The organism is Pseudanabaena sp. PCC 6802 (genome assembly GCF_000332175.1).
Lineage (GTDB): Bacteria > Cyanobacteriota > Cyanobacteriia > Pseudanabaenales > Pseudanabaenaceae > PCC-6802.
The window spans coordinates 2,509,061-2,970,433 of the sequence record NZ_KB235914.1; the positions used below are offsets into that span (position 1 = coordinate 2,509,061).

At 47.4% G+C, this 461,373-nt stretch carries 450 protein-coding genes, 4 tRNA genes, 10 pseudogenes and 3 riboswitches (1 of these 467 running past the window's edge); of the genes and pseudogenes, 277 read left to right on the forward strand and 187 right to left on the reverse strand.

Annotated elements, in window-relative coordinates; genetic code table 11:
- The 12 genes and pseudogenes from PSE6802_RS31245 to PSE6802_RS0117140 all read left to right on the forward strand — a co-directional run.
- Positions 1-999, forward strand: partial view of a calcium-binding protein gene (locus PSE6802_RS31245; protein ID WP_083901715.1) — the final stretch only. It extends 1,368 nt beyond the left edge of the window; 999 of the gene's 2,367 nt are visible here — the last part of the coding sequence; its start codon lies beyond the left edge, outside the window; the stop codon is at positions 997-999.
- Between the two features lie 48 nt (positions 1,000-1,047).
- Positions 1,048-2,349, forward strand: coding sequence for an NF041680 family putative transposase (locus PSE6802_RS0117085; RefSeq protein ID WP_019498766.1), 1,302 nt, complete (start codon positions 1,048-1,050; stop codon positions 2,347-2,349).
- Positions 2,350-2,561: 212 nt separating this feature from the next.
- Positions 2,562-2,804: pseudogene (locus PSE6802_RS35885) on the forward strand (hypothetical protein); the annotation flags it as partial.
- Positions 2,805-2,984: 180 nt separating this feature from the next.
- Positions 2,985-5,921 carry a beta strand repeat-containing protein gene (locus PSE6802_RS0117095; protein ID WP_019501262.1) on the forward strand — a complete coding sequence of 979 codons (2,937 nt, stop codon included), beginning with the start codon at positions 2,985-2,987 and terminating at the stop codon, positions 5,919-5,921.
- A gap of 953 nt (positions 5,922-6,874) precedes the next feature.
- On the forward strand, positions 6,875-8,713 hold the full coding sequence (locus PSE6802_RS0117100; RefSeq protein WP_019501263.1) for an alpha-amylase family glycosyl hydrolase: 1,839 nt from the start codon (positions 6,875-6,877) through the stop codon (positions 8,711-8,713).
- 286 nt (positions 8,714-8,999) lie between these two features.
- On the forward strand, positions 9,000-13,178 hold the full coding sequence (locus tag PSE6802_RS0117110) for a PQQ-binding-like beta-propeller repeat protein (protein WP_019501265.1): 4,179 nt from the start codon (positions 9,000-9,002) through the stop codon (positions 13,176-13,178).
- A 189-nt stretch (positions 13,179-13,367) separates the two neighbouring features.
- Positions 13,368-14,180 (forward strand): C1 family peptidase, encoded by an 813-nt coding sequence (locus PSE6802_RS0117115; RefSeq protein ID WP_019501266.1) that lies wholly within the window; start codon positions 13,368-13,370, stop codon positions 14,178-14,180.
- A gap of 853 nt (positions 14,181-15,033) precedes the next feature.
- Positions 15,034-15,357: a protease inhibitor I42 family protein gene (locus PSE6802_RS0117120; RefSeq protein WP_019501267.1), complete on the forward strand. Its 324-nt coding sequence runs from the start codon at positions 15,034-15,036 to the stop codon at positions 15,355-15,357.
- Between the two features lie 63 nt (positions 15,358-15,420).
- Positions 15,421-15,987, forward strand: coding sequence for a hypothetical protein (locus PSE6802_RS34120; RefSeq protein ID WP_019501268.1), 567 nt, complete (start codon positions 15,421-15,423; stop codon positions 15,985-15,987).
- Positions 15,988-16,030: 43 nt separating this feature from the next.
- The gene (locus PSE6802_RS34125; RefSeq protein ID WP_019501269.1) at positions 16,031-16,261 is read left to right on the forward strand and encodes an FMN-binding protein; all 231 of its coding nucleotides are present in this window, start codon (positions 16,031-16,033) and stop codon (positions 16,259-16,261) included.
- 15 nt (positions 16,262-16,276) lie between these two features.
- Positions 16,277-17,359, forward strand: a complete 1,083-nt coding sequence (locus tag PSE6802_RS0117135) for an FAD:protein FMN transferase (RefSeq protein WP_019501270.1) — start codon at positions 16,277-16,279, stop codon at positions 17,357-17,359.
- A gap of 57 nt (positions 17,360-17,416) precedes the next feature.
- The gene (locus PSE6802_RS0117140) at positions 17,417-18,904 is read left to right on the forward strand and encodes a hypothetical protein (protein WP_019501271.1); all 1,488 of its coding nucleotides are present in this window, start codon (positions 17,417-17,419) and stop codon (positions 18,902-18,904) included.
- Positions 18,905-18,936: 32 nt separating this feature from the next.
- On the opposite strand, the gene PSE6802_RS0117145 is transcribed toward PSE6802_RS0117140, so the two are convergent.
- Positions 18,937-19,009 (reverse strand) — tRNA-His (locus PSE6802_RS0117145).
- 139 nt (positions 19,010-19,148) lie between these two features.
- Between PSE6802_RS0117145 and PSE6802_RS0117150 the strand changes: the two genes are divergently transcribed.
- Positions 19,149-19,529, forward strand: coding sequence for a response regulator transcription factor (locus PSE6802_RS0117150; protein WP_019501272.1), 381 nt, complete (start codon positions 19,149-19,151; stop codon positions 19,527-19,529).
- 39 nt (positions 19,530-19,568) lie between these two features.
- On the opposite strand, the gene PSE6802_RS0117155 is transcribed toward PSE6802_RS0117150, so the two are convergent.
- The gene (locus tag PSE6802_RS0117155; RefSeq protein WP_019501273.1) at positions 19,569-20,429 is read right to left on the reverse strand and encodes a phosphate/phosphite/phosphonate ABC transporter substrate-binding protein; all 861 of its coding nucleotides are present in this window, start codon (positions 20,427-20,429) and stop codon (positions 19,569-19,571) included.
- A 236-nt stretch (positions 20,430-20,665) separates the two neighbouring features.
- Between PSE6802_RS0117155 and PSE6802_RS0117160 the strand changes: the two genes are divergently transcribed.
- Positions 20,666-21,319 carry a class I SAM-dependent methyltransferase gene (locus PSE6802_RS0117160; RefSeq protein ID WP_019501274.1) on the forward strand — a complete coding sequence of 218 codons (654 nt, stop codon included), beginning with the start codon at positions 20,666-20,668 and terminating at the stop codon, positions 21,317-21,319.
- A 3-nt stretch (positions 21,320-21,322) separates the two neighbouring features.
- Here the strand turns inward: PSE6802_RS0117160 and PSE6802_RS0117165 are convergent, their stop codons facing one another.
- The 5 genes from PSE6802_RS0117165 to PSE6802_RS0117185 all read right to left on the reverse strand — a co-directional run bounded on the left by PSE6802_RS0117165 (position 21,323) and on the right by PSE6802_RS0117185 (position 26,753).
- A complete protein-coding gene (locus PSE6802_RS0117165; RefSeq protein WP_019501275.1) occupies positions 21,323-22,099 on the reverse strand; it encodes a DUF4058 family protein in 777 nt (258 codons plus the stop codon).
- A 342-nt stretch (positions 22,100-22,441) separates the two neighbouring features.
- Positions 22,442-22,532, reverse strand: a riboswitch (cyclic di-GMP riboswitch).
- Positions 22,533-22,643: 111 nt separating this feature from the next.
- Positions 22,644-24,563 (reverse strand): CHASE2 domain-containing protein, encoded by a 1,920-nt coding sequence (locus PSE6802_RS0117170; protein ID WP_156815570.1) that lies wholly within the window; start codon positions 24,561-24,563, stop codon positions 22,644-22,646.
- A gap of 16 nt (positions 24,564-24,579) precedes the next feature.
- Positions 24,580-24,837 (reverse strand): hypothetical protein, encoded by a 258-nt coding sequence (locus tag PSE6802_RS0117175; protein WP_019501277.1) that lies wholly within the window; start codon positions 24,835-24,837, stop codon positions 24,580-24,582.
- Between the two features lie 92 nt (positions 24,838-24,929).
- Positions 24,930-25,316, reverse strand: a complete 387-nt coding sequence (ebsA, locus tag PSE6802_RS0117180; protein ID WP_019501278.1) for a type IV pilus biogenesis protein EbsA — start codon at positions 25,314-25,316, stop codon at positions 24,930-24,932.
- A gap of 111 nt (positions 25,317-25,427) precedes the next feature.
- Entirely contained in the window at positions 25,428-26,753 is a 1,326-nt protein-coding gene (locus tag PSE6802_RS0117185) for an ABC transporter substrate-binding protein (RefSeq protein ID WP_019501279.1), read from the reverse strand.
- Between the two features lie 211 nt (positions 26,754-26,964).
- On the opposite strand from PSE6802_RS0117185, the gene PSE6802_RS0117190 reads away from it, so the two are divergent.
- The 3 genes from PSE6802_RS0117190 to PSE6802_RS0117200 all read left to right on the forward strand — a co-directional run bounded on the left by PSE6802_RS0117190 (position 26,965) and on the right by PSE6802_RS0117200 (position 30,497).
- Positions 26,965-27,702 carry a ribonuclease III family protein gene (locus PSE6802_RS0117190; RefSeq protein ID WP_019501280.1) on the forward strand — a complete coding sequence of 246 codons (738 nt, stop codon included), beginning with the start codon at positions 26,965-26,967 and terminating at the stop codon, positions 27,700-27,702.
- 291 nt (positions 27,703-27,993) lie between these two features.
- Positions 27,994-29,547 (forward strand): cellulose synthase family protein, encoded by a 1,554-nt coding sequence (locus tag PSE6802_RS0117195; protein WP_019501281.1) that lies wholly within the window; start codon positions 27,994-27,996, stop codon positions 29,545-29,547.
- Positions 29,548-29,564: 17 nt separating this feature from the next.
- Positions 29,565-30,497, forward strand: coding sequence for a glycosyltransferase family 2 protein (locus tag PSE6802_RS0117200; RefSeq protein ID WP_019501282.1), 933 nt, complete (start codon positions 29,565-29,567; stop codon positions 30,495-30,497).
- A gap of 103 nt (positions 30,498-30,600) precedes the next feature.
- Here PSE6802_RS0117200 and PSE6802_RS0117205 read toward each other — a convergent pair whose 3' ends face one another.
- Entirely contained in the window at positions 30,601-31,266 is a 666-nt protein-coding gene (locus tag PSE6802_RS0117205) for a hypothetical protein (protein WP_019501283.1), read from the reverse strand.
- 111 nt (positions 31,267-31,377) lie between these two features.
- Between PSE6802_RS0117205 and PSE6802_RS0117210 the strand changes: the two genes are divergently transcribed.
- The 13 genes from PSE6802_RS0117210 (at position 31,378) to PSE6802_RS0117275 (ending at position 42,733) form a co-directional block, all read left to right on the forward strand.
- Positions 31,378-31,451, forward strand: a tRNA-Pro gene (locus PSE6802_RS0117210).
- 164 nt (positions 31,452-31,615) lie between these two features.
- Positions 31,616-32,728, forward strand: coding sequence for a tyrosine-type recombinase/integrase (locus PSE6802_RS0117215; protein WP_019501284.1), 1,113 nt, complete (start codon positions 31,616-31,618; stop codon positions 32,726-32,728).
- A gap of 5 nt (positions 32,729-32,733) precedes the next feature.
- Positions 32,734-33,003: a hypothetical protein gene (locus tag PSE6802_RS0117220; protein WP_019501285.1), complete on the forward strand. Its 270-nt coding sequence runs from the start codon at positions 32,734-32,736 to the stop codon at positions 33,001-33,003.
- A gap of 159 nt (positions 33,004-33,162) precedes the next feature.
- Complete coding sequence (locus PSE6802_RS0117225) at positions 33,163-33,555, forward strand: ArsR/SmtB family transcription factor (protein ID WP_026103367.1); 393 nt, start codon at positions 33,163-33,165, stop codon at positions 33,553-33,555.
- An 87-nt stretch (positions 33,556-33,642) separates the two neighbouring features.
- Complete coding sequence (locus tag PSE6802_RS0117230) at positions 33,643-35,628, forward strand: heavy metal translocating P-type ATPase (protein WP_019501287.1); 1,986 nt, start codon at positions 33,643-33,645, stop codon at positions 35,626-35,628.
- Between the two features lie 124 nt (positions 35,629-35,752).
- On the forward strand, positions 35,753-36,016 hold the full coding sequence (locus PSE6802_RS0117235) for a TFIIB-type zinc ribbon-containing protein (protein WP_026103368.1): 264 nt from the start codon (positions 35,753-35,755) through the stop codon (positions 36,014-36,016).
- 57 nt (positions 36,017-36,073) lie between these two features.
- The gene (locus tag PSE6802_RS32080; RefSeq protein ID WP_225902681.1) at positions 36,074-36,439 is read left to right on the forward strand and encodes a TFIIB-type zinc ribbon-containing protein; all 366 of its coding nucleotides are present in this window, start codon (positions 36,074-36,076) and stop codon (positions 36,437-36,439) included.
- A gap of 97 nt (positions 36,440-36,536) precedes the next feature.
- Positions 36,537-37,439 (forward strand): cation diffusion facilitator family transporter, encoded by a 903-nt coding sequence (locus PSE6802_RS0117250; protein WP_019501291.1) that lies wholly within the window; start codon positions 36,537-36,539, stop codon positions 37,437-37,439.
- Positions 37,440-37,483: 44 nt separating this feature from the next.
- The gene (locus tag PSE6802_RS0117255) at positions 37,484-38,179 is read left to right on the forward strand and encodes a cation diffusion facilitator family transporter (protein ID WP_019501292.1); all 696 of its coding nucleotides are present in this window, start codon (positions 37,484-37,486) and stop codon (positions 38,177-38,179) included.
- 132 nt (positions 38,180-38,311) lie between these two features.
- A complete protein-coding gene (locus tag PSE6802_RS0117260; RefSeq protein ID WP_019501293.1) occupies positions 38,312-39,304 on the forward strand; it encodes a vitamin K epoxide reductase family protein in 993 nt (330 codons plus the stop codon).
- Positions 39,305-39,502: 198 nt separating this feature from the next.
- Positions 39,503-40,234 (forward strand): M23 family metallopeptidase, encoded by a 732-nt coding sequence (locus tag PSE6802_RS0117265; protein ID WP_019501294.1) that lies wholly within the window; start codon positions 39,503-39,505, stop codon positions 40,232-40,234.
- Positions 40,235-40,257: 23 nt separating this feature from the next.
- Positions 40,258-41,322, forward strand: coding sequence for a DMT family transporter (locus PSE6802_RS0117270; RefSeq protein ID WP_019501295.1), 1,065 nt, complete (start codon positions 40,258-40,260; stop codon positions 41,320-41,322).
- Positions 41,323-41,419: 97 nt separating this feature from the next.
- Positions 41,420-42,733, forward strand: coding sequence for an Nramp family divalent metal transporter (locus tag PSE6802_RS0117275; protein ID WP_019501296.1), 1,314 nt, complete (start codon positions 41,420-41,422; stop codon positions 42,731-42,733).
- 17 nt (positions 42,734-42,750) lie between these two features.
- Here PSE6802_RS0117275 and PSE6802_RS0117280 read toward each other — a convergent pair whose 3' ends face one another.
- Both PSE6802_RS0117280 and PSE6802_RS0117290 read right to left on the reverse strand, forming a co-directional pair.
- On the reverse strand, positions 42,751-43,452 hold the full coding sequence (locus tag PSE6802_RS0117280; RefSeq protein ID WP_019501297.1) for a hypothetical protein: 702 nt from the start codon (positions 43,450-43,452) through the stop codon (positions 42,751-42,753).
- 142 nt (positions 43,453-43,594) lie between these two features.
- Positions 43,595-44,509, reverse strand: coding sequence for a hypothetical protein (locus PSE6802_RS0117290; RefSeq protein ID WP_019501299.1), 915 nt, complete (start codon positions 44,507-44,509; stop codon positions 43,595-43,597).
- A 98-nt stretch (positions 44,510-44,607) separates the two neighbouring features.
- Between PSE6802_RS0117290 and PSE6802_RS29415 the strand changes: the two genes are divergently transcribed.
- The 3 genes from PSE6802_RS29415 (at position 44,608) to PSE6802_RS0117305 (ending at position 46,706) form a co-directional block, all read left to right on the forward strand.
- Positions 44,608-45,303 (forward strand): TetR/AcrR family transcriptional regulator, encoded by a 696-nt coding sequence (locus PSE6802_RS29415; RefSeq protein ID WP_019501300.1) that lies wholly within the window; start codon positions 44,608-44,610, stop codon positions 45,301-45,303.
- 141 nt (positions 45,304-45,444) lie between these two features.
- Positions 45,445-46,059 (forward strand): class I SAM-dependent methyltransferase, encoded by a 615-nt coding sequence (locus PSE6802_RS0117300; protein ID WP_019501301.1) that lies wholly within the window; start codon positions 45,445-45,447, stop codon positions 46,057-46,059.
- Between the two features lie 14 nt (positions 46,060-46,073).
- The gene (locus PSE6802_RS0117305) at positions 46,074-46,706 is read left to right on the forward strand and encodes a class I SAM-dependent methyltransferase (protein WP_019501302.1); all 633 of its coding nucleotides are present in this window, start codon (positions 46,074-46,076) and stop codon (positions 46,704-46,706) included.
- Between the two features lie 16 nt (positions 46,707-46,722).
- On the opposite strand, the gene PSE6802_RS0117310 is transcribed toward PSE6802_RS0117305, so the two are convergent.
- The 21 genes from PSE6802_RS0117310 to PSE6802_RS0117405 form a co-directional block, all read right to left on the reverse strand.
- A complete protein-coding gene (locus PSE6802_RS0117310) occupies positions 46,723-47,940 on the reverse strand; it encodes an MFS transporter (protein WP_019501303.1) in 1,218 nt (405 codons plus the stop codon).
- A 92-nt stretch (positions 47,941-48,032) separates the two neighbouring features.
- Entirely contained in the window at positions 48,033-48,185 is a 153-nt protein-coding gene (locus tag PSE6802_RS33580; protein ID WP_156815572.1) for a hypothetical protein, read from the reverse strand.
- A gap of 55 nt (positions 48,186-48,240) precedes the next feature.
- Complete coding sequence (locus PSE6802_RS0117320) at positions 48,241-49,458, reverse strand: FAD-dependent oxidoreductase (protein ID WP_019501305.1); 1,218 nt, start codon at positions 49,456-49,458, stop codon at positions 48,241-48,243.
- A gap of 45 nt (positions 49,459-49,503) precedes the next feature.
- Positions 49,504-51,042, reverse strand: coding sequence for a phytoene desaturase family protein (locus tag PSE6802_RS0117325; RefSeq protein ID WP_019501306.1), 1,539 nt, complete (start codon positions 51,040-51,042; stop codon positions 49,504-49,506).
- Positions 51,043-51,173: 131 nt separating this feature from the next.
- A complete protein-coding gene (locus tag PSE6802_RS32085) occupies positions 51,174-51,515 on the reverse strand; it encodes a four-helix bundle copper-binding protein (protein ID WP_071592304.1) in 342 nt (113 codons plus the stop codon).
- Between the two features lie 395 nt (positions 51,516-51,910).
- Positions 51,911-52,549: a DUF3105 domain-containing protein gene (locus PSE6802_RS0117330; protein ID WP_156815573.1), complete on the reverse strand. Its 639-nt coding sequence runs from the start codon at positions 52,547-52,549 to the stop codon at positions 51,911-51,913.
- Positions 52,550-52,553: 4 nt separating this feature from the next.
- The gene (locus PSE6802_RS0117335) at positions 52,554-52,985 is read right to left on the reverse strand and encodes a heavy metal-responsive transcriptional regulator (protein ID WP_019501308.1); all 432 of its coding nucleotides are present in this window, start codon (positions 52,983-52,985) and stop codon (positions 52,554-52,556) included.
- A gap of 63 nt (positions 52,986-53,048) precedes the next feature.
- On the reverse strand, positions 53,049-53,744 hold the full coding sequence (locus PSE6802_RS0117340; RefSeq protein ID WP_019501309.1) for a DevA family ABC transporter ATP-binding protein: 696 nt from the start codon (positions 53,742-53,744) through the stop codon (positions 53,049-53,051).
- Between the two features lie 4 nt (positions 53,745-53,748).
- Positions 53,749-54,918 carry an ABC transporter permease DevC gene (gene devC, locus PSE6802_RS0117345; RefSeq protein WP_019501310.1) on the reverse strand — a complete coding sequence of 390 codons (1,170 nt, stop codon included), beginning with the start codon at positions 54,916-54,918 and terminating at the stop codon, positions 53,749-53,751.
- The gene (locus tag PSE6802_RS0117350; RefSeq protein WP_019501311.1) at positions 54,915-56,123 is read right to left on the reverse strand and encodes an ABC exporter membrane fusion protein; all 1,209 of its coding nucleotides are present in this window, start codon (positions 56,121-56,123) and stop codon (positions 54,915-54,917) included. Before PSE6802_RS0117350 ends, devC (PSE6802_RS0117345) begins: the two co-directional genes overlap by 4 nt.
- Before the next feature lie 391 nt (positions 56,124-56,514).
- Positions 56,515-57,699 (reverse strand): HhoA/HhoB/HtrA family serine endopeptidase, encoded by a 1,185-nt coding sequence (locus PSE6802_RS0117355; RefSeq protein ID WP_019501312.1) that lies wholly within the window; start codon positions 57,697-57,699, stop codon positions 56,515-56,517.
- Positions 57,700-57,841: 142 nt separating this feature from the next.
- Entirely contained in the window at positions 57,842-59,080 is a 1,239-nt protein-coding gene (locus PSE6802_RS0117360) for a hypothetical protein (RefSeq protein ID WP_019501313.1), read from the reverse strand.
- A gap of 69 nt (positions 59,081-59,149) precedes the next feature.
- Positions 59,150-59,689, reverse strand: coding sequence for a universal stress protein (locus tag PSE6802_RS0117365; protein WP_019501314.1), 540 nt, complete (start codon positions 59,687-59,689; stop codon positions 59,150-59,152).
- Positions 59,671-60,201, reverse strand: coding sequence for a hypothetical protein (locus PSE6802_RS29420; protein WP_019501315.1), 531 nt, complete (start codon positions 60,199-60,201; stop codon positions 59,671-59,673). Before PSE6802_RS29420 ends, PSE6802_RS0117365 begins: the two co-directional genes overlap by 19 nt.
- Positions 60,202-60,256: 55 nt before the next feature.
- The gene (locus PSE6802_RS0117375; protein ID WP_019501316.1) at positions 60,257-60,757 is read right to left on the reverse strand and encodes a DUF1269 domain-containing protein; all 501 of its coding nucleotides are present in this window, start codon (positions 60,755-60,757) and stop codon (positions 60,257-60,259) included.
- 57 nt (positions 60,758-60,814) lie between these two features.
- On the reverse strand, positions 60,815-61,495 hold the full coding sequence (locus tag PSE6802_RS0117380) for a methyltransferase family protein (RefSeq protein WP_019501317.1): 681 nt from the start codon (positions 61,493-61,495) through the stop codon (positions 60,815-60,817).
- A gap of 57 nt (positions 61,496-61,552) precedes the next feature.
- Complete coding sequence (locus tag PSE6802_RS29425) at positions 61,553-61,810, reverse strand: DUF2933 domain-containing protein (protein ID WP_019501318.1); 258 nt, start codon at positions 61,808-61,810, stop codon at positions 61,553-61,555.
- A gap of 22 nt (positions 61,811-61,832) precedes the next feature.
- Positions 61,833-63,692, reverse strand: coding sequence for an alpha-glucan family phosphorylase (glgP, locus tag PSE6802_RS0117390; RefSeq protein ID WP_019501319.1), 1,860 nt, complete (start codon positions 63,690-63,692; stop codon positions 61,833-61,835).
- A gap of 41 nt (positions 63,693-63,733) precedes the next feature.
- Entirely contained in the window at positions 63,734-65,914 is a 2,181-nt protein-coding gene (locus PSE6802_RS0117395; RefSeq protein ID WP_263970371.1) for a heavy metal translocating P-type ATPase, read from the reverse strand.
- A gap of 6 nt (positions 65,915-65,920) precedes the next feature.
- Positions 65,921-66,100, reverse strand: a complete 180-nt coding sequence (locus tag PSE6802_RS35415) for a YHS domain-containing protein (protein ID WP_019501321.1) — start codon at positions 66,098-66,100, stop codon at positions 65,921-65,923.
- Positions 66,101-66,265: 165 nt separating this feature from the next.
- Positions 66,266-66,649 carry a DUF302 domain-containing protein gene (locus PSE6802_RS0117405; RefSeq protein ID WP_019501322.1) on the reverse strand — a complete coding sequence of 128 codons (384 nt, stop codon included), beginning with the start codon at positions 66,647-66,649 and terminating at the stop codon, positions 66,266-66,268.
- A gap of 165 nt (positions 66,650-66,814) precedes the next feature.
- Between PSE6802_RS0117405 and PSE6802_RS0117410 the strand changes: the two genes are divergently transcribed.
- The 4 genes from PSE6802_RS0117410 (at position 66,815) to PSE6802_RS0117425 (ending at position 69,636) form a co-directional block, all read left to right on the forward strand.
- A complete protein-coding gene (locus tag PSE6802_RS0117410; protein WP_051050634.1) occupies positions 66,815-67,501 on the forward strand; it encodes a DUF305 domain-containing protein in 687 nt (228 codons plus the stop codon).
- A 12-nt stretch (positions 67,502-67,513) separates the two neighbouring features.
- The gene (locus tag PSE6802_RS0117415) at positions 67,514-67,702 is read left to right on the forward strand and encodes a hypothetical protein (RefSeq protein ID WP_019501324.1); all 189 of its coding nucleotides are present in this window, start codon (positions 67,514-67,516) and stop codon (positions 67,700-67,702) included.
- 14 nt (positions 67,703-67,716) lie between these two features.
- On the forward strand, positions 67,717-68,199 hold the full coding sequence (locus PSE6802_RS0117420; RefSeq protein WP_019501325.1) for a hypothetical protein: 483 nt from the start codon (positions 67,717-67,719) through the stop codon (positions 68,197-68,199).
- Between the two features lie 99 nt (positions 68,200-68,298).
- A complete protein-coding gene (locus tag PSE6802_RS0117425) occupies positions 68,299-69,636 on the forward strand; it encodes a hypothetical protein (RefSeq protein WP_019501326.1) in 1,338 nt (445 codons plus the stop codon).
- 34 nt (positions 69,637-69,670) lie between these two features.
- On the opposite strand, the gene PSE6802_RS32090 is transcribed toward PSE6802_RS0117425, so the two are convergent.
- On the reverse strand, positions 69,671-69,802 hold the full coding sequence (locus PSE6802_RS32090) for a DUF2256 domain-containing protein (protein ID WP_071592352.1): 132 nt from the start codon (positions 69,800-69,802) through the stop codon (positions 69,671-69,673).
- A 211-nt stretch (positions 69,803-70,013) separates the two neighbouring features.
- Between PSE6802_RS32090 and PSE6802_RS0117430 the strand changes: the two genes are divergently transcribed.
- From PSE6802_RS0117430 to PSE6802_RS0117440, 3 genes are all read left to right on the forward strand, one after another.
- On the forward strand, positions 70,014-70,919 hold the full coding sequence (locus PSE6802_RS0117430; RefSeq protein ID WP_019501327.1) for a hypothetical protein: 906 nt from the start codon (positions 70,014-70,016) through the stop codon (positions 70,917-70,919).
- 20 nt (positions 70,920-70,939) lie between these two features.
- On the forward strand, positions 70,940-72,373 hold the full coding sequence (locus PSE6802_RS0117435) for a TolC family protein (protein ID WP_156815574.1): 1,434 nt from the start codon (positions 70,940-70,942) through the stop codon (positions 72,371-72,373).
- Between the two features lie 106 nt (positions 72,374-72,479).
- Positions 72,480-72,953 carry a DUF2808 domain-containing protein gene (locus tag PSE6802_RS0117440; RefSeq protein ID WP_019501329.1) on the forward strand — a complete coding sequence of 158 codons (474 nt, stop codon included), beginning with the start codon at positions 72,480-72,482 and terminating at the stop codon, positions 72,951-72,953.
- Between the two features lie 3 nt (positions 72,954-72,956).
- Here PSE6802_RS0117440 and PSE6802_RS0117445 read toward each other — a convergent pair whose 3' ends face one another.
- Positions 72,957-73,820 carry an Rpn family recombination-promoting nuclease/putative transposase gene (locus tag PSE6802_RS0117445; protein WP_019501330.1) on the reverse strand — a complete coding sequence of 288 codons (864 nt, stop codon included), beginning with the start codon at positions 73,818-73,820 and terminating at the stop codon, positions 72,957-72,959.
- A gap of 167 nt (positions 73,821-73,987) precedes the next feature.
- Between PSE6802_RS0117445 and PSE6802_RS0117450 the strand changes: the two genes are divergently transcribed.
- From PSE6802_RS0117450 to PSE6802_RS0117510, 12 genes are all read left to right on the forward strand, one after another.
- A complete protein-coding gene (locus PSE6802_RS0117450) occupies positions 73,988-75,619 on the forward strand; it encodes an efflux RND transporter periplasmic adaptor subunit (RefSeq protein ID WP_019501331.1) in 1,632 nt (543 codons plus the stop codon).
- Positions 75,620-75,630: 11 nt separating this feature from the next.
- Positions 75,631-78,756, forward strand: a complete 3,126-nt coding sequence (locus tag PSE6802_RS0117455) for an efflux RND transporter permease subunit (protein ID WP_019501332.1) — start codon at positions 75,631-75,633, stop codon at positions 78,754-78,756.
- Between the two features lie 33 nt (positions 78,757-78,789).
- Positions 78,790-79,311 carry a copper resistance CopC family protein gene (locus PSE6802_RS0117460; protein ID WP_019501333.1) on the forward strand — a complete coding sequence of 174 codons (522 nt, stop codon included), beginning with the start codon at positions 78,790-78,792 and terminating at the stop codon, positions 79,309-79,311.
- 185 nt (positions 79,312-79,496) lie between these two features.
- Entirely contained in the window at positions 79,497-79,940 is a 444-nt protein-coding gene (locus tag PSE6802_RS0117470; protein WP_019501335.1) for a hypothetical protein, read from the forward strand.
- A gap of 63 nt (positions 79,941-80,003) precedes the next feature.
- Entirely contained in the window at positions 80,004-80,699 is a 696-nt protein-coding gene (gene rppA / locus PSE6802_RS0117475; RefSeq protein WP_019501336.1) for a two-component system response regulator RppA, read from the forward strand.
- The gene (gene rppB / locus PSE6802_RS0117480) at positions 80,696-82,057 is read left to right on the forward strand and encodes a two-component system sensor histidine kinase RppB (RefSeq protein ID WP_019501337.1); all 1,362 of its coding nucleotides are present in this window, start codon (positions 80,696-80,698) and stop codon (positions 82,055-82,057) included. The genes rppA and rppB overlap by 4 nt, the downstream gene beginning before the upstream one ends.
- Before the next feature lie 129 nt (positions 82,058-82,186).
- Positions 82,187-82,462, forward strand: coding sequence for a helix-turn-helix domain-containing protein (locus tag PSE6802_RS0117485; protein ID WP_019501338.1), 276 nt, complete (start codon positions 82,187-82,189; stop codon positions 82,460-82,462).
- A gap of 110 nt (positions 82,463-82,572) precedes the next feature.
- The gene (locus PSE6802_RS31255) at positions 82,573-83,262 is read left to right on the forward strand and encodes an HU family DNA-binding protein (protein ID WP_019501339.1); all 690 of its coding nucleotides are present in this window, start codon (positions 82,573-82,575) and stop codon (positions 83,260-83,262) included.
- A complete protein-coding gene (locus PSE6802_RS0117495; protein ID WP_019501340.1) occupies positions 83,262-83,627 on the forward strand; it encodes a hypothetical protein in 366 nt (121 codons plus the stop codon). The genes PSE6802_RS31255 and PSE6802_RS0117495 overlap by 1 nt, the downstream gene beginning before the upstream one ends.
- Before the next feature lie 12 nt (positions 83,628-83,639).
- On the forward strand, positions 83,640-83,828 hold the full coding sequence (locus PSE6802_RS0117500) for a hypothetical protein (RefSeq protein WP_019501341.1): 189 nt from the start codon (positions 83,640-83,642) through the stop codon (positions 83,826-83,828).
- Positions 83,829-84,013: 185 nt separating this feature from the next.
- Positions 84,014-84,727, forward strand: coding sequence for a C39 family peptidase (locus PSE6802_RS29435; protein ID WP_225902682.1), 714 nt, complete (start codon positions 84,014-84,016; stop codon positions 84,725-84,727).
- A gap of 22 nt (positions 84,728-84,749) precedes the next feature.
- Positions 84,750-85,223, forward strand: coding sequence for a hypothetical protein (locus tag PSE6802_RS0117510; protein ID WP_019501343.1), 474 nt, complete (start codon positions 84,750-84,752; stop codon positions 85,221-85,223).
- Between the two features lie 68 nt (positions 85,224-85,291).
- Here PSE6802_RS0117510 and PSE6802_RS35420 read toward each other — a convergent pair whose 3' ends face one another.
- Both PSE6802_RS35420 and PSE6802_RS0117515 read right to left on the reverse strand, forming a co-directional pair.
- Positions 85,292-85,420, reverse strand: coding sequence for a hypothetical protein (locus tag PSE6802_RS35420; RefSeq protein ID WP_263970376.1), 129 nt, complete (start codon positions 85,418-85,420; stop codon positions 85,292-85,294).
- 347 nt (positions 85,421-85,767) lie between these two features.
- Positions 85,768-86,208, reverse strand: coding sequence for a hypothetical protein (locus tag PSE6802_RS0117515; RefSeq protein WP_019501344.1), 441 nt, complete (start codon positions 86,206-86,208; stop codon positions 85,768-85,770).
- Positions 86,209-86,393: 185 nt separating this feature from the next.
- Between PSE6802_RS0117515 and PSE6802_RS0117520 the strand changes: the two genes are divergently transcribed.
- The 4 genes from PSE6802_RS0117520 (at position 86,394) to PSE6802_RS0117535 (ending at position 88,837) form a co-directional block, all read left to right on the forward strand.
- A complete protein-coding gene (locus tag PSE6802_RS0117520; RefSeq protein WP_019501345.1) occupies positions 86,394-86,816 on the forward strand; it encodes a hypothetical protein in 423 nt (140 codons plus the stop codon).
- Between the two features lie 76 nt (positions 86,817-86,892).
- Positions 86,893-87,186 carry a hypothetical protein gene (locus PSE6802_RS0117525; RefSeq protein ID WP_019501346.1) on the forward strand — a complete coding sequence of 98 codons (294 nt, stop codon included), beginning with the start codon at positions 86,893-86,895 and terminating at the stop codon, positions 87,184-87,186.
- Positions 87,187-87,268: 82 nt separating this feature from the next.
- Complete coding sequence (locus PSE6802_RS0117530) at positions 87,269-87,820, forward strand: hypothetical protein (protein WP_019501347.1); 552 nt, start codon at positions 87,269-87,271, stop codon at positions 87,818-87,820.
- Positions 87,821-87,907: 87 nt separating this feature from the next.
- Entirely contained in the window at positions 87,908-88,837 is a 930-nt protein-coding gene (locus PSE6802_RS0117535) for a DUF932 domain-containing protein (RefSeq protein WP_019501348.1), read from the forward strand.
- 209 nt (positions 88,838-89,046) lie between these two features.
- Here PSE6802_RS0117535 and PSE6802_RS0117540 read toward each other — a convergent pair whose 3' ends face one another.
- Positions 89,047-89,469 carry a LexA family protein gene (locus PSE6802_RS0117540; RefSeq protein ID WP_071592305.1) on the reverse strand — a complete coding sequence of 141 codons (423 nt, stop codon included), beginning with the start codon at positions 89,467-89,469 and terminating at the stop codon, positions 89,047-89,049.
- Between the two features lie 323 nt (positions 89,470-89,792).
- Entirely contained in the window at positions 89,793-90,209 is a 417-nt protein-coding gene (locus PSE6802_RS0117545) for a helix-turn-helix domain-containing protein (protein ID WP_019501351.1), read from the reverse strand.
- A gap of 51 nt (positions 90,210-90,260) precedes the next feature.
- Here PSE6802_RS0117545 and PSE6802_RS33590 point away from each other — a divergent pair, with 51 nt between their 5' ends.
- From PSE6802_RS33590 to PSE6802_RS0117575, 6 genes are read left to right on the forward strand one after another with little or no spacing between them, the layout of a single operon-like run.
- A complete protein-coding gene (locus tag PSE6802_RS33590; protein WP_156815576.1) occupies positions 90,261-90,464 on the forward strand; it encodes a hypothetical protein in 204 nt (67 codons plus the stop codon).
- A complete protein-coding gene (locus PSE6802_RS0117555; protein WP_019501353.1) occupies positions 90,461-90,895 on the forward strand; it encodes a hypothetical protein in 435 nt (144 codons plus the stop codon). The genes PSE6802_RS33590 and PSE6802_RS0117555 overlap by 4 nt, the downstream gene beginning before the upstream one ends.
- A gap of 44 nt (positions 90,896-90,939) precedes the next feature.
- Positions 90,940-91,830, forward strand: coding sequence for a hypothetical protein (locus PSE6802_RS31260; RefSeq protein WP_019501354.1), 891 nt, complete (start codon positions 90,940-90,942; stop codon positions 91,828-91,830).
- Between the two features lie 2 nt (positions 91,831-91,832).
- A complete protein-coding gene (locus PSE6802_RS0117565; protein WP_019501355.1) occupies positions 91,833-92,288 on the forward strand; it encodes a hypothetical protein in 456 nt (151 codons plus the stop codon).
- The gene (locus tag PSE6802_RS0117570; protein ID WP_019501356.1) at positions 92,288-93,034 is read left to right on the forward strand and encodes a DNA cytosine methyltransferase; all 747 of its coding nucleotides are present in this window, start codon (positions 92,288-92,290) and stop codon (positions 93,032-93,034) included. The genes PSE6802_RS0117565 and PSE6802_RS0117570 overlap by 1 nt, the downstream gene beginning before the upstream one ends.
- Positions 93,035-93,039: 5 nt before the next feature.
- Complete coding sequence (locus PSE6802_RS0117575; RefSeq protein ID WP_019501357.1) at positions 93,040-93,351, forward strand: hypothetical protein; 312 nt, start codon at positions 93,040-93,042, stop codon at positions 93,349-93,351.
- 164 nt (positions 93,352-93,515) lie between these two features.
- On the opposite strand, the gene PSE6802_RS0117580 is transcribed toward PSE6802_RS0117575, so the two are convergent.
- From PSE6802_RS0117580 to PSE6802_RS34280, 6 genes are all read right to left on the reverse strand, one after another.
- Positions 93,516-93,761, reverse strand: coding sequence for a hypothetical protein (locus PSE6802_RS0117580; RefSeq protein WP_019501358.1), 246 nt, complete (start codon positions 93,759-93,761; stop codon positions 93,516-93,518).
- 16 nt (positions 93,762-93,777) lie between these two features.
- Positions 93,778-93,924: a hypothetical protein gene (locus PSE6802_RS33595; protein ID WP_019501359.1), complete on the reverse strand. Its 147-nt coding sequence runs from the start codon at positions 93,922-93,924 to the stop codon at positions 93,778-93,780.
- Complete coding sequence (locus PSE6802_RS0117590) at positions 93,921-94,376, reverse strand: hypothetical protein (protein WP_019501360.1); 456 nt, start codon at positions 94,374-94,376, stop codon at positions 93,921-93,923. Before PSE6802_RS0117590 ends, PSE6802_RS33595 begins: the two co-directional genes overlap by 4 nt.
- Positions 94,376-94,627, reverse strand: a complete 252-nt coding sequence (locus PSE6802_RS34890; protein ID WP_019501361.1) for a hypothetical protein — start codon at positions 94,625-94,627, stop codon at positions 94,376-94,378. The genes PSE6802_RS0117590 and PSE6802_RS34890 overlap by 1 nt, the downstream gene beginning before the upstream one ends.
- 116 nt (positions 94,628-94,743) lie before the next feature.
- Positions 94,744-95,082, reverse strand: a complete 339-nt coding sequence (locus tag PSE6802_RS0117600; RefSeq protein WP_019501362.1) for a hypothetical protein — start codon at positions 95,080-95,082, stop codon at positions 94,744-94,746.
- On the reverse strand, positions 95,079-95,249 hold the full coding sequence (locus PSE6802_RS34280) for a hypothetical protein (RefSeq protein ID WP_193372415.1): 171 nt from the start codon (positions 95,247-95,249) through the stop codon (positions 95,079-95,081). The genes PSE6802_RS0117600 and PSE6802_RS34280 overlap by 4 nt, the downstream gene beginning before the upstream one ends.
- Before the next feature lie 91 nt (positions 95,250-95,340).
- On the opposite strand from PSE6802_RS34280, the gene PSE6802_RS0117610 reads away from it, so the two are divergent.
- The 6 genes from PSE6802_RS0117610 to PSE6802_RS29445 all read left to right on the forward strand — a co-directional run bounded on the left by PSE6802_RS0117610 (position 95,341) and on the right by PSE6802_RS29445 (position 98,041).
- The gene (locus PSE6802_RS0117610) at positions 95,341-95,787 is read left to right on the forward strand and encodes a helix-turn-helix domain-containing protein (RefSeq protein WP_019501364.1); all 447 of its coding nucleotides are present in this window, start codon (positions 95,341-95,343) and stop codon (positions 95,785-95,787) included.
- Entirely contained in the window at positions 95,747-96,070 is a 324-nt protein-coding gene (locus PSE6802_RS0117615) for a hypothetical protein (protein ID WP_019501365.1), read from the forward strand. The genes PSE6802_RS0117610 and PSE6802_RS0117615 overlap by 41 nt, the downstream gene beginning before the upstream one ends.
- 53 nt (positions 96,071-96,123) lie before the next feature.
- On the forward strand, positions 96,124-96,549 hold the full coding sequence (locus PSE6802_RS0117620; RefSeq protein WP_026103373.1) for a LexA family protein: 426 nt from the start codon (positions 96,124-96,126) through the stop codon (positions 96,547-96,549).
- 156 nt (positions 96,550-96,705) lie between these two features.
- Complete coding sequence (locus PSE6802_RS0117625) at positions 96,706-97,545, forward strand: IS5 family transposase (RefSeq protein ID WP_019498088.1); 840 nt, start codon at positions 96,706-96,708, stop codon at positions 97,543-97,545.
- 59 nt (positions 97,546-97,604) lie between these two features.
- Positions 97,605-97,793: a type II toxin-antitoxin system HicA family toxin gene (locus PSE6802_RS32095; RefSeq protein ID WP_071592353.1), complete on the forward strand. Its 189-nt coding sequence runs from the start codon at positions 97,605-97,607 to the stop codon at positions 97,791-97,793.
- On the forward strand, positions 97,790-98,041 hold the full coding sequence (locus PSE6802_RS29445) for a type II toxin-antitoxin system HicB family antitoxin (protein WP_019501368.1): 252 nt from the start codon (positions 97,790-97,792) through the stop codon (positions 98,039-98,041). The genes PSE6802_RS32095 and PSE6802_RS29445 overlap by 4 nt, the downstream gene beginning before the upstream one ends.
- Positions 98,042-98,052: 11 nt before the next feature.
- On the opposite strand, the gene PSE6802_RS0117635 is transcribed toward PSE6802_RS29445, so the two are convergent.
- Complete coding sequence (locus tag PSE6802_RS0117635; RefSeq protein ID WP_019501369.1) at positions 98,053-98,301, reverse strand: hypothetical protein; 249 nt, start codon at positions 98,299-98,301, stop codon at positions 98,053-98,055.
- Here PSE6802_RS0117635 and PSE6802_RS29450 point away from each other — a divergent pair.
- Positions 98,267-98,952 (forward strand): annotated as a pseudogene (locus PSE6802_RS29450) (group II intron maturase-specific domain-containing protein); the annotation flags it as partial. The gene PSE6802_RS0117635 and the pseudogene PSE6802_RS29450 sit on opposite strands and share 35 nt — an antisense overlap.
- Positions 98,953-99,067: 115 nt before the next feature.
- Here the strand turns inward: PSE6802_RS29450 and PSE6802_RS35890 are convergent.
- The gene (locus PSE6802_RS35890; RefSeq protein WP_019501371.1) at positions 99,068-99,292 is read right to left on the reverse strand and encodes a helix-turn-helix domain-containing protein; all 225 of its coding nucleotides are present in this window, start codon (positions 99,290-99,292) and stop codon (positions 99,068-99,070) included.
- Between the two features lie 89 nt (positions 99,293-99,381).
- Here PSE6802_RS35890 and PSE6802_RS0117650 point away from each other — a divergent pair, with 89 nt between their 5' ends.
- Positions 99,382-100,575, forward strand: a complete 1,194-nt coding sequence (locus tag PSE6802_RS0117650) for a DNA cytosine methyltransferase (RefSeq protein ID WP_019501372.1) — start codon at positions 99,382-99,384, stop codon at positions 100,573-100,575.
- Here PSE6802_RS0117650 and PSE6802_RS0117655 read toward each other — a convergent pair.
- The 3 genes from PSE6802_RS0117655 to PSE6802_RS0117665 form a co-directional block, all read right to left on the reverse strand.
- Entirely contained in the window at positions 100,535-101,062 is a 528-nt protein-coding gene (locus PSE6802_RS0117655) for a hypothetical protein (RefSeq protein ID WP_156815577.1), read from the reverse strand. The genes PSE6802_RS0117650 and PSE6802_RS0117655 overlap by 41 nt on opposite strands.
- 340 nt (positions 101,063-101,402) lie before the next feature.
- A protein-coding gene (locus tag PSE6802_RS29455) for an IS5 family transposase (protein ID WP_156815411.1) occupies positions 101,403-102,241 on the reverse strand; the annotation gives its coding sequence in 2 pieces (ribosomal slippage) (positions 101,403-101,893 and positions 101,893-102,241; 840 coding nt in all).
- 315 nt (positions 102,242-102,556) lie between these two features.
- Positions 102,557-103,627 (reverse strand): IS110 family RNA-guided transposase, encoded by a 1,071-nt coding sequence (locus PSE6802_RS0117665; RefSeq protein ID WP_019501374.1) that lies wholly within the window; start codon positions 103,625-103,627, stop codon positions 102,557-102,559.
- Positions 103,628-103,893: 266 nt separating this feature from the next.
- On the opposite strand from PSE6802_RS0117665, the gene PSE6802_RS0117670 reads away from it, so the two are divergent.
- Positions 103,894-104,685, forward strand: coding sequence for an IS5 family transposase (locus tag PSE6802_RS0117670; RefSeq protein WP_019498649.1), 792 nt, complete (start codon positions 103,894-103,896; stop codon positions 104,683-104,685).
- 423 nt (positions 104,686-105,108) lie between these two features.
- Positions 105,109-106,419 (forward strand): group II intron reverse transcriptase/maturase, encoded by a 1,311-nt coding sequence (gene ltrA / locus PSE6802_RS0117675; RefSeq protein WP_019501375.1) that lies wholly within the window; start codon positions 105,109-105,111, stop codon positions 106,417-106,419.
- A gap of 134 nt (positions 106,420-106,553) precedes the next feature.
- On the opposite strand, the gene PSE6802_RS0117680 is transcribed toward ltrA, so the two are convergent.
- Positions 106,554-107,204 (reverse strand): DUF7003 family protein, encoded by a 651-nt coding sequence (locus PSE6802_RS0117680; RefSeq protein ID WP_019501376.1) that lies wholly within the window; start codon positions 107,202-107,204, stop codon positions 106,554-106,556.
- Between the two features lie 450 nt (positions 107,205-107,654).
- On the opposite strand from PSE6802_RS0117680, the gene PSE6802_RS29460 reads away from it, so the two are divergent.
- On the forward strand, positions 107,655-108,110 hold the full coding sequence (locus tag PSE6802_RS29460; RefSeq protein ID WP_019501377.1) for a transposase: 456 nt from the start codon (positions 107,655-107,657) through the stop codon (positions 108,108-108,110).
- 137 nt (positions 108,111-108,247) lie between these two features.
- Positions 108,248-109,465, forward strand: coding sequence for a chromate transporter (locus PSE6802_RS0117690; protein WP_019501378.1), 1,218 nt, complete (start codon positions 108,248-108,250; stop codon positions 109,463-109,465).
- Here the strand turns inward: PSE6802_RS0117690 and PSE6802_RS0117695 are convergent.
- From PSE6802_RS0117695 to PSE6802_RS29465, 6 genes are all read right to left on the reverse strand, one after another.
- Complete coding sequence (locus PSE6802_RS0117695) at positions 109,458-110,432, reverse strand: homogentisate phytyltransferase (RefSeq protein ID WP_019501379.1); 975 nt, start codon at positions 110,430-110,432, stop codon at positions 109,458-109,460. The two genes, PSE6802_RS0117690 and PSE6802_RS0117695, sit on opposite strands and share 8 nt — an antisense overlap.
- A gap of 45 nt (positions 110,433-110,477) precedes the next feature.
- Positions 110,478-110,900: a type II toxin-antitoxin system VapC family toxin gene (locus tag PSE6802_RS0117700; RefSeq protein WP_019501380.1), complete on the reverse strand. Its 423-nt coding sequence runs from the start codon at positions 110,898-110,900 to the stop codon at positions 110,478-110,480.
- Complete coding sequence (locus PSE6802_RS0117705; protein WP_019501381.1) at positions 110,897-111,187, reverse strand: type II toxin-antitoxin system Phd/YefM family antitoxin; 291 nt, start codon at positions 111,185-111,187, stop codon at positions 110,897-110,899. The genes PSE6802_RS0117700 and PSE6802_RS0117705 overlap by 4 nt, the downstream gene beginning before the upstream one ends.
- A 52-nt stretch (positions 111,188-111,239) precedes the next feature.
- Entirely contained in the window at positions 111,240-112,295 is a 1,056-nt protein-coding gene (gene mnmA, locus PSE6802_RS0117710; RefSeq protein ID WP_019501382.1) for a tRNA 2-thiouridine(34) synthase MnmA, read from the reverse strand.
- 155 nt (positions 112,296-112,450) lie between these two features.
- Positions 112,451-112,804: a type II toxin-antitoxin system PemK/MazF family toxin gene (locus tag PSE6802_RS0117715; protein WP_019501383.1), complete on the reverse strand. Its 354-nt coding sequence runs from the start codon at positions 112,802-112,804 to the stop codon at positions 112,451-112,453.
- A complete protein-coding gene (locus tag PSE6802_RS29465) occupies positions 112,797-113,081 on the reverse strand; it encodes a hypothetical protein (RefSeq protein WP_019501384.1) in 285 nt (94 codons plus the stop codon). The genes PSE6802_RS0117715 and PSE6802_RS29465 overlap by 8 nt, the downstream gene beginning before the upstream one ends.
- A gap of 12 nt (positions 113,082-113,093) precedes the next feature.
- On the opposite strand from PSE6802_RS29465, the gene PSE6802_RS0117725 reads away from it, so the two are divergent.
- Complete coding sequence (locus tag PSE6802_RS0117725) at positions 113,094-113,822, forward strand: C40 family peptidase (protein ID WP_019501385.1); 729 nt, start codon at positions 113,094-113,096, stop codon at positions 113,820-113,822.
- Here the strand turns inward: PSE6802_RS0117725 and sixA are convergent.
- From sixA to PSE6802_RS0117745, 4 genes are read right to left on the reverse strand one after another with little or no spacing between them, the layout of a single operon-like run.
- Positions 113,797-114,294: a phosphohistidine phosphatase SixA gene (sixA, locus tag PSE6802_RS0117730; RefSeq protein ID WP_019501386.1), complete on the reverse strand. Its 498-nt coding sequence runs from the start codon at positions 114,292-114,294 to the stop codon at positions 113,797-113,799. The two genes, PSE6802_RS0117725 and sixA, sit on opposite strands and share 26 nt — an antisense overlap.
- A 10-nt stretch (positions 114,295-114,304) precedes the next feature.
- A complete protein-coding gene (locus tag PSE6802_RS0117735; protein WP_019501387.1) occupies positions 114,305-114,634 on the reverse strand; it encodes a translation initiation factor in 330 nt (109 codons plus the stop codon).
- Positions 114,627-115,574, reverse strand: a complete 948-nt coding sequence (locus tag PSE6802_RS33600) for an NAD(P)H-dependent glycerol-3-phosphate dehydrogenase (protein ID WP_019501388.1) — start codon at positions 115,572-115,574, stop codon at positions 114,627-114,629. The genes PSE6802_RS0117735 and PSE6802_RS33600 overlap by 8 nt, the downstream gene beginning before the upstream one ends.
- A 12-nt stretch (positions 115,575-115,586) precedes the next feature.
- Positions 115,587-117,539 carry an FAD-dependent oxidoreductase gene (locus PSE6802_RS0117745; RefSeq protein ID WP_019501389.1) on the reverse strand — a complete coding sequence of 651 codons (1,953 nt, stop codon included), beginning with the start codon at positions 117,537-117,539 and terminating at the stop codon, positions 115,587-115,589.
- Between the two features lie 310 nt (positions 117,540-117,849).
- Here PSE6802_RS0117745 and PSE6802_RS0117755 point away from each other — a divergent pair, with 310 nt between their 5' ends.
- Positions 117,850-119,076 (forward strand): RNA-guided endonuclease InsQ/TnpB family protein, encoded by a 1,227-nt coding sequence (locus tag PSE6802_RS0117755; protein WP_019501391.1) that lies wholly within the window; start codon positions 117,850-117,852, stop codon positions 119,074-119,076.
- Between the two features lie 11 nt (positions 119,077-119,087).
- Here the strand turns inward: PSE6802_RS0117755 and PSE6802_RS0117760 are convergent, their stop codons facing one another.
- The 6 genes from PSE6802_RS0117760 to PSE6802_RS0117785 form a co-directional block, all read right to left on the reverse strand.
- Positions 119,088-119,870, reverse strand: a complete 783-nt coding sequence (locus tag PSE6802_RS0117760; RefSeq protein WP_026103378.1) for a TatD family hydrolase — start codon at positions 119,868-119,870, stop codon at positions 119,088-119,090.
- 101 nt (positions 119,871-119,971) lie between these two features.
- Positions 119,972-120,190 carry a type II toxin-antitoxin system HicB family antitoxin gene (locus PSE6802_RS0117765; RefSeq protein ID WP_019501393.1) on the reverse strand — a complete coding sequence of 73 codons (219 nt, stop codon included), beginning with the start codon at positions 120,188-120,190 and terminating at the stop codon, positions 119,972-119,974.
- On the reverse strand, positions 120,187-120,411 hold the full coding sequence (locus tag PSE6802_RS0117770) for a type II toxin-antitoxin system HicA family toxin (RefSeq protein ID WP_026103379.1): 225 nt from the start codon (positions 120,409-120,411) through the stop codon (positions 120,187-120,189). The genes PSE6802_RS0117765 and PSE6802_RS0117770 overlap by 4 nt, the downstream gene beginning before the upstream one ends.
- 80 nt (positions 120,412-120,491) lie before the next feature.
- On the reverse strand, positions 120,492-120,893 hold the full coding sequence (locus PSE6802_RS0117775) for an AbrB family transcriptional regulator (RefSeq protein ID WP_019501395.1): 402 nt from the start codon (positions 120,891-120,893) through the stop codon (positions 120,492-120,494).
- 86 nt (positions 120,894-120,979) lie between these two features.
- Entirely contained in the window at positions 120,980-122,089 is a 1,110-nt protein-coding gene (locus PSE6802_RS0117780; RefSeq protein ID WP_019501396.1) for a TonB C-terminal domain-containing protein, read from the reverse strand.
- Positions 122,090-122,177: 88 nt separating this feature from the next.
- Positions 122,178-122,603, reverse strand: coding sequence for an ExbD/TolR family protein (locus tag PSE6802_RS0117785; RefSeq protein WP_036946485.1), 426 nt, complete (start codon positions 122,601-122,603; stop codon positions 122,178-122,180).
- A 101-nt stretch (positions 122,604-122,704) separates the two neighbouring features.
- Between PSE6802_RS0117785 and PSE6802_RS0117790 the strand changes: the two genes are divergently transcribed.
- The 3 genes from PSE6802_RS0117790 to PSE6802_RS0117800 all read left to right on the forward strand — a co-directional run bounded on the left by PSE6802_RS0117790 (position 122,705) and on the right by PSE6802_RS0117800 (position 132,351).
- Positions 122,705-125,881, forward strand: a complete 3,177-nt coding sequence (locus tag PSE6802_RS0117790; RefSeq protein ID WP_019501398.1) for a PAS domain-containing protein — start codon at positions 122,705-122,707, stop codon at positions 125,879-125,881.
- A 183-nt stretch (positions 125,882-126,064) separates the two neighbouring features.
- Positions 126,065-131,233: a PAS domain S-box protein gene (locus PSE6802_RS31265; RefSeq protein ID WP_019501399.1), complete on the forward strand. Its 5,169-nt coding sequence runs from the start codon at positions 126,065-126,067 to the stop codon at positions 131,231-131,233.
- Entirely contained in the window at positions 131,230-132,351 is a 1,122-nt protein-coding gene (locus PSE6802_RS0117800) for a hybrid sensor histidine kinase/response regulator (RefSeq protein WP_019501400.1), read from the forward strand. Before PSE6802_RS31265 ends, PSE6802_RS0117800 begins: the two co-directional genes overlap by 4 nt.
- A 115-nt stretch (positions 132,352-132,466) precedes the next feature.
- Here the strand turns inward: PSE6802_RS0117800 and PSE6802_RS29475 are convergent, their stop codons facing one another.
- Positions 132,467-133,753: a GAF domain-containing protein gene (locus tag PSE6802_RS29475; protein WP_019501401.1), complete on the reverse strand. Its 1,287-nt coding sequence runs from the start codon at positions 133,751-133,753 to the stop codon at positions 132,467-132,469.
- A 286-nt stretch (positions 133,754-134,039) separates the two neighbouring features.
- Between PSE6802_RS29475 and PSE6802_RS31270 the strand changes: the two genes are divergently transcribed.
- The 11 genes from PSE6802_RS31270 to PSE6802_RS0117865 all read left to right on the forward strand — a co-directional run bounded on the left by PSE6802_RS31270 (position 134,040) and on the right by PSE6802_RS0117865 (position 153,846).
- Complete coding sequence (locus PSE6802_RS31270; RefSeq protein WP_019501402.1) at positions 134,040-136,379, forward strand: FkbM family methyltransferase; 2,340 nt, start codon at positions 134,040-134,042, stop codon at positions 136,377-136,379.
- 49 nt (positions 136,380-136,428) lie between these two features.
- Positions 136,429-139,035 (forward strand): tetratricopeptide repeat protein, encoded by a 2,607-nt coding sequence (locus PSE6802_RS32710; RefSeq protein WP_019501403.1) that lies wholly within the window; start codon positions 136,429-136,431, stop codon positions 139,033-139,035.
- Between the two features lie 5 nt (positions 139,036-139,040).
- The gene (locus PSE6802_RS29490; RefSeq protein WP_019501404.1) at positions 139,041-139,646 is read left to right on the forward strand and encodes an acyltransferase; all 606 of its coding nucleotides are present in this window, start codon (positions 139,041-139,043) and stop codon (positions 139,644-139,646) included.
- Between the two features lie 86 nt (positions 139,647-139,732).
- Positions 139,733-140,947: a DegT/DnrJ/EryC1/StrS family aminotransferase gene (locus PSE6802_RS0117825; RefSeq protein WP_019501405.1), complete on the forward strand. Its 1,215-nt coding sequence runs from the start codon at positions 139,733-139,735 to the stop codon at positions 140,945-140,947.
- An 11-nt stretch (positions 140,948-140,958) separates the two neighbouring features.
- Positions 140,959-143,607: a tetratricopeptide repeat protein gene (locus PSE6802_RS29495; RefSeq protein ID WP_019501406.1), complete on the forward strand. Its 2,649-nt coding sequence runs from the start codon at positions 140,959-140,961 to the stop codon at positions 143,605-143,607.
- Between the two features lie 8 nt (positions 143,608-143,615).
- A complete protein-coding gene (locus tag PSE6802_RS29500) occupies positions 143,616-146,090 on the forward strand; it encodes an O-linked N-acetylglucosamine transferase, SPINDLY family protein (RefSeq protein WP_019501407.1) in 2,475 nt (824 codons plus the stop codon).
- 17 nt (positions 146,091-146,107) lie between these two features.
- Complete coding sequence (locus PSE6802_RS31280; protein ID WP_019501408.1) at positions 146,108-147,610, forward strand: tetratricopeptide repeat protein; 1,503 nt, start codon at positions 146,108-146,110, stop codon at positions 147,608-147,610.
- A 197-nt stretch (positions 147,611-147,807) separates the two neighbouring features.
- Positions 147,808-148,362: a type IV pilin-like G/H family protein gene (locus tag PSE6802_RS0117845; RefSeq protein WP_019501409.1), complete on the forward strand. Its 555-nt coding sequence runs from the start codon at positions 147,808-147,810 to the stop codon at positions 148,360-148,362.
- Positions 148,363-148,660: 298 nt separating this feature from the next.
- Positions 148,661-150,925, forward strand: a complete 2,265-nt coding sequence (locus PSE6802_RS0117855; RefSeq protein WP_019501411.1) for an O-linked N-acetylglucosamine transferase, SPINDLY family protein — start codon at positions 148,661-148,663, stop codon at positions 150,923-150,925.
- Between the two features lie 2 nt (positions 150,926-150,927).
- Positions 150,928-153,183, forward strand: a complete 2,256-nt coding sequence (locus tag PSE6802_RS29510; RefSeq protein WP_019501412.1) for an O-linked N-acetylglucosamine transferase, SPINDLY family protein — start codon at positions 150,928-150,930, stop codon at positions 153,181-153,183.
- Positions 153,184-153,318: 135 nt separating this feature from the next.
- Entirely contained in the window at positions 153,319-153,846 is a 528-nt protein-coding gene (locus tag PSE6802_RS0117865) for a class I SAM-dependent methyltransferase (RefSeq protein ID WP_019501413.1), read from the forward strand.
- Positions 153,847-153,922: 76 nt separating this feature from the next.
- Here the strand turns inward: PSE6802_RS0117865 and PSE6802_RS34285 are convergent, their stop codons facing one another.
- Positions 153,923-154,615: a hypothetical protein gene (locus tag PSE6802_RS34285; protein WP_193372417.1), complete on the reverse strand. Its 693-nt coding sequence runs from the start codon at positions 154,613-154,615 to the stop codon at positions 153,923-153,925.
- Between the two features lie 105 nt (positions 154,616-154,720).
- Here PSE6802_RS34285 and PSE6802_RS0117875 point away from each other — a divergent pair, with 105 nt between their 5' ends.
- A complete protein-coding gene (locus tag PSE6802_RS0117875) occupies positions 154,721-155,512 on the forward strand; it encodes an IS5 family transposase (protein WP_019498649.1) in 792 nt (263 codons plus the stop codon).
- On the opposite strand, the gene PSE6802_RS0117880 is transcribed toward PSE6802_RS0117875, so the two are convergent.
- The 3 genes from PSE6802_RS0117880 to PSE6802_RS0117890 are packed head-to-tail and all read right to left on the reverse strand — an operon-like array spanning position 155,509 to position 158,870.
- On the reverse strand, positions 155,509-156,339 hold the full coding sequence (locus tag PSE6802_RS0117880; RefSeq protein ID WP_019501415.1) for a hypothetical protein: 831 nt from the start codon (positions 156,337-156,339) through the stop codon (positions 155,509-155,511). The genes PSE6802_RS0117875 and PSE6802_RS0117880 overlap by 4 nt on opposite strands.
- Before the next feature lie 48 nt (positions 156,340-156,387).
- Positions 156,388-157,974 (reverse strand): FkbM family methyltransferase, encoded by a 1,587-nt coding sequence (locus PSE6802_RS0117885; RefSeq protein WP_019501416.1) that lies wholly within the window; start codon positions 157,972-157,974, stop codon positions 156,388-156,390.
- A gap of 59 nt (positions 157,975-158,033) precedes the next feature.
- Complete coding sequence (locus PSE6802_RS0117890; RefSeq protein WP_019501417.1) at positions 158,034-158,870, reverse strand: isopenicillin N synthase family dioxygenase; 837 nt, start codon at positions 158,868-158,870, stop codon at positions 158,034-158,036.
- Positions 158,871-158,952: 82 nt separating this feature from the next.
- Between PSE6802_RS0117890 and PSE6802_RS0117895 the strand changes: the two genes are divergently transcribed.
- From PSE6802_RS0117895 to PSE6802_RS0117920, 6 genes are all read left to right on the forward strand, one after another.
- Positions 158,953-159,966, forward strand: coding sequence for a type I glyceraldehyde-3-phosphate dehydrogenase (locus PSE6802_RS0117895; protein WP_026103380.1), 1,014 nt, complete (start codon positions 158,953-158,955; stop codon positions 159,964-159,966).
- A 298-nt stretch (positions 159,967-160,264) separates the two neighbouring features.
- Positions 160,265-162,493, forward strand: coding sequence for a SpoIIE family protein phosphatase (locus PSE6802_RS0117900; RefSeq protein ID WP_019501419.1), 2,229 nt, complete (start codon positions 160,265-160,267; stop codon positions 162,491-162,493).
- A gap of 31 nt (positions 162,494-162,524) precedes the next feature.
- Entirely contained in the window at positions 162,525-163,100 is a 576-nt protein-coding gene (locus PSE6802_RS0117905) for a slr1658 family protein (RefSeq protein WP_019501420.1), read from the forward strand.
- A 117-nt stretch (positions 163,101-163,217) separates the two neighbouring features.
- Entirely contained in the window at positions 163,218-163,559 is a 342-nt protein-coding gene (locus PSE6802_RS0117910) for a slr1659 superfamily regulator (protein ID WP_019501421.1), read from the forward strand.
- Positions 163,560-163,574: 15 nt separating this feature from the next.
- Positions 163,575-164,591: a diguanylate cyclase gene (locus tag PSE6802_RS0117915; protein ID WP_019501422.1), complete on the forward strand. Its 1,017-nt coding sequence runs from the start codon at positions 163,575-163,577 to the stop codon at positions 164,589-164,591.
- A gap of 126 nt (positions 164,592-164,717) precedes the next feature.
- On the forward strand, positions 164,718-166,112 hold the full coding sequence (locus tag PSE6802_RS0117920) for a TldD/PmbA family protein (protein WP_019501423.1): 1,395 nt from the start codon (positions 164,718-164,720) through the stop codon (positions 166,110-166,112).
- A gap of 102 nt (positions 166,113-166,214) precedes the next feature.
- Here the strand turns inward: PSE6802_RS0117920 and PSE6802_RS0117925 are convergent, their stop codons facing one another.
- Positions 166,215-168,245 (reverse strand): ribonuclease catalytic domain-containing protein, encoded by a 2,031-nt coding sequence (locus tag PSE6802_RS0117925; RefSeq protein ID WP_019501424.1) that lies wholly within the window; start codon positions 168,243-168,245, stop codon positions 166,215-166,217.
- A gap of 153 nt (positions 168,246-168,398) precedes the next feature.
- Here PSE6802_RS0117925 and PSE6802_RS0117930 point away from each other — a divergent pair, with 153 nt between their 5' ends.
- From PSE6802_RS0117930 to PSE6802_RS29515, 5 genes are all read left to right on the forward strand, one after another.
- Positions 168,399-169,292, forward strand: a complete 894-nt coding sequence (locus tag PSE6802_RS0117930) for a class II fructose-bisphosphate aldolase (protein WP_019501425.1) — start codon at positions 168,399-168,401, stop codon at positions 169,290-169,292.
- A 158-nt stretch (positions 169,293-169,450) separates the two neighbouring features.
- The gene (locus tag PSE6802_RS0117935) at positions 169,451-169,825 is read left to right on the forward strand and encodes a DUF1257 domain-containing protein (protein ID WP_019501426.1); all 375 of its coding nucleotides are present in this window, start codon (positions 169,451-169,453) and stop codon (positions 169,823-169,825) included.
- On the forward strand, positions 169,822-170,019 hold the full coding sequence (locus PSE6802_RS32110; RefSeq protein ID WP_071592306.1) for a hypothetical protein: 198 nt from the start codon (positions 169,822-169,824) through the stop codon (positions 170,017-170,019). The genes PSE6802_RS0117935 and PSE6802_RS32110 overlap by 4 nt, the downstream gene beginning before the upstream one ends.
- Positions 170,020-170,382: 363 nt before the next feature.
- Positions 170,383-171,132 (forward strand): triose-phosphate isomerase, encoded by a 750-nt coding sequence (gene tpiA, locus PSE6802_RS0117945; protein ID WP_019501428.1) that lies wholly within the window; start codon positions 170,383-170,385, stop codon positions 171,130-171,132.
- A gap of 345 nt (positions 171,133-171,477) precedes the next feature.
- Positions 171,478-172,554: a hypothetical protein gene (locus tag PSE6802_RS29515; RefSeq protein WP_019501429.1), complete on the forward strand. Its 1,077-nt coding sequence runs from the start codon at positions 171,478-171,480 to the stop codon at positions 172,552-172,554.
- 189 nt (positions 172,555-172,743) lie between these two features.
- On the opposite strand, the gene dxr is transcribed toward PSE6802_RS29515, so the two are convergent.
- The 7 genes from dxr to PSE6802_RS32715 form a co-directional block, all read right to left on the reverse strand.
- Positions 172,744-173,907, reverse strand: coding sequence for a 1-deoxy-D-xylulose-5-phosphate reductoisomerase (gene dxr, locus PSE6802_RS0117955; RefSeq protein ID WP_019501430.1), 1,164 nt, complete (start codon positions 173,905-173,907; stop codon positions 172,744-172,746).
- 104 nt (positions 173,908-174,011) lie between these two features.
- The gene (locus tag PSE6802_RS0117960; protein ID WP_019501431.1) at positions 174,012-175,550 is read right to left on the reverse strand and encodes an after-VIT domain-containing protein; all 1,539 of its coding nucleotides are present in this window, start codon (positions 175,548-175,550) and stop codon (positions 174,012-174,014) included.
- Positions 175,551-175,568: 18 nt separating this feature from the next.
- A complete protein-coding gene (locus PSE6802_RS0117965) occupies positions 175,569-176,123 on the reverse strand; it encodes a DUF3038 domain-containing protein (protein ID WP_019501432.1) in 555 nt (184 codons plus the stop codon).
- Between the two features lie 130 nt (positions 176,124-176,253).
- Entirely contained in the window at positions 176,254-177,159 is a 906-nt protein-coding gene (gene lipA, locus PSE6802_RS0117970) for a lipoyl synthase (protein ID WP_263970410.1), read from the reverse strand.
- Positions 177,160-177,184: 25 nt separating this feature from the next.
- Positions 177,185-177,958 (reverse strand): MBL fold metallo-hydrolase, encoded by a 774-nt coding sequence (locus PSE6802_RS0117975; protein ID WP_019501434.1) that lies wholly within the window; start codon positions 177,956-177,958, stop codon positions 177,185-177,187.
- A gap of 100 nt (positions 177,959-178,058) precedes the next feature.
- The gene (locus PSE6802_RS0117980) at positions 178,059-178,679 is read right to left on the reverse strand and encodes an anthranilate synthase component II (RefSeq protein WP_019501435.1); all 621 of its coding nucleotides are present in this window, start codon (positions 178,677-178,679) and stop codon (positions 178,059-178,061) included.
- Between the two features lie 294 nt (positions 178,680-178,973).
- Positions 178,974-179,321: a hypothetical protein gene (locus PSE6802_RS32715; RefSeq protein ID WP_019501436.1), complete on the reverse strand. Its 348-nt coding sequence runs from the start codon at positions 179,319-179,321 to the stop codon at positions 178,974-178,976.
- Between the two features lie 331 nt (positions 179,322-179,652).
- On the opposite strand from PSE6802_RS32715, the gene PSE6802_RS0117990 reads away from it, so the two are divergent.
- Entirely contained in the window at positions 179,653-180,546 is an 894-nt protein-coding gene (locus PSE6802_RS0117990) for a LysR family transcriptional regulator (protein WP_019501437.1), read from the forward strand.
- Between the two features lie 16 nt (positions 180,547-180,562).
- Here PSE6802_RS0117990 and PSE6802_RS0117995 read toward each other — a convergent pair whose 3' ends face one another.
- Positions 180,563-183,172, reverse strand: a complete 2,610-nt coding sequence (locus PSE6802_RS0117995; RefSeq protein WP_019501438.1) for a VIT domain-containing protein — start codon at positions 183,170-183,172, stop codon at positions 180,563-180,565.
- 176 nt (positions 183,173-183,348) lie between these two features.
- Between PSE6802_RS0117995 and PSE6802_RS0118000 the strand changes: the two genes are divergently transcribed.
- The 4 genes from PSE6802_RS0118000 (at position 183,349) to PSE6802_RS0118015 (ending at position 187,527) form a co-directional block, all read left to right on the forward strand.
- The gene (locus PSE6802_RS0118000) at positions 183,349-184,059 is read left to right on the forward strand and encodes a gamma-glutamyl-gamma-aminobutyrate hydrolase family protein (RefSeq protein ID WP_026103384.1); all 711 of its coding nucleotides are present in this window, start codon (positions 183,349-183,351) and stop codon (positions 184,057-184,059) included.
- Between the two features lie 73 nt (positions 184,060-184,132).
- The gene (locus PSE6802_RS0118005) at positions 184,133-184,699 is read left to right on the forward strand and encodes a zinc ribbon domain-containing protein (protein WP_019501441.1); all 567 of its coding nucleotides are present in this window, start codon (positions 184,133-184,135) and stop codon (positions 184,697-184,699) included.
- A gap of 93 nt (positions 184,700-184,792) precedes the next feature.
- Positions 184,793-186,301, forward strand: a complete 1,509-nt coding sequence (locus tag PSE6802_RS29520) for a tetratricopeptide repeat protein (RefSeq protein WP_019501442.1) — start codon at positions 184,793-184,795, stop codon at positions 186,299-186,301.
- Entirely contained in the window at positions 186,298-187,527 is a 1,230-nt protein-coding gene (locus PSE6802_RS0118015; RefSeq protein WP_019501443.1) for an ATP-binding protein, read from the forward strand. Before PSE6802_RS29520 ends, PSE6802_RS0118015 begins: the two co-directional genes overlap by 4 nt.
- Before the next feature lie 208 nt (positions 187,528-187,735).
- Here the strand turns inward: PSE6802_RS0118015 and PSE6802_RS0118020 are convergent, their stop codons facing one another.
- Entirely contained in the window at positions 187,736-190,459 is a 2,724-nt protein-coding gene (locus PSE6802_RS0118020; RefSeq protein WP_026103385.1) for an MGH1-like glycoside hydrolase domain-containing protein, read from the reverse strand.
- Positions 190,460-191,129: 670 nt separating this feature from the next.
- Here PSE6802_RS0118020 and PSE6802_RS35895 point away from each other — a divergent pair.
- From PSE6802_RS35895 to PSE6802_RS0118040, 4 genes and pseudogenes are all read left to right on the forward strand, one after another.
- Positions 191,130-191,300, forward strand: a pseudogene (locus tag PSE6802_RS35895) (amidohydrolase family protein); the annotation flags it as partial.
- Positions 191,301-191,498: 198 nt separating this feature from the next.
- Positions 191,499-191,762 carry a hypothetical protein gene (locus PSE6802_RS32725; protein ID WP_019501446.1) on the forward strand — a complete coding sequence of 88 codons (264 nt, stop codon included), beginning with the start codon at positions 191,499-191,501 and terminating at the stop codon, positions 191,760-191,762.
- Positions 191,734-191,841 (forward strand): hypothetical protein, encoded by a 108-nt coding sequence (locus PSE6802_RS35900; protein ID WP_412973444.1) that lies wholly within the window; start codon positions 191,734-191,736, stop codon positions 191,839-191,841. Before PSE6802_RS32725 ends, PSE6802_RS35900 begins: the two co-directional genes overlap by 29 nt.
- Before the next feature lie 32 nt (positions 191,842-191,873).
- Positions 191,874-193,256, forward strand: a complete 1,383-nt coding sequence (locus PSE6802_RS0118040; RefSeq protein WP_019501447.1) for a metal-dependent hydrolase family protein — start codon at positions 191,874-191,876, stop codon at positions 193,254-193,256.
- Between the two features lie 158 nt (positions 193,257-193,414).
- On the opposite strand, the gene PSE6802_RS0118045 is transcribed toward PSE6802_RS0118040, so the two are convergent.
- Entirely contained in the window at positions 193,415-193,603 is a 189-nt protein-coding gene (locus tag PSE6802_RS0118045; protein WP_019501448.1) for a hypothetical protein, read from the reverse strand.
- On the opposite strand from PSE6802_RS0118045, the gene PSE6802_RS0118050 reads away from it, so the two are divergent.
- Together PSE6802_RS0118050 and PSE6802_RS0118055 are read left to right on the forward strand one after the other, a co-directional pair.
- Complete coding sequence (locus PSE6802_RS0118050; protein ID WP_019501449.1) at positions 193,603-194,013, forward strand: DUF2541 family protein; 411 nt, start codon at positions 193,603-193,605, stop codon at positions 194,011-194,013. The genes PSE6802_RS0118045 and PSE6802_RS0118050 overlap by 1 nt on opposite strands.
- Positions 194,014-194,056: 43 nt before the next feature.
- Positions 194,057-194,962 (forward strand): transglutaminase family protein, encoded by a 906-nt coding sequence (locus PSE6802_RS0118055; RefSeq protein ID WP_019501450.1) that lies wholly within the window; start codon positions 194,057-194,059, stop codon positions 194,960-194,962.
- A gap of 219 nt (positions 194,963-195,181) precedes the next feature.
- On the opposite strand, the gene PSE6802_RS0118060 is transcribed toward PSE6802_RS0118055, so the two are convergent.
- Complete coding sequence (locus tag PSE6802_RS0118060) at positions 195,182-196,084, reverse strand: YihY/virulence factor BrkB family protein (protein WP_019501451.1); 903 nt, start codon at positions 196,082-196,084, stop codon at positions 195,182-195,184.
- 195 nt (positions 196,085-196,279) lie between these two features.
- Between PSE6802_RS0118060 and PSE6802_RS0118065 the strand changes: the two genes are divergently transcribed.
- From PSE6802_RS0118065 to PSE6802_RS0118075, 3 genes are all read left to right on the forward strand, one after another.
- Entirely contained in the window at positions 196,280-200,053 is a 3,774-nt protein-coding gene (locus tag PSE6802_RS0118065) for a hypothetical protein (protein WP_019501452.1), read from the forward strand.
- Positions 200,054-200,132: 79 nt separating this feature from the next.
- Positions 200,133-201,206: an AI-2E family transporter gene (locus tag PSE6802_RS0118070; protein ID WP_026103386.1), complete on the forward strand. Its 1,074-nt coding sequence runs from the start codon at positions 200,133-200,135 to the stop codon at positions 201,204-201,206.
- 337 nt (positions 201,207-201,543) lie between these two features.
- On the forward strand, positions 201,544-202,038 hold the full coding sequence (locus PSE6802_RS0118075) for a DUF1269 domain-containing protein (protein ID WP_019501454.1): 495 nt from the start codon (positions 201,544-201,546) through the stop codon (positions 202,036-202,038).
- Positions 202,039-202,092: 54 nt separating this feature from the next.
- Here PSE6802_RS0118075 and glsA read toward each other — a convergent pair whose 3' ends face one another.
- Positions 202,093-203,070: a glutaminase A gene (gene glsA / locus PSE6802_RS0118080; RefSeq protein ID WP_019501455.1), complete on the reverse strand. Its 978-nt coding sequence runs from the start codon at positions 203,068-203,070 to the stop codon at positions 202,093-202,095.
- Positions 203,071-203,348: 278 nt separating this feature from the next.
- A complete protein-coding gene (locus PSE6802_RS0118085) occupies positions 203,349-205,181 on the reverse strand; it encodes an SLC13 family permease (protein ID WP_019501456.1) in 1,833 nt (610 codons plus the stop codon).
- Positions 205,182-205,288: 107 nt separating this feature from the next.
- Here PSE6802_RS0118085 and PSE6802_RS0118090 point away from each other — a divergent pair, with 107 nt between their 5' ends.
- The 6 genes from PSE6802_RS0118090 (at position 205,289) to PSE6802_RS0118120 (ending at position 210,552) form a co-directional block, all read left to right on the forward strand.
- Complete coding sequence (locus PSE6802_RS0118090; RefSeq protein ID WP_019501457.1) at positions 205,289-205,549, forward strand: hypothetical protein; 261 nt, start codon at positions 205,289-205,291, stop codon at positions 205,547-205,549.
- 221 nt (positions 205,550-205,770) lie between these two features.
- Positions 205,771-206,193 carry a YidH family protein gene (locus PSE6802_RS0118095; RefSeq protein ID WP_019501458.1) on the forward strand — a complete coding sequence of 141 codons (423 nt, stop codon included), beginning with the start codon at positions 205,771-205,773 and terminating at the stop codon, positions 206,191-206,193.
- A 34-nt stretch (positions 206,194-206,227) separates the two neighbouring features.
- Positions 206,228-206,620 (forward strand): DUF1622 domain-containing protein, encoded by a 393-nt coding sequence (locus tag PSE6802_RS0118100; RefSeq protein ID WP_019501459.1) that lies wholly within the window; start codon positions 206,228-206,230, stop codon positions 206,618-206,620.
- A 294-nt stretch (positions 206,621-206,914) separates the two neighbouring features.
- Entirely contained in the window at positions 206,915-208,417 is a 1,503-nt protein-coding gene (locus PSE6802_RS0118105; RefSeq protein WP_019501460.1) for an arylsulfatase, read from the forward strand.
- A gap of 21 nt (positions 208,418-208,438) precedes the next feature.
- Positions 208,439-209,359 (forward strand): HAD family hydrolase, encoded by a 921-nt coding sequence (locus PSE6802_RS0118110; RefSeq protein ID WP_019501461.1) that lies wholly within the window; start codon positions 208,439-208,441, stop codon positions 209,357-209,359.
- A 117-nt stretch (positions 209,360-209,476) separates the two neighbouring features.
- A protein-coding gene (locus PSE6802_RS0118120) for an ISKra4 family transposase (protein ID WP_156815358.1) occupies positions 209,477-210,552 on the forward strand; the annotation gives its coding sequence in 2 pieces (ribosomal slippage) (positions 209,477-209,632 and positions 209,635-210,552; 1,074 coding nt in all).
- Positions 210,553-210,652: 100 nt separating this feature from the next.
- On the opposite strand, the gene PSE6802_RS0118125 is transcribed toward PSE6802_RS0118120, so the two are convergent.
- Positions 210,653-211,429 (reverse strand): bestrophin-like domain, encoded by a 777-nt coding sequence (locus PSE6802_RS0118125; RefSeq protein ID WP_019501462.1) that lies wholly within the window; start codon positions 211,427-211,429, stop codon positions 210,653-210,655.
- A gap of 138 nt (positions 211,430-211,567) precedes the next feature.
- Between PSE6802_RS0118125 and PSE6802_RS29525 the strand changes: the two genes are divergently transcribed.
- The 13 genes from PSE6802_RS29525 (at position 211,568) to PSE6802_RS0118190 (ending at position 227,500) form a co-directional block, all read left to right on the forward strand.
- Positions 211,568-212,992, forward strand: coding sequence for a DUF1214 domain-containing protein (locus PSE6802_RS29525; RefSeq protein ID WP_019501463.1), 1,425 nt, complete (start codon positions 211,568-211,570; stop codon positions 212,990-212,992).
- An 89-nt stretch (positions 212,993-213,081) separates the two neighbouring features.
- Positions 213,082-214,074, forward strand: coding sequence for a DUF1214 domain-containing protein (locus PSE6802_RS0118135; RefSeq protein ID WP_019501464.1), 993 nt, complete (start codon positions 213,082-213,084; stop codon positions 214,072-214,074).
- Positions 214,075-214,110: 36 nt separating this feature from the next.
- The gene (locus PSE6802_RS0118140) at positions 214,111-215,121 is read left to right on the forward strand and encodes a formylglycine-generating enzyme family protein (RefSeq protein WP_019501465.1); all 1,011 of its coding nucleotides are present in this window, start codon (positions 214,111-214,113) and stop codon (positions 215,119-215,121) included.
- Between the two features lie 317 nt (positions 215,122-215,438).
- A complete protein-coding gene (locus PSE6802_RS0118145) occupies positions 215,439-216,776 on the forward strand; it encodes a DUF1254 domain-containing protein (protein ID WP_026103387.1) in 1,338 nt (445 codons plus the stop codon).
- Positions 216,777-216,961: 185 nt separating this feature from the next.
- A complete protein-coding gene (locus PSE6802_RS0118150) occupies positions 216,962-217,630 on the forward strand; it encodes a DUF1345 domain-containing protein (RefSeq protein ID WP_019501467.1) in 669 nt (222 codons plus the stop codon).
- 92 nt (positions 217,631-217,722) lie between these two features.
- Complete coding sequence (locus tag PSE6802_RS0118155) at positions 217,723-218,403, forward strand: hypothetical protein (protein WP_019501468.1); 681 nt, start codon at positions 217,723-217,725, stop codon at positions 218,401-218,403.
- A gap of 334 nt (positions 218,404-218,737) precedes the next feature.
- Positions 218,738-219,169 (forward strand): hypothetical protein, encoded by a 432-nt coding sequence (locus tag PSE6802_RS0118160; RefSeq protein ID WP_019501469.1) that lies wholly within the window; start codon positions 218,738-218,740, stop codon positions 219,167-219,169.
- A gap of 245 nt (positions 219,170-219,414) precedes the next feature.
- Positions 219,415-221,016 (forward strand): alpha/beta hydrolase, encoded by a 1,602-nt coding sequence (locus PSE6802_RS0118165; RefSeq protein WP_193372418.1) that lies wholly within the window; start codon positions 219,415-219,417, stop codon positions 221,014-221,016.
- A gap of 56 nt (positions 221,017-221,072) precedes the next feature.
- On the forward strand, positions 221,073-222,383 hold the full coding sequence (locus tag PSE6802_RS34490) for a hypothetical protein (RefSeq protein ID WP_019501471.1): 1,311 nt from the start codon (positions 221,073-221,075) through the stop codon (positions 222,381-222,383).
- 94 nt (positions 222,384-222,477) lie between these two features.
- Positions 222,478-223,806, forward strand: a complete 1,329-nt coding sequence (locus PSE6802_RS0118175) for an outer membrane protein (RefSeq protein ID WP_019501472.1) — start codon at positions 222,478-222,480, stop codon at positions 223,804-223,806.
- Positions 223,807-223,976: 170 nt separating this feature from the next.
- The gene (locus PSE6802_RS0118180; protein WP_036946523.1) at positions 223,977-224,753 is read left to right on the forward strand and encodes a DUF2092 domain-containing protein; all 777 of its coding nucleotides are present in this window, start codon (positions 223,977-223,979) and stop codon (positions 224,751-224,753) included.
- Positions 224,754-224,781: 28 nt separating this feature from the next.
- Positions 224,782-225,528: a DUF6515 family protein gene (locus PSE6802_RS0118185; protein ID WP_019501474.1), complete on the forward strand. Its 747-nt coding sequence runs from the start codon at positions 224,782-224,784 to the stop codon at positions 225,526-225,528.
- Positions 225,529-225,661: 133 nt separating this feature from the next.
- The gene (locus PSE6802_RS0118190) at positions 225,662-227,500 is read left to right on the forward strand and encodes a mechanosensitive ion channel family protein (protein ID WP_019501475.1); all 1,839 of its coding nucleotides are present in this window, start codon (positions 225,662-225,664) and stop codon (positions 227,498-227,500) included.
- Here the strand turns inward: PSE6802_RS0118190 and PSE6802_RS0118195 are convergent.
- A complete protein-coding gene (locus PSE6802_RS0118195) occupies positions 227,497-227,952 on the reverse strand; it encodes a hypothetical protein (RefSeq protein ID WP_019501476.1) in 456 nt (151 codons plus the stop codon). The two genes, PSE6802_RS0118190 and PSE6802_RS0118195, sit on opposite strands and share 4 nt — an antisense overlap.
- Before the next feature lie 231 nt (positions 227,953-228,183).
- On the opposite strand from PSE6802_RS0118195, the gene PSE6802_RS0118200 reads away from it, so the two are divergent.
- A complete protein-coding gene (locus PSE6802_RS0118200) occupies positions 228,184-229,845 on the forward strand; it encodes a mechanosensitive ion channel family protein (RefSeq protein ID WP_019501477.1) in 1,662 nt (553 codons plus the stop codon).
- Between the two features lie 22 nt (positions 229,846-229,867).
- Here PSE6802_RS0118200 and PSE6802_RS29530 read toward each other — a convergent pair whose 3' ends face one another.
- The 4 genes from PSE6802_RS29530 to PSE6802_RS0118220 form a co-directional block, all read right to left on the reverse strand.
- Positions 229,868-231,781 carry an alginate export family protein gene (locus PSE6802_RS29530; protein ID WP_019501478.1) on the reverse strand — a complete coding sequence of 638 codons (1,914 nt, stop codon included), beginning with the start codon at positions 231,779-231,781 and terminating at the stop codon, positions 229,868-229,870.
- Positions 231,782-232,020: 239 nt separating this feature from the next.
- Complete coding sequence (locus PSE6802_RS0118210; protein ID WP_019501479.1) at positions 232,021-233,127, reverse strand: SDR family NAD(P)-dependent oxidoreductase; 1,107 nt, start codon at positions 233,125-233,127, stop codon at positions 232,021-232,023.
- Positions 233,128-233,339: 212 nt separating this feature from the next.
- Positions 233,340-234,128, reverse strand: coding sequence for a hypothetical protein (locus PSE6802_RS0118215; protein ID WP_019501480.1), 789 nt, complete (start codon positions 234,126-234,128; stop codon positions 233,340-233,342).
- A gap of 256 nt (positions 234,129-234,384) precedes the next feature.
- The gene (locus PSE6802_RS0118220) at positions 234,385-235,686 is read right to left on the reverse strand and encodes an NF041680 family putative transposase (protein WP_019498766.1); all 1,302 of its coding nucleotides are present in this window, start codon (positions 235,684-235,686) and stop codon (positions 234,385-234,387) included.
- Between the two features lie 369 nt (positions 235,687-236,055).
- Between PSE6802_RS0118220 and queC the strand changes: the two genes are divergently transcribed.
- From queC to PSE6802_RS0118240, 4 genes are all read left to right on the forward strand, one after another.
- Entirely contained in the window at positions 236,056-236,757 is a 702-nt protein-coding gene (gene queC / locus PSE6802_RS0118225) for a 7-cyano-7-deazaguanine synthase QueC (protein ID WP_019501481.1), read from the forward strand.
- 70 nt (positions 236,758-236,827) lie between these two features.
- Positions 236,828-237,739, forward strand: a complete 912-nt coding sequence (locus tag PSE6802_RS0118230) for a branched-chain amino acid ABC transporter permease (RefSeq protein ID WP_019501482.1) — start codon at positions 236,828-236,830, stop codon at positions 237,737-237,739.
- 110 nt (positions 237,740-237,849) lie between these two features.
- Positions 237,850-238,368, forward strand: coding sequence for a hypothetical protein (locus PSE6802_RS0118235; protein ID WP_019501483.1), 519 nt, complete (start codon positions 237,850-237,852; stop codon positions 238,366-238,368).
- Positions 238,369-238,376: 8 nt separating this feature from the next.
- Complete coding sequence (locus PSE6802_RS0118240) at positions 238,377-239,702, forward strand: PhoH family protein (RefSeq protein ID WP_019501484.1); 1,326 nt, start codon at positions 238,377-238,379, stop codon at positions 239,700-239,702.
- Here the strand turns inward: PSE6802_RS0118240 and PSE6802_RS0118245 are convergent.
- The 3 genes from PSE6802_RS0118245 to PSE6802_RS29535 form a co-directional block, all read right to left on the reverse strand.
- Positions 239,699-240,463: an LOG family protein gene (locus PSE6802_RS0118245; protein ID WP_019501485.1), complete on the reverse strand. Its 765-nt coding sequence runs from the start codon at positions 240,461-240,463 to the stop codon at positions 239,699-239,701. The genes PSE6802_RS0118240 and PSE6802_RS0118245 overlap by 4 nt on opposite strands.
- A 151-nt stretch (positions 240,464-240,614) precedes the next feature.
- Positions 240,615-240,968 carry an ArsR/SmtB family transcription factor gene (locus PSE6802_RS0118250; RefSeq protein ID WP_026103392.1) on the reverse strand — a complete coding sequence of 118 codons (354 nt, stop codon included), beginning with the start codon at positions 240,966-240,968 and terminating at the stop codon, positions 240,615-240,617.
- Between the two features lie 165 nt (positions 240,969-241,133).
- The gene (locus PSE6802_RS29535) at positions 241,134-242,069 is read right to left on the reverse strand and encodes a tetratricopeptide repeat protein (protein ID WP_156815579.1); all 936 of its coding nucleotides are present in this window, start codon (positions 242,067-242,069) and stop codon (positions 241,134-241,136) included.
- A 228-nt stretch (positions 242,070-242,297) separates the two neighbouring features.
- Here PSE6802_RS29535 and PSE6802_RS0118260 point away from each other — a divergent pair, with 228 nt between their 5' ends.
- The 9 genes from PSE6802_RS0118260 (at position 242,298) to PSE6802_RS0118300 (ending at position 254,553) form a co-directional block, all read left to right on the forward strand.
- Positions 242,298-242,786, forward strand: a complete 489-nt coding sequence (locus tag PSE6802_RS0118260; protein WP_019501488.1) for a cupin domain-containing protein — start codon at positions 242,298-242,300, stop codon at positions 242,784-242,786.
- 284 nt (positions 242,787-243,070) lie between these two features.
- On the forward strand, positions 243,071-244,243 hold the full coding sequence (locus PSE6802_RS0118265; RefSeq protein WP_019501489.1) for an HlyD family efflux transporter periplasmic adaptor subunit: 1,173 nt from the start codon (positions 243,071-243,073) through the stop codon (positions 244,241-244,243).
- Positions 244,240-245,376: an ABC transporter permease DevC gene (devC, locus tag PSE6802_RS0118270; protein ID WP_019501490.1), complete on the forward strand. Its 1,137-nt coding sequence runs from the start codon at positions 244,240-244,242 to the stop codon at positions 245,374-245,376. The genes PSE6802_RS0118265 and devC (PSE6802_RS0118270) overlap by 4 nt, the downstream gene beginning before the upstream one ends.
- Before the next feature lie 2 nt (positions 245,377-245,378).
- Complete coding sequence (devC, locus tag PSE6802_RS0118275; RefSeq protein WP_019501491.1) at positions 245,379-246,545, forward strand: ABC transporter permease DevC; 1,167 nt, start codon at positions 245,379-245,381, stop codon at positions 246,543-246,545.
- 17 nt (positions 246,546-246,562) lie between these two features.
- A complete protein-coding gene (locus PSE6802_RS0118280) occupies positions 246,563-247,342 on the forward strand; it encodes a DevA family ABC transporter ATP-binding protein (protein WP_225902738.1) in 780 nt (259 codons plus the stop codon).
- Positions 247,343-247,347: 5 nt separating this feature from the next.
- Positions 247,348-247,842, forward strand: a complete 495-nt coding sequence (locus PSE6802_RS0118285) for a T3SS (YopN, CesT) and YbjN peptide-binding chaperone 1 (RefSeq protein WP_019501493.1) — start codon at positions 247,348-247,350, stop codon at positions 247,840-247,842.
- 1,299 nt (positions 247,843-249,141) lie between these two features.
- The gene (locus tag PSE6802_RS0118290; RefSeq protein WP_019501494.1) at positions 249,142-253,167 is read left to right on the forward strand and encodes a M4 family metallopeptidase; all 4,026 of its coding nucleotides are present in this window, start codon (positions 249,142-249,144) and stop codon (positions 253,165-253,167) included.
- A gap of 277 nt (positions 253,168-253,444) precedes the next feature.
- Complete coding sequence (locus tag PSE6802_RS0118295; protein WP_019501495.1) at positions 253,445-253,666, forward strand: hypothetical protein; 222 nt, start codon at positions 253,445-253,447, stop codon at positions 253,664-253,666.
- A gap of 272 nt (positions 253,667-253,938) precedes the next feature.
- On the forward strand, positions 253,939-254,553 hold the full coding sequence (locus PSE6802_RS0118300; protein ID WP_019501496.1) for a hypothetical protein: 615 nt from the start codon (positions 253,939-253,941) through the stop codon (positions 254,551-254,553).
- A gap of 79 nt (positions 254,554-254,632) precedes the next feature.
- Here PSE6802_RS0118300 and PSE6802_RS33610 read toward each other — a convergent pair whose 3' ends face one another.
- A complete protein-coding gene (locus PSE6802_RS33610; RefSeq protein ID WP_156815580.1) occupies positions 254,633-254,779 on the reverse strand; it encodes a hypothetical protein in 147 nt (48 codons plus the stop codon).
- 273 nt (positions 254,780-255,052) lie between these two features.
- Here PSE6802_RS33610 and PSE6802_RS29540 point away from each other — a divergent pair.
- Positions 255,053-255,661 (forward strand): annotated as a pseudogene (locus PSE6802_RS29540) (transposase family protein); the annotation flags it as partial.
- Here PSE6802_RS29540 and PSE6802_RS0118315 read toward each other — a convergent pair.
- Positions 255,661-256,736, reverse strand: a protein-coding gene (locus PSE6802_RS0118315; RefSeq protein ID WP_156815358.1) for an ISKra4 family transposase whose coding sequence is annotated in 2 segments (ribosomal slippage) — positions 255,661-256,578 and positions 256,581-256,736 — 1,074 coding nt in all. Because the reading frame shifts where the segments join, the coding sequence is not laid out codon by codon here. The pseudogene PSE6802_RS29540 and the gene PSE6802_RS0118315 overlap by 1 nt on opposite strands.
- 136 nt (positions 256,737-256,872) lie before the next feature.
- On the opposite strand from PSE6802_RS0118315, the pseudogene PSE6802_RS32130 reads away from it, so the two are divergent.
- From PSE6802_RS32130 to PSE6802_RS0118340, 5 genes and pseudogenes are all read left to right on the forward strand, one after another.
- Positions 256,873-257,097, forward strand: a pseudogene (locus tag PSE6802_RS32130) (transposase family protein); the annotation flags it as partial.
- A 15-nt stretch (positions 257,098-257,112) separates the two neighbouring features.
- Positions 257,113-257,907, forward strand: coding sequence for a DUF2278 family protein (locus PSE6802_RS0118325; protein ID WP_019501499.1), 795 nt, complete (start codon positions 257,113-257,115; stop codon positions 257,905-257,907).
- Positions 257,908-257,941: 34 nt separating this feature from the next.
- Positions 257,942-258,136 (forward strand): hypothetical protein, encoded by a 195-nt coding sequence (locus tag PSE6802_RS0118330; protein ID WP_156815581.1) that lies wholly within the window; start codon positions 257,942-257,944, stop codon positions 258,134-258,136.
- A gap of 75 nt (positions 258,137-258,211) precedes the next feature.
- Positions 258,212-259,087 (forward strand): isoaspartyl peptidase/L-asparaginase, encoded by an 876-nt coding sequence (locus PSE6802_RS0118335; protein ID WP_019501501.1) that lies wholly within the window; start codon positions 258,212-258,214, stop codon positions 259,085-259,087.
- A gap of 129 nt (positions 259,088-259,216) precedes the next feature.
- Positions 259,217-260,227 carry an NAD(P)/FAD-dependent oxidoreductase gene (locus PSE6802_RS0118340; RefSeq protein ID WP_019501502.1) on the forward strand — a complete coding sequence of 337 codons (1,011 nt, stop codon included), beginning with the start codon at positions 259,217-259,219 and terminating at the stop codon, positions 260,225-260,227.
- Here PSE6802_RS0118340 and PSE6802_RS31290 read toward each other — a convergent pair.
- Positions 260,222-262,033, reverse strand: a complete 1,812-nt coding sequence (locus PSE6802_RS31290; protein ID WP_019501503.1) for a tetratricopeptide repeat protein — start codon at positions 262,031-262,033, stop codon at positions 260,222-260,224. The two genes, PSE6802_RS0118340 and PSE6802_RS31290, sit on opposite strands and share 6 nt — an antisense overlap.
- 152 nt (positions 262,034-262,185) lie before the next feature.
- On the opposite strand from PSE6802_RS31290, the gene PSE6802_RS31295 reads away from it, so the two are divergent.
- The gene (locus PSE6802_RS31295; protein ID WP_019501504.1) at positions 262,186-263,181 is read left to right on the forward strand and encodes a type IV pilin-like G/H family protein; all 996 of its coding nucleotides are present in this window, start codon (positions 262,186-262,188) and stop codon (positions 263,179-263,181) included.
- A gap of 93 nt (positions 263,182-263,274) precedes the next feature.
- On the opposite strand, the gene PSE6802_RS0118360 is transcribed toward PSE6802_RS31295, so the two are convergent.
- Both PSE6802_RS0118360 and PSE6802_RS0118365 read right to left on the reverse strand, forming a co-directional pair.
- A complete protein-coding gene (locus tag PSE6802_RS0118360) occupies positions 263,275-263,781 on the reverse strand; it encodes an outer membrane beta-barrel protein (protein ID WP_019501505.1) in 507 nt (168 codons plus the stop codon).
- A 96-nt stretch (positions 263,782-263,877) separates the two neighbouring features.
- Entirely contained in the window at positions 263,878-264,153 is a 276-nt protein-coding gene (locus tag PSE6802_RS0118365; RefSeq protein WP_019501506.1) for a hypothetical protein, read from the reverse strand.
- A gap of 297 nt (positions 264,154-264,450) precedes the next feature.
- Here PSE6802_RS0118365 and PSE6802_RS29560 point away from each other — a divergent pair, with 297 nt between their 5' ends.
- The 10 genes from PSE6802_RS29560 (at position 264,451) to PSE6802_RS0118415 (ending at position 276,405) form a co-directional block, all read left to right on the forward strand.
- Positions 264,451-265,164 (forward strand): S-layer homology domain-containing protein, encoded by a 714-nt coding sequence (locus PSE6802_RS29560; RefSeq protein ID WP_019501507.1) that lies wholly within the window; start codon positions 264,451-264,453, stop codon positions 265,162-265,164.
- A 225-nt stretch (positions 265,165-265,389) separates the two neighbouring features.
- Positions 265,390-266,184, forward strand: coding sequence for a tryptophan synthase subunit alpha (trpA, locus tag PSE6802_RS0118375; RefSeq protein ID WP_019501508.1), 795 nt, complete (start codon positions 265,390-265,392; stop codon positions 266,182-266,184).
- A gap of 13 nt (positions 266,185-266,197) precedes the next feature.
- Positions 266,198-267,418: a hypothetical protein gene (locus PSE6802_RS0118380; RefSeq protein ID WP_019501509.1), complete on the forward strand. Its 1,221-nt coding sequence runs from the start codon at positions 266,198-266,200 to the stop codon at positions 267,416-267,418.
- Between the two features lie 4 nt (positions 267,419-267,422).
- Positions 267,423-268,577, forward strand: a complete 1,155-nt coding sequence (locus tag PSE6802_RS0118385) for a GNAT family N-acetyltransferase (RefSeq protein WP_019501510.1) — start codon at positions 267,423-267,425, stop codon at positions 268,575-268,577.
- 316 nt (positions 268,578-268,893) lie between these two features.
- On the forward strand, positions 268,894-271,494 hold the full coding sequence (locus PSE6802_RS31300; protein WP_019501511.1) for a serine/threonine-protein kinase: 2,601 nt from the start codon (positions 268,894-268,896) through the stop codon (positions 271,492-271,494).
- 26 nt (positions 271,495-271,520) lie between these two features.
- Positions 271,521-271,709, forward strand: a complete 189-nt coding sequence (locus tag PSE6802_RS33615) for a tetratricopeptide repeat protein (protein WP_156815582.1) — start codon at positions 271,521-271,523, stop codon at positions 271,707-271,709.
- A gap of 109 nt (positions 271,710-271,818) precedes the next feature.
- Positions 271,819-274,485 (forward strand): cyanophycin synthetase, encoded by a 2,667-nt coding sequence (cphA, locus tag PSE6802_RS0118400; protein ID WP_019501513.1) that lies wholly within the window; start codon positions 271,819-271,821, stop codon positions 274,483-274,485.
- Between the two features lie 419 nt (positions 274,486-274,904).
- Complete coding sequence (gene apcA / locus PSE6802_RS0118405; protein WP_019501514.1) at positions 274,905-275,390, forward strand: allophycocyanin subunit alpha; 486 nt, start codon at positions 274,905-274,907, stop codon at positions 275,388-275,390.
- Positions 275,391-275,496: 106 nt separating this feature from the next.
- On the forward strand, positions 275,497-275,979 hold the full coding sequence (gene apcB, locus PSE6802_RS0118410) for an allophycocyanin subunit beta (RefSeq protein ID WP_019501515.1): 483 nt from the start codon (positions 275,497-275,499) through the stop codon (positions 275,977-275,979).
- 222 nt (positions 275,980-276,201) lie between these two features.
- Positions 276,202-276,405: a phycobilisome linker polypeptide gene (locus PSE6802_RS0118415; protein ID WP_019501516.1), complete on the forward strand. Its 204-nt coding sequence runs from the start codon at positions 276,202-276,204 to the stop codon at positions 276,403-276,405.
- A gap of 232 nt (positions 276,406-276,637) precedes the next feature.
- Here PSE6802_RS0118415 and PSE6802_RS0118420 read toward each other — a convergent pair whose 3' ends face one another.
- From PSE6802_RS0118420 to PSE6802_RS29570, 3 genes are all read right to left on the reverse strand, one after another.
- Positions 276,638-277,120 carry a DUF4079 domain-containing protein gene (locus PSE6802_RS0118420; protein WP_019501517.1) on the reverse strand — a complete coding sequence of 161 codons (483 nt, stop codon included), beginning with the start codon at positions 277,118-277,120 and terminating at the stop codon, positions 276,638-276,640.
- Positions 277,121-277,216: 96 nt separating this feature from the next.
- Complete coding sequence (locus PSE6802_RS0118425; protein WP_036946561.1) at positions 277,217-278,035, reverse strand: pentapeptide repeat-containing protein; 819 nt, start codon at positions 278,033-278,035, stop codon at positions 277,217-277,219.
- Between the two features lie 95 nt (positions 278,036-278,130).
- Positions 278,131-279,492 (reverse strand): S-layer homology domain-containing protein, encoded by a 1,362-nt coding sequence (locus PSE6802_RS29570; RefSeq protein ID WP_019501519.1) that lies wholly within the window; start codon positions 279,490-279,492, stop codon positions 278,131-278,133.
- A 58-nt stretch (positions 279,493-279,550) separates the two neighbouring features.
- Here PSE6802_RS29570 and PSE6802_RS0118435 point away from each other — a divergent pair.
- A tRNA-Tyr gene (locus PSE6802_RS0118435) sits at positions 279,551-279,632 on the forward strand.
- Positions 279,633-279,732: 100 nt separating this feature from the next.
- Here PSE6802_RS0118435 and ispE read toward each other — a convergent pair.
- Both ispE and pipX read right to left on the reverse strand, forming a co-directional pair.
- Positions 279,733-280,644, reverse strand: coding sequence for a 4-(cytidine 5'-diphospho)-2-C-methyl-D-erythritol kinase (gene ispE / locus PSE6802_RS0118440; protein ID WP_019501520.1), 912 nt, complete (start codon positions 280,642-280,644; stop codon positions 279,733-279,735).
- Positions 280,641-280,907, reverse strand: coding sequence for a transcriptional coactivator PipX (pipX, locus tag PSE6802_RS0118445; RefSeq protein ID WP_019501521.1), 267 nt, complete (start codon positions 280,905-280,907; stop codon positions 280,641-280,643). The genes ispE and pipX overlap by 4 nt, the downstream gene beginning before the upstream one ends.
- A 351-nt stretch (positions 280,908-281,258) precedes the next feature.
- On the opposite strand from pipX, the gene sppA reads away from it, so the two are divergent.
- The 3 genes from sppA to PSE6802_RS33620 are packed head-to-tail and all read left to right on the forward strand — an operon-like array spanning position 281,259 to position 282,899.
- A complete protein-coding gene (sppA, locus tag PSE6802_RS0118450) occupies positions 281,259-282,053 on the forward strand; it encodes a signal peptide peptidase SppA (RefSeq protein ID WP_019501522.1) in 795 nt (264 codons plus the stop codon).
- Positions 282,025-282,612, forward strand: a complete 588-nt coding sequence (locus PSE6802_RS0118455; protein ID WP_225902683.1) for a shikimate kinase — start codon at positions 282,025-282,027, stop codon at positions 282,610-282,612. The genes sppA and PSE6802_RS0118455 overlap by 29 nt, the downstream gene beginning before the upstream one ends.
- Positions 282,613-282,635: 23 nt before the next feature.
- On the forward strand, positions 282,636-282,899 hold the full coding sequence (locus tag PSE6802_RS33620; RefSeq protein WP_156815583.1) for a hypothetical protein: 264 nt from the start codon (positions 282,636-282,638) through the stop codon (positions 282,897-282,899).
- Between the two features lie 109 nt (positions 282,900-283,008).
- On the opposite strand, the pseudogene PSE6802_RS33625 reads toward PSE6802_RS33620, so the two are convergent.
- The 5 genes and pseudogenes from PSE6802_RS33625 to PSE6802_RS0118480 all read right to left on the reverse strand — a co-directional run bounded on the left by PSE6802_RS33625 (position 283,009) and on the right by PSE6802_RS0118480 (position 285,381).
- Positions 283,009-283,405 (reverse strand): annotated as a pseudogene (locus PSE6802_RS33625) (toxin-antitoxin system TumE family protein).
- Complete coding sequence (locus PSE6802_RS0118465; RefSeq protein WP_019501524.1) at positions 283,395-283,682, reverse strand: hypothetical protein; 288 nt, start codon at positions 283,680-283,682, stop codon at positions 283,395-283,397. The pseudogene PSE6802_RS33625 and the gene PSE6802_RS0118465 overlap by 11 nt, the downstream one beginning before the upstream one ends.
- A complete protein-coding gene (locus PSE6802_RS34290) occupies positions 283,679-284,002 on the reverse strand; it encodes a hypothetical protein (protein WP_193372419.1) in 324 nt (107 codons plus the stop codon). Before PSE6802_RS34290 ends, PSE6802_RS0118465 begins: the two co-directional genes overlap by 4 nt.
- Positions 284,003-284,098: 96 nt before the next feature.
- Positions 284,099-284,221 carry a hypothetical protein gene (locus PSE6802_RS35430; RefSeq protein WP_019501526.1) on the reverse strand — a complete coding sequence of 41 codons (123 nt, stop codon included), beginning with the start codon at positions 284,219-284,221 and terminating at the stop codon, positions 284,099-284,101.
- Positions 284,222-284,298: 77 nt separating this feature from the next.
- The gene (locus tag PSE6802_RS0118480; protein WP_019501527.1) at positions 284,299-285,381 is read right to left on the reverse strand and encodes an IS630 family transposase; all 1,083 of its coding nucleotides are present in this window, start codon (positions 285,379-285,381) and stop codon (positions 284,299-284,301) included.
- 33 nt (positions 285,382-285,414) lie between these two features.
- Here PSE6802_RS0118480 and PSE6802_RS33630 point away from each other — a divergent pair, with 33 nt between their 5' ends.
- Genes PSE6802_RS33630 through PSE6802_RS0118490 form a run of 3 tightly spaced genes read left to right on the forward strand, consistent with a single transcriptional unit; the run spans position 285,415 to position 286,289 of the window.
- Positions 285,415-285,669: a hypothetical protein gene (locus tag PSE6802_RS33630; protein WP_156815584.1), complete on the forward strand. Its 255-nt coding sequence runs from the start codon at positions 285,415-285,417 to the stop codon at positions 285,667-285,669.
- 59 nt (positions 285,670-285,728) lie between these two features.
- On the forward strand, positions 285,729-286,082 hold the full coding sequence (locus PSE6802_RS0118485; protein WP_019501528.1) for a DUF4359 domain-containing protein: 354 nt from the start codon (positions 285,729-285,731) through the stop codon (positions 286,080-286,082).
- 18 nt (positions 286,083-286,100) lie between these two features.
- The gene (locus PSE6802_RS0118490) at positions 286,101-286,289 is read left to right on the forward strand and encodes a hypothetical protein (RefSeq protein WP_019501529.1); all 189 of its coding nucleotides are present in this window, start codon (positions 286,101-286,103) and stop codon (positions 286,287-286,289) included.
- On the opposite strand, the gene PSE6802_RS0118495 is transcribed toward PSE6802_RS0118490, so the two are convergent.
- The 4 genes from PSE6802_RS0118495 to PSE6802_RS0118510 all read right to left on the reverse strand — a co-directional run bounded on the left by PSE6802_RS0118495 (position 286,290) and on the right by PSE6802_RS0118510 (position 290,355).
- Positions 286,290-287,534, reverse strand: coding sequence for a glycoside hydrolase family 10-like protein (locus PSE6802_RS0118495; protein WP_026103395.1), 1,245 nt, complete (start codon positions 287,532-287,534; stop codon positions 286,290-286,292).
- 14 nt (positions 287,535-287,548) lie between these two features.
- Positions 287,549-287,926 carry a TfoX/Sxy family protein gene (locus PSE6802_RS0118500; protein WP_019501531.1) on the reverse strand — a complete coding sequence of 126 codons (378 nt, stop codon included), beginning with the start codon at positions 287,924-287,926 and terminating at the stop codon, positions 287,549-287,551.
- Between the two features lie 128 nt (positions 287,927-288,054).
- Entirely contained in the window at positions 288,055-288,678 is a 624-nt protein-coding gene (locus tag PSE6802_RS0118505) for a LexA family protein (protein ID WP_019501532.1), read from the reverse strand.
- Between the two features lie 375 nt (positions 288,679-289,053).
- The gene (locus PSE6802_RS0118510) at positions 289,054-290,355 is read right to left on the reverse strand and encodes an NF041680 family putative transposase (protein ID WP_019498766.1); all 1,302 of its coding nucleotides are present in this window, start codon (positions 290,353-290,355) and stop codon (positions 289,054-289,056) included.
- A 1,370-nt stretch (positions 290,356-291,725) separates the two neighbouring features.
- On the opposite strand from PSE6802_RS0118510, the gene PSE6802_RS0118515 reads away from it, so the two are divergent.
- Both PSE6802_RS0118515 and PSE6802_RS0118520 read left to right on the forward strand, forming a co-directional pair.
- The gene (locus PSE6802_RS0118515) at positions 291,726-292,721 is read left to right on the forward strand and encodes a phosphotransferase (protein ID WP_019501533.1); all 996 of its coding nucleotides are present in this window, start codon (positions 291,726-291,728) and stop codon (positions 292,719-292,721) included.
- A 36-nt stretch (positions 292,722-292,757) separates the two neighbouring features.
- Entirely contained in the window at positions 292,758-293,045 is a 288-nt protein-coding gene (locus PSE6802_RS0118520) for a DUF7734 family protein (protein WP_019501534.1), read from the forward strand.
- 28 nt (positions 293,046-293,073) lie between these two features.
- On the opposite strand, the gene PSE6802_RS0118525 is transcribed toward PSE6802_RS0118520, so the two are convergent.
- A complete protein-coding gene (locus tag PSE6802_RS0118525) occupies positions 293,074-293,502 on the reverse strand; it encodes an NUDIX hydrolase (protein ID WP_019501535.1) in 429 nt (142 codons plus the stop codon).
- Between the two features lie 231 nt (positions 293,503-293,733).
- Here PSE6802_RS0118525 and PSE6802_RS0118530 point away from each other — a divergent pair, with 231 nt between their 5' ends.
- The 6 genes from PSE6802_RS0118530 to PSE6802_RS35435 all read left to right on the forward strand — a co-directional run bounded on the left by PSE6802_RS0118530 (position 293,734) and on the right by PSE6802_RS35435 (position 301,251).
- The gene (locus PSE6802_RS0118530; RefSeq protein ID WP_019501536.1) at positions 293,734-294,729 is read left to right on the forward strand and encodes a zinc-dependent alcohol dehydrogenase family protein; all 996 of its coding nucleotides are present in this window, start codon (positions 293,734-293,736) and stop codon (positions 294,727-294,729) included.
- Between the two features lie 4 nt (positions 294,730-294,733).
- Positions 294,734-295,324 (forward strand): DUF3611 family protein, encoded by a 591-nt coding sequence (locus tag PSE6802_RS0118535; protein WP_019501537.1) that lies wholly within the window; start codon positions 294,734-294,736, stop codon positions 295,322-295,324.
- Positions 295,325-295,352: 28 nt separating this feature from the next.
- Entirely contained in the window at positions 295,353-298,151 is a 2,799-nt protein-coding gene (locus PSE6802_RS0118540; protein ID WP_019501538.1) for a UPF0182 family membrane protein, read from the forward strand.
- 193 nt (positions 298,152-298,344) lie between these two features.
- Positions 298,345-299,370: a DNA cytosine methyltransferase gene (locus PSE6802_RS0118545; protein WP_019501539.1), complete on the forward strand. Its 1,026-nt coding sequence runs from the start codon at positions 298,345-298,347 to the stop codon at positions 299,368-299,370.
- On the forward strand, positions 299,367-301,103 hold the full coding sequence (locus PSE6802_RS0118550) for an ATP-dependent nuclease (protein WP_019501540.1): 1,737 nt from the start codon (positions 299,367-299,369) through the stop codon (positions 301,101-301,103). The genes PSE6802_RS0118545 and PSE6802_RS0118550 overlap by 4 nt, the downstream gene beginning before the upstream one ends.
- Before the next feature lie 25 nt (positions 301,104-301,128).
- Positions 301,129-301,251 carry a hypothetical protein gene (locus PSE6802_RS35435; RefSeq protein ID WP_263970381.1) on the forward strand — a complete coding sequence of 41 codons (123 nt, stop codon included), beginning with the start codon at positions 301,129-301,131 and terminating at the stop codon, positions 301,249-301,251.
- Here PSE6802_RS35435 and PSE6802_RS33635 read toward each other — a convergent pair.
- Positions 301,248-301,385 carry a hypothetical protein gene (locus tag PSE6802_RS33635; RefSeq protein ID WP_019501541.1) on the reverse strand — a complete coding sequence of 46 codons (138 nt, stop codon included), beginning with the start codon at positions 301,383-301,385 and terminating at the stop codon, positions 301,248-301,250. The two genes, PSE6802_RS35435 and PSE6802_RS33635, sit on opposite strands and share 4 nt — an antisense overlap.
- 156 nt (positions 301,386-301,541) lie before the next feature.
- On the opposite strand from PSE6802_RS33635, the gene PSE6802_RS0118560 reads away from it, so the two are divergent.
- Positions 301,542-301,871 carry a type II toxin-antitoxin system RelE/ParE family toxin gene (locus tag PSE6802_RS0118560; RefSeq protein WP_019501542.1) on the forward strand — a complete coding sequence of 110 codons (330 nt, stop codon included), beginning with the start codon at positions 301,542-301,544 and terminating at the stop codon, positions 301,869-301,871.
- A gap of 2 nt (positions 301,872-301,873) precedes the next feature.
- Entirely contained in the window at positions 301,874-302,200 is a 327-nt protein-coding gene (locus PSE6802_RS0118565) for a helix-turn-helix domain-containing protein (protein WP_019501543.1), read from the forward strand.
- Positions 302,201-302,247: 47 nt separating this feature from the next.
- Here PSE6802_RS0118565 and PSE6802_RS33640 read toward each other — a convergent pair whose 3' ends face one another.
- Complete coding sequence (locus PSE6802_RS33640) at positions 302,248-302,400, reverse strand: hypothetical protein (protein WP_019501544.1); 153 nt, start codon at positions 302,398-302,400, stop codon at positions 302,248-302,250.
- A gap of 112 nt (positions 302,401-302,512) precedes the next feature.
- On the opposite strand from PSE6802_RS33640, the gene PSE6802_RS0118575 reads away from it, so the two are divergent.
- Both PSE6802_RS0118575 and PSE6802_RS0118580 read left to right on the forward strand, forming a co-directional pair.
- Positions 302,513-303,172: a hypothetical protein gene (locus PSE6802_RS0118575; protein WP_019501545.1), complete on the forward strand. Its 660-nt coding sequence runs from the start codon at positions 302,513-302,515 to the stop codon at positions 303,170-303,172.
- A 214-nt stretch (positions 303,173-303,386) separates the two neighbouring features.
- Positions 303,387-304,187 carry an STM4015 family protein gene (locus PSE6802_RS0118580; protein ID WP_019501546.1) on the forward strand — a complete coding sequence of 267 codons (801 nt, stop codon included), beginning with the start codon at positions 303,387-303,389 and terminating at the stop codon, positions 304,185-304,187.
- On the opposite strand, the gene PSE6802_RS0118585 is transcribed toward PSE6802_RS0118580, so the two are convergent.
- Positions 304,184-304,975, reverse strand: a complete 792-nt coding sequence (locus PSE6802_RS0118585; RefSeq protein ID WP_019498649.1) for an IS5 family transposase — start codon at positions 304,973-304,975, stop codon at positions 304,184-304,186. The two genes, PSE6802_RS0118580 and PSE6802_RS0118585, sit on opposite strands and share 4 nt — an antisense overlap.
- 145 nt (positions 304,976-305,120) lie before the next feature.
- Between PSE6802_RS0118585 and PSE6802_RS0118590 the strand changes: the two genes are divergently transcribed.
- Genes PSE6802_RS0118590 through PSE6802_RS0118600 form a run of 3 tightly spaced genes read left to right on the forward strand, consistent with a single transcriptional unit; the run spans position 305,121 to position 308,568 of the window.
- A complete protein-coding gene (locus tag PSE6802_RS0118590; RefSeq protein WP_202950711.1) occupies positions 305,121-306,362 on the forward strand; it encodes an STM4014 family protein in 1,242 nt (413 codons plus the stop codon).
- Complete coding sequence (locus PSE6802_RS0118595) at positions 306,353-307,213, forward strand: STM4013/SEN3800 family hydrolase (RefSeq protein WP_019501548.1); 861 nt, start codon at positions 306,353-306,355, stop codon at positions 307,211-307,213. The genes PSE6802_RS0118590 and PSE6802_RS0118595 overlap by 10 nt, the downstream gene beginning before the upstream one ends.
- Entirely contained in the window at positions 307,210-308,568 is a 1,359-nt protein-coding gene (locus tag PSE6802_RS0118600) for an STM4012 family radical SAM protein (protein ID WP_019501549.1), read from the forward strand. The genes PSE6802_RS0118595 and PSE6802_RS0118600 overlap by 4 nt, the downstream gene beginning before the upstream one ends.
- Before the next feature lie 116 nt (positions 308,569-308,684).
- Here PSE6802_RS0118600 and PSE6802_RS0118605 read toward each other — a convergent pair whose 3' ends face one another.
- Complete coding sequence (locus PSE6802_RS0118605; protein WP_019498766.1) at positions 308,685-309,986, reverse strand: NF041680 family putative transposase; 1,302 nt, start codon at positions 309,984-309,986, stop codon at positions 308,685-308,687.
- Positions 309,987-310,141: 155 nt separating this feature from the next.
- On the opposite strand from PSE6802_RS0118605, the pseudogene PSE6802_RS35905 reads away from it, so the two are divergent.
- A pseudogene (locus tag PSE6802_RS35905) lies at positions 310,142-310,927 on the forward strand (STM4011 family radical SAM protein); the annotation flags it as partial.
- Here PSE6802_RS35905 and PSE6802_RS34910 read toward each other — a convergent pair.
- The 6 genes and pseudogenes from PSE6802_RS34910 to PSE6802_RS29590 all read right to left on the reverse strand — a co-directional run.
- Positions 310,907-311,371, reverse strand: a pseudogene (locus PSE6802_RS34910) (IS1 family transposase); the annotation flags it as partial. The pseudogenes PSE6802_RS35905 and PSE6802_RS34910 sit on opposite strands and share 21 nt — an antisense overlap.
- Before the next feature lie 231 nt (positions 311,372-311,602).
- Positions 311,603-312,286 (reverse strand): response regulator transcription factor, encoded by a 684-nt coding sequence (locus tag PSE6802_RS0118620; protein ID WP_019501552.1) that lies wholly within the window; start codon positions 312,284-312,286, stop codon positions 311,603-311,605.
- Entirely contained in the window at positions 312,283-313,359 is a 1,077-nt protein-coding gene (locus tag PSE6802_RS0118625) for an ATP-binding response regulator (RefSeq protein WP_019501553.1), read from the reverse strand. The genes PSE6802_RS0118620 and PSE6802_RS0118625 overlap by 4 nt, the downstream gene beginning before the upstream one ends.
- A gap of 70 nt (positions 313,360-313,429) precedes the next feature.
- Complete coding sequence (locus PSE6802_RS33645; RefSeq protein ID WP_019501554.1) at positions 313,430-313,591, reverse strand: hypothetical protein; 162 nt, start codon at positions 313,589-313,591, stop codon at positions 313,430-313,432.
- A complete protein-coding gene (locus PSE6802_RS0118635) occupies positions 313,588-313,911 on the reverse strand; it encodes a DUF4278 domain-containing protein (RefSeq protein ID WP_019501555.1) in 324 nt (107 codons plus the stop codon). Before PSE6802_RS0118635 ends, PSE6802_RS33645 begins: the two co-directional genes overlap by 4 nt.
- Positions 313,912-314,312: 401 nt before the next feature.
- A complete protein-coding gene (locus PSE6802_RS29590; RefSeq protein WP_156815585.1) occupies positions 314,313-314,543 on the reverse strand; it encodes a hypothetical protein in 231 nt (76 codons plus the stop codon).
- Between the two features lie 422 nt (positions 314,544-314,965).
- Here PSE6802_RS29590 and PSE6802_RS0118645 point away from each other — a divergent pair, with 422 nt between their 5' ends.
- From PSE6802_RS0118645 to PSE6802_RS0118655, 3 genes are all read left to right on the forward strand, one after another.
- Complete coding sequence (locus PSE6802_RS0118645) at positions 314,966-316,006, forward strand: cytochrome-c peroxidase (protein ID WP_019501557.1); 1,041 nt, start codon at positions 314,966-314,968, stop codon at positions 316,004-316,006.
- Positions 316,003-319,518, forward strand: a complete 3,516-nt coding sequence (locus PSE6802_RS31310; protein ID WP_019501558.1) for a DAHL domain-containing protein — start codon at positions 316,003-316,005, stop codon at positions 319,516-319,518. Before PSE6802_RS0118645 ends, PSE6802_RS31310 begins: the two co-directional genes overlap by 4 nt.
- Positions 319,519-319,738: 220 nt before the next feature.
- Positions 319,739-321,721, forward strand: coding sequence for an ABC-F family ATP-binding cassette domain-containing protein (locus PSE6802_RS0118655; protein ID WP_019501559.1), 1,983 nt, complete (start codon positions 319,739-319,741; stop codon positions 321,719-321,721).
- Positions 321,722-321,783: 62 nt separating this feature from the next.
- On the opposite strand, the gene PSE6802_RS0118660 is transcribed toward PSE6802_RS0118655, so the two are convergent.
- Both PSE6802_RS0118660 and PSE6802_RS31315 read right to left on the reverse strand, forming a co-directional pair.
- Positions 321,784-322,575 carry an IS5 family transposase gene (locus tag PSE6802_RS0118660; protein WP_019498649.1) on the reverse strand — a complete coding sequence of 264 codons (792 nt, stop codon included), beginning with the start codon at positions 322,573-322,575 and terminating at the stop codon, positions 321,784-321,786.
- A gap of 219 nt (positions 322,576-322,794) precedes the next feature.
- Complete coding sequence (locus PSE6802_RS31315; protein WP_019501560.1) at positions 322,795-325,260, reverse strand: beta strand repeat-containing protein; 2,466 nt, start codon at positions 325,258-325,260, stop codon at positions 322,795-322,797.
- A gap of 205 nt (positions 325,261-325,465) precedes the next feature.
- Between PSE6802_RS31315 and PSE6802_RS31320 the strand changes: the two genes are divergently transcribed.
- From PSE6802_RS31320 to PSE6802_RS29625, 7 genes are all read left to right on the forward strand, one after another.
- On the forward strand, positions 325,466-325,984 hold the full coding sequence (locus tag PSE6802_RS31320; RefSeq protein WP_019501561.1) for a hypothetical protein: 519 nt from the start codon (positions 325,466-325,468) through the stop codon (positions 325,982-325,984).
- Between the two features lie 106 nt (positions 325,985-326,090).
- A complete protein-coding gene (gene cobU / locus PSE6802_RS0118675) occupies positions 326,091-326,636 on the forward strand; it encodes a bifunctional adenosylcobinamide kinase/adenosylcobinamide-phosphate guanylyltransferase (protein ID WP_019501562.1) in 546 nt (181 codons plus the stop codon).
- Between the two features lie 14 nt (positions 326,637-326,650).
- The gene (locus PSE6802_RS31325) at positions 326,651-327,145 is read left to right on the forward strand and encodes a GNAT family N-acetyltransferase (protein ID WP_019501563.1); all 495 of its coding nucleotides are present in this window, start codon (positions 326,651-326,653) and stop codon (positions 327,143-327,145) included.
- A gap of 234 nt (positions 327,146-327,379) precedes the next feature.
- Positions 327,380-327,565: an IS1 family transposase gene (locus tag PSE6802_RS35910; protein WP_412973445.1), complete on the forward strand. Its 186-nt coding sequence runs from the start codon at positions 327,380-327,382 to the stop codon at positions 327,563-327,565.
- 319 nt (positions 327,566-327,884) lie between these two features.
- A complete protein-coding gene (locus tag PSE6802_RS0118690; protein WP_026103398.1) occupies positions 327,885-329,375 on the forward strand; it encodes a phosphoglucomutase/phosphomannomutase family protein in 1,491 nt (496 codons plus the stop codon).
- 756 nt (positions 329,376-330,131) lie between these two features.
- Complete coding sequence (locus tag PSE6802_RS0118695) at positions 330,132-331,433, forward strand: NF041680 family putative transposase (protein ID WP_019498766.1); 1,302 nt, start codon at positions 330,132-330,134, stop codon at positions 331,431-331,433.
- A 224-nt stretch (positions 331,434-331,657) separates the two neighbouring features.
- On the forward strand, positions 331,658-333,709 hold the full coding sequence (locus PSE6802_RS29625; RefSeq protein WP_019501566.1) for an NACHT domain-containing protein: 2,052 nt from the start codon (positions 331,658-331,660) through the stop codon (positions 333,707-333,709).
- 101 nt (positions 333,710-333,810) lie between these two features.
- Here PSE6802_RS29625 and tnpA read toward each other — a convergent pair.
- The 3 genes and pseudogenes from tnpA to PSE6802_RS0118720 form a co-directional block, all read right to left on the reverse strand.
- Positions 333,811-334,221 (reverse strand): annotated as a pseudogene (gene tnpA, locus PSE6802_RS34920) (IS200/IS605 family transposase).
- A 192-nt stretch (positions 334,222-334,413) separates the two neighbouring features.
- Complete coding sequence (locus PSE6802_RS0118710) at positions 334,414-335,682, reverse strand: plasmid pRiA4b ORF-3 family protein (protein ID WP_019501568.1); 1,269 nt, start codon at positions 335,680-335,682, stop codon at positions 334,414-334,416.
- A 221-nt stretch (positions 335,683-335,903) separates the two neighbouring features.
- Positions 335,904-336,095, reverse strand: a complete 192-nt coding sequence (locus tag PSE6802_RS0118720) for a hypothetical protein (RefSeq protein WP_019501570.1) — start codon at positions 336,093-336,095, stop codon at positions 335,904-335,906.
- 93 nt (positions 336,096-336,188) lie between these two features.
- On the opposite strand from PSE6802_RS0118720, the gene PSE6802_RS0118725 reads away from it, so the two are divergent.
- Positions 336,189-336,776, forward strand: coding sequence for a Uma2 family endonuclease (locus PSE6802_RS0118725; RefSeq protein ID WP_019501571.1), 588 nt, complete (start codon positions 336,189-336,191; stop codon positions 336,774-336,776).
- A 146-nt stretch (positions 336,777-336,922) separates the two neighbouring features.
- Positions 336,923-338,119 carry a GNAT family N-acetyltransferase gene (locus PSE6802_RS0118730; RefSeq protein ID WP_019501572.1) on the forward strand — a complete coding sequence of 399 codons (1,197 nt, stop codon included), beginning with the start codon at positions 336,923-336,925 and terminating at the stop codon, positions 338,117-338,119.
- An 86-nt stretch (positions 338,120-338,205) separates the two neighbouring features.
- Here the strand turns inward: PSE6802_RS0118730 and PSE6802_RS0118735 are convergent, their stop codons facing one another.
- Positions 338,206-338,982, reverse strand: a complete 777-nt coding sequence (locus PSE6802_RS0118735; protein WP_019501573.1) for a photosystem II S4 domain protein — start codon at positions 338,980-338,982, stop codon at positions 338,206-338,208.
- A 73-nt stretch (positions 338,983-339,055) separates the two neighbouring features.
- Positions 339,056-339,748, reverse strand: coding sequence for a Uma2 family endonuclease (locus PSE6802_RS0118740; protein WP_019501574.1), 693 nt, complete (start codon positions 339,746-339,748; stop codon positions 339,056-339,058).
- A 190-nt stretch (positions 339,749-339,938) separates the two neighbouring features.
- Here PSE6802_RS0118740 and PSE6802_RS29635 point away from each other — a divergent pair, with 190 nt between their 5' ends.
- On the forward strand, positions 339,939-340,343 hold the full coding sequence (locus tag PSE6802_RS29635) for a hypothetical protein (protein ID WP_019501575.1): 405 nt from the start codon (positions 339,939-339,941) through the stop codon (positions 340,341-340,343).
- A gap of 204 nt (positions 340,344-340,547) precedes the next feature.
- Positions 340,548-340,823: a hypothetical protein gene (locus PSE6802_RS0118750; protein WP_019501576.1), complete on the forward strand. Its 276-nt coding sequence runs from the start codon at positions 340,548-340,550 to the stop codon at positions 340,821-340,823.
- A gap of 105 nt (positions 340,824-340,928) precedes the next feature.
- Here PSE6802_RS0118750 and PSE6802_RS0118755 read toward each other — a convergent pair whose 3' ends face one another.
- Together PSE6802_RS0118755 and PSE6802_RS0118765 are read right to left on the reverse strand one after the other, a co-directional pair.
- A complete protein-coding gene (locus PSE6802_RS0118755; protein WP_036945660.1) occupies positions 340,929-341,789 on the reverse strand; it encodes a thiazole synthase in 861 nt (286 codons plus the stop codon).
- A 208-nt stretch (positions 341,790-341,997) separates the two neighbouring features.
- Positions 341,998-342,495 carry a GNAT family N-acetyltransferase gene (locus PSE6802_RS0118765; protein ID WP_019501579.1) on the reverse strand — a complete coding sequence of 166 codons (498 nt, stop codon included), beginning with the start codon at positions 342,493-342,495 and terminating at the stop codon, positions 341,998-342,000.
- A 180-nt stretch (positions 342,496-342,675) separates the two neighbouring features.
- Here PSE6802_RS0118765 and PSE6802_RS0118770 point away from each other — a divergent pair, with 180 nt between their 5' ends.
- Positions 342,676-344,199 (forward strand): YcjF family protein, encoded by a 1,524-nt coding sequence (locus PSE6802_RS0118770; RefSeq protein WP_019501580.1) that lies wholly within the window; start codon positions 342,676-342,678, stop codon positions 344,197-344,199.
- Positions 344,200-344,418: 219 nt separating this feature from the next.
- Positions 344,419-345,900 carry a class I SAM-dependent methyltransferase gene (locus PSE6802_RS29640; RefSeq protein WP_019501581.1) on the forward strand — a complete coding sequence of 494 codons (1,482 nt, stop codon included), beginning with the start codon at positions 344,419-344,421 and terminating at the stop codon, positions 345,898-345,900.
- A gap of 18 nt (positions 345,901-345,918) precedes the next feature.
- Here the strand turns inward: PSE6802_RS29640 and PSE6802_RS0118780 are convergent, their stop codons facing one another.
- The 3 genes from PSE6802_RS0118780 to PSE6802_RS0118790 all read right to left on the reverse strand — a co-directional run bounded on the left by PSE6802_RS0118780 (position 345,919) and on the right by PSE6802_RS0118790 (position 351,305).
- Complete coding sequence (locus PSE6802_RS0118780) at positions 345,919-346,128, reverse strand: DUF4278 domain-containing protein (protein ID WP_019501582.1); 210 nt, start codon at positions 346,126-346,128, stop codon at positions 345,919-345,921.
- A 410-nt stretch (positions 346,129-346,538) separates the two neighbouring features.
- Positions 346,539-349,814 carry an alpha-mannosidase gene (locus tag PSE6802_RS0118785; RefSeq protein WP_019501583.1) on the reverse strand — a complete coding sequence of 1,092 codons (3,276 nt, stop codon included), beginning with the start codon at positions 349,812-349,814 and terminating at the stop codon, positions 346,539-346,541.
- Between the two features lie 147 nt (positions 349,815-349,961).
- The gene (locus PSE6802_RS0118790; protein ID WP_019501584.1) at positions 349,962-351,305 is read right to left on the reverse strand and encodes an ArsB/NhaD family transporter; all 1,344 of its coding nucleotides are present in this window, start codon (positions 351,303-351,305) and stop codon (positions 349,962-349,964) included.
- Positions 351,306-351,559: 254 nt separating this feature from the next.
- Here PSE6802_RS0118790 and PSE6802_RS0118795 point away from each other — a divergent pair, with 254 nt between their 5' ends.
- The gene (locus tag PSE6802_RS0118795) at positions 351,560-352,237 is read left to right on the forward strand and encodes an NnrU family protein (RefSeq protein WP_019501585.1); all 678 of its coding nucleotides are present in this window, start codon (positions 351,560-351,562) and stop codon (positions 352,235-352,237) included.
- Here PSE6802_RS0118795 and PSE6802_RS29645 read toward each other — a convergent pair.
- From PSE6802_RS29645 to PSE6802_RS29650, 3 genes are all read right to left on the reverse strand, one after another.
- Complete coding sequence (locus PSE6802_RS29645) at positions 352,217-352,873, reverse strand: DciA family protein (protein WP_019501586.1); 657 nt, start codon at positions 352,871-352,873, stop codon at positions 352,217-352,219. The two genes, PSE6802_RS0118795 and PSE6802_RS29645, sit on opposite strands and share 21 nt — an antisense overlap.
- A gap of 199 nt (positions 352,874-353,072) precedes the next feature.
- Positions 353,073-353,408 (reverse strand): XisI protein, encoded by a 336-nt coding sequence (locus PSE6802_RS0118805; protein WP_019501587.1) that lies wholly within the window; start codon positions 353,406-353,408, stop codon positions 353,073-353,075.
- 55 nt (positions 353,409-353,463) lie between these two features.
- Positions 353,464-353,661: an element excision factor XisH family protein gene (locus PSE6802_RS29650; RefSeq protein ID WP_019501588.1), complete on the reverse strand. Its 198-nt coding sequence runs from the start codon at positions 353,659-353,661 to the stop codon at positions 353,464-353,466.
- A gap of 191 nt (positions 353,662-353,852) precedes the next feature.
- On the opposite strand from PSE6802_RS29650, the gene PSE6802_RS29655 reads away from it, so the two are divergent.
- Entirely contained in the window at positions 353,853-355,130 is a 1,278-nt protein-coding gene (locus tag PSE6802_RS29655; RefSeq protein WP_019501589.1) for a GIY-YIG nuclease family protein, read from the forward strand.
- Between the two features lie 39 nt (positions 355,131-355,169).
- Here the strand turns inward: PSE6802_RS29655 and PSE6802_RS0118820 are convergent, their stop codons facing one another.
- Positions 355,170-356,348 carry an LL-diaminopimelate aminotransferase gene (locus tag PSE6802_RS0118820; protein ID WP_019501590.1) on the reverse strand — a complete coding sequence of 393 codons (1,179 nt, stop codon included), beginning with the start codon at positions 356,346-356,348 and terminating at the stop codon, positions 355,170-355,172.
- A gap of 74 nt (positions 356,349-356,422) precedes the next feature.
- On the opposite strand from PSE6802_RS0118820, the gene PSE6802_RS0118825 reads away from it, so the two are divergent.
- The 4 genes from PSE6802_RS0118825 (at position 356,423) to PSE6802_RS0118840 (ending at position 359,925) form a co-directional block, all read left to right on the forward strand.
- Positions 356,423-356,632, forward strand: coding sequence for a hypothetical protein (locus PSE6802_RS0118825; protein ID WP_019501591.1), 210 nt, complete (start codon positions 356,423-356,425; stop codon positions 356,630-356,632).
- A gap of 182 nt (positions 356,633-356,814) precedes the next feature.
- Positions 356,815-357,168, forward strand: coding sequence for a HesB/IscA family protein (locus PSE6802_RS0118830; protein WP_019501592.1), 354 nt, complete (start codon positions 356,815-356,817; stop codon positions 357,166-357,168).
- A 30-nt stretch (positions 357,169-357,198) separates the two neighbouring features.
- On the forward strand, positions 357,199-358,830 hold the full coding sequence (locus tag PSE6802_RS0118835; protein ID WP_019501593.1) for an ABC transporter substrate-binding protein: 1,632 nt from the start codon (positions 357,199-357,201) through the stop codon (positions 358,828-358,830).
- Positions 358,831-358,839: 9 nt separating this feature from the next.
- Positions 358,840-359,925, forward strand: a complete 1,086-nt coding sequence (locus tag PSE6802_RS0118840) for a hybrid sensor histidine kinase/response regulator (RefSeq protein WP_019501594.1) — start codon at positions 358,840-358,842, stop codon at positions 359,923-359,925.
- 22 nt (positions 359,926-359,947) lie between these two features.
- Here PSE6802_RS0118840 and PSE6802_RS0118845 read toward each other — a convergent pair whose 3' ends face one another.
- The gene (locus PSE6802_RS0118845; RefSeq protein ID WP_019501595.1) at positions 359,948-360,298 is read right to left on the reverse strand and encodes an STAS domain-containing protein; all 351 of its coding nucleotides are present in this window, start codon (positions 360,296-360,298) and stop codon (positions 359,948-359,950) included.
- 122 nt (positions 360,299-360,420) lie between these two features.
- Here PSE6802_RS0118845 and PSE6802_RS34135 point away from each other — a divergent pair, with 122 nt between their 5' ends.
- Positions 360,421-360,561 carry a hypothetical protein gene (locus PSE6802_RS34135; RefSeq protein WP_019501596.1) on the forward strand — a complete coding sequence of 47 codons (141 nt, stop codon included), beginning with the start codon at positions 360,421-360,423 and terminating at the stop codon, positions 360,559-360,561.
- A 386-nt stretch (positions 360,562-360,947) separates the two neighbouring features.
- On the opposite strand, the gene PSE6802_RS0118855 is transcribed toward PSE6802_RS34135, so the two are convergent.
- The 3 genes from PSE6802_RS0118855 to gvpN form a co-directional block, all read right to left on the reverse strand.
- The gene (locus PSE6802_RS0118855) at positions 360,948-361,529 is read right to left on the reverse strand and encodes a phycobiliprotein lyase (RefSeq protein WP_019501597.1); all 582 of its coding nucleotides are present in this window, start codon (positions 361,527-361,529) and stop codon (positions 360,948-360,950) included.
- Positions 361,530-361,797: 268 nt separating this feature from the next.
- On the reverse strand, positions 361,798-362,130 hold the full coding sequence (locus PSE6802_RS0118860) for a gas vesicle protein (RefSeq protein WP_019501598.1): 333 nt from the start codon (positions 362,128-362,130) through the stop codon (positions 361,798-361,800).
- A gap of 7 nt (positions 362,131-362,137) precedes the next feature.
- Entirely contained in the window at positions 362,138-363,016 is an 879-nt protein-coding gene (gene gvpN / locus PSE6802_RS0118865) for a gas vesicle protein GvpN (RefSeq protein ID WP_019501599.1), read from the reverse strand.
- On the opposite strand from gvpN, the gene PSE6802_RS33655 reads away from it, so the two are divergent.
- Positions 363,010-363,165: a hypothetical protein gene (locus tag PSE6802_RS33655; RefSeq protein WP_156815587.1), complete on the forward strand. Its 156-nt coding sequence runs from the start codon at positions 363,010-363,012 to the stop codon at positions 363,163-363,165. The genes gvpN and PSE6802_RS33655 overlap by 7 nt on opposite strands.
- On the opposite strand, the gene PSE6802_RS0118870 is transcribed toward PSE6802_RS33655, so the two are convergent.
- The 7 genes from PSE6802_RS0118870 to plsX all read right to left on the reverse strand — a co-directional run bounded on the left by PSE6802_RS0118870 (position 363,142) and on the right by plsX (position 369,362).
- Positions 363,142-364,128, reverse strand: coding sequence for a hypothetical protein (locus tag PSE6802_RS0118870; RefSeq protein WP_019501600.1), 987 nt, complete (start codon positions 364,126-364,128; stop codon positions 363,142-363,144). The genes PSE6802_RS33655 and PSE6802_RS0118870 overlap by 24 nt on opposite strands.
- Before the next feature lie 192 nt (positions 364,129-364,320).
- Entirely contained in the window at positions 364,321-364,539 is a 219-nt protein-coding gene (gene gvpA / locus PSE6802_RS0118875) for a gas vesicle structural protein GvpA (RefSeq protein WP_019501601.1), read from the reverse strand.
- A 228-nt stretch (positions 364,540-364,767) separates the two neighbouring features.
- The gene (gene gvpA / locus PSE6802_RS0118880; protein WP_019501601.1) at positions 364,768-364,986 is read right to left on the reverse strand and encodes a gas vesicle structural protein GvpA; all 219 of its coding nucleotides are present in this window, start codon (positions 364,984-364,986) and stop codon (positions 364,768-364,770) included.
- Positions 364,987-365,449: 463 nt separating this feature from the next.
- Positions 365,450-366,706 (reverse strand): beta-ketoacyl-ACP synthase II, encoded by a 1,257-nt coding sequence (gene fabF, locus PSE6802_RS0118885; protein WP_019501602.1) that lies wholly within the window; start codon positions 366,704-366,706, stop codon positions 365,450-365,452.
- 103 nt (positions 366,707-366,809) lie between these two features.
- The gene (acpP, locus tag PSE6802_RS0118890; protein ID WP_019501603.1) at positions 366,810-367,049 is read right to left on the reverse strand and encodes an acyl carrier protein; all 240 of its coding nucleotides are present in this window, start codon (positions 367,047-367,049) and stop codon (positions 366,810-366,812) included.
- Between the two features lie 231 nt (positions 367,050-367,280).
- On the reverse strand, positions 367,281-368,234 hold the full coding sequence (locus tag PSE6802_RS0118895) for a beta-ketoacyl-ACP synthase III (protein WP_019501604.1): 954 nt from the start codon (positions 368,232-368,234) through the stop codon (positions 367,281-367,283).
- A gap of 66 nt (positions 368,235-368,300) precedes the next feature.
- The gene (gene plsX, locus PSE6802_RS0118900; protein WP_019501605.1) at positions 368,301-369,362 is read right to left on the reverse strand and encodes a phosphate acyltransferase PlsX; all 1,062 of its coding nucleotides are present in this window, start codon (positions 369,360-369,362) and stop codon (positions 368,301-368,303) included.
- A gap of 228 nt (positions 369,363-369,590) precedes the next feature.
- Here plsX and PSE6802_RS0118905 point away from each other — a divergent pair, with 228 nt between their 5' ends.
- Both PSE6802_RS0118905 and PSE6802_RS0118910 read left to right on the forward strand, forming a co-directional pair.
- Positions 369,591-369,908, forward strand: coding sequence for a DUF6679 family protein (locus PSE6802_RS0118905; protein WP_019501606.1), 318 nt, complete (start codon positions 369,591-369,593; stop codon positions 369,906-369,908).
- Positions 369,909-369,936: 28 nt separating this feature from the next.
- Positions 369,937-371,670 (forward strand): Rqc2 family fibronectin-binding protein, encoded by a 1,734-nt coding sequence (locus PSE6802_RS0118910; protein ID WP_019501607.1) that lies wholly within the window; start codon positions 369,937-369,939, stop codon positions 371,668-371,670.
- A 225-nt stretch (positions 371,671-371,895) separates the two neighbouring features.
- On the opposite strand, the gene PSE6802_RS0118915 is transcribed toward PSE6802_RS0118910, so the two are convergent.
- Positions 371,896-372,150 carry a hypothetical protein gene (locus PSE6802_RS0118915; protein ID WP_225902685.1) on the reverse strand — a complete coding sequence of 85 codons (255 nt, stop codon included), beginning with the start codon at positions 372,148-372,150 and terminating at the stop codon, positions 371,896-371,898.
- 133 nt (positions 372,151-372,283) lie between these two features.
- Between PSE6802_RS0118915 and PSE6802_RS0118920 the strand changes: the two genes are divergently transcribed.
- The 3 genes from PSE6802_RS0118920 to PSE6802_RS0118930 are packed head-to-tail and all read left to right on the forward strand — an operon-like array spanning position 372,284 to position 373,956.
- Complete coding sequence (locus tag PSE6802_RS0118920) at positions 372,284-372,559, forward strand: hypothetical protein (RefSeq protein ID WP_019501609.1); 276 nt, start codon at positions 372,284-372,286, stop codon at positions 372,557-372,559.
- Complete coding sequence (locus PSE6802_RS0118925) at positions 372,559-373,443, forward strand: aKG-HExxH-type peptide beta-hydroxylase (protein ID WP_019501610.1); 885 nt, start codon at positions 372,559-372,561, stop codon at positions 373,441-373,443. The genes PSE6802_RS0118920 and PSE6802_RS0118925 overlap by 1 nt, the downstream gene beginning before the upstream one ends.
- Before the next feature lie 30 nt (positions 373,444-373,473).
- Positions 373,474-373,956: a GrpB family protein gene (locus PSE6802_RS0118930; RefSeq protein WP_019501611.1), complete on the forward strand. Its 483-nt coding sequence runs from the start codon at positions 373,474-373,476 to the stop codon at positions 373,954-373,956.
- 79 nt (positions 373,957-374,035) lie between these two features.
- On the opposite strand, the gene PSE6802_RS0118935 is transcribed toward PSE6802_RS0118930, so the two are convergent.
- The 3 genes from PSE6802_RS0118935 to PSE6802_RS0118945 form a co-directional block, all read right to left on the reverse strand.
- Positions 374,036-374,359 (reverse strand): type II toxin-antitoxin system PemK/MazF family toxin, encoded by a 324-nt coding sequence (locus PSE6802_RS0118935; RefSeq protein WP_019501612.1) that lies wholly within the window; start codon positions 374,357-374,359, stop codon positions 374,036-374,038.
- A complete protein-coding gene (locus tag PSE6802_RS0118940) occupies positions 374,356-374,577 on the reverse strand; it encodes a hypothetical protein (protein WP_019501613.1) in 222 nt (73 codons plus the stop codon). The genes PSE6802_RS0118935 and PSE6802_RS0118940 overlap by 4 nt, the downstream gene beginning before the upstream one ends.
- A 324-nt stretch (positions 374,578-374,901) precedes the next feature.
- Positions 374,902-376,161, reverse strand: coding sequence for an RNA-guided endonuclease InsQ/TnpB family protein (locus tag PSE6802_RS0118945; protein ID WP_019501614.1), 1,260 nt, complete (start codon positions 376,159-376,161; stop codon positions 374,902-374,904).
- Positions 376,162-376,189: 28 nt separating this feature from the next.
- On the opposite strand from PSE6802_RS0118945, the gene PSE6802_RS32145 reads away from it, so the two are divergent.
- Entirely contained in the window at positions 376,190-376,318 is a 129-nt protein-coding gene (locus tag PSE6802_RS32145; protein WP_071592309.1) for a ribbon-helix-helix domain-containing protein, read from the forward strand.
- A 285-nt stretch (positions 376,319-376,603) separates the two neighbouring features.
- Here the strand turns inward: PSE6802_RS32145 and rimI are convergent, their stop codons facing one another.
- Together rimI and PSE6802_RS0118955 are read right to left on the reverse strand one after the other, a co-directional pair.
- Positions 376,604-377,131 carry a ribosomal protein S18-alanine N-acetyltransferase gene (rimI, locus tag PSE6802_RS0118950; protein ID WP_019501615.1) on the reverse strand — a complete coding sequence of 176 codons (528 nt, stop codon included), beginning with the start codon at positions 377,129-377,131 and terminating at the stop codon, positions 376,604-376,606.
- A gap of 7 nt (positions 377,132-377,138) precedes the next feature.
- Positions 377,139-377,591 carry a universal stress protein gene (locus PSE6802_RS0118955; RefSeq protein WP_019501616.1) on the reverse strand — a complete coding sequence of 151 codons (453 nt, stop codon included), beginning with the start codon at positions 377,589-377,591 and terminating at the stop codon, positions 377,139-377,141.
- Between the two features lie 538 nt (positions 377,592-378,129).
- Here PSE6802_RS0118955 and PSE6802_RS0118960 point away from each other — a divergent pair.
- From PSE6802_RS0118960 to PSE6802_RS31330, 5 genes and pseudogenes are all read left to right on the forward strand, one after another.
- The gene (locus PSE6802_RS0118960) at positions 378,130-379,134 is read left to right on the forward strand and encodes a cysteine synthase A (RefSeq protein WP_019501617.1); all 1,005 of its coding nucleotides are present in this window, start codon (positions 378,130-378,132) and stop codon (positions 379,132-379,134) included.
- Between the two features lie 99 nt (positions 379,135-379,233).
- A complete protein-coding gene (locus tag PSE6802_RS0118965) occupies positions 379,234-380,073 on the forward strand; it encodes a Uma2 family endonuclease (RefSeq protein WP_019501618.1) in 840 nt (279 codons plus the stop codon).
- A gap of 200 nt (positions 380,074-380,273) precedes the next feature.
- Positions 380,274-380,321, forward strand: a pseudogene (locus tag PSE6802_RS35915) (hypothetical protein); the annotation flags it as partial.
- Between the two features lie 96 nt (positions 380,322-380,417).
- Entirely contained in the window at positions 380,418-382,223 is a 1,806-nt protein-coding gene (locus PSE6802_RS0118970; RefSeq protein ID WP_019501619.1) for a cation:proton antiporter, read from the forward strand.
- Between the two features lie 505 nt (positions 382,224-382,728).
- A complete protein-coding gene (locus tag PSE6802_RS31330; RefSeq protein ID WP_083901722.1) occupies positions 382,729-384,942 on the forward strand; it encodes a serine/threonine-protein kinase in 2,214 nt (737 codons plus the stop codon).
- Positions 384,943-384,984: 42 nt separating this feature from the next.
- Here PSE6802_RS31330 and PSE6802_RS0118985 read toward each other — a convergent pair whose 3' ends face one another.
- The 3 genes from PSE6802_RS0118985 to PSE6802_RS0118995 all read right to left on the reverse strand — a co-directional run bounded on the left by PSE6802_RS0118985 (position 384,985) and on the right by PSE6802_RS0118995 (position 387,503).
- Complete coding sequence (locus PSE6802_RS0118985) at positions 384,985-385,653, reverse strand: response regulator transcription factor (RefSeq protein WP_019501622.1); 669 nt, start codon at positions 385,651-385,653, stop codon at positions 384,985-384,987.
- The gene (locus PSE6802_RS29665) at positions 385,638-386,438 is read right to left on the reverse strand and encodes a S1C family serine protease (RefSeq protein WP_019501623.1); all 801 of its coding nucleotides are present in this window, start codon (positions 386,436-386,438) and stop codon (positions 385,638-385,640) included. The genes PSE6802_RS0118985 and PSE6802_RS29665 overlap by 16 nt, the downstream gene beginning before the upstream one ends.
- Positions 386,439-386,564: 126 nt before the next feature.
- The gene (locus tag PSE6802_RS0118995) at positions 386,565-387,503 is read right to left on the reverse strand and encodes a S1C family serine protease (RefSeq protein ID WP_036946608.1); all 939 of its coding nucleotides are present in this window, start codon (positions 387,501-387,503) and stop codon (positions 386,565-386,567) included.
- A 357-nt stretch (positions 387,504-387,860) separates the two neighbouring features.
- Between PSE6802_RS0118995 and PSE6802_RS0119000 the strand changes: the two genes are divergently transcribed.
- The 4 genes from PSE6802_RS0119000 to PSE6802_RS34505 all read left to right on the forward strand — a co-directional run bounded on the left by PSE6802_RS0119000 (position 387,861) and on the right by PSE6802_RS34505 (position 389,592).
- Complete coding sequence (locus PSE6802_RS0119000; protein WP_019501625.1) at positions 387,861-388,193, forward strand: hypothetical protein; 333 nt, start codon at positions 387,861-387,863, stop codon at positions 388,191-388,193.
- Between the two features lie 55 nt (positions 388,194-388,248).
- Positions 388,249-388,320 (forward strand) — tRNA-Lys (locus tag PSE6802_RS0119005).
- Between the two features lie 153 nt (positions 388,321-388,473).
- Positions 388,474-388,836, forward strand: a complete 363-nt coding sequence (locus PSE6802_RS34500) for a hypothetical protein (RefSeq protein WP_019501626.1) — start codon at positions 388,474-388,476, stop codon at positions 388,834-388,836.
- Between the two features lie 54 nt (positions 388,837-388,890).
- Positions 388,891-389,592 (forward strand): site-specific integrase, encoded by a 702-nt coding sequence (locus tag PSE6802_RS34505; RefSeq protein ID WP_225902686.1) that lies wholly within the window; start codon positions 388,891-388,893, stop codon positions 389,590-389,592.
- Here PSE6802_RS34505 and PSE6802_RS29675 read toward each other — a convergent pair.
- From PSE6802_RS29675 to PSE6802_RS0119030, 4 genes are all read right to left on the reverse strand, one after another.
- Positions 389,589-389,834, reverse strand: a complete 246-nt coding sequence (locus PSE6802_RS29675) for a hypothetical protein (protein ID WP_019501628.1) — start codon at positions 389,832-389,834, stop codon at positions 389,589-389,591. The two genes, PSE6802_RS34505 and PSE6802_RS29675, sit on opposite strands and share 4 nt — an antisense overlap.
- A 10-nt stretch (positions 389,835-389,844) precedes the next feature.
- Positions 389,845-390,438, reverse strand: coding sequence for a hypothetical protein (locus tag PSE6802_RS0119020; protein ID WP_019501629.1), 594 nt, complete (start codon positions 390,436-390,438; stop codon positions 389,845-389,847).
- Positions 390,439-390,468: 30 nt separating this feature from the next.
- Positions 390,469-390,642, reverse strand: a complete 174-nt coding sequence (locus PSE6802_RS35920) for a KGK domain-containing protein (protein WP_156815588.1) — start codon at positions 390,640-390,642, stop codon at positions 390,469-390,471.
- Positions 390,643-390,726: 84 nt separating this feature from the next.
- On the reverse strand, positions 390,727-391,065 hold the full coding sequence (locus tag PSE6802_RS0119030) for a helix-turn-helix domain-containing protein (protein ID WP_019501631.1): 339 nt from the start codon (positions 391,063-391,065) through the stop codon (positions 390,727-390,729).
- A gap of 128 nt (positions 391,066-391,193) precedes the next feature.
- On the opposite strand from PSE6802_RS0119030, the gene PSE6802_RS33665 reads away from it, so the two are divergent.
- The 8 genes from PSE6802_RS33665 (at position 391,194) to PSE6802_RS29685 (ending at position 396,067) form a co-directional block, all read left to right on the forward strand.
- Positions 391,194-391,370 carry a ribbon-helix-helix domain-containing protein gene (locus PSE6802_RS33665; protein ID WP_019501632.1) on the forward strand — a complete coding sequence of 59 codons (177 nt, stop codon included), beginning with the start codon at positions 391,194-391,196 and terminating at the stop codon, positions 391,368-391,370.
- Positions 391,367-391,654: a hypothetical protein gene (locus tag PSE6802_RS0119040; protein WP_019501633.1), complete on the forward strand. Its 288-nt coding sequence runs from the start codon at positions 391,367-391,369 to the stop codon at positions 391,652-391,654. The genes PSE6802_RS33665 and PSE6802_RS0119040 overlap by 4 nt, the downstream gene beginning before the upstream one ends.
- On the forward strand, positions 391,655-391,984 hold the full coding sequence (locus tag PSE6802_RS0119045; RefSeq protein ID WP_019501634.1) for a hypothetical protein: 330 nt from the start codon (positions 391,655-391,657) through the stop codon (positions 391,982-391,984).
- On the forward strand, positions 391,975-392,283 hold the full coding sequence (locus PSE6802_RS29680) for an HNH endonuclease signature motif containing protein (RefSeq protein WP_036945666.1): 309 nt from the start codon (positions 391,975-391,977) through the stop codon (positions 392,281-392,283). Before PSE6802_RS0119045 ends, PSE6802_RS29680 begins: the two co-directional genes overlap by 10 nt.
- A gap of 306 nt (positions 392,284-392,589) precedes the next feature.
- A complete protein-coding gene (locus PSE6802_RS0119055; protein WP_019501636.1) occupies positions 392,590-392,790 on the forward strand; it encodes a hypothetical protein in 201 nt (66 codons plus the stop codon).
- Between the two features lie 64 nt (positions 392,791-392,854).
- On the forward strand, positions 392,855-393,199 hold the full coding sequence (locus tag PSE6802_RS0119060) for a helix-turn-helix transcriptional regulator (protein WP_019501637.1): 345 nt from the start codon (positions 392,855-392,857) through the stop codon (positions 393,197-393,199).
- Between the two features lie 2 nt (positions 393,200-393,201).
- Positions 393,202-395,868: a DUF3854 domain-containing protein gene (locus tag PSE6802_RS0119065; RefSeq protein ID WP_019501638.1), complete on the forward strand. Its 2,667-nt coding sequence runs from the start codon at positions 393,202-393,204 to the stop codon at positions 395,866-395,868.
- On the forward strand, positions 395,861-396,067 hold the full coding sequence (locus PSE6802_RS29685; RefSeq protein ID WP_019501639.1) for a hypothetical protein: 207 nt from the start codon (positions 395,861-395,863) through the stop codon (positions 396,065-396,067). Before PSE6802_RS0119065 ends, PSE6802_RS29685 begins: the two co-directional genes overlap by 8 nt.
- 75 nt (positions 396,068-396,142) lie before the next feature.
- Here the strand turns inward: PSE6802_RS29685 and PSE6802_RS29690 are convergent, their stop codons facing one another.
- The 6 genes from PSE6802_RS29690 to PSE6802_RS0119100 are packed head-to-tail and all read right to left on the reverse strand — an operon-like array spanning position 396,143 to position 399,097.
- Positions 396,143-396,649: a L,D-transpeptidase family protein gene (locus PSE6802_RS29690; protein ID WP_019501640.1), complete on the reverse strand. Its 507-nt coding sequence runs from the start codon at positions 396,647-396,649 to the stop codon at positions 396,143-396,145.
- Between the two features lie 4 nt (positions 396,650-396,653).
- The gene (locus PSE6802_RS0119080; RefSeq protein ID WP_019501641.1) at positions 396,654-397,211 is read right to left on the reverse strand and encodes a hypothetical protein; all 558 of its coding nucleotides are present in this window, start codon (positions 397,209-397,211) and stop codon (positions 396,654-396,656) included.
- Entirely contained in the window at positions 397,211-397,843 is a 633-nt protein-coding gene (locus tag PSE6802_RS32760) for a hypothetical protein (RefSeq protein WP_156815589.1), read from the reverse strand. Before PSE6802_RS32760 ends, PSE6802_RS0119080 begins: the two co-directional genes overlap by 1 nt.
- On the reverse strand, positions 397,792-398,082 hold the full coding sequence (locus PSE6802_RS0119090; protein ID WP_019501643.1) for a hypothetical protein: 291 nt from the start codon (positions 398,080-398,082) through the stop codon (positions 397,792-397,794). The genes PSE6802_RS32760 and PSE6802_RS0119090 overlap by 52 nt, the downstream gene beginning before the upstream one ends.
- Before the next feature lie 4 nt (positions 398,083-398,086).
- The gene (locus PSE6802_RS0119095; RefSeq protein ID WP_019501644.1) at positions 398,087-398,692 is read right to left on the reverse strand and encodes a hypothetical protein; all 606 of its coding nucleotides are present in this window, start codon (positions 398,690-398,692) and stop codon (positions 398,087-398,089) included.
- Between the two features lie 45 nt (positions 398,693-398,737).
- Positions 398,738-399,097 (reverse strand): hypothetical protein, encoded by a 360-nt coding sequence (locus PSE6802_RS0119100; RefSeq protein WP_019501645.1) that lies wholly within the window; start codon positions 399,095-399,097, stop codon positions 398,738-398,740.
- 526 nt (positions 399,098-399,623) lie between these two features.
- Between PSE6802_RS0119100 and PSE6802_RS0119110 the strand changes: the two genes are divergently transcribed.
- From PSE6802_RS0119110 to PSE6802_RS0119130, 5 genes are read left to right on the forward strand one after another with little or no spacing between them, the layout of a single operon-like run.
- The gene (locus PSE6802_RS0119110; RefSeq protein ID WP_019501646.1) at positions 399,624-400,430 is read left to right on the forward strand and encodes a hypothetical protein; all 807 of its coding nucleotides are present in this window, start codon (positions 399,624-399,626) and stop codon (positions 400,428-400,430) included.
- A 5-nt stretch (positions 400,431-400,435) separates the two neighbouring features.
- Positions 400,436-400,606, forward strand: coding sequence for a hypothetical protein (locus tag PSE6802_RS33670; RefSeq protein WP_019501647.1), 171 nt, complete (start codon positions 400,436-400,438; stop codon positions 400,604-400,606).
- 2 nt (positions 400,607-400,608) lie between these two features.
- Positions 400,609-402,621 carry a hypothetical protein gene (locus PSE6802_RS0119120; RefSeq protein WP_019501648.1) on the forward strand — a complete coding sequence of 671 codons (2,013 nt, stop codon included), beginning with the start codon at positions 400,609-400,611 and terminating at the stop codon, positions 402,619-402,621.
- A gap of 4 nt (positions 402,622-402,625) precedes the next feature.
- Positions 402,626-404,101: a hypothetical protein gene (locus PSE6802_RS0119125; protein ID WP_156815590.1), complete on the forward strand. Its 1,476-nt coding sequence runs from the start codon at positions 402,626-402,628 to the stop codon at positions 404,099-404,101.
- 51 nt (positions 404,102-404,152) lie between these two features.
- Positions 404,153-405,220 carry a hypothetical protein gene (locus PSE6802_RS0119130; protein ID WP_019501650.1) on the forward strand — a complete coding sequence of 356 codons (1,068 nt, stop codon included), beginning with the start codon at positions 404,153-404,155 and terminating at the stop codon, positions 405,218-405,220.
- 311 nt (positions 405,221-405,531) lie between these two features.
- On the opposite strand, the gene PSE6802_RS0119135 is transcribed toward PSE6802_RS0119130, so the two are convergent.
- The 3 genes from PSE6802_RS0119135 to PSE6802_RS0119150 all read right to left on the reverse strand — a co-directional run bounded on the left by PSE6802_RS0119135 (position 405,532) and on the right by PSE6802_RS0119150 (position 410,054).
- Complete coding sequence (locus tag PSE6802_RS0119135) at positions 405,532-407,040, reverse strand: hydroxysqualene dehydroxylase (protein ID WP_019501651.1); 1,509 nt, start codon at positions 407,038-407,040, stop codon at positions 405,532-405,534.
- A 22-nt stretch (positions 407,041-407,062) separates the two neighbouring features.
- On the reverse strand, positions 407,063-407,701 hold the full coding sequence (locus tag PSE6802_RS0119140; RefSeq protein WP_019501652.1) for a sulfite exporter TauE/SafE family protein: 639 nt from the start codon (positions 407,699-407,701) through the stop codon (positions 407,063-407,065).
- 340 nt (positions 407,702-408,041) lie between these two features.
- Complete coding sequence (locus PSE6802_RS0119150; protein WP_019501654.1) at positions 408,042-410,054, reverse strand: NAD(P)H-quinone oxidoreductase subunit 5; 2,013 nt, start codon at positions 410,052-410,054, stop codon at positions 408,042-408,044.
- A gap of 173 nt (positions 410,055-410,227) precedes the next feature.
- Here PSE6802_RS0119150 and PSE6802_RS0119155 point away from each other — a divergent pair, with 173 nt between their 5' ends.
- Positions 410,228-411,169: an aldo/keto reductase gene (locus tag PSE6802_RS0119155; RefSeq protein WP_019501655.1), complete on the forward strand. Its 942-nt coding sequence runs from the start codon at positions 410,228-410,230 to the stop codon at positions 411,167-411,169.
- A gap of 200 nt (positions 411,170-411,369) precedes the next feature.
- The gene (locus tag PSE6802_RS29695; RefSeq protein WP_019501656.1) at positions 411,370-412,314 is read left to right on the forward strand and encodes a pentapeptide repeat-containing protein; all 945 of its coding nucleotides are present in this window, start codon (positions 411,370-411,372) and stop codon (positions 412,312-412,314) included.
- Positions 412,315-412,463: 149 nt separating this feature from the next.
- On the opposite strand, the gene PSE6802_RS0119165 is transcribed toward PSE6802_RS29695, so the two are convergent.
- From PSE6802_RS0119165 to PSE6802_RS29705, 4 genes are all read right to left on the reverse strand, one after another.
- Complete coding sequence (locus tag PSE6802_RS0119165; protein WP_019501657.1) at positions 412,464-412,841, reverse strand: DUF1818 family protein; 378 nt, start codon at positions 412,839-412,841, stop codon at positions 412,464-412,466.
- A 5-nt stretch (positions 412,842-412,846) separates the two neighbouring features.
- Entirely contained in the window at positions 412,847-414,127 is a 1,281-nt protein-coding gene (locus PSE6802_RS0119170; RefSeq protein WP_019501658.1) for a M16 family metallopeptidase, read from the reverse strand.
- Between the two features lie 227 nt (positions 414,128-414,354).
- Positions 414,355-416,853 (reverse strand): WD40 repeat domain-containing protein, encoded by a 2,499-nt coding sequence (locus PSE6802_RS29700; RefSeq protein WP_019501659.1) that lies wholly within the window; start codon positions 416,851-416,853, stop codon positions 414,355-414,357.
- 96 nt (positions 416,854-416,949) lie between these two features.
- The gene (locus PSE6802_RS29705) at positions 416,950-418,080 is read right to left on the reverse strand and encodes an NB-ARC domain-containing protein (RefSeq protein ID WP_019501660.1); all 1,131 of its coding nucleotides are present in this window, start codon (positions 418,078-418,080) and stop codon (positions 416,950-416,952) included.
- Between the two features lie 563 nt (positions 418,081-418,643).
- On the opposite strand from PSE6802_RS29705, the gene PSE6802_RS0119180 reads away from it, so the two are divergent.
- Positions 418,644-419,237, forward strand: a complete 594-nt coding sequence (locus PSE6802_RS0119180; protein ID WP_019501661.1) for a glycoside hydrolase family 19 protein — start codon at positions 418,644-418,646, stop codon at positions 419,235-419,237.
- 60 nt (positions 419,238-419,297) lie between these two features.
- On the opposite strand, the gene PSE6802_RS0119185 is transcribed toward PSE6802_RS0119180, so the two are convergent.
- The gene (locus PSE6802_RS0119185) at positions 419,298-419,780 is read right to left on the reverse strand and encodes a hypothetical protein (RefSeq protein WP_156815591.1); all 483 of its coding nucleotides are present in this window, start codon (positions 419,778-419,780) and stop codon (positions 419,298-419,300) included.
- 142 nt (positions 419,781-419,922) lie between these two features.
- On the opposite strand from PSE6802_RS0119185, the gene PSE6802_RS0119190 reads away from it, so the two are divergent.
- From PSE6802_RS0119190 to PSE6802_RS0119265, 15 genes are all read left to right on the forward strand, one after another.
- The gene (locus PSE6802_RS0119190; protein WP_019501663.1) at positions 419,923-420,663 is read left to right on the forward strand and encodes a WD40/YVTN/BNR-like repeat-containing protein; all 741 of its coding nucleotides are present in this window, start codon (positions 419,923-419,925) and stop codon (positions 420,661-420,663) included.
- A 111-nt stretch (positions 420,664-420,774) separates the two neighbouring features.
- A complete protein-coding gene (locus tag PSE6802_RS0119195) occupies positions 420,775-421,218 on the forward strand; it encodes a D-Ala-D-Ala carboxypeptidase family metallohydrolase (RefSeq protein ID WP_019501664.1) in 444 nt (147 codons plus the stop codon).
- Between the two features lie 37 nt (positions 421,219-421,255).
- A complete protein-coding gene (locus PSE6802_RS0119200) occupies positions 421,256-422,041 on the forward strand; it encodes a DUF1906 domain-containing protein (protein ID WP_019501665.1) in 786 nt (261 codons plus the stop codon).
- 149 nt (positions 422,042-422,190) lie between these two features.
- Positions 422,191-423,006 (forward strand): hypothetical protein, encoded by an 816-nt coding sequence (locus PSE6802_RS0119205; protein ID WP_019501666.1) that lies wholly within the window; start codon positions 422,191-422,193, stop codon positions 423,004-423,006.
- Positions 423,007-423,105: 99 nt separating this feature from the next.
- Positions 423,106-423,351 carry a hypothetical protein gene (locus PSE6802_RS29710; RefSeq protein ID WP_036945668.1) on the forward strand — a complete coding sequence of 82 codons (246 nt, stop codon included), beginning with the start codon at positions 423,106-423,108 and terminating at the stop codon, positions 423,349-423,351.
- Positions 423,352-423,419: 68 nt separating this feature from the next.
- On the forward strand, positions 423,420-426,776 hold the full coding sequence (locus PSE6802_RS0119215) for a P-loop NTPase fold protein (protein ID WP_019501668.1): 3,357 nt from the start codon (positions 423,420-423,422) through the stop codon (positions 426,774-426,776).
- Positions 426,742-427,041, forward strand: a complete 300-nt coding sequence (locus PSE6802_RS0119220; protein WP_019501669.1) for a hypothetical protein — start codon at positions 426,742-426,744, stop codon at positions 427,039-427,041. The genes PSE6802_RS0119215 and PSE6802_RS0119220 overlap by 35 nt, the downstream gene beginning before the upstream one ends.
- A 51-nt stretch (positions 427,042-427,092) precedes the next feature.
- Positions 427,093-428,004: a hypothetical protein gene (locus tag PSE6802_RS0119225; RefSeq protein ID WP_019501670.1), complete on the forward strand. Its 912-nt coding sequence runs from the start codon at positions 427,093-427,095 to the stop codon at positions 428,002-428,004.
- A gap of 18 nt (positions 428,005-428,022) precedes the next feature.
- Complete coding sequence (locus tag PSE6802_RS0119230; protein WP_019501671.1) at positions 428,023-428,415, forward strand: hypothetical protein; 393 nt, start codon at positions 428,023-428,025, stop codon at positions 428,413-428,415.
- Positions 428,416-428,686: 271 nt separating this feature from the next.
- Complete coding sequence (locus PSE6802_RS0119240) at positions 428,687-429,646, forward strand: hypothetical protein (protein ID WP_019501673.1); 960 nt, start codon at positions 428,687-428,689, stop codon at positions 429,644-429,646.
- 73 nt (positions 429,647-429,719) lie between these two features.
- Positions 429,720-430,475, forward strand: a complete 756-nt coding sequence (locus PSE6802_RS0119245; protein ID WP_156815592.1) for an alpha/beta fold hydrolase — start codon at positions 429,720-429,722, stop codon at positions 430,473-430,475.
- A 24-nt stretch (positions 430,476-430,499) separates the two neighbouring features.
- On the forward strand, positions 430,500-430,904 hold the full coding sequence (locus PSE6802_RS0119250) for a DUF6841 family protein (RefSeq protein ID WP_019501675.1): 405 nt from the start codon (positions 430,500-430,502) through the stop codon (positions 430,902-430,904).
- 152 nt (positions 430,905-431,056) lie between these two features.
- Positions 431,057-431,326: a type II toxin-antitoxin system ParD family antitoxin gene (locus tag PSE6802_RS0119255; protein WP_019501676.1), complete on the forward strand. Its 270-nt coding sequence runs from the start codon at positions 431,057-431,059 to the stop codon at positions 431,324-431,326.
- The gene (locus tag PSE6802_RS0119260) at positions 431,323-431,634 is read left to right on the forward strand and encodes a type II toxin-antitoxin system RelE/ParE family toxin (RefSeq protein WP_026103409.1); all 312 of its coding nucleotides are present in this window, start codon (positions 431,323-431,325) and stop codon (positions 431,632-431,634) included. The genes PSE6802_RS0119255 and PSE6802_RS0119260 overlap by 4 nt, the downstream gene beginning before the upstream one ends.
- 216 nt (positions 431,635-431,850) lie before the next feature.
- Positions 431,851-434,385 carry a U32 family peptidase gene (locus PSE6802_RS0119265; RefSeq protein WP_019501678.1) on the forward strand — a complete coding sequence of 845 codons (2,535 nt, stop codon included), beginning with the start codon at positions 431,851-431,853 and terminating at the stop codon, positions 434,383-434,385.
- 2 nt (positions 434,386-434,387) lie between these two features.
- Here the strand turns inward: PSE6802_RS0119265 and uca are convergent, their stop codons facing one another.
- The 3 genes from uca to PSE6802_RS0119280 form a co-directional block, all read right to left on the reverse strand.
- The gene (gene uca / locus PSE6802_RS0119270) at positions 434,388-438,020 is read right to left on the reverse strand and encodes an urea carboxylase (RefSeq protein ID WP_019501679.1); all 3,633 of its coding nucleotides are present in this window, start codon (positions 438,018-438,020) and stop codon (positions 434,388-434,390) included.
- Positions 438,021-438,057: 37 nt separating this feature from the next.
- Positions 438,058-438,696: an urea amidolyase associated protein UAAP2 gene (locus PSE6802_RS0119275; protein WP_019501680.1), complete on the reverse strand. Its 639-nt coding sequence runs from the start codon at positions 438,694-438,696 to the stop codon at positions 438,058-438,060.
- Positions 438,697-438,882: 186 nt separating this feature from the next.
- A complete protein-coding gene (locus PSE6802_RS0119280; RefSeq protein ID WP_026103410.1) occupies positions 438,883-439,641 on the reverse strand; it encodes an urea amidolyase associated protein UAAP1 in 759 nt (252 codons plus the stop codon).
- Between the two features lie 83 nt (positions 439,642-439,724).
- Positions 439,725-439,895, reverse strand: a riboswitch (guanidine-I (ykkC/yxkD leader).
- A 290-nt stretch (positions 439,896-440,185) separates the two neighbouring features.
- A riboswitch (guanidine-I (ykkC/yxkD leader) is annotated at positions 440,186-440,326 on the forward strand.
- A gap of 92 nt (positions 440,327-440,418) precedes the next feature.
- Here PSE6802_RS0119280 and PSE6802_RS0119285 point away from each other — a divergent pair.
- From PSE6802_RS0119285 to PSE6802_RS0119295, 3 genes are read left to right on the forward strand one after another with little or no spacing between them, the layout of a single operon-like run.
- Positions 440,419-441,462: an ABC transporter substrate-binding protein gene (locus PSE6802_RS0119285; protein ID WP_026103411.1), complete on the forward strand. Its 1,044-nt coding sequence runs from the start codon at positions 440,419-440,421 to the stop codon at positions 441,460-441,462.
- Between the two features lie 26 nt (positions 441,463-441,488).
- Positions 441,489-442,340: an ABC transporter permease gene (locus tag PSE6802_RS0119290; RefSeq protein ID WP_019501683.1), complete on the forward strand. Its 852-nt coding sequence runs from the start codon at positions 441,489-441,491 to the stop codon at positions 442,338-442,340.
- A 58-nt stretch (positions 442,341-442,398) separates the two neighbouring features.
- Positions 442,399-443,172 (forward strand): ABC transporter ATP-binding protein, encoded by a 774-nt coding sequence (locus PSE6802_RS0119295; protein ID WP_019501684.1) that lies wholly within the window; start codon positions 442,399-442,401, stop codon positions 443,170-443,172.
- A gap of 226 nt (positions 443,173-443,398) precedes the next feature.
- On the opposite strand, the gene PSE6802_RS0119300 is transcribed toward PSE6802_RS0119295, so the two are convergent.
- Together PSE6802_RS0119300 and PSE6802_RS0119305 are read right to left on the reverse strand one after the other, a co-directional pair.
- Positions 443,399-443,857, reverse strand: coding sequence for a hypothetical protein (locus PSE6802_RS0119300; RefSeq protein ID WP_019501685.1), 459 nt, complete (start codon positions 443,855-443,857; stop codon positions 443,399-443,401).
- Positions 443,858-444,071: 214 nt separating this feature from the next.
- Complete coding sequence (locus tag PSE6802_RS0119305) at positions 444,072-444,512, reverse strand: SufE family protein (RefSeq protein WP_019501686.1); 441 nt, start codon at positions 444,510-444,512, stop codon at positions 444,072-444,074.
- Positions 444,513-444,669: 157 nt separating this feature from the next.
- Here PSE6802_RS0119305 and rpmI point away from each other — a divergent pair, with 157 nt between their 5' ends.
- The 3 genes from rpmI (at position 444,670) to PSE6802_RS0119320 (ending at position 446,156) form a co-directional block, all read left to right on the forward strand.
- Positions 444,670-444,867, forward strand: coding sequence for a 50S ribosomal protein L35 (rpmI, locus tag PSE6802_RS0119310; RefSeq protein WP_026103412.1), 198 nt, complete (start codon positions 444,670-444,672; stop codon positions 444,865-444,867).
- A 50-nt stretch (positions 444,868-444,917) separates the two neighbouring features.
- A complete protein-coding gene (gene rplT, locus PSE6802_RS0119315) occupies positions 444,918-445,271 on the forward strand; it encodes a 50S ribosomal protein L20 (protein WP_019501687.1) in 354 nt (117 codons plus the stop codon).
- An 81-nt stretch (positions 445,272-445,352) separates the two neighbouring features.
- Positions 445,353-446,156, forward strand: coding sequence for a transporter substrate-binding domain-containing protein (locus PSE6802_RS0119320; RefSeq protein WP_019501688.1), 804 nt, complete (start codon positions 445,353-445,355; stop codon positions 446,154-446,156).
- Here PSE6802_RS0119320 and PSE6802_RS0119325 read toward each other — a convergent pair.
- The gene (locus PSE6802_RS0119325) at positions 446,138-446,581 is read right to left on the reverse strand and encodes a hypothetical protein (RefSeq protein WP_026103413.1); all 444 of its coding nucleotides are present in this window, start codon (positions 446,579-446,581) and stop codon (positions 446,138-446,140) included. The two genes, PSE6802_RS0119320 and PSE6802_RS0119325, sit on opposite strands and share 19 nt — an antisense overlap.
- 598 nt (positions 446,582-447,179) lie before the next feature.
- Here PSE6802_RS0119325 and PSE6802_RS0119330 point away from each other — a divergent pair.
- The 4 genes from PSE6802_RS0119330 (at position 447,180) to PSE6802_RS0119350 (ending at position 450,417) form a co-directional block, all read left to right on the forward strand.
- On the forward strand, positions 447,180-447,530 hold the full coding sequence (locus PSE6802_RS0119330; protein ID WP_026103414.1) for a late competence development ComFB family protein: 351 nt from the start codon (positions 447,180-447,182) through the stop codon (positions 447,528-447,530).
- Between the two features lie 61 nt (positions 447,531-447,591).
- Positions 447,592-448,035, forward strand: a complete 444-nt coding sequence (locus PSE6802_RS0119335) for a thiol-disulfide oxidoreductase DCC family protein (protein WP_019501691.1) — start codon at positions 447,592-447,594, stop codon at positions 448,033-448,035.
- Positions 448,036-448,602: 567 nt separating this feature from the next.
- Positions 448,603-448,995: a hypothetical protein gene (locus PSE6802_RS0119340; protein ID WP_019501692.1), complete on the forward strand. Its 393-nt coding sequence runs from the start codon at positions 448,603-448,605 to the stop codon at positions 448,993-448,995.
- A gap of 441 nt (positions 448,996-449,436) precedes the next feature.
- Positions 449,437-450,417: an aspartate carbamoyltransferase catalytic subunit gene (locus tag PSE6802_RS0119350; protein ID WP_019501694.1), complete on the forward strand. Its 981-nt coding sequence runs from the start codon at positions 449,437-449,439 to the stop codon at positions 450,415-450,417.
- 60 nt (positions 450,418-450,477) lie between these two features.
- Here PSE6802_RS0119350 and trpS read toward each other — a convergent pair whose 3' ends face one another.
- The gene (trpS, locus tag PSE6802_RS0119355) at positions 450,478-451,491 is read right to left on the reverse strand and encodes a tryptophan--tRNA ligase (protein WP_019501695.1); all 1,014 of its coding nucleotides are present in this window, start codon (positions 451,489-451,491) and stop codon (positions 450,478-450,480) included.
- A gap of 203 nt (positions 451,492-451,694) precedes the next feature.
- Here trpS and PSE6802_RS0119360 point away from each other — a divergent pair, with 203 nt between their 5' ends.
- The 5 genes from PSE6802_RS0119360 to PSE6802_RS31340 all read left to right on the forward strand — a co-directional run bounded on the left by PSE6802_RS0119360 (position 451,695) and on the right by PSE6802_RS31340 (position 454,103).
- Positions 451,695-452,069: a ferredoxin-thioredoxin reductase catalytic domain-containing protein gene (locus PSE6802_RS0119360; RefSeq protein ID WP_193372420.1), complete on the forward strand. Its 375-nt coding sequence runs from the start codon at positions 451,695-451,697 to the stop codon at positions 452,067-452,069.
- Positions 452,070-452,084: 15 nt separating this feature from the next.
- On the forward strand, positions 452,085-452,732 hold the full coding sequence (gene hisH, locus PSE6802_RS0119365) for an imidazole glycerol phosphate synthase subunit HisH (RefSeq protein ID WP_019501697.1): 648 nt from the start codon (positions 452,085-452,087) through the stop codon (positions 452,730-452,732).
- Positions 452,733-452,766: 34 nt separating this feature from the next.
- A complete protein-coding gene (locus PSE6802_RS0119370) occupies positions 452,767-453,285 on the forward strand; it encodes a DUF2808 domain-containing protein (protein WP_156815593.1) in 519 nt (172 codons plus the stop codon).
- 99 nt (positions 453,286-453,384) lie between these two features.
- Positions 453,385-453,483 (forward strand): photosystem I reaction center subunit XII, encoded by a 99-nt coding sequence (locus tag PSE6802_RS32155; RefSeq protein WP_071592310.1) that lies wholly within the window; start codon positions 453,385-453,387, stop codon positions 453,481-453,483.
- Between the two features lie 44 nt (positions 453,484-453,527).
- The gene (locus tag PSE6802_RS31340; protein WP_019501699.1) at positions 453,528-454,103 is read left to right on the forward strand and encodes a slr1601 family putative cell division protein; all 576 of its coding nucleotides are present in this window, start codon (positions 453,528-453,530) and stop codon (positions 454,101-454,103) included.
- 333 nt (positions 454,104-454,436) lie between these two features.
- Here the strand turns inward: PSE6802_RS31340 and PSE6802_RS0119380 are convergent, their stop codons facing one another.
- From PSE6802_RS0119380 to PSE6802_RS0119390, 3 genes are all read right to left on the reverse strand, one after another.
- Positions 454,437-456,179: an EAL domain-containing response regulator gene (locus PSE6802_RS0119380; protein ID WP_019501700.1), complete on the reverse strand. Its 1,743-nt coding sequence runs from the start codon at positions 456,177-456,179 to the stop codon at positions 454,437-454,439.
- Between the two features lie 430 nt (positions 456,180-456,609).
- Entirely contained in the window at positions 456,610-457,272 is a 663-nt protein-coding gene (gene deoC, locus PSE6802_RS0119385) for a deoxyribose-phosphate aldolase (protein WP_019501701.1), read from the reverse strand.
- Positions 457,273-457,286: 14 nt separating this feature from the next.
- The gene (locus tag PSE6802_RS0119390) at positions 457,287-457,982 is read right to left on the reverse strand and encodes a response regulator (protein ID WP_026103416.1); all 696 of its coding nucleotides are present in this window, start codon (positions 457,980-457,982) and stop codon (positions 457,287-457,289) included.
- A gap of 257 nt (positions 457,983-458,239) precedes the next feature.
- Between PSE6802_RS0119390 and PSE6802_RS0119395 the strand changes: the two genes are divergently transcribed.
- The 3 genes from PSE6802_RS0119395 (at position 458,240) to PSE6802_RS0119405 (ending at position 461,332) form a co-directional block, all read left to right on the forward strand.
- Positions 458,240-459,691 (forward strand): bifunctional orotidine-5'-phosphate decarboxylase/orotate phosphoribosyltransferase, encoded by a 1,452-nt coding sequence (locus PSE6802_RS0119395; RefSeq protein ID WP_019501703.1) that lies wholly within the window; start codon positions 458,240-458,242, stop codon positions 459,689-459,691.
- 135 nt (positions 459,692-459,826) lie between these two features.
- Positions 459,827-460,702: a Cif family virulence factor gene (locus PSE6802_RS0119400; protein ID WP_019501704.1), complete on the forward strand. Its 876-nt coding sequence runs from the start codon at positions 459,827-459,829 to the stop codon at positions 460,700-460,702.
- A gap of 3 nt (positions 460,703-460,705) precedes the next feature.
- Complete coding sequence (locus PSE6802_RS0119405) at positions 460,706-461,332, forward strand: DUF6714 family protein (RefSeq protein WP_202950713.1); 627 nt, start codon at positions 460,706-460,708, stop codon at positions 461,330-461,332.
- Positions 461,333-461,373 lie beyond the last annotated feature (41 nt).

Genomic DNA, 461,373 nt, shown 5'->3' on the forward strand with positions numbered 1-461,373 from the left:
GGCGGATCGGGCAATAACACCCTCAATGGCGGTGCTGGTGGCGATGCGATCGCTGTATCTGGTTCGGGTACGGTGTTCGGTGGCGATGGCAACGATACTTTCATCTTCTATGGCCCATTCACAGGCATTATCGATGGAGGTGGCGGTAGCGACAGCATCTTTATTGCACCTACTTACCCTGGAGACATTATTTTCCCAGGAGCGCCAGGAACGCCAGGAGCGATCTCGGGCATTGAAACGATTGCTGTCCAATCTAGCAGCGGCAACGACTACCTGATCGGAGGCGATGGCAATGACTCTTTGGACGGACAGGGCGGTAACGATACCCTGGACAGTAAGGGTGGCAACGATACCTTGCTCGGCGGTACTGGCAATGATGTCCTCAAGCCTGGCTTGGGAACAGACACCGTTGATGGTGGTGCTGGCGACGATTTGCTGGTGGTGGACTACGCCAGTCTCAGTACCGACGTATCTTCGTCTCACAACAACGGTTCCGGCAGCATCAGCACTACCGACAATCGGGTTGACTATGCCAACATCGAACGGTTGAGCCTGACAACTGGCAGCGGTAACGACGTGCTGGCAGGCACCAGCGGCAACGACACCCTCATTGCTGGCAATGGTAATGATTCGCTATTCGGTGGTGTGGGTAACGACAGCCTCGATGGTGGAGATGGTAACGATACGCTAGTCGGGGCTAACCCCACCAGTACCAACCCTGGTTTGGCTGAAATCGATACCCTGGCAGGCGGTGCGGGTAGCGATCTCTTTATCCTCGGCGATTCGACCTGGCAAGCCTACGACGATCGCAATGCGGCAACGAATGGCACGAACGACTACGCGATTATTACTGGTTTCAATTCCAGCGATGGCGATACCATTCAACTCCAAGGTCCCAAGAGCAAATACCTTTTGGAAACATCTGGTTCCGACACGCGGCTGTTAATTCTGGAGTTTAGACTAAAAAGTGGTAAAAAGCAGCCAGCCATTGCAGACTGACCGCTTGATGATGGAAGCTGAAAAGACTATAAAATCAACAGCTTCATCATGATTAGTTTGGATAAACTTGAGCAATTTCGCAAGTACACGTACGAAATTATAGGGAACGGGAGAGATGCGCTGTTCGACTTGATGGATGCGGTACTGACGAGTCGGAGTGTTTCATCGTTTGTGGAACTTTCGTTAAGCCCATTATTTCGGAGGGAGTGGTCGAGTATCTATGAAGCACTGCAAGATAGTCATCCTCCACGTGAAGACTTGATGAAGCAATACATACAGCAAATGCCGGCAGCAGAGGTGACGATATTGGCGGGCGACCATACAGCCTGGTCGCGTCCCTATGCGGTGACATTACAAGAACGCACCTACGAACATCAACCTCAACCGGGAGTAGGAAGCAAACCTGTTACGGTGGGGCAAGGATACAGCACAATTGCCTGGATTCCAGAGTCAGAAGGGAGTTTTGCCTTACCGTTGCGGCATGAGCGGATCACCAGTTTCGAGAACCCGATTCAGAAAGCCGCTAGTCAGTTACGCTTGGTTTGTGCGGAAATTCCTGGGACTGTGCTTTTCCTGGGGGATGGCGAGTATGGGTGCGCACCATTTTTGCAGCAAACAGCAGACATCCCGTGTATCAAGCTGCTCAGGCTACGCCCCAACCGGGTTCTGTATCATGCCCCAAAGGATTACGAGGGGCATGGGCGACCCCATAAGCATGGAGAGAAATTTAGCCTCAAAGACTCTGACACTTGGTCTATTCCCCAAGCAGACATCACAATTGCAGAGCCTAAACTGGGACGATTGCAAATTCGTCGATGGCCAAACCTGCACTTAAAGCAAGCCGCAGACCATCCCTTTACACTCATTCTGGTCGAACGTCTTGATATGCCTGAATCGAAACCCCTGTGGTTGATTTGGGTCGCTAAAGACGAGCCAATCTTGAGTGAGGTATGGCAAAAATATCTGCGCAGATTTGCCATTGAGCATTGGTATCGCTTGGTGCGTCAACGTCTCCATTGGACAATCCCTCAGCTTTCTACCCCTGCTCAGATGGAGACTTGGTCGGACTTGATGCCTTTACTTACTTGGCAATTGTGGCTCGCTCGTGAACTTGTCCAAGACTCTCCTCTGCCTTGGCAGAAACCGATGACTAAATTGTCTCCTGGTCGAGTTGCAAATGCTTTTGCTTTAGTTTTGGTCAGGATTGGCTCTCCTTCCCCTGACCCTAAACCTCGCGGTAAGTCTCCAGGTTGGCCTCTTGGGAAAAAACGAACCCAACGGATTCGTTATCCTACTGTCAAAAAACGCTATGCCAAGCCCCTCAAAAAAGCTTCCGCTGCAACTGCTTAGCTCAACTTCTTCCCTTTTATCCTCTCTCTCGCTAGTTTCTATCTAGCGAGATGCTTCTTGTTGCCTTTTAGTCTAAACTCCAGTTAATTGACAAACCGGGTAGCGAACCGGACGAGCTAATTGCTGTAATTCAGGGCGTTACGGGCTTAGATATTAACTCTAGTAACTTTGCATTCATAACTCCTCCCAACACTCCTCCTACTGTCTCCAACATCTCCAAATCCGGCAACGAAGATACCGCGATCGCCTTCAGTGCCTCGGACTTCACTGGCGCATTCAGCGATATCGATGGCAACAGTCTCACCAAGATTCAAATTACCAGCCTGCCCAGCACTGGTACGCTGCAACTGAGCGGCACGGGCGTTACTCTCAACCAGGAAATCGACGCGGCACAACTGGGGAATCTGGTCTTCGCGCCGAATGTCAACTTCAATGGCAGCGTCGGTTTTGGCTGGAATGGATTTGACGGCACTGCCTATGCCAGCACCCCAGCCAGCGTCAATCTCACTGTCAACTCGGTTAACGACGCACCAACAGGAGCGGACAAGACTATCGACGCGACCCAAAACAGCCCTTACACCTTCACCGCAGCCGACTTCGGTTTCAGCGATCCTAACGACACGCCACCTAACAGTTTGTCAGCGGTTACGATTACCACCACGGTAGCGGGGCTGACCTACAACGGCAACCCAGTTGCCGATGGGACGAGCATATCAGTAACCGACATTCAAAACAGCCTACTGAGATTCGTCTCAGCCACTACAGGAACGCCTTCCTTCACATTCCAAGTGCAGGACGATGGCGGCACGGCCAATGGCGGCGTAGATCTAGATTCTACTCCCAATACCCTAACGTTGAACGTGACGGCGGCAGCCAACAATCCGCCCACAGTCAGCAACATCACCAAATCTGGCGATGAAGATACCAACATCACTTTCAGCGCCTCGGACTTCACTGGTGCATTCAGCGATATCGATGGCAACAGCCTGAGTAAAATTCAAATTACCAGCCTGCCCAGCAATGGCACGCTCAAACTCAGTAGCACGGACGTTAGCCTCAACCAGGAAATCGACGCGGCACAACTGGGGAACCTGGTCTTCATACCGAATGCCAACTTCAATGGCAGCGTCAGCTTTGGTTGGAATGGGTTTGACGGCACTGCCTATGCTAGCACCCCAGCCAGTGTCAATCTCACTGTCAACTCGGTTAACGATCCTGCCACCATCAGCGGCACGGCAACGGCAGCGGTGACGGAAGATACCAACGTCGGTGCGAATGGCAAACTCAACGCCAGTGGCTCGCTCGCAGTCAACGATGTGGATACGGGTGAGAACAAGTTCGACACTAATGTCACATCTACCGCAGGTAACCTCGGTAGCTTGAGCATTACTGAGAATGGAGCCTTCAGCTACAGCGTTGACAACAGTGCGGTGCAGTATTTGGATGCCGGTCAAACCAAAACCGATACCTTCACTGTAAAATCCTTTGACGGCACAGCCAGTCAAGACATTACTATTGCGATTGCAGGTGTCAACGACCCTGCCACCATCAGCGGTACGGCAACGGCAGCAGTGACGGAAGATACTAACGTCGATACGAATGGCAAACTCAACGCCAGTGGCTCGCTCGCAGTCAACGATGTGGATACGGGTGAGAACAAGTTCGACACTAATGTCACATCTACCGCAGGTAACCTCGGTAGCTTGAGCATTACTGAGAATGGAGCCTTCAGCTACAGCGTTGACAACAGTGCCGTGCAATATCTGGATGCCGGTCAGACTAAAACCGATACCTTTACTGTAAAATCTTTCGACGGTACGGCCAGTCAAGACATTACTGTCACCATTACAGGTCAAAACGATGTAGCAGCCGTTGCCGAGATAAACATCACCGATGGCGGCTTCGGCGGTACGACTGACAACATTGTTGATGGCGATACTACACCAGGTACTGCAGATGGCACAGACTACGGCACCACCACGGTCGGTACTGCCCTCACGCGCACGTTTACGATTGAAAATACCGGCACCGCCGAACTTACCCTGGGCGCGCCCTCGCTGCCAAATGGCTTCAGTATCGTCGGCACTTTCCCGACCAGCGTAGCAGCAGGAAGCAATGCCACGTTCACCGTGCGGCTGAATGCAACTACAGCAGGCACCTACTCTGGCGACATTAGCTTCAGCAATAACGACAGCAACGAAAATCCATACAACTTCGCGATCGCCGGAACGGTCAACGCCGCACCTCCTGGAGTAATTAATGGTACTGATGCTAGCGAAACTTTAACCGGCAATAGTTTGGCAAATATTATCAACGGCTTCGGCGGCAATGACTTCCTTGATGGCCGGAGTAACAACGACAGCCTCAACGGCGGTGAAGGTAACGATACCCTCGACGGCGGGTCTGGTATAGACGTTCTCGATGGCGGTAATGGTGGAGACACTTACCTGTGGTTTGCAGGTGATGGTCGCGACACCTACAAAGACAGCGGTACCAGCGGTACGGACAAAATCATTGTCAGCAATACCACCGCCTTCAACGGCCTGCCATCGCAGTTCGATCGCGCCACCTCCGGCATCGATCGCATCGAAAGCGACCTGGGAGCCTTCAACATTCGAGGCGACAATGTTGCCGCAGATACCTGGGACTTTACAGGCATAACCTTGATTAATGCCACCATTCAGGGGCGCGGTGGAGATGACCGTATCGTCGGCTCTAACGGCGCTGAAACCATCCAGGGCGGCAGCGGCAATGACTCCCTTAGCGGCAATGCTGGCAACGACCTTCTCGACGGTGGAGACGGCAACGACAGTCTCAATGGCGGCGACGGTAACGATACCCTCGATGGTGGTGCTGGCATAGACGTTCTCGATGGCGGTAATGGTGGAGACACCTACCTGTGGTTTGCAGGCGATGGCCGCGATGCCTACAAGGACAGCGGTAGCAGCGGTACCGACAGAATTGTCGCGAGCGATACGGCTAACTTTGATGGCTTGCAGTCACTATTTAGTAAAGCCACATCCGGCATCGATCGCATCGAAAGTATCACAGGCAGCGACTTCAATATTCGAGGCGACAATGTTGCTGCCGATATCTGGGACTTTACGAATGTGACTCTTGTCGGCGCTACGATTCTCGGTCGCGGTGGAGACGACATCATCACCGGCACCAGCAGTGCGGACAGCATTCAAGGCGGTGATGGTAACGATAGCCTGGTCGGTTCTGGAGGTAGCGATAACCTCAGCGGTGGTAACGGTGCGGACAGCGTCAATGGAGGCGCAGGCAACGATACCTTAGATGGAGGCACGGGCAACGACACCTTCATTTTCGGCGGTGCTTTTGGGACCGATACAATTCTCAACTTCCAAAGTGGAAGCGATCGGATCGATCTCTCTGCTGTCTCCCTAGTCAGTTCCAGTCTAGATACCAATAATGACAACCTCATTAACAGCAGCGATGCGGTTGCCAGCCTGGTTGGGGGCAATCTACAACTCAACCTTACTGGTTTTGGTGGAGGTCGAATCCAATTTGCAGGTCTGACGCAAATCAACGTGGCAGACATCACCTTCTAGGATCGAAATATCTATCCATAATTTTGCAACGCTGTCCTGGGTTTTACCCTTGGCAGCGTTGTAATGCGATCTTGGTATTAGTAACGCACCAATTCAGTATTGCTTTGGCAGGCTTCGTTCTGGTTCCATTTGCTTGAAATTCGCGACATCGCTGGAGATCGCCTTTTTACACTCTTAAAATCCTATAGCTTGCTTTGACAGAATCGCATCGCCAAAGATTTAATTTTTATGTCACAAATTCCTCACAAATTCCTCACAAAATTATGTATATGTCGTAAAGATTGAGCGATCGCCTAATTGAGATAACAGTTGCCATCTCGATCGCAAAGCCTAGACAGCAGGAGTTCGGGCGCTTTGCTGTTAAATTATCTCTGTAAGATGCAAATCTTTGTTGAGATAGGTATCGAAGTTTATCAAATTGGAAATATTCGTGGCTAAAATAAAGATTCGACATATAATGAGAATTGGGTTAGAAATACTTATAACCCTTGAAAACGATACCTTGTTAGAAGCACTTTATAAATAACGAATTTATTCTACATTTTCAGCAGAGGGAGGTGAGGGGCGCAAGTGGTAGAGCAAATTTCAGCATATATAGAAGATATAAATACAAACTTTAACCCAAGTCGATTTTAAAAATTCTTTAGAAAATACATAGGTTCCCTTGAATGTGCGATAAGCTGTGAGGAGTGCTTCGCGGGAGAGAGGACGCTGAGAAGCCACGTTTGACGAAGAGTGTATTTCTAAAATGAAGACAACTCAGTTTACCGAGAACTCGCCAGTTGGGTGCGGTGACGATCGCTCTGGAGAGGGTGGGGCTACTCAAAGATCGGTTTTAATCACTAGAAAATCCCGGATTTAACGCTTGGTCGCATTCTTCTCAGGATAGAGAGGAAGGGGAAAATGCGTTGTGTTGTTTCGCCATCTATAAGTCATCTTAAAAGAGATTTGTTATGTCTTTAACACATTTGTCAGAGATTGATTTCTTAGTTCTAACCAATTCACCTACCTATTTCCCTTCTCCGATCGCCTGGGAAGATGAGGTATTCTATTTCCTGATGCTCGATCGCTTCTCGGATGGTCGCGAAAATGGCTATCGGGACAATCAGGGCAACCTGGTTACCACGGGGATCTCGCCATTGTACAGCCCAGCAGATCGGGAGAACGCGATTAAAACCGACGAGGATGCCCGGAAGTGGCGGGAAGCAGGCACGCGATACGTTGGCGGCAACCTGAAAGGGTTGACCCAAAAGCTGGGATACCTGAAGCGGTTAGGTGTTACTGCTCTCTGGGTCAGCCCAATTTTGAAGCAAGTGCATTTTCAGCAGACATATCACGGCTACGGTATCCAGAACTTTCTGGAAGTGGAACCTCACTTTGGTACGGGGGATGACCTGAAAGAACTGGTGCGGATGGCGCATGAGAACGACATCTATGTAATTCTGGATATTATCTTGAATCATAGCGGAAATGTGTTTTCCTATGCGGGCGATCGCGATCGTCCGTGGACTGGCGGGACGTACCCAGTTGAGGGCTTTAACGACAAACAGGGCAATCCCACCATCCCCTTCGTCAAAGCCGATCCCCAACACCTGCCGGATATCGCTGGGGCAGTGTGGCCTGCCGAATTCCAAGATCCTGATGCCTTTACGCGCAAGGGCTACATCAGAAATTGGGACTACGACCCCGAATTTCGCGAGGGAGACTTCGGCGATCTGAAGGATATTCACCACGGCTACGGTTCTCCCGATGACTATCAAGTTTCTGATGCCCTGCGCCATTTGTGTGAAGCCTATAAATACTGGATCGCCTACGCAGACATTGATGGCTTCCGCATCGATACCGTGAAGCACATGGACATTGGTGCCACCCGCTACTTTGCCTCCGCGATCCGCGAGTTCACGCAAAGCATCGGCAAGGAGAATTTCTTCCTGTTGGGTGAGATTACGGGAGGACGTGTCCGGGCTTACGACACACTGGAACTGACGGGACTGAGTGCGGCGCTGGGCATTGATGATATCCCGGACAAGCTGGAATATCTGGTCAAGGGATACCGCAATCCAAACGATTACTTCAGCCTGTTCCGCAACTCGGAGTTGGTCAACAAAGGCTCCCACATCTGGTTCCGCAATAAAGTGGTTACATCATTTGACGATCATGACCAAGTACGTAAAGGCAGTTATAAAGCTCGCTTCTGTGCCGATGCTGGTGCGTCGAAAGTGGTGCTGAATGTGCTGGCTTTGAATGCGATGACGCTGGGCATTCCCTGTATCTACTACGGCAGCGAACAATGTTTTGATGGGCAAGGAGGGAGCGATCGCTATATCCGAGAAGCCATGTTCGGCAGTGAATTTGGGGCTTTTCGGACGCGAGGCGTGCATTTCTTCAATGAAGACAATTTAGTTTATCAGGAACTCGCCAAAATTCTGGAGATTCGCCAGAAAAACATCGTCTTGCGGCGCGGTCGCCAATACCTGCGCCCGATTTCAGGGCGCGATGATGGAGTCCGCTTCAGCTTGCCGGAGATGGTGGGAGGACAAATTCGCTTTGTAGTGCCCTGGTCGCGGATTTTTAACGGCAAGGAGGTGCTGCTGGCGATTAACACGGATTACGACCAGCCCAGAACGGCCTGGGTGACGATCGATAACGACCTGCACCAGTCGGGAGATATGTTGAAGTGCATTTACTCGACGGATGCATCGCAGATCGCTCAGGTGGTGACGGTAGAAGCGCGGAATGGGAAAGCGGCGTTGATTAACGTTCCTGCCGCAGGTTTTGTAATTTTTGAGTGAGGTAATTTGCAATGTATGAATTAATGCGATACACCCTGATGCACAAACTACTACCACAGCAACTCTTGTCAGGAGGAACTGCCTTTATTGTTGCTAACGCATTTTATCAATTTCACAGTTTCGGACTGGAATGTATAGCTTTTCTGGCTACATGGTACGTCTTCGATTTTATTGTGCAGAAATTGTTTGTTGCGTTGGGTTGGATTCGGTCTAGGTCGCGATAATTTGTCAATTTGTCAGTTTTACATTCAATAACATTATTTAGCGCCAATTTTGGAGAAAAGTCATGACTGAAGGAAGTCGTCCTCCTGGTGGAGACAATAATATTAACGAACAATCTGAAGTTCCTCAACAGGGGAAAGAACCGGAAGGGGGACCATTTGCCCGAGAACTAGCATTTTTAGAAGAGCGTTTTGCCACCCTTGAACCTAAACCTCTGGAGGGGAGTATTGTCGAACCCAGACCACCTGTTTCTTCTCCTGAAGAAGAGCTCGACAGGCTTCGTGCAAGCAGCACATTACCGGCAGACTTTCGCCGCAATTTAGTGGAACAATATCGTCAGCGTCAGCGACAGAAACTGGCAGCAGAAGGCATATCTACAGGTGAAGAAGGTGAAGGGCGGGCAGACACTGAAGAACCAGTGGAAGAAGAACCTGAGCCGCCACCCCCAACTCCACCCGCGCCACCACCTGCCAATAACTGGATTCCCATTGGACCGTCCGTTTTGCGACAAGGTCAGGGCGGTGTCAAGCCAGCTACCAGTGGACGGACACCAGCGATCGCTGTGGCTCCCGGTGGCACACGCATTTATATTGGTGCAGCAAATGGAGGAGTGTGGTACTCGGAGGATACAGGACAGACATGGCGTTCCTTAATGGATGCCTTTGACCTCAACCCCACCCAAACTGCGTCAGATTCACTTGCCTGTGGTGCGATTGCCTTAGTTCCTGGTACTACCTCCAGCCAGGATCGTCTCTATGTAGGATCTGGTGAGGGGGCAGGAGGCGCTTACTTTGGAGTTGGACCACTAATTTCAACTGATGGTGGTATCAACTGGAGCACTGAATCAGCCAACCCCGACCTTGCTGGCAGTGCTTTTTATGCCCTGGCAGTCGACCCAGGAGATGCGGAGCGGGTTATAGCAGCCACGCGTAGGGGTGTCTATCGACGTGAACCAAATAGCAGTGGTGGCGTTCACTGGATGCGAAAAACTCTTCCTAGTGCAGGATCTACTTGGGCAACTAGTGTCGTAGTCGCTCGCAGCGGTGGCATAACCACTTTCTATACAGCAGTGTGGTATGGACCAGTCTATTCATCTACTGATGGGGATACCTGGAACAGCGTAGGAAGTAGCTTTCCCACTGCAAACGTGGGACGTATTGGTCTGGCAGTTCAACCGAATAACCCTAACGTTTTGTATGCTTTGATTGAAAATTCAAGCGATCGTTCTATTTTGGGTGTTTGGCGACTGGATATAAGTGACAACACCTGGAGACAAATCAGTGGATACCCAACCGATCTTTTTGGAACGGCTGCGATCGGCTTTCAAGGATCGTATGACTTAGCAATTGCTGTCGACCCTAACAATGCAAATCGTCTCTACCTTGGTGGTTCTACTAAACAGTCAAGTGGTGAATGGTCAGGTTCTCTCTATCGGAGTGTCGTAACCAGCAGTGGGTCGGGTGCAAGTCTAACCTATAGCATGTCCAATACCTACATCGGTGGCTCGGTGCACGCTGACATCCACACCCTTGTCTTTGCTCCAGGTGACTCCGATAAGCTCTGGGTTGGCTGCGATGGAGGGGTCTTTTACTCTACTACCCCCACAACAGGCACAGGAAACATCTTTACTTCGTGCAATACCGGACTGGCTACACTCACTATGGAACATCTAGATCAGCATCCCACTGAAGATGCAGTGGTCTTTTGCGGTTCCCAAGACAATGGTGGCGAACGCTTTACTGGCGAAGAAGTCTGGCTGCACTCAGTTTGGGGCGATAGTGGCTTTTTTGTGGTCAACTGGAACGCACCATACAAAATATTGAGTACTTATGTCCGTTCATCAATTAACCGCTCCATTGATGGAGGTACACGTTATAACTACAACGAAGTGGGTGTGACACTAGCAAGTGGAGAAACTGTTCTTTTCTACGCGCCAATTGCAGGTACACCGCACAATCCGAGCAATCCCAGTGAGGCTGACATTGTTGCATTTGGGTCGATTCGTCCCTGGATCAGTACAACTTTCGGGGGCGGTTGGCAGTCTATCCCCAACAACACTCTGGCAGGTGATAGCCTAAATGAAAGGATTCGCTCTTTAGCATTTGCTTCTGCTACTAAACTTTATGCTGGCACCATGAGCGGTGGGGTCTATCGTTTTGAACAAAGTGGCGGAACCTGGACGCGCACTCAAATTAATACGCTAGGGGGAACTAGTTCCTTGCCTCTGACTGTCCCCGTGACCGATATTGCCATCGATCTAGCGGATGCCACAGGCAACTCCATCTACATCACCTTTGGTGGTATCGGTGACTACCGCCATGTTTGGCATTTTGATGGCACTCAGTGGCAGCAGCGTAGTGGTCCTGCTGCGGGCAATCCCAATAGCCTTCTGGCCGTGCAAGCCAATGCAATTGTGGTCGATCCAGCCAACACCAGCCATATCTATGTGGGTGCAGATATTGGCATCTGGCGTTCCACCGATGGAGGGGCAAACTGGTCAACCTTTTCAGAAGGCTTACCCGATGCAGCCGTCATCGATATGAAATTACACGCCGATCGCCGTCTGTTACGGGCATCCACCCACGGTCGTGGCGTTTTTGAACGCACATTAGATGCGTTGCCCAAGCTAGGGATAGAACTTTATGTACGGGATACTCAACTCGACCAAGGTCGTTTTCCAACTGTGAATTACCTGCCCGATCCAACCCAACAGGGAGAAGTCGTTCGCTTCTGGCGGGGGCCTGACATTAAATTGGATACACCAGATGCATCGGGACAGTATCAGTTTCCCCTAACGGGAACCATTGATCTCTTGCAATTTGTTGACACGCTCACAGATGACTTCCAAAATGTGGCAACTCACGCCACAGCAACGATTACTACTCGCGTCTATGTTCAGGTTCACAACCGTGGTGTGATACCCGCAGATAACGTGAGAGTCATGTTGTTGATCGCCAATGCTTCAGCGGGATTGCCTGCTTTGCCTGCCAATTATTGGGTTGATGTCCAAAATGGCACCGCGATCGATACAGCTGATTGGAAAACCGTTGGCATCACAACCCTCAATGGTGTCCGCGTAGGCTTTCCCAAGATTGCTGCATTCAATTTAACGTCTGACAAGCTTCCACCCCCTGCAAGTTTGGCGGGCAACCACCACCACTGTGTGCTGGCACTCGTTCACCATGTGGACGATCCTTATACTTCTATAGAAACCCATACGGATACAAACAGTCGGCTAGAGCGCAAGGCAGCACACAAGAATTTGACGGTGGTGGAATTTGTAGGTACGCTGCCCACACCCCCTCCTATCATTGTTCCAGTCCGCATTCACAATGCCTATCTCAACAAAGAGCTAACTACCAACTTAACGATCGATCTAAAGGGCTTTCCCGGTCGCTTGCGGCTGTTTATACCACCTTTGAGAACAGCGGGACGTTTAGCGGACCTAGTACAAGGGATGCGCGTGGAGTCCACCATTCCACCCTTTCCTAACGAGCCAGTTTATCAATCTCTAGAAGAGACTAAAGTTACGCCCTGGCAATCTTTCCAGCGAGCCATCACCACTTGGCTCAGAGTGCTGTCTGGACAGTCTATTTCAACTCCAATCTCAGACTTTCAGAGCTGGGCAACACTGCAAAGTAAAGTTCTGACCTCTAACCTGGCTAGTCAACATGCCTATAATCCACTTTGGGTGGAACAACGACTAGAGGATATCCGCCAAGCCATTGGATCGGGTGTGATGTTGACGGCAACAGACAGACAACAGATAGCTTTACATCGAATTGTGATGGAGCCAAATAGCTATCATACTATCTTTCTGGCTATCGATCGCCCAGAGGACACGGAAGTTGGTCAATTTTTTGAGCTTGATATCCTGCAAATAGATGAGCGGCGGGAAGAAATTCTCGGTGGGCTAACCACCCGAGTAGCCCTAGTTCCCGATCCTGAGCCAGAACTCTACACCCTCAAACTGTCGAGCCGCCGCTGCTGGGCGGGAGGGACTGTGATTCAAGCCCAGTTTTTCAATCTCGACGGTCAACTGATGACCCCAAATGACGGCGTAACCGTGAGACTAATGCTTAGGAACGCATCCAACCCAGTTAGGAGGTTGGAGGATATGCGTTATGACATGGCTTCGCGTTCATTCAGATATTACCTATGTAAAAGAACCAAAACAGAAGAAAAAATTGGTGCAATCGCTTTTGTCAATAGTTCAAAAGTTGCAGAGGCTCAACTGAGCTAACTATTTTCCCTTGCCTACGAAATTTAGCGATTCGCTTCTTTAAATGGTCAAGATCGAAACGCCAGAATCAAACAGGAGGTGAGATTCCATTGAGCTACTCAACTTGATAAAGACGTAATTTCACTTTTGGAATATCCATTCCACGAAGTAGGAGATCTAAGTTTTCTTGATTAAACAGGAGTTAAAAAAATGACACGCACAAACAAACGCTATGGATGGGTTCCCGACCTGCCCGATCATCGAGATCTGCTTTATGCCGCACCGATTACAGCACTGAGAGCTTTACCAGCCAGGGTAGATCTTCGTCCCAATTGTCCTCATATTTACGATCAAGAACAGTTGGGCAGTTGCACCGCTAATGCCATTGCTGGAGCGCTTGAGTTCGATCAAATGAAGCAGAAATTGACGGATATTTTTACCCCTTCCCGCCTGTTTATCTACTACAACGAACGGGTCATGGAAGGGACTGTCAACGAAGATAGTGGTGCGATGATCCGTGATGGCATTAAAAGCGTGGCCAAACAAGGTGCCTGTCCAGAAGAGCCAACCAAGCAGCATCCAGGACCGGACGGGATCTGGCCCTACGATCCTGATTATGAAATTAATTTTCTTAAAAAACCTACTCCGCAATGCTACAACGTTGCGAAAAAACACCAGGCAATTCTCTACAGCAGGCTAGTGCGAAACCTCAATCAGATGAAGGGATGTCTGGCATCCGGCTATCCCTTTGTCTTTGGGTTCAGTGTTTACGAGAGCTTTGAAAGTCAGGAGGTAGCCAATACGGGTATCGTCCCCATGCCGTCTTCCAACGAACAATTATTGGGTGGGCATGCAGTGCTGGCGGTTGGCTATGATGACGAGCAACGCAGATTCATTGTCCGCAACTCTTGGAATACAACCTGGGGCATACAAGGCTACTTTACCATGCCCTACGCTTATCTATTAGACGAGAACCTGGCTGATGATTTCTGGATGATTCGTCGAGTTGAGGATGAAACTTAAGTATACTCAACTTGGTTTTAATCAACTTTAAGATCCGTTCAAGTTATTTTGAATAACTATCTAATACCAATTCTTCAAAATTGAACTACAGATCGATCTATGTACGGGCGAACGGCTGTTCGCCCCTCCAGCAATCTGTAATTTCACTTTAGGGAATTGGTGTAAGTCAGTGAGTAAGGCGAAATTGGAGGATACTTCAGACATGAATTGGCTGCTTGCTTTCCTGAACTCAAGTTTAGGAGTCGTGTTGACCACATCTAGCTTGGGTGCTATCGGACTGTTCACATAGCAGAGATAGGACTGGATTTTCAAAGAGCGATATCTTCGAGACAACGCGGACTCTAGACATCTCGCTGGGGCATGTGAGGCTCGAGACAGTGCGGACAAAGCGTATGAGGCAGGGCTTGCGGTTTGCGGAAGCCTGAGAGCGTGGAATGCGAAAGTCATGGGACAGATCGAAGGTTCTCCATGCATAACTGGCCGCTCCCGGCGGCCAAAAGTGAGACGCGCCTGAGCGGCATGACTTGAGAGTGCAACAAATTGACCTATTGCATTTCCTCAATTTATGCTAGACTCCCAAACATCAGTTTGCCTCAGGGATCCGATTAAACGCGACTGCTTCATGGGAAGTAGGAGTGAGTAAGACCATCTGACCTGCTTCCCATCTCTCATTTCTAACTCTAAACTCTAAAATTCTATGTTTCAACGCAAATCTACTGTCACGGATTTAAGTGATTTCAACCTCACTACTGTGTGGTGGTTAGCTTTGGTTCTGGGGGTGCTGCTCATCTGCCTTATAACAAACCCAGCCAATGCATGTGATAGCGGCTATTCATCAGGAAAGAATTCAGGTATGTCTGAAATTGTAATTTTAGGCAACGATCTCGGAAAAATATTTGAAGCCCGTGTAGGTGATTTAATTGCGATCCGTCTCGCAGAAAACCCCACCACTGGCTACTGTTGGGAAATCGGTAGCATTGACGATCGGTTTGTCGAGTTTCAAGGTTCGGACTACTCAAAGACACCCGAAACAGGCATAGGTGGTGGTGGGACGCGGACATTCCATTTTAGAGCAAAGTCCGGTGGAACGGAACAGATTCAATTCAAGCTGCGACGTTCGTGGGAACCGGAAAATAGAGCCATCAAACACTATACCGTCAATATTCGGATTCAGTAAGATGTTGTTATGACTGATATGATGTTAAATAAAAGATGACCTGATTAATATTTGAGGTTCTAAATGCCAACCATTAATCAAGCTAACGGTTTATTGGCTGAGTTCGCCATATTTCCAGTAGACCTTGACAGCCAAGCCAGTCTAGTAGAACAGGCAATTCAGAATATCGAATCTACGCTCAAGCATAAGGCAGGATTTGCCTCCGGCTCGGTTCTTCGCAGCCGCGACGGTTTGCGCGTTACCAGCTACGTACAGTGGAGCGATCGCACCTTCTATAAAGCCACTCAACCATTCACAGATTTTCCGATTCCAGACGTTCATCTATTTGAAATCTTCGCTGCCAAACCTCAAGGTGGCGAGCTGCATCTTTCATCAAATAATGACGAATCCGGAATATTTGCAAGCGCTCTCCCACACAGTTCAGTTCGCCTGGATCGAGCTAATTATCTTAGTTGCAGTTGTGATTTTGTCTGTATTCAAGCCCTGGGGGGGGCGCAGGCGATTGCTCCAGATAAATCGCAAAGTCTCGCTCGCCATTGGAGGTGTACTGGCAGCGATCGTGGTGTTATATCTATTCAACCAGAATGTCGCCTTGCAAGCTTATCGCCAGCGCCCGGTCTCGCCCATTAATCTAACCTCTGTTGCCGATGGAACATACCGGGGAGAGGAGACCGTGGGCGGCTTTACTTACGTTGTAGAAGTAACGGTGACTCAACAAAAAATTACTCGCATCAATATTCTTCGCAATCGCCCTGATGTCTATCCAAAATTGGCAGCAGGGATAACTAAAAAAGTGATAAACGCTCAAAAGATCGACATCGACGCTGTTACAGGAGCGACTACTACGAGTAAAGCATTACTACTCGCCATTGAAAATGCGCTACGCCAAGGCACCAAATCGTGAAAGGAGGAAATCAAGATGAAAGCAATCGCGCGCCGCAAAGTTTTGTTCGTGGCAACGGGAATCCTGCCATTGCTGACAGGGCATTGGTTGATATCTCAGTCTGAGACTAACTCGGATACGACATCATCGATGCCATCGTTACAGTCAGCGGGACTAAAACTGATGCGGGATACCTCCTATGCCCTGGGAACAAACATCTCTGTGACTGTCGTGCATGAGGACGATCGAGTTGCCAAAGCCGCTATCTCATCTGCATTAAGCGAAGTTCATTTAATTGATCGATTAATGAGTATCTATCGCCCTGATAGTCAGGTCAGTCAACTGAATCGCTCTGGCTCGCTGGATGCCCCCCATCCTTACTCGATCGAGGTATTAGCTCAGACCCAGATGTTCTCAAGACTGAGCGAAGGTGCATTTGACATAACCGTGCAACCGCTTTGGCAAGTCTACGCTCGCGCCCAAGAGAAAGGGCAATTGCCAAACTCGGAAGCGATCGCTCTGGCGCAACAAAAAGTTAATTGGCGCGATCTCGACATTTCTGCAAAGCGAATTCGATTTACTAAACCTGGGATGGCAATTACGCTCAATGGAATTGCGCAGGGATTTGCTGCCGATCGCGTCCTGGCAGTGCTGAAGGGCTATGGGATCGAGAATGCCCTCTTTGATACGGGTGAAATCGGCTGTTGGGGACAGAAGCCATCCGAACAACCCTGGACGGTTGGCGTTCAAAATCCCCGCGATCCCAATGCTTGCATAGGTTCGATTCAACCTCAAAATTGCTTTGTGGCGACTTCAGGTGATTATGCCAGTACTTTCAGCCAGGATTATCAGCACCATCATATTTTCGACCCGACTACTGGAGAATCGCCCAGAGAGCTATCTAGCGTTACAGTCCTGGCACCAACAGGGATAGAGGCAGATGGGCTATCCACAGCCATCCTCGTGCTAGGTGTAGAGAAGGGACTGGCGCTCGCCAAACGCATCCGAGGTGTAGAGGCGATCGCGACCTGCAAAGACAACCGCATACTGGCAACAGAAAACTTCCCTTTGATGGCGGGAAAATATCAGCAGCAGAGTACTAAATCTTTCTTAACATAGACCTAGAGCGTTATCCTATAGATTAAACTGAGAGTGAATTGAGAGAGGTAATATCCTATGACAACGATCGCACTGCCAACTAATCTACCTAATTTTGAAGGGATAAGTGCTAGATTACCTAATATTTGTGGATGGGAAACGGCGATCGCCTCAGTGACAAACCATTCAGATCCCGTATTTTTGCCGATCTCAAATATCAACTTAGAAGGGATTACCGCTGGATTCGCCTGCGCCCTCCACATGCACCAACCCACTATTCCCGCAGGGGCTAATGGCGATCTGATTAGCAATCTCCAATATATGTTCGAACATCCTCACGATGGAGACAACCATAATGCTGGCGTATTCGCCTGGTGCTACAGCCGCATGGGGGACTTTATTCCTGAACTGGTGAGTCAAGGTTGCAACCCTCGGATGATGCTGGACTATTCCGGCAATCTCCTGTGGGGATTGCAGCAAATGGGAAGAGAAGATATTCTCAACAATCTTCGGCGCATCACCTGCGATCCGCAGTATCAGACCTATGTGGAGTGGCTGGGCACGATGTGGAGTCATGCCGTCATTCCCTCTACTCCCATTCCCGACATCAAGCTCCACATCCAGGCATGGCAGCATCACTTTGCCGCCCTGTTTGGCTACGATGCCCTGCGGCGCGTGCGCGGATTTTCGCCGCCAGAGATGCATTTGCCCAACCATCCCGATACTCTATTTGAATATATTAAAGCTCTGAAAGAGTGCGGTTATCAGTGGTTGATGGTACAGGAGCATGCGATTGAGTGCTTGGATGGATCTGGCATACCGCACGATCGCAAATATATCCCCAATCGTCTCGTGGCGCGCAATTCCCAAGGCGAGATCGCTAGTATCACGGTATTGATTAAAACTCAGGGTTCTGATACGAAGCTGGTAGCGCAGATGCAACCTTACCATGAGGCAAAAGGAAGAGGGAAACAGCTAATTGGGAAGATTGCAGTTCCTTCTCTAGTGACGCAGATTGCTGATGGCGAGAATGGTGGCGTGATGATGAATGAATTCCCGCGCGACTTTCCGATCGCCTGGCAGGAAATTCGCGATCGCGGCGCTGGTGTAGTGGGATTAAATGGCACGGAATATCTGGAGCTAATCGAGGCGGCTGGCGTAAGTCCTGAGGATTATCCCCCCTGTCAAGCCGTTCAGCAGCACAGGATTTGGGAGCGAGTCGATCCGGCAAATATCTCAACGGAATCTGTAGAAACGGCGATCGCTGAATTACAGAAAAGCGACGATCGATTTCACATGGATGGCGCATCCTGGACGAACAATTTGAGTTGGGTAAAAGGTTACGAGAACGTGTTAGAACCAATGAATCAACTCAGTGCCATGTTCCATAGAAAATACGATGCTTTGGTACAGGCAGATCCAGCGGTGACGCAGCGTCCCGACTATCGAGAAGCATTGCTCTACAACTTGTTATTGCAAACCAGTTGTTTCCGCTATTGGGGACAGGGAATCTGGACAGACTACGCTCGGGAACTGTACAAGCGAGGTGCATCCTTACTCGCGTAGCGCGGATCGTAAATCTCGATAATTTTTATAAGGGCGAGCGATGGGGTTTGAACCCACGAATGGAGGGACCACAACCCTCTGCCTTAACCACTTGGCTACGCCCGCCATATAGTAGCTAATAAAGCATTTATTAGTATAGCATCGATCCAGGCGATCGCATAGGCAGTGAAAAAAATTTGTGCGTTCCGAAAAGCAAGGTAATACACTTAACAAAGGGAATCTGCTGCGAGCTGTATAAATCCTTATGACTAAAAAACTATTGATCGTTGACGACGAGCCTCATATCAGGCTGTTACTAGAGCAAACCCTGGAGGATCTAGAAGACCAGGGGGTTGAGTTGCTGACGGCAGATAATGGCGAGGATGCTCTCGAAACCATCACTACCGAAAAACCCAACCTGGTATTTCTGGACGTGATGATGCCCAAGATGAATGGGTTTGATGTTTGCCATAAGGTCAAAAACGAACTCAAGCTAGAGGATGTTTTCATCATTATGCTGACTGCCAAAGGGCAAGAGTTTGACAAGCAAAAAGGCAATGAAGTGGGGGCTGATATTTATATGACTAAACCTTTCGATCCCGATGAAGTGCTGAAAAAATCTATGGAGGTTTTAGGGCTGAGTTAGCTGTTATAGCGGTTTTCAGATGAAAAACGCTATGCTACCCTAATTGCGACCTTCTTCGTAAAGGGGGGCAGGCTTTTGACGAATGCGCGTAGCTATGGGTCTAACGCGCTCTACGACTTTGATCATGAATTCATAGTTAGGCACGGGAGCGTTGGCGATGTAACCTGCTGATTGCACTAAATTTGGTGGGGCTGACTTCATGGCATCCACAATCTTTTGGACGAGGTCAGGCGCGATCTTGGGAGAGACCAGGACGCTACCAGGTGGAATGCCCAGTTCGCTCGTGTGCAGTACGCGAAATCGCTTGTCGCTAAACCCAGAACGATAGCGCTCGAACTCATCCTTCGATAGCGCTCCAGCCGCAGCTTGACCCCGATCGACCATCTCCAGAATGGCTTTGGGTGTGGTAGTAAATTCGATCGCTGCGAGGTTAAGTCCGTATAAAGCATAAATGGGCAGGTAATAACCCGTTGCCGAACCAGGTTGCCCGATCGCGACGGTCTTATTTGCCACATCGGCTAGTTTTACGATCGGACTATCGGCCAGTACCACAATTACTGCCTTCTGGTTTAAGACACCCTGCATGCTAAAAATAGGTTTATAGTCTTCCTTGGAAATGGCGATCGCAGCCAGGCCAGGTGGGGCAAAAACTAAAGACCAGGCGCGACTTTGAATGCGTTCGATGGCTTTCAATTCATTGAGGGTAGGCTCCAGTTCGATGATAGCGCCTACTTGACTTGCCAGATAGTCGCGGAACTTCCCATAGCGATCGAGAGACTGCAATCCTTCATCATAGCTAACTACGCCTATAGTCAACTTCTCAGGTGATTTAATCACCTCAGGAGCACATGCTGCCAACAATCCCAACATTTGCAAGAGCAGCAGACGACGCGATCGCATTTTGAAACCTAATTTAAAATATTATGTGTAATAGCTTATCAGAATCTCAAACCTTTGAGATGTTTAGTTTTTGTGGGGCTCTATTCTCGATCGATTTTGCCTCGGTTGCTAGATTGTGCCATGTCTAATCCAGTAGTCGAATATCGCGTTCTCAATGGCTAGTCATTCGAGCAATTTTACCCAGAAGGGTGGCTGAAGGTGGGAGGTTATATATACAAAGGTGTAGCGACTAAAATATGATGGCACTGGATATGTCAACTGAAGCAAAAATCAAATTCCAATACGATCGCATTGCGAAGATTTACGATCGCCGCTGGCACTCCTACATTAGGAATACCCTGACTTTTTTGATGGAACACATACATCTAGGAGGGCATGAAACTATCCTGGATGTTGCCTGCGGTACGGGGGAGTTAGAAAGATTGCTGCTTGCCACCTATCCGCAAGTTAAGCTCGTCGGCGTTGACATTTCCGAACAGATGCTGGAAATTGCCCGATCGAAATTTACCGCTCGCAACAATATTGAATTCCTCAAGGCTAGCGCGATCGCCTTACCATTCCCCAATGCCAGTTTTGATATCGTGGTAACGTCAAGTGCTTTTCATTATTTTGAGCATCCCATCCCTGCGCTGCAAGAAATACGCCGCGTGCTCAGGTCCAATGGAACAGCGATCGTTCTGGATTGGTGTCGAGATTTCTGGTCTTGCCAGGCTCTTGACTTTGCGCTCAAACTAATCGACCCCGCCTATAGAACTTGTTACACTCAAACGGAGTTGCATGGCTTCTTAAACGCCGCTAGTTTTGACGTAACTGCAGCACGTAAAAAGCGTTTATATCCTCTCTGGGGCATGATGGTAGCTACAGGAAACCCGATCGCACCAAGTATCTGAGTTTTAGTTGCGAACGTTCAATTCCATATTTCCCAGAACTGTAGCAATCCATTCTGTCTCTTGGGATGAGAGCTCGGGTTTTAGCGATCGCCCGTAGTCAATTGCCAGATCGAACCTTGCTCGCTCGTACACCTCGTTTAATAGTCGCTGTAAATCGATAATTGGCTCTATTTCACCTACATCTAATGGGATAGGGAAGGCAGGGATCGGATTGCTCAGGTTAAACGCGTAGAGATCGGCATCTGGCCGCTGGTAGCTTCGGCTGACAAGAATGCGATAGTTAGTATCAAATACCTCTAACAGCGGCATTGCCTCTCCCAATCGCAGTAAATCGATTTCGACCAGATGCGTTGCAGAACTCAAAATCTTGTGGCGCTTGCTCTCATAGGCAAATCGTCCCTCTTTCGAGCGTTTGTTTTTGGGCGAAAGAATCTCAATGACAGTAACTACGGACTTATGGCCTTGGGTCGATCTCACTTCTAGAAATCGCTCTGTTACCTCTTCCGGTATTGGGAGCTTGACTTTCCTGGGTTCGGTGAGATTTAACGTTGCAGTTCCAGAATTTTGAAAACTGCGATTTGTAACCGCTACATCGGCAATTCCGGCAATGACGAGATTATCTACACTGGTGTAAACGCGCTCCTCAATGGAAACGCGATATTTGGGAACGATTTTGGGTGTCAGGTCATCGGCGATCGCCACAATCAGGCGATTGTGAACCTGGTGCCACAGATCGGGTTGCTCTAGATATGGGTTCATGCCTGGGAAAGGATTGCGCATTGCTCGTCATCCTCGCTAACCTGCTGCTATATCGTTTTTCAATTGAGAATAGGGTTTATTGATGAGGTGAAGGGGTGAAACCCCGACCTGGGGGCAACGCCCCCAAACCCCCTACTCACCTCCGATCTGAAAAACGCTATAGTTAATTATCGCACGTCGTTTATGGCATCATTGGTTTACTTACTCCACCTGCGGTGAGGTGCGATAACTCAAGGGGCTGGGGCGATTGAGATTTGGTCGAGTATCGTCTCGTATGCGACTCATGCAAGCTCCTAAGCTCTTAGAGCCTTAGGAACGTTAGCTTATAGCTCGATTTTTAGTTTGCGCAATATAAAGTATCCCTTCGGCATCAGCACGTCCATACCCTTGTGACGTTGGTTTAGGACTACTAATTTGCGCTTGTCCCTTTCGAAGACAGTTGCCATTTTCGGGGATATCTGGGCTACACGGGGGGGGAATAGGGTAGCCCTATGAATAATTTACCCCAAGTAGTTGTAATACACAAGCTATTTCTAGATTTAATTCTGTAGATCGGCATAAAGGCTTACTTGCCTAGAACTCTGTATACGGGTGTTTCCGTTGCCCGACCTTTGAGGGCATATTTACCAACTAACTCAGTTTTAAATCTTCCCTCTAAACGAGCGTGAGTATCCTGGCTAATCAAAATATGGTACGCCCCACCATCTACTTCTTTATTAAGGCTCTCCAGGCGGGCGGCAATATTAACAGTATCGCCCAGAACGGAGTATTCGAGGCGATCGCTACTACCGAGACTGCCTGCGATCGCAATGCCCGAATTAATGCCGATTCCCGTAACTGTCTCCGGGAAACCGCGTTCTTGCCAGATTTTGCTCATCTCGATTAATTTTTCAGCCACCACAATCGCAGTTTCTACTGCATTTTGAGCGTCGCGACTGCGTTCGCTTTCAGCACCATGGGCGATCGGGACGCCAAATACCGCCATGACCGCATCGCCTATGTACTTATCCACCATGCCACCATTTTTCAGAACTTCTGAGGCGATCGCGCCCAAATATTCGTTCAACCAGATCAGGATTTCATTCGGACTTTTAACTTCCGCAAAAGAACTGAAGTTCCGCATATCGGTAAACAGTACGGTTACGTAAACCTCCTGACCGAGAATGCGTCCCGCATCTAAGAATTCCGAGCGCCGTTCCCAGATCAAATTGACCAGTTCCTTAGAAACATGGCGCGAAAACAGCCCCATCAGCAAACTACGATCCGCTTGCTCTTTGCTAAGTTGGTAAAGAATAACGAGAATATTAGCCGCGATCGCGCCAAACAGGGCTGGGAAGAAGGGAATCCACCACGCCAGCAGAAATGCCCAATACACCGAGCCTGCCAGCAATGCTGCGAGAGCAACCAGGGCAATCGGTTTCTGGCTGACACCTCGCACTAACAGTGCCAATAGGGCACCTAAAATCGTCCAGCCCGTAATCCAGATGTATTCCCATTGTTCGCTCCAGACCTGAATAACCGGTCTGCCATCTAATGCCGCACTGACGATCTGGCTGGCAATATTGGCATGAATCTCAACCCCGTACATGACCTCTTCGCCCGTGCTGTAGGGCGTGGGGTAGCTATCTTTCAAGCTGACTGCTGTAGTGCCAATTAGCACTATGCGATCGCGCAACCGCGACGGATCGACCTTACCCTGCAATAGATCTGTAGAAGATATATGGGTAAACCGCTTTTCCCTGCCCCGATAATTAATCAACACTTGATAGCCGTTGGCATCGATATTGTTGTAGCCACCATACCTGGTTTTAATTCTGGGAATTACGCGCCCGTTAATAGCAAATTCTTTGGTGTTGGGATTGAAATCTATGGTTTTGCGCGAGGTTCTTTCTAAGTGAGTTCTCGCCAAGAGTAAGGCAAACGAGTCGTAGTCAAGTGCTAGCAGAGCGCGGCGCACGACCGATCCTGCATCTGTGAGTACGTTGGCAAACCCAGCATCGCTGACGGCAGCGAGATCGGCAGGCAGATCCACACCCCTACCCCTATTGGTCAAAAACGTAATATTTACGACATTACCTGCATTTTGCATGCTCTGGACGAGCAGAGCGCGACCCTCTCCCACGGGTATATCTAAATACTTATCTATGCCAATTACAGATGGTTTAGCGGCACTAATCTTAGAGATCGCTTTAGCAAATATAATATCCGGCCAGGGCCAACGGGCTTGACGCTGAATATCCTGTTCGCTAATTTCCACAATTACGATGCGATCGTCCGGCGGTTCTGCGGGACGCAACCCAATTAAGTAATCTAAACCTTTTAGTTCTAGTGGCTCTAAGAAGCCAACACTACGCAGCCCATTAATGCTTGCCGACACCGCCAGAGCGATCAGTCCTACAATTACTGGGTATTGATATTTACCATACACCCTCGCCAGTTTGGCTAAATTACCCTTGAGGTTTTGCAACAACACGGAAGAACTCACATAGCCTTGATAACGTTTAATAGTGCTCGTTTGACTCTAAAATTTCAATTGGCACAAAACATTCTTGAGGTAAAAAAATGGCATGTTTGCAGACCAGCTTACCGCTCATGTCATAGCGATTGATGGCAACACCTAGGGGGCGCGGTAAATGGGAAGCATGGGTATCTAGATAATTTCTGTAAATCTGTCTGGCCGCCCTAAGAAGTGAGGGCTCTACCTTGTGTGTAAACTCTCGTCGGTTGACGGATTCATTTTTGGGGGTGGTGTAGGACACTGTCGATCGCCTCACATAGCTTTGATTGTTTGCTCAGGGTATGCTGTCAACAATTCCATTCTCAGACAGTCTACTCAGGTCAGGATTATACACTAATTGCTGTCAGACGCAATCTTGATCCTGAATAGCTTGCTATAGAATAACTTGGGGAAGTCAATGACATTACGATTGCGATAGTTAACGATGATCTCGATCAAGTAACCCACAAACTCTGAATTAGACATCACTACTTCGTAACGCAGTTCTGGATTGTTATCAAATGTTACGATAATTAACCCTGACTCTGAGGGTATGCCAGATCCTCTCCAGGTTGCAACAAATGGCATACTTGTCCCCCCTTCAATTTGTCGCTCTCCCTCCAATATCTCGGACTCGTAAAGATGAACGGCAAATGGAATAATCTCTCTTTTGGCTTGTTCTCTATAATAGGGGATGTAGGCAGCCACTTTGGGGCTGTTATCCGATCGCTTTAGTTCCATTTATATCGCATTTACAGATTTGATCGCGGGGGTTGGGAGTATGGGGCAGGCACGGGTACGCTGCCCCTAAAGCATATTGACACAGACTAGCCAGGATATCTAGAAATTTATTTAAGCAGAGACTTTGTCAATTACTTTGATCCTGCCATCTGGCTCCACAGTCCAGACATCATAACTGCCTTTAACGTCACCATATTCATCTAGATCGACATTACCACTGGCACCCTGATAGTTAATATCTGTACCAGCTTTGACTAGTTTCAAAGCTTCGCAGACATCGGTGACCTCTTTACCAGGTGGATTGGCAATATCGCGAATTTTGCTTTTGATCGCTTCGCCAGTAGGACTCTTGGCAGCTTCAGCCGCGATCGTCACCAGGGCGGCAGCATCATAGGAGTGAGGTACAAAAGCGCCGAGGGGTTGACCTGTTTTTTCTTTAAAGCGCTTGGAAAACGCTTCTAAGCTTTGACCGTCAGCACCAGGTACCGTTCCTAGAGCACCTGCGAGGATGAGCTTGTCGTCTGATGTTTTGCCGATCGCTTTAGGAAAGTCTTCGGTTTGCACGCCATCGGTCAGGAAGACCTGAACGCCTTTGAGCAAACCTAGCTCGGAAGCAGTTTTGAGTAAAGGAGCGCCGGTTTCGGGATATAGCACGGCAGCAACAGCATCTGGTTTGCTACCAAATGCGCTTTTAGCTTCAGCTTCAAAGGTGGTAGCTTTGGGGTCGTAGCGCGTCGGCTTTGCCTCGTTGACAATCTGACCGCCTAGTTTTTTAAAAGATTCGACAAATACTTTTTCAAAACCCACACCGTAGTCGTTATTAATTACTAACGTTGCCACCTTGCGATGTCCTTTTGAATATGCCAGTTTGGCAAGCGCAGCAGCTTGATAGGTATCGGGTGGGGCAGTACGATACCAGAAGCCATTAAAGTCGCCTTTTTTCGCTCTTTCCGTAAATACGGGGCTGGTGCTACCCGGTGAAATTTGGACGACCTTGTTGGGAACCGCGATCGCGAGGGCGGCGGTCGAGACGCTACTGGCAAAAGCACCAACCACGGCTCCCACCTTATCAACCTGGACGAGCTTATTCATCGCTTCAACGCCAGCGGTTTCTTGAGTGCGATCGTCTTCCTTAAACAATTTAATTGGTTGACCCAAAACGCCACCACAGTCATTGTTAACAGTTTCTACTAAAAAATCAATTGCCTTAACCATTGGCGCTCCGATGGCGGAGAGATCCCCCGTGGCGGGCAGAAGCACGCCGAGCTTGAGTTCATTGGTTGAAGCCGTAGTTGTAGTAGTACCGCTGTTAGTTGCTGTAGTTGCGGTTGGACTAGAAGGTGAAGTAGTGGTTTCAGGCTGGCAGGCTACAATCCAGATACTAGTAGCCACGCTTAATAGAGCCATTAATAAAATTGAAACAAAGCGTTTAGTCATGTTTTAAGCAAAATTATTCAAGACAGTAAAGTTCTTTGAAGAATTATTTGTTGCTGTAATTTTAATGGGTGTGTTTGAAATATGCGTATTATTTACCAAAATTACGATCGATCCGCACCGTCGAAGAGAGCTAAATTAGGCTGCTCGTCGATCTGAGCATCGATTCACCGCACAAAATTAACTGGCAGATTTTACTATTAATCGTTAATTTATGATCGATCCGCGTCGCCAAAGAGAGTTAAACAGGTTGCTCGCTCATCTGGGCATTGATTCGTCGCACAAAATTAACTGGCAGATCCTGGATCTATCTTTAGTACATCCTTCCTATTCCACAACTACGAACAACGACGTTCTGGAGTTTGTTGGGGATAGCGTCTTGAGGCTGGCAACCAGTATGTGGCTGCACGAAAATTATAGCGATCGCAAGGTGGGCGAACTGGCCGCACTGCGATCTCACCTCGTTAGCGATCGCGTCATTGCTGAAATTGCCGCCGTCTACGATCTAGATCGGCTACTGGTCATGTCCAATGCTGCCCGCAATGATGCAACAGCCGTGCGATCGCGCTTGGCAGCAGGCTTAGAAGCTGTACTGGCTGCTTTATACCTGAGTACCAATGACTTCAGTCTAATTCGGAGCTGGCTTGACCCACATCTAGAGCAGGCCGCTCAAAAACTAATGTCCGAGCCAGCTTTGGGCAATTACAAAGTGGCGCTGCAAGAGTTAACCCAAGCGCGTTGGAAACTATTACCGCAATATCAAACCCTCGATCCTCAAGATGCTGAAGACGATGGAGCAGGCAATAAAACAGGCACGGATGGGCAGGAATTGTTTACGGTTGAGGTTTGGGTCGCCGATCGCTGTTGGGGGAAAGGACAGGGCAAGAGTATTAAAGCCGCCCAACAAGCGGCAGCGGCTGTGGCTTTGCAGGCTTTACAAGCGCGCGGCTAACACCAATAACTCGGAACGGCTATAGTTAAAAATACTCCCTGTGCAGTTGTAGGTCTGGAGAGAATGGTCTAGCATCTATAGGTTACAAATTAAAAAAAAGCCTAATAAACTAATTTTTATTTTGGGATCGTTGCCGACTGTAGAGATAATATATGCATAGGAGTGTTTTCAAAGTTATTTCTACTGAATTTGTCTGTCGGTCAAATCAGTACCTAATGTGGTAAGGAGTCTAGAACTATTCTGTTACTGATAACAATACTCACTGTCTTAAACGGTGCGGCAGCGGGTTGGTTGCTGCTGTACGGGATCAACGCCTACTGGTTAACTGCCGTCCATAAAACTAAGCTGGGTCGCAGAGAATACTACCAGCGGCGCTCGGTCAGGAAAAAACAGCGCTCCCTGGCGATGTCGTCATTGGGCAGCCTGAAAAGAGGCAGAAACGGCTTCGCTTCAGTCGCTACTGCCGAGCTGTCCGCAGAGGCAGTCGAGGTAAGAGGGCTACCAACTGTAACCGTGCAACTGCCTATTTTTAACGAGCGCTATGTGGCGCAAAGACTGTTGGATGCAGTCTGTCAGTTAGACTATCCACGCGATCGCCTGTATATCCAGGTGCTGGATGATTCCACTGACGATACTCAAGACATATTGCAAGAGGCCGTGACTGCCTACCAACGTCAGGGATACTGGGTAGACTACATCCACCGCGAAGATCGTACGGGTTTTAAAGCAGGTGCCTTACAGGCTGCTATGTCCCAAGTCCAGGGTGACTATATCGCCATTTTCGATGCGGATTTTATGCCGAGATCGGACTGGTTGCGGCGAACCATCCTGCACTATTGCCAGAACCCCGACCATCGTATTGCCGTCGTGCAAACGCGCTGGGGGCACGTGAATTCCGAGTATTCTTTGCTGACCAGACTGCAGTCGGCTGGTATTGACGGTCACTTTGCGATCGAGCAGCAGGCACGCTGTCAAAGGGGGTACTTCCTCAACTTTAATGGCACCGCTGGTATTTGGAGTAAAGATGCCATTATTGACAGCGGCGGCTGGCACGCTGATACGCTGGCAGAGGATATGGATTTAAGCTATCGCGCCCAGCTAAGTGGTTGGCGGGTAGTGTACGACAACGATATTGTTGCTCATGCGGAACTGCCAGTGTCGATGGCAGCCTTCAAGCTCCAGCAATTCCGTTGGGCTAAGGGTAGCATTCAGTGTGCTAAAAAGCTGATTCCTGCGATTTTGCGCAGTAAGCTTAATTTGGCTGCAAAGTGTCAGGCCATCCTGCATTTAACTGGATACTCAGTACATCCACTCATGTTACTGATTATTTTATTGGCATTACCGCTCATGCTGCTGGTTCCACCTGAATTAACCGCACTCAGAAATATGTTTAGTGGTTTTTGGGGTATCTTTATGATGCCGGCCACATTTGGGCCTCCTTTTCTGTATTTCACTGCCCAAAAGGAGCTGTATCCTCTAACCTGGACAAAGCGTCTGGGCAGAATCTTGCTTTTGGCATTGCTTGGTACGGGTATATCTTTTAGTAATTCTCGGGCTGTGATTGCGGGCTTGTTTAATACAGGTGCTAACTTCCGGCGTACGCCCAAGTACAACATCAAACAAAAGGGTGATCGCTGGGATAATAAGGCCTATAAAATACCCATGGATATGACGGCAACGATCGAAATAGGTCTTTGCCTGTATAGCTGTATCGCGGCAGTAATTTCCTTTAACGAGGGGCTGTTTCTTACCCTGCCGTTTATGGTGCTATATGCCCTGGGCTATGGTTATGTAGGAGGTTTAACGCTCTGGCAAACGTGGCAGATGCAGGTGCGCAATCATTAATTGACTGTTCGTTTACTATGACTAAACCCATATGGTCGGTGGTGGTGCCAACCTATAATCGCTTGCCTATTTTGCAGAAGTGTCTTTCTGCACTAGAGCAGCAGCAGTTCGATCGCCCCTATGAAGTAATCGTTGTCGATGATGGTTCCACTGACGATACGGTGAATCACCTGACATTGCACCGCGATCGCTACCCCCACGTGCGCTTAATTCAGCAAGATCGTGGTGGGGCGGCGGCGGCAAGAAATTCAGGAGTCGAACAGGCGCTTGGCGAGTTCATTATCTTTATTGATAGCGATCTGGTAGTGACCGAGGGTTTTTTAGCCGCGCATGCTGCAGGCCTGCATGGTTTAGATCGCGCTTTTACCTACGGTCGGGTAATTAATACCTGTAATTTTGAACAACCTACATCCGAACCATTTAAGGTGACCGACTTTTCGGCTGCCTATTTTGCTACAGGTAACGTAGCGATCGCGCGGCATTGGTTAATTGAAGCAGGTCTGTTCGATACCAGCTTTCGTCAGTATGGCTGGGAGGATCTAGAACTGGGCGTACGTCTGAAAAAACTAGGTTTAAAGCTGATTAAATGCCCTCAAGCGGTTGGTTACCACTGGCATCCACCATTTAGCTTATCCCAATTACCTCATCTGATCGATCAGGAGGAGCAGCGAGGACGGATGGGGATTTTATTTTATCAGAAGCATCCCACCTGGGAAGTGCGCATGATGATCCAAATGACCTGGCTGCATCGGCTGCTCTGGGGGCTGCTGTCTTTGGGTGGGGTGTTGAACGAGCGATCGATGCGTCCCCTCTTACAGTGGCTGATCGATCGCGGCAACCCGCAGCTAGCCTTAGAAGTAGCAAGGATCTTTTTGAACTGGTACAACGTACAGGGCGTGTACGCCGCCTATCGCAATTTAGGTGTGGAGGGGGCAACTAGTCGTCCCTAAAAAACATCTCAAGCCAATACAGTTCGGTTAAGCCTCCCAACCCCAATTCTGGGGGAGAAAGAGTTCTCAAGCTTCTGGTTGCGACTCTTTCCGCAAGCCCCGATCAGCTTGCCAACTTAAATGACTGAATAAATTGCTCGATGTCAGTACCGCTAATTTTACTCTTGTTGCCTAAAACCAATTGCTGATATAGCCTGTCCTTGATTAAGCAGGTGCGCCCCGTGGCGATCGCATCAATCCCAGATACCTTGACATCCTCAAACACGAAGCTGCGGCAGGGGAATCCGTCCAGATCCGTAACGTTATCTTCTTTGATTTTCCCTTTCAACTGTTGATTTGACAGCCTCACAGCTTCAGCAAGGACGGTTTGGGGGTCTTGCTGCCCAACTTCTTTAGGAACATCATTGTAAGCCACAAAAAAAGCCCCATCATCATTGCCAAACAATGTGAGATATTGCTTTACCAAACCTTTAGGGCTAGGTAAGTCCTGAGTGCGCTCTGATGGCTTGCCAGGAAACGCCGCAGAATATTTTCCCGCCTCTGAGGTATAACTGTGCCAGTTGGCAGGCACAGCAGCATTAGAGTTGGTTTGATTCTGGGGTTGAGGTGGTTGCTGAGGACTGGCAGCAGGGTTAGGACTAGAAGTAGTTGAACTATCTGGGTTAGAAGCGCTAGTGCTATTGGGGCTAGAAGTGGGAGCTACAGTAGGTGTCGGACTGCAAGCACTAATGACAACCGCGCCAACTACAGAAACAACGTATTTTTTCATAGCCCTACGCACTGAACTGCTAATTTAATTCAACATGACTCAATTAAGTTTACTATTTAATTATGTGTCATGACTAGCTTAAGTCTGATATCATAAACAAGCTAAAAAATTCGGGGCGTAGCGCAGCTTGGTAGCGCACCACTTTGGGGTAGTGGGGGTCGAAGGTTCAAATCCTTTCGCTCCGATAGTATTAAAACCTTCTCTATGAGAGGGTTTTCGCTTTTCTGGGTATGCGTTTACAGCTCTATCGCATTCTCAATAAGAACTACAAAATGTCGCTCAATATAGGATTTTGAAGGGCTAACTGGTATAAAATTGGTATACCAAGTTGTGCTCAGAAACCTAAAGTATGGCAAAGGGGACAGTTGCTTTAGAAACCTTCAAAGACAGGTTACGATTGCGCTGGGGCTACGCTGGCAAACGCTACTGTCTTTACATCGGTCTACCTGACACAAAGGTCAACCGCTTTGCTGCCGAGGGTAAAGCCCGCCAAATCGAGCTAGATATTGCCAGTGGTAACTTCGATACCACCTTGAAAAAATATAAGACCGATCGGCAAGTACAGAGATCGCAGCTTAAAACAGTAGAGCTATTCGAGAAATTCATGCAGGAGAAAGCCAAGAGCGTCTATCAACGCAGCTTGGAGAAGTACAAAGCCACGCTCGGATACTTGAGGCAGTATTTTAAGGAAAAGCAGGCAGATGCGATCTCTGTAGCACTAGCCGAACAATTCTTAGAGTGGCTATGCAGCAAAATCTCACCTGTTACAGCAAAAGAACGCCTGACACTTATTAATGCTTGCTGGGAATGGGGAATAAATGAGGAAATCATCGAGAACAATCCTTGGAACGATCTAGTTGCACGGGTAAAAATACCTCCTAAACAAAAGTCAAAGCCTTTCACCCGTGAAGAAATCCAGATGATTATTGAGGCTTTCCGAAGCGATCGCTACTATAGTCACTACGCTGATTTTGTGGAATTCTTATTTGGGACAGGATGCAGAACTGGCGAAGCAGTTGGCTTGCGTTGGGGGCATTTATCTGATGACTGCTCTAGTGTTTGGATTGGTGAAAGTGTCAGCCGAGGCGTAAGAAAGTCCACCAAGACCAATCGAGCCAGGACTATTTCCCTTACACCACACTTGCAGTCAATGCTGCTTGCTCGCAGACCAGAGAATCCAGATTCCGACGGCCTTGTATTTCCAACACCCCACGGTCATGCGATCGACGATCATAACTTCCGCAATCGAGCATGGAAGACTGTTCTGGCTGGGTTGAATATTGACTACAGAAAGCCTTACAACACTCGACACACGTTAATTTCCCATGCGCTCGATCTGGGCATGAGTCCTGTAATGGTGGCACAACTAACGGGGCATGACGTTGCAACCTTGTATGAAAACTATGCAGGTAGTGTAAGCAGCCGACCCAGACTGCCAGAGTTAATGAAAGATAGGGAGTAAATCCTATGGCACAGATAATACACCAGCAAATCATTGAGGCAATTCAAGAACTACCTAGCAAATCATTGCCCGAACTCGCCAACTTTATCGAGTACCTGCGGTTCAAAAATGCTTCCGCGTCAGAACCTAGAAGCTCTGGTTCGTCGTTTCTGTTGGGTATTGCAGGGCTGGGCAGTACGGTTGAGAGCGCTCTCGCCGAGCGAGATGAGGAGATCCTGTCCAGAGAGGTCTCCCCTCTGCATGGTTGGAGCATCAAACCAGAGATGCAAATATGAGAGCTATTCTCGATACAAGCTTTCTCTTTGCCCTGAGTAATAGCGGCGATCGCCCCTCTTAGATCGCTTCGACCTGTGCTTGCCACAATTATAGTAAGCATTTCTGCTAAGGTGAGAATGAATATCACTCCAAATGCACGAGACAACCAACGCTCAGCTATGAAAAAGATTGCCCAGCGCAGCCCCAAAAGTTCTGACATACCTACCTGTGAAACACACATGGTGCATTTGGATAGCGTGCGGCAGGGTAGGCAACAGGTCTTGCAAATGGCAAAAGCACAGCAGATGTCTGACTTTTTTGGAGTTTTGGCAGACCCTAACCGCCTACGACTACTATCCGTGTTGGTCGATTGCGAAATGTGTGTCTGCGATCTAGCCGCTGTCCTGGAGATGACCGAATCCGCCGTGTCACACCAGCTACGCACCCTAAGATCGATGAATCTGGTTAAATATCGCCGTGACGGTCGCAATATTTATTACAGTCTTGCCGATAATCACGTCGTCAACCTCTACCACGAAGTTGCAGAACACTTAGGCGAAACAGAAAGTTAAATACGTTTTAGCCTAACCAGTTAGCAAGCATGTACAAATTCTCAACATCGTGGCAATATATGAATAGCCCCTCATATATTCAATAGTATGTCCAAACACTGTGGATGTTCCAGTCATGATGATGACAAGCAGGAGCATCAAGAAAGTCATAGCCACAAACACGATCGCGAAGACGGTCATGATCGCGATCACGATCACGATCACGGCGAAGGTGGATTCGATCTGAGGGCAGAGTTAGCTCCTGTAGTATTAGTGATTGGACTGTTCGGTGTGGGGACGGGGTTTGAGGAAGCCCTGCACAACACGCCCTTTTCGATCGCTGAGTATGCCATCTTTATCTTTGCCTACCTCTTGGCGGGTTGGAATGTGCTGACGATCGCAGGGCACAACATTCTTAAGGGTAGATGGTTTGACGAAAACTTTTTGATGACTGTTGCCACATTGGGCGCGATCGCCATTCACAAGTTGCCTGAAGCAGTTGGCGTGATGATGTTCTACAAAATTGGCGAACTGTTTCAAGAATATGCCGTGGGTAACTCGCGGCGATCGATTAAAGCGGTACTGGAAACTCGCCCCGACTATGCCAATCTCAAAGTTGATGGTCAGATTCTAAAAACATCACCTGAAAAAGTCAAAGTGGGAGAAGTTATTACTGTTACCGCAGGCGAAAAGATTCCCCTAGATGGAGAGATTATGGTAGGCACTTCCCAAATCGATACCTCTGCTCTGACGGGAGAATCTGTACCTCGCAACGTAAAAGTGGGCGAACCTGTGTTAGCAGGCACGATTAACAAAACAGGCGTACTCGATATTAAAGTCACAAAACTATTTGGTGAGTCATCGATCGCCAGGATTCTCGATCTGGTGGAAAATGCCAGCAGCAAAAAGGCAGAGACGGAGAAATTCATCACGAAATTCGCCAAGATTTATACACCGATTGTGGTGTTTGTCTCGCTGGCGATCGCGCTCGTTCCTCCTCTAGTGATTCCCAATGCCACTTCTGCGGAATGGGTGTATCGGGCGCTGGTTATTCTGGTGATTTCCTGTCCCTGCGGCTTGGTAATTAGCATTCCCTTGGGATATTTTGGTGGCATTGGTGGAGCGGCCAAACGGGGTATTTTGATTAAAGGTTCGACTTTTCTCGATACCCTTACTCACGTGAAGACAGTTGTGTTCGATAAAACAGGGACGCTGACAAAGGGAAATTTCAACGTCACGCAAGTCATGCCTAAAAATGGTTTTACCAAGGAAGAATTGCTATCTCTCGCTGCTCATATCGAAGCGCAGTCGAATCACCCCATCGCTCGCTCTATTCAAAAAGCATACACAGGGGAAGTCGATCTCTCAAAGGTAACGAACTACGAAGAAATTTCAGGGCATGGCATTCGCGCTACGATTAGCGATCGCTTAATTATTGCAGGGAACGATCGCCTTTTACATCGAGAACGCATACCACACGATACTTGCGAGCTTACTGGTACGGTCGTTCATGTTGCAGTAGATCGCAACTATGCAGGCTATATCACCATCGCTGACGAACTCAAAGAAGATGCGGGACGAGCAATTAGAGACCTGAGACTGCTAGGCGTAACGAAAGCGATTATGCTGACAGGAGACAATCAGAAAGTTGCCGAAAATATTGCGTGGCAGCTTACTTTAAGTTCCTACATGGCAGAACTCTTACCCGAAGGTAAAGTAGACGCAATCGAAAAAATTATGGCTGATGCTGCCAAAAATGAGAAAGTTGCCTTTGTCGGCGATGGCATCAACGATGCACCCGTACTGGCAAGGGCAGATGTTGGAATCGCTATGGGTGGTCTTGGCTCCGATGCGGCAATTGAGACTGCCGATGTCGTGATTATGAATGATTCTCCTACCAAAATTGGCGAAGCCATTCAAGTAGCGCGAAAGACCCGCAAAATTGTCTTACAGAATATTGGGCTGGCCATGTCTATTAAAGGCGTATTCATCATCTTGGGAGCGTTTGGTTTAGCGACGATGTGGGAAGCCGTGTTCGCTGATGTGGGGGTGGCTCTGGCTGCAATTGCAAATGCAACAAGGGTTCTGAGATAAGATGCAAGTGCAGTTTAAAACTACAAAAACTACACTGGGCGTTTATAAGAAAATAGATATCAAGACTCTAAAGAATCGCTCACTTGCTATTTATTAAAACTCATTTTTTAGTGGAGGTAAAAGTATGTTGTGTCCAGTTTGTAATGTTGACATGAGATTGGCAGACCGCGAAGGCATTGAGATCGATTACTGCCCCCAATGTCGTGGCATTTGGTTAGACCGGGGCGAATTGGAGAAGATTGTTGAGCGTTCAACAGCAGCGCCCTATGAAAGTGAAGGAGACAGAGACAGAAGTCGTCATGGTCAGGAATATCGCGGCGATAAGCTTGGAGACCGCGATCGCCGCGAGCGGAAGCGTGGTTTTCTGGAAGATCTATTTGATTTCTAGAGGTAAGGATACTTCAGTCTCTGATTTACAAAACTGTTCGCAAACAGGGGTATTCAAATGGCGACTAAAAATACGATGAGAATCTGCCCAATCTGTATTATTGAGCTGGTGCCAGCAGATCGCCAGGGCATTGAACTTGACTACTGTCCCCAATGTCGAGGTATTTGGCTAGATCGGGGCGAGCTGGAGAAACTCATTGACCAGTCAATAACACGCTATCGAGATGTCAGTTATGGAGAACGCAGTCGAAATCGAGATCGTTACCGAGATGATTATCGAGAGGATTATCGAGAGGAACACTCTGGTGGACATCATGACAGATATCGAGAGGAACACCACGACAGCGGGCATCGCGGCGGCAGACATTACAGTGGTGAGCATCGGCGCAGATCGTTTCTAGAAGACCTGCTTGATTTTGATTAGATAAACCTTGCTTTCTTGCAGCCAATTCACTGAATTTTCTGTTTCCACTACCTCATTTTCTGTCACCTGTCCACCACTCAATTTTTCCGTAGAAACAATGACTCACAATCATAGCCACGAATCCGTCAACTATAACCGAGCATTCATCATCAGCGTTTCCCTCAATACGCTTTTTGTGGTAGTTGAGGCAGTTTACGGGATTCTGGCGAACTCCCTAGCACTGTTGGCGGATGCCGGTCATAACCTGAGCGATGTTTTGGGATTGCTCCTCGCTTGGGGAGCCAGTCTGCTGTCTCAGCGACTTCCCTCCGCACGACGTACTTTTGGATTGCGGCGCTCTTCGATTTTGGCAGCACTGCTGAATGCTACTTTTCTACTACTTGTCTCTGGCGGCATCGGTTGGGAAGCGATGCAACGGTTTGTTGCACCTACACCCGTTGCAGGTGCAACAGTGATTAATGTGGCAGCGATCGGGATTGCGATTAATACTGGCAGCGCGTTGATGTTTTTATCGGGGCGCAAGCAGGATCTGAACCTACGAGGTGCTTTTCTACATTTGGTTGCTGATGCAGCCGTCTCGGTAGGTGTTGTACTGGCTGGGATTGTGATTGTGCTGACGGGCTGGCTTTGGCTTGACCCGGCTGTGAGTTTGGTTGTTACTGTAGCGATAGTCGCTGGCACCTGGCAACTGTTCCGGGAATCGCTGGATCTAATGATGGATGCAGTTCCAGCCGGGATTGAGCCACTAGCCATTCGCACCTATTTGGCTGAACTTCCGGGAGTAGTTGGCGTGCATGACCTGCATATTTGGGGGATGAGTACAACCGAAACAGCTCTTATGGCTCATTTGATTATTCCCAATGAACAGACTGGCGATGCATTTTTATCCCGGGCTTCTCAAGGGTTGCATAACCATTTTGGGATCGAACACACAACGCTGCAAATTGAAACGGGCGATCCTGCTTATCCCTGCCCACAAGCGCCAGATGACCGAGTATAACTAACTATCCTCAAATCTCATTTCAGTAGTAAAACTTTCCTTTGATGATAAACCCCAATTATACGTTGCTCGTTCATACCGATTTCCTCGAAGCGACTCCACACGATCTCCCGAAAGTGCGGCTACTTTGGATCGTTCTGGGACTGCGGAGTTTCCTGTTTCTGGTAGAACTGGTAGTTGGACTTCAGAGCCACAGTATGTCTTTACTGGCAGGATCGGGACACCTGTTCCTGGATCTAGTGACGATGGGATTAACGCTGTTAGTCGTCTGGCTACTTCAGCGTCAATCGAACGGTTGGTCAGCGATCGACTACTGGAAAGTGACTGCCTGGATAGGATTGCTTAATGGTGCTAGCCTGAGCGCGATCGCCTTTTTGATTGCTTGGGAATCTGTGAAACACCTACAAGTCCCTGAACCGATACTAGGCTTACCGATGCTGCTTGTAGCAGGGATAAGTCTGGTCATTAACGGTTTGAGTATTCAACTCCTATACGAAGATAGCCACAATGACTTGAATATTCGGGGAGTGCTATTACACGGGGTCGCTGATGCTACCGTTTCAGTTAGTGTGATTCTGGCTGCCTGTGCGGTTTATCTCTGCAACTGGCTCTGGGCAGATGCAGTGGGAAGTCTAGTGGTTTCTGTTCTCATCAGCTTAAGTGCCATTTCCCTAATGCAAAATGGCTGGCAGCTTTTGAAAAATGTATCAATTCAGCAACAGGAGGATACACATGATTAATTCACTGCCAAATGTCTTGACTTACACCAATGCTACAAATGTTTTAAGTAAATACCCAAATAATTTAATCCTATGAACAAAAACAATCAGCCTCCCTCCTCAGAAGAAATAAGTTCATCCACTGCTGAGAAGATGAAAGAATTTCGCAATCGGCAGCGATCGCAACCCTGGTTACATCGCTACTCTCGCCCGATTATTGCTGGTATCGCCACTTTGGGCGTAGCGATTACAGCTTATCTCACTTTTGTCAGCTTCTCGCAAACATCGGCAGCTTGCCCAACAAATAGCTGCGATCTAGTACTTTCTAGTCCCTATGCCAAAGTATTTGGCTTACCGCTCTCGCTATTTGGTTGTTTGGGCTATGGCAGTATGGTTGTCTTTGCAGTTGCACCTTTACTGGTGAATTCTCCCGAACAAAAGCAACTTCGCACGAAACTAGAGAATTGGACAAAACTACTTCTCTTTATGGGTGGTACTGCCATGATGGTCTTTAGCGGCTATTTGATGTATCTCCTATTTGCCGTGATTCAGTCTGTCTGTATCTACTGCATCGCTTCTGCGTTACTCTCTACCAGTCTATTTATCTTTTCTGTGATTGGGCAAAAATGGGAGGATATTGGACAGCTATTCTTTACTGGAGCTATTATTGCTGTACTCACAATTTTAGGGACGTTGGCTATTTATGGAAGTGCTAATAAGTCAATCGCTAGCGAGACTCTACCCATCGATCCCACCACAGGGAAACCAGTTATTCAATCACCGACAACAAGACCAAAACAGGGAGTAGGTTGGGAAATCACTACGACTTCAGGCAATGCTGAAATTGCTTTAGCACAGCACCTCAAGCAAATTGGAGTAAAAATGTACGTTTTCTATACCTGCCCTCACTGTTATAAGCAAAAGCAGTTATTTGGCAAGGAAGCTGTAAAAGAGTTAAATATAATTGAATGTCATCCTGACGGTATCAATTCCCAACGACAATTGTGCGAAGCGGCAAAAATTGAGAGTGTTCCTACTTGGGAAATTAAAGGAAAGTTCTATCAAGGTGAGCGATCGCTCCAAGAACTTGCTGATTTATCTGGCTATCAAGGCGATCGCAACTTCCGCTATTTGTTACCTCATTAAACCTGAAGTCGTCAGCGAATGTACTCTGGTAGAATCGTTATTGTTGATTTTTGAGCGAACTTAACTTTGTCCCGAAAACTAAGAGAAATTGCGCTAAGGGGGAACAGAATCTCCTCCAAGCCATTATTACTTCCACAGACTGCATTAAAGCTGCGTAAGGCACTAGCACTTCTGGGCTTTTCGCTTTCAGTCGGAACAATGTATCTACTCTTAAATCTTCAAAACACTAGAGAGGTTCCAGTTGCACCTGTAGCAAAATCTTCTCGCACTCTTGCAGAAGTTTTATCTCAGAACCGAGAGAAAAAATACAAACTAGCACAGAAAGCGATCGCTTCTGATAACCTAGAATCCCTAAATATCAAGAAATCACCTTTAGTGGACGATAGAAAACCTGTGAAGTTAGCAGCAAAGAATAATTCGATTGATAAAGATAGTGCTAATCCTACTCAAAAAATAACTTCTGCTCAGTTGTTCAAATTACCATTTCAGATCTCTGACTTGTCAAATTTCACTGCAACTGCCTACTTAACTCTGTTACCCAATGCCAGTTTTACCAATAAATTTATATTTCCCTCGGAAGGCGTAATTACGTCAAACTTTGGCTGGCGTTGGGGCAGAGCGCATCAAGGTGTAGATATTGCGGCTGAGAAAGGTACACCGATCTGGGCAGCCAGCACGGGCATCGTGCAATATGCAGGTTGGAATAGTGGTGGCTATGGAAATATGGTAGATGTTCGTCATCCTGACGGTACAATTACTCGCTATTCTCATCTCAATAATATCTATGTTGAAGAAGGACAAACCGTAAGCCAAGCGCAGCCACTTGGCACAATGGGAGATACGGGTTATACAACGGGTACTAACCTGCATTTTGAGATTCGTCTCGATGGCTTTAGTGCTGTCGATCCGCTGTCTCTGCTTAGTGAGTAATTTAGATAGTAAGAATAGAAACGATGAATCGTAATCAATTGCAATCTGGTGTATTTTTTGCGATCGCTGCCGCATTCTTATTTGGTGCGAGTACGCCGTTGGCAAAAGCCTTATTGGGTGAAACTGCACCCCAAATGCTAGCAGGGTTACTGTATCTAGGTTCTGGGCTGGGATTAGCTCTCGTTCAATTAATTAGTCAGAGATTCCAGGCTCAACAACCTGCTGAAGCTAGCTTAAAGAAGGGAGACTGGTTATGGTTAGGCGGTGCTATTCTCGCTGGTGGTGTGCTTGCTCCCGTCTTGATGATGCTGGGACTGATCGCTACGCCTGCGGCGATCGCGTCGCTTTTACTCAACCTGGAAGGCGTGCTTACAGCACTGATTGCATGGTTTGTATTTCAAGAGCATTTCGATCGCCGTATTGCGATCGGCATGGGTGCAATTACCGCAGGTAGCGCTGTACTATCCTGGCAGGGTCGCCTCGACTTTGATGGTAACTGGGGATTTTTATTAATTATCGCGGCATGTCTGGGGTGGGCAATTGATAATAACCTGACTCGTAAAGTCTCCTCTGCCGATCCTCTCGCGATCGCTACCCTGAAAGGAGGTATAGCAGGAACAGTGAACGTAGCGATCGCCCTAGCTATGGGCGATCGTCTACCCAGTCCTTTAGCCGTAGGCTCGAGCTGTGTTGTGGGGTTCTTTGGCTATGGTATCAGTCTCGTATTGTTTATCTTAGCCCTGAGACACATTGGCACTTCTAGAACAGGAGCCTATTTTGCAGTTGCACCTTTTGTGGGAGCGGCGATCGCTGTTCTCTTTCTCAAAGAAGCCGTCACAACCAACTTAATCCTGGCGACGGGATTGATGGGAATCGGAGTATGGCTACACCTGACCGAGCAACACGACCACAAGCATATCCATGAAGCGATCGTACACGAGCACAGTCATACTCATGACGAGCACCATCAACACGAACATCTTCGCAGGGTTTCTATGCAAAAAGCACACAGCCATCTCCACAAACACCAACCGATCCGACACAAACATCAGCATTATCCCGATATTCACCACCGACATATTCATTAGTAACTATATTTGTCAAGTATTTATACTGATAGCTACGCGATCGCCAGCAATGGTATGCTCGGGCGAATAATGAAACGATTATGAAAAGCAGCTTATCATGACTATTCTAGATCGCAAACCCAGTTTATCTGAAGTCCATCGCACGATTGCAATCCCAAATCAGGGATTTTGGCGTAAGTTGCTCGCTTATGCAGGGCCTGGTTATCTGGTTTCTGTGGGATATATGGATCCAGGTAATTGGGCAACCGATTTAGCTGGCGGGGCGAAGTTTGGCTATGCGTTGCTGAGTGTGATTTTGCTATCGAACCTGATGGCAGTGTTGCTGCAAGCACTATGCGTGCGTCTGGGTGTGGCGACGGGAAGAGATTTAGCGCAGGTGTGCCGCGATCGATTCAGTCCTAAAATTAACTTCTGTTTGTGGGTATTGTGCGAAATTGCCATTGCTGCCTGCGATCTGGCAGAACTATTGGGCAGTGCGATCGCTATTCAGTTACTATTTGGTCTACCACTAATTTGGGGCGTGTGTATTACAGCTTTGGATGTGATTGTCTTACTCATGCTCCAACAAAAAGGCTTTCGCTATGTGGAAGCTTTGGTAATTATGCTGGTTGCCACCGTGGGTATTTGTTTTGCGGCGGAGATTCTATTCTCAAAACCAGATACAGGCGGTATCTTATTCGGATATGCGCCAAAGTTAGCGATTTTGCAGAATCCTGAGATGCTCTACATTGCAATTGGCATTTTGGGTGCAACCGTAATGCCGCACAATCTCTACCTGCATTCCGCGATCGTGCAGACCCGTGCGTGGGAAGCAACACCAAAGAAGAAATGGGAAGCAATTAAATTTGGCACGATTGATTCTACAGTAGCTCTATCCTTTGCGCTGTTTATTAACTCAGCAATTTTGATCGTATCTGCCGCTACGTTCCACTTTTCAGGCTATCAGGACGTAGCAGAAATTCAAGAAGCTTACAAACTCCTTTCTCCACTTTTGGGCGTGAGTGCTGCTAGTGCCATTTTTGGGTTAGCCCTGCTTGCTTCTGGACAGAGTTCCACGCTAACTGCAACCCTAGCAGGTCAAGTAGTGATGGAAGGATTTCTCAATCTGCGACTACCCCCTTGGTTGCGTCGTCTAGCCACTCGATTTCTCGCCATTATTCCTGCTTTAATTGCGATCGTCTACTTTGGCGAACACAGTACAAGTAATCTAATCGTTCTCAGTCAAGTGATCTTGAGCTTGCAACTCCCTTTTGCTGTGATCCCCTTGGTCATATTTACCAGCGATCGCCGCTTGATGGGAGAGTTTGTCAATCCTAAATGGTTGAAATGGATGGCCTGGGCGATCGCGTTCGTTATTACCTCGCTCAATCTCTGGCTACTTTGGCAAACATTTCTGAATTGGCTGCACTAGAGGAATGTTATGAGATGTTAAATTCCGATGGCTAATGCAGCACGACGTTGCCTAACTAGGTCGGGAACATAATGATTCTTATCTGCCTGAGAGTTAAAACCAAGACGGTTATAGACCATGCCTCCTATGCCAGGTATAACAACACCTTCGGGGGTACGTTCATCGTCTTCTGCCAGGTAAATGTAGCGAAATTTTTTATATATGCTCTCAGGAAAACCTTTTTGTAAGCGTTTCTCTGCCCCCTTAAAAATAGCAGGTGCAACTACAAAGATTGTTTGTGGGGTAATTCGCTCAATTGTGTCGAGCAAGTTAGTTCTGACTACGCAAGCTCCAGAAATAATTGACTTCACAATAATTAAACTATTAACTTGCGTTGTAGTTGGTTCTAAGTAACGCTTCAAGATTGGCGCAACCTGCAAGTCTGAAATACCAAACGGGGCGAAACGCTGATTCCAGAAGCAAGCTAATGTAACTTTGGCTAGACTTGTCTCTAACTTACTTAACATGCCTTTTGCCAGGAAATCGGCATCTTCGGCAGTGCAAGCGAGATATGCACCTTCAGTGCGATCCTTAATTTCTGTCAAGACCAGATCGCCCAATGATTCGCCGAGTTCATACATACACTTGCGGTAAAGCTCAACGTTGCTTTGTGGATCGACAAGTGTTGCCAGCAGTTGCTTTTCCTTATCTCTAGCAAATTGTGAGAATGTTCTAGACATAGGGAGGATCGCTTGAAGGAAAAAAAGTATGGAAGCTAACGCTAAGCTATATCGCTTTTTTATTATGGTTTGTAGCTTTTTAGCATTATTTAGTTTTGTAAATCAAGTATTTGTCACAGAATTTTACGATTTTGCAAACTAGCTAGAGCAGAATTTCTAAGTCCTCAAACCTCGAAGGAGAAAACTGTTTAATTCTATCCTGAAAGTGTTGAAATGCTTCAGAATCACAACTATGTGGAAATGTTCCATCTGTGAACCATCCAACGGCTATGTATTCCCAGTGGAAAAAGCCTCTAGAAATTGAGAAGTAAAATCCTGGAATTTGCTCTAAGACTTTAACCACTTCGGGATCGAGCGAGATTACATCATCACTCAAGAAAGAGCGGATAAAAGACGGTTGACATTTCTGCGCAGATTTAAGGATGTCCAGCACAGTGATTCTAGTTTTATCACTAGCAACCCAGGCTCCCAGCAAAACCTTTGCTACACATTCAATTTTGTCTCTGGTTGGTTGCTCAAATGCAGTCAAATATGCGATTGCTTGCCTAAAAGCATCATGGGCTTGCAAAAGCTCGTCAACAGTTGGTAGGTATGGGAAAAATGCAACATGACTATAATTTTTTAAATCTGAGGGCATTGAGTCTGCCAGGCGAATCTGTAAATCTTCTGAAGAAACAACCAGAAATAACTCTGAATTTCTACACTTGACTTCTGTATTGAGATATTTCTGTTGTCGGAAGTCATACGCAATTCTGACTTTGCTGGTATTAGTACCCCATGACACTGTAGGACTATTTTTTAGCTGGAAATGTTGTAGTGATGTGTCTGCACCAAGATCGACGATCAGGTCATCGACGAAAGCTGTTACTTGGCTAGCAAGGTAAATCTCTTCGCCTGACTCGATTACACGAGGAGCAATCAGGACGATTTGGCAGATGGCAAAAAAGTTTTCGTATGTGTTGCCCTTTTGATTAGCAACGCCTCCTCGATTCTTTCTGTATAAGTAATCAAGAATTTCTTGGTTGAATAGGTTGGTGAGTTGGCTGTCAGAGTACATTATCTCGGTAAGCTACCTAGTAAAGCTATTCTCAAGCATATCCTAATCAACAATGATATTATGGCGTACTATATAGTAAATGAATCATTTACTTACTAATGAGTCGTCAACCTGCGATCGCCCGTCTTGATAGTCTCATTGAGGCTGCTACGGTGGTTTTCATCGAAAAGGGATACCGCCGCACCCAGATTGCCGATGTAGCTCATGCCATGCAGCGATCGCCTGGTGCCATCTACCGCTATGTCGAAAGTAAAGAAGCTCTATTCGATTTGGTTATCCGCGCTGTCACTCAACCAGAGTGGGAACCGACCGATCTGACATTGCCAATTCCAACACCCGAATCAGATGCCACCTTAGCATTTTTGCGAGATCTCTTAGCTCGCGAAGGGCGAATTCATAGCTTGGAAAGAGCGATCGCCAAAAAGACAGTCAAGCACCCGCGCACCGAACTTGAGCGCATCATCCGCGAACTCTATGCCAAAACGGCTCGCTACCGTGTGGGCATGAAATTAGTCGAGCGATCGGCGTTGGACTATCCAGAGCTAGCTGTCCTGTGGTTTGGTGAGATGCGTATTAGGGTATTGCAGCAACTCACTACATACCTGCAATTACGGATAGAAGAGGGGTTGCTGCATCCAGTTCCAGACTACTCAGCTACCGCACGTCTGATTGTCGAAACCGTTGTTTTCTTTTCCGTTCATCGCCATCAAGATCCATTTCCTACACCGATGAGCGATCGCATTGCTGAAGAAACCGTCGTTGATAACCTGGTCAACGCTTATGTCAAAAGATAGCTCCTATGAATACTTCAAGCACTTTAAGCCACCGTTACGATCTCGATTGGTTGCGAGAAAGAGAGAGGATCGCGGCTTTTCATCCCTGAAGTCTAATCACTACAGTTTATACTCCATGAAATAAAATTAACAAGAGGTTGTATGGGCATCTATTCACAATTAATTTTGCCTCGATTGATGGATTGGTCTATGTCTAATCCAGTGTTCGCAGAGTATCGAAAAGAAGTCCTCGCCAACGTGCAAGGTGAAGTACTTGAAATCGGCTTTGGTCCGGGCCTAAACCTGGCCTACTATCCCTATCATGTTGAAAAGATTACGACTATTGATGCGAATTCAGGAATGCAAGCTATTGCTGAGCCACGCATTCGAGATTCATCCATCCAAGTTGAGTATCGCGTTCTCAATAGCGAATCCTTGCCAATGCCTGACAATACGTTTGATAGCGTCGTCAGCACTTGGACGCTGTGCAGCATTGCCAAAGTCAATCGCGCAATCGCAGAAATCCATCGCGTTCTCAAGCCAGGCGGTAAATTCTTTTTCATCGAACATGGACTCAGTAGCGATCGCAACGTGCAGATATGGCAGAACCGCCTTACCCCCTTGCAAAAAGTGATTGCGGATGGTTGTCATCTTAACCGCAATATTCAACAACTGGTGGCAAATCATTTCAGCGATGTTGCAGTCGAGCAATTTTACGTGGAACGCTTACCAAAGGTGGGAGGCTATATGTATAAAGGGATAGCAACTAAGATATAAAGACACCTCAGAATATGACAACTGAATCTAAGGTTAAAGCACAATACGATCGCGTTGCAGAGATTTACGATCGCCGCTGGCGTTCCTATCTCACAGATACGCTAACTTTCCTGAAGGACTACATGAATCTTTCAGGGAACGAGACTATCCTGGATATTGCCTGTGGTACGGGCGAACTAGAAAGATTGCTAATTGCTGCCCATCCTCGCTTAAAGATCGTAGGCGTTGATATTTCCGAAAAGATGCTGGAAATCGCGCAGTCAAAATTTACTGGCGATCGCAATATCGAATTTGTGCAAGCAAGCGCGATCGCGCTACCGTTTCCAGATCGCAGTTTTGACATCATCGTAACGGCAAATGCATTTCATTATTTCGAGCATCCCGCCGCTGCCTTGCAAGAAATGTGCCGTGTTCTCAAACCTGACGGGAAAGTTATTGTCATGGATTGGTGTCGAGACTATTGGTGTTGTCAGATTCTCGATATCATCCTTAAACTGATTGACCCTGCTCACAAGAATTGTTACACCCAACAGGAGCTACATGACTACTTAGTCGAAGCTGGTTTTGATGTCACTGCCGAACAAAGAGTAAGACTGCAATTCCTTTGGGGAATGATGGCGGCTACAGGTAATGTTCTCACTCCTTGACCTCGATCGCACCACGTTACGCTAGATTTTCCTGATGTTTCTTCATCGAACCCAGCAGTAAGCTAGTTACAACCAGTAAAACACCAGCAAAAACATAAGGGGAGCTTACTTGCCATGCAAATAGAACCCCCCCTAACATCGATCCCCCAACTTGTCCGAAGCTATTGGCGGCATTTTGAATTCCTAACACTGTTCCCGTGTGTTGACCGCCCCGCTCTGAAATCAAAGCAGCTAAGTTTGGGGCGATCAATGCCATACCGAATGCCAATATAGCGACTACTCCCAGCACAATGGGAAGCGATCTCGCCATGAGCAGCAGGGATATCCCGCTTCCCATGAGTGCAAATCCCAAAGCAACCTGGGAGATCGCACTTACATGTCGAAACAAATAGCCCACAGCAATGGTTTGAAAGAGTGTCATTACTGAGCCACAAACCATGAATACAATGCTTATTTGGATGGGGCCGAATCCCAATTTTTCTTGACCATATAACGCAAAAACGACTTCAAAGAGCGTAAGTCCAAACTGTGCGATCGTTGTTAATCCCAATAGCAGTAATAGTGGTTTACCAAGCTTTTTCCAATTCAGGGCTGGCTGATGAGCGAGTACAGTTTCTGATTTCGATGATAACGATTCCGGCAACCAACGGAGAGCAGCTAGCAGCGTTAAGAACATCAAAACCGCAGCTAGAAAAAATGGAGGAGCATAGTTTTCAATTTTGATATCGAAAAGACCAAAGGTGAAATGTAAGTCTTCACGAGTTGTCAAGCCACCGAAAGCTGGACCTGCAATTACTCCAAGACTTACTGCTGTACCGAGCCAAGCCATTCCTTTGGCGCGATCGCGCTCAGAAGTTAAATCGGCAACATAAGCTGTTGCAGCAGGCAGCATCGCAGAGGATAGAAACCCACCGACTGCCCGAACAACGTACAGCATTGTTAGGGAAGAGGCAAACCCAAATAGGAGTTGGGCAATGGCGGAACCAGCAATTCCGAGCAAGATTAAGGGTCGTCTGCCGATTCGATCTGACCATTGTCCCCAAAATGGTGCTGCAATCAACTGAACGAAGGCATAAATGCTAGTTAATAAGGTAATGTGAATCGCGATCGTTTCACGCGCAATACCTGCTGCATGTAGATGTTTGGCGTAGAAAGGAAGTACAGGCAGACTTACTCCGAAGCCAATCATGACGACAAATAAACAAACAAACAGTAAGAATAGCCTTTTACTCATAACAGGTGAAGGGACTAATGATGCCTACCATACCGATTGCGCTCACTCCAACGTTTATAGCGACTATTTCTGTATACATTTTGCAGATTAGATCAATGGCAACCGCCGCCGCCGCTATGTTTGTTATGCCCCCCATGTCCGCTCTGACCATGTCCACCGTTATGTCTGTTGTGTCCCTGTCCTCGCCGTTGAAACCAGAATAAGGCGATCGCGATCAATGCAAGTCCTAATAGCAATCCAAACATAATATTCTCTCCTAATCTTTCCTGTAAAATGGAAAAAATTGAATAGATCCAAGGCTTAACCGATCAATTCAGCGACTCGAAGAGCAGAGGAGATAGCTCCTTCATGCAAGCCATCACCAAGGTAGGCTCCCGCATGGTAGGTGTTATTCTCGCCGTTAGTCGCAACCACTTCATCTCGGTATCGAAAAGATTCAGTGGTATACAACGGAGTGTGGTGCTCCTGAATATGAATGATGCGATCTTTGGCAATAAGCTCCTCCAATTGGAACGACAGGAAATGATGCTGTGGCGATGAGGAGATGCCGCAAAGCTGATTCAAGCAACCGTTATATCCCCAACGGGTGTTTGTCTGGAAAAAATCAAATTCTGAGGGGTGTCGAATGCCTTGTTCGAAATACATGGAAGTATCCCTATGAACTGTAGTAGTTGCATAATTGGCTTTCCAAGCTGAGAAGCGTTTAATTTCAGCATCGGTTGGGTCAGCTAACAGCGCCATTACCTGGTCGGGTGGCGTGGCAAACACGACTTTATCAAACTCCTGCATTGCGCCGTTCAAGTGCTTAATTTTCACGACATCTGGGCTTCTGGAAATACTGGCAATCTCCATATTTAGGAAGACTTCACCTTTAAAGCATTCCAGAATTTTTTCAATGTAAGTATATACACCGCCTTCAACCCTGAGCCAGTTGACTGCAAGGTAGTCCCGTAACATCGGAATTGCCAATTCTGCTGGAAAATCGTCGATCAGTTCAAACGGTATCGAGTAGCTATACATCGTCAGCAACTTGAGCCAGAGGCTACTAGTACTATCGTCTTTCAGATAGTGCGATAGTGGCTGGTCGTAAAAATACTTCATATTAGCAAATCGGGTTTTCAGCCATAATCCAGCGGAACGGACATGGACGGTATCAAATCGAAGATATTCGATCAGACGTTGGATGCCTGCGAAGTTTTTCTCGATCGCGACCTCCGATAAAAAATGATCGCCATTTCTGGGAAACAATGCTGAACCGATATCAACGGGTACTAATTCCACTCCCAGCTCTTGCATGAGAGCAACGAAGTTATGAAATACAGTGGGAAATTCGAGTACACCACTTTCCAAAATTTCATTGCACTCAGATTGGTTTGGCTTCACGTTTTTGTTCAGAGTCCGAATATGTCCCCCTAGCATGGGTTGCCGTTCCAACACGATGACATGATGCCCTTGTTTATCGAGCAGGTAAGCTGTGGCCATACCACTGGCTCCGCCCCCAATAATCGCAATTCTCATAGCTGACTCCTAAGTTGATGAATTGAATATTGCATGACTTTCTGTTTAGCCGTTGCCTAAAAACACATCGCCAGATAAGCGCTGATACAGCAGTGCTCCTGTCCAAATGGTCGGAGCAAAGCCTGGATAGCCAGATGAGGCATTGCAGAAATAAAACTGGTTGAGCGAGGTTTCGTGATTTAGTCGCCCTAAACCCATGTTGTGCGGGGTCAGACTGGAGCCGTAGGAATTTCCATTCGGACTCCAGCAAAACCGCTCATTAGTGGTAGGGCTGCCTGTGATATGGAAGACCATGTGCTTCCTAAAATTTGGTACGTAGTGTTTTTCCACGACATTCAGGATGGAATCTAAGATTTCTTGCTTTTTCTGGTTGTAGGCTTTGCGATCGCTCTCCCGTAATTGCTTGAAATAGTCGTAATTGGCAACAGTGAGAAATTCCACAATTTGACAGTCCTCTGGGCAATCCCCCCTCGCTTCTGTCAATAAAGTAGGCGTAGTGATCGCAAAACTAGGATTAGAAAAGTCATGGCGATCGTACATCTGCGCGAAGGATTCATTTAGATCGTCATGTCCGCTATGGGCGAGATTCCACTTGCCAAATCCATATTCTCTGAGGTCGAGATCTTTGACGACGCAGTAAGCCATGTAGTTAGATGCCGAATATTCATAGTTGAGTTTTCGGCGTACAGTTTTAGAGAACTTTTCTTCTCCAATCATTTTGGCGGCTCTTTGGGGATCAATATTACAAATCACCGTATTACCCGTAAATTCAGAGGTCTGATGGGTGGTGAGATCGATCGCCTCCACTCCTGTAACCGTTCTATCTGTGACCCTAAATTTTGTGACTTCATGGTTAAGCAGCAACTGTCCCCCGTGTGATTCAATCACCTTCACCAACGCATTAATAACGCTCTCAAAATGCTGAGTCGGGTAAAAAGCACCTGCCTGATAGCCTCGAAATAAGGCGACCCAAGCATAAAATGAGAGTTGATTTGGAGGCAGTAAAAAATCAAGCCATTGCAGAGCCAATAGAGTTTGAGCGGCTTGAGGTAGTTGAAACTTGTCAAATACATTTTGAAGGGTGCTGTTGAGATACTGGACAGCGCACAATGCTTCACTTGGATGTTTGAGTATTTCAGTTGGCTTGATTGGAGGAGCAATTATTTTCAAGCCTACGCCCGTCTTTTCGACTTCGTTGACGAATTGGCGGATGCGATCGCTATGTGCGGGAAACAGCGCAGACAATCGCTGAATCAGTTCTTCTGGTTCCGAGGGAATGTCCAAGGCATGACCTGGCATTCGCATATGGTCAAAGCCGTTGGCGTCATACCGCTCAAAGGTCACTTCCCGATCCAAGCCCAGTTTTTTGAGTACCCGATTGACGGTTTGCCCTTCACCGCAATCCCAGACATAGTGAAATTGAGCGTTAAATGTATACTTTTTAGCCATCGTAAACGTATGCCCAAAACCACCAGGATGCTCATGGGCTTCGAGGATTTGCACTGTCTTGCCGGAGTTTGCCATCAGAGCACCAAAGACCAAGGCTGATAAGCCACTGCCGACGATGAGGAAATCTGGCTTCATAAAATGAGTCCCTAGACGTTTGAATAAAATTATTGCGTGGCGATGAGGGCGTGATATACGCCCCCACTTGTGTAAGGCAGCTATCCAATCTGCCTATGCCAAAGTCTTCAGGAAGCAGTCATGCCAGACTACTAAGCTGCTTGTGCTACTTGGTGTAAACTTTTTGCACAAAGACGACAAGCTTCAGCACATCGCTTACAGCGATCGTCGTGAGATGCGTGCTTATCGCATTCTTGAGCGCAGAGTTCGCAGGCTTTGGCACAGGCAACACAAACTTCTTTACAGAGGCTCGATCCCCGCAGCATGAAGCGGGCACACAATGTGCACAAATCAGCACAGTCCTGACAGAGGCGGATGCATTCAGCCATCATTGACGTATGCTCTCCACCCAGGCAAGTGCTGGCGCAGATTTCACATTCTCGCAAGCAATCCAAACAATCTCGAATGCAAGTATCCAGTGTTGCAGTTGTCATAGTAAAACTCCAAATTTGTGTCAATTGATTGTGTAGGTCTTAGCTACATTCACACTCTAGACAAACGTTTGTATTAAGCATGAATGCCAAAACGGTGTTCATGAGTGGATTGCAATCATCTTCATATGAGATTGGCGCTCAATAAAATCTCCATCTCATAGATGCATTTGAGATGCTATGAAAAGTAAAAGCGCTAAATTTAGCTGAGATATGGAAAATTTATTCCAATGTTTATAAGGATAGCGAAACAAGATGAAACCAGGATGAAATTTTCTGCTGTTTTCTCACTTTTACATAGAAGCGATCGCACTACTCGTTCCCAACTTTTCAATCATTTGACTCAATTTGGCACACTGTTACTTCTACGGCAGAGTTTTTGAATTATTTCAATTAGACTAAATCGGACACAGACCATTCTGACATTCAGGGCTGCGGGCAATGTGCGCGTCATAAAATGTCTTTATTAGCACGGGGTCATAACTTTGAAGTTTTTGCAGGTATCCCCAAGCAGTCAGAGCGATCGCTGAATCAAGATTTGGTCGTGGCGTGACAATAATACGAGGATTAACGGTTCTCAATTCACGAGCCTGTGCCTTAACCTTCTCTAAATCTTCACTTTTAATCAGTTGAGGATTGTAGCTAATAATAATGCCGCCATGTTCCAGATTATGTACTAACTGCTCATCGACAGGTGGTTCTTTAATGTAGATGCCCCAACTTGCAGGGGTTGCATAGTGCGATCCAGAAGTGGGAGGATTGGAATTGTAGGTAACTCGCTGTCCTTCTAGTATATGTTGCTGCCCTAAGTTAGGGAAAATTGTACCAGGGAGGGTTACCCCAGCTTTTAACGGTGGAAGGGAGTTCCCTTGTGTTGTTACCTCGAATCGCTCAAATGTCTTTGGCTTATAGTTGTTAATCGCCAGTATGACCACGATCGCCACCATGCTAAATGGAAAGACTATCCATATATGTTCTCGTACTTTTGCTAGAAAGGGGGAAGGACGTTTGCGTAATACTTTGCTTGTTTTATCCATGTTGTTAAAAATCATTTTTCTGTAAAATCGGACAGACTTCACCTGTCTCTAGTCGCTGGGTGGGAGTCCAATCTTCAAGCAGGTTAACGATCTCATTCCTCAAAGTCATCAGTTCTGCAATGCGGCGATCGATTTCGAGGATTTGATGCTTTAACCGCTGCTCAATTTCATCGCAGGGAGTTAAGCCGCGATCGTAAACTTGCAAAATCTCAGCAATCTCTTGCAAGCTCAACCCCAACTTTTGTAATCGTTTAATAAAGGCAAGACGCTTGATAATATCAGGTAAAAACAAGCGGAATTGCCCCTCAGTTCGCCCTGATGACTTAAGTAAGCCGAGTTCTTCGTAGTAACGAATCGTTTTGATCGGAATGCCGCTCTTCGTCGCAACTTGACCAATCTGTAACAGTGTTTGCTCTTGGCAGAATGCAGTCACCATAGCTTTAGATCTCAAAAATTTATCAGCTTTTAATTTATATACACTCTCTAGTCGACTGGAGAGTCAAGTAGCGATCGCAGCGGGTGTGAGACGACCATCTTCCATACGAATAATGCGATCGGCGATGTCTAAAATGCGGTTGTCATGTGTCACTACCAGAATGGGACAGCCCTGTTCCTGTGATAGATGCTGCATCAGTTCCACTACATCTCGTCCTGACTTACTATCTAATGCAGCCGTTGGTTCGTCAGCCAGAAGCAGTTTGGGATGGCTGACCAGGGCACGAGCGATCGCTACCTTTTGTTTCTGACCACCAGAGAGGTTGTCTGGGAAGTAGTTCGCCCGATGTTCCAATCCAACTTCCTTGAGTATGGCATCTGCTCTTGCCCGAAACTCCTCAACTGGAATGTCTTCATGAAGTTCGAGTGCGGTCTGCACGTTTTCCCATGCAGTCAGAAATTCCAGCAGATTATGCGCTTGAAAAATGTAGCCAATATCCCGACGGATGTTAACGAGTTGCTCTTTACTAGCTCCATCTAGCTCATAACCAAAAACTTTGAGACTACCTTCTTGTAAAGCTCGCAATCCACCAATTAAGGTTAGCAAAGTAGTTTTACCTGAGCCAGAAGGGCCCATCATGATTACAATCTCCCCGGCATAAATTTCCAGGTTAATGTCAAATAAAACCTGCTTCTTCAGATCGCCTTGACCGAAGTAGTGATTGAGATTCCGAATACTAATAACAGGTTCTTGAGTCATATTGCTAAAAGATATCAGCGGGATCGGCAGCTTGGAGTTTGCGTACAGCGATCGCGCCTGAAATAAAGCACATCAGAATCGTGAGGGCTAAAACCGATATTCCTCGTTCGATATCCATTGTCATCGGCAGGCTTGTCGCGGTTTGAGTGAGATTATATAAACCCAGGGTGACGGCAAATCCAGGAACATAGCCCAGTACCGCCAGGATTAAGGCTTCTTGAAACACCATATGCAGCAGATAGCGATCGCGGTAACCCATTGCTTTTAGCGTGGCATATTCAGCTAGATGATCGGAGACATTTGTATAGAGTACCTGATAGACAATCACGCTACCAACGATGAAGCCCATGATGGTTCCCATGGTGAATACAAAGCCAATAGCAGTGTTCTTTTTCCAATAGTTTTTCTCAAAATCCACAAATTCAGCATGGGTCAAGACTTGGATATCATTGGGCAAATTTGTTTTCAATGCCTGCATGACTTTTTCAACCTTTGCACTGGGTTTTAGTTTGATTAAGCCAACGTTGATTTCTCCAGGTGCGCGGGTTTTGAATATCCGCAAGAAGTTAATATCGCTGGTGATTAGCAGTGCATCGGAACCAAAGGAGGAGCCAACTGTAAATAAACCCATAATCTTGATGCGTCGATTATTCACTTCTGGTGTAATGACCTTGCCCTGCGCCACAGCTTCGATAAAGGGTTGAAATTCTGGACGAGAAATGCGATCGAGAATCGCCATGTCATCCAGTTTGATGTGTCCCAGGTATTGGTTGATTTCTGGAATATGCAGCGTGATTTTTGTGGGATCGATGCCGATCGCTAAGATGGCGCGATCGCGCTGGCTTTCGGCACTTTTCCAGGTACCCAGACCGACATACATCGCATTAATAGACTCAACACCATCAATACTGAGAGCCTGATAAAGCCGCCGTCGAGAAAAGTTGTTCATATTGATCAAGGCGCGGGAACGGGGATTAATCAGTACCAGATCGGCATTAAGACTCTGGTGTACGCGGGTCGCACTTACATACAGCGCTCCCTGGAACCCCATTTGCATAAACATGAGAATCACTGCAAAGGCAATCCCTGCTAGCGCAACCAGGAGCCTGGCTCGTTCTCGGCTCAGTTGTAACCAGGCAAGAAACAGCTTGCGACTCCTGTTTTTGGGACTCACGGCTTTACGGCTCCTAGTGCAATCTCCACCGTTACCTGCAAGTTTGACAAGCCTGCAACTTGCTTGCTAGAGCTTGAATTCAATTGGATTTTGACTTCTACCACACGGACATCGGTAGCTGCGGCTGGGTCAGTATTGAGAATGTCTTTCTTACCAACTTCCCAGCCGATTTGAGCAACTGTACCGCGCAATTTCCCGCCAAACGCAGGACTAGTTATTGTGGCGCTTTGCCCCACCTGCACTTTGCCAATGTCAGTTTCATATACTTCTGCTACTACATCGATCTGATCGGTTTGGCCAATTTCAAATACGCCCTTGCCGCGATCGGAGATCGCTTCACCAGGGCGGATATGAACTTTTAAGACGCGACCAGCTTTAGGTGCCCGCACATACGCCAGATCCAGATCTGCTTTTGTCTTTTCAACTGTCGCGATCGCTCGATCCACATCTGCTTCAGCCACTTGCACATCGGTTGGACGCACTTCGGCAATCCGATTGAGATTAGCTTTGGCTTCATTCAGTTGAGCCTGCACCGATCCGCGAATTCGCTTTAACGTTGCCCTGCCTTCTTGCAGTTTTGCCTGGGCGCTTTCAAAGGTGAGTCGCTTACTGTCGAGAATGGATGCGGAAATAACCCCTTCTTGAGAGAGTTTTTGGTAACGTTCGTACTCGGTTTCGGCATTACGAAGCTCTGCTGCTAGTCTCTCCACGGTTGCAACTTGAGCCGTTACATTTCCCTGCAATTCCGCTTCCATGCGCTGAATTGTTGCCGTCTGAGCATCGATCTCTCCAGCTTTCGCGCCAGCTTTCACCTGTGCCAATCGGGCTTGCGTTACGCTCAACTGTCCTTGAGCCTCTTTAAGGATTGCTAGAGCGCGATCGCGGCTATCTAAAATGGCAAGCATCTGTCCAGCTCGGACTGCGTCCCCTTCTTTCACCAGTACTTGCAAAATTCGCGTTCCCTCCAGTGAACTTGTCGAGGACAGGTGTACCGCTTCTCCTCGTGGCTCTAAACGACCTAAAGCAGTGACGATGCCAGCGTTGGCAGTAGTTGTTTCCGCCGTTAGGATAGGACTAGGGGATAGGGGACGGTAGCGAGAAATGGTGTAGACTGCGACAGCAAGCGTGACAAGTCCTGTGGCGATCGCGATCGCTATCCATCGTTTTGAAGATTTGGCTTGTCGAGTTTTTGAAGGTATGTCCATAGATTAAAAACCGCTCCAAGCTAGTTTTATTGTTCCTCTCGATGTAGCAATGCTAAGGTGAGAAATGTTCTAAGGCTGTATGAATAAGTCCTGGTGAATGACAGACCAGTAAACAAGCAAAAAACATTAGAAGCATTCCCAAGATTGCGTTAACCCGCTGTCGAATACTTTTTTCTTTCTCAACCTCTGAGCTATTAGAATTAGCGATAACTGGATTGTGCATGGGTCTTTCTCCTTTATTCTCACTTGCGATACCCGAAATTTAATAAATTGTCCCAGTTGTCAAAGAGATTAAGGGCGGTAGCATCATTACAGGGGTGATGGTGCCGTGAATCCGACGGAAATGAACTTGACGACTTGTCGCGATCGAAATCTCCATGCTATGCCTCAATTAACGAGTTGGTTGCAGGTCACCAATACGAATAGATAGGGAAACGATCTGACTACCCCGCCGTAGTTTCACCTGCAAAACCTGATTCACCTGACCGCTTTCCACAATGCGTTGCAACTGCTCCGCTGTAGTAATGGACTGTCCGTTAATGTCAACGATGACATCTCCCGGGCGAACGCCTGCTGCGCCTGCTGGGGTATTGGGAGGGGCTTGCAGTACCACCACCCCGTCGATCTCTGGCAGTTGTATAGGGGCATTGGGGGCACTGTTGTTCTCTCTTGCTATATGTGGCGTTAGGGTGATCATGTGAATGCCGAGATAGGGATGAGCCACTTGTTTCCCATCGGCAAGCGCAGTCGCAGCAGCTTTAGCGATATCGATCGGAATGGCAAATCCAATGCCTTGGGCTTCGGCTCGGATAGCGGTGTTAATGCCAATCACTTCTCCAGATTTATTCAGTAAGGGACCGCCAGAGTTGCCGGGATTAATTGCTGCATCCGTTTGAATCAAGTCTAGGCGCTTGTCGGGCATACCTATCTGGGAACTGGAACGGCTGAGATTGCTAATAATTCCCAATGTTACCGTGTTGTTAAGACCTAATGGATTGCCAACCGCGATCGCCCAATCCCCTACCCGCACCTTGCTAGAGTCACCTAATGGGGCAACAGGTAATGCCTGACCCGTAGGGTTAATCTTTACCACTGCCAGATCCATTAGCAGGTCTGCACCTCTCACCTCTCCCCGAAATTGTCGCCCATCGGTAAGGGTTACAGTCACCTTGTCTGCTCCTCGCACAACATGAGCATTGGTCAGAATTAAGCCACTTCGATCTGTAATAAACCCAGAGCCAATCCCCCGCTGCAATTTTTGTTGAGGAACCAGATCGGCATCCGTCAATCCAAGAAACTGGCGGAGAATTGGGTCGTTTAAAGCGGGGTCAGGAGCAAGGCGAATCGTTTGTTCTGTGTCAATCCGGACGACAGCCGTTCCAACTTTTTTAACCGCAGTGGCAACAAACTCGCCCTCTAAACTAAGCATAGGAGGCTGGAATGTTCGATTGGTGAAGTTTTGACTGGGGCTCAAAGTCTTTAAAGTTATAACAGCAACTCCAGCACCAATTAAACCTGCCAAACTATAGCCAACTATTTGAACTAAAGGAAACATTTTGCGTTTTTCAGAAGCCATTGTTTAACCTCATCCAGTAGAGTAGATTAGCGTAAGGGTAGGCTCAAACTGATACCTGGCGGTTTTAGAAGGGATGATGACTAAGATTCTTTGAAACATTTAACTTCCTCCCATGCGCAGTGATTGATTAGAGGTGGTCTGCTTAACAACCTCGATGGTGGGATGGGCGATCGCGGTGCGTGGATTGGGAAATACAGATTTCGTCTGTTGGTTGAAAAGAGCCGACCAAGAGTTTTCGCTTGAATGTTCCACCCTGCGCTACAGTCATGGCTGAAATATCGAGGGTGAATTCTTGACCGGGCTGTAGTTGCTGGTGATGAATTGTGACAGCGCGTTTCACTTCATAAATCGGTGCCCAGGGACAGCAATAGTAGTGCCCCAAGCGCGTTCCCCAGCGGTCTTTGGCGTAGGAGATCGCCCCTTGGGCTAAAGCCGCATCGATCGCTGCCTGAATTTCCAGCGTGCGTTCCGGGTCAGGATCGTATTTCCAAATTGTCGCGATCGCTGCCTTCGCCTCAGTATTCCGCTGAAATTCATCCCGTGCGGCAGGATCGGTCAGGCACCAAGGATCGAACCCTACCTCACCGGGAAGGGGGCGCTGAAGTTGGTTTGAAGTTGAAATAAGCTGAGTGGTAGCCGATGGATTATGCTCCAGTAGTTGTGGCATCGCCAGAATTTGCCCCAGGTGATAGTAGGACGCAAGGGCAGCTTTTGCGTATCGTTCAACTTTGGGATGAACTGCTTGGGGCAGGTTCGGTTTCCAGAGTTGTTCGGCATAGTCTGCTTCACTATTGGCGGCTGCCAGCAGTTGACGAATCTGATGGATAGTGGATTGCTTTTCTGCGGGAATGGTTTCGGCTTCAAAGGTCGCGATCGCTGCTTCCGCATGAGTCCGAATCAGACGGGTGGCTTCTACCATGCCATCCAGATGGGTATTTGGGCAGGACTCCGACTCCTCCCAGGGTGGCAGATCTGCTGGAAGGTATCCGTCAACCTGATAAGCCGGATTGTATTGCGCCTGATGTGCCCGATTGAGCCAACTTTCAACCTGGCTGTAGTAAGCAAGTGCCTGTTCTGCTGTCATGGGTGGAACGTAACCCACCGTTGACGGATCGGCTTGATAATCGGCCTCTAGAAGCCGATCGCCCAGAGTTTGCAGTACAAAAGCATTCCAGGCACAGAGAAATTGCGCCTGACTTGCCAGATCGACCGTCCAGGGATTCGAGCCCTGAATCTTCAATTCCAGGCGGCGATCCTCTACCTGTTTGAGCAAATCATAAACGGTTTGACCCGCCCGTCGATAGGCTTCGAGCGTGTCAGCGGCAACCTCGCCCTTTGCCAGGGCAACTAGTTTTCCAATGATTCCCTGTCGTTCTGCCATCATATTTCCTCCTTGTCATTCCATTTGTCGAGAGCGCTGAACTCAGGTGTGAGCAGGCAAAGTGCTAAGTCAGGTTACAGCCTTCCATGGACTTGATTCGCTGGGATGAGATGAAGTTGCCATTTTGACTTGAGACTGCACCGTAAGAACTGCACAGGGAGCATGGTGGAGGACATAATTGCTGACACTGCCCATTAATGTCTCGCTCAGTCCAGAAAGCCCCCGTCGTCCCATGACAATTAGATCGGCATCCCAGGTGCAGGCAGTATTGCAAATGGTTTTACCTGGGATACCGGGGCTTTGGACACATTCTGTGTGTACGCCTGCGGCAGTTGCAGCTTTTGAGTGCGATCGCAGCAGATCCAGCCCTTTCTTAGCAAATGCTTCCCACTGTTTTTGATACTGCTCCACCATTTCACTACCGGTTCCTGACTGATAAGGGTCCGGGTTGTAGAGTTTAGAAATGTTTGGACAACCCTCTTCGTCAATAGATAAGACATGCAATAGCACCATGCTGCCTTTGTTGGCTTTCGCTAGGGCAATGGCTTCATCAAACACGCGCTTGCTATCTTTAGACATATCCATAGCTACTAAAATCTTTTGAAACATAGAACCTCCTTTGGAAAGGAACTAGTCAGAATCTGGCGCTTGAACGCACCGCCTTTTGACACTACTTCAGCCGAAACATCAAAGGTAAACTTCTGAAACCTCGCTAGCCGTTGGTTGCCAATCGTGACTGAGCGCCTAGCTACATAAATTGGTGCCCAAGGACAGCAGTAATAGTATCCAATCCGAGTACCTGCATGAGTGAGTGGGAAAGCAATATCTCCCCACCATAGAGCAGCGATAATTTCTGTCTGAATTGCCAATGTCTTGTCAGGTTCGGGATCGCACTTCCAAAGTGCAGCGATCGCTTCTATTGCCTTAGGGTTGTCATACAATTTGGCATAAGCTACTGAATCGGTCAGGCACCAGGGATCGAAGCCAGGTTGACCTGGTAATGCCAGCATCCGATCGCGGCCTGGGTAATCTGCTCTTCGATCGGCTTCGGATGTTTGAATCGCAAACTCACCTTTAGTAAGGTCGAGGAATCTTCCCAAAATATCTAGTCGTAATATCATAAGATCTCTCTTGAATCTTTGTGTTGGTTGTGGTGGAACAAAAATCAAAGTCCAGCTATTCTTGGTCTGACTCAACTTTCGTTAAAGCTGCCTGTAGTTTTGCCTCATCATCTTTCGATAATGAGGTGCGCAGAACTTTACCCTCAAACTTGCTCAGATCGTCCAGAACTTTATCTGGTGTAGACTTTCTCACCAGGATAAAGAGGGCAGACGTTCCTGGCTCTACCGTATTGCCAATTTCTCGAATAAAGTTATCATCAATGCCGATATCGGTTAGCGCTCCCGAAACTGCACCAACGGTAGCGCCAACCGCCCAACCCAATAATGGATTGAAGAATATCAAACCAAAAAGCAGTCCCCAGAAACCTCCACTCAATGCACCAGAAGCTACTAGTTCCTGGGTTTGCTTGATTTTGACTTTGCCTTCTCGATCCCTGACAACGATCGCAGCATCTTCTAAGTCAATTAGATGCTCCCGTTGTAGTTTCATGAGGTCAATCAGAACCTCGTCTGCCTTGAACTCATCTTTAAAGCCAATAACAATTAGATCGCTCATAATTTCCTATCTGGTTGAAGTAAGATTTAACAATTAAATGAAGAGCAATTGCGAGAACTAAGTATCGTGGTGAGACTGCTTAGAATTCGATAGCTTTTTCTGATTTGTTTGCCCCCAGCGAGGGAAAAAGGCTGGTGTAACCGCAGCATAACGGGCATACTCCTCACCAAATTCTGCTAAAGCGTCACGCTCTTCTTGACGTGCCAGACGAACGTACATCCATACCAGAATTGGGAACATCAACAGAGTCAAGATCGTAGGCCATTGCAGCAAAAATCCAAACATGATAATGATGAAAGCAATATACTGGGGATGGCGAATCGTTGTGTAGGGGCCTGCTATCGCCAGGGTGTGGCTGCGTTGGGCTTTATATAGTACCTCCCACGCAGATGACAGTAAGACAAAGCCGCCAAAGATAAACACCAAGCTGAGGATATGGATCGGCTCGAAATGCGGATCGCCCTTCTGCCCGAGCAGCGTCCACCAGAGGTGGCCAGCGTTATGGGAAAGGACATCTAACCCAGGATAACGGCTTTGCAACCAGCCTGAGAGTAAGTAAATGGTGAGAGGAAAGCCGTACATCTCTGTAAATAGCGCCACGATGAAGGCTGAAAAGGCTCCGAACGATCGCCAATCGCGGGGACTGCGCGGCTTTGTAAAGCTGAAAGCAAAGATGATAAATACTAGAGAATTGATAATCACCAGGAACCAGAGGCCGTAAGCGGGGATATCTTTCATGACGTTAAGTCTCCTAATTCTTAAATAGCTCGACTGATAGAACTCTAGAGATAAGCTTCAACGCGAGCGATCGTCACTGCCGCCACCATGTCCGCCATGTCCACCGTGCATAAATAGATGCATGAGCGGGCAAGCCAGGAGAAATAGCCAGGGCAGGACAGGGATCAGATGTGCAAAGTGTTCGGTAATCAAAAAGAAGGCGATGATGCCTAAGAAAAAATACAAGGCAATTCGAGCTGGCCTCAGCCATCCATTACTCATATCAGATCGATCGCGATCGTCTTGGTGAACCTCTCGATTGTGTTGGTGAACCATAGAAACCTCCTAGTTTGATAAATTAAGGCAGATACGCATTTGTGACATATTGCTGCACCATGCGGTGGGTGTTAAAAAATGAGGCATTCAACGCGATCGCCTGCCGCATCACATCAACCCAGCGTTCGTGCTCTCGATAAAACATTGGCGCGATCGTGTTTTTCAACTTTTGATATAAGTCCTCTGCATCCTGTCGGTTCAGGGCATCTGAACCAGAGAACTCTGGCTCCTTGGAACCAATAGACCAGCCCGTTATCCCTTCGATATGCCCTTCAATCCACCAGCCATCCAGAACGCTGAAACTGGGAACGCCGTTGTGTGCGGCTTTCATGCCAGAGGTTCCCGATGCTTCTAGAGGTCGCTGTGGCGTGTTCAGCCAGAGGTCGACTCCAGAGACGATCGGCTTAGCCAGATCCATGTCGTAGTTTTCCAAGAAAATTACGGGGATTCGATCTCGTAGCTGGCGAGAGATATCGAAAATATGCCGAATTAAGTCTTTACCAGAATTGTCTCTGGGATGTGCCTTACCCGCAAAAACAAACTGCAAGGAGCCAACCTGTTCGGCAATCTCTAGCAGTCGATTAATATCTGAGAAGATTAAATCTGCCCGCTTGTAAGGCGTTGCCCTACGAGCGAAGCCAATTGTCAGAGTATCAGGAGAAAGCGAAAGATTGGTTCGCTTCTGAATTTGTTCCAGGAGATGAACTTTAGCTACTACGTGAGCTTCCCAAATCTCCTGCTGGGGAATGTTGATGGCATGCCTTAGCATGGATGGGTCGTTGCTCCAGCCAGGAATGTATCGGTCGTAGAGAGATTTAAAGCTGTCACAAGTCCACGTCCAGGAGTGAACGCCATTAGTGATGTGGTGGATGGGGTAGCCAGGAAACATTTCTTGCGAGACTTCTTCATGCCTCTTAGCCACGCCGTTAACATAATGGCTCAGGTTCAGCCCCAGCAGGGTCATATTGAGGCGATCGCGCCCTGCCAGCATTTGCAGGATATCGAAAGGCACAACTGGTTCCAAAATAGATTGCACCAGATCGTAGCCGAATTGATCGTGTCCAGCAGGAACGGGTGTATGGGTAGTAAAGACACATCGCTCTCTAACGTTGCCGAAATCCCACACTTCTGTCTGTTGCCCGTTTTGTTCCTTTAAAAGCTCCAGGACTAGCAGACTAGCGTGCCCTTCATTCATGTGAAATCGCTCGATACCGCTATATCCGAGGGCATGAAGCATTCTGACTCCACCAATACCCAGCAACATCTCTTGAGCTAGACGATAGCGCTCATCTCCGCCGTAGAGGAAATCTGTCAGGGTACGGTCATTATCAGTATTTCCTTCAACGTCGGTGTCCAGCAAAATCAAGGGGACAATATATCTACTTAAGCCGACAATGTCATACTGCCAGGCTCGAACTTGGACTATCCGTTGCTCAATTTCGACGCTGACTGTTTCAGGCCAAGGGCGCAAGAAGCGTTCTGGATGCCATTGAACAGGATGTTCTCCTTGTCCACCCCATTCATCTAGTTTTTGATCGAAATAGCCTTTGCGATAGAGCAGACTCACCCCAACGCTGGGTACTCGCAGATCGGCACAGGATTTCAGGGTATCGCCAGCCAGTACACCTAAACCACCGCTATAAGTTGGCATAGCAGAACCAACTGCAACCTCCATTGAGAAATAGGCAACCCGCCTGTTTTCTTTGGCTTCATCGTAACTTGCGGTCACAAGTGCGCTAATATACCTGTCTGGCTGCTCAAAGAACTTGCTTTGGCAGAATTCCGAACAGAAGTGGACTTCTCGATCGTTGTGGAAAGCTCTTAGTGCTTTATCTGGCTGAACTGTCATGCCACAAACTGGATCTTTCAGAATCGTACTCATGTTTTTTACCCGTCATAGGGAATATTCATCATTTAATTTAGTTAATCAGTGGATAGCTTCAGACCTTTCAGCAGCGATGAGTTGACAATCACTGACAGAGAACTCAGAGCCATAGCAGCCGCTGCAATGATTGGGTTCAGGAACCCTAGAGCCGCAATAGGAATTCCTACCGTGTTATAAATGAAGGCCCAGAACAGATTCTGTTTAATCTTGAGCATCGTGGCACGGGACAGGCGGATGGCTGCCACGACATCGCGCACGTCATTTTTCACCAGAATGATGCCACCTGTTTCTTTCGCAACATCTGCCCCAGAACCGATGGCAATCCCAATATCAGCCGTTGCTAAGGCTGGCGCATCGTTGACTCCATCGCCCACCATCGCCACAACCTCACCCTGTTTCTGTAGGTCTTGCACGACCTTGGCTTTATCTCCTGGTAGGACTTCAGCAATTACCCGCTGAATGCCTAATTGATGGGCGATCGCATCCGCAGTCCGATGATTATCTCCGGTCAGCAACACGACCTTAATATTCTCTTTGCGTAAAGCTGCGATCGCTTGACTAGCTTCAGGCTTGAGCGTATCGGCTACAGCGACGATCCCGATTAAAAGACCATTGCAGCCCACCAGCATAGCTGTCTTCCCTTCTGTTTCTAGACGGCTCAGCGTACTCTCAGTTGATGGATTAAGGTAATAGCCTTCCTGTTGAAACAGTTGGCGATTGCCCAGGATAACTCGGTTGCCGTTTGCTTCTCCGCGAATGCCGCGCCCGGGAATCGCCTGGAAATTCTTCACATCAGGGATTGACAAATTCTGGTGTCTGGCTGCCCGCACGATCGCCTCTCCTAGGGGATGTTCTGAACCTACCTCCACAGCAGCGGCTAGCTTTAAAACTTCGCCTTCTGGCTGCTCTGCCAGAGCAATAATATCCGTGAGGCTGGGTTCTCCCCGTGTCAGCGTTCCAGTCTTATCGAAAACCACCGTAGTAAGTTTCTCAGCTCGCTCCAGGATTTCGCCACCTCGGATTAAAATCCCTGCCTCCGCCCCTTTGCCTACACCTACCATCAGAGCCGCTGGTGTCGCAATTCCCAAAGCACAGGGGCAGGAGATAATTAATACAGCAATGAAAGATAGCAAAGCCTGTGGGAAATTACCCAGGATCAGCCAAACGATAAATGCTAGTAGAGCAATGCCTACAACAGCAGGGACAAAATAGCCAGTAACCTTATCGGCAAGCCGCTGTACTTGAGCAGTGCTAGCTTGAGCTTCCTCGACAAACTTGATAATTTGAGCTAGGGCTGTTTCTGCCCCCACGCGCGTAGCGCGAAAGCGGAAGCTTCCTGTTCGGTTCAAGGTGCCGCCAATTACCTCTGCTCCTGTTCCCTTTTCTACAGGGATCGACTCCCCAGTTAGCATGGACTCATCCACGGATGATAAGCCATCAAGGACGATACCATCTGTTGGCACTTTCTCACCCGGACGGACAACGATCGTCTCTTCAACCATCACGCTCTCGGCGGGGATTTCCATCTCTATCCCGTCTCGGATTACCCTGGCTGTGGCGGGTTTTAAATCAAGGAGCTTGCGTACTGCCGCCGATGAATTCTTCTTAATGATTTCTTCCATGTACTTGCCCAGCAGTACAAAGGCAATTATTATGGCGGAAACCTCAAAGTAAACGCTGCGCTCTTCGACTCTGACAGGCAGGATACTAGGGAAAAAGACTACCACTACGCTATAGAGATAGGCAACGCTAGTTCCCAGAGCAATCAGAAAGTCCATATTAATGCTGCGGGTGCGAATGGCATTCCACGACCCCACATAGAACGACCACCCACCGATAAACTGGACTGGCGTAGTCAAGATAAACAGCCACACTCCCCAGGTAAACCAGGGCAGAAATGGAATTGGAACCCAAGTCACAAGAGTTACACCTGCTGCCAAACCGATAAAAGCCGCCGCCCGCAGAATTGCCAGGAACAAAACTCCTGTCAGCGCAATTGTGACGCGGGTACGCATAGACTTGAGTTCGGCTTCGGGCGACTCGAAGGTACGCTGGCAACCCTGGCTGCAAAAATAATAGGTACGCCCACCCCGTTCCGACTTTAAAGCTGTCGCTTTCGGCACCATCATGCCGCAGATCGGGTCTTTAGCCATCTCCTGTGGGCTTGATGATACAGTGCTTTCGTGTCTGTGACCGTGCTGTCCGTGATTGTGAGCCATTCTTAGTTATTCTCCCTGCGACTCAAAAGTTTGCTGGCAGTGCGTACTGCAAAAATAGTAAGTCTGCCCCTTTCTCTCTGACTTGAGCGCAGTAGCTTTCTCGACTGTCATGCCGCAGATCGGGTCTTTTGCGGTTTTACTTTGCGAGCCGTCCTGTTCGCGTTTGCGGCTAAAAAATCCAAACATGTACAACCTCCTGTAATATGAGTGACACGTATACAAGTTCGATGCAGTACTTCAGAAATGGGGGCAGATCGCCGCAACTGCCTTAGCGATCGCTTTGCCTGGGGAGATTTACTTAATTTCTAATTTCTAATGCCAGCGAACGAACTGAGGATAAAATTCTCAGTCTCACAGGCGCTCGATCGCTGCCTTCAGTTTTGCCCCTACCTGCTCTGCGATATCTAGTAGACCTGGATTCTCAACAGCTTGCATGGATGCAATGGGATCTACAGCAGCAACTTCGACAACTTCTGCCTTCTGTTGCACGATGACATTGCAAGGCAGCATCATGCCAATTTTGTCTTCTACTTGCAATGCTTGATAAGCAAAGGATGGATTGCAAGCCCCCAGGATTTTGTAGCCTTGCATCTCCACCTCCAGTTTCTTCTTCATCGTGGCTTGTACGTCAATCTCTGTAAGGACACCAAATCCCTCTTGCTTCAAGCTCTCGATCGCTTTTGTCACAGCTTCATCGAAAGAAACATTCAAGGTTTTACTGAAGTAATAGCTCATATTAATTTCTCCTTTGCTTATTAATTGTTTCAGGCAACTATGAAATGGGCGTGAAATCCCCTCTTAAAGTATTGCGATCGCATTAAATTTTGTTGCGGCTGCGCAAATTTCATCCTGATTTCATCGCCCAGATCTATGGTGAAAATGGAGGCGAAGAAAAACCTTATGAAACTGATAAAATCTGGAGAATCTGGGCATCAATGGAAAACGAACAAGCCATTGCTGCTAGCGATAGCGGGTCTATTAGCAGGCGGGGCAGTGACGGGCATACTCGTAACGAGTGTTGTGCAAGCGCAGCAAGTTCACAGAGGCTTTCCTTACTCTGTCAGCCAAGCTATGCCTCATCGTCGGGGCATGATGATGGGACAGCAAGCCGATCGCCATTTCATCACCATGATGATTCCGCACCATGAGGGTGCTGTTAAGATGGCAGATTTGGCACTAAAACTCTCCAAGCGACCGGAGATCAGGAAATTAGCAGAGGCAATCAAGCGCGATCAGACCCGTGAAATCGACCAAATGCGATCGTGGTACAAGCAGTGGTATGGTACGAATGTCCCTCCTATATCTGCGATCGAAGATACGGGAATGATGGGGATGCACTCTCGCATGATGGGCATGATGAACATGACGGAAGCCGATCTCAAAGCTCTTGCTACTGCGCCTGATTTTGATAAAGCGTTCATCGAAGAGATGATTCCCCATCACAAGATGGCGTTAATGATGACGCATATGATTGTGGATAGCGATCGCCCCGAAATGAGAAAGCTCGCCAGTGCGATTGTCCAATCTCAAAGTGCCGAAATCGAGCAAATGCGCCAGTGGTACAGCAGTTGGTATGCTAGCAAGTAAGCAGGAAAATATATGCCCGATCGAAAAGTAAATCGCTCCTACTGGCTTGAGTTTATCGGCTATAGCTTGGCCATAATGGTTGGCATATGGTGGGGGCTGTATGGTATTAATTCTGGCACTAAGGAAGCGCCAAAATCCCAAGAACAGCGATCGAATGCCTTCGGAACGAAATCGCCCTCGGTAATTAACTCCCAGCACTAGCGAATCTCGCTCACATGTATATTGAAAAAGTTGCCAGGAGAATAGAAGGTATCTTAGCTGCGCCAGAAACCAATCTATTTTTATTTGGGTTTCTGCTGCATTTTGTCTATGAAGTTTGGCAGTCCCCATATTTTGAGTTTTACAGAATGCCGACCTTAGCTGACAAGGTAAGCTATATCACTCACTGTACAGTGGGTGATGGGGTAATTACTGTAATTAGTGGGGGAGTTGTCAGTTGGGTGGATCGCTCTCGCTCTTGGATATTACGCCCAACTTGGCGGGCAATGATTCTCTTTACCAGCTTAGGTTGGTTTTACACGTTCATCTCAGAGATTTATCGCATTCGCATTGCAAAACTTTACGGTGTCTCAACCTTGGTTGTACCAATCGTGGAGATTAGCTGGCTGCCACTTCTGCAATGGATAATTATTCCACCTTTAGTTCTATATATGTCTAGAAAACACATTCTAGGGTATCAAAAAAATAGATCTTCTTGAATTTTGCGAAGTTTCATCAGCCCTAAGATGAGAAAATATGAGTTCATCCATTTTGAAGCGATCGCAAAAATTACTAGTTTCTGAAGACTAAGGCACCGAATGGCTTCTAGTTCTAAAAATCAGCTTCAGTCAATTTTCATAAAGGCAACTCAGTGGTTTACTAAAACACCAGAAAGAGCGATCGATCGAGCTTATGAGGCTGCTGTAAACATTAAAAAGCTCGAAGAAGAGTACTTTGGGGGGAATCCCATTTCGGAAAATGCTGGATACAGCGAAAGTACCTTTAGCTTATTTAACATTCAACTAAGCAACTATCTCAACACTATTGATGCCAGGCTAACGGAATATAAATTGAGTTCCAGAGTTCCTTACCTTTTACCGCAAAATTCTATAGAAGCAGCGACTAGGCCACTGGGCAACCCAAGTATTCAAGATACCAATCCATCAATTACCCAAAAACTGGCTTTCATTGACTACATCTTGGCAAGATATCGCGTCAACCCCATCAAAAGTGTCAAGACTCAACCAGATACAGTACAGCTATTAGATGTAGATGTCCTGAAACCGGAAGCCAAAGAGAAATTCTATTTGTTTCCGCATTCCCCTAAGAAAGATACCTCTAGAACCGTAACTTCAGTTGAAAAAAGCATTCTACCTGGCTCTTTTACCCGTGCATTCGATCGCGTTAGACACAATCTTACTCCCTCGTATAGCTCCTATGAAAATGATGTTGTTGATGAATTAAGGCAATCACGCAAGCGCACAAATGCCGCGATTAGATATTGTGCGATCTTAGTGATAGCTACTATTGCCGTACAGGTAATTTCCAAAAACCTAGTCTACAGTCCTATTGTAGATTACTGGACTAACCAAAAACCCTTTGAAATTCAGTTGAGTCCCGAATTTGATGACGAAGCAATCGAACGCTTCAGTATTGCCAAGCAAAAAATAGAATTCGATAGGTTGATTGGCAAATACTCAAATCAATCTCTAGAAGAAGGGAATCAGTTACGCCAGGAAGCGATCGATATTGTTAAGTACTACAAGAATGTCAGCTTAGATGGGATAAAAAATTTGCTGGCAGACTTTACCGCCGTAATAGCCTTTAACACCATACTTGTTGCAGGTAAAAAACAAATCCTAGTAATTAAAGACTTTATCGACGAGGTACTCTTTAGTCTCAGCGATAATGCCAAAGCTTTTTTAATTATTGTTTCTACTGATACTTTTGTTGGATTTCATTCTAAAGAAGGGTGGGATGCCTTGCTTACTTCTTTGTTCTACCATTTTGGCATCCCCGAAAATCGTATTTTTATTATGGCTTTCATCGCTACCTTACCAGTATTTCTAGATGGGCTGTTTAAGTTTTGGATCTTCCAGTACCTTAGACAATCTTCACCCTCTACTGCTGCTATATATGGAGAAATGAATGATTAGTTATCGATCGCTTTGAGGGTGTTCTGATTTATATTTACGAAGCGCAATCGCTGCAATATTTGACCTCATCCCAGCAATTCGCCCATTTTTTGCGCCAGGTAAATGGTAGTTTGCAAGTGGGGCAAGTTTTCTTCGGGAGGCTTGACTTGTTGCCTTTGCGAGCTATTTTAGGGTTGTATTTACAAAATCTACAAATTTCGTTGCTAATTTAGCCTAACTGTTGTTATAGATGGCATCTAGTTAAAAGATTATTTATGACAATCAAAAGCTTTTGGGGCAATTTCATCCTGATTTCATCTGCATTCAGTAAATTAAGAGAGAGTGCTGGTTAGAAAAGCATTCAGGCAAACTGGTTGTCTAGCTCAAAACATACATTAATGAAAAAATTTGCCGCCGCGATTCCTTTCTGGATGGGTACCGCCGCTGTATCTGCGACCCTAATCTTTGCTCAAGGTTGTTCGTCGTCAGTTAAATCTGCTGAAGAAACACCGCCTGCTTCTACACCAGTTGCTTCATCAAAAAATCCTCATGAAGGACATTTGATGAATGGTGTTGAGATGAACAGGACAGAGATGCTGAAAAGGGCTAACTCAATTCAAGCAAAGCTAACTGCTCCACCTAATATCGCTCCCAAGACTCCAGTATCCTTAACGATTGACGTGCGGGATCGGCAGGGGAAAGCGATCTCTAAGTTCGATACTTTTCAGGAAAAATTAATGCACCTGATTGTAGTCAGGGACGATCTCCAGTTCTTCGATCATCTTCACCCTACCTACAAGCAGAATGGACGCTTTGAAGTCGAGGCCAGTTTTCCTCAACCTGGAAATTACACCCTATTCAGCGACTATAAGCCTGCCAAACAAATTGAAGTAGTCTCTGTGCTGAAATTGCAAGTTCCAGGTGCTAGTTCTTCTGTTCCAGCGATCCATCTAAATCGCATCAAGACTCTGGGTGACACAAAAGCAAAGCTCACTTTTTCGGAGTCAACGCTCAGAGCGGGGGAGGAAGTAACAGTGATGTTTAACCTTCGGCAAGCAGCAAACAATCGACCAATTCAAGACCTACAGCCCTATTTAGGTCAAAGAGGCCACCTTGTTATATTGCGACAGATTAACCCACTCGCAGCAGAAGACTACATCCATGCCCATGCTGTTAAGAATTCTCCTGATGGACAAGTAGAGTTTATGACTAAATTCCCTCAATCAGGTAGATACAAACTCTGGGGACAATTCAATCGCAATGGCAGAATAATCGTTGCTGACTTTTGGGTAGATGTGCAGTGAGCGTTTATTTTCTGAATTGCATGAAGATGTTTCGCTGCTTAGCAGCGATCGGCGTCAGTACCACAGTTATATTTAATGAGGCAAAGCTAGTCACTGCACAAACAGTAACTAAGCCTATGCTCAATAACTCTAGCCACACGCAGAAAGATCCAGCACCAAGCAATCTTTCTCCTGCTCCCGATCCTTTATATCTGCCTACCAAACTAGATGAAGTCAGGCTTGAGAAAACCCAAGCGATTACGCTCAATCAAGCTCTAGACCTGGCACGCCAAAATCATACCGAGCTACGTATAGCCGAGCTAACCCTAAAACGCAGTCAAGCAGCACTCCGCCAAGCACAAGCGGCTAACTCGCCAACCATTGCTGTCGTGGGTGAACTAGAAAGCGATCGCTCTGCCAAGGAGACTTTTCTAGATTTACGTAAAGATAGAGAAGTGAGGCGATCGCTTAATTCTCTCGGTAGTACGCTAGAGGCAAGCTATGACATCTTTACATCAGGTAAACGAGAAGCTTTAGTTAAGGCGGCGGAAGAAAAGTTGCGTATCGATCTTTTAGATGTGCAGCGGTTAAGCGAACAAATTCGTTTAGATGTGACGAATGGTTACTACGATCTACAAGAAGCAGACGAACAAGTGAGAATTGCTCAGGCAGCAGTAGTAAATGCCCAGAAAAGTCTCAAGGATTCCGTGTTTTTAGAAGAAGGTGGTACGGGAACTCAGTTTGATATTCTACGTTCTAAAGTGCAGCTTGCGAATGCCGAACAGGACTTGACCCAAGCTCAAACCCAGCAAGAAATCTCTCGTCGCCAACTAGCTCAAATCTTGAATGTCTCGCAATCTATCGATGTTTCTGCCTCCGATGCCGTGCAAAAAGCGGGTGAATGGAGTCTATCGCTGGAAGAAAGCATTATCCAGGCATATAAACAGCGTGTGGAATTGCAACAGCAACTCGCACAACGCCAAATCAGCGAACAGCAACGTCTTGCCGCAATTGCCGACGGTAAACCTCAAATTAGTTTATTTGCCAATTATCAAGTTTTGTACGGTTTAGATAGTGGCATGGGAATTGTTGATGGTTATGCTGTTGGTGCAAGACTGCGATGGAATCTTTTTGATGGTGGTGGGGCACAAGCTGCCGCCGATCAAGAAGAGGTGAATAAGGCGATCGCTGAAACTAAGTTCACCGACATGCGCAATCAAATTCGTCTTCAGGTGGAAAAAGCCTATAAAAATCTGCATACCAATGCCAAAAATATTCAAACTGCTGCACTCGCTTTGAAACAAGCACAAGAAAGCTTAGATCTTGCACGACTGCGGTTTCAGGCTGGTGTTGGTACTCAGTTAGATGTATCTACAGCTCAAAGTGAATTGACTAAGGCAGATGGCAATCGTGTTAGAGCAATTTTGAACTATAATCGTGCGCTTGCCTCGCTTCAGAGAGCAATAGCTAAATAGATATTCTCATACGTTCAAATTAGATATTCCAATTTCATCACGATTTCATTCCTCTCTGTCATGCTAATAAACGACAAGTTAATGATGTGAATTATTGAGAGGAAACATGTTAAAAAGGTTGATTTATGCCACCGTATCTACACTAGCACTTCTAACTTCGGTTCCCGCTTTACAAGCTGAGGATGTTTCGTCTAGTCCTAAAGCTACCCAAATTATTCACAGTAGTGCGATTCCTAATAATGCAGGTGCCCCCAGACCAACCTACCATTTTGAAATCCGCGTTGGCGGTGGGTCTCTTTCGCAGATGACAATTGATATACCAGAGGAGGTGGCGATTGGCGAGATAGAAGTTAAATCTCAGTCAGGGCAAAAAATTGACACCACTGTCTCTATGAATGGCAAGGCGGCGACAGTGGCTTTTGCACAGCCGATCGCTGTAGGCACTAATATGGATGTTTACCTGAGAGATGTAAATACTAGATGGAAGTATCCTAAGACATGGTTTTTCCCCATTTCTGGCAGTGTTGGGGGTGTAAATATCCCATTTGGACTGGGCCGAATTCAGACCTACGGTCACTAAGCTCTACAAGAGTGCCTGAATTTCCGCAATACCTATACCAGTTTTCTGGCTGATAGTTTCGATGTCGAGTAGACCAAGAAGGGAGCGGGCGATCGCTATTGCTTTCTCCCGCTCACCTTCAGCTCGACCTTCAGCATGACCTTCAGCTCGACCATCCTGTCTTGCCTTTAAAATTGCGTTGCGATTATCATGCAAAAACATTTCTCGCTTTTCTAATAGTTCTAGTTCCTTTTTGCTCAGTTTACTTTGCTTCGCGACCTCAAAAGCGTGATGAAGTGCTGGCACCTCATCTAAATTTGGTGGTGCTGTTTGAAGCTTGTTAGCAGATCGCAGAAAGTACAACCATTTATCGGTCAGGGTTTCCAACTGATCTAATTCACGCTTGAATTTAGGCAACTCCACAAACACTAGCTCAATATCATCGCTGTAGTCGGTCAAATCGTCTTTCTCCTTGAGGCGATAACGGGAGATGATCCGTTCTTGCTCTGGAAACATCTCAAAATCGGTTATCGTTAGGGCAATCACAGGATTTAGTAATGTGTAATCTTCCCCAACAGACAGTTGAATCGAAAAGGCTTTGGCAGCATTGTAGAGTACCCGTTTTTCAAACCCCAACACATTCAATACCTGCATTTCAATAATCACGGTTTTATTACCTGCGATCGTGGCTTTGACATCGAGATAAGAATCTTTCATCCCTTTAATGCGTGGAGCCTGGTAGGGATCGATAATTTCTACATCGAGAATAGTTTCTTTCTCTTCATAGAGAATGGCATTGAGGAAACTAATTAGAATATCTTTGCTCTTTTTAGAGCCAAAGATTTTCTTGAAAGCAAAGTCAGTTTTGGGGTTGATAAATGTCGTCATAACGACGTAACTCAAGCGAGGGATTCAAGTGCATTTATTCTAACAAATCGAACAATGTAGCCCCAAAAGTACAGATCCGAAAATTTCATCCCAATTTCATCGCCTTATGAAAAACTGTATTCAGCCCTAGCAAATCTAACCTTTTACCTTATCAGTGGATAATAACTATGACTTATTACCGCCCCCTCGCCAAGCAGCATTTCGTGGCTGGAGCATTAGTCAGTCTAGCTTTATTAGCTCTTCCTAGCGCCTATCCAGTCAGCGTACTTGCCCATGCGGGGCATGGTAGTGAGTTTGGCGGCAATAAAGCCACGCAATCCAAGGATGCGATCGCCGTCGATGCAGAAACAGCAAAGCGGATGGGACTCAAAGTAGAACCTGTCGCCTCTAAGCGCCTAGCCTTAGGGATTCAAACCACGGGGCAAATTGCGCATATGCCCGATCGCAAAGCCGAAGTCACTACCCCAATCAAAGGTAAGGTGGTGAAGCTATTTGTCAAACCAGGCGCAGTGGTGAAAGCAGGTCAGGTTTTGGCAATTCTATCTAGCCCAGAACTAGGGGAATTGCGGGTGAGTGCGATCGAAAAGCGGGCGGAAGCTGAGGTAGATCTGCGATTAGCGCAGCAAAACTACGATCGCCAGAAGCAAATAGCTACGTTAGACATAGAGCAAGCCAGAACTGAACTTAAGATAGATCGGGAGCGCTACGATCGAGACAAGGAACTGCAAGAGCGCGGGGCAATTCCCAAACGGCAGTTGCTAGAATCGGAGTCTAAATTAGCCACAGCGAAGGCCGCAGTAACTAAAGCTGAAAGTCGATTGCAGGTTATGGAAGCTGAGGCTCAGCAACAACGCGCTCAGTCTCGGGTGCAACTGAGTAATGCTGCCTATGAGGCACGTCTGCGCCAGCTTAGTGTTAATCCTAATTCCGACGGCACGATCGCGATTAAAGCCCCCATTGACGGCACGATCGCCGATCGCGAGATTTCGCTGGGACAATCCGTTGAAGAAGCGGGTAAACCCTTGATGACAATTGTGGATAGCAGCGCGGTTTTAGCCACCGCCAATGTCTATGAAAAGGATTTAAACAAGGTTAAAGTTGGGCAGTCAGTGCGCATCAAGGTAGCTGGATTACCAGATCGCACTTTTACTGGGAAAATTACTGTAATCGGCGCTGTTGTAACGGGTGAAAGTCGCGTCGTGCCTGTCCAAGCAGAGTTAGAAAACGCCAATGGGTTGCTGAAGCCAGGGATGTTTGCAGAATTAGAGATCCTAACCGAGCGATCGCCAGAAGCAGTCTTAGCCATTCCCCAGTCGGCGATTGTGGAAGCCAACGGTCAGCAGATCGTCTATGTCCAAAATGGTAATGCCTACCAGCCTGTCAACATCACTCTGGGTCGCAAATCGGGTGACTTAATCGAAATTAAAGATGGGCTATTTGAGGGGGATTTAGTTGTAACGCAGCGGGGGATGCAACTCTACGCGCAATCCCTGCGGGGAGGCAAAAAAGCAGAAGATTCTAAGAGTGATACTGCTCCAGAGACTAATTTGGCAACAGTGCCAGGCAATAGTCAGATGCCCTGGTGGGTAGTCTTGCCAATCGGAGGCGCGATCGCCGCAGGAGCATTCTGGTTAGGGCGACGCACCAAACCTGCTCTGGCGACTGTGGATATTAGTGCTAATGGCTTAGGAAAAAGTACAGATATTTATGTCGATCGTTCTCAGTCTCATTCCCAACATAATTTACCTGATTCGGAAGTACAGCATGGCGATCGCGAAGATCGTCACTCAAATAATTAGGAGCGATCGCTATGCTTAATGCCATTCTCAAATGGTCGATCGCGCAACGCTGGCTCGTTGTAATTATCTCGATTATCGTTAGTCTCTGGGGTTTTCGGGTCATTTCGCAGATGCCCCTAGATGTTTTCCCTAGCTTTGCACCGCCGCAGGTAGAGATTCAAACAGAAGCAAAAGGACTAGCCCCAGAGGAAATTGAATCTCTGGTTACTTTGCCAATCGAAAGTGCGATTAACGGCACACCTGGCGTGACGACGGTGCGCTCCTCATCAGCGGTGGGGATATCTGTTGTCAAAGTAATTTTTAACTGGGGTACGGATATTTACCAGGCAAGGCAATTAGTAACAGAACGATTGCAGCAAGCACGGAGCAAGTTACCCGAAGGTGTGGAGCAACCGCAAATTCAACCAATTAGTTCTCCGATTGGGGTGATTCTGAAATATAGCTTTACCTCTGATACAGTTCCCTCGATGGAAGTGCGACGCATTGTGGACTGGCAGGTGACAAATCGATTACTTGCCGTGCCAGGTGTAACTCAAATTGTCGTATTCGGCGGTGATATCAGGCAATATCAGGTACTCATCGATCCCAAAAAATTACAGGCATTTGATGTCACAATCGAAGATGTTGAAAAAGCGGCAAAAGCAGCAAATTCTAACGCTCCTGGTGGCTTCTTAACCACCTCAGATCGAGAATTGCTGATTCGCGGTGTGGGCAGAATTCAATCTATCCAGGACTTAGCTAAGTCGGCGATCAAGGCGCGAGATGGTAAACCTGTTCTTTTGGGAGATGTGGCAGAGGTAAAGCTTGGGGCAGCCCTTAAGCGTGGCGATGCGATTGTGAATGGTAAGCAAGCAATTGTTCTGATTGTAAATAAGCAACCCCGTGCCGACACACCAACTGTGACCAAAGCAGTAGAAGAGGCAATGAAGGAGATCGCAACTGCACTGCCCAAAGATATTCAAGTCAAGGTTACTTTCCGTCAAGAAGACTTTATTGAGGCTTCCATTACCAATATTGAAGAAGCATTGCGGGATGGCATCATCATTGTCTCAGTCATTCTAATTCTGTTTCTGATGAACTGGCGAACCGTAATCATTACTCTCAGTGCTTTGCCCTTATCCTTAATTCTGGGTGTGATGATTCTTAACTGGGCGGGAGAGGGCATCAATACGATGACACTGGGTGGCTTGGCAGTGGCAATTGGTTCAGTAGTTGATGATGCGATCGTGGACATGGAAAATGTCTATCGCCGACTGCGCGAAAATCAAATTGCGGGGACACCCGTACCCCCTTTGCAAGTTGTGTTTAATGGCTCTATCGAAGTGCGGGTAAGCGTTCTATTCTCTACAATTATTATTGCCGTCGTGTTTGCACCGATTTTTTCCCTCTCTGGAGTAGAAGGACGCATCTTCTCACCGATGGGATTAGCATACCTTCTGTCTATCCTCGCTTCTACTTTAGTAGCACTAACCCTTACCCCTGCTTTATGCGCGTTGCTTTTAGTAAATCGTCAGCTCCCCCCAGATGAAACATGGGTAGCAAGATTCTCGGAACGCCTCTATCACCCGGCTTTGATGTTTGCTGTGCAATGGCCGAAAGTGGTTATCTTCTTTGCCACGGCTGCACTTGTAGCGGCGATTGTGATTCTACCTTCCTTAGGGCGATCGTTCTTGCCAGAGTTTCAAGAGCGATCGCTAATCAATGCCATTAACCTCTATCCTGGTGGTTCCTTAGAAGCTACGAATCAGGTTGGTTTTTCGATCGCGAGTGCATTGAAAGACGATAAGCGGTTCGAGGTAATTCAACTACGATCGGGCCGCGCTCCAGGCGATAGTGACGTTGGTGGAGTCAACTTTGCCGAGATGGATATAGAACTGAGTGCGGAAGCAGTACGCGATCGTAAAGGGGCAATCGAAACTCTACGTCAGGAATTTGCGAAACTTCCTGGGGTTGCCGCAAATGTGGGTGGATTTATCTCCCACCGTATGGATGAGGTGCTGTCAGGTGTACGATCTGGTATTGCCGTTAAAATTTATGGTTCCGATCTATCAGAACTGCTTAGGTTAGGACAGCAGGTAGAGCAGGTCATGCAAGCAATTCCTGGCGTTGTCGATCTGCAATTAGAACAGCAAATTCCCATCAAGCAGATTCAAATCCAATTCGATCGCACAGCGGCGGCTCGCTATGGTTTAACCGTAGGTGAACTTTCCAACACAATCGAAACAGCAATGAACGGCAAAGTTGTCTCCCAAGTACTGGAAAAGCAACAGGTATTTGATATGGTCGTGTGGTTAGAAGAAAAGTCTCGCCGCGATCTAGAAACCATCAGCAATCTTCTAGTTGATACACCTGACGGCAAGAAGATTCCACTCGCTCAAGTCGCCAAGATTGACTATGGTACGGGGCCGAACACAATCAATCGTGAAAATGTCTCTCGTCTGATTGTGGTTTCTGCAAATGCTACTGGACGGGACTTGCGATCGCTTGTGGATGAGATTAAGGAAAAAATCAAGCAGCAGGTGCAATTTCCCTCTGGCTACTTTCCAGTCTATGGTGGGCAGTTTGAGTCGGAGGAACGTGCTACCCAAAATTTCATTGTCTACGGCGCTCTAGCTTTCATCATTATCACCGTACTGATTTACTTTGCCGTTAAAACTATCCCCGCAACGCTGGCTATTATGATTAACCTGCCTCTAGCACTGATTGGCGGACTAATCTCAATCATGTTAACAGGGGGAGCGATCTCTGTTGCTTCTCTGGTGGGATTTATTACCCTATTTGGCGTAGCAACACGCAACGGCCTATTATTGGTGGATAATTACGACGCTAAACTTGCGGCGGGGATGTCTATGCGAGAAACGATCGTCAAGGGATCGAGCGAACGTCTTGCTGCAATCTTGATGACGGCTCTTTCTTCAGCTTTAGGGATGTTTCCACTAGTGATTAGTGGAGGAGCAGGGAAGGAGATTCTACAGCCTCTAGCTGTTGTAGTCTTCGGAGGTCTATTTACCTCTACAGCCTTAACCTTGCTTGTTTTACCTGCTTTATATTCCCAATTTGGCAAGTATCTGATGTCTACCCAAGCAGAGGCGATCGCTGCGACTAAATCAATCGAGTTAGAAGAAGCAAATATCTAGTTTTGTCATTTATTTTTATTTGGAGTGAATTCGATGCCATCTTTCAAACTATTCATAATCGGTTCGGGTATTGTGGGTTTGCTAGCACTAGGCGCGTGCAGCAGTGGTAATCAAACCAGTAGTTCCACCCCTACTTCGGTTGAAACAACTGCCCCAACAACTACAGCCACTAAACCTACTGAAGCAGCTACCAGTTCATCTCCCGATCCTGCCAAAACAGAATCCCAAGAGCAAGGCAAACCTAAGCAAGGTGGACAAGTGGTCGAGTCAGGTGCTTACCATTTGGAACTAGTCACAGGCAAAGAGGAAAGCGGCGTACATCTCGATTTTTTCTTACAGAAAGGAGACAATCATGAAGCGATCGCTGATGCTAAGGTAAAAGCACAAGTCAAATTGCCTGATGGCACTCAAAAGTCATTGGATCTAGAATACGATGCCTCTGGCAAGCACTACACGATTTTACTGCCAACTAAAGTTCCTGGAGAGTATCAAGTTGCAATTCTCTCTGACATTAAGGGTGAAAGGGTGAATGGGCGCTTTAGCTTTAAGTTGTAGTTCGCATAGCGGTTGTAGTTTTGGCGGGTTGTTTACTTCGACAGCCCTCACCTTGCTGGTTTTGCCAGCTTTTTACTCACTGTTTGGTAAATATCTCATTCCCAAAAAAGAAGAGATGCTTGCTGAACGTGACGGCAAATTGAATGAAGTTAGCGCGTAAATCTATCTTATTTTTGGAATAAATTATGAAATCTCAAGTCTTTTCAGCATTTGCCGCGATCGTCATTACTACTTTAGGTACTGTCGGGCAAATTGCGATCGCATCTAACCCATCACTAACACAACAAGAAAATATCACCAAGACGAAAGCTGTTGGGAATAAAGGCGGTCAAGTTGTTGAGTCGCAGGGCTATCATTTAGAGTTTGTGCCTGAAAAAAGCGATAAAGGAATGCATCTGGACTTCTATTTGCAAAAAGGTGATACCCATACTGCTGTGGGAGGAGCAAAGGTAACGGCTCAGGTACAAATGCCTGATGGCAAGAAGGAAACCTTGACACTGAAGTACGATGACAAGGAAAAGCATTACACTGCATTACTTGCTACCAAAGCCACAGGTGAATATAAAGTAGTAATTCTCTTGGATATTGGCGGTAAAAAAGTGAATGGACGTTTCAGCTTTAAGAGATAGTTCATATTCCTGGATCGCAATCTTAGTCTGCCAGTTTTCCAACTCAGTCTCCTGCAAGTTCATATGAAAATTCTATTAGTTGAAGATGAACTAGATCTCGGACGCATCATCCAAAATAGTCTCAACCAGGAAAAATATATAGTTGACTGGTTCCAAGATGGGGATCTCGCTTGGCAATATCTGGAAAGTCAAGCCACTCAGTATACGCTTGCCATCCTTGACTGGCTATTACCTGGCTTATCGGGCATCGAACTCTGTCAACGCCTCCGCGCTCAGGGTAATCCCTTGCCAATCCTGATGCTCACTGCTAAAGATGGCATGGCAGATAAGGTCGCAGGACTCGATGCCGGAGCTGATGACTATTTGGTGAAACCGTTTAAAATCGTGGAACTGTTGGCAAGGCTGAGAGCTTTACAACGGCGATCGCCACAGATGCAACCGCAGCAATTACAAGTCGGCAACCTGAAACTGGACTTCAGCACTTCAACTGTGACCGTGCAAGACGATCGCGGTCGCCCTCAGTCGTTATTCCTAACTAACAAGGAGTTTCAGTTACTCGAATACTTTATGCGACACCCAAATCAAATTCTGAGCCGCGATCGCCTCATGAATCAACTTTGGGAAATCAATGCCGAAACTATTAGTAACGTCGTTGCCGCCCAAGTGCGTTTATTGCGGCGTAAGCTAGGAGAATATGGTTATGACAAGCTAATTGAAACCATTCCAGGTATGGGCTACCGCCTCAACCCACCATCATGAATCAGAATCATTTATTCACATCTACTCGCTGGAGCTTGGCGAGTTCTTATACGATTGTGATGGGATTAATCCTCAGCCTTTGTGGCATAGGGCTTTATCAAACGGTAGCTCATGCCCATTTTCAGTCACAGGATCGAGAGCTGGAATCTCTTTCTGGTGTCCTACATGACAGCCTAGAACCAATTCTCAAGCAACCTGGACTGATAGATGCCAGCGTACAGAGAGTATTGCCCAATCTCTGCATCTTAGATGAAAACTCCAAAGCATCTTGTGCCCAAGTCAATAATCTCAAGCGGCATATTCTAGGCACGATCCAGCAAGATAATTACTATGCTCGCTTTTGGAATCTGTCAGGAGATCCTGTCGCGATCGCAGGCAATCTGCCAGAAGGCATCCCAACAAATTTAGACACAACCACTTGGCAAACTCTTCAAACTAAAAACGATCGCTACCATCAAGTTTCGATCCTGCTTAAAAATAATCAAAACCAACCTTGGGGATACATGCAGGTAGGTCACTCGCTCAAAGAAAGCGATCGCCATCTCGCCACACTCAAATTGATTTTACTACTGGGACTTCCCATTTCTATGCTTCTTGTCGGCGGTGCGAGTTGGTGGCTAGCAGGAAAAGCCATGCGTCCCGTTTACAGTTCGTATCAGCAAATCCAGCAGTTTACGGCTGATGCCGCCCACGAGTTGCGTACTCCAATCGCCGTGATTTGTGCAGCGGTTGAGATGGCGCTTGCCACTTCTCCATCACTTGAATCAGAAGCGGATAGCACTTTACAGACAGTCGAACGCCAAAGTAGACGTTTATCGCAATTGGTGCAGGATTTATTACTGCTATCTCGCATGGATCGACAAGAGCAACAAGATCGGCCATCTCCACCAATTAAATTCCAGTCCTGCTGTCTCAACGATCTAATCGGCGATCTAGTAGAAGAACTTGCAGATATCGCGATCGCGGCGAAAATCAGTCTTGGTCAAGATATTCAGGTAGATTATCCTTTATTAGTCTTAGGTAATGAGGAACGGCTCTATCGGCTGGTGGCAAATCTGATTACTAATGCCATTCAGTACACGCTTCCAGGAGGGCAAGTTAAGGTGATTCTGAAACGAGAAGATCGCTACGCGGTCATCCAAGTCCATGATACGGGTATTGGCATTGCACTTCAAGACCAACCTCATATCTTCGATCGCTTCTATCGCGTTTCTAGCGATCGCTCCAGGGCAACAGGGGGATCTGGCTTGGGCTTAGCGATTGCGCAGGCGATCGCGCAGGCACATCAGGGTAGTATCCAGGTAAAGAGCCAGATGGGTAAAGGTAGTACTTTCACAGTTCGACTACCCTTAAAATAAGCATGAGGGATAAAAAGTGAATAATACCAATTTCCTAAAATCGACTACAGCGGCGATCGAAAACATTAGCACAGATGCTTTTATCTCTGCGAAAATAATAGTTATCTGTGCTAGGACTCGACTTTTATCATGGTTGCAACACAAGAAATTCAATTAGTCAGTAGGGGAACCCAGCTAATTTCATCATCTTGCGAATATTCTGGGAACCATTTGGTACGAGAGTTGCGCTTTCGCTTGGGACTGACGCAGGAACAATTTGCCGCAGAATTAGGAGTCACTTTTGCATCGATCAATCGCTGGGAAAACCGCAAGGTACAACCATCACCAATGGCACTGAAACTACTGCGCCAGCGTTTGGAACAGATGGGTGATCGCGGTACCGATCTCCTAGATCGCTACTTTTGATATGCGTCGCACAGCAAGGTCATAGAATCTGCTAGTGCAGATGTCATGGTTTCTCGATGTCTCCTCACCTAAGCTCGTAGCCACAGAGCAATTTTGGAGACATCCAACCCATGAACCAACTCGAACTCGCGAATGTGATCGCGCAAGAACTCCAGATCGGCGGCTACGATGCCGATCGCTTCTTGAAAGTCACACTTGAAAAGATCGTGGAGACTGTAACAACCAATCAACCTGTCGAACTGCAAGGTTTCGGTACGTTTGCGATGCGTCCTAACGCTCCGCGCACAGGTACGAGTCCTGCCACTGGCGAACCATTTAACGTTCCCGCCCGCTGGTCTGCCTCCTTCAAAATCGATAAAGCCTTTAAAGAGCGCGTTGAAGCTGTGCCACTGGATCAATCCAGCCCTACTGTCTCCCCTGGCAGTATCTCCGATATCATCACTCCTGGTGATAAGCCCTACTACTTTACCGTCCAGTTCAGCGACGACGTGGGCATCAAAGCCTCTACTATCGGCGGTAAGAACAGCGAACTCGGCGAACTCGATGTGCGCGTGACTGGCCCCAACGGTTTCAACCAACTTGCCAGAGCGACAAGAACCAAAGCTACTGCCGATAAGAAAGGACGGATCGTCACCTATGCTGTCGGTGCTCCTGGTGGCGTGTGGGACTTCACCGCAAACGGTCAATACCAGATCGATCTGCTAGAAGCACAAGTTTCGGACTTGATGGGCAATTTCCTATCGTCTACTACGGTCGGAAACTTTAACGTGGCAATCCCTGGTGGTAGCGGAGGGATCTAATGACCTACGCTGATTTCCTGGCAAAGCTGCGATCGCTTTTGTCTGGCTTACTCTACCCCTCCGAATCAGACTTCCCTGTAGAAATCTCCCCACGAGGACTTTCCTACAGAATGCCCAGTAGTGGTGAGGTGCGCGACCTGGATCGCGTCTTCAAGATGCGGCATGTCGAGGATTGGATGGGTGAGGGAGAGCAAGAGTTTGCCCAGAGGTGGCAGGCAGTTTACGACCACATTGCCAGCAAGACTATAGCCACAACCGCATGGCACTACAAAGTCAACCGCAAAAACTACACCCACGAGCAAGTAGTCATCCTGCTGCACGCTCAGGGAGTTGTAGGACTTCGCATCCGACTCGTTGAAACATAGGAGATAGCGCCCGTGACAACACTTGATGACTTTCTGGCTCAAAACGAAGAGGCAATAATCGCTATGTCCATTGCAGACAGAATCCTGTTAGCTCGCAGCCTGCTCGACTCTGTTGCCTCAACTCTAGTGGGTTCAGCCATCGATGCTCAGGACGATGGCGATGACGAGAACTATGAATGTGCGGAAGACGAGGATTACTAAAAACGAAGAGGGAAGAGCGAAGAAATACAGACTTCCCTCTTCATTCTTCCGCTTTCCGTCTTAATTATGGAGGTGCTTACGATGACTCTAATCCAAGTTCCAACTCTCTCGCCAGATAACTGGCATGACATTGGCGCGATCGGGATTGTGTTTCTTTTAATTGCAATCGCTGTGAGGAAATACTTATGATGACTCAAGTTCAGGAATGGCGGCGGCAAGCTGCTCAGAATCTTGCCAATCGCATCCCTAAAATCGAAGGCGATCTCAACAACTTTGACCTGGCAGTTGACGATGTAGTAAGGCTGTTGAACAACCAGCCTACAAGACCCGCAGGGCGGAAAGCCTATGAAGGCATTTTCCCAGTCGATAAACTTGCGATCGAGTTAGATGTCCCCTTCTACGCACAAACTGATAACTACTCTCAGCCAGATCGAACCTGTAACTCTTCTAGCTGTGCGATGGCAGCTAAGTATCTTGGAGCTAATCTCTCAGGTGATGACGAATATTTGCAAATTGTGCTGACTCATGGCGATACCACCGATCACTCAGCTCAGACAGACGCCTTAGTAAACTATGGCATTGAGTCTGCATGGTACACAAACCTGGATTTCGATGACCTGGATGAATCCTTAGCTGCAAATTTACCCGTTGTAATTGCCATCCTGCATCGTGGTTCTGAAGATGCTCCCACAGGTGGTCACATCATAGTTGTGATTGGCAGGACTGAGAACGGTGACTATATTGTCAACGATCCATACGGGGACTGCAATGATGGCTATACCAGCGATGTCTACAACGGTAAGGGCGCAATCTACAGCCGAACCTTGCTCAAGGCAAGGTGGCTAGTAGAAGGCAGTAAAAGCGGCTGGGGAAGGCTTTTTATTCAGCCAGCCAAATAGATCTAGACAAAGAGAAATAGTTATGATCGCTCAGATCCAAACACAGCCACAACCACAACAGCCACAATTTCCAGTCCTATCACCGTATGCCTGGCAGGATATTGGAATAATTGGGTTCGTGGTTGTATCTTTTGCGATCGCGCTGGGGAAATGGTTGCCTTCCTATCTCGATAAACGCTGGGCACTACGGCAAAAAGAGATCGAACTAGCGATCGCAGGCAAAGAACAATCCATGAAGGCAGAACTGATGCGCGACGAACGCGACCAGAAGCTACTGGCTGACTTTACAAATACTCTTTTAGCCAAAGAGTTACAGCGCTCTGAGGAACTCCTGGAAAATCTAGCTGAAACGCAGCAACGGATTGCCGAGACACAGGGAATTCAGCAACAACAATTCGAGGCGATCTCGCGTGGATTTGAGCAGTCCACCAAAAATCAAGCCAGGATGATCGAACTTCACGAAGCGATCCTAGAAGCACTATCAAAACACGACTAATCGGATTCGACCGTGCTTGATTCTTTTGTAAAGAGCGATCATTCCTCAATTAAAGCGATCGCACCGTCTCAGCTTATTTGTTGGTAGAGCTTCCAAGTATTCAGCACTGCGATCGCTCTAAAGCCGCTGGGCTTGTCCCCTTGCATCCCCACGGGGAAAAGCGGACGCGGTTCCACCGCGATTATTCTGCGCTCCATTCCGCAGGAAACGTCAGCCTAGCACAGCAGTCATTCCGCAAAGAGGATCGCCCTTTAATAGTCAGATGTCTGAGGACGTGCCCGATATTCTCGATTTATGGTTGGGCACGATTTGTTTTTTGGCTTCCATCCTCGCTCCGCTGCGGTGTCCGCGATCATAATTGTTGGGCGATTAGTTTGTTGGCTGCGCTGCGCTCCGCATTGCTGCATTTTGTGCCGTGCTTTATCGGCTGTCGTGTGCTTCATTCCGCGAACCAAGATGACGCTACGCGATTGATTTTTGTGATGTGGTGTGGTGCATGTGGAATGTGAGTGTAGAGCAGGGCTGTCAAGCCTGATGCCACCCATTAAATCAGAGTTAGCTGCTTTTCCAGCATCCAATCTGGTAGATCGCATGGTTCGATCAGCCAGTGCAGTTCTAAAGGGACTCCAAGCGAGATCGCATATCGTACTGTCCCCCAAGTTCCAGACCCAGCCCAAGAGTTTACTGTCACGCCAGCAGGGCAGGGTTTATTTGGGAAAGCATGGAGAATTCCATTGTCAGCAATGAGAGCATCTACCATTTTTTTACTGCGTTGCTGAAGTTGGTAGGGCTTTCTGCCTTCTGTCTTATGTAGTTCTATTTCCATCCCCGCGTTTGCGCATTTGTGGGCGATCGCGTCTATTCCTGTGGCATCTCCTACGTGTAGTTTAGTGGCTTTATCGAGTAGCGATCTCAATTCTCTTGTGGCTTTTGCCACTTCGCTCTCAGGTAGTTTACGAGTTCCAGTGATTCCGACTACATGCATTTGATTTCATCGATCTAACTGTTTCTATTGTACCATCACCAGATATTTGATAGATACTCGCTAGATATGCATTACCTATACAAGAACCTTCTTTAATAGGTACTACAAATAGACTAAGTCTTGCTAGCTATTGGCTGGCAGCATATAATATTTATATAAACTATTCAATAAATGGACTTCCAAACATGGTCACTTCTCAAAATATTCTCTACTCTTCTTCAGCGATCGCTCGTGTTCTCAATGTTGCTGCAAGTGCAGTAGTCAAATTCGATGTGTTCACAAAGGTTATTTGGGTTTACATCAAGGGGCAACGTCCAAAATTCTTGTCTAAAAAGCTATTCACTCAGCATTTTGTAGATCGCCGTAAGGCTGAAGCTAGAGGTTTGACTGTTACTCGCCATGCTTTTGATCGTTCTCGTTTCACGGTTCGCAACGAGTCAAAGGGTACTTTCTATCAGGTGCAGGCGATCGCTTCTGGTTTGGTCTGCGAGTGCGAGGACTACCAAAACCAGGTGAGATTCTTCGGGCGTGGATGCTGTAAGCACGGGTATGCCGTTCTAGCTCAACTCGGCTATACAGATCTGCGCTCATATCTGGCAGCGCAGTAATAACAAAATCGTCCTGAGCAAGACGAAAAAGGCGCTCGCTCAAGACGACATCAAAACATATTTCTAAGATACCACGATGATTACTTCTTGCACGCAGTTTCAATCGGCTCGTAACCGCGATCGCGTTCCCGTTCTGCCCTATCACGAATACATCTATGAGGATGACTTCGATCGCACTGAAACCCACTATCTAATCGTTGATTTCGATACATATTGGTCGGATGGCAAAAACACTGGCTACTTTGCCAAAGCTGTTCCTCTGCCAGAGCCTCAACCAACTGAAGAAGACTGGCAAGAATACGAGTTATGGCTTGACGAACAAGAGGAACGCCATAGGCTAGCCACCGAACTGGCTTATGGCAACTGGTAATTCAACTGTCCGATTGCAGTGATGACATTAAAAGCCGCTGCTAAATCAATCAATTCTATGCAATCACAAGGAAAACCAAACGATGACCGCACTGACTGTTTTTGGGACTAAACCCCAAGACGCTATTTTTCTCCCTCCACAGCCCTTTGCTGTGAGGCTCAACTGCCAAACTGGGCAGATCGCCTTGAGTGAGAATGAGTTTCTGGGTGACTCGCTCGAAATTTCGATTATCAAAGTCGCTCGTTACTTCGGCGATTTAGGCAAAACCAAGCAAGCTGAATGGCTGCAAATTTTCTTTGTGCCAGCCCCAGCCAGCAAGATTCTCCCTGCAAATACGGTGTGCGTGAGCTACATCAAAACGCGATCGCTGGCTCAGTTTGCCCAAACTATCACTCGCTTGATGGAGAACGGCGAACCCGCAGAGGGCATCTTTATGCTTTCGTTCCTGAGCCACACGAACGCTCAAGGTCAGCCCTACAAGTCTGTCAAGTTCGACTGGAGAGAGCGTAAGACGGCGGCTGAGAAGAAGCAACTCGAATTGATTGCAGCTTTCATACAGAGCAAACCTGAACTTGCCGACACGAATGGCACTCGCGAAATGGTTTGCCTTGATGCTGTGGCTGCTGAGAAATAGCTTGTTTGAGTTTGGTAGTTCTCCAACAAAAACTACCACTTTTCTATTGACTTTCAAGACGACATCAAAACATTCAGGAATAAAACTATGACAGTTAGAACTTGGTATCGCAACTTAGGAACACCTATTACATCGGGCATGACCATCGACGAACAGCTAAAAGAGGCTGGACTTGATTGGACAGTTGAACTTTCACCGATTAGCTATGGTGATGACTGCTCGACCGAAGAATACCTTGCCGCCTATCGCAGCGATACGCAACAAATGCTAAGCATCTATGGAAAATGGCGTAAGCCTTTCCAAAATCGCCAGATCCTCGAAACTTTCCATACTTTCTGCGAACAGAACGACTTGCAAATCGATCGCATCGGTTGTCTCAAAGCAGGGAAAGAGCTTTTTGCTTTCACCAAACTACCCATCGAAATCGACGTGAAGAAAGTAGGCGATATCACAGAGACCCACTTGATGATTACCGAATCGCACGAGTGCGGTAGGGGATTGCAGATCGATCTGTACTTTAATCGGCTTGTCTGCACCAATGGCATGACCAGACCTGTACGCCAGAGACAGCAAATTATCAACCACGTCTCGAATTACAACAGCGAAACGCGCGGGCGCGCTAGCGTAGCGTCTCGCATTGCTGGCATTCTGACTCATGCACTCAAGACGGTTAGAGACTACGAGAATATATCGAATCGCCTTGCCGATGTTGCTCTTACCAAACAGGAAGCAGAGCTTCATCTCATTAAAGCCTTTGGCGATCCTAACAAACCTCTAGCGGAGCAGCCCAAGATCGTACAAACTTGCCTCAAGCTATTTCTCGGTGAAGGACAAGGCAGCGATTTACTGTCTGCCTACAACACCGCCTATGGATTGCTCGAATCGGTAAAAGAGTACATCAACTGGCACTCGCCTGTTAGAGGTAGCCTTGAGACTGCATTTTCTAGCTTGTGTTATGGCAGCAGAAAGCAGAAGCAGGAAGCTTTTATACAGCAACTTGTATCTGTCCATCTGTAAATTTTTAAGGGGATGCGTGCAACATCCCCTACACGAAAGCAACCCACAAACTTTGCTCAGTCAGAAACGATGGGATATGGGATGTGGTGAGCTTCGCTCGTTCAAATCTTTGCGCCCTTAACCCACCCACCCATCGCGGGCGCACCACTCCCCCGACCGTGTTCGTCACGGAAACCGCTCCTCGACACTTACCACCCCAAACACAACAATTAATAGGGTCTGTACAGACCTGTCACTACTCCTTGGACGATCAAATCCATCTCAGGATGAATCGGAATTGGCTGATAGTCAGGATTCTCAGGCAAAAGCTTGACCTTCCCAGCATGGCTGTACAGCCGTTTGATTGTCTGTTCGCCATTCACCACCGCCACCACAATCCTGCCATGTACGGGTTCGACAGCTTTATTCACGAAAACGAGATCTCTATCGATGATGCCAACACCGCTCATCGAATCCCCAGCCACCTGTAACGCAAAAGTCGTCGCAGGGTAGGGCACCAGACCACCAGGAATCATAACGTAATCCTGGATGCAATCGTCAGTAGATGAAGGCTGTCCCGCCGAAACATGGCACAAGAACAGCGGTAATCGTACCTGTATCGATAAATCGATATCAGAAGGATCGATATTCATAAAAAGTCTCGGAATATTGTACTTTTATCAAAGCACAAAAAAAACAGATAATCTAGTCCCTTTTCATCTTAAAAAATGGAATTTTTACACATTTTGTCAAATCTATCTCCACCCGTTCGAGTCTGACCTCCCGTTTTGGTGGATCGAGAACCACAGGTAAGAATCTATACACAACCTGATCGTTGATGAAAATTGACTCCAATTGTCCGAATCGAAGCAGCAAAATATCTAGCTTTACCTTTAACTTTTCCGCGATCGCATCAGAACAGCAAATCGTTAAACAACGACCTTGCAAAGAGCAATCGCTTAAACCAAGCAGAAGGTCAAGGCTCTTGAATCTTTGTTTTGGTGCCCATATTTCTCTTGGTTCCATCGCGTGCCACCAATTCTTTTACAACAACAGTTAAATCCTCAATCGCCTCGCGCAGCTCGTCAATCTCTTTCTTGATCTGCCGATTTTCTGCTTCTAGTTTAGCCCCTTGTCCCTTGGGCAAACTCTTGTCCCGCGTCCGCGCCTTTGACTGATACGCGGCAAAATCCTCCAGGTTAAATTGCCGCCGCACCTCCTCAGGAGTCTTGCCCATATATTGAGCGATCGCCTCAATCGAACGATCCTTCAGTAACTTTTTACCCGATAGCCAATCGCTAACCGCTTGCCGAGCCACGCCCAGAATAGCCGCAAACCGATTAGCAGAGCCGTGCTTGTCTACTTCCGATTGCACCCATTTTTGGAGATCCATGCATCTAACCTGCTAGTGACAGGCATATATCTTGCCATAAACGTAGAATAAATGCTAGTCTGTCTACATCATGCTAGTAGCAGGTATACAGTGATGACCGCAGAAAGACGACCACAAATCTTCAAGTCAGGAGAAACCGAGATGATCCGCATCCCAAAATCTATCAGGGACGAGGTACAAGCGCTGATTAACCGCGAATGCGCCCGCAAGCTCGATGCCATGGCTCGCAAGTTTGAGGAGGCAGCTTCAAGATGAATACTCCAGCAAAACCCTTGTTGCCCCTCGATCCAACGCTCAGGCAAAGAGCGATCGGTGTTGCCACACGTCTGATGACCGAGTTTACCAAGGGTGGTAAGTACCGCATTCCTGTCGCCAAATACGCTCAGGAAGTCTGCAAAATCTTCCGCATTCCCCTGTTGCCCAAAGAAGCGCCTGTAACTGTTGCTGTCAAAAAACTTGAGCAGTGGCGCGCTCAGGTCAATTTCCGCACGGTCACTGACGCGGACATCGAGGCGGTTTTGCCTCAGTTGGAAAGTTTGGTTAAGACAATCCGCTTAGCGATTGGCAGCAAAATTATCACCCGCGAACAGCGCAAGCGGTCACACAACCATCGCTGTCCAAAGGAGCGTAATACCAACCCGCGTCCCCTACACATGCCAGAAGGTGACGATCCCTATGTTGACTAATCCCTAACCCCAAAACAACTGATTTTAGAACTGGAGTGTAATTTATGACCGTCATTCATGCCATTCACAGCAACCGCTTTACGCAAATTGACAACGACATTTTGCGCGACGAGCGCTTGTCCTTCCGCGCCCACGGCTTGCACAGCTACTTGCTCAGCTTTCCCTCAGATTGGCACTTCGATCTTAACTGGATCGCCGATCGCGTCAAAGATGGGATCTCTGCTATCCGCTCTGCGATCGACGAGCTAATCAATTTTGGTTACGTGCGCCGCGTCATCACGCGATCGCCATCGGGACAATTTCAATCTTGGGACTACGAAGTATACGAGCGTCCCTTACCCATCGATCCACTGCCTGAAGGTCGAAAAATTCAGCAGCCTGAGCCAGTCGAACAGCTTACTCTACCGCTTGCTACAAAAGCACCTCAGCCACTTTCAGGTTTACCACAAATGGGCGAACCATTTATGGGCAATCGCACACATATAAATAATGAATTCCACGAAGAAGGAATTAAAAAATATCTCTCTCTGTCTGCGCCCACAAAAAATGTGGAGAGAGAGAATTTTGAAAATTTTATAGATCTCTCAAAACCCATTGACAAAACCTCTGTGGAATCCAGAAGTAAAGATAAATCTCGCCGCGCCTCCAGCATTTGGTCAACCCTGGATGACACCTTCAAAAACTTCTGCTGGCAGCAGGTAGACAAGCTACCTCACCGTCCCGCCGATCCAATTGCCTGGATACTCTCGCGCCTCGAACACCTGGAAGCTGAATACGAAAGACTCTACCCGCAAACTGCCTCACCAGACAGCAGATATGCCGAGTGGCAAGCGATCCTCGACGATCCCATGCGTGGGGTTAGCTACCTCATGTCACAAGTACCGTCTGACTGTCCCGAATACGAAGAACGCTACAACTTTGCCTTCAGGAGGTAGCTATGGAAACTCAAGAAAACTTGCCCATAATATCTGCGATTCCTGCACCAGTCCGAGATCGTTCAGTCAGACCGCCGTGGAAATGCTTTTGTTGCTGCGACTCTGGCAAGGTATCTAACCCATACCTCAGCAATTTTGTACTAGGGGAAAATGGCAAGCCATTCATCTGTCAGCGACCAGATTGTGAGGAAGGGAAAAAATACCACACTGCCTATTATCTATCTGATGCTCAACGGCAGGAATATGCCAAAAAGCACGGCGGGGAAGCCATGTCAAGTCGTGAGTATCAAGCTCAGTGGGACATGCGCCTTACTGCTGCCCACTGCGAACAGATGCACCTATGGCACAAGGCGGATTGGGATAAACACGCAGCCCAGAGATCTAAACGGCTCAACTACGGGCAACCAATTTCTAGCCTCACCCAGAAACTATCAATGCCCAATGGCAAGGAATCTTGATGAAGCATCTCGATCTGTTCGCTGGCATCGGCGGGTTTACCCTCGCAGCCCAATCGCTCGGCATTGAGACCGTGCAATTTGTCGAAATCAACTCCTACTGCTGCCATGTTCTACGAAAAAACTTCCCCACCATCCCCATCCACAGAGATATCAGGACTTTCCATGCCAAGCCAAACCAATTCGACCTCATCACGGGTGGATCTCCCTGCCAAGACCTCAGCCTCGCTGGCAAACGCACGGGAATTGCAGGCAGTCGCTCAGGACTCTGGTTCGAGATGCTCCGAATCATCGAGGCAGCAAAGCCCAGATTTGTCATTTGGGAAAACGTCAAAGGAGCTTTCTACACAGGTGGACTTGCCGAAGTTTTGCAAGGACTCTGCCAATTGGGCTATCGCTTCGATGTGGAAATCCTATCGGCAGCGGCAGTCGGAGCACCCCATCTACGCGAACGCATCTTTGTGGCTGCCTACGCCAGTAGCCTATGCGGGCAAGCACCGCCCTGGTCAAACCAAGTTAGATCGCAAATTGCGGCTGTTACCGACCCCAACGGCATCGCAGGGATTCGGTCTGGTGCAGGAAATCAAACCATACTTGCCCCCTGGCGAAGTCTTAAACCCCCAATTTGTGGAGTGGCTCATGGGCTTTCCAGAAGATTGGACAGACTTGCAGCGATCGGCAACGCAGTTGTCCCTGCCGTAGCGGCGATCGCCCTGCAACGTGTTTTGTACTTGGAAAATTTGAGGTAAGGAAAATGGCACAGATGATCGAACAAAATAGTATTGTTACTCTGCCATCCTTACAGGAATGGTGTGATAAGCATGAAGCATCGAGGATCGCTGGACTTTCAGCATTAACCCTGCGCGACTGGCGGCTTAGCGGGAAGTTGGTTGAAGGCATTCACTGGGTGCGCTTCGGCAGCAGATGTGTACGTTACAATGCTGAACTACTCAGGGATTTTGTAGCTACCCAGCCAAACCCAAGTGTTCATCAACGTGCAGTTGATAACTACCTAGCCTCACTACCCAGCAATAAGCCCAAAGTAAGAGCTAGAAAACTTGTATAAAATTGGTATACTTACTATTGATAACACCTAAAAATCATATTCAGTCAACTCTTTGCGGGTCATCAAACCACTTTGGGGTAGTGGGGGTCGAAGGTTCAAATCCTTTCGCTCCGATTGGTTTTAAGAAGAAGAGGTAAGTTGCGTACTCAAAACGTACTCAATTTTTACCTCTTTTTCTTCCTATTGCTTAGCAGGCTAGCTTGGTAAATCTCGATCGCTCGTTGGTGAGCGCGTTCGTCATGGCGGTTTTGCATCCAGTCTTGAAGTAGCTCATCGTTATATCGAATGGTGCGAGAGTTTAGCTTAACGAAGTGGATGCCTTCTTTGAGATTCCCAGATAAGCGAGCCTTTTTAAGGGTTTCCGCAGAAAGACCAGTGATTTTTGCGGCTGTGTACTTATCTACAAACATTTTATTTGCTCAACTTCTAGATAACTGAATCGAGATACAAAACTCTTTGCAGGGCGATTCCCTTCGGGATGCGTACCGCCGCTGCTACAGCAGGAACAACAGTCTTGCCGAGCGCAGCAAGGCTAAAGCCACCGATGGCAGAGAATAAATCGAGGTGTTTCATCTACGCTCCTTCTCGATTGGCATGGATAACTGCTGATTCAGGCTAGAGATTGCTTGCCCGTAGTTGAGCCTTTGCGATCGCTCTTGCGCCCAGGTGTCCCATTGCCTTTTGTGCCAGAGGTGCATCTGTTCGCAGTGGGCAACTGTGAGGCGAACGTCCCATTGAGCTTGATACTCTGCCTGAGTCATGGCCTCACCGCCATACTTTTGAGCGTGGTCCTGACGCTGGGCATCAGTGGCAAAGTAAGCATTCCTATACTTTTCCCCCGCTTTGCAGGCGAGACGCTGACAGATGAAGGGTTTGCCGTTCTTCCCGCTAACTAACTGGCTCGGATAGGGGTTATCGACCAGTCCCCCGTCGCAACAGCAGAAGCATTTCCACTGAGGGCGGACATCGCGATCTGATCGCGGAGAGGCTGGAATTGCTATGAGCTTTTCGTATTCGTCACTCATTACCGCCTCCTCTGGTAGGCAACGGCAAACTGATATCGCTCTTCGTATTCAGGTGAAGTTTGGTCTATGCCGACTGTGAGCAGGTGTGTCATGCCTTTGAACGGATCGCTAAGGATTGACTCCCATTCGGCATGGCGGCTATCTTGTAAAGCTGTTTGTGGATAGAGCCTCTGGAACTCAGCTTCCAGGTGTTCGAGACGCGAGAGTATCCAGGCGATCGGATCGGCGGGGCGATGGGGTAGCTTGTCCACCTGTTGCCAGCAGAAATTTTTGAAGGTTTCAGCCAGATTTTTCCAAGCGCCGCCGCCGCGAGGTTTTTCCCTATTTCTCGTTTCTACAGAGGTTTTGGCAGGACTCTCTGCGGTATTTAAAAAATGGTGACGATCTTGCTGCCGATCGCCAGGCGGATGGTTTTGACCAGACTTTCCAACTGCGGCAGCACCGCTTCGATGTCTGCATCGATAACCGTGCGGAAATTGACTTGAGAGCGCCACTCCTCCAGTTTTTTCACGGCAACTTGAATAGGCGATTCCTTGGGCAATAGGGGAATGCGGAAGATTTTGCAAACTTCCTGCGCGTACTTGCCAACGGGAACGCAATGCCGATCGCTCTTGGTAAATTCAGTCATCAGGCGAGTGGTAACACCGATCGCGCGTTGCCGTAGCGTTGGGTCGAGGGGGAGTAAGGGTTTGAGACGAGTACTCATACCTTTACCCCCTCCGCAAATAGCTGTTCTAGCTTCTGGGCGTAGGGGAGAACGCCATCATCGATGATGCGACGAATGGGGATGCCCGTCCGCGCAGACACTTGCTTGAGGTAATCGTGCACCTCAACCGAAATGTCCGTTTTAGTTGTCTTGAACGATCGCGACATAATTATGTATAAGAGTGTATATGTACACAATATTACTTTTTGTGCGTACATGCGTCAACATGTACTTAGACTCTGCGATCGCTCTTAAGATATGTATGATGACCAGCGCGTAAAAATTGATAAGGTAAGGTTTCAGGCATGGATTGCGGCTGAGGTGGCTAAGTCCAGTCAGAATCGCGTGGCGAAAGAGCTTGGCACGACTCATGCAACGATTAACCGCTACGTCCACGGCAAGGTGGATGCGGTGACGGGCAGGCAAATGAATGCGATCGCTGCTTATCGGGGGGAGTCCGTGCAGGATACGTTGAGATTGTTTGCGCTACCCCTGCCAGAGGTGCAACCTGCAACTGGGGATTTAGGCGATCGCCTTGCTACGCTAGAGGAGAAGTACGAGCAGCTTTTGGCTGAGGTCGAACTTTTGAAGGATGAGCGGGAACTTCTCGCAACTGAGGTGGGCAATTTGAAGGAATTCGTTGAAGTGCTGATCGAGGAATTCAATGAGGCGAAAAGAGCTAAAGGCAGCAAAAATAAGATTTGAGGATATCGAAAGGTATCTACGGATTTGCGATCGCGTGGTGGAGGACGAGCGATCGCTAACGATCTCTTGCTCTGAGTCGGTGGCAAGAAACCTCAAATCCAGACTCGATGCGCTCTTGTTGAAGTACGATTGTTTGGAAAAAATTACGATTAATGGGGAGATTGTTTACAGACATCTACCTGTGCTGCTTGAGCCTCCTGGCAAGGGATTCAGGTTGGAACGGGTAGAGATAGACTTGAGCGATCTTGTCAAAATTCCCTTGCGACAGATGAAAAAAAGGTAGATTCTTACAAATTTTTATGTTTTGATATAAACATGAATTTTGTACGATAGATTATGACTCTTATACCTTTAGATATTGATTTCTCGGCGCTGATTCGATTACCGCTTTATCTGTGCCCTGTTTCGGCTGGGTTGCCGTCAAAGGCAGATGACTATGTGGAAAGATACATTGATGTACCTCGCTGGTTTGTCGAGCATCCATCGAATACATTTGCAGTAAGGGTATCTGGCGATTCGATGATTGGGGCTGGTCTGTGTGATGGGGACATTGTTCTTGTCGATAGTGCAATTGAACCGACCCATGACAAGATTGTGGTGGCTCTGATCGATGGAGAGGAGACAATCAAGCGTTTGTATATGCATGATGGTCAGGTGAAGTTGGTGCCGGAGAACCCGAATTACGATCCTATTTCGATTCATCCTGAAACAGACTGTACGATTCAGGGGGCAATTGTGTGGATGTTGCGGAGTTACGTGTGATTTTAATGGGCGATACGCTTTTTTCTTACCGAGCAATTGGTTACTATTTAAGTGTAGACAATAGACCTCTTGCAGATTAGGTTGAGGTTGAGTTGCCAAAGAACCCCAAGATAGGAAAATATCAGGACATAGCAATAACGAAAAAGCGTCCTGATGATGAACTATATAATAGCGCAAACCCTACCTGCTGCACACTTTAAGCGTCGATTTGGTATCGAGACTAATACGTTCAAAGCAATTGTGAAAGTGCTTAAACCAGAGTGGCGAGCAACGCCAACACCTGGAGCCAAGCCTAAACTCGGACTAGAAGACCGCATATTGGTTGCCTTCGAGTATTGGCGGGAATATCGCACCTACTTTCACATCGCCACTAGTTGGGGCATCAGCGAGTCTACAGTTTGTCGAATAGTGCATTGGGTAGAGGAGACTTTAATCCGCTCACGTCGCTTTCGACTACCTGGGAAGCGCCAGTTGGTGCGGGGCTTTGGGATACCTACAGTCGCGATCGTTGATGTGACTGAAACTCGCATTGAGCGTCCTAAGCGGCACCAACGTGCCTTTTATAGCGGCAAACAGAAAGGGCACACGCTCAAATGTCAACTCATAATTGACGCTCTTACTGGGCAGATTATCTGTACGTTTTTCGGCAAGGGGCGACGGCATGATTTCAAGCTGTTCAAAGCTTCTGGCATCCATTTCCATCCTCAAACCGAGAGTTTGCAGGACAAGGGTTATCAAGGCATCCAGAAACTGCATCTCTACTGCCGCTTACCCCACAAGAAACCGAAAGGTGGTCAGCTTACGCCTGAGCAGAAAGCGTTCAACCGCCAACTTGCGCGCCAACGGGTTGGCATTGAGCATGTTAATCGCCGCTTGAAGATCTTCCGCATCTTATCTGGACGCTATCGCAATCGTCGTCACCGCTTTGGTTTGCGTTGCAATCTAATTGCTGGTCTCTACAATTTTGAACGCTCTCAAGGCTCCTCAGTTGGCTAATTTGCAAGAGGTCTAATCTCCACGGTATGAATCGCTATGCATGGTCTAGATAAATGACAATGAAAGTACGAGAGGTCATCAAACTGCTAGAAGCTGATGGATGGCTCTTAGTAAGGACGAGAGGCAGTCACAGACATTACCGACATTCAATTAAGTCGGGAACTGTAACAGTGCCAGGTAAGTTTTCTGACGATTTGCCTCTAGGTACGCTCAACAGCATTTTTAAGCAAGCAGGACTGAAGCCATGAAATACACAATTATCATCGAAAAAGCTAAAGATAACTACTCGGCTTATGTGCCAGATTTACCAGGATGCGTGACTACTGGCAGCACGATCGCTGAAATCGAACAAAACATGAAGGAAGCGATCGCGGGACATATAGAAGTTATGCGGGAATATGGCGATCCGATTCCTATGCCTTCTCACCTTCACGAACTCAGCACCCCTGCTAGTATAATCCTTGAGCTAACTATTCCTGAGCTAGAAACTGCATGACCGAATCATCGTTATGTTTGCGGCTGTGCGGCAGTAATGGCATTGATGTAGCTGAAGATCGTATCTAGCTCGCCAATGGCATCTAGTTCTGCGGATCCCTCTGAAGTTAGCGTGTCAGCTTTTTTCTTTTCGAGTAGTTCGTTCATGCGATCGCCAAGTTCTGGCGTAAATTTAAACAGATTTAGGTTGTGGATACGCTCGACTCGAATCCCGTTGACCAGTAATGTCGGGCACACTTTCCAGGCAACAGATTGGGGCACTCCACAAGGGTCGCCGACAAAGAGCTAGAAGCAAGAGGGCATCGCTTTGCACGGTATATGGATGACCTGGTAATCTTGGTCAAAAGTAGGCGGGCAGGGACTAGGGTGATGGCGAATATCAGCCAGTACTTGAGCCAAAAGCTGAAGCTCAAAGTGAATCGGCAGAAGAGTCGTGTGGTGAGGACTGACAAATTAGAGTTCCTGGGATTTGTATTTCGAGGCATTCGGATTTGGTGGTCTGACCAAGCCTATCGCGATTTCGTGCATCGACTGCGCGGATTAACGTCTCGTAGTTGGGGTGTTTCGATGGAGTACCGCATGGAACGATTGAACCGATACTTACGAGGCTGGATGAACTACTACGGCATTTCCCAGCATTACAGTCCGATTGAGCAGTTGGATGGTTGGTTGCGGCGACGGATTCGTATGTGTTATTGGAAACAGTGGCGCAGACCTCGCACCCGTATTCGCCATCTGCTGGCATTAGGAACTAGTAAGCGACAGGCGATTTTGACGGGCATTAGTCGCAAAGGCTATTGGCGTTTGTCAAAGACTCTGGCGACCCATACGGGTATGTCGAATCAGTGGTTACAGCAACAGGGTTGGCTTTCAGTGCGAGATCTTTGGATGAAAGTCCAGGGTTATGCCTGATTTTCCTTTGGGTTTGTTTGCGCGGCAATTATGAACCGCCCGGTGCGGACCCGCACGCCGGGTGGTGTGGGAGGGAAGGACTAAACACCCTTCTCGACCCGATTATACAGTGTTTTCAAGGACTATCTACTGGCAAGTCCAGCTCATCGCGCATTAGTTGATCAGTAGTCAGACCAAAAATGTCTGCTACCTTCAGTATCATCTCAGCATTAGGGACTCTTCTCCCTTTCTCTAATTGCGATACAAAGGTATTATGCACATCTAGCATCTTACCTAAATCTGTCAGCGTCAATCCGCGCTGAATTCTCAGTTGGTATAGTTTTTCTCCAAACCTCTTCATAAAACTTAATTGACTAAGCAACGCAATTAACGCTAAACTCTCATAGCAATAGCTATGAAATCTCGAAATACATTGGTACCTTAAGCACTATGCCCCTTTCCGTAACAAATCACAAGGCTCTTTCCACCGTGAGTGATATTGCAGCCTCTTGTAATTCCCTTACTTGTGCAGAGTACTTTGCAGGAATTGGGCTGGTAAGATTGGGACTAGAGAAAATGGGCTGGAAAGTCGTTTTTGCAAATGATTGGGCACACGACAAATTTGAAATGTATTCTGCTCATTTCAGAGATGCAAGCCAGCATTACAAGGTTCAAGATATTTTTTCTATTTGTCATGCTGATGTTCCTAATACACTACTTGCAACAGCTTCATTTCCATGTATCGATTTATCCTTGGCAGGCAACTTGAAGGGCATTAGCGGCGAACATTCTAGCGCTTTTTGGGGGTTTACTCAAATTCTTGAAAATCAAGCAAGTAAACCATACCTCGTAATGCTAGAGAATGTAACAGGGTGGCTTACTTCAAATAATGGTCAGGACTTCCGAATCACGATTCAGGAATTGAATAGGTTGGGTTATGCTTGTGATGTTTACGCTATCGATGCAGCACATTTTGTGCCTCAAAGTAGACCTCGCATCTTTGTTATTGGGGTGCATACTTCCCATTCAGATCAGAACATACTCACTCTTTTAAAACGTTCTCCCTCACTTAAGACCAAGGCACTTGAAAAAGCAGTCATGGCTAATCAGGATTTGCGTTGGCATTTTGTAGAAGTTCCATCACTGCCTGAAAAGGTAAAAACAAATGTGAGTTGTATTGTGGAACATGTACCCAACGATGATGTTCGTTGGTGGCTAAATGATGAAGTGAATCGCCATTTGAGCATGATGTCGCCTGTCAATCTAAATTATCTAAAGGAATTCCAGAATTTACCGTATTACTCTTATTGCACAATGTATCGGCGGGTACGAATAGGAAAGCAACGAGCAGAACTTAGAAAGGATGGCATTGCAGGTTGCTTAAGAACTGCTAGAGGCGGCAGTAGTCGGCAAATGTTAGTCAGAGTTGGACAAGGAACTATCAAAATGCGCCTTATGACACCTCGTGAGTATGCAAGACTACAGGGCGTGCCAGATAACTACCCCATTCCATCACAAATCAATCAAGCTTTGACTGGATTTGGTGATGCTGTTTGCGTACCTGTCATTACCTGGATCGCTGAAAATGTCTTTAGTACTTTAGTTAAGGCGCTTCAAGAAAATACGTTAGCTCTCCATTGCTGATTTCTAACAGTCGAACACCTTGACTCCTGACAAAGCCATAAGTTACCGAACGTCGAAACCTCTGTCTGTCCGCAGTTTCATAGTTTTGAACTAATTCGGGTAACCATTTGTCAAACGTGGAAATCATCTTGGTACGCTCGACCAGCCAAATTTCAACATTTGTATATGTTTCGCTTCTAGCGACAAAGATGTGATCTACATCTCTGTCATCTGTTAGTTTGTCCAACCCACGATTTCTGTGATACTGGTACTCAAAGCTGCCTCCAATAACAGCAGACTTAACTTCATAATTCATCAAATCTGCTCCGTCTCCTCTTCGTGCTCTATCATTCAGTAAAATTGCAGCAAACACCTCCCAATCTTTTGAGCCTACACTTCCTTGTAAAGAGAAGCCGTACCGTTCATAAATTTCGGCTTTATTCTGGCTATATTCGAGAATGTATGCTCTGTAAAAAGAGTAAGCTTCTTGAACTTGAAGATTTGGCACACAAATCACCCTCAATAAATGCTACACGCCGAGGATGAGTATATGCAAGAATGTGTCACTCTGGTCAAACTTTCGCTGTATAACGGTCGAATTGAGCGGCAATAGATCACCTCCAACTCAACACTGCAATATCTCAATATTGTCCGCTCCAATGATGTGTGTACGCCCAGTCATGTGGATTGTCAACCGAAAAATGAAGAAAACAAATAAATTTCAAACAAAATTAAGCCGAATCAGAACTTTCAGCATTTCCAGCATCGAATTTTAATAAGGTTCAAATTATCCCCATCCTCTTGTATTACTCTACTGAAAGTTCGTAACTCAATAGACCTCTTGCAAATTAGCCAACTGAGGAGCCTTGAGAGCGTTCAAAATTGTAGAGACCAGCAATTAGATTGCAACGCAAACCAAAGCGGTGACGACGATTGCGATAGCGTCCAGATAAGATGCGGAAGATCTTCAAGCGGCGATTAACATGCTCAATGCCAACCCGTTGGCGCGCAAGTTGGCGGTTGAACGCTTTCTGCTCGGGCGTAAGCTGACCACCTTTCGGTTTCTTGTGGGGTAAGCGGCAGTAGAGATGCAGTTTCTGGATGCCTTGATAACCCTTGTCCTGCAAACTCTCGGTTTGAGGATGGAAATGGATGCCAGAAGCTTTGAACAGCTTGAAATCATGCCGTCGCCCCTTGCCGAAAAACGTACAGATAATCTGCCCAGTAAGAGCGTCAATTATGAGTTGACATTTGAGCGTGTGCCCTTTCTGTTTGCCGCTATAAAAGGCACGTTGGTGCCGCTTAGGACGCTCAATGCGAGTTTCAGTCACATCAACGTCGCGACTGTAGGTATCCCAAAGCCCCGCACCAACTGGCGCTTCCCAGGTAGTCGAAAGCGACGTGAGCGGATTAAAGTCTCCTCTACCCAATGCACTATTCGACAAACTGTAGACTCGCTGATGCCCCAACTAGTGGCGATGTGAAAGTAGGTGCGATATTCCCGCCAATACTCGAAGGCAACCAATATGCGGTCTTCTAGTCCGAGTTTAGGCTTGGCTCCAGGTGTTGGCGTTGCTCGCCACTCTGGTTTAAGCACTTTCACAATTGCTTTGAACGTATTAGTCTCGATACCAAATCGACGCTTAAAGTGTGCAGCAGGTAGGGTTTGCGCTATTATATAGTTCATCATCAGGACGCTTTTTCGTTATTGCTATGTCCTGATATTTTCCTATCTTGGGGTTCTTTGGCAACTCAACCTCAACCTAATCTGCAAGAGGTCTAATAAAAGAACCCTCTCGACAACCAGTCATTCGTAGTCATCATCGTAACAATGCTACACATTCCTCATTCGTTATAAAGGTTGCTGTGCCGCAAACAGCATGACGTGGTCAAAAAATGCTCACTGGGCGAACAACGCGGTCACAGCAGGAAAATTTGTCGATGTATCTTTTGTAATGAGTTTTTTCTAGTGCTGTACTACATTAATGAATTTTCCTGGAGGTTAAGCTGCTGGAGTTTCCGCAACAAGAAATTCTTTTTGGTAGTGCTCTCTTTTTTGAAAGGCTGCGCGAATCCGACCAATAAGTTTCCGAGCGACGGCAACGATGGCTTTGGTCTTTCCGGTTCTAGGATAAAGCCTCTCAAAAAAATCAGCCAGTGTTTTATCTTTCCCAATCGCTCTCCATGCGATCTCGATTAATATCCCTCTAACTCGACTATTGCCTTGGCGACTGATGTGACCTCGACGGATCGTTTCACCACTAGAATGTTCACTGGGGGTTAGACCTGTAAATGAGAACAACTGACGTTCATTCTTAAATTGGCACATATTCCCCAGTTCATTTGACAAGATCCGAGCAGACAGTGGCCCAACGCCAGGGGCGGAGCGGTAGGTCTTTTCGTTGGGGTCTTCTTTAGCTTGATGCTTCAGTTCTTCCTCAATCTTCTTAATTTCCTCATCTAGATTTCTCCAAACGCTCCAGTAGGCGTTAATCGCAATCGTTAATTCTTTTGATGGAGCATTTTCCAGAAGCTCATCGACGAGTATGTGGGTCATCTGGCGGGTCTCATCATCATCAATCAGCCCAAACTGGTGAAACTTCATCCTGATTTTGTTTTTGACAGCAGTGCGATCTTCGACAAGCTGTTGTCTGGTGCGACTCAGCAACCGATGGGCTTCTTCTACCTCACTGGGAATGCGGATTCCCTTTAATCGCCTTACTTCCAGCAGGGTGGATAATTTGAGCGCATCTCGTTTATCGGTCTTGACGCGGTCATTGACGGAAACTTCAACCCATGATGCATTCACCACTAGATTCTGGATTCCATGCTTCTTAAGTTCTCGATGTAGAACAAACCCTGAAAACCCAGCTTCATAGGCAGTATGGATGGTGGCTCCATCAAAATATTTAATGAGTTGTAGGGATAGAGTTTGAGGGGATGCTGCTGTTGTCCATTTCTTGACTACTTCTCCCTCTACTTTGGCAACGACAGCATAGGTCTTTTTATGCACATCAATTCCAATAAAGACTTCTTTGCCAACGTAAGATATCACCTTAGCATCTTTTTTCATGTTGCTACTCCTTGACTCCGAATTAGAGAGGTTAATACATTCCTACCTTCAGGTTCGCACCTTGTTGAGCGCTTTACAATCCATCATAGGAACAGCATGGGCGTGAACTAATGGGGTGAAAGTCCCCTGTAGGAGAACCAGCGTCCAAATGATCAATTTACAGATCCGAGTGACGACCACTACTAGCTTAAGAAGCCATTTAGGAAGTAAAAGGCGCACCAAAAGCAGGTATAAATACTGATGAAGTCTAGTATAAACCTGAAGAGATGCGCCGATCCTATAATACCGATTTATCCAACCAAGAATGGGAAATTATCGCACCCATGCTACCCAAACCATCAAAATGGGGTAGGCCACCCAAAACAAATATGCGAGAGTTACTGAATGCCATTTTCTATATACTCAAAAATGGTTGTACATGGCAGAATCTACCCCATGACTTTCCGCCTTACTCAACGGTCTATTTCTACTGGCAAAGGTGGGAAAGAACTGGGCTACTGGAGGAGATTAATCGCAAATTGAGCCAACAATTTAGGGAAAAGGTTAGTAAAGAGGCGACCCCAAGCTTGGTGAGTATCGATAGCCAGAGTGTGAAGACAACAGAAAGTGCGGGCAGTCGAGGTTTTGATGGCGGTAAGCAAATCAAGGGCAGAAAACGCTTCGCTATGGTTGACACCTTGGGCTTAGTTGTAAAGGTGTTGGTGTGTGCAGCTAACATCGGTGAAAGAGCAGGAGCTAAGCAGTTGTTACAGAATCTCACATCTCCATTACCACGATTAGAGAAAATTCTGGTTGATGCTGGATTCTCTGGTGATGAAATCACACAATGGGTCAACGACAACTTCGGATGGCTTTGGGAAGTTAGCAAACGGGCAGACAATCAGAAAGGTTTTGTAGTGGAGTCAAAGCGTTGGGTGGTAGAGCGAACCTTTGCTTGGTTAGGTAATTGTCGTAGACTAAGCAAGGATTATGAATTTTATGAGCAAATGTCTGAATCGTTTATTTACTTGGCTTTAATCCGCAAAATGCTAAGAAATCTGGCAACTGCGACTTCCTAAATGGGTTCTAAGGCAAGAGTGCTTTCGCGAGGAAGTGTTTGAAGGAAGCCGGATAGCAAACCGACGAGCCGACGAACAGAAATGTCATAGAAGGCTGAGACCCCTGGGTGAGTTGGCACAACACAACAAAACCTCTGGTTCAAGGGGCACAGTAAATGACACGGTTGCGGCGGGACAGTTCACGTTCTTATCTGGGGAGGTCTGTAAGGTTGCGGTTCTAAGAGTAAAGGGAGTCTGAATGAGGTAAGAGCCGGAAACGGTTAGGAAGCCACAGAACCCTAAAGCAAAAAGGACAGCCCACTAAGAGGGAACTCTTGGTGTCAAGCCTTGCAGAAGTCAGCAGAAGTCATAGTAGTCCAATCCAGGACGAAGGACAGAACATAATTGCCATAAGGAGGAGCAATGAACAACTCAGACGCATCGATGAACCCGACCGGGGGAGATGACGGATGGCGTGCTGACATAAAGCCAGCCTTAGACAACCTAATGGCGCGAATATTAGAGCGCAACAATGTGCAACAGGCATGGGGAAGGGTGAAATCGAACCAAGGAGCAGCCGGAATCGACGGTATGACTATAGGAGATTTCCTCGACTATGCAAGGGAGCATTGGACAGAGATTCGCGCTTCCCTGAAGGATGGTACGTATCAACCGCAGCCAGTGCGACAGGTAGTAATACCAAAGCCAAGAGGCGGCGAGAGAAAGCTAGGAATACCTTGTGTCATAGACCGGGTAATCCAACAAGCCATTCTACAAGTGTTATCGCCAATGTTTGAGCCAGGATTTTCGGACTCAAGCTATGGCAGCCGACCCAAGCGATCTGCCCACGGAGCAATTCGGCAGGTAAAGTCCGCCATCAAAGCAGGGTATCAAGTTGCGGTAGACATTGATTTGGAGAAATTCTTTGACAATGTAGACCACGACATGCTGATGTCCCGCATTGCTCGGAAAGTAACCGATAAGGTACTTCTGGGTTTAATCGGACGGTATCTGCGAGCAGGAGTTATGGTCGGTCACACTTTCGCGGCAACGGATTGGGGCACTCCACAAGGGTCGCCACTGTCACCGTTGCTCGCCAACATCTTGTTGGATGACCTCGACAAAGAGTTAGAGGCCAGAGGACATCGCTTTGCTCGCTATATGGATGACCTGGTCATACTAGTCAAAAGTAGACGGGCAGGGACTAGGGTAATGGCTAATATCAGTCAGTACCTCAGCCAAAAGCTGAAGCTCAAAGTAAATCGGCAGAAAAGTCGTGTGGTCAGGACTGACAAATTAGAATTTCTGGGATTTACGTTCCGAGGAATTCGGATTTGGTGGTCAGACCAAGCCTATCGGGATTTCATACATCGACTGCGGGGCTTAACGTCACGTAGTTGGGGTGTTTCAATGGAGTACCGCATGGAACGGTTGAACCGATACTTACGAGGTTGGATGAACTACTACGGCATTTCCCAGCATTACAGTCCAATTGAGCAGTTGGATGGTTGGTTGCGGCGACGAATTCGTATGTGTTACTGGAAACAGTGGCGCAGACCTCGCACTCGTATCCGACATCTGCTGGCTCTAGGCACTAGTAAACGACAGGCGATTTTGACCGGCATTAGTCGCAAAGGCTATTGGCGTTTGTCAAAGACTCTGGCAACCCATACGGGAATGACGAATCAGTGGTTACAGTTACAGGGTTGGCTTTCAGTGCGAGAACTTTGGATGAAAGTCCAGGGTTATGCCTGATTTTCTTGAGGTTTGTTTGCGCGGCGATTATGAACCGCCCGGTGCGGACCCGCATGCCGGGTGGTGTGGGAGGGAAGGGCTAAACACCCTTCTCGACCCGATTATCTATCTTTGTGGTGCAGCAACAGGTTATTTTAAAATTTCAGAAAATTTTTCCAAGAGTCAGTGTTGGGGGATTTAGTAGGCTTATAAACTTTTGGATTACCAGTAGCTATTACCTCACAAATTAATTGATAAACCTCTGTATCGCTTGGTTTGAGATTCCAATTACCGTCGTGGAACCAATTATCAAGTTGGATAATTTTTTGCTTGGAAGCACCCTTGATATAGCACTGAAACTCCGCATCAGTGTGCAGCATATCTTGACGATAGTTAGGCAGGAGATGAAGCAGCAAATTGTAATCGAATTCCTTATTAGCCAACAGGGGAACATCAGAGCCTTTAACTTGGAACTCAATATTTCGGATACAGACATCAATTTGCTCAGGGGGAATCATCCCTCCATCATCGTCAATTTCATAGTTACCAAAATCAACACTAATTAAGGGGCTAAACGTTCCATCAAATCCGTCTAAAATTGTTCCACATGCATCGGTTAAAAGCATAATTCCCATAGATGCAGGCCAACTCACTAGTTTCTCAAGAAATATTACCCAGCCAGCATCACTATTGAAGGCAGTTAGTCGAGCAGACGCAACATCATAATTATGATTACTTAGTTGATAATCGTACTTAAATGAAGTATCAACCAAATTGAGAATATCTCTCACAAAAAAGGTAGGCATCTTTTAGAATCTTTCACTAGCAAGATAACTATATATTAGAACTCATTTAAGAAAGTATAAATACTTAGTATTTTTTGCTGCTTCAGGGGATGTATGGTACTGAAATGCTGACTTCTTACATGGTAGCAATGTGACTAAAAGAAGCTTTTCTTGACTTCCCAAATGGGTTCTTAGACTGATTTTTTCTACCTAACCACCTAATTAAGACGATTAGCCAGACTTTTTCTGCCTAACTACCCCGTAAAGGTGATTAGCCAGAGCATTTCAGCCTAATCGCCCATTTGGGTGTGTTAGACAGATTTTTGCTGGGTAACATCCCGTATAGGCGATCTAGATAGATAATTTCAGTCTAACCTGAATAATTCATAAGAAACAAGAAAAAGGGCAAAAAAAAAAGCTTGAAACGTTTTAGAATCAATCTTTCTAGAATTTTTGTACGTCTATTTTGCCATGACAGAGTGTAATTTGGAACTGCCCTATGATTTTTACTCGCGACGACCGCTAGTCGTTCGATTTTCAGGTCTAGAATTAAGTTCAGATGCGGGTATATTGCTTGCCCGACAAGCAGAAGCACAAGTGCAAGTTTGTCGGGGGATATCAGATTGTATTGAGGAATGGCGCGACCCGCACAAAATCAGGCATAGCCTCTATCAGTTAGTCAGTCAACGGGTGTATCAGATTGTAGGAGGGTATGAAGATGCCAATGATAGTAATGTGTTGTGGCACGACCCCATTTACAAAATAGCTTGTGACCGACTGCCAATTGCGGAGCAAGATTTACTGGCAAGCCAACCGACGATAACGCGACTGGAAAATCATGTTGGCAAAGCGGAAGTGGCCGCGATGCGCAGACGGATGGTGGATGGATTTATCCAGGGTTACAAGACTGCGCCTGCCGAGATATAGCACTTTTCAGTTGAGAACGGGTTTTATTTTTTGGGTGAAGGGGTGGAACCCCTTCTTGGGGGCAACGCCCCCAACCCCCCTTCTCTTTACGATCTGAAAACCGCTATATGTAGATCGGACAGAATAGAAAAGCAATTATGAGTCAGGATACTGAAGATCTGCAACCCCTAACCGAACCTTTGGCAAAGAGAGAGCGATTGCTAGAGCTAGCATCAGTCTTTGGCAAGCTGGGCATTATTGCCTTCGGCGGCCCAGCCGCTCATATTGCCATGATGGATGATGAGGTGGTCAAACGGCGACAGTGGATGGATCGAGAGAAGTTATTGGATTTACTGGGAATTACAAGTTTGATTCCTGGACCGAATTCCACGGAATTAGCAATTCATATCGGACTGGAAAGAGCGGGATGGCAGGGGTTACTCGTAGCTGGCATCTGTTTTATTTTACCTGCGATGCTCATGGTATGGGCGCTAGCAATAATTTACGCACAATATCGCTCTTTACCTGAAGTTGGTTGGCTGTTATATGGCGTGAAACCCGCGATCGCCGCGATCGTATTGCAAGCGTTATGGAAATTGGGCAGGTCGGCCATCAAAAATATACAAACACTTTGTGCGGGGCTGGTAGTTGCCATTTTCTCCTTTTGGGGTAGCAATGAGATTCTCTTACTATTAATTGCTAGTCTGGCAGTCATGCTAATTAGCCGTTGGCGAGTTGTGAAGTCAACAGGGCATAATTCTCTTCTATTCCTACCCATTTCAGCAAATTTCGCTTCTAGTGTAGCCACCATAGCTACCTCAGCGTCAATTGCGACATCAGCAATCGCACCACCAACCTGGATAGCAGTTTTCTTCTTCTTTCTCAAAATCGGGCTGGTTTTGTATGGTAGCGGTTATGTATTGCTGGCATTCTTACAGCAGGAATTAGTAGAACGTTCCCATTGGCTCACTGCCCAGCAGTTACTCGATGCGATCGCGATCGGTCAAATTACGCCTGGCCCAGTATTTACAACCGCCACCTTTGTCGGCTATTTGCTGGCAGGTCACCTGGGCGCGATCGCTGGCACAATAGGCATATTCCTCCCTGCGTTTGTCCTGGTTGCTCTCGTCAAACCTTGGGCAACAAAACTACGGCGATCGCCCTGGGCATCTGGCTTTCTGGATGGCGCGAACGTTGCTTCGTTAGGACTGATGGCAGTCGTGACCTGGCAGTTAGGCCGTGCGGCCTTAGTTGATGGGATGACGGTGGGCATAGTGATCGCTAGCTGCATAGCATTATTTCGTTTTCAGGTCAATTCCGTCTGGTTGGTCGTAGGAGGCGGGCTAATTGGCTTGCTATCCCAACTAGTCAGGTAGAGGAAGACGAGAATCGCAATATATATGCCAGCGGAAATATTAAATATTCCAGATAAAAGAGCTTCCAAATGAATTGATAAAAAGTAGAGATGGCGGCGCGATCGCTTAAATCTACTTGCAAACTTTGCCACCACATGACTGCGGCTAAACTCATATGACTAATCGCAAGTATGGGGATATTAATATTAGTAATTAAACTGGACGAGCTAGCCAGGACAGTACCTAAATAAAGCCATATTAAAATTTGCCTGGAAAGATTAAAAACTGTTTTTTGCCCCCAGTTAATGCATAGCGTTGCGATATTAAATTTGGCATCGCCTTCGGTGTCGGGCATGTCTTTAAAAATGGCAATTACATAGGTAAATATCAAAACAAATATAGTGAGCAACCAGATCTCATTGGGAATATTGGGGTACATATCCGAGCGCTGATTTAATACCCGATCGAAGTGTAGAAATAATCCCAAATTAATTACGACACCTCGCACCACAAATATACAAAGCGATGCCCAGAATGGAAATCTCTTGAGACGAATAGGAGGTAATGAATAAGCCGTGCCAATTAGCAGGCTGACGATTACAGTCAAAGCTAAAAATACACCTTGCCAAGTCGCGATCGCCACTGCCCCTATTCCCGTTATTGCTACTATAATCCTGGCTTCTTGAATACTGAATGCACCAGATGCAAGTGGCAAATGCGGTTTATTGATTTTGTCAATTTCAATATCTTCCAGTTGATTCAGCCCCACGATATAAACATTGCCGCCCAAACAGGCGACTATAGCCCATATTAATTCTGGGAAGCGATCGGGGAAATTGGCGAAGTTCATCCCATCTTGGCTGAAGGCGATCGCAAATAAAGCGATCGCGCTCAAGGTAGTGCCAATAACCGTATGCGGACGGCTGAATTGCCACAGAGCGTTTAGTTTTGTCGCAATCGGGAGCATCAATGACAACAGACTAATCATGGTGATAATGTAAGTGCGTTCTGAAGGGGTTTTAGTCGCAGGAGATTAGGCAAACCAGTTTTCAAGTTGAAGATCTAGGAAGCTTTCAAAATCCACTTTATTATTCGTAACTAAAATCAGATCGTTAGCCTGTGAGATCGCGGCAATTTGTCCATCAGCAAAAGAGGGGGTTTTACCTAGCTTAACTAACCTGGCTCGTTCCGAAGCATGCCATTGAGCCGCTAGCAGATCGTAGGGTAGAACAGGTAGTTTTGCTTCTATCTCTCTTTGCAGGTATAGCTCAAGCGCACGGCGTTTTTTTGATTCTGGTAAAAGATCGCGTCCAAATAGCATTTCATGGTAAACAACCGTAGCTGTAGCAATTTCTGTATCGTGCTCCGCCAGCATTGCCATCACATTAGGATTGGGGTGAGGGCGTAGCGGCTCCGATAGAATATTTGTATCGAGTAGAAATCGCAACCCAGTCACAGGGTCACCTCTCGTCCAGGAGAGCGATCGCGCAGGTTACCAAAAATTTCATCAGGATTTATTCCCAGTTCCTCAATCTTCATGTCCTGGCGAAATTTCTCTAGAGACTTGCCGAACCCAATCTTTCCTGAAATGACTCTCTCGTATTCATCAACTGACAAGATTACTGCTACAGGCTTACCTCGTCGTGTTATTTCTACAGATTGCCCTTTCTCGACATCGTGCACGATTCTAGTGAGGCGATCGCGAACCTGAGCGATGGAATATCGATCTAATGGCTTAGTCATATCAAAACCTCATCGCCTAAGATGGCTATATACATGGCTATCTTACTACAAATTAAGGGTCGATTAAACCTCCAGCCAGGACTAAATCGTCAGCATACCAAACAGCAGCTTGCCCTGGCGTAATGCTGAATTGTGGCTCGTCAAACATAATCCGAGCGCGATTGCCATTATCTATAGGCACAATTGTGGCGATCGCAGGTGGAGTGCGATAGCGAATTTGCACGGCAGCGCGGATGGGGTTGCTGGTTGGTGCCATCGATACCCAATTGATTTGAGAAATAGTGCATTCCTTATCCTGCGCCGCATCGAGATCGCCCACAATCACCTCATTCTTGCCAGGGTCGATCGCCACTACGTAGAGCGGATGTGCCGCAGCCACGCCCAATCCCTTACGCTGACCGATCGTGTAGTGGTGCGTGCCATCATGCTCGCCTAAAACCTTGCCCTGCGTATCGACAATATTGCCTTTGCGGGGCGCGAGATATTTATCGAGGAAATCGCGCATGGAGCCGTGGGACTCCACCAGGCAAAGATCCTGGCTTTCCGGTTTATCGGCTGTAGCCAGCCCGAATTCCGCCGCGATCTGGCGCGTTTCGACTTTGGTGCGATCGCCGAGGGGAAATAGGCAACGACCTAGCTCTTCCTGAGGTACTTCGTAGAGGAAATAGGATTGATCTTTGGCGCGATCGACTGCCCGCCTTAACTGATGCCGTCCCGATTCGGGATCGTAACTAACGCGAGCGTAGTGTCCCGTAGCAATTTTGGCAATGCCTAAAGTGTCCTGGGCATATTGCAGCATGGGCCCAAACTTGACGGCTTTGTTGCAGCGAGAACAGGGTAAAGGCGTACTGCCAGCCGCATAGCCCGTCACGAGATAGTTAATAATATTTTGCTCGAAGACATCGCGGCTATCGACAATCTCGTGGGGGATGCCTAACTGTTCGCAAATACGGGCGGCATCAACCATACCTTCGGAGCAGCACTGTCCCTTGCCGCGCATCAACCACAGCGTCAAACCAGTAACATCATAGCCCTGCCGATGGAGCAAAGCTGCTGCCACAGAACTATCCACGCCACCGGACAAACCAACCACTACCTTTTCCGCCATGACTCTAAATCAAGCCCTAGAATAAACGGGCGACAACATCGACAATACATAATTCACTTTAGCTCAAATAGAGAGAATATCTTGACGGATTTTAGCTTGGAGGTGAGAGAAGCGATCGCTGACGGCAGCAGGTTCATCCTGCAATTAATAAATCATCACAATAGTTTGGAGTCTAGAGCTATTACTAACGCTAAGGCTAAAGTAACAGCTTTCATAGCTTCCTCAGAGAGTCTACCCAGCTTTGACACAAACCTTTCCGTAGAAACCGAGCTGACCTGAAATGCATCGGCAGCCGATCGCTTGCTCAAACCATTCTCAGGGCTAGGCTTTAACTGCACCATCCAATCCCTATCTGCATATCGCATTTGCCATTCTGTAATTGGAACAACCACTTTGAGAGGCAAAATTCCAATTCGATCGTCGCTCACAATAACCACAGGACGAGTTTTACCAATCTCAGCTCCCACGGTGGGATCGAGTCTCACTAGCCAGATATCTCCCCTATGCATTAGCCACTACTTTAGTGTCTGATGGCTCATCTTCACGGTCATAATCTGTTTTATCAGATGCCCATAAGTCATGTAATGTACCACCTTCTTCATAATCTGGCAGTGCTGCTTGAGCCGCCATTTCTAACCGCCGATGCTGTTCAGCTTTACGCAGTTCTTTATTCTTTGCTTCTTCTCGCATCAAACGAGCAGCAGTTTCAATAACAAGAATGCGCTCTTCATTCGATATATGCTTTAGGGCTTCTAAAATTTCTAATTGCATCATTGTCTTAAACATTAGAAACTACTTATGACTATAGCATTTATCAAAACTTGTCCTTTAATCAAATTTCTGTTAAATCTCATGTTCTACCGCAGCATTGCCACCATTAATATCTACGATTCGTTAGATCTAGACAAACTTGCTACGCAAATGTCAGCTAATCGATACTTGAAAATTATAGGTGATGGACAAGTGCAACTTCTGGAAGATGGCTATATGGGATATGTGCGATCGCGGGATTTCCCAAACTTAGAAGCTATAGAACCAGAAAGTTATGCTCCTCCCAAATCCCTAACCCCTGCACAAATTAGAGAACGCATGCCCAGCGTTATTAATTACATCCAAACAGCCATGCAGCAACCAAACGAGTACCTGTGGGGCGGTACTGTCCCACCCAATTATGACTGTTCGGGATTGATGCAAGCTGCTTTTGTGTCTGCGGGTATATGGATTCCTCGCGACGCATATCAGCAGGAGGCATTTGTGAATGTAACGGGCAGCGCGATCGCGCTCGACGCGCTCGCACCTGGCGATCTCATCTTCTTTGGCAGCACTGAGAAAGCCACGCATGTTGGCATGTATTTAGGTGAAGGAAAGTACGTTCACAGTTCTGGTCGAGATCGCGGTCGCAACGGCATCGGCATCGATCCACTGGCAGGAGGAAATCGCGTTGCAGATTGGTACAAAGCGCAAATACGCGGTGCAGGGCGCGTAACAACATGCTTTCAGCCTAAATTAATAACTTCGGTGGAATGAGAAAGAACATCAAGCTATTTCCCACTGGGTGCTCTACATCTGGAACAGATAAGCCGATCGCGCCCGCCTTCTTCAGAACCAATGCGCCCTGCACCTGACCCCACATCAAAAACTCAGCCCAACTGCTCAAGTCCGGCTCGTGCCCAACCAGACCTAAAGAAGTTTTCCCTAGTTTTCGCCATTCCAAAAACCACTGGAGCCACAGATCGAAGCTACCTTCTGGCGCTAGATCGTAGGATATCTCAATTGGGCAGTCAAAACCGCTGCTTTCAAATATATCTGCTGTTTGTTTTGCCCTAATCAGCGGGCTGGTTTGGATCAGATCGAGCCTTAAGCCCAGATCGAACAGTTTTTTGGCGACCTGTCGAGTTTTTTTACGACCTTCATCAGTTAAGCAGCGCTCTCGATCTGCAATGCGATCGCTGCGTTCCTGGGCAATTCCATGACGGATTAAGTATAAACTCAATGGCATATTTTTGGGGCTAGCCTCCGCTAATTTTGGCTTTGTAGCCTAGTTTGAGCAGAAATTGCAAAATTTTTTGACTGCAATCGCCCTGAATTTCAATTTCGTTACCTTTAACTGTCCCACCCGCACCGCAGTGGTTTTTAAGTTGCTTGCCTAAGGCGGCCAGCGTTTCGGGCTTAGTTTGAAAACCTGAGACTACAGTTACGGTTTTGCCACCCCTACCTTTGCGCGACGCTTGCACGCGTATATTTTGTTGCTGCGGCGGCAAGTCTGCGGTTGAGGAGTCGGCATCCTCTTCTGGTTCAGGCGCACCAAACTCTCGATAGACAATCTTATTTTTACTCATCACTTGATATCCATGCTTGCAGTTCCGGCTTGAGTTCTCGCTCCATCAAACCCTCAACCGCCTGTTGAGGAGTGATTTCTGCGTGTAAGAGACGATAGACATAACGCGAAACGGGTACGGTAATGCCTTCGCGGTTGGCTAGCTCGATCAGAACGTTGGCAGTATTTACGCCTTCCGCTGTACCCTCAATTTCTGATAGCACCCGATCCAGGGTTTTACCCTGAGCCAGACCGTAGCCAACGCGGTAGTTGCGGCTGAGGTTGCTATTGCAGGTAGCGAGTAAATCTCCCAAACCGGACAAGCCCCAAAATGTTTCGGGTTGAGCGCCAAAATAAAGGCCGACACGGATGATTTCCGTCAGCGATCGCGTAATTAATGCCGCCTTCGCATTGGCACCCAATTGGAGGCCGTCGCATACCCCCACCGCGATCGCAATGACGTTTTTCAAAGTTCCGCCTAGCTCTACGCCTATGGGATCGGAGTTGGTATAGATGCGGAAATTGCGAGAGGCAAATACTGTTTGTACTAGCTGCGCTGCCTCGGGTACGGTACTGGCAACCACCGTGGCCGCGGGCAGTCCCGCCATAATCTCAGCCGACAAGTTAGGGCCGGATAGAACCACGATAGGATTATGGGGTAAAGCTTTCTGCCATATTTGCGATGGGGTCTGGCTGGCGATCGGGTCCAGTCCTTTGGTCGCGCTCACTAAAATGGCATTGGGTTTTACGTCCAGACCCTGCATTTGCGCGGCGGTCGCGGCTACTCCCTTCATCGAAACAGCGGATACGATCGCGTCGCGATCGCTAACTGCCTCTGCCAGTGTTTGCGAACTTTGGCGCGACCACAACGTCACGTTATGGCCGTTTGCCGCTGCTAGCTTTGATAGGGCCGTGCCCCATGCTCCGCCGCCAATTACAGTTACTTTAATTACCCGATCCAAGATACTCCTGACCTACAAATTAAACGTGATGCCTTGCGATCGCATGTACTCCTGCAATTTGGGCATCAGACCCTTGGCAACAATCTCATAGGGCATTATGGCATTATTTTGCTGCTTAATCAGCCATGCAGCGGTTGTACCTGCGGCTGAGCCAGCGACCCATTCTCCTACATGTACCCTCGTCGCACCATTGACGATATGGCTGACCGCAATCGATTTGCCACCGATCAATAGATTATCGACTTTCTGGGGAATCAGGCTCTCCAACGGAATCGCAATCGGTCGTACTGAGTGTTCTGAAGTGGCAGCAGAGCTAGCTTCTCCCGACAGTTTGCGATCGCGATAGCTACAGCCGTGCATATCTACAGCATAGTGAGTGATGCCAACTGCAGAGGCACTAAAATCCCTTCCACCGGCAAGATCGATGCGAATATCCTGTTCGCGGAGAAAGAACTGCGACTGACCGTAGGCGGGTCGTCCCAGGATACGCCTACCTTCTCTGATGTATGGATATATGCTTAGACCCGACTGCGTGGGCATGGGGGTATCCTGCCCGGAGAGATGCTTGAGCGGTACGCTAGTTTGTTCCATCAACCATTCCGAGAATAAGAACGCTCGATCTTCTCCATGACTGAGAGCTTTTACGTTTAAACCACCCAACCAATCCTTATCCTGCCCTGAAGCTAGGATTTCAGAACTTTTCATGATCGAGGGAGGATTCATCACACCCCAATCATTACCAGGATTCCAGTTGACAATGGTCATGTCACCGAGAACTGGTGCATCCCAATTGGGATTATTGCGAGTGGTACTGATGATGCGGCGATAGTTGAAAAAACTGCGCCCTTCCATCATGGGATAATTACCAAAATTAAAGTCCTGGCGATGTTCTGCTTTGGGATATCCCGACTTAATCTGCGATAAACGCCGGCGGGATACTCCTCCATCGTCACCGATCGCCAGGACAAATGGGTATGTAAAAGCTTGGGTACAGTCAGGGTTATCAGCGCGTGCATGGGGTTCGCCCGTAGTAGCGAAACTCTCTGAACCAAGGCGGTGGGGAATATTTGCCCATCCCACTAGCTCGCCAGTGTCTGTTGCGTCGATTACGATCGCGCGCTTACCAGGCGGGGCTTGCAAGCGTATGGGAAACTTCTCAAATACATCATCGCTTTCCCAGGCATACCAGGAAGCAAGCTCCTGGGATAGCCTGCCTTGAGGGATATAGTTGCGATCGCGTGCTTTTCGTTTTACCGCGTAGACCGAAACGATCTGCTTGCCGCTAGGATCGAATTCCACGCCCTTAAAAGCGGTCTCTGTCACCCAACGGCTGTTTGGCGATCGCTCCATAGCTTCTTGCAATAATTGTTTGGCAGCGGCGGCACCCGCTGTAGGAGCAAAGCAAAGATCCCCCACCCAACAACTATTCGTTTCTGCGACCGACTTATATCCCGAGTTTAGGAAAATTGACTTTGTCGGCAGTGAAGATTGTTGGGAGATCGACTGCTTAAAATAATTCCAGCTAGCAGAAAATATCTGGTCTTTACGCATGAGTTCTGACTCGTCGATCGCGGATACCCCCTGCGAGCTAACCTGTCCGCCTAGCATGGGAGTAAGCTCGATTAAACAAGTTGTAGCGCCAGCCTGCATGGCATGATAGGCAGCAGCAACTCCCCCCAATGACCCCCCAACCACGATTACCTCGCATTCCCACGTCTCACCCCGATCGTTAAAATTTGGATTAATAGCAGGCAAATTATTAGAGGTGCGATCGCCGTTAGTCGATAAGAACGGCTCTGCATAACCAACGATTGCAGCCACTCTGGTGGCGAGATTAAACCCGGCTACCAGGAAAAAAGCCAGAAGAGCTACTTTACCAAGTTTAGATATATACAAACGCGGGCGCTTAGCTCGGCGATCGTCAGCAGACAACCCAGACTGCTCACCTTCACTATTAGCACTCATATAAAAAACATCACAATTTTCTCAACACCGAATGCGAGCATAACATAGCTCCATTTCACAGGTCTATGTCTTTTACTACATTTCACGTCCCCGATTAGCGATCCAGCAATCTGCATATTTTTCGTGTAAATCGTCTGGACAATAGACGATCGCACCTTATAAAACTTTTCGGTAAGCGTAAAACTCAGAGTCTTAAAACCTGAGATATAAGCGACTCGTGCGATTTTAATCGCCGTAATCTTTAAGTTAGCTTTGCACATTTTTATACGAAGTATGCTAGCATAACATTGTAGTTGGTTAGGTCGAGCCGATGATAATTTACGAGTTCAAGGTCAAAGGAAAAGACAAGCAATATCATGCAATAGATGACGCTATTCGTACTAGCCAATTCATCCAAAATAAAGCTTTACGCTATTGGATGGATAACAAAAAGATTGGTAAATACGACCTTAATAAATATTGTGCTGTGTTGGCTGCTGAATTTCCTTTTGCCGATGAACTCAATTCAATGGCTAGGCAATCTGCTGCTGAACGTGCTTGGAGTGCAATATCTCGGTTTTACAATAACTGTAAAAGGAAAGTTAAGGGCAAAAAGGGGTATCCAAAGTTTAAGAAAAACTGTCGTTCTGTTGAATATAAAACGTCAGGATGGAAGCTTTCGGATACTAGAAAAGCCATAACTTTCTCAGACAAAAAAGGAATAGGAACTTTGAAACTAAAGGGAACCTATGACTTGAATTACTACGATATCAAACAGATTAAGCGTGTCCGGTTGGTGCGTCGTGCTGATGGCTATTATGCTCAATTTGCAATTGACGTTAATATCACAGTCGAAACACAACCGACCAACCAGATAGTTGGTATTGACTTGGGATTGAAATATTTCATTGCCGACAACAAAGGTAATGTAGAACAATCGCCCCAGTTTTACCGCAAATCTGAGAAACAGCTTAATCGAGCTAACCGCAAAAAATCCAAGAAGTTCAGCAAAGACAGAAACAAAGCTAACCAAAAACAATCAATCAACTACCACAAAGCTAGAAATAGATATGCCCGTAAGCATTTAAGGGTAAGTAGGCAACGAAAAGAGTATTGCAAGCGAGTTGCATATTCCGTCATCCAATCTAACGATTTGGTCGTCTATGAAGACTTGAATGTCAAAGGCTTGGTACGCCATCGAAATCTAGCTAAATCAATATCTGATGCTGGTTGGTCAACCTTTAGGTCATGGTTAGAATATTTTGGTCACAAGTATGGGAAGGTAACAGTTGCTGTTCCTCCTCACAACACAAGCCAAAACTGCTCAAGCTGTGGCAAGAAAGTTAAAAAATCTCTGTCTACTAGGACTCATGTTTGTCCACATTGTGGATATGTAGAAGATAGAGATGTCAATGCAGCAGTCAACATTCTAAGACTAGGACTCAGTACGGTAGGGCATACCGGAACTTACGCTTGGGGAGATTTGCCCTCTTGGGCGATTGGTGTGAACCTGTCGTCTAACGGCGAGTCAGCGAACCAAGAATCTCAGTGTCTTTAGACCTGAGAGTGTCAACCTAAGTTGAACAATCGATAAGCATTAGCAGTTGTTTGCTCTGCCAACGTTTCCAGTGTCTCACCGCGTAGTTCTGCCAACTTCTCAGCTACGTGCAAAACATAGGATGGTTCGTTACGCTTGCCGCGCTTGGGTACGGGTGCCAAAAACGGACAATCGGTTTCGATGAGGAGGCGATCGCTACTCACAATCCTGGCGGACTCCTGCAAATTAGCGGCATTTTTGAACGTGACTACGCCGCTAAAACTGATATACATGCCCAAATCGAGAAACCATTGCGTTTCCTCTGGCGTTCCAGCCCAGCAGTGCATCACGCCACGGGCGGGGCGCTCGGGATTGAGGGCATTAAATTCTTGCAAAACCTCGCAGGTAGCAGACGCAGCATCGCGGCAATGGATAATTGCAGGTAAATCCAGATCTCTGGCGATCGCCAACTGTCGACGAAATGACTCCATCTGCTCGGTCTGATTTTCCGCTTTGTAAAAATCCAGCCCCGTTTCGCCGATCGCCACTACACGGCGATCGCTCTGAGCCAGTTCGCGAATTTGCGCCTCCATATCGCTATGCCACATGCGAGCGTCGAGAGGGTGCAGGCCAACCGCAAAGCTGAGTTCTGGAAATTTATCGGCGATCGACTGGATTTCTTGAAACTCACCAGGAGTGACACACGAATGTACTAATCGCGTTACCCCTACTTTTTGCCATCTCGATCTTACGTCTTCTAGATCTGGTAAAAAGTCCTTGAAATTAACATGAACGTGAGTATCGACAAGTTGCATAACGTTTTGCATTACCAGATAACAAAGACTTAGCTTAACAAAGTGTAATGCTTTGTTAAGTTACACGCAATTGTTACGCTGCACGCGCAACAACAGTGAAGTCAAGCGATTTGCAATGTACTGGGTTCAGGAATAGATTCATTTTCTGCTTGCCAAGCCTCTAAGTACATTTCGATTACTTCTTCGCCGTTTCGGATTGCCTCTTCACGAGTTTTGCCATAGGTACAAGGCATAACCACAAGATCTGCAAATTCTGGAATCGTAACTAGGAAAAGCCGATCTTCATCAGACCACTGGACAATCATGCTATATCGGTTCATAAATTCTTATCTTCTCTAAGATCTTCTAGTTCACTTAATAGCTGGGCTAATTGCTTTTCTAGATAAATTGGCACGTCATCTCCATCTTTACCTGAAATCGTTAGTGTCTTGCGAAGCAAAGGATGCCGCCAGCGTTCATGACTACCTTTACCGCGTTTGGGTAAATACACAAATCCTTCACGCGCAATTTGAGCTTTCAACTCTCTAATTTTTCTAGGCATAGATTTAGCCATCTAATGGCAACTAAACCTTCAAAGTTAAGCAATTATAGGCGATCGCATATTTACTAGTTAGTGCAGATTTAAGACGCTTTTTTGTGGGGTGTGTTTTTCTCCTTAGCTTCAATGGGTATTAGATGAATGTGTTTATAGCCTAACTTGATTTCAAACTCGTCGCCTGGGTTTAAACCCATCGATTGCGTGTAGGTTGCGCCAATTACAATCTGTCCGTTTTTATGCACGCTGACGCGATTAGTAGGTGCCCGTCCCCTACCATCTTTGGTTTGTTCTGGATCCAAAGAAAAGCCGTTGGCAGCAATTAGCGCTTCATAAAATTCTGTCAGGTTGACTCGCTCCTGGTTGTCTTTGCCACGGGAGAAATAGCCGCAGTATTTTGCTTGCTCTCGCTTTGGAAGATGGTTAACTTCTTTTGCTTTTTGGAGTAAAGCCTTACCTGTTAGTGGAACAGTTGAAATATCTGTCATGGCTACAAGAATAATAACATTTATTCAGAATAGCGAAATATTGGCACAATTGACAATTATCAACTGTCAATTATTAATTCATTTCATCACCCAGGAAAATCGTAGCTAATAGTAACAATACGAATCTTACCTTCTAAAGGTGCAAATTTACTTTCATAGCCTTTCACTGTTTTTTTGACGATCTCGTCAACATTACTATTCTTGCTTGAGAACATCCATTTTTTCTCAATCTTGCCATCGGGTGCAACGATCAACGTGACAGTTACCTTGGTATTCTTGCCCTTTAGATCTAGAGATTTTGGTTGCTCTACAGGTGGTATCCAGTTAATCCCTGGCTCTATAGATTGCGATACTTGAGATACGGTAGTTTCTTGAGGAGAAGGAATTATGCGCTGTACGACATTTTCTTTGCCGTATTTAATGGCATATTCAGCATAGATTTTGCCAAACTGGCTGCGAAATTGATCCTGACTGAGCGTGGCACCTGCGGTAGCTGGTTCTGCGTTTCGCTCTGCGGTTGGATCGGCTTGCTTATCGTTTTTATTTTGAGATTCAGTTTTTTGGTCGAGGGTATTATCCGGCTGGGTAGTTTTTTTATTTGCGAGATCGTCAAGTTGGTCGGAACTGGGTTCGTTTTGAGATTCAGATTTAGGTTCAGTTTTTGGGGTAACTTTGTCTGCTGATTTTTTTGATTCTGCGGGTTTATTGTCGGGTTTAACTGATTTTTTATCCTCTTCTGACTCACTTTTTTTCGATGCGTTTTTCGGCAAATCTACGATCGCCGATTTTACATTTTCTGGATTTTCATTGTTCTGAGGAGAAGGCAGATCCTGTTTAGCGATCTGGGACAACTTTGACGGATTGGGAATTTTTTTCTGAGGTAAATTTACGGTTGGGACTGTGCCAACTACTTCTATATCCTCGGGAGACTTTTGCTTTTCTGTTTGCTTGAGGGGATTGGGTGTAAGTACCCAAAGCAAGGCATGTAATGTGGCTGAAAAAATTAAAAATAGCCAGAAACTATGCTGGTGAATTGCTAGTTTTAGCTTGCCAGTACCATAGTTGCTGTAATGCTCGACCTGCTCGACGCTAGATTTAGATCCGTTAACTTTAGAGCCATTAGATAAATTAGATCCATTAGATTTTCCTATATCTCCATCGCTTTGCTCTGTTGGCTTGAGTGGTTTAAACGGCATTATGCTCCATCCTTGTGATAGAAAAATGATACTGAAATCGATCCAGATCGCAATAAATAACTTGTAGACCGAACTGCTAGCTTAGTTATTATCGGGATTTGGACGTGGCGATCGCCACCCGATCTCCTGCCACTCTCCGTAGATATTCTAAAAAATTTATTACCTGTTGATAGCTTACCGATTTGTCCTCTGCATTCAACACGATTAACCCCTGGGGATATTGTACTAAATGTAATTTAATCCGTTGCTCTAATTCTGGACGTTGCAATACCTGACGCTCTATCCTGATTGCGTTCGTTGCATCAAGCGTAATTACCAGCATATCGGACTGGAGCGAATTATTCGATTGGGGTGGATTGCGAGTCGATTGCGGCAGATCTACACCTATGTTAGGAGGCTCCGATAGTCCAGCTGTCAGCAACATAAAAAATGCCAGGATGGAAAATACAACATCAAGTAGGGGGATAACATTTACTTCAGCACTTGATGATGAATTGTAATTGCGAATTTTCATGATTTCTTCACCCGAAAGCGCGATCGATAAAATCCAATCACCTTTAAGATTAGTACCTTTAAGCTGCAATTTAGACTGCAGGTTTGACTCAGAGGTTTTAAGTGGCAGTTAAAATTAATAGTGAGTTTGCCGTACCTTATCCCCACCGTCCCATGTCCTTTGGTGCCCCCTGCCTTAGCCCGCTAGAACTGTGGTTTGCCGTAGTGCGCGATCCCCTCATCGTCTCGCCGGATATCAAGGCAATCGACGCGATCGCCCAAATGCACGACATGCGATCGCACAGCGATCCCGAAACAAATGCGGCTAACCCAGAGGTAAGTCAACGCGATCGCCTCCACCACGAGATCCGGTCGAGTTGCGTGTTGGTAGTGGCAGCGGATCGCGCGGTCGGCATTCTGACCGAACGCGATCTGGTGCGAGCGATCGCAGAACCGCAACCTCTTGACACTCTGTCCGTCCGGCAGGTGATGTCACAGCTAGCGATCGCTCTGCGCGAGTCCGATCTCACGAATTTGACAGTAGCAGTTAATCTACTCCAGGAGTTCTGCATTCGTCATTTACCCATCCTGGACGAGCGCGATCGCCCAATCGGACTGGTGACCCATGAAAGTTTGCTGCAAGCTCTCAGTTGCCATGAATCGAGCAAAAATGGGGATACCGAAGCCTATGAATGTACGTTAACCCAATTAGAAGAGCAAAATATCCTGCTAGCTAAAATTGTCAGGCATGAGCCATTGCTTGAGGTCATGAATACGTTGATTAAGTTCATCGAAAACCGCCTGCATGGGGCACTTTGCTCTATCATGTTGCTAGATGCAGAGAATTGCCTGCACCACCTGGCTGCTCCCAGCCTCCCACTGGAGTATATCCAACTTGCGGATGGGATATCAATCGCTGAAGGGGCGGGATCGTGTAGCGCGGCTGCCTTACGCCGCGAAATGATAATCGCAACCGATATTGCCAACGATTCCTTCTGGCAGAAATACAAAGAAGTTGCCTTGCAATATGGCTTTCGAGCTTGCTGGTCCAGTCCCATTATTACCAGCGACGATCGCGTGTTGGGAGCATTCGGCACGTATTACCGAGAAGTGCGATCGCCAACAGACAAGGAACTAGATTTAGTAAGACAGATGTCCAATCTAATTGGCATTGCGATCGAAAGCTCGCAGAGCGAGCAAAAACTCCTGCAACTAAATCAAGAACTAGAAGTTAAAGTTGCAGACCGCACCGCTGCCTTGCAAGAACAGCAGCACTTCATTACCCAGATCGCCGAATCCACCACTGCTATTCTCTACATCCACGACATGTTGGAGCAACGGAATATCTATTCCAACGGTCAGATCGCAAGAGTTCTTGGATATTCTCCAGAAGAGATTCAGGCAATGGGCAGCAATTTATTTGTCAATCTGGCTCATCCAGACGATCTCCCCTTGCTCGCGAAGCAAGCGAAAAAATGCCTTACAGCTAGCGATGCCGACGTGATGAATATTGAGTATCGGATGCGTCATGCGAATGGAGAGTGGCGCTGGCTGCACAGCCGAGATAAGATATTTAAGCGTACGGCGGAAGGGAAACCCTGCCAACTAATCGGAACTGCGGTGGATATTAGCGATCGCAAGGCAGCCGAACTAGCATTACAGAAGAGTGAAGAACTCTATCGGCTCCTATCCGAAGTCAGTCCAGTGGGCATTTTTCGTTACGATCTTTCAGGCGAATGCACGTACGTCAACGAAAAAGTACTGCAACTGGTCAAGCATCCTGTAGAAAAGTGCTTGCAAGGTCATTGGATCGAGACGATTTATCCCGACGATCGCGAGATCGTTCGCCAACAATTGCAATCCCTTATGGAGCGAGCCAGTACCGATCGCGATGCCACCTATCAGCAGGAGGTGCGGCAACTATATCCAGATGGGTCGCTGAATTGGTTGCTAGCACAGGTTGTCGCCGAACGCGACGCATGGGGAAATGTGACAGGCTACATTGGCTCTCTGATCGATATTAACGATCGCAAATTAGCCGAGCAACAACTACAGCGACTCAACCAGGAGCTAGAAACCAAAGTTCAAGAACGTACGGCTGAACTGCAAGAAATTTATCAGGAACTTGTGCGCGCCAACCGTCTTAAGGACGAATTTCTTGCTAATATGAGCCACGAACTGCGTACCCCTCTCAATACTATCCTAGGCATGACTGAAGGTTTGCAAGAGGGAGTTTTTGGAGAAGCTAACCAGCCGCAACTTAAAGCCTTAAAAGCGATCGAGCGCAGTGGGAATCATTTATTAGAAGTCATCAGCGACATTCTGGATCTCGCCAAAATTGAATCGGGACGGATGGAGATAGACCGTACTTGCGTTGACGTAGCCGTACTCTGCAAATCCAGCCTGGGGTTCATCAAACAACTAGCCCATAACAAGCGCATCCAATTGGAGCTTAAATTGCCCGCCCATCTACCCCACTTATTAGTAGATGAAAGACGCGTCCGTCAGGTCTTGATCAACCTGCTCGGTAATGCGGTTAAATTTACCTTGCCAAATGGATGCATTACTCTAGAAGTCAGCCATAGCCTACAACCCACAACCCACAGCCCACCCAAACTGCGAATTGCTGTAACTGATACAGGTATCGGTATTGCAGCAGAAGATATGAGCAAACTGTTTCAGCCCTTTACCCAGATCGACAGCGCCCTCAACCGCAAATATGAAGGGACGGGTTTAGGATTGTCGCTGGTCAAGCGCATTGTCGAACTCCACGGCGGACGGGTGGGAGTCACGAGTGAAGTTGGAGTTGGAACCTGCTTTACGATCGAGCTTCCCTACACTAGCACGTTATCACCTGCCCCCCTTCAGCATACTTCCAGTGCCATCAACAGTACAGCCCAACTAATAAAGCGAAAGGATTCTCCCTTGATTTTGCTAGCAGAAGACAATGAAGCGAATATCTACACTGTTTCCAGTTATCTGGAAGCCAAAGGCTACCGCATGCTTTTGGCAAGGAATGGGAGGGAGGCGATCGCTCTAGCACGGTCCAATTGCCCAGATCTGATTTTGATGGATATCCAAATGCCGGAAATCGATGGCATCGAAGCTATGCATCAGATCCGCCAGCATCCAAACCTGGTTAACGTGCCGATCGTAGCTATAACCGGACTGGCGATGAGTGGCGATCGCGAACGTTGCCTGGCCGCCGGAGCCACTGATTACCTGGACAAGCCTATCAGGCTCAAACATTTGACGCGTGTAATCCAGCAACTTCTAACACTGCCAGAGGATAACCTATGAATGCGCCATCTATAATTTGACGATTGACGGGGAATCCTCTCCTTTAACTCCTCTCCTCGTAGAGGAGAAAGAAACCAGACCCTGATTTTGCTAACATTTTCCTCTCTCCTCAAAATTGGGGTGGGGGGAGGAGGTCAGTTATGATGGGCAAATTCGCGTTAACGATACTAATGTCCCTTTGCTATGTTCTCTGATGCCACCAATCTCAGCCAGCTAGACCCGAAGTTCGCCATTGTTCGCGATCCACTAATTGCTGCGCCCGATACTAAGGCGATCGCGGCGATCGCTCAAATGCACGGCGCGCGATCGCCTGACGCGAACGATCTCCTCCAGGAGGTACGGTCGAGTTGCGTATTGGTGGTAGAAGCGGAGCAATTGGTTGGCATTCTAACCGATCGGGACGTAGTGCGCCTGGTTGTAGAGCAGCAGCCTCTTGACACTTTAACGATCGCTCAGGTGATGGCACCCCTCACGATCGCCCTGCGCGAGTCGGATTTTACCGACGGGGCGATCGCCATGAACCTGCTGCAAGCAAACCGGATGCGCCATTTGCCCGTCCTGGACGAGCGCGATCGCCCAGTCGGGCTGGTGACCCGCGAAAGTCTGCAGCAAGCCCTCAATTCTAAGGACTCTAGCGATCGCAAATGCACGGAATTCCAACTGGAGACCCAAAATGCACTGCTGTCAAAAATTGCTCGGGACGAACCATTGTCTGATGTGCTCCACGAGCTAATTGCATTCATCGAGCATTGCTTCAAAGATGCTCTGGGTTCGATCCTGTTACTGGAGTCAGACAATCGACTGTGTCTTGGATCTGCCCCCAGTTTGCCGCAAGGCTTCAACCGTGCGATTGAGGACGGCATCGCGATCGGTGAAGGGCAAGGGTCTTGCGGAACGGCAGCATTTCGTCGGGAAACGACAATCGTGATTGACATCGACACCGATCCTCTCTGGCAAGAATACAAAGAACTTCCTTTGGCTTATGGACTGCGAGCTTGCTGGTCAACTCCCATTATGGCTAGCGACAATCGAGTCCTAGGCACATTTGCCGTGTATTACCAAGAGGTGCGATCGCCCACAGCCCTTGAACTAGAATCGATCGGTCAGGCGGCTAATATTGCTGGGATTGCGATCGAACGCGAACAAGCCAAACGGTCGCTGCAAACAGTAGGAGAGCGTTATAGTCTGGCTACTCGTGCCGCTAGGGTCGGGGTTTGGGAACATAATTTAAAGACCCAAGAGGTGTATATCGATCCGAATATTAAAGCATTCCTTGGCTACACGGATGCTGACATCCCGAACGATGCTAAATCCTGGCTTACATTTACACATCCAGACGATATCGAATTAGTCAGGTCAGCAATTAATACACACATAGACGAGCAAACATCCGAATTTGTTATCGAACATCGAATGCTCCATAGGAATGGCTCAATTGTGTGGGTTTTGGTTCGAGGGATGGTGCTGCGAGACGAGCATGGCAATCCCGAACGAATGTTGGGAACCGATATGGATATCAGCGATCGCAAACAAGCTGAAATTGCTCTGAACAACCTGATCGCGGGCACTGCGTCTACTACTGGTCGAGATTTCTTCACTGCTTTGGTGAATCATATAGCCGAGGCATTAAACGTCTCCTATGCTCTTGTAACCGAGCGAGTTGGCGATCGCCTTCAGTCCCTGGCTTTTTGGGCCAATGGCTCTTTGCAACCCACTTTCTCCTACCATCCCGCCAAAACTCCTTGCGAACGAACCTTAGAGGAAGGGATATTTTATTGCGAGTCTGGAGTTCAACAACTATTTCCTGAGGATCTAGACCTGATAGCTATGGAGGCAGAAGGGTATCTAGGTATTGCGTTGCGAAATAACCAGGGTGAGGCGATCGGCGATCTGTGCATCCTCGATCGGCTGCCGATTCAAGATCCACACCGCGCTGAAAATCTGCTAAAGGTTTTCGGTGCCCGTGCTGTCGCTGAATTAGAAAGGCAACGAGCCAGTACGTTACTGGAGCAACTCAATCAGCAGCTTGAAGCCAAAGTAGCCGAACGTACCGCTGACCTGCAGGAACAAAAGCACTTCATTACAGAAGTTACCGAATCCAGCACTGCTATCCTCTACATCTACGACCTGGTGGAACAGCGCAATGTCTATGTAAATTGCCAAATCCAAACAATTTTGGGATATACACCTGTAGAAGTTCAGGCAATGGGCAGCAATTTTTTCCCAAATCTGATTCACCCCGACGATCTGCCTCAAGTCATGGCGAAATTAGAACAATACTTGACATCCGAGGATGGTGAAGTAATGGATGTCGAGTACCGGATGCGCTGCGTCAATGGAGAGTGGTGCTGGCTGCAAAGTCGCAATCGCGTGTTCAAACGCACGGTAGAAGGCTTGCCCTGGCAGATAATAGGGACTGCAGTGGATATCAGCGATCGCAAAGCTGCTGAAACTGCCTTGCGTCAAAGTGAAGAGCGCTATCGAGCTATCGTTGAAGATCAAACCGAACTGATTTGCCGATTTCAGCCTGATGGCACCCTCACCTTTGTAAATGAATCCTATTGCCGCTACTTTGGTGCTTCCGAGTCAGAACTCATTGGGTTTAACTTCCTCAACCTGATTCCTGAAGATGAGAGAGAATTTGTCGCACAAAGCGTGAAAGCACTGCGCAACTTAACTCCAGAAAATCCGTTGCACGTGCAAGAGCACTCGGTTATCAAGACAGATGGTCAGATTGCATGGCAACTGTGGACGGATCGCGCCATTTTTGACAAAGACAATCGCTTAGTTGAATTTCAATCCGTTGGACAGGATATCACGGATCTCAAAGCCGCTGAAGCTGAGGCACGGAAGCAAAAAGAACTGTTGGATCTGTTCTTCTCCCAATCTCTCGACGGTTGCTTTTTTATGATGCTCGATCGCCCCATTGACTGGAATGAGTCGGTTGACAAAGAGGCGGTTTTAGACTACGTGTTTGCCCATCAGCGCATGACCCGGGTTAATAGTGCTATGCTCGATCAATATGGCGCTACCTCAGAGCAACTTTTGCATCTCACTCCCAACGATTTCTTCGCCCACAATCTGGAGCAGGGGAAACGGGTCTGGAGGCAACTTTTTGATATAGGACATCTGCACACCGAAACTGAAGCAGTCAAACTAGACGGTACCGCCATGACCGTTGAAGGTGACTACGTCTGCATGTACGATCGTGAAGGTCGAATTATCGGACATTTTGGGATTCAAAGGGATATTAGCGATCGCAAACGAGCTGAAGAACAACTGCAACAACTCAACCAGGAACTCGAAATCAAAGTGCAAGAGCGCACAGCCAGATTGCAAGAGCGCGAACAATTTTTGCAAACGGTGCTGGATACCTTCCCATTGTCAGTGTTTTGGAAGAATCAAGCCTCGGTTTATTTAGGTTGCAACCGCAATTTCCTCCGCGATGCAAATTTAAATTCTGTTGAAGAGATTGTCGGTAAAACTGACTACGAACTGCCTTGGGGGAAAACAGAAGCCGCCAATGCTTACCGTGCTGACGATCGAGAGGTCATGCAGTCTAATATAGCAAAGCTAGGCATCGTCGAAACTCTAGTACGAGCGAATGGCAACCAGATCTGGGTCGAAACTAATAAGCTGCCGTTGCACAACTTGCAAGGTGAAGTTGTAGGTGTTTTAGGTACCTATCAAAATATCAGCGATCGCAAACGCACCGAACAACAACTGCAAGATAGCGAAGCCAAACTACAAGCTATTCTCAACGGCTCTTCCTCGGTGGTCTACGTGAAAGATTTGGAGGGGCGGCATACATTTGTCAACCAGGCGTTTCTCGATTTCTTTAACTGTAAGATGCCAGATATTATCGGCAAAAACAACCACGATTTTTTCCCAGCAAACATAGCCGATCTCATTCGAATCAACGATCGAGCTACTCTAGCTGAGGGTCACATTCGTCAGTTTGAGGAAGAGGTTAAGGTTGGCTATAATACTTATACATTCCTCTCTAACAAGTTTGTCCTTCGCAATCGCAACGGCTACCCCTACGCGATCTGCGGGATCTCTACAGACATCAGCTCTCTCAAACAAACCGACGCAAAACTGCAAGAAACCCATCAAGCACTCCTCCGTGCTAATCGCCTTAAGGACGAATTTCTTGCCAATATGAGTCACGAACTGCGTACCCCTCTCAATACTATTCTGGGTATGACCGAGGGATTGCAAGATGGAATTTTTGGCGAGACTAATCCAGCGCAAATTAAATCCTTAGAAGCGATCGAGCGCAGTGGACTTCACTTGCTGGAAGTCATAAACGACATTCTCGATCTCGCCAAAATCGAATCGGGGCGGATGGATATGGAGCCTTCCTCCGTTGACGTAGTAGCGCTCTGTCAGTCTAGTCTGGCATTTATCAAAAAAACAGCCTTAGACAAGCGCATTCAGCTAGAACTGAAACTGCCACCCCATCTACCCAATATACTAGTGGATGAAAGACGCATCCGCCAGGTTTTGATCAACCTGCTCAGCAATGCCGTCAAATTTACCTTGGCAGGCGGACGCATTATCTTAGAGGTCAGCCATCTCCCCCAACCCCCAACCCCTTCACGCGAAGTGCATCGCTTGGGGCTAACGGGCGAAGCCCGTGCTGCAGAGCGATATCCCCAACCTCAACTGCAAATTGCCGTGACTGATACGGGCATCGGCATTGCCACAGAAGATATGAGTAAGCTGTTTCAACCATTTACCCAGATCGACAGCGCTCTCAACCGCAAATATGAAGGGACGGGCTTAGGACTGTCGCTGGTCAAGCGCATTGTCGAACTGCACGGCGGACAAGTGGGGGTTACGAGTACGGTGGGGGTCGGTACCTGTTTCACGATCGATCTTCCCTGTACTACTACAGTATTACCCTCCCCCGTACAGAATGTCCCCAGTGACACTGGCAGTAAAGCTCGACTATTTGAGCGAAAGTTTACCCCATTAATCTTGCTAGCAGAAGACAATGAAGCTAATACCATTACCATTTCCAGCTATCTCAGAGCCAAAGGCTATCGCATCCTTATATCGAAAAATGGGAAAGAGGCGATCGCCCTGGCACAGTCCGAGCATCCGGATTTGATTTTGATGGATATCCAGATGCCGGACTTAGATGGCATCGAAGCTATGCAGCAAATCCGCCGAGATCCAAACTTAGCTAACGTGTCGATCGTGGCTCTGACTGGGTTGGCTATGGCTGGCGATCGCGATCGTTGCCTCACCGCTGGAGCCAACGAGTACCTTAGCAAACCCGTCAAGCTAAAGCAATTGACGCAATTGATTCAAAAACTTTTAACGCCTTCAGAAGACAATCAATGAGAACTCCATCTATTTTGATAATCGACGACGAACCCAATAATTTCGATGTGGTTGAAACTTTTTTGAGCGCTGGTGCTGGTGAAGCTGCCCCCTGGGAGACGGTTACCCCAGACGAAGTCCGAGTATATCAGTTGTACTATGCTTCTAGTGGGAAAGAGGCGATCGAAGGACTTGAAAGCTTTAGCCCCGATCTCATTCTACTGGATGTGATGATGCCTGAAATGGATGGCATCGAAGTCTGCCAGACAATCAAAGCAATCCCAAAATGGCAAGCTGTTCCAATCGTGATGGTCACGGCACTAAACTCAAAACTCAGCCTTTCTCAGTGTCTGGCTGCTGGAGCTACCGATTTTATCAGTAAACCTCTTAACAGGCTAGAGTTACGTGCCCGGGTTCAAGCTATGCTGCGCATCAAACGCCAGTATGATGACCTGCAAGCTTTGCTCAACCTGCGCGAAGACATGGTTAACGCGATCGTCCACGATTTACGCAATCCTCTGAGCAATATCTTAGCTGGTCTGGAACTGCTCTCAAGCCCCAACTATCCTGAGGAAAGGCGGAACTCCAAATTATCTCAAGTTTATACGTCTGCCCAATCGTTGCAAGCATTAATCGGGGACTTACTCCGAATTGCTCTGTTTGAATCTGGCAAAATTCTCCTCCATCGCACAAAAGTCAATCTACACGAGCTGATCCAATCTTCTATATCAGACTTTGAAGAGCGCGCCTCTCGCAAAAAACAATCACTGATCGCTCAATTTCCACCATCAAGCCAGCTTGTTTGCGTCGATGTTTCCATGTTTAGACGCACATTAGATAACCTCCTCTCCAATGCCATCAAGTTTTCCCCGCACAACAGTTCGACAGTCGTCAACGTAGAATATCCTACACCTAACGATTTCAAAATTCAGGTTATCGATTCTGGCTCAGGTATTTCTGAGGATTTGCAGCAAAAGATTTTTGAAAAGTACGAGATAGGCGCTCTCATGCCAAATGTTTCTCAAATAGGACTAGGTTTAGCCTTCTGTAAAATGGTTGTGGAAGCACACGGCGGCACAATTTGTGCCAAAAGCAATCAACCCCAAGGAGCTATCTTTGAAATTACCATAACAGCCTGAGTCCGATCGGCAATGAATGATTGGCATTTTGTCTTGATGCCCCAATAACCTCCTGAGTTCCGCTAAGTCTTTAAAATCGAGGTTTTATCATCAACACAGAGTATCGCAAAATCGATTATAGTTTCTCATGCTTCTCTGTGTTTTGCTCGACTTTAGTATAGCTTTTAAGCGCAGAGACCATTTTGCTAGAGCGCTCGACAGCCTCTAAAATTGTCTGATTGTTCGTAAAGCTGCGAGTCAGACTATACGCAAGCCGGATTGCCCAGTCTGCTCGATCGCTATTTAAAAGAGGTTGTAAAAGTTCAATTCTCTCCTCATCAACTCCCATATCTATTAACAACTCCGCAATATATCTAGCATCTTCAAAGTTATATGGTTCGATCTCAGTTGCGATTTTGCGCCTGAGGGCACGGCTCTCTATCGAAGCCATAAATCCTTGAGTATGGATGGCGCGATCGACAAGCTGGAAAAAGCTTTCTTGTTCTTGAGGACTCAAGTACTGGTGTAAATGAGGTAGCTCGCCTAGACCTGCTTCTAAAAAATCCTGAACGTTGGTGGCAGCAGTCTGGATTGCACTTAAAGAATTATTTATCTCATGCGCTACACTAGCAATTGGTTGCCCTAAGGTCGCCATTTTTTCTGTTTGAATCAATTCCCTTTGCGACAGATGCAGTTCTGCCACCACCTTCTGCAATTCTAGTGCTTGTGACTGCATCTGTTGCACTGATTCTGCTTGCTGTAGAGCGATCCCGAGTAGTTCGCCAATTTGAGCTAGTAAATCTACTTCATCGACATTCCAGTGGCGCGGTGCGGTGTTTTGAAAAGCACTAAGCAATCCCCACAGGCGATCGCCTTGAAAAATTGGCGCGATCGCATAGGCTTTAGCTTGAAATTCTTCTAGCAAGGCGACATGCCAATCGGAGTACTCGGCAGTGCAGATGTCCGAGATCGCCAGGGTTTCATTGTTTGCGTAGCGCCCGCCATGGGTTTCCATGAAATGAGTATCCTCAATCGCAGGTAAAGCGCCCACTAAGGGCTTCCAACCTTCTGAAATCGACTCAAATAAAAAGTTGCCGCTCCAATCTGGATTGAATTGGTAGATGGTGACGCGATCGACTTCGATTAACTGGCGCACCTCCTCCGTTGCTGTTTGACAGATCTCCGAAAAATCTAGCGATCGACGAATCCGATTCGTAATTTTAACTAACGCTTTTTGACGTAACATGGCTTTTTCTTGAGCCTTGGCCTGGAGCAACAGCATAGCTTGAGGCTCGATCTGTTCCAGTTGCTCGGCTTGCTGCTGCTCATTTTGTTCAAAAAAACGAGCGGCAGGCGCAGCCGATTGATAGGCGGCTTGTTGCAAAGTATTAAATTGCATATCAGGCTGAGGTACCTCGGACATGTGCTTATGGCGGGACTATAACAGAACGATCGCAGTCACTCTCTAGGATTATTCCCAAAAATCGCTAACCAATAACTATCATGTTTATTTAATGTACAGTGCTCTATAATTTATCGTAAAATTAAGTTCAGGCAGTGGTTTAACCTTGTGTCATGCGAGATGCTTACACCATCTGCCGTAGCCCCCCTGCGCAGGAGTGTAGACCTCACCTTCAAGCAGATTGTATAGAGCTACCTTGCGTGAATGATGACGAAAAAATTGGCATAGGAAACTGAATGCATTATCTATGACGGGATCGGCTTGGCACAAAGGACTAGAGCTACTCTTGCAAGGGCAAGAGGAAGAAGCACAAATGGTCTGGCTATCTGCGATCGCAGAAGGAACGCCAGAAGAAGTTGAAGTTTGGCTTGCAGAATTAGTAGATATCCTTAAGGATGAAGCTATAAAGCAAGAGGAATTAGAAAATTATGACAAAGCCTGGTTGCTTCGCCAACACATCCGCGAAAACGATCCTGAGAATGTAAATAATTTATATGCACTAGGCAATCTTTATGCAAGACTGGGTGAGCCGGAAGAAGCGATCGCCATCCACGAACGGGTTCTCGAAATAAACCCTCAATTTGCTCTCAGCTACGTGTCAATAGCCCATTTGTTAGCGCCAGCCAATCGCAACTTTAAACTTAGCCAACGAGATAAAGTTGAACAAGGCATTCAAGCATTGGAAAAAGCGATCGCGATCGATCCTGAATTACCCGTCTTAGGTGAATTAGCATATCTCCAGAATATTTTGGGAGAGTATGCGAAGGGAGAACAATATGCCAGACAGGCGATCGCTAAAAATCCGCAGGAGGGAGAAGTAAATAGTTTCACGTCGCGCGTGTTAGCGGAATCCCTACTAGGACAGGGAAAGTTAGATCGCGATCCCACCTGCACCATTGACTTTTCACCACTCCAAAATATTTTGACTCACCAGAACCCAGGAAAGAATTTAGAGAGGAATAGTCATTTAGTTTCTACCTGTATCGATCTCGGTGGCAGTCACCACTTAGATGAATCCAAGCCAATTGTCTTTTTATCTTCAGATAGGGTATATTTTCGCAATTTTGGCATTGCCCAAGCATTGAGTTTATACGAAACATCACCTAGATGTGGCATCCATTTCCATATTATGGATCCAGATCTAGAAACATTCCAATTACTCAGCTCGCTGCAGGGCAAATTGCCAGATCTACAGATATCGCATTCCTATGAATTTTTGGATATTGCCGACAACAATAACCCTGATGGCTTGATAGCAAAACTTGTCTACTATTGCTGCGTCAGGTTCTGTCGTGCTGCTGAGTTTATTCGCAATGTTGGCAACACAGTTATTATCACTGACGCTGATGTTCTGTTTCGTCGCGATCTTGACTCTATTGTTAACTCAGAATCAGACTATGATATTGCTCTGGTAGATTTTGGTTCTGGCCTACCAATTTACGACCGATACTGTGCATCACTTGTCATTGTTCGTCAAACCGAAGCTGCAAAAAACTACCTAAATTGTTTATCTGATTTCATCATCCATAATTTACGCCAAAGATCTGCTTGGATGCTAGATCAATTTGGTTTATACGGTGTAGGAAACACATATGTCAAGAGGAATCCAGACTTTAAGACAAGATTTTTGCCCGACTATTATACGTCAACTGAATGGAGCGATCGCAATCCAATCTGGAGTGCTCAGAATAACAAAAAGTGGGAACAGAATCGATACACCGAACTCAAGCAAAAGATTCTTAGCAACTACGGATTTGCAGATTTAGCTGCGGATTTGCAGATGCGATCCGTCACAGTGACCGACACAAATGAATCAATGAACGAGTGCCAGAATTCAAACGAGATATTACTATCTGGCTTTAATCAGCTTTGTCAAGCCAAGTATGGCTTGATGCTCTATAACAAAAACGATCTTTATATTGGTAGATCGCTGAGCTATTTAGGCACATGGTGCGAGCATGAAATCGATCTGCTGAAGCAACTAATAAGTTCAGGTGATGTTGTTCTAGATGTAGGAGCAAATATCGGTACGCATACTTTGGCATTCTGTCAATTTGTTGGGGCAAGGGGAAAAGTATATGCGTTTGAGGCACAAAGAATAATTTATCAAGCTTTAGTTGCAAGTATTGCCTTAAATAGCATCTCCCACGCTTACTGTTTTAATCAAGCTGTAGGATCGGAACCCGGATTCATTAACGTGCCACAAATTGATTTCACGAGATCGGATAATTTCGGTGGCGTAGTCCTGCAAGGTACATCAAGACTAGAAAAAACAGTCGCAAGTCAATACGAACGCGTAGAGATGGTAACGATTGACAGCTTGGGGTTGCAGCAATGCCACCTGATCAAAGCCGATGTTGAAGGCATGGAGCGCGATGTCATCATGGGTGCGAGAAATACCATAGAGAAATACCATCCCATTCTCTATCTTGAAAGCCATGATGATGACACAAGAAACCCATTAATCTGGCTTTGCAAGCAACTAGGATACATTTTATATTGGCATGGTACTGAAAACGACCCTAATATTTTAGGGATCCACCCACACCAAAACATACAAATACAAGGACTAGTAGAAGTCTCATGACTACGCTAAAGCTTAATGAGATGCATTATTAATCACTAGACAGAATGATATGAGCGCAAACAATCTCTATTGGTACGATGGATTAGAGTTGCTTCTACAAGGACAAGAGGAAGAAGCTCAAATGGTCTGGATATCTGCGATCGCCGATGGAACCCCAGAGCAAGTTGAAGTTTGGTTGGCAGAATTAGTAGATATCCTTAAAGGTGAAGCCATAAAGCAAGAGGGTTTAGGAAATTATGACAAAGCTTGGTTGCTTCGCCAGCACATTCAAGAAAATGCCCCAGGAGATATAGAGAACCTATTGCACCTGATCGTTACATCAATCAAATCTCAAACATTCCGACCTAAAGAAGATACAGTTTTAGAAGATGTAATTGAATTGCTCACTGCTAGTTCGAGATCGAAAATAGATCTCAATCTTCCATTGCAAACATTGCAGGAATTAATTAGATCGGACGTTGCTGGTGATATTCTTCAGAGATTTTCTAATGCTTGTATTGTTTTCTATGACTCTTGCCTAGGGACAATGGTAAATACCGAGTCCGCTGAGATTCACAATATCAAAGGTAATATCTATAGTAAAACAGGAAGAGTAGAGGAAGCGATCGCCTCATATTTAATTGCCTTAGAACTCGATCCCAATAATCCTGAACCACTGCTTGGCTTAGGTAATATCGAACAAGCATCGGGGAAACACGAAGCGGCAATTGCTTTTTATGAAAAAGCTCTACAGATTCAACCTGATTTTGCTAGTGCATATACTTGTCTGGGAGAATCACTATATTATCTAAATATATGCGATCGGGCAATTTCCAATTGGCAAAAGGCTCTCGAACTCGATCCAGAGCAGGTGGTTGCGAGATTAAGTCTAGCTAAAGTACTACTCCAAAATGCTTCTTTAGAGGAAGCATTCTCCTGTTTAGAGGAAGCACCTACCCATAAAATCGATTTCGCTTATGTTTACCTTGATTTGGGAGTAGCCTTTCACAACGAAAACGTTAAGTTGGAAGTCAAATGTTATCAGAAAGCCATATTGCTCAAGCCAGACTATGAGTTAGCCTATCTCAATCTTGCTATGGCTTTCTCAAAATCTAATATGCTAGATGAAGCTTATGAATGTTATAGAAGGTTATTAGACATTAATCCTAATCATGCAAATGCCTATGCTAATTTGGGGGATTTTTGGATGGTGCATGGCAACATTGAGGAAGCTCAATCTAATTATAGCAAGGCTTTACAGTTGAACCCTGATTGTCTAAAAGCTAATCGTATGAGTTTGTTGGGGTTACCTGTTATTTATGAAAGTGCAGATGAAATAGATTATTGGCGACAACACTTTACAGATGGCTTGCAACGTTACGCAAATCTTATATCGCAAAAGCTGGTAACAGATAAAGTATGGGCATTAGAGAGCATTGGTCTAAAAACAAACTTTCATCTTGCCTATCAAGGTAAAAACGATCTCGAGCTGCAATATCATTATGGACAGATTGTTCAGCAAGTTATGGCAGCCAACTATCCGCAGTGGTCAAGACGTTTGGAGATGTCACTGCCCGCTCCTAATGGCAAAATTCGGATTGGATATATTTCTCCTTACTTTAGGGAGCATAGTGTTGGGAGAATGACCTTGGGCTGGATACAGCAACGAGATCGAAATAGCTTTGAGACCTATGTTTACTATACTGATAAACTAGTTGACAGTACCACCGAAAAATTTCAGCAAGAAAGCGACTTTTTTCGACATATTACTCCTAACGATCTAGAAGCCTGCTGCGATAGAATCTTTGCAGATCGCTTGCATGTACTGGTGTTTACAGACATTGGTATGCATCCTCAAATGACTCAAATTGCTGGCTTGAGACTCGCTCCCATTCAGTGCGCCTGGGCCGGCCACCCAGTTACCACTGGTATCCCAACTATTGCTTATTATCTGTCTAGCGATCTGATGGAATCGGATGATGCCCAAGCACATTACTCAGAACAATTGGTTCGTTTACCTAGTCTTGGCTTGAGCTATCCTTGGCCTAAACTACCTGCTACGCCTAAAGATCGAGCAGACCTGAATTTACCAAAAGACTGCTTGATTTATCTCTCATGCCAGACAATTTGGAAATATCTGCCTCAATACGACTATATATTTACACAAATTGTTAACAAGGTTCCAGAGTCCAAGATTGCGTTTTGTGTAAGCGACATGCAAGATACTGTCACCCAAAAATTTCGACAGCGCATCGAATCAGCATTTTTAAAAGCTAATTTAGACTGCAACGATCGCTGCATATTTTTGCCTCGTATGAACTTTGAAGATTATCTCAGTCTCCTACTCAACTCGGATGTTTCGCTGGATACAATTGGCTTTTCTGGATCGAATACAACCTTACAGGCGATTGCTTGTAATTTACCTGTGGTTACCATGCCAACTGAGTTTTTAAAAGGTCGTACAACCTATGGTATTCTAAAAGCGCTTGATGTAACAGATACAATTGCTTATAGCGAATCAGAATATATTGATATAGCCGTTAGACTTGGTCGGGATTTGCCTTGGAATCGAGATATAGTAGCAAAAATCAAATCACGCCATAAGTATGTATATAATGATGATAATTGTATTAGGGGATTGGAAAACTTTTTTAGAGAGATAGTAAGAACAGAATAGATAATATGACTAATCAAGCAGAGAGTCTTGCTTTACAGCAAGTTGGAGAAGATGTAATGATATGGCCACTAGCCAAAATCATCACACCTGAAGTCATCTCAATAGGTGATTCAGTAATTATTGATGACTTTGTCTTCATTATGGGGGGTGAACGTACAATCATCGGTAGCTTTGTTCATATTGGTGCTTTTACATCTATTGCTGGTGGTGGGGAATTTATTATGGAGGATTTCTCCGGCCTATCAGGTGGAGTGAGAATTTATACTGGTAATGAGGACTACGCGGGAGGCTGCTTAACTAATCCAACCGTTCCCTTTCCCTATCGTGTAGCCAGTCGTTCGTTTGTGCATATCCACAAACATGCGATCGTTGGCGCAAATTCGGTTATTTTGCCGGGAGTTGTAATTGGAGAAGGTGTTGCAATTGGAGCGAACTCCTTGGTTAAAAAAGACTGCGAGCCCTGGACAACCTACTTCGGATCGCCAGCCAAACCGATTGGGGCGCGCCCCAAGGAAAAAATGTTAGAACTAGAGGCGCAATTGCGTAAAGATCTCTACGATCCTTATGGCAAATATATCCCCAAGAGCGATCGCCGCGAACCAATAAATTAACTTGCCAGGTGATTACCCCGTTGGAGATCTGGGTATGCTGAATTTAGTTACCACGCAGCCTGCTATTACGGAGGAATCTACACGTTATGATCGAGCTTCTAGAACAAAGCACGATTACCGATCTAGCAATTTTCGGCGGTAAGCCAGCTTTTGCTGAAAAGCTGCACGTTGGTCGGCCCAATGTTGGCAATCGCGAACGTCTTCTGGAACGCATCAACGACATGCTGGATCGCAAGTGGTTTTCAAACAATGGGCCTTACGTGCAGGAGTTCGAGCAGCAGATTTGCGAGAGGCTGGGCGTTAAGCACTGCATCGCTATGGTCAACGGCACTGTGGCGCTCGAAATTGCCATTAGAGCAACAGGGCTGGCAGGTGAGGTAATCGTGCCGTCGTTTACCTTTGTGGCTACCGCGCACGCTTTGCAGTGGCAGGAAATCACCCCCGTTTTTTGCGACGTAGACCCGCAAACCCACACTCTTAATCCCTGGCGGATCGAAGCCATGATTACACCGCGCACTACGGGTATAATCGGCGTGCATCTCTGGGGTAAGCCTTGTAACGTAGAAGCAATTACGGAGATCGCGCAAAAGCACGAGCTTAAATTACTCTTCGATGCTTCCCATGCTTTTGGCAACTCTTACAATGGTCAAAAGATCGGTAACTTTGGCGATGCTGAAGTGTTTAGTTTCCATGCTACCAAGTTCCTTAATGCCTTTGAAGGCGGGGCGATCGTTACAAATAACGACGAGCTAGCTAATAAAATTCGCTTGATGAAGAATTTCGGTTTTGCTGGCTACGATAACGTAGTTTACGTTGGCACAAATGGCAAAATGAGCGAAGTGTCTGCCGCAATGGGTTTGACTGGTTTAGAAAGTATGTCTACTTTTATCGCGGCAAACCAACAAAACTATAAGCAATATCAACAAGAATTGTCTGGTTTAGCAGGGATTAAGCTATTTGCCTATGACGAGGCAGAGCATTGTAACTATCAGTATATTGTTCTAGAGGTTGATGAAACTAAGAGTCAAATCAGCCGCGATCGCCTGCTAAAAGTACTTCATGCCGAGAATATTCTAGCGCGCCGCTACTTTTATCCTGGCTGCCATCGCATGGAACCATATCGCTCTTATTTCCCCCATGCAGGGTTGCTGTTACCAGAGACAGAAAAGCTAGGTCAGCGGGTTTTGGTCTTGCCAACAGGTACATCGGTTAGTAGCGTAGATATCCATAAAATTACTCAAGTAATTCGCTATTGTGTTACTCATGGATCTGAAATCAGTCAAAGGCTTAGATCTCAATAAAAAACAGCATCATGACGACAGCACTATCTGACTGGGAGCAACAAGCCCAAGCTTATTTTTTGCAAGGTAACTATAGCGAGGCAGTTAGTTTGTACGAACAGGCGATCGCTTCTAACCCCAATGTCAAATCTTACTACTGGCAACTTGGCTTGCTGCTGCTACTGCAAGGTCAAGAAGAGGAGGCACAGATGGTGTGGTTTGATGCGCTTTCTACGGCAGACTCGGAAGCAGAAATGCATGCCTATATTGCTGAACTGATAGAAACTCTGGATAACGAATCTCAAATCCAGGCAAATAGGGCAAACTATCAAACTGCATGGTCGATCCGTCAATACATTCACGAAAATCAACCTGAGAATGTCGATAACCTTTTGCAGACGTTCTTGCTGCATATCAAGCTAGATCGCGACAACTTCAGTCTACCGGAAAATACGATCCTACAAGAAGCGATCTCTCTATTACCTGACCGTTCGCCTGCTGAAGTTAATGGTGTTTTGTTATTACAGGTTGTCCAGAAGGTTGTAGCTCTAGATCGTACTTCCCCCAGTTGCTTGCAATTGATAGATGCCTGCGTTGCTCACTATCAGAAAGCTTTAGCAGATCGACCAGAAACTGCCGAATGGCATTACAGGTTGGGAACGATCTATGCAGAAATGCAACAACATGTGGATGCGATCGCTTACTACAACCAAGCTTTGCAACTCGATCCCAACTACGCCGAAGCCTATTTCAGTCTTGGGAATATCGATTTAAATCAAGGAAATTACGAGCAAGCGATCGCCAATTACCAAACAGCGATCCAACTCAACCCAATTTTTTCTAAAGCCTACATCAATCTAGCGTACGTTCAAGAGAGGCAAGAGAAAATTGAAGAAGCTATTCTAAACTTACAAAAAGCGCTTGAAATCCAACCTGATTTTGTGGAGGCACATAGAAATTTAGGTGTCTTACTTCTGAAAGCTGGCAGGGATGACGAAGCAATAGCCAGATTTCAAAGAGCAATAGAGATTTGCCCAACCTATGCTGAGGTCTACAGAGATATTGGCGATATTTTTCTTCGGAAAGACAATTTGGAAAAAGCGGTTGACTATTATCAAAGAGCAATACAAGTTCAACCTAATTATGGGGATGCTTATTGGCAGCTTATCATTCTGCTTAGTAAATCCCAATTGAGTAAAGAAGCTAGTGCTTCGAGAAAAATTCTTGTCGATCGGTACGCACTATCATGTGGATCGAGCGATCCCATTCGTTCGCAAGTAGCTTTTATTGGCTCATATCTCATTGCTGGTATGTACGATCGAGCGCTCGAGCAATTTTTAGAGTTGGAAAATCAAATTTACGAACATGCCGCTCGTCTTACCCCCAAGGAAATTCAAGCACTTTATACGTGGCTATTAATTGCTATTCCCCATTTGAGAGATGATCTGGGAGCTAACTCTCAATTATCAAAGCTAATTGGGGAATTATATACCCGAAAAGTTCTGGCTGCTCGGCCTATTACCTCACAAAGATCTTTCTATCCAGCTTCGGATCCTTCCAAACACTTAAAAATAGGGTTTATCTCTCCAAATTTTGCGAGGAATGCTGTTGGATGGCTTTGCTTTGATGTAGTTTGCGAGTTATCTCAACTTACTCCCCACATCTATCTTTATGCTACCGGAAATCTTCGGGAAGACGATCGCACTGAAATGTTCGCGCGCGTAGCCTCGAAATTGTATCGACCTCAAGATCTACTCTCCAATAATTTAGTAGAGGAGATTTTAATGCAAGTTAGAGAAGATGAGTTAGACGTATTAGTCGATCTAGACTCTGTGACTATGCATGTAAATCCTGAAATCCTTTACCAACAGCCTGCGCCTGTGTGTATTTCCTGGTTGGGATTTGACGCTCCCTTTATAACCGCTCGGAACTATTACCTCAGCGATCGCTATTTACATCCTGAAGGCACTGAAGCTCACTATTGCGAGCAAATTGTCAGAGTCCCAGATCTATGTGTTGCCATATCTGGGTTAGAAAGAGAACCAGCATGTCGCGATGAAATGCGCCATGAGTTGGGTATTAGTGCAGAGCAAGTTGCATATTTGACCCTCGCATCAGGGCGCAAGTTTACCCCAGATATGGTTAAAGCTCAGGTAAGTATATTAAAATATGTTACAAATAGCGTACTGATTCATAAAGCCATTACTGGCGACCCTGAAATTATACAGTTGTCCTATCAACAAGAGTGTGCGATCCAAATGGTCGATTTTAATCGCATCAAATTCATTAAACCTCAGTTGCCAGAGGAAAAACATAGAACCACCTACATTGCTGCTGATGTCATGCTAGATTCCTATCCCTACAATGGCGGTACTCACACTATAGAAGGACTGTGGTTCGATCTGCCACTAGTAACTAGAACCGGATCGCAGACATTTATGGGTAGAGTAGGTTACGCTTGCCTAACATCTTTAGGGATTGCTGAAGGTGTCTCTTGGAGTTGGGAAGAATATACTGACTGGGGAATTAAATTTGGATTAGATTCTAGTTTGAGAGTATCTGTAAGAGAAAGAATGGTTCGAGCTAAGCAGATCGAAACTTTAGCACCTCTGTGGAACCCCAAGAAGCTTGCTAGAGATATGTACGATCGGTTTAGGGAACTAAGATTTAAACAGATTTGATAACTGTCGTGGAGAGTCAACACAAAAAACAACTGGAAATCAAACGACATTCTCGCGATCTGGGAGCAGATATCCGCTGCAAAAATCAACCAAAGGATATCAATGACATCCTGAAATCGCTCGCTCTATCAATCCCATCAGGACAGTTCATCTTGAATGAAGATGGAGATCTCCAACACGCGATCTCGCTTTTACCTACTCTTTCCCCTACTCAAGTAAACGGTACTTTGCTCTTACAGGTTGTACAACAGGCTTTAGCTTCCGATCGAACTACTAATAGTACTGCCCAAACTAGCGCCGCACTTGTAGCTGCCTGTATGGCTCACTATCAAAATGCCTTAGCTAAGCAAGGGGAAGTCGCTGAATGGCACTATCGATTAGGGACGATACACGCAGAAGTTCAACATATTAGCGAAGCGATCGCCTGTTATAACAAAGCCATCAACCTTAATCCCGATTACGCCGAAGTCTATTTCAGTCTTGGCAATATTACTTTAAATCAGCAGGAATACGAACGAGCGATCGCCCTCTATCAAAAAGCTATTCAGCTTAAACCTGAATTTGCAAAGCCGTATGTAAATCTAGCATTCATTTGGGAACGACAGGGCAAACTCGATGAAGCAATCGACAACTTAGAGCAAGCTGTCCGATTACAACCGGATTTTGCTGAAGCGCACAGTAATCTGGCCGCGTTACTTTATCAAAATAATTTACCCGAACAGGCGATCGCATCATATCGCATTGCCTTAGATCTCAAGCCAGAATATCTTCCCGCCAGATTAGGTTTAGTTACAGCTTTAATCCAGAGTCAAAAACTAGATGAAGCCTTTAATTATCTTCAACATTTACCAGAAACTAATCCTAGCTACTCCATAACTTATTACGAACTTGGGATTGCCTATGCTCGACAAAATAGGTTGGATGAAGCAATAGCTTGCTATCAAAATACTCTCCGCACTCAACCTCAGCATGTAGAGGCGTGGGAAAACATGGGTAATGCAATGTACTTGCAAGGAATGGCAGAGGCTGCAATTGATTGCTATCAGCAAGTCTTAACTTTAGACAGCGATCGTCCTAATGCTTACCGCAAATATCGGTTGACTCTGCCAATTATGTACGACACGGCAGAACAAATCGAATACTGGCGGCAACGATTTACTCAAGGATTAACAGACTTTTCTCGGCAGATCGATATCAAACTAGAAACAGGCACGGAGGTAGATAAACTCTGGGCTTTAGATAGTATTAAAGTTGATACCAACTTTTATCTGCCATATCAGGCTCAAAATGACCTTGACCTGCAAACTCAATATGGACGAACTATCCACCGTATTATGGCTGCAAATTATCCACAGTGGATACAACCTCTAGAGATGCCACCAATAGCTCCAGGTGAAAAAATTCGCATCGGCTATATTTCAAATTACTTAAGAATGCACTCAGGCGGCAGATGGGTTCTTAACTGGTTGCGCTATAGAGATCGGCAAACATTCGAGGTTTATAGCTATTTAGTCGATTCAAAAGCAGACTTTTTTACCAAGGAATTTGAGCGAGAAAGTGATTGCTTCCACCATATACCAGACGATATAGAAAAAATTTGCGATCGGGTACGTGCTGACAATCTGCATATTTTGGTATTTACCGATCTCAATATGCATCCTCTCACTACCCAACTAGCCGGACTGAGGCTAGCGCCAGTACAGTGTAACTGCTGGGGGCATCCCGTTACATCTGGATTGCCAACAATTGACTACTACCTATCTAGCGCTCTGATGGAACCTGACGATGCGCGATCGCACTATTCAGAAACACTAGTTCGATTACCTAAACTGGGCTTTTCATATTCTAAGCCTGTCTTACCTACTGTACGTAAATGTCGCGTGGATTTCGGGCTACCTGAAGATGCGATTGTTTACTTGTGCAGTCAGAGCTTATATAAGTATTTGCCCCAATATGACTATATCTTTGCAGCTATAGCTCAGCATGTCTCAAAAGCAAAATTTTTATTTTTAGCCAATCGTAGCTCGTACGTTACAGAACAGTTCTGCCGAAGGCTATATTCAGCCTTCGATCGAGTTGGTTTAAACAGCCAGGATTTCTGCATTATTTTTCCTGGTCTTTACTGGCAAGATTACCTCAACCTTAACCTTGTTTCAGACATTTTTCTGGACACCTTCGACTGGTCGGGAGGGAATTCTAGCTTAGAAGCGATCGCTTGCGGGCTACCAATCGTCACCTGCCCCGGTGAATTTATGCGCGGTCGTCATACTTACGCCTTTTTACAAATTATTGGTACTACAGAAACAATTGCTCAAACTGAGGATGAGTATATAGAAATAGCTACAAAATTGGGGTTAGACTCAACCTGGCGACAGGCAATTATAGACAAAATGCAGGAGCGCCTTAACCTTTTATACGAAGATATAACTTGCGTGCAAGGGCTTGAGGCATTCTACAAATCAGTAATTCTAGAAAGAAGTTAAGAAGTAAGGAGGTTATTTTGGCTAGACAAGATAAGCCCCAAGAATCCGATCGAAAGATCGCTACTTGGCAAAAAGCTATAGAGATCGACCCTCATAACGAACTCGCCTATCGTAATTTAGCATCAGCTTGGGCCGGGCAAGAGAAATGGGAAGAGGCAATCTCAGCTTATGCTGAAGCAATTGCCATCAGACATGAATATGCCGATCTACACTACCCGCCAGAAAAAGCCCTGGTGGGGACGAGTAATCTTGATGAAGCATTTAATTACTACCAACAAACTCTAGAGCTTGAAGCCGAATACGCCAGAGCTTATCTTAACCTGGGGCATGTTTTTAGCGCTCAAGATAAAGCTGGCAAGGCGATCGCTGCTTATCGAAAAGCCTTAGAGATTTACCCTGACTATGCTGAAGCACATGTCAACATTGGTGGTATTGCGTACCAACAGGGTAACCTCAACGAAGCCGTAGCATCATTCGAAGCGGCGTTAGCGATCGACCCCAATTACGTTGAAGCACATTGCAACTTGGGGAGTGCTCTAGCGCAAATGTCATTACTGGATGAAGCAATTAACTGCTACGAAAGAGCATTAGCAATTAATCCTGACATGCCAGAGATCGCCCAAAACCTCAATCGTATTTATTTGAGGTTGGTGCCCCGCTGGCACTTTCCCATGATGAACGATCGCCATCGGAATGATTGTTACAATCGAGCCCTACGCAAAGCCATCCGGTCTGACTCGATTGTCCTGGATATTGGTGCTGGATCGGGTTTGTTAGCAATGATGGCGGCTCGTGCTGGGGCCAAGCACGTTACGAGTTGTGAAAAAGTCAAGCCTGTTGCCGATATGGCAAGCAAAATTGTCAAATTGAATGGGTTTAGCCAGCAAATTACAGTAGTCAATAAAATTTCCACAGACTTAGAGATAGGCACAGACATGCCTGCAAAAGCTAACATCCTGGTTTCAGAAATTGTAGATGTGGGGCTTTTGGCTGAGGGTGTAGTTCCATCTGTTGCCCATGCGCGTGCTAACCTGCTTGCACCCGACGCGAAAATATTACCCAAAGCCGCAACTGTCTACGGTATGTTAGTCGAGAGCGAAAAATTGTATGCTGAGGATCGAGTCCAAACGGCAGCAGGGTTCGATCTCAGTCCTTTCAATGACTTTTCTTCAAAATATACCTACCTACAAAACTACCTCAGCCATTTTCCCCATAGGGTTTTGAGTGAAGTCTTCGAGGTGTTTGCCTTTGATTTTTGTGGTGCATCTATTCAACCAGCAACTAAAGAAATTCAGCCCGTCATTAATGACGAAGGCAAATGTCATGCGATCGTGTTTTGGTTTCGGCTGTGGCTCGATGACGAAATTTTCATTGACACCAGCCCCATGGTCGAAGATACATGCTGGATGCAGGCAATTCAGCTATTGCCATCCCCGTTAGAGCTGGTTAAAGGTGACAGCAGCATTAAAATTTTGGCGCAGCATAATTGCAACTACATCACATTTCAAATATCGGGCTAACTTCCCAGCTTTTAAAATAGCTGAAAGTCCTGATATTGCGATGCTTTATCAGCTTAAGCAAAGGGTTATACCAGTCCCAAAAAAATTTTTTTGTATGTGATGATATGAATCGGAGATTGCGGGGGTAAGTTGTAAACACGACTGAAGAGTAACTAAATAACTGACACATTACTTACACGAAATTACAGGACGAAACCATGAAATCAGAATTCAGAGCCAAGCTACTCCAACACGTACTCAGCAAGAAAAATTCCGAAAAGGGCTTTACCCTCATCGAACTGCTAGTTGTAATCATCATCATCGGTATTCTGGCTGCGATTGCTCTACCTTCCTTCCTCAATCAATCTAACAAAGCTAAGCAATCCGAAGCTAAAACCTACGTCGGTACCCTCAACAAAGGTCAACAAGCCTACTTCACCGAAAAGAATCGCTTTGGCTCTGACATCAACATCCTGGGCGTTGGTGTCAAGACCCAAACCGAGAACTACGACTTCAACTCTGCAAATGCTGCCTATGATGCCGGCCTTCCTTCTAACAACAACGCTACCAGCACTGGCACACCCAGATCCGTAGCACTCAGAGGCTATAGTGGCATGGTGCAATTAAATGTTGTGGCTAGTACCAGCGATGTTACCAGCCTTGCTGCTCTGTGTGAAATGAATCAGGCAGGCGCAACTACACCAGTTTCTCCTACTTCAAACGCTACAGGTGGTCCTACCTGTACTGCCGGTACTCAACCAGTAGGTAACTAAGTCGCGCATCTGCTACTTAAAGTATACAAAGCATAAAGATTAAATAAATCTGTCCTATGCTAGGAGTGGGAGGGTAAAATCTTTCCACTCCTTTTAAATATGGATTTAGGAAAAGTGTGCCACGATGCAGGTATTTAAAAGTTCCGATTTCGCTGAAGTATTACCTGAAATTTGGCAGGATGCCAGGGATAGGATAGCTAGAGACTACCCTCGGATTGCTTTCCCCGTAGATAATCCCTTTGGCCAGGATGCCCATTTACTTCTGTCGATTGACTTTCCTAGCGTTGAATAAGTTCATATGAAGGCAAATAATTGGCAGCAACAGGCAAATAACTACTATGCAAGGGGAGAATATCATAAAGCTGCCCAAGCCTACGAGCAAGCAATTGCCGCAGAACCCACACAAATTTCTTACTACTGGCATCTAGGTTTGATGCAACTGTTACAGTCCCAGGAAGTAGAGGCACAAACTACCTGGCTGGAGGGTATGTCGGTAGCAGAGTCCACTTTGCCGGATGACATATCGGGTATGCTAGACTCTAAATTGGCAGAATGGAATTCTGAATTAGCCGAGGTTTTGATATCAGAAGCTACTCGACAGCAAGAAACATCTGCTTTAGATACTGCCTGGCTGTTGCGTCGTCATGTCCATGAAATTGACCCCGATAATATTAACAATCTATTCCAACTGGTAGAATTATCTATTCGTTCCAGATCGCTAACTGAGTCGGATTTTGTCGAGCTTGACGTAGTAAATGCTCTGAGAACTTGCCAGCGACCTGAAACAGTCAATCTAGATTTGCTATTGCGGGTTTTAGAACAAGCCTTTGAATATCCCCCACTTTATTCATCATTGACAGAGTTGATCGCCTTATACCCCCCTTTTATTGAAGGTACAGAGGCGATTGGGTTTCTTACAGTAGTTATTAATGGTGCGGTGAAGCTGGCATACCTTGGCAATCAAACCAGGTTGGCAATTGAAATATTAGAATTAGGCTTGCGACTAGCACCGGAGGAACTAGAGATTCTCAATCACTTAGCACCTCTATATCAAAATATTGGTGAGTACGAGCAAGGGATTTCTGCTGCTAAGCAATGTTACGAGTTATCTCACAACTTAATCGATCGCATTGTCGCCAACTACCTGTTATTGAGGGGTTTAATTGGCTCAGGTGGGAATTGGCAAGAAGCATTAGCTGTGTTGGAACGACATGAATCTTTGCTACTATCGTTAATGCAATCGAATGCCACCAAATTGGATTCTGTTACTACCCAACGACTCTATCTTACTTATTCTGTTGCCCCCTATCTCATAGATCGCCCTACCCATCTCCGTACTATTCAGAATCAAGTCTCGCAGTTATGCCAAGCAAATGTAGAAACTTACGCCAGACAACATATTCAGCGATTTCAACAATATAAAGTTAAACTGCAACCAGATCGGCAACTAAAGATCGGCTATGTTTCTCATTGCTTGCGCAGCCATTCTGTAGGATGGTTAGCACGCTGGCTAATTCTCCACCACGATCGCGATCTGTTTCGCATTCACGGTTATCTAATTGCCGACCAGCAAGTAGAGGATTCCCTTCGCGACTGGTACGTGCAGCAATTCGATCGTGCCTATCGAGCCGGTATAGATGGACCAGTAAGCAGTTTGTCAGTAGCCGAGCAAATCTATGAAGATGAGATTGATATTCTCATCGATCTTGATAGCACTACTTTGGATGGTACGTGCGAAGTTATGGCTTTAAAGCCTGCTCCGATCCAGGCAACCTGGCTAGGCTGGGATGCCTCTGGCATTCCAACCATAGACTACTTCATTGCCGATCCCTATGTATTGCCTGATAATGCACAGGATTATTACACTGAAAAGATTTGGCGCTTGCCCCGTACTTATATTGCTGTAGATGGCTTCGAGGTAGCAGTACCTGGCTTGCGCCGCGATCTACTGGAAATCCCCAATGATGCGGTAATTTACTTCAGCGCTCAAAAAGGCTACAAGCGCCATCCCGATACGGTTCGCTTGCAAATGCGTATTTTAGCAGCAGTACCCAATAGCTACTTCCTGGTCAAGGGACTGTCGGACCAGCAGGCGATTAGGGACAGTTTCTTACAAATTGCTAACGAAGAAGGAGTAACTAGCGATCGCCTCCGATTCTTACCCCCCACACCCTCTGAAGCCATTCATCGCGCTAATATGGGTATTGCCGATGTAATATTAGATACTTATCCCTATAATGGTGCGACTACTACTCTAGAAGCATTGTGGATGTGCGTACCACTAGTAACCAGAGTAGGCGAACAGTTTTTTGCTCGCTACAGCTATACAATGATGACAAATGCTGGGATCGTTGAAGGCATTGCCCATACAGATGAAGAGTATGTTGAGTGGGGGACTCGCCTCGGCTGCGATCCGGCTCTACGGCAACAGATCTCCTGGCGGTTGCGCCAATCTCGCCAAACATCACCGCTCTGGAATGGGGAGAGTTTTACTAGGGATATGGAATCTGCCTACAGACAGATGTGGTTAAAGTACCTAGAGAAACAATCGCTATCTAATTAAAAATGAGCGAGCAGATAATCCCAAGTATTCAAGCACATCAGGAGTTTCTGCAAGGAAACTACAATCGTGCTGTGGAGTTATTCGAGCAGGAAATAGCTCAATATCCAGAGCGAGTATCGAACTATTGGTATTTAGGACTAGCTTTATTACTACAGGGGCAAGAAGCCGAAGCTCAGATGGCGTGGATGGCACCCGTGATGGATGCCAATCTAGAGCAAGCTCAAATATGGACGAGCGAACTGGTTAGCGTATTACAAACCGAAGTAGAACGCCAGCGAGCGCTGGCAGAATTATCGGTTAATGGGGATAGCCAGAATCTGAAAACAGCATGGGCAATTTGCCAGCACATTCGTGAGATCGACGCGGAAAATTTATCTAATCTCTGGCAGTTACTGCAACTCTCACTAGAGCTAGGAAATCTCAATGCGGACGATCGAATTCTAGAGCAAATAATAAATATTCTGAGAGCTTCGCCACCATCACCTGCAATTGCCGATCGTTTGGTGCGAAAAGTTTTGCAACAACTTCTGAATTCCATTCCCGTTCGCCCATTAACATTTCAGCTAGCGAATGCTTGTTTGGGCAATAAATCAATCGATGCAGAAATCCTATTTGTTATGCTGCTCGCTAAAATGGATGCATTCACGCATGCACTACCATTGCCGCTTGCAATTGAATATGGCGAACTGTGCTTGAGGCTGCAACCCAAATGTCTAGAAGCAATTGCCAACCTGATTAATTGGTATCAAAATGCTGGTAAGAACCTGGAAAGTGTGAAGTTGGCGCAAAACATGCTCGCGATCGCGCATAAATTGGAAGATCGCATCGCTGCCAATTACCTGATGACGCGAGGTTTTATGCAGGCAGGCGGTCACTGGGCTGAAGCCCAAACTGCTTATCAAGAGTATATGGGTTCGGTGCGATCGCTAATTCAACTAGGTATACCGATAGATATCAATCATATTCTTAATATTACGACAACTGGCGCATTTGCCTTTTATTTCGACGATCGCCCTCAAGCAACCCACCAGTTTCTGAGAGAACTGGGCAGATTCACGCAAACAAGAATTCGACAGCATTTCAGGTACGAAGAAATAGGTGAATCGGGTGCAGGTTCTGTAGGCGAGCCAAAAATCCGGGTTGGCTATTTATCTCAATGTTTGCGCAGGCATTCTGTCGGCTGGATATCACGCTGGCTCTTTCATTATCACGATTGCGATCGCTTTAAGATTTACGCCTATTCTTTAGTTCAGACAAACGATAATGTCCAACAGTTTATTGCCCATAGTTGCACGGAATTTCGACATTTATCACCTGCCGACTCAATCGATCGCATAGCTTCCCAAATTCAACAAGATAAAATTGATATCTTAGTCGATCTTGATAGTCTAACCTCAAAACGCTGCTATGGTGTATTGGCCTTGCGTCCTGCACCGATCCAGGTTACCTGGTTGGGGATGGATGCGCCTGGGCTACCTGCAGTTGATTATTTTATCGCCGATCCATATGTCCTGCCAGAAGTTGCCAGCGATTATTATGCCCAGAGAATCTGGCGATTGCCACAAACCTACGTTGCCGTAAATGGGTTTGAATTAGCAGTACCAAGTCTGCGTCGCCAGTATCTTGACATCCCCCAAGATGCCGTAATTTACCTGAGTTGTCAAACTGCTGTCAAGCGACATCCAGATACTGCCAGATTGCAACTAAAGATTATTAAGTCCGTTCCTAACAGTTATTTTCTGATCAAGGGTGGTGATGAAATAGAAGTAATTCAACAATTTTTCACACAAATTGCCCTAGAGGAAGAAGTAAGTTGCGATCGCCTCCGTTTCCTCCCTGAAGTCCCATCAGAAGAAATTCACCGTGCCAATTTAGGGGTTGCCGATGTAGTACTAGATACTTACCCCTATAATGGTGCAACTACTACTTTAGAGACTTTATGGGCGTGCATCCCTCTAGTTACCAGAGTAGGAGAACAGTTCGCCGCCCGCAATAGTTATACCATGATGGTGAATGCAGGCGTGACAGAGGGTATTGCTTGGACAGATGAAGAGTATGTAGAATGGGGAATTCGTCTTGGCACAGATCCACATCTGAGACAAACAATCGCTCGCAAACTACATTTATCCAGACGTACATCCCCGCTTTGGAATGCAAAAGCCTTTACGCGAGAAATGGAAAATGCTTACAGGCAGATGTGGCAAAAACATTTGGGCGATCGAGGTTCTAGCGATCTGAGGCTGAATACAGCGCTATAATTAAGCAAAAAGTAGAGGTGTCCCATGAGCGATTTGCAAACGAAAATACTAACAGATACTAGGATTACCGCTATATGGGATAAGACAGAATTGAAATTTCACCGATAGCCTTATTTTGAAACAGCTTAAACTATAATGACATCTATAAAATTACACATTGGCGGTAAAACATCTCACCCCGAGTGGCAAATTGTTGACATTGAGCCGCGCCCAGAAGTTGATTATGTATGTGATGCATCCGATCTAAGTCAGTTTGCAGACAATTCGGTGTCTGAAATTTATGCTAGTCACGTTCTGGAACACTTTCACTATGCTTTAGGAAATGAATTGCTACTTACCCTTTTAGAGTGGTATCGAGTCCTCAAACCTCAAGGGAAGCTTATGCTTAGCGTCCCAGATCTGAGAACCTTATGCTGGCTGTATCTAAATCCCGATCTGGACTCTACAGAGCGCTATAAGATCATGCGGATGATATTTGGCGGACAGATAAATCAGTATGACGTTCATAAAGTTGGTTTTGATTTCGATCTCTTAGCTACTTACTTATCAGAAGTGGGATTTCAGGAATGTCAGCGCGTTGCAGAGTTTAATCTATTCAAAGATTGTAGCAGCATGCGCGTACTGGGCAATCTAATTAGCCTTAACGTCATTGCCACTAAATAACACAAATCTATCCCAGCTATTACAATTTTTGTCTATTTCACAATTTTGGAACTAAACTTGCATAAGGATTACAAGATTAGTAGGATAGATCCATATTACCAATCTCGTCTAACCTGCACGCAGGAATATTTAGCTCTGCTGCCGCGCTTACCGTACTATTATCTTCATGTTCTAATTCTATTCGAGCTTTAACTCTCGGAAGTAAATGCTGCCATTGTAATGGACTGAGATCGGTAATTATTGAGATTTGGGGTTCTCGCTCAAATTCTAGATCTGGCTGCATAACTAAATTCATTACTACTTCCGCGATCGCCTCATCAGCAATTTCAGGGTCAGTATTAGTAGCATCTACTAACAAAGTAATGCGATCGCAGTTAGGAGATGTAAGAATTGCACTAAAGACTTCTCTCAATTCTTTAATAAGCCCCTCTGTCTTCGACCAAGCCGGGAAGATAATATAGTTGATTTCTCTTAAACCTAAACGGTCTAGCGATTCCACGGTAGAAGGCGATGGTTGATGTCTGGGATTAATAATCTCTGATGCCTGGCTTTTAATATCTAGCTCGTCAGCAATTACATCCCAAATCTTATCAAAAATATTTTCCCAATTATGTTCTTTAATAATATGCTCTCTTACTAACTGACTTCTGTGCAAAAGTTCAGATTCAGGTAAATTTAAAGCCCTCTCGATAATCTGTCGATTTTTATCGGGGTCATGAGTCAAGTAGATTGCATGGGGGCAATCAAAGCCACTTTCAGGAGTGACCAACGGTATTAACCCTCTGGCGCTATTTTCTAAGAAGCCATTTAGGAAGTAAAAGGCGCACCAAAAGCAGGTATAAATACTGATGAAGTCTAGTATAAACCTGAAGAGATGCGCCGATCCTATAATACCGATTTATCCAACCAAGAATGGGAAATTATCGCACCCATGCTACCCAAACCATCAAAATGGGGTAGGCCACCCAAAACAAATATGCGAGAGTTACTGAATGCCATTTTCTATATACTCAAAAATGGTTGTACATGGCAGAATCTACCCCATGACTTTCCGCCTTACTCAACGGTCTATTTCTACTGGCAAAGGTGGGAAAGAACTGGGCTACTGGAGGAGATTAATCGCAAATTGAGCCAACAATTTAGGGAAAAGGTTAGTAAAGAGGCGACCCCAAGCTTGGTGAGTATCGATAGCCAGAGTGTGAAGACAACAGAAAGTGCGGGCAGTCGAGGTTTTGATGGCGGTAAGCAAATCAAGGGCAGAAAACGCTTCGCTATGGTTGACACCTTGGGCTTAGTTGTAAAGGTGTTGGTGTGTGCAGCTAACATCGGTGAAAGAGCAGGAGCTAAGCAGTTGTTACAGAATCTCACATCTCCATTACCACGATTAGAGAAAATTCTGGTTGATGCTGGATTCTCTGGTGATGAAATCACACAATGGGTCAACGACAACTTCGGATGGCTTTGGGAAGTTAGCAAACGGGCAGACAATCAGAAAGGTTTTGTAGTGGAGTCAAAGCGTTGGGTGGTAGAGCGAACCTTTGCTTGGTTAGGTAATTGTCGTAGACTAAGCAAGGATTATGAATTTTATGAGCAAATGTCTGAATCGTTTATTTACTTGGCTTTAATCCGCAAAATGCTAAGAAATCTGGCAACTGCGACTTCCTAAATGGGTTCTAAGATGACTGTGGCTTGTGCATCCATTGTCGCTGTATGAATATAGAAGTCACAGGTGTCAACTATCCATTGGTTAAATTCCAGATCGGCATTATTTACACTACCTAAAAAGTTAAAAGTATATTTTTTGCCATTTATAGTGGCATCGATTAAACCTGTAGGTGCCTGTAAAGATTTGCTGGCTACATTTAAGCGAGCGTCCAAGCCTTTCAAGCTTTCGCAGGTATTCTCAAACCCCTTATAGGAGCCGAGAGTGCTGATGTGTAGAAGCTGGCGCTGTCCAACTGGGTTAAATCTTTGCTTAACTATTGGTAGATTTTGGGTAGCAATCCCAATATTTGTTTGGATGAGTTTATGACTAACTTGACTTTGAATCGTATCATCTGCTTTAGCTAAGGTGCGTTCGATCCAAAGCGGGCTGCACAAAGCAAAAATCTTACGAGCAGCCAGAAGCTGACTATTTAAATGCACTAGGTTGGGCATCCACTCAATGGGAAACTCTGGCACCCAGGGCATAATTATGTATGTATTGGGGTGGCAGGCATCATTGTGTGTTAAGGCATTATCTTTTACCCAATCCCGTTTGAATTTACCTAATCCAGTAGCTACTGCTTGCTCGGAGCTATCCCATGTTGGATGTCCTAATAAAATATCGTTGGGGTTCTCAGTCACCCTACCCGTACACCAATGGGCCTGATGTACGGCAACTTTTTGCCCCAGATAGTATTCTGCCCATTTAGCTAGTTCATAGTTATAGTATTCGTAGGTTGTATAGCTGTGTTCGCGTAAAAAATAGTCTGTTAGGAATAAGTGCAGCATTGTCTATATACTCTATCTATAGCCCATCTATTAGTTTGGGTAATCGCGCTAAACTATCTGCGATGGCATAGCAACTACATTAAGCATACCCAAGAGATCGGCTTCTGCATTCAAGGGAATCAGTTTTTGCAAGTAAGGTTGATATTTGAAGAGCTTGTAGCCAATGTTCGTTAAAAATTTTGCTGCAGGTAAGTTACTGCTTGTAGCATCTACAATATTCTCATACAAAATAATAGGAGAGAATTCCTTTAAAAGGCGATCGCTTCCCTGCAAAACCTTTATTTCATGACCCTCAGCATCTATCTTCAGAAGATCCACGCGCTGTACATTCTCCCTTGCAATGAGACTATCTAATGTAAAACACTCTACTTCCTCAAAATTCCCTAACACGTTACTCTCTGCCTCCCCAGATACAAGCTTGTTTAACTCGCTAGCTGGGCTTAGAGATAGCTTGGCAGTGCCATTGCGATCGCTCGCCGCTCCCGGACAAATTTTTACCCAATCCAACCTATTTATGCTACGGGTTTCGTTGAGATATCGAACGCACTTAGAAAAAGGTTCGATAGCAAAAACTCGACCAGTCGATCCCACTGCCCGAGCAGCGCTGAACGTATAAACCCCAGCGTTTGCCCCAACATCAATAATTGTCATGCCTGGCTGAATCCACTTACGCCAAAATTCCATTTCATACTCGAACCAGTCCCCTTCAGACACCAGTACGCTAGTAACAATACTATTAAAACTTGGCTCCACCGCCATGACCAAGTTTTGCTCGAAGCCTACATACGTAATTTCGCTATCTACTGGTTGTCTAGTCCATTGCCACATAGGATTAAGGGCATTGTCGGGAAATGATGGCAGATTGCGCGCGCGTTCTAGCCAATAACTTGAAGCTTCTAAATTCCCTATAGTTCGATAACCCAAATAAAGAGCATGAAGAGTCATAATGCATTCTGGTGCCATGCGTCCAGCATTTTGCAAACTTAAAACTCCTTCGACAAACTGCCCTGCCATCAAATGCCCTATTCCAAGTCTTAACTGGATATCGGTACTGTTTGGGGTAATTTGGTTTGCTAATTGCAAAAAACGAACTCCCATCTGGCTATAGAATACAAGCTGGGAGCGCCATAAAGCCTCGCTGAGAGATATTAAAGACTGGGTATAATAATTTTGCGATTTTAGCAGTAGCTCACATGTGTGCGAACCAAATTTAGAAGGTGGAAGATATATTAATCCTGGCTCTATCTGTGCCGAGGAGGTATATGCTGTCTGAATTGCATTTAGTAAAGTTGCATAGCTGAGATTAATTGCATTCCCTCCACTATTTGTCATGATTTGAATGAGGGCATAGTGGGCAGCACACAGAGGATTTCGATCGATCTGAAACCCTTTTTCCAAACTTTGTATTGCTACCTGAACGTGCTGTGCTTTTATCTCCAAATTTTCAGACTGCTCAGCCTCTATTAGCTCTAGGATTGCGAGATTATTCCAGTCTAAAGACGATGCGGGATTGTCCCAATTTGTACTCTCGACGATCGCCTCGACATGTTGAAGTACTCCCGCGTCTATATCGGGGTAATTATTGAGGAGATAGTCGCAGTAGCGATCGCCATGAGAGGAATACGATACTTGCATAAAGCTTAAATATATTATTGTTTGGCAAGATTTAGGAATAATTTACCCTAGCAGATTGCTCAGGAGATCAAACCAATTTCGCGCAATCTTTCTTTTAAATAGCTGCTTGCCGTTACGCCTTCTGCCAAAACTGTTTCTGGGCGCGGGTGCAAAAATAAAGGCATGGAGTAGCGCGATCGCCTTGCCAAATTTCCTACCGGATTGACCACGCGATGGGTGGTCGAGCGATAGTAGCCCCCACTGGCGAGTTGGAGCATATCCCCTACATTAACTACTAAGTCACCCATGCTACATGGTACTTCATGCCATTTACCCTGGCGATCGCAAATTTCTAAACCCGTCGCCGTCGCTGCTGGCAATAGGGTGATCAGGTTAATGTCCTCATGGGCAGCGGCACGAATGGCACCATCGGCAACTCGATCTGGCAAAGGGGGATAGTGCAGGATGCGTAGAACTGTGGCGGGGCTATCGGCAATTGCCTGACTTAATTGCAACCCTCGCAGACAAGCGGGCGATCGCTCCGATGCCTCGATCCAACCCAATATTTCTGCGGCTAGTTGAGTTAATTGGTGAAATAGCTGCCTGGTGCGATCTCCCATACCTATTGGCAATTCACTCCAGGTATAGAGATGGAAAAATTCTTTGAGATCTGGCTGGCTGCTGTCCTTGGCTCGTTCGGACTTAAAGGGAAAATAGCCAGACTGAGCCTCGGGGTCGAAAGTGTAATTGTGTTTGGCGGGCGAACTAAAAAATTCTTGCCACTCCTGGTAAGTGTCTGCAATTAGCTTGAAAGCGATCGGGTGCTCCGTCACTACAGCAAAGCCTGTTTGATGCAACGACTCAATTAAAATTGCTGGTGCGTTGGGATCGTCGTAGGGAGCTTTACGCAAGTCCATGTTAAAAAAACATAAAATGTTGTCTTTTTTCGGTATCATAAACTTCATAGTAAATTTAACAATTCTTACAGGGCAACAAGAAGTGATTAGGGTAGCAATTAACGGATTCGGACGAATTGGGCGCAATTTCCTCAGGTGTTGGGCAGGGCGCAAGGATAGCCAGATAGAGGTTGTTGCCATTAATGACACCTCTGACCCTCATACCAATGCTCATCTGCTGCGCTATGACTCCATGCTGGGCATTTTTAATGCTGATATTAGTGCTGACGATGACTCTATCACCGTAAACGGACACAAAATTAAAACCACATCGGATCGCAATCCTGAAAATTTACCCTGGGCGCATTTAGGCATTGACCTGATTATTGAGTCTACAGGCGTGTTTATCGATCGCCCTGGTGCCACAAAGCATATGAATGCTGGGGCGAAAAAAGTATTGATTACTGCCCCCGGCAAAAATGAAGATGGCACCTTTGTTATGGGTGTAAACGATAGTCAATACGAACACGACAAACACCACATTATAAGTAATGCTAGTTGCACGACTAACTGCTTAGCTCCGGTTGCCAAAGTATTACAAGAAAATTTTGGCATCGTTAAGGGCGTGATGACTACTACCCACAGTTACACGGGCGACCAGCGCCTGCTCGATGCCAGCCACAGAGATCTGCGCCGCGCTAGAGCAGCAGCTTTAAGCATTGTCCCAACTTCAACTGGTGCGGCCAAGGCTGTAGCGTTAGTATTGCCAGAGCTTAAAGGTAAGCTCAACGGGATTGCGCTGCGCGTACCCACGCCCAACGTGTCTGTCGTAGACTTTGTCTGCGAAACTGAGAAGTCAACTATTGCTGAAGAAGTGAATGAAGCAATGAAAGCTGCTGCCGAAGGGCCTATGAAAGGTATCCTGAAGTATGGCGATCTGCCTCTAGTTTCAATTGACTATCGCGGTACCGATGAGTCGTCAATTCTTGACTCCTCGCTCACGATGGTGATGGCAGGTAATATGGTCAAGGTTGTGGCCTGGTATGACAACGAATGGGGCTACAGCCAACGCGTTGTCGATCTAGCCGAGCTTGTTGCCAGGAAATGGGTCAGATAAGAACCTGCTCTAACACAGCGATCGGGCTATTTCTAGCTCAACAGAAACTGTAATACTTCTAAAGGGTATAATTAGCGGGACAAGGAGCAATTGCTGCTTGTCCTAATCTGTTTTAGTGACATTCAACCTAGGTCGGTTGTCTGCGACTATGCGTTGCACTAAATCTGGATGGAGTAATAGACAGAGGGAGACAAAAAACAGCCAAAAATGGGAAAAATTATATTTGCGTGCTAGGTAGTTCTGTCCAGATTGTATATATCCAAATTCAAGCGCCTAATTCGTTGACGCAGTAAGTCGAATGCTATTACAGTTTTTGTTAGATAAGGTCTCTACCAAAAAGGATACTATCGATACCGAGACTATCGATCGAAAAATGACTGAGGTTCGTGACAATCGAGCAGCTAAGCCTTCTGGCAAAGTGTCGCTTGGTATCGTTCTTGTGGTGCCATTCGTAATTCAGATATTTGCGGCGGTGGGGCTGGTTGGCTATCTGTCGTGGCAGAGCGGCAGAAAAGCAGTTAACGAGCTATCAACCCAGTTGCGCGACGAAATTAGCAACCGGATTGAGACGCATACTCTCACATACCTCAATAAGGTGCAGGCGATCGCTCAGGTAGCAGTTGCGGCGATGGATAGTAACAACGTCAATCCCGATGATTTTCACGCTTTAGAACGCTTTTTTTGGCAAATTGTCAGTCATAGAGAATTAGAGAATTATATCTACTATGCCAACACTAAGGGTCATTTCCTCGGTGTAGAACTAAGAGAAGACGGCAATTTCTATCTGGCAATTAAGAATGAGTCCACAGGACTAAATCGCAGAATTTATCAGCTCGACTCCCAAAACCGCAGAGTTAAAGTAGTTCGCACTCACAAGTTAGATCCGCGCGTCAGGCCCTGGTTCAAAAACGCGGTGGAAGCAGGTAAACCCACCTGGAGTCCCATCTATGGTTTTGCTTCCCGCAACCCTCCGCTCCTTGGGATCAGTCCAGTTATACCCGTTTACAATAAATCTAACGTTCTGCGCGGTGTCCTGAGTATGGACATCAGACTGTCAGAGATTAGTGAGTTCCTGAGAACATTAGTTACCAGTCCCTCTGGGCAAAGCTTTATTATCGAGCGATCGGGGGATCTAGTTGCGAGTTCCAAAATCGAGCAGCCCTTTACAATCAAGGGAAATGGCAAAGATCGAACTGTCGAGCGGATCAAAGCAGTAAATAGCAACGAATCTATTGTGGCGGCTACGACCGATTACTTGCTGAAGACCTATGGCGATCTCAACAATATTTCAGATAGCATCAAGCTAGAGTTCAAGGACAGCGATAATAATCTGCAATTCGTGCACGTCAACCCTCTGCGCGACGGTCGGGGTATTGATTGGCTGATTGTGGTTGTCATCCCCGAGCGCGACTTTATGGAGCAGATCAATGCCAATACTCGCAACACCATACTGTTGTGTCTGGCAGCTCTGGCGATCGCGATCGCGCTCGGCGTGCTTACAGCTCGTTGGATCGTAAAACCAATTTTACGCCTGCGCGATGCCAGCCAGGCGATCGCCGCTGGCGAACTCGATCGCAAGGTAGAAGAGGTCAAGAGTATTGAAGAATTGGATGTTCTAGCGCGATCTTTCAATCAAATGGCCGGGCAACTGCAAGAGTCGTTCGATACTTTAGAAAAAGCAAACGCAGAGCTAGAAAATCGCGTTGCCGAACGCACCTCCGAACTTAGTAGAGCGAATCAGGAAATCACCATCCTCAACGAGCGCCTTAAAACTGAAAATTCGCGCATGAGCTCTGAATTGGAGGTAACTCGCCAACTGCAACAAATGATTTTGCCTAAGGATGAGGAGTTACGACAGATTGAGGGTCTGGATATTGCCGGATTTATGGAACCCGCAGCCGAAGTAGGCGGCGACTACTACGACGTACTACAACATGATGGCAGGGTCAAGATTGGCATCGGCGACGTGACCGGTCACGGTCTGGAAAGCGGCGTAGTAATGATCATGGCTCAGACAGCCGTGCGAACTTTGCTCGCAGTCAACGAAAAAGATCCAGTTAAATTTATGAGCGCGCTCAACTACGCAATTTACGGCAACACGCGCCGCATGGAGTCATATAAGAACATGACCATTGCCCTGTTGGACTATGAGGCAGGTGTCCTGCGTCTTAGCGGCCAACACGAAGAATTGATTGTCGTACGCAATAATGGGGTTATAGAACAATTTGATACGATGAATTTGGGCTTCCCATTGGGCATCGAATCCGACATCTCGCAATTTATTGCAGAAACCAAGGTAGAACTCGATCCTGGCGAAATTGCCGTGCTATATACAGATGGTATTACCGAAGCTGTAAATGGTAAGAACGAGCAATATGGGTTAGAGCGCATGTATGAGATTCTTAAGCAAAATCGCCACAAATCCGCCAACGAGATCCGGCAAGCCGTAATTGATGGCGTGATGGCGCATATTGGCACTCAAAAGGTTTTCGACGACATTACGTTACTTGTATTGAAGCAAAAGTAAATTAACAAGATCGTTCAACACATTCAAAATTATGATGCAAATATTTGGCGAATTTATTGACGAACTACCAGTAAGCGAGGAGTACTTAACCATCCACTTTTCACCTGGCTCCACTCCCCGTAAGAAGCGTTGGAGCAACTACGGGCTGTCGGCAGATTTCTTAGGTGACTACTTTGCTAATTTTTTCCCCGGCGACGATCTCCCCAATGGCAACATTGATAAAAGGGCAAACGTCAAAGGTGCAGTGAGCTATATAGCTAACGAGTTGCTAGAAAATACGATGAAATATAGCGACGAAAAAGCAAATCTTGCAGTCAGTATATCTTTGTATTTATATGACGAAAAACTCGTTTTTCGGGTGATCAATCCAGCCGAAGTGCATGTCGCTGAGGGATATAAAACCTTTGTGCAAGAATTAATTAGCTCGGATGTTGATGAGATGTACTCTAAACAACTGGAACAAACAGCTTTAGGAATGGGAGGATCTCACATGGGAATCTTAACCATGATCAACGACTATGATGCCAAAATGGGATGGAAATTCGATCCGCTACCTCAGCAGCCTGACGTAGTACAAGTTACGGTTATGGCTTACTTAAATCTATAGAAGACTGTAGTTACTTATTAATGGGAAACTGGGTATTGTATAGATCGAGTCCAGCGTTCGATCGTCGATCGGCAAGCTGTTTATATTATTCTCAAAATTTAAGGAGTCATTGTTAGCGTGGAAATTACAAATAAAGATTACAAAGTATGGTACGACGGAGAAAATGCCACGGTTTTCTTAAAGGGGTTCCTCAGACTTGATGGTATAGAAGAATATAAACCAATTATGAATTTGTTGATCGATGCCATAACTCAAGCATCAGATCTAACGATCGATCTCAAAGAGCTAGAGTTCCTCAACAGTTCTGGTATCAGCATGCTGTCTATGTTTGTGGTGGAGGTGCGTAACAGAGGTAGTGTTGAGATTACGTTACAAGGCTCTAATAAGGTATTGTGGCAAACTAAGTCATTGCGAAATCTCCAACGTTTAATGCCAAATATGAAATTAGAATTTGTCTAAGATTAAGGAACGATCGTGGGAACTGAAACCTCAATCGATAATTATGATAACGATCGGGCAGCTTCGACAAGCTGGCTGTGCGAGCAGGTTGAGAGATTGCAACGGGCTAATCGCGATCTACAAATTGCCCTGGAAACAACTGCCCTGCATGGTGATGTGATTGAGGCTCAATTACAAGAGGTAAATCAGCAACTTCAGGCCGAAATTTTGCAGCGTCAACAGAAAGAGGCAATTCTACAGTCGATTTTAGAAATTGTCTCTCGGCAAAAGGCCGATTTAGAGGTAATTTTACAAACTACTGTCGAGCACAGCGACACTATTGAGGCTCAACTCTACGTACTTAACCAACAACTCCAACATGAAGTTGGAGAGCGCAAACAGTCCGAGACCGCTCTACAATCTCTGCTGAAAATTCTTTCCAAGGAAAAAGATGACCTGGAAGCCATCATGCGAACGATTATCGAGCATGGCGATGCAGTAGAAACGCACTGGTTTAATAAAGCCTTGGAAGCTAATCTCCTGGCAACGGTGGATGGTCTCACCCAGATCGCTAATCGCCGTAAGTTTGATGAGTATTGCAACCGTCAGTGGCAACAGATGCTGGGCGATCGCACGCCACTCGCCCTAGTCATGTGCGATGTGGACTTCTTTAAAGACTACAACGATGCCTTCGGCCATTTAGCGGGGGATGATTGTCTGAGGCAGGTAGCTCTATCGATCGATCGCGTTCTCAACCGCCCTATGGATATGGTAGCTCGGTTTGGCGGTGAAGAATTTGTCGTGGTCTTGCCACAAACTAGCGCGGCGGGGGCAATGAAAGTAGCCGAACTGATTCAAACCGAAATTGCCAATGCGAGGATAATACACCCGCGATCGCTGGTAAGCGACTACGTAACTTTAAGTATCGGCATTGTCAGTGTCGTACCAACTGAGAATCGCTCCCCTAAGGATCTAATTGACGAGGCAGATCAAGCACTTTACATTGCCAAGCAGCAAGGAAGAAACCGCATAATTTATCTATCCATGACCTGAAGCTTTCAGCGGTCAGCTTTTAGTGAAGAAATTTTACAATTTGGAGTAGGATGGCTATAGAGATCTCATGGGTAGGGTGGGCAGTGCCCACCTTACTGGTCAAAAGATTAACTTTATATAGCTGTCATGGATATTACTCAGACTCAAGATCGGCTCCAGGATTTGGTTAGTAAATATCGATCGCAGGTAGATTTTTTCACGATCCGCCTGGAACAATCGGAGGGGACTGACATTTTTTTGCGCGGCGGCAAAGTTGAAACTCTCAGCACGGGCATTTCCACTGGGGGACAGGTACGCGCCTGCCACAAGGGTGGCTGGGGATTTGCCAGCTTTGATAGCTGGGAGAAACTGGAGCAAAAGTTACTCGAAGCGATCGCTGCTGCCAAGTGGGTGGGTAATGAAGAAACCATTCTGGCTGAGGTCGATCCGATTCAGGTAGAGCGATCGATGATTCAAGTCGATCCGCGCCAGATTCCCTTAGCGCAAAAAAAGGCGCTATGCAATCACTATACGGATATTTTGCAGGCGGTGTCGGATAAAATCGTTACTACTTCCGTGCGCTATGGCGATAGCACGCAGAACATCGCGATCGCTACATCTGAAGGCAGCACGATCTACCAGTCGTGGGCGGATTGGGAAATGCGCTTTGCGGCGACGGCGCGCGATGGCAATACCGTCCAAACTGGTCGCGAAACCGTTGGTTCCAGGCGCGCCTATAGCGACTTAGAGGGACTGGAGCGTCAGGTTAAATCGGCAGCCGAGCGAGCTGTGACCGCGCTCAATTTACCTGTAGTGCAGGGCAATACCTATACGGTGGCGATCGATCCGATCCTGGCGGGACTATTCGTACACGAGGCATTTGGACATCTTTCCGAAGCGGATGCAATCTACGAAAACCCCGATCTGTTAGAGGTAATGAGCTTGGGCAGGCAGTTTGGTACGTCGGACTTGCAAATTTTTGACGGAGCCGCACCGTTTGACGATTATGGCTTCCATCGCGGCAGTTATTTCTACGATGATGAGGGCGTACCGGCTACAACCACGCAGCTAATTAAAGATGGTATGTTGGTGGGGCGCTTGCATTCTCGCGAAACGGCTGGCAAACTGGGTGAGGCAACGACAGGTAATGCCCGCTGTTTGAACTATCATTACCCTCCCATTGTCAGAATGACCAATACCTGGATTGGGCGTGGCAAAACTCCCGTATCGGACTTGTTTGAAGATATTCCCATTGGTGTCTATGCCAAAAACTGGCAGGGCGGCATGACTAATGGCGAGATGTTTACCTTCACTGCCGGAGAAGCTTGGATGATTCGCAATGGCAAAATTGCGGAGCCAGTCAGAGATGTAACCCTGTCAGGCAACGTATTTCAAACTTTGGCGGATATCGAAGCGATCGCCGATGATTTCTATTGGGATGAGTCAGGTGGCTGCGGTAAAGGCGGTCAGAATGGACTGGCAGTCGGCTGCGGTTCCCCCAGCCTGCGAATTCGCAATGTTGTAGTCGGCGGCGAAGCCTGAACGATCCCATGCCTAGCGACCAGGAGTCGCAGCTATACAAACACAGTCTGCGCAGGCAGACTGTGAGAAAAGGGTTAACAGATCGGGATTTGGTATGAGACTTTAAGTAGCCTGGAGAACTGCTGCTTGTATTTCCTGAAACTGAATGATGTCCTTGCGCGGGTCAACATCGGATACCTTGAGGCTAAGACTTTCGCCGATATTAATGTTTCTGGTCATTCGCATTGGCAGCTTTAGACCCAAGTCCTCCAGTAAAATTAGCCCCAGCCTTTCGTTTTCGCGTAACCAATCTAACAACAGCGCCCGCCACACAGTATCTCGATGGCGGCGCAGATATTCCAAACTCCAGTAGCGAGTGGTTTGGCGTTCGATCTGAACTGCTTCAAAAATAGCGGGATCGATCGCGTGTAGCAGGTCGCTCAAAGATTCCACCGTAAACGGTAAAGGTTGACCGCTGAGATGGGCTTTAATCTGCCAGTGTGCCAGGAGATCGCTGTAGCGGCGAATGGGTGACGTGACTTGAGCGTAGGCATCTAAGCCCAAGCCAGCATGACGCAAAGGATAGACTCCTGCTTCTCCCTTGGTCATGCAGCGACAGATGGCAAATTCACGTACTGGGCCTGGCGGTAACTGCAAAATCTCCTCTTCAGATGGGAGGTCTGGCTGTTCCTGATAGCGGTAGGGAATTGGAATATTATTAGCCTGCGCGAATTTAGCTGCTACCTCGCCCGTGAGAATCATCATCTCCGCTACCAATTGTCGAGAGAAGGAGTCATCCAAAATCTCTAAAGTCAGGCTTTCAGGATCGTCGAGATCGACTTTAATGGTAGTTTCCGGCAAGTCGATATTAATCGCTCCCTGCAATCGCCGCCAATTAGTTCTAAGGCGAGCATACCTGGCGATCGCTTCGAGATCTGCTTCCACCCCCAGCTCTAACATCTCCGTGACATCTTCATAGGTGAGACGATAGCTCGGCTTGATCGAACTGGCGCAGACATCGTAGTTCACCACCATACCATCATCATCTAACTCGATCGCAAAGGACAGGGCATGGCAAATCTGCCCTTGGACTAAGCTCATCACCCCCGTGGCAAACTCAAGCGGGAACATCGGGATCGTACCAGTAGGCAGATAAACGCTAGTACCGCGCTTGCGGGCTTCGCGATCGAAAATGTCATTGGGCTGCACCCAGCGCGACGGATCGGCAATGTGGATCCAGAGACGCTGCTTGCCATTGGCAATGGTTTCAACACTCAAACCATCGTCGATTTCTCTAGTACTTTCATCGTCGATCGTGTAGACGTGCAAATGGGTTAGATCGAGGCGCGCGATCGAATCTGGAGTTGGCGAGTCGATAAATTCCCGCACCTTAGATAGCAGTTCCGCAGAGAAACGAATGGGAATCTGACTGCGCCTGAGGAATAGATTCTCATGAACGTTCCAAAGTCCCAAGTCCACCAGGAGTTGAAATGCTCCTGTATCGCTTTTAGGGCGATGCAGCGCTGTCAACAGTTCGATCGCGATGGATTTATCGGACGATTCCTCCCCATGAATGGCATAGCGCTCTAAGCTTTCTAATCGATGGCGATCGCTACTCGTCCACTCCACCTGCTCGCCTACCAGTTTGTCTTTGAGTTTTTGCAAAAATGTGTTGGCTTCCTGTGCCCGTGCCGCTGCTACTTCCGCCTGATGTTTTAATTCGGTGACTTGGGCTGTAGAGCGTGGCTCGTAGCCATTACCCTTTTGCTTAAAGTAGAGTTTGTCTTCGCTGAGCAAGCAGTAGGCGGCATAGGTCGTAGCGGCGCTAACCTCAGAAAACAGTAGCTGAGCCAGCCCTTCTGGGGTAACGGGCTGATGCTCCTCTACTAAAATCTCCCATGCTACCGCCAAACTATCGGGATCGAGGTATGGCTTGACCTGCTGGTGGAAAGTAGGGATCTGCTTGACTGTAAACTTTTCAGGTTCAGCATTAGTTTTACCCTGAATTACGTAGTCAATTTCACGCGGGTGCAGAGTATGAGGCGTGCCGTTTTCATCAATTACTTGCAGATGCTTTTTCCCTTCTGGGCGATCGACGACCGCCAAGCGGCGATCGCCATGCAGACGAAACTCAACCAGAGTACCTTTTTCCACAAGCAATATTTCCCAATACTTCCCACAATTACCCAGAACTATTTAGACCGAGTTTATAGCCTAGGTGCCTCTAGTGAATTTTACTCTAAAGGCAACAAGAAATTTATAATGGGCTTTAGCATCAACACTTCTTTAACTCTCCAATAGCCTTATATGCTCTGTTCCACTAGGGAATTACTCGAAACCTCGCGGCGCAATGTCTATGCGATCGGCGCATTTAATATCTACAACCTGGAGGGAGTGCGAGCAGTCGTAGACTCAGCGGAGGCAAACTTCAGTCCCGTCATGTTACAAATTCATCCCAGCGCCCTGTCCTATGGCGGTACGGGTTTAGTTGCCCTGTGCCTGGAAGCGGCAAGAGCGTCAACCGTACCCATCAGCGTCCATCTCGATCACAGTACCTCGGAAAAGGCAATTCGAGCTGCTCTGGATGCTGGCATGAAATCGATTATGGCGGATGGCTCGCATTTACCATATGCAGAAAATCTGGCTTTTACAAAAGCAATGACACAACTAGCCCACGCTCGTGGAGCCGCGATCGAAGCGGAAATTGGCAGAATCAGCGGCACCGAGGATGGTCTCACTGTCGCCGAGAAAGAGGCCAAAATGACCGATCCCGTTCAAGCTGTGGAGTTTGTTAAAGCTACGGGTGTGGATGCGCTAGCCGTAACCATCGGTAACGTGCATGGCGAATATAAGAGCGAACCACGCCTGGATTTTAAGCGTCTGGCGGCAATTCGGGCGGCGGTTGACGTGCCCCTGGTACTGCATGGGGCATCTGGCTTACCACCCGCCACGATCGCCCAATCCATTCAGCTTGGGGTCTGCAAGTTTAATGTCAATACCGAAGTGAGACAGGCGTATGTCAGCAACCTGGCGCAAAGTTTGCAAAACTCCCCGCTTAAGGATTTGCTAGACGTAATGCAAAGCGGGATCGATGCCATGCAAGCAGTCATCACCGATAAACTGGAGCTATTCGGCTCTACCCACAAGCAACACCTCCACCAGTCACCCTATGCCGACATGCTGGCAGCTAGTGCGGTGTAGGAAGCTCCTCGAAAGGTGGGCAATGCCCACCACCCTACCAATTGAGATCTTCAATAAAATGCTTATAGGGGCAATCCGCTTCTGGCAGTACGCATCCCGCAGGGGATCGCCCTGATGGTAAATGTGGAATACTAGACCCAAGTAGGAGAAAAAATTTCATGTCTCACTTTACAACTATCAGGGTTCAGATCGAGGATGGCGAGATCTTGCTGGAAGCGCTCAAAGATCTGGGGTATAGCGTAGAACAAAATGCTATGGTACGGGGCTATCAGGGGAATAAGACGAAAGCGGACTACGTCATTCGGCAAAATAATGGCTACGACCTTGGTTTTAGGAAAGTAGCTGCAAGTTATGAATTAGTGGCGGATTTCTGGGGAGCGCGGATCGATCCGCAGGCGTTTATCGGTACCGTCACGCAAAAATACGCCCATAAAGCGCTGCTCGTAAAAGCACAGGCACAGGGCTTTGCGATCGAACAGTCCGAGATCTTACCCGATGGTACTGTGCGCGTAGTCGTGGGGCGTTGGGTATGAAGGTATCTTTAGAATTTCTGTATCATTTTTGTTGCGATCGCTGCAAAAGTTGGTGGAGCAGAGCTGATATCGAGCCACAGATCGATGAAAAGGTTTACTGCCCCAACTGCGGACACGTCAATATTATTGAGGGCATCCAGACCTTTCGCAATGCAGCTAAATATACCTGCACGCAAAGAATTCCAGATTATTGAGGGCATCCAGACCTTTCGCAATGCAGCTAAATATACCTGCACGCAAAGAATTCCAGACTAATTCGCAATACCTGAAATCTATAGCAGGGCAAAGCCACAAAATATTGCTTTGCAAAATTTAAGCAAGTCTTTATAGAAGAGTCAGGTTTAAAACTAAACTAGTTAAGAACTTATGTTACACAGACCTGTAATCTCCTGTAACTCGTAACGTGTTTTCGTACATAAGGGTCGCAGGGGTGCAACCCCCCGTTCCGGTTCTTTTCCCTTCTCCCTGAGGGTGAGGGGTGAGAGGTGAGGGGTTCACAAGTTTTTGCGTAAGGTGAGTTAAGCACTAAAAACGGACTCTTTTAAGGAATATTAAATTTGCGTAAGATTGTAATTGCTGGCAACTGGAAAATGTATAAGACCCAGACGGAGGCTAAAGCATTTCTGGTTGATTTTTTACCTCAACTCACTGCCCAAGCGAGCGAATTTGGCGCAGCCGCACAAATTATTTTATGTGCCCCATTTACTACTCTGCCCACACTGTTGGGGCTGGCTGCGAACGCTCCAACCAACCTCAGTATTGGAGCGCAGAACGTTCATTGGGCTGATAACGGGGCTTTTACAGGCGAGATCGCTGCTCCTATGCTGGTGGAGTTGGGAATTAAATATGTAATTGTGGGTCATAGCGAACGACGACAGTATTTTGGCGAAACCGATGCAACAGTTAACCAACGCCTCAAAGCTGCTCAAAAACACGGCATGACTCCGATTTTGTGCGTAGGTGAGAGCAAGCAGCATCGCGCTGCCGGTGAAACAGAAACATGGATTGCTTCCCAACTGCAAAATGGCCTGCAAGATGTAGATCTCACAAACTTAATAATTGCCTACGAGCCGATCTGGGCGATCGGTACCGGCGATACCTGCGAAGCCAAAGAAGCAAATCGCGTCATTGGTAAAATCCGCAGCCAACTGAACGATCGGGATCTCACCATTCAATACGGGGGGTCGGTAAAATCCGATAATATCGACGAAATTATGGCACAGCCTGAAATCGACGGCGTTCTGGTTGGTGGAGCCAGCTTAGATCCTGAGGGGTTTGCGCGCATAGTCAATTATCGCTCGCTATAATCAAGGCAAGGTGTGGAGTTAGTGTTGTCTCCTAAGCTTTCGACTATTTCATTAAGGTTAATGCTAGGATGTCAACGATCTAGAAGCTTATGGTTTAAACTTATTGCGATGGCTTCAGTTCTCCTTTTAATACAAGGAAATTAACAGGGGGTTCATCTTCCTTCGCTATGTTAAAAGTAGTTAAGATTTTATGACTTACAGCATAGATTCGGTTTGAGCTTGTCCTGTTAATTTGGCAAAAGGTTTTGCAAAAGTTTTCCTATGATTTCCCAGCTTTGACTTTGGTAATTTCCAAAGTTCGTAAGCTTTTCCCCAAGTGAGTCATGGTATGTTCCGGAGGTTCAAATGAGCAAATTAAATAAGTCCAGTAAGTCTCCTAAGCCACCTGTTAGTTCTGCATCAGATTTGGTAGCGCCCAAACCTCCTGCTAAGGAATCTCAAAAACTAGAGCTAGTCAAATTGATTAGTCCTCCAGTCAAGCCAGAACCTGCGGACAAAACGACGGACAAAGCAGAGGCATCAACTGTTACGTCTAAGGTTGAAGTACCAGTTGAGTCGGCAGTGACAACTGCAGAGGCTATAGAGCAATCGCCTGACACATCGTCCGATATGCCACCATCGGTCGAGCATTTGGAGCGTAACCTCCCAATTCCGCCTGCCACTGAGCCGATGCAATATAGGGCTATTGGCCTGATTCAAGGTCGCTATACGCCTGAAGCAGATCAGTTCAGCAAAGGTAATCTGGTTACACCCGATGGAACAGAGATCGATGCCGTGTTATTGGGTAAGGTTATTTCAATTGTGAAAAAACGGCTCGATCTCGAAAAAGACTATTACTGGGTAGTATATCCCCGCACTCGCGATAAAACGGGAGATTTGCACGTTCAGATCGCTGGCGTGTGGGCACCATTGGAAATGGGGAAACCCGATCAGCCCACCGAACCTAATATCGACGATGGTTATTTCTCCGTGCGCGGCGAAGTGACAGCTCAGTCACTAGAACAAAATCAAGTATTTATTAAAGTGCGCCGTAGCGATCCGCAAGGCTCAAAACAACCTGCACCGCAAAAGTCCGACCAGAAGAAGGGCGCTGCGAAATCTACAACAAAGTTTAAAATTGCCCTAGCGGGTATTCTGCCTGCTAACGCAGTCGGCCAATTTTGGGACATTAACGCGCAGCGCCAGGGCAACGTACTGAATATCCTTGATGCGAAATTTATTGCAACCATCCCTTCTAAAGGATCGCGCAAGCCTTTCCGCAAGCAAGATAATCGCTCGGGATCGGGATTTAAGCCCAAACCTAAGAAATATGGAGATCGGGAGGGCAGCTTTAGCGATGGGGGATCGAGCAAGCCTATTCCCAGATCGTCTTCCGAACGTCCAAGCCGTCCGATCCTCAAGAAAAATACCCCCAACCCCTAATCCCCAACCTAGGTAAGGGTTTAGCATTCGTCCGATTGTCTTGGCATCAAACGCAAGAATTCATGACAAACGCTAAACTCCTGTGGCAACCCCCAAACCCCGGTACGGGTTTAGCATTTGTCCGATTGTCTTGGCATCAAACCAAAGAATTCATAACAAATGCTAAACCCCTGCGGCAACTCCCAAACCCTACTTCACAGCATAAAGCTGCTCTACTACGGTCTGCCTTGCCCATGCGTCTACGGCGACAATATCGTCCAGACTGGGTTGGGCGATGCAGTCGTGGCGATCGCAGGTTATTTCGATGAGTTGAGGGATCTGCACGAAGGAGATCTTTTCATTTAAGAAGAGTTCTACTGCTTGTTCGTTGGCAGCGTTGAGGACGGCAGGCATGGTGCCACCACTTCTGCCTGCAGCATAGGCAAGTTGCATGCAAGGATACTTGCGATGATCTGGTTCGCGGAAAGTCAGGTCGCCGCACTTGAACAGATCGAGTCGTTGCCAATCGGTATAGATGCGCTCCGGATACGAGAGGGCATAGAGCAGTGGCAGGCGCATATCCGGTAGCCCCAGTTGTGCCAGTACCGAACTATCTTGCAACTCGATCAGCGAATGAATGATGCTTTGTGGGTGAATGACTATTTCGATTTGTTCGTAGTCGAGGCCAAATAAATAATGTGCCTCGATTACCTCCAGCCCCTTATTCATAAGGGTGGCGGAGTCAATCGTAATTTTGCGTCCCATCGACCAGTTGGGGTGCTTGAGCGCATCGGCAACTGTGACGCTGCTTAATTTTTCCACAGGTAAATCTCGGAACGAGCCGCCGGAGGCAGTCAGCAGAATCCGCCGCAGCCCGCCCTCAGGCACGCCTTGCAAGCACTGAAAAATAGCTGAATGCTCGGAGTCGGCAGGGAGAAGCTTCACGCCGTGTTGCTTAATTAAGGGTATAACCACGGAGCCAGCCGCAATCAGGGTTTCCTTATTAGCCAAGGCAATATCTTTACCCGCCTCGATCGCCGCCACAGTTGGCAGTAACCCAGCACAACCAACAATACCAGTAACTACAGTCTGAGCGTCACCATAGGCAGCAACAGTTTGGATGCCTTCACTGCCCGCGAGCAGCATGGGTTGTGTCGTTAAGCCCGCGATCGCTTCCTTGAGATCGTTTAACTTGCTTGGATCGGCGATCGCCACGATTTCGGGCTGAAACTTACGGATCTGCTCGGCGAGGAGCGCGACATTTCCCCCTGCGGCAAGACCTACTACTCTAAATCGATCGGGATATTGCGCCACAATATCGAGGGTCTGGGTACCGATCGAACCAGTAGAGCCAAGCAGGGTAATGGGTTTCATATTTTTATTCTTAAAAGAAATGTTATTAATATTTGTTTAATATTTAGCAACCACCTTGTTTTAGTTTAAAGAAATTTGGTCACAAAACCGCGATAGTTTCAGAGTTAGCGATCGCGATGCCGAACGTCAACGCTCAGACGGATTTTGCCATTCGTGGATATCGGTGGTTGCCAATTCAGGAGCGATCGCTCGATCTGGCTCATGACCGCTTTGTCTTTTAGTGTAGATGCGTCTAGATCGAATTGAATTTGCACGACTTTGCCGCGTTCTATAGAGATATCAAATACTACCGCTCCGCTGCGATTGGCGGACAGGCCGATCGCTTGTAAATGCTTAGTTAGAGAATCTTTGACATCCTGACTCAAATTCGTTTCGATATTTCCAACCTGGATAGTGGCACTACGATTAGGAGGAGCAGTAACAGCAGCAGGCGTGGTGACTGGCACTGGAGCAGGGACAGGCAGAGATTGCGATCGCTGTCCGTATTTAGTTGTAAACCCTTCTGTCTCAGGGCGTTTGACTATTGATGGAGAACGATCTGGCGTTGGTTGAGACATTGGCGCAGGAGGAAGTGGTGCGGGCTTATACGCAGGCTGGGTTGGCGGACTGGCAGGCAGATTATGCCGATCGCTATTTTCCGCAGCGATGGTACCCGATCCGAGAGTCTGGCGATCGCGACGGAGATTCTCATCTTTGTTCTCTGTAGTTTGCGGTTTGATTGGAGGAGTTATTGTCCTTGGCAGACTGCTCGATGGGCTTGGACTTTCAAGTTGACCTCCTTCTATCTTGGATGCGGGTGGGGATTGGGAGGATACAACTTTATCTATTTTATCTGGGTTATCTGGCAGTGGAGGTGGGGAACTAGTTGGAGATGGTTCTACTGGTGAGGGAGATAGCGCAATAATTGGATCGGGAGGAGATTCTCGTTTGGGCGATCGGGATGTAGATGGTGCTGATGCAGGTGTTTGTTTGGTTGTCTGGTGCGGAAGAGATTGTTCCCGATCGGGCGCGGACTTGGGAGACGGACTAACTGGAGCGGATTCTTTCGGTCGAGCAGAAGAGATCGCATCTGGTTCGCGCTGAGAATCAGCAGACTTCTCTGCAACTTCTCGATCGCGATTGGAACTGGTGACGAGTTCTGGGGTGGGCGATCGAAAGATTAAGGTCACGGCGCTGGTGCTGATGCCCACTGTAGCAATTACAATCGCGGCAATTTTTAGCCATGCAGGGGTGATGCGCTTAACCTCTAGTTCTACGGTAGGCAAGATCGTCACGTCGATCGCAAATTGCTCCAAATTAGAAACTAGATCGAAAAGTTGTAACGTACTGAGATTTAATCTGGATAGACCAGGTACCGATAGCTTGTGGGTCAAATTCGTAACTAGATCGTCGGACAGGAAGCGATCGACATAATCGGCCACGGCAACGATTAACTTGCCAAGCTGAGTGCGATCGCCTTGAATAACTCTCTGCTTCTTCGAGAACCAGGATTGACTCGATTCAAGCGTGAGGCGAAACTGGAGATTTTGCGCGATCGGGCGATCTGACCACTCCGACAGCGGCGATCGCTGTGACTGCACCTCCAGTACGCAGGTGGGTAGCTCGTAGAGATGCTTTTGTACTAAGGCTTGAGGGCTGGACATATCTGGTAAGAGCGGGGGTTAGGAACGGCTGCGCTCCAGGAGGGCAACCCAGAGACGGCGCGAGCCTGTGGGCGCGCTATAGAACAAAAGATCGATTAATAATTTCAATGCTAACCTTTGCAAGCTACTACTGACAATTTGCCCTTCCTCCGCCATGCGTTCCTGGTAGAAATCGTTGAAGCGATCTAGATAATCGCCCAAGGTGCCATCCTGGTAGGGCGGGCGTTTTTGTGCCGTGCATTTTTCTAGATGCGCCACGGCATCGCGAATTTTTGTATGGCTTTTGGCTGCCAGGTGGCAACCGATTAGCGCCATTGCCCTCGCTTCGTCTACATCCAGTTTTTTCCTGCCACCCTTGCCCTTGCGCAATGGGCTAGCCTGTCGCAGTCGCCAGAGGGTAATGCGATCGCTGAGTACCTCCTGTAAATTTAATTCTTCCGCCGCTTGCAGCATGGCTTCTGAGCCGATACCTGTCAGAGCTTCCAACGCTAGCAGGATCAAATCTAGATGCGCTTTGATCTGGTGTAACTGCGGTGTTTCTATATCTTCGGAAAATGGCTCGGAGGACTGCATGACTGGTCAAATGCAAAAGACGTAGAGGCAATCCCTCTTCGGTTGCCCCAATTTGTTCGGAGCAGGCACGGGGTTGGGGGCAGGCACGGGGCACAGCCCCTACAATTATCGGTGCATTTTTGTGTGAGAATCACCTTACCTCATTATGGGGGATGGGGCGAGGATAGAGTTGCATGAGAGCCTGTACCTGCTCGGCATGGTAGGAACTGCGCGTTAATGGCGAAGCAACTACTTGCAAGAAGCCCATTGCCTCGCCCGCCAGCCGCCACTGCTCGAATTGCTCGGGACGGACGAACTCCTGCACGTTCAAGTGCTTTTGCGAGGGTTGCAGGTACTGCCCAATGGTGATGATATCGCAATCAACCGCCCGTAAATCTTGCATGACTGACACCACCTCGCTTGGTTCCTCTCCCAGTCCTACCATCATCCCAGATTTGGTATATACCCACGGCGCGATCGCCCTAGTACGCTGCAATAGCTCCAGCGTACGACTGTATTCGCCCTGCGGGCGGGTGCGCTTGTATAACCTCGGGACGGTTTCGGTATTGTGGTTGAGGACGTGGGGCTGTGCCGAGAGAATTTCCGCCAGCGCATCCCAGTTGCCGCACAGATCTGGAATCAGTACTTCGATCGTGGTTTGCGGCATGACCGCTTTGATGCGATCGATGCAGCGCCCGAACTGCGAGGCACCCCCATCGGGCAGATCGTCGCGATTGACGGAGGTAACCACCACGTGTTTCAGCCCCATGCGGCGCACTGCTTCAGCTAAGCGATCGGGTTCGGTGGGATCTAAGGATTTCGGCTTCTTTTCAAAGTCGATATCGCAGTAGGGGCAAGCGCGGGTGCAGGCAGGCCCCATAATCAGGAATGTAGCAGTACCCTGGTTGAAACATTCGCCAATATTAGGGCAGGAGGCTTCTTCGCATACGGTGTTAAGCCCCAGATCGCGCAGGGTGTCCTTGACATTACCAACGCGCTCCCACTGGGGCGCTTTCACTCTTAACCAATCGGGTTTGACTGCCATTTTGACTTTGATTAGGAAATTATTTAACTGCAAGTCCCTAACTGAAAACAGTTACTGATAGGGAGCTAGGTAGACTGGATGCGGTCAACTGCAAACTCGATCCGCCTAGCTTTTGGATCTTGGCTCCAGACATAAGGGTCAGGAATTCATCCACCGGGCTTAATTCACAGTTGCTGGAGGCTTTAGCAGTGCGGTAATGGGAAGGAATTACGATCCTGGGATTGAGCGCGCTAACCACTGCCTGGGCTTCGGCTGCCGTATAGCCCTTCGGCCCGCCGCCTACGGGTATGATGACCACGTCGGGGCGACCGATCAAAATGCGTTGATCGGCTGAGATCGGGGCTGCGGCACCACCGAGATGCAGGATGCGGATGCCTGCCTGCTGCCATCGCCACGCTACGTTAGTTCCAAAGCGCCGCCCGCCAATGCGATCGTGATCCATGCGAATGCCTTGAATATTAAGACCTTGCACGCTGTAGGCACCGGGCTGGTATAAAACGCGGTTTGTTTTTTCTAGCCCCCCGATGTAGCCTTCATCCAGCAGGCGCGAACTAATCAGGATGAGATCGGCGGAAGCCTTGGGTTGGGGTTTATTTGCCGTACAACCAGCGGGCTTAAAGGGATGCGTCAAAATTGTTTTCCCGCCACCGCTAATCAAAAAGCTCATGTGCCCCAACCATTGAATCGATAGCGATCCGCCGCCTTGCGAGTAGGCAGGTGAAAGGTTGCGGTCTAGCGCGATCGCTCCGGCGGCAGAAACAGCACTAATAAGTCCACCTTTAGCTAATTGAATGAATTGTCTGCGTTGCATGTTTGTTATTAGAGGTTAGGGGTTAGGGGTTGGGGATACCGCAGGGGTTTAGCATTTGTCAATAACGCTCGCATTTGATGGCAAGACTGTCGCACAAATGCTAAACCCTTACCGATGGTTGGGGTTGGGGATTGGTAATTCCATTCAGGAAGTTGCGGAGTAAATCTTTGCCAGCATTGGTTAGTATACTCTCTGGATGGAACTGTACGCCCTGGACGTGGTGATAGTCACGGTGTCGAACCGCCATGATAATGTCATCGTCTGTCCAGGCAGTGATTTCCAGGACATCGGGGCAGTGGTTGCGGTCTATGACCAGGCTGTGGTAGCGGGTAGCGGTGAAGGGATTGCTCAGACCAGCCAGGACACCAACACCCGTATGATAAATCTCGGATGTCTTACCGTGCATGAGGTAGGGGGCAGAGACAACCTGACCTCCATAAATTAGACCCATGCTCTGATGCCCCAGACACACGCCTAAAATTGGTACCGATGCCCCCAGGTCGCGAATGATATCCAATGAAACGCCTGCTTCTTCGGGGCGACCGGGACCGGGTGAAATTACCACGCCTTTAGGGGCAAGTTGTTTGACTTCGGCGATCGCGATTTCATCGTTACGCCGCACCATTACCTCACCCAGGTGGGGATATTCTGGCAGCAGTTCGCCCAGGTATTGCACCAGGTTGTAGGTAAAACTGTCGTAGTTATCGATAACTAAAATCAAGGTTTAATCGCTGACTATTCTAGATTTCAGTTATTAGTTTACCGTCTGCGATCGCAACTGTAAAAATCATCTTGCTGTTGTCAAGTTCCAACCAGACTTCCAGCAAGCAGCCACAATAACCTGCCTGCCAACTGAACTCTTGTCTTTTCTCGTCGAGCGCCAATATTTAAGGGGGTGGCTTTAACTGGAGAGGTGGAGGCGATCGCTCTCCTCATCTAATCTCAAGTCAAAGCGATCGCGGGGTACCTGTCAAACAAACATTTTGCAATACAAAGTCAAATCAAACGTAATTTATTAGCGACGGTAACGACTTTCAAGCCAGTAACGCATTTCTAATTCTGAAGCGATGCTAACTGTATCGCCCGTCCAGGGATCGTAGGCCTGCCAATAGGTATTTCCGTGGCGGTCTTGCTTTTGCCATACCTTTATTTCTGGTTCCTTAGTTAGCACGTCTATCAAGCCTTCCCATAGATTTTGTATGGCACCAAGAATGCCATGAGGTTTGCTAATTAAACGACTATGGCGATCGCTGGCTTCAGTCGAAATTAATTCTAAATCGCAATAATTTTTCCATTGTTCCGATCTCAGAGGATCTAAGGATTCGGAATTAGATGTTTGAGATGAGCGCGTAAAGAGTTTCATAATATACCTCTCAAGAATACTTCGGTCGATTTGGAGGTTCTATAATCAGCATGCCCCAATGAGATGGGCTTCGCATCATGCTTTAGATTCACCTCTTAGAATGATGTTTGAAATGAATTCGACGGATCTAGAACAGATCTTGTAATGGATATATGGATATTAAGTTGCGGTGCTCGGTGGTAGCTATTGTAAACAGCCCGACCTTAAAGAATCGAGCTAATACTTGCATTGGTTTCATGAATAAAATTCATCGATTCAGGTGATGCTAGATCCTGAGACTGGTGGCACAATGCCTATAGCATGAGCAATTTTGATACGAAATTTATCTGGCATGAATAGCAGTGTCCTGAATCAAATTAAACTGTCACAGCTACGTGCTTTTGTGGCAGTAGCGGACAGCGGTAATTTTGGTGAGGCGGCTTTGCATCTAGAGGTATCGCAGTCAGCCGTCAGCCACGCGATCGCAGCTTTAGAAGAAGAATTAGGCATCGTACTTCTCTCACGCGGTCGCCACGGCGCGCACCTTACGCCCGTGGGCGAGCAGGTAGTCGGTCACGCGCGACAGATTTTACTGGAATTGGAACATCTAGTTAAAGATGCTAATTTATCCAAAGGACTACAGGGCGGACAGGTACGGATTGCCACGTTACGCAGCGTTGCTACCCATATTCTGCCCGACGCGATCGCTAAGTTTCGGCATCGCTTTAGCGCGATCGCAGTTAGCATTACTGAATATCCCGACTATCACGGTGTTGATAAGGCTTTGAGAGAGGGGTACGCCGACATTGGTTTTACCTATCTGCCCAACAGCGAAGAGTTTGAAGCATGGGAACTACTGCGAGATGAATATATTGCCATTTTCCCTCCATCATTCCAACTTAAAGGGACACAGCTAGATTGGGAGCAATTATGCAGCTATCCCCACATCGCTACACCCGATAGTTACAGTTGCAATTACTTAGTACAGGCTCACTGTGCCAAGTTTGGCTACAATTTGCAAGTAGCATATACGGTAAGAGAAGATTCGACGATTATTAGCATGGTGGCGAGGGGATTGGGAGCGACCATTTTACCGCGCCTGGCAGCAGAACCAATCCCCGATGACTTGCACGTCTATAGTTTGCCAACTCGTCTCGAACGCATCATTGGCGTTTCAGTGCTCGCTAACGGACTGCACGTGCCTGCGGTCTATGCTTTCCTCGATACGCTCAAGCAATTTAGGTAATCTATAACGTTATAGATTACCTAGCTGCAATCCGCAGAACCAAACGTGCTTTGCCATTGGCAGAGCGAGGTGCTGCCCAACTCAGGAGCGATCGCCGCAATCGATCGATCGAAGCCCGATCTTGTAGCGAAGAAGCTCGATCGTCAAGGATGATGCTACTAATGCGACCGTTGTTAACTGAGAACTCCAGCACTATATCGCCGCTGAGATTGGTCGGTACGTTCAGGTTTTGCAGGTGGCGCATCAGCGGCTCGATGAGATATACGCGCACCTGTTCTTGCTGTGGCATCTTCCCAGTAATGCCAGTATTCTCAGCTACCGTTACACCAGTTAAACTCACGACTTGAATGCGCGATCGCACTGTTGTTTGGTCAGGCGTTTGGTTAGGAGATGGTTTATCGGTTGTAATTGAGGGTTCCGCAGCAGTTGGTTTCGCTTGAGATAATTGAGGACTTGGTTGAAATCTGGGTGCGGGTGGAGGGGCAACTGGAGCTGCGACTATGCGCTGCTTTGCAATGTAACTACTGGTACCGACATTAGCAGTAGCAGCATCCTTAGCATCGTTTCCATAAATCCCTTCAAACTTAACTCCTTGTGGTAGTTCTACGGGCACTTGCACGCGTTCTGTTTTACCATTGGGCTGCACTCGAACCTCTTCGCTGACCGCGACAAAAGCCGTGTATTGCGATAGCAAACGATAGGACAGTGCCGTGTTAGTAACCGCTTCCACGAGCGACTTAATTTCATTGCCAAACATCTGATTCATTAAATCCTTAATGCGAGCGCGTCCCCATAACTGGTCGATGCCAGTATTATTGGCTGGGCGATCGAAATTGACATCTAGAGTTTTCTCATAGCGCTTGCCGCCAGCAGCAATGCCCGTAATTCGCAGCTTACCGCTAGAGCGATCTTGCTTGCGACCAAAGAGAACTAAGGGCTGATTCGCAAATAGATCGGGGGCTGCCTGGGGATAGATTTCGGGAGCCGGCCCCGTGCCCTCCCACTGCACCTGAATATTAGTCAGGACGGGGTTGTTAATCTGTCGGAAGAATTTCTCTGCTACTGCTTCAGTTGCTTCATCTTGCCGTACCACTTGCGCCGTACCCCGTCCCACTTCGGCGAGGCGATCGAGCAGGAATCGATTGACAGAACTGCCCACGCCAAATGCATAGAGACGATTCCCTGGTTGGAGGCGCTTTTGCACTTCCGCAATTACCTCATTATCGTTGCCGATGTAACCGTCGGTGAGCAGGACGATACTGCGGACGCGCCCTTCGTTAGGACTGGGGAATTTCATCACCGCATCGATGCCATTCAACAACTCCGTGCCGCCGTTGGCATCAAGCTGGTTTATATAATTTAGTGCTTTTTGGCGATTGCTCGCAGAATTCTGTAGAGGTGTAGATGAGAGTTGGCGAGTCGTATTGGCAAAGTCAATAATCGTAAAAGTGTCGTTGGGATTGAGACCATGAATAAAGCGACGCATCAGTTCCTGGGATTTCAATAACGGATCGCCGGACTGCGAGCCGGAAGTATCCATCAGAAACACCACATCCTTCGGCACGATTTCCTCAGTACGATATTCCAAAGCGGGAATTAGATACGTGGCAAAGTGACTGCCGCGATCGCTAGTATTAGTGAGCACGGTTGACTGCAACTGCTCTCCCGCCACGCGATAGCGCAGAATTAGATCTTTGTTAGGAATCGTATCGGTGGGTGCCAGTTTGACAGCGATCCTGGAGTCGGCATCAGATTGCAGGATGACCTGATGGGAGATAGAACGCACGTCCGCAATCGGAGCGCCAGCATCGATTTCAACTTTGACATTAATGTCATGACCGGAGCGCGTTCCTGGTTTGAGAACTGGTGGCGTAATCCGAGAGGCATCGGGTACGAGATCGGTGTCGGGCGCAGGGTTGGTAGTATTGGGATTGGGCGATCGCGTCTCTGGCTCCTGGCTAATTGGTTGGCCAGGGATATAGCGCGGCCCTACCACCATCGGAAAGACAAATTCATAGTCCCCCTTCTCAAATTTGAGACTATCGGTGTAGCGGATCGTGACGTTAATTTGCTCCCCTGGTTTGATATTAGCTAGGGATTGCGTGAAAATATTATCGCGTTCTTGGTCCAGCAGTCCTGCGGTCTGTCCTCGCTGTCTTGCTTGTTCGTAGATGGCTTTGGCCTCGTCGCGTTTTTTGATATCGCCTTTGATAATGCGATCGCCGATCTTAATCTCCATATCGTCAATGGCGGCCTCATCGGGCAAGGGGAAGACATAGATCGCTTCTAGAGGGCGATCGAAGGGGTTTTGGAATGTCTGCGTGACTTCCACTCGCGATATGTTCCCAGCCACCTTTGCCTTCACATCGGTATGCTTGAGTGGGAATACCTGCTGTCGTCCTTCTTTATCCAGGACGAATAGACCATTGGCATGACTTTGCTTGGAGTTTTGCGCGTCCGAGCGATCGCTCTGGTTACCAGATACCTGCTCTGGACCTGGTTGAATAATTGTGGGGTTGGTGGGGATTCGATTGGGCATCTTTCTACCAGATTGAGCGAAGGTGTAATGTGCTACTGCCACTCCGGTCAGTAGTAAAGCGGTTGGTAATGCGTAACCTAGTTTCATAGAGAGTCCATTCCAGTTCAGCCTGGGATTTTTCATCCTAGAATGGCATGGCTGTAAACTTCGGCGCGGTCAGTTGCAGTTTTTGTAACGCATTACTCAAGTACGCGACTCCAGACATGCGAATATTTTGTATGATTAAGATCTGAGCTATTAGTTTTGTTGTCGTGGCAGTTACTTTGAGATCCAAACCCCGATCGCCGATCGTTGGCATCACCATGTACGGTCGGAATGACGCTAGTGAATTTGCCTTGCAGGCTGTCTACGTGGATGCCGTCCGCAATGCGGGGGGCATTCCCATTTTGTTACCGCCGGGCGAGCCTCACCCAGATCGAATTTTGCAGCAGGTTGACGGACTGATTTTGGCGGGTGGCGGTGATATCGATCCGGCTATTTATGGTGGCTACTCGCATCCCACCATTTATTCGGTTGATGCGGAACGCGATCGCACGGAGCTAGCCCTGGCTGAGATGGTGATGGCAGAGGGCGTACCTATTCTGGGCATTTGTCGGGGGATGCAGGTACTGGGTGTGGTTAGTGGCGGCAATCTTGTTGCACACGTTCCAGACCATTTTGGCGAAAATGTTTTGCATAGATTGGACAATCCGCGCCGCCCCACATCGCATACGGTGGAGGTGACCACCCAAAGCCGTCTGGCGGAAGTTCTGAAAGTTACCAATACGGAAGTCACATCCTGGCACCATCAGGCCATCCAATCGGTTTCGGGTGGCTGGCATGCGGTTGCCCATGCTCCTGACGGCGTGATCGAAGCGATCGAGCACCGCGACCATCCCTGGGCAGTGGCAGTACAATGGCACCCCGAGCTATCAGCACATTGTCCCGCCCAAAAGGCTTTATTTCACGCCCTGGTAGAGGCAGCATCGAGTTAGAAAGATAATTCGATCGACCATCCACTTAACCTACAATGGTCAATAGGAGAGCTGTTTTACCAGGAGACATATCATGGTTTACGTATGCGAGTTAGGCTCGGGTCACAGCATCTATCTTGATAATCAAGGCACCCAAACCATCATTACAACAGTTAGCAGCAGTCCGGGACAGCAGCAACAAGCTAGCAGTAGCGTTAGCACTGGCGTTTGGACTGCCCCACCGGAACTGTTCCGCACTCCAAATGGTGCAGTAATCAAGGTTTTTACCGCGCAAGGAGAAGTTCTGATTAGCGTTCAAGGCAACACTGCCAGCGTTACAAGCGCTGCATCCTTCGTTGGCGGCGCTCAACAAATCCAGATGCAGCAGGTTGCTAGCGCTCCCTCTTTCTCCATGCCACCAATGGAACCCATGAAACCGATGCAGCCCATGCAGCCATTAAAAATGGGGAACATGGAGATAAATATGAATCCGATGGAAATGCGGATGGGAAATATGGAAATGCGCATGGGAAGCGCAGCAGCGGCTTCAACCTCCACTTCCACCTCAAGTGCCAGTACTCGTCGATTTTGCAGTCAATGCGGTACGGCAGTCGAGCCGAGCGATCGCTTCTGCTCTAGCTGCGGCCATAAATTAGCTTAGTTGGCAAGCTAATGTTAGATAGAAATAACCAAAGCAAGCAGCACTCATAAAATAGACAGGCTGTAAAATAGGGACACTGCACTATACGCTAATATGCCATTCAATCCCAATGATGCCACTACCTATTACAATCTCGGTAATGCAAAGTATGCTTTAGGTAACTATGAAGGAGCGATCGCCGACTATAGTGAAGCGATTCGCCTCAATCCCAATGATGCCAATGCCTACTCCAATCGTGGTAGTACGAAGTCTGACTTAGGTGATCGTGAAGGAGCGATCGCAGACTATAGTGAAGCGATTCGCCTCGATCCCAATTATGCTCCTGCCTACTACAATCGCGGTAATGCGAAGTCTGACTTAGGCGACAAGGGAGGAGCAATTGCCGACTATAACAAAGCGATTCTCCTTAATCTCAATTATGCCTATGCCTACTACAATCGCGGTAATGTGAGGTATTACTTAGGGGACAAGGAAGGGGCGATCGCAGACTATAGTGAAGCGATTCGCCTCGATCCCAATTATGCTCCTGCCTACTACAATCGCGGCAATGCGAAGTCTGACTTAGACAACTATGAAGGAGCGATCGCAGACTTTAACGAAGCGATTCGACTCGATCCCAATTATGCCAATACCTACTACAATCGCGGCAATGCGAAGTCTAACTTAGGCAACTATGAAGGAGCGATCACAGACTATAGTGAAGCGATTCGACTCGATCTCAATGATGCCACTGCCTACTACACTCGCGGGATTGCGAAGTTTATCTTAGAGGATAAAGAAGGAGCGATCGCAGACTTTAACGAAGCGATTCGACTCGATCCCAATGATGCCACTGCCTACTACACTCGCGGGGTTGCGAGGTCTAACTTGGGTGACAATGAAGGAGCGATCGCAGACTATAGTGAAGCGGTTCGCCTCGATCCCAATGATGCCATTGCCTACTCCAATTGCGGGATTGCGAAGTATGAATTAGGTGACAATGAAGGAGCAATCGCAGACTGTAATGAAGCAATTCATCTCAATCCCAATCTTTTATATCCTTATTGGCTATTGGCAGTTATCTGGGATAAACGTTTCGCTGATAGCCAGAATCCTGCGGATTTAGAGCAGGCAATTTCTGCCTACGGACGTGCTGTGGCATTGTCGAGCGAGCATCAAGCTGACATTCGAGAAGCACTTGCTGACGCGCAGTATCGTCTTGGTATTTACTACGTTCAGCAAGGACGTTGGTATGATGGGTTGGCGCAGTTACAAGCCAACCTTGACTATTATCGCCAAACTGACAATTTAGAGCGGCGAGCAGATGTGCTAGCCCAGATTGCCCGCGTACAATTACTACTTGGCGATTGGGAAAAGGCTAGACTGCTTTATCGCGATGCCCTGCGCATCTATTGCCATATAAACCACAAACCAGGTATCGCTAACTGTAGACTGGCTCTGGGTCGTATGATGCTGCACCTCGGCTATTTAGAAGATGCCCAACGCGAACTAGAAATGGCTTCCACTCTCTATGCCGAACTTGAAAGCCCTCGCAAAGCGGAAGCAGATGAAGTATTGCAGTTAGTCCACCAATTTCAAGCCAAAGGAGTCAAGGTTGCATGAGCGATATCGATCGCCTGTTCCAGCAAAATGACAAAATATTCGAGCGCTGGAATTTACGCGAAATTCCGTTCACGGAAAGTGCTTCCAGCCTGCGCTCCCAAACCCTCGATCGCGTCTTTACGGGTCGCGTGGAAGAATTGAAACAGGTTGTACCCTTACTGCGAGGTCGCGAACGTAAACGCGTTCTGGTTTATGGTTGGACGGGGATCGGCAAATCTGCATTTATCCTCGAAGTATTGCAAGGATTGCAACGTAACGACTCTCAAGCAAAGGTTGCCTACATCACCTTGCAACCAAACATGGATCTTGGTACGGCAGCCCTGATTGCGCTTGCCCGCGAGATGCCAGAAGATGAGTGGGCGCAACGACAACTCAATGAGATGGGATTAGGTAATCTGATTCGCCAAAGAGACAGTGAAATTGGCGGTCAATTGGGAATAAGTGCCAAATTCACCGAGAAAATTCTCGATGTAGAGCCAACTAAATATCCTGCCCTTGCCTTTGAAGGACTGCTGGAAAGGGCTTTAAAAACAAGCGATCGCGTTGCGATCGGCATCGACGATCTTGACAAACAAGATCCGGCGAGAGTCAGACAACTGCTCGAAGACGCTCAGGGAATGCTAAAAGGCGATGCCTGGTTTTTCTTGAGCGGACATCCTGGTGGACTCACCCGCGATCTGGTCAACCGCGAACGAGGATTATTCGACCTCAGTCTGGAACTAAATCCTTTCGATGTAGATACCACCTACACCATGCTGAAGAAATACCTTGCCAGTGCCAGGATTAAAGATATTTCTGACAACGACGAAGTTGCCGCCCTCCATCCCTTCACCCCCGAAACCGCTCGCATTCTCTGTGAAAAGTCTTCTGGCATTCCTCGCTGGTTCAATCGCAGCGCCAGTTACATATTGCTCCGCGCCGCCAACCTCGAAGCCGACAAAATCACCCTTGATATTTTGGAAGCAGGACTCGAATATGCCAAAGTGCAACTGCGCGGTCAGACAGGATTCACTGCTGAAGAAGCCTATCTCCTCCAACTTATTCTCGGTAAAGGCATTCTTTCTGATGAGAACATTACGCTCGGAGAGCTAGAACGCATGGGTGTAAAAGAATTTAACGAAATCTTGCCCATGATTAATGCCCTCGTCCAGCAAGACCTCGTGCGCCTCCTGCCAGACGATCGCGCGATCGCGATCGCGCCCAATCCCATCTTGCAAGCAGAGTAGCTTTATTTTCGCCACCCCATCCGCACTTTGCGCAACGAAAGATTATATAGCGGTTTTCAGGTGAAAACGAGAAGGGGGTTTGGGGGCGTTGCCCCCAAGAAAGGGTTTCACCCCTTCACCCCGTCCATAAAACCCGTAATCCAACGAATTCAGTAACGATTTGACTGGGTTTAAGCCTATATTTTGCTTATTTCAGTACATTCTGCAATTATTTCCCTACCGTCTTCTTAACCGCCTCCATTTCTGCATTCGCACCGGCGGCTATCTCTGCCGTGATGTCGCTCATCGCCTGGATAATGCGAGCTACACAACCAGTCCAACCCGTCTGGTGACTTGCTCCAATGCCAGCCCCATTGTCGCCGTGGAAATATTCGTAGAATAGAATTAAGTCCTTCCAATGGGGGTCGGTTTGGAATTTTTCAGCAGCTCCATAGACTGGGCGGCGACCGTTGGCATCGCGCATGAAGATATGAGCTAATCGCTCGCCTAACTCCTGTGATACTTCATACAAGTTCATGTACCGTCCCGATCCAGTCGGACACTCGATCTTAAACGAGTCACCATAGAAAGAATAGAGCCGCATGAGCGCCGCATAAATCAGTAGATTTACGGGCATCCAAACTGGGCCGCGCCAATTAGAATTACCGCCAAACATCCCCGTATTGGAATCACCTGGCAGGTATTCTACGCGAAATTCCTGGCCGTTATGTTGGAAAATAAACGGATGTTCGCGGTGATAGCGCGAGAGCGATCGAATCCCATAGGGGCTGAAGAATTCATTTTCGTCCAACAGTCTGGCGAGAACGCGGCGCAACTTCTGTTCGTTGAATACCGACAGCATATACTTCCCTCCCGATCCGCGTTGGGTAGGCAGGTGCAAATTGGCTATGAGTTCGGGGTGCCGTTGATAAAATGACAGGGAGCGCTTCTGGAAATTTGGCAATTTCTCGATATCCTCTGCCTCAAAAATCGCTACAGCAGCTAGAGGTAACAGCCCTACCATCGATCGCACCTTCAAGCGCATTGCATTACCATCGGGCAGTCGCAAAACATCGTAGAAGAAGCCATCTGCTTCGTCCCACATCTCGTCATGGAGGTCTCCCACGCGATCCATTGCCCCTGCAATCCGAATCGTGTGTTCGAAAAACTTGCTGACAAATTCTTCATAGAGGGGGTCGTGAATCGCCAGTTCGACTGCAATCCGCAGCATTTGCTGGCTGAAAAAGACCATCCAGGCAGTGCCGTCTGCCTGTTCCAGGTATCCTCCGGTGGGTAGCGGTGCGCTGCGATCGAACACGCCGATGTTATCCAGTCCTAAGAAGCCTCCCTCAAAGGCATTGTTGCCCGAGCGATCTTTGCGGTTGACCCACCAAGTGAAGTTGACCAGTAGTTTTGCAAAGGCATACTTGAGAAACTCGAGATCTCCTTTGCCGTTATTGCGCGCCTTGTCCGCCAAATAGGTCTGCATGGTGGCGTAGGCGTGTACGGGTGGGTTGACATCGCCGAAGTTCCATTCATAGGCGGGGATTTGACCGTTGGGGTGCAGGTAGTCGTTGCGCAACATCAAATCTAACTGGATTTTGGCAAAGTCCGAGTCCACAATCGACAGCGGCAACATGTGGAATGCTAAATCCCAAGCTGCATACCAGGGGTATTCCCACTTGTCTGGCATGGAGATGATGTCATCGTTGAACATATGAGACCATTGACCGTTGCGGAAGCTCTTGCGCTGCTCGGAGTCAACGTTATGTTCGTCCAGCCACTTATCCACGTCGTAGTAGAAATATTGCTTCGTCCACAGCATTCCAGCAAGAGCCTGGCGCATCACGCTGACGCGATCGCCATCGGGTTTGATTTTTGCTGGTGTAATCGCGTCGTAGAAAGCATCAGCTTCCTGCAAGCGCGTTTTAACCACGCTATCGAAATCGACAAAGGGACTGCCAATTTGGGCGGGCACAGTGGGAGTCAGGCGCAGGCGCACCACTTGCGTTGCCCCAGCACCAATGGTTAATTGATAGTGAGGAGATGCTTTGGTTCCGATCTGAGCGGGATTGACGGCACCATGCTCTCCATGCACGATGTAATTGTTGATACCGTCTTTGACATAAGAACTGGTATTTGGCGAACCAAAGAGGCGAGCGGTATTGGTTTCATTCTCTGTAAACAACAGAGGCACGTTCCCCTCACAGTAGAGATAGTAGTCCTTAATCCACTCTTGAAATACTTCATCGGTGTGATGGGCGTGGATGATGGTATTTCCACCATCCTTCGCCCTTTGCAGAATTGGCTTAGAACCACCATCTGCCCAGGACCAGGTATTGCGGAACCAGATGGTTGGCAAGAGATGTAGCGTGGCGGTTTCGGGGCCGCGATTGGCAACGCTAATTTTAATCAGGATATCTTCGCAATCTGCTTTAGCATACTCGACAAAGACATCAAAATAGCGGTCTTCATCGAAAACGCCCGTATCGAGGAGTTCGTATTCCAACTCATCGCGACTGCGCTGTTTGTTAGTTTTGACTAAATCTTCATAGGGGAAAACAGCTTGCGGATACTTGTACAGGTACTTCATGTAAGAGTGCGTGGGCGTGCTGTCTAGGTAGAAGTAGTATTCCTTTACATCTTCGCCGTGGTTGCCTTCACTGTTGTTGAGACCAAACAGACGTTCTTTGATGATGGGATCGTTGCCATTCCACAGTGCTAGGGCAAAACAAAGAACCTGGTGGTCATCGGAAATCCCCCCCAAGCCATCTTCTCCCCAGCGATAGGCACGCGATCGCGCCTGGTCGTGTGAAAAATAATTCCAAGCATCACCGTTATCGCTGTAGTCTTCGCGCACGGTGCCCCATTGCCGTTCGCTCAAGTAGGGACCCCACTTTTTCCAGGGGATGTTGCGATGTGTTTCTTGCAGTCTGGTTTGTTCGGCTGTCATAAATGGTTCTTGTGTTGATTTCAAGATAACTAAAGATTTAGATAGCAAGCTGAAATTTAAGGCATTGGTGACAAGGTAATTGCTCGGTCGCATTACCCTCTCAAACATTATGTCGCTTTACAAGAAAATTTTGTAGATTTATTTGTCAAAGTGAGGCACAATAATAAAATTGTAGAGATATCTGCTATCTCAAAGCCAAAAATTAAATAAAAATTAAATAAGTATTAAATGCAAATTAATAGTAGCCAGTCTCTAAGAGGTGATTGCAGCTAATGCCATCTGTTGTTGAATCAGTTGAATCAGTTGCTCAATCTCTAGATCGCTCTAGATCGAGTAGCAAAAGAGTCAAATCACAACAGAACTAGAGCAGGAACCTCACCATACGATCCACGCTAGGTCGCCAGGTCGAGTTTGCCTATGCTGACTCAGATCTTGCCTCCCTGAAGTCAGGATCGGCCCATGACTGGTAGGTAGTAAGTATGAAAAAAAAGATTGACAAACTGCGTTTGTCTCCTGTGGAATGGATTCCCATTTTATTAACTCTAGAAGAAACATCATGACAAAGAAACAACCTCTATTTGGTCTTTGCTCCTGCTGCAATCCCGCGATCGCCAGGCTGGCGCAAACCTTTCTATCGCGACGGCAATTCATGCTGTTGGGGGCGGGGGCATTTGCTGCATACCAACATTTTGAAGAAGATCGGAAAGGTTCGGTTGAGGTGGGGAAACTGGCAGATTTTGCGATCCTGTCTGACAATCCCCTCACCGTCGATCCGATGGCGATTAAAGACATTACGGTGCTGGCAACAATCAAAGAGGGAAAGACGATTTACAAAGCCTAAAACGGGAAAGTGCCGACAGAATATAGCGATCCTATATTGTGAAACAAGTTCCCTGCGGGAACTTGTTTCACAAAGCCCAAAAACTCACAAACGATCTAGGACTGCTGACGATCCGCTGCCAGATCGCCAGGTCAAGCTTATTGAAACCATAAATGAGGCGCGATCGTAGAATTACTGGGATGTGTGGAGAGGAGATTTATGCAAATATCTAAGAAATTCTCGCCGTGGCAAATTCTATCAGGTACTGCGGGTTATCTGTCGATGGCGATCGCTCTTTCTGCTTTTCCTGCTTGGGCAAACGAGCAATTGCCTGTCTCTACTGTCTCAGAAGGTATCAGTTTTGATATTGAAGAATTACAACAGGAACTACAAGAGCTTTCCAATTCTGACCCTGGGCGACGAGCAAGGATTAGAAATTTATTACAAGGCAGCTATAACACCCTGGCTCAACTTTACTACTGACTTCCAGATCGTCAACCCTGCCATCAAGAGTTTTGACACGGCTTATATCCTGGGATTCCGTTTAGGGATGACTTTTTAGTTAAGCAATTCATTACATGAGGAGATAAATCTATGCGATTTCGTTACGGATTGATATTAGGGGCTTTATTGCTAGCGGTCATTGGGTTCGCAACCCAAATCGGCCTAGTTCGCAGCCAACCAGCCCAAACTTCCCAACCCACCAGCACCTTGTTTGAAAACGTGCGGATTTTCAACGGCACTTCTGCCCAACTGTCTGCCCCTTCCAGTGTGTTAGTGGTCAATAACAAAATCGAAAAGATTTCGACAGGGTCTATTGCTGCTCCATCGGATACTGGTTTAACCCGCATTAATGGCGGCGGTCGCACGTTGATGCCAGGGTTGATAGACAACCATACCCATATCATGATGACGATCGTCTCGCAGGCAGAACTACTCTCTCCCAACACCACGCTTGAGGTAATCGATCGGAAAGCGGAAACCGCAGCAAAAGAAATGCTACTGCGCGGATTTACCAGTATTCGTGACATGGCAGGCCCAGCTTTTGGACTTAAACGGAACATCGACAAGGGGGCTGAGATCGGGCCGCGCATCTGGCCTTCAGGGGCAATGATCTCACAAACCAGCGGACATGGCGACTTCCGTACGCTCAAGGAACTTCCAAGATCGGCTACTACACCTCTCAGTCGCGGGGAATTGTTGGGAGCGGGTGCGATCGCCGATGGGGTAGATGAAGTCCTCCGCAGAACTCGCGAACAACTCATGCAAGGTGCCACTCAGATTAAGCTGGCAGCAGGTGGCGGTGTGGCATCGGACTACGACCCCCTGGATGTCAGCCAGTACACGGAATCAGAATTTCGGGCTGCCGTTGAAGCTGCTGATAATTGGAATACCTACGTGACAGTTCATGCTTACACGCCAAAGGCTATTCAGACGGCGATTCGTGCGGGGGTTAAGTGCATCGAACACGGGCAATTGATGGACGAACTGACAGCGAAAATTATGGCTGAGAAAGGAATCTGGCTCAGTATGCAACCATTTCTCGACGATGAGGATGCCATTCCATTCCCAGAAGGGTCACCCAATCGCGCTAAACAATTACAGATGACTCAGGGCACTGACACTGCCTATAAACTTGCCAAGAAATACAATCTCAAGACTGCCTGGGGTACCGATACGTTATTTGATGCCAAATTGGCTACCCGTCAAGGTGTGCAACTTGCAAAACTGGCACGCTGGTATACCCCCTTTGAAGTGCTGAAAATGGCAACGAGTACGAATGCTGAATTGCTTGCTTTATCTGGCCCCCGCAATCCCTATCCCGGCAAGTTGGGCGTTGTCGAAGAAGGCGCGCTTGCCGACCTGCTGTTGGTAGATGGCAATCCCATAGAAGACATCAAGCTAATCGAGAATCCGGCGCACAACTTCAAAGTGATTATGAAGGATGGCAAGATTTACAAGAACTCGCTCGCATAGCCATTTTTAGCTATAGCAGTTTTCAGATGAGAACGAGAAGGGGGTTTGGGGGCGCTGCCCCCAAGAAGGGGAGGCAGGGCGGTCTTGGGGGTTCCCCGCTAGAGCCACTGCCGTGTGGAACCCCTTCACCCCGTCAATAAAACCTGTTCTCAATCGACTTACAGATTTGCTGGGAGCTGAAAGCTACGATCGCCTTGGGAAAAACCTGCTTGCGACTGGACTCTATCTAAATCTGCCAGGATAGGGATATCATGTATGTTGAATTGCCCCCCGCGATCGGGAATGTCATCTGAATCTGTAATGGCAAACGGCGGTTTGCCCCTATTTAACTCATACAGGAAAAACAATGGTCACCCCAAAATTAGCTCGTGTCGGATTGCTCCTCCTTTCGGTATTATCCTTGACAGGAGCGATCGCTCCTACCGCTTTTGCTCAAAGAGTTCAACTCCTCGGTCAGGCCAGACTCTCGTTTAGAGAAAACGACCTGGATGTTTTGAAGTTACCCAGATGTCAAGTGCCTCCTGTCCGAGATATCAGGCTAAGAGCGCTGAGGGGTTCAGCCGAAATACAACTCCTGGTCGTGCAATATGGGAACAATCAATTAGATCGATTGCCAGTCAGATCCAGGCTCCGCCAAGGCAGTGAAACTAATTGGATTCCTTTAAGGGGTACTCTTCGCTGTATCAGGGGAATTGCGATTGTGGGCAGTTCTGCGGGTACTACAAATCGCGCGATTATTCAATTTTATGCGCGCTAAGTATTTCCAACTTTAGATAATCGCACACATCAACACATTAGCAATGGCTGTCATTTACGATCTCGAACACGTCACGACTTACAGTTATCGCAATCCCGTCGGGTTTGGCGAACATCGCGCTATCTTTTTACCTGGCGCAGGCTTTGTCGGTCGCATCTTGAGCTACACGCTAGAAACCAATATTCCGTCAAAAGTCCGCTGGATGATGGATACCCTTTCCAACAATGTAGCCCTGATCGAATTCAGCGAACCCGCCAAAGAACTGAGCGTTACTTATCGACTGCGGGGCGAGCATTTTGGCATCAAGGCGATCGCCGATTTTCCCCTAGAAGCGCGAGCCATAGAAATTCCAGTACAGTACACGCCGGATGAGTGGACCGATCTGGCTGTCTTTATGCGTCCCCACGCCGAAGATCCCGACGGTAGCCTCGCGTCCTGGACAAAAAGCTTTGTAGCTGGAGATCGAGACGATACCCTTGATGTCCTGCAACGGATGATGGATGCGATCTGGAACGATCTGACCTATCAGGCCCGAGAGGTAGAGGGAACTCAGTCCCCGTCAGAAACGTTGCGCCTCGGGTCTGGCACCTGCCGGGATTATGCCTGGTTGATGATTGAGGCATTGCGACGTTTGGGTCTAGCCTGTCGCTTTGTCAGCGGCTATCTCTACGATTCGTCCCTGGATGGCGGTGACGTTGGCATGACGGGGGCAGGGGCAACCCATGCCTGGTTGCAGGTCTACCTGCCGGGAGCGGGCTGGCGAGCCTACGACCCAACGAACCGAATTACCGCTGGCTTCGATCTGATCCGCGTAGCGATCGCCCGCCATCCGGGGCAAGTCATTCCCCTCTCGGGTTCGTGGTTTGGCAATGCCGAGGATTATCTGGGGATGGACGTGCAGGTGAAGATTCGCAAGCTGGCCAAGCTACCTGAGTTTGAGGAGGAGTAGGCGAGATCGCAGTCCCGATCGCTACGATGCAGGTTGGCGAATTGACTTTCAAAGTACTCGCTCTACCGCAAAGCTCTGCCTTCCAGCCTTTGACACTTCGAACAAAGGTAATATAGTGGTTTTCAGATGAAAACGAGAAGGGGGTTTGGGGGCGTTGCCCCCAAGAAGGGGTTCCACCCCTTCACCCCAAAAATAAAACTCGTTCTCAATTGAAAAGCGCTATAAGTTCCGACGGCTACCAAACAAATGCGCGTAGGTGTAGGAAAATTCGCAACCGAATAGAAAAATTTGACAGGTTAGATAAAGCCACAGCAGCAAAATCATCGCGCCTCCAATCACGCCATAGGACAGATAGTGACCGCCAATCGAAATGATGCTGTCCCCTGCCAAGCGCAGTAAGCCAACCAACAGACCGGCGGATAGCAACGCCCCCAGCCACGTATCTTGCCAGGCAGCTCGGGTAGAGGGCAGAATTTTGAACAGGATGCAACAGGCGATCGCCAGGATCGATAGCGACGAGCCAACCTGAAGCCCCCTGGTCACCTCAAGTTCGTCTACGTGGACAAAGGCAAAAGTCTCTCGAAAAGTTGCAACCAGCTTCAGGACGCACTGAATAGCAATGTCAGAAATGAGGGAGGCAAAAAGCAGCGATGTCGTTCCAAAGACCAGTAGAAAGGAGAGAAGCTGGTTGAGCGCGAATGAAATAACCGTTCCTCGAATGGAATCCTGTCCGCTGACTCGCCAAATCTTTTGGACAAAATTATTGAGTGCCGCAAAGACAGTACTGGCAGAATACAACAATAGCCCAAACCCAATGATGCCTGCCCCAGTCCTGCTTTCGCGCAGCGCTGCGATCGTTCCCTCGATTGTTTTATAGACTTCTGCGGGCAACGAACTCTCAACGTTTTTCCGTATTAGCTCAAATGTGGCCGATCCAGGCTCGATCCATTGACCAAGGATGCTGAGCAGCACGAGCAGAATTGGGAATAGCGAAAACAAGGCGTAGTACGATAAGGCTGCTGCCATGCTGGAACAGTCGTCTTGATGCCATTTCAATCCCGTTTGAATCAGCAACTGAACGGGTTTAGTAGGCAGAATGCGATCGCGAAAGTATTGAAACATGAACGAGTAATGAATCTGTTCGAGAACTATGGGACGGAATTGTATGTACGGGCGAACGGCCGTTCGCCCCTCCAGTAATCTGTAATTTTAGTTTAGGAAATTGGTATTAATACACATCCATTGTAGGGCGGCTTTGTATTGCTCTATTGGGTTGGGCAACATTACAATCTAATGGATTAACCCAAAGATCTGAAAATGAACGAACAATTGCTCGATCGCCTTAGCGATTTGATTGCTGGAGCGTTTTCTCTGAGTCAGTCATCATTCCAAAAGATCGTTCATCTTCCAGAGGGACAAACCATTGCGCTTCTGGTGGTGCTGGCAGCCGGGCTCTCTTTAGCAGTGGGGCAGAGCGTTATTCTGGTCGTCAATCGCGTCAAACCCTTGCGCTTTGTTTTCAGCCTGTTGTTGAGTGCGATTTTATATGCGTGCGGATTTCTATTTCTGGTATTTAGCACCTGGCTCATCGGTTGGTTACCAGGATTTGTGCAAATATCCTGGAGCGATCTGGTTAAGGATTTAGGGCTGAGCTATGCACCATTACTGTTTGGATTTCTGGCTGCCTTGCCCTATGCAGGCGTACCCATCCTGAACGTTTTATCAGCCTGGCACTTGTTGGCGATGGTTGCGGGGATTAGCGCGATCGCCGAGGTAAGTGGCGCTCAAGCTTTTGTCCGCGTGGTATTCGGCTGGGGCGCGCTGCAACTGCTACAGGGCAGCCTCGGGCAGCCCATCGCCAAATTGGGACGGCAACTGGCCGAGCGGGTTGCGGGCGTTAATTTGGCAAGTACGCCTGCAGAATTAAAAGAGATCGTCCTATCCGATCTAGAAACTCGACTGACGGCGATCGGTGCCGATCGCTTGCTCAAAAAGACAACGCGCGATCGCCAGGTTCCATCCACGCCTCGCTCGCCCTCTACCCAGACAACGGACGCTACGACTAAAGCTACCGCCGATCTTGCTGCCCTCGAACTGCCATCGGTAAAGGTGAATGGATTGGGAATGTGGCTAGCCCATCGATGGCAAGGTATCCACCAGATGATGCAATTGGGAAGTATCTTGCTGGGAATGCTCCTACTATTTCTAATCGTCGCGATCTTGCTACGGCCAATTTATCAAAGTATGTTTGGCTGGCATGAAAGCCTCCCCAGGTTAGTACAGCGAACGATTGACTTAACCTGGATTGGCGTGCTGGCGATCGTCTTTGCTGGATTCTTAGCTCCTCTGGAGGCCTTGGGGTGGTGGTCGGGCTGGTACGACGATGATGTCGATATTCACAGCGCTGACTCTGCATCGCGCCCTGTAGATCGAAGCGTTGCGGAACGATTCTCCTCCAGAAGCGATCGCCCCTCCCGATACATTGTCTACCTGGATGGTGTAGGTCAGTCGGGTCAAGCATATACGCCCGATGTGGCCGAGTTTATCGAGGCACTCCAGGCCGTCCTGCCGAAAGATGTGGTGTTTGTCCGGGGGCTGATGATGTATTCCGTATTCAATAAGCCCCTGAACCAGGATCGTCCTCTGGCATGGATCTGGCGGTTGGCAGACAAGGTGCGCTGGCAAAATCCCACCGCACTGTTGGGCATGGTTCTGAACCTGCGGAATGTCTTAATTGTCGGCGTATCTGCCGATAAGCGCTATGGCCCCATCTACAATCAGGGGATTGCCCAGGTACTCTACAACGGTCTGGTGCGGCATGGCTATCAACCCCAAGAGTGCGTGCCAATTACCCTGATCGGGTACAGCGGTGGCGGTCAGATGGCGGTGGCGGCAGCTCCTTACCTGCGGCGGGTATTGGGAAGCCAGATCGAGGCGATCTCCCTCGGCGGCGTGATGAGCGCCAACAATAATTTGTTAAAACTGGAACATCTTTACCATCTGGTGGGCGATCTCGATGGCGTTGCTCGATTGGGGCCGATTTTATTCCCAGGACGGTGGAAGCTGTTTCCGCTCTCCTACTGGAATCGAGCCATGCGCAAGGGCAAAATTAGCGAGATTTCCCTGGGGCCAATGGGACACCAAGTTCCAGGCGGCATGATGGATCCCGATGCCCTGTTGCCGAACGGGCAGAGCCATCTCCAACACACGATCGCCGCGATCTCATCGATCCTGGGAGGTCGGCTCCTGGTTGCCAACCCCTACCGTTCCAGACAAGTTAGCAATTACGAACTCTACAAGCAGGCAGACTTCAATCACTACACCTACTATCCGCTCGCCCAAACTGTCGATGCGCGATGGTATCGCCCGATCGCACCCTGGATGGGGCGGTTGATTTTGCCTCTGCCCGAAGAACGCCACCAGGTGCGCGGAGTCTGGTTTGAAGTGCATCACGCCGATCGCGGCCATGAGGATTTAGTGGGGCAAAGGGTGATGTTGCGCTGGGCGGATCTACCCAGGGTAAAAGACCTGGTGCGAGCCGTCACTCGCGACGTTCATTTTAGCGTCGATGCCGAATATTCCAGTCAGTATGGCAACAGCATTCACCCGCAACGGCTCAATCATTGGCAACGGGTGGGGCCACTGGAATCCCTAGCAGGCTCCCATCCCACCGACGACGCGATTGTAATGCTAACGGGAACAGTAGATGTCGAGCGATCGAGCGCTAGCGATCGGGAATCCGAAGGTGGAGCATCTTCTCATCCCCTCACAGCTTTGTACGTTCGCGATCAACCCGTTGAAATTACCGGACGCTATTACGCTTTAGTGCGGTTTGAAGCTCCCATCGCGGGCACGGATCGCTTTCAGGTCAGGCATTTTAGCCCTAGCTCGCGCCAATTCAACGGCTGGGAAGAAGTGGTGCGCTTGCCTCCTGTAATCCTGGCAAAGGCGTATGGCAGCTATCCTTCCACCACGCACAACCTGGAGCAAAACCCGCTGAATGAAGCGGGGTGGTACGTCTATGGAGCGAAGGATGCCGCTGGGATATTTGTGGTGCAGTCGCTGGCTCCGCGATCGCTGTTTCGCCTCCAGCCCGATCGGGTGGTGTTTGGCAGCAAATCCTCCTACCGTTACATCCGACGAGAAGCCTGGGCAAATACAGCGGCACAGAAGGGGAAAATCTCTTCGGTACTCTGTGTGGGAAATCGGCATGCAGAGGATATTCAATCTGCTATTGATGAGTGGAAGGTGGGCGATCGCGCGCTTCTGCTACACGTCTATGGTGGCATTGGCGGGACGCGCAAAGAACCTGCCGCTGCCGCGCCGATCTTCTTCGGTCATTTTGCCTATGGGCTAGCCACCGTCATTCGCGATCCGATCGGCGACGAACTGCGGTTTGAGATTCAGTATTATCAAGTGTACGCTCACAACCTCGATGGTTTGACGGCGGGAACGCTGCACTGGTCGCGCTACATGGGCGATCGCCAGTTTGGCTGGTTGGGAAATCGCCCCACCTGTGACATTTTGATCGAGTTCGAACCGTTTACAGGTTTTTTTGATACCAATGACGGACGGCGATCGGCGCTGAGCAACATGTTGAGCCACCTCGAAGCCATGACTGCCCGGTATCGGATTGGAGACGGCACAGGAGCCACCTACGTTGGCCCTGCCAATAACTGCGCTCAAGATTCTAACCAGGCATTGTTCGCCAGTATTCGCTCCCTGTTTGCATCGATCGCCACGAATCAGTCCCCGCTGCAAACCTGGCTGGCAAACAACCCGGAACAGTCAAGGCGGTACCAGCAACTCCTGGAGGTTCAAACCAAGCTAAATCAACAATTGCATCCCCTGGGAGTTCCCCGGACAGATTGGCAGAACAATGAGTTTAATCTGGGCACTAGCCTGGAAGACGAACCGCTCCGCAACTTGTGGACTGGCTTGGGCAGTTGGCGAACCCTGTTGCCGCGCAAGGCAAGCGATACGATCGTTCGAGTATTTCTCGAGCAGGGAGCTTCGGTTTGGGTTCTGCGTACCAACCAGATCGGAGGGCACGATCCGGATATCGAGCCCATCGCTCCGATGACATTTTAAGCCATTGTTTAGAAAATCGGTGTTTCGAGAAATCTGGTTCTCTGAGATACTCAACTTTATCCACACCTCACGATTTACTATGCGCCAGTCTCCATCTTCCCGATCGTCATCCCAACCGTGGCAAGCCCTTAAGAACTCAGCCATGCTGCGTTTTCTGTTGCTGTTTGGCTGCAGTTGGGCCACTGTACTGTTGATTAACTATTTCTACGGTACGATCGCTCTCTTTGCCGCTGCCGGTATCTTTGCCGCGCTGCTAAATTATCCGGTGGTCTGGCTGTCGCGTTATATGCCCAGGCAACTGGCGATCGCCATCACCTTTATTGTGACTCTAGGTTTGCTGATCGGGGCGATTACGTTGCTCGGATTGGAAGTATTGAATCAGGGACAGAGTTTGGTAACCCAGCTTAAAGAGTCGTTGGATAGCCACAACTTTCCGCCCTTTCGGGATTTACCGAACAAGCTGGACATTGAAAAGGTAATTGCCACACTACAAACAGGTTTGACTACTGGTTTAGGCATCGTACAAGGCATCTTTTCCAGCGTCTTTATAGGGATTTTTGGGGCAGTAATCAGTTTGTATATGCTGATTGATGGTGACAAACTGTGGCGGTCATTTCTCAAACTTTTGCCAGCCGCATGCCGCGATCGCTTCGCTCAAACCTTCCAGCAAAGTTTTCTAGGATTTTTACGCGGACAACTGTTGTTGATGCTATTTTTATCGATCGCCACTTTCATTGTCTTCTCACTCCTGGGAGTTCGCTATTCCCTGATCCTGGCTGCGATCGTCGGTGTGCTCGATGCTATTCCTGGGGTTGGCGCTACTCTGGGAGTTCTGGTTGTCACTCTGCTAGTCTTCGCTTCTCAAGGCGGCGATATCGCCATCAAAGTTGTGATTGCCTGCATTTTGCTCCAGCAAATCCAGGATAATTTTGTGCATCCCAAAGTTATGGGGGATGCGCTGGAATTAAATCCGGTGTTGTTGTTTCTAGCCTTGTTTATTGGCGAACGAGTGGCTGGATTGTTGGGCGTTTTTCTTGCCATTCCGATCGCTGGCACGATCGCCGCGTGGTTGCGGGCAGCCAGAGCAGAATCAAAGCACGTTCTCGAAGAAGTCCCAGAGAGCGTTGTCGAGCCATCGGAACGTCTTGACTAATCGGCGCGGTCATCGTTAGACTTCATCCCTATCAATCTGTAATGCGATTTGTCGGTCTCATCAGACCTAACCCTCATCTGATTTATCGAATGCTCTTTCCCTTAGCCAAATGTTGGAGGGATGTGCTACTTTAGATATTGTCGAAAGCTTGGTATTCATACCAATTTGAACAGTAACCGCGACAGATCGAACGGGGTGAAGGGGTGAAACACGGCAGTGGCTCTAGCGGGGAACCCCCAATACCGCCCTGCCTCCCCTGCGTGGGGGCGTTGCCCCACCCCCCATCCGTAACCACAACAATTTAAATTGGTATCAGGATTGATTGTAAGGAGAAATCATGGCTACACTGACCGTTCTCAAGTTTCCTACATCGGATGGTGCTGAGAAAGCAGCGGCAAAGCTACTCAATCTACAGCAGCAACAGTTGATTAAAGTTGAAGATATGGCGGTCGTCTCATGGGAATCGGGTAAGAAGAAACCCAGGACGCGTCAGGCGGTTCCAACCACCCAACTCGGTGCCTTAGACGGTGCATTCTGGGGGTTACTGTTCGGTCTTATCTTTTTCATGCCGCTGCTTGGTGCCGCGATCGGTGCGCTTACAGGGGCGTTGGCTGGCTCCATGACGGATTTTGGGATCGACGACGATTTTATCAAGAAAGTGCGGGAACAGGTGACAGAAGGAACATCCGCCCTATTTGCGCTCACCAGCGATGCTGTTGTCGATCGCGTGGTCGATGCCTTCAAAGACGAGAAGTTTGAGATCGTGGCGACGAATTTACCGTCCGAGCAAGAAAGCAAACTACGCGAAATTTTCGAGCACCCATCTGTTTAAATCGCGCTTGTGGGTCGATCGTTCGCCTTAAAGACACGGGGAGAAGATTTGGATTCACGATGGTTCGAGTGGTTTTGATGCAAATAAATTGAGTCCCAATCGTTCGGAAAGGAACTTTGTCACCAGTTGACCTTTGACGCTATTGCCAGCAGCATCAAGCGGGGGGGCGAACGTGCCCATCCCACCTTTGCCAGGGGAGACTGTCATCAATCCACCGCTGACTCCACTTTTGCCTGGCAGCCCGGTTTCGTACAACCAATCGCCAGAATTTTCGTAGAGTCCGGCAGTGACCATGACGGCTAACACATGTTGACAGTGGATCGGGTGAATAATCTGTTCCTGCGTGATGGGATTGACTCCTCCATTAGCCAGGGTAGCCGCCATCACTGCCAGGTCTTTCGCGGTGACGTTGAGAGAGCATTGTTTGGTGTAGACATCCGTGGCGGCGATCGGGTCAAAGAAGATGCGATCGTATGCTTGAAGTAGTTTGGCAATCCCCATATTCCGCTGATTGGTTGCTGCCTCAGACTGATAAACTTCTTCATTTAAAGTCAGAGTTCTACCAGCAAAGCGGGACAACTCGCGGTGAATAAACTGCCACTTTTCTTCGGCTGTATCGCCCGGTGCCAGACTGGTCGCGGCGATCGCCCCCGCATTCACCATCGGATTACTCGTCCCTTCGTCAATCCGTTCCAGGGCGATCGCCGAATTAAACGGCAGTCCCGTACTATTGACCCCCAACTTATCTCGTGCCTCGTCTTCACCGATCGCCTGACAAATCAGCGCAAACACAAACGGTTTAGACACGCTTTGAATCGAAAACTCATAGTTGGTGTCTCCAGCCAGAAAAATATCGCCATTCGCCCCCACCACACAGATCCCAAATAAATCGCGGGGGACTCTCGCTAAGGCTGGGATATACTCGGCATTTTGCCCTTCAGCTACTGACCGGAAGCGATCGTGCGCCTCTTCCACTAATGACTGCACGAAATTGGGAGAGGGCAACTGTCCGGTGGATATGGGTGAAAGCATAATTCTTTTAGGGGATTGAATTTACCAAGGCTAAATGGTTGAGCGACGATAGAGCAAAGAGCTGATTTTTTGCAGTTTTTTCACTGAATGGAAGTAATATAGCGGTTTTCAGATCGGAAAGAGCAGGGGGTTTGGGGGCGTTGCCCCCAAGAAGGGGAGGCAGGGCGGTCTTGGGGGTTCCCCGCTAGAGCCACTGCCGTGTGGAACCCCTTCACCCCGTCAATAAAACCCGTTCTCAAGTGAAAACCGCTATACAGTCAGCTCCCGAAAATGACAAGTTAGTAAAGCGGCAGCAACCAGGGCACCAGAATCACGCAAACAACCATCACAATCAGGGAGAACGGCACCCCAACGCGCACGAAGTCTTCAAAGGCGTAACGACCGGGGACGACCACCAGGGTATTAACCGGAGAAGAGATGGGGGTCATGAAGGCTGTGGAAGCCGCCAGTGCCACAATCATCGCGAACGGGTAGGGGGAGGCTTTTAACTCATCGGCGATCGCCAGTGCCACCGGAGCCATCAGTACGGCAGTGGCAGTATTGGAAATGAATAGCCCCAGCACCGCAGTAATCGCAAACAAGCTGCCAAGCACTATGTATGAACTCGCTCCCCCGATCGCACGGATCAAGGCATCGGCTGCCAGATCGACTCCGCCAGTTTTTTGGAGCGCGATCGAAAATGGCAACATGCCAACAATCAACACCAGACTAGACCAGTGAATTGAACGATAAGCACTGTTGAGATCGAGGCAGCGCAAAGCTCCCATCAGCAAACAACCGATTAAAGCAGCCTGGACGTTGGGGACGGCTCCACTAACCATCAGTGCGATCGTCAGGAGCAAGCAAAAAATGGCTTGAGGAGCGCGTTTTGCTGCTGGCAACACATCGTCGAGTTCGACAGGGAGGTTGAGCAAAATCAATTCTGTCGTATCAGAGCGCAGCTTCTCGATCGCCTTCCAAGTTCCGATTAGCAGCAGCGTGTCGCCTAATTTGAGAGGTTCTGTCAGCAGACCTCGCCGGATACAGGTTTTACCTCGACGCAGACCCACAACCGTTAGACCATAGCGCCTGCGAAATCTCAATTCAAGGATGGTTTTGTCGATCGCATTAGAATTGGCGGGGATAAAGACCTCAGCCATGCCAATCTCCTGAGACCGATCGCTAAAGTAGTCGCCCGTGAGAGGCAGTGCCTCCAGACCAAATTGCTGATGCAGTGCCTCCAGGTTATTACTTGGTGCAAACAGATCGACCAGCAGCACATCATCAGCTTGTAACTCTGTCCTTGCTGAGGGAGCGATCAGATCCTTAGAAAATCTGCGACTGCGTTCGATCGCGACAATGTTGGCTCCTGCTGTACGTCGCAGATTAAGTTCCTCAATGGTTTTGCCCACGAGAGGCGATCGCTCGGTGAGGCGAACCCGGTGCTCTCGATCTCTCAGTTTGTATTCCTCAATCCATTGGCGCAGGTTTGGACGGCTGGACGATCCGTCCTTCTGATGGATTTTAGCAACAAGCCAACGACGGGCAAAGGTCATGTAGAGGATGCCCAGTACCAGAATGGGTAATCCAAAGGGGGTAAAGCTAAAGAAACGAAAGCCTGCTACACCATGCCGGGCAAGTTCGCTGTTGACAACCAGGTTAGGAGCTGTAGCAACCAGGGTTAGCATGCCGCTGATCAGTGCAGCACAACTGAGCGGCATCATCAGGCGACTGGCTGAGATACCCGTGTTTTGACAGATGCGAAGCACAATCGGAATAAAGATGGCGACAACACCCGTCGAACTCATCACCGAGCCTAAGCCAGCCACCACGAACATCAGCAGGACGATCAGGCGCACTTCGGCAGTGCCTGCCCTTGCGATCAACCAGTCCCCAAGTCTTTGGGCGACACCCGTACGCACCAGTCCCTCCCCCACAACAAACAGAGCTGCAATTAGCACGATGTTGGGATCGCTGAAGCCTGCCAGAGCCTCGTTTATGCTAATTACTCCAGTTAAGGGCAACACGGTCATCACGATCAAGGCGACGGCATCCATGCGGGGTTTGTTAATCGCGAACATCGCGATCGCTGCCCCTAGCAGAATCAGGACAATGGCAAGTTCAGGGTTCATTTGCATTAATTCCTTTAAGAATCTGCTTTTATGGATGCATTATGCGTGATTCACGGTAAAATTTCCAGTATTCTGCTTCAATCAAGGAGTAATCGGCTACGATCTCGTTGCATCGTTCGATCCGCCGACTGGGGTTAAAGCGTGGGTTGATATTTCTGGGGGCGATCGCGATCGGCTTATTTCTATTCATTGGTGTTCCCCTGATTCAACAGGCGAGCGTCCTAACGGTCAAACCTTTTTCGGGTACGCCCGCGCCCAAGTTGCCGACTCTCGATCGCATCATCTCTCTAATAGACCAGGATCGCGATCGCCCGCTTCGATGGGATGCCAGGCCCACTCTCACCACCAAAAGCGGTACGCCCCCGTAGGGCAATGACACGGGCTTGGTCGAGCGTCTCAACGCTCAACTGGTCAATAAAAGCAACCTCACAGGTGATATAGCGATCGTAAATCATTTATGAACGGGGTGCAGGGGTAAAACCTCTGCGTGGGAGCGCAGCCTCCACACCCCCTTTTTCCCAAATCACTTGTGATTGCGATATAACAACTAAAGAGCCATTTATGATAACAATTAAACCACAGTAAATATATGCAACCATCCTCTGGATCCTCTGAAAACCAACCCTATAATCTCAACAACGAACTGGCAAAAGAACGTACTCGCGCGGCTGCCGATCGCACCTTGATGGCATGGATTCGCACCTCTCTCTCTCTAATTGGCTTTGGTTTTGGTATTCCCACCATTGTCAGGACGATTGAATCAACTCGTATTGGCGAACATATCGATCCGCATCGCTTTTCTACCATCGTGGGATTGTCCTTCATCAGCGTGGGGATTTATGGCATAGCTGCCGCATTAAAAGAACACCACCGTATGATAAAGCGGCTTCGACAAGATCGCTATACCTACGAAAGTTCAAACACGGCTGAAATTGTGGCAATATCGCTACTTTTAATCGGTGCGATCAGTTTTCTTGGAGTTATTCTCAGAGCCCTAAATTTGAAAAATTAGCGCTGTCCGGACAAACTTCTCCTCCAAATTCACAATGGAATATCTCGAAAAGAGCCTTTACGCATTAGCAGCGTTTCTCAAACTGATTCTCGAAGGAATCTCAGTTCTATGTATTTTACTGGGACTGCTCCAGGTCCTGCAACAGGTGTTGATGTCAACAAGGCGATCGCACAGGCTAACCTCCTCTATTGTTTTTACTGACTTTCGCATCAGGTTTGGGGCATGGCTGTTATTAGCCCTAGAATTTCAGTTGGCTGCCGATATCGTCAACACGACTGTTGCCCCGTCGTTTGAGGCGCTTGGGAAGTTGGGGACGATCGCCGTTATTCGCACTTTCCTCAATTACTTTTTAAATAGAGAACTAGCAGAAACCCTGCAAAGCAAAAAACTACTGAATGCAGGCTCTGATGCTAGAGATCGCGAATAAGAAATCACAACTGATGTGGGAACTACTGGACTTAACGATGGCGATCGCGGTTCTGTAACTTTTTGTTGCAGGCGATTTTGTCGCTCGCAAATTCCTCATATAGCCATAGACAGATCTATTAGGACAGGGGGTGTGGGGGCTGCGCCCCCACGCAGGGGTTCCACCCCTGCACCCCATCCTAAGCCTGTTGGCTATAGCTATCATTTCATGTCATAATTGCTTGAGGGTAATGTCTAAGTTTACTACCCACACAAGCATAAGAAATATAGTTAACCAATTACATTGGAGATATCCATGCCGAACGGTCAACCAAACATTCTGATTATCTGGGGGGATGACATCGGTCAGTCTAACCTCAGTTGTTATTCCCACGGCTTGATGGGGTATCAAACACCTAACATCGATCGCATTGCCAAAGAAGGGATACTATTCACAGATTACTACGGCGAACAAAGCTGTACGGCTGGGCGATCGGCCTTTATCACGGGTCAATGCGTTTTCCGCACTGGCTTGAGTAAGGTAGGGATGCCTGGAGCAGACTTGGGAATGCGTGCTGAGGATCCCACCATTGCCGAACTGCTGAAACCATTGGGATATGCCACTGGCCAGTTTGGCAAGAACCACCTGGGCGACAAAGACGAAATGCTGCCCACCAACCACGGGTTTGACGAGTTTTTTGGCAATCTCTATCACCTCAATGCTGAAGAGGAGCCAGAACTGCGAGACTATCCTCCCGCAGCCGACTTCCCTAACTTCAAGAAGAACTTTGGCCCTCGGGGGGTGCTCCATTGCCACGCCAATCTAGACGGCACCCAAACCATTGTAGATACTGGTGCGCTGACGAAAAAGCGAATGGAAACAATTGATGATGAAGTCCTTACCAAAACCAAAGATTTCATCGATCGCCAGGTGAAAGCCGGAATCCCCTTCTTCGTTTGGGTCAACTCGACCCACATGCACTTCCGCACCCACGCGAAGCCAGAGAGTTTGGGACAGTCTGGGCGCTGGCAGTCGGAATACCACGACGTGATGATCGACCACGACAAGTTCGTGGGCGAGTTGCTGGATTATCTGGATGCCCTCGGCATCACCAACGACACGATCGTGCAGTACTCGACCGATAACGGCCCCCACAAGAATTCCTGGCCCGATGCAGGTACGTCCCCGTTTCGGAGTGAAAAGAATACGAACTGGGAGGGGGCATTCCGAGTGCCAGCGCTGATGCGTTGGCCGGGCGTAATTGCACCAGGTACTGTATCCAATGAAATTATCAGTCATATGGATATGTTGCCGACGCTGGTAGCAGCAGCAGGCGATCCAGACATTAAAGAAAAATTGCTTAAGGGTCACCAGGCAGGAAGCAAGACGTTCAAGGTGCATCTCGATGGTTACAACCTGGTGCCTTACCTGAAGGGCGAGGTGAAGAAAAGCCCGCGCAACGAGTTCTTTTACTTCAGCGATGACGGCGATCTAATGGCGTTGCGCTACGATAACTGGAAGACGGTTTTCATGGAACAGCGAGAAAAAGGCACTTGTCAAATCTGGGCAGAACCCTTTGTCGTACTGCGGGTGCCGAAGTTGTTTAACCTGCGTACCGATCCCTACGAGGTTGCTGACATCACCTCTAATACCTACTGGGATTGGATGTTCGATCACATTCCTTTGGTGTTGGCTGCCCAACCGCTGGTAGGCCAGTTCATGTCCACTTTCCAAGAGTTTCCACCTCGTCAGAAAGCAGCTAGCTTCACGGTCGATCGGGTGATGGAGAAGATCTTAGCGGGCATTGGCAGCCGATAAGGAAGAGTTGCTAAATTCCATATGACAGACCCCTTAGCTTCCTGGAAGGATGGAGCTGCCAAGCAGGCAATTCTCAACTTTGTTGCGAACGCGACCTTGCCGGACAGTTCCACCTTTGTCCCCCCTCCCGATCGCATTGCCACCTTCGACAATGACGGCACGCTCTGGTGCGAGCAGCCGATGTACGTGCAAGCGTTCTTTGTCTTCGATCGCATTAAGGAACTCGCCCCGCAATACCCGGAGTGGAAGGATCGAGAGCCGTTTGCGTCGGTACTGAGAGGCGATATAAAATCCGCGCTGGCTGGCGGCGAACGCGCCCTCCTGGAAATGGTGATGGCAACCCATGCCGGCACGACCACCGAAGAGTTCGCCGCGATCGTGAGGGATTGGCTGGCCGTCGCGAAGCATCCTAAAACCCAGCGGCTCTATACCGAAATGGTGTACCAGCCGATGCTGGAACTGCTCGCCTACCTGCGGGCAAACGACTTCAAAACCTTCATCGTCTCCGGTGGTGGTGTGGAGTTCATGCGCCCCTGGACCGAGCAGATCTATGGCATTCCGCCAGAGCAGGTGATCGGCAGCAGCATCAAGACAAAGTTCGAGTGGCGCGACGGCAAGCCCGTCATCTTGCGCCTGCCGGAGTTGCATTTCTTTGACGATCGCTCTGGCAAACCGGCGGCCATCCAGCACTACATTGGGCGACGGCCGATCGCCGCCTTTGGTAACTCCGATGGCGATCTCGAAATGCTGCAATGGACCAGTGCTGGGGCGGGACGGCGACTGGGTCTGATCGTGCGTCACACGGATGGCGATCGCGAATTTGCCTACGATCGTTCGACTATGGGCAGTCTCGATCGGGCGCTCGCTGATGCCGATCGGGAGGGTTGGGTGGTGGTGGATATGAAGAACGACTGGAAGCGGATATTTGCCTTCGAGTCGTAAAAAACGGGAGCATCTCAACTTTGCACTGAGTAATAATGCTTAATATAGATGGGTAGCCAAAAGGGGGAAGAAATCAGAAGATAGGAATACGAGAAACCAACCCCAAGGAGAGCAACCATGACTCCAGAGCAGGAAAAAGAAATGCAAGCGCACGTTCAAGCTATTGCCGCCATCCTTTATCAGAATACACCATCGGAACAACTAACCAGCTTGGAAGGGATCGAAATCGCTGTGCGGCAGCAAATCCTCGAACATGTCAGCCCAGAAATAGGGAGTTTTTTATCCGCACAGTTACGGGCACAGAAGCAGGACGCCGCAGGCGAGTGCAAAGCAGCATCGGACAGCTCCACCTCACGCAAAAGCAAGCGCAGAAGCTCAAAGTAGCCCCCTATAGCCAGGTGAGCCCGTATGTGGAAAGATGTAGCCTGATCTTGAGTGCGAATGTATCCTACGAACAAGCCGCCAAAGACTTAGCCATGTTGATGGGAGTGCAAATATCGCGCAGTACACAACAGCGCCTGGTGCATCGCCATGAATTTAGCCCCCTAGAGGTAGAAGAGTCGGTCGAGGAATTAAGTGTCGATGGAGGCAGAATCAGACTGCGCACGCCACTTGGACAGCCAAGTGAGTGGAAGGACTATAAAGCTGTGAACTTGCATGGACAAGCCATATTTGCCACATTTCAAGATAACATTGCCTTAACAGACTGGGTAAATCGACAGCCTTTAGCAGATATGGTTACCTGTATTGGGGATGGACATGATGGGATTTGGAATATTATTGCCCAGATCTCTATACCTGATAGTCGCTATGAAATCTTGGACTGGTTCCATTTGGTGGAAAACCTGCATAAAATTGAGGCTACAGCTCAACTTTTGACTGGGGTCGAAGCTTTTTTGTGGCGGGGTAATGTAACTGCAGCTATTGCTGAGCTCAATCACTTAGCTAGTCCTCAGAGCATCAATTTTATTGCTTATCTGCACAAGCATCGCCATCGTATTCCTGATTATTGGTATTTCCAAACCGAGCAGATTTGCTCTATTGGTTCTGGCGCAGTGGAATCTGCTGTTAAGCAAATCGCTAGACGCATCAAAATCTCTGGCGCTCAATGGAACCGTGATAATGTGCCACAAGTCCTCAAACACCGTTCTGCTTACCTTAATGGCTCTCTTAACCTTGCCTTGCAAAACTGAGATGCTCCCAAAAAAACACAATCAACACTCAATCGTGTTCCTTCTCCGAAGCTGAGATTTTCGACGATCCGGTGGAGATGGAGGAATAGTCGGTAAAAATCTATTTCATATTTTCTAAAGTTTCTACAAGTACCTTATCGCCCCAATGAATCTTGATCAGCCCAAGTCGAGGAAATTCTAAATCAATAATGACATATGTGATTGCAGATATAGTCACGCAAAATATGGCCATATATAATAACGGCCTCCTTTGATTGGCGGACATACTTTCACCAACCAAAAAAGCTGAAGCCAAAGCAAGAATAAATAATAAAATGTAAACAATTATCGGTGGATGGGTACGGGTCGCTTGCAACCGTTCATTAGCAACATCAATCATTTCATTGGTGGAGCTTAGAACTAGGGTCATGATTCCAGGGTTTTTACCTAATAGAACAGAAGCATTAGCAATTTCCCAGATTTGAGCTTGTAATTTTAGACCTTGGCGAAAGTAAGAATCAGATAGTTGCCGATTTTCATAATTCTCAAATAGATTGATGCGGGATTGAAGATACTCTTTGTAAAGCGATCGCAACTTATCTCGATCGTTCTTTGGCAGTAAGTCAAGCCTGAGGTAGGCAGTACCAATAGCGTTTGCCTCTTTTAAAACTAGCTGGGTTCGACTCTCATAGCGGGATAGCGTTCCCGTAAAAGTGAAAGCTAAAATTAAACCTAAAATACCAAAAATAGAACTCTCAACTGCTCCAATCCCTTCGGATTTACTTTCTGGATACTTTTCTAGTCTGCGCTTACCCATCCTATAGCCAGTTTCAATGCTTCCAGCCATACCTAAGCAGAGTAATGTTGTCGATATGAGTGCTACAGCTACAAATTCCATAATTTATCAAAATAAATGATACTGATTATAACTAGCTTCGGTAACTAAGATTTTGGGGTTACCGCTATAAAGTGGGACAATCTGTGCAGACCAAAACCATCAAAACGCGATCGCCGTAAAGTTTAAAAACGAACTGCTATGAATACACCAATCGAACGATCGAACCTGTTTGGCACCCAGTCGCTATCAACGCCCTATGGCCCCATGGCGATCGACAATTCCTACCCGACTGACGGCACGATCGAGTTGCTGCTCGACCAGCGCGATCGCCAGCGCGCATCGGAAATTTATCTCTGGGCATTGCCACTAACCCAGTTTCAGGTATGGAAGAACGAGCAAGAGCGCATCTATGGGGCTAAAGGCACTGATTTCGTTATTTACGATAGTTTCAACGAAAAAAGCGGCGTGACAACTGGGAATGCCACCACACCCTACATCATTAGTCTGCTCGACCTCTCTGAAACTGGCGCGATCGTGGTCGATTTTCCGGCGGGGATGTTTGCCGGTGGCGTTCTTGACTGGTGGGAGCATCCGACCTGCGATTTGGGCATCACTGGTCCCGATTGCGGTAAGGGCGCAAAATACCTGATTATCAGCCCCCAGGACGCCCCTAAGCAGTATGAAGGCTCGGAGTATTTAGTTTTTCAGTCGCCGACGAACAAAATCTTACTTGGTACTCGCGTTCTGACACCAGGCGCAGACGCACTAGAGGTATTCAAGCAGTCGCTCAAAGTCTATCCACTGGGCAGTACCCCACAACCTGCCCGTTTCATTTCAGGACTTGACAAACCTTGGGCGCAAACTCCACCCGTTGGACTTGATTACTTCAAAATTTTGCATCAAGCAATTCAGAACGAGCCAGTTGCCGATCGCGACAAAGCATTTATGGCGTATCTAACCTATTTCGGCATTGAGGATGGTAAGCCCTTTAATCCCGACGATCGCCTGTCAACACTACTGGCTCAAGGTGCAACCATTGGCGAACTCCTCGCTCGTGCCAATATCATCGAACCAGCCTTTACCAAACCCTATTGGGAAAGCACTTTCTGGTATCGGTTGATTGATTTTCCGCTCGCACAGGAAGATGAGACAAGACTTTATCTGGACGAGCGATCGGCCTGGTTCTACGAAGCTATCACAACGTCAAAGGGAATGAAGACGGAAACCCCCGGCGTTGGACAGGTCTACCTGAGCACCAAGCGAGACAAGGATGGGCAGGTGTTGCGGGGTGGTGAAACCTATCGACTGACAGTGCCACCCAATGCCCCGATGGAGCAGTTCTGGGCAGTAACTGTCTATGCCGAGCACAGTCGGATCTTTGTCCGCACAAATCAAATGAACGCCAATCTGGATTCGCGCAACGCCCAACTTCAGACGAATGCCGATGGATCGGTTGATATCTACTTCGGCCCCAACACGGCGAAGATCCCGACAGGACTGGAAAGTAACTGGATCGCAACCAATCCCGACGAGGGTTGGTTCCCCTATTTCCGCCTCTATGCTCCCAAACAGGCATTTTTCGATAAGAGTTGGGTACTGGGGAATATTGAGCGCGTGAGTTAGATCGTCAACTTTGCAAACGCGATCGCGTTAAGCTGTGTTAGTGCGATCGCGATCGAGTCAATCTCATCGAAATAGAAGGAGTTTATATTATGAGAAACCCTCAAGATACCATTGAGAATTACATCAAGGAGTATCCAAACCAAGAACAGGCGAAGATGATGAACGCCTGGCTTGCTAAAAACGAGAAGGGAACGTTTCAATTTACAGGGCTTGTCGATCCAACGGACGATACCGTCGTAACACCTCAGGCAACCGTGGATTACGGATATAACTGGTTCAGCCTCTCGGAAGGCTGTGCCATCATCCGAACGCCCAAATACGATAGGTTTTTTCCCGTTTCAATCTTCGACATGAAACACAATGTGCCTGCGGTCATTGTCAGTCCTGAAAAACCGATTTTACTCATTCGTCCCGGTCAGCCTCTTCCTAAAGGAGATTTTCACATTGTCAACCTGGAAACCGATCAGGGATTAGCATTCACCCGCATGGTCGTCGTTGACAACATTGAAGAAGTTCGACGACTGAGTAAATCGATCGCAATGGAGGGTGGTAAGGGTGATATGCATAGAGACGTGCAACGATTCTCTGCTGACATTGAGAAGGCAGCACTGGCGATCGTCTCTGCTGCAGTTCCCCATGTAAATCCAGACATCGCCTTTGGCTATAAATCAGGTGATGTTGGTGAGATCGCTCTGGCGGCAGCCGTAATGCTCGGACAACTAGGAACGCCATCGGATGCTGTGCGATACAGTTTGATTCTGAGCGATGCAAATGGCGAACCGTTTAATGGCAAGGACACTTACGTTTTGACTGTCCCCGCTGGCATCGTACATGACAATGGATATTCTTCGATTACAATTTACGGCTCCGACAACAAACTGCTGATCCCGAATTCTAAGCAGATCTACGATAGAACCACCTACACGTCAAAGCAAAATGCGGATGGTACTTATACTGTCACGCTCAGTCCTGATGGCGAAGGTTTGAATGGTATTCCGACGGGAAAACCTTTTTATGGTGTGCTTAGAGCATACTGCCCAGTTCAAGGGGCAGACATGACTGTAAAAGTTGAGAAGATATAGAGTTTTGACGAACTAGCCCGATAACAGAGGTTTAATATGTCGCGATCGCCAATGCAATCGAAGCCTTCACGCTCAACCAAGCCACCCGGCAGACCGCCAAAACCCGATATGGTTTGGATTTCCGGCGGTACGTTCCTGATGGGATCGAACGATTACTATCCCGAGGAAAAGCCATTGCATCGCGTCACCGTAGATGGCTTCTGGATTGACAAATACCAGGTCACGAACAGACAGTTCCAAAAGTTCGTCAAGGCGACAGGATATGTGACTGTTGCCGAACGTCCGCTGAATCCTGCCGACTATCCCGGTGCTCCGCCTGAAAATCTGGTACCGGGATCGCTGGTTTTTCGCATGACCTCCGGGCCAGTGGATCTGAAGCATATGAGCCAGTGGTGGGTTTGGGTACCAGGAGCCTGCTGGCGTCGTCCAGAAGGCTCGGGCAGTTCGATCGAACAGCGGAAGCACCTGCCAGTGGTGCACATTGCCTATGAGGATGCTGAAGCTTATGCCCAGTGGTCAGGTGCAGCCCTTCCCACGGAAGCCGAATGGGAGTTTGCTGCTAGGGGTGGCTTAGAGAATGCGGCCTTTACCTGGGGAGACGATCCCAAGCCACAGGGCAAACTCATGGCAAATACCTGGCAGGGCGAGTTTCCCTGGAAGTATCTCAAACCCCATCCCCCCTCTCCCGAACCTGTCGGCTCTTACCCGCCCAACGGCTACGGACTCTACGACATGGCGGGTAATGCATGGGAGTGGACTTGCGACTGGTATAGCGATCGGCATCCCGATGAAGCTGACAAGCCTTGCTGCATTCCACTTAATCCTCGCGGTGGTTCGATGGAAGGCAGTTACGATCCAGTTCAACCGCAGTTCCCAATTCCGCGCAAAGTAGTGAAAGGAGGATCTTATCTCTGTTCGCCAGAATATTGCGAGCGTTACCGTCCCTCTGCCCGTCGTCCCCAAATGGTGGATACGGGGATGAGTCATGTAGGGTTCCGCTGTGTGGTGCGGGTAAATTCACAGCCAAAGGAATTAGAATACAACTAAGTAGGAAAGCATAAATAAACTAAAAATAGGAAACTAGCAGATTTCCTATTCCCAATGAAAAATTTATAGAGTGAAAAATTTTCATTGATGGACTTTATGTACGGGCAGGTTTAGCTAAAAGTTTTCGCTTATTACTGAGTTCCTGAACAAAACCTGCCCCCTACACCAATGGATTTTTTACAGCAAGAAATTTTTTTTGGGCTTTACCGCTAAAAGTCTCATCATTAATGGGGAATAAATCTAAAAATGGTAAAATTGTAGAAGCCAATCGCTCATTTACGAAATATTCTAAAACAGAAATCAAGGGGGAGAAGACAATGACAAACATATATCTCAGCGAACAGGAAGCATACGAGATTGGTATTGAGGCATATCATTACCTATACCCACTGATTACAATGGACGTGTCGCGTCGCGTCATGACTAATTTTGAGTCAGGCAAGAACCCCGGCATGGGTCCGATGAACGAATTCCAGCATTTGCGAGCATTTCCGACTGCGGATTTCCGCGAGGTGGTGCGTCCTAACTTCGATACCCTCTACTCTATTGCATGGCTCGATCTTACCAAAGAACCTGCGATCGTTTCTGTACCAGATACGGGCGATCGCTACTATTTGTTACCCATGCTGGATATGTGGTCTGATGTCTTTGCTGTACCTGGAAAGCGTACCAGTGGCACAAAGGCTGCAAACTTCGCTGTCGTACTGAAGGGATGGAATGGAAAACTTCCTGAAGGTGCAGAGCGTATTGAGTCACCTACCCCCTACGTTTGGATTATCGGACGTACCCAAACTAACGGGCCAAAAGACTACGAAGCAGTCCACAAGATACAAGACGGCTATATCGTCACACCGCTATCGCAGTGGGGACAGAAGTCCGAACCGGTGAAGGCGGTCATTGACCCCAGCGTGGATATGAAAACACCGCCACTGGTGCAGGTTAACACCATGACTGCTGCCAATTACTTCAGCTACGGTGCAGAATTGATGAAGCTCCACCCACCACATATTACTGACTGGTCAATGGTTTCGCGATTGAGTCGCATCGGTATCATTCTGGGTGAAAGTTTTAACTTTGACAATGCTTCTGCCACAGTTAAGGCGGCTCTAGATCGCGCTGTCGCAGACGGACTCCAATTAATGGAGGAGAAGTTCACAACATTGTCGCAGGTTGTGAATGGCTGGCAGATGAATACCGATACGATGGGTGTTTATGGCAACTATTACCTGAAGCGTGCGATCGTGGCTATGATCGGCCTCGGTGCCAATCAGCCCCAAGATGCAATCTATCCGTTGAATGTAGGCGATGCTGACGGGAAACCGATGGATGGAGCGAACAAGTACGTGCTGCACTTCCAGAAAGACGAACTGCCACCCGTAGAGGCATTCTGGTCGGTCACCATGTACGATGCCGAAGGTTTCCAGGTTGCCAACCAACTCGACCGCTTTGCGATCGGCGATCGCGACGACTTGAAATACAACGCCGACGGTTCGCTCGATATCTACATCCAGCACGAGTCTCCCGGCGCAGACAAGGAATCCAATTGGTTGCCGTCTCCCGCTCAGGATATGTTGGGCGTGACCATGCGTCTATACGCACCTAAAGCACAGGTGCTGGATGGGCGCTGGGTTCCCCCCGTAATACGGCAGTCTTAACCGGGCGATCGCTCTAATGAAAAGGGGCGATCGCATGGAACCAAGCGCCACAATACAGAGCAAATCCCATACCATTAGAAAAGAATATTCATTTTCTGAGAGGCCATGACCTACAACTTAACGTGGAAGTATCAATTTCAGCAACGTTCTGGAAGCTGGAGGGGCTCAATTGCGGAGCATCGCAAATGAACGAGAACGAACCGCCCCAAATACTTCATATTGAGCCGCGTTGGCCTGTTGCCCTTACAATCCTCGTGGTACTGGGTTTGCTGGTGGTGCTACCCGATCGCATCAGACTGTTCCCTGCCTGGTTTGTCAACTTCGCCGCGATCGCGATACTGGTATCGATAACGGCTGTCCCGCTGACCGGCGCAACAGCACGGTGGCGAAGTATCGAGCGCACGATCATGCTGTTCTTCATCGTGGTTGTGGGGAGCGGAACGATCGTGGGTATGGCATCTCTGATCCGAGAAATGGTGATTCGATCGAAGGCAATCGACGGACTCCTACTTCTTTCTTCAAGCGTTGGTATGTGGATCTCCAACGTCCTCACGTTCTCCCTGCTGTACTGGCAGATCGATCGCGGCGGGCCTGAAGCTCGGATGAATGACGCAGGCAAAAGACCGGATTGGCTGTTTCTCCAAACGGGCACTCCTGAGGGTGTACCGCCCGACTGGCGACCCACGTTCGTCGATTACCTATATCTGGCATTCTCAACGGCAATGGCGTTCAGCCCTACCGATGCTATGCCACTGACATCGCGCACCAAGATTATGGTTATGATTGAAAGCTCGATCTCTCTTGCGACGATCGTCGTGGTCGCGGCGCGCGCAATCAGCATTCTCGGCAATTAGGCTGAAGCATAGTGTTTATCGTGCTGAAAAACAGCAGCGTAACTAATACCAATTTAAGTTGTTATTGATAATACTTCCCCCCGGAGAAAGACATGAAGCCAGAAAAACCCTCGACCCGCGTACGCCAAAAAGCACCAAAGGCTGCTGCGATCGCCGGTATCGTGTTTTCGGTTCTGCTGATCGTCAGTCTGTCGCTCATTTTGATTTCCCTTCCTGCCAATCCGCGTGAGGGTGGGGATTGGCTTTCCACCAGTAGAAACACCATCCTCCTGGCACTCAATCTGGTACCCTTCACAGGCATTGCTTTCCTGTGGTTCATCGGCGTAATGCGCGATTACCTGGGGGAGAATGAAGATCGGTTCTTTGCCACCGTCTTTCTTGGCAGCGGACTGTTATTTCTCGCCATGCTGTTCTCCTTTGGGGCGCTGGCGGGGAGCCTCATTTTACTTTACTTATCCCAAACAAATCCTCTGTCAGCGTCCGGCTTGTACGACCTTGGCTTTACTACTGCACGCGAGATTCTGAATAACTACGGGATCAAGATGGCAGGTGTATTTATGATTTCGACCAGCACTCTATTTATCCGTACCCAGGCGATTCCCCGTTGGATGGCTTTGCTGGGCTACGCTTTGGCGGCGCTTATGCTGCTGAGAGTCGCCCATATCGATCGCTTGGCCTGGCCCGTCCTGGGCTTTCCGACATGGGTACTCATGATTAGCGTACATATCTTGATGGACAACTACCGCAAAAAAGCAGAGGCTGAGTCGCTATAGTTCCGATCGATATGACGCTGCTGGAATTGCCTTGAGATGTTAAGTATTATTTCCCTCGCATGAATAAAAGCACAAAAACGCTCTAATTTAGTGTTATTAGCAAAAAAGGAGGAATTCTCAGTTAATAGTGGGTTTAGTATCTTTTACATAAGATCGTACCAAATCCCGTTTAGTTACCCCCTTTTACTTGAAGTCCGCACAGGTGGACTTTGCTCGTGTAGCTGCGACTTTCAGTCGCCATGCCATATTAGGGATAATTAATGCGGATGCAATATTAGGGATAGTTAATGCGGATTTTGTATCAAACCGGAAAATTCAAAAAATCTAAGGAATCATGAAGTTCTCAATTAAATGCTCGATCGGCGCGATCGCCGCTACCACAGCAATATTCACAGCAACAGCACTGCCATCAACTGTATCAGCAGCTAATACAAAAGCCAAAGAATGTCAGCTTATAAGTGACACAGTCGTTCAGGCTAATTTCAAAGTCAACAACTTAGAAAAACCATCGCAAGAGATAAAATTCTTCAACACGCTGGCTGAGAATCTCAAAAGCGTTCCGCTAACAGATGCCCAACTACAAATCTTGAGAGATGTTCTGGTAGCCGAACTAAACGATCGCGCCGAGCTTTGGCAAAAAGCGATTCCAATCCTGGCTAAGGGCGATCGCAAACAACTTGAGATAATCAAGACTCGCATCGATCTCAAGCGCAAGAATGGCAGAGCTATGGCGGAAATGTTCAACGAATACTGTTTTGGCAGTTAAGCGATTTCTGTCCATTATTAATGATTAATGCCACACTCTATGTTCCAAATATTGCTGAGAAAAAACATGCTATTCTATGAAAGATGTTTTCCAAAAATCATAAGGGCAGGTTTGAGGCTATGGGGGTAGATTTGCAAAAAACTAACGAATTGAAGCAGCGATCGAGCGCCATAAAGCGAACTAACCCCTTTACAACCCACAATTTTTTTGGGGGTGTCGCGTTCGGGGTGCTTGCTTCCACTCTTATGACCGCTGCGCCAGTTCGAGCCGCTGAGAAATTATTTTTGACATTCGGCCCGTTTAAATTATCCCTAAGAGTTAGTTCTTTAGAAACCTTTGCGAAAGAAGGTAAAATCGATCGAGATTTAGCATTCTATTTAGGTAGAGCGACCCCGGAACAGCAAGCTCTATTTCGTAAAGCCCTCACGGAACCGATAAAAGCTAGCCCCGTACTATTATCTCGCCTCTTTTACTCGGGAATTGGAGAAGCTATCCTGACTCGCATTGGCAAAGGAGTTACGTTGGAGGGTGGGCTGAATGGGAAATACGGCATGCGAGCCGCGATAGTGCTGGCTGCTTTCGAGCCTGAAGGTTTGACCATGCTGAATTTCTTTAAAAAGTTCCCAACCAATATCCAATTCCAAGGAGAACACATATTGGCAGCTACGGAATTCGCTGAGAAATTAGTGAGAGCAACCGAACTGCTTACTGTGGAAATGAAGCAATTGTCCTCCCGCGAGGCAGCTTCTGAGCCTTCCACGGATTTCGCAAAAATGCCAGATCTCCGCCAACCTGGCTCGTTTGGAGTGCAGCCCAAACAAACTTGGGTTCTCAAGGATAGCAGCCGCGATCGCCAGTTTTATGTCGATGTCTATAAACCTCAGAGCTGGCGCTCTGGGAAAACTCCTGTCGTGGTGTTCTCGCATGGATTTTCTTCTAGACCAGAGGATTTTGGTGACGCGGCAGAACATTTGGCTTCCTATGGCTATGTCGTGGTTCTTCCCCAGCATCCCGGCAGCGATATCAGTCGGATGAAGGCATTCCTGCAAGGGTTTCACAGAAACACCTTTGATGTGAATGAATTTATTAACCGTCCCAAGGATATCAGCTACACGATTGACGAACTCGAACGTCGCAATCAATCGGAATTTCAAGGACAGCTCAATTTAGAATCTGTAGGTGTAGCGGGTCACTCCTTTGGCGGCTCTACGGCTTTCGCGATCGCTGGTGCCGTGATTGATTTCGAGAATTTGGAAAATGAATGCAATCGGCCATTCGGCGGTCTCAACACTTCTCTGCTACTTCAGTGTCGGGCTCTAGAGTTACCCCGCCAAATCTACGATCTCCGCGATCGACGTGTTAGCGCTGTCTTTGTCGTAAACCCTGTGAATAGCAGTATCTTCGGACGTTCGGGACTGAGTAAGATTCAAATCCCCCTATTTATAGCAGGAGGAAATTACGACCCCGCCACGCCCTTTGTCCTCGAACAGGGTCGCGTTTTCCCCTGGTTGAAGACATCCGATAAATATTTGGCAATGGTAGAAGGACAGGCTCATGTTGACTTCTCCCAGTTGGATGCTGGCATAAAGTATACAATTGAGTCCTTTGACAAGATCGCCCTACCAAGTCCGGATCTAATTCATAACTATAGGGATAGCCTGGCGGCGGCATTTTTTGGGACTTACCTCGATAAGCAAGAAGATTACAAACCCTATCTCCAGTCTGCCTATGCCGCATATCTCAGTCAAGGGCAGGAATTTAAACTCTTTCTAATTAGCGCTCCTTCGGCAGACAAGTTAGGTCAAACCATTGATGACTTTAGGCGTAAGTACAACTTTAACTCTTAAGCGCATCTCTTTTCTTCCCAACTGCTTAATTAAGCTTTATTCAGTTATATAAAGTCATGCCTAAATCATTACAGCAGCTTGCCCTATTTACTACTCTATCTCAAATTGCTTGGAGCCTTCCTTGCGTACTGGCGCAAAGTGCTTTGGCCAACCCACTCGAAGCGACATCTCCTACTAACTTTTTACAGAAGCCTCCCCAAGATAGCACAATCTTAAGCGATCGCCGTTCAGAAGTTCCTGATTCTATTGCTCCTGATGAGAGATTCGATCCTACGCTCGATTTCGAGGAGTTGCTAGCAGACTCCTTCGCGGAAATGCCTGTAGCAGATAATCCCTATCTCTCCTGTCCCACTTCGACTTCTACGAACGATTCGATCGCATCTCAACCATTGCCAACTAGAGAAAGAGAAATTACTGAAAATACGTCTCCTCCTATTTCCTGCGTCGCGAACCTCACAAGCGTGCTGACATCTGTAGATTCTCTCAAGACGGAACGAGGCTTGGCGACACCTACATTCGCATCTCCAATTACTCAAGAGAACGCTCAAGGGAATGCGTTAGATAGCCCCAAGCCCTCTCCAAGCCCGACTACTAGCGATACAGCAGAGACATCCATTACGGATAAATCAGCCCCTGCCGATACGGAAAACCTGGCGAAAGCGGCGCAGAACCCAATTGCCAGCCTGATTAGCCTACCGTTTCAGTATAATTTTAACTTTGGTATTGGTCCCCATGACCGCACGCAGTACATTTTGAACGTCCAGCCAGTGATTCCAACCTCATTAAGTGATGACTGGTTGTTGGTTTCGCGCATTATTACGCCAATCCTGCTCCAGCCGATAGGGACTGATGCTTCTACATTTGGGCTGGGGGATTTGAACCCCACCTTCTTTTTCGTCCCGAAGGTTCCTGGCAATCTCAACTGGGGAATAGGTCCGGTGCTTTTACTGCCTACCGCAACCGATCGCTCCTTAGGGACTGGTAAATGGGGTATTGGACCGTCTGCTGTTGTAGTTTGGAGTCCGGGGCAATGGGTGATTGGCGCATTGGCAAATCAAATCTGGTCGGTTGCGGGCGATTCCAGCCGCCCCGATGTCAGCCAGTTTTTGTTTCAGCCATTCATCAATTACAACCTGCCAGATGGTTGGTATCTCTCATTCGCCCCCATTATTACCGCAAATTGGAACGCTTCTGCAGGTAACCAATGGACAGTTCCCTTAGGGGGCGGCTTTGGGAGGGTATTTCGGATTGACAAGCAACCGGTGAACGTAAGTTTAGTAGCATTCTGGAATGCCATCAAACCTGAATTTGGTGCAGATTGGCAGATTCGCTTCCAATTTACACTCCTCTTTCCTGGTGGGGGGTAGTATATTCATAAGGTTATGGCGTAGAATATTAACGGAAGACAAAGGGGATAGGTTTACACTAGCACCAACAAAATTTATTGAGGAGACACAGGTCATGTTTAAGCGCTTGCAGCATCTTTTCTTATCAATCCCATTGTCTCAAATCGCCTTGGGCTGCCTGCTGACAACTAGTGCGATCGCCAACCCAATTCCAACCACATCTCCGCACGATCGAGTAAATACTTCTCAGGAAACTCCTAACGTCAGCGATCGCCTGGCTCTAGAAGTTCCTAATTCTATTGCTCCCGATCGAAGCGTTGATGCTCCTCTCAATTTCGAGGAGTTGCTAGCAGACTCGCTCGCAGATATGCCCATAGCGGAAAATCCCTATCTTACATGCCCAACTTCAACCTCCGCGCATGATTCAAACACATCACAGCCATTACCGATTAGAGAAGGAGAAGCTACAGACAATACGTCTCCTCCTATTTCGTGCGTCGCTCACCTCACAAGCGCACCGACATCTTTAGAGTCTCTCAAGAAAGAGCAAGACACGACATTACCTGCATTCGCATCTCCGGTTGCCCAGGAGAATACCCAGAAAAGCCCCCAAGAAAACCCCCAAGAAAACCCCCAAGATAGCCTGCCAAAATCCTCTCCAACCCAGACCGCCAGCGATGTGGCAAAACCTGCTGACGACAGCAATCGATGGCACGTTAAATTTCAACCCTACTTTATCCTTCCCTTCAGTACCTACGGTACGACTACAATCGGGAATCGCTCCGTCGACTTCAATCTCAGTCTCGGTCAAGTACTTAGCAATCTAGACTTTGCTATCTACGGTCGCCTCGAAACATGGAACAATAACTTAGGCTTTATTGTTGACGCATCTTATCAAAAACTAGGTAGAGTTGCTAGCACTAGCATTCGCCAGACTACGCTTGCTGCAAGTGCCAGTTTTAGCCAGGGCATCTACGATTTTGCAGTCAGCTATCACTTTGGCGATCCCGCTCAATACAGCTTGCCCGACAAACCATCGAATAGGTCTTTCCCCCTATACTGGTTCGAACCAATTCTGGGCGTTCGCCTCAACAGTCTAGATGCCAGTATTGATGCTAGTTTAGACTTTGGACGATTTGATCGGAATTTTCAGAGAACGGTTAGTAGCGGACGAACCTGGCTCGAACCCACGATTGGAGCAAAATTAGGAGTGCAGGTTTCCGATCCCGTCATCCTATGGTTGCGCGGCGATATTTCTGGTTTTGGTCTAGCAGGCAATCCGAATCTAAGCTGGAACGTTATAGCTGGAGCAGACTGGTGGATTTCTCCCACCACTTCGCTTCAGATTGCTTACCGATTTTATGAAATCAATTATGGCAATAATGACCTCAGATTCAAATTAGGATATAATGGACCATTTATCGGCGTGACGTTCAATTTTTAAAAGCATTCAAACTCTTCAAGCAAACTGCTGAAGTGGAATAAGCTACCCTTTGTTTCCTTGCTTCAATAAATTGGCCTGAGTATTCCCGATCGGAAGGGCTGATAATAGACTAAGTTGATAATGTTGGATTTTAACTATTTATCCCTCCCTCTACTATGAAAGAAACCCTCATGAAAATTCAAACCTCCCGCATTTTATTGCTTTTATTTACTGCTTGTATGGCAACGATCGCGATTCCCCTGAGAACTTTGGCCCAAAGCGCACCGGAATCCCCTATCTTCCCTAACGAGGAAGCAGAAGCGATCCTGAAAAAAGCTTGCGATACATTAAGAACAAAGCAGGCTTTTACCGTTGATGTCGATATTACTTACGATAACGTACTGGATTCCGGCGAGAAAGTTCAGTACAGTGCCTTTCAGCAACTATCGGTAAAACGCCCTAACCAGCTCAGGGCAGACTACACTGGTGACGAACGCCACAGCAGTTTCTACTACGATGGCAAAACTTTCTCGTTACTAGCAAAGAAAGCGAATTTGTATGCCACCAGACCCGCACCTGCCACCATCGACGCGGCGATCGCTGAAATCGAAGAAAAGTATGACGTTACTATTCCTCTCTCTAAATTGGTGGTTAGCGATCCTTGCAGTGAGATCGCTCCCAATATCAAGAAGTCTACATACATTGGGTTCGATATGGTAAATAGAGTTCCCAGCTATCACTTCCTATTTACTGGCGAGGAAAAGGACTTCCAGGTTTGGATTAGCGACGAAGCCGAACCCGTACCTCAAAAACTTGTGATTACATACAAAGAGCTGCCTGGTGCGCCGCAGTATACGGCAATTTTTTCTAATTGGAATTTCAAACCGCAGATCTCTGCCAACACATTTAGCTTTACTCCACCCGCAGGCACTGGCAAAATCGAATTCCTTCCTTCCGAACTTAAGTAATACCACCCAGCAATAAACTAATAAGACGATGAAATTTTCTACACGTTACACCTTTTTCACTTTGCTTTTAGTCCTTTTATCTGCCAGCCTGCTTCCTCTAGATGCATTTGCCCAACGCCGTGGCGGCAACGTTAACAGAGCAGGTGCTTCTCCGCGCGTCAACAGCAACGTCAACCTAAGGGATAGAGGGAATATCAATCGCCCCAATGCGAATCGTCCTAATATTAATCGCCCCAACAACAATATCAATCGCCCCAATGTGAATGTCAATCGCCCTAACAACAATATCAATCGCCCCAATGTGAATGTCAATCGCCCCAATACCAATATCAACCGCCCCAATGTGAATGTCAATCGCCCTAACATCAACGTTAATCGCCCCAATGTGAATGTCAATCGTCCCAATGTCAATATCAACACTGGTTGGCGTGGGGGTGGTTGGTATGGCGGCGGCTACCGCACCCCACCAGGTTGGGGATTGGCTACATTTGCCACTGGCCTAGCGATCGGAACAGCGATTAATAATCGCCCACCCTATGCCGTCCCCGTAGTCGTGGGCGGGAATAACTTTATCTACTCAGATGGGGTCTTTTTGCAACCTAGAGGCAACTCTTACGTCGTTATTGCGCCTCCGATTGGTGCGGTTGTGCCTTCTATACCTGATGGTTGCACGGTAACTAACACTGATGGAGTAATATATTACAACTGTAGCGGCGTTATCTATCAGCCCTTCTACCAGGGTAACAACCTCGTCTATAGAGTTGTCAGGTTCTAAGCTGTCAGATACCCAAAAGCATCCTTGTGAATTTCGAGAGTAAAGGTCTTTGAGCGCTTTGCTTCCAGAGTATAACTTTTATTCTTAGAACTGAGGCTATAACGAATGTCAGTGCCATTCGAGGCTATAACCTATGGGGCAAGTTTTTTCTCGGCAGGTAAGACGCTTTCTGAGCAAGGTATTCCTAGGTTTAATCATAGTTTTTTGGATCGATGCTGGGAGCGCGATCGCTTGGAGTCCAATTGCGATAAGCCAGCTTCCATCATTACCGCAGTCGAACTCATCACAACTCCCAAACGGTGTCACGAGACAGGGGTTACTGGAAGCGACGGATGTGAAATTGGGTGGGAAGGCGATCTTCAAAATTGCCTCTCCCGCAGTTTTCAATCGTAGCGAATTAGGCGATCGGATTCCAGTTGAGGTGAGAGCGCGTCAAATCGAAGCTAACCTAGAGCAAATCCTGAGATCCGATCGCGCTTCAGATTCATCTGAGGAACGCTCTACCCCTCTCGATCCAGAGACAATTCGGGTATATATTGAAATTTTGAATCGTCAGCCGCTATTGTACGTTAAGGATGCGGGTCTAGTAGAGCCGAGAGTCTTATTAACGGTTACAGATACGGATGCTCAGTACCATGGTACAACTAAAGAAATCCTGGCAGGGCGTTGGCAAAAAATACTAGAGAAAGAATTACGACAGGCTCTGGAATTCCGCAAGCCAGAGGCGTTAAAGCAGCAAATTAACGATGCAATCAAGATCGCGATCGCCACGGTCGCTGCCAGTATTTTGCTATTAGCGATCTGGAAGGTATTAGCATGGCGCGAAAAAGCGTTAAAGCAATATCAGGCAAGTCAAGCGATCGCACCATTTCCCAGTGATGAGGTGCTTTCCGAGCCAGTCGTTCGCGAACATAAACCTCAATTGCTTGAGATTTTGCGACAACAATTCATTCATCAATTCAGCATTCAACGGCGCTTGCAGATTGTTAACCTACTTCAATGGTTGGTATTCTGGGCAATCGCGTTTGTTTGGGTGGCTGGGATTGCGGCCACCTTATATCAGTTCCCGCTCACCCGCCCTTTTGCTACTGGATTTGCGTCAACCCCCATCTTAATCTTGGCGGCCTGGTTTATCACTGGTCTCATAAACCGTTCGATCGGTTTGGCGATCGATCGATTCATCAAAACCTGGGAAAAAAATACCCTGACACTGGAAAACTCCCAACGGCGATCGCAGCGTCTGGCAACAACCGTTAGTGCTTTGAAGGGTTTGATAACGGTCTTCATCTATTGCTTTGTGATTGTTTGGGTTTTGCAATTTCTCAATATCGCGCCAGTATCCTTATTAGCATTCGGAACGCTGCTGGCTTTAGCAATCTCTTTTGGAGTACAGAATGTAATCAAAGATTTAGTCAATGGCATCTTGATTCTGATGGAAGATCAGTATGCCGTTGGCGACTATATTGTTGTTGGTTCGGCATCTGGAGTTGTGGAAAATGTCAACCTCCGCATTACCCAAATTCGTTCGGCGGATGGGCGATTAATCACGCTACCCAATAGCTCGATCGCTCAGGTTGACAACTTGACCCGCCTCTGGTCGCGGAGTGATTTTGTCGTGGAGGTTGCCTACAATACCGATGTCGATAAGGCGCTAGCGATCGTGATGCAAGAGGCAACGCAGTTAGCAAACGATCCAGAATGGAAGTCAACCATTCTAGATGTAGGCGAAGTTTTTGGCATAGAGAGAATTTCGCACTCCGGCATTGAAATCAAAATATGGATTAAGACGCTTCCCCTCAAGCAGTTTGTTGTGGCGCGAGAATTGCGCCGCCGCCTCAAAATCGCCTTCGATCGCCACGGCATTCACATCGGAATTCCCCAACAGATGCTGTCAGGTTCATTCCGCGATGCGATCGGCGATTTTATCCCGCATAACTCCGATCTCTCGCCAGATAACCCTCCAAAAACTTAATAGCAACCCGTTACTGAGAGTGTATAGGTATTGCCGATCGCGCTGGTACCACCCACATTCACGTTCACTTGAAAAGGATCTTCAGCGAGGCGAGGTGTGGCTTTAAAACTAACTGACTGCCCTACCCTGAGCGGTACATTTTGATTCACAAAATTATCTGTGGTGTTATTGCTGTACTTCAAGAAAACTTTTACTGCGTATGTTGCGTCATTCTGGGATGAGAGCGTGATATTAAAGCGGTTAAATCTAGCACCGCTAGGCACGGCAAAGTCTGTATTCCAGTTATTCTTAGTTAAAAGAGTCCCAGGTGGAGAAACCCTTTTCGTGACTTCCTTGCCCGTTCCTCCCACCACACTTAGGGATCTGCAATTCTGAGCGATCGCTGGGGTGGTCGTGCTTGTAACCACACCTGCAAAGCCTAACAATAGTAAATTCCGATTAGTCAATATCATGAAAGATGTTGAGAAATATTGATAGTAAATTCTTCGTCTATTCTAGAGCTTAATCGGACCAATATATTAGTTATGCCACAAATATTATTGAGAAATGAAGTGACACCACCACTCTGCGACAAGACATTAAAATTTAGGAAGCTAAACCGTCATGCCCTTCTGAAAACAGGTTAGGATATCCAAATATTTCTAATTATTGAGAAAATAACTTCCACCTTATCGACCTGAATTATGAAGGTGACAAAAACGATTGAAGTATTCGTGGCGTTGGCTCTGGCAGTATTTCTATGCCTGATTGCTGCCCCACTGGCATTCCCCCAAACCAGTCCATCGTCGCAACCGCCTACAGGAGCCGTTGTGACTCTGGACGACAAACCACTGTTCGCGATCGAGAAAAAAGCTCTGTCGTCATCTCCAGAAAAGCGAGCGCAGACAATGAAGGAGCGCATTACCACATTTGCCGACGATCGCTCGATCTCGATCGATTCCCTGTGGACGAAGAATATCGAAGACTCCATCCTGGTTGGTGCAGGTGACAAGATTCTGATTTACGTGTCCGATGAAGATGCCAAGGTAGTAGGTAAATCGCGACAGGAGTTAGCTAATGAGTACTCGCAGATTATCAGAGAAGCCGTACGTCAATACCGAGAAGACCGAAGTACGCGCTCTTTATGGCTGGCGGCAATCTATGCTGTAGGAACAACAATTGCCCTGATCGGCGCGATCGTTATTTGGAGGTGGAAAAGAGTTACGTTTCGCATCAATGCCTGGCTTAATTCCGAGCGCCATAATCGCATTCCCAGCATTCAATTTCAAAATTTCGAGCTGCTGTCCGCCGATCGCATCACTGATTTATGCATCTGGCTAGTGGGGCTAATCCGCTCGATTGCCCTGTTGACACTGCTGTATGTTTATTTCTCCTTTGTCTTTAGCTTGTTCCCTGCGACGAAGCACGTGGGCGCAACACTATTTAGCTATGTCGACAGTAGATTGCAAGCTGCCTGGAATGCTTTCTTGGCATATCTTCCCAGCCTATTAACCATCGTCCTTGTCGCCTTCATAACTTACCACGTTCTCCGTTTCTTAAAGTTTATTTTCACGGCGATCGGCAAGCAGCAACTGACTGTGCCGGGATTTTATCCCGAGTGGGCAGCACCAACCTACAAGCTGCTGACCTATTTAATTATTGCCATGGCTTTTGCCGTTATTTTTCCCTACATCCCAGGCTCCAACTCTGCCTCCTTTCAGGGGATATCAATATTTTTAGGCGTTTTGATCTCAATCGGTTCGTCTACTGCTGTTGCTAACATCGTCGCTGGTATTATTACAATCTACACGAGAGCATTTCAGATCGGCGATCGCGTCAAAATTGGCGATATCGTAGGGGATGTTGAAGCAAAACTCCTGCTGGTAACGCGCATCCGCACGGTGAATAATGTCTTAGTGACGTTGCCAAACTCCACATTATTAACCAGCAATATTGTCAACTACAGCGCCTTAATTCGAGATGACCATGCACCGCTCATTCTCCATACCACAGTCACGCTTGGCTACGATGCCCCGTGGCGCAAAATCCATGAGACTCTGATTGCAGCGGCTCGGGCGACAACGCATATTCTAGACGAACCGTCTCCGTTTGTGCTGCAAACTGCTCTTAATGATTTCTACGTCAGCTACGAACTAAAAGCCTATACCAATCATCCTTCCAAGATGGCCAGCATCTACTCCGAACTCCATCAAAATATTCAAGACAAGTGCAACGAAGTGGGAATTGAAATCTGCTCGCCGCATTACTCGGCACTTCGAGATGGCAATCATAACACCATACCTGAGACTTATCTCCCGGAGGGATATCAAGCTCCTGGCTTTAAAATTGATAACCGATCTGATTGAGAAATAGGCTGAAATTCACGATCTAGAAATTCATGAGTAATGAGAGTTGCAGAAAATACCAGGGGCCGGGATTATTGCCCACCACTTTCTGAATGGCCGCACCGGGAAACGCTACGGAACCACTGGCATACAACAGAAAATTGCGAGATAGATTATATCGACCTGTTAGTGTAAGCTCTTGTCCAATCTCGGACGATTCGAGAAAAGAGAGTGCTTGCGCACCACCCAAATTGTTTAGCTCTGCCGCAGACAGATGAATGTATTGCAGAGATAGATCGAATTGTTGAGATGGACGCAATCGCAACACAACTTGATGGGTAATTAAATTGGAGTTTTGGTAAAGTTTGACTAGATTTGCACCCTGAATCCAGGTATCCGGACTTCCTCCAGAAAGCAATGGATCGAACCGCTCAAAGGTCGAAGTATTGGGATTGTCACCGCTGAAATAGGCATAGCGATAACTCAGGGTAGGAGTCCAAGGAAGATCCTGGATGGTGTAGCCAATTTGTCCCCAAGCGGCATTTGCAGCCATATCAAAGCTGTCGTTCCACTGATGAGCGTATTCAGCTTGAAGCCAGAGTCCATCCAGGCCAAATAGATTGCTAAATCGAACGCGGGGATAAATGACATTTAGCCCTTTCTTGGGAAAGACGCTCGTCGAGGTGAAATAGGAAGAATCAGATTCAGGGACGTGAATATAGCTCAATCCTAGTTGCACAGATCGATTATTGTCATATTCTAAATTGGCTCCCACAAACTTAGTTCGGCTATCAATTAAGGGCAACTCGTTGGGGTCGAGATAGAAACCTTCAAGGCGAAGATCGTTCCAGCGAATGCGACCAATTACAGTATTCTCAAAGGCAGTGCGTGGGTTTGATAGAATCGTGGCGCGATCGCCCCCATTCCCCGCTCCGTTCGCAAATAACATGCCGTTACTAATCCGGTAATCCTGCCGTCCCGCCGACAGGTTAATCCCAAAGCGGGAATTGTCGGTTCGATAGCCGTAAAGTACGCCACCATAAAGATCTTCAATGCCGCTGAAGATGCGATTGTTCGATTCAAACAAATCGGGCTGAAGCGTTGTAGAAACTATATTGGTGGCACTACCGTAGACATAAAGGGGGAGGGTATCGATCTGAGTAATGCCCGCAACGCCGAATTCTAAGTAGCTGTCCAACCAGCTATAGGTGCCTGCGCGAGCTGGATCGCGAGCAAGGGGATTGCCCTGGGTGAAGAGAGCGGCGTTGCCGAACCAGGTGTTGCTGCTGCTAAAGTTGGACAATCCACCTCGCAGAATGGCAACGGCTGTGGCGCGATCGTTTGTATAAAGATTCGGAAATTCTCGCAAATCACCTGTGACGAGAATACCTGTTTCACGGGGCTTAGTGACTGCCTCAGCCTTCAATCTCACTGAGAGAACGACCACTACCTCACCGGGAATTTGCACCTCATAGAAAGCATTCTGCGCGGCTTTCACAAATGCAAGCTGCTCGACCCGCTGCAGGCCTGCATTCAGAAAAAGCCGATTGTAGTTATCTCCTGACCGTACTGCAAATGCTTGTGCAATCTGCTCTTGAAGTTTCTGATTGCGATCGGGATCGGGGGTGGGGTTTTCGAGATAAATCCGAACTTCTGAAATACGCTCCCCATTGAGCAGGCCAGGATTCAGCAAAAAGCCCCCCGTTGGTACGGCGGTAGCCGGAATTTCGGTTAAGGTTTGGGTTGTGGCGGGAAGTTCATCGATCGCCTCAGCAGGGACAGATTCTGAGGAACGTTCTTGAGTCAGCGGTTCAGTAGTCAGCGGTTCAGTTAGAATGTCTGAGACGATAGTGATTTCGTCAGATACCATTTCGTCGGCATATGCGCGATGACATAGCATCGCAGGAGTAAATGTCAGGCAAAGCAACGATAAAAAGGTAGAACAAAAAGGCTTCATGAATCCTCAAGGAAATGTCGCAGGGAATTGTTTAAGAATGCTGAGTGCTAAAAACTGAGCCAAGTAAGGGAATTGCAGGTTAATAGGATACCAAGTGTAAGGGCGAACGGCCGTTCGCCCTTACAGAGCCGCATTCCCGATCGTGGTAGGTCATTTAATTGCAGATCCCTAAACACACGATCCGCATCCACTAGGACTCAACACGGATCGAGTCTTAATGGATGCTCTTGAAGCGAACTTTAATAAGCGGTCCAACCGCCATCTGTGGCGTAAACGCAGCCCGTCAAGTTAGATGCATCCGCAGACAACAGAAACAGGATAATCGCTCCCTGTTCCCAAACGGTCGACATTCGCTTCTGCGAATCGGATGCCGACAACAGGCTCAATGTTTTCAACATGGCGGTAGGACTGGGACTACCCACTGCTTCTTTTTGTGCCTCTCTGACAAACTCGGATGCTCGATCCGTCATGGGTGTTGCTGTTGCTGCCATGTTTACCGAATTCACGCGAATGCCCCTGGGCGCATAATCGACCGCCGCCTGTCGGGTTAACCCAGTCACCCCATGTTTGCTGGCAACATAGGCAGGATTGCCACCCAACCCCGTTAACCCGGCAATAGAGCCAATGTTGACGATCGCCCCACCTTTGCCCTGTTTCACCATCTGGCGCAGTTCGGCCCGCATCGATTTGAATACACCCGTGGTGTTGGTTGCCAGGACATTTTCCCAGTATTCATCTGTCGCCTCGTGGATAGATTTAGGCAACAAGTGCCGCTGTCCCTTAAAATTGAGCGGTTGCCCCGGATCGGCACCGTCTAGAACCCCAGCGGCATTGAGTGCGAGGTCTAAACTGCCATAGATCCGCACGGCCTCCTCCACTGAGCGATCGCAGACCTCTGTGTTCACCACATTGCCCAAGATCGCGATCGCCTGATGTCCTTCACCCTTAATCTGGCTAATCGTTTGGTTGAGTTCCTTTTCCTTCCGATCTAAACCAACAATATTGGCTCCTTCCCTTGCGGCCCGAATCGCGGTTGCGGCTCCAATGCCAGTAGCCGCTCCTGTGATTAGCAATGTTTTGCCCCGAAAGCGATTTGGGATGAAGTAGTTGGGATCGGTAGGGGTAATATCAACCATTGGGTTTTCTCCAAGTTGTGATGGAACAGCATTAGCAATAAGGGACGAGGAAGATTCGTTCTGAGCCTGGGCGTGTGGCGGAGAGAGCGCGATCGCTGCCAAAAACGACCCCGTCCCTAATGCCAGAAATTGACGACGATTTAGAAAGTAATGAAGAACTTCTTTAACACCCGGACTTTCCAGATTGAGGCCAGAGAAATCAGGTTCCATAAATATCAGCCATAAACATCAGGAAGCTAGCATGTACATATTTTAAGATTATCACTACTCCATCTGACTGTCAAAAAAGAGCTTCTACTCGCAGGGCAAATGCATACTCAAGCTAGCAGAATTTGCAGCAATATCAAGAGATCTCACCAATCCGCGTCAGCCATTTTTTTATACATCGCTAATCAGTTTAGCGATTGTAATTGAGGAGGGAATCAACCACCAAATATAACTGCATCTGGAATCTCATAGCGCTCCTGACCGATGCGGATGATATTGAGATCGCTCTGCTTGCTGGCGCTGAAGCTACCGCGATCGGCTTGGCTTCGATCGTACCCAGTGGCTTTTCCATTCTCGAAAAAGATGCTGCGAGTGCGACCATCTGGCTTTGTTACCGTGACAGTGCCATTTCCATTGCCTTTACGGACGACACCAAAACGGCAAGATGCGGTCGGCTGTCCCCCACCCATTGAGCAGGAAACATTGCCAGTAGCGTTGTAATTTGTTCCCGGGACCAATGCATCTCCACCATCATTCCCTGACACGATCGTCTCCAAGCGATAGTTCGCCACTTCGTTGCGACGGGCGGCACTCCGCATCATATAAATCCGAATTCGATAATCACCGCTTTTTTTGACCACTCCCTCAAATTGGTTACCGTTGACCGAGCCGTTAAAGATTGCCACATCTCTTTGACCGGGTTCTAGAATGTTAAAGTAAGTGGCACCGTGCTTTGTGGCCATGCTGACATTCATGGTTTGTCCTTGTCTGACGTTGAGGATGTAATCAACAGTCTGGTAGCCCTTAATTGAGGCTTGGATGGTGGCACTAGTGGTTCCAGGGTTAAACTGAACCCTTTGAGTGGGGATGGTCTGTTGAGCCAATCGCAAGCTTGGATGACTGGGAGTCAGGGTGGAAATACCACGAGCCAAGATAGGGGCTTGTGTAGATAGAAGGGCGATCGCTGCTATACCAACAGAAAAACCCTGTTTTAACATAAACATCACGTTATCTCCTCAAATCGTGTCAAATCATTTTTGTTGTTAGCTTACAGTCACTACCTTGGCTTGGATTGATGCAAGTTCGACTAAACGCCTGCTTAACATTAGGTCGATACAAGTAGTACAGAACGAACGTCCCTGCCGCAAGCGAATGGGGTATCGAAATGGACTTTCTACTGGAGTTTAGACTAAAAGGCAACAAGAAGCATCTCGCTAGATAGAAACTAGCGAGAGAGAGGATAAAAGGGAAGAAGTTGAGCTAAGCAGTTGCAGCGGAAGCTTTTTTGAGGGGCTTGGCATAGCGTTTTTTGACAGTAGGATAACGAATCCGTTGGGTTCGTTTTTTCCCAAGAGGCCAACCTGGAGACTTACCGCGAGGTTTAGGGTCAGGGGAAGGAGAGCCAATCCTGACCAAAACTAAAGCAAAAGCATTTGCAACTCGACCAGGAGACAATTTAGTCATCGGTTTCTGCCAAGGCAGAGGAGAGTCTTGGACAAGTTCACGAGCGAGCCACAATTGCCAAGTAAGTAAAGGCATCAAGTCCGACCAAGTCTCCATCTGAGCAGGGGTAGAAAGCTGAGGGATTGTCCAATGGAGACGTTGACGCACCAAGCGATACCAATGCTCAATGGCAAATCTGCGCAGATATTTTTGCCATACCTCACTCAAGATTGGCTCGTCTTTAGCGACCCAAATCAACCACAGGGGTTTCGATTCAGGCATATCAAGACGTTCGACCAGAATGAGTGTAAAGGGATGGTCTGCGGCTTGCTTTAAGTGCAGGTTTGGCCATCGACGAATTTGCAATCGTCCCAGTTTAGGCTCTGCAATTGTGATGTCTGCTTGGGGAATAGACCAAGTGTCAGAGTCTTTGAGGCTAAATTTCTCTCCATGCTTATGGGGTCGCCCATGCCCCTCGTAATCCTTTGGGGCATGATACAGAACCCGGTTGGGGCGTAGCCTGAGCAGCTTGATACACGGGATGTCTGCTGTTTGCTGCAAAAATGGTGCGCACCCATACTCGCCATCCCCCAGGAAAAGCACAGTCCCAGGAATTTCCGCACAAACCAAGCGTAACTGACTAGCGGCTTTCTGAATCGGGTTCTCGAAACTGGTGATCCGCTCATGCCGCAACGGTAAGGCAAAACTCCCTTCTGACTCTGGAATCCAGGCAATTGTGCTGTATCCTTGCCCCACCGTAACAGGTTTGCTTCCTACTCCCGGTTGAGGTTGATGTTCGTAGGTGCGTTCTTGTAATGTCACCGCATAGGGACGCGACCAGGCTGTATGGTCGCCCGCCAATATCGTCACCTCTGCTGCCGGCATTTGCTGTATGTATTGCTTCATCAAGTCTTCACGTGGAGGATGACTATCTTGCAGTGCTTCATAGATACTCGACCACTCCCTCCGAAATAATGGGCTTAACGAAAGTTCCACAAACGATGAAACACTCCGACTCGTCAGTACCGCATCCATCAAGTCGAACAGCGCATCTCTCCCGTTCCCTATAATTTCGTACGTGTACTTGCGAAATTGCTCAAGTTTATCCAAACTAATCATGATGAAGCTGTTGATTTTATAGTCTTTTCAGCTTCCATCATCAAGCGGTCAGTCTGCAATGGCTGGCTGCTTTTTACCACTTTTTAGTCTAAACTCCAGTTTCTAGTGGGGAAGCAGCCCACAACACAAGATTTTGAGATTCTGCCACGGAACAGTAGGGAATGTACCCCTTATCAAACTACCACAGCGACTTCAAACTGCGATCGCCTATTCTGGCAACTGGACAATTGCTAGGGTTATACTAGGCTACGGACTAACAACGGGAAACGACTTTATGCTTTCCTAGAGCAGTCGAGGGAGGATAAAGTTGAAGCGGTGCAGTCGCTGAGAGCCTGGTGGCGAGAGCAAAATTAGCCTGGGAAATCAATCGTGTCAGAATCACAAGCTTTATGCATTCTCAGTGGAGGGCAGGATTCCACTGCCTGCGCGGCAATTGCCTGCCAGCAGTACGATCGCGTCCATGCCATTACCTTCGACTACGGCCAACGCCACGCGATCGAACTGGAGAGCGCTAAAGCGATCGCTCTAGCACTTCAGCTTGCCAGCCATGAAATTATCCAGTTGGGGCCAATCCTCAAAGGTACTTCTCCACTGGTATCTAACACTCCTCTCGGACAGTACAACTCCACGGAGGAATTACCCGGTGGTGTGGAGCCAACATTTATTCCAGGGCGTAATATCTTGTTTTTGACCATAGCAGCCAACCGCGCCGCCGTGTTAGGGATTCAAGACATTTTTATGGGCGTGTGCGAAGCTGACTTTGCAGGCTACTACGACTGCCGCCAGGTATTTGTCGATGCGATGGCAGTAGCGATCGGCGAAGGGGTATGGGGCGACCCCCGTGCTTTCACAATTCATACACCTTTGATGCAATTGACTAAAGCCGAAAGCGTAAATTTGGCTATGAAAGTCCTGGGCGATCGCTTTGAGGCAATCTTCGAGTTAACCCATACCTGCTATGCCGGAGTCAAAGGCGGTTGCGGTAAATGTCATGCCTGCTTGATTCGCGATCGCGGCTTCACGGTCGCCGGAGTAACAGACCCCATCTGGAAATTCCGTACAAAAAGCTGACCGCTGACTGCTGAGCGCTAATTGCTATAACATATTGCATACAGTTTAGGGGTATTAAGAGCGATCGCATATGCAGGAAATTTTGCACGCACTTTTGCAGTCGGGCGTTGATGGCATTGCTACGGGCAGCATTATTGCCCTTGCTGCCGTGGGGCTGAGCCTGACCTACGGAATTTTAAAGTTAGCCAACTTCGCCCACGGGGACATTCTCACGCTAGGAGCCTATCTTGCCCTCTTAGCCAATACGATCGCTAAGCTGAACATCGGTCTATCTATCCTATTTGGCTGCGCGATCGCTACAGTCGTCGTTTTGCTCTGCGAGAAATTGCTCTGGCAGCCGTTACGCTTTCGCCGCGCTACGCCCACGACGATGATGATCGTGTCGATCGGGCTAGCACTGGTCATTCGCAATGGCATTATTCTATTTGCAGGGACAAAACCCCAGAGTTACTCTATCCCATCGTTCCCCGCCCTCAATCTCCAGGGATTGCTCGTGAGAACCAACAGCGCTATTACGATTTGCATTGCAATAATCGTGGTAGCGGGCTTGTATTATCTCTTGCAAAACACTAAAATCGGACGTGCTATGCGGGCTGTGGCTGATAATCCGGAATTAGCTAAAATTACGGGCATCAATGTTAATGCCGCGATCGCCTGGACGTGGGTAATTACTGGTTGTTTAACAGCGTTGGGGGGTGGTATGTACGGTCTAACTACTGGAATAAACCCAAACATGGGGTGGTCTCTGGTTTTGCCCATGTTTACGGCGGTTATTTTGGGGGGGATTGGCAACCCCTACGGAGCGATCGCTGGCGCTATGATTGTAGGTATTGCTCAAGAAGTTGCTACTACTTGTCCGGCCAACTTAGGGGAACTGGCAAAGTATTGTATTGGTACAGATTACAAACTGGGAGTAGGTCTGCTTATTATGGTCTTAGTTTTACTGGTCAAACCGCAGGGGCTATTTAAAGGCACGATGTAATCGCACAGCTAGTCAAGCAGACTTATAGCAATCTGAAATGATGCGTGCAAGTTAGCAATCGGCGATCGGCGGTCAGCAAGAAAATTTTACAATGCGGATAGGAATGCTATATGAGGAACGAACAAGAACTGGATTGGCAAATCGATCGGCTAGTAGAAGATGCGCCCCAAGATGGGGTTACGCCGGGCATCACCAAAGTGCTGTCGTCAGTATTAAAAGCGATCGCCCTACAGCTCAATCACAGTAGCTACTATATCCTGCAATCCCAAGATGGCAGTTGGTTGCTGACAACGCTGAGCAATCGCAACTCGCCAGATATCGAAAAAAATGTTGTCTATGCTTATTGCAGCAGTACTGCGTCTAATTTAGAGAGACTCAAACAAGGCGATCGCGATCTCGTATCTGTGGAAATCGGCATTATTGAAATTCTCTTTCGGTTAGTCGGCCTCAAGGAAGTAGATAGTCTGATTCTATTCGATAAATTGACAGATACGCAGCGAGGCACAGAAATCAGTCGCGCTGAATTGCAAACTCTGTGCGAAAAGCAAATGCAGAAGCTCAAAAACGCGCAACGCAAGCTACAAAGGAATCGCTCTCCCAAGAAGGGATTCGCACCCCATATTGCCTAGTATTTTCCATGAAAAAAGTCTACGTTCTCGATACCAACGTGCTCCTGCACGATCCGTCCGCATTGTTCTGCTTTGAAGACAATGACGTTATTCTTCCCATCGCGTCGATCGAAGAACTGGATCGCTTTAAGAAGAACTCAGATGCGACCGGACGCAATGCTCGTCAAGTCTCCCGTACTTTAGATGCACTCCGCCAGAAAGGGCATTTAACCGATGGCATTCCCCTGGAGCGCGGCGGATCGTTACGGGTTTTGCTTTGCGAGCGGAAAACCTTGCGATCGCTCCCTGCCGAACTCGAACGCAGTAATGGCGATAATGCCATTCTGGCTGTCGCTTTAGATCTACAGCGCCAGTGCCAGTGCCCGGTCGTACTGGTCAGTAAAGACACTAACTTACGCATTAAAGCAGATGCCCTTGGATTAATTGCCCAGGATTACGAAACCAATAAAGTCGATATCGATGAATTGTATACGGGCACGGCAGAAGTTATGGTGCCGCCGGAATCAATCGAGCAGCTCTTCAAAGACGGCAGCGTAATTCTCGACGACCCTCTATTCCCCAACCAGGCCGTAACGCTGATCGATCGCACGAATCTCGCACATACGGCTTTGGGAGTTGTGGATGGCAGTTCTGGACGGGTGGTTCCCCTCATCAAAATACCTCGCGATGGAGTGTCCAATATCCAGGCTCGCAACCGAGAACAGAAGTTTGCATTGGATTTGTTATTGCGAGATTCGATCGCGTTGGTAACTCTAGTGGGTAAAGCCGGAACCGGAAAGACGTTGCTGGCGATCGCCGTAGGCTTGCAAAAAGTTGCTGACGAACGAGTCTATCGTCGCCTATTAATTTCTCGCCCGGTGGTGCCAATGGGCAAAGATATCGGTTATTTGCCAGGTGAGATTAAAGAAAAGCTGACCCCCTGGATGCAGCCGCTCTACGACAACTTTGATTTAATTTTTGGCTCGCCCGAAGCGATCGGCAAGCCCAAACACTGGCGACCGGGGTATGAAGAACTGCTGGAGAGGGGCATCCTCCAAATTGAACCCCTCACCTACATTCGAGGGCGCAGCATCCCTCAGCAGTTCCTGATCGTAGATGAAGCACAAAACCTCACGCCGCACGAAGTGAAAACAATTTTGACGCGGGCGGGAGAGGGCACAAAAATCGTTCTAACCGGCGATCCAGATCAAATTGACAATCCTTATATCGATGCCGCAAGTAATGGATTGACCTATGCCGTCGAACGCTTCAAGCACGATCCCCTGGCGGCTCATATCACCCTCCAGAAAGGCGAGCGATCGCCTCTGGCAGAACGGGCGGCGATCCTACTCTAAAGGGTCTCTGGGGCGAATTGTTGGGAGGTGACCACCCTGGAGTTCTGCCACTGAGATTGAGATTTTTGCAAGAGCGCGATCGCCTCCTCGTACGTTTCCACACAGGTGGGAATGCCAATATCAACGGGACTCACAAAGCTTGGCGTTACCTCCATCATATGAACCTTGGCCCACTGCACTAAGTCCGCCCACATCGAACCCACCAAAATCAACGGTACGTGATGCAGTTGGCGCACCTGTAGCAATTGCCAGATCATCATGGTTTCTAACGTCGTGCCGATACCCCCAGGCACTACCACAAATGCATCCGATAGCAACACAAAATGGTGCAACCGCGAAAAGAAGGTGCGATGCTGATAAACCTCTTCAACAAAAGGATTGGTTTGCTGCTCGTGTTCGAGCGTAATCCGCACGCCAATCGACTGCGTTAGATTCTGGGGATCTGCACTCACGCTGCCTTCGTTGGCTGCTTGCATCAGCCCAGGCCCGCCCCCAGTGACGATATCGCAGCCCATTTTTGTTAGTTCGCCAGCCAGTTCGCGCACCTGGATGTAGAGCAAATCTTCCGGGCGCAACCGCGCAGAGCCAAAGATCGTCACTCGGTAGCGATCGTGTTTAGGCGGATGAATGCGGGTCAAATTATCCACGACATCCCAAAGCTGTAAGACAGCAGCCTGTACGGTTTCAAACGTGGCGCGATCGTCCTTGGTGCTAATTCCGTCAGTCGCATGCAGCAAAATTGGATCCAAGGCATCAGGCATATTGGGTTACAACCAGTTTGTGATAGAGAGATTACATTAAAATAACATCCTTTTAGCTACCTCCTTTTACTTGAAGTGCGTGAAGACAGACTTTGCTTGTATAGCCCCGACTTTCAACCGAGATGAACGTTTCCCACCATTAATAGGATAATTAATGGGATGACGGCTGGCGTAAAATTTCGAGTTGCTGGAGTTGCTGAGACTGCTCTTGCAGCCGAGCTTCCAGTCCCTGACAAACGAGTTCGCACAGGTCAAAGATCGTCGGATCGGCAATTTCATAGTACACGCTGACTCCGTAGGGTTGGCGTTTGACCATGCCTGCTTGGGCAAGAACTTTTAAGTGTTTCGAGACATTGGCTTGTCCCAATCCAGTGGCATCCATAATTTCGGATACGTTCTTCGTGCCGGCCCTCAGCTCGCACAACACTTGTAAGCGACTGAGTTCTGACAGCACTTTGAAATAGTCAGCAACTTGGGCAAGCGCAGAAGCAGAAAGCTGAGACATAAAGTAAACTCGCACAAAACTTTGGCGATCGATAGCGATCTGACTTATTATATTGCTATATGGTTGTATTATCAACAAATTAAGGACAAGAAGTTGTGCGGCCAACATCTGGCGACTAGAAGTCGCATCTGCACAAACAAAATTAAGGAAGACATCGATCTATGGCTATTTGGCAGCGCGTAGCTTTTGAATCTGCTGCTCGCTGTTCTTGACCCATTGGGGATTATTCTGCTTGTTAAATAGGGCTTGTGCCTGCACGAAGGACTCGATCGCTTCCTGCTTTTTCCCCAGTCTGGCCTGGGCTGAACCCAAAGCAAAAAAGGCATTGGCATAATCTTTCTTGATCTTGATGGCTTCGCGTAATTGCGCGATCGCTTCTTCGGGCTTGCCCTGGATTAGCAAACCCGCTCCCAAGTTGTAACGGGCTTCAGCGTAGTTGGGGTTGAGCTTGAGTGCTTTTTGGTACTGAACGATTGCGCCTGCCGTGTCATTTTTTTGTTGTAAGAGCAGTCCCAAGTTGTAGCTGGTTTCTGGGGAGTTGGGATAGAGCCTTTCTGCTTTGCGGAGCTGGGCAATCGCGCCGTTCACATCGCCTTTTTGCCGGAGCGCTAGTCCCAGGTTGTAGTAACCCACTGCCAAATTGCGATCGAGGGCAACGGCACGTTTGAGGTAGGTAATTGCCTCATCCGGTTTACCGCTTTGCAACAGAGCAGCTCCTAAATTGCTGTAAGCCATCGCAAATTTAGGATCGAGGCGTGTAGCTCGCTGGAATGAGTAGATCGCTTCTTTAGTTTGTCCTGTTTGCGCCAGAGCTAAGCCAAGGTTGTAGTGGGCGGCAGTAAAGTTGGGATTTTTTTTGATCGCAGCCCGAAATACTGGGATGGCACCCTCTAAGTTGCCAAGCCTCACGTAGGCATTGCCGCGCTCTAGTAACTGCTTTGCTGTTTCACCTTGTTGAGGCGATTTAGGTGGATGATTAGGTGCAGTTTTAGGTGGGGCGCTCGAAGGTTTAGTTTGCGCCCAACTAGATCCTGGCAGGTTACCAAAACCAGTTAGTAATAAAGCTGTTGCGGATATACAAGCTAAGTACGTTTTGACCATAGGATTTGCGCGAGTTCGTAGACTGGGATCTTGCGATCGCATTTAATACATTAGACGGTAGTATTTCAAACCAGTTGCTACTATTTAGGCAACCCTTGTATAACAGGGTATCTAGATAGAGCACCCGCACTTTGGGAACACTACCGCCATCTTTATGCACTTTTATTCCTTATCCTAAGATACCAAGGCTTAACGGGCATTTTTTATTGTTGAAATCTGCAAATAACTATGAATAAGCAAAGTTGGATCGACAAGCTGTCGCTGGTAGAACATATTGAAGGCGGTTATTTTTCTGAGACTTATCGCGCCACGGAAGCAGTGGCAACATCGCGAGAAGGTTCAGGGCGATCGCTGATGACATCCATTTATTATCTACTGACCGACGATCGCCCCGTAGATCGCCTGCATAAAAACCTATCTGACATTATGCATTACTTCCATGCCGGATCTCCCATCACCTATATTCTGGTTGACTTAGAAGGTAGACTGCATAAAGTGAAATTAGGTCTCGATCTAACTCAGGGTGAAGTTCCTCAACTCCTCGTTCCTGGTGGCTATTGGAAAGCCGCTGTACTGGAAGCAGGGGAATACGGCTTGATAGGTGAGGCAGTGGCTCCAGGGTTTGACTATCGAGATATGACCATTGCTACAGCAGACAAAATACGCGCTCAGTTTCCGACTTTGTGGAATGAATTAGCGCCCTATGTAGGAGTTTGATTGGGAAGACATGCACACCTTGGGCGTGTCAAGTTGTTCGTTTTGCGTTCTCATAGAAAGTAGTAGGCGATCGCAAAGATAATTATCACCATACACAACACAGCAATGAGAAGAATAAACATGTCGATGGAGTGCGGGAATTCCCTGTTGACATTTTACCATCAAAGTGAAGCCATATCCCATCTCAAACTAATATCAAGGTTTCTCGATCCAAGATTGTAAGATCCTCATGAAATCCTCATATTCTTTGTCTAGGATTGAGATATAGGCTTTTTGCACTAGTTATGACTACAGTAAAGAAGATACAATCGCGGAATCGTTGGATTGTGGCTGCTGCTGTAGGTGCGATCGCTCTTGGGTCGATTGGATTTGGAATTGCTAAGTTAACGCTGCTGAATAAGGCTCAGTCCGATCGAGTTATAGCCGACATTGCGACCTCGCAGCCACGACGAATTGAGGTTGTTGCCTTAGGGCGACTGGAACCTCAAGGAGAGGTAATACGAGTGGGCGGCCCTAACGGCGAACGGATTCGCCAGTTAACTGTTAAAGAAGGCAATTTCGTTGAGAAAGGGACAATCTTGGCGTATTTGGAAAGTTACATAGAGCGTTTAGCAGAGCGCGATCTGGCTGCAAGTCAGGTGGCAGAGGCCGAACAGCGCCTCAAGGCATCGACCGACTACAGCCAATCCCAGATTCAGGAAGCCAGTACTCGCATTCAGCAGATCGAGCGCCCTCGGGCTTTTGAAATCGACGCTCAAAAAGCTGCTATTCGCAAGCTAGAAGCCGAACTAGCTCTAGCAAATATCGATCTGCAACGAAACCAGAGCCTCCTCAACGATGGCGCGATTGCCAAGCAAGCGCTCGATCGCCAGGTCAGTCAGGTAGAGCAATTACAGGCACAGGTCACCAGCGCTAAGGCAACCTTGATTAAATTGGAAACAGGATGGCAAACCGACATGCAGAATGCCAAGGCGCAAATGCGATCGCAGGAAGCCAACCTACCTCTAACGCAGATTCAAGTAGCGCTGCGATCGGCACGGCAAAATCTCAAACTGGCAGAAGCACGGTTAGAACGCACTCTGATTCGCGCCACTAAGTCCGGGCGGGTGCTGCGCATCATTACGCACGAGGGCGAAGCGATCGGCAGCAACGGTATCCTCGACCTGGGCAATACGCGCCAGATGTACGTAGTGGCAGAAGTCTACGAAACCGATGTGGGATTGGTGGCAGTCGGCCAACCCGTCACGATCGCGAGCCGCAACGGTGCGTTCGAGACACCACTCAAAGGCAAAGTGGCAGAAATTGGCTGGCAGGTTTTCAAGAATAACGTATTGGATGACGACCCGGCAGCGAATGCCGATGCTCGCGTCGTGGAAGTAAAAATTCGCCTGGATGACAGCAAGCCAGTCGAAGGATTGACGAATTTACAGGTCGATGTGAGGATTGCCGCAAAATGAAAACTCCACTGGCGTGGTTGAATTTGATGCACGAAAGAACGCGATTGCTAGTCGCGATCGCTGGCGTTGCCTTTGCCGATATTCTCGTCTTCACAAACCTCGGCTTTTTAGGATCGCTGCCCGCTACGGCAGGTCTAGTTTACAACCAGATCGATGCCGATATCTATCTGGTGTCTCCTCAAGCGTTAGAAATCACCAGTGGCCGCGCCTTCCCCATCCAGCGCATATATCAAGCGGCTGGCGTGGAAGGAGTAGAGCGCGTCATGCCCCTGTACACGGGACGTTTGCAGTGGCGTAATTCGCAAACTCACTTGAGTCGCTCCATTTTTGTCTATGGCATCAATCCCAACGATCCGGTGTTTAAGTTGCCGGAATTGCGATCGCCCGCCAACCAGGCAGCCCTACGCAGTTGGGATACGGTGTTGATCGATCGAAAATCCCGCCCTGAGTTTGGGCCTAAAGATATCGGGCACACCACAGAAGCAAAGCGCCGACAGGTCAAAATCGGCGGGCAATTTACCCTTGGAGGTGGCATGTCTGCGGATGGATCGTTAATTATGAGCGACCAGAACTTTCGCCGCTACTTCAATCCCTCGCCTCTAAATCGCATCAACATGGGATTGATTAAGCTAAAGCCAGGAGCAGACGCAACTCAAATCGCATCTGTCCTTCGCAAACTATTGCCGCCAGATGTGGCAGTACTCACACAGCAACAGATTATCCAGCGCGATAGCGACTTCTGGGTCGAACTCTCATCAACTGGCTTTATTTTTGGTATGGGTGTGGCGGTCTCCTGCATGGTGGGAGCGGTTATCGTCTATCAAATTCTCTACACCGACATCGCCAACCACATGAAACAATACGCTACGCTCAAGGCGATGGGCTATCACAATCGCTATCTATTGGCGATCGTACTTGAGGAAGCGATTATTCTAGCCGTTCTCGGCTACATTCCTGGACTTGCACTTTCCTTAGGACTTTACGAACTCACGGTGAGAACGATCTCCCTTCCCATGTTCATGGATTTAGGGCGAGTCATCTACGTGTTGCTCTTGACCATAGCCATGTGTGCGGCTTCCGGCTTAGCGTCCATGCAGAAAGTCATTAGTGCCGATCCGGCGGAGGTTTTCTAGATATGCTACTCCACCGCACCCCCCTTGCCTGGTTTAATCTCACCTACCGCACTCGTCGCCTGGTTACTGCGATATCTGGGGTTTCTTTTGCGGTGCTGTTGATGTGTATGTTTAAGGGCTTTGAAAATGCCTATTACGACAGCCAGATTCAGTTGCTGCAAAAGTTGAACGGTGAGATTTTTATCGTCAATCGACTCAAGTACACCATGTTCATCCCCGAGCAATTTGCCCGCCGCCGCCTGTATCAGGCGCAGGCATTTGATGGAGTGGTGGCTGCCTATCCAGTCTACATGAACACCGGCAACTGGAAAAATCCCATCACTAAAGCGGTGCGTCCGTTGCGGGCGATCGCCTTTAACCCCCACGATCCGGTCTTGCCATTGCCGAGCATTTTGCAACACCGACAAGACATGCAGATGCCCTGGACTGTTCTGGTGGATGACAAAAGCAAGGACGACATCGGCTCCAAGCAGACAGGTGTCGTGACCGAACTCGCCGAGCAGCGCGTCCGTATTGTGGGCACTTACAGTATCGGTACGGATTTTGCTTCTGATAATGGCAATATTGTGATGAGCGACCAGAATTTTCTCCGCTATTTCGCTCAAGCTGAAGTGGGAAAGAAAAGTCGCAACCTGAATACAGTTGATATTGGCTTGCTGAAGGTTGCCCCTGGGAAGGATGTCGATTTACTCGCCAAAACACTGCGCCAGCAATTACCGCAGGATGTAGCCGTCTGGACAAAAGCCGAATTTATCCAGAAGGAGTTGGATTACTGGCGCAATAATACTGATATTGGCTTTGTATTTGCACTCCTGGCTGGCATGAGCTTTGCGGTGGGGGTAATCCTGGTTTACCAGATTCTCTACACCGATGTAGCAGAGCACAGTGCGGAATATGCCACGTTGAAAGCGATGGGATACTCAAATCTCTTCCTATTGGGAATTGTGTTCCAGGAATCGCTCATTCTCGCATGTGTAGGATTCGTGCCGGGGTTGGCGATGAGTTTTGGCCTGTATCACCTCACATCCAGTGCCACAGGTTTATTCATGCAACTGACAGTTGGACGCGCCCTTGCAATTTTGGTCGCCACTTTTATGATGTGTTTGGTCTCTGGCGCGATCGCCGTGCGTAAAGTCCTATCTTCCGATCCGGCGGAGGTGTTTGCCTGATGGATAATTTACCTGCAATGCTAAATGCAAGTGCCCCTGCAAAAGCGATCGCGGCGGTGGAACCTCTAGTAGTACAGGTACGCAATCTGAATTACTATTTTGGTGAAGGCAATCTGCGCAAGCAGGTGTTATTCGATATCAATTTGGATTTACCCAAAGGACAGATTGTGATCATGACGGGGCCGTCAGGTTCCGGTAAGACCACGCTGTTGAGTTTGATCGGAGCCTTGCGATCGATACAGGAGGGTAGCCTGAAGGTACTGGAACAGGAGATTGTGGGGTTGCGCAAGTCCGAACTGGTGGAAGTGCGGCGCAATATCGGCTTCATCTTTCAAGCTCATAATCTGTTTGAATCGCTCACCGCCTCTCAAAATGTGGAGATGGCGGTGGAACTCCTGAATGAGTGGCAGACCAAGCGAGAACAAGCGATCGCCATTCTGAGTCAAGTGGGACTGGGCGAGCGGGTGGACTACAAGCCCAATGCCCTCTCCGGTGGGCAAAAACAACGGGTGGCGATCGCCCGTGCCCTGGTCAATCAACCAATGTTGATCCTGGCAGACGAACCGACAGCAGCTCTGGATAAAAAATCGGGGCGCGAAGTGGTGCTGCTCATGCAAAAATTAGCGAAGGAAGAGGGGCGCACGATCTTGATGGTGACCCATGACAACCGCATTCTCGATGTTGCCGATCGCATCATCAGTATGGTTGACGGTCATTTAGACTCAGACGAGAGTCTGGCTCATTTTGTCAGTACCCGCGATCCCAAAGTCCTCGATCGCCGCATGTTTATGATGTAACCCATATGCCTATCCAATTCGCGAATCCCGTTCAGGAACTCACCTACCGCAAGGTGAGGGAATATCTCAGCACTTCCGATTTGTTCAAAGATACCCTCCAACCGCTCGCAGATCGCCCAAAATTCGAGTTGAACTACGGCTCCACTAGAGTTAGCGTCAGCGTGTTGACCTGGGAAGTTAATCCTTGGGATGAAAAAGAAGTGGCGATCGTGCGCGCCAATAGCTGCGTGACGGTCGGCACTCCCATCAATGCCGAACTGACAGAATATTTGCTCAGAGAGAATCTGCGCATGCGATTTGGCGCATTTCAACTGGGGGAGGAGAACCAGATCTTCTTTGCCCATAACGTTCTAGGCGGGGCGAACATGGATTTAATGGAGCTACAAACCTGTATTTTATCCGTGGTGACGATCGCCGACATCTACGATGACACCATTACAGAGAAATTTGGCGGTCAAAGGGCAAGGGATTTGTCTGGAAATAGCGATCACCTTAGCTGAAACACTTGGGGTTTGAACTTGACGATCGCCCTTTACACTTTTAAAATCCTATAGCTTGCTTTGCTAGAATCGCATCGCCAATGATGTTATATTTATTTCACAAATTCCTCACAAATTCCTCACAAAATTATGCACATGTCATAAAGATTGGGCGATTGCTTTGCCAAGCAATCGCTACTACTCCATCCACAAAAGCAAGCCAGGAAGCTATCCAGGTGTTTTACTACTTAAATCCGCCTGTCAGAGAAAAGTCAGTGTTGAGATAGGTATCAAAGTTTATCAAATCGGAAATATTCACGGTTAAAATCAAAAGCACAGTATATAATTGAAGTTGGGATTGAAATACTTATAATCCTCAAAAGCGATATCTTGTTAGAAACGCTTTGAAACGATGCCTTTATTGTATTTCTGCTAAAGGGAGGTGACAGTCACACCGATAGAGTAAATTTCAGCGCACGTACAACGTAGGCAGATTTAAATACAAACCTTAGCCCAAATCGACTTTATAGCGGTTTTCAGATCGGAAAGAGTAGGGGGTTTGGGGGCAACGCCCCCAAGAAGGGGTGGAACCCCTTCACCCCATCAATAAAAACCGTTCTCAATTGAAAAACGCTATAAGTCCTGTAGAAATTATGCAAGCCCCCTGAAACATGCGAGCAGGGGTGGGAAGTGTGAAGACAATCCGGTTTACTAGGAGCTCACCAAAGTCCTGGAAATTCGCCAGCAAAATATTGCTCCGGCAATAATACAGCCTGCATTTTTTAGGTAGTGACCCCTGAAACAACCGCATCTCCTGTAATATCTCAGGTTGGCGGAGCAATATTGTCCTGTGTCGCGGTCGTCAATACCTGCCTCAGATTTCGGCATCCAGTGATGGGATTCGCGCTTGCCGGAGATGGGGGCGAATTCGTTCGATAGTTCCTTGGTCACGGCTTTTCAACGGCAAAGAGATGCTATTGGCAATTAACACCGACTACGATCGGCTCAGAACAGCCTGGGTGACGATCGGCAATGAACTACTGCACTAGGGAGGTGATGTTTTACAGTGCATTTACTCGACGGATGCGGCGCAGATCGGTGAGTCAGTGATGTTTGAAGCGCGGGATGGGAAAGCAGTAGTTGATTACTGTTCTAGGGGCGGGTTTCGTGATTTTTGAGTGAGAAACTATCCAATCTCTCATCAACTGTCTGAATTGAGTGAGATATATGACCTTCATATAGTTTGAACCAGCTTTGTAACGTCATATAAGCTGTTTCAAACCATTGGTCGAACATCAAGAATATTCAGAGGAGGACGATATGAACATAATTGCATTTAACGAACATGTTAAGCAACTGCGTGTCAGAGATCCGATGGTTGCTGTTACGTTGAACCCTGAAAAAACTGCGATCGCCATGCTTCGGGGAAATCTTGCAGATCCAGTCAATGTGGGGGAATTGACAAGAGCACCTTACAACTACGCCCGACAATTCATTCGAGAAAACCAGGTGCTTTTAGGTGACATTGATGGAGGGACGACACTCGAAAATCAAAGGGTAATGACCGATCGACAGGGCATGACCCATGTAATCTTCGCCCAGAAGTATGGAAATGCCGAAGTTCTGGGGGGAAACGTGGCAGTTCACTACGGAGTAGATGGCGCTGTCTACCTGATCAACTCTACCCTTGCTGCTGCCATCGACGTGCCTGAAAGACCTCAGATTGAGTCTGCTCATGCCATAGAAATTGCTAAAGAACACGCTGGTGCTGGTGCTACCTTTTACGAGAACATGGAGCCTGCTCTGGTTGTGGCTGATGCCAAGACACTCCATAAAGAGCAAGAACCCCAGAAATACTACCTTTGCTGGCGGATGAGGATCGTCCCACCCCGAGACAGTAGAATTCCAGATTCTATTTATCTGATAGACGCTATTGAAGGGGAAGTCCTTCTTAGATATTCTGCATTGCAAAACATAGGAACCGGATACTATTCAGGCGGTGCGGCTTTGAATTCTGAGGCTTCTAGTGGAACGTTTCGACTACGAGATGCCGCAACATCGGCAGCATGGACTGCTGCTACAAAGCCTGTGATTCATACGTATGATGATGCAAATTCTGGCAGTTATAGCTTGAGGAACTACTCGGAAGATGCCAACGACAACTGGGATAACGGAGGGGCGATTCCTGCAAATCGTTTGGACGATCAGCGGGCTGAAGTGGATGTCCACCGCTATTTGGGTCACGTCATTAGTTACTACTGGCTCACGCATGGACACAACAGCTGGGACGACACCGGTGGGGACGTGAGGGGCCACGTACATAATAGCATTATGGTGAACAACGCCTTTTGGGATCCCAATACCAAAGAAATTTACTTTGGCGATGGAGATGGCACGACGCGCGACTTTTACACTCCGTTGGACGTGGTCGGCCATGAATTCACTCACGGGGTCAATGACCATTTCAATATAATTCAGACCTATGACGGGGAGACCGGAGCCTTGAATGAGGCGGTTGGCGACCTCTTCGCCGCCTTCATTGTTCAGCATCATCTGGCAGAAGACCTCTCCCCTTGGGAACAAGGTCAACAGTATCGACTGGACGGAACGCCGGGTCGCAATATGATCGATCCAAGCCGCGACACAGCGGGATTTGTCCGGTACGATGCCACCAGCGACGCGACCAAACACACTAGCAGCCAAGGCGGCTTTTACCCCGACCATTATAGCATCCGATATACCGCTACCGACGACCCAGACCCAGACAGAAACGACAACCATGGCGTGCACATCAACTGTCCGATCGTCACCCATGCAGTCTATTTAATGATTAATGGCGGCACTCATCGCCTGTCTGGGATTACCGTGACAGGTATAGGCGTCGGGCCTATCGAACAGATGCTATATCGTGTCATCTCGACTGGACTGCTCACCAACGCATCGGATTTTGCTGCTTTCCGCTTAGCATTCATTACTGCCTGTAAGGATCTCTATCCAGGTAACCTGAATTACTTGCTCGCGGTCAAGACAGCCTTCCATGCGGTTGGCATTGGCCCCGATTTGGGCATGCACTTCATTGTTGAACGCAGCACCATCGGTGAGGACGAAGTCAATGCTCGTCGCGCTGCCGGGAGTGCCGCTATCTCCGATGCATTCAGGGTTGTGGTTGATGGGTTTACAGCGGCTGAAATCGGGATTACCGGATCTGGCGATAAATTGGATGTGCTCTCGCCGATAGGTGATGACATGGAGATCGACTGTACGGGCAACACATCAGACAGCGGTGCCTACGGAACGGAAGAGCAGCGGTTTACCTTCCACTATGAACTCGATTTTGGCTCGAATAACGATGCATTTAACTTCCCCGATCCGACCAAGTTGCTTACCCTGGACGTGGCAATCCCGAGCCTCAACCTCTCTAACTCCGCTCAGATCGAATTGATCAAACAGCCCAACCCATTCATTCTGCACGGAGATCCTCCGTGGCTAAGTGTCGACCTTCGCGTCTTTGTTGTAAGAGCAGACGAAACAAAATTTGGTGTGACAATGAGCAATGATGCTTCGGATGCTCCGGGTTTCATCCAGGATGTTATGAAAGCCTTGACCGATGGAAAGGGTGTGGCCGATGGGCAGTCATTTAATAGCCTTTCGACCGATCAGGAAGCATCATCACTCTATCTCCAGCCGACGGACGGAAGTGGTGATAAAGTCTTTAATTTTGCGATTGCCAAAGTGCACTACATAGGCACTATCGGCGCAGCAAACGTACGAGTTTTCTTCCGCTTATTATCCACTCAGTCAACTAGCTTTGCTTACGATATTCCCCCTGGAACCGTTTACCCGATGACTGGCAGCTATCGGTTCTGGTCTGATGGTACGTTTGGGGGAAAGAAGATCCCGCTGGCTGGTATTCAAGGGAACGATTACGTAACGATACCCTGTTTTGCCTTGCCGCGCGTTGACACTGCAAGCACGAGTATGACAATGCAGGATGACTCTCGGACAGATAGCAGTGGAAATGTCTTTGGCAATGTCCAAAGTATAACCCCGAATACAGATGGATCCGAGGTAGACATATTCTTTGGCTGTTGGCTGGACACCAATCAGCCGTTTAAGCCAAATGGGGATCCCAACACCGTTCTCCCCATTAATGTGGCAGCAAATGTTGATGGTCCTTTTACCGCTGCCGACGCACCACTATCCATCCAGGAGTCGATTATCCGCAACGGGCATCAGTGCCTGATTGCTGAGATTGCGTTCGACCCAGTTGAAATTCCAGTCGGTAAGGATCCATCGAACTGGGATAAGCTAGCGCAGCGCAATATAGCATGGAGTCCCATCGGTTCCGCGCAGGCGGTAAGCACCTTTGAAATCCGACCAACCCCAACGAGAGCAATTGAAGCAGACCAGATGCCGGACGAGATCATGATCGACTGGGGTAATACACCACGGGAAAGCGTAGCGACCCTTTATCTCCCTGAAGTCAATGTCGCCGATATCCTGGCGATGGCTAACAGGATGTACACAACCCATCGACTGGAACAGGTCGATGACCATACCTTGCAATGCCCTACTGGTGGCATCACCTATGTTCCTATCCCAGCGGGGACAGACACTAACTACGCTGGTCTGTTGTCTGTCAATCTACCTGAAAGGCTAGACCCCGGTCAGGTCTTTAACATCGCTGTGCGGCAAGTAACCAATGCCTTTGGTCATCGTCCGCCAGAGCCGCCCCGTGTTGCTATGATGGCAGCGACATCAATTGTGCTGCCAGATATGACGTGGCGAACCGTTTTAGGGGCATTCCAACTCACCATTCCGGTGAAAACCAAGGCAGAATTGCTGGAGTCAGAGGCACGGCAGCTCTCCGTGCTGCGCTGGATTCAAGCAGCAATCCCTCCGGATAATCGATGGTATGCGGTGTTCAATCAGTACGTGGGCGAAACTGCGAATCGCGTCGATGCTTTTGGTGGCGATTCTGGCCAGGTTGAAGCATCACCGACTGGAGACTGGCAGAAAGTACGGCTCTGCCGGACATTAGCTATCATCTGTGCCGTCTCACTGGCGGTCTTCCTCGTTGCTCTTGGCATAATGACCAATTGGGTAGCTGTCGCAGTGATTGCAGTCTTCCTAGCTGCGATCGCCTTCACTTGGGTAATCCAGTGTCAACCCAAAGTTTGCAGCAAGCTGTGGGTTATTGCTACGGGCGCAGGCATTGGTGCCTTGATACTGGCAATCTTGGTACTACTTGGAGTATCGTCACCGCAACTTGTATCGGTTCTCTGCGGCGCGGTTGCTCTAACGGCGATCGCTGGTGTGGTTGGAACCCTTCACAGGTGCTTCTGAACCTGGAAACACGCATAGGTGGGACGAGTTGGGGTCGGAGGGAAGTTACCATTCCGCAGCTATCTTTCGGAGGAGTGGTTGAGCTGCGAAACTCATAATTCAAAGCTGATGAGCGCAACAAGAAATGCTGGGTTGAACCTTTGTTCAACCCAACCAACAAAATCAGGCAATCGCCAACCTTCCGTAGGATGCACAAGCGCGAAGGAACGTATCAGTGCCAAGTCTAATTTTTAGTAGAGTTTGACAAACATTTCACAACCTTAGAGGAGAGATAACTATGAATACGATTGTTCAAGGAACCAAGTATTTAAGCTGGGTGTGGATCGTCTTTATAGGAGCTTTGATGATTACTCCAGGAGGGATTTGGTGTATCAGGTGTGGCGTAATCATTGATGCGCCTGGATACATCGGAGATCCTGCTGTCACTTTCTTAGGAATTGGGGCGATTGTTCTTGGTGTTGTTGGATTAATAACCAGTATCTTATTGCTCCGGCAATAATACAGCCTGCATTTTTTAGGTAGTGACCCCTGAAACAACCGTATCTCCTGTAATATCTCAGGTTGCCGGAGCAATAGGAGTGACGATAAAAAGTCAATAGATAAGGAGGCAGAGCCTACAGAAGTTTTGGTCTAGCTAACGAGATCGAGCGATCAATGGAATCAAATAGGATGTGAAATTCCATTGATTAGCTCGACCTTGCAGGAGTTTGATAGATCGATTTTACAAGGTTTTTCTTGTATGAGCTTTAAGTCTCAAAGGAAGAAAGCGTGATGAAAAGTGATGATGAATATTCTATCAATGACCCGAGAGAAATGACTTTACGTCAGCTTATCAGTAGTTTTTCTAGGGTAAAGATCAGTGCTCTATTATCAATTGCAGGTATTTTCCTGGCATATTCTTTTGCTGTATTTCAATTAGGTTGCTGGCTTCAGAATCAAAGAACTGCTATAGCGTTAAACAGACCGTTTGATATGTATCTCAATCTTGGTCAAGACAATGTACGTGAACTAACAAAAAGCTCAAAGTTAGAGTTGAGGAACTTGATCCTTTTGCAAGGGGAATATATTCCTGTTCAGGAAGATCGATTTCTTTTAAAACTTCGAAAAATAGTTGACTATGACACGATAGCCGTAGGAAATATTATTGCGCAGAAAGGGAAGATTATAGATACTCCACATATCTCTAACTGGTTTGCTATGCAAGGTGCTTATGCACAACAAAAATTTGAATGGTATGGTCATGAAAAAAACTATCGATTTCGCGAAGAATTTATCGACAATCACACCATTAGAAGATATTATGATGATGGCTGGATTTTGGAATATAAAATTGATAGCCAAGGTCGTTCTATTTTGTCAACTTTTAGATGGATACAAAGGCGTTAATTTCATCTAGATATCAGCTCACATTTATCTATTGCAAAAGAGAGAGAACGTAATAAGCTTAGAAAAGTGCTGTTTGTTCTTAAGGAGTTCGATCGCAATTAAGAAGGCAGCAAGCGATCGCCAGAATCAAACAGGAGGTGAAATTCCATTGAGCCGATTGACTTAGCAAAGACGCGATCGCAGTCCTTGAAAATAGGTGAGGAGCGATCGCTATAGCGGTTTTCACTTGAGAACGGGTTTTATTGACGGGGTGAAGGGGTGGAACACGGCAGTGGCTCTAGCGGGGAACCCCCAAGACCGCCCTGCCTCCCCTTCTTGGGGGCAACGCCCCCAAACCCCCTGCTCTTTCCGATCTGAAAACCGCTATATCACTAAAAAAACAACACAGAGAGGTATTGAAAAAATAGACCTCTTGCAGATTAGGTTGAGGTTGAGTTGCCAAAGAACCCCAAGATAGGAAAATATCAGGACATAGCAATAACAAAAAAGCGTCCTGATGATGAACTATATAATAGCGCAAACCCTACCTGCTGCACACTTTAAGCGTCGATTTGGTATCGAGACTAATACGTTCAAAGCAATTGTGAAAGTGCTTAAACCAGAGTGGTGAGCAACGCCAACACCTGGAGCCAAGCCTAAACTCGGACTAGAAGACCGCATATTGGTTGCCTTCGAGTATTGGCGGGAATATCGCACCTACTTTCACATCGCCACTAGTTGGGGCATCAGCGAGTCTACAGTTTGTCGAATAGTGCATTGGGTAGAGGAGACTTTAATCCGCTCACGTCGCTTTCGACTACCTGGGAAGCGCCAGTTGGTGCGGGGCTTTGGGATACCTACAGTCGCGATCGTTGATGTGACTGAAACTCGCATTGAGCGTCCTAAGCGGCACCAACGTGCCTTTTATAGCGGCAAACAGAAAGGGCACACGCTCAAATGTCAACTCATAATTGACGCTCTTACTGGGCAGATTATCTGTACGTTTTTCGGCAAGGGGCGACGGCATGATTTCAAGCTGTTCAAAGCTTCTGGCATCCATTTCCATCCTCAAACCGAGAGTTTGCAGGACAAGGGTTATCAAGGCATCCAGAAACTGCAGGGAGCATCTCAGTTTTGCAAGGCAAGGTTAAGAGAGCCATTAAGGTAAGCAGAACGGTGTTTGAGGACTTGTGGCACATTATCACGGTTCCATTGAGCGCCAGAGATTTTGATGCGTCTAGCGATTTGCTTAACAGCAGATTCCACTGCGCCAGAACCAATAGAGCAAATCTGCTCGGTTTGGAAATACCAATAATCAGGAATACGATGGCGATGCTTGTGCAGATAAGCAATAAAATTGATGCTCTGAGGACTAGCTAAGTGATTGAGCTCAGCAATAGCTGCAGTCACATTACCCCGCCACAAAAAAGCTTCGACCCCAGTCAAAAGTTGAGCTGTAGCCTCAATTTTATGCAGGTTTTCCACCAAATGGAACCAGTCCAAGATTTCATAGCGACTATCAGGTATAGAGATCTGGGCAATAATATTCCAAATCCCATCATGTCCATCCCCAATACAGGTAACCATATCTGCTAAAGGCTGTCGATTTACCCAGTCTGTTAAGGCAATGTTATCTTGAAATGTGGCAAATATGGCTTGTCCATGCAAGTTCACAGCTTTATAGTCCTTCCACTCACTTGGCTGTCCAAGTGGCGTGCGCAGTCTGATTCTGCCTCCATCGACACTTAATTCCTCGACCGACTCTTCTACCTCTAGGGGGCTAAATTCATGGCGATGCACCAGGCGCTGTTGTGTACTGCGCGATATTTGCACTCCCATCAACATGGCTAAGTCTTTGGCGGCTTGTTCGTAGGATACATTCGCACTCAAGATCAGGCTACATCTTTCCACATACGGGCTCACCTGGCTATAGGGGGCTACTTTGAGCTTCTGCGCTTGCTTTTGCGTGAGGTGGAGCTGTCCGATGCTGCTTTGCACTCGCCTGCGGCGTCCTGCTTCTGTGCCCGTAACTGTGCGGATAAAAAACTCCCTATTTCTGGGCTGACATGTTCGAGGATTTGCTGCCGCACAGCGATTTCGATCCCTTCCAAGCTGGTTAGTTGTTCCGATGGTGTATTCTGATAAAGGATGGCGGCAATAGCTTGAACGTGCGCTTGCATTTCTTTTTCCTGCTCTGGAGTCATGGTTGCTCTCCTTGGGGTTGGTTTCTCGTATTCCTATCTTCTGATTTCTTCCCCCTTTTGGCTACCCATCTATATTAAGCATTATTACTCAGTGCAAAGTTGAGATGCTCCCAAACTGCATCTCTACTGCCGCTTACCCCACAAGAAACCGAAAGGTGGTCAGCTTACGCCCGAGCAGAAAGCGTTCAACCGCCAACTTGCGCGCCAACGGGTTGGCATTGAGCATGTTAATCGCCGCTTGAAGATCTTCCGCATCTTATCTGGACGCTATCGCAATCGTCGTCACCGCTTTGGTTTGCGTTGCAATCTAATTGCTGGTCTCTACAATTTTGAACGCTCTCAAGGCTCCTCAGTTGGCTAATTTGCAAGAGGTCTAATGTCTCTAGCAACATATGGAGTACTGAAATGTCAGGCTTTGGAGCGGAAAATCGATCCAGAAACCGATCCTTCGCCCCACTATCAAGTCTTGGTGAGCGATGGGCAGCATAAACACCGCATCGCCATCAACGTCAAATCTCGAGAAAGCCCTTCAGATTTGCTGTACCTGGTCAATGATTTCTTCCAGCACTCGATCTTACAACAGTTGCTGGACTTCAGTTTAGGATTCCACAAACTGGAAAGCCAACCCGGAGGTGTCGCTCTAGATTTTATTCGCGGGAATTTGTTCCGTCCAGAAGACATGAAGCCACTGTCTCCAGATGTTCCCGGCCCCGGCAATGACTTGAAAGAACTGATTGACCTGTACGTTCAGCGAGCCATTCAATCTGAGGATGCGGTTTTATATGCCTTTGGAGTTCCCTGGGGGTCTGAACCAGGAACGCCCGACAAATACTTTGATTTTCGCCTAGGTAGCAGTATTCATGACATCCACATGAATCAAGGCAGCATCGGACGTTTCCAAGACAGTAACGGTGTCTGGCAAGATGGTGCGCTTCCGATCCATTTCCCGTCCCGCAACCAATGGGTTGGCATCTTGTTAGCGTTCCAGTCTCAATGTTTCCATACCGACGATCGCACTGACGATGCCATTAAAGAGGTCTGCGAACAGGAGCCAGTTGAGGCAGCCGTGAGGATTCTGGCGGCACTGGTGAATCGCCTGGGAGCAGATCCTGGTAAGGAGTCCGTGACGCTGATGAATGTTTCGCCGGATGCGATCGAGCTAAGCGGCTGAGCCTTGGCAGACAAGCAGAAGCGCAAGTCTCGTTGTGGTGACTGCCGATCGCGTCATCAGTATGGTTGACGGTCATTTGGAAGTGGAGTTGCAGACCTACTTTTTATCTGTGGTGGCGATCGCCGACATCTACGACGACATCATTACAGAAAAGTTTGGCGGTCAAAGGGTGAGGGATTTACCGATGCGATCGACAGAATCTGGCTCTGAGAATCAAATGAGATCGTAGTAGAACAATTGACAATGCTATATTTAAAAGCCTGTCATCTATTGTCCAAACGCGCTCAAAAGCTCTCAGTAATTTATGCAACCAAAGTTAATCGTTCATGGTGGTGCCGGTAGCACGGCAGACAGTAAAGGTGGAGTTGAACCCGCCCGCCGATCGCTCTATACCGTCATCGAAACTGTGTATCCCATGTTACTAAATGGAGAAAGTGCGATCGCGGCTGTCGTCAAAGCTTGTCAAATGCTGGAGGACGATCCGCGCTTTAATGCCGGGACTGGTTCCGTACTGCAATCCGACGGACAAATTCGCATGAGCGCTTCGCTGATGGATGGCGATCGCCAGAGTTTTAGCGGCGCGATCAATATATCGCGCATCCAACATCCCATCGACCTGGCTCAATATCTACAAACTTCGGACGATCGCGTCCTATCGGACTACGGGGCGGCAGAGCTAGTGCGAGAGCTATCCGTACCGATCTTTAATCCGCTCACCGACCAGCGCCTGCTGGAATGGATGGAGGAACGCAAAAACAATTTTCAAAGCAAAATGGCGGAAGTGGCAATGGGGACGATCGGAGCGGTGGCGCTCGATCGACAGGGAAGGCTGTGTGCGGGTACGTCTACGGGTGGGAGGGGATTCGAGCGCATCGGTCGCGTCAGCGACTCGGCCATGCCTGCCGGAAATTATGCCACTAAGGAAGCGGCGGTAAGCTGTACGGGGATTGGCGAACATATCATAGACGAGGGCTTGGCAACGCGGATCGTGGTGCGGGTCACCGATGGCATGAGCTTGCACGAGGCTGTGCGCAAGTCATTTGCCGAGGCGGAGTCGCGCCAGCGCGATTTTGGCGCAATTTGCATCGATGCCACTGGCGCGATCGCCTGGGGTAAAACCAGCACGGTTCTATTTGCGGCGTATCACGATGGCAGCACAATTGGCGATACACTGGACTGATGTGCTTAAGTTAGTAGTATTGCCGTAGCCCCACTATTTGCTATAGCAATCCGAAATGATTCATGAGATATTTTCAGCTAATAGCTAATGGTTAATAGCTATTAGCTACAATTCAAATCAGATCGCGATATGAGAGACGTAATTATTATCGGTGCAGGATTATCGGGCTTAGTCTGCGCCCAACGCCTGCGTCAAGCAGGGGTAAATGTCAGAATTGTGGAGAAAGCCGCAGGCCCGGGCGGACGCATGGCAACCCAACGCATCCAGGGCACCTGGGTCGATCGCGGCACCCAATACATTACCGTGCGCAGCGATGCCTTTTCCCGATTTATCTATAAGCTAGAAGACAAGGGCATCGTTCAGGAGTGGACGCGCGCCATCTACAAGCTGACTCCCGATGGTCTATTAGCGCCCGATGCCGATGACATGTATCCGCGCTACTGCTCTCCCCACGGCATGACGGCGATCGCCAAATATCTCGCTGAAGACCAGAACATTACATTTAACCAGCGCATTGTTGGTGTCGAAGTCAAGGGCGATCTGTGGCATCTCAAGAGCGAAGATGGCGACACATTTACGGCAGGAGCGGTGGTAGCAACTATGCCAGCGCCTCAATTTATACCCCTATTTGAGCCTGTAATGAGTGGAGTGCCAATATTTATCAGAACGCTCAAAATGGTCAAATTTGCGCCCAGCATCATCGTTATGGCAGGCTATCCCAGCCAGCAAGTCATTCCATCTGAGTGGCAAGCGATCGTTTGCGTAGACGATCCCATGTTGAGTTGGATTGGGTTGGATAGCAGCAAGCATCCCCAAGCACAATCGCAACCAGTATTCGTATTTCAAAGTACTGGAGAGTTTGCTCGACTGTCTTTAGATGAAGATAACCTGGAAATTGCGGGTAAACCATTATTAGAAAAGGTGGGCGACTACCTCGCACCCTGGTTGAGCGAACCCGAGTGGTGGCAGGTACACAGATGGCGCTACGCTTTTGTCCAGGAACCTCTGGGCGTAGCATGTTTGAGCACGGAAACCCCATTACCTCTAATTTGTGCTGGCGATTGGTGCGCGGGCGATAATCTGGAAGGAGCCTATCAGTCTGGCGGCGATGCCGCTAAATCTTTACTGGAAATGCTATAGCAACTCGTTGAACTCCGGACGAGCTAGAAGTTTGGCAAAACTCGGATCTTTTTTGGCACCTGCCTTCAGACTGCCGCGATCGCGCTGGAAAGCCTGGCGCAGATTTGCGATCGCAGGCTCTACCTTCCCTTGTTCGGCATAGCAACGTGCTTTATTGTAATAGGCCAAAGCATTTTCTGGTTGGATAACGATCGCGCGATCGTAACACTGTAAGGCTCGTTCGTAATGCTGCAATTGCGCTAAACAGGTGCCTTGTAATTGCCAAGCATCGTAGTTTTGAGGATCGTTTGCAACTACATGCTCGCAGTAGGAAATCGCTTTTTCATACCGCTGTAGCTCGTAGAAAAGATGTGCCGATCGCAGCCACGGATCGAGTTCGCGCGGATCGAGTTGGATAGCGCGATCGCAAACCTGAAGAGCCTCTTCATAACGCTGCAACTGCACGAGTATCTCAACCTGACCCAGCCACGTTGAATGCAGACCCCCTTTGTACTTTGACACTGCTTGATAGGTGCCGAGCGCCTCTTCAATGCGATGCAAAGATTGCAGGATCGCTCCCTTTAGGGTCAATAATTTGACTAGTTCTGACTCCAATTGCGGGTCGGATTTAAGTCCTGAAGCAAGCAGGCGATCGCATTCAGCGAGGGCTTCGTCGTAACGCTGCAAATCGGTTAAGATTTCAGCTTTACATAAACCAGCCCTCGTGTAATTTGGATCGATTGATAAGATACGTTCAAATTCGGCGATCGCCTCATCGCGACGTTGAAGATTCCATAAAGCTAAACCGCAATTGAGGCGAATAAACAGCTCGCTGGGCTGAAGCTCTTGGGCTACCATCCAGGCATTCAGGGCATCTTCAAAGTGTTTTTGCTGATATGAAACCTCCGCTTTTGCCAGCAGTGCTTCATAGAAATCTGGCTTTAACTCGATTGCGCGCTCGAACGCCGCGATCGCAGCGTCCCATTTACCCGTTCGTTTGAGCGATTCTCCCTTCTCATACTCAGCTTGGTATGGCTTTAATGTCACCCGTCGTAAGACAACAAATGCCACTAGTATGCCGATCGTCAAGACGGTTGCTGAATTTCTGAACAAGCCATATCCCGTTTGGACTAAAAACGGCTCGACACCCAGAACTCTAGTGATATTAGAAATCCACTGCGTAAAGTAAGAGCTAAAGGTGGGAGAAAGCCAAAATAGGGCGAAAAGAACTGCTACACCATAGCGTTTAACCGACTGCAATCGATTCTGCCATGATTGAGGCAGCCAGGGTTCGACGATTCCGTAACCATCCAACGAGGGTATCGGTAGAAGGTTAAATACAATGGCGAAAACCTCCAAAAAGATGAGGAAAGCCAATGCTGGGATGTACCATTGCCCCGCTAGCGGATGCTCTCGCAGTGCTTCCAATCCAGGAACGTTTCTCTCGATCGTTCCCAGTAGAAAAATATCGTCTTTAGTGAAGTTTCCTGCGAGCAGTTTGTAAATTCCCGCTAAACACAAAGCTACGATCGCGCTTGCCAGAGGCCCTGCGGCGGAAACCAGGCTTTTCCATCGGCGATCGCGCAACAACCCAGTGTTAATATAAACCGCCGCCCCAGGCAATCCAATGCCGCCCAAAGCTAGGAACATCATTGGCAGCACTAATGTATAACCAGGATCGATGTACTTGAGCGGATTGAGAGTTAAATACCCTTTGTCTTTGACAGAGGTGTCGCCGCCCCAATAGGCAACGATCGCATGACCGAATTCATGCAAGCACACGGAAATCAACCACCCCAAGCAAACAAAAATCGCAACCTGTACCATAGCTAATGGTTCTGTGGAGAATATTTACACTATAGGCTAACGAGGAGAGTAGCGATCGCGATCGCTCTGCACCTGCGATCGCGATCGCAGGTCAATTCCTGAGTTTCTACTAAAATACATTGCCGAGTACCTAACAACAGAAAGACCAGTTTATGAATATCAATCTCGATCGGGAAAAAACTAAGTTTGCGGCGTGGCGATCTGCTCTTATGGTAACTGGCTCGGTTTTGTTAGTAGGCTTAGCAGGTTGCAACTCGACTCCAACAACTCCGACAACATCACCTCAAACGACAAATACTAGTACTACAACTGCAAACAACCAAACTTCAACTACCTCGCCTCAAGTCACGAATACCGACACTACCAGTGCAAACAATAGCGATCCAAGCAAACGGTTAATCGGTCAATGGCAAGGTAAATACGAAGGGAAAAACGTCGTTATGATTTTCACCCCTGAATCGAAGTTGTTTGCATCCGTGGGAGGAGAAAAGAAGGTGTACGAGCTTTTCTACAGACTAGATACCACAACCAATCCCATCCACTTTGATGTATTTGAGAACTTTGAAACGCTAAAAAAAGGCGAGGTCACAAAAACAATTTTGGAGTTTACTCCAGAGGGGCAACTGCGCGTTCAAATGGAAGGTACTAATCCCAAGACTCCCCGCCCAACGAGTTTTAACGCTAAAGCCACTGTCCTCAAAAAAATATCCGATTCCACCACACCACCGCAAAATCTTCAAACCGCTAACCCACTTAACAATCAACTTCAGAGAGCTATTCAAGCCGAAGGCAAAACCTATATTGGCAGTCTTAATCGAGCATCTCAAGCTTACTTCCTCGAAAAGAATAGCTTTACTGATGACATCGACCAATTAGGTATTGGCATTTCCAAAGAAACCAGAAATTATTCCTACAGTCTCGTAGTAATTGATGCGAAAAAAGCAGTGCAAACACTTGGGATCGCCAAGCGAGACGATGTCAAAAGCTATACAGGTCTGACTTACGTCACCTCAGACAAAAATAACGAAGCGATACCCAAGGCGATTCTTTGCGAGAGCGATCGCCCGACTACCCAAAAACCAACTCCACCTGAAGTCATAAATAACGAGGCACAATGCCCGACTGGGTATACTCAGTATCGTCCCTAGCATTACATCACTGCTCGTAGAAATTGTGATGGAGGGCGCATAATTACTCCCCCATCACAGCAGTAAAAATTTCTGAGATTGCAGATGGCTGATTTAAAACTGGAAGCCAACCCCACCCTGGACTGAGGTGGCAGTTCTACCGTCGTTGTAGCCGTTAATTGCTACGACCGCGTTGCTGTATAGCAGTACGTTTTTATTCAGGCTCACTTCAATCCCTGGCTGTAGGGCAAATGCATTGCGATCGCCCGTCAGAGAATTACTATTATTACTGGGAACGACCGACGCACCCGCACCCAGGTAAACATTAGTACGATTACCTAAAGGAACATCATAGGAAAATGTTGGTACGATCGAAGTGCCGCCATTTCCTAGTAATACTGAAGTACGGAAAGAAACTGGCACTTCCTCAAACTTATATCTACCCGTAATATTGCCACCTAATCTAGAAGAAGTGTCGCTGTTAATCCCACCTAGAGAGACTCCTGCACCTAAATAACTACTAGGAATTCGCGCTTCATCTGCTTTTGCAGGAAGAGAAACGAGCGCAGCAATTGTCAGCACAAATGCAGAAGTTAATCCATATTTAGCTAGATTTTTCATATTAGTTGTCTGTCGATTTCTTGTGAGGACATTTAAAGAGACTCGACCGACTTAACCTTGTTCCTCGACACTGCTCCCTGCACTTAAAATCTACCTTTATGGATAGAAGAACGCGATCGCAAACGTCAGCCAATCTAGCAACGATCGAGGTTTGGCCGTATTGCCCCATCGCGTGAACCAGTTACCAAGATCGCTGATAAACTGCAAAACTTGTTGGAAAACCTGCTGCGGGCCAATACCCGTAAACACCTGCAACCCAAATACAACCAGTGCAATAAGGAATGCTGTCTTAAACGTCGTTTTAATAATGCTGAATAGACCAAACAGCAGCAAGACCGAAACCACAAATGCGCCAATTACTAATGGACTCATATGGTCTAAAATTCCATTTCTACTTCAACAGCCTATATTCTAATCAAAGACATGGCTTCAGAACTTTTCGATCCCCAATAACGTCTTCTTAATCAATAATTAACAATTAGTAACTATAGCAATCACAAATGATTCGTGAAAAATGGGGTGTGGGGCTGCGCCCCACGCAAGGGTAGAACCACTGCACCCCGTTCGTAAATGATTTAGCATCCTAAATATATTTCGTTGCTTCATGCGTGCGATCGCCGAATTAGGGCAACTTTAATTAAACAGTCAAACTGTCAGAGGTCTAGAACTATGCGCAGATTTAGTAGATTTTTACCCCTTTTGCTAGTGTTCGCATGTTTGCCAGCAGCGGCAGAACCAGTATTTGAAGAATCAGTAGACCAATTCTTTACCGAAGCGCCTGCAACTGTGGCGGCTGAGTCGCCAGTCATAGATGAAGCGATCGCTCAAGTGGTAGACGCAAACTTGATGACAAAGGACTCTGAGGGCAAATTCCATCCCGAGGCAATTATGAGTCGCGCTGAGATTGCCACTATTCTAGTTAAGGCATTCAGGCTGGAAACTCTGAAACCCACTGTCACTACACCCATCAAATTTAATGACGTACCGAGTTCCCATTGGGCGGCAAAAGATATCGAAATTGCCGTAAGAACGGGTACAATGGAAGGCTATGAGAAAGGAAGATTCTTTCCTAACCAAAGAATTAATCGAGCCGAAGCATTTGCGATTTTTGCCAATGCCTACGGAGTCTTTCAGTTTCCTGAAGCCACTGTTAACGAGATATTAGACCCATACCCGGATGCGAAAGACTTACCCAAATGGTCGAGGAGAGCAATGGCAACTGCTCTTAATGAAGGATTCGTGAATCTAGGTACCGATCGCCAAATTAATCCCCTCAATCCCATGAGGCGCAGCGATATGGCCTATGCTTTGAGCAAATTTCTAGAAAAGGAACGAGGTCGCTATCCCATAAATTCCCCATTGCGTAAGGGGCCTTTGCGGTGATGGGTAAAGGGTCTGCTCCAAAGTTTAGCTGAACCGGGTGGCATAATTCCTGAGAGGAACTTAACTAAATTGTCGGCATGAAGCGATAGTATAGGTCATTGAGTATAGCTATACCGAATAAGGATTTAAAACGGGGTGGGGTTCTACCCCTACCCTCCCACCTAAACTCAAAGGATTACTGCTATACCTCGCTGTTAATCGACTTACTTGTTAGAACGTTAACCTATGATTTCTGTCTCTGCCCAGTTTGAGCAGTTGCGTGCTAAAGGGCAGGTAGCCCTCATCCCCTTTATTACGGCTGGCGACCCCGATCTTGACACTACAGCCGCTGCCTTGCGGCAGCTCGATCGCAATGGTGCCGATCTAATTGAATTGGGCATTCCCTACTCCGATCCACTCGCAGATGGTCCTGTGATCCAGGCTGCTGCCACCCGATCGCTTGCCAAGGGGACAACGCTGGATAAGGTTTTGGACGTAGTGAAAACCGTTGCACCCGAGTTGCGATCGCCCATAATTCTATTTACCTATTACAACCCCATTCTGAATCTGGGGATTGAGAAATTTTTGCAACGCATTTATGAAGCGGGTGCCAGAGGGCTGGTAGTGCCAGATTTACCGCTCGAAGAAGCACAAAGCTTGCTAGAACCAGCTACCAGGATTGGGATCGAGGTGATTTTGTTAGTTGCACCCACCAGTCCGTTAGCCAGACTAGAAGCGATCGCGGCTCAGTCTCAGGGGTTTATTTATCTGGTTAGCACCACAGGCGTAACCGGAATGCGCGATCGAGTTGGTAAGGGCGTACAGCAGATGCTAGAGACGTTGCGGACGCTAACCGATAAACCGCTTGGTGTGGGGTTTGGGATCTCCCAACCCGAACATGCCAGCCAGGTGGCGCAATGGCATGCTGACGCTGTAATCGTTGGTAGTGCTATGGTAAAGCGACTGGCAGAACCGGATGGTTTGCAAAGTATCGCCGAATTATGTAGTAGTCTAAAGCGAGCAATCTCCCTTAGTGCTTAGTTTTTTGCTTAAGATGACTTCTATATTTTTCTACTTTCCGCTAGCGCTGGTCATGTCGCTTACTCCCGTTGGTTGGGTGGCGGTGGGTGCGCTGGCCTTTATTCTGCTGTTATTGCTGCTGTGGTGGTTATTTGAGTTGCAGTACCGAGGTCGGGCTGGTAACCGCTTGGAACTGAGTCGAGGTGATTGGCAACTCGAAGTCCACACACCTGAACACTACACGCTCAACGGCGAATTTACTGCTGTTAATCAAACCAGGAAGCTAGATATTTTCCTAACGGAGGTAACTGCCGAGCTAACTTTACTAGCCGATCGCAGTTTGGCAGGCGTAACGCATCGGATCGCGATCGCCTCGCAGCATCCAGATGCACCCAGCCGTGCCGACAAATACTGGGAAGCCTATATTGTCAAAGGCGGTCGCACGACGGGTCTAGAAGTGCAAATTGACATCGAAGGCTCCCATCTCGACACCTTACGAGCGGCGTGGGTAAGAGTAAACTATGTCACCTATGGCCCCGGCGGTAGGGTTCCCAAGGTCAGGCATTGCGTAATTCCCTTACAGTTTCCAGAGCCGGAGACTATAGAACGGTGGCGGCCAACGGCAAATGCTGACGTTTTACCAATTCGCACTCACCTGCTATCGACTTTAGATACACCAGTTGACGTGATGCGCCGCTACGTTACTCCCCACGCCCAGCCTGGCGATATTGTCACGATTGGCGAGTCGCCTTTAGCAATTATGCAGGGACGCATGCGGCACCCTACTGAAATTAAACCGGGCTGGCTAGCCAAACGTTTGTGTTATTACTTTTTGCCTACATCCAGTTTGGCAACTGCCTGCGGCTTGCAATCGCTGGTTGATGAAGTGGGAGCCTGGCGGGTTGCCTTGGCATTTATTTTCGGTTCGATCGCTAAAGTCATTTTCCGCATTCCTGGTATGTTTTATGTTTTAGCTGGCGGGCAGGCGCGCCTGGTTGACGATGTCACGGGTACGTTACCGCCCTACGACCAGTTTGTGGTGCTGGGACCCGCACGAGCGCAGGCAGTTGTGAATGAAATTTTGGCAGAAACTGGTTTAGAGGCGGCGATCGTTGATGTAAACGATCTCAAAGCGGTTAGTATATTAGCAGCAACTCCTGGAGTTTCTAATGAGTTGCTAAACCAGGCATTGTTACTTAACCCAGCGGGCAACGCCGCCGAACAAACTCCTATAGTCTTGATTAGACCTAACTAAACCTATGCAAGCCTTTTCAACCACAGGCAGTACGATTCGTCCAATGCAGCACCGCGATCTAGAAGCGATCGAACAATTGCAACTGGCTGGAGATCTTTGTGGTGCATCTTTGGAATCGACGCAATACAAGCGTAGAGCTAGAAACTGGTTTCCTTTAGTGCAATTTGTCAGTTGGTTCCCCAATCCGATTCAGCATCTGTGCCGTATATATGTTGCGGAAGTTAACGGGCAAGTTGTCGGATTTATTCGCGTTTCGCCCTTCAACAGCAGCCGCAGTACTTGGCAAATTGACGAAATCGAGGTTGCCCAAGGCAGTTCGCGCGCGGCAATAGGGACGCATTTGATCCGCTATTGCTTGGAAGCTTGCTGGGAAGCACGTACCTGGCTGCTAGAGGTGGATGTCAATGCTAAGGACGCGATCGCTCTGTACCGTCAAAATGGTTTCCAGCCCCTTGCTCAGCTTACAGACTGGGAAATATCGGCGGAGGGCTTGACGGACTTGGCGCAGCATCAGCCCGATCTGCCCAATTTATTGCCGGTTAGCAATGCCGATGCTATTTTGCTCTATCAACTCGATACCGCCTCCCTGCCACCCCAGATTCGGCAGGTCTACGATATCAGCGTCAATGATTTTCGTTGCAGCCTTGTGGATCGCCTGATCGGTCACAGTCAGTACATGCTGAACAATGTTCGGGAAGTATCTGGCTACGTCTACGAGCCGCAGCGCAAAGCAGCGATCGCTTACTTTTCCGTGCTCGTTCGCCATCCGGCCAGCAAGCCTCAAACTAAGCGATCTGCCCAACCAGCGCACCGCGCTCAGATTACCGTCCATCCCGCCTATACCTGGTTATATGCCGAGCTAATGGCACAAATTGCCAGAATCATTCGGCAGCAAGCAGGTAGCGATCGGTATTCCCTCTGGGTTTCATCCGCAGATTATCAACCGGAACGCGAAGCTTACTTCGAGCAAATCCAAGCTGCGACTAGAAGCCACGGCTTATTGATGGCTAGATCGGTATGGCACAAGATCCGCGAAGCTAAGCCTGCGCTGGATGCACTGCAACTTTCTAAAATGCTCTCAGGATTTCAGCCCGCTCACAAACCCGTACCTGGAAGGATTGATGCTATCCCTCCCGCTCATCCCGATGAATTATCTTGAATCTCATGTATTCGCTTATTCGATCTAGTTCTTCGAGATACCCTACTTAATTCAATCGGGTTCCTAGGGTGCAGCCTTGCCTTGGTTCTGTGCCCATCTCTCTGAGGGAGATGGGTTGGAGGCGATGGTTTCAATACTTCTGAGTAAGGTGAGTCATATCAAATCCGCATCAATTATCCCTATATTGCCTGACGACTAGAAGTCGCGGCTATACAAACAAAGTCTGCCTGCGCAGACTCCGAGAAAAAGGGTTAACAGATCGGGATTTGATGATAGCTAACTGTACACCCCTTACAAGCTAGATTAGAACGCAACCATGTTGAATGAGACTCTAGTCGGACGCTATCAGATACTCCAGCATCTTAGCAGTGGAGCTTTTACAGAAACGTATCTAGCTGAAGATATTCACTTACCCGATCGCCCTCAATGTAAGGTCAAATGGCTGAAAACAGAATCTCTTACACCTGAGGCGATCGCAATTGCCAGAAATTTATTCCAATCGGAAGCAAGAACCCTGGATATTTTAGGCACGCATTCCCAGATTCCTAATCTGCTCGCTCACTTTGAGCAGAACCAGCAGTTCTACATCGTCCAGGAATTTATGGCCGGGGAAGGTTTAGATCGAGAGTTAATGTCTGGAGCGAGATGGAACGAGCTGCAGGTAATCGCTTTTTTGCGCGAAGTGCTGAATATTCTCCAGTTTGTCCACCAGCACAATGTCATCCATCGCAACCTCAAGCCTAAAAATCTGATTAGACGTAGTTTCGATGGTAAGTTTGCTCTAATTGGGTTTAATGGCATCGAAGAGATTTATGCTCCAGCGACAAAGCTCCAATCCGCCCAAACACAGATGCATTCAACATATTCAAGTAAGATTCAGATATCCGATGGTTACGTGCCGCTAGAACAAATGGCAGGCAACCCAGGCTTTAGCAGCGATATCTACGCGCTGGGTAAGATCGCTATCTACGCTCTCATAGGTAACCCACCCAACTACTTACCAACAGACTCCCAAACTGGTGAGGTAATCTGGCGACCGGGTACATTAGTGAGCGATCGCACGGCGGCAATTATCGACAAAATAGTGAGAGCGCACCCCCGCGATCGCTACCAAAGCGCTAGTGAAGTAATCGCAGACCTGAATAATCCACAGCGCCCTGTATTCGCAGTACAACCAAATATTGATACTGGTAGCACCTTCAATACTATTACCAGTAAAGTCAGTAATGCACTCAGCCGGATTAACTGGCAGCAGTACTGGCAGCGATATCAGATACCGCTTTCGATCCTGGCAGGAGTGGCAGTCTTAGCGACGACCGCCAGCATTTCCTATTTCGCGTTCAAACCCAAGGACAATCCCACCGTTAGCAATTCAACAAACTCGCAGGAAACAAATCCAACTAACGCCCAGGGCTTTGTCGAACGGGGGAATAGCCGGATCGAAGCAGGTAGATATACAGATGCGCGGGCGGATTTTGATGAGGCCATCAGATTAGATCCCAATTCCGTTGATGCCCAGTTTGGTAAAACCCTAACTCAGGCATTTCAACTAAATCTCGATCGCAAATATCCAGAAGCGATCGCCGAATTTGATAAATTAATTGCCCTCCAGCCTAACTCCGGCTTGGCATTGGTCGGCAAGGGAAATGCACTATTCGGTCAAAGACAGTACGACGAGGCACTCAAAGCCTACGATCGCGCCACCCAGGTCAAGCCCGATCTCATTCTCGGCTGGACTGGTCGCGGACTTGTTTTGTCCAATTTGAAGAGATACGATGAGGCACTGGCTGCCTACGAGCAAGCCCTCAAAATCAAACCAGATAGCACGTTCGCTCTAGTTAGCCAGGGCGATACCCTCCGCTTCAAAGAGCAATATCAACAGGCTATCCCTATCTATGACAAAGCGATCGCCATTAATCCGAACTACGGTAATGCCTGGATTGGCAAGGGATTTGCGCTTAACGGCTTGGGTCAGCGCCAGGAAGCTATTGCCGCGATCGAGCAAGCTACTAAGAAAGCTCCCAACTATGCTTATACCTGGTGGGCATGGGGGACGTTACTCCAGGAAGATGGCCGACATGAAGGTGCGCTGGCAGCAGCGGAGAAGGCGATTAGTCTCGATAATCAATATGCCGATGCCTGGAGGCTGAAAGCCAACGCGCTACTCAAACTCAGGAAACTCCCGGAATCTATCGCCGCAGCGGATGAGGCAGTACGGTTATTCCCAAACGTTGACACTCTCACCAGTCAAGCCAATGCCATATACGAATCTGGGCAGTTTGCGAAAGCTCTCCCGATATATCAAAGAGTTGTCCAAATCGATCCCAATTTGGAGTATGGCTGGTCTAATTTGAGCGAGTTGCTCAACCAGATGAAGCGATATAACGAAGCACTTACTGCTGCGGATCGGGCGCTCAAAATTGCGCCTAATACCTCAGGGTGGAATCAACGTGCCAATGCTTTGGTAGGGCTGCAACGCTATCAAGAGGCGATCGCTGCCTACGATCGGGTCATAAAACTGCAGCCGGATTATCATTACGCTTTTATTGGCAAAGGTAACGCGCTCTACAGGTTGCAACGCTATCAGGAAGCGATCGATTCCTACGATCGCGCTTTAGCGATCGCACCAGTCGATCGCAAGCTGAAAGTCGAGTCCGATCGATACGCCACCCTCAATCTCAAAGGCAATGCCCTCGCGCAATTGCAACGGTATGAAGAGGCTCTCAAAACCTACCAGCAAGCAACCGAGATCAAAGCAGATTTCCCAGAAGGCTGGCACAACCAGGGCAGAATGCAGTTTGCCCTGCAGCGATACGATGCTGCCCTCGCCGCCTATAACAAAGCTCTGGAGATCGAACCCGACTTTGCCGATGCTAAAGCAGGGCGAGAGGAAGTTCTGCGACAATTAGGGCAGTAGAGCGGTCAGCGCCTAGCCGTCAGTTTTTGCTTGGAGATACTTTGTATGGTGCATTTCAGCCTAATTATCCCGACGCTTGGTTTGCTAAGGGTATAATACTGCCAAAGCTAGGGCGACATCGAGAAGCAGTCGCTGCCTATGATAAATCGCTGGCACTAAAACCCGGCGATCGGGTAGTGCAAGATGCCAGACAAAGAGCAGCAGCTAATCTCTAAGTTATTTATGGTTTTGTTTATTTATTACAAAATGAAATTAGTAGATTGGCTAGAATTATGGGCTGGTAAATAACTCATCTGGGATACATCCAATCAGTACCTACATAATATGAAAATCCTCAAGATTCAGACTTTACGCGGACCGAATCAATGGCACATTCAGCGTCATCAACTAGTCGCGATCAGGTTGGACTTAGAGGATTTAGCTACTTCACCCCAGAAAGCTGTCAATTTTGCTTTTGACTTAAATCGAGTCTTAACAGGCTTGGGCATCGACACCGCCAGTAGCAGTACTAGCAACGGAGTTGAAAGAACGCATGTTGTCGATCTCGTACAGCATGTTGCTCTGGAACTGCAAAAATTGGCTGACATGTCCGTTGATTTTGGCACTAGTCGCCCCACATCCGAGCCTGGGGTCTACCAGGTAGTTTTTGAATATCAATCGGAGCAAGCTGGCAGATACGCCGCTCGTGCCGCCGTGCGCCTGTGTCAAAGCGTTATCGATACCAAAGAATATCCCGCCTCAGAACTGCAACAGGATTTACAGGATCTTTTAGAGCTAAAACTAGACTCTCAACTCGGACCCAGTACCGACTCAATTGTGGCTGAGGCTAAAGCGCGTCGCATTCCCTGGATAGAGTTGGGTTGTCGCGCCATGATCCAGCTTGGTTATGGCATCTACCAAAAACGCATCCAGGCAACTCTCTCAAATTTTAGTAGTATTTTGGGTGTAGAACTAGCCTGCGATAAGGAAGGCACCAAGCGCATTCTCAGAGATTCCGGCGTACCCGTACCCAAGGGAACGACAATTAGATCGTTGAAATATCTAGAAGACGCGATCGCCGAAGTAGGTGGATTTCCCATCGTTGTGAAGCCTCTTAACGGCAATCACGGTCGCGGTATCAGCATTGATGTTCGCACCTTGCCTGCCGCCGAAGATGCCTTCGATCTCGCACGCGAAGTCTCCGAAGAAGTGATTGTCGAGCGCTTCCATCGGGGACGCGATCACCGCGTTCTCGTGGTAAACGGGCGGGTAATTGCTGTGGCAGAGCGCGTTCCAGCCCATGTCGTCGGCGATGGTGCATCTACGATCGCGCAACTGATCGAAATTACCAATCAAGATCCCCGCCGGGGCGATGGACACGATAACGTCCTTACCAAAATCGAACTGGATCGCACCAGCTACGACTTGCTAGAACGGCAAGGCTTTACCCTAGAGACAGTGCTGGAGCCAGAGCAGGTTTGCTATTTAAAGGCTACCGCTAACCTCAGTACCGGCGGCATTGCGGTAGATCGCACCGATGATATTCACTGCGAGAATGTATGGTTAGCACAGCGGGTTGCCAAGATTATCGGCCTGGATATTGCTGGCATTGATGTGGTGACATCAGATATTTCGCAGCCGCTCCACGCTACCGATGGCGTAATTGTGGAAGTGAATGCCGCTCCAGGTTTTAGAATGCATACTGCTCCTAGCGTGGGCATCCCCCGTAATGTGGCCGAGCCGGTGATCGAAATGCTATTTCCGCCGGGCACGCCTTCACGCATTCCCATTGTGGCGATTACGGGTACTAACGGGAAAACTACGACTACACGCCTGATTGCCCATATCTTCAAACAAACTCAGCGCGTAGTTGGCTACACCACTACCGATGGCATTTATATTGGCGATTGGTTAGTTGAGAAAGGCGATACCACCGGGCCTTATAGCGCGCAAGTCATTCTACGCGATCCCACGGTCGAAGTTGCGGTTTTAGAAACGGCAAGGGGTGGCATATTGCGATCGGGCCTAGGATTTGATGGCTGCGATGTCGGCGTGATTCTGAACGTCCAGGCCGATCATCTGGGATTGGGCGACATCGATACGGTTGAAGATTTAGCTAATTTAAAAAGCGTAGTCGTGCGAGCTGCTTTCCCCAGCGGCTACGCCGTACTCAATGCTGACGATCCCCTCGTTGCCGCGATGGCAAGTCAAGTGCAGGCACAGGTGGTTTACTTCAGTATGAACCCGGAAAATCCAATTGTGGTAGCCCATGCCCAGCAGGGCGGGTTGGCAGCAGTATATGAGAATGGTTATTTATCAATTCTCAAAGGTGATTGGACTTTACGCATCGAGCAAGCTGTTAACGTGCCCGTTACTTTAGGTGGGAAGACCCCATTTATGATCCAGAATGCTCTGGCCGCGAGTCTTGCCGCCTTCGTACAAGGTGTGAGAATTGAGGATATTCGCTCGGCACTAAATAGCTTTGTGGCATCCAGCCATCAAACCCCAGGGCGAATGAACCTGTTCGATCTTGGTAGATTTCACGTCCTGCTTGACTATGCCCACAATCCGGCTGGCTACAGAGCGATCGCTGGCTTTATCAGCACCTGGAACGGCGAACGCATTGGCGTGATCGGCGCGCCTGGCGATCGCCGCGATGCTGACATCGAGGAGTTAGGGCAAATTTCCGCCGAGATGTTCGATCGCATCATTATCAAGGAAGACTGCGATCGACGCGGTCGCGCCCCCTATGAAGTCGCCAATCTAATGCAAAAAGGCATTACCGAATTCAGCCCCAATTTGCCCTACAAAGTTATTCTGGACGAAGCTGAAGCGCTAATCGAGGCTCTGGATACAGCACCCGATAACGCCCTGGTCGTGATCTTCCCTGAAAAAGTAGAGCGAGCGATCGAAATTGTCGAAGCCAGGCAACCCCAAGAGTACAAAGACAATGTCAATGGCTTGTCAGGATCTGCATCAACGAACCCCTCAGTTAGCGCCCTAGCCCTTTAAGGAAATTCCAAATGTAGGGGCAATGTCTCCATGCTCGCCCCGAAGGTTTAGGAAAGAATTGTTAAGAAGTGTTATGCAATAAAGATACTATGTGACGGAATGTATAAGAATTAAGTAGGCGATAGTTACTTAACTCTAAAAGCCTTGGTACTGCGATTAAACGCTTAGCTACCACGCACGAGTTGAGTTGTGAAGTATTGCTGCCTGTAATTTCTTTCCTCGGTATTTATACTTAGTGCTCAAAAGAATTACAGATTCAGTATTCACAATGCGATCGACAATGTGATAATCATTTAGTAACTAAACGCAGCATAGCCGCATGGATGTTTACAGCCAAGCTATAGGTGTTTCATGTGGTTAAGCAACGTGGTTTTGATTTAATTTTTATTTACTTTTTTCTATTCGGAGGAAATAGTTAGATGAGTGTAATCACGAAATCTATCGTGAATGCGGACGCTGAAGCCCGCTACCTGAGCCCTGGCGAGCTGGATCGCATCAAGAGCTTTGTTAGCTCTGGCGCACGTCGCGTACGCATTGCTCAAGCTTTGACCGAATCTCGCGAACGTATCGTCAAGCAAGCTGGTGATGCATTGTTCCAAAAGCGCCCCGACCTTGTATCTCCTGGTGGTGCTGCATATGGCGAAGAAATGACTGCCGCTTGCCTCAGAGACCTAGATTACTACCTGCGCTTGATCACTTACGGTGTAGTTGCTGGTGACGTTACTCCAATTGAAGAAATTGGTGTTGTCGGCGCTAAGGAAATGTACAAGTCCTTGGATATTCCACTCTCTGGCATGGCTGAAGGCGTGCGCGCTGCTAAGAACGCTGCTTCTGGTCTTCTCTCTGCCGAAGATGCTGCCGAAGCTGGCTACTATTTTGACTATCTCGCCGGTGCCCTGCAATAGTCAGAAATTAGCATCCAGGGATTGATGAGATACCTCAATTCCTAGTTCTGAATTCTGTTTTAAACAGTAACCATAATTGCAAACTAACTAGAAGATATATCAAAAAATGCAAGACGCAATTACCTCTGTTATCAACTCCTCTGACGTACAAGGCAGATACCTTGATGTTGCCTCCCTCGAAAAACTAAAAGGCTATTTCGCTAGCGGCGAACTGCGCGTGCGTGCTGCTGCTACCATCAGCGCCAATGCTTCTACCATCATTAAAGAAGCTGTATCTAAGTCCTTGCTGTACACCGACACCACTCGTCCCGGTGGAAACATGTACACCACCCGTCGCTATGCTGCTTGCATCCGCGACCTGGATTACTTCCTCCGCTATGCCACCTATGCCATGCTAGCTGGCGATGCTTCCATCCTCGACGAGCGCGTACTCAACGGCTTGAGAGAAACCTACAACTCTTTGGGAGTTCCCGTCTCTACCACAGTACAAGCTATCCAAGCTATCAAAGAAGTTACTGCTTCTTTAGTAGGTGCTGACGCAGGCAAGGAAATGGGCGTGTATCTCGATTACATCAGCTCTGGCCTATAGGCTAGGTATTAGCTAGCCGGGCAATTAATTGCCAATGGCGGTGGAACTAGACAGCCACTGTTAAAGCATTGCAGACTAAATAGCTTGGTTTCAGTGTTTTGGCTAGTGATTTCTAGTTCGCCGCCAAATTTAAATGGTCTAATTTAAATCTAATTTAAATTTAGAGTAGAGCTTTTTTATATAGCCCCGTTAATTATCATCTTTCAAGGAGAATGCCTCGCTATGCGCATGTTTAAGGTCACTGCTTGTGTACCGAGCCAAACTCGCATTCGTACACAGCGTGAGTTGCAAAATACTTTCTTTACTAAGCTAGTGCCATTCGACAATTGGTTTGCTGAGCAGCAGCGCATTATGAAAATGGGTGGCAAGATTGTCAGAGTTGAACTTGCAACCGGTAGAGCTGGCACCAATACTGGTATACTGTAAGATTTCTAGATTTAACTACTAGATAGCTTTAAGTTGTGCTGGATTGTATTGTTGGGATTGACCAAGTATAAAGTAGCTAACCCTACTCTGTTATCCTACCCAGTCTGAAGATTGGATTGGTAGGCCAATAGAATAGGGTTTGTTGCATTTATGGCGATCTTGACGAAAATTATACCGATAATCGTAGGTGTCGTAGGTAGGGACAGTGCCCCCGAGCCTGCCCTAGCTCAATTTAACTGCCCTTTGCCATCTGATCCAGGATTCTTTGCACGATATCAAATCCTGTTACTGTTTGCCACGTAAAGATACCAACCAATGCCACATTAATTGTGATGTGGGTGATGCGCGCCCATTCTTTGCCCTGCTGCATTAACGGTGCTAAAGCAGCGGATATGGCAGCGAGACTGGCCAATCCCAAACCTGCAATTAGATGAGGGCCGACAAATAGTTTGTGGTTGTTGATATAGGTGACAGCCATACCGCCCACGCTACCTAAAACCATTAAAGCCAGAAAGATCGAGCCAACCTGAAAATGTCTGGTTCCGTACTTGGCTTCCATCATCGCTTTTTTGGTGGCTCCCTGGGCGCTGCGCGATCGCCGCGATTGAATGCCCAAATATAAGGCATACAAGGCAAGCAAAAGCGTGGCCGCCATCATGACCGGATGGAAAAAGGTAACGATGGGCTTTAAGGGATCTGGGATTTGGATATCCATAGATTCTGTTTTGAGTACTTCTTAATTCTTCATTAAGTTTAATACTTTTTAACAGAATTCAGCAGTCAGCTTTTTGCCAAACCGATCTGTACGTTTCTAGTGCAGGAATATCTTGAGCAATAACGAGCCAGCCATGTTAATAACGCTGCCCAAAAAATCCGATCCGCCACTATCAGGTGGTGTTTGCAGTGCTTTAGTCAAATCTTTTGCTACTTTAACGCCTTCTTCATTTTTTTGCTCTTGGAAAAATGTTTCAGCTAATTTGGAATCGTCGATCGCCCCTTGCAGGTCGCCTAGTTGCTTGCGCGAAATGGCACGTCCTATATAGGAATAGGCAAATTTCCCATCTACACCTAATGATTGATTGAACTGCTCGATCGCGCCGCGATGATTTCCTCGACGAGCCTCTTCTACACCCCAAGCATAAAATTCTTCGGATCTCACTGCCGCTGCAGGAATATCGATCGCGCCACGGAAATAAGCATTCGTAAAGTCGGCATTCTGAAAGTTGGCATTGGTCAAAGTGGCCTTGCGAAGATCGGCACCGTTCAAATTTGTACCGGTCAGATTTGCACCTGTGAGGTCGGCTCCATTCAGGTCAGCCGCGCTAAGATTAGCCCCACTGAGGTCGGCTCCTCTGAGGTCGGCTCCTAGCAAAGACGCTCTGCTGAGATTAGTTTTGGCGAGCTTGGCTCCAAAGAGATTGGCACGACTGAGGTTAGCGTCAGTCAGATCTGAGCCAGTCAGATCGACCCCCTTGAGGTTCGCCAGCACCAAACCAGATCCAGAGAGATCGCATTTTTGGCACTCTCCTGATGACATGGCGCGGCTGAGATGCTGAAGATTCTCAGCATGCGCCGTACTAGCGATTGTCAAGGATAACAGCGCGATCGGAGCAAGGATTCGCAATTGCATGGCTTTTGAGAAAGGCAATAATGCCAGCCAATTTAGCAGATTTTTTACAAAATGCAATACTTTTAAACGGCTAATAGCTGTTAGCTGTTAGCTATTTAAATGCCTGGGCTAGGACTGGGCGAGTTGGTAACTGAGGGTTGAGGGCTAGGGGAGTTGACGGTGCGATCGCTAGACTGAGATTCCGGTGTTTTCGCTGCCGCACGTTCCTGCTGCAATACTCTTTGGGCTGACAGTCCGTCGGTGAGAGTACCAAAATACCATAATGCTGCCGCTGCTTCCGCACGGGTTACTGGTTTCTGGGGTTGAAACACGATCGTATAGCCAAAACTACGTCGAATATTGGAGAGATCGCCCGAGGCAAAGTCAGCCAGAACTGCTCTTAATGCATCAGGAGAAATGCGATCGCTGTCTTGAAACCCCCAAGCTTGCTTGACTGCTTCGACGGTTGCCGTAGGCAAAGGGCGGCGTAAATCGAGCGGTACTTTCCATAAAACTAAGGTCTCGCGGGTCAGAGGGTCGTCAGGTTTAAACAGGTTCTTGGCCGGATCGGGACTGGCGCTAATTAAGCCAGCGTTGACCAGCGCTTGAATCGCACTAAAGTCCGGATCTTTAACCGGAACGTCAGCAAAGATCGGTCGATCGGGTGCTGCCTGAGGTAGGCGGATCTGGCGACTGGGATTATTGCTGTAGATGCGGTTATTGGTCGCAACTAACCAGGCGACGTACTGGCGACGGGTGACCGATATATTAGGTTCAAACTGGCTCCCTTGTTTTGGTTGGAGAATACCCAGTTCAGTTAAATCCTGAATAAAAGCATGCAAAGGGGCAGGAACGCTATCAAAATCGCTGAATTTACCTGAAAACGGCTGTGATGGAAGTTCGGAGCGCGATCTTATTTGCAACCCAGGATTGCTAAAGATACCAGGATTTGTCGTGCTGGATGACGGAGAATTTGAATTAGGATCGGTGGGATTGCCAGAGGCATTACTGCTAAGTAGTTGAGGCGACTTTACATACTGCATCAAAATATCAGTTCGATCGGCTTCGGGTTGGATCGAAACCGTCACTAGCAGATCGCGATTTTGCCCTAAGAAAGTGCCGCGATCGCTCTCGGTGGGGTTGAGCAACATGCGCCAGTTATTTTGCGCTAGGCGATCGCGGTAAAACCGCACCACCAGATTGGCACTATCTTTGCTAGACCAGCGCGCCGCGACATTCGTAGGATTGTTCAGCGGCGATCGCTGCAAATCCTTGAGGATAGTGGGGCGATAAATCGGGATAATATCGGGAAAATCCTGCGGCAGAGAAACATTACTAGACTCAACCGATCTAGGGGCAACGGCACTCTCTACAGACAAACCCAAGCCGGTATTTTGGCAACCTGCAAGAACCACTAGGAGCAAACAAGCGAAGGCATGCCCCGCATATTGCAATAACTTTCTAATCGATATATGCATGGTTTTTCAACTGCGTAAAATTTCGCCCTTAGTTATGTTATGATAATTCTCCTGTTGAGGGTCGATGCCCGAGTGGTTAATGGGGGCGGACTGTAAATCCGCTGGCTACGCCTACGCTGGTTCAAATCCAGCTCGGCCCATCAAAAATTTGGTAGTAATCTTGAAGTAAGACCCGAAGTGGTTTTGTGGGCGCATAGACCCTAGAGTTTATTTGGTATAGTGCGGGTTGCTTGGAACTGCTTAAATTGCTTCAATTCCGCTCACAGATGTATCTGTTACCCATACATCGACATCCTCATAGGTTGAGGCAACTAAAGCTTCAAGGCGTTCGGCATGGGAGCGATCTTGAGCGATCGCAAATACAGTGGAACCAGAGCCGGACATCAACGCCCCAAAGCTATCCTGTTGCAGTAATGCTTTTAGTTCCGCAATTTGAGGATAGGCGGGCAAAACTACTCTTTCTAAATCGTTGTAGAGCAACCGCCCAATCCGTACGTAGTTAGCATCCTCATTGGCAGCGATCGCCGCTAGCATCTGACTGGAGTAGTGCTGGTCTTTAACAGGGCTAGTCGAGAGTAAATTCTCGGCACGGAACGTTTGATATGCCCAGATGGTGGAAATAGATATTTGACGGTGCTTGCAGATTACCAACGCCATGCGATCTAGATCTGGTAAGGGGGACAGTACTTCCCCTCTACCAACTGCCAGCGCGGTACCGCCGCTAATACAAAACGGAACGTCGGAACCCAACTGTGCTGCTAATTCCTGAAGTTCGGGCAGGGTCAGACCCAAATCCCACAGGCGATCTAACCCCACCAGGACGGCGGCGGCATTAGTCGATCCGCCTGCCAAACCTGCTCCCATAGGAATGTGCTTATCAATTGCTATGTCAACGCCACCATGCCCAGGGTACTTTTGTTGCAGTAGTAAAGCTGCTCGTACCGCTAAGTTAGTCCCATCTGTTGGTACTTGGGGATTGTTACAACTTATTTGCACCGAGTCGTTGGTATGGGCATGCAAATGCACGAAGTCGCACAAGCCAATACTTTGTAATACCATCACCAACTCATGGTAGCCATCCGGGCGATTGCCTCTAATTTCCAGGTAGAGGTTGATTTTAGCAGGTGCTCTCAGAGACAGACTGGAGGTCATAGAAAAGTGCGCTTGTAAACAGCCTGCAAATAATTTTGTTCGTCTAACGTACCAGTACGGCGCACCGCTCTCAAGCGGTTTTCCACTAATAGTCTGGCATCGGCGCGGGTAACGGGTTCAAATTGCACGCCACCAGGGCCAGTTACGATCAGGAAAAACAGCCGCTGGGCGTAAAGAGTAGTGAATAGACTGCGGTACTCATCGATCGTGCAGACACGCGAGAGCAAGCCAAAAGTAGGATGGTTAAGGTAAGTTTCTGACATTTGGCGTGCTGAACAGTAAGTCTAGTTGAGGCAAAACCGCAGAAAGGCTCATATAGCTATATGTTGCGTTCAAAGATTACCAATTCTCCTAAGTCTAGGTTTACGAGGAAGTGTATGCTTGCACAAAAGCTCTGACATAACCTTACCCATTAATCGCCTACACGCTTAACCGTATAGGCCAAATGTATTACCTCAGGGTAATTTGCTCTGAGGCAACTTTTGAGATAATAGGACAAAAGCAGCAACAATAACGAAACTTAATCTAAGTCAATATTTTTTATGCGCGTATAGCAACTTCTCAAACCTTTCACCCCAACTACCACCAATCCTCACCCTTAACCCTTAAAAACAATGATCTGGCCGTTCAGTCGTAAAAAAAAGTCTATTGCCCGTATTGAAATTACTGGAGCGATCGCCTCGTCAGCCCGCAACCGTATCTTGGAAGCCTTAGAATTCATTAAGCAAAAACGATTCCCCGCTTTGGTACTGCGGATTGATAGCCCTGGTGGCACTGTGGGAGATTCTCAGGAAATTTACAACGCGCTCCAAAAAGCAAGAGAGAAGCTAAAAATTGTAGCTAGTTTTGGTAATATTTCTGCCTCTGGTGGCGTTTACATCGGCATGGGAGCCGAAAAAATTGTGGCTAATCCCGGCACGATTACGGGCAGCATTGGCGTGATCTTGCGTGGTAATAATCTAGAACGCCTGCTAGATAAAGTCGGTGTCTCGTTTAAGGTAATTAAGTCTGGCCCATACAAGGATATTCTTTCCTTCGATCGCCCCATGACAGATGAAGAGAAGCACATCTTACAATCGCTGATTGACTCTAGCTACAGTCAATTCGTGCAGACTGTGGCTGAGGGGCGCAACCTCAGCCCTGAGGCAGTGCGAGCCTTTGCGGATGGCCGGGTGTTTACGGGCGAGCAAGCTCTCGAACTAGGACTGGTCGATCGCCTGGGTACAGAAGACGATGCCAGACGTTTGGCAGCGGAACTAGCGGGTTTAGATCCGGAACAAGCCAAGTTCTATACCATCAAGCCACCCAAAACTCTAGCCAGCCGCTTACTACCTGCTGGCGATGCTTTGATGAGCCGCATGCAATTTGAGTTAGAAACCAATGGCGTGCCTTTATGGATGTGGCGGTAACTTGATGCTGGACGGGACTAATGTATTTTTAATTGGCATGATGGGGGCGGGCAAAAGCACTGTAGGGAAATTCCTCGCCCAGCGCCTGCAATATCATTTTTTTGACACTGATGACCTGGTGGAGCGTTCGACGGGACGGCGGATTCCTGAAATTTTTGCCAATGCGGGAGAAGCAGCATTCCGCGAGATCGAGCATCAGGTTCTGGCGGAGGTGTCTGCTTACACGCGCCTGGTAGTAGCTACAGGTGGGGGCATCGTCTTGAGTCAGATGAACTGGTCGTACCTGCGACATGGCATTGTGGTGTGGCTCGATGTCCCCGTAGACGTGTTGCATCAAAGACTATCGCAGAGCGATGTGAAGCGTCCGTTGCTGAATGCGCCAGACCCCAAAGCAGTACTAACAGAGATCTACACCAAGCGGCGCGATCGCTACGCTCAGGCAGATATTCATTTAGCTGTAACTGCAATCGACCAGCCGCAGACAGTATGCGATCGCCTTATTGCCTTAATGGGCGAAGCGATCGAGCCAGATCGCCTCAAACGACCGAAAACCACATAGTTTGAAATTTTCACAGTCATATATTGCTCGAACTTCGTTACCGCGATCGCCGTTTCCCTTTTCCCGATCGCCCGTCCGCCTATCCGTCGTTGCTGCGCTGCTTTTTCTCTTTTAACCTTTTTCCTTGCCTCAATGCTGCACATTTCACGGTCTGCGATGGTGGCGTTGGGATTGGTGGTGAGATAGTCGGGCGATCGCTCGCAACCCTTCTCCTCCAGATCGTCGTAAAATTACGATTTGGGTATAATGATGGGAATTCTTGTTGCACCTCTTTTCTAGGATTATAGCGTTTTTCAATTGAGAACAGGTTTTATTGACGGGGTGAAGGGGTGGAACCCCTTCTTGGGGGCAACGCCCCCAAACCCCCTTCTCGTTTTCATCTGAAAACCGCTATACTTAGGTTGACTGTATTCTGGCAGTAATTTCCTGAAGGACTTCTAAAAGATTTGGAGCGGAGGACAAGATTACGTTTTCTTCACTGCTGTCATGTTTGTGATGGGGATAGGTTGGGAGGTTCAGCTTTTTATGATGTGGAGTGTTATCGTAGCGAAAAATTAAGGTATTCATGGCATCCATGTACTGATAAGCGTACATATCACGACTGATGATTGTTTCGACACTGACAAACTCTCGGATCTCGGATACGCAAAATTGAGCTGTCAGCAAATATAATTTCGGCTCGAATAAATCCTTCATAGATGTCGCGCTTTTCGCAATCCAGCGTAAAAGAGATGACTACTGAACAGGTTGAGATGGTCGTTTGAAATTGTTGAAAATACTCTTCAATTAACAAATTCAATCCCTCTGAGTCTTTCTGCTTTTTCCTGTAGGCGTTGAAGCATTCGTGATTCGCCAATCCACTCATCAAGTTCCAGGGTTTCCTGAAATTCGTCGTTTTCGTAGCGGTGCAGAAATTCTGCTGTGGACAGGTGATATTTGTCCTCAAATTCTTGGAGTCGTTGCTCGGTAAGCTGGATCCCCGCTTCGGTGGAGCGCAGGGCTTCGGCGATCGCGCCTTCAATTAGGGGCTTGAGGGAGTCGTGGTGAGAGATGAGTTTGAGTTCATTCATAATGGGAAATCCTGACAGAATCTATAGGAATTGCAGGGCGGTGTTACAAATCTGTTGACGATTGATGTAGACCACCCTGTAGTCATTTGCCAAAGGGTACAGCAATAGCTGAGGGTTAGTAGCAACAGATCTAAAACACTACCCTTTTTGAGTTCATGCTTTTGGAGTGAAAGATCGCCGCCGACTTCTAAAGCACCAATCAGATCGCCTGCTAGTTCTAATGCGGATATTGGCTCGCTGTCAGATTGCAAAGTTTCTTTAGGTTTAGTTTGGCTGTAAATAAATTCAGCAAAATCTAAAATCTGTTTCTGCTGAGCCAAGGGTAAATTTCGTATAAGCTCAATAACTCTTTGTTCAATAGTTAGTATCGCTTTCATCGTTTTGCCTTTTTGCCTATCCTCTAGCTTAATCCTAACCTAGCTGCAAAATTCTGAGATCGCAGTTTCCCCATCGATACCTTCGCCGCGATCGAGCTGGGCAGCAGCAATGTCGATTTTGGCGCGAAGGTCTTCGACCCAGCGATTGGCTCCACCACGCAAGCTAACGTATTGGTTGCGTTTCTCCAGAAGGTGTCATACCAAATCCGGTATTTCTACCCCCTTTAAGAAGATATCAATTATCCAGTTTTTAGAGCGACAGGATCGGGCCACCAATGGAAATTGGTCAGCACCTGAATCTGAGGTTGCATCTGGTGGAGAATGCAACAGCGTTGGGCAAGGGTCTCTTCTAAATGCGCTATTGCATCAAAACTCTTGTTAACTAAAGGTTCATCTGCTAATGCCCATAGCCGCTCTGCCGGTTGGAGTTCAGGAGAATAGGCAGGTAGAGGAGCCAGGTAAATCCCCTCAGGCAACTCGACTTTTGCACTCATATGCCAGCCCGCCTGGTCAACCACTAATAAAATAATTTTGGTTGGTCCGGCACCTACAGATGCGGCAAATGATTGTAGTGCCAAGTTAAACCACTCAATATTGACTCTGGGCAAGATCGACCATACAGTGTCTCCCGTTTGCGGATGTACATAGCCATACAAATACGTCCATTCATAGCGGTGACAAACCACAGCGTTGGGTCGCTCGCCAATTGGTGCCCATACTCGGCGCAGGATGGGCTTTAGGTCAACCCGATGCTCGTCAAATGCCCACACTTCTATAAGGGCATGTGGGTATTGTCTCTGGAGTTCCTGCACCCGTGCTCTCAGGATGTGTGGGAACTCGGCCTGTGCTGCTTTATCTGCCTTCTGGTGGTGTGGTCGTGGAATTTGCAGCGAATACCGACACTTTTTTAGATACTCCCACCCCCTTTGCGCCCATACTTTTTCTCTACCCGTCCTCAGGGCGATCCATTCTGCTACTTTTGGCCCTGTCCATAGTCCTCGATCCGGCGGTGGTGTTTTGAGGCGAACACTGAGTTCGGCTATTTGCTCGCCATTGAGTAACGCTTTCCCTCGTTTAATCTTGCTGTCTTTGCGCCTGTTCCGCATTGCCGCTATGCCACATCGGTTGTATTTCTGCACCAGTTCTTTGGCGTAATCGTAGTTAATGCCTACTACCTCTGCTGCTTGTTCGATCGTCCACTGCTCGCTCACCAGCCACAATAAATGCCACCGTCGCGACTCGACTTTATCGCTGGTGCTCTGGTATCGCTGCTTGAGTTCGCTATTTGTTAAATGCTGTTCTAGGTGGGCTTTTCTTGTCATTCTCCAACTTTATCATCTTAAAGGGGGTAATTAATGCGGATTTGGTATCACTCGCTAGGGGAATATGCCCGAGATGCGGATGGGAATGGCTTTTGCGAAGTGCATTGCAATACTATGGAGGGAATTTGGGTTGGGTTGCGCAATTTCCTGCGTCCGTTTCGAGGTATTCACAAAAAGTATTTGCACTTATATGTAGGCATATTCGAGTGGTCATACAATCTACGTTGGATTGATTCTGACTTCCTCCGTCGTCTTCTCATGACTCCTTCCACCTATTTACCTAGATGAGCGAACTTAGAACGAGCTAAACTAAATCCTAGCTGTTATGTGTAAGTGAAAAAAGCGTCATGAATAAGTTATTGTTAGTGCTGGTAGGTGCAGGTGCGATCGCCGCGGTGATGGGTTTTACAAATCCGCAAAAGGAAAAATACCTGGACTATGCCTCGACCAAGCTAGCCGAAGAAGCAAAAGAGTCTGTCTGCAAAACTCAAAACTCGCCCGACGTGCTGAAAAAACTGAACGATCTGGTTTCTGATGCCTGTAAGTCCGGGATAGATAAACACAAAGATCTCGCCAGAGGAGCAATAGATAGCGTCACCAGTCAGGAAAACATGGTGATTTTCAGCATCTATACAACCGATTTACCCAACAGGAAATATAAAACCCTGGGGATTTTGGGCAATTTCTTTACATTTAGCTAGGATACAAAAATCAAAATTATGAACTCGGAGAATTCAGATACAGAATTAGGGCAGTGGTATATCATCAAGCAATCTTCCGGTACCTGCGCGATCGCGACTGAAATTCCCCAAGATGCTTTGGAGTCATGGGGGCCATTTGCTTCTCAGAATGATGCGATCGCCCGCCGCATCGGCCTAATTCGATCTGGCAAGTGTCAACCAGCCTGATTAATCTGAAGTAGTGCGCAAAGCTGCCGTGGGAAATAGAGTTTGGAAGCCGGATTGCCTTTGGGCAACTGGTTCGGGGCCGTAGTCCCAAAGGCTGTTGTAGTAGAAAAATGACACGCCGAGATTGCGGCTTTGGGCTGCCTGTACCTGTGACTGAATTTGTGCCAGAGAGGCTGGATTATTCCGCAGTCCGGTCAGGATGCCGATCCCCGTGGGAATCTTTTTCTGCGATTCCTGAATTTCGGGACTGGAAATTCGATCGACAAAACTCTGGAGGTCGGAGCGATAGACCTGTACGATCAACTCATCGACAATGTCCTTTCTAATCCAGGTGAGCCAATCCTGGAGGTGAAATTTGTAGGCAAAGTCATAATAATTCGGCGCAACGGAGAAAATTGCCTTCGGTTTCTTTTCCTTGACGGCTTTGTTGAGCTTTGCCATAAATGCAGTGATTTTATTGGCTCTCCAACTGACCCAGGCTGGATTTTGAAAATCGCTGGGAGGTTCTTTTTTAGTTTCTTTTCTATATAAGTCTATGGTGTAGCGATCGTAGCCAAACTCGTTGGGCAAACTCATGTGATCGTCGAATTGAATCCCATCTGCATCGTATTTAGTCACGACTTCTAAGACGAGATCGGTAATAAACTGCTGTACTTCAGGGCGCAAGGGGTTCAGCCATGCCACTTCGCCATCAGTCTCAACTGAACTTTGGCTGCTATCTTGACGTTGTGTGAGCCAATGGGCATATTTCAGGGCTAGTTCGGATGTGGGGGGAGCCATAAACCCAAACTCAAACCACGGGATTGCCAGCAATCCCTGACGGTGAGCCTGGTCGATCGCATCGGCTAAAATATCTTGCCCATCATCACCCTTATAGACAAAGGGTTGGATCCCGGCTTGCTGAGCGACATCGCTAGGATACAGAGCATAGCCAGAATTCCATACGACAGGATAAATCGTGTTGAAATTGAGGCGCTTCAGGTGTCCGATCGCTTCCTGTAATTTCGCCCGATTTCTCATTACATCCAGGTCGTTGTTAGTCATCCAGACACCGCGAATTTCGGGGCGGGATGTTTGGGCGATCGCCCAATCTCCGTTGAGGTGCTCTCCTGGGGCAATTATCGGGGCAATTATCGGTATGAAGCTATCTAGCAATAGCGTCAACGTCAATGACAGGATAAAGCAAACCACAGGAAGCCGCCGCCACGATCGCTGCCACCCTTGAGAAATGAAACGTAATTTCATAGGCAAATTTACAGTTAATTTGGTTCTGGTCTAGATTTTCGTTTCTGCTTGACTTTAGCACGATGCCCCGCAGCGATCGCTTTTTCCACCCATACTGCCAGAGTTTCTAAATCGTTAAAAACTGACTCGGGCACCTGATAGTAGGACATCTGGATCGGCTTGTGCTTACCCATGTAAGTAAAAGGCGACATGTCTAAGTTGACGTAATCTCCCCGATTATGTTCGTCCACTTTGAAATACAGGATATCGTAAGCAATCAGTCCAAAAATCGTCTCGTCCGCAAATAAACCGTAGCCGCCAAACATAGCACGCGGGATCGCGGGACAAACCAGTGACAGTTGTGCCACCACGCGATCGACAAACGAGTTTTGTTTTGGCTTGCTTCGAGCCATTTTGCTTTGTCATAGCTAACTAGTGGTCTATCAACATTGATTTTGTGTATAAAGGAAGTTTGAAAGCATTGCTGACAAACGTTTATAAAATCTTATGACTCACAATTTTAAGCTTGACAGACCGCTAGTTAAAGAGGATGAATCACGTTTGTAACCACGCCCCAAATGTGAAATTCAGTTTCGGGATAGATTTGAATTGGTTCGTAGCTGTCATTTTCAGGCATTAGTAACAGCTTGCCCCTGGTTTTACGAATGCGCTTCACCGTCAGTTCGCCATTTACAACAGCAATAATCACTTTATTGTTAGTTGGCTCCAGGGAGCGATCGACAATCAAAAGATCGCCTGGATGAATACCGGCATCGATCATCGAGTAACCAGTTACGCGCACCATGAAACTAGCTTCGGGATGTTTGATCAGGTGTTTGTTCAGATCGAGTTTGGCTTCGACATAATCTTCCGTAGGTGCAGGGAACCCGGCTGCCACGGGATTCATATACAGCGGTACCCTATACCTCGTGCTTAGATCGGGTTTGTAAATACTCTCAACCAGGGTGAGAGTGACAGTTTGAGGTTGAGGTGCTGGTTCCGGCTCTGCTATACTGAGCGCGCCTAAAACATCATGACCAGCCTGTAATGATGCTAGAATTTTATCGGCAATCCGTACGGGTAAGCGCACTGCTTTAGTTTCTTCACCATATTTACCCGTACCCTTAGGGCGACCTGCCCCTACTCTTTTTCCACCGCGTGCCATAAGCTTCACCATTGCGATATACGTACATTTATCAAATCACAATTGCATGCATAAATGCAATAGATTTGGCAATAAATAAGGTTTTGGGTATAAAGACTCCATGCTAATTTGCCTTGCTGTACGTACTGAAGCCTGGCTTTTCCCGTTATCTTCTTGTTCCAGCAAAAGCACTGATAGCCCGATCTCACAAACCTGATTCCACCGTTACTCATTGTCATTAAATTGAAGTTATTGACAACAGATCTTCGGGCAAAGCCCTTGCCTGAAAGGGCTTTCAGAGATGCCGTAAAAACTGGAGTTTAGACTAAAAGGCAACAAGAAGCATCTCGCTAGATAGAAACTAGCGAGAGAGAGGATAAAAGGGAAGAAGTTGAGCTAAGCAGTTGCAGCGGAAGCTTTTTTGAGGGGCTTGGCATAGCGTTTTTTGACAGTAGGATAACGAATCCGTTGGGTTCGTTTTTTCCCAAGAGGCCAACCTGGAGACTTACCGCGAGGTTTAGGGTCAGGGGAAGGAGAGCCAATCCTGACCAAAACTAAAGCAAAAGCATTTGCAACTCGACCAGGAGACAATTTAGTCATCGGTTTCTGCCAAGGCAGAGGAGAGTCTTGGACAAGTTCACGAGCGAGCCACAATTGCCAAGTAAGTAAAGGCATCAAGTCCGACCAAGTCTCCATCTGAGCAGGGGTAGAAAGCTGAGGGATTGTCCAATGGAGACGTTGACGCACCAAGCGATACCAATGCTCAATGGCAAATCTGCGCAGATATTTTTGCCATACCTCACTCAAGATTGGCTCGTCTTTAGCGACCCAAATCAACCACAGGGGTTTCGATTCAGGCATATCAAGACGTTCGACCAGAATGAGTGTAAAGGGATGGTCTGCGGCTTGCTTTAAGTGCAGGTTTGGCCATCGACGAATTTGCAATCGTCCCAGTTTAGGCTCTGCAATTGTGATGTCTGCTTGGGGAATAGACCAAGTGTCAGAGTCTTTGAGGCTAAATTTCTCTCCATGCTTATGGGGTCGCCCATGCCCCTCGTAATCCTTTGGGGCATGATACAGAACCCGGTTGGGGCGTAGCCTGAGCAGCTTGATACACGGGATGTCTGCTGTTTGCTGCAAAAATGGTGCGCACCCATACTCGCCATCCCCCAGGAAAAGCACAGTCCCAGGAATTTCCGCACAAACCAAGCGTAACTGACTAGCGGCTTTCTGAATCGGGTTCTCGAAACTGGTGATCCGCTCATGCCGCAACGGTAAGGCAAAACTCCCTTCTGACTCTGGAATCCAGGCAATTGTGCTGTATCCTTGCCCCACCGTAACAGGTTTGCTTCCTACTCCCGGTTGAGGTTGATGTTCGTAGGTGCGTTCTTGTAATGTCACCGCATAGGGACGCGACCAGGCTGTATGGTCGCCCGCCAATATCGTCACCTCTGCTGCCGGCATTTGCTGTATGTATTGCTTCATCAAGTCTTCACGTGGAGGATGACTATCTTGCAGTGCTTCATAGATACTCGACCACTCCCTCCGAAATAATGGGCTTAACGAAAGTTCCACAAACGATGAAACACTCCGACTCGTCAGTACCGCATCCATCAAGTCGAACAGCGCATCTCTCCCGTTCCCTATAATTTCGTACGTGTACTTGCGAAATTGCTCAAGTTTATCCAAACTAATCATGATGAAGCTGTTGATTTTATAGTCTTTTCAGCTTCCATCATCAAGCGGTCAGTCTGCAATGGCTGGCTGCTTTTTACCACTTTTTAGTCTAAACTCCAGTAAAAAGTAAGCCCAGTAAAGTGCTCCCCACCTACACGAGTGAAGTCCATAACTTTTCCGAACTTTTCTATACTGACGAGTACAACTAAACCTTATAGATTAAGAATGAGCGAGCAGACTATAGATGAATGTCACTGACATAGGAGCCTTGAAATCAATTTCAAGGCTAAAAGCTAAAACCTGTTAACACAGGTTGAACCCTTGTCAGTTAAACGTTATTAGTTAGTTTTAACTGACTTGAGCTTTTAGCCAAGAACTTGAGTGCTTGGCTTATATCCATTCAACTATAGATGGACATTGAAGGGACAACCGTATGGAAATTGTGGCTGCGATCGCATAAATCCGAAGTTTGAGAGCGACGAACGTTCAGATCGATCGTTATATTCTCATCTAGATGTAGAGCATGGCAAAGGCTTCATCTTCATCTTCAACAAATACGTTTGCATATTCTATAAACTAAATTCCCTTAAGTTTCAATTTTACTGCTCCGGCAACCTGAGATATTACAGGAGATACCGTTGTTTCAAGGAACACTGCTCAAAAAATGTAGGTTCTATTATTGCCGGAGCAATAAGTCAGCTTGGAGATCTGAGATATAGCGGTTTTCAAATTGGTAGTGAGTAGGGGGTTCTAAGAAGGGGAGGCAGGGCGTTCTTGGGGGTTCCCCGCCAGAACCACTGCCGTGTGGAACCCCTTCACCCCGTCCATTATTCTGTATCTAAAATAGCAGTTCGCAAATTAGGCATCGCAAAAAGTGTATTAAATCTCTTTATTAAACCTATCGATTAAATCGCTCCTTTTTAAGAATTGGCAAATCTAAATACTCACCTAAAGCTACAGAAGGTAGTAATATTTAAATTTGAAGATCTAAGTTAATATTAGATTTGTCTAGTAATATCTGCGGACTTAATTAGAGTATCTTGTATCCTTTGATACATTATATTTGAAGGCTGTAGAAACGTTTAAAAGTTTGACAAGAAATCGATAAAATTTGTATCTGTAACTACAGATTTTTGGCGTTTAAGGATATTAGCTTTATGAGTTCAGCCATCATTAGGGCAAGTATGTCACCTGAATTTACAATACCAAATAGTAGCAAATAGCTACAATCAGCTAATTTAAAATATCTCTAATAATTGCTCCAGCATTACTTTCAATTGTCGTTTAATTCTTTATTCCTAGAGCGTCAGAAGCATCGAGTTTTCTAATTGCAAAACATGACTAAGGAGTTGCAAACGTAAGTGCAAACAAGCGCCAGTCTCTTATCCTCCATGTCTTCTCAAGAAGATCGTTTCCCCACCGTTTACTCAACGCTTGCTTGTGATGCATTGATGTCCAGAGTGCTGCCTCACTATAAGATTGCCCGAGTAACTGGCTGTCAGTTGTGGAATCGAGGGTTGAGTGATATTTACATTGTAGAAACAGTAGCACAGCCATATATCCTGAGGATCTCTCATTGTCATTGGCGATCGAAGTCAGATGTTTATTTTGAGATGGAACTGCTGGATTTCTTGCGGCAACGACAACTTCCCGTTGCCTACCCTTTAAGAACAAAAGAAAATCGCTTGTCTATTGAGATAAATGCACCGGAAGGCAGGCGTTATGCGTCTTTATTCACCTATGCACCAGGGAAAGTTGCACTGGGAGATCTCAATCAAGCTCAAAGTTTCAAGTTGGGTGAAGTAGTAGCATCCATTCATCAGGCAGGCGTAGATTTTCACTCTAGCTACTACCGCCAACCGCTGACTTTAAGCTATTTGCTGGATGATTCTTTGGAAGCGATCGCTCCATTTTTGCGCCATCGAGACGAGGATCTGCAATTTTTGCTGGAGGTTGTTACTCTCATCAAACACAGACTGCAAGACTTTCCCCAAGAACCTCCTTTCTGGGGAATTTGTTGGGGCGATCCTCATAGTGGTAACGCTCATTTCACCTCAGACAATCAGGTTACCCTGTTTGATTTCGATCAGTGCGGTTACGGCTGGCGAGCATTTGAACTGGGCAAGTTTTTACAGGTTGCCATACGAACGGGAATTGCTCATAACGTCAGGGAAGCGTTTTTGCGTGGATATCAATCTGTCCAGCCGATCTCTAAACGGGAACTCGACTCTTTGCAAACCTTTACCCAAATGGCTCATATTTGGATGTGGGCGATCAATCTCAGCACTGCCAAAATACACAGTTATAATAGGCTAGATGAAAGTTACTTTACCCATCGCCTGTCACAGCTAAAAATGCTGCGATCGCATGAGTGGCAGCTTTTCTAGAAAATATCGATAACTACTAGTCGTAGCCAATTGCGAATGAACAACTCCGTAGCACAACAGCTAGAGTCCTACACGGTCAAGTTTCCCACAGAGGTCTTACTGGTGAGAGTAGAGGTTGAGAACGAACTGGATGAGATTATGATTTTTAAGGGGTTTTCCAGTTCGCTCGTGCGTGCTACGGCATTTGACCCAGATGTGCCGGTCATTCCAGACAATGCCAAGATCGTCGGTATCGATCGCCTGGCCGCCCCATACAACTCTAGATCGCCGAATTATATCGAACAAAATATCAGTTGGGAAAAATTCCAAGCTGCTCTGACTTGAGTAATAGTAGGGACGGTAGGCAGCGGAATTACAGATATGCTTCTATACCAAGGGGGTACAAAGTTAGCTCTCCACTGCGAAAGCGATCGCAATTTACCCACAGTGCCCGCTTTTTGCGTTTGCCTTCACTAAATTCAATACTCTCAATTTCGTAGAAATGGCGATCGCAAAAGTCACAGGCATAAAGCTGTATGACTTCATGTCCTGGTTTGCCATTGTACTCAAAAATATTTTCCAAGCAGCTAAGATAGCGAATATTAGTCAATTTTGCACCTAATTCTTCGTGGAATTCTCGCTCTAAGGCTTGGAGGCTGGTTTCGCCAAAGTCAACTCCTCCACCCAGCGATCTATAGTAGGTGCGATTCTTTTTTGGGTCGTAGCCCTGTGAAACAAAAGTTCGCGTGCCATCGACGATCAGTCCTAATGCCAGTACGCGAATTTCTGAAGAAAAACCCATAGTTTACCCCTTTGCACCACATTATAGCCACTAAGGGATTTACTCGCAAATATAACTATAGCCAATAGGCTTAGGACGGGGTGCAGGGGTTCCACCCCTGCGTGGGGGCTACGCCCCACACCCCCTGTCCTAACAGATCTGTCTACGGCTATAAAATACCACTTGTGGCACGGCAGCGAATTGCCGCCAAAATCTAGTAGCATAGCTGCAACTCAGTGAGTTTACAAAATTATGAAAGCAATTTTGATGACGGCTGCCGGGGAGCCAGAAGTTTTGCAAGTCGCCGAAGTTCCTGCGCCGCAGATCCAATCGCCCAGGGAGATCTTGGTCGAGCTTAAAGCTGCTGGCGTAAATCCGATCGATACAAAATTAAGGAAGCGCGGCACATTTTACCCGGAGCGGATGCCAGCCATTTTAGGTTGCGATGGTGCGGGTGTGGTGGTCGCGATCGGCGCGGGCGTGCAGCACTTTGCTGTGGGCGATGAGGTCTATTTTTGCAATGGGGGATTGGGCGGACATCCCGGCAACTACGCCGAATATGCCACGGTTGACGAGCGCTTTGCCGCGCATAAACCGAGTTCCGTATCGTTTGCCGTGGCTGCTGCCGCGCCGCTAGTTTTAATTACCGCTTGGGAAGCACTCTACGATCGCGGTAGATTGGAAGCAGGCAGGCGGGTTTTAATTCATGCTGGTGCTGGTGGAGTTGGGCATGTTGCCATTCAATTGGCTAAGTTACAAGGAGCTGATGTTTGTACGACGGTCAGTACGGCTCAAAAAGCTGAGTTCGTTAGGAGTTTGGGTGCAGATAAACCCATTCTCTACAAGCAGGAGGATTTTGTCGCCGCCGCCCTCGACTGGACGAATGGGGAAGGGGTCGAGCTAGCCTTTGATACGGTAGGCGGTAGCACGATCGCAGCAACTTTCCCGGCAGTGCAAATTGGTGGCGATCTCGTTACGCTATTAGAGCCAGACGCTACCACCAGTTGGAAGGTGGCAAGAACTCGCAATTTGCGCTTTAGTTTTGAGTTAATGCTCACGCCCATGTTGCAGGGTTTAGTGGACTTGCAGGAACACCAGGCGCACATTCTGTCGGAATGTGCCCGCCTCATTGACGAGAAAAAGCTCAAAGTCCATGTCAGTCAGGAATTTCCCCTGGTAGAGGCAGCTAACGCCCATCGCCTTTTGGAAACTGGTTCTGTTACAGGTAAGCTGGTCTTACAGATTTAGTCGCATGTTAGTCAAATCGAGACACCCCGAACCACCTCCAGCTATCCGCAAAATCGCCAATGCTTTTCGCATCTTGGGTTGGGTAGCATTTTGGGTGCAGTTGGTAATGGCCTTTGTAGCTGGTATTGCTCTCATATTTACCGCTACGGGTCGCAGCTTTAGTCCCGACACTTCCGCTGGTACGGGTATTGGCATATTCTGGGCTGTTTGCGGCATTTTATTACTGGTAGCGGGCATTGTTTTTGACTTTCAGTACGTGCGCATTTCTAAAGGACTGCGGCACGAACCCGGTGCGGTGCTGCACCCCAAACGATTGGAGACAATTCAGTTCCTGCGACTCGGAGCCTTTATCGGCTTTAGCGGCATGTTGCTTTCTCTAATTGGTTCTGGGATTAGCGTGGGCGTTCTGGTTGCCAAAACTGTTTCCCAGCCCCCAGGCGTGGCAATTATCGATCCGAATAAAATCGTGCGCGCCCTGGATGTATTTGTAGTACTAGCTAACATCAATCTCACCGCAGCGCATCTAGTCGGGACGGTCGCTTCGTTCTGGTTGCTGGATCGCGTGCATCACTACCAGCATCCGCCGCATCAATAAAGAATTTAGGGAATCCCCCTCAAAAACTATGAGACTCCGACAGAAATGCCTCACAACTATCATCCCGATCGCCGCGATCGCTTTGCTGTTGTCTAAATTTCTGGTGCATATTCTCACTGAGTCGTGGTGGTTTGAGGCGATCGGTTTCTCGGAAGTGTTTTGGACGCGGCTGACCTGGCAAATTCTGGTTTGGGCTGCCACCTTTGTGCTTTACTCCCTATTTCTGTGGGGCAATTACCGAATTGCCCGGTACCAACGCCACAAGGGTAAGGGGCGACTCGTCCTCGTAGATCGCACGGTGCGCGCCGCTGACGCAAGCGGACTGAAAGTTTATGCCGGGAAGATTGCCAATTATGCCGTTCTGGGATTGATTTTTTTTCTATCTATCAGCGCCGCATCGATTAGCAGTCCGAGTTGGGAGACGATTTTAAAGTTCCTGAATGCCACCAATTTCGGCAGTAGCGATCCGATCTTCCAGCAGGACATCGGTTTTTATTGCTTTATCATGCCGCTCTACGAGGGCATGCGCAACTGGCTGGGTGCTCTGTTTGGTTGCGCAGCGATCGCGTCCGCTCTGGTTTACGGCTTCGACAGCACGATTCCGCCACAGTGGAACTGGCAAAACGTTTTAACCGGCAGAGGCAAATTGCATTTGAGCCTTTTGCTGGCGGCGATCGCCGCGATCTTCTGCTTCGACTTCTGGCTGAAGCGCTACGAGTTGCTGTACTCGGCAGGTGGGATTGTCTTCGGGGCTGGCTACACCGATGTCCACGCCAAGCTCTTTGCTTATAGCGCCTTGAGCGTTCTGCTATCGATCGTGGCTTTTCTGCTGGCGCTCTCAGCCTGGCAGCGCAGCTTTCGATTGCCGATGTTAGGAGTAGGGGTAACGGTAATTGCTTTAGTAACGCTCGATGGCATTTATCCCTGGTTTCAGCAACAATTCATCGTGTCGCCTAACGAATTGGCGAAAGAAAAGCCCTACATCGAGCACAATATTCAATTCACGCAAGCTGCCTATCGCCTGAGCGACGTGCAAAGACAGAGCTATGCTGCCGAAGCAAAACTGAACCGACAGGTGTTGCAAAACAACCAGCCGACCGTGCGCAACGTCCGCCTGTGGGACTACCGACCCCTCCTCAGTACCTATCGCCAGCTCCAGGAAATTCGGCTTTACTACAAATTTGCAGGTGTAGATGTCGATCGCTACACCCTGAACGGCAATTACCAGCAGGTGATGCTAACGGCGCGGGAATTGTCCTTTGCCAAAGTGCCCCGCGAGGCACAGACCTGGGTTAACCAGCGGCTGAAGTATACGCATGGTTACGGTTTGGTGATGAGTCCGGTCAATCAGATTACCAGCGATGGTTTGCCCGAACTTTATATCAAAGATATTCCGCCCTCATCCAGCGTAGACGTACAGGTAAGCCAACCCGCAATTTACTACGGCGAAGAAACGGATGCGTATATTTTTACCGGCACCTCAACCCCAGAGTTCGACTATCCGCTCGGCGATGCCAATGCCTTTACTCATTACAACGGCGCGGGCGGCGTACCGATGCCATCAATCTGGCACAGGCTGGCCTATGCCTACGATCTGGGCAACATCGAGGTTCTGATTTCCAACTACTTCACCGATCGCTCGCGCATCCATTACTATCGCCAGATTAAGGAACGAGTGGAGCATATCGCGCCGTTTTTGCGCTTTGACAGCGATCCTTACCCAGCAGTTATTAATGGCAAGCTGATGTGGCTTGTGGATGCTTATACGGTGAGCGATCGCTATCCCTATTCCGAACCCATCGCTCGCTCCATTTCCCAAAGCAAAGATGCCGAGGGCATTCTCAAAGGAGGGAATCTCGATCGCATTTTACGAGGCAATATCAACTACATCCGCAACTCCGTCAAAGTAGTAGTGGATGCTTACGATGGCACGGTGCGCTTCTTTGCGATCGACGAAACCGATCCGGTTCTCAAGACCTATGGCAAAATCTTTCCCCACCTGTTCGAGCCTCGTGCAGGAATTCCACCGGAAATCAAAGCTCATTTTCGCTACCCGCTCGATCTGTTTAAAATCCAGTCGCAAATGTATCTGACCTACCACATGAACGATGCGGAGGTGTTCTACAACCGAGAAGATCTGTGGCGTTTCCCGCTCCAGACCTACGAAGGGGGCGAACAGATGATGGAGCCTTATTACGCGATCGTGCAGCTACCGAACGAACCGAAAGAGGGATTTATTTTGATCCTGCCATTTACGCCTGCTAATAAGGACAACGCGATCGCCTGGCTGGCGGCGCGATCGAACGGTCAGGAATACGGCAAATTGTTGCTGTACGAGTTTCCCAAACAAAAACTGGTCTACGGCCCCCGTCAAATTGAGGCGCGCATCGATCAAGATCCGACGATTTCCCAACAGTTTACGCTCTGGAGTCAGGCAGGTTCCAAGGTGATTCGCGGCGATTTACTGGTGATTCCGATCGCGCAATCCTTACTTTATGCAGAACCCGTTTATCTGCGGGCGGAGCAGGGCGAATTGCCGGAGTTGAAGCGAGTAATCGTCGCCTATGACAAAGCGGTAGTCATGGAGGAAACTTTAGATAAATCTCTGGCTGCTATCTTTGGCAGCGATCGCGGAGAGAAGGAAGCCCCCAGTCCGGTAACGGGCGTGAGTTCCACTCTAGTTAAATCTGCGCTGGAAACCTATCAGAAAGCGCAGGAAGCTCTGCGTCAGGGTAACTGGGCTGAGTACGGGCGCTATCAGCAAGAGTTAGAAGGTATTTTGTTAAAATTGAATCAGGAGACTGGAATTGGGAAAAAAGCAGGTTAAGCGAACAGTTGTCTATTACTGGTCTTTGTTGAGCACTTGTGAGTCCAATATCAAACAGGTCATATAGGTTACCTTACTGCAGAGTAAAAACAATACTTTATGGGGTATCCTAAGTTAATCTCTCTGTTGAGAATGCTCAATTCTAAAACAGAGGGAGATGAGCACACTGTAAGCCTTATTGTAGCATAAAGTAATGACATTATTAACATCTATTGACGTTTTTGCTGGTGCAGGCGGACTTAGCTACGGGCTTACAGTAGAAGGATTCAAGGTGGTTGCTGCGGTAGAAATTGATCCGACATCAGCGAAGAGTTATAACCTTAACCACCCACACACAAATGTTATAGTCAACGATATTCGCCAAGTGAGTGGTTCTCAGCTTCTTAAGCAGGCAGGCCTTGCCCCTGGTGAATTGGATTTGCTGACAGGATGCCCACCATGTCAGGCTTTTTCTACACTTCGTACGAGGCGTCGGATACAACAGTTAAACGATCCGAGTAAAGAACTCATTATCGAGATGCTCCGATTGGTACGTTCGATGCGGCCTCGTGCAGTCATCGTAGAAAATGTTCCTGGTCTAGCAGGTGATAAGCGCTTTGCTGACTTCCTAATTGGTTTGAAACAAGCCGGATATCAATCTACATACGCAGTTCTCAATGCATCTGACTTTGGTGTACCACAGCGGCGCAAGCGGTTAATTCTTATTGCATTGAAGGGAAGAGAGATACCTCCAGGCTGGTCAAGTTATCACTGTGAGGGTAGAACCGTTAGAGATGCAATCAGTCATCTCGCACCAGCAGGAACTAGTGGAGATATACTCCATGATATTCCTGAAAATCGAACGCCAGCTATGATGTCGAGAATCAGAGCAACACCTAAAAATGGCGGTAGCCGCAGTGATATACCTTCTGAGTTACAATGCGCCTGCCATGAACGCATTGACGGATTTAAGGATGTCTATAGTCGAATGGCATGGGATGATGTTTCCCCTACTATTACTAGTGGATGCAATAATCCTTCCCGAGGTCGTTTTCTTCATCCCGAAGAGAATAGAGCTATAACACTTCGGGAGGCTGCATTACTACAGGCATTCCCACAATGCTACCAGTTCTGTCTTGACCGAGGGAAGGAACATGTTGCGTCCCAAATTGGGAATGCTTTCCCCCCAGATATGATTAGGCCAATTGCAAGAGTCATCCGCCACGAGCTATCAGTATGAGTAATAGGAAACCTGTAGATGATCTCTGTAAGAGTGTTAAAGCTCTTGAACATAAAAAATCCTATATTTGTAGCCTTCGCTTTCCTAACTATCGAAATCTTCGGGTTGACAGCGAGTTACCATTTGATTTCCCAATTACAATCTTGCTTGGTCGAAATGGTACAAACAAGAGTTCTATACTTCATGCTCTTTACGGCAGTCCAAGTGGTCAAACTATCGCAGATTTCTGGTTTGAAACTGAACTTGACGCAATTCCTACGGAGCGTAATGAACGTAAACAGAGCGTTGTTCATAGATATCGTGGAGATAACGATGAAATTGTTGAGTGTATTAAGGCTAGGGCTTCACGCGGAACTACAGACCCTGATTATTGGGAACCAATTGTACAAAGGCAGATATATGGTTTCCCATCTAGCGGCACTCGAATTAGTCCCATTAAACTTAAAGTTACACATTTAGATTTCCGAGGCGAGTTACCCGCTTTTGATAGATACTTCTACTTCCCCGATCCGAAGCATCTTGCAGATCGTGCCCGTTCCGCAAAAGAGAGTGGAAGGCTGCGCAGAGAGTATCGCAAGCAGGACTATCTTAGACAACGTTCAAGATTGCTAAAAAAAGCAATTGAGGAGGAGGGAATTGCACTAACAAACCATGAGTTAGAAGTCTTAAAATATATTCTTGAGCGCGACTATCGTAGTGGAAAGATTCTGAGGCACTCACTATTTCACGGACATGAAGGATGGACAATACTATTTAAGACAAGTCATCTAAATGATGAGTATTCTGATGCATTTGCTGGCAGTGGTGAGTCAGCCGCTGCGTTGCTTGTACACAATATATTTCAAGCTCCGGAAAGATCTTTGATTCTCCTAGACGAACCTGAAACGTCACTTCACCCCCGTGCCCAACAACGAATACTAGAGTTTATAGCTCATCAAGCTGTGCGGAAGTCACTTCAAGTCGTGATTGCGACACATTCTATCTATCTTGCAAAAAATCTTCCTCAGAATGCGATCCGAGTGCTTGTCCTTGAACAAGATGGTGCTGTAACAGTGAGAACAGACCTCTCTGCAGATGAAGCCTTACATGAGATTGGGACTCTTCCTGCCGGAAAAACTATTCTGGTTGAAGATGAGCGAGCAAAACACATTGTTGTTTCAGCTTTAAAGCTAGAGTCAAGTCATGCTTCAAAAGAGTTTCAGGTTTTGGTTCGAGAAGGTGGGACTTCACGGATATACCGTGATATTCAAGCATATGTCAACAGTGACAGGAGAGATGTATTTGTTCTTTTTGATGGAGATAATAAGCCTAAAGAGCTTATTCCAGAAGATGGAGTACTTCCCCAAGGGAAGAATGACCTATGTAAACTGATTCGGTTACTTACACGCGGAAATGATGAAAACGGTCCTAAGCTTGATTTTGTAGATGAAGACGAGATGACACGCTATATTGGCTTTTTAAGAAGATATGTACATTTTTTGCCTGAGCTAACTCCTGAGGCACTTGTTTGGGATGACGATATAGCCAAAGAAATCTTTGGTGAAGATCTACCACAGGAAGTTTTACAAGAGCAAGATTTCAAAGAAAGAATTCGTATCCTTGCAGAGAAAACTCCGGGTTTGGATGATGATGCCATTTTCAAAAATCTTCTTAACAAATTATTGAAGGGCGAAAGCGAGCGTAAGTCAGCTCTCATAGAAGTTATTAGTAATATTCGATCTGCCAGTAGCTAATTGTCATTGCATATCTTGACACAATTTGGAAATCAAATTGAAGAAGCATCTTAGCCTGTTTGTCCACAGAAGCACGATCGCTTTCCTGGTAGTTTTTGGTATTGGCAAACGAGAGATCTCTCCAACGGTTACACAACTAGACAACTAACCCGCCATCTTGAGCCATCCAAAAACTCGATCCGCTGTAAGTTCTAGTTCGATTTCTGCCATTGTTGGCAAGCGGCGGGACGCATCCCAAAGGGAATCGCTACCTTGAAATAATTCTGGTTGCTGATTTGGCAAGAAGACCAATATGCTGCAATCGTCCAATCGAGTAGCGCTCCAGCAAATCGGTCATAGAAAAGCTATCTAGTTCGGTAGTCATTGTCTTGGTTGTCCAGCGGACAATGGACGCTATGATTAAGATGATATATTAATGTCGGATTTGACATAATAGTTATGGCTGACACCAAGCCGCTGGTCTGGTTGAGTGGATCGGTAAAAACACCGCCTTTCTCAAAGGCCGCAAGGTTGGAGGCTGGCTTTTTACTACGGCAGTTGCAACGCGGTAGAAGTTTAGGACTACCATCTTCTCGCCCTATGCCTGGTATTGGCGCTCGCTGCCACGAGCTGCGAATTAACGATGAAGATAAGACATGGCGAATTATCTACCGCATTGACGAAGATCGCATTGTTATTGTGGATGTATTTGCCAAGACAACCAACAAAACGCCTAAGTCAGTTATTGATGTTTGTAAGCAACGGTTGAAGCGATATGACGAGGTATAGGTATGAACGATGACAAACTCGATCGCCTGGTGGCCGATGGCTGGCAGGTGGGAACGGTAGCCGAATTTTTAGGATTATCTCCAGAGGAGGAGATGTTTATCGAATTGAAACTGATTCTAAGCGATCGCCTCAAACAGTTGCGGGAGAGTCAACATCTCACCCAAAAAGCCCTAGCGAAGCGCATTGAATCTAGCCAATCGCGGGTAGCAAAAATGGAAGCAGGCGATCCATCTGTATCGATGGACTTATTGGTGCGATCGCTGCTGTCGTTAGGAGCTACACCCAAAGATATTGCTGAAGCGATCGCAATGGGTTCTTGTGATGAGTGAAAGATTTACTGTGACTGAGCGATCGCCTCTCGCACTTTACCAGAAAACTAATCTGCCATCTTGAGCCATCCAAAAATTCGATCCGCTGTAAGTTCTAGTTCGATTTCTGCCATTGTTGGTAGGAGATCGCTGCCTTGAAATAATTCTGGTAGCTGGGTTTGGCAAGAAGAACAATATGCTGCGATCGCAATAATTAACACAATCGCGCAGTTCTCTCAAGTCGCAGCGCAACGATAAAGTTATGAAGGCTGGCAAAGTTGAGATGCTTCCAGACTAGAATTATGGCATTGGTACATACTGGAAATATCCGTAATGCAAGGTTTAGCTGTTACTGAAACTATCAATACGATCGCTGAAGCGGAAAGACGATTTGGTCTGAGCCGCAGTACATTTAAGGATTTTTTTACAGAATGGCGCGACCAATTGCCTGATATTAATTCTAGCGATCGCACCAACCTGGAAACCCTATGGCAGCGATACATTTACCATCGCTCTAGCGGTCAGTTATTAGAAAGTACGGTAATGCTATTACTAGTTTCGCCACTACTGACCATTGCAGGCTTATACGATCCGCCCTTTTTGATTAAAGCGGAAGAATCCGTGCAGATCGCAGTATCAGACAGCGAAGCAACTTTGCAAGGTCGTATAGATCTGCTGGTTTTATGCGATCGCCTTTGGGTAGTTGTTTTAGAGTCAAAGAAAACCATGCTATCCGTCTGGTCGGCACTGCCACAAACTCTTGCCTACTTGATGGCTAATTCCAATAGCGACAGTACGCATCCCGCAGGGAATTGCCCTACTTTTGGAATGTTGACTAATGGAGACGAAATAGTGTTTGTCAAACTAGAAGGCAAATGCTATGCCATGTCACAAGTATTTTCCCCTCTGGTTACACAGAGCGAACTAGAAGTTACCTGTCAAGTTCTGCGCAAAATTGCAGAATCAGTTGCATGTGACTTGCAGAAAGCATAGAACCCTAGCTCTTTAGCTGGCGCAGCGCCGCCAGCAACTCACTATCTTAGCGCTTGAATGCAAGCAGGAACTCAATGTGCTTGTACGCAATGATGCTGTGGATATGGATAATGAAATAGGCGCGCTTACAATTAGCAATGGGTTTGAGTATAAGTCGATACCAGCAGGGTTAATCTGGTAGGATTTGCACAGCTAAGTTTATACCAGAAACACTATGGCGCTTTACGAGAATGTTGAGCATTTCGCAGGTAAAACGGTTGAGAACTACGAGCTAGAACTTGGGATTGAAGATCCAGTCGGTAAAATTTATCGCCTTGCGATCGACTATGACTCGGAGGAGGGAATGGCCGATCTCATTGCCACATTTCTAGAGGATCCAAGAGTTAGGGAAATATCAGGTATCGTGATTGGATTGTGGGCTGATGCTTACGATCGCTCCAGTCAGGATATTGTAGAGGCTCTTGTTGCCGCCAGAGAGAAACTTCCACATCTGACCGCTATTTTCCTTGGTGATATTATTTCTGAGGAATGCGAAATATCCTGGATCGTCCAAAGTGATGTTTCGCCGCTGCTAGCTGCATATCCACAACTCACGCATTTTAGAGTGCGCGGTAATGAAGGATTGAGCTTGGGTGCTTTGCGGCATGAAAAATTGCAATCTCTCATAATTGAAACTGGCGGTCTAAATCCTAATGTGGTTCGCGAGGTCTGTCAGTCTCAACTCCCAGAACTAGAACACCTGGAGCTTTGGCTGGGTATACCCTACTATGGTGGTAATACAACCGTTGCAGACCTGCAACCGATTCTCTCTGGTCAGTTATTCCCCAAGTTGCGCTATTTGGGCTTGCGCGATAGTGAAATTGCTAACGATATAGCAGTGGCGATCGCCACCGCACCCATCCTCGATCGCATTAAGGTATTAGATCTATCACTTGGCCTATTAGGGGATGAGGGCGCGTCAGCCCTACTTGCCAGTCCTGCTGTTGCTAAGTTAGATAAATTAGAACCCATTTAGGAAGTCGCAGTTGCCAGATTTCTTAGCATTTTGCGGATTAAAGCCAAGTAAATAAACGATTCAGACATTTGCTCATAAAATTCATAATCCTTGCTTAGTCTACGACAATTACCTAACCAAGCAAAGGTTCGCTCTACCACCCAACGCTTTGACTCCACTACAAAACCTTTCTGATTGTCTGCCCGTTTGCTAACTTCCCAAAGCCATCCGAAGTTGTCGTTGACCCATTGTGTGATTTCATCACCAGAGAATCCAGCATCAACCAGAATTTTCTCTAATCGTGGTAATGGAGATGTGAGATTCTGTAACAACTGCTTAGCTCCTGCTCTTTCACCGATGTTAGCTGCACACACCAACACCTTTACAACTAAGCCCAAGGTGTCAACCATAGCGAAGCGTTTTCTGCCCTTGATTTGCTTACCGCCATCAAAACCTCGACTGCCCGCACTTTCTGTTGTCTTCACACTCTGGCTATCGATACTCACCAAGCTTGGGGTCGCCTCTTTACTAACCTTTTCCCTAAATTGTTGGCTCAATTTGCGATTAATCTCCTCCAGTAGCCCAGTTCTTTCCCACCTTTGCCAGTAGAAATAGACCGTTGAGTAAGGCGGAAAGTCATGGGGTAGATTCTGCCATGTACAACCATTTTTGAGTATATAGAAAATGGCATTCAGTAACTCTCGCATATTTGTTTTGGGTGGCCTACCCCATTTTGATGGTTTGGGTAGCATGGGTGCGATAATTTCCCATTCTTGGTTGGATAAATCGGTATTATAGGATCGGCGCATCTCTTCAGGTTTATACTAGACTTCATCAGTATTTATACCTGCTTTTGGTGCGCCTTTTACTTCCTAAATGGCTTCTTAGACATCCACTATCATTTCATCTCTGAGGAATTGGTAGCCCAATTGCAGGCATTGGGAATAGAAGTAGATGTCAGCGATCGCCAGGAACCCGATGAATATGACGGGGAATCTTACCGCTATGTTGCCGTCTCTGAATAGTCGCAAATATCGCACGCCGCCTCATTTCATTATTATTGGCAACCCCGGCAATCGGCGGGTCACTCTGTTTCAGTCAGCACTAGCCAAGCTGGGCTTGCCACCTGCAACTGAGATCGCTTACATAGATTTGCTATCGGGGCGCTGTCATTTAGGCGAAGTTGTGCGATCGCATAGCACGGTCAGAATCGAATCGCCAGGACGGGATTTTGAGGTGGAGAAAGCAATACTGGCAATAGGTGCGAATGCGGCAGCAGCGGAAGGTTCGCCCTGGATTAGCCGCGAGGCCGCACTGCAACTGGAGTACGATCGCGGTCGCATCCTCTATCCCCGCCAGTGGTATCTGGGATATGGCATTGTATTGGCGCAGTTGCAACAGCAACTGGCTGAATGTGCGGCGCAAAATACACCGCATTACTTAATGAACTCGCCCTCCGATATTGCTGTGATGTTTGATAAGATCGAATGCCACGCGCTTTGTACGCAGCATTATGTCCCTGTGCCTCAGAGCCTCGGTGCGATCTCATCCTTCGACGAACTAGTGGTGCGGATGCAAGCAATGAAAACTCGGCGCGTCTTTGTGAAACTGGCGCATGGGTCTTCGGCATCGGGTGTAGTTGCCCTTGCCATCAATGGTGTGGCTTGGCAAGCGATGACCACGGTTGAGTTGGTACAAGCAGGATCGGAAGTGAGGCTTTACAATTCTCGCCACATCCGCTGCTATCGAGATCGATCTAGCATTGCCACGATTATCGATGCCCTGTGTCGCGATCGCGTGCAGGTGGAAGCTTGGGTACCGAAAGCAAGTATGAATAATCGCACTTTCGATCTACGGGTAGTGGCGATCGCGGGCAAAGCCCAGCATGTAGTTGTGCGCTTGAGTAAGAGTCCGATGACGAATTTGCATTTAAAAAATCAACGCAGCGAACCCACAGCACTAATGGCTAAAATGGGACATGTGGCGTGGGATTCTGTATTGCAAACCTGCGAACGGGTTGCGCTCATTTTCCCTGAAAGTCTCTATCTGGGAATTGATTTGCTGATTCCAATTAGATTTAAGCAATCTTTAGTTTTAGAGGTAAATGCCTTTGGCGATCTACTGCCGGATATTACCCATAATGGTCTCGATACTTATGCAACGGAGATCTTGTTTGGATTGGAACGATGGCATTAATTGAGAATTCTACACATACGGCGATTGGATCTGCCACGCAAGCGATCGCTGCCAATCAATTAGTCGGCTCCCATGACGTTCTATTCGTTACTTTCGACACGCTGCGCTATGATGTTGCCCAGGAGTGCTTGCAGCAGGGTCGCACGCCCAACTTGGCACGGGTATTGCCAAACCAAACTTGGGAACAGCGCCACTCGCCTGCCAACTTCACCTATGCCGCCCATCACGCTTTCTTTGCGGGATTTCTGCCTACGCCTGTGGCACCGGGCAAGCACGCCCGCTTATTCGCTGTCGAGTTTCCTGGTAGCGAGACAATCGCTCCAAACACCTTTGTATTCGATGCACCGGATATTATTTCTGGATTTGCCAGTCAGGGATACCACACCATCTGCATTGGCGGTGTGGGATTTTTTAACCAGCAAAGTCCCCTAGGGAAAGTCCTGCCAGGTCTATTTGCCGAAAGCCACTGGCATCCCACCCTCGGCGTTACCGATCCGCATTCCACCGAAAACCAGGTGACCTTGGCAGCAGAGATTCTCGATCGCCTGCCACCAGAGCAGCGCGTATTCATGTTCGTCAATATCTCGGCTTTACATCAACCCAACTGTATTTTCTTGCCGGGCGCGATCGCGGATTCGCGGCAATCCCATGCGGCGGCTCTAGAATATGTGGATGGTCATTTGCCAAAACTGTTTGCGGCATTCCAACAGCGATCGTCTGTTCTGTGTATTTTATGTTCGGATCATGGCACTGCCTATGGCGAGGATAATTATGTCGGCCACCGAGTCAGCCATCCTGTAGTCTGGACTGTGCCCTATGCTGAGTTTGTATTACCCGAGGAGCGCGCATGAGTAGTTTAAAAGCAATGCTGGTGGATTCTGCCTATCAAGCCTATGCCTACGCCTATCCGCATAAAACCGCCTATCGCCCCTTAGAGCAAGCGATCGCGCTCGATCGGGTATGGTCTACCGAACGTCGCGATGCCCTGTTTCTATACGTGCATATTCCTTTCTGCGAAATGCGCTGTGGCTTCTGCAATTTATTCACGCAGGCCATTCCCCAGGATCGGCTTGTGGCAGCGTACCTGGCCGCCCTGCAACGCCAAGCAATTAGAGTAAGAGCAAGTTTGGGTAAAGCCCGGTTTGCAAGATTGGCAATTGGTGGCGGCACCCCCACCTTTCTGGATGTGGCCGATCTGACAAATCTGTTTGACTTAATTGAGTCAACTATGGGAGCCGAACCACATAAGATTCCGGTTTCTGTGGAAGTATCACCGCAGACTGCAACTGAGGCAAGATTAGCGCTCTTGCGATCGCGGGGTGTGGATAGAATCAGTATTGGCGTGCAGAGCTTTATTGCCGCTGAAACTGCTGCCGCCGGCAGACCCCAACAAGTAGCGACGGTTTATCGCGCCTTGGAGCAGATCCGGCACATGGATTTCCCAACTCTGAACATCGACCTGATTTATGGACTGCCCGGACAAACCGTAGAAAGTTGGCTGGCATCGATTAAAACTGCGCTTGAGTTCGCTCCCGAAGAATTATATCTGTATCCCCTTTACGTGCGACCTTTAACGGGATTGGGACGTTCTCAGAAAGAATGGAACGACGATCGCCCAAGCTTCTATCGCCAGGCTCGCGATCTGTTGTGCGATCGCGGTTACAACCAAATTTCCATGCGCATGTTTCGCGCTCAGCATGCACCAACGGCAACGGCGCCAATCTACTGCTGTCAAGATGACGGCATGGTGGGTTTAGGTTGTGGCGCGCGCTCCTATACACAAAAGTTACATTACTCCAGCGAGTACGCGGTTGGGGCTAAGGGCGTAGCTGATATTCTGTCTGCCTACATTGCCAAATCCTCAGATGCGTTTGGCCTGGCTGATTATGGATTCCCACTCAATGCTGAAGAGCAACGCCGCCGCTATACAATTCAATCCCTGCTTCAGCAGGAAGGCTTATCTTTCGCTAATTACCAGCAGCGCTTTGGGAGTCATATCTTGAGCGATTTGCCAGAGCTATCCGAATTGGAAAGCCTGAATCTGGCTGTGGCTAACGCAACGCCTCCCGAAAGTTATGAAAGTCGTGAAAGACCGTGGCAACGATTGCAGTTAACTGCGATGGGCATGGAGCATTCCGATACAATTGGACCCTGGCTATACTCCAATAAAGTTAAGCATCTCATGGAGACCTATACATGGCATTAGATCTCTCCATTCTTTACCGTGGCCCACTTTCTACTGGAGTTTAGACTAAAAGGCAACAAGAAGCATCTCGCTAGATAGAAACTAGCGAGAGAGAGGATAAAAGGGAAGAAGTTGAGCTAAGCAGTTGCAGCGGAAGCTTTTTTGAGGGGCTTGGCATAGCGTTTTTTGACAGTAGGATAACGAATCCGTTGGGTTCGTTTTTTCCCAAGAGGCCAACCTGGAGACTTACCGCGAGGTTTAGGGTCAGGGGAAGGAGAGCCAATCCTGACCAAAACTAAAGCAAAAGCATTTGCAACTCGACCAGGAGACAATTTAGTCATCGGTTTCTGCCAAGGCAGAGGAGAGTCTTGGACAAGTTCACGAGCGAGCCACAATTGCCAAGTAAGTAAAGGCATCAAGTCCGACCAAGTCTCCATCTGAGCAGGGGTAGAAAGCTGAGGGATTGTCCAATGGAGACGTTGACGCACCAAGCGATACCAATGCTCAATGGCAAATCTGCGCAGATATTTTTGCCATACCTCACTCAAGATTGGCTCGTCTTTAGCGACCCAAATCAACCACAGGGGTTTCGATTCAGGCATATCAAGACGTTCGACCAGAATGAGTGTAAAGGGATGGTCTGCGGCTTGCTTTAAGTGCAGGTTTGGCCATCGACGAATTTGCAATCGTCCCAGTTTAGGCTCTGCAATTGTGATGTCTGCTTGGGGAATAGACCAAGTGTCAGAGTCTTTGAGGCTAAATTTCTCTCCATGCTTATGGGGTCGCCCATGCCCCTCGTAATCCTTTGGGGCATGATACAGAACCCGGTTGGGGCGTAGCCTGAGCAGCTTGATACACGGGATGTCTGCTGTTTGCTGCAAAAATGGTGCGCACCCATACTCGCCATCCCCCAGGAAAAGCACAGTCCCAGGAATTTCCGCACAAACCAAGCGTAACTGACTAGCGGCTTTCTGAATCGGGTTCTCGAAACTGGTGATCCGCTCATGCCGCAACGGTAAGGCAAAACTCCCTTCTGACTCTGGAATCCAGGCAATTGTGCTGTATCCTTGCCCCACCGTAACAGGTTTGCTTCCTACTCCCGGTTGAGGTTGATGTTCGTAGGTGCGTTCTTGTAATGTCACCGCATAGGGACGCGACCAGGCTGTATGGTCGCCCGCCAATATCGTCACCTCTGCTGCCGGCATTTGCTGTATGTATTGCTTCATCAAGTCTTCACGTGGAGGATGACTATCTTGCAGTGCTTCATAGATACTCGACCACTCCCTCCGAAATAATGGGCTTAACGAAAGTTCCACAAACGATGAAACACTCCGACTCGTCAGTACCGCATCCATCAAGTCGAACAGCGCATCTCTCCCGTTCCCTATAATTTCGTACGTGTACTTGCGAAATTGCTCAAGTTTATCCAAACTAATCATGATGAAGCTGTTGATTTTATAGTCTTTTCAGCTTCCATCATCAAGCGGTCAGTCTGCAATGGCTGGCTGCTTTTTACCACTTTTTAGTCTAAACTCCAGTTTCTAGTTGCAACTACGGCTGCGAATATTGCCCCTTTGCGAAGCGCTCGGAAACTGCGGCTCAGCTTGCCACGGATCGTCAAGCTCTAGAACGTTTCGTTAATTGGGTAAGCGATCGCACTGGAGATCGCCTTGGCATCCTGTTTACGCCCTGGGGTGAAGCTCTGATCCATGACTATTACCAGGCGGCTTTAGCACAACTCTCTCATCTGCCCCAAGTTACCAAAGTTGCAATTCAAACTAACCTCTCCTGTCGCTTAGATTGGGTGGAGCACTGCGACAAACAAAAGCTAGGTCTATGGACTACTTACCACCCCACCGAGGTGGAGCGCGATCGCTTCGTCAGTCAATGTTGGGAGCTAGATCGGCGTGGCGTGCGTTTCAGTGTCGGGATTGTCGGCTTAAAGGAGCACCAAGCTGAGGCTACTGCCCTCCGTCAAGAATTGCCTGCCCATATTTACCTGTGGGTGAATGCCTATAAACGCCAACCCAACTACTACTCACCCGCAGAACTGGAATACTTCACAGAGATCGATCCCCTATTCCCGATCGACAACCAGCATCATCCCAGTTTCGGCAAATCCTGTCGGGCTGGTCATACTGCCATTGCCATCGATGGTGATGGCACTATCCGGCGTTGCCATTTCATCCCTGAAGCGATCGGTAATATCTACACCTTAGATTGGGAGAAAAGCTTAATCCCATCTACCTGTACAAACCAAACCTGTCGATGTCACATTGGCTACATCCACATGCACGAACTCGGACTGTATGAAATCTTCAGCTCTGGGATTTTGGAGCGAATTCCGGTAATGTCCGTGACGATAGACTGCAGGTATTGATTGCCATAGCTTCTTGGCGGAGCGACGAGAGCGATCGCCGATATAGGCCCCCACAATTTCGCGGGTATTAGCATCAAGAGCCAACCAAACCCATTTTTTGTGCTGTTTACTACCTACAAACGACCACATCTCATCTAACTGAATCGTCAGCTTTCCCACCGCTTTGGGCTTAACCTCAACTTGCTGGGGGACATCTTTGTATTTGCGATTGACATAGAGTTGTAACCACCGCGCCGATACGCCTGTGATTCTGACGATTGCCGCGAGTGCTAGACGTTCGAGCAACAGTTTATCAATGAGAGCGCGGGTGGCTGCATCAATGGGTTGTTTTGTGGGATTTTCCACAAACTGCCGACCGCATTCTTGGCACTTGAATCTTGGTTTGCCATAGTGTGTTTTTCCGTATTTGATGATTTGTGGCGATCCGCATTTGGGGCAGTTCATTTATATGCTTAAAATGATTGACTGTTATAGATTACAGGAGAAACATTACTTTGCATCACTACCAGTCTGTTGACTATAGCTATATAGCGGTTTTCAGATGAAAACGAGAAGGGGTTTCACCCCTGCACCCCGTCAATAAAACCCGTTCTCAATTGAAAAACGCTATAAATCTTGAAAAGCTTCGATACTTCCATCCAGCGAAGGATGCCAAAACTGTCATCAATTGTGCTGCTATTTTGATGGCGGAGAGGAAGCATCCAGCCAGGCAGGAAATGCTTTGGCAATGAGGGCTGCTTGCGTGCGATCGCGGACGTTAAGCCGTGTCAAGATATGAGAAATGTGGTTTCTTATAGTTCCCTCTGAGAGAAAAAGGGTTTGAGCGATCTCGCGATTGCTGGCACCTGCAACAAGCATCCTCAATACCTCCCGTTCCCTAGCAGTCAGATCTAACAAACCTGGAGGTGGTTCTTCTAACTGGGGTTTGGGCGGTGCTTGGGTAACCATCTTTTCCAGGATACCGGGGCCAAACTGAGTATAGCCGCGATGAATCGAGCGGATTGCCTCCGCCAGTTCCTCCGCCGGTGTATCTTTCAGGAGGTAACCTTTAGCTCCAAATTGGATTGCTTCGGCAATGTACTTAGCATCGTTAAAGGTTGTCAGGACTAAAATCTTAGTGCCTGGGAACTGCTGGCAAATAAGTCGCGTAGCCTCTACTCCATCCATTACGGGCATGCGGATATCCATTAGTATTACATCCGGCGGGGTGGATGCTGCATATAGTAATTCCACCTGCTGAACTGCTAGCTGACCGTTACCCGCTTCGCCGATTACCTGCAGATCTTTCTTTGTCTCCAGCAGGGTCTTTAAGCCCCGACGGACGATTTCCTGATCTTCAACTAACAACACCCGAATCATACAGACGACCTCGGAAATCTGGCTGTAATGTGGCAACCACCCCCCACATCGCTGGTAATTTCTAGCTGTCCCCCCAAAGCAGTAGTCCGTTCTCTCATCCCTTGCAAACCGAACCCAGTTCTATTTTGAGAGATTTGAAAGCCATTGCCATTATCCTGGAGCGTTAGCAATAGACTGTCTGGGGTTGTTTGGATCGCAATGCTTACCTCTGTTGCCTTGGCATGCTTGTAAATGTTAGTTAGCCCTTCCTGGATGATGCGATATAACACCGTATTTATTTGATTGCATAGTGGCTGAGATAGATTGATATGGCACTCTGGCAACACGCCCGTAGTGTGATGAAACTCTTGAACCAGTTTGGCGATCGCTTCCTCCAGCAACTGACCTTGTAACGGATTCGAGCTAATATCAGATCTGATGTCAGACACAGACTGGCGTACGGCTTGTAGAGCCTCGGAACCGAGTTGTTTTGCTTCTGTTAAAAAAGCATAGGCTCGTTCCGAGTCATCCTGCCACAAAGCGATCGCGGTTTCGATTTGAATATTGAGTGCTACCAGCGCGTGGCCTAGGGAGTCATGGATATCGCGGGCAATGCGATTGCGCTCTTCCAAGATCGCCATCTCCTCAATCCTTTGATTGAGCGATCGCTCCTGTTCTAATGCCTTGAGAAGCTGGGCTTGCAACCTGCGAACGGTTAATTGGTTTTCGATTCTGACCAGGACTTCCTCCACTTGAAACGGCTTGGTAATATAGTCCACACCTCCAACTGCAAAGGCATTGACCTTATCAAATACTTCATTCAAAGCACTGATAAAAATGATGGGAATCTCTTGGGTATTGGGATTAGCTTTTAAACGCTGGCAGACTTCGTAGCCCGTCATGACGGGCATGTTGATGTCGAGCAGGATCAGATCGGGGGGCTGAGCCTGTATGCCCATTAATGCTGTGGCACCATTGGTGACGCTTCGCACCTCATATCCCTTCTCTTCCAGCATTGTAGACAAAAGACGCAGGTTATCCGGCGTGTCGTCAACGATCAGTATGTCTCCCTTAGAGGGTTGACTGTAATTCATAAAGAGCAACCATAAGCCAGTGTTACATCTACATCTAAAGCGATTGTACCAAATTTTGAATGCGTACTTGCTAGCGATCGCTCCCCAAAGCTAGCAGGCGTGTAGCAACTCCATGCAATTCAGTAGAAGTGGTGGTAGTGGTTTGCTCAAAATATATTTGAGCTGTCCCAGCAAATATAATTACCGCTGACATGAGCAAAGCGATGGAGAAGCAAGAATCGTATTCTTTCACGATTTGCCTCCTACGGGTAAAAGTGCATCTGGCGCTGTCTTCTCCAGATTAATCCGCGTAGATTTTACCGATTGGGGCGGTACCGTAATTTCTCCTTGGGCACTTCTGCTAGCAAAGTAATTCACTCCCCGATAGGTTAATTGATGGGATTCTACCGACACGGCAACTCGTTCGGATTGGACAATAGGATCGACTCGATAGGGAATCCCGCGATAACTTAGTTCGCAAGCTGACTTGAGGTGCTCTCCCAGTTGTTTTAGCTGACTGAAAAGTTCGTAGAAACTGCGATCGTATGTAATGCCACGATAGATAAGTTGCATTGTTTTAATCCTTGAAAGTATCAATTTGTGTGAAGTAAAGTAGAAGATTTTTCCCTGAATGAGGTTTTGAGGGTTCCCTCTCTTCGACAGTTTTAATTTATAGGAAATACCAGATCTGTCGCATCTGATAAATGTCATTGCCTAACCATTACATTTGTCACGACTCTATGCAGCGATCGGCGATCGCAGACTACCCTATAGTGGAATGGCACTGAAATGGCTTATCGACAAGGATTCAACCTGTTTTTAGAGGTTTTATAGCGGTTTTCAGATCGGAAGAGGTAGGGGGTTTGGGGGCAAAGCCCCCAAGAAGGGATGGAACCCCTTCACCCCGATCGATAAAACCCGTTCTCAATTGCAAAGCGCTATAGCTCTTAGCCTTGAAATTGATTTCAAGGCTCTTATTTCAGTACCATTTGAGACTGCTGTAAGCTTCTGCGGGGGGTACTCAGGAGGACTACAGAGATGCTTGCCCCCCAAACTCCTGGAAATAATTGCGGCTTGAGAAGGAATTCGCCGTAGTCGGCAATGTTATCTAGCCCTGCAAGGTTGAGGACGATTTCGACAATTGCCCAGCCAGCTATTTTGAGTAGTAGGACTTTCCAGTAACCATTCATTTCCTTGGTCTCCACGCATATCCTCTTTCACCCGATATAGCGTTTTTCAATTGAGAACAGGTTTTATCGATCGGGGTGAAGGGGTAGAACCATTCCCTTCTTTTGGGAAGTGCCCCACCCCTCTTGCTCTTTCCGAGCTGAAAACCGCTATAGCATTACTTTATGGAAAGAGGGTTTCAAAAACATCATATAAATGTCATGGTTTGCTCGTTACATTTGTCATGACATTATGCATTTGTTATTTTGCTTGTTAAAGCCAAGCTGCTATCCTTGCTGGGGCAAGAACTACCAAGATATTGCCTCGTTCGCCCAAATTCTATTAGACTGAAATAGGGTGATATGGCTTTTCAGCACATGACCAGATCGCTAGTTGCCTTTAAAGTCTTAACTATTGCGATCTAATTACCTACCCTATCATCCAGGGAGAGACGTTGAATATGGGCTTCTTGTTTGCGCAACGACGAGTTAGGCAGTGGCTTTACCCGATTGCTTTAATTGCGATCGCCTTCCTGGTTGCGATCGGCTGCCAGCAATTCCAAATTCCTCAGCCATCGCAACCGCAAATCTTGGAATCGGGAATAGTAAGTCAGTCGAAGGAAGCAATTCAGCCAATTCCATTGGAGATTGCCTTGGATCGCAACAAGGTTGGTTTGGGAGAGAAACTATTTGGAGATATCCGTCTCTCTGGCGATCGCCAGGTTTCCTGCCTTAGCTGTCACAATCTGGGTATGGGTGGAGTCGATCGCCGCACTCATTCTGTTGGCGTAAACGGAGCAATTGGAGAAGTTAACACTCCGACCGTGTTTAATGTTCGTTATAATTTCTATTTCAATTGGAATGGCAAGTTTGAGAATTTAACGGATCATCTCGAAGCACTCATGACAAGCCCAAAGGTAATGGGTACGCAATGGGAAGCCTCGATCCGCGCGCTGCAACAAGACCCGGAGTACGTTCGAGGATTTACCCAGATTTACCCAGATGGCTTGACACCAAATAATATCAAAGATGCGATCGTTACCTACGAACAGTCCCTCTTTACGCCTAATTCTCGCTTCGACCAATTTTTGCGGGGGAACAAACAAGCGCTGACAGCCTCAGAACAGGAGGGATACCAGCTATTTAAAGCCTATGGGTGTGCGAACTGTCATCAGGGAGCGAACGTGGGTGGTAATATGTTTGCACGCTTCGGTAACTTGGGAGACTATTTCGCCGATCGAGGGAACCTTACCCAAGCCGATCTAGGTCGCTTCAACGTAACTCAGGATCGAGCAGATCGATTTGTGTTTCGCGTGCCCAGTCTTCGCAATGTGGCAATTACCCCACCCTATTTTCACGATGGGTCGGTTAAAACACTGGAGGAAGCGATCGCGATTATGGCGAAATATCAACTCGGGCGATCTCTTCCTCAAGAGAAGATCGCCCCGATCGCCCAGTTTCTACACGCGCTCACCGGAGAATATCGAGGACAGAAGCTATGAAGTTTAACCTCTTCAACAGAATTCTAGCCGCACGCAGATCCTATGCTGGTGACAAGTCAGATCGAGCCCGTCGTTTTCCCAAGATTGTCTCCAGGGTAGGTGGTTATGCGCTCCTCACAGGTGTGACAGTACTGGCAATCTTGCTGTGGGTTTGGGCAAGAGCGATTGATTTTGAGCAGCACAATCGTTTTACAGCAAACCTGCGACGGATGAAAGAACTGGATGCTCGTATCAACCTGAATGTCTTGCAGGTAAGAGATGGTCTGCTTACCTACCAAGATCCGATAGTCAGCGATCTCGCAGAGCTGAAGTCATTACAAGCCAATCTGAAGCAGATCCCTAGCTTTATCGATCTCGCGGGCCGCGATGAACTGAACCAACTGCAGCAAGCATATCTAGCGGTTTGGCAAGAAAAGGAACGCAATATTCAGAGATTTCAAACGCAAAACGCGGTACGGAGAAACTCGCTCGTCTATTTCCCAATTGCGATCGCCGATCTGGTAGGCCAAAAGACAACCGATCTAGTTCTAGCAGCGCATTTAAATGCATTACTCCGACAAGTTCTGTTATTTAACCTCACCAACGATGCGGCGATCGTGCCGCAGATCGATCGTGAGATGCAACAAATCCTGAGAAGCGACAGCCCAATTGCGAATCGAGCGGACGTGAAGACGGCGATCGCCCATGCCAGGATTATTCTGAATAGCGATCCAGAGGTCAACGAGCTGGTTAAAACGATTCTGTCATTACCTACGTTCCAACGCAGCGAAAACCTGTTTCGAGCTTACGATGGTTATTACAACAAAGCACTCGATCGCGCGCAAACCTATCGGCTCAGCCTTTATCTGCTATCCATTGTTGTTCTAATTGGAATTGCGATCTCAATTATTTACAGGATCAGAGCCTATGCGTTAGCTGCAAAGGAAGCGGAAGAAAAATACCGCAATATTTTTGAGAACTCTGTTGCAGGGATATTCCAAACCACCCCCGATGGGCATTATCTAGGTGCTAACCCCATGCTGGCTAGCATTTACGGCTATGACTCTATTGAAGCACTCAGCCAAAACTTGACCGACATCGAGCATCAACTCTATGTTTCGCCAGAGCGCCGCCGAGAGTTCGTCGATCTGATGCAGAAACATGAAGCAATCGTAGACTTTGAATCTCAGATTTACCGTAGAGATGGTTCGGTTGTTTGGATTTCAGAGAACGCGCGTTCGGTGCGCGATCGCGATGGCAATTTGCTGTATTACGAAGGTTCAGTCACGGATATTACCGCACGCAAACTAGCAGAGGAAGCCCTACAAAAATCTGAAGCGGAATTGAGACTGTTGTTTGCCGCCATGACTGACATCGTAATTATCTTTGACGCGGAGGGTCGCTACTTAAAGTCGATCGGAACTCAGCTTACCGACTATAGACCTGGTATCAATCCAATCGGCCATACGGTTCGCGAAATCTTGTCAAGCGATCTGGCGGAGCAGTTTATCAATGCAATTGGACAAGCACTGCAGTTGCGATCGGGAACTGACGATTCTGTAGGCGATCGCGCCAAAACCGCTGCCGAACGCCACAGCATTAGCGTAGAATACAGCTTACCGATTCATGGTCAAAAAACGTGTTTTTCAGCTAGCGTTTCGCCCCTATCAGAGAATACGGTTCTCTGGGTTGCTCGCAACATCAGCGATCGCAAGCAGTTAGAAGAGGAACTGCAACAAAATGAAAAGCAGATGCGGGCACTTCTAGATGCCATTCCCGATCGGATGTTTCGCCATCGCCTCGATGGCACCTATCTAGACTACAAGGCTAGACAAGACGATCTGATGTTTCCAATAGAGGTATCGCTCGGAACCAAACTAAGCGATTTACCTCTTCCTGAAACAGTTGTCCAAAATCTGTTAGAGAGGTTCCGGCTTGCGGTTGATAGTGGCGAACTGCAAACTTACGAACACGAGCTAGTCAGACCCAATGGGACATATTACTATGAGGCAAGGATCGTGAAGAGCGGAGCAGATGAAGTTGTCTGTATCGTGCGCGATATTACCGCACGCAAGCGAGCAGAGGAAGCTTTGCAAGAGGCTATGAAAGCAGCAGAAGTTGCAAATCTCGCTAAAAGTAGGTTTCTTTCCAATATGAGTCACGAACTGCGAACTCCCCTTAACGTCATCCTGGGCTTTACTCAGCTAATGACGCGTAACACCACGCTGACAGGGCAGCAACAGGAGTATATGGATACTATTAACCGCAGCGGCGAACACCTGTTGAGATTGATTAATGACGTGCTGGAAATCTCTAAAATCGAAGCGGGAAAGATAGCCCTCAATGAAAGTAGTTTCGATCTCTACGCTCTGATGAGCTGGTTGCAGCAGATGCTGCGATTAAAAGCTGAATCTAAAGGACTGCAACTAATTTTCGATCTGGCAACCGACTTGCCTCGCTGCGTTTGTACGGATGAGAGCAAGCTGAGTCAGATTCTCATGAACCTGTTAAGTAATGCTATTAAATTTACGCAGAAAGGCAGCGTGACGCTACGCGCCAGTTCTCCTCGCTCACCGATTTTGCACTTTGAAATCGCAGATACGGGGCCTGGTATTGATGCCACTGAAATAGATGCGATATTTGAACCATTTGTGCAAACAGAAATTGGCCGCAACTCCCATGAGGGAACTGGGTTGGGCTTACCCATTAGTAGGGAATTCATTCGCCTTATGGGTGGAGAAATCGCAGTTGATAGTAAATTAGGTCAAGGTACCACTTTCAAGTTCGACATTCAGACAGCGCTAGTTCAGGAGAATTACGTTCAGACCCTCCAACCAAGTCGTCAAGTTATTGGGTTGGAAGCCGGACAACCACTCTATCGCATCCTGGTTGCAGAGGACAAATTGGAAAATCGTCATTTTCTAGTAGAGATACTCCGACCTGTGGGCTTTGAGGTGCGGGAAGCGACTAACGGCAAGGAAGCAATATCGCTCTGGCAAACCTGGACTCCTCATTTGATCTGGATGGATATGCAAATGCCGGTAATGGACGGTCACGAAGCAACCAGACAAATTAAAGCATCTGGCAGTCAGGCACCCATAATCATTGCCATAACTGGGAGCGCGTTTGAAAAGGATCGCATGGCAGCTCTATCCGCAGGCTGCGACGACTTCGTGCGCAAGCCGGTAAGAGCAGAAATAATTTTTGATAAAATGGCCGAACACCTCGGCATTCGTTACGTTTATAGTTCCAGACAATCGAGTAGCGATGTTACCGGAAACTTACAAGAGACCAGATCGCAGCTTAGTCCTAGCGAACTCAAGCAAGCATTGGCGGCGATGCCGACTGATTGGGTGGAGAAATTATCCCATGCAGCGATTAGAGTCAATGCCAAGCAAATTCTCGAATTAATTGCTCAAATGCCCCAACCCAGCGATCACCTGGCTAGTGCACTCGCTCACCTAGTTAATAACTATCGCTTTGAAGAAATTATCTCATCAACTCAACAACAGAACGCTAACTTCATGCTCTAGTAAATTGCAGAGTTGTTTGCATGCCGTCCTGTCTTTTCCAGGCTCTTTGAATTACAATATAACGATATAGCGGTTTTCAGATCGGAAAGAGTAGGGGGGGTGGGGGCATTGCCCCCAAGAAGGGATTCCACCCCTTCACCCCAAAAATAAAACCCGTTCTCAAGCGAAAACCGCTATAGACAAGTTCTTTTGAAATTCCTGAATCTATTTAGCAAAACCCATGAGCATTTTTACACTGCAATCGGTCAAGAAAGATTTTGGGATTAAAGAAATTCTCAAGGATGCCAATTTTAGCATTGATGCCACCGATAAAGTCGGTCTAATCGGCAGGAACGGATCGGGAAAGTCTACGTTACTGAAAATAATTGCGGGTTTAGAACCAATCGACGAGGGACAAATTTTAGTCAACTCTGGTGCCAAGATCGTCTATCTTCCCCAACAGCCCGATTTAGATGAAAATAGCACGGCGATCGAGCAAGTGTTTGCTAACAGCGGCGATCGCATGGCACTGGTACGCGAGTACGAAGATTTATCTGAGAAATTAGCTCGCGTTCAGGCAGAAACCAGCCAGGATTCTAACAGTCATCAGCAAAACCAGCAGATTATGGTTCGACTATCCGAGGTGATGCATCAAATGGATGTTACTGAAGCGTGGGAATTAGAAACGCAAGCCAAGATTATCCTCACTAAGCTAGGTATTAGCGATTTTGATGCCAAAGTTGCAAATCTCTCCGGCGGCTATCGCAAGCGCATAGCCTTAGCAGCAGCACTCCTGTCCGAACCCGATGTCCTGCTGATGGACGAACCGACAAACCATCTCGATGCTGAGTCGGTGGAATGGCTGCAAAGTTATCTGAATCGCTATCGAGGAGCGTTATTACTAATCACCCACGATCGCTATTTTCTCGATTGCGTCACGAATCGCATTCTAGAAATTGATGGTGGGGAACTGTTCGCCTATTCTGGAAATTATTCCTACTACCTGGAGAAAAAAGCACTGGCGGAGGAATCTGAAGCCAGCAGTCAGCGCAAGCATCAAGGTGTTTTGCGCAAGGAGTTGGAATGGCTCAAGCGCGGCCCTAAAGCGCGCAGTACTAAGCAGAAAGCGAGGATCGATCGCATTCGAGCGATGCAGGCACAGCAATTTCGCACAGCACAGGGGAAGGTGGACATTTCCACTGCCGGTCGCCGGATTGGGAAAAAGGTAATCGAAGTCAATAATATTTCTAAGGGATATGGCGATCGCGTTTTAGTTCGAGACTTTTCGTATATTTTTAGTCCAGAGGATCGCGTTGGGATTATTGGTAGCAATGGTGTTGGTAAATCCACTCTGATTAATACGATTATCGGTAAAGTGGAGCCGGACAGCGGCACAGTTGAGATTGGCTCCACAATTCACATCGGCTATTTTGACCAGCATTCCGAAGATTTAATGGATGCTCTGAATCAGGAGCAACGTGTAATTGATTACATCAAGGAAGTGGGAGAGCTTGTAAAAACTGCGGATGGGACTCAGATTACTGCCTCGCAAATGCTGGAGCGTTTTTTGTTTAATGGCAATCAACAGTATGCACCTATTCATAAGCTATCAGGTGGGGAAAAGCGGCGCTTGTTCTTGCTGCGCGTTCTGATGAGCGAGCCAAACGTCCTGATTCTGGACGAGCCAACTAACGACCTTGACATCCAAACTCTTACAGTATTGGAAGATTATCTAGAAGACTTTAACGGTTGTGCGATCGTAGTTTCCCACGATCGCTATTTCCTAGATCGCGCGGTAGAGACCATCTTTGCCTTTGAGCCGGACGGAAATATACGTCAGTATCCAGGCAACTACTCTGTTTACCTGGATTACCAAAAAGCGAAGGAGGAAGCAGCAAGTCAGGATAGCAGCAATCTCAAAAACTCTAACAATAAATCCAGTTCGTCCAGCCCACAAAAGGATTCAGAACAATCGTCAGAAACATCCAAACCCGCATCCAGTAAACCGCGCAAATTATCTTTCAAAGAGAAGCGAGAACTGGAAGCCCTAGAAATCCAAATTCCTGAAATGGAAGCAGAGAAAGCTCAAATTGAGGCTACGCTTTACAAAAATCCTCCATCTGGCTTTAGCGAAGTGCAAAAGTTGTCAGAACGATTGGCAGAGCTGACGGCTGCGATCGAATCCAGCACTGAGCGCTGGCTGGAACTAGCTGAATTGAGCTAGGATAGAGTATATAGCGCTTTTCAATTGAGAAAGGGTTTAGTTTATGGGGTCTTAGAACCCATTTAGGAAGTCGCAGTTGCCAGATTTCTTAGCATTTTGCGGATTAAAGCCAAGTAAATAAACGATTCAGACATTTGCTCATAAAATTCATAATCCTTGCTTAGTCTACGACAATTACCTAACCAAGCAAAGGTTCGCTCTACCACCCAACGCTTTGACTCCACTACAAAACCTTTCTGATTGTCTGCCCGTTTGCTAACTTCCCAAAGCCATCCGAAGTTGTCGTTGACCCATTGTGTGATTTCATCACCAGAGAATCCAGCATCAACCAGAATTTTCTCTAATCGTGGTAATGGAGATGTGAGATTCTGTAACAACTGCTTAGCTCCTGCTCTTTCACCGATGTTAGCTGCACACACCAACACCTTTACAACTAAGCCCAAGGTGTCAACCATAGCGAAGCGTTTTCTGCCCTTGATTTGCTTACCGCCATCAAAACCTCGACTGCCCGCACTTTCTGTTGTCTTCACACTCTGGCTATCGATACTCACCAAGCTTGGGGTCGCCTCTTTACTAACCTTTTCCCTAAATTGTTGGCTCAATTTGCGATTAATCTCCTCCAGTAGCCCAGTTCTTTCCCACCTTTGCCAGTAGAAATAGACCGTTGAGTAAGGCGGAAAGTCATGGGGTAGATTCTGCCATGTACAACCATTTTTGAGTATATAGAAAATGGCATTCAGTAACTCTCGCATATTTGTTTTGGGTGGCCTACCCCATTTTGATGGTTTGGGTAGCATGGGTGCGATAATTTCCCATTCTTGGTTGGATAAATCGGTATTATAGGATCGGCGCATCTCTTCAGGTTTATACTAGACTTCATCAGTATTTATACCTGCTTTTGGTGCGCCTTTTACTTCCTAAATGGCTTCTTAGGGGCAATGCCCCCAAACCCCCTTCTCGTTTTCATCTGAAAACCGCTATACCCAGGACACGTGAGGTTTACCTACTGAAAAACGCTATATTTCATAGATCGTTACAATGCCTTGCTTTGCGCCTAAACATTTTTCTCTCCGCTAAACTGATACAAAAGAGGCAAGAGTTGGAACATTCCCCTGCACCACGGCAACCAGATCGGTGCCGAGATAGAGCGCCGTGCCGGAAGCGATGCCAGATGGTAATGCTCCGCCAATCGTCAGCGTATCGCCAATACGAGTTTGAATTACATCGCCAGCGCCAAAGTCAGTTATGAGAGCATAGTCGGATGTCCCACCACCAAAGTAATAGGTTCTGGTGCTATCAGCCAGGATGAAGCGATCGCTACCGCTATTCCCCGTCAGCCTATCTATTTCGCCAGATCCAAAGCCACTAGCAGGATCGACACCCGTCAGCGTGTCGTTGTCGCCACCTCCCAACAGCGTATCGTTACCCAATCCACCCGTAAGGGAATCGTTACCTAAACCGCCGTCGAGAGAATCGTTGCCGCCTAGACCGGATAAGGTGTCCAGACCTGCCAGACCAGAAATCGTGTCGTTACCCACACTACCATTGAGAGAATCGTTTACTGCGGTGCCGAGGATGATATCGTCGTTGACAATCGCTCCCATCGCCGTGTCAGTTCCAGTTTCTATCAGTGCTCCATTCGTCGGGTTAGAGAGCGTAACCGTAAAGTTCTCGTCTAGTTCCACCACGGCATCGCCCGCGACATTGATGGTGATATCCTTGCTGGTTTGCGATGCTGTAAAGCTGAGCGTACCCGACGGCAAAATACCACCGCCAAAATCTGTCGCACTAGCAGGATTCGTACCGCTACCCGTTACCGCCCAGTTTACGTTGTTCGCTCCAGTTGTATCGCCCGTGCGCGTCACTGTGAAGGTAAACGCCTTGTTGCTAGAATTCCCTTCAGTTTGATTGGCGTTCTTGGGTGCGATCGCAAAGGTAGGAACAGTATCGTCGTTGAGAATCCTACCTGTAGCAGTTGCTCCAGCGATCGCCGCTCCACCGGAAGCACTGGTGAGCGTTACGGTGAAATCCTCATCTAGCTCGTTAACGATATCGCCTCGCACCTGGATATTCAGAACCTGGCTGGTTTGTCCTGCAAAGAAGGAAAGGGTGCCAGTGGGGAAGAAGCCGCCAAAATCTGCAACATCAGCAGGATTGGAGATCCTGCCATTAGCAACAGGGCTAGCAGCACTTGCTATGCCACCGTTGACGGCATAGTTCACCAGCGTAAAGTCGTTGATATTGGTATTACGGCTGACATTAAAAGTGAAGTTTTTGTAGCCACTATGGCCTTCTGCTTGACTAGCATTGACAGGAGTGATGGTGAAGCCTGAGATATCATCATTTTGAATCGTACCTGTGGCGGTAGCTGTAGTAATGGAAGCTCCGCTAGATGGATTGGAGAGCGTCACAGTGAAATCCTCACTTGATTCCACCACCGCATCGCCGTTGACGCTGACCGTTATCGTTTTACTCGTCTCATTCGCATCAAAGCTGACAATGCCGGAAGGAAGCTTGCCGCCAAAGTCTGTAGCATCAAGACCGCCACTACCGCTAACCGCCCAATCCGCCGTTGACGTGCCACTGGTATCCCCCGATCGCGTCACTGTGAAGGTGAAAGCTTTTGTACCGCTATTGCCTTCGGTTGCATTGGCGCTAGCATCGGCAGCGATCGCTAGAGCTGCATCATCGTTTTGAATCGTACCCGTGGCAGTAGCAGTATTAACGATAGCTGAGCCAGAAGGATTGGAGAGAGTTACAGTGAAATTCTCATTGGTTTCCACCACGGTGTCACCACTGACATCAACTGTAATCGTTTTACTCGTCTCATTCGCATTAAAGCTGACAGTACCCGACGGCAGCGTACCGCTAAAGTCTGCGGCATCAAGACCGCCACTGCCGCTGACTGCCCAATCTGCAGTTGTGGCAACACTGGTATCTCCTGACCGATTAACGGTAAACGTGAAAGTGTTTGTACCTGCATTTCCTTCAGCTTTAGTGGCATCAGTAGCAGCAATGTCTAAGGTTGGTGGTGCAAGTGTTGTAATGGAAAGCGACCAGCCGCCAGCAAAACTGCCAATATCTCCACCGGTATCGTCAACAACGTACAGCGACCAGGTGCCATTTGGATCGTTGCCGTTAAAAAGGGATAGGGTACTTCCATAAGGGCCAGTTGGAGCTGGTGCTGCAAAGGGATCGCTTGCACCTATATTTGTAGGACGAAAGGTTCCAGATGTAAGCTGGCTAGCATCTGGCAAAGAGGAGGCAGCATCATCATCCAGCGTAATGTTTAAATTGACAACGTCGAGTGAAGTACCTACATCTGAAAGGATAATCGCTTTTTGCCCTGTGGGACTTACCAGTAAAACATCCACATCATCGGGGAAAGTATGGTTGAAACCATTTAGAGTGACCGTAACCTTAGAGATCGAACCAGTTAAACCGCTGACATTAATTGGTGCCGGATATAGTGAAGCTGTCCCCGAAGTTATTCCCGAAGATGGGATTGAGATATTGTTTGTATTGCTAAACGTAGCCATGAGAAAATAGATTCCTCCGATTTATGATGTGAGAAAGATTGCTAAGCGATCGCACGGTTAAACAGAAAAAAAGCGCAAACACCTCCCCCCGAACGGCGATCGTTCGTCAGTTTAAGTAACTGGTTTCAGTTAAGTCTTGCCTAGCCTTTACTATGTTGACTAAGGTTACCCGCATTTTTGTAAAAGCGATCGGTGTTAAGATTAAATGACAAAGTCTGCCAATGGGACTATGAGCGACCCGACAAATCAAGAATTAAAAGATATCATCTTGAGTCTAGACAAAAAATTTGAGACTCAGCTACTGCAACTTGACAACAGGATAATGCAACTCGACAAAAAAGTAGACGTTCAGTTTGCCGAACTCAAAGGCGAAATTCAGCGCGTCGAAGAAAAAGTTCAGCACGTCGAAGAAAAGTTGTCCGGTGAAATTCAGCGTGTAGATGAAAAGTTGTCCGGCGAAATCTTGCGCATCGAAGAGAAGCTATCGAGTGAAATTAAGCGTGGCTATGAAAAGCTGTCTGGCGAAATTAAGCTTGTTGATGAGAGACTAAATGGCATGGAAAAACGAATAGGGAACGAAGAATTTATTAGCCGCAGTGCGTTTACGGTTCTATTTGCCAGCGCGATGGCAGGACTGACCAAATATCTATTTTTCTCATCTACACCTGGGTTGTATAGCGTTTTTCAATTGAGAACAGGTTTTATTGACGGGGTGAAGGGGTAGAACCCCTTCTTGGGGGCAACGCCCCCAAACCCCCTTCTCGTTTTCATCTGAAACCCGCTATAATTGTGATTTTAGGCTTAGATTGTGCCCGCGAGATATCCTCACAATGTTTACATTAGTTATTGGTGCGGCAAAATCCGGCAAAAGCGAGTGGGCAGAAATCCTCGCCAGGCGATCGCAACAAAACGTTATCTACATCGCCACCGCTCGACACGATCCGGGAGATAAGGAATGGCAGGCAAAAATCGCTCTACACAAGCTCCGCCGCCCCCCAGAGTGGCAAACTTTGGAAGTTCCCTATACTTTAGCTGAGACCATTCAACAATTTACTTCCAACCGTGAAGATCGCTATCTTCTGATCGATTCGTTGGGAACCTGGCTGGCAAACTGCCTCGATCGCGACGAGCCAACCTGGCACCAAACAGCGAGCGAATTACTAGAAGCAGTCAAATCCTGCCCAGCTAGTATTACAATTGTGGCAGAAGAAGTGGGCTGGGGTGTAGTGCCAGCCTACGAGAGCGGTCGTCAATTTCGCGATCGCCTTGGCGCTCTCAGTCGCAACCTGGGCGCGATCGCCGATATCGTTTATTTAGTTACGGGCGGTCACGCTCTCAATCTCACTGCGATCGGCGATCGCCTGCCACCCAATTGAATATCTCATCTCATATGACGAACGCTCAGAAATCATCAGAGATTTTAGTCCGCCGCGTCCGCACCGAAGATGCTGCAGCAGTTTGTCAGATTCATATCGATGCCGTACGCCAGTTGTGCGCTCCAGACTATCTCCCAGAATATATTGAAGCATGGGTAGGGAAACTCACGCCCGCAATTTACGAACGAGTAATTGCCGACTGGGGCGAGACCATGTTTGTTGCCGAGCAAGCCGGTAGAATTATTGGCTGTTCCGCTCTATCTGGCAATGAAGTGCGCGCCGTCTACGTAAATCCATTGCACGCACGGCAAGGAGTAGGCACGTTGCTCATGCGTTTTCTAGAGAAAGAAGCAGTAGCACGGTGCATTCCCAAACTGCGACTTACTGCCTCTTTGAATGCCGAGTTATTCTATCAAAAGCATGGATACAAAGTTGTAGAGCGATCGTGGCATATTTTGCCCTGCGGCACGAAAATCCCCTGTATTTTCATGGAGAAAAATCTGAGATAATCATGACTTGCATCCGTCCTAAACCTAGTCGCAAAAGTAGCGATGTCGTCAGACATGGTTCATCTGGTGAGGGGAAACCACGCTATAAATGTCGTAATCCAGAGTGCGATCGTTGCACCTCGATCCTGAACTACACCTACCGAGGTCATTTAGCTGAGGTCAAACAACAGATTAGTGACATGACGAATTTTAGCCTACGTCTTAGCGTCCCATGCAGACGAAGCCTTTGTAAAGATCAAAACGTGGTTAGAACCTTTTGGCATCAGCCAGTTTTACACAGATGGCTGGGGAGCCTACGAACGCCATCTTGACCCTGCTGAACTTACAGTGGCAAACAAAATACTCAAAAAATTGAGCGCAAACATAGCAACGTTTCGTACCCGCATCAAGCGCTTAGTGCGCAAAACTATTTGCTTTTAAATCTATTGTGATGCACGATATTGTGATTGGTCTGTTCATCAATCGATTTGAATTTAAGTGTGCTGTCTGAAATGATTGCCACAGATCTAGAACACTACCCCATCGCTTTTGGCAAAGGACTCGGGTATGAGATCGAGGGGTTGCTGGCAAAAGGCTGGTCGCTCCGATATTTACTTTTATTGTCCAGGCTGCCACTCTTGGTTAATTCTGAATTTGGAATTGCTTTGATTTGACTCAAATCTGCTCAATTGGGTAAGGTTATGGGTAAGGTTAATGTGCTAATCGAATCTTGAATATTTAAACCTAAATTTTAAAATTTATGTCTGCAACTACAGGTATGCAACCCCCTATTCACTTTGGTACCGATGGCTGGCGTGGTGTGATCGCGGATGAGTTTACGTTTGCGCGGCTGACCGCCATTGCGCCTGTAGCTGCACGAGTGCTGGCCGATACATTCGGTGCGTCTACATCCAGTAATACTGTAGTCGTTGGTTACGATCGCCGCTTCCTATCGCCAGAATTTGCGAAAAGCGTTGCCGACTCGCTCTGTGCGGCGGGGTTTGACGTGCAGTTAGCGCAATCTTTTGCTCCTACCCCCGCTTTTAGTTGGGCGGCCTATAACCAGAAGGCATTGGGTGCCTTAGTCATCACTGCCAGTCACAATCCGCCAGCCTATTCCGGTCTGAAAATTAAAGGTGCGTTCGGTGGCTCGGTGGCTCCTGCCATAACTAAGCAGGTGGAGTCCATTCTTAATAATGCCAATAGCAATGCACCTGAGGCGCGATCGCCAGGTAAGCTGACTGTATTCGATCCGTGGGCGAGCTACTGCGAGGAATTGCGCTCTAAGGTCGATCTGGCGGCAATTCGCAAGGCTATTCTCAATGGTGAGTTAGTCGTATTTACTGACGTGATGCACGGTGCAGCGGCAACTGGCCTGGAGCAGATTCTGGAAATACCATCCGATCGCAGTGGTGCCCCCAGTGGCTTGAAGGAAATTAATGCCAGCGCCGATCCGTTATTTGGCGGTAACTCGCCGGAGCCATTACCGCGCTATATCCAGGAATTGCTGAGACAAATGAGGGCTTACCGCGCCGAACATCCCCAGCAGTTACTGGTCGGGTTCGTGTTTGATGGCGATAGCGATCGCATAGCGGCTGTGGATGGCGATGGCAATTTCCTGAGCACGCAAAATCTCATTCCCATCCTGCTAGAGCATTTATCGCAGCGACGGGGCTTGCAGGGCGAGTTTATTAAAACGATTAGCGGCTCGGACTTGATGCCCAGGGTGGCGGCATTGTACGGCCTGCCAGTCTATGAAACTCCGGTGGGATTTAAGTACGTTGCCGATCGCATGTTGGCGGGTGACAAGGTGCTGCTAGGCGGCGAGGAGTCGGGTGGCATCGGCTACAGTACCCATATACCCGAGCGCGACGCACTGCTGTCGGCGTTGTATTTACTAGAAGCACTCGCTCTAACCAAGCAAGATCTGAGTCAGCTTTATCGAGATTTGCAGGTCAAAACAGGATTCTTTTCGCATTACGATCGTATCGATAAGCATCTATCTAGTTTGGAAGCCAAAAACCGCCTCGTGCAGTATTTGCAAGCTACTCCTTTGCAGGAGATCGATGGGCGTAAGGTCGTGGATGTCAATGCGATCGACGGCTTTAAGTTCCGCCTGGAGGATGATAGCTGGCTGTTGGTGAGGTTTAGCGGCACCGAACCCGTATTGCGACTTTATTGCGAAGCGGCGACATCCGAGATCGTGGATCGCACTTTGGCATGGATATCTAATTGGGTGGAACAGTTTTAATCCCTCCCCTGATATCGAGATATATTGCCTGGCGATTGAAATCGCGGCTATACAAACGAAGTCCGCCTGTGCGGACTGTCAGAAGAGGGGTTAACAGATCGGGATTTAGTATAATACCAAATCCGCATTAATTACCCCTCTAATTGCCTGGCGACTGGAAGTCGCTGCTACACAAACAAAGTCTGCCTGCGCAGACTCCAAGAAAAGGGGGGTAGGAAACCAGGATTTGGTATAAAACCTATTGAGATAAATTGACCCGCAGTCCGTAGATTTACCTGCGGATTGCGGGCATATCGTTACTTGGCTCGTATTAGTTCCCTGATCGTTAGATAGATGAATAATAGAAGAAGCAAACCATCAGATGTGATGAGTTGGAAATTAGGAGGGATATTGCCCCCAGGAGGAGATGGCAACGATACGGTGTTTGTTACCTGGATGTAATTGTTTGTCTGCATATTTATGTTGCTCCTTTGCTTGACCAGGTTTAATCTAAGTCAAATCAATCTGAAGTACAGTCCCTGTCCTGTGCATAGAATGTTGGACTTGTGTGTAACTTTGTTGGACTTGTGTTGATGCGGTTAAAATAGACGTAACTTTTAGGGTTGGTTTATGGCAACAGGCAGGTCGCTCTCGGCAACAACAAGCGGTATTGAAAAACTGGAGTTTAGACTAAAAAGTGGTAAAAAGCAGCCAGCCATTGCAGACTGACCGCTTGATGATGGAAGCTGAAAAGACTATAAAATCAACAGCTTCATCATGATTAGTTTGGATAAACTTGAGCAATTTCGCAAGTACACGTACGAAATTATAGGGAACGGGAGAGATGCGCTGTTCGACTTGATGGATGCGGTACTGACGAGTCGGAGTGTTTCATCGTTTGTGGAACTTTCGTTAAGCCCATTATTTCGGAGGGAGTGGTCGAGTATCTATGAAGCACTGCAAGATAGTCATCCTCCACGTGAAGACTTGATGAAGCAATACATACAGCAAATGCCGGCAGCAGAGGTGACGATATTGGCGGGCGACCATACAGCCTGGTCGCGTCCCTATGCGGTGACATTACAAGAACGCACCTACGAACATCAACCTCAACCGGGAGTAGGAAGCAAACCTGTTACGGTGGGGCAAGGATACAGCACAATTGCCTGGATTCCAGAGTCAGAAGGGAGTTTTGCCTTACCGTTGCGGCATGAGCGGATCACCAGTTTCGAGAACCCGATTCAGAAAGCCGCTAGTCAGTTACGCTTGGTTTGTGCGGAAATTCCTGGGACTGTGCTTTTCCTGGGGGATGGCGAGTATGGGTGCGCACCATTTTTGCAGCAAACAGCAGACATCCCGTGTATCAAGCTGCTCAGGCTACGCCCCAACCGGGTTCTGTATCATGCCCCAAAGGATTACGAGGGGCATGGGCGACCCCATAAGCATGGAGAGAAATTTAGCCTCAAAGACTCTGACACTTGGTCTATTCCCCAAGCAGACATCACAATTGCAGAGCCTAAACTGGGACGATTGCAAATTCGTCGATGGCCAAACCTGCACTTAAAGCAAGCCGCAGACCATCCCTTTACACTCATTCTGGTCGAACGTCTTGATATGCCTGAATCGAAACCCCTGTGGTTGATTTGGGTCGCTAAAGACGAGCCAATCTTGAGTGAGGTATGGCAAAAATATCTGCGCAGATTTGCCATTGAGCATTGGTATCGCTTGGTGCGTCAACGTCTCCATTGGACAATCCCTCAGCTTTCTACCCCTGCTCAGATGGAGACTTGGTCGGACTTGATGCCTTTACTTACTTGGCAATTGTGGCTCGCTCGTGAACTTGTCCAAGACTCTCCTCTGCCTTGGCAGAAACCGATGACTAAATTGTCTCCTGGTCGAGTTGCAAATGCTTTTGCTTTAGTTTTGGTCAGGATTGGCTCTCCTTCCCCTGACCCTAAACCTCGCGGTAAGTCTCCAGGTTGGCCTCTTGGGAAAAAACGAACCCAACGGATTCGTTATCCTACTGTCAAAAAACGCTATGCCAAGCCCCTCAAAAAAGCTTCCGCTGCAACTGCTTAGCTCAACTTCTTCCCTTTTATCCTCTCTCTCGCTAGTTTCTATCTAGCGAGATGCTTCTTGTTGCCTTTTAGTCTAAACTCCAGGAAAAAGCTAGAGTAGCTTTAACTGATAAAGCCTGGAGTCAGGAACACTTAGCAGAGGAAGCCGATGTATCTCGCTCGACAGTAATTAATTTCTTTGGTGGTAAGGCCGTAGATCGCCAACTTTTCGTTAATATCTGCAAAGTGCTGGAGGTGGACTGGCAGGAAATCTGCGGGCAGAAGGAGGCTAATGCTCCGGTGATGGGCGATGGAGAAACACCTACTGAGATCGAGATCGAGGCGCTCGTGCGAGAGGTACGGCAGAAATGCGAAGGCGATATCCAGACGCGGTGTGGGACGATGCGGGTGCTGGATATGTCATGCCCGATTGGGTTGGGCGATATCTACACCAACGTCAATATCCTGGAGAAGATCTCGGCAAAAAGTCGTAAGAGTATTGAGGAAATGCTCCAAGGCTTCGACCTGGAGAATTTCGACCGCTTCGGTCTGGGCGGCATCCAAAAGACAATACCGGGGCTAGAAGCAGTTGCCGCGCACTCGAAGCTGATAATTTTGGGCAAGCCGGGGGCGGGTAAAACTACATTCTTGAAACATCTGGCGATGCAATGCCATGCCGGACGCTTGCAAGCGGATCGCGTGCCTGTTTTTATTTCGCTGAAGGATTTTGCCGAAAGCCCAGGCCAACCGAGTTTGTTGGAGTTTATCGCCGCACGCTGGGCGGGATGCGGCGTTGGCGATCGGCAGGCAGCAGAAAAAATCTTGGCGGCGGGTAGAGCGTTAATTTTATTAGATGGTTTGGATGAGGTGCGGGAAGCCGATAGTAAGCGAGTCTTGACGGAGATAAGGGAAGAATCTATAAGATTTCGCAACAGTAACTTTGTCGTCACCTGCCGCATTGCTGCCAGGGAATACGCGTTCGAGCAGTTTACGGAGGTGGAGGTCGCGGATTTCAGCGACGAGCAGATCGCCGAATTTGCAGGGAAGTGGTTCGCCCAAAAACAAGTAACTGCTAAAAGCTTTATCGATAAGCTGAAAGAAAGCAAACCAATTAAAGAATTGGCGACCAACCCTCTATTACTGACGCTGCTTTGCCTCGTGTTTGAGGAATCGGGCAATTTCGCACCCAATCGTTCCGAACTGTATAAAGAGGGATTGGATATACTGCTAAAAAAATGGAGTGCCAAGCGCGGCATCGAACGCGACTGGGCTTACAAATCCCTTTCCGTGCAAAAGCGGGAGGATATGCTGAGTCAAATTGCCCTGACAACCTTCGCGGCGGGGGATTATTTCTTCAAGCAAAAACAGGTCGAAGGTTATATCAAAGACTATATCCGCAATACTCTCAATGCTAACACCGACGAAGAGTTGCTAAACCTTGATAGCGAAGGGGTATTGAAAGCGATCGAAGCACAACACGGTTTGTTGGTGGAAAGAGCCAGCGGCATTTATTCGTTTTCCCATTTGACGTTTCACGAGTATCTGACGGCAAGAGAAATTGTCAACAATCCGGATCCGCAGGAATTGGCGAAAGTTCAAATGGAACTGGTGAGCCATATTACTGAAAAGCGCTGGCGCGAAGTGTTTTTGCTGGCGGTGGGGATGTCGCGCAGTGCCGACTACCTGCTGCAACTGATGAAACAGAAAATCGACAGTCTGTTAGCCACAGATCTTAAATTACAAGATTTTTTGGCATGGGTCTGGGAAAAGTCCAATTCGATAGAGAAATATAAACCTGCCGCCGTCAGAGCCTTCTACTTCGCCCGCGCCCGCGACCTCGCCCGCGCCCGCGCCCGCGACCTCGCCCTCGCCCTCGCCCGCGACCGCGCCCGCGACCTCGCCCTCGACCTCGACCTCGCCCGCGCCCGCGCCCGCGCCCGCGCCCGCGCCCATATCGAGCCAGGCTCTGAATTTTACCACGCGCTGCAAGCGCTAAGGGATCGGTTACCCGATCCCAAAGGAGATCGGAAAACCTTCAGACCATGGTGGGAGGGCGACGGAAAAGTTTGGATTGAGGAGTTCAGACAAGTGCTAATTAAATATCGCAATATCGGCCACGACTGGCAGTTTAGCGATACCCAGAAGGATTTGCTGAAGCAGTATTACGATGCGAATAAGCTGCTGGTAGATTGTCTTAAAAGCGATTGTTATGTCAGCAAACCTGTGCGACGGAAGATTGAGGATACTTTGCTGTTACCGATCGCTATGATAGAAAAATACGAGGAACCGGGCGATTGAAATCTATACAAGGTGCCTGGCGATTGAAATCGCGACTATACAGACGAAGTCCGCCTGCGCGGACTAGGAGGGATGGGGTGTTTTTGGATGGAAGATAGATTCTATTTAGGGGGTAGTTCCCAGGTTGGAATAATCGATTTTTGCTGATGGTGGGATTCTTGGTTTCGGATATAATTTGCTATGCGATCGATGTCTGCATAGCCAACAGTAAAAGCACCATAGCTGCCTTGCCATTTAAAAAAGCGATCGCATTGCGTTGCATTTATGAGGTGAGAAGAACTTCCTTTTATTTGTTTCATCAAATCGGAAATGCTCAAGGTAGGCGGGAAATCGGTCAATAAATGGATATGGTCGGCAATCCCACCCACAGCGATCGCTTGACACCCTAACTGCTGGCATTCTCAAATAATTACTGCGCAGGTTATTTCTCGAATCTCTGGCACGAGGAGAGGCAACCTATCCCATGTTGCCCAAACGCAATGAACGTACAACTTGGTAAAATTCGCTCTCATTATCCTACATATCCAACATAGATTTTACCCTATTCTACCAGTCCGCTCAGGCGAATTCCGCCTGCATAGCCACGATTTCAATCGCCAGCCACCACCCCCACCTAGTCCGCGCAGGCGGACTTCGTTTGTATAGCCGCGATTTCAATCGCCAAGCACTTCTTTGGCATGGATATCTAATTGGGTGGAACAGTTTTAATCTTCTGCATACTTACCCCATTCATCTTCTTCATCCCAATCAGGATATTGTTTTGGGGCTTTGCCATGCGACTCTAGAATCTTTGATTTCTTGACTTTAGGATTGGGTGGCTCGACTTGCTCCAGCACGACTTGAAATTCCCAGTCATCGCCAAAATCGAAGTGGAATATCATTGTACTCCCTGGATGTAAAGGCAGATCGCCAATTCTTACGTCATCAGTGCTGGGAGACTCTTCAAGATATGGATGTCCTACTCTTGCTTCAAGGCCAAAACGGTCTTTGTAGCGATATTCATATAGATGATCGCTATCAAATTTAAAGGCATTAAGAATAGCATAACTCAAATCGTCTAAGCTAAGTTGGGAGGGAATGGCAATGCGTCGCCATGCTTTATGGAGCGTAACTTTAAACACGAAAATGCCTGTTTGGAATTCATGCTCTGCGATCGCGAGATTATTTTGCCATTCGGGGAAGTAGGGCTGAATAGCTTCCTGCCACTCCACGATCTTGGGTTCATTTTTCTCTATTGACAACATCAACTTCTCAAAATCAAAGTTGCTTGAGAGACTCGACAGCAATCCCATCATCGCGTTACCAAAGGGCAGACGTTTTATACGTTTAATGCGCCATCCTTTTCCTTCCTCTGTTTTTCCCCTTTCTATGGCAATAAATCCAAATAGTTCCAGGAGAGCGACGTTGTAGAGTTCAGGTAGCCTCAAGTCTTCCTGTCGTTGATAGTTTTCGTAGACTGCTCCTTTATCGGGAATCCGCGACCAAAAGAGGAGGATTTTCGTCAATATGCCGAGAGGTTCGTAATAGCCACCGATCGCTTCGGGATTAGCCCTCTGTAGCCAAATTCCCAAGAGGTTAAAATAGCGCTCTGTAGGATTGAGAGTTTCCCACAATCGCATCGCTTCTGGATCTAGCGTTAGAATTTGTTTTTTGCCTTGAGTAGCGAGCAATGCTAATCCCGACGATCTCAGGAGGAGATATAAACCATTGATATATGGATATGACTTTAGAACTGGGCGACTGAGTTTGATATCAATGGGGTGAGAGAGTTTTTGATTGATATCGGCCAGCGATCGCATTGGCAATAGATTTTTCACCCCACTGAGTGCTATGCCATTGGGTTGCAAAAGCTCCAGCAAGATCTGAAAATCGTGCAAGATGGCACCAGGACTATCTTCGGCGATCGCTTGTTGGTGCAATAGCTGTTTGTGCGCGTCTGTGAGGGGTTGGGATTTGATGAGCGGGCTAAACATATGGGGTAACGCCTGGAAAACGCGATCGATATTAAGTTTATGGCAATCCCGCTGGTAAGAGCAAAATTCGTATTAAAATTTCAGATTCCCAAGCAGCTCGAGCCGAGCATAGCTGCCTTGCCATTTAAAAAAGCGATTTGCTTTTCTAAATCAATTATGATGCACGATATTGCGCTCGCTCTGTTCATTAATCGATTTGAATTTAAGCTTGCTGTCTAAAATCATTTCCACAGATCTGGAACACTACCGTGATGCACTGCGATCGCACTTGAATCTGTGGTACCAAAGAAGATAATGCCTGCTAAACCTCCGAAAATAGGAGGAATGCCAAACAGTAGCGCTAGAATCAACCCAGTATTAAGTTTAGCTTTGAGTTTTAGCACTGTAGCTGTTGTTTGCTCGACAATTTTCACAATCCCCCACCTTAGGTTCAATTGTAAATATCATACTGCAATTGCCAGGTTTCAGCTATCCTAGAAACGTACCTTCATTGGGTAAATCGAGCTATGGTTGCCACATCCGATCGCATCTTGATGACCGCCGAGGAATATCTGGCTTGGGAACCAACCCAGGAAGGCCGCCATGAATATTGGGATGGCGAAGTAGTCGCCATGAGTGGCGGTACTCGCAACCACAATCGCGTTTCTGGAAATTTCTTTAATCTTCTAGATAATGCCCTTGTCGATCGCCCTTGTGATGTTTACATTGTTGATGTCAAAGTTCAAGTAGAACCAGGGCGGAAGTACTTTTATCCTGATGTCGTAGTTACTTGCGACGATCGCGATCGCGATACCCAGATCGTACAATTCCCGTGCTTGGTTGTGGAAGTTCTATCACCCTCTACTGAAGCGATCGACCGAGGCATCAAATTTGCTAAATATCGTCAATTTGCCACACTGCAAGAATATATCCTGGTGCAAGTCGAACAACCAGGCGTGGAGGTTTTCCGACGTAACGAGCGAGGCCAGTGGGTACTGTCGGAGTATGCTTTAGGCGATCGCCTGCACCTCGAATCTGTAGGCGTAGAATTGGCGATCGCCGACCTGTATCGTCAAGTGCAGTTTGAGAACACTAATTTAGAATTCAGTGGATGAGATAGGGCTAAGATAAGGAAGCGAATGTACGATGGGATCGGCGATATCTGGTTAATTAACGATCGCCCAAAAAACTGCCTAAATACTCCGCAGAACCGAAACCGACCAGCTAAGATTAAGTAGTGTTAAGTTTGTTAAACCTACCTATGCCGCAAAGTTCGCCAAGCTACACTACTACCTGGATCGACAGTGTCAGCAAAGTTGCCCCCGAAGTTTGGAATGCTTTAGCCAAGCCCCTCAAAACCCCATTCTTTGAATGGGAATGGCTGACGAACCTGGAGTCCTCCGGTAGCGCCTCCGCCCAACAAGGCTGGCTGCCCCATCACCTGCTGGTGTGGGCGGGAAACGATCTTGCGGCGATCGCGCCGCTTTACCTCAAAGGCCATAGCTATGGCGAATTTGTCTTCGACCACCAGTGGGCAGATTTAGCCCATCGCCTCGGCATCGAATATTATCCCAAACTGCTTGGTATGGCTCCCTTTACGCCTGCTGAGGGTTATCGCTTTCTGATGCTACCCGATCGCCCTGATGAAGATAAACTAATCGATCTGATCGTGTCTGAAATCGATCGCTTTTGCGATCGGCAGAATATTTCTAGCTGTCACTTCCTCTACATCGATCCAGAATGGAAATCTAAATTGGAGTCGCGCGGCTATACGGCATGGCTGCATCACAGTTACATTTGGGAAAATCAACGCTTTAGTAACTTCGACGACTATCTCAAAAATTTTAATGCGAATCAACGCCGCAATATCAAACGCGAGCGCAAGGCGGTTAATAACGCTGGCCTCACCATGCGCGTGTATACAGGCGATGGGATTCCACATCATCTATTTAGCTTTATGTACGACCTCTACAGCGATACCTGCGATAAGTTTGGCTGGTGGGGCAGCAAATATCTCAATCGCAAATTCTTTGAGCAGTTGGAGCATTCCTTTCGCGATCGCGTCGTCTTTGTCGCCGCCGAAGCTGAGGGGATATCCAAACCAGTTGGCATGTCATTTTGCATTCGTAAAGGCGATCGGCTCTACGGTCGTTACTGGGGTTGCATGCAGGAGATCGAGTGCTTGCACTTTGATGCTTGCTACTATACGCCTATTGACTGGGCGATCGCGGAGGGCATTCAGGTATTCGATCCGGGGGCGGGTGGCAGGCACAAAAAGCGGCGCGGTTTTCCAGCCTTGCCCAATTACAGTCTGCATCGATTCTATCGCCCTCGACTGCGCCAAATTCTACTGCCCCATATCCATGAAGTAAATGAATACGAGCGGCAGCAGATCGAAGCCATCAATCAAGATCTGCCGTTTGATTTTAACCCGCCCGCGCTAGATTCCTGCGGCTAGCGATAAGACAGATCTGTTAGGACGGGGTGCAGGGGTTCTACCCTTGCACCCCGTCCTAAGCCTATTGGCTATAGCTATAATTCGTGCTACACGAAGCGGCTGAGTTGGACGCGGTAGCGATTTTTCTTAGTTACGGCAATTTCACCGACGGTAAGCCGTCCTTTACCCCGAATCGCAATCAGATCGCCACTTTTGAGCTGATAGCTGGGCTGAGAGACGGTTTTCCAATTGACGCGCACATCTTCGCCAGAGATCAGGTCAACCATCTTGCTGCGGGACATGCCAAAACCGAACGAAGCGATCGCATCTAACCTTAATGATGCTTCTACGGTCGAGAGTTCTTTCTGCTGGGGCAGACGCACCTTTAAATCTGCCAGATCGATCGATCGCACTCGCACTGGTACCGTTCGCACCTGCGCGAGATTCATTTCCAAATACGGTACTAGTTCAGGTACCAGAATAGCTTGCGCGCCCTTTTCGCCAAGAACAATCAAGTCGCCTACCTTCTGACGTTCGATTCCAGTGCCAAGCAGCGCACCCAAAAAATCTCTATGGGAAGCCGGATCGAATAGAAAATTACCTGATATATCTACGGCAGCGAGTTCCACCGCATTCTGTTCTAATGGCAGCTCGGCTCTGGCGATCGCCACCCTTTGCCTTTCTGCTTGGGCGTAGCCACCCCAAGCCAGAAAATGTATCTCCGTTAGCTTGCTTAAAATTTGGGTTGCCTCTGCTAACTCAGGCGGTGAGAGAAAATCACTACAAACGATCTCCCACTTCTGCACGGCCCGATCGCCCCCATCGAGCAATCGAGCGATCGCTTCCCGATTTTCTACACCATTGAGCAAGTCCCGTGGCAGCATCTTTTATTTTCTTTCTCTAAAGCGAAACACCATTACATTCTAGCTGCAATGAGGGGAAGGAGTAGCGATCGCCCTAAATGCTGTCAGGATCGATACCGAGAGCTTTCAGGCGATCGGCCAATCTTTTAACCTTTGCTTCTGCGAGCGATCGCTCTCGTTCGGATTCTCCAAGCGATCGTAAAGTCTGACTTGACTTGGGGTCGTAAAAACGAAACCGCCGATCTGGATATAAGTGCAGATCTAATCCTAATGTCTCGCTATGCAGTGAAAAAACTCCATCAGGCAAAGTCCGAGATACAATCTCTACATACTTCCCATCCTCCAGCCGCAATCCTTTCAACGATGCTGGTTTCAAATACTCCCCCATCGGGTCATACTGAAAGTATTCTTTCACCCCTAAAGTTCGATAGAGCAATGGGTTATCATCTCGGTCTTTGCTGACAGTCCCTTTAGAAGTGATTTCTAAAACAAAATCCGGTACTTTGTTGTTCTCTAGCCATAGCTTGTAACTGGTGCGATCTGACTTATTACTACCAAATACTACAAACGTGTCCGGTGCCACCTTTTTGTCAGGGTTGCCTTCTTCATAATAGATAAACAAATTGCCTGAAACATAGACATTCTCTTGTGACTCGAACCAAACTTTGAGTGATTCAGTTGTATAGCTGAGATTACGTCTTTGTTTATCGCCTTCTGGCATTGGCTCAAAGTCCTCTTCCAGGTATTCTATTATAGGGTTTAGCTTGGGTTGACTAGAGACTGTCATAGGGCTACTCCAGGACTCCTGCGATCTAGATCTAACTTAACATACGTAGCGACTGGGGCAGCACTGCCCATAACAGCTAGAGTGAAGCCTCTCTGCGATCGCCTTACCTACACTCCAGAATCAGGAAATCTCGTTGGCAATCTGCTATATAGTTGTCACATTAGATCCACAAGCGATCCCAACAACGTCTATGAATACGCAGAACTACGAGTTCAATGACTCAGAAAACAGTATATTTGCTGATGTCGCTACCAAAATGAGAGCCGTTGGCTTTATCAGCATGTTCTTTGGCTCGGTGGGAGCTGTACTGAGCCTCTTTCTCTTGTCACAGGCTAAAGAACCCCGTGCCACTCACCAAGCCATCCTGGGAATCATCCAGGGAGGTTATTTTCTCTTGATTGGAACCTGGACGAGTAATGCTGGCTCGTCGTTTAAGCAAATTGTCGATAGTAGAGGGAAAGATATTAGTAACCTCATGGATGCTATGAGATCCCTCAGGAAACTGTATACGCTGCAATACTGGCTGCTGGCCTTGGCAATGGTGGTTGTTGTATTTGCTGCGATCGCCAGCTTTTTAGCAGGACTGAAAGTGTAGCTCGCAGTGCTTGCAACATAGGTTTTAAAAAAGCCGTCTCCCTGCCCCTCTGCCTCCTATAGCGCTAGGCAAATTCAAAGTTTTACGGTAAATTTTGAGGTTTGGCAACGCCGTGAGTTAATAATTCGGTGTTGTATTGGGTATTATATAAATATTAAGATATGTAAACTCCTACCCGATCGCACACAACTGATGCAAACACTAATGCAAACAAAATCTATGACTGGAAATCCGCCTGCAAAGATTGGCAAACCGATGGAGGCTTTTGTTTTAGAGAAGGCGACATTACGTCATTGTCAACTACAACTTGAAGGTTTTGATAAACCCGTAGCAGGCATCGAGTACAAAGGCGAGTACTACAGTTTTTTCAGATTTTTGACCACATGGGATGAAGCTGAAAAAATTGCCAACCGTCTCAAAGGCACTTGCGTAATCACGCCAGTTAAAAAAGGTTGGGTAATTTGGGCTTACGAATATTAGTCAGTGTCTGGCGTGCTGTGGAGAATTTTTTGATGAGTTGGCAACCCTCAAAATACTTCCCAGCAATCGATATTTAAACTGGCCGACAACTCAACTTACCAGGTATTAGCTATTAACGGTGCCAGTTAGGGGGGAACTGGCACTAGCGTAGGCTTTAATTGGAATGCGCCCAGCTAAATAAGCCATTCTGCCCGCCTCCGCAGCCATTCTCATGCCAGTTGCCATACTTACCGGATCGCTAGCCTGGGCGATCGCCGTATTAATCAACAACGCATCTGCACCCATTTCCATTGCTGCTGCCGCTTCGCTGGGCACCCCAATCCCAGCATCTACTACTACGGGAACTTGGGCGCGATCGATAATAATGGCGATATTGGCGGCATTTTTAATGCCCTGCCCCGATCCAATCGGCGAACCGAGCGGCATCACGGTCGCACAGCCAATTTCTTCTAAGGCTTTTGCTAAGAGCGGGTCAGCATTGATGTAAGGCAGAACGGCAAAACCTTCTTTGACTAGTTGTTCGGCAGCGCGATAAGTACCAATTGGATCTGGGAGTAAATACTTGGCATCGGGAATTACTTCCAGCTTCACGAAATTGTTGTCCTCCTGCCCGAGGATCTTAGCCATTTCTCTCCCCAGCCGCGCCACCCGCACTGCCTCCTCAGCAGTCTGGCATCCCGCCGTGTTTGGTAATAACCAGTATTTGCTCCAGTCCAGCGCTTCTGCTAAACCCTCGTGACCTGGTGCATTAGTTTGCACCCGCCGCACTGCTACCGTGACGATTTCGCTACCGCTAGCAGCGATCGCCGCTCGCATGACTTCAAAATTGGTATATTTACCCGTACCAGTCATTAAGCGCGAGTTAAACTTCCGTCCTGCAATTTCTAGCTGCTTAATTCCAAGATCGGAGCCAGAAGTAGGGGTGTTTTCAGGCGATATAGTGGTGGGCTGTAACTGTGTAGGCATGAATTTAAGCGCGATCGATTCAGAAAACAAGTCCAGTCTAACCTGGATTATTCACGGGCAATGCAAATTGGGGAGAAAAAAGAGCTTGAAACTCTGGCTACAGCGGTTTTCAGATTGGAAAGAGTAGAAGGTTTGGGGCAACGCCCCCAAGAAGGAGTAGAACCCCTTCACCCCCAAAAATAAAACCCGTTCTCAGGTAAAAATAGTTTTATGCGAGCCAATCCGTTCGCTGCAATTGGTAAACGAGGCAGTCGTCATCGCCAAACTGGCGGCGCTCGACGAATTGGAAGCCCAGTCGTTCGTAGAAGCGGATGGCACGAGTGTTGCTGGCTAGCGGATCGATCAGTACGGCTGTTACAGCAGGATCGGCAAAACAGCGTTTGAGGGCGAGCTGCATCATTTTGGTGCCGTAACCTTTGCCCAAATCGCTTTCTTCCCCAATCCAGATGTCTATAGCGCGGAGATTTTCAGCAACATCGCCCCAATAGTGGCTATCCTCGCGCGCTGGGTCGATAATCTGGATAAATCCAATGGGGCGATCGCCTAGTTCTGCAATCAGTTGCTCGCGCCAGTCAGGGTTGCGATGCAGTTCCACCTCCCAATCCCAGTCATCGTTGGGGTCTGATGCAATTACTTGCGGTTGCTCGTCCCAATGTCGCAGTAGATCCAGATCGTCGGGGGTAGCGGGGCGTAAGGTTACAATCATGGTATTTGATAAAAAATATAAATTTAGCGCATACCCACTATGCACTGGATGAAGAGCTAGATAAACTGAGAAAAGTCGAATATTAATAATTTTCGATGAAGCTAAAAAAGTAGGTGCTTCTATGACTACCCAATAGATAATGTTGGAATTACAACGATTTTGGCGCGCAATAAAGACGGTATGTCTAAATTTCCTTGGCTGCGATCGCTAGTTTTGCTGATCGTATTTGGTTCTGTGGCTGGTGCGATGCTGGCGATCTGCGAGCGTCTCATTTGGATCTATAGCGCGATCGCTACCTCTTCCCCCCTGTTGGCAGGATTGGTAGTCTTGCTACTAGCAGGGTTGTTAGCGGGATTATTTTGGGTAATTTGGCGCTATTTCAATTTGTTTCAGCGTCGCCCTAAAAAGCCGCGCCCCGAGCCTCAGGTATCTAGCAATAAGGTAGAAGCTGCAGAAGATAGCTTGCAAGCACTCCAGAAACAGGTAAGCCAAATTCAAGATGAGGTAATGCGGCGATCGCTGCTAGAGCGCTCTGAGGAATTACGCCAAAACATTGCACGACCGGAATTTCAGGTTGTCTTATTCGGTGTCGGTTCGGCGGGCAAAACCTCGTTGGTGAACGCGCTCCTCGGCGAGCAAATCGGCGATGTGGGCGCGCCTATGGGTACGACAAAGGCAGGGCAGGTATATGGGCCAATTAAGATTAAGGGGTTGAAATTTCCGATCGCGATTACAGATAGCCCAGGTATTTTGGAGGCAGGCGTAGCGGGCACTAAACGCGAAGGTTTGGCACGTCGGCTTGCCACAGAAGCAGATTTACTTTTGTTTATGGTCGATGACGATCTGCGCTCTTCTGAATACGAACCGCTCAAAGCTTTAGCAAAAATCGGCAAGCGATCGCTGCTACTGTTCAACAAAACCGATCGCTACACAAAGAAGGATCGCGAAATTTTGCTCGAACGCCTGCGCCAGAGAGTGAGGGAGTTTATCGCACCAGAGGATGCGATCGCGATCGCGGCTCGACCTGCTCCCCTCACCCTGGAATCCGGCGAAACTGTAACCCCACCACCACGCCTCCAGGCCTTACTAGATCGAATGGTCGAGGTTCTCCGTCGTGAAGGTGACGAGCTGGTTGCCGATAACGTTTTGCTGCAATCGCAGCGACTGGGTGAAGAGGCACGCACGGCAATTAATGCCCAACGCCAGGCGCAGGCTGACAAGGCGATCGAACGTTTCCAGTGGTTAGCAGCAGGTGTAATTTTTGCCACGCCATTACCTGTCGTGGATTTACTGGCAACGGCGGCGGTAAACGCGCAGATGGTGGTTGAAATTGCGAAGATATACGGCTGCGACATCGATTTAGAACGCAGCAAGGAATTAGTATCTTCTTTAACAACAACTTTAGCAAGTCTGGGAATTGTTAAAGGGGTAGTCCAAATTGTGAGCGCGGCAATTTCAGTGACGGTAGTTGGTTATTTACTCAAGGCAACCGTACAGGCGATCGCGGGAGCATACCTTACTCGCATTGCTGGTAAAAGCTTTATCGAATATTTCAGTCGCAATCAAGATTGGGGAGATGGCGGTATTGCTGAAGTCGTACAGCGTCAGTTCCAACTCAACCGCCGCGATGAATTTATGAAGTCTTTTGTGAAAGAAGCAATGAGTCGCGTCATGCAGCTATCAAAGATATCAGAGGAGGTTTGAGAATCTCGGGCGCAATACGGGCGCAATAGTATAATTATGGCTGCGGATTCTAGATGCTTCGATCTGGTATAGGGAACAATTCTCTCCATGTATAGCCATAGGCAGATCTGTTAGGACAGGGGGGTGTGGGGGCTGCGCCCCCACGCAGGGGTGGAACCCCTGCACCCCGCCCTAAGCCTGTTGGCTATAGCTATAAGTTTACGTTATTCTCAAAATATTATGCAATTAGATAACATCTCGGATCGTAATTTCTCCCTAAATCAAGGCCAATTCCCAGCTAGGGACTATGTCTCGCCAGGTTTAAAAACAATCAAACCAGATACATGCTTCCCTCACATGATCGTTGGAGATACTCATACGTGTGGATGGCGGTATCTGCGTCGCGAGATTCCACATAATTGGTACGTCGATCGAAGATGCCAATCCATCGGATTCCTCAGTCGCGATGAAGCCCATATTCTATACAACAATGCCCTCCAGTTTGCAGGCAAAAGAGCATTGGAAATTGGTTGTTGGATGGGATGGTCGGCTTGCCATCTGGCATTAGCAGGCGTGAACCTGGATGTTATCGATCCTTTACTATCGCGATCGCCAAATCAGGAAAGCACGATCGGTTCATTGGAGTCCGCTTCTAAAACATTTGGCACGTTTGGGAAAGAAGTAACTCTTATGGCTGGATATAGCCCTCAAAAAGTAGACGAACTAGCAGCACAGAAACAGCGTCGGTGGTCGCTGATCTTTATCGATGGCAACCACGATGCACCCTATCCTTTGAACGATGCCATTACCTGCGAGAAATATGCCGAACCCGATGCCATGATTCTCTTCCACGATCTCGCATCTCCTGATGTTGCACAGGGGCTGGATTATCTTCGCGATCGCGGTTGGAATACGATGATTTATCAAACCATGCAAATCATGGGCGTGGCATGGCGCGGTAACGTCACGCCAGTCGAACACATACCCGATCCAAATGTAGATTGGCAGATGCCAGAGCATTTACGGCAGTACGTTGTCAGTGGGAGTGGTAAAATCACTGGCTCATCTATTCATGAAGAAGAGTTTCAAGCAATACTCTCTCTAATTCGCCCTTTTACTCTTTTGAGCGATCGACGGCTGTTTTCCCTTTATTCCCTTACTAAGCAAGCTTGCTCGAGCGATCGTCCTGGTAATATCGTTGAATGCGGTAGTTACAAGGGTGGAGCGGCGGCACTGATGGCAGCGGTAGTCAAGCGCTACAGTCAAAGGTCAAGATATGTATATGCTTGCGATACATTTGAAGGTATGCCCGATCCAACTGAAGTAGATCGTCATAATGGCATACCTGCTAACAATACTGGCTTTGGGGTCGGCACTCTCAAAGCACCGATAGAGGAGAACTTAACTAAAGTTTGTCAAATCCTTGATGTTATGGGTATTGTCAAACCAGTTAAGGGACTTTTTGCCGAAACATTACCTATTCATAAGCAAGAAATTGGCGATATCGTTTTACTACATGCTGATGGAGACTGGTATGAGTCTACTATGGATATCTTTAATAACCTTTACGATCGCGTTATAACAGGCGGTGCAATTCAAATTGATGATTACGGTCATTGGGAAGGCTGTCGCAAAGCCGTGCACGATTTTGAGCACCTGCACGGTCAGTCTTTCGATTTGCAAAAAATTGATTATACTGGTGTATGGTTTTTTAAAAAATAACTGGCTTACTAGTTGATGTTACGGCGAGTCAATTAAATTGCGGTAAAGATAAGGATCGGCAACTATCTGATAGGTAATGCCTCGATATTTCAGATTAATTATCGCCTCGACTGCTACAGGCATTTTAATTTGATTTTGTTTTGTAATATTTGCACCTCTATACTTACCAGTTGGCTCATTTGAGGTAATCTCGATTGCCAAGGGGTTGCACATCTCGGCTGGATGCATTTCACGCCTGCGCGTATATTAGACACCGCGATACTTTAGTTGTGTTGATGTTTGTAATAAAGGATGGACTTCGATCTCTTCAATATCTAGAGACAAGTGCATATATTTCTCCTTGGTCTTTGAAAGGTGTTCTAATTTCCCGAAACCAGAACAAAATAAGTTCTATGCTTCTGTTATATGACTTGAAACTAGAACGAACAATACAGAAAAGTTAAGGAATTTACAGGTGGCGATCGCCTTAACTTTTCAACCTGACACCAAATCCGCGTTAATTACCCCTAAGAGCCTGGCGACTGGAAGTCGCGGCTACACAAACAAAGTCTGCCTGCGCAGACTCTAAGAAATGGGGGTGACAAACCAGAATTTGGTATGAGACCTAAGCCGATTGTCTGCACGCATTATGAGGTTTACTAATCCCCCAGAGCTGACTTACTGCCGAACTGGACTCGAAAAGTTTTGATTTCGTAGGGCTGAAATTCACAGGAGAACTGGTGAAGCGAGCGTGCAATTGTCTCGCCAAAATCCCTCTCCATCAAATCGCACTCTACCACTGTTTTTATCTCCGAACTAAAAGCAACCTCAGTTGTTACTCTTTCTCCATGCGCTTCATACAGTCGCACAATCCAGCCGGAGGTATCTTCAGCCAATTTGAACGCAGAGAGCACGATCGCTTTTGAAGATATGGAGAGGAAGCTCCAACAATCGCGATCGTCATCTTGCCCTGTGGGTCTACTGGGGAAAATCTCCAACGGATTGTTGAGATTGTAGCCCTCGCGAACGATTTGGGCATGTTGCCAGCTACCTTGATGTGGCAATAGCCTGTAGGTAAATTCGCTAACGCCGCGATCGGCATGGAGGGCTGGCCAGTTAGGGCTGCGCAGTAAAGTCAGGCGAAGCCGATCTGGTTTGGCATCATAGCCATATTTGCAATCATTCAGAACGCTCAACCCTATGCCGTCACTGCTGAGGTCAGCCCAAAACTGAGCGGGAACCTCAAATTTAGCTCTGGCCTCCGGTGTCTCTGCCATCGTGCTACGGGCGATCGCTCCCATAGGAATTTCATAGGTGGCAAAGGGAGCGGAAAATGATAGGGGGAATGCCATTTTGACCAGTACGCGATCTTCTTGCCAATCCACTATATTTTTGACAGTTACGTAGGCACTATAGGCATCCAGGTAAATATCCTGTTGGAAGCGAGATCGACCAAACCTTTTGACAATGCTGAGCGATACTCGAATGGGACCTTGTTCTTGGATTATGAGCGATTCCAGTTGAGCGTTTGGTAGTTGCTTGCTCTCATAGGCTGGATCGATATTCCAGGCATCCCAGTATTGACCGCGATCGCTGAAGAATTGTAATTCGCATGACTTGCCAAGCAATGAATTGTTATAGCGCTTATCGAAAATTTGGTCTATATCACCTGTTTGGGAATTAATTGTAACTTTGAGATATTGATTCTCAAGATAAATTTCAGGGTTTAGTTCTGAGCTTGTGATGCTTACAGGGGGGATTGGCGCTACAAAGCGATCGCTTTCTGCTGGGAGAATTTGGTAATTGGCGAAGCCAAAGCTGGGAATGTCCTTAGCGATGATGAGTATACCTTTCTCAGTTTTTTGGATTGGTAAAAGCTCTGGCGACGGGTTAGCTAGATTAGCGACTGATGCGAGACCGAACTGTAAGTTTTTGGCTCTGTCGTCATCCTCATAATTAAGAGTCGCAGGATCGCTAGGGTTTTGTCCCCCCTTCCCCAAAGGAGAGGGACTAGGGGAGAGGGCTGCAATTTCTATAACCTCCGTTCGCGACCAATTCAGGAAATTCCAAATTGCTATTGACAATGGCAATGATGAATCTTGTAGGGGCAAATCCTCTGTGTTTATCCCGAGGTTTGGAGCAGGCACAGGGGCACTGCCCCTACAGATATTTGGGTACATTTTTTCATGGGGATCGCCTAAGACTTGCGCGATTATCGATTGACAAAGACGAGCGACCTCATCCCATACCAAATCTGCGTCGTGAAATACCTCAGGGATGGATGTGCCGGGGAGAATATCGTGAAACTGATTTAACATTAGACCCTGCCAAGCTTTGTTTAGTGCTGGTTGTGGGTACGCTGCTTGTTGCGCGATCGCGGCGATCGCACGTATCTTCTCAGTATTAGCAATCAGAATTTCTGCTCTGCGGTGCTTGCGCTTCTGATCGGCTTTAGTCGTGTAGGTGCCGCGATGGAATTCCAAATACAGTTCGTCTTGCCAGCAGGGAATACTGCTCTCATCCATTTCCTGTTTGAGCTTTAGAATGAAATCCTCCGCTGTCGATGACTCTAGAGTAAAGAACAAATCGGATTTACTCCATTCGCGCCCTAGATCCAGCATATCCGCTGTAGGGCCGCCGCCGCGATCGCCCACGCCATAGAGCCAGAGACATTCTGGGATACTATGTTTTTGTTCCTGTTGTGAAAGAAATTTGGCGATCGCTACTGGCTCGATACCCAAACCAATTTCGTTACTAAAGTATGTGAAGATTTTGCTACCATCCAAGCCCTGCCACCAGAATATTTGATGTGGGAATTTATTTGTATCGTTCCAGGTCAGCTTTTGGGTGATAAAAGCGACAAATCCACTTTTACTCAGGATCTGCGGTAACTGCCAGTTGAACCCAAAGGTATCGGGCAGCCAGGCAATCCTACTATCCCTTCCAAATTTTTCACGGAAATATTGCTTGCCGTAGAGAATTTGTCGAATTAGGGATTCCCCGTTCGGCAAATTGCAATCCGGCTCCACCCACATGCTACCGATTGGTTCCCATTTCCCTGCCCGTACTGATGTCTGAATCTGCGCGAAAAGTTCGGGATATTCCTCTTCCATCCACAGATAGGAAAGTGCCGTGCTTTGATTGAAAATTAACTCGGGGTAATCCTTCTGTAACTGCAATGCCGAACTGAACGTACGCTGCATGACATCCTTCGTCTCCGCGATCGCCCAGAGCCACGCCACGTCAATATGGGCATTTCCCAACAAATAAACCTTTCTGTGCTTGAGAAATTCACCAATCGGCAGCAGCGATCGCCGGATCTCTGCTAGTTCAGATAACCATTCGCTGTCAATACCTTGGGAATTAGCCTTCGCTAGCAACCTCTCAAGCTGGGATGCGCTTGCGTCCAGGTTGAAGTTCCGATCGAGCAATTGCGGTAAGTAGGCTTGAATTATACCCAGTTCTGTTGCTAATTTACCGGGATCGCAAGGCAGATGCGGATATTCAAATAGAATTTCCGACTTTTGCAAGGCACCGCGATCGTGTTTGGGCGCAATGAGGTTGAGGGTAAAGGTAAAGGTGCGCTCGGGTTCGATATTTTGGGCGAGGAGAAGACGACATTTCTGATCGAATAGATCGCCAGTGTGTATCCTATTACCGTCAATAAATATTTCAGCTAGGGATGCCCACCAGAGTAAACTCAATCGCAAAGTCGCACCCTGAATGGATAAACCGTTGACGGATTTTGGTACTTGCCAGGTTTGTTGGCAGCAAATGCGATCGCCCAGCTCGAGCATCAACATGCCTTTCTCATTCAGCGGTATAGGCTGAGAGTTAGGATCGGCTCCCCGCTCATGCCAATCCGATAAAATACCGATCTGAGCAAAGGAGCGCAGGTTACCGATAATTTGGTCTAATCGCTGTGAAATATCCAAATCCTTTGCCTCTTTATCTATGCAAGATTATGCCAAATCCCAATACATTAACCCCTTTTCTTGCAGTCTGCGTAGGCAGACTTTGTTTCTATAGCTGCGACTTCTAGTCGCCAGGCAATTATAGGGGTAATTCATGCGGATTTGATATTACGTCCAGATCAAAAAGCGTAGAATCATGTAAATGGCGGCGGCGACAAGCTGTAGAAACATCACTGGAATGCCATAGCGCAGGAATTTTTTGAACGTGATACGCTTGCCGTGCTGCTCGGCAATCCCAGCCGCCACAATATTCGACGAAGCTCCCACTACAGTTCCATTTCCACCGAGCGTGGCACCATACATCATGGCATAAAACAGGGGCAGAACGATCGCGGGAAATTGTCCCTTGAAGTCCGGTGATAGAACCTCTGCACCTGCAAACCCCACGTTTACGACATATTGTTTTAGCAAGGGTACCATTGCCACCACCAGCGGGATATTGGGTACTACACTGGATATCAATCCCACAAAAAAGAGGATGACAATCGAACCAAGGAAAATATTTTTTCCCAAAAGTACTGTTAAAACCCCTGATAAAGAAGTGATAACCCCTGTCTTCTCCAATCCTCCAATTACAACAAAGATACACATAAAGAAAATCAGCGTACTCCAATCAACATCTCGCAAAATGTGGCTGACGGTATCGATTTTGCTGTGGTGGGCGAGCATCATAGCTAGGGCTGCACCCAGGAGTGCAACTGTAGCTGGCGAGACTGGAACCGGTAGCGATTCTCCGACTACGAAAAATACAAGTACAAAGGCTGCGATTAGTGCTCCCACAATTAAAGTACGGGGATGATTGATTTTAGGGCGCGGCAGTTCTTCTAAACTATCGAGCTTTTTATTCCAGATTTTGCGAAACAAAAATGGGAGAACGGCAACAACTACACCAACAGCGATCGCGCCACCCAGACTAAGCCGTATTAGATAGTCGGTAAAGCTGAGATTAACCGCATCGCCCACAATATAGGTGGCGGGATCTCCAACGATGGTCAACAGCCCCGAACTATTGGCAACGAACACCATCAAAATTAAGAGCGGCACAAAATCTACGCCCACTTCCTGTGCCATCGGCGGCACCAGCGGTGCCAGCAGCATCACGGTTGTTGCATTTGGTAAGAAAGCACAGATGGGCGTGGTAATCGCCACAATGCCCAGCAATAGGCGATCGCCCCTTCCTTTCGCCAAAATCACAATTTGCGTTGCCAGGTAGTCAAATATCTTAGTGGGTTCAAACGCCCGCACCATCACCATCACGCCAAAAAACAGACCGAGCGTGCCGTGGCTTTGACCGATGTAGCCAATTGCTTGTTGCAGGGTCATCACATTCGCCGCCACCAGGATTAATGCACCTAGAAATGCAGCAACAGTGAAGTGAATCCATTCTGTAATTAACAGGAAAATTAAACCGCCAAAGACGGCTATTGATAAAACAGCTTGCCAATTTTCCATAAAATCCTTTGTTTTTTAGTCAGATTTAGGACATCATCATGTGTTTTGACAAAATTTCCAGAAATATAGGTATGTCTGAGCTAGACTAGCAACCTATGCAATCTAACATAAAGGGCTTTTAGTTGCCATCAGTACAAATTAACAGCAACCTTTGGGCATTTGTATTAAGGCTCTCAACTACAATAGTGAATTACAACAACGGTATATAAGGTAGAGGAAACTTGGTAATTAGCGATCTACAATCCCACGTGGAGATGGTGGGTTTGATTTTAGTATTTGCGATCGCCCATAGCGGTTTGGCAAGTTTGCGGATGCGCGGTGAGGAATATATCGGAGCCAGGGCTTATCGAGTCATTTTTGCGCTGGTGAGTTTATCTTTAGCCGTTCCGCTGTTTATCTACTATTTCAATCATCGCTACGATGGCGTGCAACTGTGGCAGGTGCAGGGCGTACCCGGCGTACATGAGTTTGTCTTAGGGCTGTCAGCAATCGCATTCCTATTCCTATATCCCGCCACGTTCAATCTAGGCGAGGTGGCGGCAATCCAGAAACCGCAGGTGCATCTGTTCGAGACGGGAATTACGCGCGTGGCGCGTCACCCCCAACTCATTGGCATGACTCTATGGTGTATTGCTCATACTGTGTGGTTGGGAACTTCCTTTGCACTGGTCACCGCGATCTCGCTGGTAGGCTATCACCTGTTTGGCGTGTGGCACGGCGATCGCCGCTTATATCAGCGTTATGGCGAAGCCTTCCTAGAATTAAAGCAGCGCACGTCGGTTATTCCTTTTCTAGCGATCGCGCAAGGTAGGCAAGAATTTAGGTGGCAGGAATTTATCCGCCCTGCTTATATTGGCGTTGCCATTACGATCGTGCTTTTTCGCTGGCTCCATCCCATTGCGATCGATTCCTCAGCGCGGGTCTTTTGGTAGGCGATTGGATGGTGCTGGGGATTCTTCTTCTGGTGTTGTATTGAAATAAAAAAATCTTTGTCGAGCGCAGGTACGGCACATTTGCCATCGTTGGAGCTCTCCGATGGGAGTGGCGCAACTGCAACAAGGGCATCGAGGTAGATGGGCGGTACTCTGTTTTACTGCATTTGACCATCGCAGGAAGGCTTCGATCGCTGTTTCAGGTGGGCTAGCAGGAGTTTTGATAACTGGCTGTGGCGATCGCACAAAACTGGGATGCTTTTGCATGAGTTCGGTCGGTTCGGCAGCTTTTGCGGAGTCTACTACTTCAGTTTTGGTAACTTTTGGGGGTAAAGAAGCCCACTTAGCGGTGGAAAAATGAATGTCTGCTAAAGGCGGTGCCGAGCCTATTAGCAGGGGGTTGAGCTTGGCAAGAATGCTCCGCCGCTGAAATACCAATGCCTGCGACCAGACCGAACTGGAAACGGCTACTTGCAAAACCTGTCGATAAATTCCACTGGGGCGAGTTTGCACCGCAACGTTATTACCGACCACGGCTTCCCAATGCTTAATTACCTGCAAAAACTGTCGCCTATGCTTCCAGGTTTCCTCTGCCTGAATGCGCTCTACGATTTGCCTTACGTCGCTTAGTGACATTGATTGTTATTGATTGTTATGGCACAAGTTATATTGCTATTTATTTCTACCAAATTTCCAGTCTTCCCCGCCAGGAAGTTAGGCAAGATAGCTTTCTAAGAGCTTGATGAATTCTTGCTTGGAGACAGCGGCATAGGCAAAGTTGAGGAGATCTTTAGCGATCGAATTACTGCGATCTCTATTCGCGATCTTTTATTTCTTAGGCCACCCCAAACTCAGTATACTTCCGCACATAGGGTGCTTGAAAACCTAATACAATATCCTCCTTAGGTACTCCCATTGCTACCAATTCATGTGCCACCCGCAGTTCTGTTGTATTTTGCTGCACCCAAATCTTGCCATCCTTAATATCCAGATGTAGCACGCAGCCATGCACCCGCCGATGTCCATCCCAACCGACATCGACCACCTGATAACGATCCTGTTGCGTATCGAAAATCGTTTGCGATTCAATCTCACCATTAGAAATAGGAGTCGCCGCATATTCTGTCAACAGCGCTTGCACGAACTGACGATACTGCTCTATCTCATCCATTGTAGAATCACCTCATTTAATGGGGCATAAACAATTCGATTAATTTGGTATCGCTCTACCGAGATTTGCAAAAACTCCCTTTGAAAAAAAGCTTCATGCCTGCCCTTTCTGCTGCTAGTAAACGCTCTGCACCCAAGTCAATTTCAAACTTTGCCCCACCAGCTTCCATCTTCAGTGGATCGTCAGTAATTACCCAATTCTCCTTCTGAAGCGCCACTTTGACAGCTTCATGAAATAGATCCCGATCAGCCATTTTACCTATGCAAATATTTAACCCTATCTTACCTCCAGTACCCCAATCTGACTTAACTTCTAGTCTTCATTGTAAGGTGAGTTACTGAAATACACAATGACATATGTATTAATATGCGCATATTTTCCTTGACATGCATTTTAAGATATGCGTATCATTTAAATTAAATTAATACGCATTTAGAGTTAATCATGCCTGCGCTGAATATCTATGTTACTGATGAGCTTAAAGATCGCATGAATAAGGTTGATGCTAATTGGTCAGAAATATGTCGTAGAGCAATAGAAGTAGAACTACTGCGTTTTGAGGAGCAGGCATCACACCAATTTGAACTTGTTGAGGTAAAAGAATGGATCAGCGAGTCTTTAGATCCAACCTCAGTCCACAGCAATGTTGTAGTGAAACCTTTTTTACACAAAACAGATTCCTCAAAAAATGAGGTGAAGGTACTTCTGGATTTCTACACGGAGTTAATGTCAGAACTACATAAGTTTCATTTGACTACTCTTAAAGGAAACCTTGGCAATTTGTTGGAGGTTAAGCATCGAGCTGACGTTTTGTTCCCGGGACGTGACTGGTTATCCGGCAGCTTAGGCATTAAGCTACAAATGTGTTTTAACCATCCTGTAACATCTACGCAAAAATTAACCTTAGAGCCTGTCAAGGCAGAATTAGTAACTTTGTCCATACAAGAGGAACATACAAACTTCTCGGTAAAAAATGAGGTTCTTCCTCTACTTCATGCTCCAACTTCACAATTGGCGACTGTTGAAAAGTTTATCGATATTGAGCCAGAGATTGTTGAATACGAGAGTACCAACTTTAAAGTTCCATCTTTTCCTAGTGAAGTTTATTCTGATTTTAGGAAAGCATGGAACAATGTCTATGAAGAACTTTACTGTGGTAAGTGCAAACCAATTTCCTCTACTATTATCAAGCGACTTTGGAAAGGATGGTATCATCCAAACATAGAAACAGATATTGAAAACTGGGGATTTGAGTGGAGCGAAAAGAATAGTCATCGGGAACCAGAAGATGAACAAGAGGAGTTAGTAAATAAGTTTTATGAAGAATTCTTAGGGGATAACTACTGTGGTGGACGAGACTGGATTTTTCTCGCCTTTATTGAGTTTGTCTCAAAATTCATATTTGACGGGGAATTTCTAGAGTTAAGTAGGATCGACCCATTACAGCTAAACTCGCTACCTCTAGATGAACGAGATAGCCTTCCAGCACAATCAGGAATTTACTTTGTACTAGATGAATTGGGAACGATTCACTACATTGGGATGTCTGTCAATCTTCAACGACGATGGTACTCACACCATCGGCAGGAAGACTTTGATTTGATTGAGAGGGCAAAAATTGCATATATTTCTGCACTTCCTAAACATTATCTTAGAGAAATAGAAGCTGCTTTGATTCAAAGCTTTGTTCCACGACTTAATGTATTGGGAAAACTGGCTTAACAGTTACGCGAGCTTTCTATAGTGGGATATCACTAAGCTTTAGATTGCGGTTTTGTGGATAAATTCTCCGATCTTCTGGGCGGCTAAGCGCAGGACTTCTGGATCGTGTACCAGCGCAAACCGAACGTAACCTTCGCCATATTTGCCGAAACCTGCGCCAGGTGAAAGTGCCACACCTGTTGTTTGCACCAGATCCATACAAAACTTAACCGAATCCCGCGCCCATTGCTCTGGCAGCTTTGCCCATAGGTACATCGTCGATGGCGGAGTCGGGATCTGCCAGCCAATTTCATGTAGGGCTGCCACCATCGCATCCCGCCGTTGCCGAAAAATATCAGTAGAGCGCGTCACCTCGGTGCGATCGCCCAACAAAGCCGCGATCGCGCCGCGCATGATGCCGCGATATTGGTTGAAGTCCACAACTGCCTTTATCTGCCGCAGAGCGCTAATTAACTGCCGATTCCCCACCGCAAACCCAATCCGAAAGCCGCCCATGCTATAGGACTTTGACATCGTAAAAAACTCAATCGAGACCGATCTTTCCCGATCCGATTGCAAAATCGACGGTGGTGTGGAGCCATCAAACACGAAGTCCACGTAGGGAAAATCGTGTACCAGCACCAGATTATGAGTTTGGCAAAACTGCACTGCCCGATCGAAAAACTCCCGCGAGGCGATCGCCGTGGTGGGGTTATGGGGATAGCTCAGTACCATTAATTTCGACTGCGCTAGCACGGGGGTGGGAATATCGTCAAATACAGGTAGGAAGGCATTCTCAGCTAGTAATGGCATTCCGTAGATCTGCCCGCCAGCCAGGTGAACGCCGCCGTAGTGGGAAGGATAGCCAGGATCTAAGAGCAGAGCAAAGTCACCCGGATTTAAAATTGCCAGCGGTAAATGGGCGGTACCCTCTTGGGAGCCAATCAACGGCATTACCTCCGCGTCCGGATCGACGCTCGCGCCAAACCTGCGCTCTACCCAGGTTGCTGCTGCCGCTCGCATGTCGCCAATATCGCGAAACAGGGCATAGCCGTGGGTACCAGGATCGTTTAAAGCTGCTGCGATCGCCTCCAGAATGTGCGGTGCGGTGGGCAGGTCGGACGAACCCAGCGAAAGGTCGAGAATTGTTTGACCGGCTCGGTTCGCCGCCGCCTTGGCGGTATCCATGTCGGCGAATACATTAGAACCTAAAGGTTTAAGGCGATCTGCAAATTGCATAAACTTTCCCAGAGCAAGGTAGAGATTAAGTATATTAGTAGAAGCAAAACATATAGGTATACAGGTCTAAAGTCATGGCATGTAAAAAAAGATCTACGCTAGCCACAGCGATTCGACTGCATCGTAATTTTCACTTCAAAACTGGACTGCTACTAGATACTGGTGTCAGACTTCTTGGCGTTCATCGTTGCCTGCTTACTAAACCATTCTACAAAGCCGCAAAGTTGGCAGGTTATGCAAACGTTGCACTGGCAAGTATGGCACTGGTCGTACTTGAGGACTAACTATACCTACCTGGTTGACTGAGCAAATTCTGTAAGGGCGGGTTTAGCAAGTAAGTAAACGGTTTTATACAGAGCTTTTAGGCAAAACCCGCCCCCTACCACCACTTGGGCTTTTTAAAACTTTTGTCAGTCAATGAGGATAGCTAAATATATTTTAGAAAAACATTGGAGAAATAACAGAAATGATTACTTTGACAGATGCGGCGATCGCGCGAGTAAGAAATCTACAAACACAAAAGGGGACTACTGCCCCTCTAAGGGTTGGGATTAAAAAAGGTGGCTGTTCCGGGCTTTCCTACGTCATGGAGTTTGCCGAGCAACTGCAACCGGACGATAACCAATTTGAGTGCAATGGCGTTAATGTTGTCGTCAACGACGAAAATTTACCCCAATTGCAAGGTTTGGAACTAGACTATACGGAAGACTTTATGGGTGGTGGTTTCCGCTTTCGCAACCCCAATGCCAGTAAGTCTTGCAGTTGCGGCACCTCCTTTGCCACGCCCAAGGAGACAGGTACTCCTGTAAGCTGTAGCTAGTCAAAGCTCAAATCGATCGTTACTCCGTCAATGCGGTACCCACTTCAACTAGTCAAAAAATCTATATTCCTGTTGCTGACTGGTATAGTCCTGGTCAGCATTCTTTTTGCTTGTACCAGTACCCAACCCGATCCCCAAAAATCGGGTAACGGGCGCATCACAATCGGTACCACCAGCACGATTAAGACACTCGACCCTGCTGATGCCTACGATCAACTTACTGGTAATATTCACTTCAACACGCTCGAACGCCTTTACACCTATAAGCCTGGAACGACCGAGCTAGTACCGCAACTAGCTACTGCTATGCCCAAAGCGAGCGCGGATGGGTTAGTCTATACGATCCCGGTGCGGACAGGTGTAAGATTCCACGATCGCACCGATTTTACTGCCGAGTCAATGGCATTCTCGCTGCGCCGCTTCATCCAGCTCAAAGGCGCGCCATCTTTTTTGCTGTCGGATGTAATTAAATCCGTGCGTTCCAATAATGATGCTCGCGAATTGATCGTGACGCTAAAACAGCCATTTCCGCTATTCCCGAAGCTTTTAGCGTTTACGGGCGCGGGCGCGATTTCACCTCTGGCTTATGGTGGTAGCGGCAACAAAGATTTCTTCCCCAAGCAGATAGTTGGTACGGGGCCTTATCAACTGGCTCAGTATGTTGAGGGCAACCTGCTGCGCCTTGATGCCTTTCCAGACTACTGGGGACAGAAACCTGCGAATCGAGGCATCGACATCCAGTTTTTATCTTCTAATGCCAATCTCTTAAATGCATTTAAAACCGGGGCGGTGGACGTGGCATTTCAAACTCTTAGCCCTACCCAGATTCACAGTCTAGAAACTAATGCTGCCCAACAAGGTTGGACAGTGGCTTCTAACCAGGGGGCGACGATGCTATTTATGGTATTGAATGTAGCGCAACCGCCACTAGATAACATTAAGGTGCGGCAGGCGCTGGCAGCGGCTATGGATCGACCGCTGTTGCAAGAACGGGTATTTCAAGGGCAGAGAGTTCCCGTTTACAGCCTGATTCCTGCTACTCTGAGCGCCTATCGTCCAGTATTTCAAAATCTCTACGGTGACGGTAACGCCAAGCTTGCCAGACAGCTACTCACCAAAGCCGGATACTCGGACGATCGCCCCGTCAAAATTTCGATCTGGTACACGCCCAAATATGCAGGCAATGGCGATTTGGTCGCCAGTACGCTCAAAGCAGCGATCGCCAAGAGCGTGGGCAAAATCCTCCAAATTAAGTTAGAGAAAGTCGATCAAACCGTTGCCTATGCCTTTATTGATAAGGGGGCTTACTCGGCGTTCCTGTTAGATTGGGTGCCTGACTCTTTCGATCCTGATAACTTTACTTATCCATTCTTATTATGCGAAGAAGCCGATCGAAATGGCTGCACTAAAGGCGGCAGTCAATATTTTGGCTCCTTCTATAACAATCCAGAAATGAATCAATTGCTGGCTCAACAGCGCTTGGAGCAAGATCCAGTCAAACGCGATCGGATCTTCGCTAAAATTCAAGATATCTTGGGTAGGGATGTCCCGTTTATCCCCCTCTGGCAAAACCGCGAATATGCCTTCGCTCGACCTGGTGTGAAAGGGGTCGCGATCGAGCCAACCCAACAATTACCCTATAGTTCAATTCACAAAACCTGAGCATGACTCATGATTCTAGTTATAGAAGATGACGACGATATCAGAGAGAATATCTTGGAAATCCTGAGCGACTCGGGTTTCGAGGCGATCGCGGCACCAAATGGGAAGATTGGCGTTGAGCTAGCCCAGCAACATAAGCCTAACCTGATTATCTGCGATGTCACGATGCCAGAGCTTGGTGGTTACGACGTAATCGCCAAACTACGACAAGAACCTGAATTGGCGCTGACTCCCTTCATCTTTCTGACAGGGATGTACGACCAAACTAGCCTGCGTCATGGCATGACCTTAGGCGCAGATGACTATTTGAGCAAGCCCATTTCTCGCAAAGTATTGCTAGATGCCATTAATACCCGTCTGGAAAAGCAAGCTTTAATTAATCGTCAAGCACGCTCGAAGTTAGATGCACTGCGTAATAGTATCTCGTTATCGCTGCCTCACGAACTTATTACACCTCTAAGCGGTATTCTGGGTCTAGCTCAGATTCTGATTGAAGAATATGCGACGATTTCGCCAAATGAAATTCTCGAAATCGCTCAGGATATCGAAGCCTCGGGACAGCGCCTCAATCGATTAATTCAAAACTTCATTACTTACGCAGAGCTACAAATCGATCGGAAACCGCTATCTGAAGACGAACAATCTAAGCTATCTACAGAAACTAGCAACGTGATTATTACCAGAGTAGCGATCGCTAAAGCAAAACTGGCAAACCGAGAGGCAGACCTACAGCTAGAACTGGATGACGAGATCGCTTTGGCAGTTCCAGAAACTAAGCTGCAAAAAGTTTTGGAGGAAGTAATCGACAATGCTTTTAAGTATTCGGTTGTGGGGACACCAGTGCATATCTCCAGTCAGAAGATCGATAATCATGCCGTTATCAGGATCGGCGATCGCGGTAGAGGCATGACCGCAGCTCAAGTTAATGATGTGGGGGGCTATATGCAGTTCGAGCGCACGCTATACGAACAGCAGGGATCGGGACTGGGCTTAGCGATCGTCAAACGCATAACCGAACTCTATGGAGGTAGTTTTCGGATCGAAAGTGAGGTCAACGTCCAAACCACAGTCGAGATTTCCTTACCTGGTTGCTAGACAGCCACTAGTTTGTCAGCTCTTATGCCGTTATCGAGGACTGGCGAGGTATAGCTATGATGTCTTCCGCATTCTGACAATTTGTGCCGGGCAGAATATCAAAAAATCTTTGCGTTCCAGTTAGCTCGATCAGAACTTCCACAGATTCGCTTAAGTCGCACAGCGCCAACCGACCGCCATTAGCCTTAAGGATGGTCAAGGCTGAGATCAGAGCACCCAAACCGCTATTGTCGATGAATGACACGTCATGCATATCTACAACCAAAATATCTGGTTTGCTCTTGGCAGCGACAACAATCTCTTGGAAAAAATCCTCAAAATGGCTGATATCTAGACTGCCAGAAAGCTTGATTGTCTGAACCACAGGACTCATATCAACCTTTACCTTACGCCTCGGAGATTTTAGATTTGGATTCATCAACATGATTGGTCGTTGCAAGAGGGTGTATTTGGAGTGCAGGTGTCACCAACTCAAATTGCTAGATTCTAGCAATTGTGCTTTATGCAGATCTAATTCGGTCGGTTGCGATCGCTATCGCTCTTCCTGCGCGCTGGTTGCGAGTCCATAAAGCAAAATGGCTGCACGATCGGGGCGATCTAGTTTATGCCTGGGGGAGACATGCCAGAATTGCATAACCGCCATAGATAAAGTTACGCGCTTTGGTAGCAGCAACCTCAACGCGATCGATACCTTGCTCGCGATTTGGATAACGACTGAATAAACCTAACTTAACTGGAGATCGTGAAAAACTCGGGAATTTTTTGGCGATCGCCCTATGTTTATTGCGGTTATACCAATTTAAATTGTCGGGGGTACAGACGAGGGGTGTGGGGGCAATGCCCCCAAGAAGGGGAGGCAGGGCGGTCTTGGGGGTTCCCCCGCTAGAGCCACTGCCTGCTCCACCACTTTACCCCGTTTCATCTGTTGGGTTTACTATACAAATTCCGGCGGGTCGTCACCGCGTGCAGATGGGCGCGCAGCAATTGCCTGTCATTGAAGGAAAAAAAGGTTTGAGTACAAACTAAGTGCTAGCTCCTGTCGCAGTTCGAGCAGTTTCAGTATTCTCTGACTTGGGCGGGACTTTACGAATTTCGGTACAAAATGAAGTGACGTTAGACATGCCAACGGTTATACCAGCACGGAGGCACAGATTGGGGCGGGGAAACCAGAATTTTTCCTCAGAGTAAACCGTGCCATACTCCGTGATCAGGCTCAAGACATCATCGGAACTCATGACATAACGCCCGACTACGGGTGCTTTTTCCGCATAGCCCTGATGCCGCAGCAGGTGGCCCTGTTGTATATCATCACCATCTGCGATCGGCACGAATATAGTGAAACCTTTATGGTTACCCTCGCCCACCGTATCTTTGTTGTCCCATTCCATTGAGCCATTCCACGTTACTTTGGCGGCACATAATGCCTGTTCGGGGTTAAAGCCGTGTTGCTCGCACAGTTCGATTACCTGAGGATCTTGTACGGACAGCATCTCCAGGTGAATTTCAGACGTACCGCTTTCAGCTTTTTTGATAATAAGGTGATGGCTAGTGCGCGTTGATGTCCAGGTACCAGCTCTGTGCTGGAAAAATTCCACTATATTCATGTTTGATTATTTACACTTATGGCGATCGGCTGTCAGAAATACAGGCTTATTATTTATTAGGGCTTAGGCAAAAATCCTGTCGGTAGGGCGAGCATTACCCACCTTACTACACGCATAGTAGGAAAAAGTTTATTTTGCGCAAGTCCTGATTAACTTAATGTTACCGCAAAGTTTTTACAAAGCAGCTTTCAAGTAAGAGGGGATAGCTAAACAGGACTTGGTGTAACGCGAGTTCGTAGCCCTATAATGCAGGATCGTGCATCCCAAACTAATTGACGGTGCGTTTCTGGGGCAGTGTATTTGTCTTCAAAACTGCTAGCTCTTGCTCTAATAAACTAATGCGCTCCAGGAGTTGCTGATTTGCCAGCATGAGTTCTTGGGCGCGAGTACTGAGATATGGATCTGATTCCCACCAGTTAATGCCGATTTCTTTAGCTTTATCCACAGAAGCCACCAGCAAGCGAATCCTAATGCTGAGCAATTCCACATTGCCGACCGTGACGGTAATGTCTCCCGCGATGACAATGCCCTTGTCTAATACCCGTTCCAGGACATCAGCCAGGGAAGAGCTACCAGTATTTGTTCTAATCGTTTGCGTCATTGCGTCGTCATGGTAGCTGATCTAGTAGTTTGGCCAGAGATGCTTCTAACTCAGGCGTGCGATCGAATCTGGAGATGAGGACATCATGGCACAAATCGCGAAAATCTTCATTCTGGCCCGAGATGGGAATGTCATGCTCGTGACAGATCCGACCGATCATCAAACAAATTCGCAAACTGGAAGATTTAGTATGCTCGGAGCGACGACGATAGCTCCGTACTAAGTTGATAATCTTGAGAGATTGTGTGGGACTCAGCCCCACACGATTAGTTAGAATCAGCTTTTCAGTCTCGATGTCACTCTCGCCAATCTCAATTGTGATCATGCGATCCATCAAGGCATCCTGGGTAGCATGCACGCCTGCATATTCTTCAGGGTTAGAAGTAAATATCGCCCGAAATTGCGGGTGTACTCGCACGTACTCATTCTGGGAGCTATCCGGTGGAAGGACGATTAACTTCTCCTCTAGCGTACTGAGCAGGACATTGTTTACCTCAGGGCGCGATCGATTAAACTCATCATAAATTAGGGTAAAGCCTTCCTTGGCAGCGAGCGTGAGGCGGGAATCCACCCAACTGCTGCGCATGTCGTCTTCTACCTTGAGGACGGAGTGAATGTAGTTATCTACAACTTTTTTACGGGTGTAGCCTGACTGCGACCCTATGAGTTTTGAGGATTTTAAATCTTCATCGCCATAAATCAACACCATAGGGCGACCGAGCAGTCCCGCTAGATGCATTGCCATTGTCGTTTTGCCCGTACCAGCCGGCCCGCGCAGGTGGATGGCAAAGCCAGATTGCAGGTATCGTAAAGCGCGACGAGCAATTTGTCGAGTGAAGTCGGTACTGACAAATTGCTTGGGATTAGCTTGTAGAACTGTTGTCATATTTCAATAAGCCCAGTAGTAGCTACATTGTTGCTAGAGGCAAGTCGCACTTAACTTTAACCCTAATTTGCGGATCGCGATCGCTCGATTGCGATCCACAAGTCCAACGATCGAATGCGATCGCTCTAGGCTTGCTCGACCATTTTTAGTAAAGCATTTAAAATGTCAGACGGATCTACTTTTAGAGAATTAGCACCTCGAGCCAGTAAATCTCTGACGCGATCGCGGTTATTCACAACCTGCATAACGGATGGCTTGCCGTCTAATTTGCTGATGTAGTCCTTGATGAACTGCTGAATTTTATTGGCACTGGGAACGACTGGTGCAGGCTGAGGAGCAGGAGTGACAGCGGGAGCAACAGTTTTGGGAGCAGCGGCTTTGGTCTCTTTAGTAGCAGTTGCAGGTTTAGACGCAGGTTTGGTTGCTGCTGCCTTAGGCGCGGCTTTAGAACTGGCGGTCTTTCTCGTGCTGCTAGCTTTAGATTTTGGGGCTGGAGGTACGATTTCCTCTGCGTCATCCTCCATACTCCAGACAGACTGCTTAATATAGTTGCAGTATTCTGCTAGTTCTTGACGCAAAGCCTCGGACATGGCCGCGCGATCTTCAGCAAACTCTTCCAGTTGCGTTTTTACTTCAACGGCGCGATCCGCCACTTCCTGTTGCCGTTGCTCGGCATCCGCAGTTGCCTGAGCCAGGAAATCTTGAAAGTATTGGACGCGCAGGGTCGTGTCGATTTCGGCTTGCTCGATGCGCTGTCGAGCAACTTCTGCCATGTGCGCTTGGACGGCGGCGGCACGATCCATGGCTTCAGCAATGCGATTGTTGGCATCGCGGGCAGCAGCAACGATTCTGGTTTGGTGAATTTCTGCGATCTGCGATCGCACGCTAGCAGCCCGCGCCTTCACCTCTATGGCACGCTGCATACTATCGAGTTTAGCTTGAGCGAGGCGCTGTTGTTGGGCTTGCGCTAATTCTTGGGCTAATTCCTCCGCTCGTACCTGAATCTCGTGCAGTCGATCTGAGCGATCTAGCTGGCATTGTGCGACAAACTCCTCTCGCTCTTGCAGTCTTTGTTGTTTGGCTCTAGCAAACTTTCGCATCAAAGAGGCCATAGTGAGTTCCTCAATATGTAGATTTGGCTGAATTTAGGCTAAGTTAAAAACGCACGAATATGCGTATGGCGCGAATAATAATGAGAATCTATGCAAGGCAAGAATCTTATAGACAAATAGGAACTTGGATATAAACCCCAAGTTCCCACTGCTATCTTTGCGATCGATCCAACCTGCTAAAATTGAGGGTATCTAAGCCGCAGGCACGGCTGCAGAGGTGGTGAGACCAACTGCTTCTGCGTACTTGAGGTATGTTTCTACAGAGGCGATGACAACGCGGGCTTCAATTGCTAGCAACTCAATCCCTACCAGAGAGACTCTTACCCAAGCATCGATCACTACACCTTTATCAAGGATGCGATCGACTACTTCCGCAAGGCTAGAGGAAGAATTTACCTTTTCAACTGCCATAAAAATAACACTCCAAAATTCTTTGTACTGACGTTAGGTACTCCAAAAGAGTAAGAATCCTTGACTCTGAAGCTATAGCTGTAGACGGATAGGCCAATAAGGGGTACGAGGACTGCGCTCCTATGCAAGGGAGGCTAACCCTGCGACCTGTACTAAACCTGTTGGCTATAGCAGCTATAAATTTAGTGAAATGGCAATGGTTTAAAAATTGCCAACTAGATAGACGAACTATGCAGCGGGAACGGCAGCGGAGGTAGTGAGGCCAACTGCTTCTGCGTACTTGAGATATGTTTCTACGGAAGCGATCACGACGCGGGCTTCGATCGCTAACAACTCAATCCCTACCAGAGAAACTCTTACCCAAGCATCGATCACGACACCTTTGTCGAGGATGCGGTCTACTACTTCAGCTAAGCTGGAGGACGAGTTAACTTTTTCAACTGCCATAAAAAAACTCCTGTTGTATTTACTAAGATATTTCCCAACTTCGCTGCTTTCCATAGCTAAAGTGAGAAAATTTTTATCCAAACCACGCGATGTCAAACAGCTATCCAATTCAGATAGGCTCTAGAGCATCATTTATAGCTATAGCCAACAGGCTTAGGACGGGGTGCAGGGGTGGAACCCCTGCGTGGGGGCGCAGCCCCCACACCCCCCTGTCCTAACAGATCTGTCTATGGCTATACAATATTTCTGCTTGCACAACTTAATGAACTTAATGAATATGTAGTTCCTAGCCCGGTTACATATCAAATGTCGATCTATGCAAGTTTGTACAGTATTCAGTTTTAACCACCCTTACTTAGCATATAGCAATAATCGTGATTTTTTGAACCCAGCCGGATTTTTCTCAGAAAATCTAAGCCAGATTGCGATATTCGAGAGTATCTACAGCCAGGTGGGATTAAGCTTAGGCAGTAAATTTCTTAAACACTAAAGTGACGTTATGACCGCCAAAACCAAACGAGTTAGATGCTGCCACGTCGATTGTCATGGCGCGAGATGCGTGCGGTACGTAGTCCAGATCGCACGCCGGATCTGGATTGACTAGATTAATTGTGGGTGGGGCGCAATCTCTAGCTACAGCCAGGACTGAAGCAACGGCTTCAATCCCGCCAGAACCGCCCAACAGGTGGCCGGTCATGGACTTTGTCGAACTGACGGCGAGCTTGTAAGCACTATCGCCAAATACTTTTTTTATTGCGGTAGTTTCGTTGGAATCGTTTGTGGACGTGCTGGTGCCGTGGGCATTGATGTAATTGACCCGATCCGGAGTCAGGTTTGCATCCTTGAGTGCCAGGGACATGGCTCTTGCCGCACCTTCATGCTCCGGTGCGGGGGATGTCATGTGATAGGCATCGCAGGTAGCTCCGTAGCCGACAATTTCCGCCAGAATATTAGCTCCTCTTGCCTGGGCATGTTCGAGGGTTTCTAAGATTAAAATGCCCGCGCCTTCCCCCATCACAAAGCCATCGCGATCGCGATCGAAAGGCCGGGAAGCATGGGCAGGATCGTCGTTGCGGGTGGACATGGCACGGGCTGCTGTAAAACCGGCAAAGCTAAGCGGCGTAATTGCCGCCTCTGTGCCGCCACAGATCATTGCCTGGGCGTAGCCGCGTTGTACTAAGCGGAAAGCATCGCCAATAGCATTGGAGCCTGCGGCACAGGCAGTCACAGTGCAGGAGTTCGGTCCTTTTGCGCCAGTACGAATAGCAGTTAAACCCGCTGCCATGTTGGCGATCATCATGGGGATCATGAACGGACTGCAGCGATCGGGACCTTTAGTCATTAAGATTTCCGCTTGATCTTCTAAAACCTTAAGACCGCCAATACCCGTACCGATCAAGACCCCAATCTGCTCGGCGTTGAGGGGGGTAATTTCAAGCTTGGCACTTTCAAGTGCCTGGAGGCTAGCGGAAACGGCAAATTGGGCAAAGCGATCCATGCGCTTTGCTTCTTTGCGATCTAGATAAGTATGCGGGTCGAAACCTTTCACCTCTCCAGCGATCCGACATTCGTGCTTGGCCGCATTAAAAAGAGTGACATCGCTAATGCCATTTTTGCCAGCAATTAAACCTTGCCAGTACTCTTCAACAGTATTGCCAATAGGTGTGATAGCACCTAAGCCAGTAATGACCACGCGGGAGAGGGATTGAGAGGTTTGCATTGTAGTGATTTTCGATCGGTGGTTGATTGTTAAGTTGTTTAGTTGCTAGCAGGCGATCGCTCTAACCACTAAAAATTACAAGCGCACGAGCTGGGCTATGCAACTATGCTGCTGCTTTCTTATCGATATAGTCAACGGCGTTTTGGACTGTGGCAATTCCTTCTGCATCTTCATCGGGGATCTCGATACCAAATTCTTCTTCTAGAGCCATAACTAGCTCTACGGTATCGAGGGAGTCAGCACCTAGATCGTTGGCGAAACTAGCTTCGGGCTTAACTTCGGCCACATCTACGCCGAGTTGCTGTGCCACAATGTCCTGAACTTTTGCAAGAGTGTCGCTCATTTAACTATGTCTCTAAGGTTGTAATGAAAAGTTTAGCGCTAATAATTTTAGCGAATAATGGTAGTTTAAATTGCAAAAAACTAAAGATGGGGACTGATTGTGCCACTTAAGCGATTGGTTCCAGCCGCAAGTGTAAGGGCAGGTTTAGCCCTAATTTAGTGGTTGTAACCGTAGATTGACTGCCAAACCTGCTCTCTAAGAGGATTTTACTCACTAGAATTCTCATATCTCCTAATGCCAGCGAAATATGGCAGCGCCCCAACTTAAACCCGCACCAAATCCTGATGTGGCGATCGCGTCACCGGGCTTAATTTTGCCAGCTCTCACCCATTCATCTAATGCTAAAGGGATGGAGGCCGCCGAGGTATTGCCGTAATTTGCGAGATTGCTCACCACTTTGGTCGGTTCGATCCCCATTCTGGCTTGAACGGCATCGAGAATGCGCTGGTTAGCTTGATGCAGGATCAACCAGTCGATCTCAGCCACCTGCAGGTTAGCACGATGTAAGGCTTTTTCCAGTACTTCCGGAACAGCGGTCACGGCAAATTTATATACCTCCTTACCGTTCATGGTGATAGGAGCGTAGGTCTGGAGATCGCGATCGTAACTGAGATTCAGCAAACCGTTGCCCCGACCATCACTGCGCAGCTCGAACCCCAGTAGCCGATCCTGCTCGCTGTCCTGCATTACCACCGCGCCCGCACCATCGCCAAACAAAATGCACGTACCGCGATCGCTCCAGTTTACCCAGCGCGACAAAACGTCAGCACCGATCAGCAAAATATTCTGATAGGTTCCCGCGCGCAGGAACTGCGCGGCCGTTACCAGGCCGAATACGAAACCGGAACAGGCCGCACTGATATCAAAAGCTACTGCCCGTTCGGCACCTAGCAACTCCTGTACCTTAGCGGCTGTGCCAAATAAATCGTCTGGGGTGGAGGTGGCAAGCACGATCAGATCTAGATCCTGGGCAGTAATTCCAGCCGCAGCGATCGCTTTGCGACCCGCATCCGCTGCCAGAGTCGCCACACCCACATCCGGCGCATCAACGATTCGACGTTGTTTGATACCCGTGCGAGTCGTAATCCACTCATCTGATGTATCGACCAACTCAGCCAGATCGTCATTGGTCATTACTTTATCCGGCACGGACGATCCACTACCAATTAAGCGTACACCTCTCATTTATCTACATCCTCGGTTTGGTTATGAGCATTGGTTGGGGGGTTAGGGGCATCACCTAACCCCCATCTAAGTAGGTGGATCGTCTGGAGCGTCCATGTCAACTGATACAGGTACTTGCTCTTTCTGGCTTTTAATTTGTTCGCGCAGCCTTTCTAAGACTTGATTGTCCACGGCATCTTTGGCGACGCGGATGGCGTTCAGGACGCTGGATGCTTTCGAGCTACCGTGCCCGATCACGCATACGCCTGCTACGCCTAAAAGTAAAGCACCGCCATATTCATCGTAGTCCATGCGCTCTTTCACTTTTCTGAGGTTGGGGCGCAACAGTAAGGTGCCTAGCTTACCGCGCCAGCCTCTTGGTAATTCTTCTTTAAGAATTTGCATAGCGACAAGACCAACGCTTTCGGCAAACTTGAGTAACACATTCCCAACAAAGCCGTCGCACACCACCACGTCAAAATTGCCCGATAAGACATCGCGACCTTCGGCATTACCAGCAAATGGGATGGAATTATTATCTGACAAGGACTGATGCACCCTCACGCTGAGGTCGTTACCCTTAGATGGTTCTTCACCGATGTTCAGCAAGCCTAGTTTGGGTTGACTGATGCCGAGCGCATAACGGCTATAAAGCAAGCCCATCATGGCGAATTGTTCGATAAATTTGGGACGACAGTCTACATTGGCTCCCACATCCAGAACCAGTACGGGTTTGTGGGGGATGAGCGTGGGGAATAGGGCACCGATCGCGGGGCGATCGATACCTGGTAGCCTGCCGAGACGCAATAGCGCGGCTGCCATCGCAGCACCCGTATGTCCTGCAGAAATGACGGCATCGGCCTCCTTTTGTCTGACTAAATTCATAGCGACGGCGATTGAAGATTTAGGCTTGCGCCGCAGTCCCTCCAGAGGTTCTTCGTGCATGTCGATCGAACCATCTGCTGCCACGATTTCTACGCCTTTATTGTGGCTGGCCTCTGGATGGTGTTGCTTAAGGTAGGTCGATATGGCATCGCGGTCTCCGACTAGCAAAACCTCTACACCTAACTTAGCTTGAGCCATTAAAGCTCCGGCAATAATTTCTCTTGGGGCATAGTCCCCACCCATAGCATCAACTGCAATTCGCACGTGTGGTTATTCCTGATTTGACTCTTGGATTTAATTTGTAAAAATTAATTAAATCTGCCAAAAATTTTAACAGTTAAGCTGACCATCCCCTAGTATGAAAATTTTTCTGGTACTGTCCGTTAAAATGAAATATATGCTTGGGTGCGATCGCCAGGGTGTTAAGTTACACTTATGCCGATATGCTCTAAGCTTAGATAATCATTGATGTAACTCAGAGGAAATAAGCGAATGCTACATCGCAAGATATATCAACTCTGTGAAGCCAAAAGCGATGTGTGGATTTACCTGAGGGATCAAGGTCGTTGGCTAGAAAGAGCGCGTATCTTAGACATTGAAGGCGACGTGGTGACGCTACGCTACGAAACTGAGGACGAGGACGAGGTTTGCTCTTGGGAAGAAATGGTACGCCTGGAGAGTATTGGTGCCGTCACGCAGAAACTGGCATCCGTGCCCAAAGGCAACGTTACATCCAGTGAAATTCTGGTATCTGAGGACTGCCCCGAGTCCGAACAAATTCATCCGCGTCCTGAGTCATCTAGCGATTAGCAGGCACCACAGTTTGTGACCCCCTACCATGCAACAGGTCGATCTAACTACACTGGTGGCAGTTTGCCATGAGCTAGCCATTTGCTGCCTGCCAGCTAAGTTAGAACAGGTGCATCAAAGCGATCGCTACACGCTTTATCTCTGTCTGCGTACTTTGCAAGCAAAGCAGTGGTTGCTAATTTCGTGGCATCCCCAAGCGGCAAGATTGCACCTGAGCGATCCGCCGCCCAACGCACCGGATACGTTTACATTCAGCCAACAAATTTGGCATCAAGTTGCGGGTTTAGCTTTAGTAGGCTTGCAGCTTGTCAGCACTTGGGAGAGAGTTGTCGATTTGCAATTTGCCTGCCGTCCGGGCGATGAGGTACTGTGGCACCTGTATGTGGAAATTATGGGTAAGTACAGCAATGCAATCCTGGTCAATGCCAGTGGCGCGATCGTCACAGCCGCTCACCAGGTTAGCTACAAGCAGTCCAGCGTGCGTCCGATTCAAACTGGCGATCGCTACGAGTTGCCGCCTGCTTTGCTCGAAACTATACCGACGCTGACGGAGACATTTGCCACCTGGTACGATCGCCTGACCCTGATTCCCCAGGAAATTTCCCGCAGCCTGTTAACAAACTATCGCGGTTTGAGTTCGGCATTGGCGCGATCGCTCTTAGCAGCAGCGGGTATAGATCCCGCCACCAAAACCGATGCAATTGCACTTACCGATTGGCAAGCTCTGTTTGCCGCTTGGCAAAATTGGTTGCAGTGTCTGGAGTCCCGCAAATTTACGCCAGCACTAACAGATAGGGGCTATACGGTAATTGGGGGATCTAGTAGGGAGAGTGCGAATATTTTTGGATATCCAATTAACGATCTATTGCGCGGATATTATTGCGATCGCCTTCAGGAGCAGGAATTTAAACAACTGTGGCAGCAAATCGATCGGGTAATTCAGTCGCAGATTGCGAAGTTACAGCATAAGTCGGGTGATTTCCACCAACGGCTGGAACAATCAGAGCAGGCAGATACGCTCAAACATCAAGCGGATTTGTTAATGGCACATTTGCAGGACTGGCAACCTGGGATGTCTGCGATCGAGGTGTGGGATTTTGTCACAAATTCAACTGTAGAGATAGCTCTCGATCCATTGCAAACTGCCGTGCAAAATGCCCAGAATTTCTACAGGCGACATCAGAAACAGAAACGGGCGAAAGAAGCGATCGCGCCGCTACTGACAGCAGTTCAACAGGAAATCGCATACTTGCAGCAAGTTGGAACTCTGGCGACACAGTTAGAAACAAGCGATTTGAAATCTTTACAGGAAATTCAGCAGGAGTTAGCGTCACAAGGATATCTCAAGCTAGCCAATCATCGCAGCGACGATCGCTCCAGAGGGAAAAGCAAGCGTGAGGAACCGCTCAATTGTCACCGCTTTCGTAGTCCCAGTGGATTTGAGATTTGGGTGGGACGCAATAACTATCAAAATGAGATAATGACTTTCCGAATCGCAGGCGACTACGATCTGTGGTTTCACACCCAGGAAATTCCAGGCAGTCACGTACTATTGCGCCTGGAACCTGGCGCAGTTCCTGACGATCTCGATCTGCAAGCTGCGGCTAATTTAGCCGCCTATTACAGTCAAGCGAGACAGAGCGATCGCGTACCTGTAATATTTACCGAACCCAAATACGTGTTTAAGCCTAAGGGAGCAAAACCCGGCATGGTAGTTTACAAACAGGAGCGCGTAATTTGGGGACAGCCATCTCGATGTTAGACCGCTGAGTTATTGGTGGGGAGCGTATTCTAATAATTCGCGAACCCGATCCAATAATTTTCTGGGACGTTGCTCAACAGTAGTCGTCATGTTAGGCTGAAATTATCTATCTAGATCGCCTATACGGGATGTTACCCAGAAAAAATCTGTCTAACACACCCAAATGGGCGATTAGGTCGAAATGTTCTGGCTAATCATCTTAATTAGGTGTTTAGGTAGAAAAAATCAGTCTAAAATATAGTTATACGTACCGATATCGCCGATTGAGTCCGTTGAGATTGTCTGAGTGCGATCGCAAACAAGCAAACAAGACGTATCGGTTACGTTTGCAAGTCCCAACAGGGGATCGGCGATCGCATAGATAAGCAGTTCGAGATTAGGCAAGCATAACGGGTCTGTTTTCTGCTCAAGTTCGGACAGTGGATCGGGGCGATCGCAAGAGATAAATAATTGTGAAGCGATCGGTGTATAACACATCATTGGAGCGGAAAATATTGAGATATTGCGGTTTTGAGTTGGGGGCGATCGCTTACCGCTCAATTTAGCCGTTAGCCCTCACACCCCAATTGCTGGCGACTACTGGTTGCTGTATTACAAGGAGTAAGTAAGTAAAATGACGGATGAGCAGAAGAAAGCAGAATTACTCAATGCGGGGGAGGCAGCGGCTTTTGCCTCAGAACTCGCTAATGCAAATATCAGAAAATACCTTGAGTTACACGGAGGTAGCGGCGCAAAGTTTGTAATGCAAACTGCGGACGGTCAAGCAAAATTTGTAATGAAAATTGCAGACGATACAATTGCAGAGGCATCTGAAATTGTCAGGAAAAGTGCAGAACTTGCCGCACGAAATCTTCAAGAGTTCATTGCCAGAGAAAAAGGAGAGATCTGATGCAAACGCTCTCTCCAGAAATAAAGCGTCCAGTAAAGGAAGTTGTCTTCTCTAGTCCATTTTTGTCTTTGGAGAGAGTGGCTTTCAATATTGCTGCGATTGAAAACTTTGCAAGTCAGAACGGTCACGATAGCAATACTCTGAGCGCATGGGACACCCTGAGATTTCTCCAACACCAAGATCTACCTCTAACTGCAAAATTAAGTATTAACCCAGAAACTGTTTGGTTTTGTGGGGATTCAATTGAATTTGCTTCTGCTGTAAAAAACTTGATGGGAAATGTTCCAATCCCCATTAACCATGCCTTCAATGCAGAAGAAATAGCATTATTCCAACCTGCCTATAATGATGCAATATCTAGATTTTCGACACTTTTCCCTGAACTATTTGCATCATTTGTATTACTTATTCGCTATGTAATTTTTGCGCGCAGAGATCATTATAGCGGAGGAACAGTATCAAGTCGAATAGGACTGATCTGGCTTTCTCCTAATAAAGACTGGTCTGATGATGAGTGGCTTGAGAATATAATTCACGAATTTGTTCACAATGCTCTTTTCTTCGAGGATCTTGTTCATTGCATATTTTTGGCTGGAAGTACGCGGCTTGAAGAACCTGATGCTCTTGCAACTAGCGCCATTCGGCAGGTAAAACGTGGCTATGATAAATCGTATCACTCAGCCTTTGTCTCTCAGACGATCATAGAGTATTATCTGGCGGTTGGACAGGTGGAGAAAGCTGCTAGCTTCATCTTCCCACTTGTTGTTTGTGTAGAGGATTTAGCTAAGAACACAAAGTTGGTTTCTGAGCATGGGAAAGAATTACTGATGGATCTTTGTATCAAGGTATTAGAGAAGTACTCAATGTTGAGCAGTAGTATTTAACGGGTTATTTTCAGAGGAGGATAGTATCCAGTGACAGACATAGTGCGCTTCTCAAACGCACCGATTGTTTTCACAAAAGCTGAGTCTCTGTTCACCGCAATAGTGGATAAGCTTAGACGCATCCTGCCTTATGCCGAGTTTCAGCATATTGGCAGCACTGCTATCCCTGGAACCTTAACTAAAGGTGATCTTGACATCATGGTACGGGTTTCACAGGAAAAATTTTGTGAGGCAGACCTACAGCTTGCAGAGCTTTTTGATCGAAATACCAGTTCATTTCAAAGCAACGAGTTCTCAGCATTCCAAGATGTCACATCCGATCCTGAATTGGGTGTGCAGCTTGTTGCTATTGGCTCCGAAGCTGACCACTTTCACTTGTGGCGACAGCTACTGGAAAGTAATGCTGAACTAAGATGCAAGTACGATGAGTTAAAGCGGAGTTTTGAGGGGCAGTCTATGGAATCGTACCGTGAAGCAAAAGCGCAGTTTATCACTGATTCTCTCAGGGGCTAACCAGCGCGTGCACCGGAACGGAGGCATATGCTATCGGTTATGATACAAATATTGTTGCCGTCCGGTGACGCGCCAGGCGTTAGCTCAGCCCAAGCTGTACTCGGATTGCCAATTCCACAGCAGTCATTTCTTCAGAAGTTATTTCCCCTGCCCTCTTCCTCATTCTTTGCTTGGAAACAGTTGTCAGCTGATCTGCCATTGCCTTCCCTTGATGACCTTGCAGGGTTACCATTGCTTCACTTGGGTATATTCGAGACACATTACTAGTTATCGGCACAACCTGAACTCGGTTAAGATTTCGGTTTGCAGCATTGTTGCTGACTATAACTGCGGGTCGCTCTTTCTTGATTTCGCCACCGACTGACGGATCGAAATTAATCCACCACACTTCACCTCTGTTCATTTTTCACTGTCTCCAATCAGAGCCTCAGCCCACGCTAAAGCCTCTGTTTCGCGCTCTTTATCTTCAGCCATGAGCTTGTAGGCAGCATCTAGTTCATCCTTGATAACGTGAGGGCGTAACAAATCTTCAATAAACTGACTAATAGCCCCCTTTCCGACCACAGTATATAGGCCGTCGTATACCTGTTCGTCAATACTTATTGTCAACTTCTTATGCATGATTTCCTCCTTACACGTACACGTATACGTAAAGTATATCACCAGTTTTGATTAAAGGGGCAATCTGCTATTGTGTACTGGTGTGTTGAGATCTAACAAACGCATGCACTCGGATGCTCGGCGATCGCTTACTTGCTTTGTGTATTAGCTTCCTGCTCGCGCCGGTGATGCTTTCCGTTGGGCGACCAAACTCTCGCACGTAAAGGTCTGAAAAAATTGTGCAACCAAGAGAAAGCAACAATGATGTGGAGGCAGCACGCGCAAAGTGGCTATCAGCAAGCAAACGCGCTTCTCAACTTGCTACCAAACTCTATGAACTACCATCTAACCGCTTCGCTGAGCTAGAGGTTTCTGACGCTTCTTCGCCCCAAGTTGCCTCAGAGATCCCTTAGAACGGGTTTCTGTGGTAGAGCTTAGCGACTCTGCGTTTATGAGGCTAGTTCCTAACCCCAATGCCCAATTGAGCATAACTTTCGCAGCCGCGACATCTCGATCCTCAACACAGCCGCATTGAGAACAACGATGAACGCGCCGATCCAGTGTTTTCTTTTCCTGATGACCGCAATTTGGGCAAGTTTGGGACGGCTTAACCTTTTGGGTTGGAACCTCGACAAATATCCCGCCCGCTTCGACAAGCTTGTATTCCAAAGCTTTACGAAACATCCCCATTCCCACATCCAAAACAGAGCGATTTAACCCCGATTTTTGGCGTTTACGCTTACCCTTCTTAGCTTTAGCGGTCATCCCTTTAAGATTGAGTTTTTCGGTGGCAACGAGGCTATTACAGCTCACGATCTCTGCTGCCTGTTTGTGTACCCAATCTTGTCTCTGATTTGCAGCTTTGCGCTGCAATGCTGAAACGCGTTTTTGCGCTTTCTTCCAGCGTTTTGACGCTTTAACCTTTTTCTTAAAGTTCGGAGATTGTTTCCTCCGTTTTTGTTTGGATGCAATCTTGATCTTGGTTTGGGTCTTTGCCATGAATCGAGGGTTCTCAATCATGGTGCTGTCACTCATCGCAGCAGCAGTCAGGCACCCAAAATCAATGCCGATTGCACCTATCCCCGTTTCTCGAACTGGCTCACACTGAACGGTGATGGAGGCAAACCACTTTCTACGCCGATATAAAATCGTACAAGTTGATGGCGTTCCCCATGTCCGCGCTTTTCCACGCATCTGAATCTGTCCTAAATTGGACAAGTCCAAATAGCCGTTATTGCCTGTCGTGTGCGCTTTCCAGCCCGAAGAACACGGATATGTCCAACCCGAATAGTCGCGAATTGATTTGAATCGGGGGTAGCCACCTAAACCCGCAAAGAAACGCTGAAATGCGAAATCAACCCGCTTTAAAGTCGCCTGTAGAGCATGAGAACCAAGTTCTTTGTACTCTGCCCAAACTTCCTTAAATGCAGGTAAACGATTCTGCCGATCAAAATAATCAACCTTCTCGCCACGCTTTTGATAGCTGTCTTTGCGGTCTGCTAACGCGCTGTTATACAGATATGCATGAAGCCGTCTCCACTCGAAAAGCTTGGCTTCTTGAGCAGGTTTCGGATAGAGGCGAAAGGTAATACGGCGTGTTAGCATGGTGTCATTATAGCACTAATAAGGCACTATGAAGCGATCCTCTTTAAGGCTTTCTGATGAAGAATATGCAAAGGTTTCTGAGTACGCAGAGAAAACAGAACAGTCAATTAATGACGTAATCCGTCAAATCATTCGCGAGTGGAAGCCTAAATCCTGATTGGCAACTCCGCTTCGCTCCATTGCCGCGCTATCCTTCCCTACTCTCAGCGAAGCGGAGTAGGGACTGCCGCGATTACGTTCAACCAGGATCGAGCCATGGCGATCCCGAAGCTCGAACAGCGGACGAGCACCTTCTTCAGTCAGCCAAACATGACGCGGAGCAGTTCTTTCGGGAGTATCATGACCTTGATAGACAGATCTGTTAGGACAGGGGGTGTGGGGGCTGTTACCCGACACGCAGGGGTGGAACCCCTTCACCCCGTCCTAAGCCTATTGGCTATAGCTATACTTCCCATCCTTTGCTGGCAAGCCTGACCTGAATATCTTGCCGCCATAATTGGAGCATGTGGGGAAATTCGGGTAAATTAATTCCCTTGAGCCAGAGAATGAGGGCATCTTCATTACTGACTTTGTAATAGTTGCGCCTCCTACCAACATGGATGAAGCCAAAACTCTCATACAGATTAATGGCGGCGCGATTAGATTCTCTTACCTCCAAAGTCGCCCATTCTAAACCTTTAGTATGCGCTGCTTCTAGTAATCCCCAAACCAGGTACTTCCCAAACCCCTGACGGTGATACTCCGGCCTGACCGCCAGGATTGTAATATGCGCCTCTTCTAGAATTGCCCACAGGCAACCAAACCCTAAGACTTCATTTTCTGATGTGACTAGAGCTAGCAAAGCGCTGTTGGGACTGTCTATCTCGCGCTCGTAGGCATCCATACTCCAAAAATCGCCCAAGCAGGTGCGATCGATACTTTTAATCTGGGGGAGTAATTCCCGATCGATCGCTGCGAGCCGCACTTTCATGAAAATCCTAGCGCACTACAATCACGGGCTGGGTAGCGTGATGCACTACATAATCGCTGACACTGCCAAGCATGAGGCGCTCCACCGTACCCAAACCTCGCGAACCCATAATCAGAAAGTCAGGCGCTTCATCCTTAACCACAGAACAAATAACTTCTCTGGGATTTCCAATTTTCAGGCTGGTTTGACACTCTAAGCCTGCTTCCTGACAAGCAGACTCTGCTTTCTGTAGAAGAGTTTGTCCCGTCTCCATCAAAGCTTTCTCTAACTCTATATTCGGTACGCTTTGCCAGCCAACCCAATCTCCAGTTGGCATCATGACTTTGGGGAAGTAATCGCTCACTGGTTCTACTACAGTGATTAATACTACAAGGGCTTGAGTTGGCACCGCCAACTCTATTGCTTTTTGCAATGCTTTATGGCTGGCTTCAGAACCATCTATTGCGACCAGAAGTTTCATATAACCCTCGCGTGCTATACGTGTCGATAAATTATGCTGCTGAGAATACGTTGCCGAGCATCTATACTACACTTTTGCAGCTCAATTAAGCTATGCATGTGGTTTTTAGAGCTTTCTACTTTAATTGTATGCCCGTACGTTGGCGATCGCTCAAGTTCTAAACTATTCGTTATCTTGTCGATAGGGACAGGTTTGGCTAAAAGTTGTCGACTTTTAGCAATAGCACTCTCACAAAACCTGCACCTACCTCCAGACTGTTAAGCTATAAATTGCAATCTTTAATAAAATTTAAAATATTTGTTAATGTAAAAACGTTGATGTAGTGGCAGGTTTGGCTAAAAGTTGTTGGCTTTTAGCAATCCTGTACTAACAGATCTTTCTGCGGCCATAAATGCGGCTATAAATATAGCTATAGTCAACAGGCTTAGGACGGGGTGAAGGGGTTTCACCCCTGCGTGGAGGTGCTGCACCCCCACCCCCTGTCCTAACATATCTGTCTATAACACAGTATTTGGTAGTGGGTGAAATTCCATTGAATATGACAACTGATATTTGCCTTGGCTTTTCGGGCGCAATTGGTAATACGCCGCTAATTAAAATCGAGTCGCTATCTGCAGCTACCGGTTGCACTATTCTTGGTAAGGCGGAATTTCTCAATCCAGGTGGTAGCGTCAAAGACAGAGCGGCGCTATTTATGGTGTTGCAGGCGGAAAAGGACGGTGCGATCGCTCCCGAAGGCACAATTGTCGAAGGTACGGCAGGCAATACGGGAATTGGGTTGGCTCTGGTTGCTAATGCCAAGGGTTATCGCTGTGTCATCGTGATGCCCAACAATCAGTCACAGGAAAAAATCGACCTATTACGAACGCTGGGGGCAGAAGTAGAGTTAGTTCCGCCAGTACCTTTTTCAAATCCTGGAAATTTCTATCATGTCGCTCGCGATCGCGCTGAAGGCCTGGAGAATGCTTTTTGGGCGAACCAGTTTGAAAATATGGCTAACTCCGATGCCCACTACCACACTACCGGCCCTGAGATCTGGCATCAGTCCGGCATGACACTAGATGGAATTATCATGTCATCTGGCACGGGGGGCACAATTGGCGGTGTAACTGCTTATCTTAAAGAGCAAAACTCCCAAATAGCTACTTATTTGATCGATCCGACCGGCTCCGGTTTGTATAGCTTTTTGACTACAGGGGAGTTTAAAGCTGAGGGTAGCTCGATTACCGAGGGCATCGGCATTAACCGCGAGACGGCAAATTTTCACCGCGCCAGACTTGATGGGGCTTTTCAAGGCAGCGATCGCGAGGTAATTGAAATGGCGCATTACCTGCTCAAGCACGACGGCCTGTTTGTCGGTAGTTCTGCCGCCCTAAACGCAGTGGGGGCGGTACGCCTTGCCAGACAGTTAGGGCCGGGCAAAGTAATTGCCACAATTTTATGCGACGGTGGGGGCAGGTACCAAAGCCGCATGTTTAACCCCGAGTGGCTGGCGGAAAAAGGCTTAACTCCTACAGCCCAAGATCTGGAATTCCTAGGCTAACGTGCAGTGCGATCGAGGCAAAGCGGTAGCGATCGCGCCTCAAAATCAAAACTATGGCAGAATTAAGCTAACTTCAAGTAGCAAGAGTGGCAGAAACCTATGATTACTCTACCCTCTGAACAACTCCACTTGCCTACGGCAGCAGAACTGCCCGATTCCGATGACACTCCTGTGGATAACGAACTCCAGAACGATACTCCCAATATCTTGCTAGAGATATTGCGGTGGATTTGGCGCGATCGCTCCGATTGGTATTGGGGCGTGGATATGGGGATCTACTACGAACCCAACCTGGAGCAGCCAGAGCAATCTAAAGCGATTGTACCTGATGGCTTCCTAGCTTTAGGAATAAAGCAGCGCCGACCGGATGAAGGTGGACGTTCTAGCTATCCGCTGTGGCAGGAAAAGATTCTACCAATTTTAGTTTTAGAGGTAGGTTCTAAGACCTATAATGGGGAATACGATGGCAAAGTCACTGATTATACGGCATTTGGGATTTTGTATTATGCGATCTACAATCCATTCAGTGGCAAAGGCTCCCACAAAGAACGGCAATTTCTGCAAGTGTACAAACTGATCGATGGTAAGTATGAGTTGATGCCATTGGTAGTGCTAACAGAGGGAGGCCGGATGGCATGGCTGAGCGAGATTGGGTTGGGGATTGGCTACGAGCGAGGTATGCGAGGGGATTGGCAAAGGGATTGGCTGTATTGGTACGATCGCTCTGGGGTTAGATACCTGACTGATGCCGAACGCGCCGATCGGGAAAAACTAGCCAAAGAAGAAGCGGAACGGGCTAAAGCACAAGCGGAAGCGATCGCTCAACAAGAAAAACTGGCTAAAGAGCAAGCAGAAGCGATCGCTCAACAAGAACGTCAAGAGAAGGAAAAACTAGCAGCATATCTCAGATCCATTGGCATTAATCCTGATGAGATTTAAGGCTCGATCGCATGAGAAACAACCTATAAAGCGATCGTTGGCGATATCTCTGAATAAACATGGCGATCGCACATAGATTCGGTCATATTTTTGAATAGGAAGACCAGGTGGGATATAGCGGCTAACTTCTTTTTGCATTTCTTCTTGGGTATCGAGCAGTTGTATTCCTTCCTTTGTTACTGGCGAGCAGGATAAAGTAAGCAAGGAAAGTAACAAAAGCATTATCAAATGTCTTGCCGAATATTTAATTGATACATCCCAACTAGCAACTAATATTAAAAACGGTGTAGTTATTACAATAAATTGTTATAACTTTTAACAATAATGTTGGGTCAGTAGATTCTGTGCAAGAAGACTTTAGGTTAATTGTTGATTTGGTAACGGTTTTGGCAGCCGCCTCAGTGGGTGGGTTGCTGGCGGCGGGGTTGCGCCTGCCCGTAATCTTGGGTTATCTGTGCGGCGGCATTATTGTTGGCCCCTCCGGTTTGGGTTTAATCAAAGAATTAATTCAGGTGGAAACCCTCGCGCAGTTTGGCGTGGCATTTCTGCTATTTGCCTTGGGCGTTGAGTTCTCGCTGGCACAGCTTAAAAAAGTGCAGGCAATTAGCTTGGGTGGTGGTGGTTTGCAAATCCTCTTGACGATCGCTCTGACCGCCATCCTTTCATGTACGGTCGGGTGGGTTACTACTCCGATTCAAGGGGTATTTCTCGGTGCCATCCTCTCGCTATCTTCAACGGCAGTCGTCTTGCGCAGCCTGATTGAAGGCAATGAAATCGATTCCGTGCACGGTCAAGTGACGTTGGGAATTTTGATCGTACAGGATCTGGCGTTGGGTTTGATGCTGGCAGTGCTGCCTGCCCTGGATAGCCCGCCAGAGGTAGTAGGTGCTGCGGTGCTCAAAGCCTTACTGGTCACGGCTTTGTTTGCTGGTGGCGCGATCGCGGCTGGCATCTGGTTAATTCCGCCATTGCTGCGAGCGGTGGCGAGTACGGAAAGCCGCGAATTATTCGTGCTCAGCGTAATTGTTCTGTGCTTAGGAATTGCTCTGCTGACCGAACATCTGGGTTTGTCAATTGAAATGGGAGCGTTTGTGGCAGGCTTGATGATTTCGGAAGTAGAGTACGCCGATCAAACCCTGTCCTACGTGGAACCGCTGCGCGATGTATTTGCTACGTTATTTTTCGCAGCGATCGGGATGCTGATCGATCCGGTATTTTTGTGGCAGCATCTGGAATTAATCTTAGGTTTGGTGGCACTGGTCATGCTCGGCAAATTCCTAATTGTAGTGCCGCTGGTACAGCTATTTCGCTATCCACTGCGCGTTGCGATTATTGCTGGGTTGGGCTTAGCACAAATTGGGGAGTTTTCCTTTGTGCTCGCAAGCGAAGGACAGAAGCTAGGTTTGGTATCGCGTCAGGTGTATTTGCTAATTTTGGGGACGACAGCGGTAACGCTGATGATTACGCCCTTTTTACTGAAGGCTACACCCTTAGTATTCAAGCTCATGGAAACCGTTCCGTTTCTGCAAAATTGGTTGAATCAAACTGATATCCCTCAGGAGATTTCTGATTCTGCCATTCTGTGCGATCACGTGATTGTCTGTGGCTACGGGCGAGTCGGTCAAAACATCGTCAACCTCCTGCAAACCAGGGGCTATCGATTGTTGGTAATCGAGCAATCGGAAGCTAAATTACAGATACTGCGCGATCGCAAAATTCCCTATCTCTATGGTAACTGCGCCAGTCCCTTGGTATTGGAAAAAGCGGCGGTGGAAAAAGCTCGTTCTATGGTAGTCGTAACGGGTGATGCCATGAGTACGCGACTGTGTTTGCAGAGAGCCATTGCGATCGCTCCAGAGTTAGATATCGTCGCCCGCGCTTCTAAGGATGCGGATATCGACTCGCTTTATCAATTGGGGGCGCGTGAAGTCGTGCATCCGGAGTTTGAGGCCAGTTTAGAACTCTCTACCCACTTGTTACTTGCTTTAGGCGAGACATCTCAGGCAGTACAGTCAGAAATTATGGAAGTTCGCCGCAGCCGCTATGCCGATCTGCGCCCAGACATTGCCTGCAGCCTCCCGCAAAACGGCGCTGTGCCCAATCCAGCACTTTTGCCTATTATCGAACTAGAACAAGATAAAGCATCGTAGATAAATGGCGATCGCTATATTAAGCTAGCCAAATAATTGTAAAGTAATCGCAAAACAGACCACATCCGCAGGAAAACCTATCTAGAATGTAGTCAAAGATACTACCTTACTAGAGGGTATAGACTTATGAAACTACTCGACTTGGTATCAAAAATAACGCAGTACCTCAGCGAAGCGTCGGCGAGGATCTTCGGCCCCAGGCACGATGACTACCCCAAAACAGGGGTTCAACCTTACACTGGGGATCCATCAGAGGAACCGAAATGGGGTTAATGCTGAAATTGTCAGCAATCGGTAACTAACATTCAACTGGCGATCGTTAAATCTGAGCGATCGAACTCAAATCTTTATTAACTTTATCAATTGTGAAAACTTTACAAAACCCGTTCGAGCCACTGCGCGATCGGGTTTTGTGTTACAGGGGTAGGGATTGCCGTAAATTTGGCAGCCAGTGCTATAATCGCTGCGCGGTTTAGACGTTAGGGGAGTATCTCCTTTCTTGCGTATGCACACACCACTACTCATGCAAGGTCAGTTACTAGACGATCGCTATTTAGTGATCCAATCTTTGGAGTCTGGTAGATATAGCCAGACCTACATTGCCAAAGATGTAACCCAACCTGACAGCCCTCAATGCAAAATCTCCTGCTTTCGCCCCGTTAGTGCTGACTATGTCAGCCTGGAAGTAGCACGTGAAATCTTTCAGCGCGAAGTACAAAAACTGCATCATTTAGGTACTCAATGCGATCGCGTACCCTACGTCTTATCTGCTTTTGAATATAAAAAAAATTTTTACTTAGTTGAAGAAATCATCGAGGGACGTTCCCTAGCTGATGAGTTAAAGGTCGGCAGGTTGTTGAGCGAGACCGAAGCGATCGCCATGGCGACGGACGTACTGGAAACATTGGCAGTCGTACATGAGGAGGGATTAATCCACGGTGATATCAACCCCGCTAATTTAGTCGCCTCCATTAGCGATCGTGCAAACGACACTCCTGAGGTCATTCCGATCGACTTTGCCGGGCTGCGGAGAATTTGCAATCCGCTTCTACCCCTACAGCCCGTGCCGTTGTTGGGAACGCCTAGCTATATGCCAATCGAACAAACACAAGGTTCCCCACAACCAAGTTACGATCTCTACGCGCTCGGGCTTACGACTATTCAAGCACTCACCGGGCAACACCCCAGCCAAATGGAGATCGATTTTGCCACGGGCGCGATCGCCTGGCCATCTCACGTCACGGTCAGTAGCAAACTAGCGGATATCCTGGAACGCATGGTTCACCTTCTGCCCGAGGAGCGCTATCAGTCGGCAACTGAAGTATTGGCTGATTTGAAGAGTTTACAGCCATCAGGCGCGATGCAATTAGCTGCGAGCGTTCTAGACCGCATGAAGAAGAAATCGCTAATCGCAGTTATCAGTTCGATTGCGGTTGTCGTAACGGCTGGCTCCTTCTTTTATCTTGGGAAACATGTATCTCGGGTATCATCGGGACAATCTAATCTCACTTCCAATCCCACTACTGTTGCGAACGATTCGTCTAGCACCACAGAGAATCGCAATCCCGATGCCACAAAACAGCAAGTTAGTAAAGTATTAGATCGACAGACCAATAAACAAGATCGGCGATCGCTGCTCTACAGTAGGGGCATAGAGCATTCCAAAGGTACTGAGCCTAAGCTCAAGTCGTTCGTGCGCAGTCCTTCACCTATACCAGTGCCTACGACTCCATCAACTCCATCAACTCCATCATCATCAACCGATACAACTGATAGTAGCGATCGGGCAAATGTCTCACCTCCCCCAGTCCCTAGCAAACTAGCTGTATTGCCCGCGCTCAGTCCTCGCTATACCCTAATGGGACATACAGGTTCTGTTGTAGCGATCGACTTTTTTGCCAACGGACACAGCTTTGTGAGTGGTAGTGATGATAAAACCCTGAGATTGTGGGATACAAGAGCGCGCCGTGCGCTTACAGTGATGTCCAATCATTCGGGCTATGTATCTAGCATTACCGCTGTTGCCACCAGTCCTGACGGTCATACATTTGCAAGCGGGAGTCTAGATAATACGGTAAAAATATGGAACTTTAGAAGCGGCAAACCCGCGCAGTTGCTCGTTGGTCATACCAATCGAATCATGTCTGTAGCATTCGATCCCAGCGGTCAATATTTGGTGAGCGGCAGTGGCGATCGCACCGTGAAATTGTGGGATCTATCGCGCGGTAAATCTGTCCTGACTCTAAGAGGACATACGGATGTCGTTACAACCGTAGCGGTTAGTCCAGATGGGAAATTGATTGCCAGTGCAGGAGAAGATCGCACGATCGTCCTGTGGGACGCGATTAAAGGGACAAGGGTTCGCACTTTAAGAGGTCATCAAGGCACAGTCAAAGCCCTGGCTTTTAGCTCAGATGGGAGAATTCTGGCCAGTGGTAGCGATGATAAGACAGTAAGGCTATGGGATGTCGCTTCTGGGAAATTAGTTCGCACGTTCAGCGGTCACGCTCAGTCAGTCACATCTCTAGCTTTTAGAGCAGATGGTCAACTGCTTGCCAGCGGAAGCACTGATAAGCAGATCGGGCTGTGGGATATCAAAACTGGTGCCGTACGAATTCTAACTGGACATTCTGAAGCAGTTCTAGCAGTTGCTTTCAGCGACAAAGATAATACTTTGATCAGCGGTAGTGCCGATAAGACAATTATTGTGTGGAAATAAGCGATGCATACTTTACAGGTATTCCTTCAACTGTAAAAAACCTCACAATAAAATTAATCCTAGCCTTGCCCCAAGCGTGACTGCTTCAGTGCGGCTTTGAGCGTTGAGTTTAGAGAAAATAGATGAGATATGAAATTTTACAGTATGTTCGGAGATCGCTAAACGCTTGGCGATCGCCTTGTTGCCCTGCCCCTCAGCCAACAGATCGAGTACTTCAATCTCCCTTGCCGTCAATGCTTGGGGTGGGAGTGGAGCAAGTTCGCGATTATGATTGGGAGCGTTACCGATCAACATCTCTAGGGTATCGTTAGTCAGTACGATCAAACCTGCTGCTGCTGCCAGAACTGCAGCCACAATCTCATCCACATTTGCCGATCTTGGTAAGATAGCATGTACGCCAGCTTTCAGTGCTTCTACTACGCTTTCTGGCTCAGGACTATCGGTAAGTGCAATAAATGCTGGCGCACCTGTAGTAGCCTCCTGGTGGTTTTGCCCGATTGGCGACAGATCGGCGATCGCCATTGCTAATGGTTCTTCTTCCCCATTCCACTCCATTAACACTACATCGGGTCGCTGTGCTTGAACTTGCGTTTTAAGGAGACCCGTATTTGTATTTACACTCATGACTTCAAGTTCAGAGTTGGATTTGAGTAACGATTCCAACCCTGCCCGCATCACTAAATTCTCAGTGGCAATCAAGACGCGAACCATATCTGTCTCACGAATCCAGACGTAGTATTATTTCTATATCTATTTGCAGATCTGCATGTCGATCTGTGCGCCGATCGGGCAACCGATCGCTGAAAGAGATGTAAGCGATCTCCCTCTCTTATGTTAAGAGAGAGCAAAAATTTCTCCACAGTATTGCTTGGAATTGCCAGCGCTAGTCCGTTAACAATCATAGTGTTAATCCCAATTACGCGACCTCGCGCATCCGCCAGCAGGCCGCCGGAATTACCTGGTGCTAATTGTACATCTGATAATATCCACGACGGTTGTTCCATAGAAACATACCCCGAGCCATGTATATGGGAACTATTAATTGCCCGATCTGCACTTGTTACAATACCCGTATTGAGGGCACCAACCATACCGAGGGGATTTCCCACTGCCAACACTAACTCTCCCACCCGCAGGTTGTCAGAGTTCGCAACGATCGCATGGGGAAGATCTTCTGTTTGACTTAGCTGCAATGCTGCTAAATCTAAGCTTGGCTCTCTAGCAATCGCGACTGCATCCAATACCCGTTGATTTGAGAGTGTAACGGTAGCTCTGTTACTGCGCACCACATGGGCATTAGAAACGATTAAGCCGAGATCGTTCCAAATTACTCCAGACCCGCTACCACCGTAACCATCTTCGATCTTTACAGTCCAGTGCTGTAGTCGATCGACAATGCTTGCCATCTCATTCGCAATATCCGTATTGGCGAAATCTGCGAAGGGAAAACCAGCCCGACTGGAATTCTGGTTCGCGTTTTGGCTTGAATCGTTCATCGGTTGCTCCTTGTACCCATTTAAATTATTCGGGTTACAGATAAGGGTGTGGGGGGCGTTGCCCCACGCAGGGGTGGAACACCCTTCACCCCGTTCGATCTGTCGTGTTTACTGTGCAAATTGGGATTAGCTTTTTCTAGGGCGCTCGCCAATCGTCACGACCACATCTATCAAATTCCCCCCGCGTATAACTCGCATATTGACGGTTTGTCCCACTTGTTCGGTGCCTAGTAACGCTTGCACGTCACCTGTATCCGCGATCGCGCGATCGCACATTGCCACCAGGATATCGCCAATCAGAATACCAGAGCGATCGGCGGGGCCGTCTGATTCGACGTTAATAACTAATACACCACTTGTTTCTGTTAGCCCTAAAGCATTGCGTAGAGTGTTGGGAATTAAAACGGGTTGCATGCCCAAGCCCAAATAACCGCGCTCGATTCTACCCTTGGTAATCAACTGGTTTACGACTGAATTTACGGTTGAAATCGGAATTGCCAGTACCATACCGCGCGGGCCAGATGTATTAATGCCAACTACGTGACCGGCTGCATCCACCAAGGCTCCACCATCCAGGCTAGGATACAGTCTCAAATCGAGCCTGATAAATTGGTCGATCAGCCCGCCGCACCAACTGCGCCAGGCTCCGCCCAAGGCGCTGACCACACCCATACTAGCACTGAGGCTTCCTTCTTTATCTCTGCCAATACCCATGACTATATGCCCGACTCGCAAGGAGGTCGTGTCGCCAAGCGCAGCTACATGCGCGATCGCTGGAATGTTGCCATCGTTAAACCTCAAAACAGCAATATCTGTACTGGGGTCGCGTCCCACAATTGCCACCGGTACGGTACTGCTATCCGCCAAAGTAACCGTGACATTATCCTCTCGCTTGATTGCCTGCTCTGTCGTTACAATAATTCCAGAATGCCAATGTACGCCGCTAGCTGAAAAGCGCGATCGACCGTTAACTGCTACAACTGCATGTCCTGCCCTAGCGACTGTTTCCGCTAAGTTATTCGACATAGCCCACAATAACCCTTCACCTGTATTTGCTTCTGTCATTGCCTTTTCTCTGAATCCTGAAAGCATCATGCCACTACTGCCTACCAGAGCGCATCAGTGAAATGGGGAGCTACCCACCTGGAAAATTGGCTAGTGGTTTAAGCAACACAGTAATCGATCGATTACTCAAATTTGCTCTCAGAGTATATAGCGGCTTTCAGACGAAAACGAGAAGGGGGTTTGGAGGCTTTGCCCCTAAGAAGGGTTTCCACCCCTTCACCCCATAAACTAAACCCTTTCTCAATGGCAAAGCGCTATAACTGAATCTTGAGAAAGGACATCTATCTCTTATAAATGGCATTCTATACTTCTTCTCTGACATAATGTAACAACGAGGTACGCGCTTAAGAAAAACCTATGCAATTCTATTCATCAATCCACCAAATTCCCGAGCTAGCTGGCCTGTCACCAGAACAGGCAAAGCAAGCATGGCAGTTTTGCTACTGGAAATATGCCTTCAAAAATTGGCAGAGTTTGGCGTGTTTATTTGCTGTAGGCGTTCTGGCCGTTATAGGCTCAAAGTTTTTCGGCCCCGTACTCGGTGCAGCAATTGGCGGTGCAATTGGCGGTGCTCTTTTTTGGTTTGTCACTGCAAACGTACTTCGCCCCCATTTGCGTAACTATGTCAGCCACCATTTCGCACCTACAAGTCCGTCAGCAGAAGTGGCTCCACACGATTCGTCTAATTAGCGATCGCAACTTGCTAAAAACGCACGCACCTTTGATATACTTGATAGGCATTTTAGGGTGACTGGCGCAACGGTAGCGCATCGGACTCTTAATCCGCTGGTTCGGGGTTCGAATCCCCGGTCACCCATGTTTTTGTTGCAATAAAATAGCCTAAATTTTAACTAAAACCCTACCCTTGCTTGGCTTTTGGACTTATGGCTATTTTGTCAATACCACCTAATACTACCTAATACCACCTAAACTACACTAAAAAAGTAGGCATAATTTTAGGCTAGACAAAATGGACGAGAATAGGACGCAGGGATTTGATGGAAGAATTGCTCAGGCTAATGGGCGGCTCCGAACTGGCAAGGTGGGGGCAGCGATCCAACGCATTGGCGATCGCTTAGTAATTCGTGCCATTTTCCCCCCTAAACCCGATAGCGATCGCGAGAGACCCTATCAGCAACGCCTGTTCCTTGGCTATCATGCGAATCCGACTGGGATAAGCTTGGCTGAGGCAGAAGCCCGTAAGATTGGTGCTTTGCTCGATTGTGGCGAATTTAAATGGGAACCGTATCTAAGAAAGAAAAGTGAAGGCGCGGGTACCGTGAGAGATCTGATCGCGAGATTTGAGGCAGAATACTTCTCAAAACGGGCGTGATCGCCTAAGACAGAAACCACCTGGAATAAGGAATACAGGCAGGTCTTCTCTCGGTTGCCACTTGACCAGGTGCTGACGGCTGAAATATTGAGAGAAGTTGTACTCGCAACTGAACCGGATACTCGCACTAGGCAACGCTTTTGTATGGTGACTAAGGCTTTGGCAACATTCGCGGGGATAGAATTTGACGCGCAATCCTATCGCGGGAAGTATTCGCCCAAGCATGTCACGCCGCGAGATTTGCCTGACGATCGTCCGATCGCAGAGTGGTACTACAAAATTTCTAACCCAGCGTGGCAATGGATTTATGGGGCGATCGCTACCTATGGCTTGCGACCGCATGAGGCTTTTTACCTCGACCTGGCGGACTTCCCGATCGTGACGGTGACAGAAGGGAAGACTGGGCGACGGCGTGTATGGCCGTGCTATCCAGAGTGGGCAGAGCAATTCAATTTGCGCGATCGGAAGCTCCCAGCGGTGACGGGGCGAAATAATAGCGAGTTGGGGGAGAGGGCGGCTAAATACTTTAAGCGAGTGGGGCTACCGTTTGTGCTTTACGATCTGCGCCACTGCTGGGCGGTGAGAACCTTGGAATTTGGCTTGGATATTTCGCTAGCTTCTCAGCAAATGGGTCATGCCGTCCAGGTGCATACCGATCTCTACCATGCCTGGATTTCAGAGCGGCATCACCAGCGGGCGTATGAGGCGATTATGATGCGAAGCGATCGACCTAAAGCCCCCATAATTATTCCCTAGTCTCGATCGGCTCCTTGCTCATCCATGCGGCGGGATAGGTGACGTATCTCTTGCAGAAGTATGTTAAAGCGTTGGTCGCTTTCTTCATGACGCTGTTTAAATTCAGCATCACGCTGTCTTGACTCAATTTGCGCCTGGGTGAGCAGGGTGATATTCTCAGCCATCATGCGCTGAGTCTCTGACATAAAGGCAATAGCCTCTTCTACTGTGCGAACTCTTCTTTCTAGTGGTTCTTGGGTCATGGTTTTTATCTTAATTCATCCCATCAATTATCCCACTTACTCCAAGCACAATAAGACTTAATCCTGTGAGTATCCCCCCACCAAGGAGTGAGATGCCTGTAATTCCCTCATACGCCCAGAAAGCGCGAACGATATCACGTTCCTGAGTAGCAGCATAAAACTCAACTAGGGTCAGTACTAAGCCTAGGACTGATAACCAGCCTACTAAACCACCAACTCCTACAAACAGGTAACTTTTCCACCCCCTTCTCAACAGGATCATTATCAAGGTTAAAAGCCCCAGGCTTCCGAAACAGATCTGCCACCACCTTTTTGAGATTTTCTTTTGTAAATTCAAAGGTTTAGTGGAATTCCACTCCACTCGTTTTTTACTGTCTCTTCCTAAAATCCGAACTTTCTCGATCGCATCTAGCTTAAAAGTTTCTAGCTTAGGCATTACTGTTTCAAGTAGCGCTGGGTACTCAACTGTTTTCTCGTCAGTTCTGCTGATTAGGACAGTTAGCTCTTTCCCGAAACGAGTAACTTTGATGCTTACGTTCCAGCCATACAGGTAGTCCTGTAGAGACTGCTGCACTTCAAGATCTGTTGCTTGCCTCTTGCCCATAGTCGCTGTCTCCCGTATATAGCTCTTACGCTAATCTGGACAAAACTCTAGGCTGAGCCTGATTCTTAGCTTACCCTTTACCCACTGCGGTGAACCTGGCTCTAGGATCTCACACACTACCTCCCCATTTAACCAGTCGTGGGTTTCATCGCTTATGTCTAGCCTACGGTGACAAGCCTCAATAAAGTCACCCGCTTTAAACATTTGCTCAGGGATAACGATCCAGTTTCCCTCTCTGGATACAGCCGTCTCAGAATCTAGTGGTTCAAATTGGTTCACTGGTACCCCCTACCTTCCTGCTTCCGCGATCGCAATTAGGCGATCGGACACCACACGGCTAACCTGCGCCAATTCTTTTGGTGGCATTCGTCTAATTTCCATGACAATTTCATTTAAGTCTGGGCCTTTAGGAACAGGTTTATCCTCCAGGTAAGCTATTAAACCCTCTAAGGTGTATCCCGCCTTACTGGCTATTAAAGACAAATTTTCGATCGAAGGCATTGCATCTCCTGATTCCCAAGACTGAATAGAAGCAAAAGATACACCTAGTTCCTTTGCAAATTTCCGTTGGCTTACATGGCCGCGCAAGTCCTTTATCAAACCCGAAAGTCTTTCCTTACTGTTCATTATTTCCCTAGCCGAATAGTCTATTTGTCAACTGCCCGACAAATATACTTTACCCGAAATTGACATGTAGCCTAATAGGATAGTAGACTGACTAGGGTAATCATCAAATTGAAAGGATAGGCAGTCAAATGACTACTAAAGTCAAGTTAACTATCTCGTTAGATGAGGAGCTTGATAAAAAGCTCCGAATTAACGCTGTAATGCACCGCAAAAATATTAGTGATGTTGTGGTTGCAGCCCTTTCTGTATATCTAGCTTGCCCAGACAAAGGCCGTAACTCCAAAACAAATGGGGGTGCAGCATGACACTAATTCCGACTACCGAGCGACTACCTGGCTACGAGCTGCGGCTCCCCTTCTACCTGGAAGCATTTACCGATATTTACCGCGCAGCCACTGAGATGATGGAGAACCCAGACAAGGCTCTCACAGCAACAGAGTGGGTGCGTATAGAACGCCGTCGGCAAACAGCCATCTACGAAATTGCCACCCTGCTGGAGATTCCAGATCTACCACCGCCAGGTGCGCAGTTATCGCCCGAGCAATGGCAGCAATGCCTTGATTTCATTAATGCTCAGGAGGGAGCCTAGATGCCTTCCAGCTACCAGGAAGTTCTATTTGAGTGGATTAAGGTTTACCACGATACCACTGCTACGCTGGAAAACCCGCCAGAAATGCTCTCTGCAACAGATTGGAAACTGGTAGAAAGCACTCGCGAATTTGCTCTCTACCAGATTGCGACATTGCTGCGAATCCCCGAGCTAACACCGCTAGGGAAGATTCTAACGCCATTACAACGGCAGCAATGCCTTGATTTTATTCGCGATCGCCAGGCAGAGCAATCAGTATGTCCATGCGGCAGGATGACAGCCCTAGATTGCTGTGGTGAATGCGGTCTGGAGTCGTTGCCATGCCCATGAACCGCGCACTCTATCCCGAGGATTGGGAAGCGATCGCCCTTGCGATCAAGAACAAGGCTAAATGGGAATGCCAAGCTTGCGGCAAAAAGTGCATTCAACCGCACCAGGTAGCGGCGGCTTACAAAGCCAATGTCAGAGCATGGGCAACCTATACCCTGACCGTGCATCACCTCGATCACAACCCAGGCAATAACGCGCCTGACAACCTGATCGCGCTTTGCGCTCCGTGCCATCGCCGCGCCCACGCTAGGGATAAGCGGTATGGCAAGCCTAACCCCGATCAGCTTGCATTGATTTGAGTACACATGATCGCTCTTCGCATCGAGGGGCGATCGCCTTCATTTTTCATGAGAACGCATGGCTAAACAACACGATACAAGCCCAGAAACCTTACTAAGGTACATAAAAATCTTAGAGAATCAGCTTTTCACTGTAAGAGGAGAGGTAATTCATATACTTGAAAAACTGAACCGCGATGCCGAGCATCACCGTTTTTTAACTGCGATTACACGATTAGAGCAGGTGAAACGGACAATCAACCTATAACCACACAGCGATCGCACCTGACATAACCAGGGCGATCGCTCTTTATTTTGGAGAAAACTATGATTGGCAAGTTTTGGGACGGTAAATATTTGCCGCTTCATTCGGAGGTGGGCGAAATCAAGAATGAATCTGGTGCCTGGCAATTCATCCTTAGCGCTGGAATGGTGCCAATGGTGGTTAGCCACCAGACAAAGAAGGTTTGGGTTCTAAGCTGGGAAACAATTCACCAGCTAGCGCTTGATGCCGGAATTGACGAGTAAACACCAGCGATCGCACCTGACATAACCAGGGCGATCGCTTTCATTTTTACAGGAGAAACTATGCATGACAGAAGAGTTCGCAATTGTACATTACACAGAGGAATTCAAGATTTTGCATTACTTATCAGGTCTCAGACAAAATCAGGGAGTAAGGGTAGTGAATATAGTTTATGGTGTGGGACTTCCTGCTAACCCTAACTCCGCAAGCCAAGTCAGAAGATGTTTGGAGAGCCTAAAAACACAAGAGTTAGTGGACGATTATAAAACCCGTTCTAATTCCAACAGAAAACTTTGGAAAATCACCGATAAAGGGCGTTCCGATCTTGCAAGGGCGAAGGAAGCTATCGAGGCAGTTATTCAAGCTGCTAAAGAAAAACTCAGACAAATACCCGACGATTCTGAGGTGTAGACATGCCAGAAGGAATCAGAGAAGACCACTTTCAAGAGTGGACTAAAGGCAGTGGTGTAAGCGAGAGAATTACCAGTCTCAATGTCGAATCCCTCACCGACCCCCAGGAAATCGACAAACGACTTAACCGAAACAGCCGTCGGCGCACTAAACATAGCGATTGGGGCACAGGTGGATGGTATGTCAGTGGAGTAGATCCCAGTACCGGAGAACGGCACGGTATTGGCGCGCAATTCAAACCCGACCGACCGCGCTTAAAGGGCGACAAGCCCATTAAATACGAGAGCGTCAGCGATTCCGAATCCGTTCCCCTGTTTCTCGATACGGGCGATCGCTACTACTGGCCGAATATTCTCAAAGGCAACGATGCGATCGTCATCACCGAAGGAGCTAAAAAGGCTGGTGCGGGGCTTACCGCTGGTGTCCCCACCATCAGCGTGCCAGGTGTGAGCAACGGGCAGAAACAGGGGCGGCTCAAAGAGTACCTGCACGCGTTCTGCAAACTGGGGCGGCGCGTCTATCTCTGTTTCGATTCAGACATACTGGTCAAATTCCAGGTGCGTAGAGCGCTCGACACCCTAGGGCGGCTAATTGCCGAGTGCGGATCGACGGTCTCTGTTATCAATCTGCCAGCCGAAACCAAGGGCATGGACGACTACATCGTCGCCAGGGGCGGCATCGCCTTTAAAGCCCTGCTATCAAAAGCTCAAACCTTTGAGGAATGGCGCAACGACCCCACCGAGATCCAAAGGCTCAATGCCAAAGAGGAAAAATGCTTTACCCAACTCGTATTTGAGGAGCTTTACACCGCAACCCCCTGGGTGTGCATCGCCGAAACACTCCATCGCTGGACTGGCACGCACTACGAACCATCTCCCGATGCGATCGAGCGCCGCCGGATCTGGGATTACTGCAATAAGCACGGCACGGTCACCGATGACGGCTACAGCGAGGTCAAAGTGTCTTACAAATATGCCAATCCCGCCATAGTCTCTCGCTGTCTGGAATGGGCAAAGCAAGGCACGTCGATCGACCCCGAAAGTGTCAACCCCTCCGGCCTCAACCTTGCCAATGGCGTACTTAGCCTGACTTGGGAAGGCAGCAAACCCACCTGGCGGCTAGTCCCCCACACTCCCGATATCGTCTACACCTACTGCTCAAAGGTTGCGTACCAGCCGGACATCGATGGCGCGATCGCAGACCAATTACTAATTGCCCTCGACCCTCCCCAGCGGGACATTTTCCTCAAGACTATGGCGGCGGCGTTTGACCTCACCACCGTGCGTCAATTCCTGCGCGATCGCCTGCGAGTTCTACTACTCAAGGGTGACGGCTCTAACGGCAAGGACACGCTGCGAGAGACGATCGGGGAAATATTCGCGCAGGGGCTAACCGGATGCACCTTCTCCGACTTCCAGCAGTACGACGAGGGGCGCAAGTTCCCGCTGGCAAAGCTGGCATACAGTCGCATCAACTGGGCATGTGAAAACCAGGACAATATCCGGCTCGACAAATTGCAAGTCCTTAAACAAGTCGCTACGGGCGACCCGATCGACATTGAACCAAAAAACAAAGAAGAGTACTCTATCAAACCCAAGGCAGTGCTTGCTTTCAATATCAACGAGACACCAGGCTTACTGGCCGCCCAGGAAGCAATCCGATCGCGCTATACGATCCTCCAGTTCGCGAAAACGTTTAAAGCCAACCCCCAGCACGAGGGCGAAATCCAGGCTGACCCGCGCTTCAAGCACAATCCCGAGTTCATCCAGTACCAGGTCGCACCGGCGCTGCTCAATAAACTCCTGGAAGCGCTTACCCGCCTCACCACCGAGGGCATCGACTACACCTGCACCGACGCGGCGATCGAGGAAGCCCGCAAATCTTCTAGCCACTTATTCCGGTGGGCGGACGATATAGGTCTAACTGTCGGTAGTGGTGGGGAAGAACTCCTTGTAGGGGAATTGTATGAGAGCCTTAAGCAATGGTACCTAGACAATGAGTGGCTGACCGTTGAAATTGACTCAAAGGGTAAAGAAAAGACGATATGGCTAGATGTAGGAAGTAAATCTGACCCAGTGGTCAAAGCTTCGCATCAAATGCGCGATCGGCTCTCTAAAATCTTTCCCACGGTCAAATTTGGCAAGCGCTCCAAAAAAGGTGTATCTCTTACTGGTCTTATTTTTTTTGATTCAGTAGTAAAAATAGGATCACTAGGATCACCACCCCCCGAAAACGCAGAAGGGGAAATCGATTCCAGGATCGGTGTAGGATCACCGGAGGATCACCAGAGGATCACCGGAGGATCACCCGACTTAACAAAACTTCAAGAAGGTGATCCTATAGAGGCTGCTGGTGATCCTCCGGTGATCCTAGGGGTGATCCTACAAGATGCCCCAAAAAACGGACACAGTAACGGTTACAAGGTAGGTGGTGATCCTGGTGATCCTAAAAACGCACTTACTGTAGAAAAATTTTCTGAGGGCGATCGCGTTGTAATTAAAAACTGCGCTCTTGCAGTCGAGCGACACCCAAAAATCAAAGACGATCTCAAGTGGGCAGTCTGGGGAATTACAGATCTTTTGCCAGATGGCGAAGCCTGTTGCAGGTCTGGCCCGTACCGATATGTGTTCCGTCTAGAGTGGCTAGCGAGGTGGTGGAAAGATGCCTAAAAAATCACCCTGGAAAACCACATCTGACGCTTGCGAGGAATTGGGGTTAACCACCCGCCAACTCTGGAAGTTGCGCGAGGACATGACGATCGGGAAACACTATCGCACCATCAGCCGCGCCACTGCCAAGCGCCCAACGTACCAATGGCACATCGGCAACATCGCCACGCTACTACAAACACCGCTTGAGAACCGTTGAAATTAAAAGCGATCGCTCTCTCACGGCGATCGCTAAATTTGTTATTACTCGTGTATATAGTCAGACTTCTTTAGTTTAGCTTTCCTGATAGACAGAGAGGAAGACTCTACCTTTCTCGTACAAGGGCAGTACAGAGTTAGTTAGATCTGCGTTGTGCATCCTCACACATCCGTATGTGGGATAAAGCGTTTGGTACGGTTCCCACGCACCAGGCCATCCACACGCAGAACCGCCGCCATGCAGACAGATGCCAGCGCGATTGTTTCCGTCTTCATTCCCCTCTAAGTCACCCATGTCAAAAGTTATCCATCCATACGATTTTTTGACGTGAGCAGGTACACTGTCTGCATTCTCCAAATCCCGATAAACATCGCCAAGCAGGTAAAGCCCTGGCGGAGTATCGGATTGTGCCCAGCGCCATTCGTTCTCTCCGTACTGCCCTCTAGCTAGACAAGGCAATTCCCAGAGAAGCTTGCCATCGTAGCTATACGCCTTTACTGTCTCTGAGACATCGTTGACAATTAGGTGGAAATCGTTGGCACTAAATCCGAACTCTTGGGGTTTGCGTTTCGGGCCGATCATAAGCTTACTTAGATAAAGGGGGTAGTTGTGGGGGAGTTTGCGGGGGCTTTTGTGTTGACACAGAGGGGTTGTTAACTTGATAAACCTTGCGATTTTTCTCAATCTCAAGCTTCAACTCAGCTATTGAGGCTTTAATCTGGTCAGCCAGTTCAAAAAATCGTTCCTGGTTTCTCTTGCTGTCCTGGAGCAGTTGCAAAATCAATCCTATCTGCTGATTTTGTAGCTGAAGGATAGACGCAACCTCTTCTTGAAACTGTTTCGATGACTGCAATTGATTTGCGAGAAGCGTTCTAGTAAATTCGTTTAGCGTTCCAAAAGTGTTCTCGCTCTGCTTTAAATCCACCTCTCTCTCTTTAGCATCAGCATCAATCCTTGCTCTGATCTCAGCCCCCTTAGTTTGAGAGAAAAAATCGACAATTCGCGGCAAGATTTTAATAAGCGCCATGCCCAACAGCAGCCACAGTAGCCTATCTACGCCTAAACTGGTGGCAAGATCGAGGACTGGTTGAGGGCGTATTTGCGGGGGCTGTTCAGGCTGTACTTGCTGGGCAATTAATTTCATCAGCTAAACTCTGTTACCTGTGCGTTACCGTTATTGTTAGTCCATAGCCCCTTGATTACTCCAGTAAAGTTAACTGGAGATTCGTAATAGACGGAAGGATTTATTCTTGCGCTAAAAGCGTTAGCGGTAGGAGCGACACCAAAACCGACATACAACACGCCCGTACTGTTGTTATATATCGTGAAAGTTTTGCGGTTAGAGTTAGCTGTCAACAAATCTACCGCCGCTGCGCTGCTAGCGGCAACAGATGTTTGGGTTGCATTTCCGCTAGTTATCGCACTTGAGGGTTCTGAATAGAGAGGCATATTAAATCTCCAGATTTCTAAAGTGTAGTTCCCTAACCAATCGGCGGGAGTAAATTCAAGTAAGTATTCGCCGTTGATCGGTGGCAATCGGATAACCTGACTAGATAGCTTCAAAGGGAAAGAGTCGAGAATTATCGGTAACTGGGGATTACCAATGATTCTGTTTAAAGTTCCCGCTACTTGCCAAGTATCAGGCTTGGGCGGTCGCTTAACAGTCACCACAAGTTCTCTTTCTGTTAGGAGTCGGTTGACAACATGCTTACCGCTTTTACTGTTCAGGTTTTGCCCGTAGATAAGAATGCGTGAAAGTCCTGTTTTAGCTGGCATATATATTCCTCAGCTTCCTCTAGAGAAATCCACTCATCATCTTCTTCATCCTCATCAGTATCCCAACCGCCATAACTATCGTAAGCATACTCTAGGAAGCTTTTAGCGTTAACCGCTTCCAACATTCCAGCCTCGTTAGCGATATAGTTTCGCTCATCAAGCGGAATATCAGAAGCGGGTAACTTGCTTTGTAGAATCGCGTTAAATCCTGGATCTCCAGGCAATAGCAATTTCTTCATAAGCTTAGAGAATCAAAGTTAAATCGCCTTGTTGGTAAGTTCCTGCACTAGTACTAAACCCAGTGGGAACCTTAGCGCTTGGATCGTAGAAGGTGCTAAATTTAGCGCTTTCTTCGCCCTTGGCAACTGACCCCTTAACTCTTGGTGGACGTGGGAAGGACGCGCCGAAAACTAAATCAGTCTCAGCGCCTGTCACTTCCTTGATTCCCAAAGCCTTGGCTGAACCAGAAATCACATTCCAGCGTTTGAGGGACATTGCCCATGCGTATTTAACACCGATCAATGTCACGTAAACCGCTTTTTGCCGCTGAGTTGTAGCCTTGCGGCCTTTAGACTTAGCTCTGCTGATATCCCAACCCGCTTTAGCGGCATCATCTTCTTTCGCGAAAGAAACATACGAGCTTTCAATGCCAGTGGTACGAGTGCGAGATGCTTTTCTGGGCTTAGGGTGATTTGCTTTGTAAATCAAGCCCTGAACCGCTGTATTAGCGTCTACAGCGGTATGTCCCAATGCGGTACTTACGCCGGAATCGGCAGTAGTTTTGAAGGCGTATTTTATGTCTGCGTATGGTGCCGCCATTGCCACCCATACTAATTTTGCTTTTGTCATTTCAGTTACCTTAAATTTGGATAATCGTTAACCTATCGTCAATCGCTAAGCGGTTACAGCAGTAGCACTTTGTCTATCTAAAGGCGAACGACTTTGGAAACTGTAGGTTTCAGTAACGTAGAATTTTCCATCCGTTGCATCTAATTCGGGAACACCAGAGAAAGGCGCGGGATAGCTATTTAAATCACTAGCATTACCAGGATCTGCGTTATACGCGATTTGCGCTGTATTAGCAGCAGTTAATAGCACGGTGAAAAATTCAGCAACTTTCATATCTGCCGCTGCAATTGCTAATTCGCCCATGCATTTTTCAGCGTCAAAAACAATCGTATTGCCAGCAATAGTTACAGCAGCGGGGTCACCAAAACCTGCGCTTAATTGTTGAAAAGTTAAATCAGCAGCCATGTGAAAATATCTCCTACTAGGTTAAAAGTTACCAATAACACGTTTAACTCACGAATTTGTATCGCGTTTAAATTCATGCAATAAAAACGCAAGTGTCTGTATTTTAGCTGCTAAACAAATCGTTTTGTCAAGGGGTAAGTGTGGCTATAGAAAGCCTTAAGAGACAAGGCTTTAAGTTAATCGGTCTTATTACCAAAACCTAGGGTTTTGCAAAAACGCAAGACGCAATTTATAGTGGTAGAAAATTAATTAATACGCGCAATAAGCTATGAAACTAATTTGTTACCCCTTACTTTGTACCGATTCCAGAAAAGCCATTTTAAGACAGTCTAAAAACGTCTTAAAGAGTCATCGATATTCACCTAAAGGTGATTTGCTCCAAAGACTAGCTAAAAAGCTTGGTTGGAATATTGATAGGGTAGCTGAACAGCTTCACAAGGAAAGGGAATATTTGCTTAAACAAGAGTCCAGGAAATAGCTATTCTTCCGTTTAAACCATTAACTTAATTAATTAACTTAATACCGCATGAGAATACAACAAACGATTAATCGCAACGTTCAGATACTTCAACCAATGCCGATAAATAGTAGCGATATTGTTACTATTTACCGTCCTGGTGTAGTATCCCCACAAGATAGGGTAGCTACGGCTAGGTTCTACGGATTCATTACTTCCCTGCGATTGCTGGTAGATATAAAGAGCTTACCAGAATCGCAAATTCCCGATTTGGATGTAGCGACATCCCGCGCAGATAGACTGATGAAACTTAGAGATGTCGAATGGCGTTCCGAAAGAAAGGAATTGCAACTTTTGCTCAAGACTAGCGCAACGGGATGGGTAAAGATTGCATCTGTCAGCTTGTTAAATCGAGTCCCCTTTTATCACATGGATATAATGCCATTTCTCACTAATGGCGTAGCCTTTGAGTTAGCCAATAACGCTGTGTTGGGGGCACGAATAATTAATGCGGGATATGGATTGCTCCAAAACGGTGATGAGGTTGTCTTATACGGTTCCGCTAAAGAAGAAATCACTTCTTTGCCAACCGATAGCCCAGAAATCAGTTATGCCACAAGTTACGATTTCGAGATACCCACTCATTTAAGCTTGATTCTCCCAGCTAATCCAAATCGACAACAAGTTACCCTGACAAATAAGAGTGACCTAGAAGATGTCTATATTAGTTACAGTGCAGATTTAGTGGTAGGTAAAGGCATCTGTTTAAAACGTGGTGGAGGTTCCTACGAAATCAATCTAAGTAACTTGTATCGCGGCAATATTTACGCAATTGCTGCAAATCTAGCACAACTTAGCGGGATAGAGGCAGTGTAGTCATTATGCAAATTAGAGACCCTTGGATAGGTGAACCACCACCACCACAAAGAAAGCGAATTGTCTTTACCTTCACGGCATTGGGTAAAGAACAAGCCGAAATCCTGCTAACAAATAAAATGCGCTACCTTCCCGATCTAACATTGCCAATCCTTGAATTTACCAAGATTATTTGATTATGGGAATTTTTGACCCTGGCGAAGATTATACCGATCCAGAACTAACCGAATCTCGGTATGAAGATTACGGGGCACTTGGACAATATCGTACTCGCGTATATGATGGCAACGGACAATTGCCGATTACGCCTTGGATTCCAGGGTTAGATAATCAACGCTATTTAATGCCCGATCCATTTGCGCCTAATCCCAATGATGACGATGCAACAGCAGATGTTTATCGCACTAAATGTGAAACCTGTGTTGTGGTTCAGTGGAGGAATATAGGGCGATGGACGCGTAATCCTTTTGGAATCCTTGTATTAGTAACCAAAGCGATTCCGGTATATTCTTGTACCCGTAGACCGGAATGCAGGGATAGAGGCAGGGATAGGGATGACCCAAAATTACCACCGGAACCGAAAATTCCTAAAGGATGGGGTTTGCGGGTTTGGTGGGGATGGTGGATACAGGTAATCGTATCTACCGAATATTGGGCAAACCCCCAAACTGGAGAACGCGGCGAAATCAAGCGTGTTCGCCGACAATATACCTATGGGAGCGGGATAAACAAAATCATAGAGGTAGAGGGATCATCGAACGGGGCTGGCATTTTTACGTTTCCCTTGGAAAATGTCAACGGACAGCAATTTAATGTTTTAGTAACCGAAATTGTGGCGGCAGGGGGTAAATCGGATTCGCCTTTTTTAAGTGGTATCGTAGGGTACAACGGTTACTCAGGTGGCTATTTTAACTACAAAAAACTGACTGACGTAAAGCTGTTGGCGGTGGAACGCTATATCCTCAATCCCTTAGTCCGGCAGCAATTCCCATCTTATTTCTACAATGGGTCAATTCCCAGTGATAGCAACGGATATGCGAATGAAGAATTTAATAATACCCACGAATTAAATGCGCGGATGGGCTACACCTTCTGGGACGAAGTTAAGCGGACATTTGCGCGATTGCGGCAACGCAAGTTTACCCGCCCTGTGCCCAATGCATTTCCCTACAGAGAAGAAGAATTTGATTTATATACCGATTGGTTTCGACCGAACGGCATTCCCTATTTATTCGGTCTTGGGAATTGGGCTGGACGCTCTATGTATTGGAGTGTCATAAAGACTGAATTATTGCCACCGTCAGGAAGCCCAGTTAACCCTAAAGATAATGGACATAATAACCCTAATGGAGAGGACCCCATGAGTTGCTGTGAAGAACAAAGCGATTTGTTGAGAGCAATCTATAAGCGATTAGGTTGCGATCAATATCCCATTGAGGTGCCAGAAACCTTGGTACCTAATGATGATACAGAGAAAGGCAAAACTCAGCAAATAGAAGATTTAACCAATTTGGTTTTTTGGGAAATTAAACAGTTAGATGCATTAACAGGGCAATTTCCAATAGAGATCGAAATACCTGCCGCTCCAGAAGTAGGTGTTAAAGAGCAAAAACTGAAATTTCCGAATATTGCCGAAAGCTTGGCGGAAATAGTTGGCTTACTCGTGCCTAATTCCGTTGACAATAATATCGCTATCGACTTAATTAACCGATTGTTCACGGAAGTGATAGCGGCAAAAAATGCGGCAATTATTGGGCAAGATTTGGCATATGCCAATAGCGAATATCTAGGCTACAAAATCAAGCAAATTACCCGTGATGTCCCTAGTTCAGTTAACCTAGAAAAGCTTGGCACGTATAAGGACTTTGCTAAAGAAGGCAATTACAAGCTGGTTTCTTGGGAAAATGTGGACAAAAATACCGCTCAATCATTTTTCTCGAAACTGATGTTCTCAGCGTCAATCATCAAAGAAGTATTTTTTGTCTCTGGACGCAAAGATCCAAAGGGTAGGCGCATACAGCAAACATTGAAAGACGTACAAGGTAATGCCAAGGAAACGGAGAACAATTGGGCACAGTATCTTGACGATCCATTAGACCAAGGCAAAAAGGATAAAGATAGACCAAAAATCATTGAAAAAAATGAGGGAGTTATAGCAGATAATCCTTTGGGTGGTGGTGCAGGGAGTTAAATCAATGGGATTAAAAATAGTATTATCAGCGCTAGCAAGCCGAAAAAGACGGCAGGAAATCACCAAGGGGAAGCCCAGACAGATAAATCCCGCTGGAACGATTGTTCGCAAAGAAAATGGAGGGATGCTTGATGTTTTGCTTGGATGGGGTAAGCGAATAGTTGGATTTGTGGTAAGCCTGCTACCCGTTGTTGGCGGATGGGCAACAACGGTATGGTCATGGCTGATTGGCGCGGCAACAGCTATCGTTAATTTTGACTGGAATGCTAGTGACAAGCAGATAGAAGAATGGATAAAGGGTAATAATATTGCTTTAGCCTCAACTTGGGGTAATGCTGTAGGCGAAATTGCTGGTAGCGTTGCCGCGTTAGCAATTGGAGCAGGAGTATCGTTACTTGTTCCCGTGATCGGCGGTAAAGCGCTTGCAGCTATCGTTAAATCTCGGCTTATCGCAGAACGTGCTGATGATGTAATCGGAGCATTACGCTCTGCGCTTCAAGCTACCGTTGGAACGATGGCTAAAAATTCAGGTCTTAGCTTGTACGTGAATATTCGCAAAGCCATACGCTTAATTCCTGCGTTCAAAGGATGGGGTAGAGAGGGAGGCAAGCCATTTATCATCGCCGAAAAGGTTGAGGAGGCAATCCAAGCTATTCCTAACGAGTATTTACGGGCTTTTACGGATAGCGCGGTAGACCAGTTTTTTGAATCGTTTGTAGAGTCTGGATATATCGTAGCGAATACGATTGATGAGCAATGGCAATTACATAAAGCGAGTGCCACTACGATTCTTGGCAAAGAGACTACTTTGGAAATTTACCCAGATCCAGAAATTAAAGAGGAGAAGATTGTATTAAAAGGGAACCAACGATTGCTTAAACCACAATTGAGTACGGTTTTGGCTAACGCACAGATTATCAAAAATAAGGATGTAGGGCAGATTGCGGGTATGCCTGCGTCAGAATTTGTAAGTGCAGTACCAACAATGCGGTCGCTTACCATCATTCTGTATAGCAAAGAAAAACCCCCTTTCTTCGATAGGAAAACCAAGAAAAGAGCTAAGCCGGTACAGGTATCGATTCCCGATTACAAAAAAGGGTTGACTTGGCAACAAATCAAAGACGCTTGCAAAAACCACACTTGGGGTAAATTTCATGGTATCGCAAAGCTCGATAACGGACGCACCATTGAAGCTTGGAGTAGTAGCGAAAAGGAAGCGGTAGAAAAGGTTAAGGATTACTGCAAATTGAGCGAAGCGGAAATCGTGTCTATTCGGGTAACCGAGCAAAAGGAAACTAAAAATCTATCTATGAAGAGAGAGCCAACTAGAATTTATCCAGTATTCGTGAATTTTACAGTACGTAAAAAGGCTAGTAAATCTGGTAAAGGACGGCGAACACTTACAGGTAACTTAGAAGAGAAAAGGGAAAGATGGGAGTTATGGAGAGATAAACAACCCCAAGGCTATAAAACGCCTTAGACGTATTCGGGTATTAACTTAATTTATTAACTTAATGAAGGAATTGTAACAATGCCACTATCTAACCCAATCACAGTTATTAACGTGACCCAAGAAATCAATAACTACACGACTAACGAATACATCACTCAAGAGGTTAAGGGTAACGATATAATCTTCGCCGAAAGCGATCCATACGGACTAGCCGCAAGAATTAATCAAATTTGGATAAATCCTATCACAGGCGAATTATGGACGGCAGATAGTATTGAAACTATGGATGGTTGGAAAAAAATCATACCTAATGTTACTGCGCTAGGGAACAATTTACTTAATATGATTGGGGATTTAGAAGACAGCCTCACTAATGCGATCAACGGCTTAGAAGCCAGGTTGTCTGACACAGTAATCACCATTACAAGTCCTAATACAGCACCTTTGAGGATTGGACAAGTATGGCTAAATACTGTTTCTAGAAGATTGTGGATAGCATCAGCAACGGCAAATATTAACAACTGGATAGAAGTAACAGCAGAGAGCGGAATACCAGGGATGGGAGGGGGATTAATTCCGTTTATGGAAGCTTCGCCATACGATATAAACCTAATTGGAGCTAAACCCTATACCTTCTATTTTTCGATACCAGAGAAGGATATATACGTACTGAGTCAAGTAGCACCAGTAGAATTTACTCGATTCCTAGGCGAATATTTAGCACCGATAAACCCCTTTGCCTTTCGCAATTTCTTAAGTAGCGCAAATACCATTTATCAAGGTACAGGCGAATTTACCGGAACTACCGAAAATATACTTTTTGATCCAGAAGAAGCGGTGTATATGGGACAGCTATTGGAATACTACGACTTTAAAGGTACTTGGATGCTATGGAAACCAGAATCAGAAGGATTGTTCACCTTTACCACTGAATATTTACCTGGGTTTGTTGCTCAACCCGTTGTACTGTCCATCCTCAAAGGAACACATTACACTAATTTCGCTCCCGAAGTTCAGCATTATTACGATGGAATAAACGTCCCAATCGTTACCGCTGGGACAGGGGAAATATGGGCAATACGCGCAGCAATACCTTTTGATTATCCAGGGCAATTTAAAGTGATAATTAACGAGTATTCACCTTAGATAGGATCTCTAATCAATGGACTACTGATTTTTGGTGGCAAGGGGCAAGCTGATTTCTGCCACTAAATTTTTCTATACTGGGCATAATGCAAACCCTTTTCTAGGCATATTTTTAGGCTAGGCTACCCACAAAAAACGCTTAATCCTTACAGGTAAACACTTCTACGCATTTACCTAGCTGTCTCTTAATCCGCTGGTTCGGGGTTCGAATCCCCGGTCACCCATGTTTTTGTTGTAAGAGAATAGCCTGAGACCCACTTGAAACCCTGTTCCCGTCTGGTTTGTAGACTTATGGCAGTTTTGTCAGAATTTTAGAGCCAGAAATTCGGCAGTAAGGCTTTACCCAGATTGCGTGCGGTTTGATTTAAGAACCGCGCGGCTTGAATATGCGGTTCGTCAGGTTCAATGGGTAAGATTCTCGCTCTGTTGCCATGACCGAAATAGGCAACCACCTCGTTTGCTGCCTCCAAACCCGTGACAAAAGCTTTCTCCTGCGACCAGGAACCGTGTCGATTAACAATCCAATCACCGCTCATAAAAACGTTTGGGAAACTGGTGTCTCGGGACAATAGATATTGATAGCTTCCAGGCGCGAAATGTGTAACAGCGCGGGATAAGCGAATTACACTACTATCTATAATCTTCGTATCTCGAAACTCGCTTACGCAAGTGGTTAAATAACCGTGCGCGATCTTGACAATCTCATCGTTATCTAACGGCAAAAATTGATTAGCATGGTAAAAATCCACTTCGACAACGCTACCTGGCTCGTCGCGATATTCATCGTGCAAAGCATTGAGGTCGAAGAAAGTCCAACCCGTAGTAGCGTCAAAGCCAAAACATGCATTCGATGCCATTGGGATATCGATCTTGCGATCGCACCACAATCGCGTTGCCAATACATCCACCGCACCTAGATTCATTACATTGCGAAATTCTCGACGAGATTGCAGATGCGGACTGCTAGAGATTATCTTTTGCATGCCTGTAATCCCCACCGCAAACACTACAGCATCGGCATCAAATACTTCATCGCCGCAGACAACGCCTGTAGCTTTACCCTCGCCATCCACTCTGATATCGCTAACTCGTTTTTGCGCCAGTACCTTGCCACCTGCTTGTGCAATCTTCTCTACCCAGGGTCTAAAGATTTGCTCTCCCACTGTACCCCGACACCACACTACATCAAAGTCATTCTGATGTGCCAGGATGAAGTAGTAGAGCATTCCCAAAGCTGCTGCCGCCGAGCATTGCTCTCCAGGTGCAAACAAACCCACCAATAGCATTGGCTCAAATGACTCGCGATATAACCGCGCCGACACGCCAAATTGGCGAAATAGCTCGCGGGCAGTAACGCCATCGTAGCGCCGCCAAGCATCGTCGGAGTTATCGAAATCCACCACGGCGTAGAGTAAAGGGAGGGCAGACAAGCGATCGCTCAGCGGCAGACGCTTGAATTGTGGATAAAAGAACGTGCCCAGTGGCGTGGGTAAGCGCGGCAGATCTTGGAAGATGGGAGATTCTACCTCTAAGCCTGCGGGCGAGTACTGCGATGATTTTGTCCAGGGCGTAAAGGGACTGATGCCCAACTGTTTCACCAGGTCGAAAATATTTCGATAGGGATACCAGAAACCATGCACTCCTGCTTCTACGGATCTACCGCCTGCGGTTTTCCAACCTGCCACCAGACCGCCAGGATAGGCTCCCGCCTCTAGCAAAGTTACGTCGTAGCCCTGTTGGGCTAATTGATAAGTGGCACCCAAACCAGCCCACCCTGCTCCTACAACTACGACTTTACGCTTTTCCAATTCTGCTGGCATTTTCAATATTTATTAAGTAATATTAAGAGCCATTATAGCGGTTTTCAGATGGCTTATGCTTTGCCAACTTCAGCGCCGACAACAACAGAATTGTACCCAAAATCAAGTACAACAGGGAACTTGATACATATCTCAAAAGACTACTACCAATAAACGCGCCCAGAATTGAGCCAGATGCCATTGAACCGATAAACCCTTGCTCTGATTTAACTTCCTTAAGTCTTTGCTGGCTTCTGTATTTGAATAGGCCCATCACAATTGTTGGAATGCCGATCGCAAGGCTTAAACTCCCTGCTAATTTGATATCCACTGCAAACAACAAAATGATTGTTGGGATAATTAACTCACCACCTGCCACACCTAACATACTGCTGAAGATCCCAATGATGATTCCTGCTACAAGGCCAAAGCTGATTCTTAGGAGGCTCGGCAGTTGGAAACTTCCAAGACTGAAAATGAGATTGTGCCCTATCAATACAACAACGAATGAAAATGTTACTGTGACCAAGCTGACAATGAGATTGATAATAATGGCTTGCAGGGTTCGATAGTTGAAAATACTCACTAGAACAGGTAGGCGAAACTCTGCCCCGCCCAAACCAATTAGTCCACCCAGAACCCCAACCAAAGCTCCCCACGCAAAAGACTGAATATTTCGCATTCAGATCTCCACACCTCACAACAGCAAAATTATGAACGATGTGGTTTGAAGCTGAGGTTATCAACTTAACAGCACTTGATTTTGGCTGCCCCACAGATAACTTTCGGCGACACCCTCACCCAGAGACAAAGCAGATAGGTGGACGCTCTATCGATCGCTACCCTAAAAATTCCCACAAAAAAGAGACTGTATTTTGCAGCCTCTTTTTTATTTTATAGATATAGCCGTAGACAGATCTGTTAGGACAGGGGGTGTGGGGGCGCAGCCCCCACGCAGGGGTTCCACCCCTGCACCCCGTCCTAAGCCTATTGGCTATAGCTATATCTATTCTATGTAACCGCTATACGCTAGACGCAATTACTAACCCTAATACACCAAGGAAAATAACCAGGGCGTAGAACTGGGCGCGTCCGTTTTCAAAGTACTTCAGCGCTTCACCCGTGACCACAGTAACAAATCCAGCCAGGTTAACCAGACCATCCACAATTTTGGCATCCACTTCCAGTACTTGACGCGCTAGACGACGCGAACCCTGCACGAAAGCAAAATCGTAGATTTCGTCAAAGTACCACTTGTTTTTAGAGAATTTGTACAAGGGCTGGATTGATTTGGCGATCGCCTCAGCAGATATGGTTTTCTGCAAGTACATTAAAATTGCCAAACTAATCCCGATCGCGGCAATCCCCACCGAACTGCCCGCCATTGCCAGGAACTCAGGCGTAAAGCCTTCCACGGGTACCCCCTCTATCTTCTCGCCTGGGGCATGAATAAAAGCCTCAAAGTAATTACCTAAAGGCGTACCGACTAGTCCAACTAATACGGATGGAACTGCCAGTGCCATCAACGGGAAGGTCATGCTTAAGGGCGACTCGTGGGGCTTATCAGCATGGTGATGGTCGTGAGAGTCATGGGATTCCGAGGATTCCTCACCGGAATTTTCTAGTTTTACTCTGGCAACCAGTTCCTTTTGAGTACCTTTGAATTCGCCTTCAAAAGTGTTGAAATACATGCGGAACATGTAAAAGGCAGTAATACCAGCCGTCAGCCAGCCCACGGCCCACATGGCAGGATTAGCAGCAAAAGTCGAGGCGAGAATTTCATCCTTAGACCAGAAGCCTGCAAATGGGGGAATACCCGAGATTGCCAACGTCCCGATCAAGAACGTGACCGCCGTAATCGGCATATACTTGCGCAAACCGCCCATCACGCGCATATCTTGCGCCACGAAGGGGTCGTGCCCCACCACGCCTTCCATGCCATGAATTACGGAGCCGGAACAAAGGAATAGCATCGCCTTGAAGTAGGCGTGGGTCATCAGGTGAAATAAGCCCGCTCCGTAGGCTCCCACGCCCATCCCCATAACCATGTAACCTAGCTGCGAAATTGTGGAATAGGCCAGACCTTTTTTAATGTCATTTTGGGTTATGGCGATACTAGCGCCTAAGAAGGCAGTGAACGTTCCCGTCCAGGCGATCGTATTCATTACCGCAGGCAGTTCCTCAAACACGGGGAACATGCGCGCAATCAGAAATACACCAGCAGCAACCATAGTGGCGGCATGGATCAGGGCTGAGATCGGTGTAGGGCCTTCCATTGCGTCAGGTAACCAGACATGTAGGGGAAATTGTGCTGACTTAGCCGCTGGCCCCATAAACACCAGAATGGCAAATAACGAGGCTAGAAAAACGCTGATGGAACCGGATTCGACTGCTGCGGTTAATCTAGTGCCCATTTCGCCAAAATCGAAGGTGCGCGTTACCCAGTACAAACCTAGCAAGCCGAGCAAAAGTCCAAAGTCTCCCACGCGGTTGGTGACAAATGCTTTTTGGCAGGCATCGGCTGCCGCCTTACGATCGAACCAAAAACCGACTAGCAGGTAAGAACACATACCCACTAGCTCCCAAAATACGTAGATTTGTACCAGGTTAGGACTAACTACTAAACCCAACATGGAGGAGCTAAATAGGCTCAGATAGGCATAGAACCTGACATAGCCAGGATCGTGCGCCATGTAACCATCGGTATAAACCTGGACTAGGAATGCAACAGTAGTAACGATAACCAGCATTAAAGCTGTCAGGCGATCGATTACGAACCCCATACTGAGGTGAAAACTACCAGCCTGTGCCCAGTCAAACGACCATAGATAGGGGGCGTGTCCCTGGATTTGGCTCCACAGGAGGCTAAAGGCCAGTACCATGCCTGCCCCGGTGGCAGACACGCTTAAGATCGCACAGGCTTTCTTCAGTTGATTGGTGGCCTTATTGAAAGAAATCAGCCCCAATCCGATCGCGAATGCCGCTAATAATGGCAACACGGGAATCAGCCAAGCGTATTGATATGCAAATTCCATATTTCGAGATTATTTAACTCTCTAACGATGTAATAATGACTCTTCCCGTTTGATAGTCTACTACAGTCACACATGCACCAAAGTGTAATTTGAGAGCAAAAATACTCAGAAAACCTAAAGCATTTGTTAAACTTTACTGTGATGTCAGTAAATTCAAGTAGGGCAAACTATCCTTGCAAACTATCAAACTTGGATCTAGCGGCTTGTCAATTCCGCCCTTGGGAATCGGAACTTGGGCTTGGGGCGACAAGTTATTTTGGAACTACGGTAAAGACTATGGTGAAGCCCAGGTCAAAGATGCCTTTAAAGCTGCCCTCGATGCTGGTATTAACTTCTTTGACACAGCCGAAGTTTACGGCTTAGGCGAATCGGAGCGTCTACTGGGGCAATTCGCACGCGGTAATAAACAACCGATTTGCATCGCCACGAAGTATATGCCCGTTCCCTGGCGCATTAATGCTAAAGCTGTCAAGGATGCGGTGACGGCCAGTCTGGAACGCTTGCAGGTGAAGAAGATCGATCTGTATCAGGTGCATCAACCCATAAGTTTCATGATGAATCAGAAAACCCTCATGAATGCACTTGCTGACGAGGTCAAACAGGGTCGGATCGTTGCAGTTGGCGTGAGTAATTACTCCGCCGAACAGATGAGGGAAGCCCATAAACTTTTGCGCGATCGCGGTATCCCCCTCGCCGTCAATCAGGTAAAGTACTCCTTGCTAGATCGGCAAATTGAAACAAATGGCATTCTAGATGCGGCGCGATCGCTCGGTGTTAAGATCCTCGCCTACGGCCCCCTAGCACAGGGATTGCTAACGGGTAAATATACATCAACTCAAACGCCCACCGGCGCAAGGCAACTCGATGCTCGCTTCGGCAACGATAACCTGTTCAAAGTCGAACCGTTGCTAAAACTATTGCGCCAAACTGCCGAGCAACATAACGGCACGCTTGCCCAAGTGGCGCTAAACTGGCTGATTGCCAAGGGGGTCGTACCAATTCCCGGTGCTAAAAACGCAGAACAGGTCCGCCAAAATGCGGGTGCATTAAACTGGCAACTCTTGCCTGAAGAAGTTTCCATACTAGATCGCGCTAGCCTCGAATGGCGGAAGTAAGGAAATGTATTTTTTGTAATCCTTGATTCAGTAACTACATGCATAAGCGTTAATTTAGGTTGCATCCCAGACCAAAACTGAGGTCAAATGTCACGGTTAGCCTAAAATCTACTACGTGAGCGATCGCGCTCTGATGCTCTTAGAGTATATCCACTCATATCCATTCAATAGTAGAGCCTTTGGCTAGGGGCATGACTCGTATGGAAGCAAAGTATTTGCTACAACTCTATGAAATGGGAGACAGAAATTTCCCATCTATTGACTTGAGTGGGGCTGAATTGAGCAAAGCCAATTTGATTGGCGTCAACTTTCGAGGCATAAATTTAACTGGAGCAAATCTGACGCGATCGTTCCTCATGCGATCGGATCTCAGCGAAGCATTTCTGAACTGGGCAAACATGAGCTTCGTGAAGCTCAGCGATGCAAATCTCAGCTATAGCGATCTGACCAAGGCTAATCTCAGAGGGGCATTTCTGGTCAAATCGAATCTCGCCAAAGCGCGGCTTAGCGGTGCTACTTTAGCAAATGTAAATTTACGCAGTGCTGTATTAACTGGTGCTAATCTCAGTGGGGCAGATCTTACCGAGGTAAATCTCAGGGGTGCCGATCTGAGAGGTGCCAACCTCAGTTGGGCAAATCTGAGTATGGCTAGAATGAGTGGAGCTTTATTGGATGGTGCGTTTTTGAATGGGGTTAATCTCAGCGGCGCGTTTTTAAATGGAGTCGATCTCTCCCGTGCAAATTTGAGTGGGGTGAATCTGAGTGCAGCTAAGCTGAGCGGTTCAAACTTAGACGGAGCCAACTTGCAAGGCTGCAATCTCACAGCCGCGAAACTGCGTAGCGTCAGCTTAGTCGGTGCCGACCTGACCGGTGCCAATTTGCATCAAGCATCCTTGGGCAAGGCCGATCTGAGTTGGGCAATTATGGTCAGAGCTAACCTCAGGGGCGCAGAGCTATGCGATGCTAACCTCAACGGTGCCAACATCGAAGAAGCAGACTTCACTGATACCATGCAAACCGAAGAATTATTTAGACAGCATATTAGTGGCAGAGCCATTGGCAGCGGACATCTTTGGATACAACAAAACACGACCGATTTGAATTACAACTATGGCTACCAATATAGCCATAGACAAATCTGTTAGGACAGGGGGGGTGGTGGCGCAGCCACCACGCAGGGGTGGAACCCCTGCACCCCATTCTAAGACTGTTAGCTATTGCGATAGGAACTGGGAGAGAGCGCCAGCCATACAAGAGTTTGAGATTTGTATCGCAGGCTGGACGGTGCGTTCGGCTAATCTTGAGGCATCTCCAGGGCGATCGCGGTAATTGCACTCGTCATTTCCATCAAAGCATCATATTCCCACATGCCTTCGCCTCTGCGTCCGGTGCGAATCTGGAAGCTCAGCTTAAAATCATCGGGATAACCAGATGCCTCCAGCCAAATGGTTTCCGTTTCTGCCGTACAGGTTAGACTTTCTGTTTCTGATAACTCAATCTGCATTGCCTGCATTGACTCGATCAGTTGGATGCCGATCTGACAAAATTCCCTTAACTCCCGGTGCGTTAGCTCAAATGCCCAGTTGTCACCTCCCACCAAGCCTTGGAACGGATAAGCACTTGGCAGCCAACCTATCCGCCAGCCCCGACCGCTATACAGTTGTTTGCTCACGGATGTTACGGCGAAGGCATCATACTCAATATGCCGTAGGCATCGGGATTAATATACCGACGTACCGCAGATTGGATATCTTGTGCCGTTACCGAGTTAACTTGCTCTGGATATTTCAATGCCGCTTCTAGATTGCCAACTACGCGATCGTAGTAGCCGTAAATACCCGTGCGATCGCGGGGTGATTCATTCGCAAATATAAAACGATTGGATACTTGCGTGCGAATTTTATCGAGTTCTTCGCTGCTAACAGGCTCGTCGTACAAGCGTTGTAGGTGTTCTCGGATTGCCATTTCCACTACCGGAATGCGCTTGGATTCTAGTTTGGCGGAAATCTGAAATGTGCCCTGCCATGCTTGAGTGGAGTTGCTGGCAGCGATGCGATCTACTAAGCCCCTATCTTCGCGCAGATCCTTGACCAGGCGAGAAGTACGCCCACCGCTCAAAATACTGGCTAACACGTTAAGCGGATAGGTTTCATTCAGATCGTACAAGCCAGGTACGCGCCAGGTCATGACCAATCGCGATCGCTGCAAACTGCGATCGATAACCTCCTGCCGCTCGATCTCCTGAAACGGTGCTTCCCGTTGCAAAGTTTGTCGCTCTGTGCGCGAATTGCACGGCAACTGCTCGAAGGCTTGGGAGACTACACTTATCATCTGTGCCACAGTTAGGTTGCCCACCACTACTACGGTAATATTTTCGGGACTGTACCACTGTCGATGAAAATCACGCATCTGGTCTGATGTCAAGTTAGCGATCGCATCAGATGGCCCCAGAACTGGACGGCGGTAGGGTAATTGCTGGTATGCCATCTCGGCTGTATGGCGATATAAACGTCGATCTGGATTGTCTTCGCTGCGGCGAATTTCCTCCAGCACCACCAGGCGCTCCCTTTGGAATTCCGGATCGGGAATCCTGGCATTCAACACCAGGTCGATCTGCAAAGGGGCGAGTTCGGCAAAGTCCTGTGGTGCTACCGTGATGTAGTAATGCGTATAATCCTGACTGGTAGCGGCATTGGTATTCCCCCCGCGCGATTCCACTACCCGCTCGAACTCTCCTACTGACTGGCGATCGCTCCCCTTAAAAATCATGTGCTCCAGAAAATGCGCCATGCCATTAATATCGTCGCTCTCGTTAGCCGAGCCAACGTTAATCCAGATATCGAGGGTCACTGCATCTACGGGAACCTGCTCGGCAATTACTCTTACGCCATTCGCCAACTTGTAGATAGTTGGAGCCACAAAAGCCTGGCGATCGCTTGGTAAGAGGGTAGTTGTCATAATACTTAATAATGCTTATTCAGTATGGGGGCTTAAGGATCTATATAACATGATTTCCATTGACGGGGTGAAGGGGGTCTACCCCTTCTTGGGGGCAACGCCCCCAAACCCCCTTCTCGTTTTCATCTGAAAACCGCTATACTTATTGCCCGCGAGATCGCGGGTGCGATCGGAATTTTGTGTATCGAGCCTCTGAAACAGCGTAAATACGTACTTCAGGACTCAATTTACACAAAAATCTGAACACTCTCGCGATCGCAGGCTCCCAAGACAGTTAGCGTTTGGCGTTGCGCGTCGGTTAATCCCGTAGCACCCGTAATATCCATGTCGGTATAGGGTCGAGGCACTTCCAAACGTTGTAGCGCTTGACCCGTTTGTAAATTCCAACATTGAATGCTTTCATCTTGACTGGCGCTGAGCAACAGATCTGATGAGGCAAAGAGCACCGACCATACCCAGTTTTGATGTCCTGAGAGGGTCTGAAGGCACGTACCAGCGGCTAAATCCCAATGCTTAATCGTGCGATCGGCACTGCCACTTACCAATTGCCGACCGTTTGGACTAAAACGCACGGTTAAGACCTGTTGTTGATGACCGCTCAACACCTGGAGACATTCCCCAGTCTGCACGTCCCAAATCATCACTTGACGATCGTCACCGGCGCTGGCTAACCATTGGCTATCAGGGCTGAACGCTACAGACCAGATGCGGTTGGCATGGGCGTGCCAGGTGCGCAGACATTCGCCAGATTCAGCACTCCATAGTTTGAGGATTTGTTCGTAACCGCCACTGGCTAACCATTGACCGTCAGGGCTAAAAGCGACAGAGAGAGCCGATCCCAGGTGGCCTTCCAGAGTCTGAATGCAATGACCTGCGGTCGTATCCCAAAGTTTAAGGGTGCGATCGTAACTAACGCTGGCAAGGGTATTGCCACTGGGGTGAAAAGCCAGACCCCAGATCCAACTGGTGTGTCCTTGCAAAGTCAGTCGGCACCGCTCGCTCTCAGGATTCCAAAGTTTAATCGTGCGATCGATACTACCGCTGGCAAGGGTTTTTCCGTCCGGACTAAAAGCGATCGACAGGACGCGGTTTTGATGACCGCGCAAAGTCTGAAACGGTTCGATCGCTTCCGGGGTTGTTTCAGATAGATTATGGGGCAACTGCCAGAGCCGAACGGTTTGATCTTCATGCCCGCTTGCCAGGATTTGATGTTTGGGATGCAGGGCGATCGTGTAAATAGTATTGCTATGCCCTTGCAGCGTAGTGGTGCAGTCTCCGGTTTGGGGCTTCCAAAACCGCGTGGTATTGTCATCTCCACCACTTGCCAGCATGGTGCCACTGGGATGAAATTTTACAGACCAAACTCGATTAGCGTGCTTTTTGAGTACCTGCGTGCACGTCCCATTGCGAGCATCCCACAATCGCACGCTGAGATCGTAGCTGGCGCTGGCGAGGGAACGTCCATCGGGGCTAAAAGCAACGCTGACCACAGGGGCTGCATGTCCGTGCATGGTATGCAAACAGTTGCCGGTGCTGGCACACCAGAGCTTAACGGTGCCATCCATGCTGGCACTAGCGATTAGCTTCCCATCAACACTGAGAGCGATCGCCATAATCCATTGCGTATGACCTTCTAAAACTTGCAAACATTCTCCAGTTTGGATATCCCACTTGCGAATGCAGTTATCTTCACCACTACTCCATAGGCGATCGCCATCAGGTGTAAAGACAACGCTCCAAACACATGCACCATGTCCCTTGAAAATTTGAACGCACTCACCAGATTTAACTTCCCATAATCTAATCGTAGAGTCGGTACTGCTGCTGGCTAGATAACGTCCGTCAGGACTAAAAATAGTATCAGTGGTGATGCTGGTATGTCCCTGGAGAATCTTGAGGCAGTGACCGTTGCTGCTATCCCAAAGGCGAATCGTATGATCTTGGGAGCTACTCGCGATTATTGCCTGCGTGGGATGAAAGGCAACCGACCAGGCCCAGGAATTGTGCCCTTGGCATCTGGCGATGGGATGCAAATTGACTGCAGACCAGATCGTCACATCGCCATTAGTATCGCTGGTGGCAAAGTATTGCCCATCTGGGCTAAATGCCACGCAGGTGATGCCCCCAAAGGTATTGGCAAAGAGACATTGATGGAAAACTGCCTGCCTAAAGTTAGTTTGTCGTAGCGTGATGTCATGTAGCAGCGCCTGACGAATTAGAATGCTGGAGAAGTTGTAGCCCGTCAGATCTACTTTGAGATGGCGAAATAGATTCAAGAGATTCCCACCGCCATATCCGTGTTGCTTGGCTGGCAATGCCTGCAACTGCACTAAAAGCAATTGAAGTTGCTGGGCGACGGCGATCGCTGAACCGAAGTAGCCAATCAATTGCGCCGCGAGGGGCTGAAGGATCAAACGGGTTTGGCTTTCGCGGATGTTGTCCTCTACCTGGGCTTTGAGCAAAGCATGGCTGAGCAAATAGCGGGGGGATATGGCGATAATTTCCTTACTAAGATGCTGAATCAAGTCATCAATGAGATATTCCATCACCACGGGTTGGAGTGTAAAGGCATTGAATCCCACATCGGTCTTAGTTGTCTCAATTAGCGATCGCCGTTTCAAAGATTCCAATGCTTCGATCAGAATCGCGGTCAGCGGTTCTGGTACTAGATCGCTCTGTAGCTGGGCAACAGATACGGGTTCGCAGTTAATCGCCAGCCAGTACAAAATATAGCGGTTTTCAGATCAGAAAGATCAGGGGGTTTGGGGGCGTTGCCCCCAAGAAGGGGTTCCACCCCTTCACCCCAAAAATAAAACCCGTTCTCAAGTGAAAACCGCTATAGCTTGCTCCAGAGCGGAGAGGCGCTGCATTTGCTTAGCGAGCAGTTGCCGCAGCCCATTGAAAACCCCGTGACCTTGTTGGAGAAATTGCGTGATATTTCCTCCAAACAGTTCGCAAATCGTAGTGGAAACGATTTTGAGTACCAGTGGATGTCCTCGGTAATAGTCGATCAATCGATCGATCTCTGCTGCCGAACCAGTTATACCTTTGCTATTAAGCACCCGCTGGCTCGATATCGCATCCAATCCCGTTAAGTAAAAAGTGCGCACGGGGAAGCGATCGCCTTCTAAGGCATCGATACCCTGGGGCTTCTCCCGGCTGGTGAGCAGGACACAACTAGCGTGATTGAGTTCGCCCGCATATTGCAGTAATTCGTGATATCCCTCACAGGCAGGTTGAAATACTCCACCTTGCTGTCCGCTCTGCAACAGCATGTCGAAGTTATCCAGAATCACAAGGCAGCGTTTTTGGCGCAGATAAGCAATTAATTGTTCGAGTTTAGCCGCTACCGTTGTAGGGATGGATGTGTCAGGGGAGGGGGCGAGAAATTTCAGCAGTCCGTTCAGCAGTTCGTCAAGCGGTGGGGCAGATTTGAGCGATCGCCAGATCAAAACCTCAAATTGCGGTTGCAGGGTTTGCGCCAGCCGAATCGCCAGCGAACTTTTACCAATACCACCCATCCCCAGAATGCTAACCAGCCGACAGCGATCTTCCGCGACCCATCGACTCAGGGTGGCGACCTCACTGTCACGTCCATAAAAATGGGGAGCATCGGCGGCAGTGTCCCAGTCAGCGTGGCAGTGCGATATTGCTGTTGTTTCAGGATGAGGATTGGTTGTGGGGCGAGATTTAGACTCTTGATAGCGGCGCAGGATCGTCTGAAAGTTACTTTTAGACACCCTCAGGCTCATTACTTTCGACAGCCGTTGCCAGAGCCGAAACCCCACAGTACGGATATAGTCATCGTCGTACCCCGTTATTTGGGCAATCTCAGCGTAGGTTTTACCCTCGCTACAGTAGCGAATCATCAATTCCTCTAAATTGCTGAGCGAGTTGGGTGCTAAGACAGCATCCAAAACCAACAGCGCTTCCCCAAAAGACCAATCAGTCATGTCCTATCCGTACGGTGTTCAAGTATCGATAACAACTGGGAAACAATTCTTAATCTAAATAATTTCCCCTTAACTTTACTTTAATATTTTTCAGCTTATAAATGTTACTTTTTAACACTTTTTCTCACATACAACCGAGGCATAAAGTTATAGCATTAATCTCGTTGGGGTTAAGCACTTACATATTTACATACATGAGACTCTCTTAAGGAGGGCTTGATGTATGACAGTTAAGTAAAGTATTTCACATCTGCAAGCCATCATCTGAGATCTTGGGGTAAGAATCTTAGGGACAGGTTACGGGTGCGATCGCTAAGTCATGCGAGCGAGCTATTTATTCGCTTATCGGGTTGGTTTGTGCGATCGCCTCTGCTTTAGATATCAACGAAATGAACTAGCGTAGTTTACAAAACTAGCAACCTTTAGTGCTAGTTCAAGGTTTACAAGCCTTGGCAAATCATCCTCCGCATGGGTATATTGCCTGCGCATACCTCCCAAACTACGCTGACTGAAATTTAAAACACTAGCACCACTAGTTAATACACACATAAGGACACGAAATCATGGCAATTAAAAGAAAAGAGTTCTATGAAGGCTATAGAAAATTCTTTCGACCGACGTTGAGTCAATCAGAGGTGGATGGGTACGAGGCGATGTTTGACTATTGGGATAGCAGTGGTCTTACCGATCTTCGCTGGCTTGCCTATGCAATAGCCACAGCCTATCATGAAACTGGTGAGCTAATGGAACCTGTTAGAGAAGGCTTTTGCAACACTGATGCTTGTTCCATCAATGCAGTAACTGATTTATTTGATCGAGGAATAATTGGTGTGAACTATGCGTTGCCAGATCCTGGAACTGGTAAAAGCTATTTTGGCAGAGGTCTTGTTCAACTCACCTTTGCTGCCAACTATAAAAAAATGGGTAAAGAAATTGGGAAGGACTTATATAATCATCCCGAGCTAGCCTTAGATTTGAAGACATCGGTAGAGATCTTGTTTAAGGGAATGGAAAAAGGATTATTTACAGGTCTTCGCTTTGCCGATTTTTTCAACAGCGGTACCGACTGGGTTCATGCCAGGAAAATTATCAATGATATGGATAGGGCAAACTTGATTGCTGGATATGCACAAGACTTTTTCGTTAGTCTTCAGTAAGCATGATATAAATGGAGAATTGTCTGTTAATCAGTCAGGCTGGCAATAACTCAGTCAGAGTTAACGAATAGTTACACACGATAGCGATTTTGTTAACTCTTGTAATCTGCTCCAGAAAAACTGTGTAGGTTTGCCCGATATTCCCTGTCTTCCATGTAACTTGCTAGCCTCAATAGCAGCCTGTTCTCCAGACTTTGCATGTGCGCGATCGCATTCACAAGTAGCTAACTCAGATGCTATACGGTAATACTTGATTGATGCCTCAAAATTACCTTCTGTCTCTGAATTATAGGCAAGGCGGAAATAACGATCTAAATCGGTTTCAGAGGATTGTGGATTTAAAACTGGATTAAGAGGTCTACGAATAGTCAAGCAAAGATCTTTTTGTTTCGCATCGCTAGTCTTAATCTTATTTGTTTGAGCCTGTTTGTTAGGATTGGGTATCTGAGCACTAGTAGTTGTCTTTTGACCTTCATTAACACTAACAGTGCAAGCTTCTAGCAGGAAGATCGTTAACATAGGAAGTAAACGAGAGCGACTCAATTTTAATACTCCTTAAAGAACAGTATCCATATTATAGTCTCTTTGTTGGAAAGAGTAATAAAGTAGCTACACATTCATAAAACCTGCACAACTTGGTAACAATCACTAAATAATCCTTTCCATACAATATAGGAGGAACACAATGACTGTCTCACGTTCTAGTCCAACCTCATTGAGGAATTTACTCCAAAACGTAGCAAGACAATCAACACTAAAGTTCGTAAGCATTATTGACACTGAGATTCTAGAGCTGAACTCAGAAGCTGCTCTGTTATTCGTGAATTTGAGAGAAGCAGGATCGCACTCTGGATCTGTTGAACGAACCCATGGAGTTATTGTTAAAACGTCTGATGGCGGGATGAATTGGCGGGTCACTCTGGACACTGGAGAGCCAAGTAGTTCTTCCTCTCGCGGGACAGGTTCTTTAATGATGGATGAGTCATTTCTGTTACGGAAAGAATCCAATGACGAGATCAGTAATTTGTGGATTGTGTCACAATGGCAAATAGAGGCAACTTTCCCAACCCTATATTTGACAGTAGATGGAGGAGAAACTTGGCAAGAATCAGGGACTATAGGTCAGTTCTTAGGTTCTAGGGGACATAGTACATTTAATTACGCTGAAGGTCTACGGTTTCGTAATGAAAATGAAGGAGTTGTAATTGCTAGGGCTGAAGATGGAAAAACCAACATATATTTTCTCCAAACCTCAGATGGCGGTAAAACATGGGAAGAAACTTCTGCAGTACCTTCATGGTATTTTGAAGTCAGAAATGCTAGAAATTTATATCGAATGAGAAATAATCGTTTTCAAATCGTCAACAATGAAAGTGAACTTTCCGTTATGAAACTGTTGGATAGCCTCCCAAAAATCCTGAAATGATAATTTAATTAGAAAGACTATCGAGGCAAATGCGATATTCTTTGCAAACAGCTAAAAGCTTTGTCGCAAATAAAATATCTCATAAATTAGTATTAAAACAAAATTATAGATATGCAACTTACCACTAATTTTACGCTTGAAGAATTTACAAGATCGACAACTGCAGATCGTCTGGGAATTGACAATACGCCTAACGCTACAGAGATTGCTAATATTCGCTTATTATGTACGCAAATTCTTCAGCCAGCGCGTTCAGCTCTAGGTCCAATTCAAATATCTTCTGGCTTCCGCTCAGACGCTCTGAATAGAGCTGTTGGCGGTGTATCAGATAGCGCACATAGACTAGGATTCGCAGCAGACGTAGTTCCCGTGAATGTCGGCACATTAGAACTCGCAAAATGGATCAAGAATAATACTTTATTTGATCAAGTTATTCTTGAATTTGGCACACTTGCAAATCCCAACTGGATACATGTTAGTGCAGATCCAAGACAGCGTATGTCTGTTCTCCAAGCGTTTGGAAACCCAACTCAATATCAATCAGTAATTATCTAAGCGATAGTTTTTGCAATAACTTAAAGAGGTAAATTATATGCCGTCCACGCTAACAAATGTTGCGATCGAAAATGCACCAGACAATGCAATTGGGTTTGATGTCAATCATCCGATCTCTAGTGCACAAGCTAAAGCAGCTTTCAAATCTGGTTTTTTGTTTTGTATACGATATGTACCAAGACTTGAACTTAACATTGAACCAGTTGGCGATCCCGATATTACATTTAATGAGGCAAACAGAATTTTGGATTCAGGCTTAGCACTCTTTCTCGTACAACACGTCAGTAATCCTGGCTGGTCTGCAAATGGGATAAAAGGTGCACGTTTTGGCAAAAATGCTGCAATTTATGCCAATGAATGTGGTTTCCCGCGTGGGGTTAATATATTTCTAGATCTAGAGGAAGTGAGTTCAGCTTCATCACCTAGTCAGATTGAGGATTTCTGTAATGAATGGTTTGATGCACTCAGTATATCTGGATATGAGCCTGGAGTTTACGTAGGTTCCAAAAATGGTTTAAATGCCGCACAACTTTTCTCTGGCACTAAGTTTGCGCACTACTGGCATGCAGCATCACAGGCAGATCCCCCAACACCCAGACCTACCGATCGGGGGTATCAAGTCTTTCAACCTCTGCATCTAACATCCACTCAGTTTGGCAAGCTTAATCATGTGTCTTTGATTGATAAAATTGGTTTAGGGGGTACTCATCCAGCATTTGAGATAGATCTAAAAGTAGGATCTGAAGTCATTGAAGATGTTGATCTGGATTTTACTATCACAGACAAAAAAGGTGGGAATGTCAAGTGGATTAGAAGAGTGTAAACCATAGCGATTTTTAAATGACTACGGTACAGGTAAACCGCCTTAAAAGGGAGTTATACTCAAGGCACTTACTCGCTCTGTAGCGAAAACTGTTATATCAAAAGTTTTTTCACGCCATGGAGATCTTCTATTGTATAGCAGGAGATATTATGAGCCAACTTTCCCCAATCACATCCCGCGAATATAAGCTAATCCTGAATTCTTCTCGTTTCAAGCAACGCGAAGAAGGCTGCAACCAATTTTGGGACTTGGTTGAGTTTCTGATTAAATCAAATCAAGGGGATATAGATCCTGGAAAAAGTTCTGATGCCTGGATTACCGAAGAGCGAAAAACATGGTACCTTGATACACCCAGTCTCAGTCTCAGTAGTGAAGGGTTTTTCCTGAGAGTTAGAGAGGAAGAAGGGAAATATAAGATCGCGCTAAAATATCGTTCAGGCGATCGCTATTTATCGGCTGCTCAGGATGTCTCTTCTACTTCTGTGAAAGACAAACCTAAATTTGAGGAAGACATTATTCCTCCTTTTAGTAGCAAATTTTCACGCTCCAACTCAGTTGAACTTCCTAGCCTACCAGAATTGAGCAAAATGTCCCACGTTGTAGATATTTTTCCAGGCTTAAGCAAATTTAAAGATTCGATTCCTGCATTGACACCCATTAAGCGAGTTAACGATTTTATGGCACATGAAATTTGCCTCAAAACACCCAAACGGATTAAGTTTGCTGGTATATCGCCCAAGGTCAAAGCTTGTTTTAGCTTCTGGTATTTACTAGGTAATGCAGATGAGTATCCTCTAATTACCGAATTTTCTTTTGATTATGATGTACCCGAAGATAAACCAAGTGAATTCCCATCTATTGAAGTCATACAGGGAGCCAATCGTTTCTTTAACAATCTGCAAAAAATTTCCGATTGGCTGACTTCTAGCAACTCAACTAAGACAGCTTTTGCTATTGGTCTTTGATCTGTGATGCCATCGCTTGCTTCCAGATTCATCATAGGGGCGATCGCCCCATCCAATATCACTGCATCACCATCGAATAATTCTGTTAAGGAGCGCCTTATGACTAACAGTGCTATAGAGCGATCGCTTTTAGAAAGTCTTCATGCCTACGTGAGACATTTTGAGATACCTAATTCTCGTGACGACCTCCTCGCGATCGCCAGTTCGATTTTAACATTTCAGCAAAAACAAGGAAGCATAGCGATCGATCCCAATCGAGCTGAAGATTTGATTCAGCAAGTAGTCAATCAGTTTAGCGCCACAAGCGTTTCAACTTTACTTGTGGTTCAGCTACAGAAACACTAGCTCAGCAGGCAAGCCAATGGAGAAAGTCATTAGAAAATTTAGTACAGCTACAGTTTGAGGAATAGTCCATGGAAGAAGTTCTAACCGAAAAATCAGTCATCAAGGAACTGCAAGAAGGACTGTTAACGCTTGGATACGATCCTGGTGTAATAGATGGTATTTTGGGAGCACGAACAAGGAATGCACTTATAGAATTACAAAAAGCTAGTGGAGTCCAGGTTGATGAGAGTTCTAACGATTTGGCTAGGCCAGAGATTCGTGAACTACAACGGCAGCTACGTAAGCTTGGATACGATCCTGTTTATATTGATGGTATTTTTGGACCAAAAACAAGAGAAGCACTAATAAAATTCCAAGAAGCAGTTGGCATTGAGGCAAAAGGTATTTTGGATGCTAATACACTTGCCAATCTTCAAGAAGAACTGTCGAATTCCTCTGACAGCAGAACGCGTCTAAAGAAACAAGGCAGTACTCAAATCTATACACTACAAACAGACAAACCTTGGGAGCTACGCTTCGATGCTTTAGTCATTCCGGTTGGCAATTCCGGAGGTTTGGGGAGCTTCGGTCAAAGTATGTCGAAAGCTATAAATGGTTCATACTTGGCAGGAATTATAGAGGAAGAGATTAAGAAACAGAGCCAAACTCATATTGAGCCAAGCAAACCAATTCTTGTGCAAATACCTGCAAGCCTCAATTCTCAGTTATCGAAACTCCAAAGTTTTGAGACTACTGCAAGATCCCTAATTTGTGCAACAGTTGAAGAGAAAGGCCGCAAACAGCATGTCAGTGTTGCTAATGCTGCCAAAGCAGTTGCTGCAACTATAAGTCTAGCAGCAGATCGAGGTATATCCCGTTTGGTAATTCCTCTTTTAGGGACTGGTGTCAATCAACTCAATAAGGACAAAGTTGCTGAGGAAACGCTGGATACAATCATTCGAGAACTTGACGCGAATTCCTCTAAAACGGGGGGGATTAAGGAAATCACAATTGTAGACAGAGAGAATATAATTGAGACTCTTAGGGTTGCTGCAAATCGATTTCGTCAAGAATATTTAGGTCAAAGTCCTAACAACGATCTGCCAGAGGGTGAAGATCTTCTCCAAATAAAAAATGAGGTTTATGCCTTAGCTGAGGTCCTGCTAATGCGTACTTTAGAACCACCCTTGGCAGTTGGAATTTTAGGCAGTTGGGGCAGTGGTAAGTCCTATATCATGCATCTCATGCGACAAAAAATGACCCAAATTCGTAGCAATAGTATTACCACTAAAGAGGCATGGGGAGAATCAGATTGCGAAGATCGATACTCATCTCAAAAGCAAACCTCACCGTATGTTGGACACGTCTACCAAATCACATTTGATGCGTGGACTTATGCTCGGTCAAACCTATGGGCAAGCTTAATGGAAACAATTTTCTTTGAGCTAAATCGTCAACTAACTCTGGAAAAGCAATTAGGTGCAGTAGGAATCGATCCTCTTAGAGGTGGTGAAATTTGGAAAGTACTTAGTGATGGATTAACTGATGAAGAACGGCAGACATTAATTAAAAACGTGCTAGAATCAGAAAAACTTCAAGAATGGGAAAAGATTGCTTCTGACCGTAGCTTGAGCGATCAGCTTTGGACAACTCTTGAAGAAACGAGAAAAAGGGAGAACGAGACCCTAAAAGAAAAAGAAGAGGCTTTAAAGAGGGAACAAGAGAAGCTAATAAAGAGGCAAAATAGTTTGGAAATAGAAATTGCTTTTCAGGTTCAATCCGACCCAGTAGTCAGTATCCTGGAATCTAATTTGAAGATGTTGATGGGAGAAAGTTTTAATCAGTTTCAGGACGAAATTAAGAGATTGACAGGAGGTGAAATTAATCACGAGGATTTATTGTGGGCAAAATCAAAAATTACAACGCTTACACTATCTAAAATACTAACCCCAGGTAGTCTTTGGAAATGGGCAAATCTAAATTGGAAGGGGCTTTTTCTTTTTACAGTGTTTGTTCTGCTATCAATAAGTTTCCCTTTGTTGTTGGGAGTACAGAATAATATAATTTCAAGTTTGCTAACTGCTATGCCAGCTCTGCTACCTGCAACAGCGATTGCAAAAAATTTATTAAACACCTGGCATAAGTGGCATGAATCGATAGAAAAATATCTGGATGATTATGAAAATCAAGTTCTTGAAGCTAGAGAAAAGCGAATTAGGGAAGATCCAGATCTCAAGCTGATTGAGGGCAAAATCAAACAATTGGAGACGCAAGTTGAAGAGCAACGACAGAGAGTCATTACTGCTAATAGAGGTTCGCTAGCAGATTTTGTTAACACTAAGGTTGAGTCAGGTCTTTATGGTAAGAAATTGGGCTTAATGCAGCAAGTGAAAAGCGATCTAGCTAGCCTGGCAGAGCAACTAACTCTCCCAAATAAAGATCGCGTGCCTGCGGCAAGGTTTAATCAAAAAACTGAATTCTTGAGCAAACTCTTTCCGCGAGGGCCAGCAAGGGTTGTACTTTACATTGATGATTTAGATCGCTGCCCACCTCAACGAGTTGTAGAGGTATTAGAGGCAATTCAATTACTGGTAAAGCTCCCTTTATTTGTAGTCGTTCTTGCTATTGATGAGCGCTATATTGCTAGAGCTTTGGAAAAGGTTTATCAGGGTGTTTTATCTCGCAAAGGCAATCCCTCAGGTATTGACTATATTGAGAAAATTATCCAAATCCCCTATCGAGTAAGACCAGTCATGCGTAACGTATTGCAAGGGTATCTTAAATTCTTAATGCAAATAAGCGAAGACGCATCCCATGATAGTAACGATATTTTTAAAGAGGATAAAGATCCTTCCGACCATAAAACTACTGCGGAGGTAACCGATCCGAGACTCCCTAGTTTACCTGTTCTACCTCCAGATGATATTAAGCCGCTACCACGAAAAGTTCTTGAATTCACTAAGGAAGAATTTGATACTGTAAAGCAATGCTGCCAGCAAGTTGAGCTTTCTCCAAGAACTATCAAACGGTTGATCAATGTATATAAACTTTTTAAAATAATTTTGTTTCGATCGAGCCAACTTCAGAGTTTGCAAGAAGATAAGGATGCTAGGACAGTAATTGTTTCTTTCTTGGTTTTATCAGGTCGATATCCAAGCTTGATGAGGGGTATATTTGATAATTTAGAGTTAGCCTTAGAGGAGGATCAATCACAAAACAAAGCGCTCATTGAATACTTCCCAGAAGAACGCGGGTTCAATGGTGATACTTATCTGTCGCGGGAGTGGAGAAGGCTGCGCCATGATGCAAAAATAATGGGATTTGGAGAGCTAAGATTCCAGAAACTTAATGTAGAAATCTTCAATTTAGTGAGATCTTTTTGTTTTATCGGTGATATTGGCTACGACCCAGATGACTTCGCTCAAAATAAGATACCAAACCATTAGCCTTCATACTACTTTTGAAGTGGAGCAGCGATCGCCTGAAGTTAAAGCATGTTTCAGCTTCTGGTATCTACTTGGCAAGGATGACGAATACCCTTTAATTAGTGAGTTTTCATTTGACTATGACTTACCTGAAAATAAGCCAGAAGACTTCCCATCTCCTGAAGCCATACAGGGAGCGAATCTGTTCTTTAACAATCTCCAAAAGTATGCAGATTGGCTGAGTTCCAGCAATTCAACCAGAACTGCCTTTGCCACAGGTCTTTGATCTCTTTTTACACAAGTTCCAATCGTTTTTTACTCATAAGGTTTCAAACTCATGCTTCTTAACGGTTCGCACATAGCAAAATCATTCCCAAAATCTCCTAAAATTCACCACAGCGATCGAAAGATAGGGTTTATTGTTCTTACATCTGTCCTATTGTCAATCGGTGGGTGCGGTATTCAAGATATCATTGCCGTTCAAAACTTTGCTGCGATATCTGCAAAATCGACCGAGAAATTCCCTATCCTGGCTTCTGATTTTTACAAATCTTGTCTTAGAGCTGCAATACTAGACTCTGAAACAATACCAACTAGAAAAGAGCGTGAAGAAAGATGCGCTAAATTCAAGCAACTAGAACCTGGCTTAATTGCAACTCACCGGGTTGTAGAAGCATACATGCTAGCTTTAGGAACTTTAGCTTCCGATAAAACCATTGACTTTGCTTCAGAGTTTGCGAATCTGGGGACGCAGGTTAAAACTCTAAACGTATTAAAACCTGCCCAAACGGATGCTATTACAGGAATTTTGAACTTTTTGGCAAGTGCAGCAACCGATGGTTACCGTCGTGAAAAGCTCAAGGATGCTATTCAAATTAGCAATACCAATCTGCAAATCACTCTTGAGGCACTTAAATCTATAATTGGCGAAGACTACAAGCGGCTAATTAAGATAGAGAGCGACACAATTGATGACTACTACAAGCAAAAAATACTTGAACTTAAGGACAAAGATCCAGTTGCAGCCCTAGCTTTAAGAAATCAGTGGAAAGAGCAGAGCGAAATAATTGATAAAAAATTGAGTGCCGCCGATGACTATGTTGAAATCTTGAACGAGATTGGTAAGGCTCACCAACAGCTATATGACAACCGCAATACTCTAGACTCAGAAAAGATGATTCAAACTATGGTGGGGTATTCCCGCAGACTTCAACCCTTAATTGAAGATTTTGTCAAAGCTTTCTCGTAATAAATTCAGAATAAACCTATGAGCAATACAATAACGCTTGAACAAGCTCGCGAATGCGCAGATCAGCTTGTGGAAATTGCCGAGCAATTGTCAGATTTTAGATTCAAGAATTTTGATACTCTCACTGATGCCCAGCGCAATGAGATCCGTTTGAAAGTATCTTCTCTCAGGCGAATGGCAAGTGACATGACCGCCCTCATCGTGGGACAAACGCTACAGAATCTAACCGAAACTCTCAAGAAAATAACCGAAGCCACAAATGAGGCTGAAAAAGCCATTGAAAGAATAAATGAGGTAAAGAAGGCAATAAATATTGCAGCGTCAGCGATTAAACTCGCCGCCGCAATCATTACACTAAACCCAGCCGCTATTCTTGCAGCAGCTGGCGAGGTGATTTCTGTCAGCAAATAATATTCCTGCAGTTGCTTTCTGCTTGGATTGAGTGGTAATTGTCTTTATTTTGCAACTAGATTTTTATACTATTTAGGAGTCGAATTCCATGTCACGAAAACTTGCGATCGCTATCAGTGGTGCTGTTTCTTTAGGAAGCTACGAAGCAGGAGTAATGTATGAGGTATTAGAGGCAATCGACATGATGAAACCTTAGCTTATGAGAGAGGCTTTTAAACTCCCAACAATTTCTACTTTTGGAAAGATCTTTTACCATTGAAAGGGGATTACAATGACTACAGACTATATTATATTTATTCACGGTGTTAATGTTCGCGACCGAAGGGCTTATGAGATTCAAGCCGATAGAATGTTTCAGAACATTAAAGCCGCAGTTAACAATCCATCGCGAACCTTAAAGCCCGTTATTTTATTCTGGGGAGATATTGCAGCAGATTCAGTTATCACCCTACATGATGGATTAGAGTCATCTTCCAAATGGAAAGAATTTTGGTTTAAAGACCTACGAAATGAACAAGTTTTACCATTTGTGGGTGATGCAGCAATGTACCTCAGCCGATTTGTCAGTTCAAAAATTGTCCAGCAAATTACCACTCAAGCCCTCGATCAAATTGGACTATCGGTCGAAGAACTCAAAAATCCACCTAAAGAAGATCGACTTCATCTTGTTACCCATAGTTGGGGCACCGTCATTTTCTTTGATATCTTATTTGCTTCTCGTTGGGAAGATCCAGAACCCTTGGTTTCGAAAGATACTCGCAATCAGATTGAGCATATACGCCGTGGATTCTTTGGCATCGGTGGCAGTGAAGAAGAAAAGGGGTATGGTATTCCCTTGGCAAGCATTCATACAATGGGTTCTCCTATTGCCCTATTCAATTTAGTTAATATTCAAGGTGCTCGTTCCTTTAACTTCACTCCAAAACTTAAAGAGCTTTTAGCAGCCCTTAAGGATCGGCTGGGGAAACCTCTACTTTGGAAAAACTACGCTCATCCTGGTGACCCCATCGCTTATCCTTTAGAAGGATTGATTCCACTCTTCTTTGCTAAAACTCAAGATCTAGTTCAAGTTGAAGATGTCATGAGTCCAACCAGTTGGATTGGGCAGGCATTTGGACAGTCCATCCTCTCGATCGTTAATGGTGGCACAGCCCACGGAAGCTATTGGACTGAGCGTAAAGTTGCTCAAATGATTGGCAACGTCATTAGATCGACTCAAAATCAACCATAAAGACTGTAGCTCAATCTCAATCTCGGTTATCCAAGCCAATTTTTCTTTCAAAAAGCGTGCCATTAAGAAACTGATGCTTAAAATTACTGTTGGAGATCTCGATATCAACTACCAAATCCAGGGTAAAGGTCCACCGTTACTTATGATTATTGGGCTAAGTTTCAGTCTGCTCGACTGGGGCAAAAAACTCCCCGATCGCCTTGCTCAAAACTATCAACTGATCCTCTTCGATAACCGCGATGCAGGACAAACCAGTCAGTCTACACGCCCATATAGCATTACCGACATGGCAGATGATGCCGCAGGTTTGTTAGATGCTTTGAAAATTCCTAAGGCACATGTGTTTGGAGTCAGTATGGGTGGCGCGATCGCCCAGCAATTTGCCCTAAAATACCCTGACAAGCTAGATAAGCTCATCCTGGGCTGTACGATGGCAGGTGGCTCCTGTAGCCAATATGGGGATATCAGTGGAGTTATGGATGGGAACCTTTTAGAATTACTTTTCACACCAGAATTTATTAAGAGCGATCGCGCCGCACTTGAAGTCTTTCTCAAAGAAACAGCCCCATTTCATAGCAAGGGCGAAGCCTTACAACGGCAACTCCAAGCCTTTGCAACCCACAACACCTGTGATACCTTGCCCAACATTAAAGCCACTACACTTGTTCTTACAGGCGATCGGGATATAGTCATCCCTCCCACAAATAGCAATGTACTGGCTGCCAAAATTCCAAAAGCTAAATTGGAAGTCATTGCAGATGCCGCACATGGATTTTCCTATAGCCATGCAGATACAACGGCTAAACTAATTCTCGATTTTTTACAGTAACCACCCAACATGGAGAAAGCGATTATGAATGACCAACTCAAAGCAATCGAAAACACATTCTTTGCTTACGCTGGAGCCTTTAACAAACTTTACCCAACAGAAGTTGCGCCCTTTTTTCATTTGCCTTCCATGCTCATGACTTCAAGCCAAGTTGTAGTGATGAACAACTCGATTGAAGTGCTTGGTGTCTTTACAGTTCTAATGGATGGATTAAGAAGTAGAAATTTTGCAAAATCTAAAATCATTGGCGATCTCGAAATCAAGCAACTCAGTGATAATCAGGGACAAGTTGTTGGAGTTGCTAAGCGCTTCGACCAAGAAGACAAGGAAATCGAACACTTTGGCTTTACCTATACTCTGCGCAAAGTTGAAGACAAATGGAAGATTATTGTAGGCGTACTACATGAACCTGAACCACTTCCCGAATAATGGTCTAGATTGAAAAGCGCGATCGCTTTTCGATTAGCTGAAATGGGAAGGCGATCGCTTTTTTGCCAATAAATCAGACCGCATTGTCTCTGTTCTAGCGTACTGCTAAAATAGAAGCAGTTAATTCAAGGTTAAGTAAGGTTAAGTGTAGAATGCCAGTTACATTGCCACCAGAACTAGAGCAGTTTATCCAAAGTCAAGTCGCTAGCGGTAAGTATGCCTCTGTTGATGAGGTATTTTTAGCGGGTATTAAGCTATTAGAGGAACGAGAACGCCTTTATCAAGGGCGATTTGAAGAATTACGCCGTGAGGTTTTGGTTGGGGTCGGGGAAGCCGAGCAAGGCAAACTATTAGAGGCAGAAGCGGTAATAAGTGAGTTGCAAGAGAAATTGCGCCAACGCCGCGTTCAGAGCGATCCATGAGCAATTCTTGTAGAATCACACCAACAGCAAGTCGAGACATAGAGAGTATTATGGACTATCTTGCTGAGAAGGTGAGTTTTGAGATGGCAGAGCGTTTTCTTCAGAAGATAACCGAGAAATTTAAATTGCTAGCCAAGTTTCCTCAAATAGGACGAGGGCGAGATGAATTATATCTCGGCTTGCGGAGTCTACCCTTGGAAGAATACCTCATCTTTTATCGTTTAGTGCCTGAGGGAATCGAGGTGATGCGAGTGATGCCTGGCTATCGCGATCTGGGTGCGCTATTTGCTGAAACTGATGAAGGCTAAGCGATCGCTCCTAAATTTCACCAAAGTGCGATCGCTTTTCGATTAGCTTAAATGGGAAGGCGAGCTTGCCTACAGATTCATAGACGTTAAAAAAGATTTGAGGATGACTCAAAGACCTTTAGCAACCAAATAGCCATTGACCGATCCTCGTTAGCCTGCTACACCCTTACTATACTGTTGAGCTACAATCAAGCTACCCTATATAGTTCTGACACTGTGCTAGCTAACATCGATTCACCTGCGGGAACAAATCCAAATTCTTTGCGCCGACCGGAACTACTCGCCCCTGCCGGAGATTGGGATTGTGCGAAAGCGGCAGTCGAGAATGGTGCAGATGCGATTTATTTTGGGCTAGAGCGCTTTAACGCGCGGATGCGGGCGCAAAACTTTACGGAAGCCGATCTGCCCGCATTGATGGAATTCCTGCACCGACGTGGTGTCAAAGGATATCTTACGCTCAATACCTTAATCTTTCCCAAGGAGTTGGAAGCAGCCGATCGCTATCTCAAGACAACGATCGCAGCAGGAGTAGATGCTGTAATCGTCCAGGACATCGGCATTTGTCGATTAATTCGACATCTATCGCCGGATTTTCCCATCCATGCCTCTACTCAAATGACTATTACCAGTGCGGCAGGAGTAGAATTTGCTAAATCCTTGGGTTGCCAGCTAGTCGTTCTGGCGCGTGAATGTTCCCTTCAAGAGATTCGTCAGATTCAAAAGCAAAGCAGCGATCGCCAGGTTTCACTACCGCTCGAAGTATTCGTGCATGGGGCGCTATGCGTTGCCTACTCCGGTCAGTGCTTGACTAGCGAAGCTCTAGGAGGTCGCTCCGCCAATCGCGGTGAGTGCGCCCAAGCTTGCCGAATGCCCTACGACTTAATTGTCGACCGCAAAGTTAAGGATTTGGGCGATCGTAAGTATCTCCTCAGCCCTCAGGATCTGGCAGGCATAGATGTCCTGCCGGAACTCTTGCAAGCTGGCGTTCATTGCCTCAAAATCGAGGGTCGTCTCAAAGCGCCGGAATACGTGGCTAATATCACGCGCATCTATCGTCAAGCTATCGATCGAGTTGTAAATACTCCTGGCACTAGCGAACCGCTTGCGGTTACTCCAGAAGCGAAACAGAGAGAACGATATGAATTAGAAATGTCTTTCTCGCGCGGTCTCTACACGGGTTGGTTTCGCGGCATCCACAATCAAGAACTGGTTCACGGGCGATTTGGTAAAAAGCGCGGTGTCTATCTCGGCACGGTTGCGCGTGTGAGTTGCGAGTTAGGGCATGAGTTCGTGGCATTAGTGACTGAAGCTCCGATCGAACCTGGTGATGGCATTGTGTTCGATCGCGGTCGCCCCGACACAAAAGAAGAAGGCGGGCGCGTCTATACCGTCGAGGCACGCGGTCAGGAAGTTATCCTCACTTTCGGGCAGGGTGCGATTAACTGGCAGCGCGTGGGCGCGGGCGATCGCATCTGGAAAACTAGCGATCCTGCTCTAGAGAAGCAAGTACGCCGCAGCTTTGCCTCAGAGCATCCCCAGTTCCAACGTCCAATCCAGATCGAAATACATGGATGTATTGGGCAATCTCTGGTGGCGATCGCCCATGACGAGATCGGACATATCGTGCAGGTCGAATCCTCTATCCCATTGGTGGAGGCACATGCCAAACCAATGACAACGGAGCGCTTGCAAGAGCAATTCGGACGCTTGGGAAATACTCCTTTTTGCTTGGGGGGATTAGAAAATTATCTCAGCGATCCGGCTATCCTCCCTGTAAGCGAATTGAATCGAATGCGGCGGGATATTGTCTCGCAGTTGGAAGAATTGCGATCGCGCCCCAAGCTTTGGCAGATCGATCCTACCTCTAAGCTAGAGGATTTATTGCCCAAATGCGATAATGGGAACTTAGAAACGCCACAACTAATTGTTTTGACCCGCAATCTGCAACAGTTACAAGCCGCAATCGCTGCGGGGATAGAAACTCTCTATTGTGAATTTGAAGATCCGCGTGCCTATAAAAAAGCAGTGGAATTAGGGCGCAGCGATCGCGCCGTGCCAAATCGCACGATTTGGGTGGCACCGCCGCGTATTGCGAAACCTGGAGAGAATTGGATATTGCAACAAGTTCGTGCCAGTAATGCGGATGGATATTTGGTACGCAATTACGATTGTTTGGAATTTTTTGAAGGCGATCGCTGTATCGGTGACTTCTCTCTGAATGTGGCTAACTCGCTAACGGCAGATTACTTCAAGCAGAGATTTAGCTTGGAACGTCTCACTGCTTCCTACGATCTCAACATCGGACAGCTTGCGGATCTATTACGTACCTGCCCTCCCAACTGGTTTGAAATTACAATCCACCAGCACATGCCGATGTTTCATATGGAGCATTGTGTATTTTGTGCTTTTCTCTCTACTGGCAAAGATTACACTGACTGTGGGCGACCCTGCGAACAACACGAGGTGAAGCTGCGCGATCGCGCTGGAGCGGAACATGTTTTACGAGCGGATGCTGGATGTCGCAATACTGTATTTAACGGCACGGCACAAACTGGTGCGGAATACGTGCAGGATTTGATGGCAATGGGTGCCCGGCATTTCCGCATTGAATTTACGCATGAATCTCCAGAACAGGTCCAACAAACCGTGAAATGCTACCAGCAGCTATTGCACGGTGAAATAACGGGAGCGCAACTTTGGCAGAAATTGAAACTACAAAATCAACTGGGCGTAACGCGAGGTTCTTTCTAATACTAAAGGATCTCGATCGACAGTAGAATCTGGCCAGCAGCGATCGCTTGACCTGTCTGGCAAAGAATCTGTCCCACCTTGCCCGAACTGCTAGCGACTAGCGAAATCTCCATTTTCATGGCTTCTAAAATAATTAAACTTTGCCCTTCTGCGACGATATCTCCCGATTGTACGAGAATTTGCCACACCGTCCCCGCAAAGTCTGCAAGTAAAGCCTCTTGCCCGTCAGGAATTTCTATTTCCGGCGTATCTGGGACGGGATCTGTGGCAAAACTTTCCTGTCGATCGAATTCTCCGGCGATCGCCCAGCGATCGCGTTCTGCCGCAAAAGCCGATTGCTGCTGGGTTTTAAATGTCGCGATCGATTCCGCATTGTTTTGGAGAAATTCTTGATATTGTTTGAGTCGGAAGGTCTGTTCTTCAATCTCTAGCTTAACTTTACCCTGAATTACATCCTCGCGATATCGCAGCAGTTCCTCAGCAGAAACGGGGAAAAAGCGAATTCGATCGAAAAATCGCAATAACCAGGGCTTAGAGAAATCAGCAGTTTGCTTATAGCGATTCCATACAGGCACGGTTCGTCCTACAAACTGATATCCTCCAGGGCCTTCCATCCCATAAATGCAGAGGTAGGCTCCTCCAATCCCCACAGCATTCTCTGGTGTCCAGGTTCGAGCTGGGTTATATTTGGTCGTGACCAGGCGATGGCGGGGATCGATCGGCGTAGCTACGGGCGCGCCCAAATAAACATCGCCTAAGCCGAGGACGAGGTAACTGGCACTAAAAACAATTTCGCGCACTTGTTCGATATCTCTCAATCCATTAATACGGCGAATGAACTCCAGATTGCTAGGGCACCAGGGAGCATTGTCGCGCACGGATTGCATGTACTTCGCGATCGCCAGTTGTGTCGAAGCATCATCCCAGGATAATGGTAAATGCACGACCCGACTGGCTACTTCTACCTCGCTGAGATCTGGTAATTCCTGCTCGGTGGTAGCAAGAATATCGAGCAGCTTTTGTCGCGGTAGCTGACGGCTATCGTAGTGGATTTGCAGCGATCGAATGCCGGGGGTGAGATCGACTATGCCGGGGAGCTTGAGTTCCTGGAGCCAGAGCATGAGGGCATGGACGCGAAACCGCAGATTCAGATCCAGAATCAATGGCCCGTATTCAATTAGTAAATACTTATCTCCAGCTTGACGGTAGGTGACAGCTATTTGCTGCTGCGTTTCGGGAATTTGTTGCAGAACTGGAGAGATGCTTGTAATCTCTGGAAGATTCTCCTTTAAGTTTGTTAGTGTTACTGGCGATCGCTCCGATTTTCTTAGTGTGAAGATTTCCTCCTCTTGGATGCATTCTAGTTCGCTCGCAGTTTCGGGATCGATTGGATAAAAGCGCACCGTATCGCCTGGCTTCATTTGTCCGATCTTCCAGAGTTCCGCCTGCACGATTGTGGCAGGACAGACAAATCCTCCCAAACTCGGGCCATCATGCGCGAGGATAATCGGCATGTCTCCAGTGAAATCAATCGTCCCGATCGCGTAGGCATTATCGTGAATATTCGATGGGTGCAAGCCAGCTTCGCCACCGTTTGCCCTCGCCCATTGCGGTTTCGGCCCAATCAAACGAATACCTGTACGGGCAGAGTTATGGTGTATCGTCCAACGCTGGGAAAATAGCATGGCGATGTCGGAGTTCGTGAAGAAATCCGGTGCTCCATGAGGGCCGTAGAACACAGCTACTTCCCAATCAGAAGTATATTGCGGAATTAGATCGCAAGGAAGAGATAGATGGCTATTAGCATCATTGTCAGTGTTGTCGGTGTTGGTAATATGCAGTACATCGCCTTTGCGTAACGTTCGCCCGCCATGACCGCCGAATTGCCCCAACGTGAATGTCGATCTGCTACCCAAATATTCCGGCACGTCAAATCCATGCCGAATTGCTACATATGTACGATAGCCAGCCCCTTCGATCCCCTTTAGCTTTAACGTGCTGCCTGTTTTGACTGGTATCGCACGCCAATAGGAAACTGGATTCCCATCGAGAGTTGCGCGCATTGCTGCCCCAGTTAGACAAATTGTCGTGTCGCAGTTGAATTTTAGAGTTGGACCCAGCATGGTACATTCCAATGCTGCCGACAATTCAGGATTGCCTAAGATGCGATTGCCCAGTCTAAAAGCCAGGCTGTCCATCGGTCCCGATGGAGGTACGCCGATATCCCAATATCCAACTCGACCAGGATAATCTTGAATAGTAGTAAATGTGCCCGGATCTAACACGTCAATTGTCTGAGGACGATAGATAAATTTACCGAGTAGCCTGGTACTGACCTGACCCCGGACAAAGTCGGGATAGCTAACAACCTGACGCAGATAATCTAAATTAGTCTCAATCCCAGCAATTTTCGATTCCGCTAGAGCGGTTTGCAGCTTCGAGATTGCTTCCACGCGATCGCTGCCATGTACGATTAACTTTGCTAGTAAAGGATCGTAGAAGGGTGTTACTTCAGTGCCGCTCTCAATCCAGCTATCCCAACGCACCCCAGTAGCGAGCTTGACACAGTCGAGCAATCCCGAACTCGGTTGAAACTGCTTATTTGCATCCTCAGCATAGATGCGAACTTGCATAGCATGGCCTTGGGGTTGATGGTGATAGTTATCCAGGAAAGTCCGATCGCCTGCTGCCAGCCGCACCATCCATTCCACCAGATCGACATCGCATACCATCTCCGTTACGCCATGCTCGACTTGCAAGCGAGTATTGACTTCTAGAAAGTAAAACTCCTGCGCATCCACATCGAAAATATATTCAACGGTGCCCGCCGAGCGATAGGCTACGGCTTCTCCCAAGCGCACGGCAGCATCGCACAATACCTGCCTCAGCCGATCGCTAATACCAGGTGCAGGTGTTTCTTCAATTACCTTTTGGTTCCGTCGCTGTGTCGAACAGTCGCGTTCTCCTAGGGCAATAACTTTTCCATTACCATCGCCAAAGATCTGAACTTCAATATGTCTGGCAGTTTGGATATATTTCTCCAGAAAAATACCGCTTTGCTTAAAATTCGCTTCACTTAAATGTTTTACCTTATCGTAAGCTCGCTCTAATTCAGCTTCGTTATCGCAGACCTGCATCCCAATACCACCACCCCCTGCCGTGCTTTTCAGCATTACAGGATAAGCGATCGCTTTGGCAACCTCGCGAGCTTGCTCCACATTTTCCAGCAGATCGCTGCCCGGTAGCATTGACACCTGATTTTGTGCAGCAATTTCCCTTGCGATGTGTTTCAGCCCAAACTGTCGCAATTGCGTCGGAGTGGGGCCGATAAACTGAATTCCCGCGTCCGCGCAAGCTTCGGCGAATTCGGCATTCTCGCTCAAAAAGCCGTAACCGGGATGAATAGCTTTCACTCCCGCAGCTAGAGCAATTTCTAAAAGGCGATCGTAGCGCAGATAACTTTCAGCCGCAGTCATCCCACCCAGGCAAATAGCTTCCTTGGCAAGCGTGACATGTTGAGCGTGAGTATCTGCTTCCGAATACACAGCAACGGAATCGATCCCCAAGCGATCGAGCGTACGAATTACCCGACACGCGATTTCACCGCGATTGGCAACTAAAACTTTGGTAAACATAGAGCGTGATGTAGTGCAGCGCAAGAATTACATTTATCTACGCTGCATCCCAAACAATCAGTCGAATTGGGGTGGGATTGTAAGCGTTACATGGATTATTAATCTGCGGACAGTTGGAGATCAAAACCATGACATCCATCTCAGCCCGTAAATCTATATGTTTCCCAGCTTCCGATATACCATCCACAATCTCCAATGTGCCATCAGCATTCACAGGGACGTTCATATAGAAATTGATGTTGCTGACCAAATCCCGCTTGTTCATTTCATACTTGCTGAGTTCCAACAGGTAGTTTTCCACACAAGCATGCAGGTGTTTTTTGTGCAATCCATAGCGGACGGAGTTACTTTCCATGCTACAGGCTCCGCCCAGCGTGTCGTGCCTGCCGCAGGTGTCGGCAATTACAGTCATCATCACGTTGCCCTCATTGGACATCAATCTAGTGCCCGTGGTGATAAAAATATTCCCTTGCCGAACGACTGTATCAGGTGCGCTATAGCGTTCTGAAGTGTCATCGGCTTTATAGATAATCGTATCTACTGCCTGATTCCCCTGTAAATCGATAATGCGCAGAATCTGACCTTTGCGAATCACCTTCGACCAGGGCTGGCGTGCTGCCAGTTCTTCATCGTAAATCGCATTTGCTGGATTGAGTTCGATTGCTGTTGCCACCATAGCTTATTTCCTCCAAATTAATTATGTAAACGATATCTTTTAATACGGACGTTAGGGGCAGGTTTAGCGAGAAATATTTGATTTTTACCTGTAGGACTTCTACAAAACCTGCCCCTACAATTTTGTCGATCGCGTTTGTACGAAAACTGTCTTACCCTAATGGATTTTTGATAGCGATCGCTCTTCCTACACCTGCGCGAATAATACATCCGTGTTGATAAAGCCGCGTTTGACTTCCTCATTCGCAGTCCGACATAGATCTTCGTCAGATGGAGCAGGCGATTTCCAGACTGTAAGCTGAATCGACTTGGGACGATACACTGTATCGGGGTGCAGTACATGGGGACAATTGGATACGATCGCTAGCACGTTCATTTCAGCCCTCAAATCCACAAAGCTACCAGGCTGTTCGCAGCCGCTGACATATTGCAAGTTTCCCTCAGGAGAAACCGCCACTCGACTGAATAGATTCACGTTGGGCATTAAGTCTTTGCGGGTAAGACCTCGCTTGCTAAGTGCCTTGAGGAAATTATTGCGAGAGTTGTTGTAATCGCTCTCTCCGTATTTATTGTAGGGACCTTGGCCGTACTTAGCCAGATTGCTCGCGGCATTACTACAACCGCAAATCAAATCGTGATAGCCAGAAGTATCTTCAGTGATGGAGAATAGAATCCGCCCCATGTCTGAGTACATCACCATCCCTTTCTTTAAAAAGGCATTGAATTGAATCTTGGCTGTATCGGCTACATTCAAGCGTTCGATAGGGCTGTCGGCATTATAGCAAACGAGCGAAACGCCTTGAGAACCCTCCAGATCGGTGATGCGTAGCGTGTTGCCCCGTTTGATGATTCCATGCCAATAGGCTCCCCCTGGCAGTTTTTCATCTAATAGAACTAATTCGGGGGCGATCGCGGCATTCAGCATTGATGCAACGGTTTGTACCATTAGAAATCTCCATTCTTGCAAGTAGCGGTCATAACAACCAAAGCCCAGGAGCTTATCAACCATCATCAAGTGGGATGGTTTGACTCTCCCGGGCTTTTATCCCGCCGTGTAGCCAATAAACTACTCTTCTAGAAAACAGTTACCGCAATGGAACTTATATTCTTACGAGCAAAATCGGCCCGCTTCTCTTGGACCAGTCACTTAATATTGCACTTGCCTAGTGTTATTAAGCCGGAACCCTAGAAGCACTCCTTTTATTATTGAGCATGCCATAGCGGTTTTCAATTGAGAACGGGTTTCACTGACGGGGTGAAGGGGGGGTACCCCTTCTTGAGGGCAACGCCCCCAAACTCCCTACTCTTTCCGATCTGAAAACCGCTATATTGGTTAGATTTAAGAATATCACTCTTAGATCGTATTTTTTAAGTTACTGAAAATTGTAAGACCGATTTGTAGCCTGAGACACTTTCCGATCGTTTAGAGCATGTATCATGATCGCTAGAATTTATTTCATGTTGTTTAATTACTGTATTTCAGCCAGGTAAAATTTAGCTTCTAGGGTTCCGATTCTCAAACGCAGTTCGAGAACGTCTGGTCCGAGAGAAGCAAGTTGCGAATATTTGGGTAGCCGCTCTAAGAGCCATGCTCTATCGCAATAGCACGGCGGGATAAAAGCCCGGGAGGAACTAGTAGCTTGCTTGCAAGTCGCTGTCCTCGCGGGCTTTTGTTTTCGATTGCTTTACATCAAAGTTGATGATTCTATTTAAATTTAATATTATGAGCCTGCGATCGCGATTATTCAATAATGTTTTTTTGTGCCTAGCTAGCCTGATACTGGTTGTAAGTTGCTCTAATCCAGCCAATCAGGTGGCGACCCAGTCGCCTCAAACTCAAAGCAGCAGTAATTTGGTACGCCTCGGATTTAGTGCTTGGCCTGGATGGTTTCCCTGGCAAGTTGCCCAAGAGCAAAAAATTTTTGCTAGTAAAAATGTGGAAGTGGATTTGAAATGGTTTGATGGCTATTTGGAGTCGATTAATACTCTAACCGCCGGACAAATTGATGCCAATTCCCAAACCCTGAACGATACGATTACTGCGGTGGCTGGTGGCGCAGATCAGGTGGTGGTTCTGGTCAACGATAACTCCACCGGCAATGATAAAATTATTGCGCGAGAAGGTATTAATAGCGTTAGCGATTTAAAAGGAAAGAAGGTAGCAGCAGAAGAAGGTACTGTAGATCACTTCCTATTACTTCTGGGCATGCAAAAAGCAGGGTTGAAGCCTTCCGATATTACCTTTGTGCCATTGGAAACTGGTAAAGCGGCGGCGGCTTTTGTGGCTGGACAGGTGGATGCTGTAGGTGTGTTTGCTCCATTTACAACGCAAGCGCTAAAACGACCTGGTAGCAAGGAACTATTTAGTTCCAAGGACTTCCCTGGCGCAATTCCCGATCACCTTGTCTTCAATCGCAAATTTATCGATGCCCACCCCGATCGCGTTCAATCCATGGTTGATGCGTGGTTTGCTACGCTCGATTACATTAAGGCCAATCCCGAGCGATCGATTGAGATCCTGGCGAAACGAGCCAATGTCAGCGTAGATGAATATAAGGAATACGCCAATGGCACAAAGATTTTTACAATTGAAGAGAATTTGCAGGCATTTCAGCCAGGGAATGATATGTCATCTCTACAGTTTGCGGCAGGACAAATGTCGAAATTCCTCACGCAAGTCGGCCTGACTAAAGCCCAACCCAATCTGGACAAGCTATTCGACGATCGCTTTGTTAAAGCCTATGCTGCTAAAGCGAAGTCTAAATAGGTTTATTGCTTTTCGCTTGAGAAACTATGCCCGAAGAAGTTCATCCCCCATCAATTCGCGATCGCTTGAAGCCAAAGTCCTTGCGCCCATCAGTATTCTGGCGAATTTCTGAAGATATTCCACCAAAGCTTAATTTGATACTGGTAATAGCTTCGATTTTGGCTCCGCTATGCGTGTGGTGGTTAATGACAGCATTTGGTGGCATCGATCCGACTTTCTTACCATCACCGCAGCAGGTGATAGCTGCAGGGGAGAGGTTGTGGGCTTCGGGCGATCTACAGAAAGATACGATTGCGAGTCTATGGAGAGTAGGTGTAGGATTTCTACTATCATGCCTCATCTCAATTCCAATTGGTCTATTCATGGGCAGTTTTCGCAGTATCCGCGCTTTGCTAGAGCCTTTGTTTGGATTGATGCGATACATGCCCGCCCCAGCGTTTATTCCCCTATTGATTCTCTATCAGGGAATAGGAGAAGAACCCAAAATTACTTTAATCTTTATTGGCACATTTTTCTTTAATGCCTTGATGGTAATGGATACGGTGAAATTTGTGCCAAAGGAATTAATCGAAGCCACGTACATGCTGGGGGGCAATCGCCTTGCCACAGTAATGCAGGTTATCTTTCCTCATGTGGTGCCAGGGATTTTGGATGCCTGTCGCATTAACCTGGCAGCAGCTTGGCAGTTGGTAATTGTAGCAGAATTAGTAGCTGCAACTGAGGGATTAGGGCGACGTATTAGCGTTGCCGGACGCTTTCTCAGAACTGATGAGATTTTTGTTGGCATTATCGTAATTGGACTGATTGGTTTGGTATTCGATCTGTTGTTTCAGTATATTTTGCGATTGACTTGTCAATGGGCCAGTCCCGAACGATGACAATATCAATTGGTGCAATGTCGCTTTGTATTTTCAGCTATGCAGGTGATAGTAAAACATGTTTCTCCAAGTCAACAATCTGAGCAAGCGATTTCAGACCCGAAACGGCGATCTACTAGTACTCAAGGACATTAACTTTGCGATTTCTCAAGGCGAATTTGTCTGCGCTGTAGGTGCTTCAGGTTCTGGTAAATCAACTCTCCTGCGCCAAATTGCTGGTTTGGATCGCCCTAGCCAGGGGGAGGTACGCATTGATGGGCAGTGCGTTACGGGGCCGGGTTCAGATCGTGGTATGGTGTTTCAACACTACACGCTGTATCCCTGGATGACCGTGCAGGAAAATGTGGAATTCGGATTGAAATTGCAGGGGATTGCCAAATTAGAACGCCGGAAGCAGGCCAGCTATTATCTCAGCGTGGTGGGGCTGACGAAATTTGCGAAGGCGCTTCCTAGGGAATTATCCGGTGGGATGAAGCAAAGGGTTGCGATCGCGCGAGCACTAGCTTCCGAACCCAAAATTTTACTTATGGATGAACCCTTTGGCGCGTTGGATGTCTATACCAAAGAAGCCATGCATGAATTTATGCTAGACCTATGGCAGCGCACGCAAATTACAGTATTTACGATCACCCATGATGTTGAAGAAGCAGTATTTCTGGCGAATCGCATTTTCGCCTTGAGCGCTCGTCCTGGCACGATTAGTAAGGAACTCAGAATAGATCTACCTCACCGTACCAGCGATATTAAACGGCATCACCGCTTTTATGATTACCGTGATGAGTTAATGAATTTGCTGCGACAACACGGACAAGAAGCGGCAATCCTGGCTTAAAACTTCTAGCCCCTTTGCTGAAGCACTATAGCAATCCGAAATGATTTGTGAAAATTAGTTAGCAGAGATCGGCGGTCATCAGTCCGCAAAGAAATTTTATAGCCATGGACAGATCTGTTATGACAGTGGGTGTGGGGGCTGCGCCCCCACGCAGGGGTGAAACCCCTGCACCCCGTCCTAAGCCTGTTGGCTATAGCTATAAAATTCAGATAGGAGTGCTTCAGAATCAGTAGTATTTTCGATAGGTTTGCACTCCACCCCACCGCCCGTAAGGGCTGGGACTTATGGGCTGATAAGCGAGAGTTTCAAGCCAGTCAACGATCTCAGCTTCCGTTTCGCCACAGTATCTAGCACCAGTTTTCGGATCGTAGCCCTGCCAAATAGTACCACCAGTCGCAAGAACAGTTTGCTCGATATATGGCAATTTTTCCTTAAATAGACGGTTTTGCAGCTTTCCAAATAAACTCGTAACGACCTGGATAAGAGAGTTGCGATCGCGAGATGGAGCTGACACTACAAAAGTTTGGATGACCTTTTGTTCCTTTTGTAGCAGCGCCACCAATGGTAAATTTTGCTCGGCTTTCGCTTTCGCTAACCGAGCCTCTAATGAAGTTGTAATATTCATTTGACGGCGCTGCCAATATCGAATCCCAGAACCCTTTCGATCCTCTAAGGTGCGATTCATGATGTTAGCACTCCATTCCATTAGTTCATCTGTAGATATGGACTAATTTTACTGTATCTAAAACTACAAAATCGATATTTTCTGTTAAATTATTGCTTGAATATCAAGAGACGTTAACATAAAGCTAAAGGGCTTGCATGAAATAAGATAGCTGCGATGTGTTAGGCGTTAACCGCAACGCATCCTACGATTGGGACATTAGCAAATCTCTTAGCTAAGTATTGTGAGTGGCTAGCTCTGCGGCTTTTTGCTGCATTTTATGGAACACGTTCATAAAGCCATTGGCGCGCGAGGGCGTGAGGCTCACTGATAACCCCGTATCCTGAATAAAATCAGCGGACAATGCTTGGATCTCAGTTGGGGTTAGCCCATTCATGCCAGCCGCCAATAAGCCCACAAATCCCTTGCTAATCAGCGCATCGGAGTCGCCGCTAAAAACTACACTGCCTTCAGGGCTTAAAGTGGCCGTGACATATACCTGAGATACACAGCCTGGGACTTTATTCTCGGCAACCTTATATTCGGGAGGAAAAGCCTTGAGTTTCTGGCCGTACAAAATTAATTGTTCGTAACGTTGTTTTGGGTCGGACAACCTTTGAAAGCGCTTGACAATGCGCTCCAGTGATTCTGGCAGTTGAGTTGAGGTTAACGGCATGATAGCTAGGTTTGACAGACGATGTAGATGCCAACACTTTTAGTCTAGCTTGAGTTACCCCAAGGTGGCGGTAAAAAATTTAGCTAATTTGGCTATCGAATTCACGCACTACAAGTTAGTTATGTTAGACTTGTAAAGGTCTTTTTTTTAGAAAGCAGTGCCTAAACTCAAAACACGTAGTGCTGCCGCGAAGCGGTTTAAGGTTACTGGTAGCGGTAAGCTAATGCGCCGACGCGCCATGAAGAATCACCTTTTAGAGCATAAACCAACTAGTCGCAAAAGCAAATTGTCCAAAATAGCTGCTGTAGACGAGAGAGATGTCGATAGAGTCAAGGGCATGATGCCTTACATCTAAATTCTGAAGCAAGCATCACCTAAGCAGGTATTACCAAATAGCATACTGACATGACAAGAGTAAAACGCGGTAATGTAGCCAGAAAGCGCCGCAAGAAAATCCTGAAACTAGCCAAGGGCTTCCGTGGCTCCCACTCGAAGCTGTTTCGCACTGCTAACCAGCAGGTGATGAAGGCACTAAGAAACGCCTACCGCGATCGCCGTAAGAAAAAACGCGATTTTCGCCGTTTGTGGATAGCACGCATCAATGCTGCGGCTCGCCTGCAAGGCATCACCTACAGCAAGTTAGCAGGTCAGCTTAAGAAAGCAGATATCGAACTCAATCGCAAAATGCTGGCGCAACTAGCCATCCTCGATCCAGATGCGTTCGAGCGGGTAGTCGAAGTTGCTAAAGCTGCCAAGTAGTTATTGCGCTCAATTACATTTTTTTCATAAGGGGTAGGCATTAACGTCTACCCTTTATGCTTTATTTTCTTGCTTTGGGACATGGCAAACTCGCTACCAAAACTAAGACCTGCGCTCCTGACGTGCTTTCTCATCTGCTTGGTTGGTAGTGTGACGATCGCGCGCATGCCCACCGCTCCTACCCTAGCATCGGACTGGCTCGCCATTCAAAAGCGAGGTCGTTTGATTGTAGGTGTCAAGGACAACTTGCCGCCCATGGGCTTTCGAGATCCAACTGGTAATTTAACAGGGTTTGAGATTGATATTGCCAGAGAGTTAGCCAAAGAGCTACTGGGCAGCGAGAATCTGGTGGAATTAGTGCCATTACAGAATCGCGATCGCCTCTCCGCCATCTGGTCAGATCGAGTCGATCTGGTCGTAGCGCATCTCACCGTCACCCGCAATCGCTCGCGCTTAATCGACTTTACCGTCCCCTACTATACCGACAGCACTGCCGTAATTGTCAGACGAGGTTCTAAAAGCGATCTATTTAGTCAAAAGAGCGCGATCGCAGTAATCAAAGGATCGAGCACGATCGCCGTACTGCAATACCTTGTTCCCCAGGCACAACTGATTGGCGTAAACTCCTACCAGGCTGGTTTAGCAGCTTTACAAGCAGATAAAGTGCAGGCTTTTGCTGGTGATAGTAGCGCTCTGGTGCAATGGCTAAAAGCACATCCCGACTTTGAGCGCGTCAAAGGCCTGACATCATCCCACAGCTTAGCGATCGCCCTGCCGCGAGGACTGCAATACGAAGATCTCCGCGCTAAAGTACTACAGGCGGTGGAAAAATGGCGTAAAAATGGCTGGCTGCGCGAACGGGCTAGCTACTGGGGACTGCCGTAAACCTCTACCTGTTTGTGCGGGCGATCGCGCCACCATTGGAAAGAAACCAGGTTCAATAGTAACCCGATCGCAAACAACAACACCATGATGGCAATTTGGTACCAGAAAATCTTGGGAAGCAAGAGATCGGCAACCAGATGAATCAAGTTGAGAACGCTATACACAACTGTCATGCCAAAATGGATTGCTCTAAAGCGCCTCAGATCGGTAAAAACTGTTCCAACGATCGCCAGCATTGGCAATGTAAAAAATACCAACATTCCCCACAAAACGGGCGCAATTTCATCGATATTTTGAGCTTTTACGGATTCGGTAACGCTTAACCCGTGAAATAGTGGCATCAAACCCAAGTCAGTATGAAAGATCGTTCCCAGTAGAAATACAGTCCACAGAGCGGTAATTTTTGCCTGGTAGTTTGCAGACATGGCGTTAATATCCCTCATATGCTATTTCCAGCTATTCCCATCATAGCTAATAGCTTGTAAATCCCAATGCTCAAGTCAGTCAGGATGAAGTTTAACCATTTCCTCACAATTTCCTCAAAACTTTCTTCTATTCTTTAAGGTAGACTGACAGCGATCGCAAAAAGATCTGCGCGTGTCTGTATAGCTATCTAGTCCTGACAGCATAGGCAATACAGACTAAAGCGAGATCTAATGCAATCTTCGATAGACTTGAACTGTATCGAGATATCAACTTAATGAAACAAAAAACGATTATTTGCTCGCATGATTTATACGAGATCTTAATAAAGGTGTATACTACGGATAAAAGGGAAGCTTACGATTTAGAACCTTTTTAGGCTGAGTATTCTTCTCTACTCAAGAATTTATTTAAACAAAGTAGTTGCCATACAGATAAATGCAGCGATTGACTTTCCAATCTCAATGGTGTGAGTGGGGAACCAGGCAGGCAGTTAATGGCTTTAGGTTATTTACCCATTGAGCTTAGGCAATTCCGAGCGATAGAGAATTTTTAAGTTGCTATAATGCACGCGGAGTAAGCATATAGGAGATGGTTGACATGTCGAAGACAATCGTTAATTTAACAATGCCAGTAATTATTGAGGAAATTGAAAATATCCTTGATAGCTACGAGCATCATCCTTACAAAGAAGCTTTCAAAATTCCCGATCTGTATCAGGAATTAGTAGCCTATGTATTGAGTCGAGTACGTAGCCGCTATGCCGTCGCGGAGGAATCTGAAAGGGCACAAATAACCTCAAGAGCAAGACTAGTGCCCTTAGAGGAAAAACTCCACATAGAATCTGTGATTTATGATGGAATTCAGCATGTCTTTGACATAATTTGGAAGACTGACCAGCACATTAGTATCAAAAGAAATCAACCTCTCACTGCTGCTGTAAGAGCGTAAGGTTTTATACCGCATTTCTTCAAACCCTCCAGGTTACGCAAGCTCCAGTTAATTCCCCCCCTTGTCTACAATTTTGCCCCAACCCTATAGCATCATTTACGATGGCAACTGCAATCTTTGTGTTAGCCTTGTGCGCGTGTTAGAAGAGCTAGACAAAGGTAAACTGTTCTCCTACAAGCCGATGCAGGATTTGGAGGTATTACAAGATTTTAATATTACTGCCCAAGATTGCGAAATGGGGATGCTCTTGATCGATAGTCGAAATCCTGAAAATCGCTGGCAAGGAAGCGATGCCGCTGAAGAAATTGGGCGTTTATTGCCTTTAGGTAGCATTTTTATCTCGACTTACCGTGCCTTACCTGGGGTTAAATGGATTGGCGATCGCGCCTATGACCAGATTAGAGATAATCGTTACGTACTTTTTGGCAGACGTTCCAGTACCTACCATTCTACTTATCCCATCGGCTGCGCGTCGCTAGGATCTTGCGACTCCAATATTCCTTGAAACTACTCCTTAAAACTCAGTGAGTCCAGTAGAAGGCTACCGGACTCACGCAGAAATATAAATCACTAACTAACTTACTAGAGGTTTTAGCTGACTTCTTACAGTATATCGACTTCCTTGTCTATATTTCTCACTAACTTGAGCAGTTTATCTGTCTTTAACTTCAGCAACTAATTCGCATCAATTAATCCTTGGCAATTCAGTCTATATCGATTTATCAAGGTTGCCCTACCTAGATTAAAATCTTGCTACTTCTTCTACCTCTCTACTAGGTTAACGGTAGTCACATCGTCGGGTGTAGCAGGGTTAATAATCTAGAGAATCTCCAACTATCAAGAGATTAAGATCGATTAACGGAACAAGCGTACTGTAATTAATAGAACTAGACAATTTGTGTAAAAAGACGACAAGCTTAGTTTAGCCTGTAAGTGGTTCAGGGAAGGAGGCACCGCCCTTAAACCTTCGTTCCTTTTGTGCCTGTAATTAGAATAGACAAACCATCCTGGAAAGACAAGTTCATTTAATATAAATTCATAACTCAAATTTTTGAATTCTACCAAACTGCCTATGCCCCGCCCAGCACCTAAGTTTACAGTTAATCTAGCCGGAGGTTCGGTTGCGATCGCCTTTTCCCTAGAAGCAGCAAATATACTCAAAGCTCAAATTGCTCAACTAATGGAAAGCTTGCGCCAGGTGGCAAGTAAGGCAATGCCAGATTCGTCTGGCGGCAAAAACAAGCCGGTACGCCACCCCAACATGGAGTATCAGCATACTGGGGAGGTATTCCTAGAAATCTTTTGCAATCCCAACCTCTATGCCTCTCCCTTTGCCGCAAAAGTAGGTATTACCCTGAGAGACGATCGGATTCGGCTGGTGACAGAAGCTCAACTCAGTCAACTTATTGACGATGTGAACAAATACATTGAGGATATGGCTCAATACTTAGAGATTAATACTTAGAGATTAATACTTAGAGATTAGTACTTATACGTAGATACGCGATGTGTAACTTTCCCCATTGCCCTCACCCTAAATCCATCTCCCAGAGCGGGAGAGGGACTTCGATCGATTCTGACTCCCCTTCTCCCAAGGTTAGGAGAAGGGGCTGGGGATGAGGGAGTAATTTAGTTGCACATCGCGCACTTATAGTAGATATTAATGCCGACTGGGTATAACTTAAGCTAGATTATTTGCAGTTTTGTCATCCGCATCGCTAACCAATTTCCCTAGTAGCACAAAACATGTCTTTTTTTCGCCAATACATTGCACCTTTGATTATCTTTGCGATCTTTTTGTTTACCCTGATTTTGGTAAGCTCGCGCGCTTTTATCCCCAACGATATGATGACCCCTGCTCCTGTTGGTGCAATACTCTCTATCCTGTTCTTTAGACTGCTATAGCATGAGTGAATCGACCTGGCAACGCAGGCATGTCATTTCGCTGGCCGATTTTACCGTGCCTGACTACGAACTCGTGCTGCAAACTGCCCTAAGTTTTACGGAGGTGCTGTCGCGCCGCAATAAAAAAGTGCCGACACTTCAAGGTAAAGTAGTAGCCAATTTGTTTTTCGAGTCTTCAACCCGCACTCGTAATAGCTTTGAGTTAGCAGCAAAGCGGCTCTCCGCCGACACGCTGAATTTTGCCCCCGGTACGTCATCGCTTTCTAAGGGAGAGACGATCCTGGATACAGCGCGCACCTTTCTGGCGATGGGGACGGATATTATGGTAATTCGGCATCAGGCAGCCGGAGTACCAAGCCAAATTGCCCTTGATATGGATCGTTTAGGTGGCCGTGTGGCAGTGTTAAATGCTGGTGATGGCAAACACGAACATCCTACTCAGGCGCTCCTGGATTTATTTACACTGTGTTCTCACATAAATCCTGCTGCACCCAGTGCTAAGGACATCAAAGGTAAAAAGGTGGCGATCGCAGGAGACATTCTGCACTCCAGGGTGGCACGTTCTAATCTGTACAGCCTGGTCACAAATGGTGCTGACGTACATTTGGCCGCACCTCCTACACTTTTGCCTGAGGAATTTGCTGAATATGGTGTTACTGTTCATCACCAGCTCGCACCAGCACTAGAAGATGCTGATTTTGTCATGACTCTACGCCTGCAAACCGAACGCATGAGCCAGCATTTGATTCCCAGCCTGCGCGAATATTACGCGCAGTTTGGTATTACGCGCGATCGCTTAGCCAGATGCGCGCCCCAGGTTCAGGTACTACATCCAGGGCCTGTAAATCGCGGTGTAGAGATTAGTTCAGATCTTATGGACGATCCGCGCCTCAGCTTAATTGAGAAGCAAGTTACCAATGGTGTGGCTGTTCGGATGAGCTTGTTATATCTCATGGGCACTTTGATGGGTAGTGCAGCTTAGCTTGACTCTGCGTATGATTAGTCTCGTTTAGCTAACGCCGATCGATAAGCAAGATTTGAGCTAAGGCAGAAGGAACCCCAACGCAGATTTAACTTGTTTTAGCGTTTCAAAGGCGATCGCACCTGCTTTTTCCCGTCCTGCTTTTAGCACCCGATCCAGGTAGCCCTTTTCATTTACAACCTCATAATATTTAGTTTGAATTGGCTGCAAGCTGTTAATTACTGTTTCGGCAAGCAAAGGTTTAAAATCTCCCCAGCCACGCATATCAGCACATTCCGCTTGCACTGCTTCCTTAGTCTTACCGCTGAGGATCGCGTACAGGGAAAGTAGGTTATGACATTCCGGGCGATCGGGATTGTCAAATTCTAGTTCTCGAATCGTATCGGTTTTGCAGCGTTTGATTTTCTTAGCGATCGTATCGGCATCGTCGAGCAGGTGAATGCGGCTCATCTCTGATGGATCGGACTTGGACATCTTGCTCGTGCCATCGGTTAAACTCATTACCCGCGCCCCTTCCTTACGGATCAAAGGCTCGGGTAGTTTGAGAATGGGTACATCTCTGTCGCTGCCAAATTGGTCGTTAAACCTCACGACAATATCGCGCGTGAGTTCCAGGTGTTGTTTTTGATCTTCACCTACGGGTACGAGATCGGCTTGATAGAGCAAGATATCTGATGCCATCAGAACGGGATAGTCTAATAAGCCTGCATTTACGTTTTCACCCTGCTTGATTGCTTTCTCCTTAAACTGGATCATGCGTTCGAGCCAGTTTAGCGGTGTTATGCAATTAAGCAGCCAGGTCAACTCGGCATGGGCAGAAATATGTGACTGCACGAATATGGTTGACTGCTGAGGATCGATCCCACAGGCAATGTAGAGTGCTGCCGTGCGTCGGGTATGCTCGGCTAACTCGTTAGGGTTATGAGGAGCCGTAAGTGCATGGAGATCGACCACACAAAAGAAATTTTCGTAGTTGACCTGGTTCTCTACCCAATTACGAATAGCACCTAAGTAGTTACCGATGTGGAGATTTCCGGTTGGTTGAACGCCGGATAATATTCGTTGTTTTGGCATTAGATTATTCGTAAAAAATCTGGAATTTACTGAATTAGCACAGGTATTAATTTTCGCCTACAACCAAATAAAAGATTTTTGGATATAAGCTATGTTAAACTCTATTACAATAGATAATAATCTATGTTTTTAATACCAATGCACGAAGCGATCGCCGTTTCGTGCTATACGTAAATTTAATTAAGAAACCCCTCCTCAACGCTATGACAAGTACCCAACATAAAGAAGAAACAATGCGCGGTAAGAATAAGTCCACAGACAAAAGTTTTGAAGCCATGCGCCATTTTTCGGAAACCTATGCCAAGCGCACGGATACGTTCTTTTGTTCGGATCAAAAAATTACCAACGCTGTGATTGAGGGTTTGGCAAAGCATAAAGATGAGTTGGGTGCTCCCTTATGTCCCTGTCGCTTCTACGAAGACAAGGAAGCAGAAGTAAAGTCTGCCTACTGGAACTGCCCCTGCGTTCCCATGCGCGAACGTAAGGAGTGCCATTGTATGCTATTTCTCACACCAGAGAATCCATTTGCAGGAGACAAGCAGGAATTAGAGATTACAGATGTTACCTACGACGACTAGGGATAGGGAAATTTCATGACAGTAATTGCGGTAATTGATTACGATATGGGCAACCTGCACTCAGCTTGTAAAGGTCTGGAATTCGCTGGTGCCACAACTGTAGTTACCGATGAACCAGAACAGCTAGAGGCAGCAGATGCAATTGTACTGCCTGGTGTAGGTGCTTTCGATCCGGCGATGCAACACATCCGTGCCAGACATCTAGAGAAGCCAATTAAAGCCGCGATCGCATCTGGCAAGCCATTTCTAGGTATCTGTTTAGGTATGCAGATCCTGTTTGATGGCAGCGAAGAGGGACAAGAGCCAGGTTTGGGGGTCGTGCCAGGTATAGTCAAGCGTTTCTACAGGGAGCCTGGGATCGCGATCCCACACATGGGGTGGAACCAGCTAGAATTGACACAGCCTCACTGCCCGCTTTGGCTAGAACTGAGCGAGGCTCCGTGGGTGTATTTCGTACATTCGTACTATGCAGCACCGGAACAATCCACGGTTATAGCAGCAACGACAACACATGGCAGTCAAACAGCAACTGTGGCGATCGCGCAGGATAACCTGATGGCGGTGCAGTTTCACCCAGAAAAATCTGCAACTGATGGGCTGCAAATTCTCACGAATTTCGTCAAGTTGGTTGATGCACGTCTGACAAGCATGTGTGGGGTTTAGGAAATATTTGAATATGCAAACTAGGCAAACTACTATGTTGAAGAAATTAGCTTACTGTTCCTGCTGCGTAGCGATCGCTCTTACCTGCGTACCTGCACTGACAGATCCAGATCCTGCCTCTGCCCAGCAAAACGCAGGGATTATCCTGTGGGGTAGTGCCAAGGATAAAGCTCTGGACTACGTTTTAGACTACGGACGCTCTAACCAAATTGACCGCTACTATCTGGACATTCCGGCACAAAAAGTTGCCGTTTCAGAGATTCTGGTTACCTATCCCGAAAGCTATACCGGTGAGTTCGATGGAGAAAGCATCGATCTACGTGTCAACAACCGCAACGTACCAACACAATCCGTTAAGTGGGACAAAGACAGTCGCGTCATCGAAGTAGTTTTAAAAGAACCAGTACCTGCTAATAAGCCAATGAAGCTCGTACTTTCTAACGTCCGCAATCCTAGATTTGGTGGTTTATTCCAATTTGATGGCCGTGTCAGGGGAACTAACGATTTGCCCATGATGCGCTATATTGGCTCCTGGGTAATTGGTCTAGATTAGCTCGTTAACACATAGTTACAAATCTAGCCAACGTGGCTAAATAAGGTGTATTGTAAGAAGCAATCATGTCTTTATACATTAATTTTAAGGAATACATATATGGGTTTATCAGAATTTCAAATTCTTAGCGCCTTAGTCATCGCTTTGTTCCCTCTCGTTATGACAGTTATGCTGGGTTCAGCTCTGTACAACTCTTAGGCGATCGTGCTAAATATCTAGCACTTAGCATAACGAGGTGAGCGATGATTGCCAGACGTGAAGTTGAATTTACTCCCGATTTGCCCCGTTCCAAACGGTACAGGCAGTATATGTCTCCGCCTGGGGCTGAGTCCGCAGCTTATCGCGAGTCTGCAGAACAGAGTAGCGCGTCTGGCATACCATCTCGCCGCGCCGAGCAAGTCTTAGACTTCGATCGCACTTTGAAAAATTTTGGCTCAGAATCAGTCTCTGAAGTAGTAAAACAAAAACAACGCCGCCAGAGCGAGCAACGCTTTAGAACGAGAGGAATAGAGGCTTTACTCGTCATCGCTGTTAGTACGGCTTTTTCCAGCGCTGCTGTGATGGCTTTGGCTCGACTAGTTCCCTATCAAACCGCCCAGCGCGATCGCCTCGATGAAATAACCGCTGAAGTTCAAGTAACCGAACAGCGGGTAGAATCTCTTCGAACTCAGTTCCCTAAAATGTTTAACTCGGGCAAGTCCAAAGATGCACTGATGCGGCAATATGGGTTTGTCAAACCAAATCAGGTTCCCATTAAAATTTTGGATACGGATCCCTCTAGTAATACTACCCCTAGCAACAAGAGCAGCCGTCCCTAGGTAGGAATTGCGTGAAAATAAAATACCCACTGTTACGGCTAATGCCTAACGTGCTACGGCTTTTGGGCATTATTTGGCTGCAAGTTCCTAAATAAGGGCAATGCCTACCCTAAATGCGATATTTCTGCATATAGCGGTTTTCACTTGAGAATGGGTTTTATTGACGGGGTGAAGGGGTTCCACACGGCAGTGGCTCTAGCGGGAAACCCCCAAGACCGCCCTGCCTCCCCTTCTTGGGGGCAACGCCCCCAAACCCCCTGCTCTTTCCGATCTGAAAACCGCTATATTTCCATTGGAAATATGCAGAAACGAGGAAGGAAGGATTTATGGGACTTATGGCAGGCTATATTCTTCGGCCAGCAGGCGGCTAAAATGGTCGAATGGAACGGGTGGACTAATCAAATACCCCTGGATCTCGTCGCAGTCATTCTGGCTTAGGAATTCCATCTCTGTATGGGTTTCCACGCCTTCCGCTACAACCTTCAAACCCATTTTGTGTGCCATTTGGATAATTGAAGATGTAATTGCTTGATTTTTGATATCGGTGTCGACATCGCGGACGAAACAGCGATCGATTTTGAGAATATCGAATGGTAATTGCTTGAGGTAAGAAAAGGAAGAATACCCTACACCAAAGTCATCAATTGATATCTGTAGTCCCAATAATTTCAGAGCGGAAAGCTTGGCGATGCTGGATTCTACATCGCGAACGATAATGCTCTCAGTTAATTCCAGCTCTAAGTACTGTGGCTCCAGATCGACTTCTTCCAGAATTTGGACAATAGTTGTATTGAGGTTTGGATGCTGAAACTGCCGCCCTGAGAGATTGACTGCTATTTTCAACTGCGGGCAATTAGCAGTCTGTTGCTTGAGCATATCTTGCCATCGTTTGATATCTTGGCAAGCAGTAGTCATTACCCACTCACCTATTGCCAAAATATCGCCACTTTCTTCAGCTAGGGGAATAAACTTAATTGGTGAGATCGTGCCGTGTTTAGAATGTTGCCAACGCAACAAAGCTTCTGCCCCCACAATTTTACCCGTTTGCAGATTAACCTGCGGTTGGTAGTAAACCTGAAACTCGTTGCGAGCTAGAGCGTGATGGAGATCGGCTTGCAACTCTATTTGTTCGGAAAGACCGATGTTTAAGTTGGGAATATAAAACTCATAGCAACTCCCGCCTTGTTGCTTGGCATGGATCATGGCGATATTGGCATTTTTAAGTAATGCATTAATGTCATCTCCATCTTGGGGATATGTGGCAATGCCAATGCTGGCAGTAACGCACACTTCTTGACCCTCGATCGCAAATGGTCGAGAAAGCGCCCTCAGGATCTGACTGGCTAATTTGCTGGCTTTCCCCTTGGTATCCGTGCCAGTCAAAACGATCGCAAATTCATCCGCGTCCAGGCGGGAGATAATATGCTCTGGCTCGACGCATGATATCAGGCGTTCCGCGACAGATCTGAGCAAATAGTCGCCAGATGCTTCCCCTAAGGCATCATTGACGCGTTTGAAGCGATCCAGATCGATGGACATAACGGGCACTATGCCGTTATGTTTCGTTGCCTGTTCGGCAATGATGTTATCTAGTCTTTCTCGTAGAGCAAGTCGATTTGGTAGTTCTGTTAATGGGTCGAAATAAAGTAAATAGTCAACCTTTCTCTGGGTTTCCTCAATAGTACTGCTGTAGTAGCTTTTAATCGTTGCCCATTTATCGATCTGCGTATTAACTGCTTCTAGTAACTCTGCCTGCCCAATGGGCTTGACCAGATAGTCAACAGCACCTAGTTTCATCCCCTGACGCATATCTACTTTGCTAGATTTAGCGGTGAGAAACATGAAGGGAATGATAGCAACTTCGGGATCGCGTCTTAGGGTTGCGAGTACGCTATAGCCGTCCAATCTAGGCATCATGACATCGCAAATAATCAGATCGGGTTTGTGTTTTTTGGCTTGCTGGATACCCACTAAACCGTCTTCAGCGCCGATCGCTTCAAAGTCAGCGCAGTTCAGTACTTCAATGATGTCTTCTCGAATTGTTGAGTCATCTTCAATTACTAGAATTTTAGTCACTCATCTTACCCCCGCATATTTTCTGTACCGCAATTCATATCATGTTACCCTTACTACGCTTGGAGGTAGGTAGATACTACGACTCTTAACTACACAATGATGGATGAGGTCAAGCAGTTTTCATTAAGCCTTAAACTTTTTCCACCTGTAAATTTTTCATTGATATGCTCTATGTACGGGCAGGGGCAGGTTTGGATAGAAGTTATTGACTTTTACCAATAGTGCTTGGGCAAAACCTGCCCCTACACCAGTTGCTTGCCTCCGATAGCGCTCGTACAAAAACTGCCCCTACGTCAATAGATTTTTTACAGTAACAACTTTTTTATTATAGGTAACATTGCCAGCACACTAGATTGAGAGTTGGTTTTCTTACTATACCCACTACATAGCTTTTAGATTACAACCCAGCGATCGCAAGCGCTAAAAGCTACTAGCTTTTAGCTTTTTTTAGCTCTGCTATGATGTCCAAACTGCGAGAAGTACCGATGCGAGTAGCTCCTGCTTCAATGAGAGCGATCGCTTGTTCTAAGGTACGAATGCCACCTGATGCTTTAATCCCAACTTTACCGCGACTGACAGATTTTAATAGTCGAATTTGCTCGACTGTAGCACCTCCCGACCAACCCGTACTGGTCTTGAGAAAGGCTGCACCCGCATCTATGCACACTTCGGCTGCTAAGCTTTGCTCGTCGGGAGTCAGTAAGTTCATCTCTAAAATAGCTTTGACTGGCTTGCCAGTAGCCTCGCAAATTTTCGCCAGTTCGCGATGAAGGGCATCCGTCGCGCCAGACTTAACATAGCCAAGGTTAATGACGACATCCAGCTCGGCGGCACCATTTTCTACAGCCTCTTCAGCCTCATATAACTTGGTGGAAGACGTAGTAGCTCCACTAGGAAATCCGATTACGGTACAAACCTTTGGTTTCTTGTCGTGCAGCCGCTCTGCTACCCGACGCACGTAACAAGGATAAATACATACACTAGCAAACCCATAGCGATCCGCCGCATCGCAGGCACTGTCAATGCGATCGCCCGTAGCAGTAGGATCGAGAATCGTATGGTCGATATACGGTGCTGGGTCGAGATCTAACATGCAACCCCCAACCCCTATTTCACCAGGCCCGATCGCAAAGCTCTGACGGCTGCTTGGGTGCGATCGTCGGCACACAGTTTATTAAGAATGTTGCGGACGTGGGTTTTGACGGTGCCGACAGTTATATAAAGCCGCTCGGCAATTTCGGCATTGCTGTAGCCATTGACAATTTCAGCCAGTACCTCAAGCTCCCGTTCTGTGAGAGGGGTGGCTTCCAGAATTTGCTTGTACTCTGGCTCCGATGCTTCAATCTCGACTGTGGCAGTAGCATCGGGTTTGCGAACCTGGGTCAGCACGATTCTGGCGATCGCGGGGTCGATCCAGGCACTACCCTCGGCTGTAAGGGTGATGGCTTGCAGTAAATTATCAGAGCTAATATCTTTGATGCAGTAAGAATCGGCACCAGCGGCGAAGGCAGCCAGCACCGCCTCCTGATTATCGGTAAGCGTCAAAATCAAGACTTTGGGGGCAGCGCCGGAAGCAAATGTCAGAGCTTTGACCTGTCTGGTCACCTCCACGCCATCAATATCTGGCAAGCCTAAATCAACGATTACCACATCAGGTTCCTGCGATTCCACCAGAGCAACCCCAGTTGCCCCCGTTGCCGCTTCTCCGGCTAGAGAGATGTTAGCTGCTTGTTGTAAAGTCATCTTCATGCCTACACGAGTTAGGTCATGATCTTCGATTAGGACGACACGAATTGGACTCATGGTAAAAACCGCCGAACAATAAACGTACCAATAATATAGCTGGCTCAGGACGGGGTGCAGGGGTTTCACCCCACCCCCTTCTATAACCGATCTATCTACGGTTATAGAAGGGATAGGCTATGACCTCTAAGTTAATCTACCCGCCCATATAAAACAGGATCGCATACAAAGGGGCGAGTAGATCGAAAAAGTGGTATTTCCCGATCTATCCTGAAAAGGTGCCTGAGATAGCCAGGTTGCCCAAATGAGTTCAAGATATGGATTTTTTCTCCAAACTAAATGCTGCGATCGCCCGCAATCAGAGCCTAATGTGCGTGGGCTTAGAACCAAATCCCGAAGTAATGCCGCCACAGTTTAGCGATCGTGGCGGTACCTATAATGCCAAGGTCGCTGTTAATCAGCTATGGGAATGGATGCAGTTTATTATCGACCAAACCGCATCGGTGGTTTGCGCGTATAAGCCCACCCTTGGGTTTTACCTAGCATTGGGCAGTGCGGGCTTAGAACTATTAGAGAAAACTTTAAATGCTGTTCCAGCCGAGATTCCAGTTATTCTTGATGCCAAACATGGCGATCTTAACAGCAGCTCGATCTTGGCAAATACTGCGTTTACACAATGGCAGGTTGATGCAATTACCATTACTCCCTACGCAGGGCAAGACTTAGCCGCTCGCTTCCTCGTATACCCCAATAAAGCCATTTTTGTGCAATGTCATACTGCTAACTCCACGGCCAAGGATATTCAGTCCTATCCCAATCCTCAAGCTCCGTTATATCTAGAAATGGTCAAGCAATGTCAAAACTGGGGTAGTGCAGAGCAACTAGCTTTAGAAGTGGGTGCTAGCGATCCTGATGCCCTCGCCCGCATTCGCGCCATCGCTCCCGAAAGACTCATTTTGATACGCAGCCTGTGGGCTAGTAATAATTTAGATGGCATTCTGGCAGCGGGTCTGAATCCTAATGGTGAAGGGCTGCTCGTTCCGGTCGATCAAGATATTTTGCATAGCGATCGCCCTGGTGAAATAGTGCGATCGCTATCGCAAAAAATTAATCAGTGTAGGGAACGACTTGTCGAGCGACAACCGACTTGCACCCTATGGATACCTGACGTGTGCTTGCTAGAGCAGCACCCACACATGGATTTGATATTGCAACTCTACGACATTGGCTGCATTATGTTTGGCAACTACGTGCAAGCATCTGGTGCCGTTTTTCCCTACTACATCGATCTGCGCAAAATTATTTCTAATCCACAGGTATTTAGTCAGGTTTTACTTGCCTATGCCAGTATCTTGCAGGATTTGACTTTCGATCGCATTGCTGGCATTCCCTACGGCTCGCTACCAACCGCAACGGGTTTAGCACTGCACCTTAATCGTCCCCTGATTTTTCCGCGTAAAGAGGTGAAGGCGCATGGCGCGAGGCGGGCGATCGAAGGTAATTTTCAAGCAGGAGAAACCATCGCTGTCGTAGACGATATCCTGATTACAGGCAAAAGCGTGATGGAAGGAGCAGAAAAGCTCAAGAGCAACGGTCTTAAGGTGCGAGATATTGTGGTATTAATCGACCACGAGCATGGGGTCAGAGATAAACTAGCCCAAAATGGCTACCAAGGTCATGCCGTATTCAAAATTTCGGAGATTACACGAACCTTACACCAAGCTGGCCGCATTAACGACGAGCAACTGGCCACATTCAATCAAAGCTAATTGTTAATTATTAATTGTTAATTGCTAACCCATATGCATTTGTGGCTGGAGGCAGTAGGATGATAACCAACAAAATTTTCCCTGCATATAATGTAGGGTAATTAACGTTAGTCCTACGCTCAACCCGCGCAACCGATGTATAAAAAAGCCTTACTGTTTCTGCTTGCCACATCTATAACCGCAGTTGCCCCTTTTAGTAAATCGACTGCGATCGCCGCTAATTCAGAAACTGCACCAACTGAACTGGTAAATGCAATTAACAGCCTTGATGCTGCTGCTAGTAAAAAAGATATCAATGCCGTGATGCAATTTTATGCCCCTAACTTCGCACATGGCGATGGATTAACTAAGCAGAAGCTGCGCGACTCGCTAGAAGGCTTGTGGAAGCGCTACAACGACATCAAATACAGCACGAAGGTTACTAAGTGGGAGCGCAAAGGCAATACCTACACGGTTGAGACCCTGACTCAGATCCAGGGGACTAAGCCAGGGAGTGAGGGAGAATACAAGCTAGATGCTCAACTAGTTTCAACCCAGATATACCAAGCTAATGGTGGCAATTTACAAATTTCGCGTCAAGATATTCAGTCAGAGAAGAGTTTTCTCACTTCGGGAGAAAAACCACCTAAAGTTGAGTTGCGTATGCCAGATAAAATTGGCGTAGGCAGACAATATTCCCTCGATGCGGTAATTCCCGAACCATTGGGCAATAGCTTGTTATTAGGTACAATTATCGAGGAAGAAGTCTCTCCACAAAACTACCTCAAAGATTCCACAATTGAGTTGGAACCACTCAGGGCAGGCGGCGTATTTAAAATCGGTCAAGCTCCCTATACAACTGGCGATCGCTGGATTTCTGTAGTATTGATCCAGGAAACTGGCATTACAATTTCAAGTCAAAGATTGCGAGTCAGCAAGGATGTAGTAGGCAATCAGTACAAATCGCTACCAGAAGCCTTAACAACTCCCAGTCGCGTGCGTCCTGACCCCAACTTCCAACAAACACTTTAAGGAGTGCCTGCCCTCAACCAATCGGGGCAACCACAGGGGGATTGTCCCTACAATTATCGGTATATTTTTTCATGGCAATCTTCTGAGAAATCCTTACAAAAAGGATTTCTTAGAAGAAATGGGGGGTTAATGAATTTGGAGCTAATCGAATTAGTCAAGACTGTCTTTGACAAGACGACAAGCGTTACAACACCACCCATGACTCTACGTGCAGGTAATGCATTAGATAGCTACGACTTGCCTTCAGCATACGATCGACAATTAGACAAACCTACTGATGAATATCTTCAACAGTTTGCATATTGGGGACTTGCCTATTTAGATCCAATTTCTTGGCATTATTATTTACCATTTTTGATTTCCTATTCTCTGCGAAACAGGACTAAGGATGCACCACTTGAGTCCGTTCTCGTTGTTGAAGCAACGCTATTTTCAATGCGTCCTCCAGACAGAGAGCCATCAAGATTTTCACTATTAACCACACAACAAGAAGAAGTTATTACTCAGTTTTTAGAGATCTTGGCATTTGAAGAAGATTCCAATTTTCAAGACTATGGAATGCAGGTTCTTGAAGAATATTGGCTGCCAGGGGCAATATACCGCAAGTATAGCCGCAGACAGACCTGTTAGGACAGGGGGTGTGGGAGTTTTGCCCTACGCAGGCGTGAAAC

Bases quoted from the DNA above. Each gene is read 5' to 3' on its own strand.
- PSE6802_RS0117800 (WP_019501400.1), top strand. From the start codon at position 131,230: ATGAGAACTCCATCTATTTTGATAATCGACGACGAACCCAATAATTTC.
- PSE6802_RS0117825 (WP_019501405.1), top strand. From the start codon at position 139,733: ATGATCGAGCTTCTAGAACAAAGCACGATTACCGATCTAGCAATTTTC.
- PSE6802_RS0118060 (WP_019501451.1), bottom strand. From the start codon at position 196,084: ATGTTTCAATACTTTCGCGATCGCATTCTGCCTACTAAACCCGTTCAG.
- PSE6802_RS32110 (WP_071592306.1), top strand. From the start codon at position 169,822: ATGAAGGTATCTTTAGAATTTCTGTATCATTTTTGTTGCGATCGCTGC.
- PSE6802_RS0118945 (WP_019501614.1), bottom strand. From the start codon at position 376,161: ATGCTAACACGCCGTATTACCTTTCGCCTCTATCCGAAACCTGCTCAA.
- PSE6802_RS0119230 (WP_019501671.1), top strand. From the start codon at position 428,023: ATGAGCAATACAATAACGCTTGAACAAGCTCGCGAATGCGCAGATCAG.
- PSE6802_RS0118020 (WP_026103385.1), bottom strand. From the start codon at position 190,459: ATGACAGCCGAACAAACCAGACTGCAAGAAACACATCGCAACATCCCC.
- PSE6802_RS0117140 (WP_019501271.1), top strand. From the start codon at position 17,417: ATGACAACGATCGCACTGCCAACTAATCTACCTAATTTTGAAGGGATA.
- PSE6802_RS0118835 (WP_019501593.1), top strand. From the start codon at position 357,199: ATGCGGTACCCACTTCAACTAGTCAAAAAATCTATATTCCTGTTGCTG.
- PSE6802_RS0117305 (WP_019501302.1), top strand. From the start codon at position 46,074: ATGACAACTGAATCTAAGGTTAAAGCACAATACGATCGCGTTGCAGAG.
- PSE6802_RS0117340 (WP_019501309.1), bottom strand. From the start codon at position 53,744: ATGACTCAAGAACCTGTTATTAGTATTCGGAATCTCAATCACTACTTC.
- PSE6802_RS0118955 (WP_019501616.1), bottom strand. From the start codon at position 377,591: ATGAAACTTCTGGTCGCAATAGATGGTTCTGAAGCCAGCCATAAAGCA.
- PSE6802_RS0118065 (WP_019501452.1), top strand. From the start codon at position 196,280: ATGAACGAACAATTGCTCGATCGCCTTAGCGATTTGATTGCTGGAGCG.
- sppA (WP_019501522.1), top strand. From the start codon at position 281,259: ATGATCTGGCCGTTCAGTCGTAAAAAAAAGTCTATTGCCCGTATTGAA.
- PSE6802_RS0118805 (WP_019501587.1), bottom strand. From the start codon at position 353,408: ATGGATGAGATAGAGCAGTATCGTCAGTTCGTGCAAGCGCTGTTGACA.
- PSE6802_RS33630 (WP_156815584.1), top strand. From the start codon at position 285,415: ATGCGGATTTGGTATCACTCGCTAGGGGAATATGCCCGAGATGCGGAT.
- PSE6802_RS0117760 (WP_026103378.1), bottom strand. From the start codon at position 119,870: ATGCAACTTGTCGATACTCACGTTCATGTTAATTTCAAGGACTTTTTA.
- PSE6802_RS0118235 (WP_019501483.1), top strand. From the start codon at position 237,850: ATGAGGAACGAACAAGAACTGGATTGGCAAATCGATCGGCTAGTAGAA.
- PSE6802_RS0117230 (WP_019501287.1), top strand. From the start codon at position 33,643: ATGTCCAAACACTGTGGATGTTCCAGTCATGATGATGACAAGCAGGAG.
- PSE6802_RS0119400 (WP_019501704.1), top strand. From the start codon at position 459,827: ATGTATAAAAAAGCCTTACTGTTTCTGCTTGCCACATCTATAACCGCA.
- gvpA (WP_019501601.1), bottom strand. From the start codon at position 364,986: ATGGCAGTTGAAAAAGTTAACTCGTCCTCCAGCTTAGCTGAAGTAGTA.
- PSE6802_RS0118905 (WP_019501606.1), top strand. From the start codon at position 369,591: ATGCTACATCGCAAGATATATCAACTCTGTGAAGCCAAAAGCGATGTG.
- PSE6802_RS0117885 (WP_019501416.1), bottom strand. From the start codon at position 157,974: ATGCAAGTATCGTATTCCTCTCATGGCGATCGCTACTGCGACTATCTC.
- PSE6802_RS0117785 (WP_036946485.1), bottom strand. From the start codon at position 122,603: ATGAAAATTCGCAATTACAATTCATCATCAAGTGCTGAAGTAAATGTT.
- apcA (WP_019501514.1), top strand. From the start codon at position 274,905: ATGAGTGTAATCACGAAATCTATCGTGAATGCGGACGCTGAAGCCCGC.
- PSE6802_RS0117770 (WP_026103379.1), bottom strand. From the start codon at position 120,411: ATGCCTAGAAAAATTAGAGAGTTGAAAGCTCAAATTGCGCGTGAAGGA.
- PSE6802_RS0118780 (WP_019501582.1), bottom strand. From the start codon at position 346,128: ATGCATCCAGCCGAGATGTGCAACCCCTTGGCAATCGAGATTACCTCA.
- PSE6802_RS0118710 (WP_019501568.1), bottom strand. From the start codon at position 335,682: ATGTTTAGCCCGCTCATCAAATCCCAACCCCTCACAGACGCGCACAAA.
- PSE6802_RS0118175 (WP_019501472.1), top strand. From the start codon at position 222,478: ATGTTTAAGCGCTTGCAGCATCTTTTCTTATCAATCCCATTGTCTCAA.
- PSE6802_RS0117160 (WP_019501274.1), top strand. From the start codon at position 20,666: ATGATGGCACTGGATATGTCAACTGAAGCAAAAATCAAATTCCAATAC.
- PSE6802_RS0118145 (WP_026103387.1), top strand. From the start codon at position 215,439: ATGACAAACATATATCTCAGCGAACAGGAAGCATACGAGATTGGTATT.
- PSE6802_RS0118935 (WP_019501612.1), bottom strand. From the start codon at position 374,359: ATGAACAGAGGTGAAGTGTGGTGGATTAATTTCGATCCGTCAGTCGGT.
- PSE6802_RS0119250 (WP_019501675.1), top strand. From the start codon at position 430,500: ATGAATGACCAACTCAAAGCAATCGAAAACACATTCTTTGCTTACGCT.
- PSE6802_RS0117220 (WP_019501285.1), top strand. From the start codon at position 32,734: ATGGCACAGATAATACACCAGCAAATCATTGAGGCAATTCAAGAACTA.
- PSE6802_RS29490 (WP_019501404.1), top strand. From the start codon at position 139,041: ATGACTAATCAAGCAGAGAGTCTTGCTTTACAGCAAGTTGGAGAAGAT.
- PSE6802_RS0118500 (WP_019501531.1), bottom strand. From the start codon at position 287,926: ATGGCTCGAAGCAAGCCAAAACAAAACTCGTTTGTCGATCGCGTGGTG.
- PSE6802_RS0118825 (WP_019501591.1), top strand. From the start codon at position 356,423: ATGGCATGTAAAAAAAGATCTACGCTAGCCACAGCGATTCGACTGCAT.
- cobU (WP_019501562.1), top strand. From the start codon at position 326,091: ATGTTTACATTAGTTATTGGTGCGGCAAAATCCGGCAAAAGCGAGTGG.
- PSE6802_RS0118110 (WP_019501461.1), top strand. From the start codon at position 208,439: ATGACAGACCCCTTAGCTTCCTGGAAGGATGGAGCTGCCAAGCAGGCA.
- PSE6802_RS31330 (WP_083901722.1), top strand. From the start codon at position 382,729: ATGCACACACCACTACTCATGCAAGGTCAGTTACTAGACGATCGCTAT.
- PSE6802_RS0118040 (WP_019501447.1), top strand. From the start codon at position 191,874: ATGCGATTTCGTTACGGATTGATATTAGGGGCTTTATTGCTAGCGGTC.
- PSE6802_RS29705 (WP_019501660.1), bottom strand. From the start codon at position 418,080: ATGACTGATTGGTCTTTTGGGGAAGCGCTGTTGGTTTTGGATGCTGTC.
- PSE6802_RS0117555 (WP_019501353.1), top strand. From the start codon at position 90,461: ATGAATACTCCAGCAAAACCCTTGTTGCCCCTCGATCCAACGCTCAGG.
- PSE6802_RS0118495 (WP_026103395.1), bottom strand. From the start codon at position 287,534: ATGAAATTACGTTTCATTTCTCAAGGGTGGCAGCGATCGTGGCGGCGG.
- PSE6802_RS0117620 (WP_026103373.1), top strand. From the start codon at position 96,124: ATGACTCTTATACCTTTAGATATTGATTTCTCGGCGCTGATTCGATTA.
- PSE6802_RS31310 (WP_019501558.1), top strand. From the start codon at position 316,003: ATGAAGTTTAACCTCTTCAACAGAATTCTAGCCGCACGCAGATCCTAT.
- PSE6802_RS29560 (WP_019501507.1), top strand. From the start codon at position 264,451: ATGCGCAGATTTAGTAGATTTTTACCCCTTTTGCTAGTGTTCGCATGT.
- PSE6802_RS0119205 (WP_019501666.1), top strand. From the start codon at position 422,191: ATGAGCCAACTTTCCCCAATCACATCCCGCGAATATAAGCTAATCCTG.
- PSE6802_RS31270 (WP_019501402.1), top strand. From the start codon at position 134,040: ATGACGGGATCGGCTTGGCACAAAGGACTAGAGCTACTCTTGCAAGGG.
- PSE6802_RS0117510 (WP_019501343.1), top strand. From the start codon at position 84,750: ATGATCGCTCAGATCCAAACACAGCCACAACCACAACAGCCACAATTT.
- PSE6802_RS0117625 (WP_019498088.1), top strand. From the start codon at position 96,706: ATGAACTATATAATAGCGCAAACCCTACCTGCTGCACACTTTAAGCGT.
- PSE6802_RS0119225 (WP_019501670.1), top strand. From the start codon at position 427,093: ATGCTTCTTAACGGTTCGCACATAGCAAAATCATTCCCAAAATCTCCT.
- PSE6802_RS0117275 (WP_019501296.1), top strand. From the start codon at position 41,420: ATGACTATTCTAGATCGCAAACCCAGTTTATCTGAAGTCCATCGCACG.
- PSE6802_RS0118740 (WP_019501574.1), bottom strand. From the start codon at position 339,748: ATGACAGTCTCTAGTCAACCCAAGCTAAACCCTATAATAGAATACCTG.
- PSE6802_RS29420 (WP_019501315.1), bottom strand. From the start codon at position 60,201: ATGATATTACGACTAGATATTTTGGGAAGATTCCTCGACCTTACTAAA.
- PSE6802_RS0118335 (WP_019501501.1), top strand. From the start codon at position 258,212: ATGCAACCAAAGTTAATCGTTCATGGTGGTGCCGGTAGCACGGCAGAC.
- PSE6802_RS0117265 (WP_019501294.1), top strand. From the start codon at position 39,503: ATGTATCTACTCTTAAATCTTCAAAACACTAGAGAGGTTCCAGTTGCA.
- PSE6802_RS0119090 (WP_019501643.1), bottom strand. From the start codon at position 398,082: ATGAAGAAATTGCTATTGCCTGGAGATCCAGGATTTAACGCGATTCTA.
- PSE6802_RS0117360 (WP_019501313.1), bottom strand. From the start codon at position 59,080: ATGGCAGAACGACAGGGAATCATTGGAAAACTAGTTGCCCTGGCAAAG.
- PSE6802_RS0117405 (WP_019501322.1), bottom strand. From the start codon at position 66,649: ATGAGCTATTACTTCAGTAAAACCTTGAATGTTTCTTTCGATGAAGCT.
- PSE6802_RS0117930 (WP_019501425.1), top strand. From the start codon at position 168,399: ATGCTCTGTTCCACTAGGGAATTACTCGAAACCTCGCGGCGCAATGTC.
- PSE6802_RS33670 (WP_019501647.1), top strand. From the start codon at position 400,436: ATGCAAATTAGAGACCCTTGGATAGGTGAACCACCACCACCACAAAGA.
- PSE6802_RS0118855 (WP_019501597.1), bottom strand. From the start codon at position 361,529: ATGAATATAGTGGAATTTTTCCAGCACAGAGCTGGTACCTGGACATCA.
- PSE6802_RS0118845 (WP_019501595.1), bottom strand. From the start codon at position 360,298: ATGAGTCCTGTGGTTCAGACAATCAAGCTTTCTGGCAGTCTAGATATC.
- PSE6802_RS32080 (WP_225902681.1), top strand. From the start codon at position 36,074: ATGGCGACTAAAAATACGATGAGAATCTGCCCAATCTGTATTATTGAG.
- PSE6802_RS0118565 (WP_019501543.1), top strand. From the start codon at position 301,874: ATGAACGATGACAAACTCGATCGCCTGGTGGCCGATGGCTGGCAGGTG.
- PSE6802_RS0118725 (WP_019501571.1), top strand. From the start codon at position 336,189: ATGGTTGCCACATCCGATCGCATCTTGATGACCGCCGAGGAATATCTG.
- PSE6802_RS0117420 (WP_019501325.1), top strand. From the start codon at position 67,717: ATGTATATTGAAAAAGTTGCCAGGAGAATAGAAGGTATCTTAGCTGCG.
- PSE6802_RS0118100 (WP_019501459.1), top strand. From the start codon at position 206,228: ATGGAATATCTCGAAAAGAGCCTTTACGCATTAGCAGCGTTTCTCAAA.
- PSE6802_RS0117325 (WP_019501306.1), bottom strand. From the start codon at position 51,042: ATGAAGCCAGATTTCCTCATCGTCGGCAGTGGCTTATCAGCCTTGGTC.
- PSE6802_RS0117965 (WP_019501432.1), bottom strand. From the start codon at position 176,123: ATGCAGTCCTCCGAGCCATTTTCCGAAGATATAGAAACACCGCAGTTA.
- PSE6802_RS0118520 (WP_019501534.1), top strand. From the start codon at position 292,758: ATGAACAACTCCGTAGCACAACAGCTAGAGTCCTACACGGTCAAGTTT.
- hisH (WP_019501697.1), top strand. From the start codon at position 452,085: ATGACAGTAATTGCGGTAATTGATTACGATATGGGCAACCTGCACTCA.
- gvpA (WP_019501601.1), bottom strand. From the start codon at position 364,539: ATGGCAGTTGAAAAGGTAAATTCTTCCTCTAGCCTTGCGGAAGTAGTC.
- PSE6802_RS0117880 (WP_019501415.1), bottom strand. From the start codon at position 156,339: ATGCTGCACTTATTCCTAACAGACTATTTTTTACGCGAACACAGCTAT.
- PSE6802_RS0118300 (WP_019501496.1), top strand. From the start codon at position 253,939: ATGAAAAGTGATGATGAATATTCTATCAATGACCCGAGAGAAATGACT.
- PSE6802_RS0117865 (WP_019501413.1), top strand. From the start codon at position 153,319: ATGACATCTATAAAATTACACATTGGCGGTAAAACATCTCACCCCGAG.
- PSE6802_RS0118755 (WP_036945660.1), bottom strand. From the start codon at position 341,789: ATGCCTACACAGTTACAGCCCACCACTATATCGCCTGAAAACACCCCT.
- PSE6802_RS0117575 (WP_019501357.1), top strand. From the start codon at position 93,040: ATGGCACAGATGATCGAACAAAATAGTATTGTTACTCTGCCATCCTTA.
- PSE6802_RS0118195 (WP_019501476.1), bottom strand. From the start codon at position 227,952: ATGATATTGACTAATCGGAATTTACTATTGTTAGGCTTTGCAGGTGTG.
- PSE6802_RS0118600 (WP_019501549.1), top strand. From the start codon at position 307,210: ATGAGTAGTTTAAAAGCAATGCTGGTGGATTCTGCCTATCAAGCCTAT.
- PSE6802_RS0119280 (WP_026103410.1), bottom strand. From the start codon at position 439,641: ATGGTACAAACCGTTGCATCAATGCTGAATGCCGCGATCGCCCCCGAA.
- PSE6802_RS0118055 (WP_019501450.1), top strand. From the start codon at position 194,057: ATGGCTGTCATTTACGATCTCGAACACGTCACGACTTACAGTTATCGC.
- PSE6802_RS0118550 (WP_019501540.1), top strand. From the start codon at position 299,367: ATGAGTAATAGGAAACCTGTAGATGATCTCTGTAAGAGTGTTAAAGCT.
- PSE6802_RS0118635 (WP_019501555.1), bottom strand. From the start codon at position 313,911: ATGCAACTTATCTATCGTGGCATTACATACGATCGCAGTTTCTACGAA.
- PSE6802_RS0118695 (WP_019498766.1), top strand. From the start codon at position 330,132: ATGATTAGTTTGGATAAACTTGAGCAATTTCGCAAGTACACGTACGAA.
- PSE6802_RS0118730 (WP_019501572.1), top strand. From the start codon at position 336,923: ATGCCGCAAAGTTCGCCAAGCTACACTACTACCTGGATCGACAGTGTC.
- PSE6802_RS0118250 (WP_026103392.1), bottom strand. From the start codon at position 240,968: ATGTCTCAGCTTTCTGCTTCTGCGCTTGCCCAAGTTGCTGACTATTTC.
- PSE6802_RS0118150 (WP_019501467.1), top strand. From the start codon at position 216,962: ATGAACGAGAACGAACCGCCCCAAATACTTCATATTGAGCCGCGTTGG.
- PSE6802_RS0119170 (WP_019501658.1), bottom strand. From the start codon at position 414,127: ATGACAACTACCCTCTTACCAAGCGATCGCCAGGCTTTTGTGGCTCCA.
- PSE6802_RS0118070 (WP_026103386.1), top strand. From the start codon at position 200,133: ATGCGCCAGTCTCCATCTTCCCGATCGTCATCCCAACCGTGGCAAGCC.
- PSE6802_RS0119220 (WP_019501669.1), top strand. From the start codon at position 426,742: ATGACTTCGCTCAAAATAAGATACCAAACCATTAGCCTTCATACTACT.
- PSE6802_RS0117615 (WP_019501365.1), top strand. From the start codon at position 95,747: ATGAGGCGAAAAGAGCTAAAGGCAGCAAAAATAAGATTTGAGGATATC.
- PSE6802_RS0117545 (WP_019501351.1), bottom strand. From the start codon at position 90,209: ATGGATCTCCAAAAATGGGTGCAATCGGAAGTAGACAAGCACGGCTCT.
- PSE6802_RS29635 (WP_019501575.1), top strand. From the start codon at position 339,939: ATGAATACGCAGAACTACGAGTTCAATGACTCAGAAAACAGTATATTT.
- PSE6802_RS29685 (WP_019501639.1), top strand. From the start codon at position 395,861: ATGCCTAAAAAATCACCCTGGAAAACCACATCTGACGCTTGCGAGGAA.
- PSE6802_RS0119245 (WP_156815592.1), top strand. From the start codon at position 429,720: ATGCTTAAAATTACTGTTGGAGATCTCGATATCAACTACCAAATCCAG.
- PSE6802_RS31265 (WP_019501399.1), top strand. From the start codon at position 126,065: ATGTTCTCTGATGCCACCAATCTCAGCCAGCTAGACCCGAAGTTCGCC.
- PSE6802_RS0117430 (WP_019501327.1), top strand. From the start codon at position 70,014: ATGAAAAAATTTGCCGCCGCGATTCCTTTCTGGATGGGTACCGCCGCT.
- PSE6802_RS0118005 (WP_019501441.1), top strand. From the start codon at position 184,133: ATGGTTTACGTATGCGAGTTAGGCTCGGGTCACAGCATCTATCTTGAT.
- PSE6802_RS0118290 (WP_019501494.1), top strand. From the start codon at position 249,142: ATGAACATAATTGCATTTAACGAACATGTTAAGCAACTGCGTGTCAGA.
- PSE6802_RS29445 (WP_019501368.1), top strand. From the start codon at position 97,790: ATGAAATACACAATTATCATCGAAAAAGCTAAAGATAACTACTCGGCT.
- PSE6802_RS0118525 (WP_019501535.1), bottom strand. From the start codon at position 293,502: ATGGGTTTTTCTTCAGAAATTCGCGTACTGGCATTAGGACTGATCGTC.
- PSE6802_RS0118485 (WP_019501528.1), top strand. From the start codon at position 285,729: ATGAATAAGTTATTGTTAGTGCTGGTAGGTGCAGGTGCGATCGCCGCG.
- PSE6802_RS31300 (WP_019501511.1), top strand. From the start codon at position 268,894: ATGTTGAATGAGACTCTAGTCGGACGCTATCAGATACTCCAGCATCTT.
- PSE6802_RS0117355 (WP_019501312.1), bottom strand. From the start codon at position 57,699: ATGGCTTCTGAAAAACGCAAAATGTTTCCTTTAGTTCAAATAGTTGGC.
- PSE6802_RS0117290 (WP_019501299.1), bottom strand. From the start codon at position 44,509: ATGTACTCTGACAGCCAACTCACCAACCTATTCAACCAAGAAATTCTT.
- PSE6802_RS0118965 (WP_019501618.1), top strand. From the start codon at position 379,234: ATGATTACTCTACCCTCTGAACAACTCCACTTGCCTACGGCAGCAGAA.
- PSE6802_RS0119340 (WP_019501692.1), top strand. From the start codon at position 448,603: ATGCCCCGCCCAGCACCTAAGTTTACAGTTAATCTAGCCGGAGGTTCG.
- PSE6802_RS0117255 (WP_019501292.1), top strand. From the start codon at position 37,484: ATGATAAACCCCAATTATACGTTGCTCGTTCATACCGATTTCCTCGAA.
- PSE6802_RS0118155 (WP_019501468.1), top strand. From the start codon at position 217,723: ATGAAGCCAGAAAAACCCTCGACCCGCGTACGCCAAAAAGCACCAAAG.
- PSE6802_RS35890 (WP_019501371.1), bottom strand. From the start codon at position 99,292: ATGAAGAGGTTTGGAGAAAAACTATACCAACTGAGAATTCAGCGCGGA.
- cphA (WP_019501513.1), top strand. From the start codon at position 271,819: ATGAAAATCCTCAAGATTCAGACTTTACGCGGACCGAATCAATGGCAC.
- PSE6802_RS0117235 (WP_026103368.1), top strand. From the start codon at position 35,753: ATGTTGTGTCCAGTTTGTAATGTTGACATGAGATTGGCAGACCGCGAA.
- PSE6802_RS0117320 (WP_019501305.1), bottom strand. From the start codon at position 49,458: ATGAGAATTGCGATTATTGGGGGCGGAGCCAGTGGTATGGCCACAGCT.
- PSE6802_RS0117470 (WP_019501335.1), top strand. From the start codon at position 79,497: ATGAAATCTCAAGTCTTTTCAGCATTTGCCGCGATCGTCATTACTACT.
- PSE6802_RS0117450 (WP_019501331.1), top strand. From the start codon at position 73,988: ATGACTTATTACCGCCCCCTCGCCAAGCAGCATTTCGTGGCTGGAGCA.
- PSE6802_RS0117705 (WP_019501381.1), bottom strand. From the start codon at position 111,187: ATGACTAAGCCATTAGATCGATATTCCATCGCTCAGGTTCGCGATCGC.
- PSE6802_RS0117890 (WP_019501417.1), bottom strand. From the start codon at position 158,870: ATGGACTTGCGTAAAGCTCCCTACGACGATCCCAACGCACCAGCAATT.
- rimI (WP_019501615.1), bottom strand. From the start codon at position 377,131: ATGAAAGTGCGGCTCGCAGCGATCGATCGGGAATTACTCCCCCAGATT.
- PSE6802_RS0117300 (WP_019501301.1), top strand. From the start codon at position 45,445: ATGGGCATCTATTCACAATTAATTTTGCCTCGATTGATGGATTGGTCT.
- PSE6802_RS0118425 (WP_036946561.1), bottom strand. From the start codon at position 278,035: ATGCAATTGCGAATCCTTGCTCCGATCGCGCTGTTATCCTTGACAATC.
- rplT (WP_019501687.1), top strand. From the start codon at position 444,918: ATGACAAGAGTAAAACGCGGTAATGTAGCCAGAAAGCGCCGCAAGAAA.
- PSE6802_RS0118605 (WP_019498766.1), bottom strand. From the start codon at position 309,986: ATGATTAGTTTGGATAAACTTGAGCAATTTCGCAAGTACACGTACGAA.
- dxr (WP_019501430.1), bottom strand. From the start codon at position 173,907: ATGAAACCCATTACCCTGCTTGGCTCTACTGGTTCGATCGGTACCCAG.
- PSE6802_RS0117365 (WP_019501314.1), bottom strand. From the start codon at position 59,689: ATGTTTCAAAAGATTTTAGTAGCTATGGATATGTCTAAAGATAGCAAG.
- PSE6802_RS29650 (WP_019501588.1), bottom strand. From the start codon at position 353,661: ATGGCTGATCGGGATCTATTTCATGAAGCTGTCAAAGTGGCGCTTCAG.
- PSE6802_RS0117415 (WP_019501324.1), top strand. From the start codon at position 67,514: ATGCCCGATCGAAAAGTAAATCGCTCCTACTGGCTTGAGTTTATCGGC.
- PSE6802_RS0118655 (WP_019501559.1), top strand. From the start codon at position 319,739: ATGAGCATTTTTACACTGCAATCGGTCAAGAAAGATTTTGGGATTAAA.
- PSE6802_RS0119030 (WP_019501631.1), bottom strand. From the start codon at position 391,065: ATGAACAGTAAGGAAAGACTTTCGGGTTTGATAAAGGACTTGCGCGGC.
- PSE6802_RS0117460 (WP_019501333.1), top strand. From the start codon at position 78,790: ATGCCATCTTTCAAACTATTCATAATCGGTTCGGGTATTGTGGGTTTG.
- PSE6802_RS0119240 (WP_019501673.1), top strand. From the start codon at position 428,687: ATGACTACAGACTATATTATATTTATTCACGGTGTTAATGTTCGCGAC.
- rppA (WP_019501336.1), top strand. From the start codon at position 80,004: ATGAAAATTCTATTAGTTGAAGATGAACTAGATCTCGGACGCATCATC.
- PSE6802_RS0117425 (WP_019501326.1), top strand. From the start codon at position 68,299: ATGGCTTCTAGTTCTAAAAATCAGCTTCAGTCAATTTTCATAAAGGCA.
- PSE6802_RS29530 (WP_019501478.1), bottom strand. From the start codon at position 231,781: ATGAAGCCTTTTTGTTCTACCTTTTTATCGTTGCTTTGCCTGACATTT.
- PSE6802_RS0118985 (WP_019501622.1), bottom strand. From the start codon at position 385,653: ATGGTTCGCGTCTTGATTGCCACTGAGAATTTAGTGATGCGGGCAGGG.
- ebsA (WP_019501278.1), bottom strand. From the start codon at position 25,316: ATGGAACTAAAGCGATCGGATAACAGCCCCAAAGTGGCTGCCTACATC.
- PSE6802_RS0118830 (WP_019501592.1), top strand. From the start codon at position 356,815: ATGATTACTTTGACAGATGCGGCGATCGCGCGAGTAAGAAATCTACAA.
- PSE6802_RS0117530 (WP_019501347.1), top strand. From the start codon at position 87,269: ATGACCGCACTGACTGTTTTTGGGACTAAACCCCAAGACGCTATTTTT.
- PSE6802_RS0117670 (WP_019498649.1), top strand. From the start codon at position 103,894: ATGCGCCGATCCTATAATACCGATTTATCCAACCAAGAATGGGAAATT.
- PSE6802_RS0118210 (WP_019501479.1), bottom strand. From the start codon at position 233,127: ATGGAACCTGATTTCTCTGGCCTCAATCTGGAAAGTCCGGGTGTTAAA.
- PSE6802_RS0118095 (WP_019501458.1), top strand. From the start codon at position 205,771: ATGCAACCATCCTCTGGATCCTCTGAAAACCAACCCTATAATCTCAAC.
- PSE6802_RS0117200 (WP_019501282.1), top strand. From the start codon at position 29,565: ATGACTAAACCCATATGGTCGGTGGTGGTGCCAACCTATAATCGCTTG.
- PSE6802_RS0118285 (WP_019501493.1), top strand. From the start codon at position 247,348: ATGCCTATCCAATTCGCGAATCCCGTTCAGGAACTCACCTACCGCAAG.
- PSE6802_RS0118530 (WP_019501536.1), top strand. From the start codon at position 293,734: ATGAAAGCAATTTTGATGACGGCTGCCGGGGAGCCAGAAGTTTTGCAA.
- PSE6802_RS0119320 (WP_019501688.1), top strand. From the start codon at position 445,353: ATGGCAAACTCGCTACCAAAACTAAGACCTGCGCTCCTGACGTGCTTT.
- PSE6802_RS0117845 (WP_019501409.1), top strand. From the start codon at position 147,808: ATGAAATCAGAATTCAGAGCCAAGCTACTCCAACACGTACTCAGCAAG.
- PSE6802_RS0118240 (WP_019501484.1), top strand. From the start codon at position 238,377: ATGAAAAAAGTCTACGTTCTCGATACCAACGTGCTCCTGCACGATCCG.
- PSE6802_RS0117650 (WP_019501372.1), top strand. From the start codon at position 99,382: ATGCCCCTTTCCGTAACAAATCACAAGGCTCTTTCCACCGTGAGTGAT.
- PSE6802_RS0118140 (WP_019501465.1), top strand. From the start codon at position 214,111: ATGTCGCGATCGCCAATGCAATCGAAGCCTTCACGCTCAACCAAGCCA.
- PSE6802_RS0117135 (WP_019501270.1), top strand. From the start codon at position 16,277: ATGAAAGCAATCGCGCGCCGCAAAGTTTTGTTCGTGGCAACGGGAATC.
- PSE6802_RS29465 (WP_019501384.1), bottom strand. From the start codon at position 113,081: ATGTTTAAGACAATGATGCAATTAGAAATTTTAGAAGCCCTAAAGCAT.
- PSE6802_RS0118580 (WP_019501546.1), top strand. From the start codon at position 303,387: ATGGCGCTTTACGAGAATGTTGAGCATTTCGCAGGTAAAACGGTTGAG.
- PSE6802_RS0119195 (WP_019501664.1), top strand. From the start codon at position 420,775: ATGCAACTTACCACTAATTTTACGCTTGAAGAATTTACAAGATCGACA.
- PSE6802_RS0117110 (WP_019501265.1), top strand. From the start codon at position 9,000: ATGACTGAAGGAAGTCGTCCTCCTGGTGGAGACAATAATATTAACGAA.
- PSE6802_RS0117260 (WP_019501293.1), top strand. From the start codon at position 38,312: ATGAAAGAATTTCGCAATCGGCAGCGATCGCAACCCTGGTTACATCGC.
- PSE6802_RS0119300 (WP_019501685.1), bottom strand. From the start codon at position 443,857: ATGAATCGCACCTTAGAGGATCGAAAGGGTTCTGGGATTCGATATTGG.
- fabF (WP_019501602.1), bottom strand. From the start codon at position 366,706: ATGCAAACCTCTCAATCCCTCTCCCGCGTGGTCATTACTGGCTTAGGT.
- PSE6802_RS0118265 (WP_019501489.1), top strand. From the start codon at position 243,071: ATGACTACAGTAAAGAAGATACAATCGCGGAATCGTTGGATTGTGGCT.
- pipX (WP_019501521.1), bottom strand. From the start codon at position 280,907: ATGTCAGAAACTTACCTTAACCATCCTACTTTTGGCTTGCTCTCGCGT.
- PSE6802_RS0118925 (WP_019501610.1), top strand. From the start codon at position 372,559: ATGCAAACGCTCTCTCCAGAAATAAAGCGTCCAGTAAAGGAAGTTGTC.
- PSE6802_RS0117375 (WP_019501316.1), bottom strand. From the start codon at position 60,757: ATGAGCGATCTAATTGTTATTGGCTTTAAAGATGAGTTCAAGGCAGAC.
- PSE6802_RS0118560 (WP_019501542.1), top strand. From the start codon at position 301,542: ATGGCTGACACCAAGCCGCTGGTCTGGTTGAGTGGATCGGTAAAAACA.
- PSE6802_RS0118190 (WP_019501475.1), top strand. From the start codon at position 225,662: ATGGGGCAAGTTTTTTCTCGGCAGGTAAGACGCTTTCTGAGCAAGGTA.
- PSE6802_RS32145 (WP_071592309.1), top strand. From the start codon at position 376,190: ATGAAGCGATCCTCTTTAAGGCTTTCTGATGAAGAATATGCAAAGGTT.
- PSE6802_RS0118245 (WP_019501485.1), bottom strand. From the start codon at position 240,463: ATGCCTGATGCCTTGGATCCAATTTTGCTGCATGCGACTGACGGAATT.
- PSE6802_RS0118660 (WP_019498649.1), bottom strand. From the start codon at position 322,575: ATGCGCCGATCCTATAATACCGATTTATCCAACCAAGAATGGGAAATT.
- PSE6802_RS0117520 (WP_019501345.1), top strand. From the start codon at position 86,394: ATGGTCACTTCTCAAAATATTCTCTACTCTTCTTCAGCGATCGCTCGT.
- PSE6802_RS0117960 (WP_019501431.1), bottom strand. From the start codon at position 175,550: ATGTCCAGCCCTCAAGCCTTAGTACAAAAGCATCTCTACGAGCTACCC.
- PSE6802_RS34490 (WP_019501471.1), top strand. From the start codon at position 221,073: ATGCCTAAATCATTACAGCAGCTTGCCCTATTTACTACTCTATCTCAA.
- devC (WP_019501490.1), top strand. From the start codon at position 244,240: ATGAAAACTCCACTGGCGTGGTTGAATTTGATGCACGAAAGAACGCGA.
- PSE6802_RS0118870 (WP_019501600.1), bottom strand. From the start codon at position 364,128: ATGGCCTCTTTGATGCGAAAGTTTGCTAGAGCCAAACAACAAAGACTG.
- PSE6802_RS0119095 (WP_019501644.1), bottom strand. From the start codon at position 398,692: ATGACAAAAGCAAAATTAGTATGGGTGGCAATGGCGGCACCATACGCA.
- PSE6802_RS0117780 (WP_019501396.1), bottom strand. From the start codon at position 122,089: ATGCCGTTTAAACCACTCAAGCCAACAGAGCAAAGCGATGGAGATATA.
- rppB (WP_019501337.1), top strand. From the start codon at position 80,696: ATGAATCAGAATCATTTATTCACATCTACTCGCTGGAGCTTGGCGAGT.
- PSE6802_RS33665 (WP_019501632.1), top strand. From the start codon at position 391,194: ATGACTACTAAAGTCAAGTTAACTATCTCGTTAGATGAGGAGCTTGAT.
- PSE6802_RS0119135 (WP_019501651.1), bottom strand. From the start codon at position 407,040: ATGCCAGCAGAATTGGAAAAGCGTAAAGTCGTAGTTGTAGGAGCAGGG.
- PSE6802_RS0119080 (WP_019501641.1), bottom strand. From the start codon at position 397,211: ATGAAATTAATTGCCCAGCAAGTACAGCCTGAACAGCCCCCGCAAATA.
- PSE6802_RS0117875 (WP_019498649.1), top strand. From the start codon at position 154,721: ATGCGCCGATCCTATAATACCGATTTATCCAACCAAGAATGGGAAATT.
- PSE6802_RS0117535 (WP_019501348.1), top strand. From the start codon at position 87,908: ATGACAGTTAGAACTTGGTATCGCAACTTAGGAACACCTATTACATCG.
- PSE6802_RS0117935 (WP_019501426.1), top strand. From the start codon at position 169,451: ATGTCTCACTTTACAACTATCAGGGTTCAGATCGAGGATGGCGAGATC.
- PSE6802_RS29570 (WP_019501519.1), bottom strand. From the start codon at position 279,492: ATGCATATATCGATTAGAAAGTTATTGCAATATGCGGGGCATGCCTTC.
- PSE6802_RS0118575 (WP_019501545.1), top strand. From the start codon at position 302,513: ATGCAAGGTTTAGCTGTTACTGAAACTATCAATACGATCGCTGAAGCG.
- PSE6802_RS0117150 (WP_019501272.1), top strand. From the start codon at position 19,149: ATGACTAAAAAACTATTGATCGTTGACGACGAGCCTCATATCAGGCTG.
- PSE6802_RS32155 (WP_071592310.1), top strand. From the start codon at position 453,385: ATGGGTTTATCAGAATTTCAAATTCTTAGCGCCTTAGTCATCGCTTTG.
- PSE6802_RS0118960 (WP_019501617.1), top strand. From the start codon at position 378,130: ATGACAACTGATATTTGCCTTGGCTTTTCGGGCGCAATTGGTAATACG.
- PSE6802_RS0118360 (WP_019501505.1), bottom strand. From the start codon at position 263,781: ATGAAAAATCTAGCTAAATATGGATTAACTTCTGCATTTGTGCTGACA.
- PSE6802_RS0118185 (WP_019501474.1), top strand. From the start codon at position 224,782: ATGAAATTTTCTACACGTTACACCTTTTTCACTTTGCTTTTAGTCCTT.
- PSE6802_RS0118690 (WP_026103398.1), top strand. From the start codon at position 327,885: ATGTCTGCAACTACAGGTATGCAACCCCCTATTCACTTTGGTACCGAT.
- PSE6802_RS33580 (WP_156815572.1), bottom strand. From the start codon at position 48,185: ATGTTTGGATTGCTATTAGGACTTGCATTGATCGCGATCGCCTTATTC.
- PSE6802_RS0117155 (WP_019501273.1), bottom strand. From the start codon at position 20,429: ATGCGATCGCGTCGTCTGCTGCTCTTGCAAATGTTGGGATTGTTGGCA.
- PSE6802_RS0118165 (WP_193372418.1), top strand. From the start codon at position 219,415: ATGACCGCTGCGCCAGTTCGAGCCGCTGAGAAATTATTTTTGACATTC.
- PSE6802_RS0117100 (WP_019501263.1), top strand. From the start codon at position 6,875: ATGTCTTTAACACATTTGTCAGAGATTGATTTCTTAGTTCTAACCAAT.
- PSE6802_RS0118910 (WP_019501607.1), top strand. From the start codon at position 369,937: ATGCAACAGGTCGATCTAACTACACTGGTGGCAGTTTGCCATGAGCTA.
- PSE6802_RS0119040 (WP_019501633.1), top strand. From the start codon at position 391,367: ATGACACTAATTCCGACTACCGAGCGACTACCTGGCTACGAGCTGCGG.
- PSE6802_RS29525 (WP_019501463.1), top strand. From the start codon at position 211,568: ATGAATACACCAATCGAACGATCGAACCTGTTTGGCACCCAGTCGCTA.
- PSE6802_RS0119000 (WP_019501625.1), top strand. From the start codon at position 387,861: ATGCAATTCTATTCATCAATCCACCAAATTCCCGAGCTAGCTGGCCTG.
- PSE6802_RS0119120 (WP_019501648.1), top strand. From the start codon at position 400,609: ATGGGAATTTTTGACCCTGGCGAAGATTATACCGATCCAGAACTAACC.
- PSE6802_RS0117990 (WP_019501437.1), top strand. From the start codon at position 179,653: ATGAATAGCAGTGTCCTGAATCAAATTAAACTGTCACAGCTACGTGCT.
- PSE6802_RS0117335 (WP_019501308.1), bottom strand. From the start codon at position 52,985: ATGGTGACTGCATTCTGCCAAGAGCAAACACTGTTACAGATTGGTCAA.
- PSE6802_RS0118540 (WP_019501538.1), top strand. From the start codon at position 295,353: ATGAGACTCCGACAGAAATGCCTCACAACTATCATCCCGATCGCCGCG.
- PSE6802_RS0117435 (WP_156815574.1), top strand. From the start codon at position 70,940: ATGAAGATGTTTCGCTGCTTAGCAGCGATCGGCGTCAGTACCACAGTT.
- PSE6802_RS31255 (WP_019501339.1), top strand. From the start codon at position 82,573: ATGAACCAACTCGAACTCGCGAATGTGATCGCGCAAGAACTCCAGATC.
- PSE6802_RS0119065 (WP_019501638.1), top strand. From the start codon at position 393,202: ATGCCAGAAGGAATCAGAGAAGACCACTTTCAAGAGTGGACTAAAGGC.
- PSE6802_RS0117215 (WP_019501284.1), top strand. From the start codon at position 31,616: ATGGCAAAGGGGACAGTTGCTTTAGAAACCTTCAAAGACAGGTTACGA.
- PSE6802_RS0119140 (WP_019501652.1), bottom strand. From the start codon at position 407,701: ATGCGAAATATTCAGTCTTTTGCGTGGGGAGCTTTGGTTGGGGTTCTG.
- PSE6802_RS0117525 (WP_019501346.1), top strand. From the start codon at position 86,893: ATGATTACTTCTTGCACGCAGTTTCAATCGGCTCGTAACCGCGATCGC.
- PSE6802_RS31320 (WP_019501561.1), top strand. From the start codon at position 325,466: ATGACAAAGTCTGCCAATGGGACTATGAGCGACCCGACAAATCAAGAA.
- PSE6802_RS0118455 (WP_225902683.1), top strand. From the start codon at position 282,025: ATGGCGTGCCTTTATGGATGTGGCGGTAACTTGATGCTGGACGGGACT.
- PSE6802_RS0119130 (WP_019501650.1), top strand. From the start codon at position 404,153: ATGCCACTATCTAACCCAATCACAGTTATTAACGTGACCCAAGAAATC.
- PSE6802_RS0117330 (WP_156815573.1), bottom strand. From the start codon at position 52,549: ATGGATAAAACAAGCAAAGTATTACGCAAACGTCCTTCCCCCTTTCTA.
- PSE6802_RS0118515 (WP_019501533.1), top strand. From the start codon at position 291,726: ATGTCTTCTCAAGAAGATCGTTTCCCCACCGTTTACTCAACGCTTGCT.
- PSE6802_RS0118735 (WP_019501573.1), bottom strand. From the start codon at position 338,982: ATGCTGCCACGGGACTTGCTCAATGGTGTAGAAAATCGGGAAGCGATC.
- PSE6802_RS32095 (WP_071592353.1), top strand. From the start codon at position 97,605: ATGAAAGTACGAGAGGTCATCAAACTGCTAGAAGCTGATGGATGGCTC.
- PSE6802_RS0117610 (WP_019501364.1), top strand. From the start codon at position 95,341: ATGTATGATGACCAGCGCGTAAAAATTGATAAGGTAAGGTTTCAGGCA.
- PSE6802_RS0117395 (WP_263970371.1), bottom strand. From the start codon at position 65,914: ATGGCTCACAATCACGGACAGCACGGTCACAGACACGAAAGCACTGTA.
- PSE6802_RS0118770 (WP_019501580.1), top strand. From the start codon at position 342,676: ATGTCTAAATTTCCTTGGCTGCGATCGCTAGTTTTGCTGATCGTATTT.
- PSE6802_RS29655 (WP_019501589.1), top strand. From the start codon at position 353,853: ATGCCTGCGCTGAATATCTATGTTACTGATGAGCTTAAAGATCGCATG.
- mnmA (WP_019501382.1), bottom strand. From the start codon at position 112,295: ATGGCGGAAAAGGTAGTGGTTGGTTTGTCCGGTGGCGTGGATAGTTCT.
- trpS (WP_019501695.1), bottom strand. From the start codon at position 451,491: ATGCCAAAACAACGAATATTATCCGGCGTTCAACCAACCGGAAATCTC.
- PSE6802_RS31340 (WP_019501699.1), top strand. From the start codon at position 453,528: ATGATTGCCAGACGTGAAGTTGAATTTACTCCCGATTTGCCCCGTTCC.
- PSE6802_RS0118750 (WP_019501576.1), top strand. From the start codon at position 340,548: ATGCAAACAAAATCTATGACTGGAAATCCGCCTGCAAAGATTGGCAAA.
- PSE6802_RS0117115 (WP_019501266.1), top strand. From the start codon at position 13,368: ATGACACGCACAAACAAACGCTATGGATGGGTTCCCGACCTGCCCGAT.
- PSE6802_RS0117755 (WP_019501391.1), top strand. From the start codon at position 117,850: ATGATAATTTACGAGTTCAAGGTCAAAGGAAAAGACAAGCAATATCAT.
- ltrA (WP_019501375.1), top strand. From the start codon at position 105,109: ATGAACCCGACCGGGGGAGATGACGGATGGCGTGCTGACATAAAGCCA.
- PSE6802_RS0118510 (WP_019498766.1), bottom strand. From the start codon at position 290,355: ATGATTAGTTTGGATAAACTTGAGCAATTTCGCAAGTACACGTACGAA.
- PSE6802_RS0119350 (WP_019501694.1), top strand. From the start codon at position 449,437: ATGAGTGAATCGACCTGGCAACGCAGGCATGTCATTTCGCTGGCCGAT.
- sixA (WP_019501386.1), bottom strand. From the start codon at position 114,294: ATGCCATTGAGTTTATACTTAATCCGTCATGGAATTGCCCAGGAACGC.
- PSE6802_RS0117485 (WP_019501338.1), top strand. From the start codon at position 82,187: ATGGTTGCAACACAAGAAATTCAATTAGTCAGTAGGGGAACCCAGCTA.
- PSE6802_RS0119285 (WP_026103411.1), top strand. From the start codon at position 440,419: ATGAGCCTGCGATCGCGATTATTCAATAATGTTTTTTTGTGCCTAGCT.
- PSE6802_RS31260 (WP_019501354.1), top strand. From the start codon at position 90,940: ATGACCGTCATTCATGCCATTCACAGCAACCGCTTTACGCAAATTGAC.
- PSE6802_RS0118050 (WP_019501449.1), top strand. From the start codon at position 193,603: ATGGTCACCCCAAAATTAGCTCGTGTCGGATTGCTCCTCCTTTCGGTA.
- PSE6802_RS0119055 (WP_019501636.1), top strand. From the start codon at position 392,590: ATGATTGGCAAGTTTTGGGACGGTAAATATTTGCCGCTTCATTCGGAG.
- PSE6802_RS0118340 (WP_019501502.1), top strand. From the start codon at position 259,217: ATGAGAGACGTAATTATTATCGGTGCAGGATTATCGGGCTTAGTCTGC.
- PSE6802_RS0118820 (WP_019501590.1), bottom strand. From the start codon at position 356,348: ATGCAATTTGCAGATCGCCTTAAACCTTTAGGTTCTAATGTATTCGCC.
- PSE6802_RS34120 (WP_019501268.1), top strand. From the start codon at position 15,421: ATGCCAACCATTAATCAAGCTAACGGTTTATTGGCTGAGTTCGCCATA.
- PSE6802_RS32715 (WP_019501436.1), bottom strand. From the start codon at position 179,321: ATGAAACTCTTTACGCGCTCATCTCAAACATCTAATTCCGAATCCTTA.
- PSE6802_RS0117410 (WP_051050634.1), top strand. From the start codon at position 66,815: ATGAAACTGATAAAATCTGGAGAATCTGGGCATCAATGGAAAACGAAC.
- PSE6802_RS29510 (WP_019501412.1), top strand. From the start codon at position 150,928: ATGAGCGAGCAGATAATCCCAAGTATTCAAGCACATCAGGAGTTTCTG.
- PSE6802_RS29665 (WP_019501623.1), bottom strand. From the start codon at position 386,438: ATGAACGATTCAAGCCAAAACGCGAACCAGAATTCCAGTCGGGCTGGT.
- PSE6802_RS32710 (WP_019501403.1), top strand. From the start codon at position 136,429: ATGAGCGCAAACAATCTCTATTGGTACGATGGATTAGAGTTGCTTCTA.
- PSE6802_RS0118075 (WP_019501454.1), top strand. From the start codon at position 201,544: ATGGCTACACTGACCGTTCTCAAGTTTCCTACATCGGATGGTGCTGAG.
- PSE6802_RS0118895 (WP_019501604.1), bottom strand. From the start codon at position 368,234: ATGAGAGGTGTACGCTTAATTGGTAGTGGATCGTCCGTGCCGGATAAA.
- PSE6802_RS0118260 (WP_019501488.1), top strand. From the start codon at position 242,298: ATGAATAAGCAAAGTTGGATCGACAAGCTGTCGCTGGTAGAACATATT.
- PSE6802_RS0118135 (WP_019501464.1), top strand. From the start codon at position 213,082: ATGAGAAACCCTCAAGATACCATTGAGAATTACATCAAGGAGTATCCA.
- PSE6802_RS0119190 (WP_019501663.1), top strand. From the start codon at position 419,923: ATGACTGTCTCACGTTCTAGTCCAACCTCATTGAGGAATTTACTCCAA.
- PSE6802_RS29515 (WP_019501429.1), top strand. From the start codon at position 171,478: ATGAGCAAATTAAATAAGTCCAGTAAGTCTCCTAAGCCACCTGTTAGT.
- PSE6802_RS0117440 (WP_019501329.1), top strand. From the start codon at position 72,480: ATGTTAAAAAGGTTGATTTATGCCACCGTATCTACACTAGCACTTCTA.
- PSE6802_RS0117205 (WP_019501283.1), bottom strand. From the start codon at position 31,266: ATGAAAAAATACGTTGTTTCTGTAGTTGGCGCGGTTGTCATTAGTGCT.
- PSE6802_RS0119395 (WP_019501703.1), top strand. From the start codon at position 458,240: ATGGATTTTTTCTCCAAACTAAATGCTGCGATCGCCCGCAATCAGAGC.
- ispE (WP_019501520.1), bottom strand. From the start codon at position 280,644: ATGACCTCCAGTCTGTCTCTGAGAGCACCTGCTAAAATCAACCTCTAC.
- PSE6802_RS0117225 (WP_026103367.1), top strand. From the start codon at position 33,163: ATGAAAAAGATTGCCCAGCGCAGCCCCAAAAGTTCTGACATACCTACC.
- PSE6802_RS0118545 (WP_019501539.1), top strand. From the start codon at position 298,345: ATGACATTATTAACATCTATTGACGTTTTTGCTGGTGCAGGCGGACTT.
- PSE6802_RS0117725 (WP_019501385.1), top strand. From the start codon at position 113,094: ATGACTATAGCATTTATCAAAACTTGTCCTTTAATCAAATTTCTGTTA.
- deoC (WP_019501701.1), bottom strand. From the start codon at position 457,272: ATGTTAGATCTCGACCCAGCACCGTATATCGACCATACGATTCTCGAT.
- PSE6802_RS0117690 (WP_019501378.1), top strand. From the start codon at position 108,248: ATGAGTCAGGATACTGAAGATCTGCAACCCCTAACCGAACCTTTGGCA.
- PSE6802_RS0118125 (WP_019501462.1), bottom strand. From the start codon at position 211,429: ATGGAATTTGTAGCTGTAGCACTCATATCGACAACATTACTCTGCTTA.
- PSE6802_RS0117735 (WP_019501387.1), bottom strand. From the start codon at position 114,634: ATGAGTAAAAATAAGATTGTCTATCGAGAGTTTGGTGCGCCTGAACCA.
- glsA (WP_019501455.1), bottom strand. From the start codon at position 203,070: ATGCTTTCACCCATATCCACCGGACAGTTGCCCTCTCCCAATTTCGTG.
- PSE6802_RS0119305 (WP_019501686.1), bottom strand. From the start codon at position 444,512: ATGCCGTTAACCTCAACTCAACTGCCAGAATCACTGGAGCGCATTGTC.
- PSE6802_RS0117165 (WP_019501275.1), bottom strand. From the start codon at position 22,099: ATGCGCAATCCTTTCCCAGGCATGAACCCATATCTAGAGCAACCCGAT.
- PSE6802_RS0117495 (WP_019501340.1), top strand. From the start codon at position 83,262: ATGACCTACGCTGATTTCCTGGCAAAGCTGCGATCGCTTTTGTCTGGC.
- PSE6802_RS35420 (WP_263970376.1), bottom strand. From the start codon at position 85,420: ATGGAGCGCAGAATAATCGCGGTGGAACCGCGTCCGCTTTTCCCCGTG.
- PSE6802_RS31325 (WP_019501563.1), top strand. From the start codon at position 326,651: ATGACGAACGCTCAGAAATCATCAGAGATTTTAGTCCGCCGCGTCCGC.
- PSE6802_RS0118380 (WP_019501509.1), top strand. From the start codon at position 266,198: ATGACTTCTATATTTTTCTACTTTCCGCTAGCGCTGGTCATGTCGCTT.
- PSE6802_RS0117380 (WP_019501317.1), bottom strand. From the start codon at position 61,495: ATGAAAGATATCCCCGCTTACGGCCTCTGGTTCCTGGTGATTATCAAT.
- PSE6802_RS0118860 (WP_019501598.1), bottom strand. From the start codon at position 362,130: ATGACGCAAACGATTAGAACAAATACTGGTAGCTCTTCCCTGGCTGAT.
- PSE6802_RS0118415 (WP_019501516.1), top strand. From the start codon at position 276,202: ATGCGCATGTTTAAGGTCACTGCTTGTGTACCGAGCCAAACTCGCATT.
- PSE6802_RS0118200 (WP_019501477.1), top strand. From the start codon at position 228,184: ATGAAGGTGACAAAAACGATTGAAGTATTCGTGGCGTTGGCTCTGGCA.
- PSE6802_RS0117715 (WP_019501383.1), bottom strand. From the start codon at position 112,804: ATGCATAGGGGAGATATCTGGCTAGTGAGACTCGATCCCACCGTGGGA.
- PSE6802_RS35920 (WP_156815588.1), bottom strand. From the start codon at position 390,642: ATGTTTAAAGCGGGTGACTTTATTGAGGCTTGTCACCGTAGGCTAGAC.
- PSE6802_RS33590 (WP_156815576.1), top strand. From the start codon at position 90,261: ATGCTAGTCTGTCTACATCATGCTAGTAGCAGGTATACAGTGATGACC.
- PSE6802_RS0119180 (WP_019501661.1), top strand. From the start codon at position 418,644: ATGGCAATTAAAAGAAAAGAGTTCTATGAAGGCTATAGAAAATTCTTT.
- PSE6802_RS0117445 (WP_019501330.1), bottom strand. From the start codon at position 73,820: ATGACGACATTTATCAACCCCAAAACTGACTTTGCTTTCAAGAAAATC.
- uca (WP_019501679.1), bottom strand. From the start codon at position 438,020: ATGTTTACCAAAGTTTTAGTTGCCAATCGCGGTGAAATCGCGTGTCGG.
- PSE6802_RS0119060 (WP_019501637.1), top strand. From the start codon at position 392,855: ATGACAGAAGAGTTCGCAATTGTACATTACACAGAGGAATTCAAGATT.
- PSE6802_RS33595 (WP_019501359.1), bottom strand. From the start codon at position 93,924: ATGAAACACCTCGATTTATTCTCTGCCATCGGTGGCTTTAGCCTTGCT.
- PSE6802_RS0119125 (WP_156815590.1), top strand. From the start codon at position 402,626: ATGGGATTAAAAATAGTATTATCAGCGCTAGCAAGCCGAAAAAGACGG.
- PSE6802_RS0118280 (WP_225902738.1), top strand. From the start codon at position 246,563: ATGCTAAATGCAAGTGCCCCTGCAAAAGCGATCGCGGCGGTGGAACCT.
- PSE6802_RS0117995 (WP_019501438.1), bottom strand. From the start codon at position 183,172: ATGAAACTAGGTTACGCATTACCAACCGCTTTACTACTGACCGGAGTG.
- PSE6802_RS0118365 (WP_019501506.1), bottom strand. From the start codon at position 264,153: ATGAGTCCATTAGTAATTGGCGCATTTGTGGTTTCGGTCTTGCTGCTG.
- PSE6802_RS31315 (WP_019501560.1), bottom strand. From the start codon at position 325,260: ATGGCTACGTTTAGCAATACAAACAATATCTCAATCCCATCTTCGGGA.
- PSE6802_RS0118480 (WP_019501527.1), bottom strand. From the start codon at position 285,381: ATGACAAGAAAAGCCCACCTAGAACAGCATTTAACAAATAGCGAACTC.
- PSE6802_RS0118215 (WP_019501480.1), bottom strand. From the start codon at position 234,128: ATGTTTATGTTAAAACAGGGTTTTTCTGTTGGTATAGCAGCGATCGCC.
- acpP (WP_019501603.1), bottom strand. From the start codon at position 367,049: ATGAGCGACACTCTTGCAAAAGTTCAGGACATTGTGGCACAGCAACTC.
- PSE6802_RS34280 (WP_193372415.1), bottom strand. From the start codon at position 95,249: ATGTCGCGATCGTTCAAGACAACTAAAACGGACATTTCGGTTGAGGTG.
- PSE6802_RS0118220 (WP_019498766.1), bottom strand. From the start codon at position 235,686: ATGATTAGTTTGGATAAACTTGAGCAATTTCGCAAGTACACGTACGAA.
- PSE6802_RS0117590 (WP_019501360.1), bottom strand. From the start codon at position 94,376: ATGAGTGACGAATACGAAAAGCTCATAGCAATTCCAGCCTCTCCGCGA.
- apcB (WP_019501515.1), top strand. From the start codon at position 275,497: ATGCAAGACGCAATTACCTCTGTTATCAACTCCTCTGACGTACAAGGC.
- PSE6802_RS0117745 (WP_019501389.1), bottom strand. From the start codon at position 117,539: ATGAGTGCTAATAGTGAAGGTGAGCAGTCTGGGTTGTCTGCTGACGAT.
- PSE6802_RS0117565 (WP_019501355.1), top strand. From the start codon at position 91,833: ATGGAAACTCAAGAAAACTTGCCCATAATATCTGCGATTCCTGCACCA.
- PSE6802_RS0118105 (WP_019501460.1), top strand. From the start codon at position 206,915: ATGCCGAACGGTCAACCAAACATTCTGATTATCTGGGGGGATGACATC.
- PSE6802_RS0117695 (WP_019501379.1), bottom strand. From the start codon at position 110,432: ATGATTAGTCTGTTGTCATTGATGCTCCCGATTGCGACAAAACTAAAC.
- PSE6802_RS0118385 (WP_019501510.1), top strand. From the start codon at position 267,423: ATGCAAGCCTTTTCAACCACAGGCAGTACGATTCGTCCAATGCAGCAC.
- PSE6802_RS0118790 (WP_019501584.1), bottom strand. From the start codon at position 351,305: ATGGAAAATTGGCAAGCTGTTTTATCAATAGCCGTCTTTGGCGGTTTA.
- PSE6802_RS29435 (WP_225902682.1), top strand. From the start codon at position 84,014: ATGATGACTCAAGTTCAGGAATGGCGGCGGCAAGCTGCTCAGAATCTT.
- PSE6802_RS0119200 (WP_019501665.1), top strand. From the start codon at position 421,256: ATGCCGTCCACGCTAACAAATGTTGCGATCGAAAATGCACCAGACAAT.
- PSE6802_RS0117085 (WP_019498766.1), top strand. From the start codon at position 1,048: ATGATTAGTTTGGATAAACTTGAGCAATTTCGCAAGTACACGTACGAA.
- PSE6802_RS0118645 (WP_019501557.1), top strand. From the start codon at position 314,966: ATGGGCTTCTTGTTTGCGCAACGACGAGTTAGGCAGTGGCTTTACCCG.
- PSE6802_RS0117310 (WP_019501303.1), bottom strand. From the start codon at position 47,940: ATGAGTAAAAGGCTATTCTTACTGTTTGTTTGTTTATTTGTCGTCATG.
- PSE6802_RS0118620 (WP_019501552.1), bottom strand. From the start codon at position 312,286: ATGATTCGGGTGTTGTTAGTTGAAGATCAGGAAATCGTCCGTCGGGGC.
- PSE6802_RS0118505 (WP_019501532.1), bottom strand. From the start codon at position 288,678: ATGGCACGCGGTGGAAAAAGAGTAGGGGCAGGTCGCCCTAAGGGTACG.
- PSE6802_RS0117515 (WP_019501344.1), bottom strand. From the start codon at position 86,208: ATGCATGTAGTCGGAATCACTGGAACTCGTAAACTACCTGAGAGCGAA.
- PSE6802_RS0118295 (WP_019501495.1), top strand. From the start codon at position 253,445: ATGAATACGATTGTTCAAGGAACCAAGTATTTAAGCTGGGTGTGGATC.
- PSE6802_RS29645 (WP_019501586.1), bottom strand. From the start codon at position 352,873: ATGTCACTAAGCGACGTAAGGCAAATCGTAGAGCGCATTCAGGCAGAG.
- PSE6802_RS0117855 (WP_019501411.1), top strand. From the start codon at position 148,661: ATGAAGGCAAATAATTGGCAGCAACAGGCAAATAACTACTATGCAAGG.
- trpA (WP_019501508.1), top strand. From the start codon at position 265,390: ATGATTTCTGTCTCTGCCCAGTTTGAGCAGTTGCGTGCTAAAGGGCAG.
- PSE6802_RS0117350 (WP_019501311.1), bottom strand. From the start codon at position 56,123: ATGGACATACCTTCAAAAACTCGACAAGCCAAATCTTCAAAACGATGG.
- PSE6802_RS29695 (WP_019501656.1), top strand. From the start codon at position 411,370: ATGGAAGCAAAGTATTTGCTACAACTCTATGAAATGGGAGACAGAAAT.
- PSE6802_RS0118920 (WP_019501609.1), top strand. From the start codon at position 372,284: ATGACGGATGAGCAGAAGAAAGCAGAATTACTCAATGCGGGGGAGGCA.
- PSE6802_RS29475 (WP_019501401.1), bottom strand. From the start codon at position 133,753: ATGTCCGAGGTACCTCAGCCTGATATGCAATTTAATACTTTGCAACAA.
- PSE6802_RS29710 (WP_036945668.1), top strand. From the start codon at position 423,106: ATGACTAACAGTGCTATAGAGCGATCGCTTTTAGAAAGTCTTCATGCC.
- PSE6802_RS29690 (WP_019501640.1), bottom strand. From the start codon at position 396,649: ATGATCGGCCCGAAACGCAAACCCCAAGAGTTCGGATTTAGTGCCAAC.
- PSE6802_RS0117570 (WP_019501356.1), top strand. From the start codon at position 92,288: ATGAAGCATCTCGATCTGTTCGCTGGCATCGGCGGGTTTACCCTCGCA.
- PSE6802_RS0118160 (WP_019501469.1), top strand. From the start codon at position 218,738: ATGAAGTTCTCAATTAAATGCTCGATCGGCGCGATCGCCGCTACCACA.
- PSE6802_RS0118230 (WP_019501482.1), top strand. From the start codon at position 236,828: ATGCAGGAAATTTTGCACGCACTTTTGCAGTCGGGCGTTGATGGCATT.
- PSE6802_RS0118490 (WP_019501529.1), top strand. From the start codon at position 286,101: ATGAACTCGGAGAATTCAGATACAGAATTAGGGCAGTGGTATATCATC.
- PSE6802_RS0118840 (WP_019501594.1), top strand. From the start codon at position 358,840: ATGATTCTAGTTATAGAAGATGACGACGATATCAGAGAGAATATCTTG.
- PSE6802_RS29415 (WP_019501300.1), top strand. From the start codon at position 44,608: ATGAGTCGTCAACCTGCGATCGCCCGTCTTGATAGTCTCATTGAGGCT.
- PSE6802_RS29680 (WP_036945666.1), top strand. From the start codon at position 391,975: ATGCCCATGAACCGCGCACTCTATCCCGAGGATTGGGAAGCGATCGCC.
- devC (WP_019501491.1), top strand. From the start codon at position 245,379: ATGCTACTCCACCGCACCCCCCTTGCCTGGTTTAATCTCACCTACCGC.
- PSE6802_RS0119100 (WP_019501645.1), bottom strand. From the start codon at position 399,097: ATGGCTGCTGATTTAACTTTTCAACAATTAAGCGCAGGTTTTGGTGAC.
- PSE6802_RS0117765 (WP_019501393.1), bottom strand. From the start codon at position 120,190: ATGAACCGATATAGCATGATTGTCCAGTGGTCTGATGAAGATCGGCTT.
- PSE6802_RS0119255 (WP_019501676.1), top strand. From the start codon at position 431,057: ATGCCAGTTACATTGCCACCAGAACTAGAGCAGTTTATCCAAAGTCAA.
- PSE6802_RS0118015 (WP_019501443.1), top strand. From the start codon at position 186,298: ATGAGCGATATCGATCGCCTGTTCCAGCAAAATGACAAAATATTCGAG.
- PSE6802_RS0118940 (WP_019501613.1), bottom strand. From the start codon at position 374,577: ATGCATAAGAAGTTGACAATAAGTATTGACGAACAGGTATACGACGGC.
- PSE6802_RS29675 (WP_019501628.1), bottom strand. From the start codon at position 389,834: ATGACCCAAGAACCACTAGAAAGAAGAGTTCGCACAGTAGAAGAGGCT.
- PSE6802_RS0117455 (WP_019501332.1), top strand. From the start codon at position 75,631: ATGCTTAATGCCATTCTCAAATGGTCGATCGCGCAACGCTGGCTCGTT.
- PSE6802_RS0117975 (WP_019501434.1), bottom strand. From the start codon at position 177,958: ATGCAACGCAGACAATTCATTCAATTAGCTAAAGGTGGACTTATTAGT.
- PSE6802_RS29520 (WP_019501442.1), top strand. From the start codon at position 184,793: ATGCCATTCAATCCCAATGATGCCACTACCTATTACAATCTCGGTAAT.
- PSE6802_RS0119325 (WP_026103413.1), bottom strand. From the start codon at position 446,581: ATGTCTGCAAACTACCAGGCAAAAATTACCGCTCTGTGGACTGTATTT.
- PSE6802_RS0119275 (WP_019501680.1), bottom strand. From the start codon at position 438,696: ATGGTGGCAACAGCAATCGAACTCAATCCAGCAAATGCGATTTACGAT.
- PSE6802_RS32085 (WP_071592304.1), bottom strand. From the start codon at position 51,515: ATGACAACTGCAACACTGGATACTTGCATTCGAGATTGTTTGGATTGC.
- PSE6802_RS0117600 (WP_019501362.1), bottom strand. From the start codon at position 95,082: ATGAGTACTCGTCTCAAACCCTTACTCCCCCTCGACCCAACGCTACGG.
- PSE6802_RS0118995 (WP_036946608.1), bottom strand. From the start codon at position 387,503: ATGACAGAAGCAAATACAGGTGAAGGGTTATTGTGGGCTATGTCGAAT.
- PSE6802_RS0119370 (WP_156815593.1), top strand. From the start codon at position 452,767: ATGTTGAAGAAATTAGCTTACTGTTCCTGCTGCGTAGCGATCGCTCTT.
- PSE6802_RS0119390 (WP_026103416.1), bottom strand. From the start codon at position 457,982: ATGAGTCCAATTCGTGTCGTCCTAATCGAAGATCATGACCTAACTCGT.
- PSE6802_RS0117190 (WP_019501280.1), top strand. From the start codon at position 26,965: ATGATCGATCCGCGTCGCCAAAGAGAGTTAAACAGGTTGCTCGCTCAT.
- PSE6802_RS0117185 (WP_019501279.1), bottom strand. From the start codon at position 26,753: ATGACTAAACGCTTTGTTTCAATTTTATTAATGGCTCTATTAAGCGTG.
- PSE6802_RS0119295 (WP_019501684.1), top strand. From the start codon at position 442,399: ATGTTTCTCCAAGTCAACAATCTGAGCAAGCGATTTCAGACCCGAAAC.
- PSE6802_RS29425 (WP_019501318.1), bottom strand. From the start codon at position 61,810: ATGGTTCACCAACACAATCGAGAGGTTCACCAAGACGATCGCGATCGA.
- PSE6802_RS0119260 (WP_026103409.1), top strand. From the start codon at position 431,323: ATGAGCAATTCTTGTAGAATCACACCAACAGCAAGTCGAGACATAGAG.
- PSE6802_RS0119110 (WP_019501646.1), top strand. From the start codon at position 399,624: ATGAGAATACAACAAACGATTAATCGCAACGTTCAGATACTTCAACCA.
- PSE6802_RS29495 (WP_019501406.1), top strand. From the start codon at position 140,959: ATGACGACAGCACTATCTGACTGGGAGCAACAAGCCCAAGCTTATTTT.
- PSE6802_RS0118420 (WP_019501517.1), bottom strand. From the start codon at position 277,120: ATGGATATCCAAATCCCAGATCCCTTAAAGCCCATCGTTACCTTTTTC.
- PSE6802_RS0117900 (WP_019501419.1), top strand. From the start codon at position 160,265: ATGCTATTACAGTTTTTGTTAGATAAGGTCTCTACCAAAAAGGATACT.
- PSE6802_RS0117270 (WP_019501295.1), top strand. From the start codon at position 40,258: ATGAATCGTAATCAATTGCAATCTGGTGTATTTTTTGCGATCGCTGCC.
- PSE6802_RS0118915 (WP_225902685.1), bottom strand. From the start codon at position 372,150: ATGATGTGTTATACACCGATCGCTTCACAATTATTTATCTCTTGCGAT.
- PSE6802_RS0117250 (WP_019501291.1), top strand. From the start codon at position 36,537: ATGACTCACAATCATAGCCACGAATCCGTCAACTATAACCGAGCATTC.
- PSE6802_RS0119215 (WP_019501668.1), top strand. From the start codon at position 423,420: ATGGAAGAAGTTCTAACCGAAAAATCAGTCATCAAGGAACTGCAAGAA.
- PSE6802_RS0117580 (WP_019501358.1), bottom strand. From the start codon at position 93,761: ATGTTTGTAGATAAGTACACAGCCGCAAAAATCACTGGTCTTTCTGCG.
- PSE6802_RS0117120 (WP_019501267.1), top strand. From the start codon at position 15,034: ATGTCTGAAATTGTAATTTTAGGCAACGATCTCGGAAAAATATTTGAA.
- PSE6802_RS0117905 (WP_019501420.1), top strand. From the start codon at position 162,525: ATGATGCAAATATTTGGCGAATTTATTGACGAACTACCAGTAAGCGAG.
- PSE6802_RS0118765 (WP_019501579.1), bottom strand. From the start codon at position 342,495: ATGATTGTAACCTTACGCCCCGCTACCCCCGACGATCTGGATCTACTG.
- PSE6802_RS35415 (WP_019501321.1), bottom strand. From the start codon at position 66,100: ATGTTTGGATTTTTTAGCCGCAAACGCGAACAGGACGGCTCGCAAAGT.
- PSE6802_RS0118465 (WP_019501524.1), bottom strand. From the start codon at position 283,682: ATGAATGAACTCAAACTCATCTCTCACCACGACTCCCTCAAGCCCCTA.
- PSE6802_RS0117680 (WP_019501376.1), bottom strand. From the start codon at position 107,204: ATGCCTACCTTTTTTGTGAGAGATATTCTCAATTTGGTTGATACTTCA.
- PSE6802_RS0117540 (WP_071592305.1), bottom strand. From the start codon at position 89,469: ATGAATATCGATCCTTCTGATATCGATTTATCGATACAGGTACGATTA.
- PSE6802_RS0118325 (WP_019501499.1), top strand. From the start codon at position 257,113: ATGTCTCTAGCAACATATGGAGTACTGAAATGTCAGGCTTTGGAGCGG.
- PSE6802_RS0119330 (WP_026103414.1), top strand. From the start codon at position 447,180: ATGTCGAAGACAATCGTTAATTTAACAATGCCAGTAATTATTGAGGAA.
- PSE6802_RS0119020 (WP_019501629.1), bottom strand. From the start codon at position 390,438: ATGGGCAAGAGGCAAGCAACAGATCTTGAAGTGCAGCAGTCTCTACAG.
- glgP (WP_019501319.1), bottom strand. From the start codon at position 63,692: ATGAGTACGATTCTGAAAGATCCAGTTTGTGGCATGACAGTTCAGCCA.
- PSE6802_RS0119045 (WP_019501634.1), top strand. From the start codon at position 391,655: ATGCCTTCCAGCTACCAGGAAGTTCTATTTGAGTGGATTAAGGTTTAC.
- PSE6802_RS34500 (WP_019501626.1), top strand. From the start codon at position 388,474: ATGGACGAGAATAGGACGCAGGGATTTGATGGAAGAATTGCTCAGGCT.
- PSE6802_RS0118590 (WP_202950711.1), top strand. From the start codon at position 305,121: ATGTCAGCGATCGCCAGGAACCCGATGAATATGACGGGGAATCTTACC.
- PSE6802_RS0119150 (WP_019501654.1), bottom strand. From the start codon at position 410,054: ATGGAATTTGCATATCAATACGCTTGGCTGATTCCCGTGTTGCCATTA.
- PSE6802_RS0118085 (WP_019501456.1), bottom strand. From the start codon at position 205,181: ATGAACCCTGAACTTGCCATTGTCCTGATTCTGCTAGGGGCAGCGATC.
- PSE6802_RS0117920 (WP_019501423.1), top strand. From the start codon at position 164,718: ATGGATATTACTCAGACTCAAGATCGGCTCCAGGATTTGGTTAGTAAA.
- PSE6802_RS0118180 (WP_036946523.1), top strand. From the start codon at position 223,977: ATGAAAATTCAAACCTCCCGCATTTTATTGCTTTTATTTACTGCTTGT.
- PSE6802_RS0118625 (WP_019501553.1), bottom strand. From the start codon at position 313,359: ATGAATTACAGTCAACCCTCTAAGGGAGACATACTGATCGTTGACGAC.
- PSE6802_RS0118795 (WP_019501585.1), top strand. From the start codon at position 351,560: ATGGTGGGTTTGATTTTAGTATTTGCGATCGCCCATAGCGGTTTGGCA.
- PSE6802_RS32760 (WP_156815589.1), bottom strand. From the start codon at position 397,843: ATGCCAGCTAAAACAGGACTTTCACGCATTCTTATCTACGGGCAAAAC.
- PSE6802_RS0117280 (WP_019501297.1), bottom strand. From the start codon at position 43,452: ATGTCTAGAACATTCTCACAATTTGCTAGAGATAAGGAAAAGCAACTG.
- PSE6802_RS32725 (WP_019501446.1), top strand. From the start codon at position 191,499: ATGCAAATATCTAAGAAATTCTCGCCGTGGCAAATTCTATCAGGTACT.
- PSE6802_RS0119290 (WP_019501683.1), top strand. From the start codon at position 441,489: ATGCCCGAAGAAGTTCATCCCCCATCAATTCGCGATCGCTTGAAGCCA.
- PSE6802_RS31290 (WP_019501503.1), bottom strand. From the start codon at position 262,033: ATGGTACAGGTTGCGATTTTTGTTTGCTTGGGGTGGTTGATTTCCGTG.
- PSE6802_RS0118595 (WP_019501548.1), top strand. From the start codon at position 306,353: ATGGCATTAATTGAGAATTCTACACATACGGCGATTGGATCTGCCACG.
- gvpN (WP_019501599.1), bottom strand. From the start codon at position 363,016: ATGACAACAGTTCTACAAGCTAATCCCAAGCAATTTGTCAGTACCGAC.
- PSE6802_RS0118535 (WP_019501537.1), top strand. From the start codon at position 294,734: ATGTTAGTCAAATCGAGACACCCCGAACCACCTCCAGCTATCCGCAAA.
- PSE6802_RS0118585 (WP_019498649.1), bottom strand. From the start codon at position 304,975: ATGCGCCGATCCTATAATACCGATTTATCCAACCAAGAATGGGAAATT.
- PSE6802_RS31295 (WP_019501504.1), top strand. From the start codon at position 262,186: ATGAATATCAATCTCGATCGGGAAAAAACTAAGTTTGCGGCGTGGCGA.
- PSE6802_RS29535 (WP_156815579.1), bottom strand. From the start codon at position 242,069: ATGGTCAAAACGTACTTAGCTTGTATATCCGCAACAGCTTTATTACTA.
- PSE6802_RS29640 (WP_019501581.1), top strand. From the start codon at position 344,419: ATGCAATTAGATAACATCTCGGATCGTAATTTCTCCCTAAATCAAGGC.
- PSE6802_RS29460 (WP_019501377.1), top strand. From the start codon at position 107,655: ATGACAGAGTGTAATTTGGAACTGCCCTATGATTTTTACTCGCGACGA.
- PSE6802_RS0117775 (WP_019501395.1), bottom strand. From the start codon at position 120,893: ATGACAGATATTTCAACTGTTCCACTAACAGGTAAGGCTTTACTCCAA.
- PSE6802_RS0119360 (WP_193372420.1), top strand. From the start codon at position 451,695: ATGACAAGTACCCAACATAAAGAAGAAACAATGCGCGGTAAGAATAAG.
- PSE6802_RS0117665 (WP_019501374.1), bottom strand. From the start codon at position 103,627: ATGAAAAAAGATGCTAAGGTGATATCTTACGTTGGCAAAGAAGTCTTT.